The sequence below is a fragment of the Saccharothrix carnea genome (genome assembly GCF_003014735.1).
Taxonomy (GTDB): Bacteria; Actinomycetota; Actinomycetes; order Mycobacteriales; family Pseudonocardiaceae; genus Actinosynnema; species Actinosynnema carneum.
On sequence record NZ_PYAX01000003.1, the window covers coordinates 112,673 to 571,348 of the forward strand.

General features: G+C 71.0%; 434 protein-coding genes, 6 tRNA genes, 3 pseudogenes and 2 riboswitches (2 of these 445 only partly in view). Of the genes and pseudogenes, 198 read left to right on the plus strand and 245 right to left on the minus strand.

Annotated features, from left to right (window positions below; translation table 11 throughout):
- A protein-coding gene (locus B0I31_RS08760; RefSeq protein ID WP_106614845.1) for a DUF349 domain-containing protein crosses the window boundary here: on the minus strand, positions 1 to 718 show its 5' portion. 617 nt of this gene lie to the left of the window's left edge; the window shows 718 of its 1,335 coding nt (coding positions 1-718); it begins with the start codon at positions 716 to 718; the stop codon falls past the left edge of the window.
- A gap of 185 nt (positions 719 to 903) precedes the next feature.
- On the opposite strand from B0I31_RS08760, the gene B0I31_RS08765 reads away from it, so the two are divergent.
- From B0I31_RS08765 to dapF, 3 genes are read left to right on the plus strand one after another with little or no spacing between them, the layout of a single operon-like run.
- Positions 904 to 1,614: a class III extradiol dioxygenase subunit B-like domain-containing protein gene (locus B0I31_RS08765; RefSeq protein WP_106614846.1), complete on the plus strand. Its 711-nt coding sequence runs from the start codon at positions 904 to 906 to the stop codon at positions 1,612 to 1,614.
- 4 nt (positions 1,615 to 1,618) lie between these two features.
- Positions 1,619 to 2,527, plus strand: a complete 909-nt coding sequence (gene miaA, locus B0I31_RS08770) for a tRNA (adenosine(37)-N6)-dimethylallyltransferase MiaA (protein ID WP_219910649.1) — start codon at positions 1,619 to 1,621, stop codon at positions 2,525 to 2,527.
- Positions 2,528 to 2,537: 10 nt separating this feature from the next.
- Positions 2,538 to 3,338, plus strand: coding sequence for a diaminopimelate epimerase (dapF, locus tag B0I31_RS08775; protein ID WP_106615382.1), 801 nt, complete (start codon positions 2,538 to 2,540; stop codon positions 3,336 to 3,338).
- Here dapF and B0I31_RS08780 read toward each other — a convergent pair.
- From B0I31_RS08780 to B0I31_RS08790, 3 genes are read right to left on the minus strand one after another with little or no spacing between them, the layout of a single operon-like run.
- Complete coding sequence (locus B0I31_RS08780) at positions 3,335 to 4,195, minus strand: SMP-30/gluconolactonase/LRE family protein (RefSeq protein ID WP_106614847.1); 861 nt, start codon at positions 4,193 to 4,195, stop codon at positions 3,335 to 3,337. The two genes, dapF and B0I31_RS08780, sit on opposite strands and share 4 nt — an antisense overlap.
- Positions 4,188 to 5,417: an MFS transporter gene (locus B0I31_RS08785; RefSeq protein ID WP_106614848.1), complete on the minus strand. Its 1,230-nt coding sequence runs from the start codon at positions 5,415 to 5,417 to the stop codon at positions 4,188 to 4,190. The genes B0I31_RS08780 and B0I31_RS08785 overlap by 8 nt, the downstream gene beginning before the upstream one ends.
- Entirely contained in the window at positions 5,401 to 6,618 is a 1,218-nt protein-coding gene (locus B0I31_RS08790; protein ID WP_106614849.1) for an MFS transporter, read from the minus strand. Before B0I31_RS08790 ends, B0I31_RS08785 begins: the two co-directional genes overlap by 17 nt.
- 62 nt (positions 6,619 to 6,680) lie before the next feature.
- Between B0I31_RS08790 and B0I31_RS08795 the strand changes: the two genes are divergently transcribed.
- The 3 genes from B0I31_RS08795 to B0I31_RS08805 are packed head-to-tail and all read left to right on the plus strand — an operon-like array spanning position 6,681 to position 9,703.
- On the plus strand, positions 6,681 to 7,175 hold the full coding sequence (locus B0I31_RS08795; RefSeq protein ID WP_106614850.1) for an ArsR/SmtB family transcription factor: 495 nt from the start codon (positions 6,681 to 6,683) through the stop codon (positions 7,173 to 7,175).
- Between the two features lie 43 nt (positions 7,176 to 7,218).
- A complete protein-coding gene (gene hflX, locus B0I31_RS08800; protein ID WP_106614851.1) occupies positions 7,219 to 8,664 on the plus strand; it encodes a GTPase HflX in 1,446 nt (481 codons plus the stop codon).
- 37 nt (positions 8,665 to 8,701) lie between these two features.
- Complete coding sequence (locus tag B0I31_RS08805) at positions 8,702 to 9,703, plus strand: hypothetical protein (RefSeq protein WP_106614852.1); 1,002 nt, start codon at positions 8,702 to 8,704, stop codon at positions 9,701 to 9,703.
- 22 nt (positions 9,704 to 9,725) lie between these two features.
- On the opposite strand, the gene lexA is transcribed toward B0I31_RS08805, so the two are convergent.
- Positions 9,726 to 10,403 carry a transcriptional repressor LexA gene (gene lexA, locus B0I31_RS08810; RefSeq protein WP_241828507.1) on the minus strand — a complete coding sequence of 226 codons (678 nt, stop codon included), beginning with the start codon at positions 10,401 to 10,403 and terminating at the stop codon, positions 9,726 to 9,728.
- 241 nt (positions 10,404 to 10,644) lie between these two features.
- Between lexA and B0I31_RS08815 the strand changes: the two genes are divergently transcribed.
- The 9 genes from B0I31_RS08815 to B0I31_RS08855 all read left to right on the plus strand — a co-directional run bounded on the left by B0I31_RS08815 (position 10,645) and on the right by B0I31_RS08855 (position 19,092).
- On the plus strand, positions 10,645 to 11,142 hold the full coding sequence (locus B0I31_RS08815; RefSeq protein WP_106615383.1) for a LysM peptidoglycan-binding domain-containing protein: 498 nt from the start codon (positions 10,645 to 10,647) through the stop codon (positions 11,140 to 11,142).
- A 275-nt stretch (positions 11,143 to 11,417) separates the two neighbouring features.
- Positions 11,418 to 11,876 carry a transcriptional regulator NrdR gene (gene nrdR, locus B0I31_RS08820; RefSeq protein ID WP_073886580.1) on the plus strand — a complete coding sequence of 153 codons (459 nt, stop codon included), beginning with the start codon at positions 11,418 to 11,420 and terminating at the stop codon, positions 11,874 to 11,876.
- 106 nt (positions 11,877 to 11,982) lie between these two features.
- Positions 11,983 to 14,826: a vitamin B12-dependent ribonucleotide reductase gene (locus B0I31_RS08825; protein WP_106614853.1), complete on the plus strand. Its 2,844-nt coding sequence runs from the start codon at positions 11,983 to 11,985 to the stop codon at positions 14,824 to 14,826.
- Between the two features lie 334 nt (positions 14,827 to 15,160).
- Entirely contained in the window at positions 15,161 to 15,718 is a 558-nt protein-coding gene (locus tag B0I31_RS08830; protein ID WP_106614854.1) for a hypothetical protein, read from the plus strand.
- Between the two features lie 30 nt (positions 15,719 to 15,748).
- Entirely contained in the window at positions 15,749 to 16,339 is a 591-nt protein-coding gene (locus B0I31_RS08835) for a TetR/AcrR family transcriptional regulator (protein WP_181320068.1), read from the plus strand.
- A 74-nt stretch (positions 16,340 to 16,413) separates the two neighbouring features.
- Positions 16,414 to 17,619, plus strand: coding sequence for an MFS transporter (locus B0I31_RS08840; RefSeq protein WP_106614855.1), 1,206 nt, complete (start codon positions 16,414 to 16,416; stop codon positions 17,617 to 17,619).
- Complete coding sequence (locus B0I31_RS08845; protein WP_106614856.1) at positions 17,616 to 18,341, plus strand: ferritin-like domain-containing protein; 726 nt, start codon at positions 17,616 to 17,618, stop codon at positions 18,339 to 18,341. The genes B0I31_RS08840 and B0I31_RS08845 overlap by 4 nt, the downstream gene beginning before the upstream one ends.
- A 74-nt stretch (positions 18,342 to 18,415) precedes the next feature.
- Positions 18,416 to 18,673: a type II toxin-antitoxin system Phd/YefM family antitoxin gene (locus tag B0I31_RS08850; RefSeq protein WP_106614857.1), complete on the plus strand. Its 258-nt coding sequence runs from the start codon at positions 18,416 to 18,418 to the stop codon at positions 18,671 to 18,673.
- Complete coding sequence (locus B0I31_RS08855) at positions 18,670 to 19,092, plus strand: type II toxin-antitoxin system VapC family toxin (RefSeq protein WP_106614858.1); 423 nt, start codon at positions 18,670 to 18,672, stop codon at positions 19,090 to 19,092. Before B0I31_RS08850 ends, B0I31_RS08855 begins: the two co-directional genes overlap by 4 nt.
- Before the next feature lie 47 nt (positions 19,093 to 19,139).
- Here the strand turns inward: B0I31_RS08855 and B0I31_RS08860 are convergent, their stop codons facing one another.
- The 4 genes from B0I31_RS08860 to B0I31_RS08875 form a co-directional block, all read right to left on the minus strand.
- Positions 19,140 to 19,892: a succinate dehydrogenase/fumarate reductase iron-sulfur subunit gene (locus tag B0I31_RS08860; RefSeq protein WP_106614859.1), complete on the minus strand. Its 753-nt coding sequence runs from the start codon at positions 19,890 to 19,892 to the stop codon at positions 19,140 to 19,142.
- 1 nt (position 19,893) lies between these two features.
- Positions 19,894 to 21,771: a fumarate reductase/succinate dehydrogenase flavoprotein subunit gene (locus B0I31_RS08865; RefSeq protein WP_106614860.1), complete on the minus strand. Its 1,878-nt coding sequence runs from the start codon at positions 21,769 to 21,771 to the stop codon at positions 19,894 to 19,896.
- Between the two features lie 9 nt (positions 21,772 to 21,780).
- The gene (locus tag B0I31_RS08870) at positions 21,781 to 22,542 is read right to left on the minus strand and encodes a hypothetical protein (RefSeq protein WP_106614861.1); all 762 of its coding nucleotides are present in this window, start codon (positions 22,540 to 22,542) and stop codon (positions 21,781 to 21,783) included.
- Between the two features lie 118 nt (positions 22,543 to 22,660).
- Positions 22,661 to 22,957 carry a hypothetical protein gene (locus tag B0I31_RS08875; RefSeq protein ID WP_106614862.1) on the minus strand — a complete coding sequence of 99 codons (297 nt, stop codon included), beginning with the start codon at positions 22,955 to 22,957 and terminating at the stop codon, positions 22,661 to 22,663.
- 227 nt (positions 22,958 to 23,184) lie between these two features.
- Here B0I31_RS08875 and edd point away from each other — a divergent pair, with 227 nt between their 5' ends.
- Both edd and eda read left to right on the plus strand, forming a co-directional pair.
- The gene (gene edd / locus B0I31_RS08880; RefSeq protein ID WP_181320069.1) at positions 23,185 to 25,050 is read left to right on the plus strand and encodes a phosphogluconate dehydratase; all 1,866 of its coding nucleotides are present in this window, start codon (positions 23,185 to 23,187) and stop codon (positions 25,048 to 25,050) included.
- Positions 25,047 to 25,685: a bifunctional 4-hydroxy-2-oxoglutarate aldolase/2-dehydro-3-deoxy-phosphogluconate aldolase gene (gene eda, locus B0I31_RS08885; RefSeq protein WP_245949768.1), complete on the plus strand. Its 639-nt coding sequence runs from the start codon at positions 25,047 to 25,049 to the stop codon at positions 25,683 to 25,685. Before edd ends, eda begins: the two co-directional genes overlap by 4 nt.
- Before the next feature lie 101 nt (positions 25,686 to 25,786).
- On the opposite strand, the gene B0I31_RS08890 is transcribed toward eda, so the two are convergent.
- Positions 25,787 to 26,428, minus strand: a complete 642-nt coding sequence (locus B0I31_RS08890; RefSeq protein WP_106614863.1) for an HAD family hydrolase — start codon at positions 26,426 to 26,428, stop codon at positions 25,787 to 25,789.
- 54 nt (positions 26,429 to 26,482) lie between these two features.
- On the opposite strand from B0I31_RS08890, the gene B0I31_RS08895 reads away from it, so the two are divergent.
- Positions 26,483 to 27,172, plus strand: coding sequence for a YqeB family protein (locus B0I31_RS08895; protein ID WP_106614864.1), 690 nt, complete (start codon positions 26,483 to 26,485; stop codon positions 27,170 to 27,172).
- A 30-nt stretch (positions 27,173 to 27,202) separates the two neighbouring features.
- On the opposite strand, the gene B0I31_RS08900 is transcribed toward B0I31_RS08895, so the two are convergent.
- From B0I31_RS08900 to B0I31_RS08915, 4 genes are all read right to left on the minus strand, one after another.
- Complete coding sequence (locus B0I31_RS08900) at positions 27,203 to 27,787, minus strand: regulatory protein RecX (RefSeq protein ID WP_106614865.1); 585 nt, start codon at positions 27,785 to 27,787, stop codon at positions 27,203 to 27,205.
- Between the two features lie 6 nt (positions 27,788 to 27,793).
- Positions 27,794 to 28,837: a recombinase RecA gene (recA, locus tag B0I31_RS08905; RefSeq protein WP_106614866.1), complete on the minus strand. Its 1,044-nt coding sequence runs from the start codon at positions 28,835 to 28,837 to the stop codon at positions 27,794 to 27,796.
- A gap of 171 nt (positions 28,838 to 29,008) precedes the next feature.
- Positions 29,009 to 29,203, minus strand: coding sequence for a DUF3046 domain-containing protein (locus tag B0I31_RS08910; protein ID WP_106614867.1), 195 nt, complete (start codon positions 29,201 to 29,203; stop codon positions 29,009 to 29,011).
- A gap of 10 nt (positions 29,204 to 29,213) precedes the next feature.
- Positions 29,214 to 29,675 carry a cupin domain-containing protein gene (locus B0I31_RS08915; RefSeq protein ID WP_106614868.1) on the minus strand — a complete coding sequence of 154 codons (462 nt, stop codon included), beginning with the start codon at positions 29,673 to 29,675 and terminating at the stop codon, positions 29,214 to 29,216.
- A gap of 71 nt (positions 29,676 to 29,746) precedes the next feature.
- Between B0I31_RS08915 and B0I31_RS08920 the strand changes: the two genes are divergently transcribed.
- Both B0I31_RS08920 and B0I31_RS42525 read left to right on the plus strand, forming a co-directional pair.
- Positions 29,747 to 30,586, plus strand: a complete 840-nt coding sequence (locus tag B0I31_RS08920) for a LysR family transcriptional regulator (RefSeq protein ID WP_106614869.1) — start codon at positions 29,747 to 29,749, stop codon at positions 30,584 to 30,586.
- 9 nt (positions 30,587 to 30,595) lie between these two features.
- On the plus strand, positions 30,596 to 30,721 hold the full coding sequence (locus tag B0I31_RS42525; RefSeq protein WP_274534288.1) for a hypothetical protein: 126 nt from the start codon (positions 30,596 to 30,598) through the stop codon (positions 30,719 to 30,721).
- On the opposite strand, the gene B0I31_RS08925 is transcribed toward B0I31_RS42525, so the two are convergent.
- Complete coding sequence (locus B0I31_RS08925) at positions 30,722 to 31,939, minus strand: MFS transporter (RefSeq protein WP_106614870.1); 1,218 nt, start codon at positions 31,937 to 31,939, stop codon at positions 30,722 to 30,724. It abuts the gene before it with no gap.
- A gap of 51 nt (positions 31,940 to 31,990) precedes the next feature.
- Positions 31,991 to 33,919: an Hsp70 family protein gene (locus tag B0I31_RS08930; protein ID WP_106614871.1), complete on the minus strand. Its 1,929-nt coding sequence runs from the start codon at positions 33,917 to 33,919 to the stop codon at positions 31,991 to 31,993.
- Positions 33,920 to 34,130: 211 nt separating this feature from the next.
- Here B0I31_RS08930 and B0I31_RS08935 point away from each other — a divergent pair, with 211 nt between their 5' ends.
- Positions 34,131 to 38,675: an ATP-dependent helicase gene (locus B0I31_RS08935; protein ID WP_181320070.1), complete on the plus strand. Its 4,545-nt coding sequence runs from the start codon at positions 34,131 to 34,133 to the stop codon at positions 38,673 to 38,675.
- A 366-nt stretch (positions 38,676 to 39,041) separates the two neighbouring features.
- Here B0I31_RS08935 and B0I31_RS08940 read toward each other — a convergent pair whose 3' ends face one another.
- The 4 genes from B0I31_RS08940 to B0I31_RS08955 form a co-directional block, all read right to left on the minus strand.
- Positions 39,042 to 40,037 carry a 1-aminocyclopropane-1-carboxylate deaminase gene (locus B0I31_RS08940; RefSeq protein WP_106614873.1) on the minus strand — a complete coding sequence of 332 codons (996 nt, stop codon included), beginning with the start codon at positions 40,035 to 40,037 and terminating at the stop codon, positions 39,042 to 39,044.
- A gap of 1 nt (position 40,038) precedes the next feature.
- Complete coding sequence (locus B0I31_RS08945) at positions 40,039 to 40,683, minus strand: GntR family transcriptional regulator (RefSeq protein WP_106614874.1); 645 nt, start codon at positions 40,681 to 40,683, stop codon at positions 40,039 to 40,041.
- A 156-nt stretch (positions 40,684 to 40,839) separates the two neighbouring features.
- Positions 40,840 to 41,961, minus strand: coding sequence for a hypothetical protein (locus B0I31_RS08950; RefSeq protein ID WP_106614875.1), 1,122 nt, complete (start codon positions 41,959 to 41,961; stop codon positions 40,840 to 40,842).
- Positions 41,962 to 42,031: 70 nt separating this feature from the next.
- Positions 42,032 to 42,742 carry a VOC family protein gene (locus B0I31_RS08955; RefSeq protein ID WP_106614876.1) on the minus strand — a complete coding sequence of 237 codons (711 nt, stop codon included), beginning with the start codon at positions 42,740 to 42,742 and terminating at the stop codon, positions 42,032 to 42,034.
- A gap of 79 nt (positions 42,743 to 42,821) precedes the next feature.
- Here B0I31_RS08955 and B0I31_RS08960 point away from each other — a divergent pair, with 79 nt between their 5' ends.
- Positions 42,822 to 43,991 carry a carboxylate-amine ligase gene (locus tag B0I31_RS08960; protein ID WP_219910650.1) on the plus strand — a complete coding sequence of 390 codons (1,170 nt, stop codon included), beginning with the start codon at positions 42,822 to 42,824 and terminating at the stop codon, positions 43,989 to 43,991.
- Between the two features lie 27 nt (positions 43,992 to 44,018).
- A complete protein-coding gene (locus B0I31_RS08965) occupies positions 44,019 to 45,602 on the plus strand; it encodes an alkaline phosphatase D family protein (RefSeq protein ID WP_106614877.1) in 1,584 nt (527 codons plus the stop codon).
- A 73-nt stretch (positions 45,603 to 45,675) separates the two neighbouring features.
- Here B0I31_RS08965 and B0I31_RS08970 read toward each other — a convergent pair whose 3' ends face one another.
- Together B0I31_RS08970 and B0I31_RS08975 are read right to left on the minus strand one after the other, a co-directional pair.
- Positions 45,676 to 46,440 (minus strand): maleylpyruvate isomerase N-terminal domain-containing protein, encoded by a 765-nt coding sequence (locus B0I31_RS08970; RefSeq protein ID WP_106614878.1) that lies wholly within the window; start codon positions 46,438 to 46,440, stop codon positions 45,676 to 45,678.
- Positions 46,437 to 46,850, minus strand: a complete 414-nt coding sequence (locus B0I31_RS08975) for an SAV_6107 family HEPN domain-containing protein (RefSeq protein WP_106614879.1) — start codon at positions 46,848 to 46,850, stop codon at positions 46,437 to 46,439. The genes B0I31_RS08970 and B0I31_RS08975 overlap by 4 nt, the downstream gene beginning before the upstream one ends.
- 182 nt (positions 46,851 to 47,032) lie before the next feature.
- On the opposite strand from B0I31_RS08975, the gene B0I31_RS08980 reads away from it, so the two are divergent.
- Together B0I31_RS08980 and B0I31_RS08985 are read left to right on the plus strand one after the other, a co-directional pair.
- Positions 47,033 to 47,548 carry a YbaK/EbsC family protein gene (locus tag B0I31_RS08980; RefSeq protein ID WP_106614880.1) on the plus strand — a complete coding sequence of 172 codons (516 nt, stop codon included), beginning with the start codon at positions 47,033 to 47,035 and terminating at the stop codon, positions 47,546 to 47,548.
- On the plus strand, positions 47,545 to 48,105 hold the full coding sequence (locus tag B0I31_RS08985; protein WP_106614881.1) for a GNAT family N-acetyltransferase: 561 nt from the start codon (positions 47,545 to 47,547) through the stop codon (positions 48,103 to 48,105). Before B0I31_RS08980 ends, B0I31_RS08985 begins: the two co-directional genes overlap by 4 nt.
- 17 nt (positions 48,106 to 48,122) lie before the next feature.
- On the opposite strand, the gene B0I31_RS08990 is transcribed toward B0I31_RS08985, so the two are convergent.
- The 3 genes from B0I31_RS08990 to B0I31_RS09000 all read right to left on the minus strand — a co-directional run bounded on the left by B0I31_RS08990 (position 48,123) and on the right by B0I31_RS09000 (position 51,202).
- The gene (locus tag B0I31_RS08990; RefSeq protein WP_106614882.1) at positions 48,123 to 48,632 is read right to left on the minus strand and encodes a hypothetical protein; all 510 of its coding nucleotides are present in this window, start codon (positions 48,630 to 48,632) and stop codon (positions 48,123 to 48,125) included.
- 164 nt (positions 48,633 to 48,796) lie between these two features.
- Entirely contained in the window at positions 48,797 to 49,423 is a 627-nt protein-coding gene (locus tag B0I31_RS08995) for a hypothetical protein (protein WP_106614883.1), read from the minus strand.
- A 96-nt stretch (positions 49,424 to 49,519) separates the two neighbouring features.
- On the minus strand, positions 49,520 to 51,202 hold the full coding sequence (locus B0I31_RS09000; protein ID WP_106614884.1) for a DUF885 domain-containing protein: 1,683 nt from the start codon (positions 51,200 to 51,202) through the stop codon (positions 49,520 to 49,522).
- Positions 51,203 to 51,307: 105 nt separating this feature from the next.
- Here B0I31_RS09000 and B0I31_RS09005 point away from each other — a divergent pair, with 105 nt between their 5' ends.
- On the plus strand, positions 51,308 to 51,964 hold the full coding sequence (locus tag B0I31_RS09005; protein ID WP_106614885.1) for a DUF3153 domain-containing protein: 657 nt from the start codon (positions 51,308 to 51,310) through the stop codon (positions 51,962 to 51,964).
- Between the two features lie 86 nt (positions 51,965 to 52,050).
- Here the strand turns inward: B0I31_RS09005 and B0I31_RS09010 are convergent, their stop codons facing one another.
- Positions 52,051 to 52,935 (minus strand): methylenetetrahydrofolate reductase, encoded by an 885-nt coding sequence (locus tag B0I31_RS09010; RefSeq protein ID WP_106614886.1) that lies wholly within the window; start codon positions 52,933 to 52,935, stop codon positions 52,051 to 52,053.
- A 115-nt stretch (positions 52,936 to 53,050) separates the two neighbouring features.
- On the opposite strand from B0I31_RS09010, the gene B0I31_RS09015 reads away from it, so the two are divergent.
- From B0I31_RS09015 to B0I31_RS09025, 3 genes are all read left to right on the plus strand, one after another.
- Complete coding sequence (locus B0I31_RS09015) at positions 53,051 to 54,118, plus strand: polyprenyl synthetase family protein (RefSeq protein ID WP_106614887.1); 1,068 nt, start codon at positions 53,051 to 53,053, stop codon at positions 54,116 to 54,118.
- Between the two features lie 2 nt (positions 54,119 to 54,120).
- Entirely contained in the window at positions 54,121 to 55,614 is a 1,494-nt protein-coding gene (gene crtI / locus B0I31_RS09020) for a phytoene desaturase family protein (RefSeq protein ID WP_106614888.1), read from the plus strand.
- 188 nt (positions 55,615 to 55,802) lie between these two features.
- A complete protein-coding gene (locus B0I31_RS09025) occupies positions 55,803 to 56,690 on the plus strand; it encodes a phytoene/squalene synthase family protein (protein WP_106614889.1) in 888 nt (295 codons plus the stop codon).
- Positions 56,691 to 56,776: 86 nt separating this feature from the next.
- Here B0I31_RS09025 and B0I31_RS09030 read toward each other — a convergent pair whose 3' ends face one another.
- Positions 56,777 to 57,142, minus strand: coding sequence for an Rv2175c family DNA-binding protein (locus tag B0I31_RS09030; RefSeq protein ID WP_073886640.1), 366 nt, complete (start codon positions 57,140 to 57,142; stop codon positions 56,777 to 56,779).
- A 185-nt stretch (positions 57,143 to 57,327) separates the two neighbouring features.
- Here B0I31_RS09030 and B0I31_RS09035 point away from each other — a divergent pair, with 185 nt between their 5' ends.
- Positions 57,328 to 59,388, plus strand: a complete 2,061-nt coding sequence (locus tag B0I31_RS09035; protein ID WP_106614890.1) for a Stk1 family PASTA domain-containing Ser/Thr kinase — start codon at positions 57,328 to 57,330, stop codon at positions 59,386 to 59,388.
- Positions 59,389 to 59,445: 57 nt separating this feature from the next.
- Here the strand turns inward: B0I31_RS09035 and B0I31_RS09040 are convergent, their stop codons facing one another.
- Positions 59,446 to 60,834, minus strand: a complete 1,389-nt coding sequence (locus tag B0I31_RS09040; RefSeq protein WP_106614891.1) for a class II 3-deoxy-7-phosphoheptulonate synthase — start codon at positions 60,832 to 60,834, stop codon at positions 59,446 to 59,448.
- A gap of 64 nt (positions 60,835 to 60,898) precedes the next feature.
- On the opposite strand from B0I31_RS09040, the gene B0I31_RS09045 reads away from it, so the two are divergent.
- Entirely contained in the window at positions 60,899 to 61,186 is a 288-nt protein-coding gene (locus B0I31_RS09045) for a DUF2891 family protein (RefSeq protein ID WP_181320071.1), read from the plus strand.
- On the opposite strand, the gene B0I31_RS09050 is transcribed toward B0I31_RS09045, so the two are convergent.
- Complete coding sequence (locus B0I31_RS09050) at positions 61,173 to 62,882, minus strand: AfsR/SARP family transcriptional regulator (RefSeq protein ID WP_106614893.1); 1,710 nt, start codon at positions 62,880 to 62,882, stop codon at positions 61,173 to 61,175. The two genes, B0I31_RS09045 and B0I31_RS09050, sit on opposite strands and share 14 nt — an antisense overlap.
- Positions 62,883 to 62,981: 99 nt before the next feature.
- Here B0I31_RS09050 and B0I31_RS09055 point away from each other — a divergent pair, with 99 nt between their 5' ends.
- A complete protein-coding gene (locus B0I31_RS09055) occupies positions 62,982 to 63,230 on the plus strand; it encodes a DUF4242 domain-containing protein (RefSeq protein ID WP_146173784.1) in 249 nt (82 codons plus the stop codon).
- Positions 63,231 to 63,247: 17 nt separating this feature from the next.
- Complete coding sequence (locus B0I31_RS09060; protein WP_106615389.1) at positions 63,248 to 63,604, plus strand: cupin domain-containing protein; 357 nt, start codon at positions 63,248 to 63,250, stop codon at positions 63,602 to 63,604.
- Positions 63,605 to 63,668: 64 nt separating this feature from the next.
- Here the strand turns inward: B0I31_RS09060 and B0I31_RS09065 are convergent, their stop codons facing one another.
- The 3 genes from B0I31_RS09065 to B0I31_RS09075 form a co-directional block, all read right to left on the minus strand.
- The gene (locus B0I31_RS09065) at positions 63,669 to 64,694 is read right to left on the minus strand and encodes a 6-phosphofructokinase (RefSeq protein ID WP_106614894.1); all 1,026 of its coding nucleotides are present in this window, start codon (positions 64,692 to 64,694) and stop codon (positions 63,669 to 63,671) included.
- An 80-nt stretch (positions 64,695 to 64,774) separates the two neighbouring features.
- Positions 64,775 to 65,287, minus strand: a complete 513-nt coding sequence (locus B0I31_RS09070; RefSeq protein WP_073886536.1) for a polyadenylate-specific 3'-exoribonuclease AS — start codon at positions 65,285 to 65,287, stop codon at positions 64,775 to 64,777.
- 22 nt (positions 65,288 to 65,309) lie between these two features.
- On the minus strand, positions 65,310 to 66,041 hold the full coding sequence (locus B0I31_RS09075; RefSeq protein WP_106614895.1) for a lysophospholipid acyltransferase family protein: 732 nt from the start codon (positions 66,039 to 66,041) through the stop codon (positions 65,310 to 65,312).
- A gap of 201 nt (positions 66,042 to 66,242) precedes the next feature.
- On the opposite strand from B0I31_RS09075, the gene B0I31_RS09080 reads away from it, so the two are divergent.
- Positions 66,243 to 66,731 (plus strand): hypothetical protein, encoded by a 489-nt coding sequence (locus tag B0I31_RS09080; protein WP_106614896.1) that lies wholly within the window; start codon positions 66,243 to 66,245, stop codon positions 66,729 to 66,731.
- Between the two features lie 46 nt (positions 66,732 to 66,777).
- On the opposite strand, the pseudogene B0I31_RS09085 reads toward B0I31_RS09080, so the two are convergent.
- From B0I31_RS09085 to B0I31_RS09115, 7 genes and pseudogenes are all read right to left on the minus strand, one after another.
- Positions 66,778 to 67,665 (minus strand): annotated as a pseudogene (locus B0I31_RS09085) (anti-sigma factor RsbA family regulatory protein); the annotation flags it as partial.
- Positions 67,666 to 67,810: 145 nt separating this feature from the next.
- Entirely contained in the window at positions 67,811 to 68,782 is a 972-nt protein-coding gene (locus B0I31_RS09090; RefSeq protein WP_106614898.1) for an ROK family protein, read from the minus strand.
- A complete protein-coding gene (locus B0I31_RS09095; RefSeq protein ID WP_106614899.1) occupies positions 68,776 to 69,111 on the minus strand; it encodes a hypothetical protein in 336 nt (111 codons plus the stop codon). The genes B0I31_RS09090 and B0I31_RS09095 overlap by 7 nt, the downstream gene beginning before the upstream one ends.
- A 5-nt stretch (positions 69,112 to 69,116) precedes the next feature.
- Complete coding sequence (locus B0I31_RS09100) at positions 69,117 to 70,313, minus strand: ArsA family ATPase (RefSeq protein ID WP_106614900.1); 1,197 nt, start codon at positions 70,311 to 70,313, stop codon at positions 69,117 to 69,119.
- Positions 70,310 to 70,759, minus strand: coding sequence for an SRPBCC family protein (locus B0I31_RS09105; protein WP_106614901.1), 450 nt, complete (start codon positions 70,757 to 70,759; stop codon positions 70,310 to 70,312). Before B0I31_RS09105 ends, B0I31_RS09100 begins: the two co-directional genes overlap by 4 nt.
- Before the next feature lie 27 nt (positions 70,760 to 70,786).
- Positions 70,787 to 71,575, minus strand: a complete 789-nt coding sequence (locus B0I31_RS09110; protein WP_106614902.1) for a metallophosphoesterase family protein — start codon at positions 71,573 to 71,575, stop codon at positions 70,787 to 70,789.
- A gap of 11 nt (positions 71,576 to 71,586) precedes the next feature.
- Positions 71,587 to 71,967: a polyketide cyclase / dehydrase and lipid transport gene (locus B0I31_RS09115; protein WP_106614903.1), complete on the minus strand. Its 381-nt coding sequence runs from the start codon at positions 71,965 to 71,967 to the stop codon at positions 71,587 to 71,589.
- 111 nt (positions 71,968 to 72,078) lie between these two features.
- On the opposite strand from B0I31_RS09115, the gene B0I31_RS09120 reads away from it, so the two are divergent.
- Together B0I31_RS09120 and B0I31_RS09125 are read left to right on the plus strand one after the other, a co-directional pair.
- Positions 72,079 to 73,887 carry an AMP-dependent synthetase/ligase gene (locus B0I31_RS09120; RefSeq protein WP_106614904.1) on the plus strand — a complete coding sequence of 603 codons (1,809 nt, stop codon included), beginning with the start codon at positions 72,079 to 72,081 and terminating at the stop codon, positions 73,885 to 73,887.
- Positions 73,888 to 74,209: 322 nt separating this feature from the next.
- On the plus strand, positions 74,210 to 77,107 hold the full coding sequence (locus B0I31_RS09125; RefSeq protein ID WP_181320072.1) for an AfsR/SARP family transcriptional regulator: 2,898 nt from the start codon (positions 74,210 to 74,212) through the stop codon (positions 77,105 to 77,107).
- 5 nt (positions 77,108 to 77,112) lie between these two features.
- Here B0I31_RS09125 and B0I31_RS09130 read toward each other — a convergent pair whose 3' ends face one another.
- From B0I31_RS09130 to B0I31_RS09150, 4 genes are all read right to left on the minus strand, one after another.
- A complete protein-coding gene (locus B0I31_RS09130; RefSeq protein WP_106614906.1) occupies positions 77,113 to 78,243 on the minus strand; it encodes a glycosyltransferase family 4 protein in 1,131 nt (376 codons plus the stop codon).
- A 9-nt stretch (positions 78,244 to 78,252) separates the two neighbouring features.
- Positions 78,253 to 79,518 (minus strand): hypothetical protein, encoded by a 1,266-nt coding sequence (locus B0I31_RS09135; RefSeq protein WP_146173785.1) that lies wholly within the window; start codon positions 79,516 to 79,518, stop codon positions 78,253 to 78,255.
- Between the two features lie 70 nt (positions 79,519 to 79,588).
- A complete protein-coding gene (locus tag B0I31_RS09145) occupies positions 79,589 to 80,632 on the minus strand; it encodes a C40 family peptidase (protein ID WP_106614909.1) in 1,044 nt (347 codons plus the stop codon).
- 299 nt (positions 80,633 to 80,931) lie between these two features.
- Positions 80,932 to 82,281, minus strand: a complete 1,350-nt coding sequence (locus B0I31_RS09150) for an NYN domain-containing protein (protein ID WP_181320073.1) — start codon at positions 82,279 to 82,281, stop codon at positions 80,932 to 80,934.
- A 173-nt stretch (positions 82,282 to 82,454) separates the two neighbouring features.
- Here B0I31_RS09150 and B0I31_RS09155 point away from each other — a divergent pair, with 173 nt between their 5' ends.
- Positions 82,455 to 84,158, plus strand: coding sequence for a DEDD exonuclease domain-containing protein (locus B0I31_RS09155; RefSeq protein WP_106614910.1), 1,704 nt, complete (start codon positions 82,455 to 82,457; stop codon positions 84,156 to 84,158).
- A gap of 43 nt (positions 84,159 to 84,201) precedes the next feature.
- On the plus strand, positions 84,202 to 84,486 hold the full coding sequence (locus tag B0I31_RS09160) for an Lrp/AsnC family transcriptional regulator (protein WP_053718754.1): 285 nt from the start codon (positions 84,202 to 84,204) through the stop codon (positions 84,484 to 84,486).
- A gap of 12 nt (positions 84,487 to 84,498) precedes the next feature.
- Here B0I31_RS09160 and B0I31_RS09165 read toward each other — a convergent pair whose 3' ends face one another.
- The 5 genes from B0I31_RS09165 to ctaE are packed head-to-tail and all read right to left on the minus strand — an operon-like array spanning position 84,499 to position 89,097.
- Complete coding sequence (locus B0I31_RS09165; protein WP_106614911.1) at positions 84,499 to 84,804, minus strand: hypothetical protein; 306 nt, start codon at positions 84,802 to 84,804, stop codon at positions 84,499 to 84,501.
- 42 nt (positions 84,805 to 84,846) lie between these two features.
- Complete coding sequence (gene qcrB / locus B0I31_RS09170; protein WP_106614912.1) at positions 84,847 to 86,517, minus strand: cytochrome bc1 complex cytochrome b subunit; 1,671 nt, start codon at positions 86,515 to 86,517, stop codon at positions 84,847 to 84,849.
- Entirely contained in the window at positions 86,514 to 87,638 is a 1,125-nt protein-coding gene (qcrA, locus tag B0I31_RS09175; RefSeq protein ID WP_106614913.1) for a cytochrome bc1 complex Rieske iron-sulfur subunit, read from the minus strand. Before qcrA ends, qcrB begins: the two co-directional genes overlap by 4 nt.
- Positions 87,635 to 88,444: a cytochrome bc1 complex diheme cytochrome c subunit gene (gene qcrC, locus B0I31_RS09180; RefSeq protein WP_106614914.1), complete on the minus strand. Its 810-nt coding sequence runs from the start codon at positions 88,442 to 88,444 to the stop codon at positions 87,635 to 87,637. Before qcrC ends, qcrA begins: the two co-directional genes overlap by 4 nt.
- A gap of 44 nt (positions 88,445 to 88,488) precedes the next feature.
- Positions 88,489 to 89,097, minus strand: coding sequence for an aa3-type cytochrome oxidase subunit III (gene ctaE, locus B0I31_RS09185; protein ID WP_106614915.1), 609 nt, complete (start codon positions 89,095 to 89,097; stop codon positions 88,489 to 88,491).
- Between the two features lie 84 nt (positions 89,098 to 89,181).
- On the opposite strand from ctaE, the gene B0I31_RS09190 reads away from it, so the two are divergent.
- The 4 genes from B0I31_RS09190 to B0I31_RS09205 all read left to right on the plus strand — a co-directional run bounded on the left by B0I31_RS09190 (position 89,182) and on the right by B0I31_RS09205 (position 92,219).
- The gene (locus B0I31_RS09190; RefSeq protein ID WP_106614916.1) at positions 89,182 to 89,574 is read left to right on the plus strand and encodes a hypothetical protein; all 393 of its coding nucleotides are present in this window, start codon (positions 89,182 to 89,184) and stop codon (positions 89,572 to 89,574) included.
- A gap of 51 nt (positions 89,575 to 89,625) precedes the next feature.
- Positions 89,626 to 90,036 carry a hypothetical protein gene (locus tag B0I31_RS09195; RefSeq protein WP_053719970.1) on the plus strand — a complete coding sequence of 137 codons (411 nt, stop codon included), beginning with the start codon at positions 89,626 to 89,628 and terminating at the stop codon, positions 90,034 to 90,036.
- Between the two features lie 7 nt (positions 90,037 to 90,043).
- Positions 90,044 to 91,096, plus strand: a complete 1,053-nt coding sequence (gene trpD / locus B0I31_RS09200) for an anthranilate phosphoribosyltransferase (protein WP_106614917.1) — start codon at positions 90,044 to 90,046, stop codon at positions 91,094 to 91,096.
- A 454-nt stretch (positions 91,097 to 91,550) separates the two neighbouring features.
- On the plus strand, positions 91,551 to 92,219 hold the full coding sequence (locus tag B0I31_RS09205; protein ID WP_106614918.1) for a lysophospholipid acyltransferase family protein: 669 nt from the start codon (positions 91,551 to 91,553) through the stop codon (positions 92,217 to 92,219).
- A gap of 64 nt (positions 92,220 to 92,283) precedes the next feature.
- Here the strand turns inward: B0I31_RS09205 and B0I31_RS09210 are convergent, their stop codons facing one another.
- Positions 92,284 to 92,700, minus strand: coding sequence for a cytochrome c oxidase subunit 4 (locus B0I31_RS09210; RefSeq protein WP_106614919.1), 417 nt, complete (start codon positions 92,698 to 92,700; stop codon positions 92,284 to 92,286).
- 12 nt (positions 92,701 to 92,712) lie between these two features.
- Positions 92,713 to 93,645: an aa3-type cytochrome oxidase subunit II gene (gene ctaC, locus B0I31_RS09215; protein WP_245949769.1), complete on the minus strand. Its 933-nt coding sequence runs from the start codon at positions 93,643 to 93,645 to the stop codon at positions 92,713 to 92,715.
- A gap of 204 nt (positions 93,646 to 93,849) precedes the next feature.
- Here ctaC and asnB point away from each other — a divergent pair, with 204 nt between their 5' ends.
- Positions 93,850 to 95,778, plus strand: a complete 1,929-nt coding sequence (gene asnB, locus B0I31_RS09220; RefSeq protein WP_106614921.1) for an asparagine synthase (glutamine-hydrolyzing) — start codon at positions 93,850 to 93,852, stop codon at positions 95,776 to 95,778.
- A gap of 52 nt (positions 95,779 to 95,830) precedes the next feature.
- Here asnB and B0I31_RS09225 read toward each other — a convergent pair whose 3' ends face one another.
- Entirely contained in the window at positions 95,831 to 96,250 is a 420-nt protein-coding gene (locus B0I31_RS09225; RefSeq protein WP_106614922.1) for a MerR family transcriptional regulator, read from the minus strand.
- 81 nt (positions 96,251 to 96,331) lie between these two features.
- Between B0I31_RS09225 and B0I31_RS09230 the strand changes: the two genes are divergently transcribed.
- Both B0I31_RS09230 and B0I31_RS40480 read left to right on the plus strand, forming a co-directional pair.
- Positions 96,332 to 97,510, plus strand: a complete 1,179-nt coding sequence (locus B0I31_RS09230) for an MFS transporter (protein ID WP_245949770.1) — start codon at positions 96,332 to 96,334, stop codon at positions 97,508 to 97,510.
- 73 nt (positions 97,511 to 97,583) lie between these two features.
- Complete coding sequence (locus B0I31_RS40480) at positions 97,584 to 97,757, plus strand: hypothetical protein (protein WP_181320074.1); 174 nt, start codon at positions 97,584 to 97,586, stop codon at positions 97,755 to 97,757.
- Between the two features lie 4 nt (positions 97,758 to 97,761).
- On the opposite strand, the gene B0I31_RS09235 is transcribed toward B0I31_RS40480, so the two are convergent.
- From B0I31_RS09235 to B0I31_RS09245, 3 genes are all read right to left on the minus strand, one after another.
- Positions 97,762 to 98,085, minus strand: coding sequence for a PASTA domain-containing protein (locus B0I31_RS09235; protein ID WP_106614923.1), 324 nt, complete (start codon positions 98,083 to 98,085; stop codon positions 97,762 to 97,764).
- Positions 98,086 to 98,159: 74 nt separating this feature from the next.
- On the minus strand, positions 98,160 to 98,534 hold the full coding sequence (locus B0I31_RS09240) for a HesB/IscA family protein (RefSeq protein ID WP_073886506.1): 375 nt from the start codon (positions 98,532 to 98,534) through the stop codon (positions 98,160 to 98,162).
- Positions 98,535 to 98,623: 89 nt separating this feature from the next.
- Positions 98,624 to 99,643, minus strand: a complete 1,020-nt coding sequence (locus B0I31_RS09245) for a glycerate kinase family protein (RefSeq protein ID WP_106614924.1) — start codon at positions 99,641 to 99,643, stop codon at positions 98,624 to 98,626.
- A gap of 42 nt (positions 99,644 to 99,685) precedes the next feature.
- Between B0I31_RS09245 and B0I31_RS09250 the strand changes: the two genes are divergently transcribed.
- The 3 genes from B0I31_RS09250 to B0I31_RS09260 all read left to right on the plus strand — a co-directional run bounded on the left by B0I31_RS09250 (position 99,686) and on the right by B0I31_RS09260 (position 102,896).
- Positions 99,686 to 100,321 (plus strand): DUF3043 domain-containing protein, encoded by a 636-nt coding sequence (locus B0I31_RS09250; protein ID WP_106614925.1) that lies wholly within the window; start codon positions 99,686 to 99,688, stop codon positions 100,319 to 100,321.
- A 55-nt stretch (positions 100,322 to 100,376) separates the two neighbouring features.
- The gene (locus B0I31_RS09255) at positions 100,377 to 101,363 is read left to right on the plus strand and encodes an aldo/keto reductase family protein (protein ID WP_106614926.1); all 987 of its coding nucleotides are present in this window, start codon (positions 100,377 to 100,379) and stop codon (positions 101,361 to 101,363) included.
- 93 nt (positions 101,364 to 101,456) lie between these two features.
- Complete coding sequence (locus B0I31_RS09260) at positions 101,457 to 102,896, plus strand: HEAT repeat domain-containing protein (protein ID WP_106614927.1); 1,440 nt, start codon at positions 101,457 to 101,459, stop codon at positions 102,894 to 102,896.
- A 14-nt stretch (positions 102,897 to 102,910) separates the two neighbouring features.
- Here B0I31_RS09260 and B0I31_RS09265 read toward each other — a convergent pair whose 3' ends face one another.
- Positions 102,911 to 103,111, minus strand: coding sequence for a hypothetical protein (locus B0I31_RS09265; protein ID WP_106614928.1), 201 nt, complete (start codon positions 103,109 to 103,111; stop codon positions 102,911 to 102,913).
- 78 nt (positions 103,112 to 103,189) lie between these two features.
- Between B0I31_RS09265 and cobU the strand changes: the two genes are divergently transcribed.
- The 3 genes from cobU to cobS are packed head-to-tail and all read left to right on the plus strand — an operon-like array spanning position 103,190 to position 105,485.
- Positions 103,190 to 103,747, plus strand: coding sequence for a bifunctional adenosylcobinamide kinase/adenosylcobinamide-phosphate guanylyltransferase (cobU, locus tag B0I31_RS09270; protein ID WP_106614929.1), 558 nt, complete (start codon positions 103,190 to 103,192; stop codon positions 103,745 to 103,747).
- Positions 103,744 to 104,781 carry a nicotinate-nucleotide--dimethylbenzimidazole phosphoribosyltransferase gene (gene cobT / locus B0I31_RS09275; protein WP_106614930.1) on the plus strand — a complete coding sequence of 346 codons (1,038 nt, stop codon included), beginning with the start codon at positions 103,744 to 103,746 and terminating at the stop codon, positions 104,779 to 104,781. The genes cobU and cobT overlap by 4 nt, the downstream gene beginning before the upstream one ends.
- A complete protein-coding gene (cobS, locus tag B0I31_RS09280) occupies positions 104,781 to 105,485 on the plus strand; it encodes an adenosylcobinamide-GDP ribazoletransferase (protein ID WP_106614931.1) in 705 nt (234 codons plus the stop codon). Before cobT ends, cobS begins: the two co-directional genes overlap by 1 nt.
- A gap of 58 nt (positions 105,486 to 105,543) precedes the next feature.
- On the opposite strand, the gene B0I31_RS09285 is transcribed toward cobS, so the two are convergent.
- Positions 105,544 to 106,644 (minus strand): branched-chain amino acid aminotransferase, encoded by a 1,101-nt coding sequence (locus tag B0I31_RS09285; RefSeq protein WP_106614932.1) that lies wholly within the window; start codon positions 106,642 to 106,644, stop codon positions 105,544 to 105,546.
- Between the two features lie 75 nt (positions 106,645 to 106,719).
- Positions 106,720 to 107,931 (minus strand): APC family permease, encoded by a 1,212-nt coding sequence (locus B0I31_RS09290; RefSeq protein ID WP_146173786.1) that lies wholly within the window; start codon positions 107,929 to 107,931, stop codon positions 106,720 to 106,722.
- A 195-nt stretch (positions 107,932 to 108,126) separates the two neighbouring features.
- Here B0I31_RS09290 and B0I31_RS09295 point away from each other — a divergent pair, with 195 nt between their 5' ends.
- Positions 108,127 to 109,623, plus strand: coding sequence for a leucyl aminopeptidase (locus B0I31_RS09295; RefSeq protein WP_106614934.1), 1,497 nt, complete (start codon positions 108,127 to 108,129; stop codon positions 109,621 to 109,623).
- Positions 109,624 to 109,638: 15 nt separating this feature from the next.
- Here the strand turns inward: B0I31_RS09295 and B0I31_RS09300 are convergent, their stop codons facing one another.
- The gene (locus B0I31_RS09300) at positions 109,639 to 110,247 is read right to left on the minus strand and encodes an NAD(P)-dependent oxidoreductase (RefSeq protein WP_106614935.1); all 609 of its coding nucleotides are present in this window, start codon (positions 110,245 to 110,247) and stop codon (positions 109,639 to 109,641) included.
- Positions 110,248 to 110,296: 49 nt separating this feature from the next.
- Between B0I31_RS09300 and B0I31_RS09305 the strand changes: the two genes are divergently transcribed.
- Positions 110,297 to 110,866 carry a TetR/AcrR family transcriptional regulator gene (locus B0I31_RS09305; protein ID WP_106614936.1) on the plus strand — a complete coding sequence of 190 codons (570 nt, stop codon included), beginning with the start codon at positions 110,297 to 110,299 and terminating at the stop codon, positions 110,864 to 110,866.
- Between the two features lie 24 nt (positions 110,867 to 110,890).
- On the opposite strand, the gene B0I31_RS09310 is transcribed toward B0I31_RS09305, so the two are convergent.
- Positions 110,891 to 111,211: an oxidoreductase gene (locus B0I31_RS09310; RefSeq protein WP_073886490.1), complete on the minus strand. Its 321-nt coding sequence runs from the start codon at positions 111,209 to 111,211 to the stop codon at positions 110,891 to 110,893.
- Positions 111,212 to 111,387: 176 nt separating this feature from the next.
- Here B0I31_RS09310 and lpdA point away from each other — a divergent pair, with 176 nt between their 5' ends.
- The 6 genes from lpdA to B0I31_RS09340 all read left to right on the plus strand — a co-directional run bounded on the left by lpdA (position 111,388) and on the right by B0I31_RS09340 (position 117,862).
- Complete coding sequence (lpdA, locus tag B0I31_RS09315; protein WP_106614937.1) at positions 111,388 to 112,758, plus strand: dihydrolipoyl dehydrogenase; 1,371 nt, start codon at positions 111,388 to 111,390, stop codon at positions 112,756 to 112,758.
- 54 nt (positions 112,759 to 112,812) lie between these two features.
- Positions 112,813 to 114,567 carry a 2-oxoglutarate dehydrogenase, E2 component, dihydrolipoamide succinyltransferase gene (gene sucB, locus B0I31_RS09320; RefSeq protein ID WP_106614938.1) on the plus strand — a complete coding sequence of 585 codons (1,755 nt, stop codon included), beginning with the start codon at positions 112,813 to 112,815 and terminating at the stop codon, positions 114,565 to 114,567.
- Between the two features lie 141 nt (positions 114,568 to 114,708).
- Positions 114,709 to 115,593, plus strand: a complete 885-nt coding sequence (locus tag B0I31_RS09325) for a TIGR01777 family oxidoreductase (protein WP_106614939.1) — start codon at positions 114,709 to 114,711, stop codon at positions 115,591 to 115,593.
- Entirely contained in the window at positions 115,593 to 116,189 is a 597-nt protein-coding gene (locus tag B0I31_RS09330; RefSeq protein WP_106614940.1) for a phosphatase PAP2 family protein, read from the plus strand. Before B0I31_RS09325 ends, B0I31_RS09330 begins: the two co-directional genes overlap by 1 nt.
- The gene (gene lipB / locus B0I31_RS09335; RefSeq protein ID WP_106614941.1) at positions 116,176 to 116,919 is read left to right on the plus strand and encodes a lipoyl(octanoyl) transferase LipB; all 744 of its coding nucleotides are present in this window, start codon (positions 116,176 to 116,178) and stop codon (positions 116,917 to 116,919) included. Before B0I31_RS09330 ends, lipB begins: the two co-directional genes overlap by 14 nt.
- An 88-nt stretch (positions 116,920 to 117,007) precedes the next feature.
- Complete coding sequence (locus B0I31_RS09340) at positions 117,008 to 117,862, plus strand: hypothetical protein (RefSeq protein WP_106614942.1); 855 nt, start codon at positions 117,008 to 117,010, stop codon at positions 117,860 to 117,862.
- Between the two features lie 48 nt (positions 117,863 to 117,910).
- Here the strand turns inward: B0I31_RS09340 and B0I31_RS09345 are convergent, their stop codons facing one another.
- Both B0I31_RS09345 and B0I31_RS09350 read right to left on the minus strand, forming a co-directional pair.
- Positions 117,911 to 118,843, minus strand: coding sequence for an LLM class F420-dependent oxidoreductase (locus tag B0I31_RS09345; RefSeq protein WP_106614943.1), 933 nt, complete (start codon positions 118,841 to 118,843; stop codon positions 117,911 to 117,913).
- Between the two features lie 48 nt (positions 118,844 to 118,891).
- Complete coding sequence (locus tag B0I31_RS09350) at positions 118,892 to 119,536, minus strand: TetR/AcrR family transcriptional regulator (protein WP_181320122.1); 645 nt, start codon at positions 119,534 to 119,536, stop codon at positions 118,892 to 118,894.
- A 131-nt stretch (positions 119,537 to 119,667) separates the two neighbouring features.
- On the opposite strand from B0I31_RS09350, the gene B0I31_RS09355 reads away from it, so the two are divergent.
- The 3 genes from B0I31_RS09355 to lipA are packed head-to-tail and all read left to right on the plus strand — an operon-like array spanning position 119,668 to position 122,109.
- Positions 119,668 to 120,126, plus strand: a complete 459-nt coding sequence (locus B0I31_RS09355; protein ID WP_106615393.1) for a hypothetical protein — start codon at positions 119,668 to 119,670, stop codon at positions 120,124 to 120,126.
- Between the two features lie 21 nt (positions 120,127 to 120,147).
- Positions 120,148 to 121,089 (plus strand): oxidoreductase, encoded by a 942-nt coding sequence (locus B0I31_RS09360; RefSeq protein WP_106614944.1) that lies wholly within the window; start codon positions 120,148 to 120,150, stop codon positions 121,087 to 121,089.
- 15 nt (positions 121,090 to 121,104) lie between these two features.
- Positions 121,105 to 122,109 (plus strand): lipoyl synthase, encoded by a 1,005-nt coding sequence (gene lipA / locus B0I31_RS09365; protein WP_106614945.1) that lies wholly within the window; start codon positions 121,105 to 121,107, stop codon positions 122,107 to 122,109.
- Here the strand turns inward: lipA and B0I31_RS09370 are convergent.
- Positions 122,084 to 123,115, minus strand: coding sequence for a saccharopine dehydrogenase family protein (locus tag B0I31_RS09370; protein ID WP_106614946.1), 1,032 nt, complete (start codon positions 123,113 to 123,115; stop codon positions 122,084 to 122,086). The two genes, lipA and B0I31_RS09370, sit on opposite strands and share 26 nt — an antisense overlap.
- Before the next feature lie 24 nt (positions 123,116 to 123,139).
- Positions 123,140 to 123,430 carry a hypothetical protein gene (locus B0I31_RS09375; protein ID WP_106614947.1) on the minus strand — a complete coding sequence of 97 codons (291 nt, stop codon included), beginning with the start codon at positions 123,428 to 123,430 and terminating at the stop codon, positions 123,140 to 123,142.
- Positions 123,431 to 123,905: 475 nt separating this feature from the next.
- Between B0I31_RS09375 and B0I31_RS09380 the strand changes: the two genes are divergently transcribed.
- Positions 123,906 to 124,439, plus strand: coding sequence for a DUF6119 family protein (locus B0I31_RS09380; RefSeq protein WP_181320075.1), 534 nt, complete (start codon positions 123,906 to 123,908; stop codon positions 124,437 to 124,439).
- 54 nt (positions 124,440 to 124,493) lie between these two features.
- On the plus strand, positions 124,494 to 125,102 hold the full coding sequence (locus tag B0I31_RS09385) for a nucleoside monophosphate kinase (protein ID WP_106614949.1): 609 nt from the start codon (positions 124,494 to 124,496) through the stop codon (positions 125,100 to 125,102).
- Here B0I31_RS09385 and B0I31_RS09390 read toward each other — a convergent pair.
- The 5 genes from B0I31_RS09390 to B0I31_RS09410 form a co-directional block, all read right to left on the minus strand.
- A complete protein-coding gene (locus tag B0I31_RS09390; RefSeq protein ID WP_106614950.1) occupies positions 125,067 to 125,516 on the minus strand; it encodes a chaperone modulator CbpM in 450 nt (149 codons plus the stop codon). The two genes, B0I31_RS09385 and B0I31_RS09390, sit on opposite strands and share 36 nt — an antisense overlap.
- 92 nt (positions 125,517 to 125,608) lie before the next feature.
- The gene (locus B0I31_RS09395; protein ID WP_106614951.1) at positions 125,609 to 126,187 is read right to left on the minus strand and encodes a hypothetical protein; all 579 of its coding nucleotides are present in this window, start codon (positions 126,185 to 126,187) and stop codon (positions 125,609 to 125,611) included.
- Positions 126,188 to 126,203: 16 nt separating this feature from the next.
- Positions 126,204 to 127,298 carry a hypothetical protein gene (locus B0I31_RS09400; protein WP_146173787.1) on the minus strand — a complete coding sequence of 365 codons (1,095 nt, stop codon included), beginning with the start codon at positions 127,296 to 127,298 and terminating at the stop codon, positions 126,204 to 126,206.
- A 304-nt stretch (positions 127,299 to 127,602) separates the two neighbouring features.
- Positions 127,603 to 128,130 (minus strand): flavoprotein, encoded by a 528-nt coding sequence (locus tag B0I31_RS09405; protein ID WP_106614953.1) that lies wholly within the window; start codon positions 128,128 to 128,130, stop codon positions 127,603 to 127,605.
- The gene (locus tag B0I31_RS09410) at positions 128,127 to 129,341 is read right to left on the minus strand and encodes a helix-turn-helix domain-containing protein (protein ID WP_106615394.1); all 1,215 of its coding nucleotides are present in this window, start codon (positions 129,339 to 129,341) and stop codon (positions 128,127 to 128,129) included. Before B0I31_RS09410 ends, B0I31_RS09405 begins: the two co-directional genes overlap by 4 nt.
- 133 nt (positions 129,342 to 129,474) lie before the next feature.
- On the opposite strand from B0I31_RS09410, the gene B0I31_RS09415 reads away from it, so the two are divergent.
- Positions 129,475 to 130,050 (plus strand): bifunctional DNA primase/polymerase, encoded by a 576-nt coding sequence (locus tag B0I31_RS09415; RefSeq protein WP_146173788.1) that lies wholly within the window; start codon positions 129,475 to 129,477, stop codon positions 130,048 to 130,050.
- Positions 130,047 to 130,304, plus strand: coding sequence for a hypothetical protein (locus B0I31_RS09420; RefSeq protein ID WP_181320076.1), 258 nt, complete (start codon positions 130,047 to 130,049; stop codon positions 130,302 to 130,304). Before B0I31_RS09415 ends, B0I31_RS09420 begins: the two co-directional genes overlap by 4 nt.
- 165 nt (positions 130,305 to 130,469) lie before the next feature.
- Here the strand turns inward: B0I31_RS09420 and B0I31_RS09425 are convergent.
- The 3 genes from B0I31_RS09425 to B0I31_RS09435 all read right to left on the minus strand — a co-directional run bounded on the left by B0I31_RS09425 (position 130,470) and on the right by B0I31_RS09435 (position 131,588).
- A tRNA-Val gene (locus B0I31_RS09425) sits at positions 130,470 to 130,541 on the minus strand.
- Between the two features lie 47 nt (positions 130,542 to 130,588).
- Positions 130,589 to 131,047: a peroxiredoxin gene (locus tag B0I31_RS09430; protein WP_106614955.1), complete on the minus strand. Its 459-nt coding sequence runs from the start codon at positions 131,045 to 131,047 to the stop codon at positions 130,589 to 130,591.
- 109 nt (positions 131,048 to 131,156) lie between these two features.
- Positions 131,157 to 131,588: a DUF3052 domain-containing protein gene (locus B0I31_RS09435; protein WP_106614956.1), complete on the minus strand. Its 432-nt coding sequence runs from the start codon at positions 131,586 to 131,588 to the stop codon at positions 131,157 to 131,159.
- A 295-nt stretch (positions 131,589 to 131,883) separates the two neighbouring features.
- Here B0I31_RS09435 and aceE point away from each other — a divergent pair, with 295 nt between their 5' ends.
- From aceE to B0I31_RS09450, 3 genes are all read left to right on the plus strand, one after another.
- Positions 131,884 to 134,634, plus strand: a complete 2,751-nt coding sequence (gene aceE, locus B0I31_RS09440; RefSeq protein WP_106614957.1) for a pyruvate dehydrogenase (acetyl-transferring), homodimeric type — start codon at positions 131,884 to 131,886, stop codon at positions 134,632 to 134,634.
- Between the two features lie 158 nt (positions 134,635 to 134,792).
- Positions 134,793 to 136,799, plus strand: a complete 2,007-nt coding sequence (locus tag B0I31_RS09445) for a nucleotidyl cyclase domain-containing protein (protein WP_106614958.1) — start codon at positions 134,793 to 134,795, stop codon at positions 136,797 to 136,799.
- A gap of 1 nt (position 136,800) precedes the next feature.
- A complete protein-coding gene (locus B0I31_RS09450; RefSeq protein WP_146173789.1) occupies positions 136,801 to 138,030 on the plus strand; it encodes an ABC transporter substrate-binding protein in 1,230 nt (409 codons plus the stop codon).
- On the opposite strand, the gene pnuC is transcribed toward B0I31_RS09450, so the two are convergent.
- Positions 138,027 to 138,659, minus strand: a complete 633-nt coding sequence (pnuC, locus tag B0I31_RS09455) for a nicotinamide riboside transporter PnuC (protein WP_106615395.1) — start codon at positions 138,657 to 138,659, stop codon at positions 138,027 to 138,029. The two genes, B0I31_RS09450 and pnuC, sit on opposite strands and share 4 nt — an antisense overlap.
- 50 nt (positions 138,660 to 138,709) lie before the next feature.
- A riboswitch (FMN riboswitch) is annotated at positions 138,710 to 138,833 on the minus strand.
- Between the two features lie 143 nt (positions 138,834 to 138,976).
- Here pnuC and B0I31_RS09460 point away from each other — a divergent pair.
- Positions 138,977 to 140,224 (plus strand): phytase, encoded by a 1,248-nt coding sequence (locus B0I31_RS09460; protein WP_245949771.1) that lies wholly within the window; start codon positions 138,977 to 138,979, stop codon positions 140,222 to 140,224.
- Between the two features lie 87 nt (positions 140,225 to 140,311).
- Here the strand turns inward: B0I31_RS09460 and B0I31_RS09465 are convergent, their stop codons facing one another.
- Positions 140,312 to 141,130 (minus strand): mechanosensitive ion channel family protein, encoded by an 819-nt coding sequence (locus tag B0I31_RS09465; protein WP_106614960.1) that lies wholly within the window; start codon positions 141,128 to 141,130, stop codon positions 140,312 to 140,314.
- Positions 141,131 to 141,338: 208 nt separating this feature from the next.
- Positions 141,339 to 142,850, minus strand: coding sequence for an alpha/beta fold hydrolase (locus B0I31_RS09470; RefSeq protein WP_245949772.1), 1,512 nt, complete (start codon positions 142,848 to 142,850; stop codon positions 141,339 to 141,341).
- A gap of 117 nt (positions 142,851 to 142,967) precedes the next feature.
- Here B0I31_RS09470 and B0I31_RS09475 point away from each other — a divergent pair, with 117 nt between their 5' ends.
- The 6 genes from B0I31_RS09475 to B0I31_RS09500 all read left to right on the plus strand — a co-directional run bounded on the left by B0I31_RS09475 (position 142,968) and on the right by B0I31_RS09500 (position 149,232).
- Positions 142,968 to 144,143 (plus strand): PucR family transcriptional regulator, encoded by a 1,176-nt coding sequence (locus B0I31_RS09475; protein ID WP_106614962.1) that lies wholly within the window; start codon positions 142,968 to 142,970, stop codon positions 144,141 to 144,143.
- Between the two features lie 172 nt (positions 144,144 to 144,315).
- Positions 144,316 to 145,260 carry an ACP S-malonyltransferase gene (locus tag B0I31_RS09480; protein WP_281262291.1) on the plus strand — a complete coding sequence of 315 codons (945 nt, stop codon included), beginning with the start codon at positions 144,316 to 144,318 and terminating at the stop codon, positions 145,258 to 145,260.
- Entirely contained in the window at positions 145,257 to 146,234 is a 978-nt protein-coding gene (locus tag B0I31_RS09485) for a beta-ketoacyl-ACP synthase III (RefSeq protein ID WP_106614963.1), read from the plus strand. Before B0I31_RS09480 ends, B0I31_RS09485 begins: the two co-directional genes overlap by 4 nt.
- 61 nt (positions 146,235 to 146,295) lie before the next feature.
- The gene (locus B0I31_RS09490) at positions 146,296 to 146,535 is read left to right on the plus strand and encodes an acyl carrier protein (protein ID WP_053720023.1); all 240 of its coding nucleotides are present in this window, start codon (positions 146,296 to 146,298) and stop codon (positions 146,533 to 146,535) included.
- Positions 146,532 to 147,767 (plus strand): beta-ketoacyl-[acyl-carrier-protein] synthase family protein, encoded by a 1,236-nt coding sequence (locus B0I31_RS09495; protein WP_106614964.1) that lies wholly within the window; start codon positions 146,532 to 146,534, stop codon positions 147,765 to 147,767. Before B0I31_RS09490 ends, B0I31_RS09495 begins: the two co-directional genes overlap by 4 nt.
- A gap of 37 nt (positions 147,768 to 147,804) precedes the next feature.
- Positions 147,805 to 149,232: an acyl-CoA carboxylase subunit beta gene (locus B0I31_RS09500; RefSeq protein ID WP_106614965.1), complete on the plus strand. Its 1,428-nt coding sequence runs from the start codon at positions 147,805 to 147,807 to the stop codon at positions 149,230 to 149,232.
- Positions 149,233 to 149,312: 80 nt separating this feature from the next.
- Here B0I31_RS09500 and B0I31_RS09505 read toward each other — a convergent pair whose 3' ends face one another.
- On the minus strand, positions 149,313 to 149,891 hold the full coding sequence (locus B0I31_RS09505) for a hypothetical protein (protein WP_245949773.1): 579 nt from the start codon (positions 149,889 to 149,891) through the stop codon (positions 149,313 to 149,315).
- A 497-nt stretch (positions 149,892 to 150,388) separates the two neighbouring features.
- On the opposite strand from B0I31_RS09505, the gene lanKC reads away from it, so the two are divergent.
- The 4 genes from lanKC to B0I31_RS09525 all read left to right on the plus strand — a co-directional run bounded on the left by lanKC (position 150,389) and on the right by B0I31_RS09525 (position 156,605).
- Positions 150,389 to 152,917 (plus strand): class III lanthionine synthetase LanKC, encoded by a 2,529-nt coding sequence (lanKC, locus tag B0I31_RS09510; protein ID WP_106614966.1) that lies wholly within the window; start codon positions 150,389 to 150,391, stop codon positions 152,915 to 152,917.
- A gap of 34 nt (positions 152,918 to 152,951) precedes the next feature.
- Positions 152,952 to 153,116 (plus strand): SapB/AmfS family lanthipeptide, encoded by a 165-nt coding sequence (locus tag B0I31_RS09515; protein WP_106614967.1) that lies wholly within the window; start codon positions 152,952 to 152,954, stop codon positions 153,114 to 153,116.
- 136 nt (positions 153,117 to 153,252) lie between these two features.
- Complete coding sequence (locus B0I31_RS09520; RefSeq protein WP_106614968.1) at positions 153,253 to 154,845, plus strand: ABC transporter ATP-binding protein; 1,593 nt, start codon at positions 153,253 to 153,255, stop codon at positions 154,843 to 154,845.
- Positions 154,845 to 156,605, plus strand: a complete 1,761-nt coding sequence (locus B0I31_RS09525) for an ABC transporter ATP-binding protein (protein WP_106614969.1) — start codon at positions 154,845 to 154,847, stop codon at positions 156,603 to 156,605. The genes B0I31_RS09520 and B0I31_RS09525 overlap by 1 nt, the downstream gene beginning before the upstream one ends.
- A gap of 384 nt (positions 156,606 to 156,989) precedes the next feature.
- Here the strand turns inward: B0I31_RS09525 and B0I31_RS09530 are convergent, their stop codons facing one another.
- Together B0I31_RS09530 and B0I31_RS09535 are read right to left on the minus strand one after the other, a co-directional pair.
- A complete protein-coding gene (locus B0I31_RS09530) occupies positions 156,990 to 157,493 on the minus strand; it encodes a DUF3145 domain-containing protein (protein WP_106614970.1) in 504 nt (167 codons plus the stop codon).
- 265 nt (positions 157,494 to 157,758) lie between these two features.
- Positions 157,759 to 159,192 (minus strand): S8 family peptidase, encoded by a 1,434-nt coding sequence (locus B0I31_RS09535; RefSeq protein WP_106614971.1) that lies wholly within the window; start codon positions 159,190 to 159,192, stop codon positions 157,759 to 157,761.
- 174 nt (positions 159,193 to 159,366) lie between these two features.
- Here B0I31_RS09535 and B0I31_RS09540 point away from each other — a divergent pair, with 174 nt between their 5' ends.
- Positions 159,367 to 160,611 carry a hypothetical protein gene (locus B0I31_RS09540; protein WP_106614972.1) on the plus strand — a complete coding sequence of 415 codons (1,245 nt, stop codon included), beginning with the start codon at positions 159,367 to 159,369 and terminating at the stop codon, positions 160,609 to 160,611.
- A gap of 35 nt (positions 160,612 to 160,646) precedes the next feature.
- Here the strand turns inward: B0I31_RS09540 and B0I31_RS09545 are convergent, their stop codons facing one another.
- From B0I31_RS09545 to B0I31_RS09560, 4 genes are all read right to left on the minus strand, one after another.
- Entirely contained in the window at positions 160,647 to 161,018 is a 372-nt protein-coding gene (locus B0I31_RS09545; protein WP_106614973.1) for a hypothetical protein, read from the minus strand.
- Between the two features lie 118 nt (positions 161,019 to 161,136).
- Positions 161,137 to 162,498, minus strand: a complete 1,362-nt coding sequence (locus B0I31_RS09550; RefSeq protein ID WP_106615399.1) for a dihydrolipoyl dehydrogenase family protein — start codon at positions 162,496 to 162,498, stop codon at positions 161,137 to 161,139.
- Between the two features lie 54 nt (positions 162,499 to 162,552).
- Positions 162,553 to 163,233, minus strand: a complete 681-nt coding sequence (locus B0I31_RS09555) for a TetR/AcrR family transcriptional regulator (protein ID WP_245949775.1) — start codon at positions 163,231 to 163,233, stop codon at positions 162,553 to 162,555.
- A 127-nt stretch (positions 163,234 to 163,360) separates the two neighbouring features.
- On the minus strand, positions 163,361 to 164,047 hold the full coding sequence (locus tag B0I31_RS09560) for a hypothetical protein (protein WP_146173790.1): 687 nt from the start codon (positions 164,045 to 164,047) through the stop codon (positions 163,361 to 163,363).
- Positions 164,048 to 164,249: 202 nt separating this feature from the next.
- On the opposite strand from B0I31_RS09560, the gene B0I31_RS09565 reads away from it, so the two are divergent.
- Positions 164,250 to 165,089: an SGNH/GDSL hydrolase family protein gene (locus B0I31_RS09565; protein WP_245949776.1), complete on the plus strand. Its 840-nt coding sequence runs from the start codon at positions 164,250 to 164,252 to the stop codon at positions 165,087 to 165,089.
- A gap of 227 nt (positions 165,090 to 165,316) precedes the next feature.
- Entirely contained in the window at positions 165,317 to 167,569 is a 2,253-nt protein-coding gene (locus B0I31_RS09570) for a HelD family protein (RefSeq protein ID WP_106614977.1), read from the plus strand.
- Here B0I31_RS09570 and crcB read toward each other — a convergent pair.
- From crcB to B0I31_RS09585, 3 genes are read right to left on the minus strand one after another with little or no spacing between them, the layout of a single operon-like run.
- Positions 167,559 to 167,897: a fluoride efflux transporter CrcB gene (gene crcB / locus B0I31_RS09575; RefSeq protein ID WP_106614978.1), complete on the minus strand. Its 339-nt coding sequence runs from the start codon at positions 167,895 to 167,897 to the stop codon at positions 167,559 to 167,561. The genes B0I31_RS09570 and crcB overlap by 11 nt on opposite strands.
- Positions 167,894 to 168,247: a fluoride efflux transporter FluC gene (locus B0I31_RS09580; RefSeq protein WP_219910651.1), complete on the minus strand. Its 354-nt coding sequence runs from the start codon at positions 168,245 to 168,247 to the stop codon at positions 167,894 to 167,896. Before B0I31_RS09580 ends, crcB begins: the two co-directional genes overlap by 4 nt.
- On the minus strand, positions 168,237 to 168,674 hold the full coding sequence (locus tag B0I31_RS09585; RefSeq protein WP_106614980.1) for a MarR family winged helix-turn-helix transcriptional regulator: 438 nt from the start codon (positions 168,672 to 168,674) through the stop codon (positions 168,237 to 168,239). Before B0I31_RS09585 ends, B0I31_RS09580 begins: the two co-directional genes overlap by 11 nt.
- Positions 168,675 to 168,727: 53 nt before the next feature.
- Here B0I31_RS09585 and B0I31_RS09590 point away from each other — a divergent pair, with 53 nt between their 5' ends.
- The 3 genes from B0I31_RS09590 to B0I31_RS09600 are packed head-to-tail and all read left to right on the plus strand — an operon-like array spanning position 168,728 to position 172,922.
- Complete coding sequence (locus B0I31_RS09590; RefSeq protein ID WP_106614981.1) at positions 168,728 to 170,008, plus strand: MFS transporter; 1,281 nt, start codon at positions 168,728 to 168,730, stop codon at positions 170,006 to 170,008.
- A 53-nt stretch (positions 170,009 to 170,061) separates the two neighbouring features.
- Positions 170,062 to 170,868, plus strand: a complete 807-nt coding sequence (locus B0I31_RS09595) for an SAM-dependent methyltransferase (RefSeq protein WP_106614982.1) — start codon at positions 170,062 to 170,064, stop codon at positions 170,866 to 170,868.
- Positions 170,865 to 172,922: an EAL domain-containing protein gene (locus B0I31_RS09600; protein ID WP_245949777.1), complete on the plus strand. Its 2,058-nt coding sequence runs from the start codon at positions 170,865 to 170,867 to the stop codon at positions 172,920 to 172,922. The genes B0I31_RS09595 and B0I31_RS09600 overlap by 4 nt, the downstream gene beginning before the upstream one ends.
- A gap of 22 nt (positions 172,923 to 172,944) precedes the next feature.
- On the opposite strand, the gene B0I31_RS09605 is transcribed toward B0I31_RS09600, so the two are convergent.
- From B0I31_RS09605 to B0I31_RS09625, 5 genes are all read right to left on the minus strand, one after another.
- On the minus strand, positions 172,945 to 174,312 hold the full coding sequence (locus B0I31_RS09605; RefSeq protein WP_106614983.1) for an NAD(P)(+) transhydrogenase (Re/Si-specific) subunit beta: 1,368 nt from the start codon (positions 174,310 to 174,312) through the stop codon (positions 172,945 to 172,947).
- Positions 174,309 to 174,632, minus strand: a complete 324-nt coding sequence (locus B0I31_RS09610; RefSeq protein ID WP_425444355.1) for an NAD(P) transhydrogenase subunit alpha part 2 — start codon at positions 174,630 to 174,632, stop codon at positions 174,309 to 174,311. The genes B0I31_RS09605 and B0I31_RS09610 overlap by 4 nt, the downstream gene beginning before the upstream one ends.
- Positions 174,629 to 175,726 carry a Re/Si-specific NAD(P)(+) transhydrogenase subunit alpha gene (locus B0I31_RS09615; RefSeq protein ID WP_106614985.1) on the minus strand — a complete coding sequence of 366 codons (1,098 nt, stop codon included), beginning with the start codon at positions 175,724 to 175,726 and terminating at the stop codon, positions 174,629 to 174,631. The genes B0I31_RS09610 and B0I31_RS09615 overlap by 4 nt, the downstream gene beginning before the upstream one ends.
- Before the next feature lie 83 nt (positions 175,727 to 175,809).
- On the minus strand, positions 175,810 to 176,979 hold the full coding sequence (locus tag B0I31_RS09620) for a nitric oxide synthase oxygenase (protein ID WP_106614986.1): 1,170 nt from the start codon (positions 176,977 to 176,979) through the stop codon (positions 175,810 to 175,812).
- A gap of 201 nt (positions 176,980 to 177,180) precedes the next feature.
- Entirely contained in the window at positions 177,181 to 178,281 is a 1,101-nt protein-coding gene (locus B0I31_RS09625; RefSeq protein ID WP_106614987.1) for an FAD-dependent monooxygenase, read from the minus strand.
- Positions 178,282 to 178,343: 62 nt separating this feature from the next.
- On the opposite strand from B0I31_RS09625, the gene B0I31_RS09630 reads away from it, so the two are divergent.
- Entirely contained in the window at positions 178,344 to 178,928 is a 585-nt protein-coding gene (locus tag B0I31_RS09630) for a TetR/AcrR family transcriptional regulator (RefSeq protein WP_219910652.1), read from the plus strand.
- Between the two features lie 135 nt (positions 178,929 to 179,063).
- The gene (locus B0I31_RS09635; RefSeq protein WP_106614988.1) at positions 179,064 to 179,366 is read left to right on the plus strand and encodes a glycosyltransferase; all 303 of its coding nucleotides are present in this window, start codon (positions 179,064 to 179,066) and stop codon (positions 179,364 to 179,366) included.
- A 58-nt stretch (positions 179,367 to 179,424) separates the two neighbouring features.
- On the opposite strand, the gene B0I31_RS09640 is transcribed toward B0I31_RS09635, so the two are convergent.
- The 3 genes from B0I31_RS09640 to B0I31_RS09650 are packed head-to-tail and all read right to left on the minus strand — an operon-like array spanning position 179,425 to position 181,381.
- Complete coding sequence (locus tag B0I31_RS09640; protein WP_073886442.1) at positions 179,425 to 179,664, minus strand: helix-turn-helix transcriptional regulator; 240 nt, start codon at positions 179,662 to 179,664, stop codon at positions 179,425 to 179,427.
- Positions 179,661 to 180,512 (minus strand): ABC transporter permease, encoded by an 852-nt coding sequence (locus B0I31_RS09645; RefSeq protein ID WP_106614989.1) that lies wholly within the window; start codon positions 180,510 to 180,512, stop codon positions 179,661 to 179,663. Before B0I31_RS09645 ends, B0I31_RS09640 begins: the two co-directional genes overlap by 4 nt.
- The gene (locus B0I31_RS09650) at positions 180,509 to 181,381 is read right to left on the minus strand and encodes an ABC transporter ATP-binding protein (RefSeq protein WP_106615402.1); all 873 of its coding nucleotides are present in this window, start codon (positions 181,379 to 181,381) and stop codon (positions 180,509 to 180,511) included. Before B0I31_RS09650 ends, B0I31_RS09645 begins: the two co-directional genes overlap by 4 nt.
- 187 nt (positions 181,382 to 181,568) lie before the next feature.
- On the opposite strand from B0I31_RS09650, the gene B0I31_RS09655 reads away from it, so the two are divergent.
- On the plus strand, positions 181,569 to 182,768 hold the full coding sequence (locus B0I31_RS09655) for a cytochrome P450 (RefSeq protein ID WP_106614990.1): 1,200 nt from the start codon (positions 181,569 to 181,571) through the stop codon (positions 182,766 to 182,768).
- On the plus strand, positions 182,765 to 182,959 hold the full coding sequence (locus tag B0I31_RS09660) for a ferredoxin (RefSeq protein WP_106614991.1): 195 nt from the start codon (positions 182,765 to 182,767) through the stop codon (positions 182,957 to 182,959). Before B0I31_RS09655 ends, B0I31_RS09660 begins: the two co-directional genes overlap by 4 nt.
- A gap of 85 nt (positions 182,960 to 183,044) precedes the next feature.
- Here B0I31_RS09660 and B0I31_RS09665 read toward each other — a convergent pair whose 3' ends face one another.
- The 5 genes from B0I31_RS09665 to B0I31_RS09685 form a co-directional block, all read right to left on the minus strand.
- Positions 183,045 to 183,392, minus strand: a complete 348-nt coding sequence (locus tag B0I31_RS09665) for a type II toxin-antitoxin system PemK/MazF family toxin (protein WP_106614992.1) — start codon at positions 183,390 to 183,392, stop codon at positions 183,045 to 183,047.
- Positions 183,379 to 183,609 carry a ribbon-helix-helix domain-containing protein gene (locus B0I31_RS09670; protein WP_053720052.1) on the minus strand — a complete coding sequence of 77 codons (231 nt, stop codon included), beginning with the start codon at positions 183,607 to 183,609 and terminating at the stop codon, positions 183,379 to 183,381. Before B0I31_RS09670 ends, B0I31_RS09665 begins: the two co-directional genes overlap by 14 nt.
- Positions 183,606 to 185,033: an MFS transporter gene (locus tag B0I31_RS09675; RefSeq protein ID WP_245949778.1), complete on the minus strand. Its 1,428-nt coding sequence runs from the start codon at positions 185,031 to 185,033 to the stop codon at positions 183,606 to 183,608. Before B0I31_RS09675 ends, B0I31_RS09670 begins: the two co-directional genes overlap by 4 nt.
- A 14-nt stretch (positions 185,034 to 185,047) precedes the next feature.
- On the minus strand, positions 185,048 to 186,085 hold the full coding sequence (locus B0I31_RS09680) for a sigma-70 family RNA polymerase sigma factor (protein ID WP_106614993.1): 1,038 nt from the start codon (positions 186,083 to 186,085) through the stop codon (positions 185,048 to 185,050).
- 510 nt (positions 186,086 to 186,595) lie between these two features.
- Positions 186,596 to 187,759, minus strand: coding sequence for an MrcB family domain-containing protein (locus B0I31_RS09685; RefSeq protein WP_146173791.1), 1,164 nt, complete (start codon positions 187,757 to 187,759; stop codon positions 186,596 to 186,598).
- Between the two features lie 871 nt (positions 187,760 to 188,630).
- Between B0I31_RS09685 and B0I31_RS09690 the strand changes: the two genes are divergently transcribed.
- The gene (locus B0I31_RS09690; RefSeq protein ID WP_342751465.1) at positions 188,631 to 188,819 is read left to right on the plus strand and encodes a tyrosine-type recombinase/integrase; all 189 of its coding nucleotides are present in this window, start codon (positions 188,631 to 188,633) and stop codon (positions 188,817 to 188,819) included.
- 68 nt (positions 188,820 to 188,887) lie between these two features.
- On the opposite strand, the gene B0I31_RS09695 is transcribed toward B0I31_RS09690, so the two are convergent.
- The 3 genes from B0I31_RS09695 to B0I31_RS09705 all read right to left on the minus strand — a co-directional run bounded on the left by B0I31_RS09695 (position 188,888) and on the right by B0I31_RS09705 (position 190,140).
- Positions 188,888 to 188,962: transfer RNA gene (locus B0I31_RS09695), tRNA-Ile, on the minus strand.
- Positions 188,963 to 189,047: 85 nt separating this feature from the next.
- Complete coding sequence (locus tag B0I31_RS09700; protein ID WP_106614995.1) at positions 189,048 to 189,950, minus strand: oxygenase MpaB family protein; 903 nt, start codon at positions 189,948 to 189,950, stop codon at positions 189,048 to 189,050.
- Positions 189,951 to 190,068: 118 nt separating this feature from the next.
- A tRNA-Asn gene (locus B0I31_RS09705) sits at positions 190,069 to 190,140 on the minus strand.
- A gap of 137 nt (positions 190,141 to 190,277) precedes the next feature.
- Here B0I31_RS09705 and B0I31_RS09710 point away from each other — a divergent pair.
- Entirely contained in the window at positions 190,278 to 190,508 is a 231-nt protein-coding gene (locus B0I31_RS09710; RefSeq protein ID WP_073889848.1) for a hypothetical protein, read from the plus strand.
- 51 nt (positions 190,509 to 190,559) lie between these two features.
- Here B0I31_RS09710 and B0I31_RS09715 read toward each other — a convergent pair whose 3' ends face one another.
- Genes B0I31_RS09715 through dnaG form a run of 3 tightly spaced genes read right to left on the minus strand, consistent with a single transcriptional unit; the run spans position 190,560 to position 193,750 of the window.
- Positions 190,560 to 191,306 (minus strand): trans-aconitate 2-methyltransferase, encoded by a 747-nt coding sequence (locus tag B0I31_RS09715; RefSeq protein ID WP_106614996.1) that lies wholly within the window; start codon positions 191,304 to 191,306, stop codon positions 190,560 to 190,562.
- A gap of 51 nt (positions 191,307 to 191,357) precedes the next feature.
- The gene (locus tag B0I31_RS09720; RefSeq protein WP_106614997.1) at positions 191,358 to 191,861 is read right to left on the minus strand and encodes a hypothetical protein; all 504 of its coding nucleotides are present in this window, start codon (positions 191,859 to 191,861) and stop codon (positions 191,358 to 191,360) included.
- A complete protein-coding gene (dnaG, locus tag B0I31_RS09725) occupies positions 191,861 to 193,750 on the minus strand; it encodes a DNA primase (RefSeq protein WP_106614998.1) in 1,890 nt (629 codons plus the stop codon). Before dnaG ends, B0I31_RS09720 begins: the two co-directional genes overlap by 1 nt.
- Positions 193,751 to 193,784: 34 nt before the next feature.
- Between dnaG and B0I31_RS09730 the strand changes: the two genes are divergently transcribed.
- On the plus strand, positions 193,785 to 194,687 hold the full coding sequence (locus tag B0I31_RS09730) for a sigma-70 family RNA polymerase sigma factor (protein WP_245949780.1): 903 nt from the start codon (positions 193,785 to 193,787) through the stop codon (positions 194,685 to 194,687).
- Here the strand turns inward: B0I31_RS09730 and B0I31_RS09735 are convergent.
- The gene (locus tag B0I31_RS09735; RefSeq protein ID WP_106615000.1) at positions 194,684 to 195,253 is read right to left on the minus strand and encodes a carboxymuconolactone decarboxylase family protein; all 570 of its coding nucleotides are present in this window, start codon (positions 195,251 to 195,253) and stop codon (positions 194,684 to 194,686) included. The genes B0I31_RS09730 and B0I31_RS09735 overlap by 4 nt on opposite strands.
- A gap of 207 nt (positions 195,254 to 195,460) precedes the next feature.
- Between B0I31_RS09735 and B0I31_RS09740 the strand changes: the two genes are divergently transcribed.
- Together B0I31_RS09740 and B0I31_RS09745 are read left to right on the plus strand one after the other, a co-directional pair.
- The gene (locus tag B0I31_RS09740) at positions 195,461 to 195,904 is read left to right on the plus strand and encodes a helix-turn-helix domain-containing protein (protein WP_106615404.1); all 444 of its coding nucleotides are present in this window, start codon (positions 195,461 to 195,463) and stop codon (positions 195,902 to 195,904) included.
- Positions 195,905 to 195,968: 64 nt separating this feature from the next.
- A complete protein-coding gene (locus B0I31_RS09745) occupies positions 195,969 to 196,556 on the plus strand; it encodes a PIN domain-containing protein (RefSeq protein ID WP_106615001.1) in 588 nt (195 codons plus the stop codon).
- A 42-nt stretch (positions 196,557 to 196,598) separates the two neighbouring features.
- Here B0I31_RS09745 and B0I31_RS09750 read toward each other — a convergent pair whose 3' ends face one another.
- The 3 genes from B0I31_RS09750 to B0I31_RS09760 all read right to left on the minus strand — a co-directional run bounded on the left by B0I31_RS09750 (position 196,599) and on the right by B0I31_RS09760 (position 199,821).
- On the minus strand, positions 196,599 to 197,645 hold the full coding sequence (locus tag B0I31_RS09750; RefSeq protein ID WP_106615002.1) for a serpin family protein: 1,047 nt from the start codon (positions 197,643 to 197,645) through the stop codon (positions 196,599 to 196,601).
- Positions 197,646 to 197,898: 253 nt separating this feature from the next.
- On the minus strand, positions 197,899 to 199,161 hold the full coding sequence (locus B0I31_RS09755; protein WP_106615003.1) for a deoxyguanosinetriphosphate triphosphohydrolase: 1,263 nt from the start codon (positions 199,159 to 199,161) through the stop codon (positions 197,899 to 197,901).
- A 21-nt stretch (positions 199,162 to 199,182) separates the two neighbouring features.
- A complete protein-coding gene (locus B0I31_RS09760; RefSeq protein WP_106615004.1) occupies positions 199,183 to 199,821 on the minus strand; it encodes a YdcF family protein in 639 nt (212 codons plus the stop codon).
- Between the two features lie 53 nt (positions 199,822 to 199,874).
- On the opposite strand from B0I31_RS09760, the gene B0I31_RS09765 reads away from it, so the two are divergent.
- Together B0I31_RS09765 and B0I31_RS09770 are read left to right on the plus strand one after the other, a co-directional pair.
- Entirely contained in the window at positions 199,875 to 200,606 is a 732-nt protein-coding gene (locus B0I31_RS09765; RefSeq protein ID WP_106615005.1) for a Type 1 glutamine amidotransferase-like domain-containing protein, read from the plus strand.
- A 16-nt stretch (positions 200,607 to 200,622) separates the two neighbouring features.
- Entirely contained in the window at positions 200,623 to 200,844 is a 222-nt protein-coding gene (locus B0I31_RS09770; protein ID WP_146173792.1) for a hypothetical protein, read from the plus strand.
- A gap of 149 nt (positions 200,845 to 200,993) precedes the next feature.
- Here the strand turns inward: B0I31_RS09770 and drmC are convergent, their stop codons facing one another.
- From drmC to B0I31_RS09790, 4 genes are all read right to left on the minus strand, one after another.
- Positions 200,994 to 201,773 (minus strand): DISARM system phospholipase D-like protein DrmC, encoded by a 780-nt coding sequence (gene drmC, locus B0I31_RS09775; RefSeq protein ID WP_106615007.1) that lies wholly within the window; start codon positions 201,771 to 201,773, stop codon positions 200,994 to 200,996.
- On the minus strand, positions 201,770 to 203,596 hold the full coding sequence (gene drmB, locus B0I31_RS09780) for a DUF1998 domain-containing protein (protein ID WP_106615008.1): 1,827 nt from the start codon (positions 203,594 to 203,596) through the stop codon (positions 201,770 to 201,772). The genes drmC and drmB overlap by 4 nt, the downstream gene beginning before the upstream one ends.
- Positions 203,593 to 207,075, minus strand: a complete 3,483-nt coding sequence (gene drmA, locus B0I31_RS09785; protein WP_106615009.1) for a DISARM system helicase DrmA — start codon at positions 207,073 to 207,075, stop codon at positions 203,593 to 203,595. Before drmA ends, drmB begins: the two co-directional genes overlap by 4 nt.
- A gap of 70 nt (positions 207,076 to 207,145) precedes the next feature.
- A complete protein-coding gene (locus tag B0I31_RS09790) occupies positions 207,146 to 207,787 on the minus strand; it encodes a hypothetical protein (RefSeq protein ID WP_146173793.1) in 642 nt (213 codons plus the stop codon).
- Between the two features lie 306 nt (positions 207,788 to 208,093).
- Here B0I31_RS09790 and B0I31_RS09795 point away from each other — a divergent pair, with 306 nt between their 5' ends.
- On the plus strand, positions 208,094 to 211,774 hold the full coding sequence (locus B0I31_RS09795; RefSeq protein ID WP_146173794.1) for an Eco57I restriction-modification methylase domain-containing protein: 3,681 nt from the start codon (positions 208,094 to 208,096) through the stop codon (positions 211,772 to 211,774).
- 134 nt (positions 211,775 to 211,908) lie between these two features.
- On the plus strand, positions 211,909 to 212,340 hold the full coding sequence (locus B0I31_RS09800; protein WP_106615012.1) for a hypothetical protein: 432 nt from the start codon (positions 211,909 to 211,911) through the stop codon (positions 212,338 to 212,340).
- On the opposite strand, the gene B0I31_RS09805 is transcribed toward B0I31_RS09800, so the two are convergent.
- Positions 212,328 to 213,158: a hypothetical protein gene (locus B0I31_RS09805; RefSeq protein WP_146173795.1), complete on the minus strand. Its 831-nt coding sequence runs from the start codon at positions 213,156 to 213,158 to the stop codon at positions 212,328 to 212,330. The two genes, B0I31_RS09800 and B0I31_RS09805, sit on opposite strands and share 13 nt — an antisense overlap.
- Positions 213,159 to 213,277: 119 nt before the next feature.
- Here B0I31_RS09805 and B0I31_RS09810 point away from each other — a divergent pair, with 119 nt between their 5' ends.
- Complete coding sequence (locus B0I31_RS09810; protein ID WP_106615014.1) at positions 213,278 to 213,733, plus strand: hypothetical protein; 456 nt, start codon at positions 213,278 to 213,280, stop codon at positions 213,731 to 213,733.
- 40 nt (positions 213,734 to 213,773) lie between these two features.
- On the opposite strand, the gene B0I31_RS09815 is transcribed toward B0I31_RS09810, so the two are convergent.
- From B0I31_RS09815 to B0I31_RS09825, 3 genes are all read right to left on the minus strand, one after another.
- The gene (locus B0I31_RS09815; RefSeq protein ID WP_146173796.1) at positions 213,774 to 214,955 is read right to left on the minus strand and encodes a NucA/NucB deoxyribonuclease domain-containing protein; all 1,182 of its coding nucleotides are present in this window, start codon (positions 214,953 to 214,955) and stop codon (positions 213,774 to 213,776) included.
- A gap of 470 nt (positions 214,956 to 215,425) precedes the next feature.
- Positions 215,426 to 215,824, minus strand: coding sequence for a hypothetical protein (locus B0I31_RS09820; protein ID WP_106615016.1), 399 nt, complete (start codon positions 215,822 to 215,824; stop codon positions 215,426 to 215,428).
- Positions 215,821 to 216,072, minus strand: coding sequence for a hypothetical protein (locus B0I31_RS09825; protein ID WP_146173797.1), 252 nt, complete (start codon positions 216,070 to 216,072; stop codon positions 215,821 to 215,823). The genes B0I31_RS09820 and B0I31_RS09825 overlap by 4 nt, the downstream gene beginning before the upstream one ends.
- Positions 216,073 to 216,220: 148 nt before the next feature.
- On the opposite strand from B0I31_RS09825, the gene B0I31_RS09830 reads away from it, so the two are divergent.
- The 3 genes from B0I31_RS09830 (at position 216,221) to B0I31_RS09840 (ending at position 218,613) form a co-directional block, all read left to right on the plus strand.
- On the plus strand, positions 216,221 to 217,105 hold the full coding sequence (locus B0I31_RS09830) for a helix-turn-helix domain-containing protein (RefSeq protein ID WP_106615018.1): 885 nt from the start codon (positions 216,221 to 216,223) through the stop codon (positions 217,103 to 217,105).
- A 23-nt stretch (positions 217,106 to 217,128) separates the two neighbouring features.
- Positions 217,129 to 217,308, plus strand: coding sequence for a DUF397 domain-containing protein (locus B0I31_RS09835; protein ID WP_106615019.1), 180 nt, complete (start codon positions 217,129 to 217,131; stop codon positions 217,306 to 217,308).
- A 120-nt stretch (positions 217,309 to 217,428) separates the two neighbouring features.
- Positions 217,429 to 218,613 (plus strand): HNH endonuclease signature motif containing protein, encoded by a 1,185-nt coding sequence (locus B0I31_RS09840; RefSeq protein WP_106615020.1) that lies wholly within the window; start codon positions 217,429 to 217,431, stop codon positions 218,611 to 218,613.
- A gap of 41 nt (positions 218,614 to 218,654) precedes the next feature.
- Here B0I31_RS09840 and B0I31_RS09845 read toward each other — a convergent pair whose 3' ends face one another.
- Together B0I31_RS09845 and drmD are read right to left on the minus strand one after the other, a co-directional pair.
- Positions 218,655 to 222,596: an Eco57I restriction-modification methylase domain-containing protein gene (locus tag B0I31_RS09845; RefSeq protein WP_106615021.1), complete on the minus strand. Its 3,942-nt coding sequence runs from the start codon at positions 222,594 to 222,596 to the stop codon at positions 218,655 to 218,657.
- Positions 222,593 to 225,778, minus strand: a complete 3,186-nt coding sequence (gene drmD, locus B0I31_RS09850) for a DISARM system SNF2-like helicase DrmD (RefSeq protein WP_219910653.1) — start codon at positions 225,776 to 225,778, stop codon at positions 222,593 to 222,595. The genes B0I31_RS09845 and drmD overlap by 4 nt, the downstream gene beginning before the upstream one ends.
- An 80-nt stretch (positions 225,779 to 225,858) precedes the next feature.
- On the opposite strand from drmD, the gene B0I31_RS09855 reads away from it, so the two are divergent.
- Positions 225,859 to 227,904, plus strand: coding sequence for a UvrD-helicase domain-containing protein (locus tag B0I31_RS09855; RefSeq protein WP_106615022.1), 2,046 nt, complete (start codon positions 225,859 to 225,861; stop codon positions 227,902 to 227,904).
- Between the two features lie 72 nt (positions 227,905 to 227,976).
- Positions 227,977 to 228,441 (plus strand): DUF6194 family protein, encoded by a 465-nt coding sequence (locus tag B0I31_RS09860; protein WP_106615023.1) that lies wholly within the window; start codon positions 227,977 to 227,979, stop codon positions 228,439 to 228,441.
- 35 nt (positions 228,442 to 228,476) lie between these two features.
- Here B0I31_RS09860 and B0I31_RS09865 read toward each other — a convergent pair whose 3' ends face one another.
- The gene (locus B0I31_RS09865; protein WP_106615024.1) at positions 228,477 to 229,919 is read right to left on the minus strand and encodes a SulP family inorganic anion transporter; all 1,443 of its coding nucleotides are present in this window, start codon (positions 229,917 to 229,919) and stop codon (positions 228,477 to 228,479) included.
- 674 nt (positions 229,920 to 230,593) lie between these two features.
- On the opposite strand from B0I31_RS09865, the gene B0I31_RS09870 reads away from it, so the two are divergent.
- Together B0I31_RS09870 and B0I31_RS09875 are read left to right on the plus strand one after the other, a co-directional pair.
- Positions 230,594 to 231,001, plus strand: a complete 408-nt coding sequence (locus B0I31_RS09870; protein WP_245949781.1) for a MerR family transcriptional regulator — start codon at positions 230,594 to 230,596, stop codon at positions 230,999 to 231,001.
- A gap of 46 nt (positions 231,002 to 231,047) precedes the next feature.
- Positions 231,048 to 232,046 carry a zinc-binding dehydrogenase gene (locus B0I31_RS09875; protein ID WP_106615025.1) on the plus strand — a complete coding sequence of 333 codons (999 nt, stop codon included), beginning with the start codon at positions 231,048 to 231,050 and terminating at the stop codon, positions 232,044 to 232,046.
- A gap of 5 nt (positions 232,047 to 232,051) precedes the next feature.
- On the opposite strand, the gene B0I31_RS09880 is transcribed toward B0I31_RS09875, so the two are convergent.
- Positions 232,052 to 232,471 carry an anthrone oxygenase family protein gene (locus B0I31_RS09880; protein ID WP_245949782.1) on the minus strand — a complete coding sequence of 140 codons (420 nt, stop codon included), beginning with the start codon at positions 232,469 to 232,471 and terminating at the stop codon, positions 232,052 to 232,054.
- A 96-nt stretch (positions 232,472 to 232,567) separates the two neighbouring features.
- On the opposite strand from B0I31_RS09880, the gene B0I31_RS09885 reads away from it, so the two are divergent.
- Positions 232,568 to 233,494: an AraC family transcriptional regulator gene (locus tag B0I31_RS09885; RefSeq protein WP_106615027.1), complete on the plus strand. Its 927-nt coding sequence runs from the start codon at positions 232,568 to 232,570 to the stop codon at positions 233,492 to 233,494.
- A 2-nt stretch (positions 233,495 to 233,496) separates the two neighbouring features.
- On the opposite strand, the gene B0I31_RS09890 is transcribed toward B0I31_RS09885, so the two are convergent.
- The 3 genes from B0I31_RS09890 to B0I31_RS09900 all read right to left on the minus strand — a co-directional run bounded on the left by B0I31_RS09890 (position 233,497) and on the right by B0I31_RS09900 (position 239,421).
- Positions 233,497 to 237,399 (minus strand): HD domain-containing protein, encoded by a 3,903-nt coding sequence (locus B0I31_RS09890; RefSeq protein ID WP_106615028.1) that lies wholly within the window; start codon positions 237,397 to 237,399, stop codon positions 233,497 to 233,499.
- Between the two features lie 140 nt (positions 237,400 to 237,539).
- Positions 237,540 to 238,925: a glycine--tRNA ligase gene (locus tag B0I31_RS09895; RefSeq protein WP_106615029.1), complete on the minus strand. Its 1,386-nt coding sequence runs from the start codon at positions 238,923 to 238,925 to the stop codon at positions 237,540 to 237,542.
- Between the two features lie 115 nt (positions 238,926 to 239,040).
- On the minus strand, positions 239,041 to 239,421 hold the full coding sequence (locus B0I31_RS09900) for an antibiotic biosynthesis monooxygenase family protein (RefSeq protein ID WP_106615030.1): 381 nt from the start codon (positions 239,419 to 239,421) through the stop codon (positions 239,041 to 239,043).
- Positions 239,422 to 239,438: 17 nt separating this feature from the next.
- Between B0I31_RS09900 and B0I31_RS09905 the strand changes: the two genes are divergently transcribed.
- From B0I31_RS09905 to B0I31_RS09915, 3 genes are read left to right on the plus strand one after another with little or no spacing between them, the layout of a single operon-like run.
- A complete protein-coding gene (locus tag B0I31_RS09905) occupies positions 239,439 to 239,705 on the plus strand; it encodes a DUF6703 family protein (protein WP_245949783.1) in 267 nt (88 codons plus the stop codon).
- A gap of 45 nt (positions 239,706 to 239,750) precedes the next feature.
- Complete coding sequence (locus tag B0I31_RS09910; RefSeq protein ID WP_053722748.1) at positions 239,751 to 240,155, plus strand: ArsR/SmtB family transcription factor; 405 nt, start codon at positions 239,751 to 239,753, stop codon at positions 240,153 to 240,155.
- Entirely contained in the window at positions 240,152 to 240,574 is a 423-nt protein-coding gene (locus B0I31_RS09915; RefSeq protein ID WP_106615031.1) for a Fur family transcriptional regulator, read from the plus strand. Before B0I31_RS09910 ends, B0I31_RS09915 begins: the two co-directional genes overlap by 4 nt.
- 16 nt (positions 240,575 to 240,590) lie before the next feature.
- On the opposite strand, the gene B0I31_RS09920 is transcribed toward B0I31_RS09915, so the two are convergent.
- Complete coding sequence (locus tag B0I31_RS09920) at positions 240,591 to 241,310, minus strand: TIGR03943 family putative permease subunit (protein WP_106615032.1); 720 nt, start codon at positions 241,308 to 241,310, stop codon at positions 240,591 to 240,593.
- A 6-nt stretch (positions 241,311 to 241,316) separates the two neighbouring features.
- Positions 241,317 to 242,342, minus strand: coding sequence for a permease (locus B0I31_RS09925; RefSeq protein WP_106615033.1), 1,026 nt, complete (start codon positions 242,340 to 242,342; stop codon positions 241,317 to 241,319).
- Positions 242,343 to 242,440: 98 nt separating this feature from the next.
- Here B0I31_RS09925 and B0I31_RS09930 point away from each other — a divergent pair, with 98 nt between their 5' ends.
- Positions 242,441 to 243,070: a class I SAM-dependent methyltransferase gene (locus B0I31_RS09930; RefSeq protein WP_106615034.1), complete on the plus strand. Its 630-nt coding sequence runs from the start codon at positions 242,441 to 242,443 to the stop codon at positions 243,068 to 243,070.
- A gap of 7 nt (positions 243,071 to 243,077) precedes the next feature.
- Here the strand turns inward: B0I31_RS09930 and B0I31_RS09935 are convergent, their stop codons facing one another.
- The 6 genes from B0I31_RS09935 to era form a co-directional block, all read right to left on the minus strand.
- A complete protein-coding gene (locus B0I31_RS09935; RefSeq protein WP_106615035.1) occupies positions 243,078 to 243,512 on the minus strand; it encodes a VOC family protein in 435 nt (144 codons plus the stop codon).
- A 157-nt stretch (positions 243,513 to 243,669) separates the two neighbouring features.
- A complete protein-coding gene (locus tag B0I31_RS09940; protein WP_106615036.1) occupies positions 243,670 to 243,942 on the minus strand; it encodes a hypothetical protein in 273 nt (90 codons plus the stop codon).
- Entirely contained in the window at positions 243,942 to 244,367 is a 426-nt protein-coding gene (locus B0I31_RS09945) for a YbjN domain-containing protein (RefSeq protein WP_281262283.1), read from the minus strand. The genes B0I31_RS09940 and B0I31_RS09945 overlap by 1 nt, the downstream gene beginning before the upstream one ends.
- Positions 244,368 to 245,186: an isoprenyl transferase gene (locus tag B0I31_RS09950; protein ID WP_106615037.1), complete on the minus strand. Its 819-nt coding sequence runs from the start codon at positions 245,184 to 245,186 to the stop codon at positions 244,368 to 244,370.
- Between the two features lie 42 nt (positions 245,187 to 245,228).
- On the minus strand, positions 245,229 to 245,981 hold the full coding sequence (gene recO / locus B0I31_RS09955) for a DNA repair protein RecO (RefSeq protein WP_106615038.1): 753 nt from the start codon (positions 245,979 to 245,981) through the stop codon (positions 245,229 to 245,231).
- A complete protein-coding gene (gene era, locus B0I31_RS09960) occupies positions 245,981 to 246,877 on the minus strand; it encodes a GTPase Era (protein WP_106615039.1) in 897 nt (298 codons plus the stop codon). Before era ends, recO begins: the two co-directional genes overlap by 1 nt.
- Positions 246,878 to 247,069: 192 nt before the next feature.
- Between era and B0I31_RS09965 the strand changes: the two genes are divergently transcribed.
- Positions 247,070 to 247,924 (plus strand): C39 family peptidase, encoded by an 855-nt coding sequence (locus B0I31_RS09965; protein ID WP_181320078.1) that lies wholly within the window; start codon positions 247,070 to 247,072, stop codon positions 247,922 to 247,924.
- Between the two features lie 3 nt (positions 247,925 to 247,927).
- Here the strand turns inward: B0I31_RS09965 and B0I31_RS09970 are convergent, their stop codons facing one another.
- From B0I31_RS09970 to B0I31_RS09985, 4 genes are read right to left on the minus strand one after another with little or no spacing between them, the layout of a single operon-like run.
- Positions 247,928 to 248,260 carry a cytidine deaminase gene (locus B0I31_RS09970; protein WP_106615040.1) on the minus strand — a complete coding sequence of 111 codons (333 nt, stop codon included), beginning with the start codon at positions 248,258 to 248,260 and terminating at the stop codon, positions 247,928 to 247,930.
- Positions 248,253 to 249,551, minus strand: a complete 1,299-nt coding sequence (locus B0I31_RS09975; RefSeq protein WP_106615041.1) for a hemolysin family protein — start codon at positions 249,549 to 249,551, stop codon at positions 248,253 to 248,255. Before B0I31_RS09975 ends, B0I31_RS09970 begins: the two co-directional genes overlap by 8 nt.
- 13 nt (positions 249,552 to 249,564) lie before the next feature.
- Entirely contained in the window at positions 249,565 to 250,119 is a 555-nt protein-coding gene (ybeY, locus tag B0I31_RS09980; RefSeq protein WP_106615042.1) for an rRNA maturation RNase YbeY, read from the minus strand.
- 5 nt (positions 250,120 to 250,124) lie between these two features.
- On the minus strand, positions 250,125 to 251,201 hold the full coding sequence (locus B0I31_RS09985) for a PhoH family protein (protein ID WP_106615043.1): 1,077 nt from the start codon (positions 251,199 to 251,201) through the stop codon (positions 250,125 to 250,127).
- Between the two features lie 138 nt (positions 251,202 to 251,339).
- Here B0I31_RS09985 and B0I31_RS09990 point away from each other — a divergent pair, with 138 nt between their 5' ends.
- On the plus strand, positions 251,340 to 252,128 hold the full coding sequence (locus B0I31_RS09990) for a GNAT family N-acetyltransferase (RefSeq protein ID WP_106615044.1): 789 nt from the start codon (positions 251,340 to 251,342) through the stop codon (positions 252,126 to 252,128).
- A 2-nt stretch (positions 252,129 to 252,130) separates the two neighbouring features.
- Here the strand turns inward: B0I31_RS09990 and B0I31_RS09995 are convergent, their stop codons facing one another.
- From B0I31_RS09995 to hrcA, 5 genes are all read right to left on the minus strand, one after another.
- Positions 252,131 to 252,472 (minus strand): histidine triad nucleotide-binding protein, encoded by a 342-nt coding sequence (locus B0I31_RS09995; protein WP_106615045.1) that lies wholly within the window; start codon positions 252,470 to 252,472, stop codon positions 252,131 to 252,133.
- A gap of 11 nt (positions 252,473 to 252,483) precedes the next feature.
- Positions 252,484 to 253,146 (minus strand): alpha/beta hydrolase family protein, encoded by a 663-nt coding sequence (locus tag B0I31_RS10000; protein WP_245949784.1) that lies wholly within the window; start codon positions 253,144 to 253,146, stop codon positions 252,484 to 252,486.
- 319 nt (positions 253,147 to 253,465) lie between these two features.
- Positions 253,466 to 254,200, minus strand: coding sequence for a 16S rRNA (uracil(1498)-N(3))-methyltransferase (locus B0I31_RS10005; protein WP_106615047.1), 735 nt, complete (start codon positions 254,198 to 254,200; stop codon positions 253,466 to 253,468).
- Complete coding sequence (gene dnaJ, locus B0I31_RS10010) at positions 254,197 to 255,348, minus strand: molecular chaperone DnaJ (protein WP_106615048.1); 1,152 nt, start codon at positions 255,346 to 255,348, stop codon at positions 254,197 to 254,199. Before dnaJ ends, B0I31_RS10005 begins: the two co-directional genes overlap by 4 nt.
- 82 nt (positions 255,349 to 255,430) lie before the next feature.
- A complete protein-coding gene (hrcA, locus tag B0I31_RS10015; RefSeq protein ID WP_106615410.1) occupies positions 255,431 to 256,453 on the minus strand; it encodes a heat-inducible transcriptional repressor HrcA in 1,023 nt (340 codons plus the stop codon).
- Positions 256,454 to 256,563: 110 nt separating this feature from the next.
- Here hrcA and B0I31_RS10020 point away from each other — a divergent pair, with 110 nt between their 5' ends.
- Positions 256,564 to 257,358 (plus strand): GNAT family N-acetyltransferase, encoded by a 795-nt coding sequence (locus B0I31_RS10020; protein ID WP_106615049.1) that lies wholly within the window; start codon positions 256,564 to 256,566, stop codon positions 257,356 to 257,358.
- Positions 257,359 to 257,481: 123 nt separating this feature from the next.
- Here B0I31_RS10020 and hemW read toward each other — a convergent pair whose 3' ends face one another.
- Positions 257,482 to 258,696 (minus strand): radical SAM family heme chaperone HemW, encoded by a 1,215-nt coding sequence (gene hemW, locus B0I31_RS10025; protein ID WP_106615411.1) that lies wholly within the window; start codon positions 258,694 to 258,696, stop codon positions 257,482 to 257,484.
- Positions 258,697 to 258,988: 292 nt separating this feature from the next.
- Between hemW and B0I31_RS10030 the strand changes: the two genes are divergently transcribed.
- Genes B0I31_RS10030 through B0I31_RS10070 form a run of 9 tightly spaced genes read left to right on the plus strand, consistent with a single transcriptional unit; the run spans position 258,989 to position 267,264 of the window.
- Positions 258,989 to 260,671, plus strand: coding sequence for a nitrite/sulfite reductase (locus B0I31_RS10030; protein ID WP_106615050.1), 1,683 nt, complete (start codon positions 258,989 to 258,991; stop codon positions 260,669 to 260,671).
- Positions 260,668 to 260,826, plus strand: a complete 159-nt coding sequence (locus B0I31_RS10035; protein ID WP_106615051.1) for an Insertion element protein — start codon at positions 260,668 to 260,670, stop codon at positions 260,824 to 260,826. Before B0I31_RS10030 ends, B0I31_RS10035 begins: the two co-directional genes overlap by 4 nt.
- A complete protein-coding gene (locus tag B0I31_RS10040; RefSeq protein WP_106615052.1) occupies positions 260,823 to 261,524 on the plus strand; it encodes a phosphoadenylyl-sulfate reductase in 702 nt (233 codons plus the stop codon). The genes B0I31_RS10035 and B0I31_RS10040 overlap by 4 nt, the downstream gene beginning before the upstream one ends.
- Complete coding sequence (gene cysD / locus B0I31_RS10045; protein WP_245949785.1) at positions 261,521 to 262,426, plus strand: sulfate adenylyltransferase subunit CysD; 906 nt, start codon at positions 261,521 to 261,523, stop codon at positions 262,424 to 262,426. The genes B0I31_RS10040 and cysD overlap by 4 nt, the downstream gene beginning before the upstream one ends.
- On the plus strand, positions 262,427 to 263,770 hold the full coding sequence (locus B0I31_RS10050; protein WP_106615054.1) for a sulfate adenylyltransferase subunit 1: 1,344 nt from the start codon (positions 262,427 to 262,429) through the stop codon (positions 263,768 to 263,770).
- A 23-nt stretch (positions 263,771 to 263,793) separates the two neighbouring features.
- The gene (locus B0I31_RS10055; protein WP_106615055.1) at positions 263,794 to 264,867 is read left to right on the plus strand and encodes an ABC transporter substrate-binding protein; all 1,074 of its coding nucleotides are present in this window, start codon (positions 263,794 to 263,796) and stop codon (positions 264,865 to 264,867) included.
- A 21-nt stretch (positions 264,868 to 264,888) separates the two neighbouring features.
- Entirely contained in the window at positions 264,889 to 265,677 is a 789-nt protein-coding gene (locus tag B0I31_RS10060; RefSeq protein WP_106615056.1) for an ABC transporter ATP-binding protein, read from the plus strand.
- Complete coding sequence (locus B0I31_RS10065) at positions 265,664 to 266,536, plus strand: ABC transporter permease (RefSeq protein ID WP_106615057.1); 873 nt, start codon at positions 265,664 to 265,666, stop codon at positions 266,534 to 266,536. The genes B0I31_RS10060 and B0I31_RS10065 overlap by 14 nt, the downstream gene beginning before the upstream one ends.
- Positions 266,533 to 267,264 carry a sirohydrochlorin chelatase gene (locus B0I31_RS10070; RefSeq protein ID WP_106615058.1) on the plus strand — a complete coding sequence of 244 codons (732 nt, stop codon included), beginning with the start codon at positions 266,533 to 266,535 and terminating at the stop codon, positions 267,262 to 267,264. Before B0I31_RS10065 ends, B0I31_RS10070 begins: the two co-directional genes overlap by 4 nt.
- A 27-nt stretch (positions 267,265 to 267,291) precedes the next feature.
- Here B0I31_RS10070 and B0I31_RS10075 read toward each other — a convergent pair whose 3' ends face one another.
- Entirely contained in the window at positions 267,292 to 267,747 is a 456-nt protein-coding gene (locus B0I31_RS10075) for a MarR family winged helix-turn-helix transcriptional regulator (protein WP_245949786.1), read from the minus strand.
- Complete coding sequence (locus tag B0I31_RS10080) at positions 267,744 to 268,364, minus strand: DJ-1/PfpI family protein (protein ID WP_245949787.1); 621 nt, start codon at positions 268,362 to 268,364, stop codon at positions 267,744 to 267,746. Before B0I31_RS10080 ends, B0I31_RS10075 begins: the two co-directional genes overlap by 4 nt.
- Before the next feature lie 65 nt (positions 268,365 to 268,429).
- Here B0I31_RS10080 and B0I31_RS10085 point away from each other — a divergent pair, with 65 nt between their 5' ends.
- Positions 268,430 to 269,206, plus strand: a complete 777-nt coding sequence (locus tag B0I31_RS10085) for an enoyl-CoA hydratase-related protein (protein WP_106615060.1) — start codon at positions 268,430 to 268,432, stop codon at positions 269,204 to 269,206.
- A gap of 43 nt (positions 269,207 to 269,249) precedes the next feature.
- Here B0I31_RS10085 and B0I31_RS10090 read toward each other — a convergent pair whose 3' ends face one another.
- Positions 269,250 to 269,468, minus strand: coding sequence for a DUF397 domain-containing protein (locus tag B0I31_RS10090; RefSeq protein WP_342751467.1), 219 nt, complete (start codon positions 269,466 to 269,468; stop codon positions 269,250 to 269,252).
- The gene (locus B0I31_RS10095; protein ID WP_181320079.1) at positions 269,469 to 270,314 is read right to left on the minus strand and encodes a helix-turn-helix domain-containing protein; all 846 of its coding nucleotides are present in this window, start codon (positions 270,312 to 270,314) and stop codon (positions 269,469 to 269,471) included.
- Here B0I31_RS10095 and B0I31_RS40485 point away from each other — a divergent pair.
- Entirely contained in the window at positions 270,313 to 270,486 is a 174-nt protein-coding gene (locus B0I31_RS40485; protein ID WP_181320080.1) for a hypothetical protein, read from the plus strand. The two genes, B0I31_RS10095 and B0I31_RS40485, sit on opposite strands and share 2 nt — an antisense overlap.
- Here B0I31_RS40485 and B0I31_RS10100 read toward each other — a convergent pair.
- From B0I31_RS10100 to B0I31_RS10110, 3 genes are read right to left on the minus strand one after another with little or no spacing between them, the layout of a single operon-like run.
- Positions 270,474 to 270,743, minus strand: a complete 270-nt coding sequence (locus B0I31_RS10100) for a barstar family protein (protein ID WP_106615062.1) — start codon at positions 270,741 to 270,743, stop codon at positions 270,474 to 270,476. The genes B0I31_RS40485 and B0I31_RS10100 overlap by 13 nt on opposite strands.
- Positions 270,740 to 271,174 carry a guanyl-specific ribonuclease gene (locus B0I31_RS10105; protein WP_106615063.1) on the minus strand — a complete coding sequence of 145 codons (435 nt, stop codon included), beginning with the start codon at positions 271,172 to 271,174 and terminating at the stop codon, positions 270,740 to 270,742. The genes B0I31_RS10100 and B0I31_RS10105 overlap by 4 nt, the downstream gene beginning before the upstream one ends.
- An 11-nt stretch (positions 271,175 to 271,185) precedes the next feature.
- Entirely contained in the window at positions 271,186 to 271,422 is a 237-nt protein-coding gene (locus tag B0I31_RS10110; RefSeq protein WP_106615064.1) for a hypothetical protein, read from the minus strand.
- A gap of 68 nt (positions 271,423 to 271,490) precedes the next feature.
- On the opposite strand from B0I31_RS10110, the gene B0I31_RS10115 reads away from it, so the two are divergent.
- Together B0I31_RS10115 and B0I31_RS10120 are read left to right on the plus strand one after the other, a co-directional pair.
- Positions 271,491 to 272,459, plus strand: a complete 969-nt coding sequence (locus B0I31_RS10115; protein ID WP_106615065.1) for a zinc-binding dehydrogenase — start codon at positions 271,491 to 271,493, stop codon at positions 272,457 to 272,459.
- A 122-nt stretch (positions 272,460 to 272,581) separates the two neighbouring features.
- The gene (locus B0I31_RS10120) at positions 272,582 to 274,015 is read left to right on the plus strand and encodes an amino acid permease (protein WP_106615066.1); all 1,434 of its coding nucleotides are present in this window, start codon (positions 272,582 to 272,584) and stop codon (positions 274,013 to 274,015) included.
- Here B0I31_RS10120 and B0I31_RS10125 read toward each other — a convergent pair.
- The 3 genes from B0I31_RS10125 to B0I31_RS10135 form a co-directional block, all read right to left on the minus strand.
- Positions 274,001 to 275,629 carry a DUF885 domain-containing protein gene (locus tag B0I31_RS10125; protein WP_106615067.1) on the minus strand — a complete coding sequence of 543 codons (1,629 nt, stop codon included), beginning with the start codon at positions 275,627 to 275,629 and terminating at the stop codon, positions 274,001 to 274,003. The two genes, B0I31_RS10120 and B0I31_RS10125, sit on opposite strands and share 15 nt — an antisense overlap.
- Before the next feature lie 17 nt (positions 275,630 to 275,646).
- Positions 275,647 to 276,684 carry an NAD(P)H-dependent flavin oxidoreductase gene (locus tag B0I31_RS10130; RefSeq protein ID WP_106615068.1) on the minus strand — a complete coding sequence of 346 codons (1,038 nt, stop codon included), beginning with the start codon at positions 276,682 to 276,684 and terminating at the stop codon, positions 275,647 to 275,649.
- A 161-nt stretch (positions 276,685 to 276,845) separates the two neighbouring features.
- Positions 276,846 to 278,339 carry a chitinase gene (locus B0I31_RS10135; protein WP_106615414.1) on the minus strand — a complete coding sequence of 498 codons (1,494 nt, stop codon included), beginning with the start codon at positions 278,337 to 278,339 and terminating at the stop codon, positions 276,846 to 276,848.
- Between the two features lie 109 nt (positions 278,340 to 278,448).
- On the opposite strand from B0I31_RS10135, the gene B0I31_RS10140 reads away from it, so the two are divergent.
- Positions 278,449 to 278,874 carry an HD domain-containing protein gene (locus B0I31_RS10140; protein ID WP_106615069.1) on the plus strand — a complete coding sequence of 142 codons (426 nt, stop codon included), beginning with the start codon at positions 278,449 to 278,451 and terminating at the stop codon, positions 278,872 to 278,874.
- Positions 278,875 to 278,995: 121 nt separating this feature from the next.
- A complete protein-coding gene (locus B0I31_RS10145) occupies positions 278,996 to 279,217 on the plus strand; it encodes a hypothetical protein (RefSeq protein ID WP_106615070.1) in 222 nt (73 codons plus the stop codon).
- Positions 279,218 to 279,275: 58 nt separating this feature from the next.
- On the opposite strand, the gene B0I31_RS10150 is transcribed toward B0I31_RS10145, so the two are convergent.
- Together B0I31_RS10150 and lepA are read right to left on the minus strand one after the other, a co-directional pair.
- Positions 279,276 to 279,845 (minus strand): Uma2 family endonuclease, encoded by a 570-nt coding sequence (locus B0I31_RS10150; protein ID WP_106615071.1) that lies wholly within the window; start codon positions 279,843 to 279,845, stop codon positions 279,276 to 279,278.
- Positions 279,846 to 279,962: 117 nt separating this feature from the next.
- On the minus strand, positions 279,963 to 281,807 hold the full coding sequence (lepA, locus tag B0I31_RS10155) for a translation elongation factor 4 (protein ID WP_106615072.1): 1,845 nt from the start codon (positions 281,805 to 281,807) through the stop codon (positions 279,963 to 279,965).
- A 102-nt stretch (positions 281,808 to 281,909) separates the two neighbouring features.
- Between lepA and B0I31_RS10160 the strand changes: the two genes are divergently transcribed.
- The gene (locus B0I31_RS10160; RefSeq protein WP_219910654.1) at positions 281,910 to 282,344 is read left to right on the plus strand and encodes a type II toxin-antitoxin system PemK/MazF family toxin; all 435 of its coding nucleotides are present in this window, start codon (positions 281,910 to 281,912) and stop codon (positions 282,342 to 282,344) included.
- 81 nt (positions 282,345 to 282,425) lie between these two features.
- Positions 282,426 to 283,022, plus strand: coding sequence for a class I SAM-dependent methyltransferase (locus B0I31_RS10165; protein ID WP_106615074.1), 597 nt, complete (start codon positions 282,426 to 282,428; stop codon positions 283,020 to 283,022).
- Here B0I31_RS10165 and B0I31_RS10170 read toward each other — a convergent pair.
- Genes B0I31_RS10170 through B0I31_RS10180 form a run of 3 tightly spaced genes read right to left on the minus strand, consistent with a single transcriptional unit; the run spans position 282,999 to position 284,953 of the window.
- Positions 282,999 to 283,367 carry a VOC family protein gene (locus B0I31_RS10170; RefSeq protein WP_106615075.1) on the minus strand — a complete coding sequence of 123 codons (369 nt, stop codon included), beginning with the start codon at positions 283,365 to 283,367 and terminating at the stop codon, positions 282,999 to 283,001. The genes B0I31_RS10165 and B0I31_RS10170 overlap by 24 nt on opposite strands.
- Positions 283,368 to 283,380: 13 nt before the next feature.
- Positions 283,381 to 283,839 (minus strand): GNAT family N-acetyltransferase, encoded by a 459-nt coding sequence (locus B0I31_RS10175; protein WP_106615076.1) that lies wholly within the window; start codon positions 283,837 to 283,839, stop codon positions 283,381 to 283,383.
- 4 nt (positions 283,840 to 283,843) lie between these two features.
- Positions 283,844 to 284,953, minus strand: a complete 1,110-nt coding sequence (locus B0I31_RS10180; RefSeq protein ID WP_106615077.1) for a winged helix DNA-binding domain-containing protein — start codon at positions 284,951 to 284,953, stop codon at positions 283,844 to 283,846.
- Between the two features lie 121 nt (positions 284,954 to 285,074).
- On the opposite strand from B0I31_RS10180, the gene B0I31_RS10185 reads away from it, so the two are divergent.
- The 3 genes from B0I31_RS10185 (at position 285,075) to B0I31_RS10195 (ending at position 287,283) form a co-directional block, all read left to right on the plus strand.
- Positions 285,075 to 285,998, plus strand: a complete 924-nt coding sequence (locus tag B0I31_RS10185) for an SPFH domain-containing protein (RefSeq protein ID WP_106615078.1) — start codon at positions 285,075 to 285,077, stop codon at positions 285,996 to 285,998.
- A 1-nt stretch (position 285,999) separates the two neighbouring features.
- Positions 286,000 to 286,215, plus strand: coding sequence for a type II toxin-antitoxin system antitoxin (locus B0I31_RS10190; protein WP_073889611.1), 216 nt, complete (start codon positions 286,000 to 286,002; stop codon positions 286,213 to 286,215).
- A gap of 288 nt (positions 286,216 to 286,503) precedes the next feature.
- Positions 286,504 to 287,283: a VOC family protein gene (locus tag B0I31_RS10195; RefSeq protein WP_106615079.1), complete on the plus strand. Its 780-nt coding sequence runs from the start codon at positions 286,504 to 286,506 to the stop codon at positions 287,281 to 287,283.
- On the opposite strand, the gene B0I31_RS10200 is transcribed toward B0I31_RS10195, so the two are convergent.
- Positions 287,252 to 288,055, minus strand: coding sequence for a TSUP family transporter (locus B0I31_RS10200; RefSeq protein WP_106615415.1), 804 nt, complete (start codon positions 288,053 to 288,055; stop codon positions 287,252 to 287,254). The genes B0I31_RS10195 and B0I31_RS10200 overlap by 32 nt on opposite strands.
- Before the next feature lie 145 nt (positions 288,056 to 288,200).
- On the opposite strand from B0I31_RS10200, the gene B0I31_RS10205 reads away from it, so the two are divergent.
- Together B0I31_RS10205 and rpsT are read left to right on the plus strand one after the other, a co-directional pair.
- Complete coding sequence (locus B0I31_RS10205; RefSeq protein ID WP_181320081.1) at positions 288,201 to 290,480, plus strand: glycoside hydrolase family 3 N-terminal domain-containing protein; 2,280 nt, start codon at positions 288,201 to 288,203, stop codon at positions 290,478 to 290,480.
- A gap of 129 nt (positions 290,481 to 290,609) precedes the next feature.
- Entirely contained in the window at positions 290,610 to 290,870 is a 261-nt protein-coding gene (rpsT, locus tag B0I31_RS10210) for a 30S ribosomal protein S20 (protein ID WP_073889602.1), read from the plus strand.
- Positions 290,871 to 290,962: 92 nt separating this feature from the next.
- Here rpsT and holA read toward each other — a convergent pair whose 3' ends face one another.
- The gene (holA, locus tag B0I31_RS10215; protein WP_106615081.1) at positions 290,963 to 291,946 is read right to left on the minus strand and encodes a DNA polymerase III subunit delta; all 984 of its coding nucleotides are present in this window, start codon (positions 291,944 to 291,946) and stop codon (positions 290,963 to 290,965) included.
- A 96-nt stretch (positions 291,947 to 292,042) separates the two neighbouring features.
- Positions 292,043 to 292,158, plus strand: a riboswitch (SAM riboswitch).
- A gap of 11 nt (positions 292,159 to 292,169) precedes the next feature.
- Here holA and thrC point away from each other — a divergent pair.
- Positions 292,170 to 293,432, plus strand: a complete 1,263-nt coding sequence (gene thrC / locus B0I31_RS10220) for a threonine synthase (RefSeq protein ID WP_106615082.1) — start codon at positions 292,170 to 292,172, stop codon at positions 293,430 to 293,432.
- A gap of 673 nt (positions 293,433 to 294,105) precedes the next feature.
- Here thrC and B0I31_RS10230 read toward each other — a convergent pair.
- From B0I31_RS10230 to B0I31_RS10280, 11 genes and pseudogenes are all read right to left on the minus strand, one after another.
- Positions 294,106 to 296,376, minus strand: a pseudogene (locus tag B0I31_RS10230) (DNA internalization-related competence protein ComEC/Rec2); the annotation flags it as partial.
- A gap of 543 nt (positions 296,377 to 296,919) precedes the next feature.
- Complete coding sequence (locus B0I31_RS10235) at positions 296,920 to 297,645, minus strand: ComEA family DNA-binding protein (protein ID WP_106615083.1); 726 nt, start codon at positions 297,643 to 297,645, stop codon at positions 296,920 to 296,922.
- Positions 297,646 to 297,731: 86 nt separating this feature from the next.
- Entirely contained in the window at positions 297,732 to 298,574 is an 843-nt protein-coding gene (locus B0I31_RS10240) for a DegV family protein (protein WP_106615084.1), read from the minus strand.
- An 11-nt stretch (positions 298,575 to 298,585) separates the two neighbouring features.
- Positions 298,586 to 299,317, minus strand: a complete 732-nt coding sequence (gene octT / locus B0I31_RS10245; protein WP_245949788.1) for a diglucosylglycerate octanoyltransferase — start codon at positions 299,315 to 299,317, stop codon at positions 298,586 to 298,588.
- Positions 299,314 to 299,928, minus strand: a complete 615-nt coding sequence (locus B0I31_RS10250) for a histidine phosphatase family protein (RefSeq protein ID WP_106615086.1) — start codon at positions 299,926 to 299,928, stop codon at positions 299,314 to 299,316. The genes octT and B0I31_RS10250 overlap by 4 nt, the downstream gene beginning before the upstream one ends.
- Complete coding sequence (gene rsfS, locus B0I31_RS10255) at positions 299,925 to 300,311, minus strand: ribosome silencing factor (RefSeq protein WP_073889589.1); 387 nt, start codon at positions 300,309 to 300,311, stop codon at positions 299,925 to 299,927. Before rsfS ends, B0I31_RS10250 begins: the two co-directional genes overlap by 4 nt.
- A 69-nt stretch (positions 300,312 to 300,380) precedes the next feature.
- On the minus strand, positions 300,381 to 300,974 hold the full coding sequence (gene nadD / locus B0I31_RS10260; protein ID WP_106615087.1) for a nicotinate-nucleotide adenylyltransferase: 594 nt from the start codon (positions 300,972 to 300,974) through the stop codon (positions 300,381 to 300,383).
- A gap of 362 nt (positions 300,975 to 301,336) precedes the next feature.
- Entirely contained in the window at positions 301,337 to 301,558 is a 222-nt protein-coding gene (locus tag B0I31_RS10265; protein ID WP_106615088.1) for a ferredoxin, read from the minus strand.
- Positions 301,559 to 301,670: 112 nt separating this feature from the next.
- Positions 301,671 to 302,855 (minus strand): cytochrome P450, encoded by a 1,185-nt coding sequence (locus B0I31_RS10270; RefSeq protein ID WP_106615089.1) that lies wholly within the window; start codon positions 302,853 to 302,855, stop codon positions 301,671 to 301,673.
- 59 nt (positions 302,856 to 302,914) lie between these two features.
- The gene (locus B0I31_RS10275; protein WP_106615090.1) at positions 302,915 to 303,475 is read right to left on the minus strand and encodes a TetR/AcrR family transcriptional regulator; all 561 of its coding nucleotides are present in this window, start codon (positions 303,473 to 303,475) and stop codon (positions 302,915 to 302,917) included.
- Positions 303,472 to 304,737: a glutamate-5-semialdehyde dehydrogenase gene (locus B0I31_RS10280; protein WP_106615091.1), complete on the minus strand. Its 1,266-nt coding sequence runs from the start codon at positions 304,735 to 304,737 to the stop codon at positions 303,472 to 303,474. Before B0I31_RS10280 ends, B0I31_RS10275 begins: the two co-directional genes overlap by 4 nt.
- A gap of 195 nt (positions 304,738 to 304,932) precedes the next feature.
- Here B0I31_RS10280 and B0I31_RS10285 point away from each other — a divergent pair, with 195 nt between their 5' ends.
- The 3 genes from B0I31_RS10285 (at position 304,933) to B0I31_RS10295 (ending at position 308,950) form a co-directional block, all read left to right on the plus strand.
- Complete coding sequence (locus B0I31_RS10285) at positions 304,933 to 307,011, plus strand: RecQ family ATP-dependent DNA helicase (protein WP_106615092.1); 2,079 nt, start codon at positions 304,933 to 304,935, stop codon at positions 307,009 to 307,011.
- A gap of 22 nt (positions 307,012 to 307,033) precedes the next feature.
- Positions 307,034 to 307,579, plus strand: a complete 546-nt coding sequence (locus B0I31_RS10290) for a GNAT family N-acetyltransferase (RefSeq protein ID WP_106615093.1) — start codon at positions 307,034 to 307,036, stop codon at positions 307,577 to 307,579.
- A gap of 93 nt (positions 307,580 to 307,672) precedes the next feature.
- Positions 307,673 to 308,950: an MFS transporter gene (locus B0I31_RS10295; protein ID WP_106615094.1), complete on the plus strand. Its 1,278-nt coding sequence runs from the start codon at positions 307,673 to 307,675 to the stop codon at positions 308,948 to 308,950.
- A gap of 4 nt (positions 308,951 to 308,954) precedes the next feature.
- On the opposite strand, the gene B0I31_RS10300 is transcribed toward B0I31_RS10295, so the two are convergent.
- The 7 genes from B0I31_RS10300 to B0I31_RS10330 all read right to left on the minus strand — a co-directional run bounded on the left by B0I31_RS10300 (position 308,955) and on the right by B0I31_RS10330 (position 316,740).
- Positions 308,955 to 309,368, minus strand: coding sequence for a MarR family transcriptional regulator (locus tag B0I31_RS10300; RefSeq protein ID WP_281262284.1), 414 nt, complete (start codon positions 309,366 to 309,368; stop codon positions 308,955 to 308,957).
- Complete coding sequence (proB, locus tag B0I31_RS10305) at positions 309,301 to 310,431, minus strand: glutamate 5-kinase (protein WP_181320082.1); 1,131 nt, start codon at positions 310,429 to 310,431, stop codon at positions 309,301 to 309,303. The genes B0I31_RS10300 and proB overlap by 68 nt, the downstream gene beginning before the upstream one ends.
- The gene (gene obgE / locus B0I31_RS10310; RefSeq protein ID WP_106615096.1) at positions 310,428 to 311,900 is read right to left on the minus strand and encodes a GTPase ObgE; all 1,473 of its coding nucleotides are present in this window, start codon (positions 311,898 to 311,900) and stop codon (positions 310,428 to 310,430) included. Before obgE ends, proB begins: the two co-directional genes overlap by 4 nt.
- 95 nt (positions 311,901 to 311,995) lie before the next feature.
- Positions 311,996 to 312,259 (minus strand): 50S ribosomal protein L27, encoded by a 264-nt coding sequence (gene rpmA / locus B0I31_RS10315; protein WP_073889563.1) that lies wholly within the window; start codon positions 312,257 to 312,259, stop codon positions 311,996 to 311,998.
- Positions 312,260 to 312,273: 14 nt separating this feature from the next.
- Positions 312,274 to 312,588: a 50S ribosomal protein L21 gene (gene rplU, locus B0I31_RS10320; RefSeq protein ID WP_053722830.1), complete on the minus strand. Its 315-nt coding sequence runs from the start codon at positions 312,586 to 312,588 to the stop codon at positions 312,274 to 312,276.
- A 261-nt stretch (positions 312,589 to 312,849) separates the two neighbouring features.
- Positions 312,850 to 315,804, minus strand: coding sequence for a translation initiation factor IF-2 N-terminal domain-containing protein (locus B0I31_RS10325; protein WP_106615097.1), 2,955 nt, complete (start codon positions 315,802 to 315,804; stop codon positions 312,850 to 312,852).
- A 192-nt stretch (positions 315,805 to 315,996) separates the two neighbouring features.
- A complete protein-coding gene (locus B0I31_RS10330; protein ID WP_073889557.1) occupies positions 315,997 to 316,740 on the minus strand; it encodes a TIGR03936 family radical SAM-associated protein in 744 nt (247 codons plus the stop codon).
- 259 nt (positions 316,741 to 316,999) lie between these two features.
- Between B0I31_RS10330 and B0I31_RS10335 the strand changes: the two genes are divergently transcribed.
- Positions 317,000 to 318,481 carry a S8 family peptidase gene (locus B0I31_RS10335; protein WP_106615098.1) on the plus strand — a complete coding sequence of 494 codons (1,482 nt, stop codon included), beginning with the start codon at positions 317,000 to 317,002 and terminating at the stop codon, positions 318,479 to 318,481.
- A gap of 1 nt (position 318,482) precedes the next feature.
- Here B0I31_RS10335 and B0I31_RS10340 read toward each other — a convergent pair whose 3' ends face one another.
- Positions 318,483 to 321,179 (minus strand): LuxR C-terminal-related transcriptional regulator, encoded by a 2,697-nt coding sequence (locus B0I31_RS10340; RefSeq protein WP_181320083.1) that lies wholly within the window; start codon positions 321,177 to 321,179, stop codon positions 318,483 to 318,485.
- Positions 321,180 to 321,435: 256 nt separating this feature from the next.
- Positions 321,436 to 321,969 (minus strand): sigma-70 family RNA polymerase sigma factor, encoded by a 534-nt coding sequence (locus tag B0I31_RS10345; RefSeq protein WP_106615100.1) that lies wholly within the window; start codon positions 321,967 to 321,969, stop codon positions 321,436 to 321,438.
- 201 nt (positions 321,970 to 322,170) lie between these two features.
- Between B0I31_RS10345 and B0I31_RS10350 the strand changes: the two genes are divergently transcribed.
- Positions 322,171 to 322,974 carry a ferredoxin gene (locus B0I31_RS10350; protein ID WP_245949789.1) on the plus strand — a complete coding sequence of 268 codons (804 nt, stop codon included), beginning with the start codon at positions 322,171 to 322,173 and terminating at the stop codon, positions 322,972 to 322,974.
- Between the two features lie 4 nt (positions 322,975 to 322,978).
- On the opposite strand, the gene B0I31_RS10355 is transcribed toward B0I31_RS10350, so the two are convergent.
- The 5 genes from B0I31_RS10355 to B0I31_RS10375 are packed head-to-tail and all read right to left on the minus strand — an operon-like array spanning position 322,979 to position 327,998.
- Positions 322,979 to 324,943 carry a TIGR03960 family B12-binding radical SAM protein gene (locus B0I31_RS10355; protein WP_106615101.1) on the minus strand — a complete coding sequence of 655 codons (1,965 nt, stop codon included), beginning with the start codon at positions 324,941 to 324,943 and terminating at the stop codon, positions 322,979 to 322,981.
- Positions 324,944 to 324,974: 31 nt separating this feature from the next.
- Complete coding sequence (locus tag B0I31_RS10360) at positions 324,975 to 325,385, minus strand: DoxX family protein (protein WP_106615102.1); 411 nt, start codon at positions 325,383 to 325,385, stop codon at positions 324,975 to 324,977.
- Positions 325,386 to 325,427: 42 nt separating this feature from the next.
- Positions 325,428 to 326,291, minus strand: a complete 864-nt coding sequence (locus tag B0I31_RS10365; protein ID WP_106615103.1) for an ABC transporter permease — start codon at positions 326,289 to 326,291, stop codon at positions 325,428 to 325,430.
- Positions 326,288 to 327,076, minus strand: coding sequence for an ABC transporter permease (locus B0I31_RS10370; RefSeq protein ID WP_106615104.1), 789 nt, complete (start codon positions 327,074 to 327,076; stop codon positions 326,288 to 326,290). The genes B0I31_RS10365 and B0I31_RS10370 overlap by 4 nt, the downstream gene beginning before the upstream one ends.
- Before the next feature lies 1 nt (position 327,077).
- Positions 327,078 to 327,998 carry an ABC transporter ATP-binding protein gene (locus tag B0I31_RS10375; RefSeq protein ID WP_245949790.1) on the minus strand — a complete coding sequence of 307 codons (921 nt, stop codon included), beginning with the start codon at positions 327,996 to 327,998 and terminating at the stop codon, positions 327,078 to 327,080.
- 56 nt (positions 327,999 to 328,054) lie between these two features.
- Between B0I31_RS10375 and B0I31_RS10380 the strand changes: the two genes are divergently transcribed.
- Positions 328,055 to 328,645 (plus strand): GNAT family N-acetyltransferase, encoded by a 591-nt coding sequence (locus tag B0I31_RS10380; protein ID WP_106615106.1) that lies wholly within the window; start codon positions 328,055 to 328,057, stop codon positions 328,643 to 328,645.
- Positions 328,646 to 328,693: 48 nt separating this feature from the next.
- On the opposite strand, the gene ndk is transcribed toward B0I31_RS10380, so the two are convergent.
- A complete protein-coding gene (gene ndk, locus B0I31_RS10385; RefSeq protein WP_073889533.1) occupies positions 328,694 to 329,104 on the minus strand; it encodes a nucleoside-diphosphate kinase in 411 nt (136 codons plus the stop codon).
- Between the two features lie 72 nt (positions 329,105 to 329,176).
- Here ndk and B0I31_RS10390 point away from each other — a divergent pair, with 72 nt between their 5' ends.
- Entirely contained in the window at positions 329,177 to 329,809 is a 633-nt protein-coding gene (locus B0I31_RS10390; protein ID WP_245949791.1) for a hypothetical protein, read from the plus strand.
- Here B0I31_RS10390 and pulA read toward each other — a convergent pair.
- The 5 genes from pulA to B0I31_RS10415 form a co-directional block, all read right to left on the minus strand.
- A complete protein-coding gene (gene pulA / locus B0I31_RS10395) occupies positions 329,806 to 335,325 on the minus strand; it encodes a pullulanase-type alpha-1,6-glucosidase (RefSeq protein ID WP_106615108.1) in 5,520 nt (1,839 codons plus the stop codon). The genes B0I31_RS10390 and pulA overlap by 4 nt on opposite strands.
- 127 nt (positions 335,326 to 335,452) lie before the next feature.
- On the minus strand, positions 335,453 to 336,979 hold the full coding sequence (locus B0I31_RS10400; RefSeq protein ID WP_106615109.1) for an alkaline phosphatase D family protein: 1,527 nt from the start codon (positions 336,977 to 336,979) through the stop codon (positions 335,453 to 335,455).
- An 86-nt stretch (positions 336,980 to 337,065) separates the two neighbouring features.
- On the minus strand, positions 337,066 to 337,452 hold the full coding sequence (locus B0I31_RS10405; RefSeq protein ID WP_106615110.1) for a DUF4233 domain-containing protein: 387 nt from the start codon (positions 337,450 to 337,452) through the stop codon (positions 337,066 to 337,068).
- A complete protein-coding gene (gene folC / locus B0I31_RS10410) occupies positions 337,449 to 338,813 on the minus strand; it encodes a bifunctional tetrahydrofolate synthase/dihydrofolate synthase (protein WP_106615111.1) in 1,365 nt (454 codons plus the stop codon). Before folC ends, B0I31_RS10405 begins: the two co-directional genes overlap by 4 nt.
- Positions 338,810 to 341,446: a valine--tRNA ligase gene (locus B0I31_RS10415; protein ID WP_106615112.1), complete on the minus strand. Its 2,637-nt coding sequence runs from the start codon at positions 341,444 to 341,446 to the stop codon at positions 338,810 to 338,812. Before B0I31_RS10415 ends, folC begins: the two co-directional genes overlap by 4 nt.
- A 143-nt stretch (positions 341,447 to 341,589) precedes the next feature.
- Between B0I31_RS10415 and B0I31_RS10420 the strand changes: the two genes are divergently transcribed.
- The 3 genes from B0I31_RS10420 (at position 341,590) to B0I31_RS10430 (ending at position 345,573) form a co-directional block, all read left to right on the plus strand.
- Positions 341,590 to 342,489, plus strand: coding sequence for a hypothetical protein (locus B0I31_RS10420; RefSeq protein WP_106615113.1), 900 nt, complete (start codon positions 341,590 to 341,592; stop codon positions 342,487 to 342,489).
- Between the two features lie 245 nt (positions 342,490 to 342,734).
- Positions 342,735 to 345,029 (plus strand): FdhF/YdeP family oxidoreductase, encoded by a 2,295-nt coding sequence (locus tag B0I31_RS10425; protein WP_106615114.1) that lies wholly within the window; start codon positions 342,735 to 342,737, stop codon positions 345,027 to 345,029.
- 67 nt (positions 345,030 to 345,096) lie between these two features.
- A complete protein-coding gene (locus B0I31_RS10430) occupies positions 345,097 to 345,573 on the plus strand; it encodes a hypothetical protein (RefSeq protein ID WP_146173799.1) in 477 nt (158 codons plus the stop codon).
- A gap of 3 nt (positions 345,574 to 345,576) precedes the next feature.
- Here the strand turns inward: B0I31_RS10430 and B0I31_RS10435 are convergent, their stop codons facing one another.
- The 3 genes from B0I31_RS10435 to B0I31_RS10440 are packed head-to-tail and all read right to left on the minus strand — an operon-like array spanning position 345,577 to position 348,519.
- Positions 345,577 to 347,097 (minus strand): phytoene desaturase family protein, encoded by a 1,521-nt coding sequence (locus tag B0I31_RS10435; RefSeq protein ID WP_106615116.1) that lies wholly within the window; start codon positions 347,095 to 347,097, stop codon positions 345,577 to 345,579.
- 10 nt (positions 347,098 to 347,107) lie between these two features.
- Positions 347,108 to 347,215, minus strand: a complete 108-nt coding sequence (locus B0I31_RS43080; RefSeq protein ID WP_425444356.1) for an MFS transporter small subunit — start codon at positions 347,213 to 347,215, stop codon at positions 347,108 to 347,110.
- Positions 347,212 to 348,519, minus strand: a complete 1,308-nt coding sequence (locus B0I31_RS10440) for an OFA family MFS transporter (protein WP_181320084.1) — start codon at positions 348,517 to 348,519, stop codon at positions 347,212 to 347,214. The genes B0I31_RS43080 and B0I31_RS10440 overlap by 4 nt, the downstream gene beginning before the upstream one ends.
- A gap of 67 nt (positions 348,520 to 348,586) precedes the next feature.
- On the opposite strand from B0I31_RS10440, the gene fdhD reads away from it, so the two are divergent.
- The 4 genes from fdhD to B0I31_RS10460 are packed head-to-tail and all read left to right on the plus strand — an operon-like array spanning position 348,587 to position 352,306.
- Positions 348,587 to 349,411, plus strand: a complete 825-nt coding sequence (gene fdhD, locus B0I31_RS10445) for a formate dehydrogenase accessory sulfurtransferase FdhD (RefSeq protein ID WP_106615118.1) — start codon at positions 348,587 to 348,589, stop codon at positions 349,409 to 349,411.
- A complete protein-coding gene (locus B0I31_RS10450; RefSeq protein WP_106615119.1) occupies positions 349,408 to 350,574 on the plus strand; it encodes a CaiB/BaiF CoA transferase family protein in 1,167 nt (388 codons plus the stop codon). Before fdhD ends, B0I31_RS10450 begins: the two co-directional genes overlap by 4 nt.
- A gap of 59 nt (positions 350,575 to 350,633) precedes the next feature.
- Entirely contained in the window at positions 350,634 to 351,500 is an 867-nt protein-coding gene (locus B0I31_RS10455; protein WP_106615120.1) for an alpha/beta hydrolase, read from the plus strand.
- A gap of 50 nt (positions 351,501 to 351,550) precedes the next feature.
- On the plus strand, positions 351,551 to 352,306 hold the full coding sequence (locus B0I31_RS10460; RefSeq protein ID WP_106615121.1) for a methyltransferase domain-containing protein: 756 nt from the start codon (positions 351,551 to 351,553) through the stop codon (positions 352,304 to 352,306).
- Here B0I31_RS10460 and B0I31_RS10465 read toward each other — a convergent pair.
- From B0I31_RS10465 to tig, 5 genes are all read right to left on the minus strand, one after another.
- Positions 352,293 to 352,886, minus strand: a complete 594-nt coding sequence (locus tag B0I31_RS10465; RefSeq protein WP_106615122.1) for an RBBP9/YdeN family alpha/beta hydrolase — start codon at positions 352,884 to 352,886, stop codon at positions 352,293 to 352,295. The two genes, B0I31_RS10460 and B0I31_RS10465, sit on opposite strands and share 14 nt — an antisense overlap.
- Position 352,887: 1 nt before the next feature.
- The gene (clpX, locus tag B0I31_RS10470) at positions 352,888 to 354,168 is read right to left on the minus strand and encodes an ATP-dependent Clp protease ATP-binding subunit ClpX (protein WP_106615123.1); all 1,281 of its coding nucleotides are present in this window, start codon (positions 354,166 to 354,168) and stop codon (positions 352,888 to 352,890) included.
- 207 nt (positions 354,169 to 354,375) lie between these two features.
- Positions 354,376 to 355,002: an ATP-dependent Clp protease proteolytic subunit gene (locus B0I31_RS10475; protein ID WP_106615124.1), complete on the minus strand. Its 627-nt coding sequence runs from the start codon at positions 355,000 to 355,002 to the stop codon at positions 354,376 to 354,378.
- Positions 355,003 to 355,030: 28 nt separating this feature from the next.
- Positions 355,031 to 355,639, minus strand: a complete 609-nt coding sequence (locus tag B0I31_RS10480; RefSeq protein WP_281262285.1) for an ATP-dependent Clp protease proteolytic subunit — start codon at positions 355,637 to 355,639, stop codon at positions 355,031 to 355,033.
- 113 nt (positions 355,640 to 355,752) lie between these two features.
- Positions 355,753 to 357,111 carry a trigger factor gene (gene tig / locus B0I31_RS10485; protein ID WP_106615126.1) on the minus strand — a complete coding sequence of 453 codons (1,359 nt, stop codon included), beginning with the start codon at positions 357,109 to 357,111 and terminating at the stop codon, positions 355,753 to 355,755.
- A gap of 1,147 nt (positions 357,112 to 358,258) precedes the next feature.
- On the opposite strand from tig, the gene B0I31_RS10490 reads away from it, so the two are divergent.
- Positions 358,259 to 359,164 (plus strand): LysR family transcriptional regulator, encoded by a 906-nt coding sequence (locus B0I31_RS10490; protein ID WP_073890071.1) that lies wholly within the window; start codon positions 358,259 to 358,261, stop codon positions 359,162 to 359,164.
- Positions 359,165 to 359,253: 89 nt separating this feature from the next.
- Positions 359,254 to 359,505, plus strand: a complete 252-nt coding sequence (locus B0I31_RS10495) for a hypothetical protein (protein WP_106615127.1) — start codon at positions 359,254 to 359,256, stop codon at positions 359,503 to 359,505.
- Here B0I31_RS10495 and B0I31_RS40490 read toward each other — a convergent pair.
- Complete coding sequence (locus tag B0I31_RS40490; RefSeq protein WP_181320085.1) at positions 359,502 to 359,657, minus strand: hypothetical protein; 156 nt, start codon at positions 359,655 to 359,657, stop codon at positions 359,502 to 359,504. The genes B0I31_RS10495 and B0I31_RS40490 overlap by 4 nt on opposite strands.
- Positions 359,658 to 359,715: 58 nt before the next feature.
- Positions 359,716 to 359,789 (minus strand) — tRNA-Pro (locus B0I31_RS10500).
- Positions 359,790 to 359,850: 61 nt separating this feature from the next.
- Between B0I31_RS10500 and B0I31_RS10505 the strand changes: the two genes are divergently transcribed.
- Positions 359,851 to 359,921: transfer RNA gene (locus tag B0I31_RS10505), tRNA-Gly, on the plus strand.
- A 70-nt stretch (positions 359,922 to 359,991) separates the two neighbouring features.
- Here the strand turns inward: B0I31_RS10505 and B0I31_RS10510 are convergent.
- From B0I31_RS10510 to B0I31_RS10540, 7 genes are all read right to left on the minus strand, one after another.
- Positions 359,992 to 361,128 (minus strand): tyrosine-type recombinase/integrase, encoded by a 1,137-nt coding sequence (locus B0I31_RS10510; protein WP_106615128.1) that lies wholly within the window; start codon positions 361,126 to 361,128, stop codon positions 359,992 to 359,994.
- Positions 361,128 to 361,316 carry a helix-turn-helix domain-containing protein gene (locus B0I31_RS10515; protein WP_106615129.1) on the minus strand — a complete coding sequence of 63 codons (189 nt, stop codon included), beginning with the start codon at positions 361,314 to 361,316 and terminating at the stop codon, positions 361,128 to 361,130. Before B0I31_RS10515 ends, B0I31_RS10510 begins: the two co-directional genes overlap by 1 nt.
- A 15-nt stretch (positions 361,317 to 361,331) precedes the next feature.
- Positions 361,332 to 362,936 (minus strand): replication initiator, encoded by a 1,605-nt coding sequence (locus B0I31_RS10520; protein ID WP_106615130.1) that lies wholly within the window; start codon positions 362,934 to 362,936, stop codon positions 361,332 to 361,334.
- Positions 362,933 to 364,402, minus strand: coding sequence for an FtsK/SpoIIIE domain-containing protein (locus B0I31_RS10525; RefSeq protein WP_106615131.1), 1,470 nt, complete (start codon positions 364,400 to 364,402; stop codon positions 362,933 to 362,935). The genes B0I31_RS10520 and B0I31_RS10525 overlap by 4 nt, the downstream gene beginning before the upstream one ends.
- Before the next feature lie 343 nt (positions 364,403 to 364,745).
- Positions 364,746 to 365,318, minus strand: a complete 573-nt coding sequence (locus B0I31_RS42905; protein ID WP_342751470.1) for an AMED_5909 family protein — start codon at positions 365,316 to 365,318, stop codon at positions 364,746 to 364,748.
- Positions 365,315 to 365,494 carry a hypothetical protein gene (locus B0I31_RS10535; protein ID WP_245949792.1) on the minus strand — a complete coding sequence of 60 codons (180 nt, stop codon included), beginning with the start codon at positions 365,492 to 365,494 and terminating at the stop codon, positions 365,315 to 365,317. The genes B0I31_RS42905 and B0I31_RS10535 overlap by 4 nt, the downstream gene beginning before the upstream one ends.
- Positions 365,495 to 365,524: 30 nt before the next feature.
- Positions 365,525 to 365,977, minus strand: coding sequence for a hypothetical protein (locus tag B0I31_RS10540; RefSeq protein ID WP_219910655.1), 453 nt, complete (start codon positions 365,975 to 365,977; stop codon positions 365,525 to 365,527).
- 160 nt (positions 365,978 to 366,137) lie between these two features.
- Here B0I31_RS10540 and B0I31_RS10545 point away from each other — a divergent pair, with 160 nt between their 5' ends.
- On the plus strand, positions 366,138 to 366,881 hold the full coding sequence (locus tag B0I31_RS10545) for a DUF5919 domain-containing protein (RefSeq protein WP_106615132.1): 744 nt from the start codon (positions 366,138 to 366,140) through the stop codon (positions 366,879 to 366,881).
- Positions 366,882 to 366,893: 12 nt separating this feature from the next.
- Entirely contained in the window at positions 366,894 to 367,364 is a 471-nt protein-coding gene (locus B0I31_RS10550; protein ID WP_106615133.1) for an NUDIX hydrolase, read from the plus strand.
- Here B0I31_RS10550 and B0I31_RS10555 read toward each other — a convergent pair.
- Positions 367,357 to 367,917 (minus strand): HD domain-containing protein, encoded by a 561-nt coding sequence (locus B0I31_RS10555; RefSeq protein ID WP_245949793.1) that lies wholly within the window; start codon positions 367,915 to 367,917, stop codon positions 367,357 to 367,359. The two genes, B0I31_RS10550 and B0I31_RS10555, sit on opposite strands and share 8 nt — an antisense overlap.
- Positions 367,918 to 368,474: 557 nt before the next feature.
- Between B0I31_RS10555 and B0I31_RS39950 the strand changes: the two genes are divergently transcribed.
- Complete coding sequence (locus tag B0I31_RS39950) at positions 368,475 to 370,283, plus strand: pentapeptide repeat-containing protein (RefSeq protein ID WP_181320086.1); 1,809 nt, start codon at positions 368,475 to 368,477, stop codon at positions 370,281 to 370,283.
- An 839-nt stretch (positions 370,284 to 371,122) separates the two neighbouring features.
- On the plus strand, positions 371,123 to 371,476 hold the full coding sequence (locus B0I31_RS10570; RefSeq protein ID WP_106615135.1) for a VOC family protein: 354 nt from the start codon (positions 371,123 to 371,125) through the stop codon (positions 371,474 to 371,476).
- A gap of 150 nt (positions 371,477 to 371,626) precedes the next feature.
- Here the strand turns inward: B0I31_RS10570 and B0I31_RS10575 are convergent, their stop codons facing one another.
- Entirely contained in the window at positions 371,627 to 372,346 is a 720-nt protein-coding gene (locus tag B0I31_RS10575) for a maleylpyruvate isomerase family mycothiol-dependent enzyme (RefSeq protein ID WP_106615136.1), read from the minus strand.
- 84 nt (positions 372,347 to 372,430) lie between these two features.
- On the opposite strand from B0I31_RS10575, the gene B0I31_RS10580 reads away from it, so the two are divergent.
- Together B0I31_RS10580 and B0I31_RS10585 are read left to right on the plus strand one after the other, a co-directional pair.
- The gene (locus B0I31_RS10580) at positions 372,431 to 373,639 is read left to right on the plus strand and encodes a GNAT family N-acetyltransferase (protein ID WP_245949794.1); all 1,209 of its coding nucleotides are present in this window, start codon (positions 372,431 to 372,433) and stop codon (positions 373,637 to 373,639) included.
- Positions 373,640 to 373,702: 63 nt separating this feature from the next.
- On the plus strand, positions 373,703 to 374,455 hold the full coding sequence (locus B0I31_RS10585; RefSeq protein WP_106615138.1) for a hypothetical protein: 753 nt from the start codon (positions 373,703 to 373,705) through the stop codon (positions 374,453 to 374,455).
- Between the two features lie 2 nt (positions 374,456 to 374,457).
- Here the strand turns inward: B0I31_RS10585 and B0I31_RS10590 are convergent, their stop codons facing one another.
- Both B0I31_RS10590 and B0I31_RS10595 read right to left on the minus strand, forming a co-directional pair.
- Positions 374,458 to 375,261: an Fpg/Nei family DNA glycosylase gene (locus B0I31_RS10590; RefSeq protein WP_106615139.1), complete on the minus strand. Its 804-nt coding sequence runs from the start codon at positions 375,259 to 375,261 to the stop codon at positions 374,458 to 374,460.
- Positions 375,261 to 375,728 carry a ribose-5-phosphate isomerase gene (locus B0I31_RS10595; protein ID WP_106615140.1) on the minus strand — a complete coding sequence of 156 codons (468 nt, stop codon included), beginning with the start codon at positions 375,726 to 375,728 and terminating at the stop codon, positions 375,261 to 375,263. The genes B0I31_RS10590 and B0I31_RS10595 overlap by 1 nt, the downstream gene beginning before the upstream one ends.
- 27 nt (positions 375,729 to 375,755) lie before the next feature.
- On the opposite strand from B0I31_RS10595, the gene B0I31_RS10600 reads away from it, so the two are divergent.
- Positions 375,756 to 376,463 (plus strand): 2-phosphosulfolactate phosphatase, encoded by a 708-nt coding sequence (locus B0I31_RS10600; protein ID WP_245949795.1) that lies wholly within the window; start codon positions 375,756 to 375,758, stop codon positions 376,461 to 376,463.
- A 139-nt stretch (positions 376,464 to 376,602) separates the two neighbouring features.
- Here the strand turns inward: B0I31_RS10600 and B0I31_RS10605 are convergent, their stop codons facing one another.
- On the minus strand, positions 376,603 to 377,958 hold the full coding sequence (locus tag B0I31_RS10605) for an aldehyde dehydrogenase family protein (RefSeq protein ID WP_106615141.1): 1,356 nt from the start codon (positions 377,956 to 377,958) through the stop codon (positions 376,603 to 376,605).
- Between the two features lie 68 nt (positions 377,959 to 378,026).
- Positions 378,027 to 378,650, minus strand: coding sequence for a mycothiol-dependent nitroreductase Rv2466c family protein (locus B0I31_RS10610; protein WP_106615142.1), 624 nt, complete (start codon positions 378,648 to 378,650; stop codon positions 378,027 to 378,029).
- Positions 378,651 to 378,869: 219 nt separating this feature from the next.
- On the opposite strand from B0I31_RS10610, the gene pepN reads away from it, so the two are divergent.
- Positions 378,870 to 381,431, plus strand: a complete 2,562-nt coding sequence (pepN, locus tag B0I31_RS10615; protein ID WP_106615143.1) for an aminopeptidase N — start codon at positions 378,870 to 378,872, stop codon at positions 381,429 to 381,431.
- 32 nt (positions 381,432 to 381,463) lie between these two features.
- On the opposite strand, the gene B0I31_RS10620 is transcribed toward pepN, so the two are convergent.
- Complete coding sequence (locus B0I31_RS10620; protein ID WP_342751471.1) at positions 381,464 to 382,375, minus strand: helix-turn-helix domain-containing protein; 912 nt, start codon at positions 382,373 to 382,375, stop codon at positions 381,464 to 381,466.
- A gap of 180 nt (positions 382,376 to 382,555) precedes the next feature.
- Between B0I31_RS10620 and B0I31_RS10625 the strand changes: the two genes are divergently transcribed.
- Complete coding sequence (locus B0I31_RS10625; protein ID WP_106615145.1) at positions 382,556 to 383,398, plus strand: helix-turn-helix domain-containing protein; 843 nt, start codon at positions 382,556 to 382,558, stop codon at positions 383,396 to 383,398.
- A complete protein-coding gene (locus tag B0I31_RS10630) occupies positions 383,395 to 383,556 on the plus strand; it encodes a DUF397 domain-containing protein (RefSeq protein WP_083668319.1) in 162 nt (53 codons plus the stop codon). The genes B0I31_RS10625 and B0I31_RS10630 overlap by 4 nt, the downstream gene beginning before the upstream one ends.
- A gap of 52 nt (positions 383,557 to 383,608) precedes the next feature.
- Here B0I31_RS10630 and B0I31_RS10635 read toward each other — a convergent pair whose 3' ends face one another.
- Positions 383,609 to 384,094, minus strand: coding sequence for a DUF5130 family protein (locus B0I31_RS10635; RefSeq protein ID WP_106615146.1), 486 nt, complete (start codon positions 384,092 to 384,094; stop codon positions 383,609 to 383,611).
- Positions 384,081 to 384,326 carry an aa3-type cytochrome oxidase subunit CtaJ gene (gene ctaJ / locus B0I31_RS10640; protein WP_106615147.1) on the minus strand — a complete coding sequence of 82 codons (246 nt, stop codon included), beginning with the start codon at positions 384,324 to 384,326 and terminating at the stop codon, positions 384,081 to 384,083. The genes B0I31_RS10635 and ctaJ overlap by 14 nt, the downstream gene beginning before the upstream one ends.
- Positions 384,327 to 384,905: 579 nt before the next feature.
- Between ctaJ and B0I31_RS10645 the strand changes: the two genes are divergently transcribed.
- Positions 384,906 to 385,178: a hypothetical protein gene (locus B0I31_RS10645; protein WP_106615148.1), complete on the plus strand. Its 273-nt coding sequence runs from the start codon at positions 384,906 to 384,908 to the stop codon at positions 385,176 to 385,178.
- Positions 385,179 to 385,194: 16 nt separating this feature from the next.
- Here B0I31_RS10645 and B0I31_RS10650 read toward each other — a convergent pair whose 3' ends face one another.
- Positions 385,195 to 385,860, minus strand: a complete 666-nt coding sequence (locus tag B0I31_RS10650; RefSeq protein WP_245949796.1) for an HNH endonuclease — start codon at positions 385,858 to 385,860, stop codon at positions 385,195 to 385,197.
- Positions 385,861 to 386,012: 152 nt separating this feature from the next.
- Between B0I31_RS10650 and B0I31_RS10655 the strand changes: the two genes are divergently transcribed.
- Together B0I31_RS10655 and B0I31_RS10660 are read left to right on the plus strand one after the other, a co-directional pair.
- Positions 386,013 to 388,106: a prolyl oligopeptidase family serine peptidase gene (locus tag B0I31_RS10655; protein ID WP_245949797.1), complete on the plus strand. Its 2,094-nt coding sequence runs from the start codon at positions 386,013 to 386,015 to the stop codon at positions 388,104 to 388,106.
- A gap of 16 nt (positions 388,107 to 388,122) precedes the next feature.
- A complete protein-coding gene (locus tag B0I31_RS10660) occupies positions 388,123 to 389,040 on the plus strand; it encodes a mechanosensitive ion channel family protein (RefSeq protein WP_181320088.1) in 918 nt (305 codons plus the stop codon).
- Positions 389,041 to 389,064: 24 nt separating this feature from the next.
- On the opposite strand, the gene B0I31_RS10665 is transcribed toward B0I31_RS10660, so the two are convergent.
- Positions 389,065 to 390,399, minus strand: coding sequence for an NsdA family TPR-like regulatory protein (locus tag B0I31_RS10665; RefSeq protein ID WP_106615150.1), 1,335 nt, complete (start codon positions 390,397 to 390,399; stop codon positions 389,065 to 389,067).
- 142 nt (positions 390,400 to 390,541) lie between these two features.
- Between B0I31_RS10665 and B0I31_RS10670 the strand changes: the two genes are divergently transcribed.
- Entirely contained in the window at positions 390,542 to 390,928 is a 387-nt protein-coding gene (locus B0I31_RS10670; protein ID WP_245949798.1) for a globin, read from the plus strand.
- Positions 390,929 to 390,985: 57 nt separating this feature from the next.
- Positions 390,986 to 392,581 carry a glycoside hydrolase family 13 protein gene (locus B0I31_RS10675; RefSeq protein WP_106615152.1) on the plus strand — a complete coding sequence of 532 codons (1,596 nt, stop codon included), beginning with the start codon at positions 390,986 to 390,988 and terminating at the stop codon, positions 392,579 to 392,581.
- A gap of 220 nt (positions 392,582 to 392,801) precedes the next feature.
- Here the strand turns inward: B0I31_RS10675 and B0I31_RS10680 are convergent, their stop codons facing one another.
- Genes B0I31_RS10680 through B0I31_RS10700 form a run of 5 tightly spaced genes read right to left on the minus strand, consistent with a single transcriptional unit; the run spans position 392,802 to position 397,374 of the window.
- On the minus strand, positions 392,802 to 393,428 hold the full coding sequence (locus tag B0I31_RS10680) for a DUF8010 domain-containing protein (RefSeq protein WP_106615425.1): 627 nt from the start codon (positions 393,426 to 393,428) through the stop codon (positions 392,802 to 392,804).
- Positions 393,421 to 393,852, minus strand: a complete 432-nt coding sequence (locus B0I31_RS10685; protein WP_073889398.1) for an acyl-CoA thioesterase — start codon at positions 393,850 to 393,852, stop codon at positions 393,421 to 393,423. The genes B0I31_RS10680 and B0I31_RS10685 overlap by 8 nt, the downstream gene beginning before the upstream one ends.
- Positions 393,853 to 393,905: 53 nt before the next feature.
- Positions 393,906 to 394,823 (minus strand): DNA glycosylase AlkZ-like family protein, encoded by a 918-nt coding sequence (locus tag B0I31_RS10690; protein ID WP_106615153.1) that lies wholly within the window; start codon positions 394,821 to 394,823, stop codon positions 393,906 to 393,908.
- Positions 394,820 to 395,812 carry a LacI family DNA-binding transcriptional regulator gene (locus tag B0I31_RS10695; RefSeq protein ID WP_181320089.1) on the minus strand — a complete coding sequence of 331 codons (993 nt, stop codon included), beginning with the start codon at positions 395,810 to 395,812 and terminating at the stop codon, positions 394,820 to 394,822. Before B0I31_RS10695 ends, B0I31_RS10690 begins: the two co-directional genes overlap by 4 nt.
- Before the next feature lie 11 nt (positions 395,813 to 395,823).
- Positions 395,824 to 397,374, minus strand: a complete 1,551-nt coding sequence (locus B0I31_RS10700) for a glycoside hydrolase family 13 protein (RefSeq protein WP_106615155.1) — start codon at positions 397,372 to 397,374, stop codon at positions 395,824 to 395,826.
- Positions 397,375 to 397,591: 217 nt separating this feature from the next.
- Between B0I31_RS10700 and B0I31_RS10705 the strand changes: the two genes are divergently transcribed.
- Positions 397,592 to 399,154 carry a carbohydrate-binding module family 20 domain-containing protein gene (locus B0I31_RS10705; protein ID WP_245949799.1) on the plus strand — a complete coding sequence of 521 codons (1,563 nt, stop codon included), beginning with the start codon at positions 397,592 to 397,594 and terminating at the stop codon, positions 399,152 to 399,154.
- Positions 399,155 to 399,328: 174 nt separating this feature from the next.
- On the opposite strand, the gene B0I31_RS10710 is transcribed toward B0I31_RS10705, so the two are convergent.
- The 4 genes from B0I31_RS10710 to B0I31_RS10725 form a co-directional block, all read right to left on the minus strand.
- On the minus strand, positions 399,329 to 404,287 hold the full coding sequence (locus B0I31_RS10710) for an NAD-glutamate dehydrogenase (protein WP_106615157.1): 4,959 nt from the start codon (positions 404,285 to 404,287) through the stop codon (positions 399,329 to 399,331).
- A gap of 196 nt (positions 404,288 to 404,483) precedes the next feature.
- Positions 404,484 to 408,239, minus strand: a complete 3,756-nt coding sequence (locus B0I31_RS40495; RefSeq protein ID WP_181320090.1) for a hypothetical protein — start codon at positions 408,237 to 408,239, stop codon at positions 404,484 to 404,486.
- 18 nt (positions 408,240 to 408,257) lie between these two features.
- A complete protein-coding gene (gene ettA / locus B0I31_RS10720; protein WP_106615158.1) occupies positions 408,258 to 409,934 on the minus strand; it encodes an energy-dependent translational throttle protein EttA in 1,677 nt (558 codons plus the stop codon).
- 318 nt (positions 409,935 to 410,252) lie between these two features.
- Positions 410,253 to 410,744 carry a single-stranded DNA-binding protein gene (locus tag B0I31_RS10725; RefSeq protein ID WP_106615159.1) on the minus strand — a complete coding sequence of 164 codons (492 nt, stop codon included), beginning with the start codon at positions 410,742 to 410,744 and terminating at the stop codon, positions 410,253 to 410,255.
- A gap of 163 nt (positions 410,745 to 410,907) precedes the next feature.
- Between B0I31_RS10725 and B0I31_RS10730 the strand changes: the two genes are divergently transcribed.
- From B0I31_RS10730 to B0I31_RS10740, 3 genes are read left to right on the plus strand one after another with little or no spacing between them, the layout of a single operon-like run.
- The gene (locus B0I31_RS10730; protein WP_106615160.1) at positions 410,908 to 411,528 is read left to right on the plus strand and encodes a TetR/AcrR family transcriptional regulator; all 621 of its coding nucleotides are present in this window, start codon (positions 410,908 to 410,910) and stop codon (positions 411,526 to 411,528) included.
- On the plus strand, positions 411,525 to 412,454 hold the full coding sequence (locus B0I31_RS10735; protein WP_106615161.1) for an ATP-binding cassette domain-containing protein: 930 nt from the start codon (positions 411,525 to 411,527) through the stop codon (positions 412,452 to 412,454). Before B0I31_RS10730 ends, B0I31_RS10735 begins: the two co-directional genes overlap by 4 nt.
- A 13-nt stretch (positions 412,455 to 412,467) precedes the next feature.
- Positions 412,468 to 413,271: an ABC transporter permease gene (locus B0I31_RS10740; protein ID WP_106615162.1), complete on the plus strand. Its 804-nt coding sequence runs from the start codon at positions 412,468 to 412,470 to the stop codon at positions 413,269 to 413,271.
- On the opposite strand, the gene B0I31_RS10745 is transcribed toward B0I31_RS10740, so the two are convergent.
- Positions 413,268 to 415,223 (minus strand): bifunctional copper resistance protein CopD/cytochrome c oxidase assembly protein, encoded by a 1,956-nt coding sequence (locus B0I31_RS10745; RefSeq protein WP_106615163.1) that lies wholly within the window; start codon positions 415,221 to 415,223, stop codon positions 413,268 to 413,270. The genes B0I31_RS10740 and B0I31_RS10745 overlap by 4 nt on opposite strands.
- 79 nt (positions 415,224 to 415,302) lie before the next feature.
- Between B0I31_RS10745 and B0I31_RS10750 the strand changes: the two genes are divergently transcribed.
- On the plus strand, positions 415,303 to 415,875 hold the full coding sequence (locus tag B0I31_RS10750) for a DUF3558 family protein (protein WP_146173801.1): 573 nt from the start codon (positions 415,303 to 415,305) through the stop codon (positions 415,873 to 415,875).
- A 262-nt stretch (positions 415,876 to 416,137) separates the two neighbouring features.
- Here B0I31_RS10750 and B0I31_RS10755 read toward each other — a convergent pair.
- Positions 416,138 to 417,028 (minus strand): annotated as a pseudogene (locus B0I31_RS10755) (MFS transporter); the annotation flags it as partial.
- Between the two features lie 63 nt (positions 417,029 to 417,091).
- Here B0I31_RS10755 and B0I31_RS10760 point away from each other — a divergent pair.
- Both B0I31_RS10760 and B0I31_RS10765 read left to right on the plus strand, forming a co-directional pair.
- On the plus strand, positions 417,092 to 418,147 hold the full coding sequence (locus B0I31_RS10760) for a LacI family DNA-binding transcriptional regulator (protein WP_106615166.1): 1,056 nt from the start codon (positions 417,092 to 417,094) through the stop codon (positions 418,145 to 418,147).
- A 126-nt stretch (positions 418,148 to 418,273) separates the two neighbouring features.
- Positions 418,274 to 418,346: transfer RNA gene (locus tag B0I31_RS10765), tRNA-Arg, on the plus strand.
- Between the two features lie 74 nt (positions 418,347 to 418,420).
- Here B0I31_RS10765 and B0I31_RS10770 read toward each other — a convergent pair.
- Both B0I31_RS10770 and B0I31_RS10775 read right to left on the minus strand, forming a co-directional pair.
- A complete protein-coding gene (locus B0I31_RS10770; RefSeq protein WP_106615167.1) occupies positions 418,421 to 419,683 on the minus strand; it encodes a hypothetical protein in 1,263 nt (420 codons plus the stop codon).
- 239 nt (positions 419,684 to 419,922) lie between these two features.
- Positions 419,923 to 420,714 (minus strand): SAM-dependent methyltransferase, encoded by a 792-nt coding sequence (locus B0I31_RS10775; RefSeq protein WP_106615168.1) that lies wholly within the window; start codon positions 420,712 to 420,714, stop codon positions 419,923 to 419,925.
- Positions 420,715 to 420,861: 147 nt separating this feature from the next.
- Between B0I31_RS10775 and B0I31_RS10780 the strand changes: the two genes are divergently transcribed.
- On the plus strand, positions 420,862 to 421,491 hold the full coding sequence (locus B0I31_RS10780; protein ID WP_181320091.1) for a hypothetical protein: 630 nt from the start codon (positions 420,862 to 420,864) through the stop codon (positions 421,489 to 421,491).
- A gap of 3 nt (positions 421,492 to 421,494) precedes the next feature.
- On the opposite strand, the gene B0I31_RS10785 is transcribed toward B0I31_RS10780, so the two are convergent.
- The gene (locus B0I31_RS10785) at positions 421,495 to 423,084 is read right to left on the minus strand and encodes an amidohydrolase (RefSeq protein WP_219910656.1); all 1,590 of its coding nucleotides are present in this window, start codon (positions 423,082 to 423,084) and stop codon (positions 421,495 to 421,497) included.
- 73 nt (positions 423,085 to 423,157) lie between these two features.
- On the opposite strand from B0I31_RS10785, the gene B0I31_RS10790 reads away from it, so the two are divergent.
- Complete coding sequence (locus B0I31_RS10790; protein ID WP_106615169.1) at positions 423,158 to 424,105, plus strand: methionyl-tRNA formyltransferase; 948 nt, start codon at positions 423,158 to 423,160, stop codon at positions 424,103 to 424,105.
- Here B0I31_RS10790 and B0I31_RS10795 read toward each other — a convergent pair.
- The 3 genes from B0I31_RS10795 to B0I31_RS10805 form a co-directional block, all read right to left on the minus strand.
- Positions 424,089 to 425,018 carry a hypothetical protein gene (locus tag B0I31_RS10795; protein WP_106615170.1) on the minus strand — a complete coding sequence of 310 codons (930 nt, stop codon included), beginning with the start codon at positions 425,016 to 425,018 and terminating at the stop codon, positions 424,089 to 424,091. The two genes, B0I31_RS10790 and B0I31_RS10795, sit on opposite strands and share 17 nt — an antisense overlap.
- 68 nt (positions 425,019 to 425,086) lie before the next feature.
- Entirely contained in the window at positions 425,087 to 425,740 is a 654-nt protein-coding gene (locus B0I31_RS10800) for a response regulator (RefSeq protein WP_219910657.1), read from the minus strand.
- The gene (locus B0I31_RS10805) at positions 425,737 to 426,780 is read right to left on the minus strand and encodes a sensor histidine kinase (RefSeq protein ID WP_219910658.1); all 1,044 of its coding nucleotides are present in this window, start codon (positions 426,778 to 426,780) and stop codon (positions 425,737 to 425,739) included. Before B0I31_RS10805 ends, B0I31_RS10800 begins: the two co-directional genes overlap by 4 nt.
- Before the next feature lie 71 nt (positions 426,781 to 426,851).
- On the opposite strand from B0I31_RS10805, the gene B0I31_RS10810 reads away from it, so the two are divergent.
- Positions 426,852 to 427,514 carry an HNH endonuclease family protein gene (locus B0I31_RS10810; RefSeq protein WP_245949800.1) on the plus strand — a complete coding sequence of 221 codons (663 nt, stop codon included), beginning with the start codon at positions 426,852 to 426,854 and terminating at the stop codon, positions 427,512 to 427,514.
- A 25-nt stretch (positions 427,515 to 427,539) separates the two neighbouring features.
- Here the strand turns inward: B0I31_RS10810 and B0I31_RS40500 are convergent, their stop codons facing one another.
- Positions 427,540 to 428,331, minus strand: coding sequence for a hypothetical protein (locus B0I31_RS40500; RefSeq protein WP_181320092.1), 792 nt, complete (start codon positions 428,329 to 428,331; stop codon positions 427,540 to 427,542).
- Between the two features lie 149 nt (positions 428,332 to 428,480).
- On the opposite strand from B0I31_RS40500, the gene B0I31_RS10820 reads away from it, so the two are divergent.
- Together B0I31_RS10820 and B0I31_RS10825 are read left to right on the plus strand one after the other, a co-directional pair.
- Positions 428,481 to 429,971 carry a CYTH and CHAD domain-containing protein gene (locus tag B0I31_RS10820; protein ID WP_106615429.1) on the plus strand — a complete coding sequence of 497 codons (1,491 nt, stop codon included), beginning with the start codon at positions 428,481 to 428,483 and terminating at the stop codon, positions 429,969 to 429,971.
- A gap of 87 nt (positions 429,972 to 430,058) precedes the next feature.
- Positions 430,059 to 431,642 (plus strand): beta-N-acetylhexosaminidase, encoded by a 1,584-nt coding sequence (locus B0I31_RS10825; RefSeq protein ID WP_181320093.1) that lies wholly within the window; start codon positions 430,059 to 430,061, stop codon positions 431,640 to 431,642.
- A 6-nt stretch (positions 431,643 to 431,648) separates the two neighbouring features.
- Here the strand turns inward: B0I31_RS10825 and B0I31_RS10830 are convergent, their stop codons facing one another.
- Positions 431,649 to 432,956 (minus strand): aldehyde dehydrogenase family protein, encoded by a 1,308-nt coding sequence (locus B0I31_RS10830; RefSeq protein WP_106615174.1) that lies wholly within the window; start codon positions 432,954 to 432,956, stop codon positions 431,649 to 431,651.
- A 131-nt stretch (positions 432,957 to 433,087) separates the two neighbouring features.
- Between B0I31_RS10830 and B0I31_RS10835 the strand changes: the two genes are divergently transcribed.
- From B0I31_RS10835 to B0I31_RS10855, 5 genes are read left to right on the plus strand one after another with little or no spacing between them, the layout of a single operon-like run.
- A complete protein-coding gene (locus tag B0I31_RS10835; protein WP_106615175.1) occupies positions 433,088 to 434,500 on the plus strand; it encodes a GAF domain-containing protein in 1,413 nt (470 codons plus the stop codon).
- Between the two features lie 5 nt (positions 434,501 to 434,505).
- Positions 434,506 to 435,105 carry a ribonuclease FAU-1 family protein gene (locus tag B0I31_RS10840; protein ID WP_106615430.1) on the plus strand — a complete coding sequence of 200 codons (600 nt, stop codon included), beginning with the start codon at positions 434,506 to 434,508 and terminating at the stop codon, positions 435,103 to 435,105.
- Positions 435,102 to 435,716 (plus strand): nucleoside/nucleotide kinase family protein, encoded by a 615-nt coding sequence (locus B0I31_RS10845; RefSeq protein ID WP_181320094.1) that lies wholly within the window; start codon positions 435,102 to 435,104, stop codon positions 435,714 to 435,716. Before B0I31_RS10840 ends, B0I31_RS10845 begins: the two co-directional genes overlap by 4 nt.
- 14 nt (positions 435,717 to 435,730) lie before the next feature.
- Positions 435,731 to 436,006, plus strand: coding sequence for a DUF6412 domain-containing protein (locus B0I31_RS10850; protein WP_106615176.1), 276 nt, complete (start codon positions 435,731 to 435,733; stop codon positions 436,004 to 436,006).
- Between the two features lie 37 nt (positions 436,007 to 436,043).
- A complete protein-coding gene (locus B0I31_RS10855) occupies positions 436,044 to 436,712 on the plus strand; it encodes a YidC/Oxa1 family membrane protein insertase (RefSeq protein WP_106615177.1) in 669 nt (222 codons plus the stop codon).
- On the opposite strand, the gene B0I31_RS10860 is transcribed toward B0I31_RS10855, so the two are convergent.
- On the minus strand, positions 436,621 to 437,655 hold the full coding sequence (locus B0I31_RS10860) for a fatty acid desaturase family protein (protein WP_245949801.1): 1,035 nt from the start codon (positions 437,653 to 437,655) through the stop codon (positions 436,621 to 436,623). The genes B0I31_RS10855 and B0I31_RS10860 overlap by 92 nt on opposite strands.
- Positions 437,656 to 437,687: 32 nt before the next feature.
- Positions 437,688 to 439,229 (minus strand): PucR family transcriptional regulator, encoded by a 1,542-nt coding sequence (locus B0I31_RS10865; protein WP_106615178.1) that lies wholly within the window; start codon positions 439,227 to 439,229, stop codon positions 437,688 to 437,690.
- A 114-nt stretch (positions 439,230 to 439,343) separates the two neighbouring features.
- On the opposite strand from B0I31_RS10865, the gene pruA reads away from it, so the two are divergent.
- Together pruA and B0I31_RS10875 are read left to right on the plus strand one after the other, a co-directional pair.
- A complete protein-coding gene (gene pruA / locus B0I31_RS10870; protein WP_106615179.1) occupies positions 439,344 to 440,969 on the plus strand; it encodes an L-glutamate gamma-semialdehyde dehydrogenase in 1,626 nt (541 codons plus the stop codon).
- A gap of 2 nt (positions 440,970 to 440,971) precedes the next feature.
- Positions 440,972 to 441,895: a proline dehydrogenase family protein gene (locus tag B0I31_RS10875; RefSeq protein WP_106615180.1), complete on the plus strand. Its 924-nt coding sequence runs from the start codon at positions 440,972 to 440,974 to the stop codon at positions 441,893 to 441,895.
- Here B0I31_RS10875 and B0I31_RS10880 read toward each other — a convergent pair.
- Positions 441,875 to 443,191, minus strand: coding sequence for a tetratricopeptide repeat protein (locus B0I31_RS10880; protein WP_181320095.1), 1,317 nt, complete (start codon positions 443,189 to 443,191; stop codon positions 441,875 to 441,877). The genes B0I31_RS10875 and B0I31_RS10880 overlap by 21 nt on opposite strands.
- Before the next feature lie 193 nt (positions 443,192 to 443,384).
- Between B0I31_RS10880 and B0I31_RS10885 the strand changes: the two genes are divergently transcribed.
- The 3 genes from B0I31_RS10885 (at position 443,385) to B0I31_RS10895 (ending at position 447,278) form a co-directional block, all read left to right on the plus strand.
- Positions 443,385 to 445,058, plus strand: a complete 1,674-nt coding sequence (locus B0I31_RS10885; RefSeq protein ID WP_106615182.1) for a bifunctional 3'-5' exonuclease/DNA polymerase — start codon at positions 443,385 to 443,387, stop codon at positions 445,056 to 445,058.
- A 94-nt stretch (positions 445,059 to 445,152) separates the two neighbouring features.
- Positions 445,153 to 446,550 (plus strand): carbohydrate-binding protein, encoded by a 1,398-nt coding sequence (locus B0I31_RS10890; protein ID WP_106615183.1) that lies wholly within the window; start codon positions 445,153 to 445,155, stop codon positions 446,548 to 446,550.
- A gap of 59 nt (positions 446,551 to 446,609) precedes the next feature.
- Positions 446,610 to 447,278, plus strand: a complete 669-nt coding sequence (locus tag B0I31_RS10895; RefSeq protein ID WP_106615184.1) for a helix-turn-helix domain-containing protein — start codon at positions 446,610 to 446,612, stop codon at positions 447,276 to 447,278.
- Here B0I31_RS10895 and B0I31_RS10900 read toward each other — a convergent pair.
- Positions 447,260 to 448,123: a hypothetical protein gene (locus B0I31_RS10900; protein ID WP_106615185.1), complete on the minus strand. Its 864-nt coding sequence runs from the start codon at positions 448,121 to 448,123 to the stop codon at positions 447,260 to 447,262. The two genes, B0I31_RS10895 and B0I31_RS10900, sit on opposite strands and share 19 nt — an antisense overlap.
- Before the next feature lie 150 nt (positions 448,124 to 448,273).
- On the opposite strand from B0I31_RS10900, the gene B0I31_RS10905 reads away from it, so the two are divergent.
- From B0I31_RS10905 to B0I31_RS10920, 4 genes are read left to right on the plus strand one after another with little or no spacing between them, the layout of a single operon-like run.
- On the plus strand, positions 448,274 to 448,696 hold the full coding sequence (locus tag B0I31_RS10905) for a hypothetical protein (RefSeq protein WP_106615186.1): 423 nt from the start codon (positions 448,274 to 448,276) through the stop codon (positions 448,694 to 448,696).
- Between the two features lie 2 nt (positions 448,697 to 448,698).
- The gene (locus B0I31_RS10910) at positions 448,699 to 449,304 is read left to right on the plus strand and encodes a DUF3558 domain-containing protein (protein WP_146173802.1); all 606 of its coding nucleotides are present in this window, start codon (positions 448,699 to 448,701) and stop codon (positions 449,302 to 449,304) included.
- 4 nt (positions 449,305 to 449,308) lie between these two features.
- Positions 449,309 to 450,655, plus strand: coding sequence for a PPE domain-containing protein (locus B0I31_RS10915; RefSeq protein ID WP_106615188.1), 1,347 nt, complete (start codon positions 449,309 to 449,311; stop codon positions 450,653 to 450,655).
- Between the two features lie 17 nt (positions 450,656 to 450,672).
- Positions 450,673 to 451,491 (plus strand): ESX secretion-associated protein EspG, encoded by an 819-nt coding sequence (locus B0I31_RS10920; protein ID WP_181320096.1) that lies wholly within the window; start codon positions 450,673 to 450,675, stop codon positions 451,489 to 451,491.
- Here B0I31_RS10920 and B0I31_RS10925 read toward each other — a convergent pair.
- The 4 genes from B0I31_RS10925 to B0I31_RS10940 form a co-directional block, all read right to left on the minus strand.
- On the minus strand, positions 451,463 to 452,626 hold the full coding sequence (locus tag B0I31_RS10925; protein WP_181320097.1) for a lactate 2-monooxygenase: 1,164 nt from the start codon (positions 452,624 to 452,626) through the stop codon (positions 451,463 to 451,465). The two genes, B0I31_RS10920 and B0I31_RS10925, sit on opposite strands and share 29 nt — an antisense overlap.
- 483 nt (positions 452,627 to 453,109) lie before the next feature.
- On the minus strand, positions 453,110 to 453,361 hold the full coding sequence (locus tag B0I31_RS10930) for an AMED_5909 family protein (RefSeq protein WP_245949802.1): 252 nt from the start codon (positions 453,359 to 453,361) through the stop codon (positions 453,110 to 453,112).
- Positions 453,342 to 453,677, minus strand: a complete 336-nt coding sequence (locus tag B0I31_RS10935) for a hypothetical protein (RefSeq protein ID WP_146173803.1) — start codon at positions 453,675 to 453,677, stop codon at positions 453,342 to 453,344. Before B0I31_RS10935 ends, B0I31_RS10930 begins: the two co-directional genes overlap by 20 nt.
- A 3-nt stretch (positions 453,678 to 453,680) precedes the next feature.
- The gene (locus B0I31_RS10940; RefSeq protein WP_106615192.1) at positions 453,681 to 454,145 is read right to left on the minus strand and encodes a hypothetical protein; all 465 of its coding nucleotides are present in this window, start codon (positions 454,143 to 454,145) and stop codon (positions 453,681 to 453,683) included.
- Positions 454,146 to 454,336: 191 nt separating this feature from the next.
- Between B0I31_RS10940 and B0I31_RS10945 the strand changes: the two genes are divergently transcribed.
- Together B0I31_RS10945 and B0I31_RS10950 are read left to right on the plus strand one after the other, a co-directional pair.
- Positions 454,337 to 455,224, plus strand: a complete 888-nt coding sequence (locus B0I31_RS10945; RefSeq protein ID WP_106615434.1) for a DUF5919 domain-containing protein — start codon at positions 454,337 to 454,339, stop codon at positions 455,222 to 455,224.
- On the plus strand, positions 455,224 to 456,036 hold the full coding sequence (locus B0I31_RS10950) for an inositol monophosphatase family protein (RefSeq protein ID WP_106615435.1): 813 nt from the start codon (positions 455,224 to 455,226) through the stop codon (positions 456,034 to 456,036). Before B0I31_RS10945 ends, B0I31_RS10950 begins: the two co-directional genes overlap by 1 nt.
- A 26-nt stretch (positions 456,037 to 456,062) precedes the next feature.
- Here the strand turns inward: B0I31_RS10950 and B0I31_RS39955 are convergent, their stop codons facing one another.
- Positions 456,063 to 456,995, minus strand: coding sequence for a PD-(D/E)XK nuclease domain-containing protein (locus tag B0I31_RS39955; RefSeq protein ID WP_146173804.1), 933 nt, complete (start codon positions 456,993 to 456,995; stop codon positions 456,063 to 456,065).
- A gap of 624 nt (positions 456,996 to 457,619) precedes the next feature.
- Positions 457,620 to 458,676, minus strand: partial view of a cation:proton antiporter gene (locus B0I31_RS10955; RefSeq protein WP_106615193.1) — the 3' portion only. It continues 113 nt past the right edge of the window; 1,057 of the gene's 1,170 nt are visible here — the last part of the coding sequence; its start codon lies off the right edge, out of view; the stop codon is at positions 457,620 to 457,622.

Here is a 458,676-nt window from a genome sequence, read left to right on the forward strand (position 1 = left end):
TGGCCACGCTGCGCTGCCGGTCCAGGTCGGCGAAGTGCGACCCGCGCCTGCGGTTGAACGCGTCACGCGCCTTGGAGAACCGCCGCCACAGCTGCTCGTCGGTCTTGCGGTCGACCCCGCGAATGGTCTTCCACTCGTCCAGGATCTGCCGCAGCCGGTCGCCCGCCGCCTTCCACTGGGTCGACTCGTTGGCCAGTACCTCGGCCTCCTCGACCAGCTCCAACTTGCGCGCGCCCGCCGCCGCCCGTGCCTCGTCCTTGGCGGCCTTCGCGGCCTCCAGGCCCTTCTCGGCCAGGACCAGCACGTACTCGACGCGTGCGGCCAGGGCGGCGAGGTCACCGACCACCGCCGCGTCGGCCAGGCTCTCCTGGACGTGCTTCGCGCTGGTCATCGCGTGCTTGGGGTCGCCCGCGCCGGAGGACAGCCGCGTCACCAGCAGCTCGACCTCGGTGCGGATGTCGTCGAACCGGCGCGCGAAGTGCGCCAGGCCCTCGGCGGGCTCGCCTGCCTGCCAGGAACCGACGACCCGCTCGCCCTCGTCCGTCTTGACGTAGACGGTGCCGTCCGCGTCCACGCGCCCCCAGCGGTCAGGGTGGTCCGACGCCACGGGGACCGGCGGTGGCGCCACGACCGGCGTCGCTTCCACCCGGGTCTCCTCGACCACCGCCCCCGCACCACTGTCGCCAGTGGTTCCCGGTGTCGTCTCGTGCTCCGTCATCGCCGGCTTCCTCCTCGCCTGCCCACTTCGTGGTGCCCGTGCCGACCACGGGCGCCCCGCCTACGACGGGGCCCAGCACCCGAGTACCGCGACGCTCCCTAAGAGTGCCCAGTACCTCGCGCGCATTCAAACAGGTCAAGGCTCGCATCGGTACCGGTGGTGGCCGATGAGTAGCGTGGACTGCCATGATCTCGCGCCTGGTGGTCGTGCCGCACCCTCCGCTGCTGGTGCCCGAACTGGTCTCCGGGGCCGCGGCGGACACCGAACCGGTGCGCTCGGCGTGCCTGGACGCGGCCCGGGACCTGGCCGCCCACTCCCCCGACTGGGTGGCCATCGGCGTCGACCCGTCCGGCCCGCGGACCGTCGAGGGCGTCTCCGGCACGTTCCGCGGCTTCGGGGTCGACGTGCGGGTATCCCTGGCGGCCTCCCCCGCCTCCACAGACCCGACCGACCCGACCGACCAGACGGACGACGACCTCCCCCTCCCCGCCCTCATCGCCGCCTGGCTGCGCGAACGGGTGGGCGCCCGCACGGTCCGCGTCCACCTCGTCCCACCCGACCTGCCCACCTCCGACTGCGTCGCCCTCGGCCGACGCCTGGCCGGCTCACCCGCCGTGCTGATCCTCGGCGACGGCTCCCACCGCCACGGCGACCTGGCCGTGGGCCGCCCCGACGACCGCGCCGGCCCCTTCGACGAGGACGTCCGCAAGGCGCTGGCCACCGCCGACACCGCCGCCCTGCGCGCCCTCGACCCCGGCACCGCCGCCGAACTGGGCGCCGAAGGCCGGGCCGCGTGGCAGGTGGCCGCCGGCATCCCGGGCCCGTGGCGCTGCACCCGGTCCTCGTTCCAGGTCCCGTTCGGCGTCGGCTACCACTTCGCGGTCTGGGAGGCTTGAGGGCGTGCGCACCCCGATCCCCATCGCCGTCGTCGGACCCACTGCCACCGGCAAGTCCGACCTCGCCGTGCGGCTGGCCGTCGAACTGGGCGGCGAGGTGGTCAACGCCGACGCGATGCAGCTCTACCGGGGCATGGACATCGGTACGGCCAAGATCACCGAGCCCGAGCGCCACGGCGTCCCCCACCACCTGCTCGACGTGCTCGACGTGACCGAGACCGCGTCCGTGGCCGCCTACCAGCGCGAAGCGCGCTCCGCCATCGAACGCCTGCTCGCCGAGCACCGCACCCCCGTCCTGGTCGGCGGCTCGGGCCTGTACGTGCAGGCCGTGCTGGACGACCTCACGTTCCCCGGCACGGACGAGAAGATCCGCACCCAGCTCGAACAGGAACTGGCCGTGTTCGGGTCGGAGACGCTGCACGGACGGCTGGCACAGCTCGACCCGGCCGCCGCGCTCGCGATCCTGCCCAGCAACGGCCGCCGCGTCGTCCGCGCGCTCGAAGTGATCGAGCTGACCGGTCAGCCGTTCTCCGCCACCCTGCCCAAACCGGGCCCGGCCCGCTTCGGCACCGTGCTCGTCGGCCTCGACCGCGACGTGTCCGAACTGGACGAGCGGGTCGACGCACGCGTCACGCGCATGTTCGACCAGGGCCTGGTGGACGAGGTGCGCGCCCTGGAGGCACGCGGCCTGCGCGACGGGCGCACGGCGTCCCGCGCGCTGGGCTACCAGCAGGTGCTGGCCGCGTTCGACGGCGAGTACCCGCTGGACGAAGCCGCCGCCACGACCGCGCAGGCCACCCGGCGGTTCGTGCGCAAGCAGCGGTCCTGGTTCCGCCGCGACCGGCGGGTCACCTGGTTCGACGCCGGCTCCGCCACCCTGGCCGAGGACGTGCTCAAGCTGGTGGCACCGTAGCCTGGTGCCCGTGGGGATCGAGTTTCTGAAGGGCCACGGCACCGAGAACGACTTCGTCGTGCTGCCCGACGCGGACGGCCTGCTGGACCTGACCGAGTCGCGGGTGCGCGCGCTCTGCGACCGGCGGCGCGGCTTGGGCGCGGATGGCGTGCTGCGGGTCGTGCGGCCCGACTTCGGCCCGTGGTTCATGGACTACCGCAACGCCGACGGCTCGATCGCCGAGATGTGCGGCAACGGCGTCCGGGTGTTCGCGAAGTACCTGGTCGAGGCCGAGTTGATGCCTTCGGGGGAGTTCACCGTGGGCACGCGCGCCGGTGAGCGGCACGTCACCGTGCACGACGACGGCACGGTGACCGTGGACATGGGTCGGGTGCTGGTCACCGGCACCGGCACGGCCACGGTCGGCGGCAGCGCGTTCGGCGGTGTCGCGGTGGACGTCGGCAACCCGCACCTGGCGTGCGTGACCGAGGTGCCGGTCGCGGAGCTCGACCTGAAGCTGCCGCCCGGTCACGACCCGGTGCAGTTCCCGCACGGCGTGAACGTGGAGTTCGTCAACGTCCTCGACGACGGCGCCCTGCGGATGCGCGTGCACGAGCGCGGCGTGGGCGAGACCCGGTCCTGCGGCACGGGCACCGTCGCCTCGGTGGCGTCGTGGCTGTACGGGACGGGTCGGCGCACCGGCAAGGCCACTGTGGACGTCCTCGGTGGACAGGTGTCCGTGGTGATCGAGGAGGAGGGCTCCACGCTCACCGGCCCGGCCGTCCTGCTGGCCCGCGGCGAACTCGACCAGGCCTGGTGGGACGCGCTCTAGAGGTCGAACACCTCCAACCTGCCCAACCGCGCGCCCGACACCACCTCGGGCTGCGAACTGGGCGCCGTGCAGCAGACCAGCCTGCCATCCACGATCGCGACCGCGAAGCAGACCTGACCGGTCTCCACCTTCCGGGTGATCTCCCCACCCTCCTCCACCCGGAACACGAACGGCTGGAGCGCGGGCGCGACCCACACACCGCCGTCGTCGTCCACCGCGATGCCGTCCGGCGCGATGCCGTGGTCGCGCAAGAACGCGAACACCCGCCTCCCGGACAACCGGCCGTCCGGGTCCACGTCGAACACCGTCAGCCCGAAGGCCAGCGTCTCGGCCACCACCAGCCGGCCGTCCGGCAGCAACCCCATCCCGTTCGGGAACTTCAGGTCCTCGGCGGCCACCTCGACCGACCCGTCCGGCCTGACCAGCGCCAACGGCGTGCCGGGCGCGACCCAGTCCGGTTGCAGCATCGGTGCCTCGCCACCAGCCGCGATGGCGGCGTGCAGGTCGAAGCCGAAGTTGCCGACGTACGCGCGGCCGTGCGCGTCGACCAGCATGTCGTTGGCGTGGAAGGTGGCGACGCCGTCCAGGTCGGCGTGCTCGACCAACGCACCGCCGTCCTCCAGCCGCAGCACCTTGCGGTCCTTCATCGACACCACGAGCAGCCGCCCGTCCGGCAGCCAGCCCAGCCCCGAGGGCTGCTCCGGCACCTCGCAGACGACCTCCTCCTCGCCCGTGCCCAGGTCGAGCGCCCGGACCTCGTGGTCGTAGAAGTCCGAGTAGTGCAGGCGCCCGTCCGGCCCCTGCCGCGGGCCCTCGCCGAACCGGAGACCTTCGCGCAGCACGGTGGTGTCAGCCATGCCGCTCGACGCTAGTGATCACGGGCAGGTCCCGCATCGACCGCAGCGGTGACAGGAGTACCCAAACGACGGACAAGAGCATCCCCACCGACGCGATCCACAACGTGTTCCGCACGCCGACCCACTCGGCGAGCGCTCCGCCCGCCACCGCGCCCACCGGCATCGCGCCCCACGCCAGGAACCGGACGCTGGCGTTCATCCGGCCGAGCAGCCGGTCCGGGCACAACGCCTGCCGCAGGCTGACCTGGGCGACGTTGTAGACGACCACGCCCGCCGACGTGACCAGCGTGGCGACCGCGAACAACGCCACCCGCCACCCCCGCTCGGCCAACGGCACCAGCACCCACAGCGGCTGCGTGACCAGCAACGACAGCCACACCAGCCGCACCTGCCCGAACCGCGCCAACCGACCGGCGACCAGGCCCGCCAGCGCGCCGCCGGCACCACCCACCCCCAGCAGCACCGCGGCGACCGTCGTCGACAACGCCAGGTCGCGCAGCAGGAACAGCACGTTGACCGCGCCCCACATGGCGTTGGTGAGGTTGAACCACGTCGTGCAGAACACCACCGGCCGCAACAGCGGGTGCCCGAACACGAACCGGAGCCCTTCCGCCATCTCCGCCCGGAGCGCGCGCTCGCGCCGCTCCACGGCCCGTTCAGGCGTCCGCACGCCCCGCAACAACAGGGCGGACACCAGGAACGACACCGTGATCGCCAGCACGGCGTTGGCGCTGCCCAGGAACTGCACCAGCGGCCCGCTCACCGGCCGCCCGGACAGCCGCGCCACCTGCTGCGTCGACACCAGCCGACCGTTCGCGCCGGTCAGCCCGTCCCGTTCGACCAACGTCGGCAGGTACGCCTGTGACGCCACCTCGGAGAACACCGTCAGCACACCGGCGACCAGCGCGGCCGCCAGCACGTGCCCGAACGTCAGCGCGCCCAGCCACGCCGCGACCGGCACCGTGGCCAGCACCAGCCCGCGCCCGACCGCGCTCCACACCAGCACCGGCCGCTTGCGCACCCGGTCCACGTAGACGCCCACCGGCAGCCCGATGACCAGGAACGCGGCCGTGCCCGCCGCGGTCAGCACCCCCACCTGGAACGCCGACGCGTCCAGCGCCTCGATCGCCACCACCGGCAGCACGAAGGTGTAGACCGCGATGCCGAACTGGTTGACCGCGTCGCTGACCCAGAACAGCCGGAAGTCACGCGGTAACGGCATCTGGTTTCCTCAGCGGCGACAGCACCACCCACAGCACGGACGTCGCCTGCAACGCCATGCCCAGCGCCAACGTGGCCGTGATGCCGATGCCACCGCCGAGCACGCCGCCGACCAGGGCGCCCAGCGGCATCGAGCCCCACACCACGAACCGGATGCTCGCGTTCATCCGGCCGAGCAGGTGGTCCGGGCACAGGGACTGCCGGTAGCTGACCTGGGCGATGTTGTAGACCGTCGCCCCGTACGCCACCGCCGCCTCGCCGATGAGCACGAACACGATCCGCCAGTCCGCCGCGCCGAGCGGGACGAGCACCCCGAGCGGCCACGTGACCAGGCCGGACAGCCAGATGACCTTGGTCTGGCCGAAGCGCGCGTTCCACCGGTTCACGGTCAGCGCGCCCAGCACGCCGCCGATGCCCGCCGTGCTGAGCACCAGGCCCACCACACCCTCGGACAGGCCCAGCTCGCGGACCAGGAACAGCACCAGCACGGCCGCCGCCATGCCGCCGAAGAAGTTCGCGGTGCCCGTGCAGCCGACGATCGCGCGCAGCGACCGGTGCCCGAAGACGAACCTCAGGCCCTCGGCGATCTCGTGCACCAACCCGGGCTTGTCCGGCTGCCGCGGCGGCGGCTCCTCCGTGCGGATGCGCAGCAGGAACAACGCCGACACCAGGTAGCCGACCGCGGTGGCCAGCACGCCGATCGCCGCGCCGACCAGCTGCGCCACCCCACCGGCCGCGGCCGGACCGGACACCTCCGCCACGGCCCGGCTGGCCTCCAGCTTCGAGTTGCCGTCGACCAGCTGCTCGCGCCCGACCAGGGACGGCAGGTACGACTGGTAGGCCACGTCGAACATGACCGTGGCCGCGCCGACCAGCAGGGCTACCACGACGAGCTGGGCCAGCGTGAGCACGCCCAGCCACCACGCCAACGGCACGGACAGCAGCAGCGCCGCTCGGGTGAAGTCGGCGACCAGCATCACCGGGCGGCGCCTGAGCCGGTCCACCCACACCCCGGCGGGCAGCCCGATCAGCAGGAACGCGGCCGTGCCCGCCGCCGAGAGCACGCCCATCTCGAACGGCGTGGCGGCCAGCGCGCCCACCGCGAGCAGCGGCAACACCGTGCGGCCGATCGTGGAGCCGAACTGGCTGACGGTGTCGCCTGCCCACAGCAGGCGGAAGTCGCGATGAGACCAGAGGGACACGGCGGGAAGTCTCGCGGGAGTGATTGGAAACTGTCAATCACTCCGGTCTCTATGCTTGGCCGGTGGAGAGACGCCCGGCGACCGACGACGAAGCCGCCGCCCTGGCCTCGGCGGTGCGGCTGCGCATCATCCGGCTCACGTACGACCGCGCGCTGACCAACAAGGAGATCGCCGAACGGCTGGGCAAAGACCCCGCCACCACCCTCCACCACGTGCGCAAACTCGTCGCCACCGGCTTCCTGGAGCCCCAAGAGGAGCGCACCGGCAACCGCGGCGCGCGGGAGATCCCCTACAAGTCGACCGGGCTGTCCTGGCGGCTCACCAAGGGCGACATCCCGTTCTCGGAGCAGACCAGCGAGGCCGTGTTCCAGGCGTTCCTGAGCGAGGTCGCGGAGGTGGGCCCGGCCGCCATGAAGCAGTTCCGCCTCGTCACCCGGGTGGACCCCGAGGAACTAAAACGGCGCCTCCAGACGTTGTTGGATGAGCTGGCAACCGAGCCGGCCCACCCAGACGGGGAACGCGTGGCGATCTACCTGGCGCTCTACCCAGGCGATTAACCACTCGGTCCGGGTCGGGGTGCCGTGGGACGATGAAGGGCAAATGACGGAAAACACGTACAACAGCAACGACTGGCTCGACCACGAGGACGAGCTGTCCACCGGCGACATGGCGCTCGAAGAGCGTGCCGCGCTGCGCCGCGTAGCCGGGTTGTCCACCGAGCTCGAGGACGTCACCGAGGTCGAGTACCGCCAGCTCCGGCTGGAGCGGGTCGTGCTGGTCGGCGTGTGGACCGAGGGCACGGCGGCCGACTCGGACGCGTCCCTGGCGGAACTGGCCCTGCTCGCCGAGACCGCGGGCTCCGAGGTGCTGGAAGGCCTCGTGCAGCGGCGCGACCGGCCCGACCCGGCCACCTACATCGGTTCCGGCAAGGTCCACGAGCTGCGCGACATCGTGATCGCGACCGGCGCGGACACGGTGATCTGCGACGGCGAGCTCTCCCCCGGCCAGCTGCGGCAGCTGGAGGAGAAACTCAAGGTCAAGGTCGTCGACCGCACCGCGCTGATCCTCGACATCTTCGCCCAGCACGCGTCCACGCGCGAGGGCAAGGCGCAGGTCGAGATGGCCCAGCTGCAGTACCTGCTGCCGCGACTGCGCGGTTGGGGTGCGTCGCTGTCCCGGCAGGCCGGTGGTCGTGCCGGCGGCGGCAACGGCGGCGTGGGCCTGCGCGGTCCCGGTGAGACCAAGCTCGAGACCGACCGCAGGCGCATCCGCGCGCGCATCTCCAAGCTGCGCCGCGAGATCGCCGCGATGAGCGTCATCCGGGAGACCAAGCGGCACCGCCGGGTGGCCAACTCGGTGCCGAACGTGGCGATCGCGGGGTACACCAACGCGGGCAAGTCCAGCCTGCTCAACGCGCTGACCGGCGCGGGGGTGCTGGTGCAGGACGCGCTGTTCGCGACCCTCGACCCGACCACGCGGCGCACCGAGACGCCCGAGGGCCTGCCCTACACGTTGACCGACACGGTCGGCTTCGTGCGGCACCTGCCGCACCAGCTGGTCGAGGCGTTCCGGTCGACGCTGGAGGAGGTCGCCGACGCGGACCTGCTGGTCCACGTGGTCGACGGGTCCGACGCGATGCCGGAGAAGCAGGTCAAGGCGGTGCGCGAGGTGATCACCGAGATCTCGTCGCGGCGCGACGACCCGATGCCGACCGAGCTGCTCGTGGTGAACAAGATCGACTCGGTGGCGGAGCTGGGCCAGGCCCGGCTGCGGCACCTGTTCCCCGGAGCGGTGTTCGTGTCCGCGCACACCGGCGAGGGCATCGCCGAGCTGCGTGAGCGCATCGCGGCCATGACGCCCCGTCCGGAGGTCGTGGTCGACGCGCTCGTGCCGTACGCGCGGGGCGAGGTGGTCGCGCGCGTGCACCGCGAGGGCGAGGTGCTCAAGGAGCGGCACACCGAGGAGGGCACCGAGCTGTCCGCCCGGGTCCGACCGGACCTGGCGGGCGTGCTGGAGCAGTTCGCCGTGAACGGAAGCCGCGCCTGAGCCGTTGCGAGCGTTGCTGGTAGCACTGGGGCTGGTCATGACGGCCGGTTCCGCCGCGGCGGAACCGGCCGTCGTCGACGTGTGCGCGGTGACCGACCCGCGCCTGGAGGAGCTGTCCGGGCTCGCGTCCAACGGCGACCAGTGGTTCGCGGTGAACGACAGCGACAACGGCCGGTTGCAGGTCCAGGTGCTCGACCGCACGTGCGCGATCACCCGGACCATCACCGCGCCGAACAACCCGTTCGACGTCGAAGACCTCGCCCTGGCCCCTGACGGAACTCTCTGGGCGGCGGACACCGGGGACAACGGGAAATCACGCGAAACCGTGGCATTGCACGCGGTTTCACCGGACGGCAGCGCCCGTTTGCACCGACTGACGTATCCTGACGGAAAGCACGACGCCGAGGCATTGTTGCTCGACGGTTCCGGCATTCCGCACATCGTCACCAAGGAAACGATCGGTTCCGCTCTGGTGTACCGGCCCGCGTCCGGGTTGAGCGAGGGCGCGCCGACGCCGATGGAGCAGGTGGCGCGGGTGACGATCGGCACGACGGACACCGCGGGCGGGCCGTTGCAGAACTCCGTGGTGACGCGCCTGGTCACGGGCGGGGCGATGTCCCGGGACGGGCGGGTGGCGGCGTTGCGCACCTACACCGACGCGTACCTGTTCCCGGTGCCGGACGGCGACCTGGCGAAGGCGCTGGAGTCGGACCCGGTGCGGGTCCCGCTGGCGGGTGAGCCGCAGGGCGAGGCGATCGCGTTCGACCCGGACGGCACGCTGCTGTCGGCGTCCGAGTTCGGCAACGCCGGTGGCACGTCGTCCGCCGTGCGCGCGGTGACGGGCGCGGCGGCGTTGGCCGTGCCGCCCGCGCCCACTTCCACCACCACGCCTTCACCGGACGCCCCGGCGGCCGCGGACGACACCGCTGCTCCCCCGGCCGGCGACCCGTCGTCGCCGTGGCCGGTGGTCGGCGGCGGCGCGGTGGCGTTGGTGCTGGTAGGAGCACTCGTGCGCCGGTCGCGCCGCCGTCGGGCGTGAACGGCCTGCAGCCGGCAGGGGTCTACAGCCGGCGCAGGACCGCCACGACCTTGCCCAGGATCGACGCCTCGTCACCGGGGATCGGCTGGTAGGCCTCGTTGTGCGGCATCAACCACACATGGCCGTCCTCCTTGCGCTTGAACGTCTTGACGGTGGCCTCGCCGTCGATCATCGCGGCCACCACCTCGCCGTTGTCCGCAGTCGGCTGCTGGCGGACCACGACCCAGTCGCCATCGGTGATGGCGGCGTCCACCATCGAGTCACCCACGACCTTCAGCAGGAACACGTCGCCCTCGCCGACGATCTCGCGCGGCAGCGGGAACACGTCCTCGATCGCCTCCTCGGCCAGGATCGGCCCACCGGCCGCGATGCGGCCCAGCATGGGCACGTACGCGGGCGTCGGCTTGGAGGCCGGGTCGAGGCCGGTCACGATCTCCGCGGGCAGCACGCCCACCGCGCGCGGCCGGTTCGGATCCCGCCGCAGGTACCCCTTCCGCTCCAGCGCGCGCAGCTGGTGGGCGACCGAGGAGGTGGAGGTCAGGCCGACCGCCTCCCCGATCTCACGCACGCTGGGCGGGTAGCCGAACCGGTCGAGCCAGTCGCGGATCACGTCGAGCACCTTGCGCTGGCGCAGGGTGAGCCCGGCGTTGCCCGCGATGTCCGCCGGTTCGGGCGCGGAGGGCACGGCTGCGGTGCGCAGGTCTTCGTTGGTCTTGCGTGCCACGGTGCTTCCTCCTCACCGGTCCCGATTGCCCAGGCCGGCTCTCCGACGATCTTCACTTGTGGACGGTAGTCGCGTTCCGTGTCCAGATCAAACACCTGTTCGAAGTAAAGCTCGGCGTGTCCTAGCGATTTCGCCCGGCGAAGTGGTAGACATTCGCACGGACGTTCGATCGAACACAGGTTCGATCATGATCGGATGACCTGCGTTGGAGGACATCATGGCGGTGGTCATTGGCACCCGGAACAGCTTCGAACTGGTGGACGGTGCCGGTGTCGAGGATGTCGCCCTCGGCGCGGGATTGCGACCTGGACCACGGGTCCTTCGCCGGTTCGAGGTACACGATAAGGACAACCGCCGCCCGTCGACCCGCCCCCGGCCGGTCGCGGTGCGCCAGACCGCGCCGGAGCCGGTCGCCTGCGAGGCCCGGCCGCGCCGCCACCCCGCCGTCCAGTTCGTCGCCTACGCGGCGGTCGCCGCGGCCTTCGCCGCCCTGCTGAGCCTGCTCTACCTGTACGTCTCCGGCGCCACCACCGTCCCCGAACGCACCAGCGTCGTGCACGTCCAAGTGGGCGAGACCCTGTGGGACGTCGCCGAGCGCAGCGCCCCCGCCAGCGACCCGGACGCCGTCGTCGCCCGCATCCGCGAGCTGAACGCCCTCCCGGACTCCGACGTCCTCCCCGGCCAGTCGCTGGTCGTCCCCCACAGCGCCCCCTGACCGCCGCCGGCGGCGCCCCGGAACGCCCGCTGCCCAGCCCTGCCGAACGCGCTCGCGGAGGTTTGCGAGCGCGTTCGCGCGTTTTGGGAGACTCGCCCGGTTCCTCCGTCCGAGTGACGGGACACGCCCTCTTTCGACTTGCCTCGCCGTGGGCCTTGGGCATAGGTTGACCCCTACATCTAGTGGTTACACCGTTGTAGTTAGTCCACAGGTTGGGTTTTCCCCATCACGTGGGCTGACGCGATGGATGCTGCGCGGAGGAGGGGAGACCAGCCGTGCGATGCCCGTTCTGCCGCAACGCCGACAGCCGTGTGGTCGATTCGCGCGAGGTCGACGAGGGCCAGGTGATCCGCCGCAGGCGCTCGTGCTCGAGCTGCGGTCGCCGGTTCACCACCGTGGAGGAAGCCGTGCTCGCGGTGGTCAAGCGCTCCGGCGTCACCGAGCCGTTCAGCCGCGACAAGGTCGTCAACGGCGTGCGCCGCGCCTGCCAGGGCCGCCCGGTCGACGAGGACGCGCTCCAGCAGCTGGCGCACCGCGTCGAGGAGTCCATCCGCTCGGGCGGCAACGCCGAGATCCCGAGCCACGAGGTCGGCCTGGCCATCCTCGGCCCGCTGCGCGACCTGGACGAGGTGGCCTACCTCCGCTTCGCCTCCGTTTACAGGTCCTTCTCGTCCGTCGAGGACTTCGAGAAGGAGATCGCCGATCTTCGCACCGCCCAGCGCACTGACGACTGAGCGGACGCGACGCAGGACAACCGCGTGACCGCCTCGGACGGGGAGCCCGGACGTGGTCGCGCCGCAGAGAATTTTTCCAAGACGAGCAAGACGAGAGGGACCCGGGATGACGGAGACCGTCGGTGGCTCCAGCAAGAAGACGGCCACCCGCAACGGCGCGGGGGACAAGAACGCCAAGCTGAAGGTGGAGCGCGTCTACACCACAGCGGGCAAGCACCCCTATGACGAGGTCACCTGGGAGCACCGCGACGTCGTCATGACGAACTGGCGCGACGGCTCGGTGAACTTCGAGCAGCGCGGCGTCGAGTTCCCCGACTTCTGGTCGGTCAACGCCACCAACATCGTCACCAGCAAGTACTTCCGCGGCGCGGTGGGCACGCCGCAGCGCGAGCACAGCCTCAAGCAGCTCATCGACCGCGTGGTGAAGACCTACGTCGAGGCGGGCCTCAAGCACGGCTACTTCACCACCGACGACGACGCCGAGATCTACGAGCACGAGCTGACCTGGATGCTGCTGCACCAGGTGTTCAGCTTCAACTCGCCGGTGTGGTTCAACGTCGGCACCACCTCCCCCCAGCAGGTCAGCGCCTGCTTCATCCTGTCGGTCGACGACACGATGGAGTCGATCCTGAACTGGTACCGCGAGGAGGGCCTGATCTTCAAGGGCGGCTCCGGCGCGGGCCTGAACCTCTCCCGCATCCGCTCGTCCAAGGAGCTGCTGTCCTCCGGCGGCACGGCGTCCGGCCCGGTCTCGTTCATGCGCGGCGCGGACGCGTCCGCGGGCACCATCAAGTCCGGTGGCGCGACCCGCCGTGCGGCGAAGATGGTCGTGCTGGACGTCGACCACCCGGACGTCGAGGAGTTCATCGAGACCAAGGCGCGCGAAGAGGACAAGGTCCGCGCGCTGCGCGACGCCGGGTTCGACATGGACCTGGGCGGCAAGGACATCGTGTCCGTGCAGTACCAGAACGCGAACAACTCGATCCGCGTGTCGGACGAGTTCATGCACGCCTACGAGAACGGCGGCCAGTTCGGCCTGCGCGCCCGGATGACCGGCGAGGTCATCGAGCACGTGGACGCCAAGGGCCTGTTCCGCAAGCTGGCGCAGGCCGCGTGGGAGTGCGCCGACCCGGGCATCCAGTACGACGGCACGATCAACGACTGGCACACCACGCCGGAGTCGGGCCGCATCACGGCCTCGAACCCGTGCTCGGAGTACATGCACCTGGACAACTCCAGCTGCAACCTGGCGTCGTTGAACCTGATGAAGTTCCTGTCCGACGACGGCACGTTCAACGCGGAGCTGTTCGCCAAGTCGGTCGAGCTGATCATCACCGCGATGGACATCTCGATCTGCTTCGCGGACTTCCCGACCCCCGCGATCGGCGAGACGACCCGTGCGTTCCGCCAGCTGGGCATCGGCTACGCGAACCTGGGCGCGCTGCTCATGGCGACCGGTCACGCGTACGACTCCGAGGGTGGCCGCGCGCTGGCCGCCGCGATCACGTCCCTGATGCAGGCCGTGGCCTACAAGCGGTCCGCGGAGCTGGCGGGCATCGTCGGCCCGTACGACGGCTACGCCCGCAACGCCGAGGCGCACCAGCGGGTCATCCGCAAGCACTCGGCCGCCAACGACATGCTGCGCACGTACCACGCGAACGACGGCGCGGTGCAGAAGGTCGCGACCAAGGCGTGGCAGGAGTGCCAGCGCATCGGTGCCCGCAACGGCTGGCGCAACGCGCAGGCCAGCGTGCTCGCGCCCACCGGCACCATCGGCCTGATGATGGACTGCGACACCACCGGTATCGAGCCGGACCTGGCGCTGGTGAAGTTCAAGAAGCTGGTCGGCGGCGGCTCCATGCAGATCGTCAACCAGACTGTGCCGCGGGCGCTGCAGGTGCTGGGCTACCAGCAGGAGCAGATCGAGGCGATCGTCGAGTTCATCGGCGAGCACGGCCACGTGGTGGACGCGCCGGGTCTGCGGCCGGAGCACTACGAGGTGTTCGACTGCGCCATGGGCGACCGCTCGATCGCGCCGATGGGCCACGTGCGGATGATGGCCGCGGTGCAGCCGTTCATCTCGGGCGCGATCTCCAAGACGGTGAACATGCCGGAGACGGCGACCGTCGAGGACGTCGAGGAGATCTACTACCAGGGTTGGAAGCTGGGCCTGAAGGCGCTGGCGATCTACCGCGACAACTGCAAGGTCGGCCAGCCGCTGTCGGCGGGCAAGTCGGCCAAGGCGGCGGCCACGGCCGAGGCGAAGCCCGAGACGGTCGTGGAGTACCGCCCGGTGCGCAAGCGGCTGCCGAAGAAGCGCCCGTCGCAGACGGTGTCGTTCACGGTCGGCGGCGCGGAGGGCTACCTGCACGCCGGTTCGTACCCGGACGACGGCCTCGGCGAGATCTTCGTCAAGCTGGGCAAGCAGGGCTCGACGCTGGCCGGCGTGATGGACGCGTTCTCGATGTCCATCTCGGTGGGCCTGCAGTACGGCATCCCGCTGGAGTTCTACGTCTCGAAGTTCCAGAACCTGCGCTTCGAGCCGGCGGGCATGACCGACGACCCGGACGTCCGCATCGCGACCAGCGTCCTGGACTACCTGTTCCGCCGCTTGGCGCTGGACTACCTGCCGTTCGAGAAGCGGGCCCAGCTGGGCATCTTCACCGCCGACGAGCGCACCGCGCAGGTGGCGTCCGACTACGGCAGCGGTGACGTGGACCTGGAAGGCCTGCGCACGTCGGTCGACGCCACCCCGACCACCGACCCGGCTCCCGCGGAGAAGAAGTCCAAGCCGCAGGACATCAAGGTGGGCAGCTCCACGGAACTGCTCGAACTGCACCTGGGCAAGGCCGCCGACGCTCCGCTGTGCATGACGTGCGGCACGAAGATGCGCCCGGCCGGCTCGTGCTACCTGTGCGAGGGCTGCGGCTCCACCTCGGGCTGCAGCTGACAGACAACTGGGCCCCGGCACGCCAACGCCGGGGCCCAGTTCAGTCAGTTCAGAGCGAGAGCACCTGAGCCCTCTGCAGCGGACGGGTCCTCGCCATGGCTGCGAAGTACCGCAGTGCGAAGACCGGTCGCTGCGCAACCAAGAAGCACGGCAAGTCGCATCCTTCGACGACCGTGAAGGAATCGAAGTGACGACAACGGTGTCGAGCTGACCTGCAGCCAACACGCGCCTACGGCGCCACGACGATGGAGGGGCAGCCGCTGTTGCCGCCCCTCCATCCATGTCGGCTGTACGTGCGGTGACGAACTGGCCGCTTCGGCCGGAGGTGGGACTGATGGCGCACGTCCTGGCCGGGTACCGCGTGGCGGCGCGGGAAGGGCGGCGGGATTGGCAGGACGCCGGGTTGCCGGAAGGCGCACTGGTGTCGATGAGCGGTTGCGTCACGACGGTGGTCACGCCGAACGACTGGGACGAGTGGTTCGGTGACCTGGGGTCCGCCGGGAGGGCACGCCGGGACGGCCTGCACGTGCTCGCGGTGGGGATGGCCGCCCAGGACGTCCCCGCCGTGCTGGAGGACGTGGCCGAGGGCGGTTGGGACGTGGCGGCCGGTGGGCTGCCGGAACGGTTGGCCCGGGCTGAGGCCGTGCCCGGTGGTGAGGTGCTCGGGTTCGAGTTGGTCGGCTACGACTCGGGCATCTGGCACACGTGGACCTGCCTCGGCGGTCTCGTGAACGACGTCGCGGAGGCGACCGGCGTCCGGCCCGGGCGGTGGGGGTTGATCCAGGACGAGGGTGAGGCGCGGGTGGCGGCCGAGTGGCTCACCGCTTCCGGTCTCGGTGATCCCAAGGTGTTCCTGTGGGTGGCGGTGCGCCTGACGGACTGTTCTGGATAGGTCGTTCCAAAACCTGCTAGCGTGTGCCACGTGCCCCGGCCCAAGGAGTTCGACGAGGAGCAGGCGCTCGACGCCGCCATGCGCACGTTCTGGGTGAACGGCTACGAGGCCACCTCCACCGAAGACCTGTGCCGTGCCACCGGGCTGGGGCGCAGCAGCATCTACAACACGTTCAGCAGCAAGCACGAGCTCTTCAAACGCGCCCTCATCCGCTACACCGAGCTGATGACGGCCGGCCAGATCGCACTGCTCGACGACGGGACGCGGTCACCGAAGGACCGCCTGCGCGGCCTGTTCGACGCGATCATCGCGGGTGAGGTGGAGAACCGGCGCGACGATCGCGGGATCGGCTGCCTGACCGTGAACACGACCGTGGAGCTGGCCGGACGGGACCGCGAGGCGGCCGAGCTGGTCGAACGCGACCAGCGACGCAGGCTCGACGCACTCCGGGCGGTCATCGCCACCGGCCTGAGGGACGGTGAGTTCAGGTCCGGGCGCGATCCGGCGGAGCTGGCGCGGTTCCTCAACGCCGTCATCGCGGGCATCCGGGTCGCCGGGCAGGGCGGCGCGGACATCCCGACCTTGAAGGCCATCGCGGACACCGCGCTCGAAGCCCTGTAAGGACACCTGAGGTCCCGACGCCGCACAACGCTGCCCGAGTTTTGGACAGATCAATACAAAATAGGAGCACCGGAATGCCCCGTGTCGTCCACCTGCTCGCCCTCGGCATCTTCGCCATGGTGACCAGCGAGTTCGTCGTCGCCGGACTCATGCCGCAGATGGCGGACGGCCTGCACGTCACCATCCCCGAGATCGGCTACCTGATCACCGCGTTCGCCGCCGCGATGGCGATCGGCGGACCGCTGCTCACCGTGCTGATGCTCCGCCTGCGCCCCAAGCCCGCGCTGATGACGCTGTTCGCCGTCTTCCTCGCCGGCAACGTCCTCGCCGCCACGGCCACCGGCTACGGCGTCATGTTCGTCGCCCGCGTCATCACCGGCGCGGCGGCACAGGCGTTCTTCGGCGTGGCGCTGTCGGTGACGGCCGCCCTGGTCGCGGAGAACCTGCGCGGCCGGGCCACCGCGACCGTGCTGAACGGGTTGATGCTCGGCACGCTGCTCGGCCTGCCGCTGGCCACGTTCATCGGCGGGCACCTGGGCTGGCGTGCGGCGTTCTGGGCCATCGCGGTCCTCACCGTCGTGGCCGCCGCCGCCACGGTCGCGGGCGTGCCCCGGCTGGACCGCGCGGGCGGCGACGGAGGCGTGCGCGCCGAACTGCGGTCCGTGGCCAGGCCGAAGCTGTGGCTGGTGCTGTCCACCAGCACGTTCGTCATCGGCGCGACGTTCGCCGCGTTCAGCTACGCCAACCCGATCCTGACCGACGTCACCGGCTTCGCCACGGGCACGGTCCCCTTGCTGCTCGTCGCCTACGGCGCGGCCACGGTCGTCGGCAACCACGTGGTCGGCCGGTTCGCCGACCGGTACGCGCTGCCGACGCTGGTCACCGGCCTCGGGCTCAACGCCCTCTTCCTCACCGGCTTCGCCCTGTTCGCCGACGCCAAGCTGCCCGCCGTGGTGAGCCTGCTCGGCATCGGCCTGGTCGGCGTCACGATGAACCCGGCGCTGGTCACCCGGGTCCAGCGGACGGGCAGCGCCGGACCGCTGGTCAACACCGTGCACGGCTCGTTCATCACGCTCGGCATCATCATCGGCTCGTGGCTGGGCGGCCTGCTCATCACCGACCACGGCCTGCGCGCGCCGCTGTGGCTCGGCGTGGGGCTCGCGGTGCTCGGGCTCGTCAGCCTGCTCCCGGATCTCCACAAAGCCTCCACCGGATCCACACCGGCTCCGCCCGTCGAACCGTCCATCCTGGACGGCACGACGACGGGAGGACGGACGTGAGCGGTTTCGGGCGTTGGGTCGAGGACTTCGAGGCGGCGGCACGGCGGCGGCAGGAGGTCGGTGACCCGGACTTCGCCGGTCGCGCCCGGCTGCGGCCCGCGATCGTGCGGAGCGTCCAGCGGTTCCAGGTCGGTGAGGCGGGTGACGGCGCGAACCTGATCGCGAAGGCCGGTGGCGGCGACTACGGGCGGGCCGTGCGGCTGTTCGTGAAGGAAGAGCAGAACCACGCGCGGTTGCTGGAGTTGTTGTTGTCCTCCGCCGGGGCGACGACGATCAAGAGCCACTGGTCCGACGTCGTGTTCGTGCGGCTGCGGCGGGCGCTGGGGCTGCGCCTGGAGCTGATGGTGCTGCTGATCGCCGAGGTCGTGGCGCTGCGCTACTACCGGGCGCTGCGGGACGGCGCGGGTGACGCGCTGACCTCCGAGGTGGCCGGCCGCATCCTCGCCGACGAGGAGCGGCACGTGCCGTTCCACTGCCTGCGGCTGCGTGACTCGTTCGCCGGGTGGCCGGGCCCGGTCCGGACGGCCGTCACCGGGGTCTGGTGGGTCCTGCTGGCCGGCGCGGTCGTCGTGGTCGCCTGGGACCACGGCCCCGCGTTGCGCCACCTGGGGGTGACGCGACGCGGGTTCGTGACCGACGTGGCCGTCCTGTTCAAGTCCGCCCTGACCGCGGTTCAGGACCGCCGGAACAGCTTGTTGCCCAGCCAGACGATCGGGTCGTGATTTCCCGTAAACGGGACAGTGGCCAAGAGGGCTGGCGCCATCTAGTCTGTCTAGACAGATAGCTGGAGGCCGCTATGAACGGACACTGGCAGTTGCAGGAAGCCAAACAACGCTTCAGCGAGCTGATCAGGTCGGTCGAGACCGACGGCCCGCAGTTCGTCACCAGGCACGGCGAGGAGGTCGCGGTCGTCATCGACATCGCCGAGTACCGGCGTCTCCGGGGCGGCGGTGAGGACTTCAAGGCGTTCCTCCGATCTGCTTCCGACGTCGACCTGGAGATCAGCCGGTCGCCGGCACCCGCACGAGTTGTCGACCTGAGCGAGGACGAGTGAGCTTTCTCCTCGACACGAACGTGGTGTCGGAGATCCGCAAGAAGGCGCCGAACCCCGGCGTCGCGGCTTGGTTCGAGGCGGTTCCCGCGAGCGAGCTGTTCCTCAGCGTGCTGGTCGTCGGTGAGATCAGACAGGGCATCGAACGGCTGGCTCGGCGGGACTCAACCCAGGCAGAGGTCTACGAGCGGTGGCTGGGGCAACTGGTCGATGTCTACGGCGACCGGATCGTCCCTGTCACCGCCGACGTCGCCGAAGCCTGGGGACGAATCAGCGTCCCCGACGCGGTGCCGGTCGTCGACGGCCTGTTGGCGGCAACGGCGCTCGTGCACGGGTGGACGCTGGTCACCCGCAACGTCGGCGACGTCGCGTCGACCGGCGCACGGCTCCTGAACCCCTTCACCACCGTCGACAAGACGTGAACCGAGCCGCCCTGCCCCGGCCGTGCGGCCCGGGCAGGGCGGGCGGATCAGGACTTGTTGCGGAACAGCTTGTTGCCCAGCCAGACGATCGGGTCGTAACGGCGGTCGGCGACGCGTTCCTTCATCGGGATCAGCGCGTTGTCGGTGATCTTGATGTGCTCCGGGCACACCTCGGTGCAGCACTTGGTGATGTTGCACAGACCGAGGCCGTGGGACGACTGCGCCTCCTGCACCCGGTCGGCCTGGTCGAGCGGGTGCATCTCCAGTTCGGCCACCCGCATCAGGAACCGCGGCCCGGCGAACGACTCCTTGTTCTCCTCGTGGTCGCGGATGACGTGGCACGTGTTGTTGCACAGGAAGCACTCGATGCACTTGCGGAACTCCTGCGAGCGTTCCACGTCGACCTGCTGCATCCGGTACTCCCCCGGTGCCACGCCGGCCGGCGGCTTGAACGCGGGGATCTCACGCGCCTTCTGGTAGTTGTACGAGACGTCCGTGACGAGGTCGCGGATCACCGGGAACGTGCGCATCGGCGTCACGGTCACCGTCTCGTCCTCCGCGAACACCGACATCCGCGTCATGCACAGCAGCCTCGGCTTGCCGTTGATCTCCGCCGAGCACGACCCGCACTTGCCCGCCTTGCAGTTCCACCGCACGGCCAGGTCGGGCGTCTGCGTCGCCTGCAACCGGTGGATGACGTCGAGCACGACCTCACCCTCGTTGACCTCGACGGTGAAGTCCTCCAGCCCACCGCCTTCGTCCGAACCGCGCCACACCCTGAAGTGCCCCTGGTACCCCATGTCAGCCCTCCAGCTCGTCGGCGGTCAGGTACTTCTGCAACTCGCTGTGCTCGAACAGCTCCAGCAGGTCCGACCGGATCGGGACCTGCGGCTCCTCCACGACCTCGACCGACGAGCCCGCCGACCGGCAGACCAGCAGCTTGCGCCGCCACTCGGCGTCCATGCCCGGGAAGTCGTCGCGCGTGTGCCCGCCGCGGCTCTCCGTGCGCAGCAGCGCGGCCCGCGCCACGCACTCGCTGACCAGCAGCATGTTCCGCAGGTCGAGCGCCAGATGCCAGCCGGGGTTGAACTGCCGGTGCCCCTCGACCACCACGGTCGCGGCCCGCCGCTTCAGCTCCTCCAGCCGCTTGATCGCCTGGTCCATCTCCTCGGCCCGCCGGATGATGCCGACCAGGTCGTTCATCGCCTGCTGCAACTCCATGTGCAGCGTGTACGGGTTCTCACCGCCACCGTCCGCACCGGAGAACGGCGCCACGGCCGTCCGCTCCGCCTCCGCCACGGCCTCGTCCGAGCACACCGGCCGAGCCGACAGCCCGCCCACGTAGTCCGACGCGCCCGCGCCCGCACGACGCCCGAACACCAGCAGGTCGGACAGCGAGTTGCCGCCCAGCCGGTTCGAGCCGTGCATGCCACCGGACACCTCGCCCGCCGCGAACAGCCCCGGCACCGACGACGCGCCCGTGTCCGGGTCGACCTGCACGCCACCCATCACGTAGTGGCAGGTCGGCCCCACCTCCATCGGCTGCGCGGTGATGTCGACGTCCGCCAGCTCCTTGAACTGGTGGTGCATCGACGGCAGCCGCCGCATGATCTCCTCGGCGGGCAGGCGGGTCGACACGTCCAGGAACACGCCGCCGTGCTCGGACCCGCGACCGGCCTTGACCTCGGAGTTGATCGCCCGCGCCACCTCGTCGCGCGGCAGCAGCTCCGGTGGCCGCCGGTTCTGGCCGGGGTCGGCGTACCAGCGGTCGGCCTCGGCCTCGTTGTCGGCGTACTTGTCCTTGAACACCTCGGGGATGTAGTCGAACATGAACCGCTTGCCCTCGGAGTTGCGCAGCACACCGCCGTCACCGCGGACCGACTCGGTGACCAGGATCCCCTTCACCGAGGGCGGCCAGACCATGCCGGTCGGGTGGAACTGCACGAACTCCATGTTGATCAGGGACGCGCCCGCGCGCAGGGCCAGGGCGTGGCCGTCGCCGGTGTACTCCCACGAGTTCGACGTCACCTTGAACGACTTGCCGATGCCGCCGGTGGCGAGCACCACGGCGGGCGCCTCGAACAGCACGAACCGGCCGGACTCGCGCCAGTAGCCGAACGCGCCGGCCACGCGGCCGTCGTCCAGCACCAGGTCGGTGACGGTGAACTCCTGGAACACCTTCAGCCGCGACTCGTAGTCGCCGGTCTCGGCGAAGTCGTCCTGCTGCAGCGACACCACCTTCTGCTGCAGGCTGCGGATCAGCTCCAACCCGGTGCGGTCGCCGACGTGCGCCAGCCGCGGGTACTCGTGGCCGCCGAAGTTGCGCTGGCTGATCCGACCGTCCTTGGTGCGGTCGAACAGCGCGCCGTAGGTCTCCAGCTCCCAGACCCGGTCGGGTGCCTCCTTGGCGTGCAGCTCGGCCATCCGCCAGTTGTTCAGGAACTTCCCGCCGCGCATCGTGTCGCGGAAGTGCACCTGCCAGTTGTCGTTCGAGTTCACGTTGCCCATGGCCGCGGCGATACCGCCCTCGGCCATCACCGTGTGCGCCTTGCCGAACAACGACTTGCACAGCACCGCCGTGCGCATCCCGTGTTCGCGGGCCTCGATCGCGGCGCGCAGCCCCGCACCGCCGGCACCGATCACGAGCACGTCGAACGAATGCCGTTCCAGCTCGGGCAAAACCACTCCTCAGTTGACGAATCGGAGGTCGGCGATCGTCCCGGAGGCGACCAGCGCGACGTAGAGGTCCGTGACGCAGACGAAGATCAGCGAGGCCCACGCCAGCTGCATGTGCTTGGCGTTGAGCTTGGAGATCTGCGTCCACGCCCAGTACCGGACCGGGTGCTTGGAGAAGTGCTTCAGCCGCCCGCCCGCGATGTGGCGGCACGAGTGGCACGACAGCGTGTACGCGGCCAGGAGGCCGACGTTGACCAGCAGCACGATGTTGCCCAGGCCGATGCCGGTGCTGAAGGCGTAGAACGCGTCGTAGACGTTGATCAGCAGCAGGAGCGAGGCCGCGTAGAAGAAGTAGCGGTGCAGGTTCTGCGCGATCAGCGGGAAGCGCGTCTCACCGGTGTACTTGGCGTGCGGTTCGGCCACCGCGCACGCGGGCGGGGACATCCACGCCGCCCGGTAGTACGCCTTGCGGTAGTAGTAGCAGGTCACGCGGAAGCCGAGCAGGAACGGAATGATGATCACCGGCGGGGTGAGGAACCCCGGCAGCTCGGGCAGCAGCCGCCCGAAGTGCGCCGCGTTGGGTAGGCACTCCTCCGTCAGGCACGGCGAGTACATGGGCGTCAGGTAGCGGTACTCGTCCACCCAGTAGTGGTCGCCCATGAAGGTCCGCACGGCCGCGTAGATCGAAATCAGGAGCAGGCCCGCGAACGTCGCCAGCGGCGGTAGCCACCACCGGTCTGTGCGCAACGTGCGCTGGGCGATCTGCGCCCTCATACCTCACCTCGTTCCACGTCGTTGTGGTGCGTGACACATTGTGGTTTGGGACACATAACCGGCCCGTAAACGGGAGCGGCCCCCGCGTTCGCACGCGGGGGCCGGTCTCGTCCTCGGGTCAGGTTCGATGGCTGCGGTAGCCGCCGAGCCCTTCGTCGTCGGCGTCGTGCCACAGCTTCGGGTCGTACGGCGTGTCGGGGACGACGACGACTTCCCGCTCGACCCGCGGCGCCTGGCGCTGGCGGGGCGTGCTGTCCAGGTCCAGCAGCTCGGTCGCGTCGATGTCCAGGCGTTCGATGTCGTTGGCCAGCCTCTGCACCGCGGCCACGTCGCCGTACCGCGCGCGCAGTCCGCCGACGCAGTGGCGCAGTTGGCCAAGCGCCCGCCGCAGCTCCACGATCTCTGAGGACGTCATGGTCAGCACCTCCCTCGGGTCGATCTGTGTGCCGACTCTGCCAAGCGGAAGCCGCTGTGACAAGAACCACAGTGTGTCCCGGGTCGCGTCCCACCATCTGAATCGTTTTTGTCACGATCATGTGTCGTGACATAGTGTGCCTGCTGTCACGTCCGTCCGTGCGACGCCAGCGCTGTCGTCCCACCGGGCCCACCACGGCCCGTGATCACCACCGGAGACAGCGAACCATGAGCGTGCATCCCGTCGTCGCCGAAGTGACGGCTCGAATCGCCGCCCGCAGCGCCGCCGGCCGGTCCGCCTACCTGGAACGCATCGCCCAGGCCCAGCAAGAGGGCCCCGCCCGCCGCGACATGGCGTGCAGCAACCTGGCGCACGGCTTCGCCGGGATCACGGGCGGTGACAAAGACCTCCTTCGTGCACTGCGTCGCCCGAACGTGGCGATCGTGTCCGCGTACAACGACATGCTGTCCGCCCACCAGCCCATGCACGAGTACCCGGCGTGGATCAAGGACGCGGCACGGGCCGTCGGCGGCGTCGCGCAGTTCGCGGGCGGCGTGCCCGCCATGTGCGACGGCATCACCCAGGGCCGCGCGGGCATGGAGCTCTCGCTGTTCAGCCGCGAGGTCATCGCGATGGCCACCGGCATCGCCCTGTCCCACGAGATGTTCGACTCGGCGCTGCTGCTCGGCGTCTGCGACAAGATCGTGCCCGGCCTGCTCATCGGCGCGCTGTCGTTCGGGCACCTGCCCGCGATCCTGGTGCCCGCGGGCCCGATGAGCTCCGGCCTGCCGAACTCGGAGAAGGCGCGGGTGCGGCAGCTGTTCGCGGAGAACAAGGCCACCCGCGAGGACCTGCTCGAAGCCGAGGCGCAGTCCTACCACAGCCCCGGTACCTGCACGTTCTACGGCACGGCGAACTCCAACCAGCTCGTGGTCGAGGTCATGGGCCTGCACCTGCCCGGCGCGAGCTTCGTGCCGCCGGGTACCAAGCTGCGCAAGTCGCTGACCGAAGAGGCCGCGCGGCGCGCGGTCGAGATCAGCCGGGGCGCGGAGTACACCCCGATCGGGCACGTGGTGGACGTGAAGTCCGTGGTCAACGGCGTGATCGCGCTGCTGGCCACCGGTGGGTCGACCAACCACACCATGCACCTGGTCGCGATCGCGTCGGCCGCGGGCATCGAGCTGAACTGGGACGACTTCGCCGAGCTGTCCTCGGTGGTGCCGCTGCTGGCCCGCGTCTACCCGAACGGCTCGGCGGACATCAACCACTTCCAGGCCGCGGGCGGTGTGTCGTTCCTGGTCTCGACGCTGCTGGACGCGGGCCTGCTGCACGCCGACGTGAAGACCGTGGCCGGTGACGGGCTGGACCGCTACCGGCAGGAGCCGGTGCTGGTCGAGGGCGTGCTGCAGTGGCGTCCCGGGCCGCCGCACTCGCTGGACACCGACGTGCTGCGCCCGGTGTCGGAGCCGTTCGCGGCCGATGGCGGCCTGCGCATGCTGGCGGGCAACCTGGGCCGCGCGGTGATCAAGGTGTCGGCGGTCAAGCCGGAGCACCGGGTCGTCGAGGCGCCCGCGCGGGTGTTCACCTCGCAGGAGGCGTTCAGCGCCGCGTTCAACGCCGGTGAGCTGGAGCGGGACGTGGTCGTGGTGGTGCGGCAGCAGGGCCCGCAGGCCAACGGGATGCCCGAGCTGCACAAGCTGACCCCCGCGCTGGGCGTGCTGATGGACCGGGGCTTCAAGGTCGCACTGGTCACCGATGGTCGGATGTCCGGTGCGTCGGGCAAGATCCCGGCCGCCATCCAGCTCACCCCGGAGGCGGCGGTGGGCGGTCCGCTGGCCCGCGTGCGCGACGGCGACGTGCTGCGGCTGGACGCCGAGACCGGCACGCTGGAGGTGTTCGTGGACCCGGCGGAGCTGGCCGCGCGCGACCTGGTGGACTTCCCGCCGGACGCGCAGGCGTGGACCGGCACGGGCCGGGAGCTGTTCGCCGCGCTGCGCCGGGCGGTCGGGCCGGCCGACCGGGGCGCGAGCGTGTTCGGACCGATCGCGGCCTCGCACTTCGAAGGCCAGTTCAACCAGGAGGTGTCCCGGTGACCAACGCCCCAGCGCACGCCACGGCGGCCGACTTGTTGGCGCTGTCGCCCGTCATCCCGGTCGTCGTCGTGGACGACGCGGCGCACGCCGTGCCGTTGGCGGAGGCGCTGCTGCGGGGCGGTGTGCGGGTGATCGAGCTGACGCTGCGCACGCCCGCCGCGCTGGCCGCGATCGAGCGGGTGGCGGCGGAGGTGCCGGGCATCGTGATCGGCGCGGGCACGGTGACCGCGCCGGAGCACGCCGAGCAGGCGGCCAAGGCCGGTGCGGCGTTCCTGGTGACGCCGGGGTCGACGGACCGGGTGCTGGACGCGGCCGAGGACACCGGGCTGCCGTTCCTGCCGGGCGCGGCGACCGTGTCGGAGGCGATGCGGCTGGCCGAGCGCGGGCTGACGTCGTTGAAGTTCTTCCCGGCCGAGGCCGCCGGCGGCGTGGACTACCTGAAGTCGATCGGCGGTCCGCTGCCCGGCCTGCGGTTCTGCCCGACCGGCGGCATCACGCCCGCGACCGCGCCGGACTACCTGGCATTGCCGAACGTCGGTTGCGTGGGCGGGTCGTGGCTGGCGCCCAAGGACGCGCTGGCGGCGGGAGACTGGGCGCGGGTCGAAGAGCTGGCCCGGGCCGCTTCGGCTCTCTGAGCAGCACAAGGGTTTCTAAGCAGCACGAGGGGCGCCTTCCGGTGGGAGGCGCCCCTTGTCGTGTCGGTGGCTCGCGGCGGCGCGCCTGGCCGGGGCGCTGGTCAGGCCAGGTGGGCGAGGGCGTCCGGGATCGAGTCGGCGACCGGGGCGCCGGTCCGTTCGAGCACCTGGCGCGAGCTGGTGCCGGTGGCGACCAGGACGACCTGCGCGCCCACGTGCCGGGCGGCTTCGGCGTCGTCGGCCACGTCGCCGATGAGCACGACGTCCTTCGGGCGCAGCTCCAGGGCGTCCAGGTGCTCGGCGAGGTGCTCGGCCTTCGAACCGCCGTCACCCGCCGCCTTGAGGCCGTCCACGCGGCGGAACAGCTCGTGCAGGCCGAAGCGGGTGACCAGCGGGACCAGCTCGTCGTGGAACCACATCGACAGCAGGGACTGGGTGTGGCGCAACGTCGCCAGCTGGTCGGGCACGCCGACTGCCAGCCCGCACCGGTCCATCAAGGCCCGGTACTCGGCGTGGTACAGGAGGTCGAGGCGGGTCCAGTCCGCGGCGGTCAGCGGTCGGCCGAACATCCGCTCGTAGCAGTCCTTGACCGGGCGGCTGAACGTCTCGCGCCACTGCTCCAGCGTGACGGGCGGGTGGCCGAAGTCGACGCAGACCCGGTTGACCGCGGCGAGCACGGCGTCGTTGTCGGCGAACAGCGTGCCGTTCCAGTCCCAGACGACGTGATCGGCCCTGATCCTCACTCGATCAGGCTACGGCGATAGGTTGGGTGCTCACTTTCGGGGAGGTAGTGGGGGATGGACGCGCGACGAACCACAGTGGTCGCCGAGCCACGCGGGCAGGTGGCGCTGGTGTCGGTCGGGTTCCCGTTGCTGGGCGCGCTCGTGGTGTGGAGGCTGCAGGCGCACGCCGGGTGGGTGGCCGACCTGGAGTGGGCGCCGTTGCAGGGGCCGTTCCGGTTGTTGGCGTCGATCCCGGAGCCGTGGGGGACGATCGGCTCGGTGGCCGCGGGAGCGCTGCTCGGGTTGCTGGTGGCCGGGATCGCGGCGCACGAGCGGCTGGTGGTCGAGGTGTTCAACGAGGGCGTCGAGCTGCTGCGGGGCGGCAGGCACCGCAGCTTCGACCGGACGCTGGTGTCCGGTGTGTTCCTGGACGGCAAGAAGCTGGTGCTGCTCGGCGTGGACACCGGCGAGTTGGCGCGGGAGACGCACGACCTGAAGCCGGAAGAGCTGGCCGAGGCGTTCCAGACGCACGGCTACCAGTGGCTGGACGGCGACCCGTACCGGGACGACTACCGGCGGTGGGTCGACGGCACGCCCGACCTCCCGCCGGGCGCGAACGCGTTGCTGAAGGTGCGGGCCGAGGCGTTGCGCAAGGACGACAAGGAGGACGCGGCCGAGCTGCGGGACGAGTTGAGCAGGCTCGGTGTCGTCGTGCGCGAGGAGAAGAAGCGCCAGTACTGGCGCCTGACCCGCCCGCTGCCCTGAGGCAGGCGCCGACGACGACGTGACCGGTCCTCAGTCCTGGGTCAGATCGTCCAACGTGGACGTGTCCTCGCCCGCCCGGCGCAGTTCCTCGCGGACCACGCGGTAGGCCAGGCCCTCCACGTAACCCTTGCGGGCCAGGGCGGCGACCAAGCGGCGGATCTTGGTGGTGTCGTCCAGGTTCGCCATGGCGCGCAGCTTCTTGCGCACCAGGTCACGCGCCCGGTCTTCCTCAGCCTCGTCGTCCACCGCGGCGACGGCCTCGGCCGCCACCTCGTCCGCCACGCCCTTGCGGCGCAGCTCCATGGCCAGGGCACGGCGGCCCAGGCCCTGGTAGGTGTGCCGTGAACGGACCCAGACCTCGGCGAACGCGGCGTCGTCGATCAGGCCCGCCCGGTCGAACTTGGCGAGCACCAGCTCGGCCGTCTGCTCGCTGATGCCCTTGCGCAGCAAGGCGTCCTTCAGCTCCACGCGCGTCCGGGCCCGTGCGGTGAGCAGCGCGTAGCAGATGTCCGTCGCCTTGCGCTGCTCCTTCGCCGGGTCGACCGGGCGCGGCTCGTCCTCGTCGGCCGAAGGGTCGCGGGACGGCCCGCGACCACGGCCACCTCGTCCTGCCACGCCCGCTTAGAACTCGACCGGAGCCGCGGCGGCCTCTTCGGCGTCGAGGGTGGCGCCGATGCCCAGCTTCTCCTTGATCCGCTTCTCGATCTCGTTGGCCACGTCCGGGTTCTCGCGCAGGAACTTCCGCGCGTTCTCCTTGCCCTGGCCCAGCTGGTCGCCCTCGTAGGTGTACCAGGCGCCCGACTTGCGCAGGATGCCCTGGTCGACGCCCATGTCGATGAGCGAGCCCTCACGGCTGATGCCCTGGCCGTAGAGGATGTCGAACTCGGCCTGCTTGAACGGCGGGGCCACCTTGTTCTTCACGACCTTGACCCTGGTGCGGTTGCCGACCGGCTCGCCGCCGTCCTTCAGGGTCTCGATGCGGCGCACGTCCAGCCGCACCGACGCGTAGAACTTCAGCGCCTTGCCGCCGGTCGTGGTCTCGGGCGAGCCGAACATCACGCCGATCTTCTCGCGCAGCTGGTTGATGAAGATCGCGGTGGTGTTGGAGTTGCTGAGCGCGCCGGTGATCTTGCGCAGCGCCTGGCTCATCAGGCGGGCCTGCAGACCCACGTGGTTGTCGCCCATCTCGCCCTCGATCTCGGCGCGGGGCACCAGGGCCGCCACCGAGTCGATGACCAGGATGTCGAGCGCGCCGGAGCGGACCAGCATGTCCGCGATCTCCAGCGCCTGCTCGCCGGTGTCGGGCTGCGAGACCAGCAGCGCGTCGGTGTCGACGCCCAGCTTCTTCGCGTAGTCCGGGTCGAGCGCGTGCTCGGCGTCGACGAACGCGGCGATGCCGCCGTTGCGCTGGGCGTTGGCCACGGCGTGCAGCGCCACCGTGGTCTTACCGGAGGACTCGGGGCCGTAGATCTCGACCACGCGGCCGCGGGGCAGGCCGCCGATGCCGAGCGCCACGTCGAGCGCGATCGCGCCGGTGGGGATCACCTGGATCGGGGCGCGGGTCTCCTCGCCGAGCCGCATGACCGAGCCCTTGCCGAACTGCTTGTCGATCTGGGCCAGGGCCAGTTCGAGGGCCTTGTCCCGGTCGGGTGCCTGGGGTGCCATCTGGGGTCCACCTCGGAGTGTCTTGGGGTCGCGGTGCGATGTCGGGGCCGACGTTACGGGTGGGGTCCGACATTTTTCGGCGGGGACCAGGTCACCTGCGGGGTGTTGTCACCCGGTCGTGTCGGGGAGTGTAGCCGAACAGGTGTTCGACCACCTGGTCGACACACCGGGTCACCGCCGCTGTTCCGGCACGTCGAACGCGTCGCAGACGGCCACCCAGATCTCCTTGGCGGGCACACCGTCGTCCAACGCCTGGTCGGGGGTCCGGCCGCCGAGGGCGGACAGCACGTGGTCCCGGGCCACCATCTCCGCCCTGACCTCGCCGAACTCGGCGGCCATCAGCTTGCGGAACATCGTGATGCGCATCGGGTCCAGGCTATCGCGCCGCCTTCCAGACCGGACTGTCGACGTAGTGGTTGTCGAACCGGTCCTGCGAGTCGCGGATCTCCTGGGGGCTCGCCTCGCCGCGCTGCACGCGGTCGAGGAGGCGGTAGTAGTCGAACCGGCCCATGCCGGGCGTGAAGACGAACAGGACGTCCGCGTCGGCTCCCTTGAGCGCGCCGAACGCGTGCGGCACGCGTGGCGGCACGACGAGGAAGTCGCCGCGCTCCAGGGTCACCACGTCCTGGTCGAGCAGCACCTGGAGCGTGCCGTCGAGCACGAAGAAAAGCTCCGAGGCGCGGGTGTGGAAGTGCGGCGGCGCGCCGTCCGAACCGTCGCGGAACGTGGACCGGTTGCCGGTCAGGCCGTCGAGGTCGGCGAGGAGGGTGACCACGGCGGCGGGGTCGGCGTCGAGCTTCTCGGCCTGGTCGGCGCGGACGAGCAGGGTGTTTTCCATGACCTCGAGACTCGTCGCCGGGACGGGCCCGAACAACGACGCAGACCGGATGGAACGATAACCTCACGGTTATGGAACGACGTGACCTGGAGGTCTTCCTGGCGCTGGCCGAGGAGCTGCACTTCAGCCGCACCGCCGAGCGGCTGCGCGTCTCCCAGGCCCGCGTCAGCCAGTCCGTCAAGCAGCTGGAACGCCGCATCGGCGCGCCGCTGTTCGAGCGGACCAGCCGCCGGGTCGCGCTCACCCCCATCGGCCGCCGCCTGCGTGACGACCTGGCACCGGCCTACCGGCAGATCGTGGACGGCGTAGCGCGCGCCGTGGAGGCCGCACGGGGGACGTCGCTGTTGCGCGTCGGCTTCGAGGCCCCGGCGGTCGCGGACCTCGTCACCGACGTCCTCGACCGGTTCCGCGCCCGGCACCCCGGCAGCGAGGTGCGGGTCCGCGAGGCGCCGTTCACCGACCCGTTCTCGCTGCTCAGGGCCGACGAGGTGGACGTGCTGGTGACGTTGTTCCCGGTCGGCGAGCCGGGGCTGACGTCCGGGCCGCTCGTGTTCGAGGAACCGTTGGTGCTGGCGGTGTCGGACACGCACCCGTTCACCCGGCAGGCGTCCGTGACTCTGGAGGACCTGGCCCGGGACACGGTCTTCCGCGCCGCCTACTGGCGTGACACGACTCCCAAGGGCGCGCCGATCACGCGTGGCCGGGACGTCACCACGTTCCAGGAGCTGCTCACCGCGATCGCCAACGGCGAGGGCGTCTGCCCGCTGGGCGCGCACGCCGCCGGCTACTTCGCCCGCCCGAAGATCGCGTTCCTGCCGCTGGTCGGCGCGCCGCGGCTGACGTGGGGAATGGTCTGGCGCACGGCGGGCGAAACGGTCCGCGTCCGCGAGTTCGCCGCGGCGGCGCGCTAACCTCGACCTGTGTTGTTGTTGCAGGAAGACCCCACCGGCCTGTCGTCGCCGATCGCCACGGTCGCGACGATCGCCGTGCTCGTCGCGGCGATCGTGGTCGGCGTGCGCGCCCTCTGGTACAACCGCAAGCGCTGATCACCGCACCCGCTGCGACGACGCGAACAGGCACGTCACCAGCAGCGGCAGCGCGGTGAACCCGACGACCAGGCCCAGCGCGGCGTAGGACCACGCGGTCACCACGATGCCCGCCGTGACGCCGCCGAGCGCGCCGCCGACGTTCATGCACAGGTCGGACAGGCCCTGCGCGGCCGGCCGGTCCACCACCCCCACCGACTCGGTGAGCAGCGCCGATCCCGCCACCACGCCCGCCGACCAGCCGAACGCCAGCAGCGCCAGCCCCGCGGCCAGCTGCGGTGCGTCGTGCGAGGGCGCCATGCCCGCGATACCGGACGCGGCGACCACCAGGGCCGCGCCGATGGCCAGCACCGGCACCCGGCCGAGCCGGTCGGCCATCCACCCGAACAGCGGGCTGGCCGCGTACATGGCGGCGACGTGCAGGCTGATCACCACGCCCACCACGCGCAGCGACGACCCCGCGTGCTCCATGTGCACCGGCGTCATCGACATCAGGCCCACCATCGCGGTGTGGCACAGCGTCACACCGCCCAGCGCGAGCTTCCCGGCGGCGGGCAGGGACCGCCACACCGCCATCGACCGCTTGGTGCCGACCGCGGGCGACAGGCCGGACCTGGCCAGCGTGAGCGGGTCGGGCCGCAGGAACCGCAGGACGACGAGCGCGGCCAGGCCGAACAGCACCGCCGACAGCAGGTACGGCCCGGCGCCCACCGGCAACCCGAGCCGCGCGGCGCCCCGCCCCGCCGGGTCGGCGAGGTTCGGCCCGATCACCGCGCCCAGCGTCGCCGCCCACACCACCAACGCCACCGAGCGCGCTCTGCGGTGCGGGTGGGCGAGGTCCGCGCCCGCGTACCGGGCCGCGAGGTTCGCGCTGGACGCCGCGCCGAACAGGACGAGCGCGACCAGCAGCACGTGCCACGAGCCGAGCACGACCGCGCACGCCGCCACCGCCGCACCCACCGCGCCCGCGCCGTAGCCCAGGACCAGCGCGGGACGGCGTCCGGCACGGGCCGCCAACCGGGCCGCGGGCAGCGCGAACACGGCCGCGCCGAGCACCGCCGCGGTCTGCGCCATCCCGCCGACCGCGTCGGAGTCGGCGAGCACGGCCGCGATGAGCGTGCTCACCGCCAGGCCGATGGTGACGCCCGCCGCACCGAGGACCTGGGTCACCGCCAGCACCCGCAGGACCCTGCGCTGCACGGCGTCGACCACGGTCATGATCTTGACTGTGCCAGGCGGGACCGGGGCCTACCAGCCACCGTCCGGGTCTCAGGTGCCGGGTTGGACCGCGTCCTCGAAGAAGTCCGCGACCTGGTCGGCGGTCAGCTCCTCGCCGCCGCTCTTGGTCACGATGCCCAGCAGCGGCAGGTCGTTCGCGGTGAACACGAGCAGCCCCAGCCCGCCGTCCGCGGCGGCCCGGTACTTGCCGGTGAGCCCGTTGCCCGCCCACTGCGCCTCGACCATGTCTGTCTTGAGCGACCGCACCACGGCCTCCGCGCCGTGCTGCGCGCCGACGACCGTCTCCGTGAGCACGTACTGGACCGAGTAGTCGTCCTTCACCGCGCAGCTGACCACGCTGCCCTTGATGCCGTTGACGCCGCCCACACCGGGCGTGCCGCCCGCCTTGCACGTGCTCGTGTCCGGGATCGTGCCCGCGAGCAGGCGCAGGCACTCGGTGAAGCCCTTGTCGTCCTGCTGGGTGTCGTTCTTGCACTCCTGCGCGCTGGGCACGTCCACCCCGCTGAACGCGAAGATGCCGCCGACCACGCCCAGCACCAGCACCACGGCCGCGCCCGCGGCGATGAGCAGCGTCTTCCGGTCGGGCTTCTTCTTCGGCTCGGGCTGCGCGCGCGTGCCGACGCTCGGGAAGTTGAACTGCTGCGGCCCGGTCTGCGGGTAGACCTGGTAGGCGCCGCTGGTGCCCGGGTTGACCTGGTAGGCGCCGCTCGTGCCGGGGTTGACCTGGTACGCGCCGCTGGAACTCGGGTTGACCTGGTACGGGCCGCTGACGGCCGGGTTCACCGGGTGCGCGCCGCTGACCGCCGGGTTCTGCTGGTACACCCCGCCGGGCGGGGTCACCGGCTTGGTGACGACCGTGTCGGGCTCCCTGGGCCTGGTCGGCTCCTGGGACCTCGGCGTGACGCCGTTCTTGGGCACGTGGTGCGCGCCCAGGGCGACCGAGGTCTCCGGCTGGTCCAGGCTCGTCGGCACGATCCGCACCTGCTCGGCGATCATGGTCGCGACCAGCGGGATCCGGCTGGCGCCGCCGACCAGGTAGATGCCCGCGAGCTGGTTGGGCGCCATGCCGGTGGAGCGGATCGTCGACTCCAGCAGCTCGACGCTGCGCATCATGCTCGGCCGGACCAGCGCTTCCAGGTCGGAGCGGTTGACCAGCACGTCCTCGAACGGCTCCGGCATCGGCACCTCGGTGTGCGCGTGCCGCGAGAGGGACTCCTTGGCCGCCCGCACGTCCTCCTGGAGCGTGCGGCGGGCCCGGCGGTCGGCGGTGGACTCCGGGCGCAGCAGCCGCTGCCAGGCCGCCGGGTCGCGGTGCGAGACCTGCCTGCCGACGTGCTCCAGCAGTGCCTGGTCGACGTCCAGGCCGCCCAGGTCGGGCAGGCCGTCCTCGGCGAGCACGGTGAAGCCGCTCTGGGTGGCGCCGACGATGGCCACGTCGAACGTGCCCGCGCCCAGGTCGTAGACCGCGAGCGCCTGGCCGACCGACAGGGAGGCGTAGTGGGAGGCGGCGGCGACCGGCTCGGGCACCAGCACGACCTCGCCGGCCACGCCCGCGAGGCGGGCCGCGGACAGCAGCACGTTGCGGCGCGTCGGGCCCCACTGCGCGGGGTGGGTGAGGCGGACCTCGTCCAGCGGCTCACCGCCCAGCTGGCGGGTGGTCTCGTCCAGCACGCGGCGCAGCACGGCGGCCAGCGCGTCGGTGACCGGCACCACGTTGTCGCCCAGCAGCAGCACGCCGTCGTCCACCCGGCGCTTGGGGTTGGGCTCGAAGCGGGCCGGGTCGAGGCGGGCGCGGCGCTCGGCGTCACGGCCGACGACCAGCGTGCCGTCCTCTTCGCAGTACACGGCAGACGGCATGGTGGCCGAGCCGTCCACCTCCACGACCCTGGGCGGCCTGCCGTGCGCGGCGAGCACCGCGACGGTGTTGGAAGTGCCCAGGTCGACGGACAGGACGCGCACGATATACACCCCTCAGGTTCAGCCGGGGTGATCGTGCCACAGCCACCCACCCCGCGAGGTCGCGTCGGTCGTTCGCGACTCATTTTCCGGCGATCACGCTCTTCGATCGTCGGAAGATCAGGCGCGAACGACCGACTTCCGGGCGACCGAGCCCGCGACGCCGGAGGCGGCGCAATCCGAAAATGTCAGACCCCTGGTTCAAGATGTGGGGGTGGATGTTCTGGCCGCGTTCTCCCCCGCGACCCGGCAGTGGTTCGCCGGGGCCTTCGCCGCGCCCACGGCGGCGCAGGCGGGCGCGTGGGAGGCGGCGGCTGCCGGCGAGCACGCGCTGGTCATCGCGCCGACCGGGTCCGGCAAGACGTTGGCCGCGTTCCTCTGGGCGCTGGACCGGCTGGCGTCGGAGCCCAAGCCCGCCGAGCCCAAGCGGCGGTGCCGGGTGTTGTACGTCTCGCCGCTGAAAGCGCTGGCAGTGGACGTGGAGCGCAACCTGAGGGCGCCGCTGGCGGGCATCCGGCAGGCCTCGCACCGGCTGTCGCTGCCCGAGCCGGACGTCACGGTCGGCATGCGCACCGGCGACACGCCCGCGGACGCGCGGCGGGCGTTCGCGCGGACACCGCCGGACGTGCTGGTCACCACGCCGGAGTCGCTGTTCCTGGTGCTCACGTCGGCCGCCCGGGAGTCGTTGCGCGGTGTGGAGACGGTGATCGTCGACGAGGTGCACGCGGTGGCGGGCACCAAGCGCGGCGCGCACCTGGCGTTGTCACTCGAACGGCTGGACGCGCTGCTGGAGCGGCCCGCCCAGCGGATCGGGCTGTCCGCGACGGTCCGGCCGGTCGAGGAGGTGAGCGCGTTCCTCGCCGGTGGGCGGCCGGTGCGGGTCGTGCAGCCGAAGACGCCCAAGACGATCGAGGTCCAGGTCGAGGTGCCGGTCGAGGACATGTCGGTGCTCGGCGAGCCGACCGGCGAGGTGTCGGGTTCGGCGGCGGGCGCGGAGCAGCGGGCGTCGATCTGGCCCTCGGTGGAGCAGCGGATCCTCGAACTCGTCCGGCAGCACCGGTCCACGATCGTGTTCGCCAACTCGCGGCGGTTGGCCGAACGGCTCACCGCGCGGCTCAACGAGCTGGCCGAGGAGGCCTTCGAGCTGGAGCGGTTCCCCGCCGAGGCACCCGCCCAGTCCGGCGTCACGACCCAGCGCTCGGCCGCGATCGCCCGCGCGCACCACGGCTCGATGTCGCGCGAGCAGCGGGTGGTGGTCGAGGAGGAGCTGAAGTCCGGCCGGCTGCCGTGCGTGGTGGCCACCTCGTCGCTGGAGCTGGGCATCGACATGGGCGCGGTCGACCTGGTGGTGCAGGTGGAGGCGCCGCCGACGGTGGCGTCCGGGTTGCAGCGCGTCGGCCGGGCCGGGCACCAGGTGGGCGCGGTGTCGCGCGGGGTGATGTTCCCCAAGTTCCGGGGCGACCTGGTGTCGTGCGCGGTGGTGGCGGAGCGGATGCGGGACGGCGCGATCGAGGCCGTGCGGTACCCGCGCAACCCGCTGGACGTGCTCGCGCAGCACGTGGTGGCGATGGTGGCGATGGAGACGTGGACGGTCGAGGGGCTGTCCGGGCTGGTGCGGCGGGCCGCGCCGTTCGCCGCGCTGCCGGAGTCGGCGCTGCAGGCCGTGCTCGACATGCTCGCGGGCCGGTACCCGAGCGAGGAGTTCGGCGAGCTGCGGCCCCGCATCACGTGGGACCGGATCACCGGCGAGCTGCGCGGCAGGCCCGGCTCGCAGCGGCTGGCGGTGACGTCGGGCGGCACGATCCCCGACCGGGGGCTGTTCGCGGTGATGACGCCGCCGTCCGAGCGCGGCCCCGGCTCGCGGGTGGGCGAGCTGGACGAGGAGATGGTCTACGAGTCGCGGGTCGGCGACACGTTCCTGCTGGGCACGTCGTCGTGGCGGGTCGAGGACATCACCCACGACCGGGTGATCGTGGTGCCCGCGCCCGGTCAGCCCGCGCGGATGCCGTTCTGGAAGGGCGACGCGCCGGGCCGTCCGCTGGAGCTGGGGCGTGCGCTGGGGAAGTTCCTGCGCGAGGTGTCCACGATGGACGACTCGGCGGCGGCGGAGCGGACCGCGGCGGCCGGGCTGGACGCGTGGGCCACCTCGAACCTGCTGGCCTACCTGGGCGAGCAGCGTGAGGCGACCAGGCACGTGCCCAGCGACCGGGTCGTGCTGGTGGAGCGGTTCCGCGACGAGCTGGGCGACTGGCGGCTGGTGGTGCACTCGCCGTTCGGGGCGCAGGTCAACGCGCCGTGGGCGTTGGCGATCGCGGCCCGGTTGCGGGAGCGGCGCGGCATCGAGGTGCAGGCGGCGCACTCCGACGACGGGATCGTGATCCGGCTGCCCGACGCGGTCGACCTCGACGGCGCGCAGGTCGTGGCGGGCGCGGAGGACGTGCTGCTCGACCCGGAGGAGGTCGAGCAGGTCGTGGTGGCCGAGGTGGGCGGTTCGGCGTTGTTCGCGGCCCGGTTCCGGGAGTGCGCGGCGCGGTCGCTGCTGCTGCCCCGGCGTGATCCGCGCAAGCGCTCGCCGTTGTGGCAGCAGCGGCAGCGGGCGGCGCAGCTGCTGTCGGTGGCGGCGAAGTACGAGAGCTTCCCGGTCGTGCTGGAGGCGATGCGCGAAGTCCTGCAGGACGTGTACGACGTGCCGGGCCTGCGTGAGCTGATGACCGACATCCGGGCACGGCGGGTGCGCGTGGTGGAGGTGGAGACGCCGTCGCCGTCGCCGTTCGCGCGCAGCCTGCTGTTCGGGTACGTCGGGATGTTCCTGTACGAGGCGGACGCGCCGCTGGCCGAGCGGCGGGCGGCGGCGTTGTCGCTGGACTCGGCGCTGCTGGCGGAGCTGCTGGGCTCCGAGGCGATCCGGGAGCTGCTGGACCCGGAGGTGGTCGAGGAGGTCGAGCGGAACCTGCAGCGCCTGGCGCCGGACCGGCACGCGCGTGACGCGGAAGGTGCGGCGGACCTGCTGCGGTTCCTCGGTGACCTGTCCGAGGCGGAGGCGCTGGCGCGGGGCGTGCAGCCGGAATGGCTCGCGGACCTGGTGGCGCAGCGGCGGGCGATCCGGGTGCGCATCGCGAGCGAGGACCGGGTGATCGGCATCGAGGACGCGGGCCGGGTGCGTGACGCGTTGGGCGTGGCGCTGCCGGTGGGCGTGCCGGAGGTGTTCACCGAGCCGGTGGCCGACCCGTTGGGCGACCTGCTCTCGCGGTACGCGCGCACGCACGGGCCGTTCCCGGCGGCGGAGGTGGCGGAGCGGTTCGGGCTCGGCGTGGCCGTGGTGACCGGGGTGCTGGAGCGGATGGCGGCCACCGGGCGGCTGGTGCGCGGCGAGCTCAGACCCGGCGGAACGCACACCGAGTACTGCGACGCCGAAGTGTTGCGGCGGCTGCGGCGTGCGGCGCTGGCCCGGTTGCGGGCCGAGGTGGAGCCGGTGGAGCCCGCGGCGCTGGGCCGGTTCCTGCCGGGCTGGCACGGCGTGGGTCGGCGGCCGCGGTCCGCGCCGACCGTGGACGACGTGTACTCGGTGGTCGAGCAGCTGGCCGGCGCGCCGCTGCCCGCGAGCGCGGTGGAGTCGCTGATCCTGCCCGCGCGGCTGCCCGGCTACAGCCCGGCGCTGCTGGACGAGCTGACCGCGTCCGGCGAGGTGACGTGGACCGGGTGCGGCTCGCTGGCCGGTGGTGACGGCTGGATCGCGTTGGCGCCGACCGATGTGGCCGACCTGCTGCTGCCGGACCTGGTGCCGGAGGCGATGCCGGACTCGTCGCTGCACACCGCCGTGGTGGAGGCGTTGGGCGGTGGGGCGCTGTTCTTCCGGCAGGTGGTCGACCGGGTGTCGTTGCAGGGGCCGACGACGGACGGCGAGGTCGTCGGCGCGCTGTGGGACCTGGTGTGGGCGGGCGTGGTCACCAACGACACGTTGGCGCCGTTGCGCGCGCTGGTCGCGGGCGGCGGCACGGCGCACAAGCCCCGGCGTGCCGCGCCCCGTGGCCGGTATGCGCGGATGCGGGCCGGCAGACCGGACATGCCCAGCCGCACCGGGCCGCCGACCGTGGCGGGCCGGTGGTCGCTGGCCGTGGTGCCGGCGGCGGACGCGACGCGGCGGGCGCACGCGCGGGCCGAGGCGTTCCTGGAGCGGCACGGCGTGCTGACCCGCGGCGCGTTGGACACCGAGCGGGTGACCGGCGGGTTCAGCGGCGTGTACCGGGTGCTGCGGGCGATGGAGGAGTCGGGGCAGGTCGTGCGCGGGTACGTGGTCGAGGGGCTCGGCGCGGCGCAGTTCGCGGCCCGGGGCGCGGTGGACCGGCTGCGCGCGTCGTCCAGACCGCCCGGCCAGGAGCACGCGGGCAGCCCGGACGCCGTGGTGCTGGCGGCGGCCGACCCGGCGCAGCCCTACGGCGCGGCACTGGCCTGGCCGGACCAGTCGGGCGAGGGCAAGCACCGGCCGGGCCGCAAGTCCGGTGCGCTGGTCGTGCTGGTGGACGGCCTGGCCACGCTCTACGTCGAGCGGGGCGGCCGTTCGCTGCTGTCGTTCACGGAGGAGGAGGAATCGTTGCGTGCCGCGGCACAAGCCCTGAGCCGCGCCGTGCGCGACGGCTGGCTGGGCCAACTGGCCGTGCAGCGGGCGGACGGCGAAGTGGCCCTGGGTTCCCGACTGGCCGGCATCCTCCAAGAAGCAGGCTTCCGCGCCACACCCAAGGGTTTGCGACTACGGGCGTGACACACCAACGAACACGGCGACCCGCCCCCGACCACCGGGATCACCCAAAAGTGCAAGCCACCAAGGAACTTTTCGCCCACCATTGACGTTGCCGGGATGAAAGGAGGCGGCGGCGCACGGCGAACCGGTCCGCCCGCCCATCGAACGAACCCCACCGACGAACGAACCCCACCGACCGCAATCCACCGACCAACGGACGCCCCCACGGAACGGACCTCACCGCACGGAACCACCCTTACCGCCGCCCACACGGGACGCTCACCGCACGGAACCGCCCCTCGCGAGACGCGTGCGGACTCACGAGACGCGTGCGGACTCACGGGACGCTTAGCGGACAGAGGCACCTCTAGCGGACCAGAGGGCACCTCACCGGAACAGGGCGCTGTAGGCGTTGAGCGCGGGCTGGCCGCCGAGGTGGGCGTACAGGACCGTGGAGTCGCGCGGGATCTCGCCGGTCGAGACCAGTTCCACCAGGCCCGCCAGCGACTTGCCCTCGTACACCGGGTCGGTGATCATGCCCTCCAATCGGGCGCCGAGCTTCATGGCGTCCACAGTGGACTCGCCCGGGACGCCGTAGATGCCCTCGTGGAACCGTTCGTCGAGGATGACGTCCTCGTCGGTCACCTCGACGCCGAGCAGGCCCGCCGTGTTCTTGGCGATGCGCGTGATCTGGTTGCGGGTGTCGCACGGCTCGGCGGAGGCGTCGATGCCGATGATCCTCCGCCCGCTGCCGGCGAAGCCGGCGACCATGCCCGCTTGCGTGCTGCCGGTCACCGAGCACACGACGATCGTGTCGAACCGCACCCCCAGGTCGGCCTCCTGCCGTTCGACCTCGGCCGCCCAGCCGGCGAAGCCGAGTCCGCCCAGCGGGTGGTCCGACGCGCCCGCCGGGATGGCGTACGGCGTGCCGCCGGCGGCACGCACGTCCTCGATCGCCTGTTCCCACGCGGGTTTGACGCCGATGCCGAAGCCCGCCTCCACCAGCCGCACCTCGGCGCCCATCAGGCGGCTGAGCAGGATGTTGCCCACCCGGTCGTAGACCGTGTCCGGCCAGTCGACCCAGCTCTCCTGCACCAGCACGCACTTCAGCCCGGCTCGCGCCGCCGCCGCGGCGACCTGGCGAGTGTGGTTGGACTGCACGCCGCCGATGGACACCAACGTGTCGCAGCCCGTCGCCAACGCCTCGGCGACCAAATACTCCAGCTTGCGGGTCTTGTTGCCGCCGTAGGCCAAGCCGGAGTTGCAGTCCTCCCGCTTGGCCCACACCTGCGCACCGCCGAGGTGCCTGGTCAGCCGCTCCAGCTTGTGCACCGGCGACGGGCCGAAGGTCAGCGGGAACCGCTCGAAGTCGTTCAGCGCCATGTCAGTTCTCCTCCACCGGGAGCAGGTCGGCCAACGTCGCCCAGTTCCGCTCGACCAGCCGGACCGCGAGGTCGGCGTCGGCTGCGGCGAAGGCGGTGATGATCTCGTCGTGCATCGCCACCGAGTGGCGGCCGGTCGGCGCGGCGAACCGCAGCCGTTCCAGCCGGCGCACGAGCGGCGTGTAGCGCTCGATGGTGGCCGACACGGCGAAGTTGTCGGCCCGCCGCACGGCCACCGCGTGGAACTCGTCGTCGGCGGCGAGCGCGGCGGGCACGTCGCCGTTGGCCAGGGCGTGGGCGAACGCCGTGTTCGCGGCACGCATGGCGTCCAGGTCGGCACCGACGAGGCGTGGCGTGGCCAGCCGGGCGGCCAGCGCGTGCATGGCCTGGACGACGACGTGCGCGTCACGCACCGCCGCCGTGTCCAGCGGCGTGACCCGTGTGTAGCTGTGCGGCTTGCTCTCGACCAGGCCTTCGTCGGTCAGCCGGGCCAACGCCTCGCGCACCGGCGTCCGGGACAGCCCCAGCCGCTCGGCCAGCTCCACGTCCTTGATCGACACGCCGGGCGCCAGGTCGCCGCCCAGGATCGCCTCGCGGATCGCGGTCAGCGCCTGGTCCCGGAACAGCGCCCGACTAATATATTGCATACTGGCGCACTGTAGACGGCCCTACCGGGTGATCGCCAGGGGGTTGCGCGTGGTCCGGGGATTTACCCCGCGCTGTAGTACGAGTGCACCGCAGGCCGGTCGGTGATCAGGCCGGTTCTTCGTTGTCCGGCAACGGTTCACCCCTCGGTGTTCTGCTCAGCCGCGCAGCGCGGGGACGCCGTCCCACGACGGTTCCAGCACTTGGAGCAGCCACGGCTTCGGGAGGTCCTCCGGCACGTCGCGGTCCGGGTGCACCATCGCGAACATGAGCGCGGGAACACGCGGCAGGCCGACCGTGACGACTTCGCCGTCACCCGCCATCCACACCGTCCCCGTGTCGGCGATGTTGGCGATCAGGTCCGGGTTGGGCAGGGGGAACCACACGACCGCCGTGCCGCGTGGCAGTTGGGCGAGTCCGGCGACCTCCTCGTCGGTGTCCCAGGGGAAGAGGGTGATGGGGACGGGTGTCCACTCCGTCGCCGACTCGGCGGCCGCCACCGCCTGGCGGTACAGCCCGGAGACGAGGAGCGTGCTCGGCGTCATGACGGCGGCGGCGGTGATCAGGAGGCCGCCGACCACCAGTCCGGCCGGTGCCAACGGCCACAGGCTCAGCACCACCAGGGCCGCGCCGACCGTCGCGCCGAGCACGCACCACACCCAGGCGCGGGTGCCCCACCGGAAGCCCCGGAAGGACTTGGCCACGGTCGGGTCGTCCAGCGGTCGGCCGACGAGGTGCGGTTCGCGTTCACGTGGCCGCGCGTCGGTCTCGTCCACCCGCAACGAGTACAGCCGGCACAGTCCCGGGACCCGGACCGCGGCCCGCCCCTGCTCGTCCGGCCCGCACAGGAAGACCTCCTGCCGGTCGAGCACCAGGCCCACCGCCTCGGGCAACGTGCCCTTCAGGACGAACGTCCGCTCCTCGGCGAAGACCAGGAGCCGGTCTTCGTCCCACGTCCCACCGCCGGCGGCGACGGTCGCGGGAACGCGGCGCCAGGGTTGGTCGAGCAGTCCCCGCCGGTGCGGCGCCGTCTCCCACCGGTGCACCAGCGGCGGCATCGCGGTCAGCAGGCTCAGCAGCCCGAGCACCACCACGGTGGCCACGGTGCCGGGCGTCGCCCGGGGAAAGACCACGAGGCTCACCGCGACCACCAAGAGCACCACCGCGATGGCGGCGAACGGGCGCCCGTAGCGGCGCAACTCGTCGAGGACCAGGCGGGTGGACCAGTCGTCCGCCGCGGCGACGTCGGTGCGCGGTTCCAGGTACGCGGGTCGACTCACCGTTGAATCCCCACACACGCCGGCACGCCAGTCAAGCCTGCCCGACCGGTCCCGGGGGCAGCGCGCAGGGTCACCGGGGCGTCAGCACGCAGAACTCGTTGCCCTCGGGGTCGGCCAGCACCACCCACGGCACGTCGATCTGCCCGACGTCCGCCCGCACCGCGCCCCACGCCTCCAGCCGGGCCACCTCGGTCGGCAGGTCGCCGTCTGCGGGTGGCGCGAGGTCGAGGTGCAGCCGGTTCTTCGCCGCCTTCGGCTCGGTCACCCGGACGAACTCCAGCGACGGCCCGGCCTCCTGCGTCAACGACGCGAAGTCGTCGTGCTCGCGCGTCACCGGCAGCCCGGTGAGACCGGCCCAGAACGCCACCTGCGCCCGCGGGTCGAGCGCGTCCACCACGACCGCCGCGACCGGGCCGGTGTGCGCGTACTCGTCGCGCTGCTCCAGCACGCAGAACTCGTTGCCCTCCGGGTCGGCCAGCACCACCCACGGCACGTCGCCCTGTCCGATGTCGACCGGTTTCGCGCCCAGTTCCACCGCCCGTGCCACGATCGCCGCCTGGTCGTCCGGCGACGTGGACGTGAGGTCGAGGTGGACCCGGTTCTTCACCACCTTCGGGTCGGCCACGAGCCCGAACACCAGTTCCTGCCCGTTGCCGAGCGCCACGTCCACCTCGTCCGCGTCCTCGCCGGTGATCGGCCGGTCGAGCAGGGCCGCCCAGAACCGGCCGAGCGCGGCGGGATCGGCCGAATCGACCACGACGTCGTGCCACCTCGTTGCCATGGTCCGACGGTAACGCCCGGCCGGGCGGTCTTCCCGCCGGAGAACCGGTGCTCGACCGGGTGGTTGCCGGTGAGATCCCGTGCCGCGGGGAACCCTGCTGGCCGTGACGCCGAAGCACGACGCGCGACCCACCGTGGGGATCGAGGAGGAGTACTTCCTGGTCGATCCCCTGACCCGGACTGTCGCGCCGTGCGCGTCCCGGGTGCTGCCCGTCGCCGAACGGACGCTGGGCGAGCAGGTCAGCGGCGAGTTCACCGAGTACCAGGTCGAGGCCAAGACGGCGCCGTGCGGCGGTGTCGAGGAGGTGCGCGACCAGGTTCTGGGGATGAGGGCGGCGGTCCGGGCGGCGGCGCTGCGCGAGGGGTTGGCGGTGTACGCGTCGGGGACGCCGGTGCTGGGGGCGCGCCTACCGCCGCCGGTGCGCGAGGACGCCCGGTACCGGGAGGGACAGCGCCGTTACGGCGCCCTGACCGACACTTCGGCGGTGTGCGCCACGCACGTCCACGTGGCCATGCCGGACCGCGAGCACGCGGTGCTGGTCGGCAACCACCTGCGCCCCTGGTTGCCGGTGCTGATCGCGCTGGCCGCGAACTCGCCGTTCCACGACCACCGCGACACCGGTTACGCCTGCTGGCGCACGATGGCCACGCAGCTGCTGCCGGTGTCCGGTCCACCGCCCCACTTCGCCTCCGCCGACGAGTACGACCGGGCCGTCTCACGGCTGATGGAGGCGGGTGCCCTGGTGGACGAGGCGACGTTGTTCTGGGACGTGCGGGCCAGCGCCCACCTGCCGACCGTCGAGATCCGGCCCATGGACGCCGTGACCGACGTCGAGCAGGTGGTGGCCCTCGCCGCGCTCGTGCGCGCCATGGCCGTCCTCGCCCTCGACCGCGTCCGGCGGGGCGACACCGGTCCCGCCGTGGCCGACCACGTGCTGCGCGCGGCCTACTGGCGTGCCGCCCGGGACGGCTGCACCGGCCAGGGCAACGACCCGCACGACGGCCGCCTGCGACCGCTGCCGCACCTCGTGCGCCGCCTGCTGGACGACGTCGCGCCCGTGCTCGACGGGTTCGGCGAGCTCCAGGAGGTGCGAACGGTCCTGCGCGACCTGTGCCGGCGCGGTGGCGGAGCGCGACAGCAGCGCCAAGCGCACGCCCACCGCGGCGACCTGCGTGACGTGGTGGACCACCTGGTCAGCCGGACCGACCGGCAGGCGCCGGTGGTCGGGCCGCACGCCGCGCGCCGCTGACCCCGGCTCCCGCGCTACCTTTCACGAATGGCTGACCTGGTCCTCGGTCCGGTGCTGCGGCACGTCGACTCCACCTCGGCGACGGTGTGGGTCGAGACGGACACCCCCTGCGAGGTCGCCGTCGCCGGTCACCGGGCGGAGACGTTCCAGGTCGGCGAGCAGCACTTCGCGCTGGTGGTGGTCGAGAACCTGGCGCCGGGCACCACCACCGACTACGACGTGCGGCTGGACGGTGACGTGGTGTGGCCGCGGCCGGACTCGCCGTTCCCGCCGCCGTGCATCCGCACCACGCCGGTGCGGCGGTTGCTGTTCGGGTCGTGCCGTGCCGCCAAGGGCGACGTCGTCGACGGTGCGGCGGACAAGCTCGGCCCGGACGCGCTGGACGCCTACGCGTTGCGGATGAAGGACGAGCCCCGGGAGCGGTGGCCGGACGCGCTGGTGCTGCTCGGCGACCAGGTCTACGCCGACGAGCCGACGCCGCGCGTCACGCGGTGGCTGGCCGAGCGCAGACCGGAGCCGGCGGGCGAGGTGGTGTCGTTCCGCGAGTACGCCGAGCTGTACCACGAGTCGTGGTCGGACCCCGAGATCCGCTGGCTGATGTCCGTGGTGCCGACGTCGATGATCTTCGACGACCACGACGTGCGCGACGACTGGAACACCTCGCGCACGTGGCGCGAGCAGATGGCGGCCAAGCGCTGGTGGCCGGAGCGCATCCGGGCGGGGCTCGCGTCGTACTGGGTGTACCAGCACCTGGGCAACCTCAGCCCGGACGAGCTGGCGGCCGACGAGCTGTACGCCAAGGTGCGGTCCACCGGCGGTGACGTGCAGCCGTTGCTGGAGGACTTCGCCGAGCGGGCCGACCGCGAGGTCGACGGCGGCAAGTCGACGCGGTGGAGCTACCGGCGCGACTTCGGCCGGGTGCGGCTGCTGGTGATCGACACGCGCAGCGGGCGGATCCTCGCGGGGCCGCAGCGGTTGATGGTGGGCGACCAGGAGTTCGACTGGATCGAGGAGAACGCCCGCGGCGACTTCGACCACCTGCTGATCGGCTCGTCGCTGCCCTGGCTGATGCCGCACGCGTTGAGCCACCTCCAGTCGCTGAACGAGCGGATGGCGGGCCTGCCGGGGTGGCGCGGCCGGGTCGGCGAGAAGGTGCGGCAGGTCGCGGACCTGGAGCACTGGCCCGCGTTCCGGGCGTCGTTCGAGCGGCTGGCCCGGTTGCTGGAGCGGATCTCGCGGTCCGACGACGCGCCCGGCACGGTGTGCGTGCTGTCCGGGGACGTGCACCACAGCTACGCGGCGCGGGCGACGTTCGCCTCGTCGGTGGACGCGAAGGTGTACCAGCTCGTGTGCTCGCCCGTGCACAACGATCCGCCGTGGGTGTTCCGGCCCGCGTTCCGGCTGTCGTGGTCGAAGCCGATCGCGCGCGTGCTGCGGTGGTGGGCCGACCGGCGCGGCATCTCGCCGGACCCGGTGGGGTGGCACAAGCTCAGCGGACCGCACTTCGGCAACTCGGTCGGCGTGCTGGAGGTCGACGGGCGCGAGGCGCGGTTCCGGTTGGAGACGGCGAAGGGCGACGGGTTGGACGAGGCGACCTCGTTGACGCTGTGAGGTCGCCGCGGTGAGTGCGGGTGCGCCCGCCGCCGGGACGGAGGTCGGGTTCTCCGGCGGCGGGCGCACGTCCCTACTTGGTGGCCAGCCTCAGCAACGCCCACAGCTGGGCGATCGCGTCGTGGTCTCCGGTGGTCGGCGGCAGGTCGCGGTCCGGGATGCGGCCCCACAGCCAGCGGTAGACCTGCATCGGTGTGCCGATCACCTCGCCGTTCGCCGCGCCGGCTTCCTCTTCGGTGACCAGCCGGGCCACCGCCGGGTCGGGGCCGGTCGTGGCCAGCCACACCCTCTCCCCCGCGCGGATCGCCACGGTCCCCTCACGCGTGCCGCGCACGCCGAGGATGTCCAGCCGGTGCCCCAGCCAGAGCGTGAGGATCTCGTCCACGCCGTCCTCGGCGATGTCGTCGTCCACCGGGTCGACCGGCAGCCCGGCCGCCGCCTGCACGTCCATCCGGTGCACGGTCGACTCGTGCGCCAGCCGCCGGGCCCAGAAGTTGTGGTTGCGCTCGGCGGGCCACCACGTCTCGCACGGGTCGTCCGGTTCGTGCGGACGCAGCGCCCGCACCAGCGGCCGCACGCCCGCGCGCACGTACTCCGGCAACGTCTGCCCCGGCTCCGGGTCCTGTTGCCACACCAGGGGTTGGCTGCCTTCCCTCAGCCACGTCGACACCATCCGGTACGTGCTGCCCACGTGCCGCGCCGTCTCCCCGAGGTTGAGCCCGGGGCACGCGGGCACCTGGCGTTCCGGGCGCTGTCCCTCGGCCGACGCCGCCAGGCGCTCGGCTTCGGCCTCCACTACGTCGATCAGGCGGTCGTAGGCGACCAGTCCCCTGCTCACAGTCCGTCCTCGTACATGATCTCGTCGACCAACTCGGTGAACTGCGCCGCTTGGCGCACCAGGTCGTCGGCTGCGCGCTGGGTGACCTGCCTGGTGATGCCCGCCAGCACGGCCGCGCGCGTCGCCGAGGACTCGGCGAAGAACGCGGCCCACTCGCGCAACTCCGGCGCGAGGGAGGACAGCAGGACCCACACGCTGGTCGGCTTGGCCCGGCCCCGGTGGGGTCGGCCCCTGGCCGCCAGCACGGCCGCCGCGGCCCGCATCGCGGCCAGGTAGGCCGTGGCGAAGCGGGTGGGCGGGTTCGGGTCCCGTTCGGCCTCGGCCAGGCACTCGCGGGCCTGTCCGAGCAGGGTCACCGCCGACGTCGGTGGTAGCGGGAGGGGAATGCGGCGGGGGAAGGTCTGAGTCATCTCGCGGCCTCCTCGCGGCGTCGGGACAGCGACGACCGCCGCGGGGAGACGGCGGCACTTGGTGGTGGGGCGCTTCCCCCGCCCCACCACCAAGGCATTGCTCGAACAAATGTTCGAGCCAGACCAGACTATCCTGCCGGCCCGGCACTCCTCAACCCGACCACGCGTGGTCTTATGAACAGGTGAGCGCACTCGACCACCCCGGCATCCGCAAGGTGGCCGCCGCACTGTCCGAGGCGGGCCACCACGAGGCAGCGAACGGGATCCGCGTGTTGGCCGACGCCGTCCGCACCGCCGCCGCGGCGGCCGAGGCGGTGGGCGTACCGGTCGGCGCGATCGCCAACAGCCTCGTGTTCGCCGCCGTTCAGGACGGCGTCGCCTCACCGCTGCTCGTGCTCACCTCCGGCGCGCACCGGGCGGACACCGGCAAGTTGGCCGTGCTGGCGGGTGCGGACTCGATCGAACGCGCCACGCCCGCGTTCGTGCGCGAGCACACGGGCCAGGTCATCGGCGGTGTGTCCCCGGTGGGGCACCCGGCGCCGATCATGACGTTCGTGGACGTGGCGCTGGAGCGGTACGAGGTGGTGTGGGCGGCGGCCGGGCACCCGCACGCCGTCTACCCGACGACGTACGCGGGACTGCTCGACCTGACCGGCGGCACGCCTGCCGAGGTCGCCCGGTCCGAGGTGGCCCGGTGACCGCCGCGCCGTCCCAGCGGATCGTCGCACTGTCCGCGCGGGAGCTGAACTCCCGGCTGGACGAGGCGCTCGCGCTCTACGTCAGCGCCATGGACTACCCACCCGGCACCGCCGAGCAGCGCGCGCCCATGTGGTTGGCGCACATGCTGCGCGACGGCTGGCGGTGCGTGGTGGCGCTGGGCGAGCAGGACGAGCTGATCGGCATCGGCTACGGGTATCGCGGCTCGGTCGGCCAGTGGTGGCACGAGCAGGTGCGGCACGGCCTGACCATGGTGTCCGGGCCGAAGGCGGTCGAGGAGTGGATGCGCGACTACTTCGAGCTGACCGAGCTGCACGTGCTGCCGCGAGCGCAGGGGCGGGGTGTCGGCGAGCAGCTGCTGCGCAACCTGATGGAGGGCGTGCCCAGCTCACGGGTGCTGCTGTCCACCCCGGAAGGCCCGAGCAAGGCGTGGCGGTTGTACCGGCGGATGGGTTTCGTGGACGTGCTGCGGCACTACCAGTTCACCGGCGACCCCCGGCCGTTCGCCGTGCTGGGTCGCACCCTTCCGATCACCTGAAACCCAACCCCGAGGCCCTATTGGGCCACGGGCCCGTAGAGCCGGTACAGCCAAAGCCAGCGCCCCTCGCCGTCGTGCATCTTGGCGAAGTAGTTGTCACTGCCGCCGGGGAAGGGGCTCGGCTTTTGCAAGGGTCCGGCGTAGTTGCCGAAGATGGTTCCGGCCCGCTGTCCGTCGTCGTACACGTAAACCGTGAACTTCGGCGGCTGCTTCTCCCCCAGCGACACGTTGATCCAGGCCTGAACCGGCTTTTCCGGAGTCCCGTTCAGCAGGAACTCGAAGTCGGTGATCTCCGCGGTCGTCCACGTGCTCGAATCCCTTGGGTCCGGCTCGAACGCGAACGAGCTCTTCGCACCGGAGGCGACTGTCAAGCAGTCACCCACGTTGTCGTAGGAGCTGATGTACGGCGGCTCCGGGAAGTGGGCTGTCGATGCCCACAGACGGATGAACGGCAACTGCGGAACGAGGAAGTCGAACTCCGCGGTGGTCTGATTCGACTGACCGCTGCTCTGCTCGATGATCGACATCAGGCACCCCTTCTCCTGGGATCACGCGTCCGGGTCCGAACGTACTCGGACCAGGAGGTCATCAGCACCGGAGCACACGTTGGGGTAAGCCGGTCAGTCGAACTGATTAACGTTCGGTCACTCAGCGGAGCCGAGTGACCGTTTCGGCCTGGGGCCTCGCCATTTCAGAAAGGCGAGACGAAACCGGAGGCCCGCAGGTACTTGCCCGCGTTCAGGCCCTCGATGTCGCGCAGCTTCGAGTAGACGACCCGGTCGCCGAAGTTGCCCTCGACCGTGCGCACGTGGGTCGCCTTGCGGCCCGTCCGGTCGTACTTGACCTCGACCACCAGGCCGACGTGCGCGTGCATGTCCGGGTAGTTGCCGTAGACGACGGCGTCACCGGGTGCCACGTCCCGCTGGCCGATGTCCTTCCACCGGCCGTTGGCCTTGCCCCACTTCTGCCAGTACGTCGCCCAGTGCCCCTGGTCCAGCACCGACGCGCCCGCAGCGGGCCGCATCGACGGGCGGTCCGGTACGCCGGCGGTCGTCCACGCCCAGTTGACGAAGACGCCGCACCACTCGGCCGGCCGCAGCACGCCCTGACCCGCCACCTGGTACTGCGGCGGGTAGTAGTTGCCGTTCCCCTCGCGCTGGCCGACCTGGCGGAGGGCGTGGTCCACGATCTCCTGGCGGATGCGCCACTGGGCCTGGTCACCGAGCGGTTGGGCCTGCACGTACGCCGGGGCGCCGGCGACGAGCAACGCGCCCGCCAGCACCACGCCGAGCGCGGCCCGCATCGCACGTCCGGTCATCAGGTTCCCCCTATGGTCGTTCGCCCACCCATCCAACACCGGACACGGTGACCTCGGCGTGAAACCGAGGTGACCGTATCCGGAAGCACGATCGGGTCAGAGTTCGGTGAGCCGCTCACGAAGAGTGTCCAACCCCATGGCGCCCATCTCCAAGGCCTGCCGGTGGAACGTCTTGAGGTCGAACGCGTCACCGTGCCGGGAGCGGGCGTCGTCGCGGGCCGCCAGCCACAGCCGCTCGCCCAGCTTGTACGACGGCGCCTGGCCGGGCCAACCCAGGTAGCGGTCGATCTCGTCGTGGACGTGCGCCGGGTCGGTGATGGTGCGGGTGAGCATGAACTCCAGGCCCAGCTCCGGGGTCCACCGCTCGCCCTCGTGGAAGCCGGTGCCCCGGGGGATCTCCAGCTCCAGGTGCATGCCGATGTCGATGATCACGCGGGCCGCGCGGAACAGGTGGGCGTCCAGCATGCCCAGCAGGTCGCCGTCGTCCTCCAGGTAGCCGAGCTCGCGCATCAGCCGCTCCGCGTACAGCGCCCAGCCCTCGCCGTGGCCCGACACCCAGCACATCAGGCGCTGGAAGTCGTTCAGCTTCTCCGCCTGGTAGACCGCCGTGGCGACCTGGAGGTGGTGGCCGGGCACGCCCTCGTGGTAGACGGTCGAGACCTCGCGCCAGGTGGAGAACTCCTCCTTGCCCTCCGGCACGGACCACCACATGCGGCCTGGCCGGGAGAAGTCCGGCGTGGGGCCGTTGTAGTAGGCGCCGACACCGCCGCCGGGCGGCGCGATGCGGCACTCCAGCTTCATCAGCTCGTCCGGCAGGTCGAAGTGCACGCCGCGCACGTCCAGCAGCGCCTTGTCCGACAGCTCCTGCATCCACGACCGCAGGCCGTCCTTGCCGTGCACCAGGTAGCGCGGGTTCGCGTCCAGCGCGGCGGCGGCCTCGGCGAGGGTCGCGCCCGGCTTGATCCGGTTCGCGACCTGCTTCATCTCGGTCTCGATGCGGGTGAACTCCGCCCAGCCCCACTCGTAGGCCTCGGCCAGGTCGAGGCGGGAGCCGGTGAAGTAGCGGGACTGCAGCCGGTAGACGTCCTCGCCGACGGCGTCCTTCTTCGGCGCCTTGGGCGCCAGGTCCTCGCGCAGGAACGCGGCCAGGTCGCCGTAGGCCTCGGCGGCGGCCTTCGCGCCCGCTTCGAGGTCGGTGCGCAGCGCGCCGTCCGCGGGCGCGTCGGCGATCAGGGCGGCGAAGAACGACTTGCCTCCGGACCGGCCCGCCCACGTGTCGCACTGCTCGGCGACCTTGGTGACCTGCCGCAACGCCGAAACCCGACCCTGGTCGGCGGCGTAGGCGAGGCCCGCGCGCAGGTTCGCCACCGCGTCCGGCACGGCGGTGAGCCGCTTGGCGATCACGGCCCAGTCGTCGGCGGTGTCGGTGGGCATCAGGTCGAACACCTCGCGCATCGACTGCACGGGGCTCGCGATGACGTTGAGCCCGCCCTCCATCAGGCCTGCCTCGTGCAGCTCGACCTCCAGGCCGACCCGCTCCCGGAACACGGCCTTCGCGTCGGCCTCCGACTTGTCCGCGGGCTGCGCGGCGTCGATCGCGGCGAGCGCGTCGCGCGCCAGCTCCCTGCGGGTGGCGTGACCCTCCGGCGAGTAGTCCGTGAGCCGGTCGTCGTGGCCGGGCACGCCGATGAACGTCGCGGCCAACGGGTCCGCCGCCGCGTAATCGACCACGAACTGGTTGCTGATGCCGTGCACGCCGCCGGCGGAGGAGGTTGACATGCGCCGCACGTTACCTGCGGGCCGTGTCCCTCCAACAGGTAATTAGCCACGCTCACGATCGTGTACCAGCGGTCAACTTTTGACCGTGGCCGGCAGGATGGCCGGGTGTCCAGGGCCTCCGCGCTGCTCCTACCGGTCTTCCTCCTCGCGCTGCTGTCGCTGACGGGGTGCGTCCGGCTGCACGCCGCCATGGCGGTGTCCTCCGACGACCGCGTGTCCGGCGAGATCACCGCCGCCACGCCGCCGACCAAGGACAACGACCCCGGCCCGCAGCTGAAAGTCCCGAACGAGCTGGCCGGCAGGGTCAGCACCAAGCCGTACAAGGTGGACGACTACGTCGGCACGCAGCTGTCGTTCAGCGGGTTGACGTTCGACGAGGTGCGGTCGCTGTCGGCGGCGACCAGCGCGTCGTCCAGCCGGTACCAGCTCACGTTCCGGCGGTCCGGAGACCTGGTGACGCTGTCCGGTTCGGTCGACCTCACGCAGGTGCCGCCGGAGCGCGCCGACATCCAGGTGAAGATCAGCTTTCCGGGTGAAATCGTCGACACGAACGGGCAAGAAGAGGACAACGCGACCATCGCGTGGTCCCCGAAGCCCGGCCAGGCGTCGATGCTCAGCGCGACGGTCCGCTACGCCGGGGCGAACTCGGTGTCGTACTTCGGCTGGACCATGCTGGTGGCCGGCCTGACCGGCGGTGCCGCGCTGATCGTGCTGATCCTGGCGATCGTCGCCCACCGCCGCCACCAGGTGGACAGTGTTTGATTGCCGCTGCTCCGCAGACGGCGGGCTCGGTCGCCAGGAAGTCGGTCGTTCGCGCCCTCGCGGGTCAGGGGTAGGCCGGGCGGACCTCAGGCTCTGGCGGGAACCAGGCCGAGGCGACCCACGATCTCGCGAGTCGCCTTGGATCGGTTGAACGTGTAGAAGTGCAGGCACGGCACGCCCTCCGCGAGCAGCCGCTCCCCCACCTCGGTCACCAGGTCGATCCCGGCCGCGCGGAAGCCCGCCGGGTCGTCGACGTACGGGTCGAGGCGGCGCGCCACCGAGTCCGGCACCGAGGAGCCGGACAGCTCCACCGTCTTGGCCAGCGTCCGCGGCGTCGTCAGCGGCATGAGGCCCGGGATCAGCACTGTGTCGCAGCCGCGCGCGGCCACCCGGTCGCGCAGGCGCAGGAAGTCCTCCGGCTGGAAGAACAGCTGCGCGATCGCGAAGTCCGCGCCCGCCCGCAGCTTGCGCACCAGGTACTCGGTGTCGGTGTCGAGGTCGGCCGACCGGGGGTGGCCGTACGGCGACGCCGCCACGCCCACGCAGAAGTCGCCGAGCTCACGGCACAGCCGGACCAGCTCCTCGGCGTAGGTCAGGCCCTCCGGGTGGGCCGTCCACTCGCCGTTCGGGTCGCCCGGCGGGTCGCCGCGCACGGCCAGGATGTTGCGCACGCCGACAGCCGCGTACCAGCCGATCACGTTGCGCAGCTCGGCCACCGAGTGGTTGACCAGGGTGAGGTGCGCCATCGGCAGCAGCGTCGTCTCCTGCGCCACCCGGCTGGTGGTGCGGATGGTCCGGTCCCGCGTGGAGCCGCCCGCGCCGTAGGTGATGGACACGAAGGCCGGGTCGAACGCCTCCAGCTCGCGGATCGCGCGCCACAGCACGGTCTCCTCGGCCTCGTCGCGCGCGGGGAAGAACTCGACTGAGAACACGGGGGAATTCCCGTGCAGGCGATCGACCACCGACGTCATGCCGCACAGCCTAGAGGTACGCCCGAGGTGTGGAAGACGGCTGTCACCGGATGGGACCAGCCGGACCGGCCACCCCGGTTGGGCATCCCGAAGCGGCAGAGGTGACCATAGACGGGTGCCGCCCCACCCGTTGGACCTCGAACTGCCCAAGCACGTCGACGAAGCGCTTGCCGCTTATCTGGCCGACCGCCGGGCCCTGGGTGCGCGCATGGAGGAGAACTTCACCGGCGCCGTCGACGCGCTGGCCGACTTCGTCCTCGGCGGCGGCAAGCGGATCCGGCCCACGTTCGCGTGGTGGGGCTGGCGCGCGGCGGGCGGCGACCCGGACGGCGAGCTGGCCGAGGCCGTGCTCACCGCGGTCAGCTCGCTGGAGCTGATCCAGGCGTGCGCGCTCGTGCACGACGACCTGATGGACGCCTCCGAGACCCGCCGCGGCATGCCGACCGTGCACGTCCGGTTCGCCCGCAGGCACCTCGACCAGGGCTGGCTCGGCGAGCCGGAGCGGTTCGGGCTGGCCGCGGCCGTGCTGATCGGGGACGTGGCGCTGGCCTGGGCCGACGACATGCTGTTCGCCGCGGGCCTGCCCACCGACGCCTTGCAGCGGCTGAGCCTGCCGTGGCGGGACATGCGCACCGAGATGCTGGCCGGCCAGTACCTCGACGTGCTCACGCAGGCGCGCGGCGACGCCTCGCTGGACGCCGCGCTGCGCATCGACCGGCTCAAGACCGCCGCGTACACCGTCGAACGGCCGCTGCACATGGGTGCGGCGATCGGCGGTGCGTCCCCGGAGCTGGTGGACGGCCTGCGGTCGTTCGGCACGGACATCGGGGTGGCGTTCCAGCTGCGCGACGACCTGCTCGGCGTGTTCGGCGACCCGGCGGTGACCGGCAAGCCCGCCGGGGACGACCTGCGCGAGGGCAAGCGGACGCTGCTGGTCGCGCTGGGCATGGAGTTCGGCGCGGACGTGCTGCACGAGGCGCTGGGCAAGCCCGACCTGGACGTGGCGACCGTGGACCAGGTGCGCGCCCGGCTGCGCGAGGTCGGCGCGGTGGACGCGGTCGAGGAGCGGATCGCCGAGCTGACCGAGTCCGCGCTGCGCGCCCTCGACCGGTCGCCGATCGCCGAACCGGCCGGTGAGCGGCTCGCGGAACTGGCGATCAGCGCCACGAAGAGGACCTCCTGACCATGCGCACGGTCACCGGCCGCACCGACCACGTCGTCGTGGTCGGTGCCGGCCTGGCGGGGTTGTCCGCCGCGCTGCACCTGCTCGGCGCGGGACGCCGGGTCACCGTGGTCGAGCGCGACGCCGTCCCCGGCGGCCGGGCCGGTCGGCTGGACCTGGGCGGCTACCGGTTCGACACCGGGCCGACCGTGCTGACCATGCCGGAGCTGGTGGACGAGGCGCTGAACGCGGTCGGGGAGTCGCTGCGCGACCGGCTGGACCTGCGGCCCCTGCACCCCGCCTACCGGGCCCGCTTCGCCGATGGCAGCACGCTGGACGTGCACTCCGACGCCGAGGCGATGGAGGCCGAGGTGCGCCGGTTCGCCGGTCCGCGCGAGGCCGCCGGGTACCGGGCGCTGCGCCGCTGGCTGACCGAGCTGTACCGGGTGGAGCGCGAGCAGTTCATCGGCGCGAACTTCGACTCGCCGTTGTCCCTGCTCACGCCCCAGTTGGCGAAGCTGGCCGCGCTGCGCGGGTTCGCCAGGCTCGGGCCTTCGGTGGCGCGGTTCCTGCACGACGAGCGGTTGCAGCGGGTGTTCTCGTTCCAGGCGCTGTACGCCGGCGTGCCGCCGCGCAAGGCCCTCGCCGCGTACGCCGTCATCGCGTACATGGACACGATCGCGGGCGTCCACTACCCCGAAGGCGGGATGCGGGCGCTGCCGGACGCGTTGGCGGCGGCGGCCCGGGACGCGGGCGCCGACCTGCGCTTCCAGACGCCGGTGGCGTGGCTGGAGCGCATCGGCGGCCGGGTCACCGCGGTGCGCACCTCGCACGGTGAGCGCATCCCGTGCGACGCGGTGGTGCTCACGCCGGACCTGCCGATGTCGTACCGCCTGCTGGGCCACCGCCCGCGCCGCCCGCTGCCGATCACGTGGTCGCCGTCGGCGGTCGTGCTGCACGCGGGCGTGGACCGGACGTGGCCGGAGCTGGCGCACCACACGTTGTACTTCGGCCGGGAGTGGGAGCGGACGTTCGACGAGCTGATCCGCCGCGGCACGTTGATGAGCGATCCGTCGCTGCTGGTCACCGCGCCGCCCGGACAGGGGATGTTCGTGCTGGCGCCCGCGCCGAACCTGCGGACCGGCCCGGTCGACTGGGACCGCGTCGGCCCGGCCTACCGCGACGAGCTGGTGGGCGTGCTGGAGCGGCGCGGGCTCACCGGGTTCGGTGCCGCGATCGAGGTGGAGCAGCTGGTCACGCCGAAGGACTGGGCCGCGATGGGCCTGGCCGCGGGCACGCCGTTCTCGGCCGCGCACACGTTCGCCCAGACCGGGCCGTTCCGACCGCGCAACCTCGTGCTGGACAACGCCGTGCTGGCCGGCTGCGGCACCACGCCGGGCGTGGGCGTGCCGCCGGTGCTGATCTCGGGCCGGCTGGCCGCGCAGCGCATCACCGGACCCGCCGCCACGCGGTCACGCCGGTCGGCGCAGCCGCGACAGGCACACACCCGGCACTGACCACCACGGCCGGGGGGTCACTCGTCCGTGTGGCCCATCCAGGGGCGCGGGCGGGTGAGGGCGCTGTGCGACGATGTCGCCCCGATGGCCGCGACCCCGTCCTTCCCCCGATCGAGCGCCGCACCCGCCGGGCCGGTGCGGTCGTCGGCTACCCGCACCCGGCCACCACGACCGCGCGGCGGGCACGCGTGACGGACCTGGCCGCGGCCTACGCCCGGTGCCGCGAGCTGAACGCCCGGCACGGCCGCACGTTCTTCCTCGCCACCCGCCTGCTCACGCCCGCGCAGCGGCCCGCCGTGCACGCCCTGTACGGCTTCGCGCGGTGGGCCGACGAGATCGTGGACAGCGGCGCCTCCACCGACCCGGCCGGTGACCTGGAACAGCTGGAAGCCCAGCTCGCCGACGAGCTGGCGGGGCGGCGCACGGGTCACCCGGTGCTCGCGGCCCTGGTGGACACCGCGCGCCGCTACTCGATCGACCCGGTCCTGTTCAGCGAGTTCCTGACGTCGATGCGGATGGACCTGACCGTCACGTCCTACCCGGACTTCGCCGCGCTCGACCGGTACGTGCACGGTTCGGCGGCCGTGATCGGGCTGCAGCTGCTGCCGGTGTTCGGCACGGTCGTGCCGCGCGCGGAGGCTGAGCCGTCCGCCGCCGCGCTGGGCCGGGCGTTCCAGCTGACGAACTTCCTGCGCGACGTCGGCGAGGACCTCGACCGCGGCCGGGTGTACCTGCCCGGGGACCTGCTGGCGGCCTACGGCGTCGACCGGGAGCTGCTGGTGCGGTGCCGGCGGACGGGGCAGGTCGACCAGCGGGTGCGGCGGGTGCTGAAGCACCTGGTCGCGCACACGATGGCGGTGTACCGGGAGGCCGAGCTGGGCGTGCCGATGCTGCGGCCCGTGTCACGGCCGTGCGTGCGGACCGCGCTCACGCTGTACCGGGAGATCCTGGACGGGATCGCGGCGGCCGACTACCAGGTGCTGGACCGGCGGGTCGTGGTGCCGACCTCGCGGCGGCTGGCGGTGGCCGTGCCCGGGTTCGCCCGTGCCCTGGCGGCACGCGTCACCGGGCGTTAGGCCAGGAAGCACGACGTCCGGACGACTCCCACAGCAGAGGAGCCGCCCGGACGTGGTTCGGTCGTCTGGGGTTGGTGCGGTGCTCGTCAGAAGCCCAGGGCCTGTGCCCGCCGCTTCACCTCACGGCCGCGGTCGCCGCGCAACGCCTCGATGGGCGTGCCGGGCAGGGTCTCGTCCTCGGTGAACAGCCACCGGAGGATCTCTTCGGTCGAGAAGCCGGAGTCGCGCAGCACCGTGATGGTGCCGGGCAGCCCCTTCACCACGCCTCCGGCGGCGAGGAACTGGGCGGGGACGACGAGGACGCCGTTCCGGCGCTCCGCGAGCAGTTGACCGTCGCGCAGCAACTGGTGGACTCGGTTGATCGGCAGGCCAAGACGCTCGGCGACCTCGGGGAGGGGCAGGACCTCCAGGTCGGGAGCCAGCACATCCGCAGCGGCAGGAATCGCACTCACGTGCGTCACGATGCCACAACGACGTGAACGACGCCCTGCGCCAACCGGGTGGTGGCGGTACACCCACGGGTCGGCTTGCGGACACCCCCTGTTTCCACCGACTTTGACACGGATCCCACAAGCACGCGTGGGATGCTCCAGCGCACAGCATCGGTCCGGCACCACCCACCGTACGATCCACGGCTGTGGAAAGGTCGGCGACGAACGTGATCGGCGGGCTGCTCGAACAACGCTACCGGGTCGGCACCCTGGTCGCGCGGGGCGGAATGTCCACCGTGTACCGCGGTGTGGACACGCGCCTGGAGCGCACCGTGGCCATCAAGGTCATGGACCCCCGCTTCTCCGCCGACCCGCAGTTCGTGGCGCGGTTCGAGCGGGAAGCGCGGGCCGCCGCGAAGCTGCACCACCCCGGTGTGGTGCAGGTCCACGACCAGGGCGTGGACGAGGACCGGGTGTACCTGGTCATGGAGCTGGTCGAGGGCGGCACGCTGCGCGACCTGCTCAACGCGCGCGGCAAGCTGGACGTGCCGCTGGCGCTGACCGTCGTCGAGAAGGTGCTCTCGCCGCTGGCCGCCGCGCACCGCGCCGACCTCGTGCACCGGGACGTGAAGCCGGAGAACGTGCTCATCGGGCCCGGCGGCACGGTGAAGGTCGCCGATTTCGGACTGGTCCGGGCCGTCTCCACGGCCGGTGTGACCAGCGACACCATGATCCTGGGCACGGTGGCCTACCTCTCTCCCGAGCAGGTCACCACGGGCACCACGGACGCGCGCAGCGACGTGTACTCGGCGGGCGTGCTGCTGTACGAGATGCTGACCGGCGCGCCGCCGTACGTGGGCGACAACGCCATCTCGGTGGCCTACCGGCACGTGAACGACGACGTGCCGCCGGTGCCGGACGTGCCCGCCGAGGTGGCGGAGCTGGTGCGCCGGGCGACCCGCAAGGAGCCGTTCCTGCGGCCCGCGGACGCCGAGTCGTTCCTGTCCGAGGTGGAGACGGCGCGGGCCAAGCTCGGCATCGCCGCCGTGGACGTGCCGCTGCCCACCGCCGCCGCGACCGCGGAAGAGGCGACCGAGCACGTGCGGGCGCCGTTCGGCACGGCCGAGCAGACGGTGCGGGTCGAGCCGGTGCGGGTCGGTGCGGGCGCGCCGTTCGCCGAGCCGACCGTGCCGGTGCACCGCCCGAACCCGCTCGTGCCGCCGACGTCGGGCCCGCAGGGCACCAGGGCGATCCCCCGGGCGGCCCTGCTCGCGCCGCCCGAGCCGCAGCTCGCCGCCCCCGCGCCCCCGGCAGCCCGCCCGCGTCCCAAGAGACCGCCGAAGAAGAAGACGCCCGAGCAGGTCCTCGAGGAGATGCGGGCGCGCAGCAAGCGGCAGTTCATCACGTGGCTCAGCGTCGTCGTGGTGGCCGCGATCCTCATCGGTTTCACGACCTGGTGGCTGACGGTCGGCCAGGTCACCACCGTGCCGAACCTGGTCGGCCAGGACGAGGCCGCGGCGACCGCGATGCTGGACGAGGCGTCGTTGACCAAGACCGTGCGCCGGGAGAACAGCGACACCGTGCCCAGCGGGCAGGTGATCAGCACCGACCCGCCCGCCGGGACCGAGGCCGAGCAGGGTGACCTGGTGCGGCTCGTGGTGTCCGCGGGCAGGCCGGTGGTGCCGCAGGTCAACGGGGGTGCCGAGGTGGCGCTCGCCGAGCAGGAGATCGCGTCGGTCGGGTTGAAGCCGCAGCTCAACCCCGCCGAGGATGCGTTCAGCGACCGCGTGCCCAAGGGCAAGGTGGTGACGCTGAAGCCCGCGCCGGGCACGCCGGTGCCGATCGGCTCGGCGGTGACGATCGTGCTGAGCAAGGGTTCCGAGCCCAAGCCGGTGCCCAGCGTGATCGGCAAGACGAAGGACGAGGCGTTCGCCGAGCTCAGCGCGGCCGGGTTCGAGCCGGTCGAAGGGCCGCAGGAACCCTCGGACCGGGTCGACGGCGGCAAGGTGGTGCGCACCGACCCACCGGCGGGCACGAACCTGCCCCCGAACAACCGGCGGGTGACCGTCTTCGTGGCGCCGGAAGGCGTGACCGTGCCGCAGGTCGAGGGCAAGTCGGTCAAGGAAGCGAAGAAGATCCTGGAGGACGCGGGCCTGAAGGTCGACGTCCAGTTCAACGACCGCGACCGCGCCCGCGTGGTGAACCAGTCCATCCGGGCCGGTGAGCGCGTCCCGAAGGACACCCGGATCACGATCATCGCCGTGTAGAACGGTGGCCCCGACTCCGCGGAGTCGGGGCCACCGGTGGCGTTCAGGGCGTTACCGCTAGCTGCGCAGCATCTCCGCGACCAGGAAGGCCAGCTCCAGCGACTGCTGGGTGTTCAGCCGCGGGTCGCAGGCGGTCTCGTAGCGGCCCGCGAGGTCGAGGTCGGAGATCTCCTGGGCGCCGCCCAGGCACTCGGTGACGTCCTCGCCGGTCAGCTCGATGTGGATGCCGCCGGGGTGCGTGCCCAGGCGCCGGTGCACCTCGAAGAAGCCCTGCACCTCGTCGACGATCCGGTCGAAGTGCCGCGTCTTGTAGCCGGTGGACGACTCGTGCGTGTTGCCGTGCATCGGGTCGCACTGCCAGATGACCTGGTGGCCGGAGGCGGTGACCTTCTCGATGATCGGCGGCAGCACGTCGCGCACCTTGCCGTTGCCCATGCGGCTGATCAGCGTCAACCGGCCGGGCTGGTTGTGCGGGTCGAGCCGCTCGACGTACTCGACCGCCATCTCCGGCGTGGTCGACGGGCCGATCTTCAACCCGATCGGGTTGGACAGCAGTTCGGCGAACGCGATGTGCGCGCCGTCCAGCTGCCTGGTCCGCTCCCCGATCCACAGGAAGTGCGACGACAGGTCGTACAGCCTCGGCTGGTCACCGTTGGTGTCCAGGCGCAGCAGCGCCCGCTCGTAGTCGAGCAGCAGCGCCTCGTGCGAGGCGAAGATCTCGGTGGTGTGCAGCGACATGTCGTTCACGCCGCACGCCGACATGAACCGCAGGCCGCGGTCGATCTCGCCGGCCAGCGCCTCGTACCGCTCACCGGCGGGCGACTGGCGGACGAAGTCCTTGTTCCAGTCGTGCAGCCGGTGCAGGTCGGCCATGCCCGCGGTGGTCATGGCGCGGAGCAGGTTCATCGCCGCACCCGCGTTGGCGTAGGCGCGGATCATCCGGGACGGGTCCGGCACGCGCGCCTCGGGCGTGGCCACCAGCGAGTTCACGATGTCGCCGCGGTAGGACGGCAGGCCGAGCGCGTCGATGCCCGACGAGCGCGGCTTGGCGTACTGGCCCGCGATGCGGCCGATCTTCACCACCGGCAGGCTCGCGCCGTAGGTGAGCACGACGGCCATCTGCAGCAGGGTCCGGATGTTCGCGCGGATGTGCGGCTCGGTGTTGTCCGCGAACGTCTCCGCGCAGTCACCGCCCTGCAGCAGGAACGCCTCGCCGCGGGCGACCTCGGCCAGGTTGTCGCGCAGCCGGTCGATCTCGGCGGGCACGGTGATCGGCGGCACGCTCTCCAGCACGGTGCGCACGCGGCGCACCTGCTCGGCGTCCGGCCACTCCGGCTGCTGGGCGGCAGGCCGGGCGAGCGCGTCGTCGAGCCGGTCGCGCATCTCGGGCGGTAGGGGCGGAAGCTCGGGAAGCGTGTCCACGGGCACGTCCACGGTCCAGTTCACACGTTAAAGATAGCTGTCCACACTCAGAGACGGACGCGGGTCCGACCTGTGCATGATGTGGACCATGCCGGACACCCCATCGGATGACGACACGGCGGCGAGGTTGCTGTCGACCGCCGTGCGGAACGTCCAGCGGGACTACCCGGCGCACTGGTCGCACGTCGTCACCGGTGACGCCGACCTGGTGCCGCTGCGCACCCTGCACCACCGCTACACCGACCTGGCCCGCACCGCCGCCGAAGCCCACCGCGAGACCGGGCTGCGGTACGTGTTCGGCCACGGCTACTACGCCGAGCACTGGCTGGGCACGTTCGCCGCCTACCTGCACTTCGGGGCGTTCACGGGCCGCTGAGGCCGGTGGCGGCGGCCAGGCACCGCCGCTGTTCCAGCGGTCGGCCCAGCGCGGCGAACCGGTCGGCGGCTTCGAGGAACAACGCCGACGCCTGCGCGTGGTGGCCTTCCGCGCGCCGGACCTCGGCCCGCACCTCCCACAGCGCGGCCGTCCACGGTCCGCCCTGCCACAGGCCGCTGATCCGCTCCGCCTCGGCCAGGTGCGGTCGGGCGCGGCTCGGGCTGCCCGCGGTCGCGCACGCCGTCGCCGCCGCGATCCGGAAGCCGATGGAGCACGGGTCGCACACGTGCGGCGCCTCGGCGAGCCACCGTTCCGCGTCACGGATCGCGCCCAGCTCGCCGCCGAGGCTGTCGGCGGCGAGCACGCGCACCCCGTGCACCCGGACGACCAGGTGCGACGGGATGCCGGACGCGTGGGCCAGCGGCAGGGCCCGGTCGAGGTCGGCGCGGGCGGCGGCGCGGTCGCCGCGACGGGCCTGCGCCTCGGCCCGCCGTTCCAGCGCGAGGGACCGCGCCGAGACGCAGCCCGTGCGTTCGGCCTCGCCCAGGGACGCGTCCAGGGTGGCGACCGCGGCGTCGAGGTGGCCGGACAGCAACGCGAACTCGCCCAGCAGCAGGTAGGCCAAGGCACGGCCCGCCGCCGAGCCCGCCCGGGAGGCGATCGCGAGCAGGTCGCGGCCGAACGACTCCGCGCCGTCGTGCCCCTCCGGCCCGTAGAGGTAGAACTCCTGGAAGCACAGGTGCGCGTCGAACACCTCGGGGCGGGTCGGGTGCCGCACCGAGTCGGCGAACTCCTCCCGGAACAGCCGGTGCCACGTGCCGCGGGCGTGGGCGACCAGGGCGAGGAGCGTGGAGGCCTCGCCCAGCTCGTGGCCGAGGTCCGCGTCCAGCGCCAGCACGCGGGCCTGCCTGGCCAGGTCCTCGGCCTCGGCCAGGTGGCGCCGCCCGAACGCGACCAGGCCGTTGGCCAGCGCGACGGCCGCCCGCTGCGCCGGGGAAGGTGGCTGCGCCGAGGTCAGCGCCGACTCGTAGAGCGCGACGGTCTCCGCGTCCGGTCCGACGCCGATCCGTTCCCGCAGCGCGCGGCGGAGCCGTTCGAACTGGCGCAGCGCCTCACGGCGGTGGCCGGTGGCCAGGTGCCGCCGCATCACCGCGCGGTGCGCGTCCTCGTCGGTCTCGTCCAGCTCCAGCAGGCGCTCCCAGTCACCGGCGGCGCGCAGGAGGGCGACGTACCTGGCCTCGACCTTCTCGTGCGGTTCGGCGGCCCAGCACTCGTAGCGGTCGTCCGCGAGCAGGCCGCCCCGGTAGTCGGCGGCGGCGAGCGCGCAGCGGGCCGGGTCGCCCGAGGCCAGCGCGGCGTCCGCGGCGCGTTCGAACCGGTCCAGGTCGACGTCGAGGTCGCCGGCGGGCCAGAGCGTGAGGAGTCGTCCTTCACAGCGGATGGCGTCGGCACGGCCGAGGGCTCGTCGGGCGTAGTACAGGGCTTTGCGCAGGTTCGCGCCCGCCGCGTCCACGGGGAAGTCGGGCCACAGGCGGTCCATCACCTGCTCGCGGTGCAGGCGGTGGTCGGGCGCGATGGCGAGCAGCTTCACCACGTCGGCCGCGCGGCGGTTGCGCCACACGTCACCGGGGACGGGTCGGCCGTCGACCTCGACGGTGAACCTGCCCAGCACACGCACCTGGCAGGTGGCCGGCATGGCGGCACCCTACGTCCGCTGCGGCCGTACCGCCGTGGGAACGGTTTGGGAACACCCCGCCACCTAACGTGGCCCGATCCCACCCGTTAGGAGGACGCCATGTTGTTCATGGACGTGCACAACCACCTGCCCGAAGGCGCCGGACCCAAGGACGTGGCCGACGCCCACGCCGCCGACCTCCGCACCCAGGAGCAGTATGGCGTCCGCTACCTCAACTACTGGGTCGACGAGAAGGACGGGAAGGTCTTCTGCCTGGTAGACGCACCGGACGCGGAGAGCGCGCACCGGGTGCACCGCGAGGCCCACGGCCTCGTGGCCGACGAGATCTACCCCGTGGTGCAAGGCTGAGACGAAGGGTGACCGAGATGTCCGTACTGGCGTCGAAGAGCTTCACGGAGCCGGAAGAGGTGCGGGAGTTCCCGCACGGTCACGTCGACCTGGTCACCGTCGGTGACACCACGGTCGGCAGAGCGGAGTTCGAGCCGGGCTGGCGGTGGACGCAGGACGTCAAGCCGATCGCGGGCACCGACTCCTGTCAGGCCGCGCACACCGGCTACATCCTCTCCGGCCGGATGCACGTCGTCATGGACGACGGCGCGGAAGGCGAGGCCGGACCGGGTGAGGCGCTCATGGTGGAGCCGGGGCACGACGCCTGGGTCGTCGGCGACGAGCCGTGCGTGATGGTCGACTTCACGGGCCTGCGCGACTACGCCAAGAAGTAGTCCGCCCACGAACAGCGCCCCCGGACTCGGGAGTCCGAGGGCGCTCGTCCTTGCGGGGCGCGACTCAGCCGAAGAAGACCTCGGCCTCCTGGTAGCGCTCCAGCGGAACGGTCTTCAGCTCGGCGGTCGCCTCGGCCAGCTTGACGCGCACGATGTCCGTGCCGCGCAGCGCGACCATGACGCCGAAGTCGCCCTCGGCGACCGCGTCCACCGCGTGCAGGCCGAACCGGGTGGCGAGCACGCGGTCGTAGGCGGTCGGGATGCCGCCGCGCTGCACGTGGCCCAGCACGACCGCGCGGGACTCCTTGCCGGTCCGCTCGGCGATCTCCTCGGCCAACCAGGTGCCGATGCCGCCCAGCCGCACGTGGCCGAACGCGTCCTTCTCACCGGAGTGCAGCACCTCGGCGCCGCCCTCGGGCATCGCGCCCTCGGCGACCACGATGATCGGGGCGAACTGGCGCTCGAAGCGCCGCTCCACCCACTCGACCACCTTGTCGACGCTGAACTGCCGCTCCGGCACCAGGATCACGTTCGCGCCGCCGGCCAGGCCGGAGTGCAGCGCGATCCAGCCCGCGTGGCGGCCCATGACCTCGACCACCAGCGCCCGGTGGTGCGACTCGGCCGTCGTGCGCAGCCGGTCGATCGCCTCGGTGGCGATGTGCACGGCGGTGTCGAAGCCGAACGTGTAGTCGGTCGCGCCCAGGTCGTTGTCGATGGTCTTCGGCACGCCCACGACGCCGATGCCGTCGTCGGTGAGCCGCTTGGCGACACCGAGGGTGTCCTCGCCGCCGATGGCGATCAGGGCGTCGACCTTGTTCGCCGCGAGGGTCTCGCGGATGCGGTCGACACCGCCCTCGATCTTGTACGGGTTGGTGCGCGACGAGCCGAGGATGGTACCGCCCCTGGTGAGGATGTCCTCGACGTCACCGAGCCCGATCGGCTTGGTCAGGTTCTCGATCGGACCCTGCCACCCGTTCCGGAAACCCACGATCTCCCAGCCGTGGGCCTCGATGCCCTTGCGGACCACGCCGCGGATGACCGCGTTGAGGCCGGGGCAGTCGCCACCGCCGGTGAGCACACCAATGCGCATTTGCTTAGCCAATCTCTTCTCGTGGCGTTGGTCACCCAAGCCTGACACGTGCTGGATCGGTGCAGCAAGCGAGGGTCCACCTACCGGACCGCGAAACCCTTCCGCAGCCGCTCGCTCTCGATCACCTTCCAGCGCGCGAGGTTGTGCCTGGCGTCGGCCAACGCGTCGTGCGCGTCCGCGGGCGCCTGAGGCAGGCGGGGCTTGCCCACGTCCTCCCAGCGCTGGCGCAGGTCGCGGGTGAACCGGGGCAGGCTGCGCGGCAACGCCGGCATCGGGCCCCAGAGCTGGGCCAGCGCGACGTGGTCGTAGGCGGCGAACCACGCCCACAGCTCGATGTCGTCCCGGTTGGCCTTGGCACCGCCGAGGAAATCCAGGAGGTCCTCGCGGATGCGCTCCCGGCTGCGCCACGCCCGGTCGGCGGGCGGCGGCAGCTGGTTGAGCACGTTCGCGCGCACCCACGGACCGGCCTTGGCCGGGTCGAACTCGGTGGACACGGCGTAGAACTCGCGGCCTTCCTCGTCGACCACTCCGATGGAGACGAGGTCGATGGTGACCCCGTCCTCGATGAACTCACAGTCGTAGAAGAACCGCACCCCACCAGCCTAGGGGTGCCGATCAGCCCGCCTTCGCCTCGGGCAGCCGATCGACGGCTTTCGCCTGCTTGTCGTCGGCCTGCCCCTCCTTCGCCTTGGCCGCGTACACGTCGACGTACTCCTGGCCGGACAGCTCCATGAGGGCGTACATGATCTCGTCGGTGATGGACCGCAGCACGAACCGGTCGCCGGACAGTCCCTCGTAGCGGGAGAAGTCCAGCGGCTTGCCGATCTTGATCCGGATCGGGTACGGCCGCCACATCCGCGAGCCGATGGGGTTGGCCTTGTCCGTGCCGAACATCGCCACCGGGATGACCGGCGCGCCGGACTCCAGCGCGATCCACGCCACGCCGACCTTGCCCTTGTAGAGGCGGCCGTCCGGCGAGCGCGTGCCTTCGGGGTAGATGCCGAGCAGCTTGCCCTCGCGCACGATCCGCACGCCGGTGTCGAGCGCGCCCTGGGCGGCCGACGCGCTGGACCGGTCGATCGGAACCTGGCCGACGCCGTAGAAGAACCAGCGCTGGAACCGGCCCTTGAGCCCCTTGCCGGTGAAGTACTCGATCTTGGCGGGGAAGGTGACCCGGCGGGACAGCTTCAACGGGAGGAAGAACGAGTCGGAGACCGCGAGGTGGTTGCTCGCCAGGATGGCGCCGCCCTCCTTGGGGATGTTCTCCGCGCCCTCGATGATCCGGGGTCGGAAGAACAGCTTCAGGAGCGGCCCGAGAAAGATGTGTTTCATCAACCAGTAGAGCACCGCTGGGAGCGCCTCCTCGACGTGCTTGATCCCCGACGCCAGCCTACGGAGCCGGCGGCGAAACACACAACGAACACCCGGGCCGAGGCGGTACGGTCCCAAGGTCCACCGGCTGCCGTAATCCGCAACACAACGGGCTCGTGGGACGATGGAACCTGGCAGAGGATTGGCCTTCACGACCCGGAGGGCTGGAGCACGCCGATGAACTCCCGACGCGACTCGACCGACGGCCCGGAGGACGTGGACGCGACCTTCGCCGAGATCGTGGCGGGCCTGGAACGCGAAGGCGTGGGCAAACAGGTCCTCCCCGACGAGCTCGAACCCGACGAGGGCGACGAGGCCGAACCGGCGCGTCCCGGGCGGCCCGAGGGTCAGCCCGCGGTGGCCACGGTCGACGACGACCCCGACTCGTACCCGGATTCGGCCGCCGACTCGGACGACCCGAGCGACCACTACGTGCCGCCGGAACCGCCGCCGCTGCCCGCGTTGCGGCCGGGCACCATCGCCGCGCTGGCGGTGATCGTCCTGGGCGTGGTCCTCCTGCTCTTCCCGGGACTGTTCGGCCTGACCGGCGTGATCGGCACCCCGCTGGCCCTGATCGTGATGTGCTCGGGCGCCGGCTGGCTGATCCTGCGCATGCGCAACACCCAACCGCCCGACTCGGGCTGGGACGACGGCGCCGTCCTCTAACCCCGCGAGCGTTCGACACGCGGGACCTGGAGGTTCGACTCGCGGGTCAGGGGCCGGCGGTCAGGCGGATGGTGTAGCCCTCGGGGTCGCGGGTCATGGTCACGTCGCGGCACGTGCGGTGGGTCAGCCAGAGGCCCACGCCGGCCGTGGCAGTGCGGTCGGTCGGGATCAGGCCGGCCAGGGGTGAGGACGGGCCGTCGCCCTGATCCGTCACGGCCACCAGCACGTGCGTCGCCCCGGCCCACGCCCGCAGCCGCACGGGCGGCCGGCCGTGCGCCTGCGCGTTGGTCACGGCCTCGCTCGCCGCGTACACGAGGTCGTCCACCTCGTCGCGGCTCAACCGGGCACCGGCGCACGCCGCGGTCACCGCGCGCCTGGCCTCCGCGGGCGTCGGGTCGGTCAGCTCCACCAGCGGCCGACCGGCCTCGAACGCCGTCTGCCCGGCGGACGGCAACGTCCACGCCGACCGGTACCGCGGGTTCGGCAGGTGCGACCCGTCCGTCCCGGCCACGTGCGGGTGGGTGCGCACCACGTCCGCCAGCACCCGCGCCGGCGTGGTCCGCAGGTCGTACGGGCACAGGCCCCACAGCGGGTACTCGTCGAAGACCTCGTTCACCGCCGCCTCGTACCGCGACCACCAGTCCCACGTCGCACCGACGCCGGGGTGCGGCACGTCGCCGACCACCCGGATCTGCGCCACGCCCGCGTACTCGGCGAACAGCTTCCGGTACTCCAGGATCGCCTCGGTCGGCCGGTCGTACTGGTCGCCGCCGGGCCGGAACACCACGCCGCACAGGTCCGCCACCGCGTCCCGGATCAGCCGCTCGTTCCCCGGGCGGCACGCCACCACCACCGGCTCACCCGCCGCCACGCCCTCCTCCACGAACGGCACGACGATCGACCGGAAGTCGTCGTCGCTGCCGTAGAACGCGGTCTCGTGGAAGTACCCGACGTGCCCGTTGGCCGCACCGGTCCTCATCGGCGCACCACGGGCTCGACGCGGGACTCGCGGACGTCGTGGTCGCGCGGTCCCCGGAAGACGGCGGTCCGCATTCCGCGATGCTACGCGTGCCGGGAGGTCAACGGTGCCGGCCGTTGCGCGCGGTGCTCGCCGCCACGTCGCGCGCCAGCGTCGCCACCCCGACGATCCCGGCGTCGTCGCCGAGCTGCGCGGTCCGGATGCGGGCCAGCGGCCGGTGCCCGGCGCCGGTCACCACGGCCGCGTACCGCTCGCGCGCGTCGTCCAGGAACAGCGGCGCGGACTCCGACACGCCACCGCCGATCACCACGACCTCGGGGTCGTAGACGTCGGCGACCAGCGCCAACCCCTCCCCGAGCCACCGCGCCAGGTCCGCCATGGCGCGCTGCGCCAACGGGTCGCCGTCACGCGCCGCGCCCGCCACCCGACGCCCGGTCACCGCCCGCGAGTCGCCCAACGCCTCCCGCGCCAGCACGGTCGACTGGCCGGGGTAGCGGGCCAGCAGCTCGACCGCTGTCGTGCTCAACGCCGTGCCGCTGCAGTACCGCTCCCAGCAGCCGCTTTTCCCGCACGGGCACGGCCGCCCGTCCGGCACGAGCCGCAGGTGCCCCAGCTCGGGCGCCACGCCGTGCGCGCCGCGGAACACCTGCCCGTCGAGCAGCAGCGCGCCGCCGATGCCGGTGCCGATCGCGACCAGCGCGGCGATCTTCGCACCGCGCGCCGCACCGAACCGGTGCTCGGCCAGCGCGGCGGCGTTCGCGTCGTGCTCCAGCACCACGGGCATGCCGACGCGCCGCGAGATCCGGTCCGCCACGGGTGCCTGCCGCCACGCGAGGTGCGGCGCGAACCGCACCGTCCGCAGGTCGGAGGCCACGAACCCGGCCACGGCCAGGCCGACGCCCGCGATCCGGTGCCGGGACGCCAGCTCGGCGACGGCCGTGCCGATCGCCTCCTCCAACGCCTCCTCGCCGCTGGGCGTGGCCGCACGCGCCGTGTCGAGCACCGCGCCGTCACCGTCGACCACACCCGCGCGCACGCTCGTCCCGCCGACGTCGACGCCGACAGTCAGCACTGCGACCCCTGGTCGCGCCGCACCACCGGGATGTGCTGGACGCGCGGCTTCTCCGGCCGCACCGGCTGCTCCGGCGCGGCGTCGTCGGCGGCGGGCTCGGCCAGCGCCGCCCGCAGCACGGCGATCAGCCCGGCCACGTGCTCCGCCGCCTTGGCGGCCAGCTCCGAGCGATCACCGCGGGCCAGCGCCACCGCGTTGCACAACGGGCACCAGCCGCAGGTCCGGGTGTCGTGCCCGTCCTCGGCGGCCACCCGGTCCAGCCACGGCTGCGCCCGCTCGGCGGCGGCGTCGAGCAGCAGGCGCAGCTCTTCGGCGAGCTTCGAGTCCACGGGCCTCACCGCATCCACAGATCGGGGTCGGGTGCGAACCGCACCGCCAACCCGGTGTCGTCCAGCTCCGCGCCGGTCACCAGGCAGCGCTTGAGCAGCGACGGCAGCGCGATCAGCCGGCGCCTGCCGTCCACGGTGACGGCCAGGTCGTCGCCCACCCGCGCCAGGTCGAGCGACGAGTCGCCGACCGGCAGCGCGATGCGCAACGTGTACTCCAGCTCACCGGTCCGCTCGACCGAGAGCAGCTGCCCGCCGTCACCCGCGCCACCTTCCAGCGGGTCGCGCCCCTGGTAGAGGCCTTCGGCGACGTCCAGCAACGCGGCCGTGCCGACGGGTTCGGCGGCCCGGTGCTCCACCGTGCGCACCGACCCGAGGTCGGCCAGTTCGGCGAGCACCGCGTCCTGCTCGGCGCGCCTGGTGCGCAGCCACGCGGCGGCCGGTCCGCGGCCGGAGCCGGGGTGCGGCACGACCCGGTTGGCCACCACGCCGTCGACCCTGATGCCCTGCAGCGCGAGCGCCGTGACGGTCCGCCTGGTCTCCGCCGCGACGACCCGCTCGGGGGTCAGCACCAGCCGCACGCTGGTGGTGGGCGAGGTCAGCAGGGAGCGCAGCTGCTCCAGGTTCTCGGCCAGCCTGCCCAGCGCGTCGGCGGTGGCGTCCCACTTCTCCACCGTGCCGTTGCCCGCGACACCGGCCAGCAGCCCGCGCACCACCCGGCGGTGGGTCGGGAACAGCCGTTCCAGGTAGGAGGCGAACGCGTCGGGCAGCGCGAGCAGGCGCAGCGTCTCGGCGGTCGGCCCGCAGTCGACGACCACCACGTCCCACGGCCCGCCGCGGGCCAGCCGCTGCACCTCCGACAGCGCCAGCAGTTCCTCGACGCCGGGCAGGACGGTCAGCTCCTCGGCGTCCAGCTCGTCCACGCCCGCGCCGGCGAGCACGGTTCGCAGGTGTCCGCGCAGATCGCGCCACGCGTCGTCGACCAGCGCGAGCGGGTCGATCTGGGCCGCGTGCAGACCGCCCTCGACCTCGCTGACGTGCCCGGACAGCGGCACGCCCAGCGCGTCGCCCAGCGAGTGGGCCGGGTCGGTGGACACGACCAGCGCCTTGCGGCCACCGGCGGCGAGCGCGGTGGCGGTGGCGGCGGCCAAGGTCGTCTTGCCGACCCCGCCCTTACCGGTGAACAGCAGGAGGCGGGCGCTCATCCAGCGTGGCCCACCCGGTTTTCCACCCGGCGCTTGAGCTCCTTGAGCGCGGTGTCCATGATCATTTTCTCGGCCTTGCGCCGGAACAGGCCGATCATGGGTACGACCAGCTGCACCGACAGCGTGTAGGTGACCTCGGTCGAGCCACCCCGGGGGGTCAGCGCGTAGCTGCCCTCCTGCGACTTCTGCATCTGGCCCTTGACCAGGTGCCACGAGATGCGGCTCGGCGACCACTCGTCGTAGGCGAGCACGTACTCGTCCTTGATCGGACCCTGGTCGATGTTGAACTTGACCTGCGCCGCGCGGCCGTCCGCCCCGGTCTCCAGCACCTCGGCGCGCTTCACCCCGTTGGCCCACTCCGGGTAGGCGGCGAAGTCGCCGATGACCGCCGCGATCTCCTCGGGCGTCGCGTCGATGACGATGGACTGGGTGGACTCGTCGGCCATGTCGGGGAGGCTACCCGGTGGTTCGGCTCACCAACGCAGGACGTGGGGCGTGCCGGTGCGCTGGAAGTGGCCGACGTTGACGCACTCGGTCCAGCCGACCCGCACCCGGCGCGCCAAGGGCTGGTGCACGTGCCCGAACACCGACCACCGCGGCCGGTCGCGCTCGATCACCTTCAGCAACGACGTCGAGCCGAGCTCGGGACGGCGGGCCACCACGTCGTAGGTCAACTCGGCCACGGCGGGCGGCACGTGCGTGCACAGCACGTCCACCTCGCCCAGCCCGGCCAGCGCGGCGCCGAACTCCTCCTCGGTGCGCAGGTAGGGCCGCCACGGTCCGCGCCGGTTCGGCACGAAACCCGGGTGCAGCACCGCGCCGCCCGCGAAGCCGAACCGCAGCCCGCCGATCTCGGCCACCTCGCCGTCCAGCACGTGCACGCCGTCGCGGGCGAACAGCGGCCACAGCTCGGGGCTGTCGACGTTGCCGGGCGTGGCGTAGGTGGGTGCGCTCATCGCCCCGAACAGCGCGGCGTACTGCTCCATGATCGCCTCTTGGACGACGTCCGCGGCGTTGTCCAGGCTCTCCCACAGCGACCGCATGTAACGGACCGTCTCCGCGCCGAACCGGCCGCGCCGCAGCCGGGCGAACACCTCGACCTTCTCCGCGCCGAACACCCGGCCGAGGATGCCCTTGTCGTGGTCGTAGTAGTCGACGAAGTCGACCAGGTCGCCGAGCACGACCAGCGCGTCGGCGCCGTCACCGGCTCGGGCGAGCGCCTCCGCGTTGCCGTGGACATCCGAGACGACGTGAACCCGCACAAGAGCCAAATCTACGGCAGCACGGGCGCCACACCAGGCGGCCGACCGTCCTCCAAGAGCAGTTTGAGGCCGAGTGACACCTGCTTGGCGGCCAACTGGCGGCGGCGCACCTCGCGCCGGGTTCGCCGGTCGGACGCACCGCCCGGGAGGTCGGCACGCAGGAAGTAGTGCAGCAGGGTGCCGTCGAGGACCGGCTCCAGCCACACCTCCATCGTTCCGACCAACGCGCCACCGACCGTCCAGCGCAACCCCTCAGTACCCCGGTCGGCGTAGACGTCGAGGGCCAGGTCGGGCCAGAACCGCGTCCACGCGGCGGGCGGCGCGAAAGCGGCGGCGACCACGGCCGGAGGCACTGCGAGGAACGTCTCGTCCACCACGTCGACACTGGGCACGAGTGGGAAGAGTGCCACGACACGGTTACGGAAACACCGGCCGGCCTGGTGTATCGCCGGAATCACAGGCTAAGTTTCCCCACCGGTAACAAACAACGTCCGGAGGTCGACGTGCGCGAGTTCAGCGTCCCCGCCACCACCACTGTGGCCGCCGAGGAGAACCTCACCGACATGGTGTGGGCGAACGCGGAGCGCTTCGGCAACGCCGTCAGCTTCCGCCGCCGCGTGGACGGCACGTGGGTGGACGTCACCGCCCGCGATTTCGCCGCGCAGGTCCTCGCGGTCGCCAAGGGCTTGGTCGCGGCGGGCTTGCAGCCGGGTGAGCGGATCGGCCTGATGTCCAAGACCCGCTACGAGTGGACCCTGCTCGACTTCGCCATCTGGCACGCCGGCGGCGTCGTGGTCCCGATCTACGAGACGTCCTCGGCCGAGCAGGTCGAGTGGATCCTGTCCGACTCCTCGGCCAAGGCCGTGTTCGTGGAGACCTCCGAGCACCGCGCCACGGTCGACTCGGTGGTGGCGGGGCTGCCCGAGGTGCGGCACGTGTGGCAGATCGACGGACCCTCCGGTGACGCGGCGGGCGCGATCGACGAGCTGACCGCGCTGGGCGCCTCGGTGTCCGACGACGACGCGCGCGCCCGGCGCAAGGTCGTCGGTGCGGACGACACCGCGACCATCGTCTACACCTCGGGCACCACCGGCCGGCCCAAGGGCTGCGAGCTGACCCACCGCAACCTGCTGTCCGAGGTGCGCGGCGGGATCACCGCGTTCCCGCAGCTCATGCAGGCGGGCAACTCGCTGCTGGTGTTCCTGCCGCTGGCGCACATCCTGGCCCGCGCCCTGTCGGTGTGCGGCGTCTACACGCGGGTCACCATGGGTCACACGGCCGACGTGAAGAACCTGGTGGAGGACCTGCAGTCGTTCCGGCCCACGTTCGTGGTGGCCGTGCCGCGCGTGTTCGAGAAGGTCTACAACGGCGCGAAGCAGAAGGCGCACGCGGCGGGCAAGGGCAAGATCTTCGACGCCGCCGAGGCCACCGCGGTCGCCTACAGCCAGGCGCTGGACGCCGGCGGGCCGGGCCTGGGCCTCAAGCTCAAGCACGCGCTGTTCGCCAAGCTCGTCTACAGCAAGCTCCAGGCGGCGCTGGGCGGCCGGTGCACCAACGCGGTGTCCGGCGGCGCGCCGCTGGGTGAGCGGCTGGCGCACTTCTTCCGCGGTATCGGCGTGCCGGTGCTGGAGGGCTACGGCCTCACCGAGACCAGTGCGGCGGCGTGCGTGAACACGGCGGCGGCGTTCCGGGTCGGCACGGTGGGGCGTCCGGTGATCGGCACCTCGGTCCGCATCGCCGAGGACGGCGAGATCCTGATCAAGGGCGACATCGTGTTCCGCAGCTACTGGAACAACGAGCGGGCGACGGCGGAGTCGCTGGAGGACGGCTGGTTCCACTCCGGCGACCTCGGCGAGCTCGACGCCGACGGCTTCCTGAAGATCACCGGCCGCAAGAAGGAGATCATCGTCACCGCCGGCGGCAAGAACGTCTCGCCCGCCGTGCTGGAGGACCGGCTCCGCGCCCACCCGCTGATCAGCCAGTGCATGGTGGTCGGTGACGCGCAGCCGTTCATCGGCGCGCTGATCACGATCGACCCGGAGTTCTTCCCCGCGTGGAAGGAGCAGAACGGCAAGCCCGCCTCGGCGACCGTGGCCGAGATGGTGGACGACGAGGTGCTGCGCGCCGAGATCCAGGCCGCGGTGGACGAGGCCAACCAGGCGGTGTCCAAGGCGGAGGCGATCAAGAAGTTCCGCATCCTGCCGGTGGACTTCACCGAGGCGGGCGGCGAGATGACGCCGAGCCTGAAGCTGCGCCGGTCGGTCGTGGCGAGCACCTTCAAGCAGGACATCGAAGCCATCTACACGAGCTGAAGGTCCGCCGGGTACGCCCGGTGACCATTCGGGACGGAATAAGACGAGTGGCCCGCACCGAAGTGCGGGCCACTCGACCCCCAGTGATCGCGTATCCGCTGACGCGGACCCGAGAAGTTTTGTTGTCCCGGTCCCCCAACCGGGACGATTCATAGAGTGCCGGAGCGCGCTGTCGTATCGCTGACGCGGCGATGACTCGTGCCGTCAGCGCCCGCCTTAGGCTGTGTCACGGCGAGGCGGAACGAGGGGACGCAAACGGATGGGCGCTGGGCCGTGGTTCGGCCTTCTCGGCCCGCTTGAAGTGCGGATACAGGGTCAACCGGTGCCCGTTCGGGCGGGCAAGCACCGGGCGCTGCTGGCTGCCCTGGCACTGCGCGCCGGCCGGGTCGTCTCAATTGGTGAGTTGGTCTCGTTCCTGTGGGGCGGCGACCCGCCCGCCCGCACGCGCGGGACGTTGCAGACCTACGTCATGCGGCTGCGGCAGTTGCTGGGCGACCCGTCGCTGATCCGGACCACTTCGGACGGCTACCGGTTGGTCGTGCCGCCGGAGCAGGTGGACGTGCACCGGTTCACCACCACGGCGGGCCTGGCCCGGCAGGCCGCCCAGTCCGGGCACCTGGCCGACGCCGCCGAGCTGTACGCCGAGGCGTTGGGCCTGTGGCGCGGCCCGGCGCTGTCGGACGTGCCGTCCGAGGCGTTGCGGGAGCACGAGGTGCCGCGGCTGGCCGAGCGGCTGCTGGTGGTGCACGAGGAGCACAACGACGTCGAGCTGGCGCTGGGCAACCACGAGCGGCTGGTGCCGGTGCTGCGGTCGCTGACCACGGACCACCCGCTGCGGGAGCGGTTCTGGGCGCAGCTGATGGTGGCGCTGTACCGGGGCAGCAGGCAGGCCGAGGCGCTGGAGGCGTTCCGGCTGGTCGACCGGCTGCTCGGCGAGCAGCTGGGCATCGAGCCGGGCGGCGCGCTGCGCGAGCTGCACCAGGCGATCCTGATCGGCGACCCGAGCCTGGCCGCGCCCGCCGAACGGGCCGACCCGGACGTGCCGGACCAGCTGCCGCCGGACGTGCCCGGGTTCGTCGGCCGGGACGGGCTGGTGGACCGGATCTCCCGGCTGATCGCGCCGGACGGGCCGCGCACCGCGGTGCCGATCGTGGCGCTGACCGGCGTGCCGGGTGTGGGCAAGACGGCGTTGGCGGTGCACGTGGCGCACCGGCTGCGCGACCGGTTCCCGGACGGTCGGCTGTACGTGAACCTGCGCGGGTACGCGTCGGGGCCGGCCACGCCGGTGGTGGAGGTGCTGACCCGGTTCCTGCGGGCGCTGGGCGTGCCGCCGGAGCAGATCCCGGTGGACTCCGACGAGCAGAGCACGCTGTTCCGGTCGCTGCTGACCGGTCGGCGGATGCTGCTGGTGCTGGACAACGCCGCCGCGCCGGACCAGGTACGTCCCCTGCTGCCCGGCGCGGCGAGCTGCCCGGTGCTGGTGACCAGCCGGGACGACCTGCGCGGGCTGATCGCCGTCGACGGCGCCCGGCGGGTCGGGCTGGACGTGCTGGAGCCGCACGAGTCGCTGGCCCTGCTGGAGCGGTCCGGGCAGGCGGCGCACGAGCTGGCGCGGCGGTGCGGGCACCTGCCGTTGACGTTGCGCATCGCGGCGGCGTCGGTGGCGGGCGGTTCGGTGGCGCGGTACCTGGACAGGCTGGGCGACCGCCACCCGCTCGACCTGGCGCACGCCGCCCTCAGCCCTGCCGCGCGACGGCTGTTCGCGCTGCTCAGCGTGGTTCCGGGGCCGGATTTCAGCACCGAGGCAGCGGCGAACGCGGCCGAGTTGACCGTGACCGAGGCCGCCGCTCTGCTCGGCCGGCTGACCGCGGCGCGGATGGTGAGCGCCGACAACGGCCGGTACGCGTTCCACGACGAGCTGGCCCGGTTCGCCGCCGGGATGGCCGAAGCCGGGAACGAGGACGTGGCCGCGGCGCGGGTGCGGCTGCTGGAGTTCTACGTGCGTGCCGTGGACCACTGCGCCGAGCTGCTGTACCCGGACCTGATGCGGCTGCCGACGCCGGCCGGGCGGGCGGTGCGGCTGCCCCGGATCGAGACGGCGGCGCAGGCGCGGGCGTGGCTGGACGCGGAGCGGGCGAACCTGACCGCGGCGATCCGGTCGGCCGCCGAACGCGGTCCGGCCGCGATGTCGTGGCGGCTGGCGGACGGGCTGCGCGGCTACCTGTGGATCGGCAAGCACGTCACCGAGTGGCTGTCGACCGCGCGGTACGGGTTGGACGCCGCGCACGAGCAGCGCGACCTGGCGGGCGAGGCGGCGATGCACCAGAACCTGGGCACGCTGCACTGGCGGCTCGGCGACTTCGACACGTCCGTCGCGCACTACACGCGGTCGGTCGAGCTGCACCGGATGTCCGGCGACCTGGCGTCGGAGGCGGAGGTGCTCGGCAACCTCGGCGTGGTGCGGCTGGAGGCGGGTGACCTGGCGTCGGCGCGCAACGACCTGGAGACGTGCCTGGCGCTCAAGCGCGAGACCGGCGGGCCGCGGTCGGGTGAGACGGGCGTGCTGACCGGGTTGGGCGTGCTGGCGATCGAGACCGGTGAGCTGGCCGAGGCGGTGGACCTGCTCGGCGAGGCGCTGGCGATCAGCGTGGAGCACGGGCTGCGGGGCAGCGAGATCACCGCGTTGACGCTCTTGGGCGTGGCGTCGCAGCTCATGGGCGAGCCGCAGCGCGCGCTCGGCCACCTGTCCGAGGCGTTGCGCCTGTCGACGGAGGCGGGCTTCCGCGAGGCCGCCGCGCGGGTGTTGGAGAGCATCGCGTCCGTGCGCCTCGACCTGGGCGAACACGCCGAGGCCCTGGAGCTGGCCGACCGGGCGCTGGCCGAGTTGCGCCAGGACGGCGACCAGCGGATCACCACGAACGTGCTGGTGGTGATGGCCTCGGCGAACCGCGGCCTCGGCTCCCTGCGCACCGCCGACGAGCAGTTCCAGCAGGCCCTGACCAAGGCACGCCGGATCGGCTACCTGCCGGGCGAGGCGCGGGCGTTGGTCGGCCTGGCGGCCGTGCGCCGACTGCTGGGCCAGACCGCCGAGGCGAGGTCCCTGGCCGACCAGGCCGTGACCCTGACGTCCCGGCTGGGCCTGCGCATCACCGAACGCCTGGCCCGCACCGAGCTGACCGCCATCCACGAAGCCCTGGGCGACGACCCGGCCCGAACGTAGAACGCTCAGGCGTCGATCAAGCCGGCCAGGCGGTCGGCCAGGTCGTCCCAGCGCCAGTGCCCGGTGACCCACTCACGGCCCGCGGCGCCCATCTTCGCGGCGGTGCCGGGATCGGCCAGCAGGGCGGCGACGGCGTTGGCCACCTCCGTCACCTCACGACCGTCCACCACGCGTCCCGTCACACCGTCGCGCACGGTCTCCGGGGCACCGCCCGAACGCCCCGCCACCACCGGCAGCCCGGTGGCCGACGCCTCCAGGTACACGATCCCCAGGCCCTCGACGTCCAGCCCGCGCCCCCGCGTCCGGCACGGCATCGCGAACACGTCACCGGCGTTGTAGTGCGCGGGCAGCTCCTCCCACGGCACGGACCCGGTCAGCACCACGTGCTCGGACACCCCGACCGACGCCGCCAGCCGCTCCACCGTCCCCCGGTACGGCCCACCGCCCACCAGCAGCAACGCCGCGTCGGGCACCTGCCGCCGGATCTCCGGCAACGCCCGCACCAGCACGTCCTGCCCCTTGCGCGGCACGAGGCGCGACACGCACACCACCACCGGCCGGTCGCCCAACCCGTACCGGGCGCGGATCTCCTCCCGCGCCGACGCCGAGGGCGCGAACACCGAGGTGTCCACCCCGGACGGCAGGTGCTCCAACGCCGCCAGCGGACCGAACGCCGCCGCGAACCGGGACCGCGTGTACCGGCTCACGAACGTCACCACGTCCGCGTCCGACCCGATGCGCCGCAACGCCTGCCGCGCGCCCGGCAGCATCGACCACCCGACCTCGTGCCCGTGCGTGGACGCCACCACCCGCGACGCACCGGCGGCACGCAGCCGTGACGTCATCAACGCCAACGGCGCCGCCGCCCCGAACCACACGGCGTCACAGCGCGCTCCACGCAGGATGTCCGACGCCCGCCGCACGACGTCCGGCGTGGGCAGCATCAACGTCCCCGGGTGCCGCACCACCTCGAACGGCTGCGCCGCGTCGAACTCCGGGTGCGAGCCGGACGACGACTCCCACGACGGCGCGTACACCACGAGTTCGGGTAGTCGCACGGCCAACGCGTGCAGGTAGGCCTGGATGCCACCGGGCCGCGGCGGGAAGTCATTGGTCACCAGCAGGGTCCGACGCACGCGACCACGTTACGGGAACGACCGCCGCAGGAACTCCTGCCACCCGCGCACCAGGGCCGCGGTGTCCCCGCCGGTCACCTCCAGCAGCACGCCGTCCACTTCGGACGCCCGAACCCGCGCCAGCCGCCGGTGCAGCGCCACCAACCCCGGCTCGCCCAGCGACGACGCCAGGTACAGGTTCAGCGACCACGCTTGCTGGTAGGCCAGTTCCATCCCGGCGCCGCGGAAGTCGGCGTCCGAGGGCAGCGCCGCGGGCAACCCGTCCCGCACCCGCGCGGCCAGCAGGGGTGCGGCCTTGCGCAGCGGCACCTCGCTGCGCCGGTAGCCGACGTAGTCCGCGAACCCTTCCAGCACCCACATCGGCGCGCCGTCCACGGTCTCGCCGCGCGCCGCGATGTGCGTGATCTCGTGCCGCAGCAGCACCCGCAACGCCAACGGCGACAAGGCGCCCGCGCTGTCCGGGTTCAGCACCACGCGCTGGCCACGGGCCGTGTGCGTGTCCTGGTCGACCCCGTCCGCCACCGCGACACCCGCGATCGCACCGGTGGCGAACCCGGGCCCGACCAGCGCGACCATCTCGGCCGGGCTCGCCGGGATCAGCACGGCCACCTGCCGCGCCCACGCCTGGCCCCACACCTCGGTCACCGCCGTCACGGCGTCGTCCAGCTCGTCCAGCACCCGTGCGGCCAGCACCTCGCCGCCGGGGTGGCTCAGCACGAACCCGCCGGTGCCGGAGTGCACCTGGCACGGCCCGAAGTCCCACGGCCCGCGCCAGGTGCGCTTGCCGAGCGGTTCCAGCGCGGTGTCGGAGTTGAGGTACCAGCGGCCGTCACGCCGGGTGAACAGGTAGGCCATGGCCTGGCCGCTCGGCGCCACGTCCACGCCACCGAGCCGGTACGACAGCCGCACCCCGGGCGCCCAGGCGTCGTCGGCGGCGGGCAGGTCCAGCGCGGCGAGGTCGACCTCACCGTCCAACCGGTACTCCCACTCGGCCAGCGGCACGGCGGAGAGGTTGCGGAACAGGTCGCGCTGCCGTTGCCGGAACCCGGCGTCGGCCAGCGGGTCGAGGTCCGCGGTGAACGCCACCTCGTCACGGTCCAGCACCGCCCGCGCGCGTCGTTCGAGCAGCGCCCGGACGGCGTCGGCACGGGAGGCCGCGGCGGTGTCGGCCGAGGCCGAGGGCGCCGTCGGGGTCGCCGGGACGACGGCCGTGACCAGTCCGACGAGGAACGTCACGGCCACCAGCGCGGCCAGCACGACCCTGAAGCGGCTCACGGGCCTCCAAAGTCATCAGCAGGGCCACCCCGTGAAGGATGGCCCTGCTGAGCGACGGTTGTCAGCCCGGTCAGCCCGCGATGCGCCGCATCGCGTAGATGCTGCCGGGGTTCTCCAACGGTACGACCTTGACCGGCACGCCGTCCGTGGACGCGTGCACGACCCGCGCGTTGTCCACCGCCATGCCGACGTGGTTGCCGCCGTTGTAGATGATCAGGTCGCCCGCCTGGACCTCGCCGCGGGTGACGGGGCGCCCGGCGCCCGCCTGGCCGCCGGAGGTGCGCGGGATCGTCACCCCGGCGTAGGCGTAGGCCTTCGAGGTCAGGCCGGAGCAGTCCCAGCGGTCGGGGCCGGTCGCGCCGTACAGGTACATGTCGCCCTGCTGGTCCAGCGCGAACTGCAGCGCCACACCCGCCGCGCCCGCGGGCACGTTGGTCGCGGTGACCTTCGGGCCGGTGTTGGTCAGCGTGGTGCGCTCCTGCGAGGTCAGCCGGTTGAGCTGGTTGCGGACCTCGGTGATCTGGCCCTGCAGCTCGGTCTGCCGCTTCTTGACGTCGTCGGCGATCTTGGTCGCCTCGTCGGTCGCGGCCTGTGCGCGACCCTGGGCGTCGGCCGCCTTCTGCCGGGCGTCCTCGGCCGCGTCGACTGCGCCGGAGAGCCGTTCGAGGGACTCGTTGTTGTCCGACGCGAGCACGCCGAGCGCGGACATGCGGTTCAGGAAGTCCTGCTGGGAGTCGGAGACGAGCAGCGCCGACAGCTGGTTGAACCGCGCGCCCTCGAACGACGCCTCGGTCAGCTTGTCGACCTGGACCCGGAAGGTCTCCTCGTCGGCCCTGGCCTGGTCGCCCGCCTGGGTCGCCTGCGCCAGGTCGGCGTTGGCCTTGTCCAGCTCGACCTGGTTGGCATCGCGCTGCTCTTCGGCGCGCAGGAGTTCTTCGTTGAGCTTGGTCGCCTGCTCGGCGAGCTCGTTGTACTTCTTCAGCGCCTCGGAGGCGTTCGCGGGGGTGTTCGGCTGAGCTCCGGCGGGTACGGGCAGAACGCCCACCGCGGCAGCGGCCACCGCCGTGGCCGCCATCGCCCCGCGCAGGCCGCGCTTGAGTCGTTGCGACGCCACAGTCGCGTGTGTCTCCTTCGTCTGAACCCGCCTGCCGGTCGGGCGCGTGACGCGGCCCGACACACCTCATGTTGCGAGATTCCCGGCTCGGCTCCCCGACAGGCCGATTCGGCGGTGAACCCGCGTCGCGGCCCAGGTTGGACCACTGCCCGCCGCGAGATCTCGGCCAGGTTACGAAAAGTGAGCCCCGGAGTCCACTAGCGGGGCAGTGAAATCACGGCGAGTTCACCTTTGATCCCGAACGGCCTAGCTGTGACCTGGCCGTGTGACCGCCGGTGGTGTTAAAAACACGATCTGCGTCACACCCGGCCCAGGCGGGCCAACAGCACCGCCGACGGCACCGGGTGCGCACCCCGCCGCCGGACGGAATCGGCCACCGCCCGGTCGGACGTCACCACGACCACCGGACGGCCCTCGGGCTCGGCGGTCACCAGCGCCCGGATCACGTCGTCGGCCAGCACGCCCGGATCGCTGAACAACACCCGCACCCCGCGCGGCGCGGACGTCGGCACGGCCACCACGCCGGCGCCGTCGAACACCAGCGTCACCTCCGCGCCGGTGCGCGCCGCCAACACGGCCAACTGGTGCACCAGCCGGTCCCGCTGGTCCGACAGCGACAGCTCCGGGTAGCCCGTCTTGGTGACGTTGTAGCCGTCCACGATCAAGTGCACGGCGGGCAGCGCCAACAGCCGGTCCAACGCCGCCGGGTCCTCCACCCGGCCGACCGCGCCCTGCGCCGCGCTCGCGCCGCGCACGAGGTCCGCCGGCCGCGGACCCGCGCCACCCAGGGCGAGCTCGCGGCGCAGGCCGTTCACCGCGCCGTCCAGCGTGTCCACCAGCAGGGCCAGCCGCACCTCGTCGGCCTGCCGCGCCTCCTTGGCGGACTGCCGCGCCACCTCGGCGTCCGACTCGGCCCGCTGCGCCTTGGCGCGCTCGTGCTCGGCCCGTTCCCGTTCGCGGTCCCGTTCGGTGGTCAGCCTGCGCAGCTCCGCCTCGGCCTCGGCGCGCACCCGTTCCGCCTCGACCGCCGCCGACTCGGCCCGGTCCTTGGCCTCGCGCAGCCGCACGCCCTGCTCGCGCAACCGTTTGCGCAACCGTTCCAGCTCGGCCTCGGAGGCTTCGCGGATCTTGTCCACCGCACCGCCCGCCTCGGCCCGCTCCGCCTTGAGCCGCTCCAGCTCCACCTCGAGCCGTTCGGCCCGCTGCACGGCCAGGTCCCGCTCGGACCGCAGCGCCGCGTCCGCCGCGCGCCTGCCGACCAGCTCGATGAAGTGGGACGCGACCTCCTCGCCCTGCAGGATCGCCGCCGCGCCCGCCGCGACCGGGTCGGGCGAGGTCACCTCGAGCACCGCCGGCCGGTTGCGCCGCAGCCACTCCACGACGGCGGCCCGGAAGTTCGCCGAGGACTTCAACCCGCCGATCAGCGCCGGCGCACCCAGCCGCGCCCGCTTGGTCGGCGCGAACCGCGCGACCGCCCGCAGCGACTGCGGGATGTCCACCTTCGCCAAGTCCCCCAACGCGTCCGCGCTCAACTCCGCGAGCCGCGCGCGCAGCGCCTCGGGCAGGGCAGACCAGTCCACAGTGGACTCGACGGCCTGGGCGGGTTCCAGGTCGTCGACGCCATCCGGGGGCTCGATCGGGTCTTGCACCCGTACAGGCTAGCTGTGCTGGATTGCGCCGCTGTGTTCGATCACCGCAGCTCCGCACCCGCACCTCATCCCGTGGGCCTCGCCCGCGAGGTCGACTTCCAGGCGACCTCGCCCGCGACGCCGGAGGCGGCGCAATCCAACACTGTCGGTGGTGGTCGCTACGGTGCGCGGCGATGACTACTCAGCTCACGTTCGACGAACTGGGCACACCGCTGCGCGAGACCACGTTCGTCGTGTTCGACCTGGAGACCACCGGCGGCCGGGCGGACGAGGACTCGATCACCGAGATCGGTGCGGTGAAGGTGCGCGGCGGGCGGGTGATCGGCGAGTTCGGCACCCTCGTCGACCCCGAGCGGGGCATCCCGCCGCAGGTCGTGGCGCTGACCGGGATCACCCAGCTGATGGTGACCGGCGCGCCCCGGCTCGCCACGGTGCTGCCCGCGTTCCTCGAGTTCGCCGCGGGCGCGGTGCTGGTGGCGCACAACTCCGGCTTCGACGTCGGGTTCATCAAGGCCGCCTGCGCCCGGCACGGGTACACGTGGCCCAAGCCGACGGTCGTGTGCACGGTGAAGCTGGCCCGCCGGGTGCTCAGCCGGGACGAGGCGCCCAGCTGCCGGCTCTCGGCGCTGGCCCACCTGTTCGGCGTGTCCGTGCAGCCGAACCACCGGGCGCTCATCGACGCCCGCGCGACCGTCGAGGTGCTGCACCACCTGCTGGAGCGGGTCGGGTCGGTCGGCGTGCACTCGCTGGAGGAGCTGGTCGCCTACCTGCCCGAGGTGACCCCGGCGCAGCGGCGCAAGCGGACGCTCGCCTCGCACCTGCCGTCCACCCCCGGCGTCTACCTGTTCCGCGGGCCGTCCGAGGAGGTGCTGTACGTCGGCACGGCGTCCGACCTGCGACGACGGGTGCGGCAGTACTTCACCGCGAGCGAGGGCCGCAAGCGGCTGCGGGAGATGGTCTCGCTGGCGGTACGGGTGGACGCGGTGGAGTGCGCGCACCCGCTGGAGGCGGAGGTGCGGGAGCTGCGGCTGCTGACCGCGCACAAGCCCGCCTACAACCGCCGTTCCAAGAACCAGGGGCAGGCGTGGTGGCTCGTGCTGACGGAGGAGGCGTTTCCACGCCTCTCCGTGGTCCGCACGCCGCGTGAGGGTGCGCTCGGCCCGTTCCGGTCCCGGCGGTTGGCCGAGACGGCGCTGGAGGCGATGTTGGAGGCCGTGCCGCTGCGGGCGTGCTCGATGCGGATCCCGGCGCGCAACGCCTCCGCCACGCCGTGCGCGCTGTTCGAGCTGGGCCGGTGCGAGGCGCCGTGCGCGGGACGGCAGTCGGTGGACGACTACTCCCCCGCCGTTTCCGCGTTCCGGCAGCTGGTGGCCGGGGCGGATGTGGCGCCGTTGCGCGGGCTGACCGCGCAGATCGACGCGCTCGCGCTGGCCCACCGGTTCGAGGACGCGGCCACCCGCCGTGACCGCATGTCGTCGTTGGTGCGCTCGTTGGACCGGGCGCAGCGGCTCGCGGGCCTGGCCGCGTTGCCCGAGGTGGTGGCCGCGCGTCCGGACGGGTCCGGCGGGTGGGAGTTCGCCGTGGTGCGGCACGGGCGGTTGGCGTCGGCCGGGGTGGCGCGGCGCGGCACGCGGCCGATGCCGGTGGTCGACGCGCTGGTGGCGTCGGCGGAGACGGTGGTACCGGGCGAGGGCCCGCTGTTCGGCGCGCCCGCCGAGGAGGTCGGGGTGGTGCTGAGGTGGATGGACCGGCCGGGCACGCGGCTGGTCTACTGCGAGCGCCCGTGGACGTCGCCCGCGTTCGCCGCCGGCGCGTGGCGCGAGTGGGTGGCACGCGCCGAGGCCGGTCGCGACCAGTACCGGGTGGCGGGCCACTAGCATGTGGTCGGTCGAGACCCCCGACGACTTGTGGAGGACCGCTGTGATCACCGCGATCGTGCTGATCCAGGCCGCCGCCGAGACCATCCCGGACGCGGCGCAGGCGATCGCCGACATCGAGGGCGTCACCGAGGTCTACTCGTGCGCCGGCGACGTCGACCTGATCGCCCTGGTCAAGGTCGCCCGGCACGAGGACCTCGCCGACCTGGTGCCCGGCCACATCTCCAAGGTGCCCGGCGTGCTGAACACGGACACCCACATCTCGTTCCGGTCCTACTCGAAGCGCGACACGGACGCGGCCTTCGCCATCGGCCTCGAAGACGCCTGACCGGTCCCCGGGTCAAGCCGCGCGCGACAACTCGGCGAGCGCGGTGTAGTCGACGTCGGTGAGGCCTTGGCGCGGGTCGACCCGGTGCAGCTGGGCGGCGCCTCGGTGGTGCTCGCCCACCCACGCCCGGTCGGTGTCGGTCGGTTCGTCGTCGACCCGGGCGAACGCACGCCCCGCCGCCCAGCCGACGAGGGCGCGCGTCGTCCAGTGCAGACCGGCGCACACGTCCCGCTCCTCGTCCTCGGACGGCTCCGGCCACGCCACGACCGGCAACGGCGGCAGGCCGAGGCGTGGCGAGGACGCGAGAAGGCCCCGCACCCGTGAACGGGGTGCGGGGCCTTCTCCGACGTGAACGCCCGGTCAGTCCTCCGGCTGAGAAGGCTTGCCGGCCAGTTCGCCGGCCGCCTTGTTCTCCCCGGTCAGGGCATCCGACGAGACACCGCGCTCGGCCCGGGCACGGGCCAGGGCGGCGGTCTCCTCCCGCGGGTCCGGGGTGAGGAAGCTGCCCGGCACCGGGTGCCCGGCCGAACCCAGCTTGTTCATCTTCTTCGGCACCGACGCGCCCTGGTAGGCCAGCGGCAGCGGGTGGCCGTGGTCGTCCACCGGGCCCAGCGGCTGGTGGACCTCGATGAACTCGCCGTGCGGCAGGCGCTTGATGATGCCCGTCTCGACACCGTGCTCCAGCACCTCGCGGTCCGCGCGCTGCAACCCGATGCAGATGCGGTAGGTGATGAAGTAGGCCAGCGGCGGGACGAGGAGCATGCCGATGCGGCCCATCCACGTCATCGCGTTCAGCGAGATGTCGAACTTCATCGCGATGATGTCGTTGCCGCCCGAGAGCAGCAGCACCATGAAGTACGAGATCGCCATGACACCCAGCGACGTCCGGACCGGCACGTCGCGCGGGCGCTGCAGCAGGTTGTGGTGCGCGTGGTCCTTGGTCATCTTGCGCTCGATCCACGGGTACACCGCGGCGAGACCGGTCAGCAGCGGCAGGCCGAGCATGAACGGCAGGAACGGCGCGGGCACCGTGTAGTTGCCCAGGTACAGCTCCCACGCGGGCCACAGGCGGATCAGGCCGTCCGTCCAGCCCATGTACCAGTCGGGCTGCACGCCCGCCGACACCTGGGCCGCGTTGTACGGGCCGAAGTTCCAGATCGGGTTGATCTGGAAGATGCCGCCCATGATCGCCGTGACGGCCACGACCACGGCGAAGAACCCGCCGCCCTTGGCCGCGAACACCGGCATGATGCGCACGCCGACGACGTTGGTCTCCTTGCGGCCCACGCCCGGGAACTGCGTGTGCTTCTGGTACCAGACCAGGCCCACGTGCACCGCGATCAGCGCCAGGATGATGCCCGGGATGACCAGGATGTGCAGCGTGTAGAGCCGGGGGATGATCTCCACGCCGGGGAACTCGCCGCCGAACGCCAGCCAGTTGATCCACGTGCCGACCACCGGGAACGAGATCAGCAGCGCCGCCATCACCCGCAGGCCCGTGCCGGACAGCAGGTCGTCGGGCAGCGAGTAGCCGAGGAAGCCCTCGATCGCGCCCAGCATGAACAGCACGATGCCGATGACCCAGTTGATCTCACGCGGGCGCCGGAACGCACCCGTGAAGAAGATCCGGAACATGTGCACGACGATCGCGCCCATGAACAGCAGCGCGGCCCAGTGGTGGACCTGGCGGACGAACAGGCCGCCGCGCACCTCGAACGAGATCTGCAGGGTCGACTCGAACGCCCGGGACATCTCGATGCCCTGGAGGTTCACGAAGCTGCCGTTGTAGACGACCTCCTCCATGGAGGGGTCGAAGAACAGCGCCAGGTAGGTGCCCGACAGCAGCAGGATGATGAAGCTGTACAGCGCGATCTCGCCGAGCAGGAACGACCAGTGCGTCGGGAAGACCTTGTTCAGCTGCTTCCGCATGCCGGAAGCCATGTGGAACCGGTCGTCGGCCCACTTGGCGGCGCCACCCGCCACGCGGGCGCCCGCGCCCTGCCGTTTTGTCGGCGTGGTGATGCCACTCATGACTTACGCTCCCAGAACGCCGGACCCACGGCCTCGATGAAGTCGCCGCGGGCAATCAAGTATCCGTCCTCGTCAACCGTGATCGGAAGCTGCGGCAGGGCGCGGGTCGCCGGGCCGAACCGGGGCTTGCCGTAGTGGAAGACGTCGAACTGCGACTGGTGGCAGGGGCACAGGAGCAAGCCGGTCTGCTGCTCGTACAGCGAAGTCGGGCACCCGAGGTGGGTGCAGATCTTCGAGTACGCGTAGAAGTCGCCGTAGTTGAAGTCCTCCTGGCCCGCGCGCTTGACCACGGACTGGCCGGGGCGCAGGCGGATGAGCATGACCGGGCTGTCGGCCCGCTTCAACGAGTGGACCAGGGCTTCTTCGTCGTCACGCTCCGACTCCCGGAACGGGAACACCGTTTCGAAACCACCGGCGTCGAGGTCTTCCGGGCGCACCAGCGCGACCTCGTGGAAGTTGCCCGTGTGCCGGCGCAGGTAGACCTTCTCGCCGTTCTCGGACTTCCACGCGGTGTGCCAGAGCGAGTCCTTCGAGTCGCTGTTCGCCCACGGGTTGCGGATCAGACCGCCGAGCGGCACGGCCAGCACACCGAGGCCGAACACGCCGGCGCCGAGGCCCGCGGTGCGCTTGATGAGCGACCGGCGGCCGATGGTGGAGCGCTCGCCCGCGTCGGCCAGGTTGGCGATGATCGTGGCCTTGTCGACCTCGGCCGAACCGCCGTCGTGGCGCTGCTGGACGGCCAGCTCCTCCGGGATGAACTTCTTCGTGTACAGCAGAGCGCCGACGCCGATGCCGAGGATCGACAGGCCCAGCGTGAAACCGATGACCGGCGTGTACAGGCTGTACAGGATGTGGTCGCCGGTGTGCGGAGCCTCGTACTTCCACGGCCACCAGATGAACGCCACCAGGAACGCGAGGCCGGCGAGCGCGGCGATGGTGAACCACAGGGCCACCAGCCGCTCGGCGCGCTTCTCCGCGCGGGTGCCCTTGACCGGCCAGCGGTCCTCGTAGTGGACCAGCTCGACGCCGTCCATCGCGGAACCGAGCTTGACCAGCTCGTCCCGGCTCATCCCGGCGAGTTCCGCCTCGTCGGGCAGCTCGTTCGGCTTCACGCCGCTCATGCCTTGGCTCCGATCCAGAGGGTCACGCCGATGAGTGCGGCGATACCCACGATGAACGCGATCAGACCCTCCGAAACCGGCCCGAGGCCGCCGAGGGGGGCGCCGCCGGGGTTGTTGTTCCCGTCGGTCACCGACTTGATGTAAGCGATGATGTCTTCCTTCTCCTCCGGCGTGAGCTGCCGGTCGGAGAACTTCGGCATGTTCTGCGGGCCCGTGAGCATCGCGGTGTACAGCTGCTCTTCGGACACGCCGTCGAGCTCGGGCGCGAACTTGCCGGACGACAGCGCCCCGCCGCGGCCGGTGAAGTTGTGGCACGCCGAGCAGTTGAGCCGGAACAGCTCGCCGCCGCGGGCCGGGTCCTCGCCGCGCAGCGCCTCGCCGCGCTCCTCGGGGGTCGTCGGGCCGCCGCCGCGGGACTGGATGAACGCACCGATGGCGTCCACCTCCTCCGGCGTGAACTTCGACGGCTTGCGCAGCGCCTGCGCCTCCTGGCGGGCCATGGGCATGCGACCGGAGGACACCTGGAAGTACACGGCCGCCTCGCCCACGCCGATCAGGCTGGGGCCGCGGTCCTCGACGCCGTCGAGGTTCTTGCCGTGGCAGGTGATGCAGGTGTTGTTGTAGAGCTGCTCGCCCAGTCGCACCTGCGCCGGGTCGTCCTGCGCCTGCGCGGTCTGCGGCTGCGGCGCGAGGGCGCTGAACAGGAAGCCCGCGGCCAGCAGCGCGAAGCCCAGCGCGAGCAGGCCCGAGATCCGCCGGCGCAGCTTGGTGCCGCGCTTCCGGGCCCGTGTGGTGTTGGTGGTCATGTGTGCGGCAACCCTTGCTGGTGTGAGTTCGGGGTTCGAGCTGGTCAGGGCACGATGTAGATGACGGCGAACAAGCCGATCCAGACGACGTCGACGAAGTGCCAGTAGTACGACACGACGATCGCGGAGGTCGCCTGCGCGGGCGTGAACTTGCTCAGCTTCGTGCGGACCAGCAGGTAGCCGAACGCGATCAGGCCACCGATCACGTGCAGGCCGTGGAAGCCGGTCGTCAGGTAGAAGACGGTGCCGTAGGCCGAGCTGGGGATCGTGGTCCCCTCGCTGACCAGCGTGACGTACTCGAACGCCTGGCCACCCACGAAGATCGCACCCATGATCAGCGTCACGACGTACCAGCGACGCAGGCCGAACACGTCACCGCGCTCGGCGGCGAACACGCCCCACTGGCACGTGAACGAGGACGCCACCAGGATGATCGTGAAGAACAGTGCGTAGGGCACGTTCAGGTGCGTCGGTGCTGGTGGCCAGGGGCCTTCGTTCTGGGCCTTCACCGTGAAGAACATGGCGAAGAGCCCCGCGAAGAACATGAGCTCACTGGACAGCCAGACGATCGTGCCGACGCTGACCATGTTCGGGCGGTTCAGCGAGTGCACGCGCTGGCCGATTGAGGGCGCTGCCGTTGTCACACGACGCATTATTGCTTGCAGGATTTCGCCCCGCCCATCGGGTCCGGGGCACGTACGCAGGTCATCTGGGTCACACGCACGGTGAGGACGGTCATGGGGTTGTTGAGCCGGTGGCGTGATCGACGCGCGCGGCGGGGTGTACCCGCACTGGAGATCGATTCACCCGGCCTGGCGGTCGTGGTGGAGGCGTTCGACATCGCGGAGGCCGACTCGGCGGCGCTGGCCCGTTCGCCGCGGTGGCGCCCGGACGAGCCCGCGGTGCTGCGACACCACCTCGAACTGCCCTCTGACCAGGTAGAACGCGCCCGTGAGCTGCTCGCGCCGGACGGCTGGGAGCTTCGTCACGGCGAGCGCTGGCACGCGTTGCGGGTGCAGCGGCTGGACGCCCTGCACTGCGCGCAGGAGCGGGCCCGGATGGCGGGCCTGGCCCAGCGCCTCGGCGGCGACTGGATCGGGTGGGACGCACTGCAAGTCACGCAACGTTAGCCGGATAACATCTGGCTACCTGGCACCCCGACCCGCCGGAGGATCGCGCCGATGAGCACGCAGACGACCAGGATCCTGGTGTTCAGCCACCGCCCCGAGGTGCGTGAGACGATCATCACTGCGGTGGGTCGCCGTCCCGCGCCCGACCTGGGCCGCGTCGAGTACGTCGAGGTGGGCACGATCGCCGACGTCCTGTACGAGATGGACAACGGCGGCGTCGACCTGGCGATCCTGGACGGCGAGGCACAGCCGACCGGCGGCATGGGACTGTCCCGGCAGCTGAAGAACGAGATCACCGACTGCCCCCCGATCGTGGTCGCGGTGCGCCGCAAGGACGACCGGTGGCTGGCGACGTGGTCGCAGGCGGACGCGGTGCTGGTGCACCCGCTCGACCCGCTGGCCGCCGCCGAGACCGTGGCCGAGGTGCTGCGCTCGACGGCGCTGCCCGTCGTCCGGGGCTGAGGTCGCCGTGGAGCGCACCTGGCCGTTGCTGCTCAACCAGCTCGTCGACCGGGTCGACCTGACGCAGGACGACACGGCGTGGGCGATGGACCAAGTGATGTCCGGTGCCGCGACGCCCGCCCAGATCGCCGCGTTCGCGGTGGCGCTGCGGGCGAAGGGCGAGACGCCGGAAGAGGTCGACGGCATCGCCACGATGATGCTGGCGCACGCGCGCCGGTTCACCGTGGACGTGCGTGCGGCGGACATCGTCGGCACGGGCGGTGACAGCTCCGGCTCGGTGAACATCTCGACCATGGCGGCGATCGTCACGTCCGCGGCCGGCGTGCCGGTGGTCAAGCACGGCAACCGCGCGGCCTCGTCCAAGTGCGGCACGGCGGACGTGCTGGAAGAGCTCGGCGTCGCCATCGACCTGCCGCCCCTGGGCGTGCAGCAGACGGTCGAAGAACTGGGCATCGGGTTCTGCTTCGCCCCGGTGTTCCACCCCGGTTTCCGGCACGCGGGCGGGCCGCGGCGCGAGATCGGCATCCCCACGTCGTTCAACCTGCTCGGTCCGCTGACCAACCCGGCGCAGCCGCAGGTCGGCCTGGTGGGGTGCGCGCGGGTGGCGTTCGCGCCGCTGATCGCGGGCGTCTTCGCGCGGCGCGGCAACACCATGTTGGTCGTGCGCGGTGACGACGGGATGGACGAGATCACCACGACCACCACCACGTCGGTGTGGGTGGCCGATGGCGGCGAGGTGCGGACCGACCGGATCGACCCGTCGGTGCTGGGCCTCGCGCCCGCGTCGGCCGACGACCTCAAGGGCGGTGACGCCTCGGTGAACGCCGAGGTCGTGCGCGACCTGGTGGCCGGGAAGCCGGGTGCGGTGCGGGACGCGGTGCTGCTCAACGCCGCGGGTGCGCTCGCCACGCACGGCGGGCTGTCCGGTGACCTGCACGCGGACCTGGCGAGCGCGATGGGCCGGGCGGCCGAGGCGATCGACTCGGGTGCGGCGGCGGACCTGCTGCGGCGGTGGGCGGCGCGGTCGTCGGAGCTGAAGAAGTCCCTCGCGGACGCCTGAGCGGCGGTCAGCGGTGGGGCGTCCGGCCCCCGTACACCGTTGCCGCGATGCGGGCGAACGAGCGGACGAGCGGTCCCGGGTCGGTCCCGGCCCACGCCACGACGAGGGGGCTCGGCGGCAAGTCGACCAGCGGCACCGCGGTGAGCCCTCGGGCAGGGCGTGTACCAGCGGCGCCAACCCCACCGGCCGTCCACCGCACGGCTCGCAGGCACTCGTGGGCGGTCCCGCACGACGGGCCGGTCCGGTCGCGTCCACCGTTCCGGCAGGCCTGCCAGACCGGACCGGTGCCCTCTGGCCACGACCCGGGACGTGCCCACAGCCGGGGCGACCGGTGGATCGGGAGGGGCGTCGGCTGCCCGTGCGCGGAGCACCCGGCGTGAACGACCGGGAGGGCGGCCAGAGATGACGGCCACCTTTTCACCGTCCCGCAACGAGGGCGCGTCATGCTGTCCACATGCTCTACACGGTGATGAAACGAGTGGTGGCGCCCACCGCGCGGCTGGTCTACCGACCGAGGGTCGAAGGACTGGAGAACGTGCCCGCTGACGGTCCGGTGATCCTGGCGCCGAACCACCTGTCGTTCATCGACAGCATCGTGATCCCGATGGTGGTCCCGCGCCGCGTCTCGTTCCTCGCCAAGGCCGAGTACTTCGAGGGCACGGGCGTCAAGGGCGCCCTCTCCCGCTACTTCTTCGGCTCCCTGGGCCACGTGCCCGTGCGCCGGGGCCTCGGCCGGGCCGCCAGGGCGTCCCTGGACACCGCCAAGGACATCCTGGACCACGGCGGCGCGTTCGCCATCTACCCGGAGGGCACGCGCTCGCTGGACGGCCGCCTGCACCGCGGTCGCACCGGCGTGGCCCGGATGGCGCTGGAGTCCGGCGCGCCGGTCGTCCCGGTCGGGCTCATCGGCACCGACCAGGTGCAGCCGGTGGACCGCAGGCTGCCCCGCGTCCACCCCATCACGATCCGGTTCGGCGAGCCGCTGCGCTTCGACCGCTACGCGGGCCTGCACGAGTCCCTGCCGGTGCTGCGCTCGGTCACCGACGAGATCGTCTACCGCATCCTGGAACTGTCCGAACAGGAGTACGTGGACAGCTACCAGAACTCGGCCACCGCGGCCTGACGGCCGAGCTGAAGACGACAACGGGGGCCACCCGAAAGGTGACCCCCGTTGGTGTTGCGTCAGCTCAGTTGTGGTCCGGACCGGTGTGGTACTCGAACACCAGGCCGCCCACCGCGATCAGCACCAGCACGACGGCGATCACCAGCAGCCAGACGTGCCAGAACGCCAGCGCCACCCCGGCCGTCGCGGCAGCCGCCGCCAGGCCGATCGGCCAGTAGCTGCCGGGGCTGAAGAAGCCCAGCTCACCGGCACCGTCGCTGACCTCGGCGTCCGCGTTGTCCTCCGGCCGCACCTCGATGCGCCGGGCGACGAACCGGAAGTACGTGCCGACGATCAGCGCCAGGCCACCGGTCAGCGCGAGCGCCACCGTGCCGGTCGGCTCGACGAAACCGGTGTCCGCCCAGGTCCAGTAGCCGTACACGACGGCCATCAGGAACGAGAACGCCATCACCAAGTCAAAAATGCGGGCTTCGACCTTCATCGCAGCGTCCTCCTACTTCCCACCGTCGGACGCCTCGCGGACAGTCCGGTCGGTGTCGAAGGGCTTGGTCGTCACGGCGTGCGGCGTGCACAGCTCGCCGCAGTTCAGCTCGGTCAGCGCCTCGGCGGCGGTGTACGGCTGGCCGGTGTCGTCGTTGGTCTGCTGCCGCAGCTCGATGTACCGGTCGAAGTCGGCCGACTCCAGCGCCCTGACCTCGAAGTTCATCACGGCGTGGTAGACGCCGCACAGCTCGGCGCAGCGGCCGACGAAGGACCCGGTCCGGTCGATCTGGTCGATCTGGAACGCGTTGTCCTGGTTGTTCTTCTCCGGCTCGGGGAAGACGTCCCGCTTGAAGTGGAACTCCGGCACGTAGAACGAGTGGATGACGTCGGTCGACCGCAGGTTGAAGCGGATCGACTTGCCCTGCGGCACCACCAGGAGCGGGATCTCGCCGGACGTGCCGACGGTGCTCACCGGCAGGTCCGCCGACTCGGTCTTGTACTGCGGGTACTGGAACTCCCAGTTCCACTGGAACGCGATCACGTCGACCGTGACGTCCGGCGTCTTGCTCTTGTCCGTGACGTAGTTCTGCGTCACGGCGGTGAAGTAGAACAAGACCGCCACGATGATCGTCGGCACGACCAGCAGCACGAGTTCCAGCGGCAGGTTGTAGGCGACCTGGCGGGGCAGCTCTTCGCTCTTCTTGCGGTGGAACGCGACCGACCAGAGGATCAGGCCCCACACGATCACGCCGACCGCGAGAGCCGCGACGACCGACCAGGTCCACAGCTCGCGCATCGCCTCGGCCTGCGGCGTCACGGCCACCGGCCAACCGAAGCGCAGCACCTCTTCCGTGGAGCAACCCGTGGCCCCGACGCCGACCAGGCCGACCAGCCCGCCGACCTTCGCCAGCCGGGCTGCCCTGGTGCCCTCCTTCAGGCCCACTGCTCGCCGCCTCCTCGCGCCACTCAACGTCAAGAAATCTCGCAGGCAGGGCGTGACCACGCCCATGCCGGATCATGCGGGAGCGTAGCTCAGCGGATGGCACGTCACCCCTCGGGGTATGCCCCGGTGGAGTGCAGTTTCGGTCACACACCGGCACCCCGGCATACTGGAGTCTTCTCCACACGACACGAAGGGTGTTACGGCGTGTGCGGCCTGGTAGGACTGGTTTGCCCTGGCGAGAACGAGGCCGAGCGGGCGCGCTCGGCGGTGGCGGGGGCATTGCGCTGCATGCGCCACCGCGGCCCCGACGAGAGTGGCACCTGGCAGGGCGGTGAGGTCGTCTTCGGCTTCAACCGCCTGTCCATCATCGACATCGAGCACTCGCACCAACCCCTGCACTGGGGTCCGCACGACCAGCAGGGTCGGTACGCGATCCTGTTCAACGGCGAGATCTACAACTACGTGGAGCTGCGCGCGGAGCTGACCAAGCAGTTCGGCGCGGTCTTCGCCACCGACGGCGACACCGAGACCATCGTGGCGGCCTACCACTACTGGGGCCCGGCCGCGGTGGCGAAGCTGCGCGGCATGTTCGCGTTCCTGATCTGGGACAAGGCCCGCCGGGTGGTGTTCGGCGCGCGTGACCCGTTCGGCATCAAGCCGCTGTACTACGCGGCCGGCCCCGGTGGCGTGGCGTTCTCCAGCGAGAAGAAGTCGGTGCTGGAGCTGGCGCCCGCGATCGGCATCAAGCCGAAGGTGGACGAGAAGGCCCTCCAGCACTACCTGATCCTGCAGTACGTGCCGGAGCCCGAGTCGCTGCAGAGCGAGATCCACCGCATCGAGTCCGGCACGTCGTTCACGCTCACGCCGGGTGGCAAGCCCGTGGTCGAGCGGTACTTCCCGGCCACGTTCCGGCCGCGGACGGTGCGCGGCGAGGCGGACGAGAACCGGTTGTACGACGAGATCACCGAGGCGTTGCGCGACTCGGTGGCCAAGCACATGCGCGCGGACGTGACGGTCGGCTCGTTCCTGTCCGGCGGCATCGACTCGACCGTGGTCGCGGCGCTGGCCAAGGAGCACAACCCGGACCTGATCACGTTCACCACGGGGTTCGAGCGGCAGGGCTACTCCGAGATCGACGTGGCCGCCGAGTCGGCCGCCGCGATCGGGGTCAAGCACGTGGTCCGGGCGGTGACGGCGCAGGAGATGATGGACGCGCTGCCGCTGATCACGTGGTACCTGGACGACCCGGTGGCTGACCCGGCGCTGGTGCCGTTGTGGTTCATCGCGCGCGAGGCGCGTGAGCACGTGAAGGTCGTGCTGTCGGGCGAGGGCGCGGACGAGCTGTTCGGCGGCTACACGATCTACCGCGAGCCGCTGTCGCTGGCGCCGTTCGAGAAGGTGCCGGGCGCGCTGCGCAAGGCCATGGGCAAGGTGTCGACCAAGATCCCGCAGGGCGTGCGCGGCAAGGACCTGCTGCGGCGCGGTGCGCTCACGCTGGAGGAGCGCTACTACGGCAACGCCCGGATCTTCATGGACGACCAGCTGCGGCAGGTGCTGCGCACGTACAACCCGAACGTGTCGCACAAGGACGTGACCGCGCAGCCGTACCGCGAGTCGGAGGGCTGGGACCCGGTGACGCGGATGCAGCACGTGGACCTGTTCACCTGGCTGCGCGGCGACATCCTGGTCAAGGCCGACAAGATGACGATGGCGAACTCGCTGGAGCTGCGGGTGCCGTTCCTGGACCCCGAGGTGTTCCGGATCGCGTCGCAGGTGCCGTCTGAGCTGAAGCTGACCAAGGAGACGACGAAGCACGCGTTGCGGCGGGCGATCCGCGACATCGTGCCCGCGCACGTGCTCAACCGGCGCAAGCTGGGCTTCCCGGTGCCGATCCGGCACTGGCTGAAGGACGAGATGCACGACTGGGCGGTGGAGAACGTGCGCCAGTCGCAGACCGACCAGTACATCGACAAGGGCGCGGTGCTGCGGGTCATCGAGGAGCACCGGTCGGGCGTGGCGGACAACAGCCGCCGGATCTGGGCGCTGCTGGTGTTCATGATCTGGCACGGCATCTTCGTGGAGGGCCGGATCCGCCCGGTCGTCCCGGAGCCGCACTACCCCGTCAAGCTCTAGTTGCTGGTGGAGGCCCTCGGCGCGTGCGCGTGCCGGGGGCCTTCGCACGTACTCAGCCGGCTTTCTCCACCGGTTCGACCCGGCACCTGCCGTCGCCCTTCTCGGCCATGATCCGGGTCACGTCGGCGACCAGCTTGCCCAGGTGCTCCTTGCTGCGGGTCAGCTGCTCGATGCGGCTGTCGATGGACTCCAGCTCGTCGTTCAGCATGTTCAGCAGGGGCACGCAGCCCGCTTCGTCCTCGGGCAGCTCGATGTCCTGGTCGAACGCGTGCGCGAGCACCAGTCGCGCCAGGCGCACGTTCAGGCCGGAGCTGATGAGGCAGCGGACGCTGCGGACGCGTTCCACGTCGGACTCGTCGTAGACGCGGTAGCGGGAGTCCGTGCGCTGGGGTGTCAGCAGGCCTTGTTGGTCGTAGTAGCGCAGCATGCGCACCGTGGCGCCGGTCTTCTCCGCGAGCTCACCGATCAGCACGTATTCCCACTCCTGTCGAAAAGAGCGCTCGATCACGCAACCTTGACCCTGACGTCAGTGTCACACTTTAGCGTCGTCGCCGTGATCGCCTTCATCCTGATGCTCAGCGCTTTCGCTGTGGGGACATCCGAGTTCATCATCGTCGGCGTGCTGCCCGAGGTCGCCGCCGACCTCGGTGTGGACGTGCCGACCGCAGGCCTGCTGGTGACCGCGTACGCCGTCTCCGTCGCCCTGGGCGGTCCGGTGCTCACCGTGCTCACCGGGCGCATCGCGCGCCGCAAGCTCCTGATCTCCGTCATGGCGCTGGCCCTGGTGGCCTCCGCGGGCAGCGCCCTGGCCGACGACTACACCCTGCTCATGGTGGCGCGCATGGTGGCCGCGCTCGCCCAGGGCCTGTTCTTCGCGGTGGCGTCCCAGGTCGCCATCGCCGCCGTGCCACCGGAGAAGCAGACCGCGGCCATCGCCAAGGTCGTCAACGGTGTCGCGCTGTCCACCATCCTGGGCATCCCGCTGGGCACGCTGATCGGCCAGAACTACGGCTGGCGGGCGTCGTTCGTACTGGTCAGCGCGTTGACCGCGATCGGGCTGGTCGGCGTCGTGCTGGGGACGCCGAAGGTCGCGCACGAGCCCGACCCCGGTGTGCGGGCCAGCCTGTTCGCGTTCGGCAAGCGGACCGTGCTGCTGGGGTTGGCCACCACGATCCTGTCGTTCACCGGCCTGATCACCGCGTTCACGTACGTGGCGCTCGCGCTGCGCGAGGTCAGCGGGTTCGAGCCGAGCTGGGTGACCGGCGTGCTGCTCGTGTACGGCCTGGGCACGTTGGTCGGCAGCACGCTGGCGGGCAAGGTGCCGCCGGACCGGATCGCCCGCGTGCTGCCCGTGCCGCTGGCCGTGCTCGGCGTGATGCTGCTGGCGCAGGGCCTGATGCTGGAGAGCAAGGTGGCGGCCGTGGTGAGCGTGTTCGTGCTGGGCGCGAGCGCGTTCACGGCGGGTCCGCTGATCCACACCTACCTGATGGGCCAGGCGGGTTCGGCGGCCGGGTTGGTCGCCTCGGTGAACATCTCCGCGTTCAACGTGGCCGCGGCGCTGGGCCCGATGCTCGGCGGCGTGGTGCTGACCAGCGGGCTCGGCCTGCAGTGGGTCGGGACCGTGGGCGGCGTGTCGACCATCCTCGGCGTGGGGGTGGCCCTGGTGGTCGGCAAGCTGACCGTGCGACCCGCAACGTCCCCGGCACCCACACCGCTGGCCGCGCACGTGTGAGATGGCCCTACCGGGCGGTACTACCGCCCGGTAGGGCTTTTGTCAAGCCTTCGGCACGCATACGGTCGTCGGGGTGAGGAACACCGAGGCGAACACGTTGGCCGAGCTGATCGAGGACTGCACCGAACTGCCGCTGGAGCTGCGCGGCGAGCAGGCCAGTGCCCTCCCCGAGCCGGGCGCCGTGACGCCGTGGCGGGTGGACGACGCCAACTACGCCCAGGTGGCCGACCTGGACGTCTACGTCTGAGATCTCACGAGCCGTCACTCAGCCGGTCCTCCAGGGGGTCGGCTTCGAGTTCGTCACGCCTCGGCAGCGGGTGGCGTGGTTCGCGGTCGCCGGCGCCGCCCGCGTCCGGGTACTCCTCGAAGTCGATCGTGACCGGCGCGCCGCGGCGCACCCGTTCACCGGCGGTCGGGTGCTGGGCGGTGACGATCCAGGTGCCCGGCCAGGTCAGGGCGGCCAGAGGTGGGCCGTCCACGTCACGCGAGGTGACCACCACGCCTGCGTCGTGGCCCGTCTTCCGCGCCTGCGGAACGGTCAGGCCCACCAAGTGGGGCACCTGCGTGTGCGTCATGGGTTCCAGCGTCCCACCGGGCGCAACGGAAAAGGCCCCCGCCGTGGCAGGGGCCTTCCGTCGATCGCGGTCGATCAGTGGAACGAGTCGCCGCAGGCGCAGGAACCGCCGGCGTTCGGGTTGTCGATGGTGAAACCCTGCTTCTCGATCGTGTCCACGAAGTCGATCACAGCGCCCTCGACGTACGGGGCGCTCATGCGGTCCACGGCCACCTTCATGCCGCCGAAGTCGCGCAGCGCGTCACCGTCGAGCGTGCGCTCGTCGAAGAACAGCTGGTAACGCAGCCCCGCGCAACCACCGGGCTGGACGGCGATGCGCAGGTGCATGTCGTCGCGCCCCTCCTGGTCCAGCAGCGCCTTGGCCTTCACGGCAGCCGCGTCGGTCAGCGTCACGCCGTGGGTGGGCGGGGCGTCAGGAGTCGAGGTGACTGCGTCCTGAGCGGTCGTCATGGCTCTCCCTCAGAGGTCCTTTGCGGGCATCTATTCCGGGCAACACGGGAAGTACCCGCTTTGTTCCTGCCCCCATGGTCGCACAGACGTCAGCGCCGGGAGTGTGACCACTGCCTCGCCACGTGCTCGGCGAGGTCGGCCAGGGTGCCCGCCGGGTCGGCCAGGCTGCGCTCGACCGACCCGGCGTGCTCGGCCACCGCGTACGACTCCTGCACACCCGCCGCCGCTGCCTCCCGCCTACCCACCGTGACCTGGCCCGCGAGCACCACGCACGGCAGGCCGCGCTCCGCCGCGCCACCGGCCACGGCGGTCACCAGCTTCCCGCGCAACGACTGCCAGTCGAAGCTGCCCTCACCGGTCACGGCCAGGTCGGCGTCGTCCAGCGCCTCGTCCAACCGCGTCAGCGCCCGAACCATGCCCGCGCCGGACTCCACCGTGGCCCCGAGCGCCATCAGCGCAGCTCCGAGGCCTCCCGCGGCACCCGCGCCGGGCAGGTCGCGGACGTCGGCGAGCTCCTCCATCGCGCCCAGCCGCGCCTCCAGCCGTTCCACCGCTTCGGGTGACGCGCCCTTCTGCGGCCCGAACGTCCGCGCCGCGCCGTGCGGGCCCAGCAGCGGGTTCTCCACGTCGGCGGCGGCGACCAGCGCAGCCGTGACGGGGCGGACGACCTCACGCAGGCCCGCGCCGCCGTCCGTGGTGCCCGAACCGCCCAAGCCGACCACGATCGTGTGCACGCCCGCCTCGCCGGCCGCGTTGACGAGTTCGCCGACGCCCCTGGTCGTGGCGGTCTCGGCGGCCCGCGCGCGCTCGTCGGCCGGGACGAGGTGCAGGCCGCAGGCTTGGGCGGACTCGACGTACGCGCGCCCGTCGTGCTCCAGCCACACCGCTTCCACCGGCGTGCCCAGCGGTCCGGTGACGGTCGTCACGTGCGGCGTGCCGCCCAGCGCGGCGTGCAGGACGTCCACGAAACCCGGCCCGCCGTCGGCCAGCGGGCGCAGGCTCAGCTCGTCGTCGGGAGCGGTGCGGCGCCAGCCCTCGGCCACGGCTTCGGCGGCTTCCCGCGCGGTCAGCGTTCCGCCGAAGCAGTCCGGCGCAATAACAACTCGCACCTGGCGAACAGTACTTATCGGGGCATCTCCTACTCTGGTGCGGTGAGGTTCCTGCGCCGCAACGCCGACGAAACCGCCGAGACCACCGCCGCCGAGGACGTTTCCGCGGAGGTGACCCCGGCCGATCCGTCGCGCACCCCAGGCAAGGGGCGGCCCACGCCGAAGCGGCGCGAGGCCGAGGGCAAGCGGCGCGGCCCCGTGCCGCCACCGCCCCGCACCCAGCGCGAGGCGTTGAAGCGGGCGCGCGGGAACAAGGTGTCCAAGGAAGAGCGCCGTGCGGTGGCGGCCGAGCGGCGCCAGCGGATGATGGCGGGCGAGGACAAGTACCTCCTGCCCCGCGACCGCGGCCCGGTGAAGGCCTACATCCGCGACGTGGTCGACTCGCGGCGCAACCTCATGGGCCTGTTCATGCCGCTGGCGATCCTGGTGTTCGTCGCGCTGCTCGTGCCCGCGCCGGCGATCCAGCAGTACGCGACGCTGCTGACCACGTTCATGCTGCTGGCGATGATCGTGGAGGGCTTCGTGCTCGGCCGGATGGTGATCCGGCGGGTGCGGCTGAAGTTCCCCAACGACACCACGCGCGGCCTGTCCATCGGCTGGTACTCGTTCATCCGGGCCAGCCAGCTGCGCCGCCTGCGCGTGCCCAAGCCCCGGGTGAGCCCCGGCGACAAGGTCTGACCGCCGGCCGACAGTTCATTAGCAACCCGAACGATCCGGTACTAGGCTTGGCGGCATGGAGTTCCGACGCCTCGGCCGCAGTGGCCTGAACATCAGCGAGATCTCGTACGGCAACTGGCTCACCCACGGATCCCAGGTCGAGGAGGACCAGGCGACGGCCTGCGTCCGGGCCGCGCTCGACGCGGGCATCACCACGTTCGACACCGCCGACGTCTACGCCAACACCAAGGCGGAGTCCGTGCTGGGCCGGGCGCTGGCCGGTCAGCGCCGCGAGTCGCTGGAGATCTTCACCAAGGTCTTCTGGCCGACCGGCCCCGGCGGCCCGAACGACAAGGGCCTCGGCCGCAAGCACATCACGGAGTCGATCAACGGCTCGCTCAAGCGGCTGCAGACCGACTACGTCGACCTCTACCAGGCACACCGGTACGACAAGTCGGTGCCGCTGGAGGAGACGATGCTCGCCTTCGCCGACCTGGTGCGGCAGGGCAAGGTGCTCTACATCGGCGTCTCGGAGTGGAACGCCGAGCAGATCGCCCGCGGCGCGGCGCTCGCGCGTGAGCTGAACGTGCCGTTCATCTCCAACCAGCCGCAGTACTCGATGCTGTGGCGGGTCATCGAGTCGCAGGTCGTGCCGACCTCCGAGCGCGAGGGCATCAGCCAGATCGTCTGGTCGCCGATCGCCCAGGGCGTGCTGACCGGCAAGTACCTGCCCGGCCAGCCGCTGCCGGAGGGCTCGCGGGCGACCGACGAGACCGGCTCGAAGTTCATCCAGCGCTTCCTGCGCGACGAGGTGCTCACCAAGGTGCAGCAGCTCAAGCCGCTCGCCGAGGAGGCCGGTCTGTCGCTGGCCCAGCTCGCGGTCGCGTGGACGCTGCAGAACCCGAACGTGGCCAGCGCGATCATCGGTGCGTCCCGCCCCGAGCAGGTGCACGAGAACGTGAAGGCCGCCGGCGTGAAGCTGGACGCGGAGCTGCTGAAGAAGATCGACGACGTGCTCGAAGGCGTCGTGGAGACCGACCCGCGGTTCACCGTCACCCCCTGACGCGCGTCAAGCTCGAAGGCCCCGCTCGGACGATCCGGGCGGGGCTTTCGCGTTCGACGGACATCCGCTCCCCGCCGGTTCACACTGGCGGGCGTGCAGGAACAGACCGACCGGCGCTCCGGTGACGTTCTCGTGGCCCGGGTGGTCCGGCTCGAGCCGACCGGGCAATCGCCCGCCTACACCGAGGCGTACAAGGAGCTCTACGAGCACGCACACGACCGGGCGCTGCTCTCCGACCCGGCCGGGAGCCGCTGGCTGGTGACGCTGACGGCGCACGCGAGCAGGGCGGTGCGGACGGTCGCGGTCAGCGCGCTCGCCGAGTTCCGCGATCCCGCACACCGGACGATCATGGTCGAGGCGCTGGCCGACCCCGAACCGAACGTGGTCGCGTCGGCCGTGCGCGGCCTCACGGCCGAGACCGTGCTGGAGGTCTTCGACCAGTTGGTCGAGCTGGCGAACCGGCCCGGACCGCCTTGGGCCTGGACGCGCCGCCACACCGCACAGCGGATCGCCGAGTCCCCGCACCCGCGGCGGCTGTCCGTGCTGGCCGACGCGTTGACCCACGCGGACCACGGCGGCGCGCACGACATCGCCCACGTGCTCGCTCGGGCCGGCGACACCCGCGTCGGCCCCGCGCTGATCGAGCACCTGCGCACCCGCACGACCGACCGGAGCGCGGTCGCGCACGCGCTCGGTCAGCTGCGCATCGCCGACGCCACCGACGCGCTCATCAACGCACTCCACACGTCCGACGACGTGCTGACGACGACCGCGCTGCAGGCACTCGACAAGATCGGCTCGGTCCAGGCGGCGCCGGACATCCGGTCGATGCTCGACCACCGGCACGGGCCCGTTCGCGAGGCCGCCCTGCTGGCGTTGTCGAAGATCGGCGGTCCGCTGCTCGTCCCCGCGGCCCTCGCCGCCACTGACGACGGCGACCCGACCGTCCGCGAACGCGCCATCCGGGTGCTGGCCGAACACGGTGACCGGCGCGCAGTCGGGCGTTTGGCGGCGGCGTGCGACGGTCGACACGTCCGCGTCGCGCTCACCGGACTCGTGCGGCTGGCCGATCCTTCGGTCACACCGACCCTGGCGGAGGTCCTGCTGACCACGACCGACCGGCGTGCCCGCAAGCTCGCCGGTCAAGCCCTCACCCGGATCGACGCACGGCCACAGCTGCACGTGTGGGGCCGGGACAGCGTCGTCCGCCGCGCCGTGATCTGGGTCGTCGGTCAACGCGCCGACGCACGTGACGCTCGCACGCTGACCAGGGCCTTGCGGGACGAGGACGAACTGGTCCGCGCCCGCGCCGCGGCGGCACTGGGTCGGCTGCCGGGCACCACAGCGCTCGCGCCGCTGACGGAAGCTCTGAAGGACCCCCGACCCCGGGTCCGCGCCAACGCCGCCACTGCCCTGGGCCGCACCGCGCCGGCCGACCTGCCCGAACGCCTGGCAGCCGCCCTGCGCGACCCGCACCCCGCCGTGCGATCCGCGGCCACCGCCGCCCTCCGACGACCGGCCGGCACCCGGTGAGCGGACCGCCGCGGCTAGTCGGCCGGTGCGAGCGACATCGGGCCGTACACCTCGGACTCGCTGCGCAGCAACGTCACCTGAGCGACGCCCGCCTCCCGCAGCTCGACCCACGCGGAGCCGAACCAGTCCTCGGCCGCGGTCTGGTCGGGGAACGCCAGGCGCGGCCCTTCGACCTCGTGCCCCTGCTCGTCCTGGTACCGCCACCGGTACTCCATGACGGACCTCCTCGCGCTGCGCCGTACGGGTAACGTTCCGGGTCAGGCTATGTCGTCACGGAACGGTTGGGGTGCGGTGTGACGCGTCGGACACTGGTGCTCGGCGGCGCGCGTTCGGGCAAGTCCGCGCACGCCGAAGGCCTGCTCACCGAGGACGTCGTGACCTACGTCGCCACCGCCCGCCGCTACCCCGACGACGCCGACTGGGACCTGCGGATCGCCCAGCACGTCGCCCGCCGCCCCACCTCGTGGACCACGGTGGAGGCACCCGCGCCGAACGACCTGATCGCCCTGCTCACCGCCACCAGCGAGACCGATCCCCCGATCCTGGTGGACGACGTGGCCACCTGGCTCAACGGCGTGCTGGACGACGCGGGCGCCTGGGAGGGCCACGGCATCGGCCAGGTGGAGGACGAGTGCGCGGCGCTGGTCCGAGCGGTCGACCTGACCCGCGCCCGACTGGTCCTGGTCTCGGCGGAGGTCGGCCTGGGCGTGGTGCCCAGCACCCACTCTGGCAGGCTCTTCCGCGATCACCTCGGCTCGCTCAACGCGCGGCTGGCCGAGGTCTGCGACGAGGTGCTGCTGGTCGTCGCCGGAATCCCACTGCGACTGCGCGAACCCGGAGGTAGTCGGTGACCATCGAGTTCCCAGCCATCGAGCCGCCGAGCGAGCGGGTGCGCACCGAGGCGCTGGCCAGGCACGGCGTGCTCACCAAGCCGGTCGGCTCACTGGGCAGGCTGGAGGAGCTCGGCGCGTGGGTGGCGGCCTGCCAGGGCGAGTGCCCGCCCAAGCCGTTCACCCGGCCCCGCGTGGTCGTCTTCGCGGGCGACCACGGTGTCGCCCAGCACGGCGTCTCGGCGTACCCGTCCGAGGTCACCGGCCAGATGGTGGCGAACTTCCTGGCCGGCGGCGCCGCGGTGAACGTCCTGGCCAACGTGGCGGGCGCGACGGTCCGCGTGGTCGACGTGGCCGTCGACTCGGACACCGCGGTGGGCGAGTTCAAGGTCCGCCGCGGCTCCGGCTCGATCGACCGCGAGGACGCGCTCACCCACGAAGAGGCCGAGAAGGCGATCGGGATCGGCCGCAAGCTCGTGGACGACGAGGTGGACGGCGGCGCGGACCTGCTCATCGCCGGTGACATGGGCATCGGCAACACCACCCCGGCCGCGGTCCTGATCGCGGCCCTCACGGGCTCCGAGCCGGTGGCCGTGGTCGGCCGCGGCACGGGCATCGACGACCAGGGCTGGATGCGCAAGACCGCCGCCATCCGGGACGCCCTGCGCCGCGCCCGCCCCGTGATCAACGACCCGGTGGCCCTGCTCGCCACCGCGTCGGGCGCCGACCTCGCCGCCATGGCCGGTTTCCTGGCGCAGGCGGCCGTGCGCAAGACCCCCGTGATCCTCGACGGCGTGGTGGTCGGCGCGGCGGCCGTCGTCGCCGAGGAACTGGCACCGGGCGCCCGTGACTGGTGGGTGGCGGGCCACCGCTCGGTCGAGCCCGCGCACACGTTGGCCCTGGGGCACCTGAGCCTGGAACCGCTGCTGGAGTTCGACATGCGGTTGGGCGAGGGCTCCGGCGCGGTGGCGGCCCTCCCCCTGGTCGTGATGGCGACCCGCATCCTGGCCGAGATGGCGACCTTCGACAGCGCGGGCATCTCCGGACCCGCCTGATGCGCCTGGCGTTGTCGTGGCTGACGGTGCTGCCCGTCCGCGTCGGCTCCGACGAGGTCGACGCGCGGGCGGCACGACGGGCCATCGCCTTCGCGCCCTTCGTCGGCCTGCTGCTGGGTGCGGCGGCCGCGGCCCTGCTCCTGCTGCCGCTGCCCGACCTGGTGGCCGGTTTCCTCATCGTCGGCTTCCTGGCCCTGGCCACCCGGGGCATGCACCTGGACGGCCTGGCCGACACCGCGGACGGCCTGGGCTGCTACGGGCCGCCGGAACGGGCGCTCGCGGTGATGAAGGACGGCGGCGCGGGCCCGTTCGCGGTGGTCGCGCTCATCGTCGTGCTGGGCGCGGAGGCCGCCGCCTTCCCCGCCGTCGACTGGCCCGCGGTGCTCCTGGCGCTGACCGCCGGCCGGGCCGCGTTCGTGCTGTGCTGCCTGCGCGGCGTACCGGCCGCCCGTCCCGAGGGCCTGGGCGCGCTGGTAGCGGGCACCCAGCCGCCGTGGGTCGCGGTGGTCTGGTGGGTGGCCCTGGTGGTGGCCGGGTTCTTCGTGCACCCGTGGCACGGTCCACTGGCCGTCGTCCTGGCCGCGGCCCTGGTCCTGCTCCTGATCAGGCACACGCGCAAGCGGTTCGGCGGGATCACCGGCGACGTCCTGGGCGCCGCCTGCGAGACCGCCACCGTCACCGTCCTGGCCGTCACCGCGCTCTGACCGGTGCGCGATCCGCCGCCCCGCGGGACAACGGATCGCGCACCGCGGCCGTGAACCTCTAGTCGATCCTGGTCATCCAGCCGTGCGGGTCGGTGACCAGGCCCTGCTGGATGCCGGTCAGGTGGTTGCGCAGCTTCATCGTCACCTCGCCGGTGCGACCGCCCGAGACGGAGAACTCGCCCTCCGCGTGCTTCACGTGCCCGACCGGCGTGATCACCGCCGCCGTGCCGCACGCGAACACCTCGGTCAGCTCACCCGACTCGGCCTTCTTCTCCCACTCCTCGGTGGAGATCCGCCGCTCCTCGACCGCGTAGCCGAAATCGGCCGCCAGCCGCAGCAGCGAGGCACGCGTGATGCCGGGCAGCAGCGCACCGGACAGCTCCGGCGTCACCACGCGGACGTCGTCACCCGAACCGAGGACGAAGAACAGGTTCATCCCGCCCATCTCCTCGACCCAGCGCCGCTCCACCGCGTCCAGCCACACGACCTGGTCGCAGCCCTGCTCGGCGGCCTGCGCCTGCGCCACCAAGGACGCCGCGTAGTTGCCCGCGAACTTCGCCGCACCGGTCCCGCCGGGCGCCGCGCGCACGTACTCCGTCGACAGCCACACCGTCACCGGCTTCAACCCGCCCGTGAAGTACGACCCGGCGGGCGAGGCGATGAGCACGTACAGGTACTCCTTCGCCGGCCGCACGCCCAGGCCCTTCTCCGTGGAGAACAGGTAGGGCCGCAGGTACAGCGACTCCTCGGCGATGGCGGGCACCCACCGCTCGTCCACGGCCAGCAACTCCCGGATCGAACCCAGGAACAGCTCGTCGGGCAGTTCGGGCATCGCCAGGCGGCGTGCCGACGCGCGGAAGCGCTCGGCGTTCGCCTCGGGGCGGAAGGACGCGATCGATCCGTCGGGCTGGCGGTAGGCCTTGAGCCCTTCGAAGATCGCCTGGCCGTAGTGCAGCACCATGGCCGCCGGGTCCAGCTCCAGCGAGTGGTAGGGCTCGACGACGGCGTCGTGCCAGCCCTGCTCCTGGTTCCAGCGGATCGTCACCATGTGGTCGGTGAAGTGCTGCCCGAAGCCCGGCTTGGCGAGTACCTCCGCAACGCGCTCCGGGGTCGCCGGCTGCGGGTTGGGGGTCCGGGTGAAAGGCAACGCGGTCGTCATGTCAGCACGATAGCCGCCACTGGGACGTCAGAAAATCGTCGTCCCGATGCTCGGACGTCCGACCATCCGTCCGGGTCAGCCGACCGGTTGCCGCACACCACCCAGCGCGAGCAGGCCGGTACCGAGCGCGATCCCCACGCCGGTGATGACCAACGCCGTCGCGGGCGCGCTCATCGCCAGCAACACCGACAGCCCCAGCCCCAGGCACGCCGTCCGCATCGGCCACGTGCGTTCTTCCTGGAGCAACACCCGCGCCGAGGCGTTGGTGAAGCCGTAGTAGAACGCCGTGCCGCACGCGCCCACCGCCAACGCCGTCGAGGGCGGCAGCGCCACCACCGCGACGACCGCCGGCCCCGCGCTCAGGACCTCCAGCGGCCAGCCCGCCCGGATCCGCGGCAGATCACCCGTTTCGGTCATCCCGACCAGCGTCCGCCGGGCCGACGCGAGCACGAAGAACAGCGTCGACACCGCCGCGACCGCCGCGCCGAGGCCGAGCACCGGCAGCAGCCACCGCCCATCGGCGACGATCAACGCGTCCCGCAGCGGCGCGGGCGACAACGCCAACCGAGCCGACCCGAGCTGCCGCAGCACGGCCGCGCCGACCCCGATCGCCACCAGCAGCACGACCCCGATCACCACCGGCACCGCGAAGTGCAGCACCCGGGCGGAGAACACCTGCTCGCCCGCGTCACGGCGAGGAGCGGTGATCCGCTCGAACCCGAGGAACGCCGCGAACAACAGCATCGACGCGCCCATGACACCGTCGAACCCGGGCCCGTCGCCGGTCACCGCGGGGTTTTCCGGCGGCGCGACCGAGAAGCAGACCAGCACCACCAGCACGAGCACGCCGAGCACCACGCCCGCGGCCGCCGCGCTCAGCCCGGCGCCCCACCGGACCCCGGCCGCGCCCAACCCGGCCGTCACCACGATCAGCCCCACGGCCGCCGCCACCCGGTGCTCCGGGACCACGTACGCCCCGAACGCGCCCGCCAGCGCCGCGGCCATCCCCGCTCTGCCGATCAGGTGCGCACTGCCGCCGATGCGCGCGGGCCAGGACCCGAGCTGGTAGCGGATGTACGCGTAGCCGCCGGGGGCGTCGGGGTACGCGCGGTGCTGGTCCGCGGTGGAGAACGCGCAGCACAACGCCGTCACCGCGGCTAAGACCAGACCGGGGAGGAACCACGGGCCCGCGATCGCGGCGGCAGGGGCGAAACCGGTGAACACACCGGCACCCAGTGTCGCGCCGAGAGCGAGCGCCACGGCCCCGGCACGGGGCGTGATTGTCACCGCTACACGGTCCCATATCAACTAGGTGACGACTAACGCCCGGCCGGACGACCCCCATTCGTGTTAATTGTTACTCAACGCAATCGAAGGTGCGGCCGTCCCGAGTGTGAACGCGACCTTTAGCATTCGTCACGATCCACCACCATCCCGCCGCACGACCAGGAAGCGCCGGGAGGACCCCGTCAAGGAGCCGCAGTGACCGCGCCGAAGCTGGCCATCACCGACAGTGACCCGAGCAGCACCACCGCCGACGCCGTTGTGGTGGGCACAGTCCAGGGACCGGACGGCCTCGCCCTCGCCGCCGGCTCCGAGGCGGTGAACGCCGCGTTCGACGGCGCGCTGCTCGACGTGCTCGACGCAGTCGGCGCGAGCGGCAAGGCCGACGAGGTCGTCACCGTGCCCACGCTCGGCAAGCTCGGCGCGCGCGTCGTGCTCGCCGTGGGCCTGGGCAAGCCCGCCGACGACGGCTCGGTGACCGAGGACCAGGTGCGCCGCGCGTCCGGCGCCGCCGCCCGCGCGCTGGGCGGCCGCAAGCGCGCCGTCACCACGCTGTCCGCGCTGCACCTCGGCCCCGCCGTCGAGGGCACCGTGCTGGGCGCGTACTCGTTCACCGCCTACAAGTCGAACAAGGGCGACGGCCCGGTCGCGCGCGTCGACCTGGTCGCGCCGGCCGAGGGCAACATCCGGGCGCACCGCGCGACGCTCAAGGCGTCCACCGCGATCGCCGAGGCCGTCACCGCGACCCGCGACCTGGTCAACACCCCGCCGAACGACCTGTTCCCGGCGTCGTTCGCGGATCGGGCCGCCGCCCTGGCCAAGGCCGAAGGGCTCGAGGTCGAGGTCCTGGACGAGAAGGCGCTGCGCAAGCAGGGCTTCGGCGGCATCCTCGGCGTCGGCGGCGGCTCCAGCCGTCCGCCGCGCCTGGTGCGCATCACCTACCGCGGCCCGAAGGCGGGCAAGAAGGTCGCGCTGGTCGGCAAGGGCATCACGTTCGACACCGGCGGCATCTCGATCAAGCCGGCCGCGGGCATGGACGAGATGACCTCGGACATGGGCGGCGCGGCGGCCGTGATCGCCACCGTCGTGCTGGCCGCGAAGCTGAAGTACCCGCTGGAGGTCACCGCGTGGGCGCCGATGGCGGAGAACATGCCTTCGGGCACCGCCTACCGGCCCGGTGACGTGCTGACCATGTACGGCGGCAAGACCGTCGAGGTGCTCAACACCGACGCCGAGGGCAGGCTCATCCTGTCCGACGCGATCGTGCGCGCCTGCGAGGACGCCCCGGACTACCTGATCGAGACGTCCACGCTGACCGGCGCGCAGGTCGTGTCGCTGGGCAAGCGGACGGCCGGCGTGATGGGCACCGAGGACTTCCGCGACCGGGTGGCCGCGATCGGGCGCGCGGTCGGCGAGCAGGCGTGGGCCATGCCGCTGCCGGACGAGCTGCGCGGCGACCTGGACTCGAAGGTGGCCGACATCGCGAACGTGGCCGGGCACCGGTTCGGCGGGATGCTCGCGGCGGGCGTGTTCCTGCGCGAGTTCGTGGCCGAGGGCGTGACGTGGGCGCACATCGACGTGGCCGGGCCGTCGTTCCACACCGGTGCGCCGTACGGGTACACCACCAAGGGCGGCACCGGCGTTCCGGTGCGCACCCTGGCGGCGGTGCTCGCGGACATCGCGGCGAACGGCTGATCCCCGGCCTCCCGCTCAGTTCGCCACGCTGATCGCCTGGCGGGCGGTTCCCGGGTCGGCCGCGCAGCGCAGCACCAGCGCCGCCAGGTCGGCCCGGGACACCCGCATGCCCCCGCGCACGTTGGTGTCCACCGCCGTGCGGTAGGCGTCCGTGCGCGGCCCGTCCGTCAGCTGCGGCGGGCGGACGATCGTCCACTCCAGACCGCTCGCGCGCACGACGTCCTCCATCCGCGCCATGTCCGCCCACGGGTGCTTGAGCACCTGCCGCAGGATCGGCTTGACCAGGTAGCGGCTGACCGGGTCGTCCCCGTCGACCACCATGCCGCTGTTGCTGACCACGACCAGCCGGCGGACGCCGTGCGCCTTCATCGCCAGGATCACCGACCTGGTGCTGTCGGTCTGCACGGACGTCGGCTTGCGCACCGCGCGCGAGCCGATGGCCGAGACGACGGCGTCCGCACCGGCGAGGTGCGGGCCGATCGAGTCCGGGTCCATCACGTCGGCCGCGGTGTCGCGGCCGTTGCGCGTGCGCACGATCGCGGTGACGTCGTGGCCCGCTTCCCGGGCCAGCTCGACGATCTTCGTCCCGGTACCGCCGCTCGCTCCCAGAACCGTGATGCGCATGGGTCCGCCCTTCGGTTGGTGAGTACTTACTAACCACTAGGGTAGCCCCATGACCACACGCGACCGCATGCTCGACGCGGCGGCCCACGTCATGCGCACCAAAGGGCTCGCGCGGGCGACCACCAAGGAGATCGCCAAGGCGGCGGGCTTCTCGGAAGCGGCGCTGTACAAGCACTTCACGGACAAGACGGACCTGTTCCTGGCCGTGCTGCGGGAACGGGCGCCGACCGACCTGGCCGGGCTGCTGGCGGGACTGGAGGCCGGCCGGGGCGACGTGCGCGAGACGTTGGTCGACGTCGCGCGGGCCGCGATCGCGTTCTACGTCGAGACGTTCCCGATCGCCGCGTCGATCTTCTCGGAGCCGGCGCTGCTGGCCGCGCACCGCGAGGCGTTGCGGACGCACGGGGTGGGGCCGGGAACGGTGCCGGAGATGCTGGCCCGGTACCTGGAGGCCGAGCGGGGTGCGGGACGGCTGCCCGCGGTGCTCGACACCGGGTCGGCGGCGGACCTGCTGCTGGGCGCGTGCCAGTACCAGGCGTTCCTGGGCTTCTTCTCGGACCGGCCCGCAGACCCGGAAGCGCTGGTCAGGACGTTGTGGGACGGGATCGGCCAGGCCTGATGGGTCGTCGGGCCGGCCGCGCTCTCACGCCCCTTGACCCTTGCGCCGCGAGTACTCGCGCATCCGCTTCGGGTAGCCCACGATGCCCGCGTCGTAGATCGGGATCTCCAGCTTCTTGGCCAGGCGCTTGGCGCCCTCGGTGCCGTCGATCCGGCGACGCGTCCACTCACCGTCGTGCGCGACCAGCACGACCGTGGTCTCCGTCACGGTCGTCTTCGGCTCGACGTACGCCTCCACACCCCGGCGCGCGGCAGCCCACCGCTCCAGGTGCCCGGTGTCCGTGGACGTGGACGCCCGGAGCACGCCGGGGCGCTGCTTCCTGCGAAAACGGTCGAACAGCCCCACCGGGCCACCTCCTGCAAGGACCTCTGCCGACCATGGTGCCGGCGCGCGTGTGAAGGTGGGGGCAAATCGTCCCAAGACCGACACCGCGTCGCGGGCGTTCGCGCGGTAGTGACAAGATGGCAACTACACGCGCGCACCCGCGCGGAGTAAGGCATCAAGCTCTCCAGGGAGATTCCGTGACCGACACCTCCGCCGACCTTGTGATCCTCGGTGGCGGCTCGGGCGGCTACGCCTGCGCGTTCCGCGCGGCCGAGCTCGGCCTGTCCGTCATCCTGGTCGAGAAGGACAAGCTGGGGGGCACGTGCCTGCACCGCGGCTGCATCCCCACCAAGGCGCTGCTGCACGCGGCGGAGGTCGCGGACAACGCGCGCGAGGGTGACCAGTTCGGCGTGAAGTCCTCGCTGGAGGGCATCGACATCGCGGGCGTCAACTCGTACAAGGACGGCGTGGTCAGCCGGCTCTACAAGGGTCTCCAGGGCCTGGTCAAGGCCAACAAGGTGACCCTGGTCGAGGGCGCGGGCAAGTTCGTCGGCCCGAACACCGTCGAGGTGGACGGACAGCGCTACACCGGCAAGAACGTCGTGCTGGCGACCGGTTCGTACGCCCGCAGCCTGCCCGGCCTGGAGATCGGCGGCCGGGTCGTCACCAGCGACCAGGCGCTCAACCTGGACTTCATCCCGGAGAAGGTCGTCGTGCTCGGCGGCGGCGTGATCGGCGTCGAGTTCGCCAGCGTGTGGGCCTCCTTCGGCGCGGAGGTGACCATCGTCGAGGCGCTGCCCCGCCTGGTCCCGGCCGAGGACGAGTACGCGTCCAAGCAGCTGGAGCGCGCGTTCCGCCGCCGCGGCATCAAGTTCAAGACCGGCGTGAAGTTCACCGGCGCCACGCAGAGCGAGTCGGGCGTGTCGGTCACGCTCGAATCCGGCGACGTGCTGGACGCCGACCTGCTGCTGGTCGCGGTCGGCCGCGGCCCCAACACGGCGGGCCACGGCTACGAGGAAGCCGGCGTGACGATGGAGCGCGGCTTCGTCATCACCGACGAGCGGCTGCGCACCAGCGTCCCCGGCGTGTACGCCGTGGGCGACATCGTGCCCGGCTTGCAGCTCGCGCACCGCGGCTTCCAGCAGGGCATCTTCGTCGCCGAGGACATCGCCGGGCAGAATCCCAAGGTGATCGACGAGGCGGGCATCCCGCGCGTCACCTACTGCAAGCCCGAGGTCGCCTCCGTGGGCCTGTCCGAGGCCGCGGCCAAGGAGAAGTACGGTTCGGTCGAGACGTTCGTCTACGACCTCGCCGGCAACGGCAAGAGCCAGATCCTGAAGACCGCCGGCGGTGTCAAGCTCGTCAAGGCACCCGATGGCCCGGTGGTCGGTGTCACCATGGTCGGCGAGCGGGTCGGCGAGCTGATCGGTGAGGCCCAGCTCATCTACAGCTGGGAGGCGTACCCCGAGGACGTGGCTCCGCTGATCCACGCCCACCCGACCCAGACAGAAGCCCTCGGCGAGGCCTTCCTCGCCTTGGCCGGCAAGCCGCTGCACGTGCACGGCTGACCGTCGCACCCCAGTCAGCCGATCCCCGACCCACGCACGAGGAGTCAGCGAACGATGGCCTTCTCCGTCCAAATGCCCGCACTCGGCGAGAGCGTCACCGAGGGCACGGTCACCCGCTGGTTGAAGCAGGAGGGTGACCGCGTCGAGGTCGACGAGCCCTTGCTGGAGGTGTCCACCGACAAGGTCGACACCGAGATCCCGTCGCCCGCCGCGGGCGTGCTCCAGAAGATCGTCGCCCAGGAGGACGAGACCGTCGAGGTCGGCGCGGAGCTCGCCGTCATCGGTGACGGCTCGGAGTCCGGGGCGTCGTCCGACACGCCCGAGTCCTCCGACTCGACCGCCGGTGAGGCCGCCGCGCCCGCCGAGGAGGCCCAGCCCGAGCCGCAGTCGGCGCCGGAGCCCGCGCCGCAGGCCGAGGCACCCGCCCCGTCCGGTGGTGGCTCGGCCGAGGGCACGCCGGTGACCATGCCCGCGTTGGGCGAGAGCGTCACCGAGGGCACCGTGACCCGGTGGCTCAAGGCGGTCGGCGACTCGGTCGAGGTCGACGAGCCGCTGCTGGAGGTGTCCACCGACAAGGTCGACACCGAGATCCCGTCGCCGGTGGCGGGCACGTTGCTCGAGATCACCGCCGGTGAGGACGAGACCGTCGAGGTCGGCGGGCAGCTCGCGGTGGTCGGCTCGGGTTCGCCCGCGCCCGCCGCGCAGGAAGCACCGAAGCCCGCGCCGGCACCTGCCGAACCGGCTCCCGCGCCCGCCCAGGAAGCGCCCAAGCAGGAAGCGCCGGCCCAGGAAGCGCCGAAGCCCGCGCCGGCTCCCGCCCAGGAGGCGCCCAAGCAGGAAGCGCCGGCCGAGGACTCCTCGTCCAACGGTGCGCCCTACGTGACGCCGCTGGTGCGCAAGCTCGCGTCGGAGAACGGCATCGACCTGGCCACGCTCAAGGGCACGGGTGTCGGCGGCCGGATCCGCAAGCAGGACGTGCTCGCCGCGGTCGAGGCCAAGAAGGCCCCGGAGCCGGAGGCGCCCAAGCCCGCCGCGGCGTCCGCGCCCGCCCAGCGCGTGGCCTCGGCGCCGGCCGACACCAGCGGCAAGCGCGGCACGGTGCAGAAGCTGCCCCGGCTGCGGCAGATCGTCGCCCAGCGCACGCGTGAGTCGCTGCAGGTCTCGGCGCAGCTCACCCAGGTGTTCGAGGTCGACGTCACCAAGATCGCCCGGCTGCGCAACAGGGCCAAGGCCGCGTTCGAGCAGCGCGAGGGCACGAAGCTGACGTTCCTGCCGTTCTTCGCCAAGGCGGCGGTCGAGGCGCTCAAGCAGCACCCGGTGCTGAACGCGTCGATCGACGAGGAGAAGAAGGAGGTCGTGTACCACGGTGCCGAGCACCTGGGTATCGCGATCGACACCGAGCGCGGCCTGCTCAACGCGGTCATCGCGAACGCGGGCGACCTGAACCTGGCCGGCCTGTCGCACAAGATCGGCGACCTGGCGGCGCGGGCGCGGGCCAACAAGCTCACGCCCGACGAGCTGACCGGCGGCACGTTCTCGCTGACCAACCTGGGCAGCAACGGCGCGCTGTTCGACACGCCGATCATCCAGCAGCCGCAGGTCGGCATCCTGGGCGTGGGCGTGGTCAAGAAGCGCCCGGTGGTGATCACGGACGAGAACGGCGACGACACCATCGCCATCCGGTCCATGGCTTACCTGGCGCTGACCTACGACCACCGGCTGGTCGACGGCGCCGACGCGGGTCGGTTCCTCACGACGGTGAAGAACCGGCTCGAAGAGGGCTCGTTCGAGGCTGACCTGGGTCTGTAGAGGTCCGGTCCGACCACAAGGCCGCTCCCCGCGCTCGTGGGGGGCGGCCTTGTGGCTCGTCCGAAGGGTTGTGGCCCGGCGTGGTGCGGGTGACACGTCCGCTGCTGTGCAACCGGGGGCTTGCTGCGAGACGATCAACGCATGCGCGTTGTCATCGCGGGATCGTCGGGGTTGATCGGCACCAGTCTGGTCGCCGCGCTGCGCGGTGCCGGGCACGAGGTCCTGCGGTTGGTGCGGAGGCGGCCCTCGGCGCCGGACGAGCGGGCCTGGGACCCGCCGGCCGGGAGGATCGACGCGGGCGCCCTGGACGGCGTGGACGCGGTGGTGAACCTGTGCGGTGCCGGTGTCGCCGACAAGCGGTGGAGTGACGCCCGCAAGCAGGTGCTGCTGGACAGCCGGACGGTGCCGACCGAGGTGTTGGCGGCGGCGGTCGTGGAGCACGGGGTGCCGGTGCTGGTGAACGCCAGTGCGATCGGGTACTACGGCGACACCGGTGACGAGGTGGTCGACGAGCGCAGCCCGTCCGGGACGGGGTTCCTGGCCGAGTTGTGCCGGCAGTGGGAGGCGGCGACGTCGGCGGCGGAGGGGCACGCGCGGGTGGTGCGGATGCGGACGGGGCTGGTGATCAGCCCGTCCGGCGGGTTGTTCGGGAAGATCAAGCCGTTGTTCGCGTTCTTCCTGGGTGGGCGGCTGGGTGACGGGCGCCAGTACATGCCGTGGATATCGTTGGACGACACGATCGCGGCGATCCGGTTCCTGGTCGAGAACGACGTGGTGGGGCCGGTGAACCTCACCGCGCCCGGTCCGGTGACGAATGCCGAGTTCACCCGGACGGTGGGGCACGCGTTGCACCGGCCGACGCCGTGGGTGGCGCCGGCGTTCGTGTTGAAAGCCGTCTTGGGCGAGGTCGCGGAGGAAGGGCTCCTGGCAGGTCAGAGGGCCGTGCCCAGGGTGCTCGAACAGCGCGGCTTCCAGTTCCTGCACCCCGCGCTCGGGGCGGCCGTGGCGGCGGCCGTCGAGAGGTGATGGGCGCGCTCGTCGGGGGCGTGCTGGCGCTGGCCTCGATGGTCCTGGGCCTGACCGTGCGCGACGACCCGCCCTGGCTGGACGAGGGGCTGCGGCAGGCAGCGGTGGAGTTGGGGCCGGGGTTCGTGCACGCGTCGGCGGTGGTGAGCTTCGTGCTCAGCCCCGGGTTGGCCACGATCGCGTTGATCTCGCTGGGGTTGCGCGCCTTCCTGGCCAAGGACCCGTTGTTGGCCCGCGGTGCGGTGCTGTTGGCGGTCTGCTGGTCGACGTTGTTCGCCAGGTACTGGTACCAGCGGGTTCGCCCGATCGAGTTCCCGAAGTGGGCCTACCCGAGCGGGCACGTGACGGCGGTCACGTCGGTGGCGTTCACGGGTGTCGTGCTGTGCGCGTGGCTGGCCCGGCGGTACCTGAAGGTCGCGGTGGCGTTGGCGGGCACGGCGGTGGTGCTGACGGCGGCGAGCCGGGTCGTGCTGGACATGCACTGGTTCACCGACACGGTCGGCGCGGTGCTGGCGGTGGTGGGGGTGGGCCTGGTCGTCGCCCGTGCCCTGGGGCTGCTGCCGGTGGGCGTAATGTCGAGACGTGAGCAGTCCTGACTTCTCCTGCCGCACCTCGACGGACCCGATCGAGGTGCGTGAGCTGGGCACCATCGACTACCTGGCCGCGTGGGACCTGCAACGCGAACTCGCCGAGGCACGCGCGGACGGCGCGGTCGGCGACACGATGCTGCTGCTGGAGCACCCGCCCGTCTACACGTGCGGTCGGCGCACCGAGCCCGAGGAGCGGCCCAAGGGCGGTGACGTGCCGGTCATCGACGTGGACCGCGGTGGCAAGATCACCTGGCACGGCCCGGGGCAGCTGGTCGGCTACCCGATCGTGGAGCTGGCGGAGCCGTTGGACGTGGTGCAGTACGTGCGGCGGCTGGAACAGGCGCTGATCCACGTGTGCGATCAGCTGGGCGTCGTCACGGGTCGGGTCGAGGGGCGCAGCGGTGTGTGGATCCCAGCCGACGACAAGGGCGTGGAGCGCAAGGTCGCGGCGATCGGGATCCGGGTGCAGCGCGGCGTCACCATGCACGGGTTCGAGATCAACTGCAACGCGGACCTGTCGGCTTTCGGCGACATCATCCCGTGCGGCATCCGGGACGCCGGGGTGGCGTCGTTGTCGCACGAGCTGGGCCGGGACGTGACCGTGGCCGAGGTGCTGCCGCTGGCGCGCCAGGCGGTCGTCGACGCGTTGAACGGCGACCTGCCGTTGACCGATCGCACGGTGGTCCGCGCACAGCCCGCCGCCGCAGGCGTCACCTTCGCAGTACAGACAGCCTGAACAACTCCCCTCTAGGGTTCCGTAATGGCGGAATGAGGGGAGACCTGTCGTGCTCCTGACTCGACGGCGTCTGTTCCAGGCTTGCGGGATGGCCACGTTGCTGCCGGTGGCCGCCGGGCCGGACGACTGGCTCGGCTGGTTGCGCGCCCACCGGCGGCACGTGGCCGCGGTGCTGGACGACGGGCGGGGTGGCGGGGTTTCGTGGCGTCCGCACGAACGGCAGCCGCTGGGAGCGGCGGGGACGGTCTTCCACCTGGGCGCGTACGCGAAGGCCGTCGAGCGCGGGCTGGTGCGGCGGGACGAGAAGGTGCGCGTCGGCGAGTGGGAGCGGTACTGCCTCGGCGACGACGCGGCTCATCAGGCGGCGCTGCGGGCGTTGGGCATCACGTCCACGAACGGGGTGAAGGCGGACGATCCGCGGCGGTTCGTGACGATGGACCAGGTGGTCGCGGTGATGGTCGAGGGTGACCGGGCGGCCGCGGACCTGGTGGGCGTGCGAGTGGGAGGGCGGCCGGCGTTCCTGGTCGACGCGTTGCGGTTGGTGCTCGGGCGGTCGGTGGACGTCGAGCGGTACCTGAAGGATCCGCGGCTGCAGCTCGAAGTGCTCGGGAGGCTGCCCGACGTGCCGCGCGGTTACGAGGGGCGGCGGCCGTGGGCCCGGGGGACGTGGGCGGGCACGGCGGCGGAGGTGAACCGGGCGCACCGGGCGTTGGCCGGGGTGCCCTCGGTCCGGGAGCACGTCGGTCGGGCGTTCGCGGTGCTGCCCGGGATCGTCACGGTCGGTCTCTGCGTGCGGGAGGCCGGGCGGGTCGGCAGTGCGGCGGTGCTGATCCGCGAGGTCGACGAGCCGTGGTTCGCACGCGCGGGTGAGCTGGCGCGGTTGGTCCGGCTGGCCTTGGTGGAGCCCGCTGTCCTGCGGGACTTCCAGGTCAGCCTCTCGTAGGCGTCCGGGCGTGGTGGGCAGGACGAGCCCGTCCTGCCCACCGCCGCGTCAGCCGCGCAGCTGAGGCGCGACCTCCGCCGCGATCAGCTCGACGTGGTCGAGGTCGGCGAGGTCGAGGACCTGCAGGTAGGCACGGCTGATGCCGGTCTTCCCGCGCCACGAGCCCAGCTTGTCGACCACCTCGGCGGGCGTGCCGGCCAGGCCGTTCTGCCGCAGCTCGTCCACCTCGCGGCCGATGACGGCGGCACGGCGGGCGACCTCGGCGTCGTCCCGCCCCACGCACACGACCAGGGCCGCGGAACGGGTGATCTCCGCCGGGTCGCGGCCGATCTCGGCGCACGCGGCGTCCACCCGGGCCAGCACCTCGACGGCGTTGTCCACGGGCTGGAACGGCAGGTTGAACTCGTCGGCGAACCTGGCCGCGAGCGCGGGCGTGCGCTTGCGACCCGTGCCGCCGACCAGCACCGGGATCTTGGCCGCGGGCTTGGGCAGGGCGGGCGAGTCGGCGAGGGTGTAGTGCTTGCCGGAGAAGTCGTAGGTCTGGCCGGCGGGCGTGTTCCACAGGCCGGTGATGATCTCCAGCTGCTCCTCGTAGCGCTCGAAGCGCTCGACCGTGGAGGGGAACGGCAGCCCGTACGCGGTGTGCTCGGCCTCGAACCAGCCCGCGCCGAAGCCGAACTCGACCCGCCCGCCGGACATCTGGTCGACCTGCGCCACGGAGATGGCCAGCGGGCCGGGGTGGCGGAAGGTGGCGGCGGTCATCAGCGTGCCGAGCCGGATCGTGCTGGTGTCGCGGGCCAGGCCGGCGAGCGTGATCCACGCGTCGGTCGGACCGGGCAGGCCGTCGACGCCGCCCATCTTGAGGTAGTGGTCGGAGCGGAAGAACGCGTCGTAGCCCGCGGCCTCGGCGGCACGCGCCACCGCCAGCAGGTCGTCGTAGGAGGCCCCTTGCTGGGGCTCGGTGAAGATGCGGAGTTCCACCCGGTTGACGCTAGTCGGCCGGGTGGCGGGCTCGCGATCCGAGTTCGGTCACCGGCGACGTGACCGGGAGCGCTTCTCCTCGAGCGGTGGTGCGGGCGGGTCCTCCCGGACCCGGAGCCCTTCCACGACCCGGACGATGGTGCGTTCCACCTCGGCGCTGGCCTTGCGGGGGTCCGATGCGCCAGCGATCGTGCTGGCACCGGCCGAGAGCGCGCCGAAGAGCAGCCTGCTCATGGTCTCCACCGGCAACTGCTCCAGCTCGCCGGACGTGACCAGGACCTCGATCGTGGAGCGCAGCAGGCCGTAGCTGAAGTGCTCCTCGGCCTCGCGCCAGCGCTCCCAGCCCATCACCACCGGCGCCTCGTGGATCACGATCCGCTGGTAGGCGGGCTCCAGGCAGACCCGCACGTACGCGCGCAGGCCCGCGATCGCGGTCTCCCACGGGTCGCCGGGCGCGCTGACGATCTCGCCGAGCTTCTCGATGAACTTGGTCTCCACCGAGTCGAAGGCGGCTTCGAACAACGCCTGCTTGCCGCTGAAGTGGTGGTAGAGCGCGCCCTTCGTCAGCCGCGCCCGTTTCGCCACCTCGTCCAGGGAGGTGCCCGCGTAACCCCGTTTGGTGAACAGCTCGACGGCACTGTCCACGAGGGCCTGCCTCGTCGACTCCGAGTAGTCCAACCGCCTCGACCGCACTGTCACCACGTTCACAACCGTACGACATACCGGCGGTACGTACTCGTGGTATGTTCGCCTCATCGGCCATACCGCCGGTATGCGACAGACCTGAGGTATGACGCCGGTCACCACGAGAGGAGGGCGTGATCATGAGTTGGTCCGACTTCTACCGACGACGCGACGCTCTGGACGCCGTGCTCCGCGCCGCGGCGGGGGATCCCGCGGCACCCCTGACGTTCGACCGCGACCTGTTCGGCACCGAGGACGAGCTGCTCCTGGCCCTGCACTACCGCTGGATGCAGCAGCTCACCGGACGGCTCGGCACGGCGCTGGAGGACAGCGACGACGACCGGGTCGAGACCGTCGCCCGCACGTGGCGCGCGCTGGCGGCCGAGCAGCCGGTGCTGCGCGCGGTGCTCGACGCGCACCTGACGTCCACCGAGGCGATCGAGCGGGAGCAGCGCCTGCTGGCGCTCACCGCGGGCCTGGCGGAGCTGTCCGAGCCGAGCGCGGAGATCGCCCGCGTCGGCGCGGCGTTCGCGAGCCTGCTGCGCACGCGGCCCGCCGTCGTGCCGGGCAGGCACCGCAGGCTCGCCAAGAGCGCCTGACCACCTGGTAGGTATTGACCCATGCCGAAGTGGATCGCCCGGAAGTGGGACATCGCGGACATCCCGGACCAGAGCGGGCGCACCGCGCTGGTCACCGGGGCCAACTCGGGCCTCGGCCTGCGCACCGCCGAGGTGCTCGCGGGCAAGGGCGCGCACGTCCTGCTGGCCTGCCGGTCCCCCGAACGCGGGCAACGCGCACTGGAGCGCGTGCTCGCCACCGGTGGCAAGGCCGACCTGGTGCGGCTGGACCTGGCCGACCTGTCGTCGGTGCGCGCGGCCGCGGCTTCGGTGCGTGAAAGCACGGGTGACGCGCTGGACGTGCTGGTGAACAACGCGGGCGTGATGGCGGTGCCGCTGGGGCGCACCGCGGACGGGTTCGAGCGCCAGTTCGGCACCAACCACCTGGGCCACGCCGCGTTGACGTGGCTGCTGATGCCCGCGCTGCGCACCCGGCCGGGCGCACGCGTGGTCACCGTGTCGAGCCTGGCCCACCAGGCGGGCCGGATCGACCTGGCCGACCCGAACTACGAGGTGCGCCGCTACACGTCGTGGGGCGCCTACGGGCAGTCGAAGCTGGCCAACCTGCTGTTCGCCAGGGAGCTGCACCGCCGCACCCGGGCCGCGGGCGTGGACGTGACGTCCGTCGCGGCGCACCCCGGCATCACCGCCACCGAGCTGAGCGCCAACATGGCCCGTGCGCGGGGCAACGCGCTGCTCGCGCTCGGCACCAAGATCAGCGACTTCTTCTCGCAGTCCGTCGAGGTGGGAGCGTTGCCGCAGCTCTACGCGGCGACGGCACCGGACGTCGAACCGGGCGGCTACTACGGTCCGGACGGGTTCCGCGAGATGCGCGGCCACCCGGCGCCGGCGGGGTCGACCGCGGCGGCCCGGGACGAGCTCGCGGCCAGCCGGTTGTGGGACTTGACGGCCAAGCTCACGGGCGTCGCGCCCGACCCCTCGTGACGTAGGGTTGAAGTCGTGACCGTCGTACCTGAAGGTCGGAAGCTGCTGCGGCTGGAAGTCCGCAACAGCCAAACGCCCATCGAGAAGAAGCCCTCGTGGATCAAGACCAAGGCGAAGATGGGCCCCGAGTACCGGGAGCTCAAGGGCCTGGTCAAACGCGAGGGCCTGCACACGGTGTGCGAAGAGGCCGGTTGTCCCAACATCTACGAGTGCTGGGAAGACCGGGAGGCCACCTTCCTGATCGGTGGCGAGCAGTGCACCCGTCGCTGCGACTTCTGCCAGATCGACACCGGCAAGCCCGCCGACCTCGACCGCGATGAACCGCGTCGGGTGGCGGAGTCGGTGCAGGCCATGGGTCTGCGCTACTCGACCGTGACCGGCGTGGCGCGTGACGACCTGGAGGACGGCGGTGCCTGGCTGTACGCCGAGACCGTCCGCCAGATCCACGCGATGAACCCGGGCACCGGCGTGGAGCTGCTGATCCCCGACTTCAACGCGGTGCCCGAGCAGCTGGCCGAGGTGTTCTCGTCACGGCCCGAGGTGCTGGCGCACAACTTGGAGACCGTGCCGCGCATCTTCAAGCGCATCCGGCCGGCGTTCCGCTACGAGCGGTCGCTGGAGGTCATCACCGCGGCCCGCGAGGCGGGCCTGGTGACGAAGTCCAACCTGATCCTGGGCATGGGCGAGACGCCGGACGAGGTCACCGAGGCGTTGAGCGACCTGTACGACGCGGGCTGCGAGATCATCACCATCACGCAGTACCTGCGGCCCTCGCCCCGGCACCACCCGGTGGAGCGGTGGGTCAAGCCGGAGGAGTTCGTGACGCACAAGGAGACCGCCGAGCGGATCGGCTTCTCCGGTGTCATGGCCGGTCCCCTGGTGCGCTCGTCCTACCGCGCCGGCCGGCTGTACGCGCAGGCCGTGCAGAAGCGCGGCGACGTGCTGCCGGAGAACCTCCACCACCTGCTCGAAGCGGGCAGTGCCGCGCAGGAGATCACCTCACTGCTGTCGGCTCGCTGACCACCACGCCGTCCAGCGCCCGGACGTAGTCCGCTCCGAAGGCGCTGGACGGCGTGTGCGCGCCGGGGGTCGTGTCGGCCAGGCGCTGGACCGCCTTGATCACCGAGTCGGCGGTGAGGTCGTAGGCGTTCGGGCCGGTGAGCGCGGCGCGGACCCGGTTGCCGTCGCCGTCCCAGGCCTCGCCGAAGACCTCGCTGCGCGTCCTGGCCCTGGTGGTGTCGTTCGGGCCGCCGATGCGCTTGGCCAACGCGGTGCCGAGCCGTTGCGCGGCTCTGGTGCGCAGCAGCGGCGCGGTGAGCGGCTGGAGCTTGCCCAGCACGCCGGGGATCGTGGTGAACGTGGTGATGTTCGGGATGCCGGTGGACCGGTAGGCCGTGCTCACGTCGCCCCACGGGATGGCGCCGACCTCCCTCGGCCGGTCGCGGAAGTGCGCCGTGCGCCGGCGGTGGCCCAGCCGGACGTTCCGGACCTCGCCGTCCACGCGTGCCCGTCCACCGCCACCCGAGCCTTCGACGGCCGTGCGCGCCGTGCCCGCGCTGGCGCCGCCCTGGACCAGGAACGCGAGGTCGAGGTGCGTGGCCGTGGGCAGGGCGTCGTGCAGCAGGGCGGCGACGCAGTCGGTGGGCACGACGTCGAACCCGGCGCCGGGCAGCAGCACCACCCCGGCCGCCTTGGCTTCGGCGTCACGTCGGCTCACGGCCTCGAAGACGTCGATCTCGCCGGTGATGTCGAGGTAGTGCGTGCCGCTCTTCAGGCAGGCGTCCACCATCGGCCCGGAGGTGGCCGAGAACGGCCCGGCGCAGTGGGCGACCGCGTCCACGTCCTCCAGTGCCCCTACCGCTTCGGCGAGGCCGAACACCCGGTGCTCCAGCCCGAGCCGTTCGGCCAGGGGTCGCACCTTCGCCGCGTCCCGCCCGGCCAGCACCGGCCGCAGCCCGCGCCGGACCGCCAGTTCCGCGACGAGCGTGCCCGTGAACCCGTAAGCGCCGTAGACCATCCACCTCATGCGGTAGAAGCTACTCGCAGGTAGCTACCGGGACGACTTGCGCCGCACCACGAGGGTCCCGGCCACGCACAACATCCCCACGACCGTCACCGGCGCCGCCCAGGCCAACCGCTCCATCCGCAGCCGACCGCAGATCTCGACGAACGCCGCACCCTCGGCCTCGACCGCGACCTCGTCGAACCCCATGCCGACGCTGTTGCCGCAGGCGACCGGAACGCCCGCCGGCGAGTCGGTGGACAGGGGCAGCAACATGATCAGCAACCCGGCCAGGAAGAACGCGACACCGACCACCGCGGTGACCGTCCTGGGCGACATGCGAGGAAGTTACGTCCTCGACACGCTCCGGGATAGGGGGATGTCACATAGGGGGACCTGGTTAGCAGCCCCTAATGCGCCGTTCGGCCTACTCGGGGCGAGCGGATGCTTCCGTGCGCCGAACGGTCCGGGCACCGGTCGGACAATTCTGCGGCACCGATACCGCGCGTTTTTCGAAAACCGTTTTCACCACCTGACGGTCACCGACCAGCCACCTAATCACTCGAACGAGTGACTTGTTTTCTGCCACCGCTACCCGAACCGACCAGACACCCCACCGCAGCGTGCCCGAGCCGGACCGCTGACCCGATCACCGCACCTCATCGCCGTGCTGTGATCGACTTCGCCGCCGGGCTCAGCCCTCTCGCCGCTCACCGACCGACCCCGCCGTTTCACCCTCCCGTGCGCGATCGTCGATTCACCGGAGCAATTCCCGCACTTTTCCGCCACCCCGCAGAAGGAGCACCGGACCGCCGTGAACGCCCTCGAAGACGACACCCTCTTGGCCGCCCTGGAACGCCGACTCGCCGCCGCGCTGGGCGGCAGCACCCGGTTCGGTCGACTGGCGCTGCGCTGGCCCGCCGCCGCGGCGGACCGGGCCCGCGACACGGTGGCGTTCCGCTCCAACGACGTGGGCGGCTACGGCCCACTCCCCCTCGACGCGACCCTGGACGTCACCACCGTCACCGCCCGCTTCGCCCACATCCCCGAGTTCGCCAGGACGGACGAGCTGAAGCAGTCCCGCCTCATCCCGTGCGCCGACCGGGAACGCGAACGACTGCTCACCGCCCCGATCCCCCTGGACCACTGGCTGACCTTCGACACCACCCTCCACGGCCGCACCTACCGCCTGCACGAAGGCCGGTGGCGCCGGGTGGGGCACACCGAGTCCACGAACGACCCCGTGTCGGCCCCCGAGCCGTGCTGTGAGGTGTTCTGGACCTCGCTCGGGCAGCACCCCGGCGGCGAGGGCCACGTCGTGGGTGCGGGACTGGCCGGGCGCCCTTGATCGCCACCTGATCAGGCGACGGACTTCACCGCCCGCCGGTGGTTCGATGGCACCGTGCGATCAGCCGACCCCGCGCCGCTCGTCGTGTTCGTCGTCGGAGCCCCCGGAGCGGGCAAGAGCACGGTGGTCCGGCACCTCGCCGAGCGCCTGCGGTGCGCGGAGTTCCTGAGCGGCGACGTGCTGCGGCGCACCGCCGAGGAGGACACCGAGCTCGGGCGTGACGTCGCCGACCGGTTGTCCCGTGACGAGACGATGCCGGTGGCGCTGTACTGCCGGATCGTGCGGCGCGAGGTCGGCCGCGGTCGGCACACCGGCCTGGTCTTCGACGGGTTCCCCCGGACGCTGGAACAGTGCCTGGCCATCCCCGCCGTGCTCGACGCCGCCGGGGTGCCGGGCGCGGAGGTGCTCGGGTTGGGGCTGCACGTGCCGGCGGCGGTGTCGATCGAGCGGATCCGCCGCCGCGACGAGCGCGCCGAGGACACCGCGCGCACGGCTTGGACGCGGTTGTCGACCCACGCCCGGCGTTCCGCGGACATCGCCGGGGCCTTCGCCGAACGGTGGCCCTACGTCGAAGTGGACGCGACCGCCCGCGTCGAGCGCGTGGTCCGTGCCGCGTTGGCGGCGCTCTCAGGACAGGTCGACCGCGTCGCCGAACGCCGCTGACTCACGCGCCAACGAGGTGAGGTCGACCGGTTCGCGGGCGAACGAGAACTCCGGGCTGTCCAGCAAGCCGTGGGCGCGTGCTTCCAGCCAGGACAGCTCGCGGTACTTGTCCGGCGCCATGAACTGCGCCCCGAAGTCCCAGCCGACCCCTGACACCTGCCGGTCGCCGTAGAGCCGCCGCGCCCGCTCGCGGTAGACGTCCGCGGTGACGGTGTCGGGGTGGTTGAACGACAGGTCGAACCCGTTGGCACCCAAGCCGAACACGGCCAGGCCGTACAGGATCGTGCACTCGATCCCCGTCCGGGCGCAGAACTCGGTGATCCGCCGGGCTCCGACCGCACTGCCCGCGTACGACAGCAGGAAGAGCCGTTCGAGGCGGTGCACCTGCCGGTAAGCGTCGAGGGCCGAGACCACCGTGGCGCCGGACGCGACGGTGTCACCGACGACGAGGCACGGCCTGCCCGGACCCGGCTCTCTCCCACGTCAGGGCGCATCGCGGTGCGCCGTCACCGGTGGACGCCGAGCCGGTGCAGCGCGTCCAGCATCGGCTGGTCGCCCGCCAGCACGTTGGACCGGTACTCGTCTATCGACGCCCGCAACCAGGCGGGCGTCCCGACCGGGTCGCGCGGAGCAGCCGGGAGCCTGCCCAGTGCCTCTCCCGCCTCGGTGAAGTCGTCCACCACCGCCAGTGCCAGCGAGGCGACGTGCGGGTGCACGTAGTCGCTGACGCGCGCCCCCCGGTATTCCAGGTGGTCCCGGCGGTACTTCGAGTTGCGCGGCGCCACCACGATCACCGGCGTCCGCAGCGAGGCCGCGGCGGCCATCTCCACACCGATGCCCAGACCGCGTCGCTCGCGCGCGTCGACCACCACCGCGGACGCCATGAGCACCTGGAACATGTCCCGCCCGAACTGCCCCAGCACGTTGGCCGGGTCGGTGATCGGGTCGTCCGGGTTCAGGAACACCACCTCCAGCGGGTGGGCTCCCTCCTGGACCTGCTTGCGTTCCAGGTCGGTCCAGCACAGCTTCCGCTCATCGCCCTCGCCTTTCGCGATGGAGCCCGAGCAGTACACCGAAATGATCATTGATCTCCCGTTCCGGTCATGCGTACAGCGAGTCCGCCGCGATTCGGACGGCGGACTCGGCCTGAGCCAGGGATTTCACTTCGGCCGGCCGGGAAGCGCGTGAGCGCACCACCGCCCGGCGCAGACCTTCCATCCGGTCCGAGGACTGGCTCGCCACGGCTATCGAGCCGAATTCCGGGTTGGACCGCAGTTGCACCAGCTCTGCCCACGAGGCGGTGACGTGGATGAATTCGGCCAATCCGAGCCACTGGAGCGCGAGATCCAGGGACCGCGCGGACACCGCGGACACACCCGGGTCGTGCTCCACACCGCAGGACAGCCCGCCGAAGGGGAAGTCCCGCAGGATGATGGCGTCGAGGTCGTGCAGGTAGCTCGACAAGTAGGCGCGGGAGACGAACCAACCGATGCGCGCCAACTCCTCCGGGCGCGGCCGGGCCGGAATCGCCCGTGCGACGAACCGGGTGACGAACGCCTGCTCCCCCAACCTCTCGGGCACGGCCCGCAACTCGCCCTCCGGTTCGCGGTGCCCCGGGGGCCAGTGCCTCGCCAGGCTCGCCGCCAGCCGGGCCAACTCCCCGTCCCGGCTCAGGGCCGCGTCCCACCGGCGGGCGATGTGGTCGGCGGTCGAGCCCGCCCCGCGGGGACTCCAGACCAGGTCTTGGGCTATGGCGAGGGACGTCGGCGTCACGTAGGGGTTCTGCGGGTCCGCGCGGTACTCGGCGGCCTTCTGCTCGCCGTACCGCACCACGTCCGGGACCGGTGCGCAGTAGGCGACCTGCTGCAGCGCGACCAAGCCGCGCAGCAGCTCCAGCAGGCGCGGTATGCCTGGCACTTCGAACAGGTAGGAAGCGGGCATGACCAGGTTCGCGTCGGTCGCGAGCACGGCGAGGCGCGTCGCGTACAACGCCTGCCCGGTGGTCAACTGCGATTCCCCGCGCCGAAGGGGGAAGCCGTAGCAGTGCAGGATCTCCGGGTTGAGGTACTGCACGAAGACCGGCCGACTCCGATCGTAAAGAGGATCGGCCGGCCGCGCGCCGTTCAAGTAGATGTCCCGACCCGCCACGTAGGCGTCGCGAGCAGTCGTCACGACCTGCGTCTGTTTGTCGGACATCGATGCCACCGAGGCGCCCATCCCTCACCCCGGCACGAGCCCACGAGCGAACCGCCACCCCACGTCCCACCCCCGACCAGCGCGAATGGCGAGGCTAGCAACGCGACCGGAACGAACTTCCGCAGTTATGTGGAACGGTCCAGGATGACACCCCAAAGAGTGCATCCATTCCACGAGACCGAGCGCGTTTTCCCGGCCTGCGCCACCCCTGAAACGGGAATTCCAGGCCGGGAAGGGACGATCGTCGAATCGTCACGGCGCGACAAACGTCGGACAACCCGGGGGACAGCCGAATGCCTGACACCTACTCCACGGCGTCGAGAGCCAGGTGCCACGGGTAGTCGGCCAGCACGCTGCCGCCGGTTCTCGGCGGGTGAGGCCGGAAGCCGTCCTCACCGAACAGCACCCGCACGCCCGACGCCCGCAACGCGTCGATGCTGCGGTGCAGGACGGGGTTCGCGGCGAGGGCCGTGTTGACGAAGGGCAGGACGGCGATCGGCACGCCGAGCCCGGTCAGCTCGGCGAGTTGCGTCAGCACGTAGGTATCCGCAGTGCCGGCCGCCCACTTGTTGATCGTGTTGTAGGTCGCGGGCGCGACCACGACCGCGTCGGCACGCGGCAACGCTGCCTGCCCTTGACGCTGGTAGCCGGTGCGAACGGGGTGACCGGTGAGGTGCTCCACCTTCGCAAGGTCGAGAAAGTGCTCGACCGCCGCAGGGGTCGCCACGCAGTAGACCGACCATCCCCTGTCCTGGGCGAGGCTGATGGCGACTTCGACCTGGTCCGCCGGACCGGCACCGCAGATCATCAGGTACAGGACTCGCTCGGTCATGCGGGTACTCCGGCTCGTTGGGCCATCTGACGGACTTGGCGGGCGGGCTCACCGGTGGTGACGGACAGCAGGGTGCGCAGGAGGCTGTGAGCCGCCGGTCGGCAACGGACTTCCTGTGGCGCGATGCGCTCGGCCCGGGTCAGGGCGCGAACGGCTTCGGCGTAGTTGCCACGGTGGGTGTTGGCCTGGGTCAGGTCCAGCAGGTAGTTGGCCCGGCGTTCCGGTGGCAGGGCGTTGATGGCACCGGCGGGGATGCTCTCGGCGAAGCGGAGCGCCGCCTCGGCCTCGTAGAGACGGACGAGAGCCGACACGCGGTGAATGACCACGTTGGCGAGACCGAAATGCGTGTGGTGGATCGCGTAGTGAGGCTCCATGCGTTCGGCGGCATCGAGCGCTTCCTCGTGCATCGACAACGCCAGCCCCGCGTTCTCCTGCTCGGCGGCGGCGATGGCGGCGGCCAGGTAAAGCATCCCGTGGAGGGAGAGCAGGGTATCGGGAGCGCGGTGGACGTCGGCGCGCATCCGGTCGGTCATGCCCAAGAGGACCTCGATGGCTCCTGGGCGTTGACGGGCGGCGGTCATGGCTCGGGCGACACTGCGAGTGGCTCGCGCTTGTGCCCAGGTGTCATCCACTTCCAGGGCAGTGTGCATGGCGCGGTCGGCAGCCAGCCAGGCGAGGTCGTGACTCTCGAACTTGAGCAGCATCGACGACGCCAGGCGATAGGACGTCACCAGGATGCGGTGGGCTGACACCTGCTCTGACTCGGGGGCCATGAGAGTGGCCACCTGGGCGCCTTCCAGCAGCTTGGGCAGCTGTCGGGCGATGGTGGTGAAGTGCGACGAGGTCCAGGCGTGGTCCAGGTACTCCGACTCGCGGGCGAGGTGTGCGACCTCAGGCGGTTCTTGAGCAGGTACGGCCAAGCCCGGATAGCGGCCGAGTGCCGCCCGGATGGCCGCGACCTCCGCCGCGTCCACGCAGTCGGCGGCACGGGCCGCTGCGGGCGCATCCGTGAGAACCGTCGGGTCGATGGACAGTGCCTCGGCCACCAGCTCGATGGTCGGCAGGCGAACCAGGTCGCGCTCGCCGGACTCGACCTTGTCCAGCCACGACGTCGACCGGCCGATCATGTCCGCGAACTGCTTGCGGCCGAGGTTGCGACGGAGGCGCCAGTAGCGGACGCGTTCGCCGATCTTGTCGGGGGTGTCCGACATCCGCCTCCTCCGCTGGTCGTCAACCATGGGTGCGACGCCAGCGTAACCGGCAGATCGTCACACATTTTGTACAACCCATGACGCTCAGTGGTCCCTACGTTGGCCGAAGATCACCCAGCGGAAAGGCAGGACATTGCAGACCAGTACGCCCGACACGCCACCGCAGACGGCTTTGCGAGCGGCTCTGAGCTATGCCGAGATGGGCTGGCCGGTACTGCCGGGAGCCATTTGGCACAACGGACACTTCGCCGACCCGGTGACCGAACGGCGAGTCGCCAGTCCGTGCCTGGCCTCGACCGAGGAGGCGACCACTGATGCCGCGTTGGTGCGGGAATGGTGGTCCACGCCCGGTCTCCACGAACCGAACGTCCTCACCGTGACCGGTGAGCGCCTGGGTGCCTTCGCGGTGTCCGAGTCGCTGGTCATGTCCCTGGCGGACGACCCTTGGTTCGCCGCCTTGCCGACGCCGGTGCTGGCCCTCCCGAACATGCCGATCGCTTACTCCCTCGTGCACCCGCCGCTGCCCTCAGTGCTGATGAGCGATCAGGCACGGGTGGTGGACGCGGGAATGCCCATGCCTCTGCCACCGAGTGCTCTCGACACCACACCGGTGATCTGGCTGATCACGCCGGAGCAAGCAGGCTGTCGACTGGTGCCCGCCGACGCGCTTGCGGACCTCATCCACGGCTACGAGAGGAGGAGCGCGTGAACGAGTCGATGCGCACGTTGGCCGCCGGTGAAGCCCCACGGCTTTTCGCAATCGTGGAGGAGTACGGCGACACGGAGGACATTCGCGTCGCGGGCTACGGCCTCGCCTACGAAGACCGAGCCGAGGTGAACTCGGTGGAAGGCGACTTCCACCTCAGCTCCCAGAGCCCCGAACACGCGCGGAGCCTGTTCGAGATCAGCTCCGAGTCGGCCGGAGTGCGGCGAGCACACCTCGTCTGGCTGGACGCGACCTGAAGCACGCAACGGGACCCCGACGTGCCGCTTGACGGGCGCAGCGGAGGCGCGCAGCGCTGAAGCGAAGCCCGCCAACGTGGGGGGCCAGGGGCGACAGCCACGGCGGGGGTCCGGGGGCGGAGCCCGCCGGGCGGGGTCTGGGGGTTGCACCCCCAGGGGACACAGTGGGCGCGGCAGGATTCGAACCTGCGACCGCTCGGGTGTAAACCGAGTGCTCTTCCGCTGAGCTACGCGCCCGGAGGAGCGCCGGTGGTGAGTCGGCGCCCGGAAGGTATCAGGAGGGGTCAGGAGAGGGCGGCTACGGCCTTCTTCCACGCCTCCTGGTCGCGGGGTTCGCCGGGGGCGTTCACCTCGGCGTAGCGGATCACGCCGGTGGTGTCGACGAGGAACGTGCCGCGGTTGGCCAGGCCGGCCTGCTCGTTGAACACGCCGTAGGCCTGGGCGACCTGCCCGTGCGGCCAGAAGTCCGACAGCAGCGGGAACTGGTAGCCCTCCTGGGCGGCCCACGCCTTCAAGCTGAACGGTGTGTCCACGGACACACCGATGACCTGCACGTTCTCGTCCTCGTACGCGGCCAGCTCGTCGCGCACCTGGCACAGCTCGCCGGTGCAGATGCCGCTGAACGCGAACGGGTAGAACACCAGCAGCACGTTGCGCTCCCCGCGGAACGAGGACAGCGTCACGGGCTGCTTGTTGTAGTCGTTGAGCGTGAAGTCCGGGGCCTGAGCGCCGACCTCGACCATGCAAACCCTCCACAAACGCCGCGAACCGGGCAACCCGAAGAACGGGCTCCACCCGATCGGGGAGCCCGCCGTCGAGCCTAGGGCATGGGCGGTCGGCTGCTCGTCGCGGCTAGCGCTTCGACTTGGCCGACTTCGGTGCGACGAGCCTGGTCGCTGACCAGTCACCGCTCACCGTGATGTTGGAGGTCTGGGCGAGCCCCGCGGTGGCCACGGCCTCGGCGATGTCACTCGGCTCGACGTGACCGTCCCGCCCCGTCTTGGGCGTCAACACCCAGATCACGCCGTCGTCGGCCAATCCCGTGGTGGCGTTGATCAAGGCGTCGGCCAGGTCGCCGTCCTCCTCGCGCCACCACAGCAGGACCACGTCCATCACGTCGTCGGAGTCCTCATCGAGCAGATCACCGCCCACCCGCTCCTCGATCGCGGCGCGGAGGTCGTCGTCGACGTCCTCGTCCCAGCCGATCTCCTGGACCACGCTGCCCGGTTCGATCCCGAGCCTGTCGGCGACACCGATCTTGCCGGCGTCTTCCGCGGCGACCACGGCTTCCACTCCTCCAAGTACACAAGAGCGGCAGCCGGGGTACGACTGCCGCGCGATGTCACTACCAGTCGCGGCTAGCGAACACTGTCAGCCCCGCCACGCGCAACCGTAACGGCCAAGACACGCCGCATCGGGTACCCCCGAGTGCGGTACTCCGACCGGATGAGGCACGCTCTACACACCTCCTATTCGCGCGCGCGAGGAAACGATCCAGAGTTACTCACCGGTAGAGGTGACGGGACCGTGCCTGGCGGGTGACGATGGAGCTGAGAAGACCCCGGAACGAGGAGATCCCTTGGCCCCGCAGAACACCCCCGAGCGGGTACGCGTCATCCGTGACGGTCTGGCCGCCCACCTCCCCGACATCGACCCGGAGGAGACCGCGGAGTGGCTGGAGTCGTTCGACGCCGCGCTCAAGGGCGGCGGGCAGCAGCGCGCCCGCTACCTGATGCTGCGGCTGCTCGAGCGGGCCAGGGAGAGCCACGTCGGTGTCCCTTCGCTGACCAGCACGGACTACGTGAACACCATTCCCACCGAGCGCGAGCCGTGGTTCCCCGGCGACGAGGAGGTGGAGCGCCGCTACCGGGCCTGGGTCCGGTGGAACGCGGCGATGACGGTGCACCGCGCGCAGCGGCCCGGCGTCGGCGTCGGCGGCCACATCTCGACCTACGCGTCGTCGGCGAGCCTGTACGAGGTCGGCTTCAACCACTTCTTCCGGGGCAAGGACCACCCCGGCGGCGGTGACCACGTGTTCATCCAGGGTCACGCCTCCCCCGGCGTGTACGCCCGCGCGTTCCTCGAAGGACGCCTGAGCGCCGAGCAGCTCGACGGCTTCCGCCAGGAGTTCTCGCACGCCGGACCGGGCGGCGGCCTGCCGTCGTACCCGCACCCGCGGCTCATGCCGGACTTCTGGGAGTTCCCCACGGTGTCCATGGGCTTGGGCCCGATGAACGCGATCTACCAGGCGCGGTTCAACCGCTACCTGCACGACCGCGGTATCAAGGACACCTCCGACCAGCACGTCTGGGCGTTCCTCGGCGACGGCGAGATGGACGAGCCGGAGTCGCGCGGCCTGCTGCAGGTCGCGGCGAACGAGCAGCTGGACAACCTGACCTTCGTGGTGAACTGCAACCTGCAGCGCCTCGACGGCCCGGTGCGCGGCAACGGCAAGATCATCCAGGAGCTGGAGGCGTTCTTCCGCGGCGCGGGCTGGAACGTCATCAAGGTCATCTGGGGCCGCGAGTGGGACTCGCTGCTGCACGCCGACCGCGACGGCGCGCTGGTCAACCTGATGAACACCACGCCGGACGGCGACTACCAGACGTACAAGGCCAACGACGGCGCGTACGTCAAGGAGCACTTCTTCGGGCGCGACCCGCGCACCAAGGAGCTGGTCGCGCCGATGACCGACGACGAGGTGTGGAACCTCAAGCGCGGCGGCCACGACTACCGCAAGGTCTACGCGGCGTACAAGGCGGCGGTGGAGCACCACGGCCAGCCGACGGTCATCCTCGCCAAGACCATCAAGGGCTACGGCCTGGGCCCGCACTTCGCGGCGCGCAACGCCACGCACCAGATGAAGAAGATGACCCACGAGGACCTGAAGCTCTTCCGGGACAGCCTGCGCATCCCGATCGAGGACAAGGACCTGGACCCGTACCTGCCGCCGTACTACCACCCCGGCAAGGACTCCCCGGAGATCCAGTACCTGCTGGAGCGGCGCCGCCAGCTCGGCGGGTTCGTGCCGGAGCGGCGGGCGAAGTCCAAGGCGCTGGTGCTGCCCGGCGACAAGGTCTACGACGTGGTGCGCAGGGGCTCGGGCAAGCAGGAGGTCGCCACCACGATGGCGTTCGTCCGGCTGGTCCGCGACCTGGCCAAGGACCCGGAGATCGGCGCGCGGATCGTGCCGATCATCCCGGACGAGGCGCGCACGTTCGGCATGGACTCGATGTTCCCGGCGCAGAAGATCTACAACCCGAACGGGCAGATGTACACCTCCGTGGACGCGCAGCTGATGCTGGCGTACAAGGAGAGCGAGCAGGGCCAGATCCTGCACGAGGGCATCAACGAGGCCGGTTCGACGGCGTCGTTCACCGCGGCGGGCACGTCCTACGCCACGCACGGCGAGCCGATGATCCCGATCTACATCTTCTACTCGATGTTCGGGTTCCAGCGCACCGGCGACGGCCTGTGGGCGGCGGCGGACCAGATGGCGCGCGGTTTCGTGCTGGGCGCCACGGCGGGCCGCACGACGCTGACCGGTGAGGGCCTGCAGCACGCGGACGGGCACTCGCTGCTGCTGGCGCACACCAACCCGGCCGTGGTGGCGTACGACCCGGCGTGGTCGTTCGAGGTGGCGCACATCGTCAAGGACGGCCTGCGGCGGATGTACGGCGAGAACGCCGAGAACATCTTCTACTACATGACCGTCTACAACGAGCCGTACCAGCAGCCGGCCGAGCCGGAGGGCTTGGACGTGGAAGGCCTGCTCAAGGGTTTGTACCGGTACCAGGTGGCGCCGGCTCAGGCCGGGCCGCGGGCCCAGCTGCTGGCCTCGGGCGTGGCGATGCCGTGGGCGATCAAGGCGCAGCGGATGCTGGCCGAGGAGTGGGGCGTGCAGGCCGACGTGTGGTCGGCGACGTCGTACTCGGAGCTGCGCCGCGAGGCCGTCGAGGTCGACCGGCACAACCTGCTGCACCCCGACCAGGAGCCGCGCGTGCCGTACGTCACGCAGGCGCTGGCGGACGCGGCCGGTCCGGTCGTGGCGGTGTCGGACTGGATGCGCGCGGTGCCTGACCTGATCCGCCCGTACGTGCCGACGGACATGACCACGCTGGGCACGGACGGGTTCGGCTTCTCCGACACCCGCCCGGCGGCGCGGCGGCACTTCCTGGTCGACGCCGAGTCGGTCGTGGTGGCCACGCTGGCGGCGCTGGCCAAGCGCGGCGAGATCCAGCAGTCGCTGGTCGTGCAGGCGGCCCGCAAGTACAAGATCGACGACGTCGGCGCGGCGGGCCCGTCCACCTCGGACGCCGGCCTGGCCTGATCGACGAGCACCACGGGGGCGGTACGCGATCCACGCGTACCGCCCCTGGCGTTTCCGCACTAATGCGGCCGACCAGCGGAAATCTCCGCATTGCGCTGCGGGATGTGATCCACCCCATAGACTTGCCCCACAAACCCGGCGTTCCAACGAGGGGTCGGATGGGGACGCAGCCGCTGCACGCGGTGCACCGCACGGTGCTGGTCGTGGACGTGTCCGCGTTCAGCGGCCGGCCGCGCGTCCCGCAGGAGGAGATCCGGCGCGGCCTCTACGCGGCGCTGGAGACGGCGTTCGTGGACAACGGGCTGGACTGGTCGGCGGCGCACCACGAGGACCGCGGCGACGGCGTGCTGGTGCTCGTGCCGCCCGACGTGCCCAAGAGCCGGGTGGTCGACGGCGTGCCCCACGCCCTGCTGGGCCAGTTGCGCCGGTACAACGCCACCCGCACCGAGGAATCCCGGATCCGGCTGCGAATGGCGATCACCGCGGGCGAGGTGCAGTACGACCCGGAGGGCGTGGTCGGCGACGACGTGACGCTGGCGTTCCGGCTGCTGGACTCCAGGCCGCTGCGCGAGGCGCTGGACCGCTCGACGGCGTTGTTCGCGCTGATCGTCTCCGACCGGATCCACGCCGACGTGGTGCGGCCCGACCCGGCGCTGGACCTGGAGGCGTTCCGCCGGGTGAGCGTGGACGTCAAGGAGGTGCACGGGCACGCCTGGCTGCACGTGCCGAACGGCGGCACGCCCGCGATCGGCCGGCGGCCGACCCGGCACCGCAGGAAGCGCCGCAGGCCGCCGGTGGCGCCCGTCCTGCTGGCGGTGGCGCTGCTGTTCGTCGGCACCACGAACGCCGCCCGCGCCACACCACCCGCCGTGCCGCCGTGCCCTCCCCCGATCCAGCTGAACGTGCTGGTGTCGGCGGAGAAGGAGGAGGTGGTCCGCTCGCTCGCGCTGGAGCTGGAGGACGACTCCGGCAGGCACAACCCGCTGGGCTGCAAGGAGTTCAACGCGCTGGTGTTCACGGGCGGTTCCGCCAGGGCGGCGGCCGAGGCGCTGGGCCGGGGCTGGCAGCCGGGTGACCTGACGGCGGTGGGCGCCGAGCCGCACGTGTGGCTGCCGGACAGCAGGGCCGAGGTCCTGGCCATCGGGGACGACCTGCGCGAGCGCCCCGACGTGACGCTGCACGTCCGGGCGGGCGTGGCGGTGTCGCCGCTGGTGCTCGGCGCGTCGGAGGAACTGGCCGCGCAGATCGCGCCGGACGGCGAGTTCGAGTGGCGGCACGTGGCCAAGCCGGCGGCGGTGGACCTGTCGTCGGGTGTCGGTCTCCTGGCTGCCGCCGCGTTGGCGCAGGCGGAGCTCGGGCCGGACCTGGACTCGCCCCGCGCGGCGTGGGTGCTGCACGACATCACCCGACGGACGAGCACCGACGCGCCGTGCGTCGGCGAGGTGGCGGTGATCGGGTCGGAGAACGCGGTGGCGGCCACCGACGGCTGCCGGGTGCTCTACCCGCGCGACGGCGCGCTGGTGCTGGACCACCCGTTCGTGGAGGTCGAGCGGCCGCAGCGGCACAACCCGCGGCGGCAGCGGATCGTGCACCGGCTGCTGGAGCACCTGCGGGCACCCGGTGCCCAGGCGGTGTTCAAGCGGGCGGGTTTTCGCGACCTGGCCTGGAACGTCATCGCGCCGCCGGATTCGGGCGTGCGGCCCGACCGACCACTGGACCTGCCCCTCCAGCCGCGCCCGGGGTCGGTGCGGGAGGCGTGGGAGGCCGCGAGCCGGCCGCGGACGATCGGGGTGGCCACCGACAGCTCGCCCGACGCGCACCTGTTCGCCGAGCAGGTGTCGCGGCTGGCCGGTCCGGGTGACCGGGTGATCACCCTGCCGTTGACCGAGGACGTGGTCGAAGCGGGCGTCCGAGCGGGCGCGCACGTCGTGGTGCTGGCGTCGGCGACACCGGTGCCGATCCTCGCGAAGGGCGTCAGCCGTCCCGTCCGAGTGGTGGCGGTCGGCTTCACGGAGGGTGCCTGCGCGCCCTCAACGGCTCTCTACGCCGCCGCCACCGCCATGGACGGTCCGTGCCACGTCGTCGGCGGCTTGAACGATCCTGGCGCCGCTGAGGGCCGGGAAGCAGCGGTGCACGACGTCGCACGCGCGGCATGGGGAGGGTGACGTGATCCGCGTTGTCATGGTGCTGGTGATGCTCTTGTCGGCCTGCACGAGCCGGGTCGAGGACGAGGCGGAGGGCGGCACCGGGTCGATCACCTTCGTGGAGAGCCGCGACATCAGCGCGGACGGTCAGGTGACGAAGCTGGTCGAGCGCTGGAACGAGCGCGCCGGCCCGCGCGAGCAGGTCACGTTCGTGCAGATGCCGGGTTCCACCGACGACCACCGCGCCCAGTTGACCGCACGGGCACAGGACTTGGAGCGGGTGCGCAACAGCCCGGACTGCTACGACGTGATCGGCCTCGACAACGTGTGGACGGCGGAGTTCGCCGCGGCGGGGCACGTCGTGCCGCTGGACCCGGAGGAGTTCGGCGTCGACCGGTTGCTGCCGCAGGCGGTCGCGGCGGCGAGGTCACCCGGCGACGGGCGGCTGTGGGCGGTCCCGTGGCGCAGCGACGCCGGGCTGCTCTACTACCGCAAGGACCTGCTCGCCGAGGCGGACGTCAGCCCGCCGACCACCTGGGCCGAGTTGAGGCGGCAGGCCGTCGAGATCGCCGCGCCCCGCGGCCTGCACGGCTACGTCGGCCAGTTCAAGCGGTACGAGGGCCTGATCGTGAACATGGCCGAGGTCATCTGGGCGCACGGCGGCGACCTGGAACGACCGGACGACGCCCGGACCAAGGCGGGGGTGCAGGCGGTGGCCGACGGCATCGACCAGGGCTGGATCCCCCGCGCGGCACTCGACTACGAGGAGAACAAGTCCCTCGACGAGTTCCGGGCCGGCCGCGCCCTGTTCGCGCGGAGCTGGCCGTACGCCGGGCCGGTGCTGGAGGCCGAGGAGTCGCGGGTCGCCGGCAAGTGGGGCCGGGTCGCGCTGCCGGGCCCCAGCGCGTTGGGCGGCTGGAACCTGGCCGTGTCCCGGTGCTCGGCCAACCAGAAGACCGCGCGCGAGTTCATCAAGTTCGTCACCAACGACGACAACCAGCGGCGGACGTTCCAGCGAGCCGGGTTCGCGCCCACCTCCCTGGCCCTGTACGAGGAGCCCGGCCTGGTCCCGATCGAGCTGCGCGAGAGCGTGCTCGAAGCGCGGATCCGGCCGCTGTCGGCGTACTACGACGAGTTGACCAGCGTGATGCAGGAGAACCTGCACCACGCGCTGGACAACCCCAGAGCGGTCGACAAGTCCCTCGACGACCTCGCGGCCGGCCTGGCCAAGGCCGTGGAGGGGCGGGGCTAGGCGGTGGCCGCCTTGACCCGCGTGGTGGTGGCCTTGGCGGCGCGGTTCCAGTCGATCCAGCCGCGGATCACCAGGACGGCGAAGACGGTGTAGACGGCGGCGCTGAACCACAGCCCGGACTGGATCTGCAGCGGCACGCCGATCGCGTCCACCACGAGCCACACCAGCCAGAACTCGACCAGGCCGAAGCCCTGGAGGGTGAAGGCGAGGACGGTGCCGACGAAGATCGCGGCGTCCGGCCACGGCGCCCACGAGGCGTCCAGCGCGTCCAGCAGCAGCGCGAAGCCGACCGTGCCGAGCACGAACGCCGTCACCACGGCGAGGCGTTCCTTCGCGGTGCCCTTGCGGACGACCACGCCGAACACCGGGTCACGCCGACGCGTCCACGCCCACCAGCCGTAGAGCGTGATCAGCGCGATCACCACCTGGCGCGCGGCCGTGCCGCCGAGCTGCGCGGACACGTACACCACGAACAGCAGCGTGACCGAGACCAACTGCACGGGCCAGGTCCACAGCGACCGCTTCTGCGCCAGGTACACCACCACCAGCGCGAAGACCTGGCCGATGAACTCCGCCCAGGACACCTTCTGCCCGAACACCGTGAAGCCCTGCTCCAACAAGACGTGCACCGCGTCCTCCATCCCCTGACAGGCGTTCCCGGGGCAGGGCAGGACAACGGCACGCGCGCCTCCCATCCGGACTTTCACCGTCGGCCCCGGAATCCCACCGGGTCAACCGCCCTGGTGGGCGGGTCGCGGGCTGTCACCGCCGGTTCGGAGTTCCACCGAGCCCCGGAGCGCATGTCTCTCATCGCGTCGGAACATCATGGCGCGCGGAACTGTTCCTGAGGTGATCGACGCCACAGTCCGCACGATCCGAGAACCCGCGCCCTCGTGGTCATCTCGACTTCAGCCCCGGTACACCGGCGGTCGGTAGCTTCCGCCGAATGCGAATCCTGCTCATGGCCGCGGTGGTGCCGCTGCTCATCGCCTCCTCCCCCGGACCGGACGAGGTCGTGCCGGTCACCCAGACCCGGGCGTTCGTCGACGACGCGTCCGGGTCACCGGCCAACGCCGACGCCGACGACCCGGCGATCTGGGTGCACCCGCGGTCGGCGCGGCAGAGCGTCGTGCTCGGCACGCTGAAGGAGGGCGGGCTGGCCGCGTTCGACCTGGCCGGCCGGACCCTGGGCACCTACCCGGCGCCCGCGCCGCCGACGCCGGAGGCCAAGCCGGGCCGGTTCAACAACGTCGACGTGCTCAGCCGCGTGCCGGTCGGCGGGCGGTCCCGTGACCTCGCGTTCGTCAGCGACCGGGGCCGGGACCGGATCCGGGTCTACGAGCTCGACGGGCGCGGTGCGGCGGCGGGCGCGGCGGTCGTCCGGGACGTGACCGACCCCGGCGCGCGGCCGGTGTTCTCCTCGTCGGAGGAGGAGGTGGACGACCAGCACACGGCCTACGGGCTGGCGGCCGGGTTCGTCGGCCGCACGCCGGTGGTCGTGACGAACCGGCGCAGCGAGACCAGGGTGGCGCTGCTGCGCGTGACGCCCGGCCCGGCGGGTTCGGTCGGCACGGCGGTCGCGGCCACGCTGGACCTGCCGTCGTCGTTCCCGCTGCCGGACGGCACGACCTGGACGCCGTGCGGTGAGCCGGGCGAGGGCCCGCAGCTGGAGGGCATGGTGGTCGACTCCGCGCACGGCGTGCTGTACGCGGCGCAGGAGGACGTCGGCATCTGGCGGGTGCCGCTGCGCGCGACCGGGTTCGGCACGCCCGTGCTGATCGACAAGGTTCGCTCGTTCGGGGTACCGCAGAGCTACGACCCGGAGACCGAGGAGTGCTCGGTGTCGGGCGCCGACCCCGGTTTCGGCGGCAGGCACCTGACCGCCGACGCCGAGGGCCTGGCAGTCGGTGACGGGTACCTGATCGCGTCCAGCCAGGGCGACTCGCGGTTCGTGGCCTACGAGCGCACCGGCCGCAACGCCTACGTCGGCGAGTTCGTGGTGGGCGCGGGCCGGGGCAACGACTCGGTCGAGCACTCGGACGGCGCGCACCTGGTGACCGCCGACCTCGGCCGGGACTACCCCGAGGGCCTGCTGGTCGTGCACGACGGCGAGCGCACCCCGACCGTCGACGACCTGGCGACCACCGGCTTCGCGTACGTGAGCTGGGAGGACGTGCTCGACGAGCTGGACTGACCGGGGAGAACGCCGACAGGCCCCGGGACCCGTCGAGCACGGGGTCCGGGGCCTGTCGGCGTCTGCGGAGGGAGTCGTGGTGAGGTGTCACGCCCCGTCTGTGCGCGGGGGCATCTGCATGCCGGCGGGCGGGGTCGGCGGGTCCACCTGCGCCTGCCGGGACGCGCGGGCCGCCGCAGACACGGGCTCCTGCGCCCGGCTGGTCACGGTGTCCTGGGACTGGCGCGGCGAGGGCGTGATGTGCGCCGACTCCTCCTGGATGCGGTTGAGCCAGCCCTCCCAGCGCTGCTGCATCGGGCGGACCAGGCCGCCGCCGACGCCGATCACGATCACGCCGGCGACCGTGGCCAGCACCGTGATCAGGACCGGCATGGTGACCGCGACGGCGATGCCGAGCTGGTTGAGCGCGGCGATGACACCGAGCGCGACGATGAAGCCGTGCGTGATGCCGCCGAGGATCTTCGTGTACGGCCGGTTGCCCAGCGCGCCGGTGACCAGGCCGCTCAGCGCCTTGCCGATCGCGGCGGCCACCAGCACCAGGATGATCGCCACGACGATGCGCGGCAGGTACGCGATGACGTCGTTGAGCAGGGCGCTCACCGCGTTGCCGGTGCCGAACACGCCGAACGCGAGCTGCAGCGCGATCAGCAGCACGAAGTAGTAGACGAGCTTGACGATCAGGTTGGAGGCGTCGATCGGGGACTTGGCCATCGCGCCGCCCAGGCCGGAGCGCTCGACCAGGCGGTCGAAGCCCACCCGCTTGAGCAGGAACCCGACAGCCTTGGCCAGCGCCTTGGCGATGAGCCAGCCGATGAGCAGGACGACTAGGAAGCCGAGGAGTTTCGGTACGAACGTGGCCACCATCGTCCACGCCTGCCCGAGTCCTTCGGTGATCTGGGTACCCACGACGACCCTCCTTCGTTTCGCTTGCCGAGATCGTTTCTCAGCCCGCATCACCCGGCAACCTGAAGTGGTGGCACGAAAGGGTGACTGACGTGGCGGTTCTCGCGTCGGCAGTCCAGAGTGGAATCACCGGTGGGGACCGGGGAGAGGGAAACGCCCGGCGCGAGGTTCTCGCGCCGGGCGTTTTCGCGTCGGGGGTCTCGGACAGCGGTCAGAACTGGGCGGACAAGCCCCGGCCGGCCAGGTACGCCCGCACGTGCTCGGCCGAGGTCGCCTGGTCCACGTCGGGCCTCGGGTCGCCGGGGCAGTTCGAACTGCTGGGCGGCAGCACGCCGTTGACCAGGTACCGGTTGACGGCCCGGTCCACGCACTCGTTGCCGCTGCCGTAGAGGCCGTGCTTGCCCTCGTCCCGCACCGAGACCAGGTTGTGCCCGAGCCGCTCCGCCATGGCCGGGCCGCTCTCGTAGTGCGTCTGGGTGTCGCCCTCGGCCTGCACGATCACACCCACGGGGTAACCGTCGCGCTCGAGCTCCACCGCGGCCTCGGGCAGGTCGAAGCTGCGGAACGCGCACGTCGTCGGCGCCGCGCGCAGGACGCCGAAGCCGTACGGGTAGCGGTCGCGGAAGACCCGCATGTCCTCGTAGTAGGTCTCCAGGTCGGTCGGCCAGTCGACCTCGCACGTCACCGTGTTGAACACGCCCGAGACCAGCTCGTCCTCCGCCTCGCCGGACATCAGCGCGCCCGCGTCGGACGGCGAGCCCGCCTGCAGCTGGGCCACCGCCACCGCGAGGTCCGACCACAGTGGACGGTAACGGGCGCCGACGCCGACCGCGGCGTCGAAGCGGGTGCGGGTCGCGTCGCCCACCGGTTCCAGGGCGAGGGCGGTGGCGACCGACTCCACGGTGGTCATCACCGCTTCGGGGGTCGCGCCGAGCTGGAACCGGTCGTGGCGCTCGGCGACCCACGCCGACCACGCCTCGACGTTGCGCCGGTAGGCCACCGCCTGCGCCCGGAACTGCTCGCGCCAGATCCACTCCGGGTGCACGGCCGAGTCGAGCACGCTGCGGTCCAGCCGGGTCGGGAACAGGCTGCCGTACACCGCGCCCAGGTACGTGCCGTAGGAGTAGCCCAGGTAGTTGAGCTTCTCCTCGCGCAGCACGGCCCGCACCACGTCGAGGTCGCGCGCGGTGTTGGCGGTGTTGATGAACGGCCGGATGCCTCCCGCCGCGCGGTGGCAGGCGTCCTCGGCGGCCTGCGCCTCGGCGGCCCACTTCGGGAACTCGGAATCAGCCGGTCGGGTGTCGGCCGTGGCCAGTTCCGGGACCGTGCGGCAGGTCAGCGCGGTCGAACCGCCGACGCCGCGCGGGTCGAACCCGATCAGGTCGTAGACCTTGGCCACCTCGCTGCCCGCCAGGAACGACGGCATGCCGAGGCCCGAACCGCCCGGCCCGCCGGGGTTGAGCACCAGGATGCCGCGCCTGCGCGCGGGTTCGGCGGCCTTCTTGCGGCTGATCACCAGCGAGATCCGGTCGGCGCCGGGACGCGTGTAGTCCAGTGGCAGCACCAGTTCCGCGCACTCCAGCGCCTGCTTGCACGGCGTCCAGGTGAGCTGCTGCGTGTGGAACTCGGCCAGCGGATCGTCGCTCGCCGCTCCGAACGACGGCGCGACCGCCGTCGCCAGCACGGCGGCGACCACCAGGCCGACTGACATGTACCTGCGCACGAGACCCTCCCAGGCGAGCCGGTCAGAACGCCACCGACCGTAGGACGATCGGCGCGGAGCGTCAGGGGTAGTCACTCGTTGGTGTCGCCCTGGGCGGCCCGTGCGATCGTGTGGGGTATGACCAGCTCAACCGCGTTGTCGCGGGCCACCTTGCGAACGCTGCAACGGGCGTCGGGCGACCTGGCCGCGGCGAGCGTGGCCGAGATGGAGGAGCGCCTGCCGTGGTTCCGGCGGATGCCCGCCGACCAGCGGGCCGGCGTGCTGCTGCTGATCCAGAACGGCGTGGCCGGGTTCGTGTCCTGGCTGCACGACCCGCAGCAGGCCATCCGGCTGACCGCCGAGGCGTTCCGCTCCGCGCCGAAGGACATCTCGCGCTGGGTGAGCCTGCGGCAGACCGTGGAGCTGGTGCGGATCGCGCTGGAGCTGTTCGAGCAACTGCTGCCGAAGCTGGCCGAGAACGAGGCCGAGCGCGCGCTGCTGACCGAGGGCGTGCTGCGGTACGGGCGGGAAATCGCGTTCTCCGCGGCCACGTCGTACGCGGCGGCGGCCGAGGCGCGCGGTGCGTGGGACGCCCGGCTGGAGGCACTGGTCGTGGACGGCATCGTGCGTGGTGACGCGGAGGAGTCGTTGCTGTCGCGGGCCACGGCGCTGGGCTGGGACCCGGCGGCGGAGGCGACCGTGCTGGTGGGCAACCCGCCATCGGACGACCCGCCCGCGGTGGTGTTCGAGGTGCGCAGCCGGGCCGCCAGGGCGGGCCGGCCGGTGCTGCTGAGCGTGCAGGGCTCGCGGCTGGTCGTGGTGCTGGGCGGTGAGACGGAACGGGACGAGTCGCTGGTCCGGATGTCCGACGCGTTCGGGCCGGGCGCGGTGGTGGCCGGCCCGACCGTGACGAGCCTGGCGGAGGCGCACCGCAGCGCGAGCGACGCGCTGTCGGGGCTGCGCGCGGTGGTGGGCTGGCCCGCCGCGCCGCGGCCGGTGCGATCGCTGGACCTGCTGCCGGAGCGGGCGCTGGCCGGTGACCCGGAGGCCGAGTGGCAGCTGGTGGACCGGGTGGCCAGGCCGCTGGAGGACGCGGGCGGCTCGCTGCTGGAGACCGTGGACGCGTTCCTGGAGGTGGGCGGCGTGCTGGAGGCGTGCGCGCGCAAGCTGTTCGTGCACCCCAACACGGTCCGCTACCGGCTCAAGCGCGCCACCGAGCTCACCGGGCGCAACGCGAACGACCCCCGTGACGCTCTGGTGCTGAGGGTGGCGCTCTCCGTGGGCAGGCTGGCCCGCGCCCGCGGCCTGTGGTGACCCGCCCGGAGGACGCCCAGCCGGGTGTGACGCACGACGCATGTCCGATTGGGTCGGGATCGACAACACGCGACGTCGTTCTACGTTCATCTCCGAGTCACATTTGTAGAGACCCTACAACACATCGTCCCGGGTTTCGTCCGTGGCGACATCACCGGAAACGGCCGCGACCGTGTTCAGTGAGCGGGTGATCGCGCTCCTAGCCCCCGGACAGGGGTCCCAGACACCCGGCATGCTGACCCCCTGGCTCGACGTCGAGGGGGCCGCCGAGCGCGTCGCCGCGTGGTCCGAGGCGACCGGTCTCGACCTGGTCCGGCTGGGCACCACCGCGGACGCGGACGAGATCAAGGACACCGCCGTCACCCAGCCGCTGGTGGTCGCGCTCGCCCTGCTGGCCTACGAGGAGCTGCGCCGCCGGGTCGAACTGCCCGCCGACACGATCGTCGGCGGCCACTCGGTCGGCGAACTGGCCGCCGCCGCGATCGCGGGCGTGCTGAGCACCGACGACGCCGTGGCGCTCGCCGCCGTGCGGGGCGCCGAGATGGCCGCCGCCTGCGCGTTGACGCCGACCGGCATGGCCGCGGTGCTCGGCGGCGACGAGGACGAGGTGCTGGCCCGGCTGGACGAGCTCGGCCTGGTCGGCGCGAACCGCAACGGCGCGGGCCAGATCGTGGCCGCGGGCCCGCTGGACGCGCTGGCCGCGCTGGTCGAGCAGCCGCCCGAGCGGGCGAAGATCCGCACGCTGAAGGTCGCGGGCGCGTTCCACACCCGGTTCATGGCGCCCGCCGAGGACGCGCTGCGCGCCCGTGCCGCCGGGATCGTGGTGAAGGACGCCGCGCTGCCGCTGCTGTCCAACGCGGACGGCGCGGTGGTGTCCGCGGGCGACGAGGTGCTGAGCCGACTGATCTCCCAGGTGACCCGCCCCGTGCGGTGGGACGCCTGCCAGGCAACCCTGGCCGGGCACGGCGTGACCGCGGTGGTCGAACTGCCGCCCGCGGGCGCGCTGACCGGCCTGGCCAAGCGCGAACTGAAGGGCACACCCACCTTGGGCCTCAAGACCCCCGACCAGCTCGACCAGGTCGTCGAGATGATCAACGCCGCGGAGGTGGCCGGGTGAGCGCCTTCTCCCTCCCCGCGGGCCCCGCAGGCACCCGCGTCCTCGGCCTGGGCAGCTACCAGCCCGAGACGATCGTCAGCAACCACGACCTGAGCCTGCGCATGGACACCTCGGACGAGTGGATCCGCGACCGGGTCGGCATCGTCAACCGCCGCGTGGCCAAGCCGGACGAGCTGCTGGTGGACATGGCGATCGAGGCGGGCGCGAAGGCCGTGGCCGACGCCGGGCTCGCACCGACCGACATCGGCGCGGTCCTGGTGGCCACCTGCACCATGCCGTCCCAGATCCCCAACGCGGCGGCGCAGGTCGCCGACCGGATCGGGATCAAGGGCGCACCCGCGTTCGACCTGAACGCCGCGTGCGCGGGCTTCTGCTACGCCCTGGGCACCGCCTCGGACCTGGTCCGCGCGGGCACGGCGAAGTACGTGCTGGTCATCGGCGCGGAGAAGCTGACCGACTGGGTCGACGCCGACGACCGCTCCACCGCGATCATCTTCGCCGACGGCGCGGGCGCCGCGGTGGTCGGCCCGGCCGACGAGCCGGGCATCGGCCCGGTGGCGTGGGGCAGCGCGGGCGACCTGGCCGACATGATCGGGGTCAGGGACCGCCACTCGTTCATCTTCCAGGAGGGCCAGTCGGTCTTCCGCTGGGCGACCACGCAGATCGCGCCGGTCGCGCTCAAGGCGATCGAGCTCGCCGGCCTGGAGGTGTCCGATGTGGACGTCTTCGTGCCGCACCAGGCGAACCTTCGCATCGTCGAGGCCATCGCGAAGCGCTTGCGCGCCAAGGGTGCGCGTGAAGACCTCGTGATCGCTCGTGACATCGTGGACTCCGGCAACACCTCGTCCGCTTCGATCCCCCTCGCGCTGGACCACATGCGCGCGGCGGGAGAGGTGCGCAGCGGTGACGTGGCGCTGCTCGTCGGCTTCGGAGCCGGCCTGTCCTACGCGGGACAGGTCGTCCGGCTGCCGTGACCGCAATCCGAGACTCCGGTGGGACCAACCAGCCGGCGAAGCAAGAAGGAAGGGATTTTCAGTGAGCAACGAGGACATCCAGAAGGGGCTCGCCGAGATCGTCGAGGAGGTCGCCGGTGTCGAGGCGGCCGACGTGACGGCTGACAAGTCCTTTGTGGACGACCTGGACATCGACTCGCTGTCCATGGTGGAGATCGCCGTGCAGGCCGAGGACAAGTTCGGCGTGAAGATCCCGGACGACGAGCTGGCCAACCTCAAGACCGTGGGCGATGCGGTCAACTACATCGCCAGCAACGCATGACCAGTAGCAACGACGTCGTCGTCACCGGGCTGGGTGCCACCACCCCGCTCGGTGGCGATGTCGCCTCCACCTGGGACGCGCTCCTGGCCGGCCGCAGCGGTGTTCGGACGCTGACGGCCGACTTCGTGGAGCGCTTCGAGCTGCCGGTGAAGATCGGCGCGCCGCTCGCGGTCGAGCCGACCGAGGTGCTGCCGCGCGTCGAGGCCCGCCGGCTGGACCGCTGCGAGCAGGTCGCGGTGGTCGCCGCCCGCCAGGCGTGGGCGGACGCCGGGTTGGGCCCCGACGACGTCGACCCCGAGATGCTCGGCGTCGTGATCGGCACCGGCATCGGCGGCGCGATGACGCTGCTGGACCAGGACGACCTGATCGAGGCGTCCGGCCTGCGCAAGGTCTCGCCGCTGACCGTGCCCATGCTCATGCCCAACGGCCCCGCCGCGCACGTCGGCCTGGACCTGAAGGCACGCGCGGGCGTGCACGCGCCGGTGTCGGCCTGCGCGTCCGGCGCCGAGGCGCTGGCCTGGGCGTACCGGATGCTGAAGGCCGGCGAGGCGGACGTGGTCGTGGCCGGTGGCGCGGAAGCGTGCATCACCACCATCACCATGGCGGGCTTCATCCAGGCCCGGACCATGAGCACCCGCAACGACGACCCCGAACGCGCCTCGCGCCCGTTCGACGTCGACCGGGACGGGTTCGTGCTCGGCGAGGGCGCCGGGATCATGGTGCTGGAGCGCGAGGACTTCGCCCGCGCCCGCGGCGCCCGGATCTACGGCAAGCTCGCGGGCATCGGCACCAGCTCGGACGGCCACCACATCACCGCGGCCGACCCGGAGGGCATCGGCCAGTCCCGGGCCATCGCCAAGGCGATCCGGATGGCGGGCGTCGACCCGGCCGACATCGGCCACGTCAACTGCCACGCGACGTCCACCCCGGTGGGCGACGTGATCGAGCCGCAGGCCGTGCGCCGCGCGATCGGCGACCACCCGGTGCTGACCGCGCCCAAGGGCAACCACGGCCACCTGCTCGGCGCCTCGGGCGCGGTGGAGGCGATCACCACGCTGCTGTCGGTGCGCGATGGCGTCGTGCCGCCGACGCTGAACCTGGAGAACCAGGACCCGAAGGTGCAACTGGAGGTCGTCACCGGCGAACCGCGCAAGATCGACCTGATCGCCGCGGTCAACAACTCGTTCGGGTTCGGCGGGCACAACGTCTCGCTCGTCTTCACCTCAGCCTGATCGTCTTGGGCCAGACCGTCTCACGAGGAGCTTCTCGATGACTGCCCTTGCGTCCCGACCGGCGAACCCGGGTGCGGACGGCGAAACCGATCCGCGCGACCCGGAGGTCCGGCTCGCGCAACTGCTCGACCCCGGGTCCGTCGCGCCGCTGCGGCCCCGTGACGGCAGCGGCATGTTCGCCGTGCGCGGCCGGATCAACGGCGCGAAGGTCGTCGCCTACTGCAGCGACGCCACGCGCATGGGCGGCGCGCTGGGTTCCGAGGGGTGCAGGCACATCGTGGAGGCGATCGACACCGCGGTGCGCGAGCGCACGCCGGTGATCGGCGTCTGGCACTCCGGCGGCGCGCGGCTGCCGGAGGGCGTGGAGTCGCTGGACGGCATGGGTCAGATGTTCGCCGCGATGATCCGGGCGTCCGGCCGGGTGCCGCAGATCTCCGTGGTGGTCGGCCCGGCGGCGGGCGGTGGCGCGTACGGCCCGGCGCTGACCGACGTGGTGATCATGGCTCCGGCCGGCAAGGTCTTCGTGACCGGGCCGGACGTGGTCCGGTCGGTGACCGGCGAGCAGATCGACATGGACGGCCTCGGCGGCGCGGAGGCGCACGGGCGCAAGTCCGGTGTGGTGCACGTGATCGCGGACGACGAGCCGGACGCCTACCAGCGCGCGCGGCGGATCACCGGCCTGTTCGCCCAGCCGGGCGTGTTCGACCTGCACTCGGTGCCCGACGGCGACGACCTGCGGGCGCTGCTGCCGGAGCAGCCGCAGCGTGCCTACGACGTCAAGCCGCTGGTGCGGGCGATCCTGGACGACGAGTCGTTCGAGGAGCTGCAGGCCAAGTGGGCGCCGAACATCGTGGTCGGCCTCGGTCGGCTCGGTGGCCGCACGGTCGGCGTGATCGCGAACAACCCGATCCGCAAGGGCGGGTGCCTGGACTCGCTGTCGGCGGAGAAGGCGGCGCGGTTCGTGCGGATGTGCGACGCGTTCGGCGTGCCGCTGCTGGTGCTGGTGGACGTGCCGGGCTACCTGCCGGGCGTCGGCCAGGAGTGGGACGGCGTCGTGCGGCGCGGTGCCAAGCTGCTGCACGCGTTCGGCGAGGCCGTCGTGCCGCGGGTGACGTTGGTGACGCGCAAGTCGTACGGCGGCGCGTACATCGCGATGAACTCGCGGTCGCTGGGCGCCACGGCGGTGTTCGCGTGGCCGATCGCCGAGGTGGCCGTGATGGGCGCCAAGGCCGCGGTCGGCATCCTGCACCGCAAGAAGCTGGCGGCCGTGCCGGACGAGGAGCGGGAGGCGTTGCACGCCAAGCTCGTCGAGGAGCACGAGCGCATCGCGGGTGGCGTGGAGCGGGCGATCGCGATCGGCGTGGTGGACGAGGTCGTCGAGCCGACGAAGACGCGGCGCAAGCTGGCGGAGGCCCTCGCGGCGGCGCCGGCGGGCCGGGGCGCGCACGGCAACATCCCGCTGTAGGGGGCGGGCGTCATGGGTGGGGTCGTTCTGTCGGGGGGCGACCCCACCGCCGTGTGCGGAGCCCGACCCGCCCGGCGCGGTCAGCAGGCGGCGAACTGGGAGGTCGAGCCCTCGGTGCCCAGGTCGACCCGGAGCGCGCCCCGTTCCTCCTGCAGCGGGTAGACCACGCGCCAGTGGATGCAGTCGGCCTGGAGCTCGGCCGGCGCCTTGGCGACGTCCTGCGTGCTGGTGAACGTCATCAGCACCCGCAGCCTGGTCTGGGAGACCGACTCGATCCGGTGCACCAGGATCGACCCGTCCCGCGAGCTCTCGTAGTCCGACAGCCACCGCGACCTCGGCGTCTGGCCGACCCGGTGCGCGGTCACGGTCTTGGCCCACTGCTCGTAGTCGTGGCCGTTGATCGCGTCGAAGAACTGCTGCAGCACCTCCCGCACGCGTTGGCCGTCCGGGTGCTGCGCCGCGTCGACGCTCAGCTGCACGGTGCCGCTGCCCGGCTGCGCGCTGCGCGGAACCGAACTCGACGGCCCCGAGCCGGGAGCGGCGACCTGGTCTCCCTGGGCCACGGCGGGCCGCTGGTAGGCCTCACGCGCCAGCACGCCGACGCCCGCGGTGGCGGCGGCGACCAGGAGCACGGCGGGCAGCAGCAGACGTGCGGACACCCCAGGAGCGTGCCACAGCGCCCGTACGCGCGGGTAATCACCCGGACGGCCGAGCCGGTGACCCGCTCAGTGCGGTTTAACCGGACCGATATAGCTACCCACAATGGCTCCCCCACCTACCGGGACGCACTTTCCCGAGATTTCGGGGTTCATCACGGTGAAAGCGCACCCAACGCCCCGTACGACCCCCGGAACACGTTCCGTAACCAAACCCGCAATTCAGCGGACACATCCTGAAACCGCAGGTGAGCCCGACCGAACGCGAAGAACGATCGCGTTTCGTTTAGGGCACCCAACCCGCCCCTGTCCGCGCTTCCGTGCAGTTAAACCTCGCGATCAGGTGACCCTGGACACCCGATAGCCACCTTCAGTACCGATCCGAGGAATGCTCATACCCACGAACGGACGTCAACACCCCCCGAAATGGTGGATTGGCTTCTCCGGTCTTGTCGTGCGGAAATATGCCGGTCGGAAAAGTCGCAAGGAGGCGAAATCCCGTGGACCTCCGCTATGAGGCCTACTGCTTCGCGGACCGTCAGTTCTACGACGTGCAAAGCCACGCGGAAACCGCCGAAGACGATTTCTCGCAGGTGCTGCCCGCGTTGCCGGAAGGCTGGACGCAGGGTGACCGCAACATCTGGCGGCACGTCCACCCGGACGGCGTGGTACTGCCCAAGCAGGGCTGGAAGGTGCACGTCTCGGCCACCGTGCTGAACGCGGGCGAAGTGCTGCTGAAGTCCTACGAGTACCTGATCGCGCGCCGGATCCCGTTCAAATACCTGCGCACCCAGTCGATCGTGCTGGCCCGCAACTCGAAGTACGCGCCACGCGAGGGCAGCGGCAAGCTCATCACCGTCTACCCGGCCGACGAGGCGGAACTGGAATCGACGCTCGTCGAGTTGTCCGAGATCCTCAAGGGCCAGCCGGGCGCGTACATCCTCAGCGACCTCCGCTACGGCGCCGGCCCGCTGTTCGTCCGCTACGGCGGTTTCGTCGAGCAGTGGCTGGAACAGGACGGCAAGCGCGTGCTGGCCATCGAGGGCCCGGACGGCGCGCTCGTGCCCGACCAGCGCAAGCCGACGTTCTGGGTGCCGGACTGGGTGCGGCTGCCCGCGTGCCTGGAGGAGCACCTGGCCGCCCGCCGCGCCGGTGACGCCGACGCGTTCCCGTACCGGGTGGTGCAGTCGCTGCACTTCTCCAACGGCGGCGGCGTGTACGAGGCGGTCCGCAAGGCCGACGACAGACCGGTCGTGCTCAAGGAGGCCAGACCGCACGCCGGGCTGGACCGCGAGAACGTCGACGCGGTGGCCCGGCTGCGCCGCGAGCACGCGATGCTGAGCAAGGTGGCCGGTGTGCCCGGCGTGCCCGAGGTCTTCGAGCACTTCACCGCGTGGGAGCACGAGTTCGTGGCCATGTCCCGGGTGTCGGGCCGCCCGCTCGGCCAGTGGCTGGGCAACAACTACCCGCTCACCCACCACGAGGTCACCGACGAGGCGATCACCGCTTACACCGAGCGGGCGTTGCGGCTGGTCGCCGAGGTCGAGCGGATCGTGCACGCGGTGCACGAGCGCGGTGTCGTGTTCTGCGACCTGCACCCGCTCAACATCCTGGTGGACGACGAGGACGCGGTGTCGCTGATCGACTTCGAGCTGGCGTTCGCCGTCGAGGAGAACGGCAAGCCCACGCTCGGCTCGCCCGGCTTCCAGGCGCCGCCCGACCGCACCGGCTTCGAGATCGACGAGCACGCGCTGGCCGCCGTGCGCCTCTACGTCTTCCTGCCGCTCAACGCCGTGATCGACCTGGCGCCGTCGAAGCTGCGCTCGCACGTGGACTTCATCCAACGGCGGTTCGGCCTGTCCGACGAGTACTGCGCGAAGATCCTGGAAGTCCTGACGCGGCGTGACGCACCGGCTTACCCGGCCACCGCGCTGGACGTGCCCGAACCGGACTGGCAGGTGGTCCGCAAGTCCATCGCGGCGGGCATCCTGGCCAGCGCCACGCCGCAGCGCACGGACCGGCTGTTCCCCGGCGACGTCGAGCAGTTCGAGGTCGGTGGCGCGGGGTTCGGCTACGGCGCGGCGGGCGTGCTGCACGCGTTGGACGTGACCGGCATGGGCCGCTACCCCGAGCACGAGCAGTGGCTGCTGGACGCGGTGCGCCGCGACCCGCCCAAGGAGCCCGGGTTCTTCACCGGCGCGCACGGCATCGCGCACGTGCTGGAGAACTTCGGCCACCACGACCTGGCCGAGGAGCTGGTCCGCTCCTACGCGCAGGTGGTGCCGGACACCCGTGACCACGGCCTGAGCGCGGGCCTGGCGGGCATCGGGCTGAACCTGCTGCACTTCGCCGGCACGCGTGACGACGACACCTACGCCGCCCAGGCGCTGGAACTGGGCGAACGGCTCGTCACCGCGCTCGCGGACGCCGAGCCGCCCGGCCCGAAGGCGCGTGCGGGTTTCGAGCACGGCTGGTCGGGCCCGGCGCTGCTGTTCCTGCGGCTGTTCCAGCACACCGACGACCGTCGTTGGCTCGACGCCGGCGTGCGCGCCCTGGAGCGGGACCTGGCCGAGACGATGACCGCGTTGGACGGCTCGACGCAGGTCCGCGACGGCAACTTCCGCACCCTGCCGTACGTCGGTGTCGGCAGCGCGGGCATCGCCCTCGTGCTCAACGAGTTCCGCCTGGCCGCGCCCGACCTCCCGGTCGTCGAACGGCTCCCGGAGCTGGTCGGCGGCACGACCGGCGAGTTCGTGATCCAACCGGCGCTGATGCTCGGCCGGGCCGGTCTGCTGGCCACCCTCGCCCACGCGAACGGCCCGCGGCAGGCGATCGACCGGCACCTGGCCGCACTGTCCTGGCACGCCGTGCCCTACCAGGAGGGCCTGGCGTTCCCCGGCATCCAGTTGCGGCGGCTCTCGATGGACGTCGACACCGGTGGCGCGGGCGTGCTGCTGGCGCTCGGCGCCGCCCTGGACGGCACACCCGTGTTGCCGTTCCTCTCAGCCCCGGTCCCCACGGACCGGTAGCAGTACCCCTTTTCCCCGACATTGAGGAGTCACGATGGACTTCATCCTCGACCTGCAGGACCTCGAGACCCCCGAGGCCCAGTCGAACGCGATGGCGACCGGTGGCAGCAGCGGCGGTGGCGGCGGCAGCACGACCGCGTCCAACGCGTCCCTGCTGCTCCCGTGCAGCCACTCCACCGTCAGCCTGATCCTCTGCTGACGAATCCCCTCGCGGGTCCGGGTGAGCGGCGCAGTGGAAGTGCGCCGCTCACCCGGTTTCTCGCGTTGCGCCGCCTCCGGCGTCGCGGACCCATCATGCGCCCGCCCCCGGCGATCGACCTAGGAGTTCGGAGACCGTGGTGCTGTCCGGCGTCATCCGGCGTGATCTCCGGTGGCTGCTGCTGGCGTTGAACGCCCTGCCCGCCACCGCCGCCGGGCTGCTCCTGCCCACCGCCCTCGCCTCCGCCGTGGACATGGCGCTGGCCGGGCGGCTCGACGCGGGCACGGTGTGGTGGCTGGTCGGGCTCGCGGGCGTGGAGGTGCTCGGCGACGCGATCGGCGTGGTGCTGGCGGCGGCGATCACCGCACGTGGTGCGGCGTGGCTGCGCCACCGGCTGACCGCGCACCTGCTGGCGTTGGGCCACCCGGCGCGGTTCGAGGCCGGTGACGCGGTGAGCAGGCTGACCGGTGACAGCGCGATCGCGGGTGGCGTCGCGGTGCTCGCGGTGAACCTCGGCATCTCCGTGGTCACGGCGGCGGGCGCGATCACGGCGCTGGCGCTGCTGGACTGGCGGCTCGCCGTGGTGTTCCTGTTGAGCGTGCCGCTGGCCGCGCTCCTGGTGCGCTCGCACCTGCGCCTTACGGCCGCCGACGTCGCCACCTACCAGGAGGTCTCCGGCGAGTTGTCCGCACGACTGGTGGACGCGGTCGGCGGCCTGCGCACCATCGCCGCCTCCGGTCGCGCCGACCAGGAAGCCGAACGCGTCCTGCGCCCGCTGCCCCGCCTGACCGCAGCGGGTGTCGGCATGTGGCGCACGCAGGCCCGGATGATCTGGCGGGCCGGCCTCCTGCTGCCCCTCGTGGAGCTGGCCGTGCTGACCGCCGCGGGCTTCGGCGTGGTCGCGGGCCGCCTCAGCGTCGGCGACGTGCTCGCCACCCTCGGCTACGTCGCCCTGGGCATGACCGTGGTCGGCCAGACCGCCCTGCTCACCGCCCTGCAACGCGCTCGGGCGTCCGGGCGGAGGTTGCAAGAGGTACTGGAAACTCCCCTGCCCCGGAGCGAACCCCCCGCCTCCACGACGACCGGCGAGATCGTGCTGACCGGCGTGACCGTGCCCGACGCGCTGCACGACGTCGACCTCACCGTCGCCGCCGGCACCTTCGTCGCCGTGGTCGGCCGGTCCGGCTCGGGCAAGTCCGCGCTCGCCTCGGTGATCGGTGGCCTGACCAGGCCGTCCTCGGGTGACGTGCGGCGCGGCGGATCGGTCGGCTACGCGTTCGAACGGCCGGCGCTGGTCGGCACCACCGTCGCCGACGCGGTCCGCTACGGCACCGAGCCGCACCGGACCGACGTCGAAGCCGCCTGCCGCGCCGCCCAGGTGCACGACGTGGTCGTCCGGCTCCCCCAGGGCTACGACACACCGATGGCCGCCGCGCCGATGTCCGGCGGCGAGGCACAACGACTCGGCCTGGCCAGGGCGTTCGTCCGCGACCCGGCCATCCTCGTGCTCGACGACGCCACGGCCAGCCTCGACATGGTCACCGAGTCCACTGTGGAACGCGCGGTCGAGTCGGCGCTGCCCGGCCGGACCAGGGTGGTCGTCACCCACCGCGCCGCGACCGCCCGCCGTGCCGACGTCGTCGTCTGGCTGGACGACGGCCGGGTCCGCGCGGTCGGACCGCACTCCGACCTCTGGCACGACGACGACTACCGGGCGGTGTTCGGCTGATGACCTACCTGCGGGCGTTGCGCGACCAGCGGCGCGGCATCGTGGTCCTGCTCGGCTGGTCGGTGCTGGAAGGGGTGCCCGCGCTCCTCTCCGGCCGGCTGGTCGGCCTGGCCGTGGACCGCGGCTTCGCCGCCGGCCGCCCGTGGGTCGGCGTCGGTTGGCTGCTCGTGTTCGCCGCCGTCGCCGTCCTCGGCGGCTTCGGCCTGCGCCAGGTGTTCCGCCGACTGGGCGCCGTGGTCGAGCCGTTGCGGGACGCTCTGGTGCGCCAGGTCGTGCGCGGCGTGCTGCACGCCGGCTCGCAGACCCGCCAACCGGACGCGAGCGCCGTCGCCCGCATCACCCGTCACGTCGAAGTGGTCCGCGACGCCACCGCCGGCGTCCTGGTCCAGGCCCGAGCCCTGCTCGTCACCACCGCCGCCGCCCTGATCGGCCTGGCCGCCACGGTCTCGTCGCTGGCATGGCTGGTGACCCTGCCCGTCGTCGCCGCACTGGTGCTGTTCGGCCTGCTCCTGCCCTCCCTGGCCCGCGGCCAACGCCGCCTCGTGATGGCCGACGAACAAGCCGCTTCGGTAGCCGGCACGGTGTTCCTCGGCGTGCGTGACGTGACCGCCGTCGACGGCGCCGAGCACGCCTTGCGCGACGTGATGACCCAGGTGGACCGACAGGCCTCGGCGACCGTGCGACTGGCGTTCGCCACCGCGCTGCGCGGCATCGTGATCGCGCTGGGCGGCTTCGTCCCACTCGTGTTGTTGCTGCTCATGGCCCCGGGAATGGTGCGAGCGGGCACGTTGACGGTCGGCGAGGTGCTCGGTGCCGTGGTCTACCTGAGCACCAGCGTCCAGCCCGCCCTGCGCCGCCTGGCGGACACGACCAGCACCATCGTCCTGCGCCTCGTCGTGGCTCTGCGCCGCCTGGCCGAAGCCGCCCCGCCCATCGACCCACCGACCGGCGACGCCGTACCCGAAGGCTTCGAGGTCGAACTGGACCACGTCACCTTCGGCTGGAGCCCCACCGCCGAACCGGTGGTCCGTTCCCTGGACCTCGTCCTGCCGGAAGGCTCCCACCTCGCCGTGGTGGGCCCGAGCGGCATCGGCAAGTCCACCCTGGCCGGCCTCATCACGGGCCTGGTCGAACCCCAAGCCGGCCACGTCCGCTTCGGCCACGTGCCAATCCGATCAGTGGCACCCGAACTCCGCCACCAACGCATCGCCCTGGTCCCCCAAGAGACCTACCTGTTCACCGGCACGATCCGCGAGAACCTCGCCCTGCTCGCCCCCACCGCCTCCGACACCGCACTCCTGGCAGCCGCAGCCGCAGTCGGCGCCACCGACCTGATCACCCGCCTCGGCGGCCTCTCCGCCACCCTGGGCCACTCCGCCGCCGGCCTCTCCGCCGGCGAAGCCCAACTCCTCTCCGCCGCCCGCGTCTACGCCTCGACCGCCGACGTCGTCATCCTCGACGAGGCAACCTCAGCTCTCGACCCGGCCGCCGAAGCCCTGGTGGAACAAGCCTTCGCCACCCGCAACGGCACCCTGATCGTCATCGCCCACCGCCTCTCCTCCGCCCTGCGCGCCGACCAGGTCCTCGTCATGGACGGCGGCCCACCCCTCCTGGGCAACCACCAGGACCTCCTCACCACCTCGCCGCTCTACCGAGACCTGATGGCCGCCTGGCACGAACCCCACAACGGAACCGCCACCCAGCCCCCGAGGCAACCGGCCCTCACCGCACCCACCTCGGACCCGGAACAGCACCGCTGAGGCCTGCACAAACCCTCGTGCCCACAACGGACCCACAGCGCCCCCGAGGCCACCGGCCCGACCGCACCCACATCGGACCCACCGCCCGCCGGCGAGGCCGCACCCAAATCCCGACCCCGCCGCCCGCCCTCCACACCCACCAAACTCACCGCGCCCACATCGGACCCGCCGCCAGCCCACCGAGGCTCGATTTGACATGGGTTCGGGTGCTTTAGGCTGGTCGAAGCCGGCAGGCCTGGCGGGACGCTCTTCCCCGCCGGGCCTGCCGGCTTTGGCCTGCCTGGAGTGCCCGTAAGGGCCCCATGTCAAATCGAGCCGGACCCAACCACCGAGCCGGACCCAACCACCGAGCCGGACTTGAGAGATCGAACCGAACCCGAGGACTCACCCCACCCGGTGCAACCACGTCACCGGCGCACCGTCACCAGCCCGCCGGAACGGTTCCAAGGCGTCATCCCACGCCGCACCGAGAATCTCGTCCACACCGTGCGCGAACGACTCGCCACCTCTGCTGCGCGCCGCCAACGACCGGAGTTGGTCCTCTGAAACAACTATGTCGCCGTTCGCGCTCGTCCGCGCGTGCCACAACCCCAACACGGGCGCGAAGCAGTACCGCACGCCGTCCACGCCCGGACTCGGGTCTTCCGTCACCTCGAACCTGAGCATCGGCCACGCCCTGAGCGCGGACACGAGTCGGGCACCGGTGCCGGCGTCGCCGGTCCAGTTGCATTCGGCGCGCAACTGACCTGGCGCCGCGGGTTGCGCCGCCCACTTGAGGTCCGCTCGCTCACCGAGGGTGCCCGAGATCGCCCACTCGACGTGCGGACAGACCGCAGACGGCGACGAGTGGACGTAGACCACGCCACTGCTGCTGCCACGGGTGCTCACAGCTGACCTCCGCTACTCGACGAGGGACGTCTTCCCCTACGACCTCTCGATGACGCGGACGATCTTGTGAATTCCCGACTTGGTCATTCTGCCCGCTACAGCAGCAGTCCGCCATAAGAACCATCCCGTTCCTCACCCGGGCGGGTCAGATACAGGACTTTCGACCCGAAGATCGGCGACCTCGCGGCCTGGCACCGGACCGCGAGGTCACTTTCCGCGATCACGGGAGCGCCGACCGCGATCTCCCGATGATCACACCCGCCGATCACAACGCTCCGACCGCCGCCACCACGTCCACCAGCCCCGTTCCCTTGTCGTGGCTGCTCGGGTACGGCCCGACCACCTGGTACCCCGCCCCGTACCGGTACGCCGTCGACTTCAACGCCGCCTCGACCTCCCCCGCCGTCGCACCCGGCCTGGCCTGGAACAGCTGCGCCACGATGCCGGCGATGTGCGGCGCCGCCATCGACGTGCCGCTGATCGTGTTGAACGTTCCGACATCCAACAGCCCCGGCCCGTTCCGCGGCTGCAACCCGGTCGCGCAGATCACCAGGTAGGGACGGCACGCCGAGGTGATGTCCTCGCCCGGCGCGGAGATGTCCGGCCACGTCGAGGGATCCGTGACCAGCCCTCGCGACGAGTACTCCGACACCGCGCCGTCCCGCGTCCCGGTGCCCAGGTCGTGGTACGACGCCACCGACAGCACACCGGGCGTCGGGTCCTGACCGGCCGGGTTGGACAGGTTCGCGCTGCCGTCGCCGCCGTCGTTCCCGTTCGCCCACACCGTCACGACGCCCTCGGCGGCCAGCGCCCGCTGGAGCTTGACCGTCGTGGAGTCCGGGTCGAACGCGCCGCCGCCGGACGGCCCGTACGAGTTGTTGACCACCTTGATCGGCGGGCAGACCGACGCCGGGACGCCCGCGCCGCACGGTGCCCGGTGGTTCTCCAGCACCCAGTTCAGCGCCGCGTCGGCCCCGATGATGAACAGCACCGCGCCGGTGGAGATCACCACGGCCTTCGCGCCCGGTGCCGCGCCGCGCACCACCGTGCCGTCGCTCAACGTCGTGTCACTGCCGACCGCGATCCCCGTGACGTGCGTGCCGTGGCCGCCGACCGACAGCAGGTCGGTGTCCACCGACGTCGGCACGTCCAGGATGCAGCCGGTCGCCGCGCTCGCCTCGTCCAGGCAGACGCTCTTGAGGTTCCGCACGACCTTGGTCCGGCCGTCCGGCTGCTTGAACATCGGGTGCGTCGGGTCCACCCCGGAGTCGATCACCGCGACGCTGACGCCGCTGCCGTCCAGCGCCAGCCCGTTCGCACCGGTCAGGGTCTGGCGCGCCTCGAACCCACGGGTCGCCGTGTGCGACGTGGCCCCGGTGAACTGGATCGGCCGGTTCGCCTCCACGTACGTCACGCCCGCCGCCGCCCGCACCGCGGTGATCTGCGCGGCCGTGCCACGCGCGGCCACCACCCCGATCCGGTCGAAGCTGGTGATCCGGCTCAGCCCGGACTCCCGCACCGCCCGCTCGGCGGCGGCGAGGTCGGCGCCGTGGACGAACACCGTCCCGGCCTGGGTGCCGCTGGACAACTGACTGGCCAACAGGGTCGACACGGGTGCGAGCAGACCGGCGGAGGCGGACGGGGCGACCGCTGCGGACAGTGCCAGCGTGCCCGCCGCGAGCAGGGCGGCTTTGCGCATCACGGACAAACCTCCAATGCAGGGGGGAGCAAACCGACTAACGAGTCACCCCCGTTCAGGTGATGGTCGTCACGCAACGTCATCTCCCGCGATGCGGGCGACGGACCACGCCCCGGCGGCGCTACCGTGTCCGACCGTGTGGAACGCCGAACGGTGCGACCTTGTGGTGATCTTGTGCGGCTGATCCGACTCGGGACCGAGCCCTCCGCGGTGGGCGCCGACGTGCGCGCCGCGTTGAGCACGTGGGGCAACGGTGACGCCGTGCTCGGCGGTATCGCGCTGCTCGGGGTACGACCGCCGGACAGCCCCCGCGACCTGGACGCGGTGATCGTGCTGCCGCGCGGCGTGCTCGTGGTCGTCGGCGTCGACCTGCCGGACCCGGCCATGCGGCTGGAGGCGCCGCTGAACGGGCAGTGGAAGATCGACGGCTGGCCGCTGACCCGCCCGGACGGCGCGATGAGCCCGGCCGCCGAGGCGCTGGAGGCCACCACCGCCGTGGCCCGGCGGATCCAGGACATGCGCGGCGAGCCGCTGCCGGTGACCACCGTCGTGGCGGTCGGACCGTACGTCGGCCAGGTCGTGCAGCCGACCGTGGACCTCAACCGGGGCGTGCGCGTCCTGCACCCGAAGCCGACCACGCTGCTGGCCGCCGCACGGGAGCTGGCCACCAGCGACCGGCCCTGTTCCGCGGACCACGCGGCCAAGCTGGTCGCCGTGCTCGCGCCGACCGGTGTGCCGCCCACCCGCCAGCACCTGATCGCGGAGGGCTTCTCCGACACGGCGGCCGACCTCGCGTCGGCGAGCACGATGCTGCTGCCGAAGGTCACGCCCGTGCCGACGACCCGCAAGGTGCTGCCCTACGTGGGCGGCGCGGTCCTCGCCGTGCTGCTGGTCATTGCGCTGATCATCTCGCTGTCGGCGGGCGACCGGGCGGACAGCTCGACGTCCGCCTCGCCGACACCGCAGCCCACCACCGTCGTGGTCGACGGCCGGAACTTCTCGCCGCGCGGCGCGGACCGGACCGAGGACTGCGCCGGGCACGCGTTCGGCGACGTCCGGGCCTGGTTGTCCGAGCACGTGTGCATGCAGCTGCGGCGTGTCCAGTACGAGACCACAGTGGATGGCCGCAGGGCCGGTGTCGCGATCGCCGAGCTGAGCCTGCCCGACGCCACGAGGGCGGGCGAGCTGCACGCGATCGCGTCGGTGGCGGGCACGGGCGGTGTGACGCCGCTGGTGAAGGAGGGCCGGGGCTGGGAAGGCGGTCCGGCGTCGTTCGACCGGTCCGCCGGCAAGGTGTCGGTCAAGGGCGCGCAGCTGCGCATCACGCAGGTGGTGTGGGTCGAGGGCGACCAGGACCCGGCCGACCCGAAGCTGGCGCAGCTGGTCGAGCAGGCTCTGCGCCTCCCCGCCACGCAGTAGCGACCCGGCGCGCGACGGCGATCAGGGCGCGGACCTCAACGCCCGGTGCGCACCATGCCGACACCGATCAACCCGAACGCCACGTGCAGCACGATCACCAGCCCGGCCACCGCGCACAGCGTCTCGGTGCCGGGCTTGCCCGCGATCGCGCCGAACGAGAACAACCACCCGCCGACGGCGATCGCGAATCCGACGAGCAACACCGATTTCGGCACGTGGGCCAGGCACAGCAACGCGTTGGAACGCGCGCGGAACAACGTGTGCAGCACGACGGGCACGATCAGGAACCCCGGCAGGTACACCGCGACCGGCGGCCAGGAAGGGCCGCCGGGCAGGAACGTGGACGCGATGACGAAGGCGCACCACAGCACCGCGCCGATCGCGAGAGCCACAGTTCCCCTGGTCACACCCGCAGTGTAATGAGCTGAAGCCGCATTTTGAGGTTAAGAGTCTCTCTGGCCCCACGGTGGATACGGCAGTCGGCGGAAAGTGTGCACGATGTGCTGACGCGTGGTGTACAGAGCGTCAGAGGCCATAGGCCTCGAGCAGCCTCAACCACACCTCACTGATGGTGGGGTACGCCGGAACGGCGTGCCACAACCGGTCCACCGTCACCTCGCCCACGATCGCGATCGTGGCCGCGTGGATCAGCTCGGCGACATCGGGACCCGCGAACGTGACGCCGACGAGCGTGCGCTTGCGCTCGTCCACGATCATCCGCGCCTTGCCCCGGTACCCGTCCGCGTGCAGGGACGACCCGGCCACCGCGATGTCGAGGTCGATCACCCGGATCTCCAGCCCCGCCTCGCGGGCCTGCGCCTCGGTCCACCCGACCGACGCCACCTCGGGATCGGTGAACACCACCTGCGGCACGGCCGTGTGGTCGGCCGTGGCGACGGGCGCGGTCCACGGCTGGGGGTCGGTGGCGCCGGTGACGATCGCCGTGCCGACCGCCCGCGCGGCGTACTTGCCCTGGTGGGTCAGCAACGCGCGGCCCGTGACGTCGCCCGCCGCGTACAGCCAGTCCACTCCGGACACCCGACCGGTGTCGTCCACCTCCAGCGCCTCGCCCGCCGTGAAGCCGAACCGCTCCACGCCGAGGTCGAACGTCGCGGGCTGCCGTCCGGTCGCGATCAGCAAGTGCTTGCCGGACACCTCACTGTCGTCCGACAGCTTCAACGACGCGTCGCCGTCCGAAGTGGACACACCGACCGCCTTGACGCCCGTGACCAACCGGACGCCGTCCTCCCGCAAGCCCTCGGCGACCAGGTCACCCGCGAACGCCTCGAACTTCGGCAGCGGCCGCTCGCCCGACACGACCAGCGTGACCCGCGAACCCAGCCGGGCCCACGCCTGCGCCATCTCGACGCCGACCACGCCGCCGCCCAGCACCACCAACGACTCGGGCACCTCCTGCGCGGAGGTCGCCTCGCGGGACGTCCAGTACGGCACGTCCGACAGGCCGGGCAGCGACGGGACGCGCGGCACGCTGCCCGTGCACACCACGACCGCCTTGGTCGCGGTCAGCACGCGCCCGTCCACGTCGACCCGGCGTTCACCCACCAGTCGCCCACGTCCGCGCACCACGGTCAACCCGGCACCCTCGGCCCACTCGACCTGGCCCGCGTCGTCCCAGTCGGAGGTGAAGCTGTTGCGGCGCTTCAACACCTCCACCGGGTCCAGGCGTGCCCCGACCGGCACGCCCGGCACCCGGCGGGCGGCGGCGAGCGCGTGGCCGGGGCGCAGCAACGCCTTGCTCGGCATGCAGGCCCAGTACGAGCACTCACCGCCGACTCGTTCGGCTTCCACCAACGCGGTCCGCAGCCCACCGGCGGCGGTCCGGGCGGCGGCGTTCTCGCCCACCGGGCCGCCGCCGATCACGATCACGTCGAAGTCGTCGCTCACCGGTCCACCCCACACCACCCGGACCGGCGCGGCAAGTCACGCGGGGTCGAACACCCCGGCCAACATCTTCAAGATCACGCCGTCGGCGGTGCGGAGTACCACCGGGCGCTCGTCGGGTTCGACTCGTTCAGCCAGCTTGAACATCGCGTCGGCGGTCTGGGCGGCCATCCGGAACGTCAACGTGACCGGTGCGTCGCCGCGCACCGCGAAACGACTCACGAACAGGTCGCGCAGCCGTTCGGCCATCAGCTCGTACTGGTCGACGGAGGCGTCGAGGCGGTGGCCGTCGAGCAGGTCGCTGAACCGCACCCGCCCGAAACCGGGGAACTCGACCAGCATCCGCAGGTAGACGCCGACGACCTGCTGCACCGCCTCCCGCCAGTCCTCGGCGAGCCGACCCTCGGTGAACAGCGTTTCGACCCGACCCAGGTACTCCTCCATGCCGCGCAACGCCAACGCGTGCACAACGGAACGCTTGTCCGGGAAGTATTGGTAGAACGATCCAATTGGCACGCCGGCTAGCTCGACGATCCGGGCGGTGGTGATGTCGTCGTAGTCGTAGTCGTTGAGCAGCGTCGCACAGGCATCGACAATCGCGGACACCGTCGCGGCGCCGCGCTGCTGAACGGGCTGACGACGCATCACCTTGGCTAAGCGGTTTTCGGCGGGATTTTCTGGCACGGGCACATCTTGATGGATACGGACCGGTAAGCCCAAACAGGCGATTCCGGAATGTGATGTGAGGTCCGCTCAGCTTTCGGTGTTCTGATTGTTGGGGGGCAAAACTATTTGGCTACCCTCACTGATCCGCCGTGGCCCGACGCCGATCCCGAAATCCGACCCGTCATCGTGATCCGCGCTGCGCCGGGACCGGTTTCGGCAGTTCACCGGGTGTTTCGCCGACCGCGCCGCCGACCGGCGACCGTTCGGCGGCAGCAACGCCGACGATCGGCGGCCCCGGTCGGCGGCGCGGTGGCCGAGTCACGTAGGGGCCGACCAGCCGGGCCAGCACCAGCCCCGGCGCGACCAGCGGCACCACCGCCGACAGGGCCACCGCCGTCGCACCCGCGCGGGCCACGTCCCGAGGGATGACCGCGACCCGGTCCACCACGAACGCCCGCCGCCCGGTGAGCGACACCAGCCCCATCACCGCGAGGAAGACCGCGAGCGCGAGCAGCGCCCACCGCACCGCGACGTAGCCGACGTCCTCGGCCGCCGCCATCACCGCGAGCCACCCGACCAACGCCGACGCCTGCCGCCCCGGGCTCGTCATGGCCCACAGCAGACCGCCCGGGACGGCCAGGAAGCCGGTGCGCCCGTCGAACCAGGCACGCGTCGCCTCGATCCAGCCGGTCGGCAGGCCCGCCCAGCGCACCGGCAGCACGTCCAGCGGGCTCGGCGCGCCGAACGCCTGGCCGACCACCCACGCCAGCGACCACGTCGAGACGACCGCCGCGAACCCGAGCTGCCACTTCGGCCGGTCCACCGCGATGCGGCACAGCCTCGCCAGCTCCCGGCGCTTCTCCTTCACGGCTCCCAGCGTGCCGGAGCGGTCCGGCCCCGTGATCCCGATTCACCCGCGTGCCTTCGTAGAGCCGCTCATCGGGTGGTCGGGTCCTCACGCCGCGTACCGCCCACTCTCCTGGGTGATCCGCGCGGCTCACCGCCACCTCGGGGACGCGCAGCCGACATCATGTCCAGCGAACCCACCCGATCACGTAGAGGAGGCGCTCGTGCGCAGGCTGCTACCGGCGTTGCTGGCGGCGTTGTCGATCACCTGGACCACCGGCGCGGCGACCGCCGAGCCGGACGTCGAGTACGTCGCGCTCGGCGACTCCGCCGCCGCCGGTCCGCTCATCCCGCAGCAGGACCCGGAGGACCCGGGCTGCCTGCGCTCGACGCGCAACTGGCCGGCCGTGCTGGCGAAGCGGATCGGGGCGCAGTTGGTGGACATGACGTGCTCCGGCGCGGTCACCGAGAACCTGGTCACGCCCCAGGAGACCATCAAGGACGCGCACGAGCCCCAGGCCGACGCGCTGAGCCCGGAGACCGACCTGGTCACGCTGACCATCGGCGGCAACGACATCGACCTCGTCCGCACGGCCCTGAGCTGCGTCAACCTGCTGCCCGAACCGGCGGGCACGTCGTGCCGCGACCGGCTCACCGCCGGCGGCCGGGACCAGCTCGCCGAACGGGTCGACGCCTACGCCGCCGAGTTCGCCGCCGCCCTCGACCTGATCTCGGCCCGCGCGCCCGGGGCGCGGATCGTGGTCGTCGGCTACGGCACCTACATCCGGCCCGGCGGCTGCTACCCCGACCAGCCGATCTGGGCGCGGGACGCCGACTACCTCCAGGGCACCATCCACCGGCTCAACGCGCTGTTCGAGCGGGAAGCGGCCGCGCACGGCGCCGAGTTCGTGGACATCGCGCCGCCGAGCGTGGGCCGGGACGCGTGCGCGTCGGCGCGGACCAGGTGGTTCGAGGGCGTGTCGGCGAAGGGTCCGGCCGCGCCGCTGCACCCGAACGCGAACGGCATGGAGGCGATCGGCGGCATCGTCGCCGACCGGTTGTAGCCGGGCACCGCGGACCGACCAGGCCGCCGTCGAGCACCCGCTCGGCGGCGGCCTTCGCACGTCACGGGGTGGGGCAGCGGGCGGTGCGATTGTTCACGCACGGGCGCCAAGAGCGTGTAGTAGATTAGACGTTCTGCGCAGGACGGGCGCAGAACTCTGCCCGCTAGAAACCGTCAGCCGCAATGCGACACAGGCTGATAAAACACGCTATCCAGAAATGAGGCACGTTGTCAAGCCCCTCCGATGACCTCCGGCTCGCGGAAACCGAGTCGGAGCAGGAATACGTGTCGATGCTGTACGGCAGGCTGGACGACCTCCGCGAACAGAGCTCGAAGCGCCTGGCCGGGGCGCTGCGGCAAACCGGCGGAACGCACCAGATGCGCTCCGAGCGGGACACCTCGGTGGCCATGTACTCCGACCAGTTGGCGCAGTACAGCGCGGTGGAGAACGGGTTGTGCTTCGGCCGGCTCGACTTCGACACCGACGACCGGTTCTACATCGGCCGGATCGGCTTGTTCGACGAGGACAAGGAGTACGAGCCGCTGCTGATGGACTGGCGCGCGCCCGCCGCCCGCCCGTTCTACCTGGCCACCGCCGCCGCCCCGGACGGCGTGCGCCGGCGCAGGCACCTGCGGACCAAGCAGCGCAAGGTCGTCGGTTTCGACGACGAGGTGCTGGACATCAACTCGGTCGACCCGGCCCGCCCGTCCGAGGGCCTGACCGGTGAGGCCACCCTGCTGGCCGCGGTGAACGCGAGCCGCACCGGCCAGATGGGCGACATCGTCGCGACCATCCAGGCCGAGCAGGACAAGATCATCCGCACCGAGCTGAACGGCGTGGTCGTCGTGCAGGGCGGTCCGGGCACGGGCAAGACGGCGGTCGCGCTGCACCGCGCCGCGTACCTGCTCTACACGCACCGGCGGCAGCTGGCCAAGCGCGGCGTGCTGGTGGTCGGTCCGAACGCGACGTTCCTGCGCTACATCGGGCAGGTGCTGCCGTCGCTGGGCGAGACGGGCGTGCTGCTGTCCACTGTGGGCGAGCTGTTCCCCGGCCTCACCGCGGTCGGCCGCGAACCCGCCGAGGTGGCCGCGCTCAAGGGCCGCATCGAGATGGCCGACGTGGTGGCGCACGCGATCCGGGACCGGCAGGAGGCGCCGAGCCTGGTCGAGGTGCCGTTCGACGGTGACGTGCTGCGGCTGGACCGGCGGGCGATCAGCGACGCCCGCGGCCGGGCGCGGCGCACCAGGCGCCCGCACAACGAGGCGCGGCGCACGTTCCAGCGGGAGATCATCTCCACGCTGGCCTCGCAGGCGGTGTCACGGCTGGGCCGCCACCTGCTGGACCAGGCCGACATCGACGACATCCGGCGCGAGCTGCGCGAGGACCCCGCCGTGCAGGCCGCGATCGAGAAGCTGTGGCCGACGCTGTCGCCCCAGCGGCTGCTGGAGGACCTGTACGCGTCGCCGAAGCTGATCGCCAAGGCCACGCCGAAGTTCTCCCCCGCCGAGCGCGAACTGCTGGCCCGTCCGCGCGGCACCGAGTGGACGCCCGCCGACGTGCCGCTGCTGGACGAGGCGGCGGAACTGCTCGGCGAGGACGACACCGAGGCCAAGGCGCGGGCCGAGCGGCAGCGGCGGCAGGCGATCGACTACGCCCAGGGCGTGCTGGACATCCTCGACCTGGAGGACGACGCCGACCCGGACATCCTGATGGCGACCGACCTGGTCGACGCCTACCGGCTGGCCGAGCGGCACGGCGCGGAGCGCTACGAGACGGCGGCCGAGCGCGCGGCGGCGGACCGGACGTGGACGTTCGGGCACGTGATCGTGGACGAGGCTCAGGAGCTGTCGCCGATGGCGTGGCGGACGCTGATGCGCCGGTGCCCGTCGAAGTCGATGACCGTGGTCGGCGACATCGCGCAGACCGGCGACATCGCGGGCGCCTCGTCCTGGCACGAGGTGCTGTCGCCGTACGTGATGGACCGCTGGAAGCTCACCGAGCTGACGGTCAACTACCGGACGCCGTCGGAGATCATGGCGGTGGCGGCGGACGTGCTGGCGTCGGTCGACCCGGACCTGGTGCCGCCGACGTCGGTGCGCGACAGCGGGTTCGCGCCGTGGAGCCTGCGGGTGCCGTCGCCGGCCGAGGCGCTGCCCCCGGTGGTGGACAAGGAGGTCTCGGCGATCGGGGACGGCAAGCTGGCGGTGATCGTGCCCGCGGCGTCGGTCGCGTCGCTGCGCGCCACCGTGCCGGGTGCTTCGGACGACCTCGACGCGCAGGTGGTCGTGCTCGGCGTCACGGACGCGAAGGGCCTGGAGTTCGACTCGGTGCTGGTGGTGGACCCGGCGGGCATCCTGACCGAGTCACCGCGCGGGGCGAGCGACCTGTACGTGGCGCTGACCCGGGCCACGCAACGGCTCGGCGTCGTGCACACCGGCGACCTGCCGGAGGTGCTGGGCAGGTTGGCGGCTAACGACTGAGGGCGTAACCGAGGGCGGCGGCGGCCAGGCCGGCGGTGAGGCCGGCGGCGACGTTGGCGAACGCTTGCCCGTGGCGGCCGAGTTCGGTCAGCCGGAGCGTCTCGAAGCTGAACGTGCTGTAGGTGGTGAGGCCGCCGCACAGGCCCGCGCCGACCAGTGCCCGCAGCTCCGGTGACGCTCCGGCCACGCAGCCGAGGACGAACGAGCCGACGACGTTCACCGCGAAGGTGGCCCAGGGGAACGGGAACGTCCGGCGGACCAGCCGCGCGGTCACGTAGCGCAGCGCGGCGCCCACCGCGGCGCCGACGAAGACCAGAGCCACGATCACGGCGCCACCCGGCGGGTCACGGCCATCGCGGCGAAGGTCGCGCCCAGCGCCAGGACCAGCGTCCCGAGCAGGTACGCGAACGCGGTGACGCCGCCCAGCCGCACCGCGTCCAGGGCGTAGCCCGAGAACGTGGTGAAGCCGCCCAGCACGCCGACGCCGAGGAACGGCCCGGCCAACGGGTGCAGGCGCGGCACGAGGACCATCAGCACACCGATCAGCGCGCAGCCCACGACGTTGACCACGAGCGTGCCCCAGGCGCCGGGCACCAACGCCGACAAGCCGTAGCGCGCCACGCCGCCGATGCCGCCACCGAGGGCGACGGCCGCGACGGTCCGGACCTCAGTGCGCACGCAGGTGGTCGACCAGGTGGTCCAGGGCGGCCAGGGCGCGGACCACGTCGGCGCGCTCACCGGGGTCGAGCTTGTCCAGCGCCGACCCGATGCGCTTCTCGTGCGCCGCTTGCCAGACGGCCAGCTGCTCGTGCCCCTGCGGCGTCACGGAGAGCCGGGCCACGCGGCGGTCGCTGGGGTCGCCGCCCCGTTCGACCAGGCCGTTCTCGATCAGCTGGCCGACGAGCCCGCTGACCGTGTTCGGCGCCAGCCGCAGCTCGGCCGCGAGGTCGCCCACGCGCATCGGCGGACGCTCGGCGAGCGTCTGGAGCAACTCGATCTGCGCCATCGGCAGCGAGTCCCACGGCCATTCCGACCGGATGCTCGTGCGCAGTGCTCGGCGGAGCCTCGTGACCACGTCGGTGAGCGAGCGTGCCTCGTCTGACATGCGCGAATGGTACTGGGTCGCGATATGTCGGAGACCGAGATACTCTGGAGCCGATGAATCGCTCCCTGCGCTGGTTGGTGGTGGAGTCGCCCCGGCCGCGGCGGGTCGCGACCTGGGCCGGTGCGCCCTGGCTGGCCGTGGCGACGGTGTGCCTCGGCGCGTTCCTCGGCCAGTTCGACGCGAGCGTCGTCACACTCGCCCTGCCCGCATTGCGGGACGATTTCGACACGTCACCCGAGTGGGTGTCGCTGGCCTACCTGTTGACGCTGGCCGCGTTCGTCGCGCCGATCGGCAGGTGGTCGGACCGGCGCGGCCGGAAACTCGTCTACCTGTACGGGTTCGTGGTGTTCACCGGCGCCTCGGTGGCGTGCGCGCTGGCCCGGGACCTGGACGTGCTGATCGCGTTCCGGGTGGTGCAGGCGTTGGGCGCGGCGATGTTGCAGGCCAACAGCGTGGCGCTGGTGGTGGCGGCCGTGCCGCGGGACCGGGCGCGCCGGGCGTTGGGCGTGCAGGCCACCGCGCAGGCGCTGGGGCTGGCGCTCGGGCCCACGGTCGGCGGCCTGCTGGTCGAGGCGTTCGGGTGGCAGTGGGTGTTCCTTGTCAACGTGCCGGTCGGCGTCGTCGCCCTGGTCGCGGGCCACTTCCTGTTGCCGCGCACGCACGAGCGCGGCGCCGGGCGGGTCGACGGTCTCGCCGTGGTGCTGCTGGCCACGGCCACCACCGCGTTGCTGCTGGTGCTGTCCGGTGCGAGCCCGTTCCTCCTGCTGCTCGCACTGCCCGCGGGCGCCGGGTACGTGTGGCGCGAACCGCTGGTGCGCCGGGTCAAGGGCGGGCTGCTCGGCGCGTCGGGCGGGTACCTGGTGCTGTTCGGCCCTCTGGTCCTGGTGCCGTTCACGTCCGACCTCGGCCCGTTCGCGACGGGGTTGCTGCTCACCGCGCTGCCGGCCGGGTTCGCGCTCGGCGCGGCGTTGCCGTGGCAAGTACCTCGGACCGGCGCGGCACTGTCCACAGTGGCCTGCGGCGTGCTCGCCTGGCAGGTTCACCCGGTCGCGCTGGTCGCGCTGGGCCTCGGGCTCGGCCTCTTCACCCCGGCCAACAACGCGGCCGTGCTCGGTGCACTCCCGCGCGGTGACGCCGGATCGGGTGGCGGGCTGGTGAACCTCGCGCGGGCGCTCGGCACCGCGTTGGGCGTGGCGGTACCGCTGTTCGTCCACGCGCGGTGGGGACTCAGCGTGGCATTCGGGGTACTGGCCGTGATCACTTCGCTGCTCGTCTGTACGCCGATCGGGGACAAGCGGCCCCGTTCCCTGCCCCGACCGGAGGAGAATCAGTAATCTCGCCCCGGCGGGGCGAAGCCCCGGGCCGGCACACACACGGGTGAGGATCAGTGGCGGATCGGTTGGGCTGGGTCCCCGACGACGTCGACACCGGGCTGCCCAGCGCCGCACGGCTCTACGACTACCTGCTCGGCGGCGGGCACAACTTCGCGGTCGACCGCGAACTCGCCGAGCGGTTCCTCCTCGCCCAGCCCAACGCCCGCACCATCGCCCGCCTCAACCGCGCGTTCCTGCGCCGGGCCGTGCTGCACCTGGTCGACGCCGGTGTGCGGCAGTTCGTCGACCTCGGCTCGGGCATCCCGACCGTGGGCAACGTGCACGAGATCGCGCAGCGGGCCACGCCCGGGTCCCGCGTCGTCTACGTGGACTTCGAGGACGTGGCGGTCGCGCACAGCCGGATGATCCTGGCGGACGACGACCGGTCGACCATCCTGCAAGAGGACCTGACCGAGCCGGACGCGGTGCTCGCGGGCGTCCGGGACACCGGCCTGATCGACCTCACCGAGCCGGTCGGCGTGCTCGCCGTGGGGGTGTTCCACTTCGTGCCGCCCGAGCGCGACCCGGCGGGCGTGGTCGCCGCGTACCGCGACGCCGTGCCGCCGGGCAGTCACCTGGCCCTGTCGCAGTTCACCTCCGACCTGCAACCCGAGGAGATGGCCGGGGTGGTGGCGGTGATGCGCGACAGCGCGAACCCGATGTACCCCCGCACGCACGACGAGATCACGGCGTTGTTCGACGGCTTCGAGCTGGTCGAGCCCGGGGTGGTACCGCTGCCGCGGTGGCGGCCGGAGGAGGGTGCCGTCGAGGAGGACGCCGAGCGCGCGGGCATCTTCGCCGGGGTGGGTCGCAAGAGGTGAACGACACGTCACTACCCGGCAGGACCCGGCGGCAGGACATCGCGCGCGAGTGGATGCGCGCGGTCTACCCGACCGCTTACGTGCCGCTGTCACCGGCCGAGATCGAGTCGTTCCTGCTCGGGCTGGTGGACGTGATCGCCGACGCGATCCAGGCCGAGCCGTTCGCCGTCGAACCGGTGGACGTGGTCGGCCACCGGCTGGTGCGGGCGCACTTCACCGGCCCGGAGACGTTGCAGCGCACTGTGGGCGTGCTCGGGCACGCCCTGCTGTTCAGCCCCGAACTGCGGGACGTGCCGCAGTTGGCGGAGAAGGTCGTCGCGATCCTGGGCAGCGTGAGCACCGGCTTCGCCACCGCGATGCGGCTGGACGCGTTCGACCAGCAGGAAGAGGTCAAGCGCGCCCTGCTGACGGCCAAGCTGCGGGCCGAACGCGTGCTCAAGGTCAGCGAGGCCAGGTTCCGCGAGGTGTTCGACTCCTCCGCGTTCGGCATCGCGATCACCGACCTGGACGGCCGGTGCGTCGAGGTGAACGAGGCGCTGGCCGAGATGATCGGCCGCGACCGCGGCGAGCTGACCGGGCGGCGGCTGGTCGAGCTGTTCGACCCGGCGGACACCGACGCGCTCGCGACCACGTACCGCGCGGTCGGCTCCGGTCGGGTGGCGCGGATCCGCGAGCAGCGGCGGCTGCTGCGCGAGGACGGCGAGCCGGTGTGGGTGCACCTGGCGGTGTCGTTGCTGCGTGACGCGGACGGCGAGCCCGCGTACCACGTGACCATGGCCGAGGACGTCAGCGAACTGCACCTGCTGCAGAAGAACCTGGACTTCCAGCTCCTGCACGACTCGCTCACCGGCCTGTCCAACCGGCAGCGCTTCGCCACCCGGCTGGAGGCGCTGCACGGCACGTCCCGCGCCGGCATCACGCTCTACCACCTCGGCCTGGACGCGTTCTCGCTGGTCAACAACGGCCTCGGCCACGCGGTCGGCGACCGCCTGCTCATCGAGGTCGGCCATCGGCTCGAAGCCCTGGTGGAGGACGAGGTCGCGCTGGTCGCCCGGCTGGGCGGCGACGAGTTCGGCATCGTGGTGGACAACTCGCCGGGCACGCCGACCGTGCCCGACATGGTCGACCGGATCAACGAGGCGCTGCGGCGGCCGATGGACAACGGCGTGGCGCTGTCCGCGACGATCGGCGTGGTCGACCGGCCGCCCGCCGGGTGGGGCGTCGCGGAGATCCTGCGCGCGGGCGACGCGACCCTGCGCCGGGCCAAGGAGGTCGGCAAGCGGCAGTGGCTGCCCTACGACCGGCACGCCGACCAGGCGACGCGGGAACGGCAGGCGCGGGCCGCGCGGATGCCCGGCGCGCTGGCCGACCACGAGCTCGAGGTCGAGTACCAGCCCGTGGTGGACCTCGCCGGCGGTGGCGTGCTCGGGCACGTGGCCCGGCTGCGCTGGGACGACCTCGGGCACGACGAGTGCGTGGAGCTGGCCGAACAGACCGGGCTGTCCCTGGCGGTCGGCCAGTGGGCGCTGCACGAGGCCGCGGGCGACGCGAACGGACCGGAGTCCTTCGGCGTGCTGTACTTCGAGCTGTCGCCGATGCAGTCCCGCGACGAGGACCTGGTCCGCACGGTGAAGCGGACGTTGGACGAGACCGGGCTGCCCGCGTCCCGGCTGCGGATCTTCCTGGACACCCGGTCGATGCTCGCGGGCATGGGCGAGGACAACGCGCAGGTGTTGCGGGACAACGGGATCGCCACCGGGCTGACCCGGTTCAACGGCGGGCAGGCCGAGCTGGCGCTGATCGACGAGCTCCAGGTGGACGCGCTGGTGCTCGACCCGTCCGTGGTGCGCCGGCTCGCCGAGCGGCCCGAGTCGTTCCTGCACGCCGCGGTGGAGCGGATGGTCGCCCTGATCCGGTCGTCCGGGGTGGCCGTGCTGGTGCCGGACCTGTCGACCGGTGAGCAGGCCGCGTGGTGGACGCGGGTCGAGGTGGACGCCGCGTTCGGCGACCACCTCGCGCCCGCCGTGCCGTCCTACGAGCTGTCCGGCACCTAGCGCGTGTATCGAAGTCCACGCCCTAGACCTGCTTCACCGCGGCCAGCAGCTTGGTCAGCGACTCCTTGGCGTCGCCGAACAGCATGGTGGTCTTCGGGTTGTAGAGCAGGCTGTTGTCCACGCCCGCGAAACCGGGCCGCATCGAGCGCTTCATGAACACCACGGCCTTCGCCCGGTCCACGTCGAAGATCGGCATGCCGTAGATCGGGCTGCTCGGCTCGTCCCGCGCGCCCGGGTTGACCACGTCGTTCGCGCCGACCACGAGCACCACGTCGACGCTGCCGATACCGGGGTTGACGTCGTCGAGTTCCTTGAGGTGCTCGTACGGCACGTCCGCCTCGGCGAGCAGCACGTTCATGTGGCCGGGCATCCGGCCCGCGACCGGGTGGATGCCGTAGTGCACCGTGACGCCGCGCTGCTCCAGCACCTGGGCGAGTTCCCGCGCCGCGTGCTGGCCCTGCGCCACGGCCAGGCCGTAGCCGGGGACCACCAGCACGGAGTGGGCGTAGCCGAGCATGATGGCCACGTCGTCCACCGTGCCGGCGCGCACGGTGCGCTGTTCGTCGGTCGCCGCGGCCACCGAGGTGGCCTTGAACGCGCCGAACAGGATGTTGGTCAGCGGACGGCCCATGGCCTGGGCCATCAGCCTGGTCAGGATCGTGCCGGACGCGCCGACGAGCGTGCCCGCGACGATCAGCAGGGTGTTGGCCAGCACGTAACCCGACGCGGCGACGGCCAGGCCGGTGAACGCGTTGAGCAGCGAGATCGCGATCGGCACGTCGGCGCCGCCCACCGGCAGCACGAACAGCACGCCCAGCGCGAGACCGGCCAACGCCAGCAGCACCAGCAGCACGCTGCTCCCGGTCAGCACGACCGACAGTGCGAGCAACGCGCTCACCGCCGCCACGCCGAGGCCGAGCAGCTGACCCGCGGGCAGCAGCACCGGCCGGGTGGTCATGATCTCCTGGAGCTTGAGGAACGTGACCACGCTGCCGGAGAAGCTGACCGAGCCGATCAGCACGGTGAGCACGGTGGCGACCTGGAACAGCACCGAGCCGTGCGGCACGGCCAGGAACTCGGTCAACGCCACCAGCGCCGCCGCCGCGCCGCCCACGCCGTTGAACAGCGCCACCATCTGCGGGATGGCGGTCATCTTCACCGACCGCGCCGCCGGGATGCCCACCACCACGCCCGCCGCCACGGCGAGCAGGATCAGCAGCCCGTTGTGGACCGCGCCGTGGACGTAGGCGGTGACCACGGCCAGCGCCATGCCCGCCGCGCCGAGCAGGTTGCCCGCGCGGGCGTACTTCGGCGTGCTCAGGCCCTTGAGCGCGAGCACGAAGCACAGCGCGGCGACCAGGTACGCGAGCTGGACCCAGGTGGGGCTCACTCCCCCACCTCCTTGTGGCCGTTGGCCGCGCTCTTGACCGGCTTGGCGGTTCTGTGGCCCTTGAACATCTCCAGCATCCGGTCGGTCACCACGAAGCCGCCGACCACGTTGACCGTGGCCAGGAAGACCGCGAACAGGCCGAGCGTGATCTCCAGCGCGTGCTCGGCACGTCCGGTGATGAGGATGGCGCCGACCAGGATCACGCCGTGGATAGCGTTCGCGCCGGACATCAGCGGCGTGTGCAGGATCGTGGACACCTTCGACACGACCTCGAAGCCGACGAACACGGCCAGCACGAAGATCGTCAACAGGTCGATCACGGCAGCTCCCTCCTCAGCTCGCCCGCGTGCGTGAGGCAGCAGCCGGCCAGCACCTCGTCGGTGAGGTCCGGGACGACCTGGCCGTCCTTCGTCATCATCATCAGGAGGTTGGCCACGTTGCGCGCGTAGAGCCTGCTGGCGTGCACGGGCATGCTGCTGGGCATGTTCTTCGCGCCGTAGACCAGCACCTCGCCGACCCAGATCTCCTCGCCCGGGCTGCTCGCGGTGACGTTGCCGCCGGACTCGGCGGCCAGGTCGACCACCACTGAGCCGGGCGGCATGGCCTTGAGCATGTCGTTGGTGACCAGCACGGGTGCCTTGCGGCCCGGGATGGCGGCGGTGGAGATCACCACGTCGGAGGCGGCGACGCGTTCGGCGATCAGCTCGCGCTGGCGTTCCAGGAACGTCTCGGACTGCGCCTCGGCGTAGACGCCCTGCTGGGTTTCGAGGTCCAGTTCGAGGAACCGGGCGCCGAGGCTCTTGACCTCTTCCTTCGCCGCCGCGCGCACGTCGTAGGCCTCGACCACGGCGCCGAGGCGTCGTGCCGTGGCGATGGCCTGCAACCCGGCGACGCCCGCGCCGAGCACGAGCACCTTGGCCGGCGGGATCGTGCCCGCCGCCGTGGTGAACATGGGCAGGAACTTCGGCAGCCTGCTCGCCGCCTCCATCACCGCCCGGTAGCCCGCCACCAGGGCCTGCGACGACAGGGCGTCCACGGACTGCGCCCTGGTCACCCTGGGTAGCAGGTCCAGGCTGAATGCGGTGACCTTGTTGGCCACGAGCACGTCGATCAGCTCCCGCTCACCGCTCGGCTGCAGGAAGCTGATCGTGATGTCCCCCTCGCGGAGGGCGGCGGCCTGCTCGGGTGTCGGTGGTTGGACGGAGACGATCACGTCGGACTGCCCGGCCGGGTGGTCGGCGATGACGTTCGCACCGGCTGCGCGGTAGGCGGCATCCGAGGCGTGGGCGTGTCTGCCCGCTCCGGCTTGCACGTCCACCGTGAGTCCGGCACCGATCAGCGTGGTCACCGTTTCCGGTAGACCGGCTACGCGGCGCTCAGCGGGCCGCGCCTCGACGGGTATGCCCACTCTCACGGAGAGTCACCCTAGACCGCCGAAGGTGATCTACGCCACACGGAAGCTTTAACGTTAACCGTACATACGTCTTGCTGAGACCTTCAGTGGATCACGGGGCACACACCTCGGGTGTCGCCGGGGAAGAAGTTGGGCACCAGCTCGCGCTTGTCGTAGTACCGGTGGAAGACGCTCGTGATGCCGCTGGACATCGGCGGCACGATCCACGTCCAGTCCGCCGGGCACGAGCGGCCCGCCGCCTCCTCCTTCTTGATGTGCGTGAGGAACCGGTCGGACTCGGTGTGGTGGTCGGTGATGGTCACGCCCGCCTCGTTGAACGAGTGCAGCACCGCGCGGTTCAGCTCGACCAGCACGCGGTCCTTCCACAGCGTCTGCACCGACGACGTGTCCAGCCCCATCCGCTTGCCCAGGTACGGCAGCAGGTCGTACCGGTCGGTGTCGGCGAAGTTGCGGGCGCCGATCTCCGTGCCCATGTACCAGCCGTTGAACGGCGCGGCCGGGTAGTCGACGCCGCCGATGCGCAGCCGCATGTTGCTGATCGCGGGCACGGCGTGCCAGCGCAGCCCCAGCTCGGCCAGCCACGGCAGCTCGGGGTGGCCGATCGACACCTCCAGCACCGCGTCGCGCGGCAGCTCGACCAGCGCCGGTTCGGCGTCCTCCCGTTCCACGATCAGCGGCAGCACGTCGAACGGACCGCGCCGGGCCGGCGGTCGCCAGCCCAGGTCGACGGCCTTCTCGGTCAGCTCGGCGTTGCGCCGGTCGCCCAGCACGCCGCCGTCCGAGCCGACGTAGCCCGCGTAGCGGATCAGCTGCTCGTTGCGGATGCGCGGCGCGGCTCTGCCCGGCTCGTCGGGCGCGAACACGCTGATCACCGGGCGGACCTTGCCGCCGTTGGCAGCGAGCTTGAGGTGCTCGACGCACTCGTCCGCGATCTCCTTGGGGTCGCGCAGGTCGCGCAGGTCGCGGACCTTGAGGCTGCGCCAGTACAGCCGGCCGATGCAGCGCGCGCTGTTGCGCCACGCCACCCGTGCGCCGAACGTCAGCTCGTCGGGCGTGTGGCGGTACGTGCCGGTGGCCGCGACCTCGGCGTGCACCTCGGCGAGGCGGTGTTCGACGGGGCCGAGCTCGGGGTTCTCGGCGTGGTGGAGGCGGAGGAACTCCTCGGCCTCGGCGAGGTCGACGGTGGGTTCGGTGGCGGTGGCGGAGTCGCGCAGGGGAATGGCTTCAGCCGGACACGAGGGGACGGGGGCCATGGCGGGACACCGTAGTTGCCCTTTCGCCGTTGCCGCACCGCCGTACCGGGTGCCGATGCGGCGCAGTACGGGCCAGTTGATGTCGGACGGTAAGTGCTTGATCGCGCAGAAGAGTGACGCATCCTGCGAAAACGAGTGATATTCGATCGTTATCCGGCCGAATCGTGGCGGTTACCTGTGATTTACATCACAGCAGCATATTCACCTATCGGGTGATAGCACCGGCGGCGTCCAAGCGAGGAACTTCGACACGCGCGCCGACCCGATCGAGGCCGGCACCGCGCGCATCGCGGCGTCGCGCACCGTCACGGCCACCGGGTTGCGCAACCGGTGCCCCACCCGCCCGAGCAGTCGCGACGCCTTCGCCATCGACTGCGTGCGCGGACGGCGTTGCCGGTCGTAGGCCGCGAGCGCGCTCGGCACGTCGTCGGCACGGGCGCACGCCGCGGCCAGCACCACGGCGTCCTCGATCGCCATGCACGCGCCTTGGCCCAGGTAGGGCGTCATCGCGTGGGCCGCGTCGCCGAGCAGCGCCACCCGGCCGCGCACGTAGGTCGGCAGCGGCGCGGCCAGTTCGTGGATGTCGTGCCGCAGCACGGTGTCGGGCGGCGTGGCGTCGAGCAGCCGCGGGATGGGGTCGTGCCAGTCGCCGACGAGGCGGCGCACCTCGCCCCACTCGTCGGCCGAACGGCCACCGGCGGGCGCGACCGTCGCCGCGTACCAGCAGACCCGGCCGTCACCCAGTGGGAGCACGCCGAACTCGGTGCCGGGACCGAGGGTCTGGCTGATGCCGAGGTCTCGCGGGAACCGGGCCGTCGTCACGCTGCGCCACGCCGTGGTGCCCGCGTACACCGGCTGGGGCATCCCCGGGAACAACGCCTGCCGGGCGCGGCTGCGGATGCCGTCCGCGGCGACCACCAGGTCCGCGTCCAGGTCGTCCACCGACGTCACCTCGGCGTCCGTGACCAGGCACGCCGCCGGCAACGCCGACCGCAGCACCCGGTGCAGGTCCGCCCGGTGCACGGCGACCACGCGGTCCTGCGCCGGGTCCACGCGGGTCAGCGTCCGCCCCTTCGGGTCGCGGATGGTCCCGGCCACCCGGGGTGTGCCGATCCGCCGCACGTCGTCGGCCAGCCCCAGCGCCTCGAACGCCCGCATGGCGTTCGGCATCACGCCGACCCCCGCGCCGACCTCGCCGAACTCCGGCGCGCGTTCGAGCACCTCGACCTCCCACCCGACCCGCCGCAAGGCCACCGCCGCCGTGACACCGCCGAGGCCACCGCCCACCACGACCGCCTTCATCGTCCCCACTCCTTCTACAGCTGTAGATGCCAGTACTCTACAGCTGTAGAAGGAGGAGGCAAGTGACCGAGCGCATGGCCGCCCTCGCCGACGCGGCGATCCACGTGGTGGCCACCAAGGGCATGCGAGGCCTGACCCACCGCGCCGTGGACGCGCAGGCGGGCGTGCCACCCGGCTCGACCTCCGCCTACTTCCGCACCCGCAAGGCGCTCGTCGAGGGCGTCGTGCAGCGGCTCGCCGACCTCGACAACGCCGAGGTGGTCGAGGCGAGGGTGAACGTCCCGCTCGACCCCGACCTGCTCGCCGAGGGCATCGCGCACGTGCTCGACCGGTGGATGACCACCGCCCGCGAGCGCACCCTGGCCCGGTACGCGTGCCTGCTGGAGGCCACCCACCACCCCGAGCTGCGCGGCATCCTGGCCCACGGCGAACGGCCGCGGGCGCAGGCGCGGGAACTGCTGGCGGAGTTGGGCGCGGAGGACCCGGAGCGGCAGAGCCGGGACCTGGTGGCGTTCATCGACGGCCTGGTGTTCGACCGGCTGGTCGGCGCGGGCGCGCTCGGAGCACCCGCGGCAGGCACCCCGGAAAGCCGTGCTGAGCTGGCCGCGGCGATCCGGGGTGCGCTGCGCGGCGTGCTCGGGAAATGAGTGGCGCGCGGTACTAGCGTTGGTCGCATGTGGGCATTCCGGGTCTTCTACCTCTGAGTCCGGGGCAGCCGTCCACCCCCACGCGCCACGCGTGACGGGGTCATCGAGCCAACCCCGACTCCAGCGGAGATTCCCGTGTCACACATCGCTTTCTTCAACATCCCCGGCCACGGCCACGTCAACCCGACGCTGCCCGTCGCCACCGAACCGGTGAACCGGGGCCACCGGGTCACCTACGCGGTCGACCCCGGCTTCGCGTCCATCGTGGACAAGGCCGGCGCCGAGCCCGTCGTGCACCCGACCAGCCTGCCGACCGACGACCGCGAGTGGCCGACCGAGCCGGCGCCCGCCATGCGCCTGTTCCTCGACGAGGCCAGGTCCGTGCTGCCGGTGCTGGAGGCCGCGTACGCCGACGACCGGCCGGACCGGCCCACGTGATCGAGGCCGGCCTGGGGTAGCGAAAAGGGGCGGTGCCGTCGGCGCCGCCCCACCCCGTCTACGCGGATCGCTCGTTGCTGCCCAGCCGGGGGAACGGGTCGGTCGAGAACACGACCTCCACCGGTACCTCGAAGTACTGCGCGATGCGCAGCGCCAGGTACAGGCTGGGGCTGTACTCGCCCCGTTCCAGGTAGCCCACGGTCTGGTAGTGGATGCCCAACGCCTCGGAGAGCTGCCGGCGTGACACTCCCCGTTCCGCGCGCAGCATCGCGATCCGGTTGTAGACGCTTTCGCTCATCGCACCCTCTGCAACGCCGCCTGACGACGTTGCTCCATCTCCGCTCCGGACTCACGGCGAGCCATCCGACGCAGGATCGTAGGCGCAAGCAGGAAGCCGACCACCGCCCACACCCCGAGCACGCCGACCATCTCCAGGATCCGCCACGACCCGCCGAGCTCCGCGGCTGCCGCCGAGTCCGGCAGCAGTGCCGCCCGAGCGCCGTGGCCCGCCCAGTACACCGGGAACACCTGCGCCACGCCCTGCAGCCACCCCGGCATCGCCGTGATCGGGTAGAAGATGCCCGAGATCGCGATCAGGCCCATCATCGGCAGCATGGTGATGCCCATCGCGCCGCCGGGGCTCTTGGTGATCGACCCGGCGACCGCGCCCCAGGGCAGCATCGACGCCATGCCGAGCGCCAGCACGGCGATCAGGCCGAGCACCCCGTCCACGCCCGCGTTCGCCAGCACGTTCACCAGGAACAAGCCCGGCACCAGCACGACCAGCAGGCCGGACAGGGAGTCCAGCGACGTCTGCACGGTCCGGCCGACCAGGTAGCCGACCATGCCGTGGGGCACGGCCTTGGCGCGCAGCAGCGTCCCGTCCTCCCGGTTGGTCGAGAGCTGGCCGGCGGGCCCGACCAGGGCGCCGAACACCATCCCCATGCCGAGCATGCTGGGCAGGGTGAACGCGGCGAGCGAGAGGTCGGAACCCTCGACCGACGAGTCGCGCTGAAACCACAGCACGGTCAGCGCGGCGAGGCCGGTGAACACGTTGTACCACTGGTCCGAGCTGCCCATGGAGTGGCGGAACTCGCGCACACCGCGGTCCACGCCGAGCCGGATGGCCTGCGTCTTGGCGTTCACCGGAGCGCCACCTCCTCCTCGCTCGTCTGGCCGCTCTCGTGCCGCTGCACGAGTGCCATGTAGGTGTCCTCCAACGTGCTGCGGCGCACCTCCAGCTCGGAGATGCCCGTCGCGTGCTGCCGGAACAGGTCGCGCACGAACGCCGTCGCGTCGTCGGCCGTGTGCACGTGCCGCGAGCCGTCGTGCGTCCAGCGGACCTCGGACTTGCCCTCGACCTGGCGGCTGAGCTGCTCGGGGCTGCCATCGGCGATGATCCGCCCGCCAGCCAGCACCAGGATCCGGTCGGCCAGCTTCTCCGCCTCGGCCAGGTCGTGCGTGGTGAGCAGGATCGTCATGCCCTCCAGGTCCGACAGCCGGTGCACCAGGTCGTGGAAGTCGCGGCGCGCGTGCGGGTCGAAGCCGGCTGTCGGCTCGTCCAGGAACAGCAGGTCGGGCTTGCCGACGATGCCGATCGCCACGTCCAGCCGCCGCCGCTGGCCGCCGGACAGGCTGCTGATCTTCTTGTGGGCGTGCTCGGTCAGGCCGACTGTCTCGATCAGCTCGTCGGTGTCGAACGGCCGTGGCTGGTGCGACGTGCTGTAGGACGTGTAGTAGCGGCCGAGGTGGTGCAGCAGTTCGCGCACCTTCCAGCGGCCGTGGTCGCGCCACGACTGCAGCACCACGCCCAGCCGCGCGCGCCAGGCCTCGTCACCGGTGGCCGGGTCGACGCCCAGCACCCGGACGTGGCCGTCCGAGGGCAGCCGGAAACCCTCCAGGATCTCGATCGTCGTGGTCTTGCCCGCACCGTTGGGCCCGAGCAGGGCCACCACCTCACCCGGGCCCGCGGTGAAGTCGACCCCGTGCAGCACGTCCGTCGTGCCGTAGCGCATCCGCAGATCGCGCACCTCGATGACCAAGGACCCTCACCTCCCCCTTGTCAGAGTTCTCGGTCACTTTGTAGCACACCTGCTATGGCTCGTACTACAGCCGTTCCCTTACGGCTTATTTACTTCATGGGTTCGTGAATCTTCTGTATGTTGCGAAGTAGGTCCCTGAACGCACTGGGAGGTGTGCGAGATGACCGAAACGCTGAACGCCGAGCTGCCCTCGCAACGCAGCACGGCCTTCGACCCGCCCGCGGAGTTGGGGTTGCTGCGCGAACGGGAACCGATCAGCCGGATGAAGTTCCCCGATGGCCACGTGGGGTGGCTCGTGACCAGCTACGAGCTGGCCCGCGAGGTCCACGCGGACCGCCGGTTCAGCAGCCGGGCCGAGCTTCAGCACTCACCGCGCAAGGTCAAGGGCGAGCCGATCCGACAACGGCCACCGGCCAAGCCGGGCATGTTCATCGGGATGGACGCGCCCGACCACACCCGGTACCGCAAGCTGCTGACCGGGCAGTTCACCGTGCGGCGGATGAACCAGCTGATGCCGCGGATCGAGCAGATCGTGGCCGAGCACCTGGCCGCGATGCGCGCGTCCGGGGAACCGGCGGACCTGGTGGCGGACTTCGCGCTGCCGGTGCCGTCGATGGTGATCTGCGAGCTGCTGGGTGTGCCTTACGACGAGCGCGAGTCGTTCCAGCAGGACACTGCCAAGCTGCTGAGCCTGGACTCCTCGTTCGACGACATCATGGCGGCGTTCGAGCGGCTGGAGGAGTTCGTGCTCCAGCTGGCCAGGCGCAAGCACGTCGAGCCGGGCGACGACATGCTGTCCGGGCTGGTCGCCACCGGTGAGCTGACCGACGAGGAAGTCGCCAACATGGGGCTGCTCCTGCTCGTCGCCGGCCACGAGACCACGGCGAACATGCTGGGCATCGGCACGTTGTTGCTGTTGCAGCACCCCGACCAGTTGGCGGCTCTGCGAGCGGACCCGTCGTTGGTGGACAACGCGGTCGAGGAGCTGATGCGCTACCTGTCGATCATCCAGTTCGGCACGGTGCGCACGGCGTTGGAGGACGTCGAGATCGGCGGCGTGGTGGTCCGGGAGGGCGAGACGGTCTCGATCTCCGTGGCCGCGGCCAACCGCGACCCGGCGCGGTTCGAGCGGCCGGACGAGTTCGACATCCGCCGGTCCGCGGTGGGGCACCTCGGGTTCGGCCACGGCGTGCACCAGTGCCTGGGGCAGCAGTTGGCGCGGATCGAGATGCGGGTCGGGTTCACCGCGCTGTTCCGGGAGTTCCCGGACCTGCGGCTCGCCGTGCCCGCGGAGGATGTGAAGATGCGCACCGACATGGCGATCTACGGGGTGCACGAGCTGCCAGTGGAGTTTTCGTGAAGATCGAAGTCGATCCGGACCGGTGCGCGGGGTCGGGCATGTGCGCGTTGACCGACCCGGAGGTGTTCGACCAGGACGAGTCGGACGGGACGGTCGTGCTGCTGCAGCCGTCCCCGACGGGTGAGCACGAGCAGGCGGCGCGTGAAGCGGCGCACCTGTGCCCGGCCGGAGCCATCCGCGTGCTGGAGTGACGGGGGCTGCCGGGGCCGTCCGTGGGCGGTCCCGGCGGCGTTCCTCCCTCGGAGGTGAGGCGAACGCCGGAGGGTGAGCCGCGGCTCAGAGCGACAAGTGCACGCGCAGTGCCTCGTCGAGCTGCTTGAGCACCGCGGGCGGCAGGCCGCCGATGCGGGCGCGGAGCCTGGCCGCGGTGACCGTGCGCACCTGCTCGGCCTGGGCCTTGGAGTCCGCGCCGAGCCCGCAGTCCTTGGCGGGCAGCAGCACCTGGAACGGGTACACCTTCGCGGTGTTGGAGGTGATCGGCACGATGGTCACCACACCCCGGCCGCCCCGTCCGGCGGCCCGGTTCGCCGCGTCGTTGCTCACGACCACGGCCGGGCGGATCTTGTTGGCCTCGGCGCCCAGCGCCGGCTCCAGGTCCACCCAGTAGATGTCACCTCGCCGCATCGAGGACACCGTCTGACGCGGTCACGTCCCACATGTCGGCGTCCCCTCCGGCTTCCCACTCTTCCCACGCGCTCGCGTAGGCGTTCTCCAGACCCGCCTCGCGCAGCAGGGTGATCGCCTGGTGGATCACCGAGGATCGCGAGGCGCTCCGGTGTTGCCGCAGGTAGCGATCAACGAACTCTACGTCCTCCTCGGGGAGGCTCACACTGATTTTCATACCTTCGATGCTACCTCCGGTACTACCCGGTCGGAACCTCCGGTGGCACCCGTGCCCGGCATGGCGAGGCCGATGAGCACGCCGAGGAACGCCAGCGCGGAGACCGCGGCCATCGAGGCCGAGAAGCCGTCGCTGAACGCCTCCGCCGTTCCGTAGCCGCCGAAGGCGCCGAACACGGCGACCGACACCGTCGTGCCGAACACGCCACCGAACATCCGCAACATCATGAACACGCCGGACGCCTGGCCGATCCGCGCCGGCTGGACCGCGTTCACGACCGCCTTCTGCGCGGCGGGCATCGCCGCGCAGATGCCGACCGAGCCGATCACCAACGCGGGCAGCACCTCCAGGTAGGCCGTGTCGGTGTCGATCACCGTCGCCAGCCACGCCGTGCCGACCGCCTGCAGGAACAGGCCGCCGACCACGAACCTCCGCGCGCCGACCCGGTCGACCAGGCGGCCCGCGATCGGCGCGCACACCATCAGCGTCCCGGTCCACGGCATCAGCATCAGGCCGGCCACCAGCGGCCCGTGACCCCGGACGAGTTGGAAGTACTGCGCGAGGAAGAACATCGTGCCGTACAGCGAGGCGAACACCAGGAAGTTCGCCGGGTTGGCCGTCGCGAACGCCCGCAGCCGGAACAGGCCCATCGGCACCATCGGTCGCGGCGTGCGCCGCTCGTGGACCACGAACGCGATCACCAGCACGACGCCGAGCACGGCGGAGGCGACGACCTCGACGCTGCCCCACCCCGCCGCGTTGCCGCGCACCAGCGCCCAGATGACGCCGAACGCGCCCGGCGTCACCAGGGCCAGCCCGACCGGGTCCAGCTTGTCGTTCGGGCCGGTGCTCTCGTCGACCTTCCGCGCCGCGAGCAGGACCGCGACCACGCCGATCGGCAGGTTCAGCCAGAAGACCCACTGCCAGGCGAGGCCCTCGGCGATCGCGCCGCCGATGAACGGGCCGCTGAACGTGGCCAGCCCGGTGAGGCCCAGGTACAGCCCCATCGCCTTGCCGCGCGTCCGCGGCGGGAAGACCGCGGTGACCAGCGTGAGCGACAGCGGCAGCACCATCGCGGCGCCCGCGCCCTGCACCGCCCGGGACACGATCAGGAAGACGATGTCCGGGGCCAGCGCACAGGCCGCGGACGCGGCGGTGAACAGCACCAGACCGGTGTTGAACACCTTGCGGCGGCCGAACCGGTCACCCAGCGCCGCGCCGGTCAGCAGCAGGACCGCGAACGTGAGGTTGTACGCGTTGACGACCCATTCCAGTTGTTCGACCGAGGCGGTGAGATCCGCGCGGATCGTGGTCAGGGTGGTGGTCACGACCAGGCTGTCCAGGGCCATCATGAACGAGGCCAGTGAGGCCAGCCCCAAGGTCCACGCCTGCTTGGACGTCATCCGTCCGGTTTCGGTGTTCACCATTCTCCGTCGGGTCAGGCGCGGAGGGAGCGCGGCAGCCCGAAGACCGGGAGCAACGAGTTGTCGTGGAAGCGGGTCACACCGCTGATCCGGTCCCCGGCCAGGGTCAGCACCAGCAGACCGTGCGCGTGCAGGATCGGCGTGCGCGGGTCCCGCACGTAGACGCCGAAGGCCGGTTGGCCGTTGGCGCGCGTCGGGATCAGGACGTACCGCATTTCCTCGCGCAACGCCACGGTGGTCAGGAAGCGACGGCTGTCGCCGATCCCGTGGTACTCCAGCGGCAGCGGCGGCATGGTGAGCCGTACGTCGTTGGTCAGCAGGGCTACCACCGCGTCCACGTCACCGGCTTGGAACGCGCGGGTGAAGTCGTCCACGATCCGGCGTTCCAGCGGCGAGTTCGGCAACGGTGCACTGTCCCGGCCGGGCATTTCCCGGTCCAGCGCACTCCGCGCCCGCTTCAGCGCACTGGCGACCGCGTCCTCGGACGTGTCGAGAATGCCCGCGACCTCCGCCGCCCGGAACCCCAGCACGTCCCGCAGCACCAACACGGCCCGCTGCTTCGGCGGCAGGAGCTGCAAGGCGGCCAGGAACGCCAGCGACACCGACTCCCGCACCTCGTACCGCGCCTCCGGCCCGGGCAGGGTGTCGGCGACCTCGTCCAGCAACGCGTCGGGGTAGGGCTCCAGCCAGCTCGGCTCCGACCGGCGGTGGGACGGCTCGGGCAACGGGACCCCCGTTCGGACGGCCACGGATTCGTTCGTCCGACGACCACCGGCCCGCAACGCGTTGAGACAGCGGTTCGTCGCGATCCGGTACAGCCACGTCCGCACCGACGCCCGCCCCTCGAACCCGCCAATCCCCCGCCATGCCGCCAACAACGTCTCCTGCACCAGGTCCTCCGCGTCCTGCACCGAGCCGAGGATGCGATAGCAGTGAACCTGCAACTCCCGCCGATACGGCTCCACGAGCCTCCGAAACGCCTCCCCCTCCCCGTCCCGCGCCCGCGTGAGCAGCCGTTCGGCCAACGCCTCGGTCCCGCCCACCGGCGGCATCCCTCGCATGGTGGCTCCTTTCCTGGGAGACGAGCTCTCAGAGGGATAGACACCACCGAAGCCGAAAAGGGGTCGGTACGAGCGCAGGAGATCCGAAGGCCACCACCTCCCGCCACCGGGCCGCGCCACCACCACGGCCCCGTGACCCGCACATGCGCAGGTCACGGGCCCTCCGGTGCGGTGGGGCGGGTGGGGTTCGAACCCACGACCTGACGGATTGTTGGCGGTGTCCCCCATCGTCTCCCGACCCCTGCCAGCACCCACCGCCACCAGCTCGCTTAGCGTCCGCGCACGACCGCTATGGACCGTGCTTCGTGGTCGCCTGTCGTCATTTTGTGGGGCAAAAGCGTGGCGTTGACCTTGCGACCGCCCTGTTGACGGAAGGGCGAGGAGCCTCACACTGCCAGCAACCAGCGGGTCAGCCTTCCCTCGCGTTCAGCGAGCACGGCGACCTTGGGCTGTGGTGCTGTCCGGTGGTCGTTGTAGCGGTCGTCGCGGTCACCGTTGCGGTCACTCGCCAACGACGTACCGATAGGTCACGGGCGTGAGGTTCGGTGGCAAGATTCGCCAGGGGTGCATAACATGTAGCTCACCACCGGACGCCGACGGCGGAGTAACGCTGCGGTCGAGCGTGATGTGACTGACGACCACCAGCATGTTGTTCGGATACTCCCGCTCGTGAAGATCCACTTCGTTCTTAGTCAAGATGATCTCGGATGTACCGTTCCACGCGGATGTAGTGCCCTTGACCTCCACGAAGAGATGTTGCCCTCCGCGTCGCGCGTCGAGGTCGTAGGACTGGGTTGCCCCGACATCGGTCACCGCGAACCCTTCCGTGGTGAGGTAGTGCATGGCGACTGTGACCGCTTGGCGTTCGATCGCGGTGCGTTCCGCCGAGTTAAGGCGAAGCCCTTGCCCTTTTCGGGTTTTACCTGCTGATCGTTCAGCCGTAACGAGCGCATCAACCACTTCCGGAGGCAAGTCCCCGGGAAGATCGATTGCTTGTGCTGCCAGGTGGTAGAGATACTCGAGGGTAGAAGCGAGAAACTGCAGGTCGTTCGCTAGAACCTCGTTGCCCGGCAGTCTATCTAGCGCATACTCGAACGCTGCCACAGTTCCTGCTTCGTAAGCAGGTCCGAGCTGAGATTTGCGAGCCTTTAGACTGATCTGCTCCACCAAGTCAACTCGACGCCGCAGAATGGGCAACAAATTTTCACGTGCCCACTGCGCGCGCTGCCGAAGCTCCGCTGCAGGTCGAGCGTGAAGGTCACCGTTCTCCCAACGGGTAGTGCCCTGCATCAGCGACAGGTAGACACGGTCTCCCTGCGCACCGAACAGGTAAACGATGTACCAACCCACAGTCGCAGAAGGCGATCGACTGGCGGAGTACACGCGAGCCCACGGAATCTCGTTCTTCAGCCCTGTGCCGTCTCGGGCCTCTACCTGCCAGTCATCTACACCCGGTGTGTTCTCAGCGATCGTCGGCAACTGTTCCCGCAGCCACCTTGCCACCTCGTGCCGGATTAACCGACCTCGCTCCTGCATGGCGGGAGTGTTTTCCCGACTCCAGCCAGGCTGAAGCAACAGGACGTCTCGCAGAAGTTCCCGCATAGAAAAATCAACACCCCAAACTACTGCTACAAGCCCGACCTGACCCGTCTTGTGATCAGTCATCACCAAATCGCCCTGACCGACGCAAGCGTTACCGAGTTCGCAACTGAAGGGCTTCGTGTCATCCCGCCGACCTGGCTCGTCCCAACCACGCGTGTCAAGGGGGCACCTTCCGCTTGCCGGACTGTCGGGCTGGGACCGCCCCCTTGACACGTGTGGTTGCCCTCGGGGAGGTCGGCGGGATGACACGAACCCCGGCCCACGCTGGTAGCCGAACCGGCGGTGCCGTCTCAGTCATCCTGCTGGCCTGCCGCGCGGCGAGCGCTTCTTTAATCTCTTGCGGTCGCCTTCGGGGGCCGCTGGCCGTTCCTCGCCGACGTCGGGACCGGCGCCCTTCCTCGCGTGGCGCGCCCGCGGGCCGCCAGGCCCGCTTGGGCGTGCCGCACTACAGGGGCGTTGGTCCTTCGGCGTCGGTTGGGCACCAACGGCCAGCGGCCCCCGGAGGGGGCCGCCTTGATGAAGAAAAGAAACTCTGAACACGTGAGCGTGAGCCAAGGAGCAGCTAAGGCTCTGGCGAGGCATACGGCTTCGCGCTGCGGATCTGGGTGATGCGGCCCTTCGACAGACCAAGCGCTTTGGCTACCTCGGTGTAGCTGCCCAAGACGTCGCGTGCTTCCTCGACTGCGTCACGGCGGATCTGGGCGAGTTCGGTCGCTCGCTGCCGGTACAGCTCCAATAGTTCAGTCGCTTTGCTTTGCGCCCTCGCTCAACCGGATCTGCTGTGTGCCGAACCTGTTCCAAGTCGTCCACCTGATCACTATGGGGCAGATGGAGCACCTGAGCGTAGGTGTGAAGCACTGCAGTGGTGGCCTCCGGGACAAGCACAACACGCTGGCCCGGTGGCGGGAGTTCCGGAAGCGCGGGCTATGACTGGGTGACCTTCCGCACATTCCGGCGGTCGGTGGCGACCATCCTGGACGAGGCGGGCCTGACCGCACGTCAGATCGCTGACCAGCTCGGACACTCGAAGGTGTCGACCACCCAGGACGTCTACATGGCGCGCAAGGTCACCAGCCGCAAGGCCGCCGACGCGCTGGAGGCGGTTAAGGGGTTCCGCCCGTAAAGCGTGGCAAAAGGGTGGCGTTGATCATGCTACGGTTCATCGCCACCCGGCCTGACCAGCGGAAAGAGTGGGGCGGGTGGGGTTCGAACCCACGACCTGACGGATTATGAGTCCGCTGCTCTGACCGGCTGAGCTACCGCCCCTGACGTGCGGTTCCGGAGGGTACAGAGGGGAGATCCTCCGCGTCTCGACAACCCGGGTGGCGTGACCAAGCTGTGCACTGGCGGACTACGGGGCTCCGAGGTCGGTCGGGCGGTAGCCCGTCGGGTAGCCCGGGTAGGTGCGGTTCTTCGGGTCGTTGGTCAGGCGTGGTGTCCTGCGTGGCGGGAGGAGGCGGACGGTGTGGGCGCGCAGGCGCAGGGCCTTGTCGGCGGCGCGGGTCAGCCAGGGCGGTTGGGGTGGGAAGCCGAACGCGGTCAGCATCGGTGCGTCGAGCATCGCCAGCACGGCACGGGACGTCAGCGCGCGGGGTGCCGGGTACCAGGAGCAGAACAGGTTCAGCGTGTACTGGCCGATCGCCCGGTTCGTGTCGCTGTACGTGAAGTGCGTCTCCTCGTACTCGCGCTTGAACGCCAGGTAGGACGCGTAGGTGGGCGGCAGGGCCTTGATGCCCATCCGGGCGCCCACAGCGGAGTAGAAGTGGAACGCGCCGAGCCGCTCGTGGTCGGTCAGGGGCCGCCAGCCGTACCGGGTGATCCACTCGATCGGGTCGAAGATGAACGTCGACAGCACGTACCGCATGTCGTCGTCGGAGATCTCGTACCGCCCGTGCAGCCGGTTCACCACCCGCAGCGCCTCACGGCCGCGCGGCGAGTCGTAGCCGTGCTCCACCAGTTCCGCCATCAGCAACGCCGTGTCGTCGTACCGCTGCTGCGGCCGGCGCTCGAACTCGCCCGTCTTCGCCAGCAGCGCCGAGATCGACGGCACGCAGTACGTCCGGAACAGCGCGAACTCCAACGACCGCACGTAGTCCCACGGGAACTCGTACCCGGACGAGATGCGCATGATCTCGACGTGGTCGCGCTCGGGGTCCAGGGACGTGATCCGGCGGCGGTTGGCGAAGCGATCGAAGCGATCGAGGCGATCAGAACGGGCGGAGAAGTCGGTGCGGTAGGCAGGGCGGTCGGCCATGCGGATCAGCCTGCCCGAAGAAACCGGCGCGGAGGGTGTGACGATCGGGTGACTCGCGGGTACCCGGATGCCATGAGACGACAAAACCCCAGGCCGAGCGGCCTGGGGTGCCATCGCGCTCCCCCTACTGGATTCGAACCAGTAACCCTTCGATTAACAGTCGAATGCTCTGCCATTGAGCTAAGGGGGAATGTTCTGTTGTAGGCCGTGCCTCGCGGCCCGACAGGACGTAACTCTAGCGCATCCTCAACAGTGCTCGCGCACACCCCCCTCCTCATCCGGTAGGAAGGGTGTGACCAGGCACGATCTCCAGGAGAGGACCACCTCATGAAGGGCATCCTGCTCGGCGCCGCCGTCGGCTACGTCCTAGGGGCGCGCGCCGGACGCCAGCGCTACGACCAGATCGTGCGCGCCTACCGCTCCTTGGCCGACCACCCGGCCGTCCAGGGTGCGGCGGGCATCGTGCGCGCCAAGGTGGGCGAGAAGACCGGCTTCGGCCGGCACCAGCCCAACGCCAACGGCCACCGCCGCGACCCGGTCATCCCGCGCGCCAACTGACGCGCCGCACCCGAGGCCGCCCCGAACCACCGGGGCGGCCTCGGCGCGTGTCTACGGCACCCGGGCCACGGCGAAGACCCGGCGGAACGGGAACCACGTCGTGCCGTCCGCCCGTCGCGGGTAGGCCTCGCGCAGCAGCGGCGCCAACCGACCCCGGAACGCGGCCCACTCGCCGTCGTCCAGCGCCGCCCGGATCGGCCGCAGCGCCGTCCCGGTGATCCACTCCAGCACGGCGTCCTCCCCTTCCAGCCGCTGCAGGTACGTCGTCTCCCACGCGTCCACCGAACAGCCGTCCAGCACCTCGGCGTACCCCCTGGGGTCGAGCACCGGCGACGGCCGCAGCAGACCGCGCAACGCGGGCCACGACTCGTGCACCAGCGACCGCACCAGCTCGTGCGACGGCCCGGCGAAGTTGCCCGGCACCTGCATCGCCAGCCACGCGCCGGACGGCAGCGCCCGCGCCCACTTCCGCAGCAGGTCCTCGTGACCGGGCACCCACTGCAGCACCGCGTTGGTCACCACGACGTCGGTGTCCGGCCCGGGTTCCCACGACGTCACGTCACCGACCCGCGCGTCCACCCCGCGGGCCCGCGCGGCCGAGACCATCTCCGGTGACGAGTCCAGCGCCTCCACCACCGCGCCCGGCCACCGCTCGGCCAGCGACGCGGTCAGGTTCCCCGGACCGCAGCCCAGGTCGACCACCCGCCGCGGCGACGTGGCGCCGACGCGTGCCACCAGCTCGTGGAACGGCCTCGAGCGGTGGTCGGCGAACGCGAGGTACTTGCCCGGATCCCACATGCGCACCCCCAGTAACAGTACGAACGTACTGCTACCGTACGCCGGCGACCGTCACCCGCGCAGCTTCGCGATCTTCGCCGCCACCGACGCCGCGACCTCCCGGACGCGCTCCACGTCGACGCCCGGATCGGGCCGCACCTGGAGCAGCACGCCGTCCCGACCGGCCACCTTGCGCTGCACGAACCACGCGCCGACCGTCGCGTTGTGCTCCCGCGACTTGATCGACCCGGTCACCCGCTCGTGCACGACCTCGGGCACCTTGCCCGGCGACTCCAGCGGGAACCGCTGCGGCGCCAGGTCGCGCAGCACCACGGCCTCACCCGCCGTGCCGTCCTCGACCGCCTCGACCACCGCCAGCGCGTTCCCGGTCCACGTCGCCTTGCTGATCAGGTGCCACCCGACCCGGCGCGGCCCCGGCAACCACAGCCCGTACGTCGTCGCCACGAGCCACTCGGAGCCGACCGCGGCCGACGCCAGCACGTGCTCGTCGGCCTCCAAGCCACCGGTGAACCCCTCGGGCGCGCCCGAGCCGAAAATCCTCCGGAACAACCCCATCACAGCCCGCCCACCGCTTGTTGGCCCAACGCCTTGTGGTAGTCCTCCAGCGCGATCAGGTCGCCGAACAGGGCCCGGTACTCGTCGGGCTCCTCCACCGGCGACACCCGCCGCAGCCGGGACTTGATCTCGGTGATCTGCCCGGCCACCAGGATCTGCTGCAACCGCGCGAGCACGCTCTGCACGTACCGGTACTCGTCCTCCGCCTTCACCCGCAGCGGCTCCACGGCCAGCTCCGTCAGCACCGACCGCACCGCCTGCTGCCGGCACGCCTGCGACACCGCGTCCAGGAACGCCGGACCGGATAGCCCGGACGACGCACCGCCCGCCTCCCGGATCGCCTGGTGCAGCGCCAGGTAGGCGGGGTGCGTGAACGCCTCGTCGGGCAGCGAGTCGTAGTACGGCCCGGCCATCTCGGGCAGCTGCAGCGCCGACTTCAACGCCTCCCGCTGCGCCCACAGCGCCGGGTCGCGCGGATCGGGCCGCGGCGGACCGTCGACGTCCAGCGCACCCTGGTTCGGGTCCACCGGCGCGGCCCGCCGTGACGGTGCCGGCGCACGACCGGTCGCCGTCTCGCGCACCCGGCGCACCACCGCCGACTCGTCCTCCCAGCCGACCCACCAGGCCAGCCGGGTCGCGTAACCGTCCCGCTTGGCCCGGTCCTTGATCTGGGCCACGAACGGCACCATCACCTTCAACGCCTCGACCCGCCCGTCCACCGAGTCCAGGTCGTAGTCGCGCAGCCGGGTCTTGATGGCGAACTCGAACAGCGGCGTGCGGCGGGCGACCAGGTCGCGCACGGCCACGTCGCCCTTGGCCTGCCGCAGCTCGCACGGGTCCATGCCGTCCGGCGCGATCGCGATGTAGGTCTGCGCGGAGAACGCCTGCTCGCCCTCGAACGCCTTCAGCGCCGCCTTCTGCCCCGCCGCGTCGCCGTCGAAGGTGAAGATCACCTCGCCGTTGAGCGAGTCGTCGATCAGCAGCCGCCGCAGCACGTTCATGTGGTCCGTGCCGAACGCCGTGCCGCACGACGCGACCGCCGTGGGCACGCCCGCCAGGTGCATGGCCATCACGTCGGTGTAGCCCTCGACCACCACGGCCTGCCTGCGCTTGGCGATCTCCCGCTTGGCCAGGTCCAGCCCGAACAGCACCTGCGACTTCTTGTAGATCGGGCTCTCGCTGGTGTTGAGGTACTTGGCCTGGATCGGGTCGTCGTCGAAGATCCGGCGCGCGCCGAACCCGACGACCTCACCGCCCATGTCCCGGATCGGCCACAGCAGCCTGCGGTGGAACCGGTCGATCGGGCCCTGCCTGCCCTCCTTGGTCAGCTGGGCCTTGATCAGCTCGGTCAGCTCGAACCCGCGGCCGAGGAGGTGCTTGGTGAGCTTGTCCCAGCCGCCGGGCGCGAAACCGCAGCCGAACGTGCGCGCCGCGGCCTCGTCGAAGCCGCGTTGCGCCAGGAACTCCCGTGCGGCCAACGCGTCCGGGCCGGCCAGCTGCTCGGCGTAGAACTCGGCGGCGACCTTGTGCGCCTCGATGAGCCTGCTGCGGGTGCCCCGGTCGCGCTGGACCGTGGCGCCGCCGCCCTCGTAGGTGAGCTGGATGCCCGCCCGGTCCGCCAGCCGCTCCACGGCCTCGACGAACCCGAGGTGCTCGATCTTCATCACGAACGCGATGACGTCGCCGCCCTCGCCGCACCCGAAGCAGTGGAACGTGCCGTGCGAGGGGCGCACGTTGAACGACGGCGACTTCTCGTCGTGGAACGGGCACAGCCCCTTCAGCGCACCGGCGCCGGCACCGCGCAGGGAGACGTGGTCGCCCACGACATCGTCGATCCTGCTCCGGTCACGCACCAGTGCGACGTCGCTCTCGCGGATGCGTCCTGCCACATCGAGCGAGTCTAGTGCTGGCAGACTGGTGCCCGTGACCGCTGCCGAGCAGACCCTGGCCTCGACCTTCACCGGTCACCGCTCGCACCTGGTCGGCGTGGCCTACCGGCTCACCGGCAGCGTCGCGGACGCCGAGGACGCCGTGCAGGAGGCGTGGTTGCGGCTGGCCGGGCTGAGCGAGCAGGCCCGTGCCGGCATCCGGGACCTGCGCGGCTGGCTGACGACCGTGGTGGGGCGGATCTGCTTGGACCGGCTGCGGTCGGCGGCCGTGCGGCGGGAGCGGTACGTCGGGCAGTGGCTGCTCGAGCCGCTGATCACCTCCGGCGAGGACGACCCGTTGGACGCGGTGGTGCGCGACGACGGCGTGCGGATGGCGGCGCTGGTCGTGCTGGACCGCCTCACGCCCGAGCAGCGGGTGGCGTTCGTGCTGCACGACGCGTTCGACGTGCCGTTCGCGGAGATCGCCGACGCGTTGGGCTGCACGGTCGCCACGGCGCGCCAGCACGCGTCACGGGGCCGTCGGGCGGCGGCCGAGGCCGACCCGCCGCCGCGGGTGGCGCTGGAGGAGCAGCGCGAGGTGCTGGAGCGGTTCATCCAGGCCGTGGCGTCCGGTGACATCAACGCCGTGCTCGGCCTGCTGCACCCGGACGTGGTGCTCGTGGGCGACGGCGGCGGCAAGGCGAAGACCGCGTTCAACGTGGTCAGCGGCGCGGACAAGGTGGCTCGTCTCATCATCGGCCTCATGCGCCGGTACGGCGACGTCGAGGGCCGGCCCGCGCTGGTCAACGGCGACCTGGGGCTGGTGTTCGCGGCCCAGGGCGAGCTCACGCCCCGGGTCGAGGCGCTCGTGGTGCGGGACGGCAAGGTGGCCGGCTTGTACGACATGTCGAACCCGGACAAGCTCGGCCACGTGCCGTTCCCCGACAGCGGTGCTTAGGGCAGCGGCACCCGGCAGGCGTCACCCGAGGTGAACCCCTGGTCGGTGATGCCGAACGCCGAGTTGAACCGGCCCCGCTGGTTCTCCAGCGCGATCAGGTAGGTCAGCTCGACCAGGCCCTGGTGGCCCAGCCGCCGGTCGAGCTCGGCGACCTGCTCGTCGGTGACGGCGGTGGGCGTCTCGGTCATCGCGTCGGCGTAGGCGAGTGCCAGCTTCTCCAGCTCGGTGTACTTGTCCGAGTTCGCGTAGTCGTGGATCTCCTTGAGCCGGTCGACGTCCAGGCCCTCGTGCTTGATCAGCATGGTGCCGAAGTCGACGCACCACGAGCAGCCGAGCTTCACCGCCGTGAGGTACACCACCAGCTCGCGCAACGACACGGGCAGCGTCTTGGCGGCCTTCTCCACGGCCATCTCGTGGCGCGCGCTCGCGACGAACAGCTTGCGGTGGTGCGCCGCCACCGTGAACGGCTCGGGCACCGCCCCGAACCGCTTCTTGGCGAACCGGTAGGCGAACCTCACCAGCGGGTTGGCCTGCTTGGTCGTGACGACCGGGATCCTCGGTGCCATGTCCCCTCCTCGTTTCGGGTGTCCACCCGGTGGACGAGGAGGGGGCTCAAGACGTGACAGCCCTCAGAAAACCGCTCACGGCTTGGCCACCTGGGCGAGGAAGAGCTGAGGTTGCACCTACGCAACAGGCGTGGTTCCATGGACGGGTGTTGCACATATAAGTGCAGCCGCGATCGGTTGTAACCGTAACGCCCTGCGGAGGGAGTGATGGCGGTGTCGACGGTAGTGACCACGGCTGACCGTGATGTCGTGTTGGCGGACGAACGCGACCAGCAGCAAGCACAGGCATTGATGACGCGGCTCCCCCCTCGCGGTGCGCGGTTCACCGCCTTGACCGGTGGACAAGGTGAAGCCGTCCCGGTACCGGACGAGTTGTCGGCGATCATCGCCCAGGTCGTCCACGCCGTGGCGCAGGGTCACGTGGTCACCGTCAGCGCGATGCCAGAGGAACTGACGACCACCGCCGCCGCCCAACTGCTGGGCATCTCGCGCCCCACCTTGATGCGCAAGATCAATGCCGGCGAGATTCCCTCGCACAAGGTCGGCTCGCACACCCGCTTGCGGACGGCCGACGTGCTGCAAGAGCGGCATGCGCGCAGGCAACGCCAGTTGGCCGCATTCAATGAACTGCGCGCACTGGAAGACGATTGACATTCGGATTGTGGGCTGTCGACCCGATCACGGAGAAGAGGTGGTCGACAGCTAGCCTTTTGCGGTGGCCCCCACGAGAGTCTTCGTCGACGCCAACGTGCTGTACTCCCGCACGCTGCGGGATTGGCTCGCACTGTTGCAACTGAGGTCATCCGGCGAGGTCTACACGGTCTACTGGACCGAGGACGTGCTCGCGGAGACCATCTACCGCCTGCGTCGCAATCATCCGGAGTGGAGTGGCGCGAAGATCACCTCGATACGGGACCTGATCGCGAAGACCTTCGAGGGCGGCAGGGTCGAGGACTTCACCATCGACGACTCGCACCCTGGTGGTGACGGCGACGACCGGCACGTGCACGCCGCAGCCGTGGCCTGCCGAGCGGATTTCATCCTGACCGGTGACAACGGTTTTTTCTCCGCTGATCAGGACGCGGACTCGAGGCCCTATGAGGCATACAAACCTGACGACTTCTTCGTGTTGGTCGATGACAGTGCGCCCTCCCTGGTCCAACTCGTGACCCGTGAACAGACCGTGTACTGGGCGCGACGGGGTGCCCGCGCCGACTTGGCGGGCCAGCTCGTCGCGGCGCAGTGTCCTCAGTTCGCTGAACGGGTGCGGGTCCACCAAGGGAAATTGTCACTCCCAGGCTGAACCCGACCTGTGCCCCTCGGAAGTCATCGCACCCGAGTCAACTCACGGCTTGGCCACCTGGGCGAGGAAGAAGATCGCGCCCGTTTCGGTGTGCCGGACCAGCAGGAGGTAGGGCCGGTCGACGCGGACCGTGCGCGCGGGTTCGACCGGCATGAAAGACGTGAGGCGCATCACCACGGCGGTCGCCGCCGCGCCTTCGAAGCCCTGCTCGTCCAAGCGCAGCACGGCCTCGTGCACCACGTCGTCCACGAAGAGCCGGGGGTCGGGGCTCAGCCCGGTGAGGTCCGCGCCCTGGCCGAACATCCTGCGCACGCCGACCTGCTGCAGCGCCTCGGCGAGCGAGACGTTCACGGACAGGTCCAGCTTGGGCAGGAACAGCTCGATCCGGTCCTGGTCCAGCGCCTCCAGCACCTCGGGCACGCCTTCGGTGCCGCCCAGGTCGCCATCGGGCAGCAGCACGACCGCCTCGACGCCACCGCGCGCGGGCAGCGCCACGGCCTGCCAGCCGTCGCGCTGGGCGTAGCGCATGTTGCCCTCGCGGCGCATGGTCGCGACGGTGCCCGTGCCGCGGAACGGCAGGTCGGCGGTGTCGTGATCGGGGAACTCCTCGACCCACGCGCACTTCAGGTACAGCGCGTTGACCAGGGTCGCGACCGTGTCGGACGTGATCGCCCCGGCCGCCAGCAGCTCCGGGATCAGCCCGCGGGTCGTCTCGGCGACGTCGGCGTTGATGAGCTTGCGCGAGCCCTCCGGGTCGTCGGCGAACGGCACCGAGCGGACCTTCGCGCCCGGCCACCCGGCCAGGTCGGTGAGGAAGCCTTCGTTGACCGGCAGCTCGTCCCAGGCCCACAGCGTGTTGGCGACGGAGAACTCGGCGTCGTCGCCCACCACCGCGCCCTTGAGCACCTTGGCGTGGTCCGCGCCGAGCAGCGCGACCAGTTCGGCCTCCGTCTCGCCGCGCGCCGCGTGCGCCGTCAGGCCGAGCGCGCTGGCCACCGAGTACGGCGACCAGCAGGCGTTGCGCGTGCGGTCGGGAGCGACGGCGTCGTGGAGCGTGAGGGCGAACGTCAGGTGCGTTCGATCAGGCACTGGGTCTCCTTAACCGCTGTGGGCTCGTCCGGGATCGGACGTTCGCCCGCGCCGCTCGTGGGTCCGAGCGGCTGGGGGTGGCGTGGTTCCCGCACCCCGGCGGAACCGTCGTCGGGTTCGTCGTCCCAACCAGTCCACCCGTACGGCAGCTCACGCGCGACCTTCACCGGTTCGCGGCTCGGTCGGCGCCACGGCCACGGGCGACCTGGCGGTCTCTTCGCTTCATCGGCCATGACACCGAGTGTGCCACTGGTCACAGGGGCTCGGGGTGGTCGTTCGCCAGCGCCCGCCGCCACGCCACGGCCTGGGCGTCGGTGAGCGAGGCGACCTGGTCGACCACGACGCGCAGCCGTTCGGCGTCCGTGCCGGCGGCGGCCCACGCGGGGTGGAACGCCGGGTCGAGGGTGTCCGGTGCGCGCATCAGCAACAGGTGGACCAGTTCCGCGACCAGTTCCCGTTGCCGCGCCTGCATGGCCAGCCGCGACGGGTCGCTCATCACGTACCGCACCGCGACCGCCTTGAGCAGCGCCACCTCGGCCGCGACGCGCGGCGGCACGACCAGGTCGGCCCGGTAGCGGCTCAGCGGGCCGTCGCCGTGCACCTCGCGGGTCGCGCCCACGGCGGCGGAGGCGAACCGGCCGACCAGTTCGCTGGTGAGCCGCTTCAACGCCACCTGGGCGCGCAGCGTGCCGTCGTACTCGGCCAGTTCGGCGATCACGGGCAGGCCGAGCAACTCGGTCGCGGTGGCTTCGAGCACGGACGCGGGCTCGTCGGAGAAGTGCTTCGCGGCCAGGCCCGCGATGGCGGCGCGTTCGGCCGGGTCGCCGAGGGCGGACAGGCTGATCCGGTGCGCGAGCACGCCGTCCTCCACGTCGTGCACGGAGTAGGCGACGTCGTCGGCCCAGTCCATGACCTGGGCTTCCAGGCAGCGCCGCCGCTCCGGAGCGCCCTCGCGCACCCAGTTGAACACGTCGAGGTCGTCGTCGTAGGCGCCGAACTTCGCCATCCCGGGACGGCGGGTCCACGGGTACTTGGTGGCCGCGTCCAGGCACGCCCGGGTCAGGTTGAGGCCCTTGGCGGTCTTGGGTTCCAGCCGGGTCAGGATGCGCAGGGTCTGGGCGTTGCCCTCGAAACCGCCGCACGGCCCGGCCAGCTCGTCCAGCGCGCGTTCGCCGTTGTGCCCGAACGGCGGGTGCCCGATGTCGTGCGCCAGGCCCGCGGTGTCGACCAAGTCCGGGTCGCACCCCAGCTCCTCGCCGATGCCGCGGCCGATCTGGGCGACTTCCAACGAGTGGGTGAGCCGGGTGCGCGGCACGCCGGTCACCTCCGCGCCCTCGCCCGGCCCGACGACCTGGGTCTTGCCCGCGAGCCGGCGCAGCGCCGCCGAGTGCAGCACCCTGGCCCGGTCGCGGGAGAACGGCGTACGGCGCTCGGTGCGCGCGCCGGGCAGCACCGCCCCCTTGGGCGGCTCGGGGAGCAGCCGCGCGAAGTCGTGCCCGGTGTAGCCCTGGCTCATCCGCTCAGGGTAAGCGGCGACCTACAGCAGGATGCCGTCGAACGCGCCCGCCGGCGCCTTCATCAGGTGGTAGTAGAGCAGCGCGCCGGTCTCGCGGCGGATGTAGAACAGCTGCGTCTGGCGGGTCTGCACGTTCGGCCCGCTGCGGGTCGGCGACGTCCACGCGGACAGGCCCTCGTCCTCGGCCATCGTGCGCGCCCGCAGGGAGTGCCACGGATCGCTCACGATCACGGCCGTGCTGAGGGACTTGGCGCGGGCGGCGGCGGCCAGCGCCCGGATGCTGCCCAGCGTGTCGGTGCCCTCGCCGACTTCGAGGATGCGGTCGGCGGGCACGTCGTGCGCCTCCAGCCAGAGCCGACCGGCCTGCCCCTCGGTGAAGTTGTCGCCGGGCTGCCTGCCGCCGGTGGTGGCGATGTAGTTGACCACGCCCTGCTCGTAGAGCCTGCGCGCGTGCTCCAGCCGTGCCTCCAGCACCTCGGACGGCACGCCGTTGTACTGGGCCGCGCCGAGGACCACGGCCATGTCGGCGTGGGTGCGGTCGTCCTCGCGGGCCACCTGCCACACGCGGAACGCCGTGCCGCCGACGACGAGGAGCCCGATCACGAGGCCGCCGAGGACGACGCGCGTGGCAAGCCTGCGGAGTCTCGGCAGGAACTTCACGCGAGGGATGATTCCACACCCGCGCCGGCGCGAGCGCTGCCAGGATCACGGGCATGGCAGCAGACCAGCCGACGATCGTGGCGACCTCAGGTGGTTTCCGCGCCGGGCGACGCACCAACCTGGAGTTCCACCGACTCGTGCACCACGCCGTCGACCTGTCCGGCGTGCACGGCCGCACACCGCGGCTGTGCCACATCGGCACGGCGGCGGGCGACCAGCGGTGGTTCAACGCGGACATCTCCGAAGCCGGGCAGCTGGCGGGGTGGGAGGTGTCGCACCTGAACCTGTTCACGATGCCGCCGACGACCGACGTGCCGGGCTTCCTCGCGTCGCACGACGTGGTGTGGGTCGGCGGTGGTTCGGTGGCGAACCTGTTGGCGGTGTGGGCGGTGCACGACCTCGGCTCGGCGCTGCGGGACGCGTGGCAGGCCGGTGTCGTGCTCGGTGGCGTGTCCGCCGGGTCGATCTGCTGGTTCGTGGGCGGTTCGACGGACTCGTTCGGCCCGGAGCTGCGCGTGATCACCAACGGCCTGGGCTTCCTGCCGTACGGCAACGGCGTGCACTACGACAGCGAGGCGGAACGGCGGCCGACGATCCAGGCGGCGGTGGCGGCGGGCCTGCTGCCGGAGACGCACTGCACCGACGACGGCGCCGGGCTCGTCTACCGCGGCACCGAACTGGTGGAGGCGGTGTCCGAACGGCGCAACGGCGGCGCGTACATCGTGCGACGTGACGAATCTTCAGGAACCGCACAGGAGGAATCGCTCGACGTCAGGCGGTTGTGAAACGGACCGTTGAGGTGTGGGAAGACGCTGGTGGGTGGTCGCGGTCGCGGTGATCGCGGGCGTGACCGCGCTGGTGTACCCGAGCGACGCCGAGTGCACCGCGCGGGCGTCCCGGCGTGCCCCCGGCACTTCGGCGGCACCCCCGCACCCGGCCGCGCCACGTACCGCCGAGGCACCTGCCCCGGACCTCTCGGCGGCGGTGGCGCGGCCGGCCGTGCGGCCGCCCGGGTGGGCCTGACCGCCAACCACCCACCGGCGGACGCCTCTCGGCGGGGCGACGTGGAGACGCCGGTCGCGAACCGCTACCCCGTGGTCGATCCGGACCGGCGTCGACGAGCAGGGCGCGAAGGCCGGTGAACGACATCACCGCCGCGCTGGTGCAGGCGCTCACGGCAACCGGCTGAAGCATCGCGCTTCGGGCCGCATCAGCGCACGGAAGTGTCCGTCGAGTCTCGACGCGAACGCACGGTCGTGGGACAGCACGCCCACCTCGATGTTGCCCGACAAGCCCCGATCGGTGAGGTTGGCGCTGCCAAGGAGCGCTGTCTCCGCGTCAGCGACCACCACCTTCGCGTGCAACGACGCGGCCCCGCCGCGATGTTCGGCGGGCCAGTGCCAGAAAGTCGCCACGTCCCGCAGCCCGGCGAACACCTCCGCGCCTCCCGCGCCGCGCAGCGCGCCTCCCTCCGCGGTCGAGGTCTCCAGGACGAGGTCCAACCGGACGCCCCGGTGGGCGGCGGCCAGGAGGTGACGAGTCACCTCGGCGACTCCGTAAGCGGCGAAGCTGACCACCAGCAGCCTGCGGGTCGCCCGGCTCACGACTTCACCGACCACTGCTCCGGTGAGCCGCACGGGTACGGCGTCGGTCATCGGGCCACTGATCACGAGTCGCGCACGGTCGTTGTCTGCCCGCTCCTGCACGTGCGCCGCGGTGGCCAGGGCCAGTGCGATCGCCGGCCCGGGCAGGTCGGGAGCATGCCGACGCCACGCCCTCACGAGCCGTTCGGCGGCGGTCGCCGCCTCCGTGCCGGGTTCGCGCGTGATGAGCACGCGCAGCGAGCCGTCCGCCGGACCTGCCATGCCGGCGAGGGCCGCGCACCAGTTGGCGATCTGGGTGTCGGACAGCAGGACGACCAATCCAGCCAGGTCGGCGGCGAGGTCGGTCACCGGAAGAATCCCGGCCCACTGGATGCGAGGGTGTCCACGAGCAGCGCCCGGTCGAGGTACTGGTTTCCTCGTTCGCACGAGGTTTCGGATGCGAACAGACAGGCGTGGCAGGCCGCCCCGTAGAGCCGGCCGTGTTCGGTCGGGTCGTGCTCGGAGCACAGCGGGTCGCTGCTGCACAGCCTCGCCGCGTCGAGCGCCCGCCTGATCAGCGCGCCCAGGTTCTCCTTCTCGCCGAGCCTCACCAGCCCTCCGAGGGTGCCTTCGCTGTCCGGGGCTGCGGTGTAGAGCAGGACACCCGCCATGTCACGCCGCTCGTTGGTCGCGTAGATCCGCTCGCCGATGCCAGAGGCGCTGTACCCGGATTCCAGCGCCAGTTCGCGGATCAGTGCGTGCGCGAAAGTGTGCAGCAGCACGTACCGCGCGCCGGGCCAGGCGTCCGGGTCGAGCTGCCGCCGCCGTCGCCACTCGTGGTGGGCGGGTTCCAGTTTCGCGGTCCGCCTCCGCACCTCATCCGAGCGCTCCCAGGACGCCAGCACGTCCTCCTTGAAGTGGAGGAAGATGCCTTCGCCACGCATCTCGGCGCACGGCACCCAGGTCGGAGCTTCCACCGACAAGCGCGCGCGTCGCACGTCCTGCGCGCCGGGTTCACCCCACTCAGGGGCATCGATGCGGGTGAACCCGTAGAGCGCGGCCACTTCGCGCAGTCGCGTGACCAGCAGGACGTTCTCCAGCCACGTCTGGGCGTCCTTCGGCCGGGTCTCACGGCGGGTGGTGAAGTCGTCGAGGTCGTACTCCTCACGACCGCTGAACACGTCCCACTCGGGAGTACGCAGGTCGTGGGTGTCGTCGGGAGCCGGATCAGGTGGTGAGTCGGCGTGCTGCCGGATCGCGCGCCACACTTCGTCCTCGCCGTGCCGGCTCAGTTCGGGCCAGCACGCCTGGCTGCGCATCAGGCTCTTGCCGATGGTCTCGTCCAACCCGGCGAGCAGGCTCAACACGCCCCAGTACTCGGCGACGGCGTGTTCCACCTGACCGGTGGCCTGCGGCAGGCTGAAGGCGCGCAGCTGCATGGCGAACCAGCTGTTGGTCGCGCCGAGGACGAGGGTGCGGGGCCGTTGGTCGCAGTCCTCGAACGTCCCCAGGTGGGGATGGCGGCCACGACAGCGCGGCAGGGTGGCCGCGGCGGCCAGGCCGACCGCCTGCGCCATGCTCTGCTTCATCCCGCACGAGCACTCGACGCGGACGTTGGCCACCTCACCGGTGGTGCCGGTCTCGTAGAGCCTGAGGACGTGGTCGTCGGTCGGCTCCGTCCCCCGGTGGACGAAGTAGAGCCACGGGAAGTCGTCCAGGTGCCCGTTGTCGCAGGCCAGGACGAACCGGGCGGGGACCGCGACTCCCCGTTTCGAACAGTTGTGCAGGTACCGCACCCGGTCCGGGCGGTAGGCGTCGTGGACGAAGCCGAACGGCTGGGCGTCGGCACGCCCGAGGTAGTTGCAGCCAGGCTCGGAGCACCGCAGCCAGGTCGGGAACAGCCCGACCGGAACGCCCACCTTGGCCCACTGCCCGAACACGTCGGGCGTCTCCGGCAGGTGCGGTGGGTGCCAGAGCCGCTCCACCTGGTCGCCGAGGCGGGCACGCACGGCGGCGAGCAACCGGTCCTCGGTGATCTCCCTGGCGGCCGAGAGGTCCCAGTGGTCGAGGCCCAGGGTGATGACGGACAGGTTCGGCAGGTCGGCCACCGAACCGACACCGTAGGTGTGCAGGAGCTGGCTCGGCCGCAGGCTGCCGACCCGGCTCGGGTGGTTCGGGTCGGAGGAGGTCACCGGTCACCCCCGTCGGTGTCGTCGTTCGGCGGCCGGAACCGCGGTTCATCGCCCCACGGGTCGATCCCAGGGAGCAGCTGCAACTGGATGCCGGGTTCGACGTCGCGCAGCGACGTCGGCGCGGGCAGCCCGGACCGGCCGGGCGTGCCTGCCCGGCGCAGCAGGCCCGCGATGTCCCCGGATGCCGGCGGCTGGTCGTAGCCGAGGCGGACACCCGGCTGGCCCTGCGCCTTGGCCCACTGGTCGAGGCGCTGTTCCAGCTGTTCGGTGACGCGCTGCTTCGCTCCCCTGGGGAAAGCCTCCGCCCGCTGGCCCAGGCGGCGCACGACGTGATCGGCCAGCTTGGAGTGCCGGTCGAACGTGCGCGCTCCGAAGTTGCCGTTGTGGTCGAGTTCCAGGTTGCGCACCAGCGCCACCATGACTCCGGTGAGGCCGCGGTCGATAGCGCGGTCGGCGAACGGGGTCACGGAGAGCGCTTCGACGCGCCGGTAGTAGGTCTGGTGGAAGTGCTCGAAGGTCTCGAAGTGCGACAGGTCACGCGGCCGGGCCCAGTTGTAGACGGTGAACACCAGGCCAGGCGCCTGGCGGCCGACGCGGCTGGTGGCCTGGATGTACTCGGCGGTGGACTTGGGCTGGTTGGTCACGACCATCACGCCTAGGCGCGGCACGTCGACCCCGACCGCGATCATGCTCGTGGCGAGCAGCACGTCGATCGGCTTGGGTGAGCCCTTGGGCCGGTCGCCGAACCGGATCTCCAACTTGTCCAGCAGGGGCCGGATGGCGTCGGAGTTCATCCTGGACGTCAGCTCGGCCTGCGCCAGGTCGTACCGCTTGGCCAGGCCGCGCTGGTCGGCCCGGACGAGACGGGCACTGACGTCGTCCTCCACCAACCTGCGCATCCCGCCCAGGTCGCGCAGCGAGTTGAAGTAGCCGACGAGCGTCATGTACGGGTCGGTCACCTCGTTGCGCCCGTACTCCTCGTGCAGCCGCTGCGCCGCGCCGAGCACGGACACGTACACGCGGATCAGGGTGGATTTCATGCGCGACCCGTGCGCGCAGATCCCGACGTACCGGCGGCCGGGCCGGTCCCGGACGGGTCGCCTGCGGGCGAAGTAGCTGTCGTCGACGGTCAGGCCCGACGGCGGGAACACCTCGGTCCTGCGGTTAAACAGGTCCCCGATCTGCTGGGTGGCGCGGCGGACGGTCGCGGTGGACGCGACGACCTTGGGCCGGACGGACCGGCCGTCGTCGAGCCGCCACGTCGCCAGCAGGTCCACGGCTGTCTCGTAGAGGCCGACCAGCGACCCGAGCGGCCCGGAGATGAGGTGCAGCTCGTCCTGGATGATCAGGTCCGGCGGGCGCAACCAGGTCACCTCGGTGCGGCGGCCCGCGTGCCGCTTCTTCTCCCAGTCGGCGTCCTCCGCGTCCTTGGCCAGGTACCCGTGCACGTCGCAGCGCTTGCCCACACGCCCGAACAGGGCAGCGGTCTCACCCTTCCAGGGGAGTTGGGCGAACTTGTCGACGGTGGCGATGAGCAGGCTCGGCGGGTGGCGGTAGATCTCCTCGTCCACCACGAGCACCGGCAGTCCTCGGTCCCAGGGGTCGCTCGGACCGGGCAGGGCGCCGAACGGGCACAGCACGTCGGCGCACTCGATCACAGTGCGGCGCGAGGCCTTCTCGACGTCGATCCCGCCCTTGTCGATCGGGGTGCCGCACCACGGGCAGTTGGTGACCTGGTGCGGCGAGCCCTGGCCGAACGTGGGTTTGCCGCGGGACCTCCGCACGTTCTGCACCCAGTCGGCCGCGTCGTCGGTGCGGTTGGGGGTGACGCGTCCGCCGACCCACAGCCCGACGCGGAACGGCGCGGGGCCCCAGGTGGCCAAGTCGTCGCGGCGCAACACCTCGGCGGCGCAGATCAGCGTCGTCGCACGCTCGAACTGCTGGATCGTCAGCAGCCGGAGCGTGTAGCGCATCAGCACGGCGACGCCCTCGTCCGCTCGCAACCCGCCGTACGCCGGTTGCAGCCGCCGGATGGCCAGGGTGAAAGCGGTCAGCCCCAGGTAAGCCTCGGTCTTGCCGCCGCCCGTGGGGAACCACAGCAGGTCGGCCAGCCCCTTGTTCCGATCCGGTGACCGCTCGTCGTGCCGCGGATCGGCCAAGGACGGCAGGTTGAGCAGGACGAAAGCTAGCTGGAACGGCCGCCAACTGCGTTCGGTTGGCACGTCCACCTCGGCCACGACCTCGGCCAGTGACCGGGTCCGGTCGCGGCGGCGCACGTCGGCGGCCTCGCTGTGCACGCGCTGCTCGGCCATCGCGCGGTTGGCGAACCCGAACGCGCGGCGCACGTCGACGTCGGTCTCCAGCAGGGCTACGCCCGCCTCGATCCGGTCGGCCGTGCGGCGTGCGGTCTTCAGCGCCTCGACCGCTTCGGAGCGGTGACCGTCGAGCCGGGCGTCCGGGCCGTCGACCTCCTCGGTGCGCTGCTCGATCCACGTGCGGTAGCCGGTGACGAGGGGGCGCAGGACCGCCGCCAGCGGCTCCGGTGGGCCGTCGGCGAGCTCGGCGAGCACCCGCATGTCGAGCACGACGTCCCGCAGCGCCTCCAGGTCCTCGTCGTCCTCCACGTTCGGCACGTCCGTGGCGGGGACCTCCGCGTGCGGCACGGTGCTGGTGGTGAGCCGGACCGCGCGCTCTGACCGGTCGGTGCGCCGCTCGGCCGTCACCGCGGCGCCGTGCCCGATCGCGAACTCGGGCACGAAGCGGTAGGTCATGGCGAGGCCGCGTTGCTCGTCCTGGTCGACCGGGTGCCCGCCGGACGGCTCGTCGGGGCGGGGTAGGAACACCTCGGCTCCGCCCGGTGCGGCGGCGGACAACTCCGCCTGGAACAGCCAGTCGGCCGAGGCACGCCCGTTGCCGCGCGGCTGCCGGTTCTCCAGGAACAACGACACCAGCCAGTCGCTGCCGTGCCGCCGTGCCTTACCCCGCACCACGACATCCGGGGCTTCCGCCACCACCGCCATCGGGACGAGCTGCCCTTCGGCGAGCGCCACCGTGACGGTCCCTTTCAGCGGGACTCGCCGCCACACGCGGTTGGGCAGCCCTTCCGCCGTCTCGGCGGTGACGCGCTCGTAGCGGCCCCACTTCGCGGTCACCTCAAGCCGGTCGACGTCCCCGGCGACGGTCGTGGTGAACCCGATGGAGGACAAGGCGAGGCTGGCCGTATTCGGCGCGCTGGGTTCCCGCACGCCTTCCTCCGGCTCGGCGGCGGCGCTCTCGGCCAGCTCGTCCTGGGTCTCCGGCTCGATCACCTCGCCGCGCGGCGCGAGGCGGCCCAGCGGGTAGCGGTCCAGTGGGTCTTCCCGCGTGAACTCCTCGTGCTCGCCTTCCAGCGGACCGAGGAGGTCTTTGAGCACCAGCTCCTGGAGCCGATCGCGGATGACGCGGGGTTCCGGTGGAGGGAGGACGGACGGGCGGTTCATGCGCTCGTACGGTAGTCGGCGGGAACGCGCGGAAGCGGCAGGTGGGACCGCCACGTCGGCCGGCCGGCGTTCAGCATCGGCACCCACCGTTCTCGGTGACGACCATGTCGCACGAGTCGCAGCGGACGACCCTGGTGGCGATCTGATCCGGGCGCGGCAGCGAGGTGCGGCGGTGTGGGCTGGGATTGGCCTGGGGTGCGACCGTGCCGTACTTCCTCACGCGCCTGACGCGACGGCCCTTCGTCGCCGTCTTCGCGACCTTCTCCTGTTTCGATGACCCGGAAGCCGATTTGCCCTTAGCGGGTACCGTCGATTTTTCTTTCCTCGCCGACTTGGCACCCTTCACCGACGTGGGTGCGGGCTGCTTGCGATTCAATTCGTCCGCGACCATTTGTCGGGTGACGGGATGGCCGACGATCCCGGTAACGGCGCGCGCACAGTCCCTGTAAGAACTCTGCGGATTGCGGTTGCGCCAGTCCCGAATGGCCTTCCGCCAGGTTTCAGGCTTCATCGCCGCCGACTTCCTACCCGCTGCGGAAGGCTGCGCCGCCCGCTTGCCGACGGGCTCGGCGTGCGCCCCCCGCCGGGACTCCACCACCAAGTCGTCGATGCTGAAGGGGTCCGGCCGATCGTCGTTCTCGAAGTCGAACCCTGGGAGCACATCGATCACGTGAGCGTGATCGTCGTACCAATCATTGATGCGTCCCACCACGACCTCCTCGTCCGCACTCCACCGGTTCATCGCCGGACCGGACCGCAGCGCTACACCTCTCGACCGGCACGGCCACTGGCTGACGGCATCGGCTAACGACCACCGGTGCATCCATGAAGAACTTCGGTGTCCATTACCACGCATATAAGTGAGCAAACCTCTACTGTAACGAAAAGAGCACGCCACGCCGCCGTTGCGGAGCAACACGGAGAGTGGCTCTCCCTCCTCCGACCAGCCGGCCCTTTCATCGCCCTTCCACTCCTCGCGGAGGTTTTCCCCTCCGGCATCGACACCGTTCCCGCAGTTTTGCGCGATCGGTTACGCCAATCGTGGACGGAGTTCGACGCCGATCCCGTCCTCTTCGGGGAGGCGTGGCAGGACTTCGTGCTCGGCGAACTGCTGCGCTTCCCACCCTCTGCGCTTCGGGATGCCGCAGCCGCGAAAAACGACATCCGAGGGTCCTTCAAGCCTGATCAGGTCGTGCTGTCCCCTGCGGATGGCGACGTGCGCTTGCACCTCTACCGCCGGGACGTGGACATCGAGCTGGCTGCCCGCGTATGCCGCGACACCGGCACCGCACTGGCGCTTTCGACGAACGGCCGGTTCTGGACGCTGATCCACGCCCGGCCCGGCGGCCCTACCAGCACCGCTGTCTTCGACGCCGATCTTTGGGCTGAAGAGCCACTGCTGTTGCGCGCGTTCGTGTCGCTGCTCTCGGCACAGCGAGTACTCGCCCCCGTCGAGCGCCCAGACACCACCGCCGCCCTGCTCGCCCGCACCGAGGAAGAGCAGAGCCGCATCACGGACACGCTCGGCGGACAAGTCCGACAGGCCGTGGAGCTGCTGGTCGGCGAGTTCTCCCGGCTCGACCGCGAAGCCCGCGGCGCGCTGCTGGTCGAGGTCGGCGAGCGCGAGATCTACCGAGCCGCGCTGACCACCCTCATGCGGTTGGTGTTCCTCCTCTACGCCGAGCAGCGCGAGCTGCTCCCGCTCCGCGACCCCGTCTACCGGGACGGCTACGCGGTCACGACGCTGCACCAGCAGCTCGGAGAGGACCGCGACCGGCACGGGGAGGAGGTGGGCGACCGGCGCAGCGCCGCGTGGTCCCGGCTGCTGGCGACGTTCCAGGCCGTGCACGGAGGCAGTGAGCACCCGGATCTCCGCATCCCCGCGCACGGCGGCTCGCTGTTCGACCTGGCCGCCCACCCGTGGCTGACTGCCATGCGCGTCACCGACCGGGTCACGCACGAGGTCCTGGAGTCGCTGCTGGTGCTCAAGCACCGCGGCAAGGCTGCCGAGCGGCTGACCTACCAGGGGTTGCACGTCGAGCAGATCGGACACGTCTACGAAGGTCTGCTCGACCACTCCTGCCGCAAGGTCACCGAACCCCACCTGGGCCTGATCGGCAAGTGGGAACCGGGGCTGCCGCTGTCTGCGGTGGAGTCGGGCGTGGACTTCACCGACGTCTGCGGCCTGACCACCAAGCAGACGGAAAAGGCACTCGCCGCCCAACCAACCCCGGCCGACCTGGCCGCGCTGCACGCCGCCTGCGACAACGATTCCGCACTCGCCGACCGCGTCCGACCGTTCTGGGGTCTGCTGCGTAGGGACCTACGCGGCGCCCCGACGGTCTTCCCGGCCGGGTCGGTGGTCTTCACCGGTGATGGCGGCCGGCGCAGCACCGGCACGTACTACACCCCTCGTGAGCTGGCCCGCGAGGTTGTCGAGCACACGCTCGCACCGCTGTGTCGGGTCCGGGAACCCTCTGGTGAATTCCGGCCCCGCACCGCCGACGAGCTGCTGGCGCTCAAGGTCTGCGACCCCACCATGGGGTCCGGCGCGTTCCTCGTCTCGGCGTGCGAGTACCTCGCCGCTCGACTGGTCGAAGCGTGGGAGCGGGAAGGACTGCCCTCCGATGTCGGCGGTACTGCCGATGACGTGCGGCTGGCCGCGATGCGCCAGGTCGCGGCGCGCTGCCTGTACGGCGTGGACCACGATGACATGGCCGTGGTGCTGGCCAAGCTGTCGCTGTGGCTCGTCACCTGGGCCAAGGGGAGGCCGTTCAGCTTCGTCGACCACGCCCTGCGCTGCGGCGACTCGCTGCTCGGTCTGACCAGCGAGCGCCAGGTCGAGCGCTTCCACCTCGACCCGAACGGCGCGGGCCGGGAGTCGGGGCGCTGGACGTTCGGCGTCGCCGAAGACCTCATCAGCCCGGTCCTCGCCGAGGTCGCCGACCTGCGGCGATGCATCGAGGATCATGCGGCCGACGACATCCGGCAGATCACCGAGAAGCAGGAGAAGTTGTCCCGCGCGGACCACCTGACCCGACGGCTCCGGCTCGTCGCCGACGTGGTGGTCGGCGCGGCGCTGACCACGTTCGGGCAGGGCGAACAGCGTTACCGCGATCGCTTAGCCGCCGTGTCGGAAGAGGCCATCAGTCTGCTGACCGAGGAGGAGAACGGCGGTCCGGCCGAGCAACGGGTTCGCGAGGTCGTCACCGAGTGGCTCTCCACCGGCCGCCCACGCCCGCTCAGGCCGTTCCACTGGGCACTGGAGTTCCCGGAGGTCATGCGGCGCGGCGGCTTCGACGCGATCATCGGCAACCCGCCGTTCGTCGGCGGTCAGCGGCTGACCGGGTCGATAGGGCGCGATGTTCGCGAGTACCTGGTCACCCGGTTGGCCAAGGGCAAGCGCGGCAGCGCCGACCTGTGCTCATACTTTCTGTTGCGCGACCTGCAGATCTCGGCCGGTGGCCGCGTCGGGATCATCGCCACCAACACCATCGCCCAGGGGGACACCCGTGAGGTCGGGCTCGACCAAGTGATCTCGGCGGGTTGGCGGATCTATCGTGCCGTCAAGTCCCAGCCTTGGCCTCAAACCAAGCAATCCGTCACGGTGTCGCTGGTGTGGGTCGGGCAGACGGAAGAGGACGAGGTCTTCTACACGTCGTCCCTCGACTTGCCGTCTCGCGTGTCCGGTGACGCTCACCGATTAGCCGCCAACGCGGGACAGTCGTTCATCGGTTCCTACGTGCTCGGCACCGGATTCTTGCTCGATCCGACCGAGGCGGCCGAATTAATCGACAGGGACAAGCGCAACAGCGATGTGCTGTTTCCCTATGTCGTCGGCGAAGACCTCAACTCCAGAGCAGACTGCTCAGCGTCTCGATGGATCATCAACTTCCGAAATTGGGACAAGCCACAGGCGGCGACGTACCCGGACTGCTTCACTATCGTTGAACGGGAAGTCAAGCCGTTCCGCGCCCTCAACGCCAACAAACAGCGCCGCGAGGCCTGGTGGCGCTTCACCAGACCGACTACGGAACTCTACCGAGTCGTCGAAGCCCTGGACCGGGTGCTGGCCATCGCCCGCGTCAGTGCTACCGGCCTGCCGGTGTGGGTACCAACGGGACAGGTGATGAGCGAACAGGTAGTCGTCTTCGCCACCGACCGGGACGCTCATCTGACGCTGTTGTCGAGCAACCTGCACTTCACCTGGTGGACCACCAAGGGCGAGTCGACAATGCGCAATGATGCCCGCTACACGCCGTCCGATGGGTTCGAGACCTTCCCTCAGCCTGAGCTGACACCGCGCATGGACCGAATCGGCGAAGAGCTGCACCGGTTCCGGCGCGGGGTGATGCTGGACCGGCACCTCGGGTTGACCAAGCTCTACAACCTCGTTCACAACGACGCCGTCAGCGATCCCGAGGTCGGGCGGCTGAGGGAACTCCACACCGAGGTGGACGAGTCGGTGGCACAGGCGTTCGGGTGGACCGACCTGGATCTCGGTCACGGTTTCCACGAGACCGCGCAAGGCCGCCGGTTCACGCTCGCACCAGCGGTCCAGGTCGAGGTGCTGGACCGGCTCCTCGAACTCAACCACCAGCGCTATGCCGAGGAGGTCGCGAACGGTCTGCACGCCAAGGGCAGGCCCAAGCACGCGGCACGCCTGTCATCGTCCGCGAGCGGCGAGCCGCTGTTCTGACATCACCGCGTGAAGCAGGCCGGGGCGGCACGTCCGCGGCGCTGTCCCGGCCCCGCTCGATTCGCTGTGTAACGCTGCGCCCCCGCAACTGATGAACACCCGACAGACCCGCACTTCCACGGAGGTATGAAAAGATGAGCGTCTGGGCCAGGCTGGAAGTCCTCGACAAGGTCCGTGCGGTGCTGCGTACTGTTCCCATCGCCAACCCGGCGGGGCACCACTTCGGCCGCCCGTTCATCACCGCCTACCAACTGGCGATCAAGCTGGACGCCGCCTATTCCGACGTCGCCAAGGAGTTGAAGGTCGAGATCGGCGGCAGCGGCATCGGCAAGCACAACAGCTTGGCCCAGTACCTGGCTGGTCAGCTGACCCGCCGCATCGGTGAAGAAGGCGCGGCCTACCCCGTGGAGGGCGCGTTCCTGTCCAAAGAGCTTCTCACGTCACTCCGGTACGCCGCCGGCGACAAGCAGATCTCCGGCAGCCTCAACGGCTACGACCTGTCCATGTTCCGCCTCCGGACGCCCCTGTCCCGCGCGGAGGTCGACGGCTCCGGTCAGGCTCCCTGATACAGGTCTCGGGCCGCCCGGATGGTCGGGGCCACGACGCCGTCGAGGTAAGGCGTCGAGAACGACCTTCCCCAGTTCAGCGACGAGTGCGGGCCCATTTGGTGCGGGTGGCCGAATGACGCCAGGTAGACGGGCGCGCCGGCCAGGTGGACGTGTTCCAGGTTCGGCGCGAGGGTTCTCGCCCGCGTCACTATGGGGTCGATCCCTGCGCGGGCAGGTCGGCTTTGCAGGACGCACAGCGTCGGCTCCAGTATCCGCACCGTGACTGCCAGGTGCGGCAGGCAGTTCGCGGTCATCACCGCGGTCCCCCGTGATGCGGTGGTCCCGGTGGCGACGGCCGAGCACAGCCGAACGTTGACCAGCGCGTAGGCGTCCATGACGTGCACCGGGCGCGGAGTGTTCGCCAGGTCGAGCATCTCGCCACGCCGGTCCGATCCCGGCTCGCGGCCGAACGCCAGTCGCAACGCGCTCGCGGTGCCTTTCATGTGCGGCTTCCGGCTGCGTGGATCACCGTCGATCACCGGCTGCTGCTCCGACCGCCGCTCCGCCAATGTGACGTGCTCGCGTTCCCTGCCGGTCTCCATGCCCAGCACGAGGACGCGCCACGGCCGGCCGTTCTCCACGATGTCGTAGTGGTGACCGACGTGCGACAACTGGCCGCGCCAGAACGACGTGCCCTGACGCCGCAATGCCGACGCCCGACAGGCTGCCTCCTTGCTGCACCTGAATCCGCCGTCACCCAGGACGTGAGCACTCATGTACCGGTCCAGTTCGGCGATGCGTAACCGAGTCCGCTCGGGATCGCTGTGCATGGTCACCGACAGGACGATAGATCGTCGTGCCCGCCCGCGAACGCGTCCGCCCGACACCTGCTCGCGGTGATGACGGGATCGGCATGCTGGTACACCACGGACCGCGACTGCCGGAGGGGGCGGGGATGGCAAGGCTGTTGGCCGCGTTGGACGAGCACGTCACCGTCGAGTGGGGCAAGTTCGGCCTCATCGACGACGACCGGGTGGAACCCGGCGAGCCGGGCTGGTCCGCCCTGGGCTCACCGGAGACGATGCTGACCGGGAAGAACGGCGCGATCTTCCGCAGTGGCGGCGCCATGCACCTGGCGGCCGTGCGGCTGGAGTCGTGGGACGGACCTGCGGAGCTGCCCGAAGGGCAGTGGGACGTGGTGTGGGAGGACGAGGTCCCCCTGACCTCCGGGGTGCTGCGACTGGCCACCGTGACGACCTGGGCCCCGGAGGGGACCCTGCGGCTGAGCGGTCCCGGTGTCTACGCGATGCGGGTGCACTGCCGGGGTCGCGAGGCCGCCGCCGAAGTGGGCTCCATGCCTTACACGGAGGAGGCCGTCGAGCACTGGGTCATGCAGTTCTGGCCCCGGTGAGCGGCGGGACGGGCGAGGTGACCGCCCGTCCCGCCCACCGTCACGGCGTCGGGTCGACGTGGAACGCGTCGCTGTCCAGGATGCGGTCGTAGGAGTACCACGCTCCCAGCCAGGTGCCGGCGGCCTCGTTGTCCGGGCCGGAGATGCGGCTCACCGAGAACCGCCCGTCCCCACGGGCCGCTCCCTGGTGGGTGGTGTTGAACGGGTACTCGTCACACTGGTACTTCCCGCCCTCGGCGTACCCGGCGCCCCACTCGGCGACGCACGCCTTCACCGCCTCCGCGCGGTTCTGGTTGGTGTTGTTGAAGTACCAGCGGGTGAGGGCTTCACCGTTCACCGCACCGGGGATCGTTTTGCCGTCGATGCGCGGGATGGTGAGCTGCGGTGATTGCTGGGCGAGCCGGTAGTGCGCCGCCGACTCGGTCATCGCCGCGAATTCCGGCCGGCTCACCGGGATGTGCATGACGGCCTTGACCCTGCTGAAGATCGCGGCGTTGTTGCCGTTGAGGTTCAGGTAGTTGACGGTGTCGTACCGGACCTTCTGCGGCGGGCTGTCCTTCGTCTGGGGCCGCGAGTTGGGCAGCCCGATCACCCGCGCCGTCGCGCGGGACCAGAAGTCCATGTAGCCGAGTCGGTTGGGGTTCTCCGGCGTCAGCGCCGGCGCAGTGGACGTGAAGCGCGTGGCGTAGGCCGGCACGCGTTCCCACTCCGCGAGCGACTTCTCCAGGTCCGTCGGCTGTCGCGGGTCCTCGGTGCACTCGTCGCCGTTCACCAGCGCGGTGCACTCCAAGTCGAGCTTGAGGAACGTCGCTTCCTTGAGCGCCGGGGTGTTCGAGACGATGTCGTCGACGAACGTGACGAACCGGACCGCCCGGTCGCGCTCCGACCCGAAGCCCAAAATCGTGACGCGGAAGGTCGACTTCACGGTGACGCACTGGTTGAGGACGCAGATCCGGTCGCCCTTCTCCCCCTTCATGATGCGGCAGAACGCGTAGTGGTTCTTGATCCACCCGTCGTCCGAGCCGGCGGCGTCAGCGTGCTCGTGGCACTCGTCCGGGGTGGTGATGTAGTCGTACTCGAACGGCGGCGGGGACCAGCCCTGCGCGGTGAGCTGCGGCGGGCCGTAGTCCGACCGGTAGGTCGCCTTGGCGTCGCGGTCCTCCTGGCGCAGTTGCTCCAGGATGGGCCGCGGACCGGGGCGCATCCCCGTGTGAGCGGTCACCCCGACTTCGTTCGCCGGGTGGAACTTCAGTTCCGAGGACACCACGGTGCCCTTCGACAGCAGATCGGGTGGAATTGAATCGGGGTCCGCCGAAGCCGGCAGCACCCCACCCGCAACCGTGACCGATGTGATCAGTCCTGCCAGCAGGACACGAATCCACCCACGTGATCGTGTTAAATGATTTTTCATCGCTCGCCTTCGTTGTCGTGAGAACAACGGCCCGAGAGGCAGCGAACAGCAATCCCCCCAGCGCGTTACCGCGCCCAAATCACACAGGACCCCCGTCCAGCAATGTGCCTCCCCTGCACGACCGCGAAGCTAGCAGCGCGCGCCGACACCTGACAACACCTTTAAGTTATTCCAAACCGGTGTGCATCGACCGTTCGAGGCGACCGTGAACACCGGATTCGTCGACGTGATTCCGCGCAAGCACCCGACCAAGCTGCGGTCCGCGATTCCCCTCCTGGACATCAGCCCCACGGCAACCGGATCACCTGCCGCCGCCCACCGAACTTCGCCGCCAGGACGCGCTCCGCCTCGGTGGCAGCCGCCGACGTCGTCGGCATCTCCGGGTCACCGGGCGGCGGGATGGTCAGCACTTCCCGGATCGTGCGGACCGGCGTGTCCTCACACGAGTAGACCAACCACTCCGGCGTGAACGGGTCGGCCTCCGGCGAGGGCAGCACGACCCGGTAACCCCACGCGTAGCCCTCGTACAGCAGGACGATCACGTCGGCCAGGGACGCGCACCTCCAGCGGAACACCGCCGCGATCGCCTCCGGCGAGGTGCGGTTCGGAACGAAGTGGAACACCCACCGCCGCCGGACCAACTCGGCCAGCCACTCGTCCAGCATCGCCGAGTCGATCACGGTTCCGCGGGGCGGTCGACAGGGCGGTCGACCCACACGAGCCGGGCCGCTTCGCCATCGACGCCGAACAACCGCGCCGCCCGCTCCGGCGACCGGAAGCTCACCCATCGATCACCGGCTGCCGAGACGACCCGGACGCGGTCGCTCCAGGCCATCCCCCATGCCCCCACCTCGGCATCCCGGTACTCGCCGAACTCTCGGACCAGCGCGAACAGCCGTGGACGACTCTCTTCCACCAGGTCGCTCACGAACTCCTCGTACTCCGTCACCCCTGCGAGTGCCATCCCCGAACCTCTCGTGTCGTAGCCATCTGATCACGGTGTGTGCCGCTACAGTGCCTGACGGGATAGCTGAACAGAAAGTGAGATCTCACATGTGCACCCTTTTGGAGGACGGATGACGCAGAACTTCGATGGAGCTGCCAGCGCCACCGTGCGGAGGTGGCAGCTCACCGAGACTCTTCGGCAACTCCGAGACGAGCGCGGCCTGACAATCGACCAAGTGGTGGAGCTGCTGGCCGAGCGGTCGAGCAAGTGGTCCCGCTCGAAGCTCAGCCGCATCGAGATCCGCGAACAACGCGTGAAGTCACACGAGGTCGAACTGCTGCTCGACGTCTACGGTGTCACCGACGACAATCTGCGCACGTGGCTGCTCGGACTCGCCGCCACAGCCCACGAACGCGGCTACTGGCTGTCGATCCGCAAGGACCTGCCCGAGGACTTCCACCACCTGCTGAACGTCGAAGCCGCACTCGTGGCCCGACGCCAGTTCGAGACGATGGTCGTCCCGGGCCTGCTCCAGACCGCCGAGTACATGCGGGCGCTGATCTACGGCGCGAACCCCGGCTTGGCGCACGAGGTCGTGGAACGCCGCGTCGTCGCGCGACTGGCCCGGCAGCAGGTCCTCGCCAGGCCGGACCCCTTGCGGTTCCACGTGATCCTCGAAGAAGCGATCTTCGAACGGCCGGTCGGCTCGGCACTCGCCATGCGCAACCAGCTCCGACGCCTGCTCGACACCGAGCACGAGGACCACATCACGGTGCAGGTGCTGCCCAAGTCAGCCGGCGCGACACCCGCTCTCGACGGCCCGTTCTCGATCCTGAGCCTGCCCGAGCCGATTCCCGACTTCGGCTACGCAGAAGGGCCAGGCGGTGCCGTCTACATCGAAGACCGCACCGAGGTTCGCACTTGCACCGAGCGCTGGGGCATCCTCACCCAGCGATCATTGTCGCCCGTCGACTCGCTGGACGCGATCAGGGAGGCGGTGAAGACTTACGCATAACCGATACCTGACGAGGATGTGGGATGACCAACTGGCGCAAGAGCAGTTACTCCGGCAGCGGTGGCACCGGCGGCGGGGACTGCGTCGAGGTGGCCGTGCTCGGCAAGCGGTTCGCCGTGCGGGACAGCAAGAACCCGGACGCCGGGACGGTCACCGTCACCCGCGCCTGGCTCGACGTGATCAAGGCCGGCGCGATCAAGTAGCACGACGCGGAAGTCGTTGTGCACCAAGGGATTCGTAACCGTGGGCACTCACCCGGACGATGCGCGGACTCGCCCGGTCGAGTGATGACCTGCGAATACGCGTTCGAATAGCATCGAGGCATGGATCTCTCGCCCGCGTTGCTGACCGAGGACGACGTGGTCGCCGCTCTCGCGGCGACCGAGGCGTCCGTGCGGGCGGCGCACCGGCGACGCCTGGAACTCTTGGCCGAGGCGCTGCGGTGCGGTTACGACCTCGATGCCTGCCGCCAAGTGATGCGGGTCGATCCGGCCGAGTTGAAGCAGTGGACCGCCCAGGTGGAACTGTTCCTGCCCTCGATCACCCCGACCGGACAGCCCTTGCCGCCGTTGCACCCCGCCGTCGGCGCGGTGTTGGCGGACGCGGAGTTGTCGGACCGGCACCTGCGGGAGTTGACCCGCGCCATCGTGACCTTGAAACTGCCCGACGAGTCGGAGCCGATCCTGGTCGAGGCGGCGCGGTCGGTCGAGCCGAAAGTGGTCCGGCAACTGGCCGACCGGATCCGGGACCGCCTCGACCAGGACGCGGTCGACGAGATCGACGAGCCCGCCGCCGAACCCGCCGACGTGCTCCACCTGCGGGACTTGCCCGGAGGCAGGGTGGAGTTCTGGGGTGAGCTCTCGGCCGAGACCGGCGCCCGGTTCACCGCGATGCTGGAACCGTTGTCGCAGCCGCGTCCGGACGGCCCGAAGGACCGGGCGCACCGGTTGGGTGAGGCGTTCGGGGACCTGGTGTCGTTGGCCTCCCGGTCCGAGCACCTGCCGTCCGAGGCGGGAGAGCGTCCGCACATCAGCGTCGTGGTCGACTTCGAGACCTTGCGGCACGGGATCGGGCACGCGGTGCTCGACGGGGACCACTACCTCAGCGCCGCCCAAGCTCGTCGGATCGCTTGCGACGCCAGAGTGATCCCGGTGGTGCTGGGCGGCAACTCGGAAGTGCTAGACCTGGGGCGCACCAAGCGGACCGTCAGCGTGGCGCAGCGCAAGGCCCTGCACGCCCGTGACCGTGGCTGCGCCTTCCCGGGCTGCGGGCGACCGCCGAAGTGGTGCGACGCCCACCACGTCAGGTTTTGGATGAACGGCGGGGGCACCGATCTGGACAACCTGGTGCTGCTGTGCAGGACTCACCACAGCCTCATCCACCACTCGCGCTGGACCATCACCATGACCGGCGGGGTGCCCGCGTTCATCCCACCCCGCCACGTCGATCCGGCCCAACGCCCTCGCCAGAACCTCCTCCACCGACCACCGGCGAGCCTCGCGGCCTGATCGCACACCCGGTACCGGCACTTGACCGACTGGTCCGAGTGCTAGAACAACGCGCCTTCGGGCGGGAACAGTTCGCCTTCGATCGACGGCAGGGCAGCGGGAGCCGCCTTCCGCTTGCCCTTCCCTTTGTTGTGCAAGCCCTTGGCGACCTCTTCGGCATACCGCTGGTGGTTGAGTTCGAGCAACCGGTCCAACACCTCGACCTGCACGACGGGGTCGATCGTGAACCGCCGCCCCTGCCGCGTGTCGTAGAAGCCGTGGTTGAGGTCGAGATCGGTCCACCCATACGCCTCGGCCACCGCGTAGTCGACCTCGGTGTGAATCTCCCGCAACCGCCGCACTTCGGCATCGCCGACGCCATCGTTGTGCACCAGGTTGTAGAGCTTGGTCAACCCGAGTTGCCTCCCCAACATCACCCCACGCCGGAACGAGTGCAACTCCTCCCCCACTCGATCCATCCGCGCCGTCAACTCAGGCTGTGCAAACGTCTCGAACCCGTCGGAGGGCGTGTACCGCAACCGCGTTTCAAGGGTCGACGCAGCCTTGATAGTCCACCAAGCGAAGTGAACACCACTAGAGAGAAGCGCCAAGAATGCATCACGATCACTTGCGAACACAACTGTGGCATCACTGAAAACCTGCCCCGTTGGAACCCAAAGAGGAAGACCCATCTTCGTGTGCCTCGTAAGCGCAAGAACCCGCCTTAGCCCCAAAATAGCGGCATACAATTCAGCTCTCGGCCTCCAATACTGCCACCAACGTTCGCGCAACCCCTCATAGCTTCCAACAGACTTAAGTTGACGCTGAGGCTTAATTTTGTTCTCAGCAATGCGAAAGACTTCGACATACTCCGCAGCCCGCTCTTCGCTCCAGGTGTGAAAGTTTACAATCCACCTTTCCGCCAGACACTCGGGGTTCGAGTTCAACTCCTCTCCGATCAGATACGGAAGAACCACCTCGCGGTTTCGTTCACCAGAAGCAATCAGCGCCAATGCCGAATCTTCAGAGAGGAAAAATTCATCACCCCATACAATGCTACCTTGAAATGCCTTGCCCGAGTTTCCCGCTAGCCGGTAAGGGTTGCCTGCAACCCTCGAACTCGCTTCCAAGGAGGGTGTTATGGAACTTACATCGCGTCCCTCAAGCCAAGGCGAGCCACTTGCATCACGCCCCACCCAGAGCAGCGACACCTCCAGCGATGCGGTTCCCGGCCAGGGCTGGGACTTCACCGCGCGGTAGATGTTCCAGCCCTTGTCCACCGCCTGGTCCAGACCGACCTCTCGGGTATCCCCCTGCGCAATGGTGTTGGTGGCGATGATCCCGACCCGTCCCCGGTCCGCGACCTCCAGGTCCCGCAACAGGAAGTAGGAGCACAGGTCCGCGTTGCCCGGCTTGTCCTTGGCGATCCGCTGCTTCAGGTACTCGCGCACGTCGACACCGAGCGCGCCGCTGACCCGTTTGCCGCCAATGAACGGCGGATTGCCCACGATCGCGTCGAAACCGCCGCGCCGCATGACCTCCGGAAACTCCAGCGCCCAGTGGAACGGCCTGATGGGCTGGGGCCGCGTGCCCTTCAACCACTCGTTGACCACACCGACCAGTGCCCGCTCAACGGGACTGTCGCCGTCCTGTTCCTTCAACAGCTCGAAGGCTTCGTCCACCTGGCTGGTCAGCCGGTCCCGGTAGCGGTCCTCGTTCTGCCCCGCCGTGCTGAGCGCGGCACCGACCACCACATCGGCGACCAACCGCAGTCGCCGGGTCAGCTTCTCGGCCTGGGCCAGCTTGGCGGTCTTCTCCTCGATGTCGCGCGCGTCTTTCGCGGCGCTGTCCTCGATCTCCTGGCGCAGTTCGGCGACCTGGCTCAGCGTCGGTCCGATCGACGTGCTGGCGTGGCCGGCGAGCCAGCCCGCCTCGCCGGCGTCCTCGCTCATCCTCGGGGGATCGATGTGGAAGCGCTCGACCTGCTCCTCCCTGGTCACGCCGATCAGCGAGTCGCCGCAGCGCAGTGCGTGGTCGAGGAAGCTGAAGGGCTTGTTGCGTTCCAGCGTCACCAGCCACATCGACAGCTTGGCCAGTTCGACCGCCATGTCGTCGCGGTCCACGCCGTAGACGCACTTGGCCGCCACGCGCCGCATGGCGGCGAGCTTCACGTCCTCGGCAGTCCCACCGACGCCCTCGGGCAGTCCTTCGCGCTCCCATGCCTCCACCAGCCGCGTCGCGAGGTAGTCGCACGCCGAGACCAGGAACGCGCCGGAGCCCATCGTCGGGTCGCAGACCTTGAGCGCCAGCAACTCCTTCGCCGTGCGCAGCCGCGACACACCCGGCTCGTCCTTGATGTAGCAGAGCGGCGCGAGGGTGTGCTCCACGATCTCCCGCGCGAGCTTTTTGGGCGTGTAGTGGGTGCCGGTGGCCCTGCGGTCGCCGACCTTGGTGAACAGGACCGACCGGGCCGGGAACACGGTGGGCTCGCCGCGCAGGTCCCGGCGCAGCAATCCCCAGAAGGGCCGCACGCGCTCGGCCAGCTCGGAGTCGTTGTCGCAGGCGGCGTGCAGCGCAGCCAGGTCGGCCGGGGTGGGCTTGGCGGCCAGCGCCTTCTCCACCTGCTTGACGGTGAGGCCGCAGACCTCCTTGAAGTCGACCCCGGCCTCGACTGCGGACAGCGGCAGCTCGGGCTCGTGCTTGCCGATCAGCCCGACGTAGGGCTCATGGACCTTCTTGCACGAGAACTCCAGCAGGCCCTCGTAGACGTGGCCGATCTGCTCGACGTCCAGGCCCGTGTAGCTCAGCCGCTCCGCCGCTTTGCCCCGGTGCTTGAGCACCAGCAGCGCGTCCAGGACCTCGTGCACCACGCGGTCGGTCACGCCCATGCCCGTCAGCCACGGGTGTGCGGCCGGGTCGAACAAAGAGCCGCCGTGGGCGGGGACGCGCAGCTCGGGGTGCTCGCAGCCGCCGTGGATGGCGGCGAACGTGGCCAGCAGACGCAGCCAGGCGGCGCTGCGCCGGTCGCCGACCTCCTCGCCGTGCCGGTCGCGGTCCTCGGCCAGCTGCTCGTAGAGCGCGGTGACGGCGTACCCGTCGTGGTAGACGGGGTCCTTGATCGGCAGCAACTCGCGCTGCTCGGCGTAGAGCAGGAACACCAGCCGCATGAGCGTGGTGAGCGCCCCGCGGTAGACGTCGCGCTCCGCGACGTCGGCCAGCGGCGTCCCGGCGGCCTCGCGGTCGAGCCGGGCGAACTCACTGACCAGCAGCTCCACGGCCTGTCGGACCTGCGCGCCCAGGGTATCGGTGACCTGGGTCTGCTCGTCCTCGGTGCGGGCGAACAGGGCGGCCGTGGTGTCCGGCCGGTCTGCGGGGGCCAACATCCGCTGTGCCGACAGCAGCGATACGAACGCGCGCAGCAGTAGCGGCTCCTCCGACCACAGGTCGGCGTCGAACACCGCCGTGCTGGTCGGGCCGCCCGGCCGGGCGTGGACGAGGGTCCAGAGCTTGCCGTCGGTGAGCAGCGCCAGGGGCGTGGCGGTGTCCCGGCAGACACGCGCCACCAGTTCCGGGTCGGCGTCGCGGCGGTAGACGTGCAGCCGCGCCGCCGTGCCGCCGGACGCGCCCGGGTCGGGGCCGAAGACCACCTGGTCGGGCTGGAGAGGGCCGGGGACGGTCACCTCGGCCACGGCGGTGTCGCGCAGCGCGGAAGCCGGGTAGCGCAGCAACTCGCCGAGCACGAGGTCCTGCCAGGCGGTCCGCAGCGACGTCGGGTCGGCGTCGAACTCGGCCCACGCCTGCCGCACCCGGTCGCGGGTGTGCGCGGGCAGCACCTCGATGCCGTTCGGGAACACCTCGGTCAGCACCGGCAGCGCGATGAACGGGCCGTCCGGGCGCAGCAGCGCGATCCACTCGGCGTGCTGCTCGGCCGGGGAGGATGCCGGGGAGCGCCGGGGTCGGGCCGCCGACTTCGGCTTCGCGCCCCTCGTCAGGGTCGTGGTCATCGTCCGGCTCCTCGTGCGATCGCGGATGGCACCAGCAGTGTCACCGCCACCGGGAACCACCGCGTGGTGGGGTCGGCGTAGCGGCGGCGCAGCGCCTCGACCTCGCGTTCCTGCTGCTCGGGGATGGCCTCCAGGCGGGCGCGCAGCGCGTCGTGGTCGGCCCTGAGCTGGTCGCGCTCGTCGTCGACTTCGAACAGGCTGGGCTGCCACACGTCGGTGTCGTCCAGCGCGGCCCGGATGGACTTCTCCAGCTCCTCCAGCACCTTGCCGATGCCCTCGACCTCCTCGTCGCAGCGGTCCCGGAGCATGACCCTCATGCTGCGCAGGCGCTGGTCGGCTCGGGTGTTGAGAGCCTTGGCCAGCGGGTCCTTGAGCACTGGCCACAGCTCGGTGAACTTGTCGCGCATCCCGTGGGCGGGTTCCTCGGAGGCGGCGGCCAGCAGGGCGTCCACCTCGTCGACCTTGCGGATCAGCGAGAACCTGCCCTGCTCGACCAGACCACCGGCGGAGACGATCTCCTCGTGCAACCGGCTGCCGTCCGCGCCGGTCACCACGACGCGGCCGTGGGCGACCACGGCGGGAACGCGGAGGGTGTCACCCGACATGACCCGGGTGGTGATGCGGTGCAGCTTCGCGCCCGTGGCGGAACCACCCCCGCCGGCCGCCGCGTTCAGGTGGGCTTTCGTCTGCGCCCACAGCTCGGCCCTCAGCAGGCCCATGCACATCTGCACCAGCCGGTGGCCCAGGTGCAGCAGCACCACGTCGGTGCGGCCGGCCACGGCCTCCTGGTCGAAGCTGACCACGCGCTCCTCGCCAGTCACCGGGTGGTGCAGGCCGTCGTTGCGCGCGGCGGCCCAGGCGCCCGGCAGCTCGGGCAGCCGGAACACCTCGCCGTCGAACCCAGGTGGAGGCGTGGCGGGTCGCAGTTCTTGGCGGTGGGCGAGCTTCAGCGCGGTGTCGACCACGCGCCGCACCGTCGCGGGGTGCAGGTTGAGCTTCGCGCGGCTGGAGCGCAGTTCCTCGGTCAGGCGCTCCAGGTCACGGGCGAGGTCGCGTTCCACCTTGAGCTTGGCGCGGCCGGCGCGCTGGGTGATCTCCCGGTCGGCGGTCTGCCAGTCGCCGCGCTCGCCGACCATCTTCTGCTCGATCTGGGCGGCGATGACCTCACCCGCGCTGCCCAGGTCCTCCCGGATCTGGTGCACCTTGCGGACAGCGACCTCCAGGAACGCCAGTTCGTCCTCCAGCGAGCCTTCCGCGAAGTCGTGCTTTTCCCAGCCCTTGGGCACGAAGTGGTGCACGAGCACCACTGGCGCGGGCTGACCATGCCGGTCGACGCGGCCGTTGCGCTGTTCCAGGCGGTTGGGGTTCCAGGGGATCTCCCAGTGCAGCACCCGGTGGCAGTGGCGCTGGAGGTTGATGCCCTCGCTGGCGGCGTCGGTGGCCAGCAGGATGCGCACCGGGTCCAACTCCGGGTCCTCGGTGAAGACGCTCTTAATGCGCTCGCGTTCATCGACGTCCTGCCCGCCGTAGAGCAGGGCGATCTTCTCCGGTGGGTAGCCCGCACCCAGCAACCTCTCGTGCAGCCAGCGCTGGGTGTCGCGGTACTCGGTGAAGATGATGATGCGCTCGTCGGCTTCGTCCACGACCGGTCGCAGGTGCTCCAGCAGGGCGGCGATCTTGCTGTCCGGCCGGTCCCGGGCGGCCGTCGCCCAGTCGCGCAGCTGCTCCAGCAGCCGCTTTTCCTCTGCGGTCAGCGAGGGCGTACCCCGGCGGGCCACGCGCAGCGCGTCCGTCTCGGCCTCGCGGTAGTGGCCGCTGTCGGCGTCGTCCTCGTCGGCGGCCTCGGTGATGCGATCGATCAGCACCGGCAGGACCTGCGGGGCCAGAGCTTCGTCGGTGCCGTGGTCGCGCTCGGTCATCGTCGCGAGGTGGACCTCGACGGTCTGCGTGAACGCCTCCGGCGAGGAGAACAGGCGGCGCTTGAGCAGCGTGGTGACGAAGTCGGCCGCGGTCTTCGGGCCCCTGCCGCGTCGGCTGTCGCTGTAGCGGCGCAGCAGGTCGTGCACCTCGCGCTCGGCCTCGGAGTGGTCGACCTCCAAGTAGTCCAGCTCGCGGGTGCCGAAGTAGGACGATCCGTCCCACTTCTTCGGCAGCTCGCTCTTGAGCCTGCGCACCATCGCCCGCTTGAGCTGCTCCTCGGACGGGCGGACGTTGCGGGCGAAGCGCTGGTCGTCCAACATCTCCAGCAGCGCGGTGAAGGACTCCAGGTAACCGTTGTGGGGCGTCGCCGACAGGAACAGCCGGTGCTCGCAGTGCGGGGCCAGGGTGCGGATCGCCTTCGTGCGCAGCGAGTCCACCGCGTACTTGCCGCGTCCTGAGGGCGCGCAGGTGTGCACCTCGTCGACCACCAGCAGGTCGAACTCGCGCGGGTAGCGCGGGGTGGCCGGCAGCACCTGCTGGAGCAGCCGCATCGGCCGGGAGCGCTTGAGCCAGTCGACGCTGACGATGAGCCTCGGGTAGTGCGTCCACGGATTGGCGTGCGGACCGCGAGCGCGGCGCAGCTGCTTGAGCAGGTCGGAATCCACGATGCGGAAGTCGAGGCCGAACTTGTCGCGCATCTCGTCGCGCCACTGGAGCGTGAGGCCGGCGGGGCAGACGATCAGCATAGTGCGGGCGCGGTGGCGCAGCGCCAGTTCCTGCATGACCAGTCCGGCCTCGATGGTCTTGCCCATGCCGACGTCGTCGGCGATCAGCAGGTTCGTGCGCGGCATCGACAGCGCCCGCACCACCGGGTCGAGCTGGTAGTCCTCGATCTGGATGCCGGACCGGAAGGGTGCCTGCAGGGCGCTGGTGTCGGCCGAGGCGATCGCGCCCCAGCGCACCGCGTCGAGGAACGCGTCCAGTTCGGAGGGTTCGTCGAAGCCGTTCTCCGGACCGGGCAGCACCGCCGTCTCGTGGACGACCGCGCCGACCTCCAGCTCCCAGACCACCCGCAGTTCTTCGTCGCGGGCGTCGTCCTCGATGCTGACCAGCGTCACCAGGTGGGTGCGTGCGGCCGAGAAGAAGTGCGGGTCGCTGCTCGCGATCTCGCTGTCCACCACACTGGCCACCACCCACTGGCGGTTGCGCACCGTAACCAGTTGCCCCTGCGCGGGCACCACCGAAGACTCGACCGTCGTCACGCCACTCCCCACTCGACCTCAGCACCGGACAACCTACTCGGCGCTACCATCCGCAGACCTCGTGATGGGAGGCTGCGACCGTGCCACGTCTGGGTATCGCCAAGGACTTCCTCTCCGATTACACAAAGCTGGAAAAGAACGTGCAACGATCGGTGCTGGAGGCGATCGGCCGGTTCGGCGAGCACACCCACGCAGGCCTTCACCTGGAAAAACTCACCGCGTCACGCGACCCGAGGATCAGGACGATCCGGATCACCAAGTTCTGGCGGGGTGTGGTCCTGGCCCCTGAAAAAGGCGAGGACTACACGCTTCTGGCGGTGCTCCAGCACGACGACGCCATCGCATTCGCGACCAGTCGCGTGTTCACCGTCAACCAGGTCGTCGGCGTGTTGGAGGTGCGCAACCAGGAAGCGCTGGACCACCTCGAACCCGCGTTGCGCGAGGTCGCCACCGCAGCTCCCGAGCGGCTGTTCGAGCACGTCAAGGACAGCGATCTGTTTACGCTCGGTATCGACGACAAGGTGCTGCCACTCGTCCGGGTGCTCACCACCGAGGCCCACCTGGAAGCGCTGGAGAACCTGCTGCCCGCGCCGCAGTACGACGCCCTGGTCGCGCTCGCCGCCGGGATGACAGTCGAGCAGGCGTGGGAAGAGGTCTGCCGGCACCTGGCGACCGAGGCACCTCCGAGCGAGGTCGACCCCGAAGACCTCACCGCCGCCATCGAACGCACGCCCGACCGGTACGCGCTGGTGTCCGGTCCGGACGAACTCGCCGAGATCCTGGCGCACCCGTTCGCCGCCTGGCGGGTCTTCCTGCACGGCCGGCAGCGGGTCATCGCCTACCGGACCTCTTTCTCGGGGCCGACGATGGTCAGCGGTGGCGCGGGGACGGGGAAGACCGTGACCGCCCTGCACCGCGCGGCCTTCCTCAGCGCACGCGGAAGCGTTCTGCTCACCACGTACACGCGCAACCTGGCCGACGCGCTCGCCCGTCAACTGGACCTGCTCGACCGCACGCCGGAGAACGTGGAAGTCGTCAACGTCGACCGGTTCGCGCACCGCGTCGTGCGCGAGGCGACTGGGCGGCAGCCCGACGTTCCCACTACCCGCGACCTGCAGCGCTTGTGGCAGGACGTGGCCCGCGAAACCGGATTCAGCGCGGTGTTCCTCCAGCGCGAGTGGGAGCAGGTGGTCCTCGCCCAGAACCTCCGGGACAAACAGGCCTACCTCGACTGCACGCGTCATGGGCGCGGTCGGGGCATCGGCACGGCACAGCGCGAGCAGGTCTGGGCCGCCATCGCGAGAGTCGTGGACGAGTTGCGGCGGACCAACCAGCGCACTCACCTCCAAGTGGCAGCCGACGCCGCCGAGATCCTCGCCTCGCGCGGCAAACCGCCCTACAACCACGTCGTGGTGGACGAGGCCCAGGATCTCCACCCCATGCAGTGGCGACTGCTGCGCGCCGCCGTCTCTCCGGGCCAGGATGACCTCTTCGTCGTCGGCGATCCGCACCAGCGGATCTACGAGAACCGGGTGTCTTTGGCAACCCTCGGGATCAACGTGCGTGGACGCAGCCACCGACTCAGCGTCAACTACCGGACTACGCAGGAGATCCTCTCCTGGTCGGTACGTGTGCTCTCCGGGGCGGTCGAAGGACTGGACGACGCTCCCGACTCGCTGGACGGCTACCGGTCACCGATGCACGGCCGACGGCCCGAGGTCCGCGGCTTCGCCGACAGGGAGGCCGAGCTGTCCGCCCTCCACGATCAGGTCGCGCTCTGGATCGGCAGCGGTGTAGAGGCTTCCTCCATCGGGGTCGCCGCCAGAACCAGCGATGTCGTCCGCCAAGCACGCGAGGCGCTGCGCGACCACCCCGACGTGCACGTGAGCACCATGCACGGGATGAAGGGCTTGGAGTTCCGCTGCGTGGCGTTGGTCGGCGTCGAGCAGGACGTCGTGCCTCTCCGCGTCGCCGTCACATCGGAAACCGAGGACACAGTCGCTCACGGGCACGATGTGCTGAGGGAACGCTGCCTGTTGTTCGTAGCCGCGACTCGTGCCCGAGACGCGGTGCGGGTGTCGTACAGCCGAGCCGGAAGTCCGTTCCTCGACGCAACCAAGGGTTGAAGGTTTTCTCCCATCTTCCAGGAGATTCTTCACCTAAGTCTCCTAAAGGAGTTCAAAGATACGCTTGAAGGTGTGACTGCCGATGAAATGAAGGAACACATCAGCTCGACCTTCGCCGGGATCCGCGTGATGGAGGCGGCCGGTGACGTGTTCTTCCTCTTCGACCCCGCCGGTGATCTGCCGCCGGAGCGCCAGATGCCGTTCGCGACGATCGTGACCGGTGACAACTACGAGCGGGTGTCCGAGTTGGAAGAGCCGGGGGCGTACCGGCTCAACATCGGGCTGACCAAAGCGACCTACACCGCGATGTTCGGCGCCGCGCCGACCAAGCGCGACGACCGGGGCGTGTTGGAGACCGGGTTCGACTACGCGGAACGGGATCGGTTGATGCCCCACCCCGTTTACGCGTCCCAGCACTGGGTCTGCGTGGTGTCGCCGGGTGAGGCGACGCTCGACGCGATCAGGCCCTTGCTGGTGGAGGCGCACGGGTTCGCGGTGCGCAAGCACGCCAACCACGCGCGGCGCAGCGCGTTGTGAAGCCCCGGCGCGGGATCGCCGCGCCGGGAACCACCTCAGTCGGACACCGGGTGGATCAGCTCCACGCCGCCGCGGCCCGCGGCCCACTGGTCGATCGCCTGGCCGCACGCCTGGTCGAGGTGGCGGACACCGGTCAGGTCGACCCGGACGTGCCTGCTGTCCGGCACGGCCTCCAGGGTCTCCAGCAGGCCGGGCAGCTTCAGGAACGTCGCGTTGCCGCGCACGGCCACGTGGTGGTGGTCCTCGCCGTGCGCGGTCACCGTGACGGTCAGGCGGGACATGTCCCAGGCCGTCTTGACCACCGCCGCCAGCAGGCCGGCGAGGGTGCCGGTGAGCAGGTCGGTCAGCACGATCAGGACCGCGGTGAGCACCAGGACGGCGGCTTCCGCCCGGTCCGCGCGGGCCAGGGCCCGGACCTGCGCTGGGGCCAGGAGCTTCCAGCCCGCCTGCACCAGCAGCGCGGCCAGCACCGCGAGCGGCACGTACGACAGCACCCCCGGCAGCAGCACCACGAAGACCAGCAGCCACACGCCGTGCAGCACGCGGGACAGCCGGGTGCGGGCGCCGGCGTCCACGTTGGTCGCGCTGCGCACGATCACGGCGGTCATCGGCAACGCGCCGAGCACACCGCACACCGTGTTGCCGACGCCCTGGGCGACCAGTTCCCGGTTGTACCTCGTGCGCGGCCCGCTGTGCATGCGGTCCACGGCTGCCGCGCTGAACAGGCTCTCCGCCGACGCCACCAGGGCGAACGTCAGCATCGCGCCCAGCACGCCCGCGTTCGGCAGGGAGAGGTCGACCAAGTCCACCACGTCGGTCAGCGGGCCGACCGAGATGCGCGGCAACGGCAGCAGCACACCCACCGCGGAGGCCACCACGACGGCCACCAGCATCCCCGGCACGGCCCGCCACGGCGTGCGCTTCCACAGCCACGCCACGACCAGCGTCAGCACGCCGACCGCCAAGCCGCTCAAGCCGACCGCGGTCGTCAGCGCGGCCTGGGCCAGGTCGACCAGCCCGGCGAACTTCGCCGCGGTCGTGCCGGGCTGGTCCTGCCCGGCGAACGGGTAGAGCTGGCCCAGCACGAGCACCAGGCCGATGCCCGCCAACATGCCCTGCACCACGGCGGGCGAGATGGCGCGGAACCAGCGGCCCAGCCGCAGCAGGCCCATCGCCACCTGCAGCAGGCCCGCGCCGAGCACGATGACGCCCAGCGCGTGCGGGCCGTGTGCCGCGACGGTGTCCGCGACCAGCACGGTCAGGCCCGCCGCCGGGCCGCTGACCTGCATGGTGCTGCCGGGCAGCAGGCCGACCACGAGGCCGCCCACCACGCCGGTGACGATGCCCAGTTCCGCCGGGACGCCGGAGGCCACGGCGATGCCCACGCACAGCGGCAGCGCCACCAGGAAGACCACCAGCGACGCGCCGACGTCGGGCCAGAGGGTCGGCGGGGCCGGTCGTTCGGTCCGGGTGCTCACGTGGCGACTCCCCGGCCGTTCACTGCGCGTGAGCCGGTGTCGAGGGAGGGGCACCGGTGGTCGACGGACCTTCGTCCCATTTCCCGGGAGTCGTGTGGTGAATGCGTGCGAGTACGTCGGATTCGTGCACGGAATTGCATCGGAGTTACCCCACTCGTCGTTGGTCGGACGATGCGATCTACTGGCGGTGGGGCGCCGATCAGTGCCGGAACACCTGTAAAGCCGATGGCGTGGACCAGGAGCGGAGATGTTCTTCCGGGCCGCGCACGATGCCGCTCGCGGCGGTGTGGCGGGTCGGGCCGAGCGCGTTCCGGTGCGGGCTCGCAGCCGGTCTGGCCGGCGATGACCGGCTGCGGGAGGATCGTGACTCGGGACCGTTGCGGCACTCGCGGGTCGGTTCCTCCTCGGAGCCTGCCGCGGCGTGCGTGACCGGGGCGGGCCGCAGGACGCCGACGTGGCCGAACGGCGATGGGGCAAGCACGCCGACGAGCGCCAATGCGATCGCGACGACAACAACACGCGCCATGACACCCCCCGATGAGCCGCGCCTGTGATCAAGTGTCACAAAGCCGGGTGACGTGACGGTAAATCCGGAACCGTCGTCGCGCTTTCGGCACGGAATTCACTCGATGGTTCGTGACGCAGGTCATCGAAAGCCCGCTCAGTGACGGAGAGTGACCACCACTGGTGTCCGGAAGATCGCGGTGCGGCCGGACGTTGCCCCGGAGGTGAAGATCGGCGAGGCTTCCCGGGTCAGCGGGGTGAGTGCGCGGTCGCTGCGCCACTACGAGGACGAGGGCTTGATCGTCCCCGGCCGCTTCGACAACGGGTTCCGCGACTACTGCCAGTCCACCATCGACCGGGTGCTGGTCATCCGCTCGCTGCTGGAGTCCGGGCTGCCCGTGCGGTTGGTCAGGGAAGCCCTGCCCCACCTGGCCGATGGACCCGACGCGGTGTCCCCGGAGTTCCTGCGCGAGGTGCGGAGCTTCCGCGACCGGCTCGCGGCGCGGATCAGCGTGCTCAGTGACCAGCAGGCGGCACTCGACGCCTACCTCCGGCAGGCCGGACGCGCCGCTCGGTGACCGCCGCTTGACCCTGACGCAAGTGTGAGGCTCCTACGTTCGGCGCATGGAGATCAACGAGCAGGTGGGACGGGCACTGGTCCAGCGGTCGCACCGGGGACCGCGCGACCTGACCGTGACGACCGACCACCCCCGCCCCACCCCGGGGCCCGGCGACTACCTGATCCGCGTCACGGCCGCCGGGATCAACTTCGCCGACGTCATGCAGACCTACGGGACCTACGGAGGAGGGCCACCAGCGCCCTACGTGGCGGGGTTCGAGGCCGCCGGCGAGATCGTGGGCGTCGGCGCCGATGTCCAGAGCCCGCTCCCGCTCGGCACCCACGTCGTCGGAACCGGCCCGGGTGCCTTCGCGCAGTACATGGCGATGCCGGCCGCCGGTGCGCTGCCCGTGCCGTCCGGCTGGCGTGACGCCGAAGCTCTCGGGCTGGTGCTGAACTGGGCCACCGCGTTGGCGGCGCTGAAGACTTCGGGCGAGGTCAAGGCGGGTGAGGTGGTGCTCGTCCAGGCCGCGGCCGGTGGCGTGGGGCAGGCCGCCGTCCGTCTCGCCCGCCACTTCGGCGCCCGCGTGATCGCCACGGCGTCCCCGGCCAAGCACGACATCGTCAAGGCGCTCGGCGCCGACGAGGTCCTGGACGGTCGGCGCCCCGACCTGGCCGCCGAGATCGCCCGCCTGACCGGTGGGGTCGACCTGGTCCTGGAATCGGTGGGACGGGCCACGTTCGGGACCAGCCTGTCGGTCGCCAAGCCGTTCACCGGGCGCGTCGTCGTGTTCGGCGCCGCGTCCGGTGACGCCACCGTGACCACGCACGACCTGGTCTTCAACCACCAGGTCCAGCTCAAGGGCCTGCACATCGGCGCGCTGGCGACCGCGGCCCCGCCGGTGTACCGGTCGCTGCTGGCCGAGCTCGACACCCTCATCGCCCGCGGCGTGTACCCGCCCGGCACCCCGGAGGTCCACGCCCTGGCCGAAGGGCCGGAGGTGTTGCGGCAACTCGAAGCCGGCCGGACGTCCGGCAAGCACGCCCTCGATCCCTGGCGTTAGTGCGGTCAGTCGAGGGCGGCGAGGGTGAACGACGCGGCGGCGGCGAGCGAGAGCAGCGCGCGGAGGTGGTTCGCGGGGACCCACTCGCGGAGGTAGCGCGTCCAGTACTCGGTGGTGCCGAGCCGTTCGAGCTCGTTGTTGCGGGGGATGTGGAAGGCGCCGGTGAGCACGATCCCGCCCAGCACGTAGAGCGCCGCGCCCGCCCACGCCCACGGGTCGCCCTCGAACGCCGCGACCACGCCGACGACCGCCGTGCCGACGAAGACCCCGATGAACGCGGGGTTCACCACGGCGAGGTTGATCGCCCGCATGGCCGCGACACCGACCGCGGGCTCGGCCCGCCGCAGACCGGGCATGACCATCGCGGAGAACGCGAAGAAGACTCCAGCCATCATCCCACAGCCGAGGGCCGCGATGATCGTCACCGTGGGGAACATGGGCCCCAGTCAAGTCGACGGGTCCTGGACTTGCCATGGCTCAACGGCTCGATCGCATACGCGGGCGTCTCTAGGCTGGCCTCCGTGGACGTTCTCGCCGGGTTGTTGGACGGGCCGCGCGCCCGTGGCGCCTTTCTCATGCGCACCGTCCTGGACCCGCCGTGGTCGGTGCGCGTCGAGGACCGCGCGCCGTTGACCGTGGTGGCGATGGTGCGCGGCGACGGGTGGCTGCTGCCGCACGGCAGCGATCCCGTGCGGCTGCGTGCCGGTGACGTGGCCGTGCTGCGCGGGCCGGACCCGTACGCGGTGGCCGACGACCCGGCCACGCCCGTGCAGGCGGTGGTGCACCCCGGCGAGATCACGACCACGCCGGACGGTGCGGCGTTGTGCGAGCAGTGGGGCCTGGGTGTGCGGACGTGGGGCGCGAACCCGGACGGGTCCGTGGTGATGCTCAGCGGCACCTACCAGTTGGACGGCGAGGTGAGCAGGCGGCTGCTGTCGGTACTGCCCGCTCACCTCGTCGTGCCACGCGCGGAACTGCCCCTGGTGCCGCTGCTGGCCGACGAGATCACCCGCGACGAGCCGGGCCAGGAAGCCGTCCTGGACCGCATGCTCGACCTGCTGCTGATCTCCGTGCTGCGGGCGTGGTTCTGCCGACCGGAGGCACGGACACCGAGCTGGTACACGGCACACGCCGACCCCGTGGTGGGACGCGCTCTGCGGCTGCTGCACGGCGACCCGGCACACCCCTGGACCGTGGCTTCCCTGGCCGACGCGGTCGGCGTGTCCCGGGCCGCGCTGGCCAGGCGGTTCACCGACCTGGTCGGCGAACCACCGATGGCCTACCTGACCGACTGGCGCCTGACCCTGGCCGCCGACCTGCTCCGCGAACCGTCCGCGACCGTCGCCGCCGTCGCCCACCAGGTCGGCTACAGCACCGCTTTCGCGCTGAGCACGGCGTTCAAACGGGAACGCGGCGTGAGCCCTTCCGAACACCGTGCCAACGCGTGAGGCTACGAGGCTCGCGGCACACCTTTCGCGGCTTCCCGGATCGCCGTGACGATGTCGGGCGTGTGCAGGCCGAGCCCGTTGAGCCAGGTGACCAGCTGCGGGATCGGGACGCGCAGTGAATCGGACATCTCCAGCAGGCCGCGGAGACCGGGCCGGTTCGACAAGTCGTAGTAGCCGCTGTCCTCGTCCACGAAATGGTCGAGGACCTGCAAGGCCAAGGAGAACGGCAAGCCCCGGGGCAGCCTCGTGGCGGAGACCGGCACCCCGCGCGCCGCGAGCCGGGCGGCGATCCGACCGGGACTCGTGTTCACCCTGCTCGCGACGAGCACCACCTTGGCGAAGGGGAGTTCCGTTCCGATCGACTCGGGGGACCAGTCGATGACGCCGTCGTCGAACAGGGCCGTGTCCAACTCATCGAACTCCAGCGGCGCCGAGAGCGGCACGTCGAAGCCGTAGGCGGCCAGGCGATGGATCGCCCAACCGAGCTTCGCCCGGCCGAAGGAGAAGATGTGCCAGTACGGCACATCGCCGCCTGGGACCAACCGCTGCGAGCCATCCGCCTTCACCACCTCGAGGTCCGCGGAAGACGCGTCGGCAGGGATGTCGGAGACGGCGAAACCCGATGCGGTGAAGCGCTCGACGACCTCGCGGGGAGCGAGACCCGAGTTCTCCGCGAACTCCAGCACGCACGCCGGCGGCACGGTCTCCGCACGCGAGAGCCAGGGCGCCGTCCCGTCCTGGTTGACGCTCAGCATGGTCGCCAGTTCCCGCGTGGGGCGCTCCTGGAGCCCTTCCACGTCGACCGAGTAGCCCCAAGACCCCAGCATCGACCGAATCTCCGACACGTCCCGAGCGAGGTCAAGGCTCATCCGGACGACACAGCCCGGTGGGATGACTTCGTCGGGTTCCCAGTACCGCACGACTGTTTTTCCGCGGATGTGCCCATTCTTCAGGTGGTGGTTCTCCGCCGCCGCGGTCGCTGCGACGACGACTCCTTCGGACACGTCAACCCCACACCTCCGCCACAGCGCCGCCACTTCCTCGACGCTGCGCCGACCTTGTCGCGCGGCCTGGACCAGCCCGGTGACCGTGCCGCGCATCCCCGACCGCACCAAGTAGCCGTGCTCATCGCACAAGGCGCGCAGCACGGCACTGGACACGGGCACGTCGTCGGCCTCGGGAAACTCGACGCAGTCGACTCCGAAATCTTTCAGCTCGGCGAGCAGACCCGCCGTGGACAACTCCGCGACCTCCGCAGCCCCCACCAAGACGGCGATCGACACGGCTGACTCGGAGTTCCACCACTCCGACTTCCGCACACCCTTGACCATCCGCTCACGCGACGGCACCGCGGGGCGGACCGCGCCGAAGCGCGCCAGTTCCGGGCACAACCGCAGCAACTCCGCGAACCACCGGCCGGACCCATGGGCGAGCAGCCGCCAGAGCAGCACGCTGTCGGGCACGAGCCGATCGCTCCCGTCGGCGCGCGGGCCTTGGTAATCCTTGCCCAGCCTGCGCCAGTCCGGTCGCAGGTTCACGAGGCTGATGTCCGCGCTCAGGAAACCGGTCTTCCCGATCGGGACCACATCACGTCCGCAGGACAACGTCAGGTCGTGCCGCACCACCACCTCGGTCACCACGTCCGCGAGACGGGGGTTCTTCGCGGACAGGTGGTAGAGCCACTCGACGCACAGCAGCGACCGGTCGTGCACCAGCACCGCTTCCGCCGCCTCCCGCAGCAAGCCTTCGACCTTGTCGGACAGGTCGCCGAGAACGGTGCTCCGGTCGACCGACAACCGTTCGGGTGCATGCTCCCCGGTCAGGTTCACGACCACACCGGTCATCCTGGGTTGCGTACGCGAGTCCCACACCACACCCGCGCGGTCGGCCGGATTCACGACGAGGCCGTCCACCAGCAGGGCCCCGCCCTGAGCGCACCAGGCGACCGACACGCCCTCCGGCGCACCGGGCCATTCGACCAGCGTGCCCTGGACGCTGTAGCCCAACGACTCAGGCGTGCGGCCTTGCCTGATCTTGATCTGGCCGGGAGCCCAGTCCTGGCGGCGGTCGCCGTGCCACGCGACCGTGGTGAACTCGGCGATGCCGAGGAGCCGTTCGAGCACGGCCGGCGCCGACCAGTCGGCTCGCACGCCGTCCTTCAGGTACAGCCGGACCGCCGTGCCGGGTCGGTCGCCGCGCCGCGCCAGCTCGGTGATCCGGAAGAGGTGCTCCGGACCGAACATGGTCGCCGTCAGCACGGGCCCCAGGGTGCCGTCCAGGCCCATCCGGCAACTCGTCACGCGGACCTCGTCGGCCAGCATGAAGTAGCTCAGCACACCGATCCCGAAGCGGCTGTTGGGGTGGAACGCGACCGGCGGGTCGAGCCGTTGCCACGCGGCCTGCTCCTGCTTGAAGTCCGGCTGTTCGGCGAACCGCGCACCCGCCTTGGAGAACACCCCGCGGAGCTCGGCGTCACCCATGCCGATCCCGTTCTCCCGGCACTCCACGTACCGCCTGCCGTCCGGTTCCACGCCCTGCTCGATCTCGATCAGACCGTCGAACGTCAACTCCTCGACCCGGGTGCGGCTGAGGTACTCGGTGCGCGCCCGGCGGTGCCGGCAGGCGTCCAGGGCGTTCTGGTAGAGCTCCCGGACCGCCAGGTCGCGGTCCTTGTAGAGCGTCTCCCCCATCAGCAGTTCGCGGATGCGCGGGCCGTCCACCCGGAACCCCGCCCAGCCCGTGACCGCCGCGTCGACCGGCAGCACGTCGTCGGACGACAGGCGTGCGGGCAGGGTCGGCATCGGGTGGGTGATGCGCTCGCGAACCGTGCGGTGGACGGCGTGCAGCAGCTCGTCCGTCCTCGCGACGTGCGTGCGCAGCCCTTCGATGACGGCCGCGTGGTGGCAGCGCGCGCTGAGCACGGGCACCTGCTGCGACCCGGTCCAGGACGCCCGGTGCAACGTCGCGCCGAGTTCGGCGAGGTCCACCGCGTCCGGGATGCCCAGGTGCTCGGCGACGACGTCCGGCATCGTGTGCATCTCGACGGAGACGCCGTGGGCCAGGGCGAGCAGCAGGGCGAGCCGCTGCTCCCGGATGTGCTGGTTGCCGGCGCGGCGGACCTGGTCGTCGGCACGCAACCCGGACAGGTACTCGGGGCTGCACACGCTCGGGCCGCGGCGCAGGCCGTGCAGCAGGGCGCTCACCCGCTCGCTGGTGAACACGGCCGCCAGCTCGACGTCGAAGTCCGCGCACAGCGGCGCGACCCGCCGTTCGTCCGCGAACTCCTGGTGCACGAGCCAGCGGTGGAAGATCCACCAGCCGATCGCGGGCGCGGCGGACGGTCGCAGCCGTGCCCGGTGCCGCAGCGAGCCGTACCGGTCGGCGAACTCCTCGAACGCCGCGCGCTCGGGACCGGGGTCGGCGTCGGCGCCCGGCCGCCAGGGCGAGACCTCGACCAGCCGGGCGGCGGTCTGGAGGTAGTGGACTTGGTAGACGAGCGGCACGAGGACCAGCAGGGCCGCTTCGACGGGGAAGAGGTCGAGGTGGGCGTCCGGCCCGGGCTCGCCCAGCAGCCAGTCGACGTGCTCCACGAACCGCGTCCCGAAGTCCGGCTCGTGCCATGGGTCATCCCCCAGCACGTGCGCCGCTTCGTCACGCAGCCGCGAGAGCCGCACCGCCGCGTCGACGGCCTGCGCCCGCATCCGGCGGGTGTCGCGGTGGCCGGGTACGTGCTCCCAGACCCGCGCGGTGGCGACCAGGCGGCCCCAGCCGTCCGGCACGTCCGGCGTGCTCCCCGGATCGCCGCCGATGGCGATCCCGCCGTACACGGAGCCGGCCACTTGGACGATGCGGCTCGCGCTGGTCGCGTTCGCGTTCAGCGAGTTGCCGCCGGCGTGCTCGCCCACAGTTCTTCCTCCGCACTCACCGGGTCCACCGCGAGTATTTCCGCCCGGTGCGTTGCCGGACTACGAAAAGTGCGGCTCCCGGTGCCGGAAATGGAACAGGGGACACCGGTGGCGGTGTCCCCTGTCGGCTCAGGATCGGGTCAGGCGCCGATCAGGCGCGCGGCGAGGTAGCCCTCCAGCTGGTCCATCGACACCCGCTCCTGCGACATGGTGTCGCGTTCCCGGACCGTCACGGCGTGGTCGGTGAGGGTGTCGAAGTCGACCGTGACGCAGAACGGGGTGCCGATCTCGTCCTGCCTGCGGTAGCGGCGGCCGATGGCGCCCGCGTCGTCGAACTCGATGTTCCAGTGCTTGCGCAGGGCGTTGGCCAGGTCCTTCGCCTTCGGGGACAGGTCGGCGTTGCGCGACAGCGGCAGCACGGCCGCCTTCACCGGCGCCAGCCTGCGGTCCAGGCGGAGCACGACGCGCGTGTCCACGCCGCCCTTGGCGTTCGGCGCCTCGTCCTCGGTGTAGGCCTCCAGCAGGAACGCCATCATCGGCCGGCCGACGCCCGCGGCGGGCTCGATCACGAACGGCCGGTAGCGCGAGTTGGTGGCCTGGTCGAAGTACGACAGGTCGACGCCCGAGTGGTTCGAGTGGGTGGTGAGGTCGAAGTCGGTGCGGTTGGCGATGCCTTCCAGCTCACCCCACTCCTGGCCGCCGAACTGGAACCGGTACTCGATGTCGACGGTGCGCTTCGAGTAGTGCGACAGCTTTTCCTTGGGGTGCTCGTAGTGCCGCAGGTTCTCCTTGGAAATGCCCAGCTCGTTGTACCAGCGCGTGCGCTCGTCGATCCAGTACTGGTGCCATTCCTCGTCCGTGCCCGGCTCGACGAAGAACTCCATCTCCATCTGCTCGAACTCGCGGGTGCGGAAGATGAAGTTGCCCGGCGTGATCTCGTTGCGGAAGCTCTTGCCGATCTGGCCGATGCCGAACGGCGGCTTGCGACGTGAGGTGGTCTGCACGTTCAGGAAGTTCGTGAAGATGCCCTGCGCGGTCTCCGGGCGCAGGTAGTGCAGGCCCTCGTCGGTCTCGACCGGGCCGAGGTGCGTCTTGAGCAGGCCGTTGAACATCTTGGGCTCGGTGTACTGGCCGCGGGTGCCGCAGTTCGGGCACGGCACGTCGGACACGTCGCCCTCGGCGACCTGCTTGCCGGTGCGCTCGGCGTACTCCTCGACCAGCGTGTCCTGCCGGAACCTCTTGTGGCACGAGTTGCACTCGATCAGCGGGTCGACGAACGCGTCGACGTGCCCGGACGCCACCCACACCTCGCGCGGCAGGATCACCGACGAGTCCAGGCCGACCACGTCCTCGCGGCCGCGCACCATGAAGTTCCACCACTGGCGCTTGATGTTGTCCTTCAGCTCGACACCGAGAGGGCCGTAGTCCCAGGCCGACCTGGTGCCGCCGTAGATCTCGCCGCACGGGTAGACGAACCCGCGACGCTTGCACAGGCTGACGACGGTCTCGATGCGATCGGCTGCCACGGACACTCCATCGGGAGATGCAGAAAGGGACGGAAACGGGCTTGCCAGGGTAGTCCTAGCCGTCCGGTCCCCATCGGGCGACCGGGTGCGCGCACGCCGTCCGGGCAGCGGGTGTTCAGCGAGGCGTGGTCGGTCCCGCGGCCTCGCCGAGGCGGACCGTGCCCGCGTCGTGCGCGAGCAGGCTCACCTCGCGGCGCACCTCGCCCTCCGCGGCCACCAGCAGCGGTTCGTAGGCGGAGGGCTCGTCGGTGTTCGCCTCGGACAGCAGGGGGATGACGTGTTCACGCACCTCGAACGGCGACATCGCCCGCCGGTACGCCACCACGGAGTCGAACTCGGCGGTCAGCACGAAGCGGTCGGCCTCGTCCGTCGACCGGGACAGCTGGGCACGCCGACAACCGGCCTGGGCGGTGAGCAGGGTCAACGCCCGGTCGACACGCTCGGTGAACGCGTCGACGCCGGTTTCCGCCACGGTGAAGCGGCACACGAGCAGCACGGTGCAAGGATGCCACGGTGGCTGGTGACTCGAAGCGGACCCTGATCCCCGGTACCGGACCGCTCTCGCGGGTGCCCGCGCCGGCGGCGTTCCTGCTGGTCTTGGCGTTGTTCGTGCTCGGCGTGGTGATCCAGGGCACGGTGGGCGCGCTGCTGCTGGGCCTCCTGGCCCTCGCCGTGGCGGCACTGCTCGCCACGACCTGGCCCCTGCTCACCCCGAGCGCACGCCTGCTGAGACTGCTCGTGCTGGCCGTCCTGGTGCTCATCACGGTGTCCGTGCTCTAGCGCCGTAGTATCGGTGGTGAAAATCCATACCACGTGGGAGGCACCGTGACGGTCGGAGTGCGGGGCGAACACGTGCACTCCCCGGAACGCCGTGTACCCCCGCCGGCGCCGCGGCAGCCCACCAGGACGCTGTCCGCGGCCGGTGAGTTGTTGCGCGCGCTCGCCGCGCCGGTGCGGATCGCGATCGTGCTGCAGCTGCGCGAGGCCGACCGGTGCGTGCACGAGCTGGTCGAGGCGCTGGGCGTGGCCCAGCCGTTGATCAGCCAGCACCTGAGGGTGCTCAAGGCCGCGGGCGTGGTGCACGGCGAGCGGCACGGCCGTGAAGTCGTCTACCGGCTCGTCGACGAGCACCTCGCCCACATCGTGGTCGACGCGGTGACCCATGTGGACGAGGGGCCGCCGCGTGGTATCAACCAGACCGACCGGACCCCCCGGACGGAGGAGATGTGACCACTAGCGAGCGTCCGACCACCGCGGTGCCCGGGCTGCGTTCCACCAAGCAGCGCACCGCCGTGTCCAAGCTGCTCGACTCGCTCGGCGAGTTCCGCTCTGCCCAGGAGCTGCACGAGGAGCTGCGCAAACGCGGCGAGGGCATCGGCCTGACCACGGTCTACCGCACGCTGCAGTCGCTGGCCGACGCCGGCGAGGTGGACGTGCTGCGCACCGACTCGGGCGAGGCGATCTACCGCCGCTGCTCCCAGCACCACCATCACCACCTGGTGTGCCGGGGCTGCGGCCGCACGGTGGAGGTCGAGGGTCCGGCGGTGGAGAAGTGGGCCGACCGGGTCGCGGCGGAGAACGGGTTCGTCGAGGTCAGCCACACCGTGGAGATCTTCGGCACGTGTCACGAGTGCGCGGCGAAGGGGTAGCGCCCCTGACCGCGACTCAGCCTTCGTAGGTGTCCTCGGGCGCCGCGATCGGCACGACCTGCGACACGGTGAACGTCGGCACGAACGCGCTCTCCTTGGTCGCCGAACCGGGCACCACCCGGCCGGTGGCCTCGACCCACTGGTCGGTCGGCAGCGCGGCGAAGTCCTGACCCACCATCTTCGCCTTCACCGGCGAGGCGTCCGCGGCGCAGCACGAGATGGTCAGCCGGGCGATGAACACGTCGGCGTCCTTGCGCACCACGAACCCGGTGAGCTTGACCGTGCGGTCGTCCAGCGAGCCGGAGTCGTCCCACGCCGTGCGGGTGACGAACTCGGTGATGGTGAGCGGCACGACGGCGTCGGACGGCAGTGGCGCGAAGCCGCTCGACGCCTTGGCCTCCTGGGCGGCGTTGCGGTCGGACCGGTTGACCGTGTCCGCGCCCAGCGCGGGCGGGCTGATCAGGAACACCGCGAACACCGGCAGCAGCAGCATCCACGGGCTGCGGGACGTGCCGTGCTCGTGCCCGCCGTGCTCGTGCGCGTCGGGCTGCTCCTTGCCGCCGCGGATGTCACGCACGATCGACACCAGCGCCAGCACCACCATGACGCCACCGGTCGCCACCAGCCACGGCTGCAGCGACTCCTTGACGTACCGCAGGTAGGTGCCGGTCAGCGCGAGCTTCAGCAGCGCACCGCCGAGCAGGACGAGCAGGATGTTCTGGGTTTCACGCCTCATGGGTCGTCACACCTCGTGGTCGATGTCGAACACCGCTCCGGCCACCAGGGCCGACGCGATCGCCACCACGAACGTGGCCGGCGCGAAGCGCGCCGCGAAGGACTTGCCGAACGCGCCCGCCTGCAGCGCGATGAGCTTGACGTCGACCGCCGGGCCGACCACCAGGAACACCAGGCGGGGCAGCAGCGGCAGCATCGACATGGACGCCGCGACGAACGCGTCCGCCTCGCTGCACAGCGCCAGCACCACCGCCAGCAGCGACAGCACCACCACGGCGAGGACGAGCTGGCCGCCCAACGTCTCCAGCCAGGCCTGCGGCACGAGGACGTTGAACGCCGCCGCGAACACGCCGCCGAGCACCAGGAACCCGCCCGCGTCGACCAGGTCGTGCCGCGCGGTCTCGGCGAACACCGCCCAGCGGGACGTGCCGTCGTGGTCCGGCAGGCGGCGCAACGCGCGTTCGGCGATCCACTCGGCCTTGCCGAACCGCGTCCACAGCCAGCCCATGACGACGGCGGTGAGCAGCGCGCCCACGAACCGCGCGGGCACCATCTCCGGCGCTTTCGGGAACGCCACGGCCGTCGACACCAGCACGATCGGGTTCACCGCGGGCGCCGCGAGCAGGAACGTCAGCGCCACGGCCGGTGCCACGCCCTGCTGCATCAGGCGGCGGGAGACGGGCACGGACGCGCACTCGCAGCCGGGCAGGGCCACGCCCGCGACACCGGCGACGGGCACGGCCAGCGCGGTCTTCTTCGGCAACGCCCGGCGCAGCACGGTGGCCGGGATGAACGCGGCGATCGCACCGCTGATCAGGACACCGAGCACGAGGAACGGCAGCGCTTGCACGCACACCGCGACGAACACCGTGGACGCCGTGCGCAGCACCGGTACGTCGAGCACGCCGACCAGCCAGTCCTGCAGCACCAGCGCCAGCACGAGCAGCGCGCAGAGCACTTCCAGCGAAGTGATCTTCCAGCGCGGCGGCGGGCGACGCGGGCGCGATCCGCGGATCTCGCCAGTGATTGTCACTTCCGAGATGATGCCAGAACCACCGCCCGCGGATCACCGACCTCCGGCGGGTCTTCAGCGCCCGGTCACGTGATCGTCACCGGCGGTAGGTTGGTGCCGTGGACTGGCACGGGTGGCACGCCGATTACGACCGTCCCGACTCGGTGCTCGCGCTGCGGCTGCGCGCCGTGCGGGCGCGGGTCCGGGCGGCGGTGGAGGACAGCCCGCCGGGGCCGCTGCGGGTGCTCAGCCTGTGCGCCGGCCAGGGCCGTGACCTGTTGGAAGTGCTCGCCGACCACCCGAGGCGTCACGACGTCCGAGCGCGCCTGGTGGAGTTGGACCCGCGCAACGCGGCGATCGCCGAGGCGTCGGCACGGGCGGCCGGTCTCGACGGGGTGGAGGTGCTGACGGCCGACGCCGCGCTCACCGACCACTACGCGGACCTGGCGCCGGCGGACCTCGTGCTGGTCTGCGGCGTGTTCGGCAACATCACCGACGAGGACATCGAGCGGACCGTCGACCACTGCGCCGCGTTGTGCCGGACCGGCGGCACCGTGATCTGGACCCGCCACCGCGACGCCCCGGACCTCGTGCCCGCGATCTGCGAGTGGTTCGAGGAACGCGGCTTCGAGCGCCTGTGGCTGTCGGCCCCGGACGCGGGCTACGGCGTCGGCGCCCACCGCTACCTGGGCCGACCCCGGCCACTGGCGACGGGCGTACGGCTGTTCACGTTCGTCGGCGAGCCTTAGCGGCGGGTCAGTCGAGGCAGAACTCGTTGCCCTCGACGTCCTGCATCACGATGATCGACTCGTCCTCTTCGTCGGCGAGCAGCACCTGCACCTGCGTCGCGCCGAGCGCGACCAGCCGCTCGCACTCGGCGTGCAGCACGGCCAGCCTCTCGTCACCGACGAGCCCGGTCCCGACGCGGACGTCGAGGTGCACCCGGTTCTTGACGACCTTGCCCTCGGGCACGCGCTGGAAGTACAGCCGCGGTCCCACACCGGTCGGATCGACGCACGCCGCCCACGCCCCCTGCTTCCCCGGCGGCACCGAGCGGTCGTAGTCGTCCCAGGTGGCGAACCCGTCCGGCGGCGGCACCAACGTGTAGCCGAGCACTTCGCACCAGAACCGGGCGACCCGCCGCGGTTCCGCGCAGTCGAAGGTGACCTGCACCTGCCTGACCGACCCCATCGCCCCACCATAGTCGGCGCTCACCCGACCGGACGGCACGCCCTGGCGCGGGCGGAGGACCGGCACACCTCCGCCCGCCAACGCTCACGCAGGCGTCCTCGCCAGGGGGACCCCTGCTTTTATTCTGCCGGCCGGGTCTGACAATTCCGGGCCGTCGCTACTCCGCCGGCTCTTCCTCGTCACGCAGTTCGGCGATCGTCGCCAGCACGTCCGCCGCCTCCGTCACCGGCAGCAGCGGCTCGACGACGGCGGTCACGCCGCGGCTCGCGGCGAGCACCTCCTCGGCCAGCTTCACCGCGTCGTCACGGTCGTACGGCCCGCACACGAACGAGGCCCACTCCTCCCCCGCCGACGCCTCGAACGTGACGGCCCACGGCAGGCCCTCGACATCCGTGTCGTCGTCGGGCTCGTACACGATCACACCGGCCATCAGGCACTCCCGGTTCCGGCCAGCAGCTCGTTGCGCAGCTGCGAGGCAGTGGACACGACCAACATCAGCAGCGTGCTCAACGGCTCCGGCTTCAGCCCTTCGGCCGGGAACGCGTAGCGCAACGTCACGTCCATCCCACGCTCGGTGTGCACCACGCCGAGCGTGCCGAACAGGCCCTGACCGGCGCGTTCCGCCGCGGACACGGCGAGGTCGCGGTCGTCGGGCAGGTCCCACGCCACCACGCAGGTCAGGCTGAGCACGGTCAGGCCCTCGGCCAGCCGCATCGCCTGCACCGCGCACGGCACCTCGGCGTGCTGGAAGCTCAGCGCGCCGTCGTCGTCGACGTGGACGTCGTGGAACATCTCCAACGCCTCACGGGCCGCGGTGAGCAGTTCCGCGGTCACCTTGGCGTCCTGGTCGGTCACTTAAGAATCCTCCACGTCGGGCTTGTCCACGGCGCCGCCGAAGCGCCGGTCGCGCATGGCGTACGCCTCGCACGCGCGCCACAGGTCCAGCCGGTCGAAGTCGGGCCACAGGATGTCCTGGAACACCAGCTCCGCGTACGCCGACTGCCAGAGCAGGAAGTTCGAGGTGCGCTGCTCGCCGGACGGCCGGATGAACAGGTCCACGTCCGGCATCTCGGGCTGGTACAGGTACTTGGCGAGGGTGCGTTCGTCGACCTTGTCCGGGTTGATCTTGCCGGCGGCGACCAGCCGGGCGACCTCGCGGGCCGCGTCACCGATCTCGGCCCGCCCGCCGTAGTTGATGCACATCGCCAGGTTCAGCACGTCGTTGTCCTTCGTGCGCTCCTCGGCGACTTCGAGCTCCTTGATGACGCTGCGCCACAGCCTGGGCCGGCGGCCCGCCCACCGCACCCGCACACCGAGTTCGTCCAGCTCGTCGGTGCGGTGGTGGATCACGTCACGGCTGAAGCCCATGAGGAACCGGACCTCCTCCGGGCTGCGCCGCCAGTTCTCGGTGGAGAACGCGTACAGCGACAGCCACTTCACGCCCATCTCGATGGCGCCCTTGGCCGCCTCGACCACGACGGCCTCGCCGCGCTTGTGCCCCTCGATGCGGGACAGGCCGCGCTGGTTGGCCCAGCGGCCGTTGCCGTCCATCACGATCGCGATGTGCCTGGGCACGAGGTCGGCGGGCAGCACCGGGGGCGTCGCGCCGGTGGGGTGCGGTTCCGGGGGTCGGGGAACGCGCTGGACGCGCTCAACCCGCCTTCGGCGGAGCATGGCTGTCCTCTCCAGGGTGGGGTTCTCGTGCGGCGAGCGACTCTAACCGTCGGCCGGTTGCGCCTTGCGCTCGACCAACGGCAGCGACCGCAACTGCCGCTCCAGGTGCCACTGCAGGTGCGCCGCGACCAGGCCGCTCGCGTCACGGCGCGCACCGGTCGGGATGCCGTCCACCACGTCCCACCGGCCGTGCAGGAGCGCGGCGAGCAGGCGCAACGTGTCCACGGACGGCGTGGCACTGCCCGGCGGACGGCACCGCGCGCACACCAAGCCGCCCGCGTGCACGTTGAACGCCCTGTGCGGGCCGGGGTCGGCGCAGCGCGCGCACTCGTCGACCGCCGGCGCCCAGCCCGCGAACGCCATCGCGCGCATCAGGAACGCGTCGAGGATGAGCGAGGCGTCCCGCTCCTTCGCCGCCAGCGCCCGCAACGCGCCCGTGACCAGCAGGTACAGCCGCAGGACCGGTTCGCCCTCCTCGGAGGTGAGCCGGTCGGCGGTCTCCAGCACCGCGCACCCCGCCGTGTAGCGCTGGTAGTCGTCCACCAGCACCACGCCGAACGCGTCCAGCGTCTCCACCTGCGTGATCACGTCCAGCGACCGGCCGGGGTAGAACTGCACGTCGACGTGCCCGAACGGCTCCAGCCGGGCACCGAACCGGGACGACGTGCGGCGCACGCCCTTGGCCACCGCGCGCACCTTGCCGTGCTTCTGGGTGAGCAGCGTGATGATCCGGTCGGCCTCGCCGAGCTTCTGCACCCGCAGGACCACGCCCGTGTCCCGGTAGAGGTTCGCCACTAGAACCCCAGTCTGCGCAACTGCTTCGGGTCGCGCTGCCAGTCCTTGGCGATCTTGATGTGCAGGTCGAGGTAGACGCGGGTGCCGAGCAGCTTCTCGATGTGCCTGCGCGAGGTGATGCCGACCTGCTTGAGGCGTTCGCCGCGGTGGCCCAGGATGATCGCCTTCTGGCTCGGCCGCTCCACGAACACGTTGGCGTGGATGTCCACCAGGTCGTCCCGGCCCTCGCGGGGCAGCATCTCCTCGACCACGACGGCGATCGAGTGCGGCAGCTCGTCGCGCACGCCCTCCAGCGCGGCCTCCCGGATCAGCTCGGCGACCAGGGTCAGCTCGGGCTCGTCGGTCAGCTCGCCGTCCGGGTACAGCGGCGGACCCTCGGGCAGCTTGCCCAGCACCAGGTCGGCGAGGGCGTCGACCTGGTAGCCGTCCACCGCGGACACCGGGATCAGGTCGGCGAAGTCCATCACCTTCTGCAGGGCCAGCAACTGCTCGGCGACCTGCTGCTGGCCGACCAGGTCGGTCTTGGTGACGATGCCGATGACCGGGGTGCGCTTGGCGATCTTCTCCAGCTCGGCGGCGATGAACTTGTCGCCGGGGCCGACCTTCTGGTCGGCGGGCACGCAGAACCCGACCACGTCCACCTCGGACCACGTCTCGCGCACCAGGTCGTTGAGGCGCTGGCCGAGCAGCGTGCGCGGCCGGTGCAGACCGGGGGTGTCCACGAGGACCAGCTGGCCGTCCTCGCGGTGCACGATGCCCCGGATCGTGTGCCGGGTGGTCTGCGGCTTGCTCGACGTGATCGCGACCTTGGTCCCGACCAGCGCGTTGGTCAACGTCGACTTGCCTGCGTTGGGGCGGCCGACGAAGCACGCGAACCCGGAGCGGTAACCATCCATCCACCCATTGTCCCCGCACCCGCCGGCCGCGCCGCGCCAGCCCTCTTCCGGCGCTTTCGAGCGTTGGCCGCGTCCCGGTGCCCGCAACCGGCCGTACGCGACCACGAAGTCGGCGTGTCCGGTGCGGAACCTTTGGTGGCACGGGTGGCTCTCACTGGTCGTGACTGGCCGGTAACCACCTGGAGGCACCCCGTGAAACCATTGCTCCGCTCCCTGCTCCTGCCCGTGCTGGTGGCGTCCGCCCTGGTCGGAGGTGCGGGCGTGGCGTCGGCGGCGACCGCGACGGTCGGCAACACCGATGGCGACGGGCTCAACGTCCGGTCCGCGCCGACCACGGCCAGTTCGTCGCTCGGGCTGGTGTGGGACGGGCAGCGGGTCGACATCTCGTGCCAGGTGCGCGGCCAGTCGGTGACCAACACGCGGGGGTTCACCAGCGACCTGTGGGACTACGTGCCCGCGTTGCGCGGCTACCTCGCCGACGCCTACCTGGCCACCGGCTACGACTACCGCATCCCCGGCGTGCCCGACTGCGGCACCTCGACCGGGCGGCTGGTGCCGGTGTCCCAGTTCCACGGGCAGCCCAACCAGGGCGAGGACTGCGGACCGGCCAGCGTGGTGTCCGCCCTGCTCGCCGCCGGGAAGACGCCGAGGTCGTGGAACGCGAGCCGCCCGATCGACGCGATCAACCGCGCCCGTGCCGACATGGGCTACGACCCGTCGTGGAACGACCCGAACAAGTTCGGCACGAACGAGTCCGACGTCAAGCGCGCGCTCGCCGCCAACGGCGTGAACGCGACCGTCGTCTTCAACGACCTGAACCGCGTGCTCACCCACGTCCGCAACGGCCGTCCGGCGATCATGGCGGGCAACATGGTCAGCCTGCCGTGGTCGGGCCGCAACGTCCCGCACTTCCTCACCGTCGCCGGGTACGACGGTGACTACCTGGTGCTCGACCCCGCTTCCCAGGCCATCGTCTACCGGGCGTCCGCGTCGACCCTCTCCGCGTACTTCAACCACGACCTCGGCCGCGCGGGCGTGCTGCTCTAGCCCTTACACGGTCTCCTGCACGGCGCCGGACGCGTCGGCGCGCAGCACCGGCGCGCCGGCGGTCAGGTCGCGCACCGCCGCCACCGAGTCGGCGTCCACCTCGGCCGAGGCGGTGACCACGGCCGCCGCCTCCAAGCCCTCGGCGCCGCTCGACACGGCCGCGGCCACGGCAGCCTGCAGGGCGGTGAGCTTCAGCGACGGCAACGCGACCGTCGTCGCCGTGTAGGTCCGGCCATCGGTGTCGCGCACCGCCGCACCCTCCGCCGCACCCGTGCGGGCCCGCGCCGAACGCGCCAGCGTCACGATCTTCTGGTCCTCGGGGTCGAGGTCACTCACCGGTGGTCCCCTCGCTGTCGTCGCCGTTGTTCACCGGGCGCACCAGCACCGTCGTGATGCGCATCCGCCCGCGTTCGTCCTTGCCGCCCTCGGCCCGCATCCGCAGGCCCGCGATCTCGGCTTCCGTACCCGGCAGCGGCACGCGCCCCAGGCGCTGCGCCAGCAGGCCGCCGACCGTCTCCACCTCGTGGTCGTCCAGCTCCGTGCCGAACAACGCGTCCAGGTCGTCCACCGGCAACCGCGCGCTGACCCGCACCGAACCGTCGTCCAGGTGTTCCACCGGCGGCCGGTCGTCGGTGTCGGACTCGTCGGTGATCTCGCCGACGATCTCCTCCAGGATGTCCTCGATCGTCAGCAGGCCCGCCGTGCCGCCGTACTCGTCCACCACGACCGCCAGGTGGTTGCGCGACAGCTGCATCTCCCGCAGCAGGTCCGCGATCGGCTTCGAGTCCGGGATGAACGACGCCGGCTTCATCACGTCCGCCACCGACGTGCCGTTCGGCTCCTCGGACAACGTCAGCCGCACCAGGTCCTTGAGGTTCACCACGCCGACGATGTCGTCCACGCTCTCCCCGATCACCGGCACCCGCGTGTACCCGGTGCGCAGCGACAGGGCCAGCGCCTGCCGGATCGACTTCGTCTGCTCGATCCACACGATCTCGGTGCGCGGCACCATCACCTCACGCGCGATCGTGTCGCCCAGCTCGAAGACCGAGTGGATCATCTCCCGCTCGCCCTCGTCCACGACGCCGCGTTCCTGCGCCATGTCCACCAGCTCGCGCAGCTCCACCTCGGACGAGAACGGCCCCTCGCGGAAACCCTTGCCCGGCGTGATCGCGTTGCCGACCAGGATCAGCAGCTTGCTCAACGGGCCCAGCACGCGGCCGAGCACCCGGATCGGGCCCGCCGCCAGCAGGCTCACCGCGTACGGGTGCTGCCTGCCGATCGTGCGCGGACCCACGCCGACCAGCACGTACGACACCACGAGCATGCTCAGCCCGGCGACCAGCATCGCCACCCAATCGGTGGCGATGCGCCCCAGGCACACCACGGTCACCAGCACCGTCGCCGCCAGCTCGCAGCCCAGGCGCAGCAACAGCAGCAGGTTCACGTGCCGCGGCCGGTCGGCCAGCAGCTGGATCAACTGCCCCGCGCCCGCCCGGCCCTGCCGCTGCAACGCCTCGACCCGGGCCCGCGACACCGTGCCCAGCGCCGCGTCGACGCCCGCGAACGCGCCGGCCGACAACACCAGCACCACGGCCAACACCAGCAAGCCGGCGGAACCGCCCATCACCCCGGCCGCCTCAGGCCGTCGGCTCGGGCCGGTCCTGGTCCTCCAGGCCGACCGCCCCGAGGAGCTTCGAGTCGGCCTCGCGCTGCGCCGACTTGCGCTCCGCCTCGGCCGCCGCGGTGCGGAAGTCGCCCAGGATGCGGTTCTGCAACGTGAACATCTCCCGCTCCTCGGCGGGCTCGGCGTGGTCGTACCCGAGCAGGTGCAGCACGCCGTGCACGGTCAGCAGGTGCAGTTCGTCCAGCAGGCTGTGGCCCGCCTTCTTGGCCTGGTCCTTGGCGAAGTCCGGGCACAGCACGATGTCGCCGAGCAGCGCCGGGCCGAGGCCCGTGGCGTCCGGGCGGCGCGCCGAGTCCAGCTCGTCCATCGGGAACGCCATCACGTCCGTGGGGCCGGGCAGGTCCATCCAGCGCTGGTGCAGGTCCGCCATCACGTCCAGCTCCACCAGCAGGACGGACAGCTCGGCCAACGGGCTGACGCCCATCCGGTCCAGGGCGAACCGGGCAGCGGCGACGATGGACGGCTCGTCCACGTTCACGCCCGACTCGTTCGCGATCTCGATGCTCACGGCGCCTATCGTCCCCGGCGTTGCCCGCGCGACCTCGCACCGGGTCCGGCGTGGTGCTGGTGCCGGTCCGCCGCGTCGCCCTCGTCCTGCTCGACCTGCCACTTCTCGTAGGCGTCCACGATGTCCGCGACCAGCCGGTGGCGGACCACGTCACTGCTGGTCAGGATGGAGAAGTGGACGTCGTCCACGCCTTCGAGGATGTCCTTGACGACCTTCAACCCGCTGCGTTGCCCACCGGGCAGGTCGACCTGCGTGATGTCACCGGTCACCACGATCTTCGACCCGAAACCCAACCGGGTGAGGAACATCTTCATCTGTTCGGGCGTCGTGTTCTGCGCCTCGTCCAGGATGATGAACGCATCATTGAGGGTCCGACCCCGCATATAGGCCAATGGGGCGACCTCGATCGTGCCCGCCTGGGTGAGGCGCGGGATGGACTCGGGGTCGACCATGTCGTGCAGCGCGTCGTACAGGGGGCGCAGGTACGGGTCGATCTTCTCGTACAGCGTGCCCGGCAGGTAGCCCAGCCGCTCGCCCGCCTCGACCGCCGGCCTGGTCAGGATGATCCGGTTGACCTGCTTGGCCTGCAGCGCCTGCACGGCCTTGGCCATGGCGAGGTACGTCTTGCCGGTGCCCGCGGGACCGATGCCGAACACCACGGTGTTCTGGTCGATCGCGTCCACGTAGTGCTTCTGGTTCAGCGTCTTGGGCCGGATGGTGCGGCCGCGCCTGCTGATGATGTCGAGGCTCAGCACCTCGGCGGGCGACTCCGTGGTGCCCGCGGACAGCATCGCGACCGTGCGGCGGACCGTGTCGGGGCCTACCTGCTGGCCGCGGCTGGCGAGGGTGACCAGTTCGGAGAACACGCGTTCGGCGAACGCCACGTCGGCGGGCTGACCGGAGAGCGTGATCTCGTTGCCGCGCACGTGCACGTCGGCGACCAGCAGTTCCTCGGCGAGCCGGAGGTTCTCGTCGCGCGATCCGAGCAGGGCGAGCACCGCGCCGTCCGGCACGGCGAACTTGGATTGGGCGTCGGCCGCGGTGGTGGCTGCCTGCGGCGTGTTGTCGTCGGTACCGGCCACGTGGCCTCGGGCCCTCTTCCTGCGCGTTCGCGCCGTGCTCGGGTGAAGTCGACCTATCGCTCCCGATGCTAGCCGCCGGCACCGACAGTCCGCACCGGAGTAAGAAACGGGTTGGACACGGCGGGTGTACTCGGGGGCGTGGAGACCTTGCGCGTGCTCACCCCGGACGACCTGCCCGCCTGCCTCCGCCTCGGATCGGACCGGGGCTGGTCGGAGGAACCGGAGAAGTGGGCGTTCCTGCTGCGGGTCGGCACCGGGTTCGGGCTGTTCGACGGTGATGAGCTGGTCGGCACCACGATCGTCACCCGGTTCGGTGACGAGCACGCGGCGGTGAGCATGGTGCTGGTGGCGTCGAGCCACGGTGGGCGCGGGTTGGGGCGGCGGCTGGTGGAGCACGCGTTGGCGTTCGCGGACGCGCCGGTGGTGTCGCTGCACGCGACTTCGTACGGCAAGCCGTTGTACGAGAAGCTCGGTTTCCGGTCGGTGGGCGTGGTGACGGCGCACGTCGGGGCGTTCGGCGGGACGGCTTCGGGCACGTCGCGGCCGGTGGCCGAGGCGGACCGGGCGCGGGTGGTGGCGGTCGACGCCGAGGTGTTCGGCGCCGACCGGTCGGCGATGTGGGGTGCGCTGTTCGGGTTCGCGTCGCAGGTCAGGGTGGCTGACGACGGGTTCGTGGCGACGTGGCTCAACGGGCCGGTGACGATGGTGGGGCCGGTGGTGGCGCCCTCGGTGGCTCGTGCGGCGGAGTTGGTCGCGGACGTGGCGGTGGGTGCGACGGTGCGGGTGGACGTGCGGGATCCGGCGTTGGGCGCGTGGTTGGAGGCGCACGGCGTGGTGCCGCGGTTCACCGCCGAGCTGATGGTGCGCGGGGCGTTCAGCGGTGACCGCGCGCGGCTCTACGCGCCGGTGATGCAGGCCCTCGGTTAGGACTAGGCCAAGGGGCCGAGCCGCCTGCCGCCGAGGACGTGCAGGTGGGCGTGGAAGACGGTCTGGCCCGCGTCCTCGCCGGTGTTGAACAGCAGCCGGTAGCCGCTGTCGGCGACGCCCTCGGACTTGGCCACCTCGCCGGCGGCCAGGAACAGGTCGTCCAGCACGGTGGGCGCGGCGGCGGCCAGGGCCGCGGCGTCGGGTGCGTGCACCTTCGGCACCAGCACGACGTGCGTCGGCGCTTGGGGTGCGATGTCGCGGAACGCCAGCGTGGTGTCGGTCTCGTGCACCACGGTCGCCGGGATCTCGCGGGCGACGATGCGGCAGAACAGGCAGTCGGACATGGCTCCGCAGGCTACCGACCCGTGCCGCTGCCGCCGTCCTGAGCGTTGAACTCGGGTGTTCCGATCGTAGGACACGCGCGGTCTGAACGTAGGACGCGCGCGGCGTGAGCGCACGACTCCCGGGCGAGGCGGAGGGTGGCGGTGCGGCAGGTGGTCCAGGCCGGGGTGCCCGGCGTGATCAGGGACATGTGGTCGGTGGCGGGGAGGGCGATCAGCTCGGCGCCGGAGGCGCGGGCGAAGGCCTCGCTCTGCGCGAACGGGACGTCCTCGTCGTCCGTGCCGTGGACCAGGATCAGGGGTTTCGCGATGGGGAGCTGGGCGGCGGGTGACGCGTCGGCGTAGCGGTCGGGTACCTCGGCCGGGGTGCCGCCGAGCAGTTCGGCGGCACGGCGGGTGATCTGCGGGTGCTGGAGGAAGTCGAGCACGCCCGCCTGGGCGACCGCGCCGACGACGCGCGGGTGGCGGGCGGCGGCCCAGACGGCCAGGTGGCCACCGGCGGAGTGACCCAGCGTGACCACGGGGCCGAGGGCCGGGTCGAGGGCGTCGATGGCGGCGAGGACGTCGTCCCCGGTCGCGGGCCAGCCGCCACCTCCGGTTACCCGCCGGTACTCGATGTTGTACGCGGCCACGCCGTGTTCGACCAGGTCGGCGGCCAGGGGACGGCCGAGCGCCAATCCATAACGCTGATGCCAAAAACCACCATGGATTACCACCACGACCGGAAACGATTCACCGGATGGCGAGGAAAACTCGCCGAACTGGCTCGGGTGCGGTCCGTAGACGATGCGCAATCGAAACCCCTTGGAGGCAAAAAAGAGGCCGCGTCGCGGTGGGACCTGGGGGTCGTCCCACCGCGACGCGGCGGCGCCGGACCGAGGGGGGAGGTGTCCGGCGAGTCTGGCCGAGGGGCCGATCGCGCCTAGACCAATGCAACCCCTCTGCCCATGAGCGTAACCCCTACTTCGGGTGTTCGCCAGAAGGGAGCAAGCCCAATTACCGCCAGCGATCGGTCAGCACACCCAGCGCACCCAAAGCGACCGCCGCCGCGGTCGACGCTCGCAGAACGGTAGGACCCAGTCGCACAACGTGCGCGCCGACCCCGGTCAACGCGGACAATTCCTCGTCGGTGATGCCACCTTCAGGTCCGACGACCAGCAGCACATCACCCGAAGCGGGCAACTGAACCGATCCGAGTCCGGCGGAAGCGGATTCGTGCAAAACCAAAGTGACCGTCGCGGACGACGCCAACCGCACGAGCCCGGACGTCGAAACGGGTTCGGAGACGGACGGCACGCGTGCCCGGCGGGCCTGCTTGGCCGCCTCACGGGCGGTGCTGCGCCAGCGTTCGAGCGCCTTCGCCCCCCGCGGCCCGTCCTCCCACTTCGTCACGCAGCGCGAGGCACGCCAAGGCACGACCCCGTCCACGCCCGCCTCGGTGGCCAGCTCCACGGCCAGCTCACCCCGGTCGCCCTTCACCAGCGCCTGCGCCACCACCACCCGCACGGATGGCTCCGGCACGACCCACCGCTCGGCCACGCGCAGCCGCAAGGAGTCCTTGAACGCCTCCTCGACCACGCACCGCACCTGGGCGCCCGTGCCGTCGGAGAGCACCAGCTCCTCCCCGGCGCGCAACCGGCGCACGGTGGCCGCGTGCCGCCCCTCCGGACCGTCCAGGACGGCGGAGTCACCGGGCGGCAGCGCGGCAACCAGGAAGACCGGCAGCGTCACCGGTGGTTGCGGCCGGCCCGCAGCCGCGAGAACAGCCCGCCGCCACCCTTGCCGTTGTGCGCGAGCGTCGGCTCGTCCTCGCCGCGCACGACGGCCAGCTCGCGCAGCAGGTCGGCCTGCCGGGCGTCCAGCTTGGTCGGCGTGACGACTTCGAGGTGCACGTGCAGGTCGCCGCGGCCGTCGATGCGACCGCTGGACCGCAGCCGGGGCATGCCGCGCCCGGTGAGCACCAGCTCGGTGTTCGGCTGGGTGCCGGGCTCGATCTCCAGCTCCTCCTCGCCGTCCAGCGTCTGCAGCGGCAGCACCGCGCCCAGCGCGGCCGTCGTCATGGGGATGCGCACGGAGCAGTGCAGGTTCGCGCCGTCACGCTCGAAGACCTCGTGCGGCACCTCCTCGACCTCGACGTAGAGGTCACCGGCCGGTCCGCCGCCGGGGCCGACCTCGCCCTGGCCCGCGAGCCGCACCCGCATGCCCTCCGCGACACCGGCCGGGATCTGCACCGAGATGGTGCGCCGCGAACGGACCCGGCCCTCGCCCGCGCACTGCTGGCACGGGTCCGGGATGACCTCGCCGAGACCGCGGCACACCGGGCACGGTCGGGCCGTGACGACCTGACCCAGGAACGAGCGCTGCACCGACTGCACCTCGCCCCGACCGCCGCACGTGTCGCAGCGCACGGGCGACGAGCCCTCGGCGCAGCCGCTGCCGACGCACCGGTCGCACAGGATCGCCGTGTCCACGGTGAGTTCGCGCGACGCACCGGCCGCGCACTCCTCCAGGGTCATCGACAGCCGGATGAGCGCGTCCGAGCCGGGCTGCACGCGGCTGCGCGGACCGCGTCCGCCACCGCCGCCCGCGCCGAAGAAGGCGTCCATGATGTCGCCGAGACCGAATCCCGCGAACGGGTCGCGCATGCCGCCGCCACCGCCGCCGCCCGGTTCCAACGGGTCGCCGCCCAGGTCGACGACCTGCCGCTTCTTCGGGTCCGACAGGACCTCGTAGGCGGCGGTCACCTCCTTGAAGCGCGCTTCCTCGTTGGGGTTGACGTCGGGGTGCAGCTGCCGCGCGAGCTTGCGGTAGGCGCGCTTGATCTCGTCGGGAGTCGCGTTCTTGGCGACCCCGAGCGTGCCGTAGTAGTCCCTCGCCACCGTGTTTCCTCCTGCGAACGCGCTTCGACACGCGCCCGCTCGCTTGCGGAACGTCCTGCGGGACCGCGGTGTTCCCCCGCCGTCACCGTCCGGTCAAGATCTCACCCACGTAGTTGGCGACCGCTCGCACCGCCGCCATCGTGCCGGGGTAGTCCATGCGGGTCGGCCCGACCACGCCCATGCCGCCGAGCAGGTTGTCCCGGCTGCCGTAGCCGATGGACACGACCGAGGTGCTGCGCATCTCGGCCGCTTCGTTCTCCTCGCCGATGTGCACCAGGATCCGGCCCGGGTCGCGGGCGGTGGCGAGCAGCTTGAGCACCACGACCTGCTCCTCCAGCGCCTCGAGCACCTGGCGCAGCGAACCGGGGAAGTCTGCCACGTTGCGGGTGAGGTTCGCCGTGCCACCCAGCACCAGGCGTTCCTCGGGGTGCTCCACCAGCGATTCGATGAGCACCGTGCTGACCCGCAGCACGATGTCGCGCAGGTCGCCCGGCGCCTCGTCGGGCAGCTTCGCGACCTCGGCGGAGGCGTCGGACAGCCGCTTGCCGACCATGGCGCCGTTGAGCATGGACCGGATGCGGGCCACGTTGTCCTCGGTGACGACGTCGCCGAGGTCGACCGAGCGCTGGTCGACCCGGCCGGTGTCGGTGATCAGCACCAGCATCAGGCGGGCCGGTGTGATCGCGAGCACTTCGATGTGCCGGACGGTGGAGCGGCTCAGGGTCGGGTACTGCACGACGGCGACCTGGCGGGTCAGCTGGGCCAGCAGCCGCACGCTGCGGCGCAGCACGTCGTCGAGGTCGTAGGCGCCTTCGAGGAAGTTCTGGATGGCCCTGCGCTCGGGCGTGGACAGCGGCTTGACCTCGCTGAGCCGGTCCACGAACAACCGGTAGCCCTTGTCGGTCGGCACGCGGCCGGCGCTGGTGTGCGGCTGGGTGATGTACCCGTCCTCCTCCAGGGAGGCCATGTCGTTGCGCACGGTCGCGCTCGAAACGCCGAGGTTGTGCCGTTCGACCAGGGCTTTCGAGCCGACCGGCTCCTGGTTCGACACGTAGTCGGCGACGATCGCGCGCAGTACCTCGAACCGGCGCTCATCGGCGTTCACGCACGTCACCTCCAGGGACGGACCGGGCTGCTTCACCTTGAGTTTACGGAGGTTCGGGCCCGGATCGGAAAACCCGTTCGTCGTGCTTCGGTGCGGCGCTAGCGTTCGGTGTGCTCACCCGCATCCAGGCCGCCCTGCGTGACGCGATCAGGGCCGACGCCGACCGCGTCGGACCGTTCCTGATCCGCTTCGACGCGCACAGCGACAACCTGTTCATGAACTACGCCGTGCCCGACGAGGGCGCCGCGCCGACACGTGCCGAGGTGGACGCGCTGGTGGCGGCGTTCCGGGCGCGGTCGCGCACGCCTCGGCTGGAGTACCTGCGACCGTCGCCGGTGGTGGACGCGGCGCTGGAGGCGGCCGGGTTCACCGTGGACCAGCTGCTGCCGATGATGGCGATCGACTCGCTGGTCGCGCCGCCGGTGCCGGCCGGGTTGACGGTCGAGGCGGTGACGTCGGACGACGACCTGCTGGCGGTGTCCGTGGTGCAGAACACAGCGTTCGGCGTGGGCGGGACGGCCGGCGCGGAGGACGTGGCGCGGCAGCGGTCGCTGTTGCGCGACGACGGCGTGATCGTGCTGGCCCGGCTGGACGGCGAACCGGTGGGCGCGGGCGTGTACACCGCGCCGCGGTACCGGCTGTCGCAGGTGGCGGGGATCGCGGTGCTGCCGTCGTTCCGGGGGCGTGGCATCGCTTCGGCGGTGTGCGCCGACCTGACCGCGCGGGTGTTCGACTCGGGCTGCACGCCGTTCCTGGAAACCGAGCCGGACGGCAAGGTCGACCGCCTCTACGGCCCGCTGGGCTACCGGACGATCGGCCACTCGGCGTCGATCACCCTGAAGGAGCCGACCACCCTGAACGATCAGCTCCGCCCAGGTCCCCGCCAAGGGGAACCCTTGGCGTGATTCTACCGGCGTGGTCCGACAATCGAGCGGTTCGGACGGCGTTCGAAGGGGTTCGGACGGCCGGCGAGGGTCGAGCAGCCGGAGTGATCCGGGAAGCCGGTGTGACCAGGGAAGCCGGTGTGATCACGTGAGTCGGCGCACGACGGCGTCGGCGAGCAGGCGGCCTCGGTCGGTGAGGACGCAGCGGCCCTGGTCGAGGGCGGTCGGGTCCAGCAGGCCGTCGGCGGCGGCGGTTTTGGCTTCGGTTTGGGCGGCGGGGTCCAGGACGTCCAGGGGGAGGCCGGTGGCCAGGCGCAGTTCCAGCAGGACGCGTTCCACCCGGCGGTCGTCGTCGCTGAGGATTTCGCGGCCGGCGGCGGGTGAGGTGCCGGTGGCCAGCAGTTCGGCGTACTTGGCCGGGTGCTTGACGTTCCACCAGCGCACGCCGCCGACGTGGCTGTGCGCGCCGGGGCCCGCGCCCCACCAGTCGGCGCCCTGCCAGTACAGCAGGTTGTGCCGGCACGCGGCGTCCGCCGACGCGGCCCAGTTCGACACCTCGTACCAGGTCAGCCCCTGTGCGGCCATGGCGGAGTCGATCAGCTCGTACTTGTCGGCGAGCACGTCGTCGTCGGGCATCGGCAGTTCGCCGCGACGCACCCGGCGGGCCAGGGCGGTGCCCTCCTCAACGATCAAGGCGTACGCCGAGACGTGGTCCACGCCCGCGCTGTGCACGGCGTCCAGCGACGCCCGGAGGTCCGCGACGGTCTCCCCCGGCGTGCCGTAGATCAGGTCGAGGTTCACGTGCTCGAACCCGGCCGCACGCGCCTCACGGGCGGCGGCCACCGGGCGGCCCGGGGTGTGCACGCGGTCGAGCACGGCCAGCACGTGCCGGGCGGCCGACTGCATGCCGAGCGACACCCGGGTGTAACCAGCGTCACGGATGGCCGAGAAGAACTCCGGCGACGTGGACTCCGGGTTGGACTCCGTGGTGACCTCCGCGCCCGGCGCGAGGCCGAACGACGACCGCACCGCGTCGAGCACCTGACCCAGCCCGGACGCGCCGAGCAGCGACGGTGTGCCACCGCCCACGAACACCGTGTCCACCGCCGGCGGGTCGCCCAACACGGACGCGGCGAGGTCCAGTTCCTGCCGCAGGCCCTCCAGCCAGGACGCCGGTGACGCGGAAGTGCCCAGCTCACCGGCGGTGTAGGTGTTGAAGTCGCAGTAGCCGCACCGGGTGGCGCAGAACGGCACGTGCACGTACACCCCGAACGGGCGGTCACCCAGACCGGTGAGCGCGGAGGCGGGCAGTGAGCCGTCGGAGGGCGCGGGGTCACCGATCGGCAGAGCGGAGGGCATGTCACCCATTGTCCCACCTACCAGCGGCGCAACCCCGTCCCACGATGCGGATGCCGGTGGACCACGACGTGGACGCGTGGCACGCTGACTGACATGACATCGACCGGAGTGCGCCTGGTGGTCCGCCGCCACGTCGACTTCCGGCGTGTCTCCAGCGCGATGTGCCGTCGTTCGGCATAACCCGCGCCTGCCTTTTTGTTCCCGTCGGCGCCGGGTGCGCTGACGAGACCCCCACCACAGCTCCGCCGGGACTCGCACGCGCACCAGCGCCCCGAATCCCCGGAGGACGAGGATGGTCCCCCCGACGACGACGCCTCAGCGCACGAAGCAGCGCCGAGGTGAGGGGCAGTGGGCGCTGGGCTACCGCGAGCCGCTGAACCCGAACGAGCGGAGCAAGAAGGACGACAACCCGCTCAACGTCCGGTCGCGGATCGAGAACATCTACGCCCACGGTGGCTTCGACTCGATCGACCCGGCCGACCTGCGCGGCCGTTTCCGCTGGTACGGCCTCTACACCCAGCGCAAGCCCGGTATCGACGGCGGTCGCACGGCGACGCTGGAGCCGGAGGAGCTGGACGACGAGTACTTCATGCTGCGCGTCCGCATCGACGGCGGCAGGCTCACCACGCACCAGCTCGCGCTGATCGGCGAGCTGTCCCAGACCTACGCGCGTGACACGGCCGACATCACCGACCGGCAGAACGTGCAGTACCACTGGATCCGCATCGAGGACGTCCCGACGATCTGGCGGAAGCTGGAGGACGCGGGCCTGACCACGATGGAGGCCTGCGGCGACAGCCCGCGCGTGGTGCTCGGCTCGCCGGTGGCGGGCATCGCCGAGGACGAGGTGGTCGACGGCACGCCCGCGATCGACGAGATCCTGCGCCGCTACATCGGTGACCCGCGCTTCTCGAACCTGCCACGCAAGTTCAAGACGGCGATCTCGGGCCTGCCGGACGTGGCGCACGAGATCCACGACGTGGCGTTCGTCGGCGTGGACCACCCCGAGCACGGTCCCGGCTTCGACCTGTGGGTCGGCGGCGGCCTCTCCACCAACCCGATGATCGGCAAGCGGTTGGGCGCCTGGGTGCCGTCCGAGGAGGTGCCGGACGTGTGGGAGGGCGTGATCAGCGTCTTCCGCGACTACGGCTACCGCCGGCTGCGCCACCGCGCCCGGATCAAGTTCCTGGTCGCCGACTGGGGCGCCGAGAAGTTCCGCGAGGTGCTGGAGAACGAGTACCTCAACCGCAAGCTCATCGACGGCCCCGCGCCCGAGGTGCCCGCGATCCCCCGTGACCACATCGGCGTGCACAAGCAGAAGGACGGCCTGTTCTACGTCGGCGCGGCCCCGATCGCGGGCCGGGTGTCCGGCTCCACGCTGGTCGAGGTGGCCAAGGTGGTCGAGCGGGCCGGGTCGAGCCGGGTGCGGTTGACGCCCCAGCAGAAGCTCGTGGTGCTCGACGTGCCCGAGGCCGAGGTGAAGAACCTGCAGGCCGACCTGGCGAAGCTGGGCCTGCAGACCGAGCCGTCGCCGTGGCGGCGTGGCGTGATGGCGTGCACCGGCATCGAGTTCTGCAAGCTCGCGATCGTCGAGACCAAGGCACGGGCGGTGGACCTGGTGTCCGCGCTGGAGACCCGGCTGGCCGACGTCGTGGCGGGCGTCACGGAGCCGATCTCGGTGCACATCAACGGCTGCCCGAACTCGTGCGCCCGCATCCAGACCGCCGACATCGGCCTCAAGGGCATGATCGTCACCGACGCCGACGGCAAGCAGGTCGAGGGCTTCCAGGTGCACCTGGGCGGCGGGCTCGGCCTGGACGCCGGGTTCGGCCGCAAGCTGCGCGGCCACAAGGTCACCGCCGCCGAGCTGTCGGACTACGTCGAGCGCGTGGTGCGCAACTTCGTGGCCAAGCGCGAGAACGACGAGCGGTTCGCGCAGTGGGTCGCCCGCGCGGACGAGGGTGACTTGAAATGAGCGAGCGCGCTACGCCGTTCTACTGCCCGTACTGCGGCGATGAGGACCTCCGTCCGCAGGAGGAGCCCGGCTACTCGTGGCTGTGCGCCTCCTGCCGCCGCGTGTTCACCGTCAAGTTCGTGGGTCTCAACCTTCCTCAGGAGGTGCAGCGATGACCGCCCCCACCAGGGTCGAGGAACTGAAGGTGATCGCGGAAGCCGCTTCGGTCGAACTGGCGGATGCCAGTGCCGAAGAGGCGCTCGCGTGGACCGCCCGCACGTTCGGCGAGAGCTGGATCGTCGCGTCGAACATGCAGGACGCCGTCCTGATCGACCTGGCGACCAAGGTCAAGCCGGACGTGGACGTGCTGTTCCTGGAGACCGGCTACCACTTCGCCGAGACCATCGGCACGCGGGACGCCGTCGACCTGGTCTACCCCGAGGTGCACATCGTCAACGCCGCGGCCGAGCAGTCGGTGGCCGACCAGGAGGCCGAGTTCGGCCTGCTGAACAAGACCGACCCGACCAGGTGCTGCCAGTTGCGCAAGGTCATCCCGTTGCAGCGGACGCTGAAGAACTACGACGCGTGGGTCACGGGCGTGCGCCGCGTGGACGCGCCGACCCGGGCGAACACGCCGATCGTGCAGTGGGACGAGCGCAACGGGCTGGTGAAGGTCAACCCGATCGCGCCGTGGTCCGACGAGCTGTTCAACACCTACATCGCCGAGCACGGGATCCTGGAGAACCCCCTGGTGCAGGCGGGTTACCCCTCCATCGGCTGCGCGCCGTGCACCGCGAAGCCGCTGCCGGGCGCCGACGCCCGCAGCGGCCGGTGGGCGGGCCTGGCCAAGACCGAATGCGGGTTGCACGGATGACCACCGCGACAGCTCTGGACACGTTGGGCCGCCTGGAGTCCGAGGCGATCCACATCTTCCGCGAGGTGGCGGGCGAGTTCGACCGGCCGGTGATCCTGTTCTCCGGCGGCAAGGACTCGACCCTCCTGCTGCACCTGGCGGTGAAGGCGTTCTGGCCCGCGCCGGTGCCGTTCCCGCTGCTGCACGTGGACACCGGGCACAACTTCGAGGAAGTCATCGAGTTCCGCGACAAGGTCGTGGCCCAGCACGGGCTGCGGCTGGAAGTCGCCAAGGTGCAGGACTACATCGACGACGGCCGGTTGGCCGAGCGCCCGGACGGCACCCGCAACCCCTTGCAGACCGTGCCGCTGCTGGACGCGATCACCAACCACAAGTTCGACGCGGTGTTCGGCGGCGGTCGCCGCGACGAGGAGCGGGCCCGGGCCAAGGAGCGGATCTTCAGCCTGCGCAACGCGTTCGGCCAGTGGGAGCCGCGCCGGCAGCGCCCGGAGCTGTGGAACCTCTACAACGGCCGGCACCGCCCCGGCGAGCACGTCCGCGTGTTCCCGCTGTCCAACTGGACCGAGCTGGACGTGTGGCACTACATCGCCCGCGAGGGCATCGAGCTGCCGTCGATCTACTACGCCCACCGGCGCGAGGTGTACCTGCGTGACGGGATGTGGCTGGCGGAAGGCCCGTGGGGCGGTCCGCGCGACGGTGAGGAGAAGGTCGAGAAGACCGTCCGCTACCGCACGGTCGGCGACGGGTCGTGCACCGGCGCGGTCGAGTCCGACGCCGCCGACATCTCCGCCGTCATCGCCGAGGTGGCGGCCAGCAGGCTCACCGAGCGCGGCGCGACCCGCGCGGACGACCGGCTGTCCGAGGCCGCCATGGAAGACCGCAAGCGGGAGGGCTACTTCTAGATGAGCGACCTGTTGAGGTTGGCGACGGCGGGCAGCGTGGACGACGGCAAGTCCACGCTGGTCGGCAGGTTGCTGTACGACACCAAGTCGGTGCTGGCCGACACGCTGGACGCGGTGCACCGCGCCAGCGCCGACCGCGGCCTGACCACGCCGGACCTGTCGCTGCTGGTGGACGGCCTGCGGTCGGAGCGCGAGCAGGGCATCACCATCGACGTGGCCTACCGCTACTTCGCCACGCCCAAGCGCTCGTTCGTGCTGGCCGACACCCCCGGGCACGTGCAGTACACCCGCAACACGGTGACCGGCGCGTCCACCGCGCAGCTCGGCGTGCTGCTGGTCGACGCGCGCAAGGGCGTCATCGAGCAGACCCGGCGGCACGCGGCCGTGCTGGCGCTGCTGGGCGTGCCGCGCCTGGTGCTGGCGGTCAACAAGATCGACCTGGTGGACTTCGACGAGGTCACGTTCTCCCGCATCGCCAAGGAGTTCACCGCGCACGCCACCGCCCTCGGGTACGCCGAGGACGCCGTGGTGGAGATCCCGGTGTCCGCGCTGGCCGGTGACAACGTGGTGGAGCGCTCGACGCGGACGCCCTGGTACGACGGGCCGACGCTGCTGGAGCACCTGGAGTCGGTGCCGGTCGACGCGGACGCGCACGACGCGCCGTTCCGCTTCCCGGTGCAGTACGTGATCCGCCCGCGCACGCCGGAACACCCGGACTACCGCGGTTACGCGGGTCAGGTGGCGGCCGGCACCGTGCGGGTCGGCGACGAGATCGCCGTGCTGCCCGCCGGCCTGCGGTCAGCGGTGACGGGCATCGACACCGCGGACGGCCCGTTGCAGGAGGCCGCGGCCGGCCAGTCGGTGACCCTGCTGCTGGCGCACGACCTGGACATCTCGCGCGGCGACCTGATCGCCACCGCCGCGCAGCCGCCCACGGTGACCGACGAGTTCGAGGCGACCGTGTGCTGGCTGTCGGAGAAGGCGCTGACGCCGGGCGCCCGCGTGCTGGTCAAGCACGGCACGCGGACCGTGCAGGCGATCGTGACCGAGCTGCGCACCCGGTTCGACGAGCAGAAGCTCGCCAGCACCGAGGCGCCCGACTCCCTGTCGCTCAACGAGATCGGCCAGGTCGCGGTGCGCACCGCCGAGCCGATCCCGGTGGACGACTACACCAAGGACCGCCGCACGGGCGCGTTCCTGGTCATCGACGCCGCGGACGGCAGCACGCTGGCCGCCGGGCTCGTGGGTGCGCCGCTGCCGGAGGTGGACGGCGTGGACAGCTGTACCGAGGGCGGCGACGCCGCCCTGCCCGACACCCACGCCCTCGTGTCCCCCGGTCCCTGAGCCCAGAAAGGCCAACCGCCGCCGTGAGCAGCCGCATCCTCACCAAGTCCCTGGCCATAGCCACCGCCTTCCTCGCCCTCGCCGCCTGCTCCCGGGCCGGTGGCGGCGACACCGCCGCCCCCGCCCAGGACAAGGGTGCGGCGTCGGAGATCCGACTCGGCTACTTCCCGAACGTCACCCACGCCGCCGCGCTCATCGGCGTCGACAAGGGCCTGTTCACCAAGGAACTCGGCAACACCAAGCTCACCACCCAGACGTTCAACGCGGGTCCCGAGGCGGTGAACGCGCTGCTCGGCGAATCGCTGGACGCCACGTTCATCGGCTCCGGCCCGGCCATCAACGCCTACGCCAAGTCCAAGGGCGAGGCGGTGCGGCTCATCTCCGGCGCCACGTCCGGCGGTGCCCAGCTCGTGGTCAAGCCGGAGATCAACTCGGTGGCCGACCTCAAGGGCAAGGTCATCACCACCCCGCAGCTCGGCAACACGCAGGACGTCGCGCTGAAGAAGTGGCTGGCGGACGAGAAGCTCGCCGTCGGCACGGGCGCCGACCAGGTCAACGTCACCAACACGGAGAACTCGCAGTCGCTGGACCTGTTCAAGAAGGGCGACGTGCACGGCGCGTGGGCGCCGGAGCCGTGGTCGTCGCGGCTGGTGATCGACGCGGGCGCGAAGGTGCTGCTGGACGAGAAGACCCTGTGGGAGGGCGGCAAGTTCCCGACCACCGTGCTGCTGGTGCGCGCCAAGTTCCTCCAGGAGCACCCGCAGACCGTCGAGGCGCTGCTGCGCGGCCACCTCGCGGCCACGGACTTCGCGCAGAACAACAAGGTCGAGGCCAAGCAGATCGTCAACAAGGCGCTCAAGGACCTCACCGGCAAGGCGCTGGGCGAGCCGGTGCTGAACCGGGCGTTCGACAACATCGAGCTGACGGTCGACCCGCAGGCCAAGAGCTTCCCGCAGTTGGCGGAGGACGCGGTGACCGCGGGTGTGGCGAAGGAGGCCGCCGACGTGGCCGGGCTCGCCGACTTCACGTTGCTGAACAAGGTGCTCTCGGCGGCGGGCAAGCCGACCGTGGACACCGCCGGGCTGGACAAGAAGTAACTCGAGGAAGGCAGGCACACCATGACCGCCACGCTTGAGACTCCAGCGGCCGTGTCCGATCTGGACGCCGCGGTGACCTTGTCCGGGGTGCGCAAGGTCTTCGGCCACGGCCCGGCCGGCGTCGTCGCGCTCGACGGCGTCGACCTGAAGGTCGCTCCCGGCGAGTTCGTGTGCCTGCTGGGCGCGTCCGGCTGCGGCAAGTCGACCTTGCTGAACCTGGTCGCCGGGCTGGACGCGCCCACCTCCGGCACGATCGAGCTGACCACGTCACGGCCCGCCGTGATGTTCCAGGAGGCCGCGCTGATGCCGTGGCTGACCGCGGCGCGCAACGTGGAGCTGCCGCTGCGGCTGGCGGGCCTCAAGCGGGGCGAGCGCCGGGAGAAGGCCGGCGAGCTGCTGTCGCTGGTGCGGCTGGTCGGCGCGGGCCACAAGCGCCCGCACGAGCTGTCCGGTGGCATGCGGCAGCGCGTGGCGCTGGCACGCGCCTTGGCGTCCACGATGGGCAGCGCCGAGGAGGGCACGCCCGGGCTGCTGCTGATGGACGAGCCGTTCGCCGCGCTGGACGCCATCACCCGCGACGTGCTCCAGGCGGAGCTGGTGCGGGTGTGGCGGGAGACGTCGACGGCGATCGTGTTCGTCACCCACGACGTGCGTGAGGCGGTGCGGCTGGGTCAGCGGGTCGTGCTGCTGTCCTCGCGCCCCGGCCGCGTGGTCCGCGAGTGGTCCACGGTGGACTGCGACGAGCCCGCCGTCATCGAGGACATCACGTCCCACCTGCGAGAGGTGATCAGCGGTCATGCCGCAGCTTGACACTGACCTCGCCGCGGTCGGCGCCGGTCTGGACGCGCTGGACGCGCCGTCGCAGGAGCAGCGCCCGTCGCTGCGCAAGCGGTTCATCCGCACCGCGGTGCCGCCGCTGATCGCCTTCGCGCTGCTGCTGGGCGTGTGGCAGGGGCTGTGGGCGGCGGCGTTCTGGCCGGAGTACCAGCTGCCGTCGCCCGCTTCGGTGTGGGCGGCGGTGGCCGAGGCGATCGAGACCGGCCGGGCGTTCGAGGTGCTGTGGACCTCGGTCAGCCGGGCCGTGCTCGGCTTCCTCACCGCCGTGGTGATCGCCACGCCGCTCGGGTTGCTGATCGCCAAGGTGCGGGTGGTGCGGGCGGCCATCGGGTCGCTGCTGACCGGCCTGCAGTCGCTGCCCTCGGTGGCGTGGGTGCCGGCGGGCATCCTGTGGTTCGGCGCGACGCCCGCGACCATCTACTTCGTGGTGCTGATGGGCTCGGTGCCGTCGATCGCGAACGGCCTGGTGTCCGGCGTCGACCAGATCCCGCCGCTGCTGCCGCGGGTCGGTCAGGCGTTGGGCGCGGGTCGGCTCGCCGCCGCTCGGCACATCCTGCTGCCCGCCGCGCTGCCCGGGTACCTGGCGGGGTTGAAGCAGGGGTGGGCGTTCTCGTGGCGGTCGCTGATGGCGGCGGAGATCATCGCCACGTCACCGCAGCTCGGTGAGGGCTTGGGGCAATACCTGCACAACGGGGCGTCGCTGAACGACATCTCGATGGTGATCGCGGCGATCTTCCTGATCCTGCTGGTCGGCGTGGGCATCGAACTGCTGGTGTTCCGGCCGTTGGAGCGGGCGGTGTTGCGGGCTCGCGGATTGACGGGCGCGCTGTGACCGCGTTGGTGGCCGTGGCGCACGGCAGCCGTGACCCGCGGTCGGCGGCGGTGGTGCACGAGCTGCTGGACGTGGTCCGGGCTCTGGCGCCGTCGTTGGACGTTCGGGGGTCGTTCCTGGACCTTTCCGTGCCACTGCTGGGTGACGTGCTACGGGGTGCGTACGCGGACGGTCACCGTTCAGCCGTGGTGGTGCCGTTGCTGCTGGGCAAGGCTTTCCACGCGCGGGTGGACGTGCCGAGTGCCGTGGCCGATGCCCGCTTGCCCGGCCTGGACGTGACGATCGCCGACGTGCTCGGGCCCGATCCCCGGCTGGAGTCGGCGGCGTTGCGACGCCTGGCCTCGGTCGGAGTCCGTTCCCGTGACCGCACGCTGGGCGTGATCCTAGCCGGCGCGGGCTCGTCCCACGCGCCGGCCAACGCCCTGGTCTCGTCCATCGCCGCCCGCTGGGCCGCGGGGTCGGGCTGGGCCGGCGTGGAAGCCGCCTTCGCCGCCTCCGCGCAGCCCGACGTGCCCACGGCGGTCGCCCGCCTGCGTGCCCAAGGCGCCCGCCGCATCGCCGTGGCGTCGTGGTTCCTGGCCCCGGGCTTCCTCCCGGACCGCGTCACCCGCCTGGCGGGCCCGGACACGATCATCGCCCCACCCCTGGGCCCGGACCCGGAAGTCGCCGAACTGATCCTCCACCGCTACCACTCGGCCCTGACCACCGACCTGGCCCGCACCGCCTGACCTCACGTGTCACTCGGACACGTGAGGTCAGGCCTCCGTCTCCAAGGCGTGGACGAGGCGTTCCATCACCCTGAGCGTCGTGCGCAGGTCGTCCAGGTCGACCTGGGCCGAGATGCGGTTGGTGAAGGCGTGTTGCGCCTCGGCCAGGCGGGAGACGGCCTCGTAGCCCGCGGGGGTCGGGTGGAGCAGTTTGGCGCGTTTGTGGGCCGGGTTGGGCAGGTACTCGGCCAGGCCCTTCTCCACCAGCAGGTCGGCGATGCGCTGCACGCTCTGCCTGGTCAGGCTCATCTCCCGGGCGATGCCGGACACCGGCAGGGGTTGCCGCAGGACGGCGCCGAGCACCTGCCACCACGCGGCGGTCAGGCCGACCGGCTTGGTCATCACCTCGGCCGCTTCCAGGAAGCCGCCGTAGAGGCGGAACGTGCGCATGATGACCTCGGTCAGCACGTCCCCCGCCTCCGTGCGCGGTTCGACCTCGCTCACGAGACCGCGGCGACGAGCTTGCCGAACCACGCCGGGTCGCCCGTCCGGTACAGCCCGTACCACGCCTCCAGCACGGCCGGCTCGTACAGGTCCAGCTCCACGAAGATTTCCCGCGCGAACTCCAGTGCCGACGCCGCACCGGCCGTGATGAGGCCATCCGCCCGAACCGCGCGTTCACCGCTGAAGAGTTCCGCACCCGTGTACCCGGGCACCGCCGCCAGCTGCTCCACCGCATTGCCACCGTGCTCACGCGAGTTCAACAAGCCCTCGGCGGCCAGGCCGATCGTCGCACCGCAGATCGCCGCCACCGGCACACCCGCCTCCAACCACCGCCGCGCCGCCGTCGCGAACACCGCGTTGTCGCCGCTCTCCCACGTGTCCGCGCCGGGCAGGATCAGCATCGCGCTGTCCGCCGGGTCGACGTCGGCCAACACCAGGTCCGGCGTGATCCGCAGGCCGCCGATGGACGTCACCGGGTCGAGCGTCGCGCCGACGGTGCGCACCTGGTAGAGACCGGGCACCTTCTGGAACTGCGGCGTGTTGATCTGCGCCGTCGCGTACCCGAACTCCCAGTCGGCCAGCGTGTCGTAGAGAGCGAGGTGGACCGTCTTCGTCATCATGACAGTATCCTGTCATTTTGACAGCACACTGTCAATGTGTACGGGATCGTAGAGTGCCGTCCATGGCAGACGAGCTGGTCCACTACGAGGTGCGGCGTGGCATCGCGACGATCACGCTGGACTCCCCCCACAACCGCAACGCCCTGTCCGCACAGCTGCGCGCCGAGCTGACCGGTCACCTCAAGGCCGCGACGGCCGACGACGCCGTGCGCGTGATCGTGCTGAGCCACACCGGACCGGTGTTCTGCTCGGGCATGGACCTCAAGGAGGCGGGCGGCGCGAGTGCCGACAAGCAGGGGGTCAACGAGTTCCCGGCGATCCTCCAGCAGCTGTGGACCAGCCCGAAGCCCGTGGTCGCCCGGCTGGCGGGCCCCGCACGCGCGGGCGGCGTCGGCATCGTGGCCGCGTGCGACATCGCCGTCGCGGTGGACACGGCCACGTTCGCGTTCAGCGAGGTCCGCATCGGCGTCGTGCCGGCCGTCATCTCGGTGACCGTGCTACCCCGCCTGCTCCCGCGCGCCGCGCACGAGCTGTTCCTGACCGGCGAGACGTTCACCGCGCCCAAGGCCGTCGCCATCGGCCTGATCAACTCCGCCGTGCCCGCCGACGACCTCGACGCCGAGGTCACCCGCTACACCGACATGCTCGCGCTGGGCGCTCCGAACGCCCTGGCCGCCACCAAGCGGATGCTCCAGGAGCCGAGGTCGAACGACCTGGACGCGGTGTTCGCCGACATGCTGGCCCTCTCCGCACGCCACTTCGGCGGCCCCGAAGGCCAGGAGGGCATCGCCGCGTTCGTCGGCAAGCGCAAGCCGTCGTGGGTGCCTGCAGAGGACTAGAAAACGGCGCGGCGGGGACGACCGAGTCGTTCCCGCCCTGCCATCACCGCTGGTCGAAACCCCCGGACACCGCTTCCCCCATGAACGCCCGGAAGGCCCGCGCCGGGAAGACCAGCGCCGGCCCGGTAGGCGCCTTGCTGTCCCGCACCGCCATCCCCGTGTCCAGGCAAGCCATCTCGACGCACTGAGCACCACCGGCATTCGAACGGCTACTCCTGCGCCACCGAGCATCCGTCAGGGCGGAGGCCGTGCTCCACATCATCTACTCCCCGGTGTCGATGAGATCGGCGATCCTTCGGTCAAGTATCGCCTTCGACTCTTCACCAGAAGCTGCGAGACTCCAAGCTTGTTCGAACGCGAACACGTACGGCGCAGACGCCTTGATGTAGTCGGAGCGGGTCAACGTCTCAACGTAGGCCAGCGTCTTCGAGTCGACCTCCAGCAGCGTGTACGGACAGACGAGCGCCGGGACGATCCCGCTCGTCGTGGACCTCGCCAGTACGCGGAAGTCGATGTTCGGCATCTCCGCTACTTCACGAAGGTGTTCGAGCTGTCGGCGAAGCACGTCCGGCCCACCGTTCGCACGGTCGAAGGCGTCTTCGCCGAGAACGATCCGGACTTCCGGGCCGTCTGCCCGGATGACTCGCGCACCGCGCTCGGCCCGCTCCTGCGCGTAGCCCGGTAGGTCGGCCGCGACGATGACCGGCGAGAGCGACAGCGCCGTGTACGCGAACTCGGCAGTCTGCAGCAAGCCAGGGATCTCGTTGTACACCATGGCGATCTTGGTGGCGCGCCGTTCCAGCGACACGTATTGACGCGAAGAGCTGAGGGTCTTCGCAGGCTTGGCGCGGCGGCGGGCGATCGTGGCGAGCGAGCGCATTTCCTCGGCCTGGGCGGAGGTGACTTGGTATCGCGCGATCATCCAGTCGACGTCTTGCGGTCGAGGAGCGATGGAGCCGGTCTCGATCTTCGACAGCTTGCCGAGGTAGCCGCCCACGGCTCTGTCCGCTTCACCGAACTCGACCCGCGCGGCTTCCCTGAGCTGCCGCGCCAACTCGCCGAACTGGAGCCGTGCGATCACAGGGTCGAAGTCGTCGTCACCAACCATGCGCCGGAGTGTGCCCGGGTCGCACATCAACGGTGACGGCGAGTTCGAGCTGAACTTCGACGGTGTGGTGGACCTGGCCCTCACTCCGGACGCCGCCGAGAAGGTCCACGCGATGCTCGGGGAGGCGCTGCCGAAGCTGCGCGAGCTCGCCGAGGCGGATCAGTCGGTGTAGACGACGGTCAGGACGCGGTCGCCCAGGTCGGCGGATCGGGCGGCCGCGTCGGACAGGACGGCTTCCACGTCGGCGTTGCCACCCTCCCACTCCAGCACGTGCTCGCCCTCGGGCAGCCAGGACAGGTCGGTCAGGCAGTCGTACAGCGCGTCCAGGTTGTGGCCGAACCAGTCGGGGAAGCTCAGCGCCTCGGCGATGGCCCCGATGGCGTCCTTCTTCGAGCGCGCTCCGCGCCGCACCACGTGTCGGTAGGTCATTTGCTCACGTCCACGACGACGAACGACTCGTAGTGGTCGGCCGTGTAGTACACCTCGTCGGACGACCCGGTGACCAGGCGGCGCGCGCCGCGGTCGTCGCTGCCTGGCGTGGGCACGGTGTACTCCCGGTAATAGTCGGACGGCTTGGCGGGCAGCAGCCGCTCGCGGTTCTGGAACGTCACGCCGTCGTTGCGCGGGTACGGGAACGGCCCGTCCCGCTCGATCAGCTCCCACGTTTCCTTGACCTGCTCGGGCAGGCTCGACAGCGACTTCACCGGCAACCCGGAGTCCGCGCCCGGCACGCCCGAAGCCGATGCCGCAGGCGGCGCGGGGTCCGACGACGTGCCGGTCAGGTCCTTGGCGAAGTAGCCGACCACGACCAGTGCGATCAGGCCGAGCAGTGCGACGGAGAGCCGCCGGGCGGGAGTCACGGTCCCAGAGCCTACGAAGGCTCGTCCGCCCCCACCTTCCGGGGCTGCGCGTCGTCACCGGGCGGTGGGATCTTGGGCACCGGGTTGAACCTGGTCGAGGCGTTGTCCACGACCCGGTCGATCAGCCGCGCCAACCCGAGCGACAACGGCAGCAGCACGCACATGAGCAGCGCGAACTGGAACGGGAACGGCAGCTGCGCCAGCCACAGCTCAACCGAGTCCCACCACTGCTCGAACGCGTCGACCACGTCACCGAGCCTAGCGCCGTGACGCGCTTCACCGCACACGGATCACTACCAGTCGGTAAGTTGCCCGCATGTTCGCCGTCTACGCAGCCGAGCCGAGCCCGCAAGACCCGATCGCCGCCCTGCGCGTGGGCGAACGACCGGAGCCCGAAGCCCCGGAGGGCTGGGTGAAGGTCGCCGTGAAAGCGGCGAGCCTGAACATGCACGACCTGTGGACGCTGCGCGGCGTCGGCATCAAGCCCGAGCAGTTCCCGATGATCCTCGGCTGCGACGGCGCGGGCGTGCTGGAGGACGGCACGGAGGTCGTGCTGCACTCGGTGATCGGCGACCCGGACTGGTCCGGTGACGAGACCCTGGACCCGCGCCGCACCCTGCTCACCGAGAAGCACCAGGGCACGTTCGCGGACTTCGTCGTCGTCCCGAAGCGCAACGCGCTGCCGAAGCCCGCGGGGCTGAGCTTCGCCGAGGCGGCGTGCATGGGCACGGCGTGGCTGACCGCGTACCGGATGCTGTTCGTGAACTCGGGTCTGCGGCCGGGTCAGACGATGCTGGTGCAGGGCGCGTCCGGCGGTGTGTCGACGGCGTTGGTGCAGCTGGGCCGTGCGGCGGGGTTCCGGGTGTGGGTGACCGGCCGCACGGAGGAGAAGCGGGCGTTGGCCGAGAGCCTGGGCGCGCACCAGGCGTTCGAGTCGGGCGCACGGCTGCCGGAACGGGTGGACGCGGTGTTCGAGACCGTCGGCAAGGCCACCTGGTCGCACTCGATGAAGGCGCTCAAGCCGGGCGGGACCCTGGTGATCTCCGGGGCGACCAGCGGTGACGCGTCGGCGGCCGAGCTGCCCCGGCTGTTCTTCCTCCAGCTGCGGGTGGTCGGCTCGACCATGGGCACGCGCGAGGAGCTGGCCGACCTGCTCTCGTTCTGCGACCTGACCGGCCTGCGCCCGCAGATCGGCGCGGAACTGCCGTTCGAGCGGGCCGAGGAGGGCTTGCGCGCGATGCTCGACGGCGAGACCGCGGGCAAGATCGTCTTCACGCGAGGCTGAACTTCGTCAATCCGTACGTCCGCACAAAAACCACTCCCTCGAATGGTGCAGTCGAACAAACCCGGTGCCACTCGACCGGCGTACGGTTCGCCGCACACCAATCCACCGAGGGAGCTGGACGAATGACGGTGCAGGACGGATTCGGCCGGGGCAGCGGCGTGTTCCGCCGCAAGCCGATCGAGCAGATCAGTGACGAGAAGACGGCGCTGACCCGGACCCTGGGGCTGTGGCAGCTCACCGCGATCGGCATCGGCGGCATCATCGGCGCGGGCATCTTCTCGCTGGCCGGCGCCGTGGCCAACAAGACCGCGGGCCCGGCCGTGCTGATCTCGTTCCTCGTGGCGGGCATCGCCAGCGCCGCCGCCGCGTTCTCCTACGCGGAGTTCGCGGGCCTGATCCCCAAGGCGGGCTCGGCCTACACCTACGGCTACGCCGTGCTCGGCGAGATCGTCGGCTGGTTCATCGGCTGGGACCTGCTGCTGGAGTACACCGCGATCGTGGCCGTGGTGGCGATCGGCATCAGCGGCTACTTCAACGAGCTGCTGGACCTGCTGGGCATCGACCTGCCGGTGTGGATGCTCGGCGCGCCCGGCACGGAAGGCGCGGACGTCGCGGCGGGCAGCTACAAGGTCAACCTGTTCGCCGTGCTGCTGTGCCTGCTGATCGCGTTCGTGCTCAACACGGGCATGAAGAACGCGGCCCGCTTCGAGACGACCCTGGTGTACCTGAAGGTCGCCGTGGTGCTGCTGGTGATCGTGGTCGGCGCGTTCCACATCAACACCGGCAACTACGACCCGTTCTTCCCGTTCGGCCTCTCCGGCGCGCTCACCGGTGCGGCCACGGTGTTCTTCGCGGTGTTCGGCTACGACGCGATGAGCACGGCAGCCGAGGAGTCCAAGGACTCCCAGAAGCACATGCCGAAGGCGATCATCTACTCGCTGGCCATCTCGATGGTGCTGTACGTGCTCGCGTGCCTGGTGCTCACGGGCATGGTCAACTACAAGGACGTGGACTCGGAAAGCGCGTTCGCCTCCGCGTTCTCCGACATCGGCCTGCCGGCGCTGGGCATCATCATCTCGGTCGGCGCGGTGCTGGGCATCACGACGGTGCTGTTCACGTTCCTCATGGGCGCGGCGCGGGTCGGCTACTCGATGTCGCGTGACGGCCTGCTGCCCAAGTGGTTCGCCAAGACGCACCCGGTCAAGCACGTCCCGACGCGCACCACGTGGGTGCTCGGCATCGCGTCCGCCGTCATCGCGGGCTTCCTGCCCATCGCCGAGGCGGCCGAGCTGACCAACATCGGCATCCTGCTGGCGTTCGTGGTGGTCTGCATCGCCGTGATCGTGCTGCGGTACAAGCAGCCGAACCTGCCGCGCACGTTCAAGACGCCGGGCATGCCGGTCGTGCCGATCATCGGCGTGGTGTTCTCGCTGTGGCTGATCACGTTCCTGGCGCCGGAGACCTGGCTGCGCTTCGGCGTCTGGTTCCTCATCGGGCTGGTCGTGTACTTCGCCTACAGCAAGCGGAAGTCGCTGCTCAACTCACGCCAGGACTGAGTCGCACCACTCGTCGACCACGTCGGCGAGCACGGCCATCGGCAGCGGCCCGCCGCGCAGCACGAGGTCGTGGAACGCCTTGATGTCGAAGCGGTCGCCCAGCCTCCGCTCCGCCTCACCGCGCAGGCGCTGGATCTCCAGCCGCCCCACCATGTAGGACAGCGCCTGCGCGGGGTTCTCGATGTACCGGTCGACCTCGGAGAAGATGTCCACGTCCGGCATGACGGCGTTGGCGCGCAGGTAGTCCACGGCCTGTTGGCGCGTCCAGCGCAACGCGTGCAGGCCGGTGTCGACCACCAGGCGGGCGGCGCGCAGCGAGTCGCCCGCCAGCATCCCCAGCCGGGCCACGTCGTCGCTGTAGAGACCCATCTCGTCGGCCAGCCGCTCGGCGTAGAGCGCCCAGCCCTCCAGGTACGCCTCGACGGAGGCGAACCGGCGCAGCAACGGCAGGTCCGGGATCTGCTGGGCGAGCGCGAGCTGCAAGTGGTGGCCCGGCACGCCCTCGTGGAACGCGGTGGACTCGGCGCTGAACCGCGCGCGCTGCTCGGCCCGGTAGGTGTTGACGAAGTAGGTGCCCGGCCGGGAGCCGTCCATCGCCGGGTCCACGTAGTAGGCCAGCGGCGCGTTCGGCGCGTCCGCCGCCGGCACCGCCTCGACCACGCACCTGGCTCGTGGCACCGAGCCGAACCAGTCGCCCGCGACCTCCTCGGCACGGCCGATGGTCGTCGCCGCCAACGTCACCATGTCCTCGGCGTCTCGCCAGAGCAGCTCCGGGTCGGCGAGCAGGCGGGCACGCACGCCGGCGGCCGGGGTCGGGCCGAACACCCGGCTGCCGATCTCCTCGTACTCCCGGTCCAGCCCCTCGATCAGGTTCAGCCCGATCCGGTGCAGCTCCTCGGGCGTGTGGCCGGTCGTGGTGTACATGCGGACCAGGTCCGCGTAGATCAGGTCGCCGTCGGGCAGCCAGCACAGGCCGGGCCGGTCCTCGCCGCGGCCCCGGTCGACCACCTCGACGCGCAGGAAGTCGCGGTAGCGGGCGATCGCGGGACGCACGGTCTCGTGCAGCAGCCGAGTGCACACCGCGGCGAACGGCGTGCCGTGCAACGGGCTGCCGAGCGGGTCGGTCTCCTCGGCGAGGTGGCGGTCGATGCGGCGGATGGCGGCTTCCACCAGGTGCCTGAGCGGACGGCGGACGGAGTCGCGCTGTCTTCGGGTGAGCGCGTCCAGGTACGCGGGCAGCGCCGACAGCCGGGTCAGGTACGCCTTGCGTGCCACGTCGTCGGACGGGCGGATCAGCGGCAGCGCCACTAGCAGCAACGCCAGCGGCGCGTTGAGGCCTTCGGCGTGGGTGTGCTCGACCAGGTGCGAGTCCAGGCGGTACACCAGGCCCCACGCCTGCTGGGCGACCACCGCACGCGTCACCGGGTCGTCGTCCCCGCCACGCGCACGCCGTGCGATGTCCTCGGCACGGGCGCGCAGATCGCGTCCGGCTTCGACGCCCGGGTCCGGCAACAGGTTGTCCCAGCCCGGGATGCCGAGCAGCGTCGCCATGACGGGATCGGCGTCCAGGACCAGGGTCAGCATCTCGTCGGCGAGCTCGCGCGCGGTGGTCACGCCGCCATTCTGTGGTGCTACACCGGGGAAATGCGCGTGATCGCGACGGAAAGGGCTTGGCGTGCCTCGGCCGCCAACCGGGCCACCACTTCGGCCGCCGGGGCCGGTCGGACCAGCGCGTAGGTCTGCCCGGCCCACAACGACATCAGCTCCGGGTCGCCGGTCGCGCGCACCGGCCGGGTCAGGTGGTGCACCTCCGGGTACGCGGCGGGCGCCTGCTCCTGGTTGTCCACCAGGAACCTGTTCACCAGGCCACGTGCCGGACGTCCGCTGAACGCCCTGGTCAACGCCGTGCGGCGGGTGCCTTCGGCGAGCGCTTGGCGGTGGGCGGCGGACGTGCCCGCCTCCGGCGTGGACAGGAACGCGGTGCCCAGCTGCGCCGCGACCGCGCCCGCCGTGATGACCGCGGCCACGTCCGCGCCGTGGACCAGGCCTCCGGTCGCGATCAGCGGCAGGTCGACCTTGGCGCGCACCAGCCGCAACGCGGCCAGCACGCCGAACAGCTCGCCGCCGCCGGGCGAGACGCCGTCGTCGGCGAACGTGCCCCGGTGCCCGCCCGCGTCACTGCCCTGCACGCACAGCGCGTCGGCGCCGACCTGCGCCGCCTGCGCGGCTTCCTGCGGTGTCGTGACGGTGACGACGACCGTGGAGCCGGCCGCGTGCAGCCGGTGCACGTCCTCCGGGTTCGGTAGGCCGAACGTGAACGAGACCACCGGAACGCGCAACGCCATCACGAGTTCGAGCTTGGCGGCGTAGGAGTCGTCGTCCCACCGCGGTTCACCGGGCTCGGTCGGCGACTGCGCCTTGACCCGGTCGAGGTAGCCGGACAGGTCGGTGGTGGAGCGGGGACCGGGGACGAACAGGTTCACGCCGAACGGCCGGTCGGTCAGCGCGGTGGTGGCGGTGATCTGCTCGGCGACGGCTTCGACGGACAGGTAGCCGGCGGCCAGGAACCCGAGCCCACCCGCCCGTCCGACCTCGGCCACGAGCGCGGGTGTGGACGCCCCACCGGCCATCGGCGCGGCGATGACGGGCACTTCGAGTCTGTCCAACATGGCGCGACCCTAACCCGCGCTTCCGCTGCGGTCACGTATTTGCAGGTCCACGGCGTCCATGGGCAAAACGGGCGCGTTGCGAGCGGTCCGGCACGCGGCGGGTCGGGTAGCGCCGGCGCCGTCCCTCCCGTGGCGCGACGGGAGGGACGGCGTCCGCCGCGCTACGGCAGCGTGTCCAGGTGCGGTGCCACCGTGTTGGCGAACTGCCAGTTGTTGGAGGCGTCCCAGTTGATCGACCACGTCATCGCGCCGCGGATGCCCGGCCAGGTCTGGGAGGGCTTGAACGATCCGCAGTTCGTGCCCTTGGCCAGGCAGTCGAGCGCCCGGTTGACGTTGGCGGGCGACTGGTAGCCACCGCCCGCGCCGGACGGCGAGGCGGGCAGGCCGAGGCCGACCTGGTCGGGGCGCAGGCCGTTCTGCAGCTGGATGCAGGCCAGCGCGACCAGGAAGTCCACCGTGCCCTGCGAGTAGACCTTCTGGTCGCAGCCGAGCATCGAACCGGAGTTGTAGTACTGCATGTTGACCACGGTGAGGATGTCCTTCACGGCCAACGCCAGCTTGAAGTACTCCGCGCCGGTGGACTGCATGTCGATGGTCTGCGGCGCCATCGCGATGACCTTGCCGCCGCCCGCGTGGATGGCGCGCAGGGCCTGCGCCATGTAGGTGGCGTTGACGCCGTTCTCCAGGTCGATGTCCACGCCGTCGAACCCGTAGTTCGCGATCAGGGACTTGACGCTGTTGGCGAAGTTCGTCGCGGCGGTCGAGTTGCCGACGCTGATCGTGCCCTTCTCGCCGCCGACCGAGATGATCACCTTCTGGCCGCGGTTCTGCAGGGTGCGCACGTCGGCCTTGAACTGGGCGTCGGTGTAGCCGCCGAGCTTGCTCGACAACGTCGGGTCGAGGTTGAAGGCGACCGCGCCCGGCGTGGTGGTGGCGTCGGCGAACGCGACGGCCACGATGTCGTAGGTGGTGGGCACATCGGCGAGCTTGAGCAGGCGCGAGCCGTTGTCGAAGTTGTGCCAGTAGCCCGTGAGCGCGTGCTTGGGCAACGTCGGGTTCGGGTTGCCGGTCGTCGTCGTGGTCGTCGTGGTCGTCGTGGTGGTGGTGGTCGTTGTCGTGGTGGTGGAGGTGCTCGTGCTGGTGGTCGTGCTCGTCGGCGGGGTGCCGGGGCCGTCGAGGCTCACGTCGTCGGCGTAGAAGGTCGGTTGGCCGTACCAGCCGTGCACGTAGATCGTGACGCTGCTGGTCGCGCCGGTGGTGAAGTCGATCGAGAGCTGGCTGAAGCCCGTCGAGCCGGGCGTCCACGTGCTCTTGTCGCCGCTGCCGGTGCCCGTCACGCCGAGGTACACGTAGCTGCCCTGCACCCACGCCGACAGCTTGTAGGCGGTGTTGGCCCGCACGGAGATGGTCTGCGAGCAGCGGGCGTTGTCCTGGCCCGCCGGGGAGCCCGCCATGGCGTGCGTGCCGGTGCGCTTGGTCGTGGTCACCGCCGTCGCCGCGGCGCTGCACGTCCACCCGCCCGTACCGCCCTCGAAACCGGGGTTGGCGACCAGGTTGGCGGCCGACGCGCTGCCCACCACCACCAGGGTCAGGCCCGCGATGGCCAGCACACCCGCCAGCACCGCGCCCAGTGCGCGTCTCGTCCTCGAAAGCACGTCCACCTCCACGTTCTCGTCGGCGGCCAAAGCCCAGCACAGGTGACGTGGGCCACTCGAAAAATGGACTAGACCACTGGGACTTGTCAAGGGTGTGAACAATGATCCGATGACGTTCACCGTTGATGACGCGATCCGGATCGCGCGGGCGGCCCACGACGGGCAGGTCGACAAGTCCGGGCAGCCCTACATCGGCCACCCGCTGCGGGTGATGGGCCGGGTGTCCGGCGAGCACGCGCGCATGGCGGCCGTGCTGCACGACGTCGTCGAGGACACTTCCGTCACCGCCGACGACCTGCTCGCCGCCGGGTGCCCGCCGGAGGTGGTGTCGACCGTGCTGGCGTTGAGCCACCGTGACGGTGAGACGCAGGAGGAGTACCTGGCGCGGGTGCTCGCCGACCCGGTCGCGGTGGAGGTCAAGCGGGCCGACATCGCGGACAACACATCACCGCCCCGACTGGCGATGCTCGACACCGCCACCCAGGACCGGCTGCGCGCGAAGTACTCGAAAGCCCTCGACATCCTCGGCCGGTGACGTGGTCTTCACGGGCCTGTGACAGTTGCGGTGGAGATCACGCCCGATCTGGCTCCACAAGCCTCTGACGTGCGGCATCATGGTAGGTGAACCGATACAGAGAAGACGACCGAAAGGCGACATGACCAACGCTCTGAAGACCGTTCGCACGTACTTCGCCACCCGGCGGCAGATCCGCAAGCGTGAAGCGGACCTGAACCGCGAGCTGGCCGCCTACGACACCCCGAGCGCCCGGATGGACATGGAAGCCATCCTCGCCCGGCACTCGAGCCACGAGGCGCGTGAGATCGAAGCGATCCTCCGCCGCCACGCGCTCAGCGGGATGCTCCGCAACCACAGCTGAGCCGCCGCACCCCTTCGAGGGCCTTCAGGACAGGGGCGTCCTGAGGGCCCTTTTGTCATTACTCCCCGTCTTCCCACAAGGTGCCGAGCAGCTCGGCGGGCACGATCCGCACCGGGAACGGCAGCGTCGCGTCGAACGGCTTCTCTCCTTGCACCTCGGCCACCTGCTGGTAGCAGCCCTCGGCGTCGAGTTCGAACACGGCCAGCACGGGCTCCTGCGGGTCGATCACCCAGTAGCTGACCACGCCCATGCGCTCGTAGGCGTTCTTCTTGATCGTGAGGTCGCGAATACCGGTGCTCGGTGAGAGCACTTCCACCGCCAGCAATGGCGCGACGGGCAACAACCTGTCGGTGAAGTCGGCGTGGCGGCCGACGAGCACGTCCGGCTGCAGCTCGGTCCTCCCGCTCGGCTGCACGGCGAATGGTGCCGTCAGCACGGAAAGATCGTTCGGGCAGCTCCCGTCCAGCAGCGAGCCGAGTTTCAGGACGATCTTCTGGTGCCGGTACCCCGGTGCCGGGCTCACGTAGAGCTGCCCGTCGATGAGTTCGTAACGGCGTCCGTCATCAGGCATGCCCTCCAGGTCCTCGACCGTGTAGGAGCTGCCTTCTTGTTCGACCATGACGGTCATGGTCCCCTCCTCCCAGTTGGTGCGCCAACCATGGCAGGAAAAAAGGGCCTGAAAACGCCTCCACGCCGACCGGTTCACCCGAAGATGTGCCGGTCGGCGCGGATTTGGCCGGTGGTACTACTTCTTTCCCTTGTCCTTGCCGGAGTCGTCGGTCGACAGTGCGGCGACGAAGGCTTCCTGGGGGACCTCGACGCGGCCCACCATCTTCATCCGCTTCTTGCCTTCCTTCTGCTTCTCCAGCAGCTTGCGCTTACGCGTGATGTCACCGCCGTAGCACTTCGCGAGCACGTCCTTGCGAATGGCGCGGATCGTCTCGCGGGCGATCACGCGGGCGCCGACGGCGGCCTGGATGGGCACCTCGAACTGCTGCCGCGGGATCAGCTCGCGCAGCTTGCTGGCCATCTTCGTGCCGTACCCGTAGGCGTGGTCCTTGTGCACGATCGCGCTGAACGCGTCCACCGGCTCGCCCTGGAGCAGGATGTCCACCTTGACCAGCTCGGCGTCCTGCTCGCCCGACTCCTCGTAGTCCAACGACGCGTAACCACGCGTGCGCGACTTCAGCGCGTCGAAGAAGTCGAAGATGATCTCCCCGAGCGGCATGGTGTAGCGCAGCTCGACGCGGTCCTCGGACAGGTAGTCCATGCCGCCGAGCTGGCCGCGCTTGGACTGGCACAGCTCCATGATCGCGCCGATGTACTCGCTGGGCGCGATGATCGTGCACCTGGTGATCGGCTCGTACACCTCGGCGCGCTTGCCGTCCGGCCAGTCGGACGGGTTGGTCACCACGTGCTCGGTGCCGTCGTCCATCACGACCCGGTAGACCACGTTCGGCGCGGTGGAGATCAGGTCCAGGCCGAACTCGCGCTCCAGCCGGTCCCGGGTGATCTCCAGGTGCAGCAGGCCGAGGAAGCCGCAGCGGAAGCCGAAGCCCAGGGCGGCCGACGTCTCCGGCTCGAACGTCAGCGCGGCGTCGTTGAGCTGCAGCTTCTCCAGCGCCTCGCGCAGGATCGGGTAGTCCGAGCCGTCCACCGGGTACAGCCCGGAGTAGACCATCGGGCGCGGCTCGCGGTACCCGGCCAGCGGCTCGGTCGCGCCGTGCTTCTCGGCCGTGACGGTGTCGCCGACCTTCGACTGGCGCACGTCCTTCACGCCGGTGATGAGGTAGCCGACCTCGCCGACGCCCAGGCCGACGCTCGGCTTCGGCTCGGGCGAGATGATGCCCACCTCGAGCAGCTCGTGGGTCGCGTTGGTCGACATCATCCGGATCCGCTGGCGCGGGGTGATCTTGCCGTCGACCACGCGGATGTAGGTGACCACGCCACGGTAGGTGTCGTACACCGAGTCGAAGATCATCGCGCGGGGCGGTGCGTCCGCGTCGCCCACCGGGGCCGGGACGCGCTTGACGACCTCGTCCAGCAGCGCGCCGACGCCCAGGCCGGTCTTGGCCGAGACCCGCAGCACCTCCTCGGGCTCGCAGCCGACGATGTGCGCGAGCTCCTTGGCGTACTTGTCCGGGTCCGCCGCGGGCAGGTCGATCTTGTTCAGCACCGGGATGATGGTGAGGTCGTTCTCCATCGCCAGGTACAGGTTGGCCAGCGTCTGCGCCTCGATGCCCTGCGCGGCGTCGACCAGCAGCACGGTGCCTTCGCACGCCTCCAGCGCACGCGAGACCTCGTAGGTGAAGTCGACGTGACCCGGCGTGTCGATCATGTGCAGCACGTGGTCCCGGCCGTCGACCTGCCACGGCAGCCGCACGTTCTGCGCCTTGATCGTGATGCCGCGCTCGCGCTCGATGTCCATGCGGTCGAGGTACTGCGCGCGCATAGCCCGCTCCTCGACCACGCCGGTGAGCTGCAGCATGCGATCGGCCAGGGTCGACTTGCCGTGGTCGATGTGCGCGATGATGCAGAAGTTCCGGATGAGCTCCGGAGGCGTGAACGTCTGGTCGGCGAACGTGGTCACTCAGGTTCCTCGCACACGAAGGACGGGGGATCGACCCATCTTCTCACGTCACGGGGTCGTGGCGTTCCGCGCGTACGTGACCGAGACCATATGCTGCCCGCCGTGTACGCGAACGGTGAAGACGCCCGCCCGCTGAGGGGCGCGGTGCGCGAGGTCCACACGGCCGCGGTGGCGGCCACCCTGGAGTACTCACCCGACCTGGACGGCCTGGCCGACCCGGGCGAGGTGGTGTGGGCCTGGGTCCCCTTCGAGGAGGACCCGAGCCGCGGCAAGGACCGGCCGCTGCTGGTCGTGGGACGGCACCGGCGTGCACTGCTCGGCCTGATGCTGACCAGCAAGACCCCCGACCGGCACGAGGTCGACGACTGCCTCGACCTGGGCTCGGGCCGCTGGGACCGCGACGGCAGGCGTTCCTACCTGCGCCTGGACCGCGTGTTCGAGCTGGACGAGGCCGACATCCGCCGCGAGGGCTCGGTGCTGGAGCCGGAGCGGTTCTCGCTGGTCGTGGACGTGCTGCGGCGGCTCGGCTGGCGCTGAGACCACCCCGGGGGTCATCTCCGGGCCGGTCTCCGGGCGGTCCCCGATGCGGTCGGAGCGGCCCGTCACGACGCTGGTGGCATGGCGAACAACCTGATGAAGGCGTTGGACGCGGCGTTCGGGCACCCGCGCGGCAAGGTGGGCGAGCTGGGCGGCCGGGTCATGGCCGTGCTGAACGCGAAGGTGGAGGAGCACGTCACCGAGGTGGCCGCGCCGACGCCCGAGGAGGTCGTGCTGGTGCTCGGCCCCGGTCCGGGCGTGGGGCTCAAGCTGGCCGGTGAACGCGCGCTCAAGGCCATCGGCGTCGACCCGTCGCAGGTCATGCTGGACGAGGCGCGTGAGCGGTGCGCGGAGCTGATCGTGGCGGGCCGGGTGGAGCTGCGCGAGGGTGCGGCGACGCGGACCGGCCAGCCCGAGGACTCGGTGGACGTGGTGGTCTCGGTGAACAACCTCCAGCTGTGGGGCAACCGGCCGGCCGCGTTCCACGAGCTGTTCCGGGTGCTGCGGCCTGGCGGCAGGCTGGTCGTCTCGGTGCACCGGCGGGCGCTGGACACCTCCGAGTACGACCTGATCCAGGAGGCCGAGGCGGCCGGGTTCACCGGGGTGCGCACCTCGTTGCACCAGTACGGCGGCGTGGTCGGGCCCGCGGTGCAGCTACTGGCGGGTGTCCCGGCGTAGTGGGTGGTCGGCGGGGACCTCGACCAGCACGACGTGCCTGCCGTCCGGGTCGGTGATCCACAGCTCGTCCAGGCCCCACGGCTCGCGCCGGGCGGGCCGGACGACGTGGTCGGCGAGCTCTTCGGCGGCCCGCCGCAGGTCACGCACTTGCAGCCACAGCTGCGTGGCGTCCGTCGGACGTTCGGTGGAGGTGCCGGAGACCTCCAGGAAGCCCTGGCCGAGGAAGAACACCGTGCCGCCGGGGAACTCCCGGTGCACGGCCAGGCCCAGCACATCGCGGTAGAACGCCCGCGCGCGCTCCGGGTCGTGAGAGCGGACGAGGACGCGGCTGCTCAGGATCTCCACGGCGTCCAGGCGATCACACGTCCAGCCGCAGCGCCATTCGCACGTGGTCGCCGTCGCGACCCTCCTCGCGCCAGCCGTGGTCGGTGTAGAAGCGCCGCGCGCGGTGGTTCTCCGCGAACACGTCGAGCCGCGCGGTGGTGACGCCGAGGTCCCGCAGCGCATCCATCGCCGCGTCGTGCAGCGCGTGGCCGACGCCCCTGCCCCAGCACGCCGGGTCCACCTGGAGTTGCAACAGCGAGCCATCGGGGGTGACCAGCGCGAACCCGGCGAACACGTGGTCCAGTTCGGCGCACAGCCACACCCGGCCGGGCTTGTCGAAGGCGTGGCCGGCGGCCCGCGCGGACCGTTCCCACTCGGCGAGTTCCGCCTCGGGCACGTGGCCCTCGTAGTAGCTGCGCCTGGCCTTGACGTAGACGTCGACGAGCGGCCGGTCGTCCTCCGCCCGGGGTGGGCGCACGGTGATCGTCCCCATGCACTCAGGGACGCGGCACCGCCGGTGAGGTTGTCCGGACCTCGTGCCGCGACGCGTCCGGCGCGAGGAACGCCAGCAGCCGTCCGGCCTCCCGCTCCAGCTCGTCCGGCGCGGGCAGCCGGCGGAACGGCCGCAGTTCCAGCGTGGCGACGTCGTCGGCGCGGTGCAGCTTCCAGTCACCCGCCGTGACGCCGTCGACCAGGAAGAACTGCGGCACGGGGCCGTGCGGGTCGTAGTTCTGCGCGCGCACGTCCTCGGTGACGACCCGGCGCCGGTCGGCGTGCGAGAGCAGCACGTTGTCGAAGTCGTAGAGGAACCGCGGCGGCGCGGGCTCGTCCGGGTCCGGACGGGGCGCCTCGGGCAGGTCGAACAGCTGCTGGCCGTCCTCGTCGCGCAGCCGCAGCAGCGGCAGCCCTTCGACCACCTCGCGCAACCGGGTGAGGCCGGACCAGGTCTGCACGTCCTTCACCGTGGCGGGGCCGAACGCGGCCAGGTAGCGCAGCACCAGGTCGTCCAGCGACGGCTTGTCCGCCACGGACGCGCCCAGCCACGTCTCCACGCTGGTGTGCGCGATCGTGCCGCTGCGTCCCCACACCCCGCGCGGCGGCACCTGCACCAACGGCACCAGGCACCGGATCGCGTAGGCCAGCGAGGCGGGCGCGCGGTCGGGCCACTGCTCGTGCAGCAGGGTGCCGAGCTCCTTGTTGGTGCGGGGCTTCTCGGCCAGCAGCACGCGCCCGGCGGCCACCACGGCGTCCACGTCCAGGCCGCGCATGTCCCGGCCGTGGGTGTAGTTGCGGAACAGGTCCCGGTCGAGCGCGGGCTGGACCGCCGGGCGCAGGGCCAGGGCGTCCTCGGCGGTGACCAGGTGGATGGTCGACCGCATCACGGCGATGCGCACGAGCCGCCGGTCCACGAGCAGGTCCGCGGCCCGGTCCGGGGTGAAGCCGGCGATCCGCGACCACAGGCCGGTGTACCAGGTGTGCGGTGTCTGGGCCTGCAACCCGACCAGGTGCGCGACGACCTCGGGCACGGTCGCCTCGGCGCGGGCCAGCAGGAACTGGCGGGCCAGGGTGGCTCGGCCGAGGGCACGACGGCTCAGTACCGGGGTCATGCGATCACCGTAGGGCTCATTGCGGTCAACTTCTGTCCTCGTTTCAGCGCCGGCTTGTCCGGCGGCACGGAAAAGTGATATCACTTTGCTAAGCACGAGATATGACATCGAGGGGTGGAACATGGACGCGACGACGGACGTGGCGGTGCGGATGCCGGCTCCGGTGGTCCGGGAGCGGGAGGCACGAGCGGTGTCGGGTTGGGGGGTGCTGGCCGGGGTGGTGGTCGGCGCGCTGCTGGGCGCGGCGATCGTGGTCCTCGGCACGATTCCGGGTGACGACGGGCCGAGCGTCCCGGCGATCGTCGGCGGCGGCCTGCTGATCGCCGGGAGCAGCATCGCGAGCATCGGGTTGTTCACCGTCGCGCCGGGCGAGTCGCGGGTGCTCCAGTTCGCCGGCCGCTACACCGGCACCGTCCGCCAGGACGGCCTGCGCTGGGCGAACCCGTTCACCACGAAGGTGAAGGTGTCCACCCGGATCCGCAACCACGAGACCGCCACGCTGAAGGTCAACGACGCGGACGGCAACCCGATCGAGATCGCCGCCGTGGTGGTGTGGCAGGTCGAGGACACCGCGCGGGCCAAGTTCGAGGTGGACGACTTCGTGCGGTTCGTCGGCATCCAGACCGAGACCGCCGTGCGGCACATCGCGACCAGCTACCCGTACGACAACCACGACGAGACCGGGCTGTCGCTGCGGGAGAACGCGGACGAGATCACCGAGACGCTGTCGCTGGAGATCGCGGCACGGGTGCAGTCGGCCGGGGTGAAGGTGATCGAGTCCCGGCTCACGCACCTGGCCTACGCTCCGGAGATCGCGCAGGCGATGCTGCAACGCCAGCAGGCCGGTGCGGTGGTCGCGGCGCGGTCGCGGATCGTGGAGGGCGCGGTCGGCATGGTGCAGCTCGCGCTGGCCAGGCTCGCCGAGGAGGACGTGGTGGAACTGGACGAGGAGCGCAAGGCGGCGATGGTGTCGAACCTGCTGGTCGTGCTCTGCGGCGACCGATCCACGCAGCCCGTGGTCAACGCCGGGTCGTTGTACACCTGACGTGGCCGAGCGCAAGAGCGTCCTGCTGCGCCTCGACCCGGCGGTGCACGACGCGCTGACGAGGTGGGCGAACGACGAGCTGCGCAGCACGAACGCGCAGATCGAGTTCCTGCTGCGCCGCGCGCTCGCCGAAGCCGGTCGGCTGCCCACCGGGGCCGCCGACCAACCCAGGCGCGGCCGGCCGCGCAAGCAGGACAAGGAACCGGGACCGGACTAGGCGCGACGCGCCGCCTGCCTCGGCCGGCACTTCGGGGTGGACGTCGGCGGTGCACCACTTGCACTTGTCGGCGTCCACCGCGATGAACTCCGCGCACCGCGGGCACTCGCGGGAACCCTGATGAAGCCCAGCGCCAGTTCGAACATGTTGCCGCCCAAGGCGAAGCCCTTGAACTCCAGCCACAGTTTCTTCACCCTCGGTAGATCGGTCGTCGGGACCACCTGCCTTGAGCCACACCTTCGGGTGATCGACTCGCGGAGTGACGTGACCGGTGCGACTGTTGGCGAGGTGAGCGAGCTGAACTCCCCGTACCCGCCGGGTACGCCCGCGTGGGTGGACATGATGACCACCGACCGCCGGGCCACCATGGACTTCTACGGCGGACTGTTCGGCTGGGACTTCGAGATCGGTGGCCCGGAGACCGGGCACTACACGATGGCGCTGGTGCGCGGGCTGCCCGTGGCGGGGTTCGGCGAGATGCCGTCGGACGTGATGTTCCCCGTGGTGTGGACGACCTACCTGGCCACCGACGACCTGGACGAGTCGGTGGAGAAGCTGAACGCCAACGGCGGCAAGGTGCTCGTGCCGGAGTTCGACACCGGAGGTCCGGGGCGCGGCGCGATCGCGGTGGACCCGTACGGCGCGGCGTTCGGGCTGTGGGAGGCGGGCACGCACATCGGCGCGTACGTGGTGAACGAGCCCGGTTCGGTGGTGTGGAACGAGCTGGCCACCCGTGACGCGTTCGGCGCGGCGGAGTTCTACCAGCAGGTGTTCGGTGTCGGGCTCGACCCGCTGCCGGACTTCCCGTACACGCAGCTGCGGGTCGAGGGCCGTGCGGTGGCGGGCGTGTTCGGGATGGCCAACGAGATCCCCGCCGAGATCCCGCCGCACTGGATGACCTACTTCGCGGTCACCGACGCCGACGCGGCGGCGAGGCGGGTGGCCGAGCTGGGCGGCGTCACGGTCGGCGACGTGGTCGAGTCGCGGTTCGGCCGGTTCACCACCGCCGGCGACCCGATGGGCGCGACGTTCCGGGTCATCCAATCGCCGCCTTCCACCCCAGACTGACCACGAGCGCCACCACGACGGTGAGGAACACCCGGCGCACGAACGCCGATCCGCGCCGCACCGCCAGCCGCGCGCCGAACACCGCGCCGGTCACGTTGCACAGCGCGAGCACCAATCCCAAGCCCCACAGCACTTTCCCGGCCGGGATGAAGTACAAGAGGGCACCCAGATTAGTGGCCACGTTCACCACTTTTGCCGTGGCCGAGGCGCGCAGGAACGCGAACCCCACCAAGCCCACGAGCAGGAACACCAGGAACGCGCCCGTGCCCGGCCCCGCCAGGCCGTCGTAGAAGCCGATCACCGCGCCACCCAGGGCCATCACGGCGATCTGCGCGAAACGCGTGAACCTCGGCGTCTCCGCCACGCCCAGCTCCGGCTTGCGCCACGTGTAGAGGCCGACGCCGACCAGCGCGACGAGCACCACGCCGTTGAGCACACCGGGCGCCAACGCCCCCGCGAACGCCGCACCGCCCACCGCGCCCGCGAACGCGGCCGCCGCCATCGGCAGCGCCGACGACCAGTCGATCGCCGCCTGCCGCGAGTAGGTGCGCACCGCCGCCGCCGTGCCGACCACGGAGGCGACCTTGTTCGTGGCCAGCGCGTACAGCGGCTGGCCGCCGGGCGCGATCAGCAGCAGCGCGGGCAGTTGGATCAGTCCACCGCCGCCCACCACCGCGTCGACCGCGCCCGCGAGGGCGGCGGCCAGGCAGAGGAACAGCAGGGCGGCGAGCGAGATCTGCCCGAAGCCGGGCCAGTCGAGTGCGGTGGTCACCCGCACATCAAACAAGACGGGCGTACTGCATTTCACCCCTTACCACGATGGGAGCGCTCCCAGAATGCGCCGTTCGGCCCTGTTGTGGGCCGATTCACACAGGGAGGGTGATCCCGGTGTTCTCCGATCCACCTGGAGGTTCTCGGTGTTGAGATCCCGCAAGCGGACCGCGGTCGCCGCGCTGGTCTCGCTGGCCCTGTTGGTCACCGGCGCGCAGGCCAGCGGCGTGATGGAGCCGGCCGGACAGGACTACCAGGACGCGCGGGCCCCGGTCGACCGGCGCGTCGAGAGCCTCCTCAAGCGCATGACGCTGGAGGAGAAGGTCGGCCAGATGACCCAGATCCGGCTGGGCAAGCTGCGGGGCAACTGCGAGTGGAACCCCGGTCCGCTGCGCGAGGACTGCATGAAGGCCGTGCTGGAGGACGCCAAGGTCGGCTCCATCCTGTCCGGCGGCGGTGACGCGCCGAACCCGAACACGCCCCGCGCGTGGGCGGAGATGACCAACACGATCCAGAAGTACGCGCTGGACCACAGCAGGCTGCGGATCCCGCTGATCTACGGCGCGGACGGCGTGCATGGCCACTCGAACGTGCTCAGCGCCACCATGTTCCCGCACCAGATCGGCCTCGGCGCGACGTGGAACCCGGAGCTGCAGGAGCAGCTGGGCGCGTCCACCGGCCGGGCCATGCGCGCCACCGGCGTGTTCTGGAACTTCGCGCCCGTGTCCGACATCGCCCGCGACACCCGCTGGGGCCGGTACTACGAGACCTACAGCGAGGACCCGGTGCTGGCCGGCGCGCTGGCGGCGGCGAACGTGCGCGGGCAGCAGGCCGAGCCGACCGACGGCACCGCGAAGCTCACCGCGACGGCCAAGCACTTCGCGGGCTACTCCGAGCCGTTCAACGGGCACGACCGGGCACCCGCCCAGCTGCCGATCCGGTACTTGCAGGACACCGTGCTGCCCGCGTTCCAGCCGCAGTTCGACGCGGGCGTCGGCACCGTGATGATCAACTCCGGTGCGGTGAACGGCGTGCCCGCGCACGCGTCGAAGTACCTGCTGACCACGCAGTTGCGCGACCGGATGGGCTTCCGGGGCGTGGCGATCACCGACTGGGAGGACATCCGGTTCCTGGTGGACCGCTACCACGTGGCGGCGGACTACGAGGAGGCCATCGCGATGGCCGTCAACGCGGGCGTGGACATGGCGATGGAGCCCTCGGACGCGGCCGGCTTCACCTCGGGCCTGTTGGCGGGCGTGCGCAGCGGTGCGATCCCCGGCAAGCGGATCGACCAGGCCGTGCGGCGGATCCTGAAGCTCAAGTTCGAGCTGGGGCTGTTCGAGAAGCCGTTCGTGGACGTGGAGAAGGCCGACGCGATCGTGAACGGCGCGGACCGGGCGCTGGCCCGTCAGGCGGCGGCGGAGAGCACCGTGCTGCTGCGCAACGACGGCGTGCTGCCCCTGTCGACCGGCGCGGGCAAGCTCGTGGTGACCGGTGACGCGGCCGATTCCGTGCCCCGCCAGCTCGGTGGCTGGTCGGTCGGCTGGCAGGGCGTGCCGGACTGGTCGGCGATGCCGGAGGCGGTGACGGTGCTGGAGGGCATCCGGGCCGCCGCGCCGTCGTCGAACGTGGTCAGCGCGCCCGCGCAGGCCGACGCGGTGGCGCAGGCCGGTGACGCCGACGCGGTGGTCGTGGTGCTCGGTGAGGACCCGGGCGCGGAGGGTGAGTCGGACACCGAGGAGCCCGCGCTGACCGCCGCGCAGCAGGGCCTGGTGGACGCGGTGCGTGCGGCGGGCAAGCCGGTCGTGGTGGTGCTGCTCACCGGCCGGCCGCAGGTGCTCGGCACGGTGGCGGACGCACCGGCGCTGGTCGCGGGCTGGCTGCCCGGTTCGGAGGGCGGCAGCGCGATCGCCGACGTGCTGTTCGGCGCGGTCAACCCGAGCGGCAAGCTGCCGGTGTCGTGGCCGAAGACGGTCGGTGACCAGCCGTTCTCGTACGACCAGCCGCGTGGCGCGAACACGGTGCCCAGTTCGGGGTACGACCCGGCGTTCGCGTTCGGGCACGGCTTGTCGTACACCACGTTCACCACGTCCGCGCCGACCGTGAAGTCGGCCGAGGTGCGGCGGGACGAGCAGGTCGAGGTGTCGGTGACCGTGGCCAACACCGGGGCGCGTGACGGCACTCTCGTCGTGCCGGTGTACGTGCACCAGCCGGTGAGCAAGGTGCTCACGCCGGAGCGACGACTGGTCGGCTTCACGCGCGTGGCGTTGAAGGCGGGCGAGCAGCGGGCGGTCGAGGTGACGTTCGACGTGCGGCGGCTGGCGGTGACGTCCGGCGACATGGACGGCTCGGGCAAGCCGGAGGTGGCCAAGGGCGACTACGAGGTCGTGGTCGGCGAGGAGAGGACTCGATTGACGGTGCGGTGAGCTGCCCTGATATCCTTCTCGGCCGTACCCGCGCGGCATTCCGCTGTGGAGGAAAACCGCCCCTTCGTGGGGCGGAGCCGGTGACAAGCGCGGTGCGACTCTCCAGACCGAGGAAAAGGTGGCTTTCGCGTGGCGAACATCAAGTCCCAGATGAAGCGGATCAAGACGAACGAGAAGGCGCGCCTGCGCAACAAGGCCGTCAAGTCGTCCCTCAAGACCGCCATCCGCAAGTTCCGTGAGGCCGCCGAGGCCGGTGACAAGGAGAAGGCCACCGTGCTGGCGCGGGAGGCTTCCCGCAAGCTGGACAAGGCCGTCACCAAGGGCGTGATCCACGCCAACCAGGCCGCCAACAAGAAGTCGGCGCTGGCGCGGCGCGCCAACCAGATCTGATCTGGTCCTCACGCCACTGGTTCTTGCCGAAAGGGCCGCTCACCCCACGCGGGGTGAGCGGCCCTTTCTTTCGTCTCCGGCAGCCTGCATGGTCAGCGGCGGCCGTGGGCGGCGACGATCTTGAGCACCGCGCGTTCCAGGGCGTAGCCCGAGTCGGCTGCGACGCCCTTGACGTCGGCGTTCAGGTCGGCGACCACAGTCATCGCCGCCGCGAGCCCCCGGTCCTCCCAGCCGCGTGATTGCCCCTGGGCCTTCTTGACCTTCCACGGCGGCATGCCGAGCTCTCCCGCCAGCTTGAACGGGTCGCCCCGACCCACCGCCGACACCCGCGCGATCGTGCGCACCGCGTCGGCCAGCGCGTCAGCGACCAGCACGTGTGGCACGCCGAGCTGGATCGCCCACCGCAACGCCTCCAGCGCACCGGCCCGGTCGCCCATCACAGCCTTCTCGGCCACCGCGAACCCGGTCACCTCGGCCCTGCCCCGGTGGTAGCGGCGGACCGCCTCGGCATCGACCTTGCCACCCGTGTCCGCGACGAGCTGCGAGGCCGCCGCCGCCAGCTCGCGCAGGTCCGACCCGACCGCCTCGATCAGCGCGGCCACCGCCTCCGGATCGGCCTTGCCACCACCCGCCGCACGGATCTCGTTGCGCACGAAAGCTTCCCGGTCCGCCGCCTTGGTCATCTTGGGGCACTCGGTGACCCGGGCACCCGCCTTGCGCAGCGCCGCGGGCAGGTCCTTGGCCACCTTGCTGCGCCCGCCGCCGCTGTGGACGACCACCAGCGTGACCCCGTCCGCCGGGGCCTTGGCGTAGCCGATGACCGCGTCGGCGATCTCCTTGCCGCACTCCTGCGCGGCCTCCAGCGCGACCACCCGCCCCTCGGCGAACAGCGACGGGCTCACCAGTTCAGCCAGCTCAGGCGGGGTGAGATCGGTCACGCGCACGCGGGTCAGGTCGGCCTGCGGATCGACTTTCCGCGCCGCCGCCAACGCACCGCGCACCGCGCGCTCGACCAGCAACTCCTCCTCGCCGACGATCAGGTGCACGGCGTCGGGCGTGTCAGCGGGCGCACTCACGGACGCGATCCTCCCACGCGCGTCGGGCGTCCGGATGGTGGACGTCTCTGGCTGAGGGTCGGGATGGTGACGTAAGTTGAGGCCACAACTGAATACCGCTCATCCAGAGGGGCAGAGGGATCGGCCCGAAGAAGCCCCGGCAACCCGTCGCACAGCGTCCGCTGGCGACCACGGTGCCAATTCCGACCCGCGACGCGCGGGAAAGATGAGGAGATACCTCGCGATGACTGCTGTCAGTGTGCCCTCGGCCACCACCTCCTTCGACCTCGGTCCCGCCCGCGCACTGTCGTGTCGCGAGTGTGGCCACGAGACGCCGCTCGCCGCCGAATACGCCTGTCTCGAGTGTTTCGGGCCGCTGGAAGTGGCCTACGACTTCGGCCGGATCCGCCGCGAGGACATCGAGGCAGGCCCCCGGTCGATCTGGCGCTACCGCGGCCTGCTCCCCGTGCCGACCACCGTCGAGTCGCACCCCAACACCAACCCCGGCGGCACCCGCCTGGTCGAGGCCGACCGCCTCGCCAAGGCACTGGGCGTGCGCAAGGTGTGGGTGAAGGACGACACCGGCAACCCCACCCACTCGTTCAAGGACCGCGTGGTCGGCGTCGCCCTCGCCGCCGCCCGCGAACTGGGCTTCAAGGTCCTGGCCTGCCCCTCCACCGGCAACCTGGCCAACGCCGTCGCCGCCGCCGCGGCCCGTGCGGGCTGGCAGTCGGTGGTGCTGGTGCCGTCCACCCTGGAGCGGGCGAAGATCCTCATGACCGCCGTCTACGGCGGCAACCTGATCACCGTCGACGGCAACTACGACGACGTGAACCGGCTGGCGCAGGAACTGGCCGCCGAGCACGAGGACTGGGCGTTCGTCAACGTCAACGTCCGCCCCTACTACGCCGAGGGCTCCAAGACGCTCGGGTACGAGGTCGCCGAACAGCTGGGCTGGCGACTGCCCGACCAGATCGTGGTGCCCATCGCGTCCGGCTCCCAGTTGACCAAGGTCGACAAGGCGTTTCGCGAGCTGGGCGAGCTGGACCTGGTCGAGCAGACCCCCTACCGCGTGTTCGGCGCGCAGGCCACCGGCTGCTCCCCCGTCGCGGCCGCGTTCAAGGCCGGCCACGACGTGGTCACCCCGGTCCGCCCGGACACCATCGCCCGGTCGCTGGCGATCGGCGCCCCCGCGGACGGCCCCTACGTGCTGGACGCCGTCCGCCGCACCAACGGTGCGATCGAGGACGTCACCGACGAAGAGGTTGTCGAGGGCATCCGCCTGCTGGCCCGGACCGAGGGCATCTTCGCCGAGACAGCCGGCGGCGTCACCGTCGCCACCGCGAAGAAGCTCATCGAGACCGGCCAGCTGGACCCGGACGGCGAGACGGTGCTCCTGATCACCGGCGACGGCCTCAAGACCCTCGACGCCCTGGGCGACCGCGTCGGCCCCCGCGCCAACGTCCCGCCGTCTGCCGAGGCCGTCCTGAAGGCCCTCCAGGACTGATCCCGGCGACCTCCGGGCGGCCACCGCGGTGCCGGCCGCCCGGATGTCACGGCCCGGGTCAGCCCGGCGGCGGGATGCCCGTCGACGGGTTCGGCGGTCTGCCCGGCGCCGGCCGGCGTGATCGCGGTACCGCGGCCAGGTCGGGCGCCACCACGACCGTCTCAGTCCTCCTGGTTCTCATAGCGAGATCCGGGACGAACGCAGCCAGCCGGTCCGGGGGAACGCGGACAGCTCCGGCAGGACGTGCGGCCCGACCGGTTCGGTGACCACCCGCCAGGCGGTGAGCATCTGCGGCCAGGGACGTTCCGCCTTCTCCTGGTTGTAGCGCTCGGCGTGCCACTCCTCCGGCGCCATGGTGAGGTCGGCGTCGAACAGGGCGTCGGCGACCAGGCGGTAGGCGGTGTCCGCCGAGGGCACCTGCGCCAGGCGGATCACGCCGACCGCCGTCGCCCTGGCGACGATGCCGCGTTCGCCGCCGGGCAGGTCCTCGCAGACGTAATAGGTGAAGGCGGGACGCAGTTCGTCCCGTGGCCACGGCTCGGCGGTGTAGCCCGGCTGCCACAGCGCCCACGCCACGGCCCGGTTGCCGCCTCGCGGCGACCAGCCGGAGTGCAACCGGATCCAGACGTCGTTCCTCATCGTTCTCCCCTTGTCCGTTGTCGGCATGGCTGCCGCCCCTGCGGGCGACCCGCGGCCCGTCCGGGCCAGCCAGGACGGCGGTGTCGCCGTCCCGGTCCGTGCGCAGCACCAGCGCGCCTCGGCTCGTCAACGCGTCGACCAGCACCCCGCTGGGGTGGCCGTAGCGGTTGCCCGCACCGACGCTCACCAGCGCGATCCGCGGCCGGACCGCCGCGAGGAACGCCGGTGACGAGTACCGCGACCCGTGGTGCGGCACCTTGAGCACGTCGGCCCGCAGGTCCACGTGCCCGCCGAGCAGGTCCGCCTGCCCGGCCAGCTCGATGTCGCCGGTCAACAGCACCCGCCCGGCCGCGGTGGTGGCCCGCAGCACCAGCGACGCGTCGTTGACCGCCGTGTTCGTCTCACCCACCGGGTCCGCACGCGGGCCCAGCACGTCGAGGTCCAGTCCCGGCCAGCTCAGCCGCTGCCCGGCGCCCAGCTCGACCACGCGGACCCCGGCCTCCCGCGCTCGTTCCACCACCTCCTCCCACGCCCACTCCGGCTGCCGCGACGGCCCCACCGCCACCGCACCGACACCTCGCTCGGCCATCACCGCGGCCAGCCCGCCGACGTGGTCGGCGTGCAGGTGGCTGAGCACCAGCAGCGGTATCCGCCGCACCCCCAGCCGGCGCAGGCACGACAGCACCGGCACCGGGTCCGGCCCCGTGTCGACCAGCACCGCCCGGTCGCGCTCGGCGGTGGCGAGGACGACGGCGTCCCCTTGCCCGACGTCACAGGCCACGACCGACCAGCCGGGCACCGGCCAGCCCGGCGAGACGACGTTGAGCGGCACGATCACCACCACCGCGCCGACCACGACCGCCACGGCCAACGCCCGCACCCGGCGGAGCCTGGTGATCGCGTAGCCGAGCACCAGCACCCCGGCCAGCGACACCCCGCCGACCCAGCCGCCGGGCCACGCGACCGCCGCTCCCGGCACGGCCGCCGCGTGCCTGCCGACGGTGATCAACCAGCTCGCCGCCGGACCGGCCACCTCGACGACCAGCCGGGCCGCCGGCTCGTGCGCCGGTGCCAACAGGGTGGCCAGCACCCCGAGCACCGTCGCCGGGGCCACGACCGGAGCGACCAGCAGGTTCGCCAGCACCGCGACCAGGCTGACCTGGCCGGAGAGCCCGGCGACCAGCGGCGCGGTCGCCAGGTTCGCGGCCACCGGCACCGCCAGCGCCTCGGCGAAGCCCACCGGGACGCCCCGGTCTTTCATGGCGGCGGCCCACCTCGGCGCGAGCAGCACCAGCGCCGCCGTCGCCACCACCGACAGCCCGAACCCCGGGTCGGTGGCGAGTTCCGGGTCGGAGAGCACCAGGACCACCACTGCCGCGGCGAGCGCCGGCAACGCCGACCGCTCCCGACCCAGCACCAACGCGAGCAAGGCCACCGCACCCATCACCGCGGCCCGCAACACGCTCGGCTCCGGCCCGGCCAGCACGACGAACCCGACCAGCGCCACCATCGCCCCCGCCGCGCACCCGCGCGGACCGATCCTCAGCAGCCTCAGCAGCAACAGCACCGCGCCGCAGAGGATCGCCAGGTTCGCCCCGCTGACCGCGAGGACGTGCGCGAGCCCCGCCGTGCGGAACTCCTCCACCACCCTGGGCGGAAGGGCGGAGGTGTCACCGACGACGAGCGCGGGCAGCAACCCGGCCGGTTCGGGGTCGAGCGCCGTGCTCGCTCTTCGCAGTCCGGCCCGCAGGTCCTCGGCGACCCGCTGCCACACCGGTGCTTCCGTCACGTTCTGCGGAGGCCCACGAACCCGCAGCACCGCGACCGTCAGCTCGCCACCCCGGGGAAGGGCCAGGGTGCCGCGTGCGGTGGCCCGTTGACCGGGCAGGAGATCCCGCCACCGGGCCGCCGACGCCAACACGACGATCCGACCACCGTCATCGAGCGTCCCCCGGACCAACACCAGGTCGACCCCGCCCGCCCGCGAACCGAAGCCACTGGTGCGCAGCCCGTGCGGCCGGTTGTCGAGTTCGAAGTGGACGGTGGCCGACGCCCCGGCCCTCGCCGCCTCCCGCAGGGGGTGGTGGACAGCCCCGTGGGCCTGAGCACCGATCCACAACGCCGCGACCGGAGCCGCGACAACCACCGCGACCGCCGCCGGCCGCCACGGGCGCAGCACCAGGCCGCCGAGCAGTGCGGCGACCAGACCGGCCGCCGGTGCCGCCCACCACGCCCAGAGCAGCCCGGCCAACGCCGTCGCCCACACCGCCAGCGCCGCCGGCACCAGGTACGCGCGGGGATTCACGACTCGACCTCCAGACGTAACCACCGAGAACGGCGACAACAACCGAGCGGACTGCGGACCATCAGGGACAGCAGCTGCCAAGCCAGCGGCTCGAACACCCCAGGCCCCCCGGCACCGCCGGGACCGGGTCCGCACAGGGGACCGGTGTGCGACGACTTGGGTCCCCAGAGGTCGGACGTGCTGCCTACTGCCAGGGGCAGGCCGGTGCGGGCGGACTTCGGCCTCCTGGTCGGGGCGGTGCGCAGATCGGGCTCATGAGCTCACCCAGCGGAACCTGGACAGGGTGGTGAGGCGGGTGCGGGCGGTGTGGATGGCGCGGCGGACCTTGGTCGGGAGGTGGGATGTGCGGTGGCGGGAGTCGGCGTGACAGCTGTTGGCCTGGTTGAGGTTCGATGCGGTTCGTTGGGTGGGAATGGTTGGCAGGTAAGGGGTTGGCGTGACGTGATCCGCTGGGGAGCCGGTCGGGTTGGGCGGGGTTTGTGGGCCGGCGGGGGTTGGGCTGCCGTCGATGGGGTGCATGAGGTCTCCGGGTGGGGTGGGTGCTCAGAGGCGGACCAGGTCGCGGAGTTTGGCCAGCTTGGCGTCGCCGATGCCCTCTATCTCGCCCAACTGGTTCAGGGAGGTGAAGGGGCCGCGCTTCTGCCTTCGGTCGATGATTCGTTGGGCGGTCACCGGGCCGACGCCGGGCAAGGTGTCCAGTTGGTCCTTGGTCGCGGTGTTGAGGTTCAGTGGTCCGGTGGTCGCTTCGGCCGGTTGGGGTGCGGGGATGCCGACGGCTATCTGCTCGCCGTCGGTCACCTTGCGGGCGAGGTTGAGTGGGGTCAGGTCGGCGCCCGGGTTCGCTCCGCCCGCTGCTCGCAGGGCATCGGCCACCCTGGCGCCGTTGGGGACGGTCACCAGGCCTGGGGTGGGTACCTGGCCCACGACGTTGACGACCAGCTGGTCCTCGGCGCGGGTGACGGCCGCGGCCTCGGCTACCGGGAGGTCTGGTGGGGTTTCCGGCTCGGGCCGCTGCCACCACAGGGCCAAGGCGACCGCCAGCGCCACGCCGGCCATGACGCCTGCCAGCAGGAATCTGCGGCGGTGGGGAAGGGCTTGCTCGGGCAGCCAGCGGCGCAGCAGGCGGCCGAGGGAATTGGGTGGGGCGGCGTCACCGGCCGATGAGACGAAGACGAGCGTCTCGGCGTCCGCTGCGCGATGCCTGCCCCGTTCCTGGGAGACCAGGGCCTTGAGGCGGGCAGTGGTGGTTTCCGGGTTTCTGTCGAACATGCGGTCGACGTTAGGCCGGATGGCGCAGGGGGTGGGGCGGCAGTTCGGGATCTGTGGACAACTCGCTGAATGCTGGATAACTGGGGCTAGGACACCCCTCCGGGCAGCACCACCACGCCCAGCACACCGGGGCCCGTGTGCGCGCCGATCACCGCTCCGACCTCGGAAATCAGGCAGCCGGTCGAGCCGGGGACGCGTTCGTCGAGCAACGTCGCCAGTTCCGCCGCGCGTTCCGGCGCGGCCAAGTGGTGGACAGCCAGGCCCACCGGTCCGGAACCCGCCGCCGACGCGGCCAGGTCGACCAGGCGGCCGATCGCCCGGCCCATCGTGCGCACCTTCTCCAGCGGCACGATCCGACCGTCGTCCACGTGCAACAACGGCTTCACCGCCAGCGCGGTGCCCACCAGCGCGGCGGCGGCGCCGATCCGCCCGCCTCTCCGCAGGTGGTCGAGCGTCTCCACGCAGAAGAACATCCTGACCCGGGCGGCGGCGGCCACCGCGGCTTCCTCCGCGCACACCGGGTCACCACCGGCAGCGCAGGCGGCCAGCACGGCGAACCCCAGGCCCATGCCCGTGGCCCGCGAGTCGACCACCCGGATCCGGGTCGGATCGACCTCCTCCGCGGCCAGCCGCGCGGCCTCCCACGTGCCCGAGAGATCACGGGACAGGTGCACGGACACGATCCCCTCAGCGCCGTCCGCCAGCACGGACCGGTACACCTCGGCCAGTTCACCCGGCGTCGGCCGGGACGTGGTCACCCGGCGGTGCTCGCCCAACGCCGCGGCCAGCTCCGCCGGACCGAAGTCCACCCCGTCCAACCTGCTGCGACCGTCCACGGCCACGTGCAGCGGCACGACCCGGACGCCATTGCGCTCGGCGAACCCCTCGGGCAGGTACGCCGTGGAGTCGGTGACGATCGTGGTGGACACGAGTGCCGAGACTACGGCTCCGCCACACCCGAGTGGCCGACCGCCACGGACCTGATCAGTTCCGCCATCGCCCGCCCGACCAGCTCGTGCCCTTCCCAGCCCCAGTGCAGGCCGTCCGGGTTGCCGCGCCGTGACCGAACGTGCTCGCCCACGACAGGCGGCACGTCAAGCAGCGGCACGTCCACCTCTGCCGCCCACGAGCGCATAGCGCGCTCCGCCGCCGCACGCCCACTGTGCACGCCCGCGTAAGCAGCCGAGCAGTGCACCGAAGGCGTCATGCCGACCACCCTGACCCCCGGCGCGAGAGCACGCACAGCACACACCGAATCGTCCAGGTAACGCACGGTCAACCTCGGCGGCAGCGCCACCGGATACCCGCAGAACGCCCGCGAGAGCACCGGCTGCAACGTCCGGTACCCGGCCCGCGCCCGCCGCCGCAACCCGTCCGGCCGCAGGTAGCGCAGCCCTTGCCGCAGGTAGGTCGGCAACGGCGACGGCAGCGTGTCCATGTGCCCCACGGCCAGCACCAACACGTCCGTGCGCGGCAGCAACGACCACACCCGCGGGTCCCCGGTCAACGACCACCAGGCGTCCCGGGCCGTCCAGCCGAACCCCGCCGCCAGCTCCGCGTGCCCACCCAGCGCGGACGCGGCGACGTTCGGCCACAACCGGGGATGATCGGCGGGCAACGGCCCCTGCGGACCGTGGAACGAGAGCGAATCGCCGACGACGAGCAGTCTCACCGGGTGATTCCGGCGTTGTACGACGACAGCCTCCACCTGCCGTCGCCGTGCGGCCGGCGGGTGAACACCGTCCAGTGGCAGTTGCCGATGCCGCCGAGCAGCGCCCAGCGGTCGACCGGCAGGTCCAGCAACCGTCCGGTCAACGCGCTGATCAGGCCGCCGTGCGCGCACAGCATGACCGTGTCGGAGAACTCCGCGTCCACCTCGTTCACGACGGCGAGCGCGCGCTCGGCGACCTCCACGCGCGTCTCACCGTCCGGCGGGGCCAAGGTGCCGTCGACCCGCCAGAGGTCCAGCGCGCCCGGCCACTCCACCTCGATCTCGGTCGAGGTCAGCCCCTGCCACTTGCCCAGGTGCGTCTCGCGCAGCCGTTCGTCGATGCGCAGCCCGACACCGGTCGCGTCGGTGAACACCGTCGCGGTGTCCCGGGCGCGGTGCAGGTCGGAGGCGACCACCAGCTCGGGCGCGAACCCGGCGAGCACCGGCACCGCGAACCGCGCCTGGTTCCACCCGGTCTCGGTCAGGTTCGAGTCCAGGTGGCCCTGCATGCGGCCGGTCGCGTTGTAGTCGGTCTCACCGTGCCGCCACAGCACGAGCCGGTTCAGGGTCATGCCTCGGCGACCTCGTCGGCCGGGGGCCCGGCGTCGAACTCGATGCGCGGGCAGTCCTTCCACAGCCGCTCCAGGCCGTAGAAGGTGCGCTCCTCGACGTGCTGGACGTGCACGACCACGTCCACGAAGTCCAGCAGTACCCAACGACCCTCGCGCGCGCCTTCACGGCGGACCGGCTTGCGCCCGGCCTCGCGCAACTTCTCCTCAACGTTGTCCACGATCGCGCCGACCTGCCGCTCGTTCGGAGCGGAGGCGATCACGAAGCAGTCCGTGATCACCAGTTGGTCGGACACGTCGAGCACGATCACGTCGTGCGCTTTCTTGTCGGCTGCCGCGTTAGCGGCGACCAGCGCCAACCGTCGTGCCTCGTCGGTGGCTGCCACGTCACTCCTCATCACACCGGCGGACGCCGTTACGCCCGCACGAGTCAATGAGGGTACCGGCGTCCGGGCTCAGTCCGGCATCGAGTAAAGCCGGCGCTTGCTGATGTACTGAACGACACCATCCGGCACGAGGTACCAGACGGGCAGTCCGGACGCCGTCCGAGCTCGCACGGCGGTCGACGAAATGGCCATCGCGGGCACCTCCACCAGCGATACCGCTCCTGGTGGCAGGTGTGTGTCGACCAATTCATAACCCGGTCGGGTGACCCCGATGAAGTGGGCGAGACCGAACACGTCATCGGCCCGCCGCCACGACAGGATCTGCTCCAACGCGTCCGCGCCCGTGATGAAGAACAGGTCGGCGTCGGGGTACTTGACCTTGAGGTCGGTGAGGGTGTCGACGGTGTACGTCGGCCCAGGCCGGTCGATGTCGACCCGGCTGACCGAGAACCGCGGGTTGGACGCGGTGGCGATGACCGTCATCAGGTAGCGGTCCTCGGCGGCGCTGACCGCGCGCTCGCTCTTCTGCCAGGGCTGACCGGTCGGCACGAAGACGACTTCGTCGAGGTCGAAGCGGGCCTGGACCTCACTGGCCGCGACCAGGTGGCCGTGGTGCACGGGGTCGAAGGTGCCACCCATGACGCCGATCCGCCGGTTCGACATGGCACATGAGCCTAGTCCCGCGACCGGCAACCTTCACCGCGTCTTCCGACACTCAGCAGGGCGCCTCGCGGCACCGGCCCCACGCCCACAGCCAACCAGGATGAGGACGTGGGGCCGGCACCGCGATCCACCCGTCTGACCGCCGGAACACGGGGCGAAGGCTGCCGGTCGCGGCACTGGTTCGGGTCGTGCGCGGGCGGCCGGTCGCTCCCCGAAAGGCCGCCCGCGCACTGGTCCCCCGGTCGCGGCCCGGGGGAGTGGGCCGCATCCGCGGATCGCGCGGCCCATCCCCGAATGAGAGCCGCACGAAGGAGGAACGCGCACGTCACGCGGCTATGACGCGGTTCGCCGAACTTTTTGGCTTACACCTGCGGCGCCAGCACCGAGCCGTCCGCCGATCGCACCAGGATCGCCTCCATCGGGCACGACTCCGCCGCGTCGACCACCGCGTCGTCCGGCTCGACCTCCGACTTGACCGGCGTGGACGTGCTGCCGTCCAGCCGGAAGTGACCCGGCGCGATCGATGTGCACATGCCCGTGCCGAGGCACGCGGCCCGGTCGACCTCGATCGTCCACTCGCTCATCGGTCTACCACCTCACCGGAAGTCGTTTCGGGTCTCGTGACAGTCTGCCCGCGCGAGCCGGCCGAACTCGACCTCCGAACCGCACTGAGCAACCTCGAAGAGCCGATCCGGGTCACCAGCTCACCGGCAGCGCCTGCGGACCCCGGATCAGCCGGCCCTTCTTGAACGTCACGTCGCCGTCCAGCCGGAGCAGCGGGAACCGCTTGAGCAGCGTGCCGATCGCGACTTGCAGCTCCATCCTGGCCAGGGGCGCGCCGATGCAGTGGTGCGCGCCGTGGCCGAACATGATGTGCGGGTTGTGCGCGCGGTGGAAGTCCACCTCGTGCGGGTTCTCGAACACCGACGGGTCGCGGTTCGCCGTGATGTTGTTGACGAACACCGCCTCCCCCGGCTTGATCGTCACGCCGGACAGCTCGACCTCGGCGGTCGCGATGCGGGGGAAGCCCGCGGAACCGCCCAGCGCGGTGAACCTCAGCAGCTCCTCGATCGCGGCGGGCACCAGCGACGGGTCCGCCCGGAGCTCGGCGAGCCGGTCCGGCATGCGCAGCAGCTGGAAGACGAAGTTGCCGATCTGGTTCGCGGTGGTCTCATGGCCCGCGACCAGCAGCGTCACCCCGAACGAGACCAGTTCCTCCTCGCTGAGCCGGTCGTCGTTGTCGCGCGCGGCGATCAGCACCGAGAGCATGTCGTCGGTGGGTTGGGCGCGCTTGCGCTCGACCAGCTCGCCGATGTAGGCGCGCAGCGCCTGGTTGGCCGCCATGATCTCTTCGTGGGTGAACGCGGTGATCGCCACCGCCGCCTCCGACCAAGCCCGGAACTGGCCCCGGTCCTCGAACGGCACGCCCAGCAGCTCACAGATGATCGTGATGGGCAGCGGCATGGCCAGCGCCTCGACCAGGTCGACGGGCGGCCCTTGCTCCTCCATGGCGTCGAGCAGGCCGTCCACGATCTCCTGGGCGCGGTCGCGCAGCTGCTCGGTGCGCCGCGAGGTGAACCCCTTGGCGACCAGCTTGCGCAGCCGCGTGTGGTCCGGCGGGTCCATGCTCAGGATGTTGGTCTCGGTCGGCATCGTGGGCAGGGTGCGGGGCACGTCGGCGCCGGGCTCCATCACCGCCGCGCGGCTGAACCGCGGGTCCGCCAGGACGGTCTTCACGTCCTCGTAGCGGGTGGCCAGCCACCCCTCGCCGCCGTAGGGCAGCCGCACCCTGGCCACCGGCTCGTCCCGTTGCAGCTCGAAGTACGTGGGGTTGATCTGCAGGTGGTCGAGCTCGGCGAACGGATAGGACCTGGTCTCCATCGTCTACCCCCATGTAAGCATTCGCTTACATCCGACAGTAGGCAGATCGCTACGGACCGTCAACCGAGTCGCGTGTGCTCCAGCAGGACGGACGCTGCCTGCGTCACCAGAGCCGTGACGGTGGTGGCGTCGGCGTCCGCGAGGGGCTGTTTGCCGAACACGCCGCGCAGCACGCCGATCCCCACGACCCACGCCAGGACGAGGTCCGCGCGCAGCTCCGCGTCCTCCGCGTCCGTAAGGGACGACAGAGCGCGCGCGTACTCCTCCCCCATCTGCCGCCGCACGACCTCCGCCGCCGAGTCGTGGTGCGAAGACCGCAGCACCGCGTACAACGGGTGGTCCTCGGGTCTCGGCCTCTCCTCCATGATCCGCAGCAGCACGTTGCGGAGCAGGTGCTCGGCGGGCGAGTCCTCCAGCAGCTCACGGCTCTGCGTGGCCAGGACGGTCGCGAACAGGGCGTCCTTGCTGCCGTAGTAGCGGAACAGCAAGGCCTGGTTCACGCCCGCGAGGCCCGCGATGTCACGCACCGTGGTGCGGTCGAACCCGCGCTCGCCGAACAGCTTCGTGGCGGCGTCCAGCAACGCCGCCTTGGTCGCGGCGGCGTCCCGGGGCCTGCTCACGACGTCGGCCGGACGTGCCCCTCGCCCCAGACCACCCACTTGGACGAGGTCAGCTCGGTCAACCCCATCGGGCCGCGGGCGTGCAGCTTCTGGGTGGAGATGCCGATCTCCGCGCCCATGCCGAACTCCCCGCCGTCGGTGAACGCGGTGGAGGCGTTGACCATGACCGCCGCCGCGTCGACGCGTGCGGTGAACCGGCGGGCCGCGTTGAGGTCGCTGGTCACGATGGCCTCGGTGTGGCCGGAGCCGTGCTCGGCGATGTGCGCGATGGCCTCGTCGATCGAGCCGACCACGCGGGCCGCGATGTCCAGCGACAGGTACTCGGTGCCCCAGTCGTCGTCGGTGGCGGCCTGCACCCTGGGGTCGCGGGCGAACCGCTCGTCACCGTGGATGGTGACGTCCTGCGCGTTCAGGGCGTCGGTGATGCGGGGCACGAACTCGTCCGCGATCGCGGCGTGCACCAGCAGGGACTCGGCCGCGTTGCACACGCTCGTGCGGCGGGTCTTGGAGTTGAGCACGATGCGCTGCGCCATGTCGAGGTCGGCGCTCGCGTCCACGTACACGTGCACGTTGCCCACGCCGGTCTCGATGGTCGGCACGGTGGCCTGCTGCACGACGGCGTTGATCAGCCCCGCGCCGCCGCGCGGGATGACCAGGTCGACCAGGCCGCGCGCGGTGATCAGGTGGGTGACCGAGGCGCGGTCGTGGCACGGGAGCAGCTGCACGGCGTCGGCGGGCAGGCCCGCGGTCTCCAGCGCGTCGCGCAGGATCACGACCAGCGCGGCGTTCGAGTGCTCGGCGGTGGACGAGCCGCGCAGCAGGGCCGCGTTGCCGGACTTCAGCGCCAGGCCGGCCGCGTCCACGGTGACGTTCGGGCGGGCTTCGTAGACCATGCCGACCACGCCCATCGGGACGCGGACCTGCTTGAGCTCCAGGCCGTTGGGCAGGATCGAGCCGCGCAGCACCTCGCCGATCGGGTCGGCCAGGCCGGCGACCGTCTCCAGGCCCTGGGCCACGCCTTCAATGCGCGCGTCGGTGAGCGTGAGGCGGTCCAGCAGGCCCTGGGTGAGGCCGGCGGCGCGGCCCGCTTCGAGGTCCTTGGCGTTGGCCTCCAGCACCTCGGCGGCGCGGGTGCGCAGCGCGGCGGCCATCTCGTGCAGTGCGGCGTCCTTGCTCTCACGGGTGGCGAGGACGAGCTCGTTGGCGGCGACACGGGCGCGCCGGGCCGCGGCGTGCACCTGTTCGCGCAGGTCATCAGTCACGTCGTCCAGCCTACGGTCACCCGGCCGCGGCTGTCGCCGAGGTTCTCGCGGATCGGACGCCCGTCCACGATCGAGTGAAGCCGGCGCGGAACGGTCGCACAGGTGTCCGTCTTGTCGGGGGTGTCTGCCACTGTGTGGGCCATGAGGTCGCGTCCCCGGCGACCGAATCGTCCGAGCGAGCGAGGACCACCAACGATGGACGAAGGCGCACTCCGCGAACTGGCCGAGGAACGGCTGAGGGCATTGGCGGGCCCTCAGGCGGTCCTTCGTGACGACCAGTGGACGGCGATCCACGCGCTGGTGTCCGAGCGGCGGCGGGCGCTGGTGGTGCAGCGCACGGGGTGGGGCAAGTCCGCCGTCTACTTCATCGCCACGGCGTTGCTGCGGTCCCTAAGCGAGGGGCCGACGGTGATCGTGTCGCCGTTGCTGGCGCTGATGCGCAACCAGGTCGACGCCGCCGCGCGGGCGGGGGTGCACGCGGCGACGATCAACTCGGCCAACACCGACCAGTGGCAGGAGGTGCAGGACCGGGTGGCGTCCGGTGACGTGGACGTGCTGCTGGTGTCGCCGGAGCGGCTGAACAACCCGGACTTCCGGGACACGGTGCTGCCGTCGTTGACCGCGTCGGCCGGGCTGCTGGTGGTGGACGAGGCGCACTGCATCTCCGACTGGGGCCACGACTTCCGGCCGGACTACCGGCGGCTGCGGACGTTGCTGACCGAACTGCCCGCCGGGGTGCCGGTGCTCGCCACCACGGCCACGGCCAACGACCGGGTGGTGCGTGACGTGGCCGAGCAACTGGGGCTGGGCGCGGGCACGGACACGCTGGTGCTGCGCGGGCCGTTGGACCGGGAGAGCCTGCGGTTGTCGGCCGTGCGGCTGCCGACCGCCGAGGCCAGGCTGGGGTGGCTGGCCGAGCGGCTGGAGCAGCTGCCCGGCTCCGGGATCATCTACACGCTCACCGTGGCCTCGGCGGACGACGTGGCGGCGTTCCTGCGCGAGCGCGGGTACGAGGTGGCGGCGTACTCGGGGCGCACCGACCCGGCCGAGCGCCAGCGGGCCGAGGAAGACCTGTTGGCCAACCGGGTCAAGGCGCTGGTGGCGACCTCGGCGCTGGGCATGGGGTTCGACAAGCCCGACCTGGGGTTCGTGGTGCACCTCGGCGCGCCGCCCTCCCCCATCGCCTACTACCAGCAGATCGGCCGCGCGGGTCGTGGCGTGGAGCGGGCCGAGGTGCTGTTGCTGCCCGGGCCCGAGGACAAGGACATCTGGGCGTACTTCGCGTCGTTGGCGTTCCCCCCGGAACACGTGGTGCGGCAGGTGCTCGACGTGCTGCCGGCGGACCGGGCGATGTCGACGGCGGCGCTGGAGCCGATGGTGGAGCTGTCGCGCACCCGGCTCGAAGTGGTGCTGAAGGTGCTCGACGTGGACGGCGCCGTGCGGCGGGTGCGCGGCGGGTGGGTGTCGACGGGGCAGTCGTGGTCCTACGACACCGAGCGGTACGAGCGGATTGAGGCGGCGCGGCAGGTGGAGCGGCAGGCGGTGCTGGACTACCTGGCCACCGACGGCTGCCGGATGGAGTTCCTGCTGCGGCAGTTGGACGACCCGCACGCGGCGCCGTGCGGGCGGTGCGACAACTGCACGGGGCAGCGCCCGTCTGCGGAGGTGTCGGACGCGGCGGCGTCGGCGGCGCGGGAACGGCTGCTGCGGCCCGGCGTCGAGGTGGAGCCGCGCAAGATGTGGCCGACCGGGATGGCGGCGGTCGGGGTGTCGTTGTCCGGGAAGATCCCGCCGGGCGAGGTCGCGGCGACGGGGCGGGCGCTGGGGCGGTTGACCGACATCGGCTGGGGCAACCGGTTGCGGTCGCTGTTCGCGGCGGAGGACCAGGAGATCCCCGAGGACGTGTTCGCCGCGTGCGTGAAGGTGCTGTCCGCGTGGGGGTGGGCGGACCGGCCGGTGGGCGTGGTGACGGTCGGGTCGCGGAGCAGGCCCGCGCTGGTGGGCAGCTTCGGGCAGCGGATCGCCGGGGTGGGCCGGTTGCCGCTGCTGGGGCAGGTGTGGTTGGGCCCGGCGACGCGGCGGGCCAACAGCGCGCAGCGGTTGGCGGGGCTGGTGCGGGAGACCGACGTGCCGGACCTGTCCGGTGTGGACGGTCCGGTGCTGCTGGTGGACGACCAGGTCGACACCGGGTGGACGATGACGGTCGCCGCACGGCTGCTGAGGCGGGCGGGTGCGTCGGCGGTGCTGCCGTTCGCGTTGGCGGTGACGGCGTGACGAGAGGGGTGGGAGCGACGGGGTGAGACTGACGACGGAACGGTTGCTGCTGCGGCCTTTCACCGCGGCCGACGCACCGGCGTTCGCCGAGTACCGGTCGGATCCGGAGGTGGCCCGGTACCAGGGTTGGGAGGCACCGTTCTCCTTGGCGCAGGCCGAGGAGTTCGTGCGGGACGTCGCCGCGGCCGATCCGACCGCACCGGGCTGGTACCAGTTCGCGGTCGAGGCGGACGGGGTGCTCGTCGGGGACGTCGGGGTGGGGCTGCACGAGAACCGGATGCAGGCCGACATCGGGTACACGCTGGCGACCGCCCACCAGGGGCGCGGGTACGCGACGGAAGCCGTGCGGCGGGTGCTGGCGTACTTGTTCGAGGTGCGTGGCCTGCACCGGTTGTCCGCCGAGTGCGACGCCCGCAACATCCGGTCGGCGAGGCTGCTGACCAGGCTCGGGTTCCGGCAGGAGGGGCACCGGGTGTCGAGCACGTGGCTGAAAGGAGAGTGGACGGACGACCTGCTGTTCGGGCTGCTGGCCGTCGAGTGGCGCGCGGCGGGGGACTCGCGGCGCTGAGCACGACAAAGGCGGACGACTCGTAGGGCCGAGCACGACGGGGTTCGGTGAAGGATCTACCGGCTTCGGCTGCTTTGTGGTTGTGTCCAACCCATGGCTGCTCTGGAGACGGAGACCGAGACCAAGCACCGCCTGCCCATCCGCAAGCTCGTCGCGGCGAGCATCGGGAACGCCATCGAGTGGTACGACTGGACCATCTACGCGACGTTCTCGATCTACTTCGCCACCCAAGTCTTTCCCAAGGACAACCCGCGGCTCGCGCTGATCAACACGCTCGCGGCGTACGCGATCGCGTTCTTCTTCCGGCCGTTGGGCGGGTACCTGCTCGGGCGGTTCGCCGACCTGCGCGGGCGGCGGACGGCGATGCTGCTGACCATCATCCTGATGGCGGGCGGTTCGGTGGCCATCGGCCTGCTGCCGACCTATGCCCAGGTCGGATGGCTGGCGCCGGTCCTGCTGCTGCTGGCCCGCATCGCGCAGGGACTGTCGCTGGGTGGTGAGGTCTCCAACGCCTCGGCGTACCTGGCGGAGATCGCGCCGCCGCACCGGAGGGGGCGGTACTCGGCGTTCTTCTACATCTCCACCGGCGCCGCGGTGCTGGCCGCGTCGCTGCTCGGGTACGTGCTGGCCCAGACGCTCGACAAGGCGGAGTTGGCGTCGTACGGCTGGCGCATCCCGTTCCTGGTGGGTGGTGTGCTGGGGCTGGTGGGCCTGTGGCTGCGGCGCAGCCTGGAGGAGACCGAGCAGTTCGAGCACAACAAGGTCAAGGCGCAGCAGCTCAAGCGACCGCTGCTGACGACCCTGCGCGAGCACCCCAAGGCGGTCGGGCGGCTCGTGGGCTTCACCATGCTGTCGACGCTGTGCTACTACACGTTCTTCAGCGCGCTGACGCCGTTCGCGGTGACCAAGCGCGGCGCGGACGACGGGGACGTGTTCCTCGCCCTGTCGATCGCGACCTGCCTGTTCATCATCCTGCAGTACCCGATGGGCGCGCTGTCGGACCGGTTCGGCCGCAAGCCGCAGCTGCTGGCGTGGTCGGCCGCGACGGCGGTGCTGGTGGTGCCGCTGTCCACGCTGATCGGGCCGGGTGTGGGCAACCTGCTTCTGGTGTTCTGCGTCGGGCTCGGGCTCTACACGGCCATGACGTCGATCGCGCCCGCCGTGATGAGCGAGCTGTTCCCGACCGAGCTGCGGGCCCTGGGCATCGGCTCCTGGTACAACCTGACCGTGGCGCTGTTCGGCGGCACGGCGCCGCTGGTGATCCAGTGGTTGCCGGGCAGCACGTTCTTCTTCTACGTCGCGGCGGGCGCCGCCATCGCGTTCGTCGTGATCCTCACGATGCCCGAGACGAAGGGCCAGACCCTCCGGTAGCGGCTCACGAACCGGCGGTCAGCCGCGCCGCCGGTTCGCCGCCCAGGTCGTGCAGGTCGGACAGCAGCATGGTGCACCGAGCGGGTGACAGCGCGGACAGGAAGTCGTCCTCCAGGCGCCGGACGGCGGCGCGGGCGGCGCGCAAGCGCTTGCGGCGGTCGGCGGTCGGCGGTCGGCGGTCGGCGGTCGGCTCGATGATCCGCGCCCGCCGGTCGTCGTCCGGGTCGGGCCGCCGGGAGACCAGCCCTGCCGCCTCCAGGCCGTCGATGATGCCGACGATCTTGGTCTTGTCCACGTCGCCCGCCCTGGCCGGCGCCAACCAACGGCGGCTGCGCAACCGGGCCTGAAGCTCAGGCGCGCAACGGCACGAGGTCGTCGGCGTGCACGACCTCCCGTCGCTGCTCGGCCGGGAGGTCACCGGTCTTGCGGCCGATCAGCGAGGGCAGCTCGGCGGCGTCGAAACCGACCACGCCGCGGGCCACCACGTGACCGGACAGGTCGACCAGCTCGACCACGTCACCGGCCTCGAACGCGCCCTCGACCCCGGTGATGCCCGCCGCCAGCAGCGAACGCCGGCGGCCGACCACCGCGGCCACCGCACCGTCGTCCAGCACGAGCTTGCCGGTCGCGTCGGCCGCGTGCCCCAGCCAGAAGCGGCGCGCGGACAGCCTCGGGCCGGTCACCGCGAACGCCGTGCCGACGTCCGCCGTGCTCAACGCCCGCGCCGCGTCCGCCGCACCCGCCAGCAGCACGGGGATGCCCGCCGACGCCGCCAACCGGGCCGCCGCGAGCTTCGACGCCATGCCACCGGTGCCCAGTCCCGACGCGCCGACCGAACCAGCCCGCACACCGTCCACATCGGACGCACCGGCCACCTCGGTGACGCGCTGGGCACCCGGCAGGCGCGGATCACCGTCGTAGAGGGCGTCGACGTCGGAGAGCAGGAACAACGCGTCCGCGCCGACCAGGTGCGCCACCAGCGCGGCCAACCGGTCGTTGTCGCCGAACCGGATCTCCTCGGTGGCCACCGTGTCGTTCTCGTTCACCACCGGCACCGCGCCGAGCGCCAGCAGCCGGGAGAACGTGCGCTGCGCGTTGCGGTAGTGCGACCGCCGCACGACGTCGTCCGCGGTCAGCAGCACCTGCCCGACCGTCAGCGAGAACCGCCCGAACGAGTTCGCGTACGCGTGCGCCAACGCCAACTGCCCGACGCTCGCCGCCGCCTGCTGCGTGGCCAGGTCACGGGGCCGCCGGGACACGCCCAGCGGCGCCAGACCGGCCGCGATCGCACCCGACGACACCAGCACCACCTGGCTGCCCGACGCGCACCGCGCCGCGACCGCGTCGACCAACGCATCCAGCCGAGAGCGGTCCAGCCCGCCCGCGGCGGTGGTCAACGACGACGACCCGACCTTCACCACGACCCGGGACGCCGCGGCCACAGCCTGCCTGGCCGGCGACGCCGCCACCGAACCGATCACTCGTCGTCGTCCTCTTCGAACTCGTCGGCGCCGTTCTCGTCGTAGACGCCGGGCAGGCGGCGGGCCTTCTTCGCCGCCAACCGCTCGGACGCGCCGACCCGGTTGCTCGCCTCCAACCGCGCGTCCGTGCCGCGACCGCTCATGGTCATCGCGATGCCCGAAGGCGTCGTCGGCTCCCAGTCGAACACCAGGTTGCCGATGGTGACCTGGCAGCCCGGCTCGGCACCCTTCTTGACCAGCGCTTCTTCCACGCCCAGGCGCGCGAGCCGGTCGGCCAGGTAGCCGACTGCCTCGTCGTTGCTGAAGTCGGTCTGCCGGATCCACCGCTCGGGCCGCTCGCCGCGCACGATGAAGCCGCCCTCGGTCTCCGGGTCCTCCACCACGGTGAAGCCCTGGTCGTCCACGGCCCTGGGCCGCAGCACGATCCGGGTCGACTCCTGCTTCGGCCGCGACGCCCGGTACTCCTCGACCACGCGCGCCAACGCGAACGTCAGCTCGCGCAGGCCCTCGCGGCTGGCCGTGGACACCTCGAACACCGGCAGGCCGCGTGCCTCGATGTCCGGGCGCACCAGCTCGGCCAGCTCACGGGCCTCCGGGATGTCGATCTTGTTCAGCACCACGACGCGCGGCCGTTCGGCCAGGTCGTCGGCCAGGGAGGGGGTGTACTTCGCCAGCTCCTCCTCCAGCGCGTCGATGTCCGACAGCGGGTCGCGGTCCGGCTCGTAGGTCGCGCAGTCCACGACGTGCACCAGCACCGCGCAGCGCTCGATGTGCCGCAGGAAGTCCAGGCCGAGGCCCTTGCCCTCGGACGCGCCGGGGATCAGGCCGGGCACGTCCGCCATGGTGAAGATCGTCTCGCCGCCGGTGATCACGCCCAGGTTCGGCACCAGCGTGGTGAACGGGTAGTCGGCGATCTTCGGCTTGGCCGCGGACAGCACCGAGATCAACGACGACTTGCCCGCCGAGGGGAAGCCCAGCAGGCCGACGTCGGCGACGGACTTCAGCTCCAGCACGAGGTCGTGCTGCTCCCCCGGTTCACCCAGCAGGGCGAAGCCGGGCGCCTTGCGCGCCTTGGACGCCAGGGAGGCGTTGCCGAGCCCCCCACGGCCGCCCTGGGCCGCGATCAGGCGGGTGCCCTCGCCGACGAGGTCCGCGACGACCTCACCCTCGGGCGTCATCACGACGGTGCCATCGGGCACGCGCAGTTCCAGGTCCGCGCCGTTCGCGCCGTCGCGGTTGCCCCCCTGGCCGCCCTTGCCGCTGCCGGCGCTGGCGTTCGGGCGGAAGTGGAAGTCCAGGAGCGTGTGCACCTGCGAGTCGACGACCAGCACGACGTCGCCGCCCTTGCCGCCGTTCCCGCCGTCCGGGCCGCCGAGCGGCTTGAACTTCTCGCGGTGCACGGACGCGACCCCGTTGCCCCCGTCACCTGCGGCGACGTGGATGACGACCCGGTCGACAAAGCGGGACACGGGGATTCCTCTCTAGCAGAAGCAACGAGGGGCGGGAGCCGGAATGCACCGGTCCCGCCCCTCGTCTTGAGGTCGATCCGTCTCGCTCGAGCTGCTTAGGCAGCAGCCTCGACCGGGACGATGTTCACGGTCTTGCGACCGCGCTTGGTACCGAACTCGACCGCACCGGGCGCCAACGCGAACAGCGTGTCGTCCTTGCCGCGGCCGACGTTGACGCCGGGGTGGAACTTGGTGCCGCGCTGGCGGATCAGGATCTCGCCGGCCTTGACGACCTGACCGCCGAACCGCTTGACCCCGAGGTACTGGGGGTTCGAGTCACGGCCGTTGCGGGAGCTGGATGCGCCCTTCTTGTGTGCCATGGCTAGTCAGATCCTCACTTACCGGTGATGCCGGTGACCTCGACGCGGGTCAGCTTCTGGCGGTGACCCTGGCGCTTGTGGTAGCCGGTCTTGTTCTTGAACTTGTGGATGCGGATCTTGGGGCCCTTGGTCTGCTCGACGACCTTGCCGGTCACCGAGAACTTCGCCAGGGCGTCCGCCGCGGAGGTGACGTCATCGCCGTCCACAACGAGGAGCGGCGCCGCGAAGGTGATCTCGGTGTCCGGCTCGCCTTCGAGCTTCTCGACCTCGATGACGTCGCCGACAGCCACCTTGTACTGCTTGCCGCCGGTCTTGACGATCGCGTACATCGGGACGGAAGTCTCCTGCTACTCGACGGGACGGGATCGCGCGCGCCTCGGCTGCACTGCTGACGAGCACGCTGGGCTTCACGCGACAGGGCCCACCGGACGGCGGGCCGCGTATCAGGTTACGTGGCGGTGGACGGCGTGGTCAAACCGGGGTCCGTGAACCAAGTTCTTGCTGGTCACAGCGTCACGTCCGAACCGGGCCGAACGCGCCGAACCGCTGCCGGGCCAGGCCGGGCAGCGGTTCGGCGCGTGGTGCGTCGGTCAGCTCTCCTTGACCCCGTCCAGCGGCGGGCCGGCGGGCCGGGAGGCGGCACGACGGGCCGCGCGGCGACGCGTGGTCACCGCGGGCGTGCCCGGCTCGACGTGGCCGTTGACCGGCTGCTCGGCGACCTGGACCGGGGCGCTCGTCCGGGTGACGGGCGGTACCTCGACCGGGGCTACCGCGACGGGCGGGGTGACGGGCTCGGGCACCATGGCGGGCTTGGTCACCCGCCGGCGGGTCCGCCCCGTCTTGACCGGCTCGGCGACGGGCGCCGACGGGGCCTCGACGGGCTGCTCGGCCGCGACGGGGTCCGCGGGCGCCTGAGCGGCCTGCTCGGCGACCAACGGCTCAGGAGCCGACTGCTCGACCTCGGGCTCCTGCGGCGCGGACTGCTCCGGCGCCGGCTGTTCGACCACTGGCGACTCGGATACCGGCGGCTCGACCACGGACTGCTCCGGCGCGAGCTGCTCGGTGGACTCCACCGACTGCGCGGGCTCCTCGTCACCGTGCTTGATCACGGCACCGGCTTCCCGACGAGCGCGGCGGCGTTGGCGGCGGTCCCGCTTCGGGGTCTCCGGCGCGGCCTCCTCCTCCACCACGGCGGCCAAGGGCTCGTCCGACGTCGGCTGCTCGGCGACCGCCTCGGGCTCCTCGGTCGGCTCCACGGTCTGCTCGGCCACCGGCTCCGGGACGTCCGCGTGCTTGGCGCGGCGCGACTTGCGGCCACCGCCCTGCTGCTGCTGTTGCTGCTGCTGGGGCTGGCCACCACCGTTGCCGTTGCCGTGCGCGTGCATCTCGGTCGTCACGACCAGGCCACGCCCGCGGCAGTGCTCGCACGTCGTCGAGAACGCCTCCAGCAGGCCCGTGCCGACGCGCTTGCGCGTCATCTGCACCAGGCCCAGCGACGTCACCTCGGCCACCTGGTGGCGGGTGCGGTCACGGCCCAGGCACTCGGTCAGCCGGCGCAGCACCAGGTCGCGGTTCGACTCCAGCACCATGTCGATGAAGTCGATCACGATGATGCCGCCGATGTCGCGCAACCTGAGCTGGCGGACGATCTCCTCGGCCGCCTCCAGGTTGTTCCGGGTCACCGTCTCCTCGAGGTTTCCACCCGATCCGGTGAACTTGCCGGTGTTGACGTCGATGACCGTCATCGCCTCGGTGCGGTCGATGACCAGGTAGCCGCCGGACGGCAGCCAGACCTTGCGGTCCAGCGCCTTGAGCAGCTGCTCGTCGATGCGGTACTCGGTGAACGCGTCGGTGTTGAGCACGTGCTTGCGCAGCCGTTCCTGGAGGTCGGGCGCGACGTGCCGGACGTAGCCGTCGATGGTCTCCCACGCGTCCGCGCCCTGGACGACGAGCGCGGCGAAGTCCTCGGTGAACAGGTCGCGCACGACCTTCACCAGCAGGTCCGGCTCTTCGTACAGCAGCTGCGGAGCCTGGGCCTTGGGCGTGTCGGCCTTGTCCTTGATGACCTGCCACTGCGCCTGCAGGCGGGTCACGTCGCGGGCCAGCTCCTCCTCGGCGATGCCCTCCGAGGCGGTGCGGATGATGACGCCCGCGTCCTCGGGGACGACGCGCTTGAGGATGTCCTTGAGGCGCTTGCGCTCGTTGTCGGGCAGCTTGCGGCTGATGCCGGTGGCGCCGCCGCCGGGCACGTACACCAGGAAGCGACCGGGCAGGCTGATCTGCGTGGTCAGCCGGGCGCCCTTGTGGCCGACCGGGTCCTTGGTGACCTGCACCAGCACGCTGTCACCGGTCGACAGGGCCTGCTCGATCTTGCGGGCCTTGCCCTCCAGGCCGGCCGCGTCCCAGTCGACCTCGCCCGCGTACAGCACCGCGTTGCGGCCGCGGCCGATGTCGATGAACGCCGCCTCCATCGAGGGCAGCACGTTCTGCACCCGACCGAGGTAGACGTTGCCGACCAGCGAACCGCTGCCCGACGAGGTCACGAAGTGCTCCACCAGGACGCCGTCCTCCAGCACGCCGATCTGCGTGCGTTCGCCGCGCTCGCGCACCACCATCGTGCGCTCCACGGCCTCGCGGCGGGCCAGGAACTCGGCCTCGGACAGCACCGGGGCGCGGCGGCGACCGGCCTCGCGGCCGTCACGGCGGCGCTGGCGCTTGGCCTCCAGCCGGGTGGACCCGCGGACGCTGCGCACCTCGCTCTGCGCGGCCTCGGAGTCGGCCTTGTCGTCACGGGCGTCGCGGGCGGGCTCGCGGACGTGGACGACCGTGTTCGGCGGGTCGTCCTCGCTCGGCGCGGCGGCCTCTTCCTCGGCGCCGGTCTTGCGGCGACGGCGACGGCGGCGGCGACGGCTGCCCGCGCCCTCGTCGTCGGCCGACGCCTCGTCCGGGCTCTCGGCCTCGGCTTCGGCGGCTTCGGCCTGCTCCTCGCCCTGCTCGTCGTCGCCGTTGTCCTCGACGCCCTTGCCGCGACCGCGGCCACGCCGACCACGACGACGGCGGCGGCGGCCTTCGCCCTCGTCACCGGCGTCGTCGGCGGCTGCGTGCTCGTCGGTGTCGTCCTCGGTGTCGTCGAGGTCGTCGTCCCGGCCCACCGGGACTTCCTTGACCGCCGGGGGCTTGGCCACCGGGGTCGGCGGCAGGAACACCGCGGACGGCGGCGCGAACAGCGGCACCAGCGGCGCGACCTCGCGGGCCACCGCCACCGGTTCCTCGGTCTGCTCGTCCACCTCGCCGGTGACGATGTCGTCCCAGCCCAAGAGGCTCTCGGCCACCTTGAGCGCGAGATCGCGGCTCACGCTCGACTGAACGCCCTTGACCGGCTCACCGAGGTCGGCGAGGGCGGCCACCACGTCCTTGCTGCTCGCGCCGAGCAGCTTGGCCAGCGCGTGCACCCGCAGCTTGGCGGGCAGATCCGCCAGATCCGGGTGTGCGGATGTGGCGTTACCCCCGCCGGCGGCGCCGGCAGGCTTTTCCGTGTTCGACAATGCAGCTCCTCCGCCCCCGGGCGCGTCCCAACCGACGCGGCCGCGCAGGGGCCTCTCTTGTCCACTCACCGCCGCGGCTGGCGGCGGGAATCCTTGCCTCGCGCTGTGGCGCCCACCCGTTCGAGCACGCGGCACAGCAGGTCCTATAACTCTGTCGACGACGCCGTCAGCGCCGCTCCGATCACCGCCCGGTCAGACCTCCGCTGCCCTGTCCAGGGCAAGCGGGTCGACCAGGCCGCCTTCATCGTCCAGCCGCCCCTGCGCCATCCGGGTCGCCTTCGCGGGGACCGGCGGAACCAGGTCGGCGACGACTCGGAGCGCACTCAGCACGTCGTCGGGCCTCACGGTAGGGGTTGTCTGCCGTACGACCGTCATGAGTATCCCACACGGCTGTGACAAATCTCGTGCATCGTGTCCGGCGTCGCTCGAATGCACGCCCGCCGACGCCTCCACCTCGGCCGATACGATCGCCGGCCGCACGTCCACGATCTTCTTGCCGTCCTTGGTCAGCCTCTCGACCTGCACGGACCCCGAAGCCATCAACGCCGTCACGGCTTCGGTCAGCTCTTCGGGCGACACGCCGGGCAGCTCGACCCGCCACGCGCTGGCCTCGATCCGCTCGGGCAGCGTGCCACCGGCCGACTGGACGACCTCCAGCACGTCGAGCCCGGGCGGCAGCACGGCGTCCAGCGCGGTCCGCAGCGCGTCCGGGTCGACCCGGTCGACGACGGACACCTCGACGTACTCGGCCTCGCTCGCCACGCCGGTGGGCGCCGCGCCGACCCATGACACCTTCGGGTGAGGGCTGAAGCCCTGGGAATAGGCCATGGGGACGCCTGCCCGCCGCAGCGCGCGCTCGAACGTGCGCGCGATGTCACGGTGTGACGTGAACCGCAGCCGACCGCGTTTGGCGTAGCGCAGTCGAAGCTTCTGCACAGGTGCGGCCGACGGGTTGGGCTGCTGCTGGCGGCTCAGAGCTACTCCCCTTGGGTGCCGGGTGGGCCGCGACGGGGTTTCGCACCCCAACGGTCCACGCTCCTACTCCACGAGGACGGTACCTTGGACCTGTTCGGCACCGTTGCGCTTGTCTGCTCCGCCCCGGCTGGCTACGGTCCGGCAGCAGCAGTCCGATCGACGGTTCGCCCGGAAGTCGGGCAGACGGCTCCCGTCACCGGTCCAGCCCTGGAGGTCCCCCGTGCCTCTGCACCGCCGCGTCCAAGCGGCCGCGGTCAGCGCGGCCCTGCTCGCGACCGGCTGCTTCTCGGTGACCGCGTCAGCGGCCGAACCCGAGGTGCCGGTACCCGCGGTGGACTGCGTCCAGCCCGGTCCGACGCTGCGCTACCTGGTCGTGTTCGACCCGGGTACGAGCGCGCCGCTGGCCGAGGCGCAGATCGCCGCCGCGTGCGGCACGACCGCCCACTACTACCCGCAGATCGCCGTGGCCGTGGCCGTGTCGCCGGATCCCCGGTTCGGGCAGCACATCGGCACGCACCGGGCGTACAGCGCCCAGGCAGACGGCCTGTCGAAGCGCAACGGCGCACCTGCCCGGCAGAAGAAGAAGGACGACGAGACGGCCGGGGCGCGCGCTTCGGCCGGCGCGGCGGACCGCACGGCCGAGCAGTGGGACATGGACCTGATCCGGGCGGCCGAGGCGCACGCGGTGAGCAAGGGCAGCCGGGACGTGGTGGTGGGCGTGCTCGACTCGGGCATCGACCCGGCGCACCCCGACCTGGTCGGCGCGCTGGACCCGGCGCTGTCGGCCGGCTGCACGACCGGCGTGGCCGACCCGTCGCCCGCCGCGTGGGCGCCGACGACGTCCGGGCACGGCACGCACGTGGCGGGCACGATCGCGGCGGCCGACGACGGCCTCGGCACCACGGGCGTGGCGCCGGGCGTGCGGATCGCGTCGGTGAAGGTCGTGGACGACGCCGGGTTCATCTACCCCGAGTACGCGGTGTGCGGGTTCATGTGGGCCGCCGAACGGGGCATGACCATCACCAACAACAGCTACTTCATCGACCCGTGGGTGTTCACCTGCCAGGACGAGCAGGGCCAGTCCGTGGTGTACGAGGCGGTGCGGCGGGCGGTGGAGCACGCGTCCGGGCGCGGTGTGCTGGCGGTGGCGGCGGCGGGCAACACGGCGGCCGACCTGACCAAGCCCGGCCGGGACGCGCTGAGCCCGACCAACGCCGCGCCGGAGGACGTCAAGCCGCGGCCGGTGGACAGCACGTGCCTGGTGCTGCCCGCGCAGCTGCGCACCGTGGTGGCGGTGTCGTCGGTGGGCGCGGACAGGGTGAAGGCCGGGTACAGCTCCTACGGGCTGGGCGCGGTGGACGTGGCCGCGCCGGGCGGTGACCGCAGGCAGGCGCCGGACGACGGGCGCAGCGGGTGCGTGCTGTCGACCGTGCCCGCAGCCGGGTACGACTACTCGTGCGGCACGTCGATGGCCGCGCCGCACGTGTCGGGCGTGGCCGCGCTGCTGGCGTCCACGCACCCCGAGGCCAGCGCGCTGGACCTGTCGAAGATGCTCAACTCGCAGGCGGAGACGCTGCCGTGCCCGGCGGACTACGACCTCAACGGCACGGGCGCGCAGGACGCGTTCTGCACGGGCCACTCGGAGTACAACGGCTTCTACGGGCACGGCCTGGTCGACGCGCTCGCCGCCGTGCGGGAGTAGGTCAGGCCGAGTACTGGTCCTGGTGGCGGCGCAACGCGCCCGCGAGGTCGGCGCGGCCCGCGATGCCGAGCTTGCGGTAGGCGCCGGACAGGTGCAGCTCGACCGTGCGGCGGGTGAGGAACAGGGCTTCGGCGATCTGCCGGTTGGTCAGGCCCTGCGCGGCCATGCCGGCGACCCGCGTCTCCTGCTTGGTCAACCCGTGCACCGTGCCGTGCGCGGTGGCCGGCTCGCAGGCGCGCAGCTCCTCGGCGGCGCGGCGGATCAGCGGCTTGGACTCGCAGCGGGCGCTGAGCTCGACGGCCTGCCGCAGGTGCGGGATGGCGCGTTCGGCGTGCCCGCGGCGGCGCAGCCGGGCGCCCAGTTCCAGCAACGCCTCGGCGTGCAGCAGGCGGGCGACCGATCCGGTCAGGTAGTCCACCGCCTTGAGCAACGCCCGGGTCGCGGCTTCGTCGTCGGTGGTGAGGCCGAGGGAGACCAGCGCGGTGCCCATGGCGCGCGGCGTGCCCCAGCGCTTGGCGCGGGCGAGGTCCTCGGCGGCCAGGTGGGCGGCGGCTTCCCGGTGTCCCAGCGCGAGGTGTGCCCGCACGGCGAGTGACCGCCACGGCAGGACCGCCGGACTGTCCACTGTGGACGCGGTGAGTCTTCGCCCGCACTCCAGCAGGTCCGCCAGGGCGCCGGCGTGGTCGTCGGTGGCGAGCTTGAGCTTGCCCCGCGCGAACAGCGTCACGTTGTGCTGGAACAGCTCCGGCAGCTCGTCGGCGAAGCCGTGCCGCGCCAGCAGGTCCCGCGCCTCGTCGAACCGGCCGAGGTCGACCAGCACCTCCACCAGCCGGGCCGCGCACAGGATCGCCATGGGGCACACCGCGACCGCGCCGAGCTCGTCGAACAGCCGCAGCTGCCACTTGAGGAACGTCTTGGCGCGCACCAGGTCGCCGCGGGCGAGGAAGTCCATGCCGTGTGCCATCGACACGACCGTGCCCTTGCGCAGGTGGTAGTCGTGCGGCTCGGCCTCGCTGCCGATCATCCGGCGGAACCGCTCCGACAGGTCGGGCGCGTCGGCCAGGAAGCACGTGCTGACGGTGAACACGAACGGCTGCACGAACACGTCGACCCGTTCGCCCTCCAACGCCTCGGCGGCGTACCGGACGGCGTCCTCAGCCGATTCGCCGCGCAACGCGTGCCCGAGCGACAGCAGCGCGGAGTGGACCTGCCGCAGCCTCGGTGAGTGCGGCACCTCCGATTCCAGCTCGTCGGTGAACATGCCGGCGCGCAACGCGAGGGCGACGTCGTTGCCCGCGCCGGCGAGGTAGGCCAGGACCCGCAGCTCCCACGACTCGTCGTGCTCCTGGGACGTGAGGCGGGACACCAGTTGCAGGCCGATGGACACGGCCAGCCGGGCTTCGGGGCCGCTGCACAGCCGCAGCAGCATGGTGACGGCCTGTCCGGCGGCCGAACGGGCGTCGTCGGCGTGGGCGAGGGCGTCGCGGAGCAGGTCCATGCCCGCGACCCGGTCGACCAGGAACGTCACGTGCACGAGTTCGAGCTGCAGGGCGAGCCGTTCGTCGGAGGACAGGCGTTCCTCCAGCGCGCGCTCCAGGTAGTCCTGTGCGGCGTCCAGCCGGTCGTCGTAGGTCGCCTTGCGGGCCGCACGGCGCAAGACCTCCACGGCCCACGGGAGCGGCACGGCGCGCGCTCCGCGCAAGTGTTCGGCGATCCGTTCATCGGGTGCGCCCGCGTCCCGCAGCAGCACGGCGGCACGCGCGTGGTCGGCGGCCCTGGTGGCGACCGGCAGATCGGCCAGCACGGCGTTGCGCACGTACGCGTGGGCGAAGCCGAGGGGGTAGTCGTCGCGGAACACGCGCAGCCGCACCAAGCCGTCGATGAGCCGCAGCGCGCGCCGCGGCTCGACGTCCGCCATCGCGGCGAGCCGGTCCACGGTCGCGTCCTCCCCCAGCACGGCCGCAGCACGCACCACCTCCGCCGCGCCGTCGTGACGGCGCAACCGCAGGCGCAGCGCGGCACCGATCTCCGCCGACCCGAGCGCGTGCACCTCGGCCGCGGTGACGCCCGGCCGCAGCTGATCGGCCAACGCCCGCAGCAGTTCGGGGTTGCCCCTGGTCACCTCACGGCAGGCCGCCGCGGGAGCGTCACCCACCAAGGCGGCCACCGCGTCCACGTCCAGGCCGGTCAGCTCGACGTGCTCGTGGTGCGCGCCGAGGAGTTCGGGCAACGTCACCTCGCCGACCGGTGCCTGGCCGGTGGTGGCGGTCAGCACCACGGCGAGCGGCTGGTCGGCGACCCGGCGCAGCGCGTAGGCCAGGCAGCGCAGGGACCAGCTGTCCGACAGCTCCACGTCGTCCACGGCCAGCAGCAGCGGCCCCTGCCCCAGCGCGTCCCGGACCACGCGGTGGAACCGGTCCAGCGACTCGGCCGGGCCGTCGTGCAGGCCCTCGGCCAGCCTGGTGATCACGCCGCCGCGCAAGTCGCTCTCCAGCCGCGCACCGATCGCGGTCACCACCGTGAAGCCGAGGGCGCGGGCGTCGTCGGCGATCGCGGTCAGCAGGGCCGACTTGCCGATCCCGATCTCGCCGGTGACCAGCAGGGTCGTGGTCCGGCCGGCGAGCGCGCCGTGCAGCAGCGCGCGGGCGGCGCGCAGTTCGCGGTCCCGACCGGGCAGTGCCGGAGTCGATGCGGTCACCGGGGAGCTCCGATCTGCTGCGGCGCAGCCGGGCGGTGGATCGGAACCACCACGGTAGGACACCTGTCCAGCACCTTCGGTACCGAAGGATCGCGCGCGGGATCGCGGAATTTCCTTCGGCACCCACCGTAGAGACGCCACGCCGGTCTTCGGCGAGAATCGAGGTCCGACTTTCGCGAGCCGATTCGACCGGCCCGCGAAGAATAGGCCCGCGCTCGATCGCCCCTTTCTCCCGGTCGACCGGCGGAAGCCTTTCTCAGTGCCACTCCCGCACGGCGCGGCGGAGGATCTTCATCGCGGTGTAGACGCGCGATTTCACGGTACCCTCCGGAATGCCGAGCACCACCGCCGCCTCACGCACCGTGCGACCGCGCACATAGGTCTCGTAGATCGCGGCGCGGTGCTCCTCGCCGAGCCTGCCGATCACGTCGTTGATCACCATGATGGACAGCCGCTGCTCGGTCCCGTCCGCGACCTCGACCGCGTCCGGGCTGGTCAGCTCTACTTCGCGGGGCCTGGCCTGCCTCGTACGCCACCCGTCGATGACGATCCTCCTCGCCACGGTGAGCAGCCAGCCGCGCAGCATCCGCGGGTCGCGGACCAGCGTCTCGGCGTTCTGCCACGCACGGATCAAGGTCTCCTGGACCACGTCCTCCGCCCACTGCCGGTCACGGTTGGTCAGACCGAGCACCTGGGCGTACAACACGCCTTTGAACTGCGCGTACAACGCGGTCACGAATTCTTCCCCGGACCGCGCGTCGACCACCTGGACACCGCCTGCTGAATTCATGGAGTAACCGACCTCCCGGGGTTCGCGCGCGGCGGGGCGAATGCGACCTGCCGGAAAGGTACTACACGGCGGGGCGACCATGCGCGTTACTCGGAATTCGCCGTGTGAGGTAGATCACAGGTCTTGATTGAACGTTCTGTCGAACCGTCGCGCGGCACGTTCGTAGTTCCTCTGCAGAAGGCTTTAACAGGGGGTGCGGACGTGGTGCACGCGGTCTCCGAGCACGACGCCGGGGTGTGGGACGTCGCCACGCTGTCCGGGCGGCTGGCGTACGTGGCGATGTGCCTGGCCGCGTGCTGGGGCGTGCTCACCGCCACCGGCTGGGTCCGCCGGATCACCGGGCGGTCCGCGTTGCGGGTGACCCACCAGGCGCTGGCGACGTTCGCGGTGGTCATGGCCGGGTCGCACGCGGTGTCGTTCCTGTTGCTGGACAACGGTTCCCCGGCGGCCTACCAGCTCGTGGTGCCGCTCGTCGGCGGTGGCGAGGTGCGGCACGCGCTGGGCGTGGTCGGGCTGGAGCTCGTGCTCGCCGCCTCGGTGACGGCCGCGTTGCGGCGCACCGCGTTCCACCGCGACTGGCTGCGCCTGCACCGGCTCGCGTACGTGGGCGTGTGGCTGGGCGCGATGCACGCGTGGCTGGGCGCGTCCGCGAGCGGGCACGTGGCCGTGGTGTGGTTGGGCGGTATCACCGTGCTCATGCCCGCGGTGACGCTGACCGTGCTGCGGTTCCTGCCGCCGCCGCTGCTCGTGCGGCTGGGCCTGGTCGAGGCCGACCCGCCGGCGCGGCCCGAGCCCACCGGTGTCCGGGTGGCCGTCGACCACGACCGGTGCGGGCACTACGCGTTGTGCCAGGCGCAGGCGCCCAAGGTGTTCCGGCTGCTGGAGGACGGGCGGCTGCGCTACGCCCGCAACCCCGACGCCGACCAGGCGCCGCAGGTGCGTGCCGCGGCGCGGGTGTGCCCGATGCGCGCGATCCGGGTCGACGCGGTGCAGGCCCGCCCGTGAGCGGTCAGCCCTTGGTCAACGCCGGGTTGCGCACGGGCGAGCCCTTGCCGACCGGCGAGATCGGCAGCAGCGTCCGACCGGTGGGCCCGACCTCGATGTCGGTGCCCATGGCCGGGCACACACCGCAGTCGAAGCACGGCGTCCAGCGGCAGTCGTCCTGCTCGCGCTCGTCCAGCGCGTCCTGCCAGTCCGCCCAGAGCCACTCCTTGTCCAGGCCCGAGTCCAGGTGGTCCCAGGGCAGGACTTCCAGCTCCTCGCGCTCCCGCGTGGTGAACCAGGCCAGGTCCACGCCCAACGGGGGCAGCTCGGCCTCGGCCGCCTGCACCCAGCGGTCGTAGGAGAAGTGCTCGGACCAGCCGTCGAACCGGCCGCCCTCGCGCCACACCCGCTCGATCACCAGGCCGATGCGCCGGTCGCCGCGCGAGAGCAGGCCTTCGATCAGCGACGGCTTGCCGTCGTGGTAGCGCATGCCGATGTTGCGGCCCAGCGCGCGGTCCGAGTTCACCGCGTCACGCAGCTTCTTCAGCCGGTCGTCCACCGTGTCCGGGTCGCACTGGGCGGCCCACTGGAACGGGGTGTGCGGCTTGGGCACGAACCCGCCGATGGAGATCGTGCAGCGGATGTCCTTGCGGCCGGAGACCTCGCGGCCCGCGCGGATGACGTTCTTGGCCATCTCCGCGATCTGCAGCACGTCGTCGTCGGTCTCGGTGGGCAGGCCGCACATGAAGTACAGCTTCACCTGCCGCCAGCCCGCGCTGAACGCCGCGCTGACCGTGCGGATGAGGTCTTCCTCCGACACCATCTTGTTGATCACGCGCCGGAGGCGTTCGCTGCCGCCCTCCGGGGCGAACGTGAGGCCCGAGCGGCGGCCGTTGCGGGACAGCTCGTTCGCCAGGTCGATGTTGAACGCGTCCACCCGGGTCGACGGCAGCGACAGGCTCGTGTTCGTGCCCTCGTAGCGGTCGGCGAGGCCCTTGGTGATCTCGGCGATCTCCGAGTGGTCCGCGCTGGACAGGGACAGCAGGCCGACCTCCTCGAACCCGGTCGCCTCCAGACCGCGCTGCACCATCGCGCCGATGCCCTCGATGGACCGCTCGCGCACCGGGCGGGTGATCATGCCCGCCTGGCAGAACCGGCAGCCGCGCGTGCAGCCGCGGAAGATCTCCACGCTCATCCGCTCGTGCACGCTCTCCGCGAGCGGCACCAGCGGCTGCTTCGGGTACGGCCACGCGTCGAGGTCCATCGTGGTCCGCTTGAACACCCGGTACGGCACCCGCTCGCGGTTGGGCACCACGCGCTGGATGCGGCCGTCCGGCAGGTACTCGACGTCGTAGAACCGGGGCACGTAGATGCCGCCGGTCTCGGCGAGCCTGGTCAGGATCTCGTCCCGACCGCCCGGACGGCCCTCGGCCTTCCACGCGCGGACGATGTCGGTGATCTCCAGGACGGCTTCCTCGCCGTCACCGAGCACGGCCGCGTCGATGAACGGCGAGATCGGCTCCGGGTTGAACGCCGCGTGCCCGCCCGCCACCACGATCGGGTGATCCTCGGTGCGGTCGGCGGCGTGCAGCGGGATGCCGGCCAGGTCCAGCGCGTTGAGCAGGTTCGTGTAGCCCAGCTCGGTCGCGAAGCTGACCCCGAGCAGGTCGAACGCGCCGACCGGCCGGTGGCCGTCCACGGTGAACTGCGGCACGCCGTGCTCGCGCATCAGCTTCTCGAGGTCGGGCCACACCGCGTAGGTCCGCTCGGCCAGCACGTCCGGCTGCTCGTTGAGGACCTCGTAGAGGATCATGACGCCCTGGTTGGGCAACCCCACCTCGTAGGCGTCCGGGTACATCAGCGCCCACCGCACCGCGGCGGCGTCCCAGTCCTTCACGGTGGCGTTGAGTTCCCCGCCGACGTACTGCACCGGCTTGGACACCCTCGGCAGCAGGGGTTCCAGGGCGGGGAAGACCGACTCGACACTCACACGACCAGGGTAACGGCAGCGCCGGCGCGCATCAGAACAGCGGTCCGGTGACGGTGAGGCCCAGTTCGGAGCCGGGGCCCGCGTACAGGCCGAAGAACATCAGCGCGCCGCCCGCGAGGCCCAGGTCCTTGTTGAACTGGATCATCTCCATCTGCTTGGCCTGCGGGTCGGTCTCCTTCCAGAAGTTGTGCATGAGGAACGCCGTGGGCAGCAGGAACAGCACCAGCAGCAACGCGCCGAGATCCGCCCACACGCCCAGGAGCAGCATCAACCCGCCGATGACCATGAGCACGCCGCTGCCGAACGTGGCGGCTTTCGCCGAGGGGACGCCCTTGGACGCGGCGTAGCCGGCCATGGCCGCGGTCTGCGTGAGGTGGCCCATCGCCGAGCCGAAGAACAGGAACACGAACAGGATGCGGCCGATGAGTGCGATGACGTCCATGACGACCTCCGGTACTCGGGGTTCGTCCAGTGTTCGCGCGGCTCAGGTCAGCAGCAACTTGCCGAGCCTGCGTGCGGCGACAACCACTCCGACGACTGCCATCACGACGAAGTACGCGACGTTCACCAACGCGCCCCAGCCGACATAACCCGTGGTCAGCGCCCTCATCAGCTCGATGGCGTGGTAGAGCGGCGTCCACTGCACCACGGTCTGCAACCAGCCCGGGTAGACCGACAGCGGGTAGAACGTGGTCGAGAACAGGAACAGCGGCATCACGGCCAGTTGCACCAGGTCGAAGTCCTGCCACGAGCGCATGAACGTGGACGCGGCCATGCCGACCGCCGCGAACGCCAGCGCGACGAGCAGGCACGCGGGCAGCGCCAGCAGCGCCCACGGCGAGCTGACCAGCCCGAACCCGAGCATGACCACGATGAACCCGGCCGAGTACAGGCCGCCGCGGATGAGGCACCACGCGGCTTCGCCGAGGGCGATGTCGACCGGGCCGAGCGGGGTGGCCAGCACGGCGTCGTAGGTCTTGGCGTACTTGAACTTGAAGAACAGGTTGAACGTGGCCTCGAACACCGCGCCGTTCATCGCCGAGGCGGCCAGCAGGGCGGGCGCGACGAACTCGGCGTACGGCATCGGCCCGCCGGGGCCCGCGACCGTGGTGACCAGCTGCCCCAGGCCGTAGCCGAGGGAGAACAGGAAGAACAGCGGCTCGAAGAACCCGGACAGCACCGACATCCAGCCGCGCGTGCTGACCAGGTACGAGCGTTCGACCAGGACGTGGGCGCGGCCCGCGTACAGGCCCGGCGGGACGATCCGGAGCAGCAGACCGGCACGGCCGCGCGGCGCGGCGGACGGGCTCGGCGCGGGCACGTCGGTCGTGGAGGTCTCGTTGGTCATACGGCCAGCCTCCGGCGGAAGTAGCGGCGGCCCAGGAGCACGCCGAGCGCGACCAGGGCGGACAGGTAGGCGACGTGGCCCAGCGCCGGCAGCAGGCGCAGGGTGCCGAACGTCGCGCCGCGGGCCAGCTCGATGCCGTGCCAGACGGGGGTGAGCCAGGCCAGCGGGTGGATCCAGGCCGGCAGCTGGCTCAGCGGGAAGAAACCGCCGGTGAACAGCGTCATCGGCATCACCAGGAAGCGGAAGATCGCGTTGAACGAGTCCGGCTTCTCCCGGGTGGCGGTGAAGGCGACCGCGGGCGCGCTGAACGCCATGCCCGCCAGCGCCGCGAACGGCACCGCCAGCACCGCCATCGGGCTGCTGATCGCGCCCAGGGCGACCGCGATGAGCAGGAACACGGCGGTGCCCGTCACCAGGCGCAGCGCGATCCACAGCAGCTGGCCGTGCAGCACCTGCGCGGGCGTGATCGGGGTGGCCACCGCCGCCAGGTACGTGCGCTGCCACTTGAACGCCGAGAAGACCGCCCACGTCGACTCGAACACGGCGTTCTGCACGGCGGTGATGACCAGCAGCGCCGGCGCGAGGTACACCAGGTAGGGGTGGCCGCCGGTGGCCTCGCCCTCCCGCACCTGCGAGCCGAAGCCGACGCCCATGGCCAGCAGGAACAGCACCGGTTGCAGGAAGTTCGAGATCACCGTGGCCCGCCAGTTGCGGCGGTACCAGGTCCAGTGGTGCTCCACCGCGATCAGCGGTGCGCGCCACGGGCTGACGACGTGCGTGCTCATCTCAGTCCACCAACGTCCGGCCGGTCAGGCGGAGGAACACGTCCTCCAGCGTGCTGCGGCGCACCAGGCTGGACACCGGCCGCACGCCCCGCGCGTGCGCCGCCGCCAGCGCCGCCTCGCCGTCCGAGGTGTAGAGCAGCACCCGGTCGGGCAGCACCTCGATCCGTTCGGCCAGGTCACGCACCTCGTCACCGCTCTGCTCGCCCGGCGGGAAGCGCAGCTCCAAGACCTCTTTCGTGGAGTAGCGGCGGATCAGCTCGCCCGGCGAGCCCTCGGCCGCGATCCGGCCGCCGTCCATCACCACCAGCCGGTCGCACAGCTGCTCGGCCTCGTCCATGTAGTGCGTGGTGATGATCAGCGTGACGCCGGACTGCTTGAGCCGGAACAGCCGGTCCCACAGCAGGTGGCGGGCCTGCGGGTCCAGGCCCGTGGTCGGCTCGTCGAGCAGCAGCAGGTCGGGGTCGTTGACCAGGGAGCGGGCGATGGTGAGCCGCCGCTTCATGCCGCCCGACAGCGGCTCCACCTCGGCGTCGGCCCGGTCGCTGAGCTGGGCGAACTCCATCAGCTCCGTCGCCTTGGCCCGCACCGCGGACCGGGACAGGCCGAAGTAGCGGCCGTAGACCTGCAGGTTCTGCCGGACGGTCAGCTCGGTGTCGAGGTTGTCCTGCTGCGGCACCACGCCGATGCGGGCACGGATGCGCGGGCCGTCGGTGTCCGGGTCCAGGCCGAGCACGCGCAGCTCGCCGCCGGTGCGCGGTGACACGCACGACACCATCCGCATGGTCGACGACTTGCCCGCGCCGTTGGGCCCGAGGAAGCCGAACGCCTCGCCCCGGCTCACCTCGACGTCGATGCCCCGGACGGCTTCGAAGGAGCCGAAGTGCTTGGTCAGGCCCTTGGCGTTGACGAGCGTGGAGGTCACGCTCGTCACGGTAGCGGCGGGGTCCGACATTCCCGGAACCGTTTTAGGGTGGCGCCGTGGAGATCGAGCTCGGTTGGCCGGTGCGGGCCGACGAACGACTTCGGGCCGAAGTGCACGAGGTGCTGCACGCCGTGGTGGCCGCGGGCGGTGCCATCGGCTGGCAGGCGCCGCCGGGGCGCGCGGAGACGGGCGCGTGGCTGGACGGCGTGCTCGCGTCGCCTTCGGACGGTGCGCTCGTCGTGGCGCGGGTGGACGGTGTGCTGCGCGGCACGGCGACGTGGAAGCGGTCGGAGAGCGAGGTGTTCCGGCACATGGCCGAGGTGCGGCGGGTCACCGCGCACCCGGCGGCACGGGGACTCGGGCTCGGCGCGCGGCTGCTGGGCGCGGTCGTCGAGCACGCCCGCGCGGCCGGGCTGGAGATGCTGACCCTGGGCGTGCGCGGCAACAACCACGGCGCGATCCAGCTGTACGAGAGCCTGGGCTTCCGCGAGTGGGGCCGCCTGCCGAACGTGATCGCGGTGGGCGACGTCCGGTTCGACGACGTGCGCATGTACCTGCCGCTGGGCCACCGCCCCGGCGTCGTCCTGCACGGCTCGGCCCCGGGCGGCCTGGGTTCGTCCCCGGTGCGCGCCTCGGTCGGCGGATAGCGCGACGGCCCGGACCGCGTGGCGATCCGGGCCGTTCGGTTCAGCCGCTCAGAGGTTCGGGAACCAGAGCTTGATCTCGCGCTCGGCCGACTCCGGCGAGTCCGAGCCGTGGACCAGGTTGAACTGGACCTCCAGGCCGAAGTCGCCGCGGATCGTGCCGGGGGTGGCCTTCTCGACCGGGTCGGTGCCACCGGCCAGCTGGCGGAACGCCGAGATGGCCCGCGAGCCCTCCACGACCAGCGCGACCAGCGGACCGCCGGTGATGAACTCCACCAGGTCGTTGTAGAACGGCTTGCCGTCGTGCTCGGCGTAGTGCTGTTCGGCGGTCGCGCGGTCCACGACGCGCAGTTCGAGCGCGGCCAGCTTCAGGCCCTTGCGCTCGATGCGGGAGATGACCTCGCCGACCAGGCCACGGCTGACGCCGTCGGGCTTGACCAGGACCAGGGTGCGCTCGCTCACGGCGGTCAGTACTCCTTCGTACGGGATTGTGCAACTCGGTAGAGGGTAGCCGGAGCTGCGATAGTGCCGGCCGTGACCACCGAGAAGCCCCACCCGGGGAGCACCCTCACCGGAGCGGCGGTGCTGTTCGTGCTGCTGCGGTTGCTCGCGGTGTCGCACTACGACTGGCACACGGCGTTCGCGTTGCTGCACACGCTGGACCTGGAGGACGCGCCGGGCCTGTTCCTGGGCACGTTCATGGCGGACGCGGGGATCAGCAGTGCGTTGCTGGTGGTGATGGTGCCGTTGACGGTGTTCTACGCGGTCGGGCGGCGTTCCCGGGCGGCACCGCTCGCGGTGGCCGTGCTGGTGGCGTTCCTGGTGGCGCACGTGCTCTCGTACCACCGGTGGTGGGTGCCGGTCGGTGCGGTGGTGTTGACGGTGCTGCTGGTGTTCGTGGAACGGATGCGGCGGTTGCACGAGCAGATGGACTTCGTGCTGCGCCGGTTCGGCTACCTGGTGGGCGCGGTGGCGTTGGTGGTGGCGGCGGTGGTCGCCACGCCGTGGGTGCCGTTGGAGCGGATCGAGACCGGCGACGGCACGGTCGAGGCGTACGTGATGGAGACCAGTCCGGGGTTCCTGAAAGTGCTCGGCGCGCAGGAGCGGGGGTTCCGCATCCTGCGCGCCGAGGACGTCCGGTCACGCGTCGAGTTGGCCGATCACTAGCGGGTCAGGACGACCACCGAGCGGGCCGGGAGGGTGATCGAGCCGGCGGCGGTGGCGGCCTTGTCGCTGGTCAGGGCGTGGTTCTGCCAGTTACCGTCGACCGTGACGGACTTGGTGGTCGGGTACGGGTTGACGATCACCAGGACGCCGTTCAGGGTCGGGTCGACGTCGGGGCCGACCGTGTCGTCCAGGAGCGCGGCGACGATGCCCGGTTCGGCGGCCGGGAAGGACAGCTTCTGCTGGACGAGTGCCGCGTCGTTCAGCGTGAACAGCGGCGAGGACTTGCGGATCCGGAGCAGTTCCAGCGTGTTGTCCACGGCGGCACGCATGTCGGCGGACGAGGGCTTCAGGGAACCGTTGGCCAGCAGGGGTGCGGCGTAGGGCCACTTGTCCTCGTTGTCCGCCGCCGGCGGCAGGCCGCGGGCGAAGCCGTTGTCCTCCAGGGACGGGTCGTAGCGGTTGAACCAGTCGCCCGAGTCGTAGCTGTTGCGGTCCAAGGACTTCGAGCGCAGGAACTCCGCGCCCGCGTGCATGAACGGCTGGCCCTGGCCCAGCAGGACGGGCGCGAGGGCGACCTTCTGCATCCGCACGCGGTCCGCCATCGACGTGCCGACAGGCAGCTTGTAGGTCTGCGAGTCGAACAACGTCTCGTTGTCGTGCGCGTCGACGTACGTGATCACGTCGGCGGGCGCGCCCGTGTAGCCCGCTGGTGAGCCGTTGTACGTCACGTCACGGCCCGTGATCTCACCGCCGGAGGTGGACTGGAACCGGTACGACGCCATGTTGCCCGCCATGCCCAACTTCACCAGGTCGGTGTAGTTGGCCAGCCGCGCGGCCACGTCGCCGTTGGCCGGCGCACCGTTCGGGTCACCCGCGAGCCCGGACGCCAGGCCCTGCACGCGCGGGTCCGCGTCGAACGGCCCACCGCCCCGCACCGCGTCACGCAGCCGGTCGCTGAACGTGCCGATGCCGGTACCCGCCATGTTCGCCTGGGTGGCCTGCTCGAACCGGGCGTTGCCGGCGACCTCGCCGAAGTCCCAGCCCTCGCCGTAGATGCGGATCTTGCGCCCGTCCACGCCGTCGCGCTCGACGGTCAACGCGTCCAGCGCCGCCCGCACGGCCAGGATGTTCGCCTTCGGGTGGTGGCCCATCAGGTCGAACCGGAAACCGTCCACCTTGTACAGCCGGGCCCAGCGCACGACCGAGTCCACGACGAGCTTGCCCATCATGGCGTGCTCGGTCGCGGTGTTCGCGCAGCACGTCGAGTTCGCCACCGTGCCGTCGAGGTCGAGCCGCTGGTAGTACCCGGGCACGACCTTGTCCAGCACGGACGTCGGCGCGTCACCGGAGGCGGCGGTGTGGTTGTAGACCACGTCGACCACCACGCGGTTGCCGTTGTCGTGCAACGACTTCACCATCTCGCGGTACTGCCTGGATCGGGCCCACCCGGTCTGCGCGTCGTCCGTGGCGTAGGAGCCTTCGGGCACGTCGTAGTGGTACGGGTCGTAGCCCCAGTTGAAGCCGTCCTTCGCGGCGGAGGCGGCCACGCACTCTTGCTGCGCCGGGGAGTCCGCGGGCAGCGACGCCAGGTCGCACGCCGGCCGTTGCTGATCGGAACGCTTCTCCGGGATGGTGGCGATGTCGAACGTCGGCAGCAGGTGCACGGTGTCCAAGCCGGCCTGGGCCAGCTGACGCAGGTGCGCCATGCCGACCGACGACGAGTGCGTGAACGCGCGATACGTGCCGCGGTCGGACTCCGGGACCGACGTGTCACCGATCGAGAAGTCCCGCACGTGCAGCTCGGTGATGCCGTGCTCGGTCGGGTCGCCGTCCAGGCCGCGGGCGACGTGCCCGGCCCAGTCGGCGGGCATGGTGCGCGCGTCACCGAGGTCGGCGAACTGCGAATGCGTCGAGTTGACCGCCAACGCCACCGAGTACGGGTCGGTCACGGTCACCGTGCGCCCGGCGACGGTCACCTCGAACAGGTAGAACTCGTCCCGCCAGGCACCGGACGCCGACCACGAGCCGGACGCGTCGTCCCGGATCATGGGCACGACCGCCGCCGTGCCACCCGGCTGGTCGAACACCTGCACCTTCACCGAGGACGCCGTGGGCGCCCACAGCCGCGCGGTCACCCGGTCGCCGTCGAACGTCGGCCCGTAGGTCAGCGCGGACGCGGCGGCGGCGAACCGGTCGTCCAGCACACCGGCGATCTGCACGCCCGTGCGGTGCCGCAGGCCGCCGCCCGAGTCGACGTGCACGGCGGACAGCTTGCCGCGCAACGCCTCGTCCAGCCGTGCGCCGTCACGGACCCGGAACACCGGCTTGCCCCGCAGGTGCGGGAAGCGCTCGGGCACGGCCTCCGAAGACGGCTCCAGCCGCAGCACCTTGCCGTCGTACTCCAGCCGGTAGCCGTCGGACGCCACCACCGGCACGTCCCACACGACCAGGCCCTTCGACACCCAGATCGCCTTGGCCTTGGTCAGGTCGTCGTCCACGCCCTCACCGCCGGACGGCGGCAGCACGTAGGAGATCGAGCCGTCCGGCTTGGTGGAGCCGGACACGTACCAGACCTCGTAGCCGGTGCCCGTGACGTCGAGGAACTGGTCCGGGCCCGGGTCCTTGGCGTCACCCTTGTGGATGATGTTGTTCAGCCCGCCCGCGCCCGGCTCCAGCGGCACCGACCAGTACACGCCGAAGCCGTCCCGGCCGTCCGGCACGCGGGACTGGTTCCAGCCCGGGCTCGGCTCCAGGGACCCGGTCCAGTGGTAGAGCGTCCAGTCGGTGTAGTCGCCGTCCGGCCGGTTGTAGTGGATCACCGCGCGGTTCTGCGCGGCGGCGAGGCTGCCGTGCACCTCGTCGCCGTTGACCCACGCGCGGCCCGCCGTACGACCGGTCGCCTCGACCGTGCCGTCGCGCAGCACGGAGAACTCGACGGGAGCGGTCGCCGGAACGGTCGCCACTCCCCCGCTGAACGGGTGATCGACGCCTCCCGCGCGCACCACGAGCCCCGTGGCGTCACCGGTGTGCGTGATGACCGCCTGCCCGGTCGCCGCGACCTCGCTGGCGTGCACGGCGGTCTGGCCCTGTTCCAACCACACCTGCGGCGTCGCGCTCGGGTCGATGAACCGGTCGGAGTCGGTATCCTTCTCGTCGCCCCGGTGGGCGATGACGCCGACCGATCGCGCGCCCGGCTTGAGCTTCACCCACGCGAACCGGCCGTACGGCGTCTCGCCGGCGAACGGCAGCGGCGCGTCCCACGTCGGCGCGTTCTCGACGTCGCCCCACGCGTGCAGGCCCCAGCCGTCGTAGTCGCCCGCCGGGCGGTTGTAGTGCACCACCAGCCAGTCGGACGTCACGGCGGTCGGCGGCTCGACGACGGGCGCGGCCACCAGGCCGACCTTCGCGCCGTCCGCGCCCAACGTGCCCCTGGCGTCCTTGGCGACCACGCGGACCTCGACGTTCTTGCCCGCCGCCGCGCCCGGCAGCCCGGCCAGGTCGGCGAACACCCGGTACGGCGCGGCGTCGTCGGTGCCGAGCACCTGCCAGTCCCGCTCGCCCTCGACCCGTGCGGCGAACGTGGCCTGCGCGTACGGCGAGGTGACGCCGTCCGCCCGCAGTTCGACCCGGTCGTCCAGCACGGTGCCGGTCGCCGGCACGGCCAACGTCGGCGTCGGAGTGGCGGACGGGATGTTGCCGGTGGACTTGAGCACCACGGCGGACAGCGCGGGCACGGTCACGGTCACCTTGCCGTTCACCGGGTTGACCTGGGAGCCCGCGGACGGCCAGATCGGGCGGTAGCCCTTGCCCGCCACGGGGACGTCCACGGTCGCGGGCGCGGTGCCCGCGTTGGCCACGACCACGTGCTCGACCTGCCGGGCGCGGGCCGTGCGGCTGAACGCGATCACGTCACCCTGGACGAGCCGGAGCGCCTGGTTGCCGTCACGCCACACCGGGTCGCCGTCCACGAACTTCGCCAGGCCCTTGAGCTGACGGTACAGCGGGTGGTCGGTGCGGAAGTTGTCGACCGCGCCGGTGCGATCGCTGCCGACGAGGTCCTCGGCGGCGTACTCGGGGGTCTTGGAGGCGAACATGTCCTGGCGGGCCAGCTTGTCGCCGCCCGTCCCCGCGAAACCCTGCTCGTCGCCGTAGTAGACGACCGGGTTGCCGCGCCACAGGTACATCAGCGCGTTGCCCAGTTCGAGCCGGTCCAGCAGTTCGGCTTCGGAGATGCCCGGACGGCTCTCCCGGATCATCCACGCGAGGCGGCCCATGTCGTGGTTGCCGAGGAACGTCGGCAGGGAGGACGCGTTGGAGTCGGCGTCGGTGTACCGGTCGTCGTCCACGAGCACTTCGCCGAGCCGGGCCGCGCCCTGGCCGGACAGGAACCTGGCCGCGCCGCTCTGGAACGGGAAGTCCAGCGTGGCCTGCATCCTGCCGCTGGTGGTGTAGCGGGAGGTGAGCGCGGGGTTGGCGTCGAACACCTCGCCGAAGACGAAGAAGTCCTTCTTGCCGCGCATCGCCGCGTACTGCTTCACGTGCGGCGCGAGGGCCTGCCAGAACTCCATGTTGACGTGCTTGACCGTGTCGACGCGGTAGCCGTCGATGCCCAGCGTGTCGATCCAGCTGGTGAAGATGTCCTTCATGCCGTTGACGACGGTCGGGTGCTCGGTCATCAGGTCGTCGAGGCCGAAGAAGTCGCCGTACTCGTTGGACTCGCCGCTGAACGTCGAGTCGCCGCGGTTGTGGTAGAGCTGCGGGTCGTTCAGCCAGGACGGGGTCTTCCCGCCCTTGACGACCGGCGTGTACGGCGCGGTGAGCTTCGGGAAGTCCTCCCGGCCCGCGATCGCCGCGATGTCGACCGGCCTGCCCTGCTCGTCCAGGTAGGGCTGAGCGGCGGTGCCGACGTAGTCGTACCGGCCCTCGGCGTAGTCGATCAGGTCCGCGGTGTGGTTGGCGACGATGTCGAAGAACACCTTGATGCCGCGGCGGTGTGCGTCCTGGATGAGCCGCCGCATGTCGTCGGTCGTGCCGAAGTGCGGGTCGAGCTTGGTGAAGTCGGTCGTCCAGTAGCCGTGGTAGCCGGCCGAGACGTCGTCACCGGAGCCCTGCACCCAGCGGTTGGCGAACATGGGGGTCATCCAGATCGCGGTGACGCCCAGCTCGTGCAGGTAGCCGATCTTGTCGCGCAGGCCCTTGAGGTCGCCGCCGTGGTAGAAACCCTTGTCGGCGGGGTCGTAGCCGCTCTTGAGCCGGTCGGTCTCCGCCGTGCCGCCGCGGTCGTTGCGCGGGTCGCCGTTGGCGAACCGGTCGGGCATCACGAAGTAGAACCGCTCACCGGTGAGGTCGGCGCGCAGCGCGTCCTTGGCCAACGCCCTGTCACCGTCCCGGACGCCGGGCGCGATGTCGGTGACGGCACCCACGGCGAGCCGCTGGACTTCGGGCGCGGCGCCGGTGGATGGTGGCACGAACGGCACTACGGCCAGGGCGATGAGCGCGGCGACGGCCCGACGCATCGCGACCTCCTTGTCGCAAGAATTTGCAACCCCGCCCCGGCGGAGCGCCGGGACGGAGTGCACAAAACCACGACAATCTCAGCCGGGACAAGGCCCAGACGGCTGCAACTCCTTGCAGATCCTTACATCACCGCCGCTGCGGCTGGAGGGTCTTGCTCCACAGCGACGCGCCCTTGATGTCGCGCAGCCACACGGTCAGCTCGCCGTCCCGGGACACCTCGACCTCGCCGAAGTGCTGGAAGCCGTCCAACGGGGTGGTGTTGGCGGCGGGCGGCGCGTTCACGAACACCGCTTCCGGACCGAACGTGGGGTCCAGGGTGTTCGGGCCGAACGCGCCCGCGTTCAGCGGACCCGAGACGAACTCCCAGAACGGGTCGAAGTCCTGGAACGACGCCCGCTCCGGCGAGTAGTGGTGCGCGGCGGTGTAGTGGACGTCCGCGGTCAGCCACACGGTGTTGCGCACGCGCCGGCGCTTCAGCTCGCTCAGCACCCACGCCAGCTCGTGCTCACGACCGCCCGGCGCACCCGGCAGGCCGTTGGCGACACCCTCGATGTCCGTGCCGTCCGGCACGGTCAAACCGATCGGCAGGTCGGCCGCGATGATCTTCCAGGTGGCCCGGCTGCGGTCCAGGGAGTCCACCAGCCAGCGGGCCTGCGCCTCGCCGAGCACGACGCCCCGACCGTCGCGCGGTGACGTGTTCGCGTCCTTGTACGACCGCATGTCCAGCACGAACACCTCGACGTGGGCGCCGTAGCGGAACTTGCGGTAGACCCGGCCGTCCACCGCCTGCCGCGGGTCGATCGGCTGCCACTCGTGGAACGCCTGGAAGGCCCGTGCGGCGAGCACGTCGACGCGCTTCTCGGTGTACGCCGGCGAGGTCAGGATCTCGCCCGGGTACCAGTTGTTGGTCACCTCGTGGTCGTCCCACTGCACGATCATCGGCACCCGCGAGGCGAACGACCGGTACTGCGGGTCGAGCAGGTTGTAGGCGAACTGGCCGCGGTACTCGTCCAGCGTCTCGGCGACCTTGAGCTTCTCCGGGATGACGACGTTGCGCCACACCCGCCCGTCCGGCAGCGTCACCTTCTCCTGCATCGGACCGTCCGCGTACACCGTGTCGCCGCTGTTGATGAAGAAGTCGGGACGGCGGGCGGCCATCGCGCCGAAGATCGGCATGCCGCCCAGGTCCGGGTTGCTGCCCCAGCCCTGACCAGCGACGTCACCGGACCACACGAACCGCACGTCGTCACGGCCCAGCGGCGCGGTGCGGAAGCTGCCGACCGCGGCCTCGCTGCGGGTGCGGCCGTCGAGGTCCTCGGCGACCACGCGGTAGTGCACCTCGCGCCCACCGGGCAGGCCGCGCAGCCGCACCCGGCCCGTGCCACCGGTCTCCGGCGTCAGCAGCGGTCCGCGCACGGTCCGCGCGTGCCGGAACGACGGGTCCGACGACACCTGCACCAGCATCCGCGACGGCCGGTCGGCCCGCGTCCACACCAGACCGCCGTCGAACGTCACGTCGCCGGACTGCACGCCGTGCGTGAGCACGGGCCTGTCTCCACGCGCCAACGCCACCCCGCCGGGCACGAACACCGCGGCCGTACCGATCGCACCGGCGCGCAGCAGCGTCCGCCGGTTCACCACACCATCGCTCATGCGCGGGTTTGTAACCGGTGAAGCCGAATTCCGGGTGAACGCGACCCGTCGCCCACAGGCCCAGCGCACGGCGGGGCACCACGGGACTACCCCTGCTGGCTCGGCAGCCGACCCTCGGCCATGCGCTTGGCCACGTCGTGCCGCAGCCACAGCAGGTACCCCCACACCAGGCTGAACACCACGCCGATGCCGCCGAGCGCGGTCAGCACGAACCACGACGCCACCATCACGACGTGGATCGCCACGATCACGTACAGCGCCCACGCGCGCTTGAGCAGCGCGCAGGTGCCGATCAGCGCGACGATCAGCCCGAGCACCAGGTAGCCGGTGCCCGTGCCCACCCCGCCACCCAACTTCGCCACCACCGGCAGGGCGAGGGCGACGACGATCGCCTCAAGGATCAGCGTGGCGGCCATGATGCCGCGGAAGGACTTCATCGGGTCCTTCTTCGGCGCCGGTGCGGGGGAGGTCACGAGGGCTCCTTGCCGAACAGAGCCCGCGCGTCGCCCGCCGTGACGACCGAGCCGGTCACCACGACACCGCCGCCGGACATGATGTCCCCGTCGTCGCTCTCCTCGGCCAGCCGCACGGCCTCCTCGATCGCGTCGTCGAGGTGCGGCTGGACGACCATCCGGTCCTCTCCGAAGATCGGGATGGCCACGCCCGCGAGCAGGTCGGGGTCCATCGCGCGCGGCGAGGAGTTCGAGGTCAGGACGACCTCCTGGACGACCGGTTCGAGCGCGCTGAGGATGCCGACCGCGTCCTTCTCCTGCATCACGCCGACCACGGCGACCAGCTTGCGGAAGCCGAACTCCTCGCCCAGCGCCTTGGCCAGCGCCTCCGCGCCGTGCGGGTTGTGCGCCGCGTCCACGAGCACCGTGGGCGCCGTGCGGACCCGCTCCAGGCGGCCGGGTGACGTGACCGTGCCGAACGCCTCGCGGACGGCGTCGATGTCGAGTCGGCGGTCGGCACCCGCGCCGAAGAACGCCTCCACGGCGGCCAGTGCGAGCGCCGCGTTCGCTGCCTGGTGTGCGCCGTGCAGCGGCAGGAACACCTCGTCGTACTCGCCGGCGAGGCCCTGCAGCCGCAGCATCTGGCCGCCCACGGCGACGTCGCGCTGGATCACGCCGAACTCCGACCCCAGCCGGGCGACCGTGGCGTCGACCTCGGCGCACCGCCGCAGCAGCACCTGCTCGACGGCGGCTTCCTGCTTGGCCAGCAGCGCGACCGCACCGGGCTTGATGATCCCGGCCTTCTCCTCCGCGATCCCGGCCAGGTCACCGCCCAGGTACTCGACGTGGTCGAGGCCGATCGGCGTGATCACGGCGATCCGCCCGTCGGCGATGTTGGTCGCGTCCCACGACCCGCCCATGCCGACCTCGATGACGGCGGCGTCCACCGGCGCGTCGGCGAACGCCGCGAACGCCATGCCGGTGAGCACCTCGAACTTGCTCATCGGCACGTCGCCGCGCGCGTCCACGATCGACAGGTACGGCTCGATGTCGCGGTAGATCTCGACGTACCGCTCGGGGCTGATCGGAGCGCCGTCGACGCTGATCCGCTCGGTCGCCAGCTGCAGGTGCGGGCTGGTGTAGCGGCCGGTGCGCAGGCCGATCCGGGTGAGCAGCGCGTCGACCATCCGCGACGTGGACGTCTTGCCGTTCGTCCCGCCGATGTGCACCACCGGGTACGAGGTCTGCGGGTCGCCCAGGATGTCGGCCAGCGCGCGGATCCGGTCGAGGCTCGGCTCGATCTTGGTCTCGGGCCAGCGCGTGTTCAGCTCCGACTCGACCTGCCGCAGCTCTTCCAGCGCGCCCGTCTCGAACCCGGTCACGAGTTGTCCTGCGGCAGGGTCTCCAGGCGGGCGTGGATGCGGTCGATCTCGGCGCCGGCCGCCGCCAGCCGCGCCTGGATCTTGGCCACCACCTCGGCGGGCGCCTTGTCCAGGAACGCGGCGTTGCCGAGCTTGCCCTCGCACTGGGCGCGTTCCTTCTCGGCCACCGCGAGGTCCTTGGCCAGCCGCTTGCGCTCGGCCACCACGTCGACCGCGCCGGACAGGTCCAGCTCGACCTTGACCGTGCCCTTGGGCAGGCCGACGTCCAGCGAGACGCTGACGTTGAAGTCCTCGCCCGGCTCGGTCATCCGGGTCAGCGACCGCACCGCGGGCACCTGGTCGGTCAGGTCGACGCAGCACGCGCCGCGCACCTTGCCCGCGACCTTCTGCGCGGGCTTGAGGCCCTGGTCGGAGCGGAACCGGCGGATCTCGGTGACCAGCTTCTTCAGGCCCTCGATCCGGGACGCCGCCACCTCGTCACGCGCCACGCCGGTCGGCTTCGGCCAGTCCCCGATCACCAGCGACTCGCCGCCGGTCAACGTGGTCCACAGCGTCTCGGTGATGAACGGCGTCAGCGGGTGCAGCAGCCGCAGCACCACGTCGAGCACGTGCCCGAGCACGGACTGGGTGGCCTCGGCGCGCGTGCCGCCCTCGGCGAGCTGGACCTTGGCCAGCTCCAGGTACCAGTCGCAGAACTCGTCCCAGGTGAAGTGGTAGAGCGCTTCGCTGAGCTTGGCGAACTGGTAGGCCTCGAAGTGGCCGTCGACCTCGGCCACGAGCCCGTCGAGCAGGTCGAGGATCCAGCGGTCGGCGTCGGTCAGCTCCTCGCGCGGCGGCAGGGGCCGGTCGACCGTGGCGCCGTTGTTCAGCGCGAACCGGGAGGCGTTCCACAGCTTGGTGGTGAAGTTGCGCGACCCGGCGGCCCACTCGTCGGCCAGCGCCATGTCCGAGCCGGGGTTGGCGCTGCGCAGCAGCGTGAACCGGGTGGCGTCGGCGCCGTAGGCGTCCATCCAGTCGATGGGATCGATGCCGTTGCCGCGCGACTTCGACATCTTCTTGCCGTACTGGTCGCGGATCAGGCCGTGCAGGAACACGTGGTCGAACGGCTGCTTGCCGTCCATCGCGTACAGACCGAACATCATCATCCGGACGACCCAGAAGAACAGGATGTCGTAGCCGGTGGACAGCACGCTGGTCGGGTAGAACTTGGCCAGGTCGGCGGTCGGCGTCGGCCAGCCGAGCGTGGAGAACGGCCACAGGCCGGACGAGAACCACGTGTCGAGCACGTCCTCGTCCTGCACCCAGCCCTCGCCGGGCAGCTCGTCGTCGGGCCCGACGCACATCACCTTGTCGTTCGGGCCGTACCAGACGGGGATGCGGTGGCCCCACCACAGCTGGCGCGAGATGCACCAGTCGTTGAGGTTGTCGACCCAGTCGAAGTAGCGCTTGGCCAGCTCCGGCGGGTGGATGGTGGTGCGGCCGTCGCGGACCGCGGCGGAGGCGGCCTCGGCCAGCGGCTCGACCTTGACCCACCACTGCATCGACAGGCGCGGCTCGATGACGGTGTCGCAGCGCGAGCAGTGGCCGACCGAGTGCTGGTAGGGGCGCTTCTCGGCGACGATGCGGCCCTGTTCGCGCAGGGCGGCGACGACGGCCGGGCGTGCCTCGAAGCGGTCCATGTTCTCGAACGGGCCGTGCGCGGTGATCACGCCGCGGCCGTCCATGACGGTGAGCGCGGGCAGGTCGTGGCGCTGGCCGATCTCGAAGTCGTTCGGGTCGTGCGCGGGGGTGACCTTGACCGCGCCGGTGCCGAACTTGGGGTCGACGTGCTCGTCGGCGACGATCGGCACGTAACGGCCGGTCAGCGGCACCTCGACCTCGGTGCCGATCAGGTGGCGGTACCGCTCGTCCTCCGGGTGCACGGCCACGGCCGTGTCGCCGAGCATCGTCTCGGCGCGCGTGGTGGCGACGACGATCGAGTTCTCGCCGGAGCCGTAGCGGATGGAGACGAGTTCACCGTCGTCGTCGGAGTGGTCGACCTCGATGTCGGACAGCGCGGTCTGGCAGCGCGGGCACCAGTTGATGATGCGTTCGGCGCGGTAGATGAGGCCGTCGTCGTAGAGCTTCTTGAAGATCGTCTGGACGGCGCGGGACAGGCCCTCGTCCATGGTGAAGCGGACGCGGGTCCAGTCGACGCCGTCGCCGAGGCGGCGCATCTGGCCGAGGATCTTGCCGCCGACCTCCTCGCGCCACGCCCAGACGCGTTCGACGAACTTCTCGCGGCCGACGTCGTGGCGGGACTTGCCCTCGCCGGCGAGGTCGCGTTCGACGGCGGTCTGGGTGGCGATGCCGGCGTGGTCGGTGCCGGGCAGCCAGAGCACCTCGTAGCCCTGCATGCGGCGGCGGCGGGTGAGCGCGTCCATGATGCTGTGGTTCAGCGCGTGGCCCATGTGCAGGCTGCCGTTGACGTTCGGCGGCGGGAGCACGATGGTGAACGGCGGCTTGTCGCTGGACGCGTCCGCCGTGAAGTAGCCGCGCTCGACCCACCGCTCGTACAGCCCGGCCTCTACCTCGGCCGGGTTCCAGGCCGGCGGGAGTTCGGAGCGCTGCGGTGCGGTGGGGGTCTCAGTCACGGTCGAAGTCTACGGAGGCGCGGGTATCGACTTCTAACCAGATACCTGCTAGCGGGTGTCACGCCCACTCGGACGGGTCCCGTATCGACTTCTCCGCCGTGACCTGGTAACGCCTTGGGTAGCGATCGGCGAGCGGGGGGAACGTGGACGAGTACCGGATCGAGGACCACCCCGACCTGAAGGACGCCGGGTGGGCGCGGGAGGCCGTGCGGAAGGCCGAGCGCGAGGCCAGGGTGCGGCGGCTGCAGTCGTTGCCGCGAAGGCCCCGGCGGCGGTTCTGGGTGGGCTTGGCGATCGTGGTGGCGGCGGTGCTGCTGGGCTGGGCGGTGATCGCGACCGGGTCGGACACGCCGACCGGACAGCGCGCGGTCGACCTGGACGAACCGTTCGCGGGCACGTCGGCGGCCTCGTGGGCGGACGGTGCGGACGGGGTGGCGGTGCCGGACGCGGTGCCGGTGGGCGCGTACTCGGCGGAGCAGGTGGAGGCGGCCTACCAGCGGGTGCGGGAGGCGGTGGTCGCGGCGCGGCTGGACCCGCAGGTGGTGCGCGATCACGACCTGGAGCCGTTGTTCGGGCTGTTCGCGCCGGACCTGAGGGAGTCGCTGCGGGTGTTGTTCGACGGCCGCAACGACGGCGAGGCGGCGTTGGTGGCCACGCGGGTGGACCGGGGCGCGCGGTTGGCCGAGGTGGACCCGAAGGTACGTGGCGAGATGGTCGCCGAGGTGGGTGCGCAGGGCGAGTTGTCGGTGCGGACGGACTACACGTTCGCGTACGCGTTCGCGCCGGACCGGCCGGAGTCGGTGCGGGGGCCGTTGGACGTGGTGGCGTTGTCGCGGTTCCAGGTGCGGTATTCGGTGCGCACGGGCAGCCCGGGGGTGGAAGGTCTGTGGGCGGACGCGTCGACGGGTTCGCTGCACTCGATCGCGTGTTCCAGCGCCAAGCGGGGCTACCTGGCGCCCGCGTTCACCGAGCCGTCCCTGCCTCCCGGGCTGGACTTCGACCTCAGCGCGCCGTCGTCGCCCGCCGATGGCTGTCCGGACTGAGGCCGTCACCCGTTCGGACGATTCGCGGCAGAGTGGCGCCGATCACAATTGACCGTGATCACCGAGAATCGTCGCAGGTGGGAACGCCGGGAACACGGGCCGTTCGCAACCCCTTGGGGCCCGTGACAGCGGTCCCGCGCCGGCCTGGCGCGCTCGGCGATCGGACAGACCGCCGGCGTGCTCGCGCGGGGTGCGCCGGCGGCCGACCGCGAGCGCGGTGGCACGGCGGACGCACAATAGGGGACATGGACCGCAACCCGCCCCGGCAGGACATCGACGAGTCGCAGCTCGACGTGAGCGAGCCCAAGCGGTGGGCGGCGGGGCTGCCCGGTGTGGCGGTGTCGCTCCAGCGCGGCGTGGAGCAGATGGGCGTGGCCCGGACGGCGACCACGTTGCGGCTGCTCAACCAGCGCGAGGGCTTCGACTGCCCGGGCTGCGCGTGGCCGGAGCCGCAGGGCCACCGCAAGCTGGCCGAGTTCTGCGAGAACGGCGCCAAGGCGGTGGCCGAGGAGGCGACCAGGCGGCGCGTCGGGCCGGAGTTCTTCGCCGCGCACCCGATCGCCGAGCTCGCCGGGAAGACCGACTACTGGCTGGGGCAGCAGGGCCGGATCACCGAGCCGGTGGTGTTGCGCGAGGGCGCGACGCACTACGAGCCGATCGACTGGCACGACGCGTTCTCGTTGATCGCCGGGCACCTCGACGGCCTGGCGAGCCCGGACGAGGCCGTGTTCTACACGTCCGGCCGCACCAGCAACGAGGCCGCGTTCCTGTACCAGCTGCTGGTGCGCTCGTTCGGCACGAACAACCTGCCGGACTGCTCGAACATGTGCCACGAGTCGTCCGGCGCGGCGTTGTCGGAGACGACGGGCATCGGCAAGGGCTCGGTCAGCATCGACGACTTCAACCGCGCCGACCTGATCGTGGTGGTGGGCCAGAACCCCGGCACGAACCACCCGCGGATGCTGTCGGCGTTGGAGGAGGCCAAGCGCGGCGGGGCGAAGATCGTGGCGGTGAACCCGTTGCCGGAGGCGGGGCTGCTGCGGTTCAAGAACCCGCAGAACGTGCGCGGCCTGGTGGGCGCGGGCACCAAGCTGGCCGACGAGTTCCTGCAGATCCGGCTGGGCGGCGACCAGGCGTTGTTCCAGGCCGCCGGCAACCTACTGCTGTCGTGGGATGCGGTGGACCGCGAGTTCGTGGACGGCTTCACGGAGGGCTTCGCCGAGTACGCCGACCACGTGCGGCGGGTGGACTGGGACTCGGTGGACGTCGCCACCGGCCTGCCGCGCGCCCAGGTGGAGCTGTTCGCCCGGATGCTGGCGGAGTCGCAGCGCACGATCTTCTGCTGGGCCATGGGGTTGACCCAGCACAAGCACTCGGTGCCGACGATCCGCGAGATCGCGAACGTGGCGCTGCTGCGCGGCATGATCGGCAAGCCCGGCGCGGGCCTGTGCCCGGTGCGCGGCCACTCGAACGTGCAAGGCGACCGGACCATGGGCATCTGGGAGAAGATGCCGGAGAAGTTCCTGTCCGCCCTGGAGTCGGAGTTCGGCATCGACGTGCCGCGCAAGCACGGGTTCGACACGGTGGCGTCGATCCGGGCGATGCGCGACGGCGCGGCGAAGGTCTTCTTCGCCGTGGGCGGCAACTTCGTGGCGGCCACCCCGGACACGGCGGTGACCGAGGCGGCCATGCGCGGGCTCGACCTGACCGTGCACGTGTCGACCAAGCTGAACCGGTCGCACGTGGTGCACGGCCGCACGGCGTTGATCCTGCCCACGTTGGGCCGCACGGAGAGCGACCTGCAGCACACCGGTGAGCAGTTCGTCACGGTCGAGGACTCGATGTCGGTGGTGCACCGCTCGCGTGGCCGGCTGGCGCCCGCGAGCGACCGGCTGCTGTCGGAGGTGTCGATCGTGTGCCGGTTGGCCCGGGCCGTGCTGGGGCCGGAGCACCCCGTGCCGTGGGAGGAGTTCGAGAAGGACTACGACCTCGTCCGGGACCGGATCGCGCGGGTCGTGCCCGGCTGCGGCGACTACAACGTCCGGGTGCGCCGGCCGGACGGTTTCGTGCTGCCGCACGCGCCCCGTGACGCCCGCGAGTTCACCGGCACCCGGTCCGGCAAGGCGCACTTCTCGGCCAACGACCTGACCGTGCTCCGGGTGCCGCCGGGGCGGCTGCTGCTGCAGACCATGCGCAGCCACGACCAGTACAACACCACGATCTACGGCCTGGACGACCGCTACCGGGGCGTGAAGGACGGCCGGCGGGTCGTCTTCGTCAGCCCCGAGGACCTGGACGCGCTCGACCTGCTCGACGGACAGCACGTGGACCTGGTCAGCGAGTGGCCGGACGACCCGACCGGCGTCACGGAACGGCGTGCCGAGCGGTTCCGGGTGGTGGCCTACCCGACCGCGCGCGGCTGTGCGGCGGCGTACTTCCCGGAGGCGAACTCGCTGGTGCCGCTGGACTCCACGGCCACCGTGTCGGGCACGCCGACGTCCAAGTCGATCGTGGTGCGGCTGGAGAAGGTCGACGCCTGAGGTGGCCGGGACGGAGTGCGCAAACGTTTCCGGTAACGCTTGCGGCCGTTCGGGCGAACCTACGCACGTGATGAGGCCCGTGCTCGCCGCCGCAGTGCTCGCGCTCTGCGCGTGCACGAGCACGCCGCCGAACCCACCGACCACCGAACAACCACCGCCACCGACCGCGACCGACTCGGCAGGCGTGAGCTGCGCGGACGCCCCGGCGGACGTGGTGGGCACCGCCCTGGGCCTGCGGCTCAACCACCCGCGCCAGACGATCACCGACAACGTCGTGCGCTGCACCTACGACGGCGGCACCACCGAGGTCCGCTTCGTGACCGGCGCGGACGCCGCCTCGTTCGCCGAGAGCCGCGCCGAACACTCCCAGGCGACCGACCTGCCCGACTTCCACGACGAGGCCTACCGCGCCACCGCCGTCACGGGAGAAGTCGTCCAGACCGCCGTCACCGCCCGCGCGGGCACGGTCCAGATCACCGTCACCACCGGCGCCACCGCTGACCGGGCCCAAGGGCTGATCAACGACCTCTTCGCCGCCCTCTGAAGATCACCGCTCCAGCACGGCCATCGCCGCGTTGTGACCGCCGATCCCGCTCACGCCACCGCCACGCCGGGCGCCCGCGCCGCAGACGAACAGGTTCGCCACGTCGGTCTCGACGCCCCAGCGGCCGACCTCGTCCTCGTGCTCCGCGAACGGCCACGCCAGTTCGTCGTGGAAGATGTTGCCGCGCGGCAGGCCGAGTTCCGCCTCCAGGTCCAGCGGCGAGCGGGCCTCCAGGCAGGGCCGACCGTCTGCGTCCTTCGCCAGGCACGACTCGATGGGCTCTTCGAGGTGGGCGTTCAGCCCGGCCAGGTACCGGCCGACCAGTTCGTCCCGCAGCCGGTCGTTGTCCTGCTCGAACAACGCCGCCGGCGTGTGCAGACCGAACAACGTCAACGTGTGCCAACCCCGTTCGACCAGGTCCGGCGCGAGGATCGACGGGTCGGTCAACGTGTGGCAGTACATCTCCGCCGGCAGCACGGACGGCACCTGCCCCGCCGCGCTCTCCCGGTACGCCGTCTCCAGCTGCCCGTACGACTCGTCCACGTGCAGCGTTCCCGCGAACGCCACCCGCGGGTCGACCCCGCCGCGCAACCGCGGCAGCCGTTCCAGCAGCATGTTCACCTTCACCTGGCAGCCCTCGGCCACGGGCCGGGCGGACCGGCCGCGCAGGAAGTCCAAAGTGGACGGTGCGACGCCGGACAGCACGAACTTCGCGCCCACCACGCGCCCGTCGTACTCCACTTCGCCCCGCACGCCGTCCGCGTCCACCCGGGTCACCTCGGCGCCGGTCACGATCTCCGCGCCCGCCTCCCGCGCCACCCGCAGCAGCTCCCCGGTCACCGCACCCATCCCGCCCACCGGCACCTGCCACTCACCCGTGCCGTTGCCGATCACGTGGTAGAGGAAGCACCGGTTGGCCTTCAGGTCGTGCAACGACGTGTGCGTGCCGATCAACGCGTCCGTGGCGACGACTCCGCGCACCACGTCGTCGGCGAACAGCTCCTCCAACGTCTCGCCGAGCGGCCGTTCCACGACCTGGTCCCACAGCCGCATCCTCGCCACCGAGTCGACCCGCAGCCGGGCGTGCTCCCGGGACACCAACGGCTCCAGCATCGTCGGCGACAACGCCTTGGCCAGCACCTCCAGGTCGTCGTACCACCGGCCCCACCGCTCCCACTCGGCGTCCGACCCCGTCAACGCCCGGAACGACGCCGCCGTCGCCTCACCAGGCTCGCGCTCCACCAGCAGGTCACCCGCCGGCGTGTACGACGACGCCGACCGCGACCGCAACGCCACCCGCAGCCCGAGGTCGGCCACGATCCGGTCGGGCAGCAGGCTGACCAGGTACGAGTACCGCGACAGCCGCGCCGGGACGCCCGCGAACGCCTGTTCGCTCACCGCCGCGCCGCCGACGTGGTCGAGCTTCTCCAGCACCAGCACCGTGCGCCCGGCCCGCGCCAGGTAGGCCGCCGCCACCAGCGCGTTGTGCCCGCCGCCGACCACCACCACGTCGTAGCTCTCCACGCGGCCGACTCTAGCCAGTGAACAACGCCGTCACCTTGCGGATCAGCTCGACCAAGCCGTACGCCAGCGGCACGCCGACCCACAGCCACGCGAACACGACCAACCCGCGCTCCTTCACCGGACCGCCTCCACTTCTGGCTCGTGGTACTTCGCCGCCACCGGCCGGACCAGCTCGTTCGCCACGAACCCGACCACCAGCAACGCGATCATGATGAACAGCGACGCCGTGTAGAGGTCGGGCCCGCTCTTCCCGGCCGCCTTCTGCCCGTCCGCGATCGCGTTCACGATCAACGGCCCCAGCACGCCGGCCAACGACCACGCGGTGAGCAGCCGGCCGTGGATCGCACCCACCTGGTACGTGCCGAACAGGTCCTTCAGGTACGCCGGGATCGTGGCGAACCCGCCGCCGTAGAACGACAGGATCACCATCGCGCACACCACGAACAACGGCAGCGACGCGTTCCCGGCCAACGCCAGCACCAGGTACGTCACCGCACCGGCACCCAGGTACAGCCGGTAGACGTTCTTGCGCCCCACCAGGTCCGACGTGGACGACCACACGATCCGGCCGACCATGTTCGCCAGCGACAGCAGCGCCACGAACCCCGCCGCCGCGCCCGCCGCCACCGGCGTGGACGTCTGGGCGAAGAAGTCCCGGACCATCGGTGACGCCTTCTCCAGGATCCCGATGCCCGCCGTGACGTTGAAGCACAACACCACCCACAGGCACCAGAACTGCGGCGTCCTCAAGGCGTTGCGCGCCGACACGTTGACCGCCGAACGCACCACCGCCCGCTCCGCCACCTCGGCGGGCACCCGCACCAGCAGCACGCCCACCGACATGAACACCGCGTACACGACCCCGTGCACCAGGAACGTCTGCGCGATCCCGCCGCTGTCCCGCCCGAACGACTCCAGCATCCGCGCCGACCACGGTGACGCGATCAGCGCACCGCCGCCGAAGCCCATGATCGCGATCCCGGTCGCCATCCCCGGCCGGTCCGGGAACCACTTGATCAGCGTGGACACCGGCGAGATGTACCCGATCCCCAGCCCGATGCCGCCGACGAACCCGTACCCGACGACCACGAGCCAGTACTGCTGCGTCCACGCGCCCACCGCCGAGATCAGGAACCCGGACGAGAAGCACGTGGCGGACACGAACATGGCCCACCGCGGACCGTTGCGCTCGACCAGCGTGCCGCCGAACGCCGCCGACAACCCCAGCATCACGATCGCCAGCTGGAACGGCAGCGCGCTCTGCGTCCCTGTCAGGTCCAGCGCGCTCTCCAACGGCGGCTTGAACACGCTCCACGCGTACGCCTGACCGATGGCCAGGTGCACCGACAGCGCGGCCGGCGGGATCAGCCAGCGGTTCCACCCCGGTGGGGCGATCGTGCGAGAGCGGTCCAGGAAACCCACTGCCCGACACCTCCGTAACCTGGTGAGTGGCTTGCGAAAAAACTTAGCCAAGAGAAGGAGTTCGCCGATGGGGCGAGTCACCGTGCGTCGCCCAGTGGTCACGTATGCGCGACGAACGTCCCGCAAGAGGGTCGACGCGCTGGCCGCCGAGGAGCCGCTGGAGCTGAGGGTGGGCGGCAAGGCACTCACCGTGACCATGCGGACACCGGGCCACGACGTGGAGCTGGCGCACGGTTTCCTGCTCAGCGAGGGCGTCATCGGCGGCCTGCGGGACATCTCGGTCGCCCGCTTCTGCGAGGGCACCGGGCCGGACGGCCTGAACACCTACAACGTGCTGGACCTGACCCTGGCCGACGGGGTGGCGGCACCCGACCCGGGCGTGGAGCGCAACTTCTACACCACGTCGTCGTGCGGTGTGTGCGGCAAGGCGGCCCTCGACGCGGTGAAGCTCAAGACGCAGCACTCCCCCGCGGCCGACCGCTGCACCGTCGACGTCGACGTCCTCGCCGCCCTGCCGGACGAGCTGCGCAAGCGGCAGAAGGTGTTCGCCGCGACCGGCGGCCTGCACGCGGCGGGCCTGTTCACCACCACCGGTGAGGCCCTGGTCGTCCGCGAGGACGTGGGCAGGCACAACGCGGTGGACAAGGTCCTCGGCTGGGCCGTGCTGAACGACCGGGTCCCGCTGGCGGGAACCGTCCTCATGGTCTCGGGGCGGGCCTCGTTCGAGCTCGTCCAGAAGGCCACCATGGCCGGCATCCCGGTGCTGTCGGCCGTGTCGGCGCCGTCGTCCCTGGCCGCCGACCTGGCCGAGGAGCAGGGCGTGACCCTGGTCGGCTTCCTGCGCGGCGACTCGATGAACGTCTACACCTGCCACGACCGGATCACCGCGTGAGACCGCTGGACGGCGTCCTCGTCGTCAGCCTCGAACAAGCCGTCGCCGTGCCCTACGCCACCCGCCTGCTCGCGGACCTGGGCGCACGCGTGGTCAAGGTCGAGCGGCCGGACGGCGGCGACTTCGCCCGCCACTACGACACCACCTGCGGCTCGGTGTCGTCGTACTTCGCCTGGACGAACGTCGGCAAGCAGTCGGTGACCCTGGACCTGAAGCACCCGGCCGCCCGGGAAGTGCTGAACCGGCTGGTCACGAGGGCCGACGTGGTCGTGTGCAACCTCTCGCCCGATGCCGCGCGTCGCCTCGACGTGGACGCTTCCTCACTCCGCCGGGTGAAACCCGACCTGGTGATCGGCGAGCTCTCCGGCTACGGCGACTCGGGCCCGTACGCGTCCCGCAAGGCGTTCGACGCCCTGGTCCAGTCCGAAGCCGGGCTCATCGAGCTGACCGGGCAGGACGACGTCACCGCCCGCGCGGGGATCTCGGTGGCCGACATCGCCGCGGGCGTGCAACTGCAGTCCGCCGTCCTGGCCGCCCTCTTCCACCGCGCCCGGACCGGTGAGGGCGCCACGCTCAGCCTGTCGCTCTTCGAGGCGATGGCCGAGTGGATGCACCAGCCCATGCTCTACGCCGCCGGCACCGGCCGGGCCGCACCGCGCACCGGCGCGCACCACCCGAGCATCGCGCCCTACGGCCCGTTCCCGTGCGCGGACGGCACCGTCCACCTGGCCGTGCAGAACGACCCCCAGTGGCGCCGCCTGTGCCACCTCCTGGACCGCCCGGACCTCGCCGACGACCCCCGCTTCACCACCGTCACGTCCCGCGTGGCGCACCGCCCGGCCCTGCACGCCGAACTGGACTTCACCGCCTGGACCGCCACCGACCTGCTGGCCGCCCTGGACCGCGCCGACGTGCCCGCCGCCCGCACCCGCGGTGTCGCCGACCTGCCGGAACACCCCCAGCTCACCGCCCGCGACCGCCGGACCCGGATCCCGGTGCCGGACGGCGAGATCACCGCCCTGCGTCCACCGGTCGACTCCACCGCCTGGGACTGGACACCGGCGCCCGTACCCGCCCTCGGTGAACACACCGACCACGTGCTGCGCGAACTCGGTTACTCGCCGGAACGGATCGCGGAACTTCGGGCACAGTCGGCGATCTGACGAAACGCGAACCGCGCTCACAGCGATGAGAGGAGGGGATCGAGCGTGGGGGTAGGACGATGGTCGCGCGACGGACGGTGCTCTCCGCCCTGGCCGGCGGCGCCCTGGCAACCGCAGGCGTCACCGCCGCGTGGCACGGCGACGCACCGCTCGGCGAGGCACTGCGGCACGCGGTCGGCGTGGCGGGCCCCGTGCCGGCCGTGAAGCGGGCCGTCGTCCAGGTCGAACGCGTCCACTCGCACTACCGGGGCCGCGAGGTCGACCTGCTCACCATGATCCCGCCGGGCGTGCCCACCCGGGACCTGCCCATGTCGATCCTGCTGCACGGCCGCTTCGGCAGCGCCCGCCAGGCACACGTGGGCGGCATGGCGGAAGTCCTGGTCTCCGCGGTCGCGCGCGGCCAGGTCCCCCCGTTCGGCTTCGTGGCCGTCGACGGCGGCGACCACTACTGGCACGAGAACGTCCCCGGCGACGACCCCATGGCGATGCTCCTCGAAGAAGTCCCCCGCTGGCTGGCCGAACGCGGCTACGGCCGGCCGTTCGCCTGCACCGGCGTGTCCATGGGCGGCTTCGGCGCCCTCCTCTACGCCCGCAGGCGACACGAACGACGCGAGCCGACCAAGGCCATCGCCGTCATCGCCCCGGCCCTGCTCACCGACTGGGCCGAGATGTCCAAGCGCAACGCCTTCGCGAGCCCCGAGCACTGGTCCTCCCTCGACCCGCTCAAGAACCTCGACAAGCTCGGCACCGCCCCGATCGGCGTCTGGGCAGGCGACCAGGACAACTTCATCACCGGCACGCGCCAATTCATCGCCGCCGCCAAACCCGCCGTCGCATCCATCGTCCCGGGCGGCCACAACGACACCCTGTACCGCAAGGTAATCCCCGACGTCATCCGCTTCCTGGGCAAACGCGCCCCCCGATAGCCGCACAGGACGTTCACAGGACCTGCACACGCCTGTGGTTGCCTGGCCGCATGACGACGCGATCGGCCACCACCCCGGACCCGATCACCTACCTGGACGACGCCGCGGCCGCAGGCCACGCCTACAAGCAGCGGCTCCTGGACGCCCTCGACCTCCACCCGGACCACGTTGCCCTGGACATCGGCTGCGGACCCGGCACAGACCTGCCCCGGATGGCCGAACGCGCCGGCGAGGTCATCGGCGTGGACGTCGACCCGGTCATGGTCGAGGAGGCGCGACGACGCACCTCACACCTGCGGGTCGACGTGCGCGAGGGTGACGCCCACGAGCTCCCGCTGCCCGTTCGGAGCGTCGACCGCGCCCGGATCGACCGGGTCCTGCACCAGGTCGCCGACCCTGCCGAGGCACTGGCCGAACTCCGCCGCGTGCTGCGGCCCACCGGACGTGCCGTGCTGGCCCAACCCGACTGGGAGACCCTCGCCGTCGACCCCGGCTCGGTCGCCACGAACCTCGCGTTCAACCGCTTCGTGTGCGACCGGATCGTCCCCAACCCCGTCATCGGCAGGCAGCTGGCGCGGCTCAGCACCGAAGCCGGCCTCACCGTCACCTCGATCGAGGCCGACACCCAACTCCTGCACGACTTCACCACAGCCGACGAACTGCTGGGCCTGACCCGCAACGCGCACCGCGCCGTCCAAGCGGGCCGCATCACCCGCCGGGCCGCCGACACCTGGCTGGCCGACCTGACCACCGGCCCGTTCCTGGCCGCCTTCACCCTCTTCCGAGTGACGGTCAGCGCGGCGTGAGCGGAACCCGCCCGCTGCGAACCCACTTCAGAACCGCACCCCACGAGCCGTACCCGGCATCGACGTTCAGGTGCCCGCCACCCACGATGACGTCGAGCTCGACCCGCAACGCCTCGGCCACGTCCTTGGCCTGCGCCACCGTGCAGTAGTGGTCGCTGTCACCCACCACCAGCCGGGTCGACACCGCCGCCCGCCGCACCACCGTCGGGTCGAGCACGGGGTGCAGGAACTCGGAGATCGACGGCTCACCGTCGAAATCGGGCGCGGGCGGCGCCACCAACAGCACCCGGTCCACCCGCAACGCGGGATCGAACTCCCCGGCCGCGTGGTGCAACCACAACAACCCGGCCAGCGAGTGCGCGACGACCACCCGTTCGACCGACTCCGCCGCGGGCATCGCGGCCAGGTGCGACCGCAGCTCGTCCAGCCACAACGACAACCTCGGCGCGTCGGGAGAGCTGAACTGGGGCAGGTCCACCGCCCCACCGTGGTGGGCCAGCTCACCTGCCAGCCAGTTCTGCCAGTGCTCCGGCCCGGAACCACCCAGGCCGTGCAGGATCAACGTGTGCGGCAGGGACAACTCAGGCCGACTTCTCGCGACGCTCCCGGCGCGAAGGCTGCCGGGCCACGATGGTCGGGTTGACGTTCTCCTTCACGGTCTGCTCCGTGATGACGACCTTGGCCACGTCCGTGCGGCTGGGGATGTCGTACATCACCGGCAGCAGGACTTCCTCCATGATCGCCCGCAGGCCACGCGCACCGGTGCCGCGCAGGATGGCCTGGTCCGCGACCGCCTCCATCGCCGTGCGGGTGAACTCCAACTCCACGCCGTCCATCTCGAACAGCTTCTGGTACTGCTTGACCAGCGCGTTCTTCGGCTCGGTGAGGATGCGGACCAGTGATTCCTTGTCCAGGTTCGTGACGCTCGCGACCATCGGCAACCGGCCGATGAACTCGGGGATCAACCCGAACTTGATCAGGTCCTCGGGCATCGAGTCGGCGTAGTAGTCCGCCGCGTCGACCTCGGCCTTGGTCCGCACCTCGGCGCCGAAGCCGAGGCCGCGCTTGCCGACCCGGTCCTGGATGATCTTGTCGAGGCCCGCGAAGGCGCCCGCCACGATGAACAGCACGTTCGTCGTGTCGATCTGGATGAACTCCTGGTGCGGGTGCTTGCGACCGCCCTGCGGTGGCACCGACGCCGTCGTCCCCTCCAGTATTTTCAGCAGCGCCTGCTGCACGCCCTCACCGGACACGTCCCGCGTGATCGACGGATTTTCACTCTTTCGAGCGATCTTGTCGACCTCGTCGATGTAGATGATGCCGGTCTCGGCCCGCTTGACGTCGTAGTCCGCGGCCTGGATGAGCTTGAGGAGGATGTTCTCCACGTCCTCGCCCACGTAGCCGGCCTCGGTCAACGCCGTGGCGTCGGCGATGGCGAACGGCACGTTCAGCATCTTCGCCAGCGTCTGGGCCAGGTAGGTCTTGCCGCACCCGGTCGGCCCGAGCATGAGGATGTTCGACTTGGCGAGTTCCACGCCGTCGTCGCGGCCCTCACGCCCGCGGTCACCGGCCTGGATGCGCTTGTAGTGGTTGTAGACCGCCACCGAGAGCGTGCGCTTGGCCTCGTTCTGGCCGATCACGTACTGGTCGAGGAACTCGTGGATCTCGGCGGGCTTGGGCAGCTCGTCGAGCTTGACGTCGCCGGCCTCCGCGAGTTCTTCCTCGATGATCTCGTTGCAGAGGTCGATGCACTCATCGCAGATGTAGACACCGGGGCCGGCGATGAGTTTTTTCACCTGCTTCTGGCTCTTGCCGCAGAAAGAGCACTTCAGCAGGTCGCCGCCGTCACCGATACGTGCCATGACCGCTGACCTCTGTCCCCTCCGGCGCACGACCTGGTGAGGTGCGCCTGACTGCTGATGTGGCGAGTGCCCGCTGGATGCGGGGTCCGCCCGTTCCCCTCGACGGTACCTGTCCAACCCCGCTGTGCGGGAGGACCAGCGTGCCCCCGACGCGCCGGACCGGCCAGGACCCCTGGTCAGCTCGGCGTGTCGGGCGCCACGCCGAAATTACTTCGCCGAGAGCTTCCGGTAGGGCAGAACGCTGTCGACGATGCCGTATTCCCTCGCCTCTTCGGCGGTGAGGATCTTGTCCCGCTCGATGTCCGAGCGCACCTGCTCCGGCGTGCGGCTGGTGTGCTTGGCGAGCGTGGTCTCCAGCAGCCTGCGCACCCGCTGGATCTCGTTGGACTGGATCTCCAGGTCGGAGACCTGCCCGTAGACGCCCTCGGTGGCCGGCTGGTGGATCAGGATCCGGGCGTTGGGCAGCGCGTGCCGCTTGCCCGGGGTGCCCGCCGCGAGCAGCACGGCCGCCGCCGAGGCCGCCTGGCCCAGGCAGTAGGTCTGGATGTCGGGGCGGACGAACTGCATGGTGTCGTAGATGGCCATCAGCGAGGTGAACGAGCCACCCGGCGAGTTGATGTACATCAGGATGTCGCGGTCGGGGTCCTCCGACTCCAGCACGAGCAGCTGGGCCATCACGTCGTTGGCCGACGCGTCGTCCACCTGCACGCCGAGGAAGATGATGCGCTCCTCGAACAGCTTGTTGTACGGGTTGGACTCCTTGATGCCGTAGCTCGTGCGCTCGACGAACGACGGGAGCACGTACCGGGACTGCGGCGCGTGGAACTGGCTCACTTCAGGTCTCCTGGTGCTCTGCTCGCGGTCAGTTGGTCGACGCCTGGCTGGCACGGGTGATCACCTTGTCCACGAAGCCGTACTCCAAGGCTTCCTGGGCGTTGAACCAGCGGTCGCGGTCGGAGTCGGCGATGATCCGCTCGACCGACTGACCGGTGTGCTGGGCGATCAGCTCGGCCATCTCGTGCTTGGTCCGGGTCAGCATCTCCGCCTGGATCGCGATGTCCGCGGCCGTGCCGCCGACACCCGCCGACGGCTGGTGCATCAGGATCCGGGCGTGCGGGAGGGCGTGGCGCTTGCCGGGCGTGCCCGCGGAGAGCAGGAACTGCCCCATCGACGCGGCCAGGCCCATCGCGAAGGTGGCCACGTCGGGCTCGATCAGCTGCATCGTGTCGAAGATCGCCATGCCCGCGGTCACCGACCCACCGGGCGAGTTGATGTAGAACGTGATGTCCTTCTCCGGGTCCTCTGCGGCGAGGAGGAGGAGCTGGGCCACGATCTGGTTGGCGATGTTCTCTTCGACCTGCGTCCCCAGCACGATGATGCGCTCGCGGAGCAGACGCTCATAGACCGAGTCGTTGAGGTTCATCCCCGAGGCCGCTCGCATCATGGGCTCCGAGAAAGAGTGCTGCGTCACGTCTGCCTGCCTAACTTTGCCGACTAGCTGTGCCGAAAAGAGTCTCGTAGCAACGACCTTAACGAAGGCGGGCGGCGTCGACGTCCCGACACCGCCCGCGTTCGCTCAGGGCTTCACTCCGCGTTCGCGGGTTCCTGCTCCTCGGTGGATTTCGCCTCGCCGAAAAGCTCGTCCAGGTCGAGTGCGTTGCCCGCCGAGTCGGTCACGGTGGCCTGGCGCACGACCGAGGCCAGCGCCTTGCCGCGGCGCACGTCGGCGAAGATCGCGCCGAGCTGGCCGGACTGCTGCGCCCGCTTGACGTACTCGTCCGGGCTGATGCCGAACCGCTGGGCCTGGTAGATGATCCGCTCGGTCAGCTCCGCGTCGGTCACGTTCAGCTGCTCGGCGTCGGCGATGGCGTCCAGCACGAGCTGGGTCTTGACCGCCTGCTCGGAGGCCTCGCGCACCTCGGCGTCGAACTGCTCCTTGGTCTGGCCCTGCTCGGCCAGCCACTCGGCGAAGCGCGCCTCGTCGTGGTCGAGGGCGTGGATGGCGTCGTGCGCCCGCGCCTCGACCTCGCCCGCGACGACGGCTTCGGGCAGCGGCACCTCGACGCTGGCCAGCAGCGCCTCCAGCACCTTGTCGCGGGCCTGGACGCCCTGCTGCATCTTCTTCACGCGGCCCAGGCGGGTGCGCAGGTCGGCCTTCAGCTCGTCCAGGGTGTCGAACTCGCTGGCCAGCTGGGCGAACTCGTCGTCCAGCTCGGGGAGCTGGCGCTCCTTGACCGAGTTCAGCACCACGGTGACCTCGGCGTCGCGGCCGGCGTGCTCACCGGCGACCAGGTTGGTGGTGAAGTTCTTCGACTCGCCCTCGGAGGCGCCGACCAGGGCGTCGTCGATGCCCTCGACGAGCTGGCCGGAGCCGATCTCGTAGGACAGGCCGGTGGTCTTGGCCTCCTCGACCTCTTCGCCGTCCACGGTCGCCGACAGGTCGACCACGACGAAGTCGCCGTTCTGGGCCGGGCGCTTGACGCCGGTGAGCGTGGCGAAGCGGGCGCGCAGCTCGTCGAGCTGGGTCTCCACGTCCTCGTCGGTGACCTCCTGGTCGTCGACGCTGACGGTCAGCTCGCCGAAGGCGGGGACGGTGATCTCGGGGCGGACGTCGACCTCGGCGGTGAACGCCAGGGACTCGCCGTCCTCGATCTTGGTCACCTCGAAGTCGGGGCGGCCCAGGGTGCGCAGCTCACCGGAGCTGACGGCCTCCAGGTACTTGGCCGGGATGGCCTCCTGGACGACCTCGTCCAGCACGGGCGCGCGGCCGATGCGGCTCTCCAGCACGCGGGCGGGGGCCTTGCCGGGGCGGAAGCCGGGGATGCGGACCTGCTTGGCCAGCTTGCGGTACGCGCGGTCGAAGTCCGACTTGAGCTCGTCGAACGGCACCTCGACGTTGATCCGGACCCGCGTCGGGCTCAGGTGCTCGACGGTGCTCTTCAACGTGGTCTCCTCGTAACGGGCAGGACGTGCGGAACACCCCGTGAACGCGTAGGGGCGCGCCGGGATTCCGTCTGAGTCTAGGCGGTCGGCCGACCGCGTGGCGCTCGCACCCCGGCAGCGGGTGCGGCCACCGTGCGTGACGGGGCCCTGCGGCCATTGGCGTGGCAATACCCCGTAGGCGGGAATCGGTTCACGACAACACGCGATGAATTCGTGGCGTCGGTGGAATTACACCCTCGGGACCGCCCGTGCGTACCGCCTCTCGGGCACTCCTCGCCGCCCGCCCGCGCACGCGGCGAAAATCACAACAGTGGTTCTTAACCCAGGGTTCGGGGTCCGTGACGCGCTCCCGCGCCACCCCGTCGCCCCCTCGACCCGGACAGCCTCCGCGCCTCGGTCTTCGAGGCCGCAATTTCGCGGTTTCGCCAGCGGCGGTTCGGCCGCACCTATGCGGCTCAACGGTCGATCGACAAGGCGATCCGTTAGGCCGTTCGAGTGGCTCTGGGAGCCGTGAGCACGCCTGAGCGCGTCATCACCGAGCGAGGCCGGCACCGAGTCGTGTAACACGTATGCCGTAGAGACGACTAACAGTCGGCAACCGCCAGCGAGGGGAGGTTCGCCAGAAAGAGTGAATTGAGGCCGTTTGGAGTAGTGCCCGACAGAAAAGTTTCACTTGTCGAGATGACTCCAACCGCCGTAGTCCATTAGTGTGGGTTTCAGGTAGCGTGACGCCCGGATCCGCATGTTGGACCAGCAATAATTGACGTTGCCGGACGTTCTGGGGGGTCAGCAGCGGACGCAACCGGCAACCGGGACCGACAGGAACGAGCGAGACAATGTCATCGAGCTCTTTAACCACCTACCAGACAAGGTGCCGATGACCCGATGAGATCCATTCCGCCGCTGCCGAACACTAACCCAGGACCACCGCTGGGCGCCGGCGGTGACTTCGGGGTCCACCGGGCCCCGGACGCACCCACCGGCCACCGCGTACCACCCCTCGCGGTAGCGCGGCGATGTTGATCGACCTCAGGCCACGCGCACGCAGGAGCGCAGCCAGGTCAACTGCCGCCACGCAGAAGAGACCACGATGCCGTCCCGCACCGGCCTCATCGTGGACCACTTAAACGCACCGTTGGGGAGCTCCATGGAGACGCGTCAGCTTTTGGCGTTCACAACTGTGGTTCAAACGGGCAGTTTCACCAAGGCAGCCGCCACGCTGAATTGCTCACAACCCACTATAACCACTCGGATCAAGGCACTCGAAGAGACCCTCGGCGTGCCGCTGTTCCGTCGACTTCCGCGCGGCATCCAGATGACCTCTGCCGGTGTCGAGCTATTGCCGTTCGCGCGGAACATCATCACCCTGACCGACAAGGCCAGGAAAGCCATCACGATGAACGGCGAGCCGCACGGCAAGCTGGTCATCGGCAGCGCACAGAGTCTGACCGACTACCGTCTGCTACCACTGATCGAGTACATGTGCTGGCGCTACCCGAGCGTCCAGATCTCACTCCACTCGCGCAACACCCAGGCGAACCTGACCTCGGTGCGTGAGGGACGGCTGGACTGCACCTTCTTCATCGGCTCCGTGGAGCCCCGCGAGGGGCTGGAGACGACGGTGCTCTGCCCGGAGCCGCTGGTCATGGTCGCCGGTCCGACCCACGCCCTGACCAGGCGTTCGGTGATCACCGAGGACGAGCTGCGCGGCAGCACGCTCATCCGGGCCGAGAACGGCGCCAGTTACTACGAGCAGTTCGAGCAGGCGCTGGGCCTGCAGGATGCCGAGTCGAAGTCGCCGGTGCTGGCGCTCGACTCGATCGACGCCGCCAAGCGGGCGGTCGCCTCGGGTCTGGGGATCTCGCTTGTCCCCGAGGTGACGGTCGCCGCGGAGCTCGCCGATGGCAGGCTGTGCCGCCTGCCCTGGGTCCCGCCGTTCCGGGTGTACACCCAGTTCGCGTGGCGCCAGGACAACTCCACCAACCCTTCGGTGACGGCACTCGTGTCGGCGGCGGCGCAGGTGGTCAGCGAGCAGGTGGCGACGCCGGCATGACACTGGGGAGCCGTTCTTGAGCACCCGGGCGCGGGTGTGCTCAAGAACGGCCCGCGTTTCGCGGTGCGAGGGCCGGGTAGCACGAACACATGACCGTCAAGGCGAGTGATCTGCGCGACCTGCTGACCTCCGACCTGCCGGACCCGACCCTCGTCCTGATCGAGGGCAGGTTGGCGGTCGTCAAGGTGGACGACCTGGACACCGACCGCTTCCGCGGCGCACTGCTCCTGGTCTCCCGAGCCGAACTCCTCGGTCGGGGCGTCGACGAGACCTCGCCGGACGGGGAACTGGAACGCCAAGCGGCCACGATCTCCACCGCCGTGAACGAGCTGGGCGGCTAGCGGCCGTCGCCGTCCTCGTCCTCGGTCACATCGGGTTCTTCAGCCTCGACCCCGAAGCCTTGCGCCTGCTCGGGCGCACCGGGGCCGGGATCCGCCGCGGCGATCCGCGGCTTGCCGAACTCGGGGTCGGGCTCGAACGGCGCGGTAGTCATGGGTCCGGGTTACCCGGGGAAGAGCCCTGACCAACCACCAGGCCGGCCAGGGCAACCGTCGGGGCGACAGGATTTGAACCTGCGACCCCCCGCTCCCAAAGCGGGTGCGCTACCAAGCTGCGCCACGCCCCGGTCCACCCCAGCCTATCGCGACCGGCTAAGCTGACCACGCGCCCACCCCGGTAGGCGCGACGCGGGTGTAGCTCAATGGTAGAGCCCCAGCCTTCCAAGCTGGTCATGCGGGTTCGATTCCCGTCACCCGCTCTCGACATCCCCTTGCAGGTCAACAGCGGTGCCACCCATGTCCGGGCAGCACCGCTGTCGCGTCTCTTGATCACGTCGTGCGATTGGCGTGCGATTGACTCGCCTTCACCCGCTCGCTGAGCTTGTCCGCGATCTCCTTGTCCCGCTCGCTGGTCGCGTGCTGGTAGATCAGCGCCGCCCTCATGCTCCCGTGCCCCATCCGGTGCATCAGCTCCCGCGTACTCGCACCGGCTGCCGCTGCCAGGTTGTTGCCCGTGTGGCGCAGGTCGTGGAAGTGGAAGCCCTTCGGGAGTCCGACCTTGGCCGCCGTCTTGATCCACTTCACGGACCGGTGCCAGTTGCCCCGCTTGAGCGCCGCGCCCTTCTCCCCCGTGAAGATCAGCTCCTCCGGACCGGCCTTGACGAACGCCATCAGGTGACGTCGGAAGTCGTCCACGAGGATCTCCGGCATGGCGACCGTTCGGAAGCCTGCCGCTGACTTCGGTGGGCCTTCCACGAGCCGCCCCGAGTTGAGCTGGGCCAGCCTCCGAGGCACCCGGACGGCAGGCGCGTCCAGGTCGACGTCACACCTTCGGAGGGCGATCAGCTCACCCCACCGCAGGCCGGTGAAGGCAGCAGCGAGGATCAGCACCCGGAAGCGTGGCGGCACGGTCTCCGACAGGATGAAGACCTGCTTCACGGACGCCACCGGCCGTTCGGGAGCCTTCTCCTGGTCTGCGCCCTTGATGCGGCACGGGTTCCGCTTGATCCGGTTGTCGTCCAGTGCGGTGTTCATGATCGCCCGCAGCAGCCGGTACGCCTTGGCGGTCGTGGTGTCCGAACGGCCGTTGTCGAGCAGGTGCCGCCGCCAGGTCCGCACGGTCTCCGTGGTGATCGAGTTGAGCAGCTTCTCCCCGAGGAACGGCACGACGTGAAGCCGGAACTGCCGCTCGTACTCCTCGCGAGTGCGGACGCCGAGCTGCCGCTCCTTGATCCACCGCTCCCCGTACTCCTTGAGCGCGACCTTGCCGAGCAGCGGGTCAACCCACTCGCCACGGAGGAGATCGGCCTCGACCGTGGACAGCCAGGCGTTGGCGTCGGTCTTGGTCGGGAACGTCTCCGGCGCGTTCCGACGAAGGCCGTCAGGACCGAGGTAGCTCGCCTGGTGCCGACCGGACGGCAGCTTGCGGACGTGGCCGAACTGCCGGTGGTTCTTCTTGTTCGCCATCAGGCAGCCCTCCAGACCGGCTCGACCCGACCGGCGTTGATGAACTCGTCCACGTCGGCCCGCTTGAGCCGGACGTGCCGTCCAAGGTGGTGGAACGCGATCCGACGCTCTGCGATGAGCCGCCGGACGAAGCGGACGGTCGTGTTCATGTAGTCCGCCGCTTCCTGAACCGTGAAGTGCTCCTTCATCGTCTTCTCCCCCGTTTACGCAGCTTGAGACGTTGCCGAACGGTTTGGCGGACTGGCCGAGGCGAGTAGAGCCGCCGTGTACTCGGCCTTCCATCGACGCCGCTCCGCGACCGCCCGCAGCAGCAGGTGTGGTCTTGGGGGCACGTTCGGGTCACCGGGCTGCACGTTGTTCCAGACGACCCGTTTCGGCTGGTCGTCCCCGGTGATCCCCACGTCGGCAAGCAGTTGCCGAACGAATTCCTTGCGGTCGTGCTTGTGGTCGGCGAGCGACTTCCCGGACCACTTCCGCGACACCAGCACCCGCCGACCGGCGACGCCGAGTGTTGAGCGCTTGTGCGCCTTGCCCTTGCACTTGCCCGGTTCCATCGACAGCCGAGCGCCCTTGGGCTGGACGCCGTAGAGCAGCCAGACAGGGCACTGCGGCGAGCAGGGCGTCACGGCCAGCTCCGCGCACAGCCGTTCGGCGTGGTCCTCCTGGCGGCTCGTCTGGGCGTCGAAGCACTCACCGATGCTCTTGGTCAGGTACTTCGTCAGGTAGCCGATGTGCCGTCCGGCCTCCTCCGTGCCGCCGAGGATGCCCTTGGAGTGCACCTGCACCCCGAAGCGGGCGACGTGCGCGGGAGCGTCCACCTGGTCCAGCGCTTCGTCCCACGTCGGCAGCGGTTCACGCGTGGTCGGGTCAACGAACCCCTTCGCCCGCGAGTCCCACACCGGCCGGTTGTCGCCGCTGTACTTGATCTCATCGTGGTTGGGCCACCAGACCTGGTGGTAGGTGGCTTCAGCGACCGCCCGCAGCTCCGCCCGCGAGATCGAGCCCCGGATAGCAGCGTGCCAGTGTGGCGCCAGCCGCCGTTGCGGTTCGACGGTGGAGAAGTACTGCACATCCCAGCCGACGCACCGCCGCAGGTTCTGCACGAACCGGTCCAGCAGGGCCGCGAAGTGCACCGCGTCCCGAGCCGCCCGCCGGTAGTCGTAGGAGTTCGGGTCTACCGGTGTGCCATCCGAGCGCACCTTGCCGTAGCTGTCGAGCGTCAGCGTGAGGAAGGTCGAGGGCTGGTACTTGCCGCCGAAGACCCGTCCGACCGTGCGCTTCTGGACCGGCCGCCGAGGGAGGTTCGGCGCATCCTGCCGCCGCCTGGTCGACCGCTTCCGCACCGCCCGAGGCCGAGCCTCCAGAGCCGGGAGCGAACCGCGGACTCCAAGCTGCCGCAGCTCCGCATCAACCCCGGCGACCTCCTCCCGCACCTCCTCCGCCCCGATCTCGTCGCCCTCCTCGACCGCCACCCGGTACGCCTTGACCAGATCGGCCCGGAAGGCCGCCAGCGCCCGCTGATCCTCGGTCGGCGAGTCCGGGGTGAAGTCGGGTTCCTCGGTCAGGTGCCACCCCTCGCGGCACTGCGCCATCCGCAACCGCCGGTTCTTTTCGGCGCACGTCGGGCACACGCTGGCGACCGTCGAGCCACACGGCACGGGCACGATGTCCACCTGCCCGGTGTCCAGGTCGACGCGCTCCTTGGCCAGCGGCCGGACACACACGCCGTGCTCCTCAGCCACTGCCCGAGCCACATCAAGCGCCGCCGGCTGCTTCATCCGGTCGGCCCGGGTCAGGTACTCGCTCATGCCGCGACCTCCCCACTGCCATCCGGCCGAGTCGGGAAGTCGTGCACCTTTGCATCGGCCAGGAAGACGCTCAGCTCGACCAGATCCGCATCGGTGACGTGGAAGGCCCGAGCCCTCTCCGGCTCCCGCTCCCCGTCCTCCTTGGCCCAGGCGACGCCGGGTGTGTTCTCGCTGATCTCGTGGGCTGCCGCGCCCCGCTGCCGCACACCGTCGCCAAGGACCATGTCCACCTGCTGCGGCTCGTCCAGGCGCAGCGCCACGCGGGTGCTGAACAGGTGCCGGAACCCGACGACCTCCTTACGCGGGTCCTGCACGAGGCCCACGACGGCGTAGCCGGGTGCGCGGCCCTGTGAGGTGATCGTCTGGATAGCCCGCACGGCCCGTTCGCGGAGCTGCTTGTCCGGCTGGTAGGCGATCAGGTCCGCCAGCTCGTCCACCACCAGGACCGTGAACGGCTCCCCCGTCGACCGCGCCCACAGCCGCCGCACGCCCCGGTACCGCGCTGCCCGCTCTTTGACCTCTGCGGCAATTTCCTCAAGCAGGGCAACGGCTTCCGGTCCGTTGTCGTACACGACCCGGTCGAAGGCATCCGGGCACTGGCCGAGTTCCATCCCGCCCTTCGGGTCGATCCCCACCAGCCGAACCAGGCCCGCCCGCACCGCCGGAGCGAGCTGCCACACCAACGACCACAACACCGAGCCCTTACCGGCACCGGGCACACCGACCACGAGCACCTGCGACCCGAGCAGACGAAGCCGCCACGGCCTACCGGTCTCGATCCGCCCGACCACCACCCGCTTGAGATCCACCTCGGTCGAGTCCGTCAGCGCGGGTACCGGCAACGGACGCAGCAATGGATCACGGTGGACGAAATCCAGCTCGATCACCCTCGGCCGCAGCACTCGCACCCGACACGAGCGAGCGCCGAACGAGTGCGCCAACCCGTCCCGCCGCAGCTCCCACGCCTCAGGCGACTGCGCAGGCACCATCTCCACCCGTACTCGATCTCGCCATCCCTCGGAACGGACCCGCCGCAACTTGGGCCGGTACTCACGGCCCCGGTCCCGCTTGGCCAGGTCGGCCAGCCGCATCACCGACCGCCATTTCGGGACGTACACCGTCGCCCGCCGCCACTCGGTCACCAGCCGGTACCAGCCATGCCGCAGGAACGACCCACGATCGAGAGCGGCCCAGATCGTCAACGCCGCGACCAGCGACAACAGCGCCAGCACCAGCGGCGAGAGCCCGAACCGCCACCAGCACCAAGCCGCGGACACCGGCACCAACGTGACCACCGGATACCGAACGACAACGAGCACCAGGCGCACGACCCCGACGACCAGCAGCCACACCAGCGCCACCAGCGCCGCGATCCACTTGACCTTGCCGGGAACGAGCACCCACCAGGGCACCCGAGGCCGCACACCCTCGAACGGAGCCGGGTCGACCCACTTTCCGCCGTTCATCGCACACGCCCCACAGGGGCGAAAATCAGCGGCAGCCAACCCAAGCAGCCACAACAAACAAGCTGGTTCGGGGCGTAGACACCGAATCGCCTGCACGCCCCACAGGGGCGACCGTTGGACAACTTCCACACTGTCGGAGCACCGCGCCGACTTGACGCGCGCACCCCACGTACAGATAGCCTCGACATGACCGGAATCCCTTGTGTGGTAACGAAAGCACGCGAAAGTTCCGGTCGGTGTGTCGCCGGGAAACAGCTTCAGCCCGCCAAGACTCGAACCTGTTTCCCCGCGACCCCACCAACCAGCAATTCAGATCACTTGCCGTACGAGACCGCCCGCACGGTCACTCGCTCGTCTCGACCTCGAACAGGTCCTCGAACTCGAACGGCGCGAGCGCCTTCAACGCCCCGCTGATGAACCGCGCACCGGGCCGCAGCTCGCCGTCACGCGCACGCTTCACCGTCGACCGGTTGAGGCCCATCGCCTTGGCCAGCGCGTAGTCCGAGTGGAACCCCGCCAGCCGCACGGCCTTGGTGAACGCGTCATCACGAAGCCTCACCGCGTACCTCGGATCACCGATCTGGTGGGGCACACGAGCCGCCTGCGCCGCCGTGCCCTCTGACCCGCCCGGCTCGATCCTCCGCCGCCGCCTGCGAGCGCCCGCGTCAGCGGCGAGGGCCTGGGCGATCTTCTCCGCCTTCTCCCGCTGTTGCTCCGCGAAAAACAGCGCCTCCCTCTGCCTCCCGGGATCCGTCTCCGCGACCCGCCGGTACACCTCGGCCGCCCGCAGGTGGAAGTCCCGCCACTCCACCCGCGTGGCCTCCCGTGAGGGCGCCACCTCAAGCAGAGCGTCATGGGCCCGCCGAAGCGTCGCCGCCGACTGCACGGCCGACCACAACTCCTCGAGCGACGTCACTCCCACTCGTCCCCCTCGACGCCCAGGGCAATGCCTCCGTCCTGCAACGCCGAGCGCAGCCGGTTGATCGAGTCCTTCTCGACCACCAGGACGACCGGGAACGCCTTGCCGAAGCGAATCTCCACCCGGTCGGCGAACGTTTGCGGGTAAGCCCGGATGGGCAGGTCATCGGTCACGTGAAGCCGAACCATGGCGTTGCTCATCGGTCACGCCGCCTTAGCGGCGGACTTGACGACAACCGGCTTCATGCCCGAGGCCCGCAGGCTGTACCCGAGCTTCGCCCGACACCTGTGCCGCTCACCCCCATGACTCCCCCGGCACGCCTTGTCATCGATCCAGGGCGTCACCGTCAGCCCGTCGAAGACCACCGGCCGCACATCGGTGCCCGGAATCGCCTCCGGCGGGACCGGCTGGTGCGGGGCCGCGATCTTCACCGTGACCACGGCGTCCGTCTTGCGCTCCGCCGCTTGGTCGATCACCAGGACCGACCACACCAACAGCCCGGTCTCCTTGTCCGTCTCCTGCTGGACCGGCAACCCCTTCGCCCGCTCTTCGGCCGACTGGAACCTGAGCACCGGCTCGACACCCATCACCAGCGCGCCACGGGGAAAGACGAAGTCGTGCGTCGCCGGGAGCCTGCTCCCACCACTGATCGCCACAGCCGATCTCCTGTCATCAGCGTCGACTGGACCCTCGGTCCAGCACCTTGACACCAACCACTTTCGGCCGATCAGCGGGACGCAAGCACCGCATAGCAGGACTTCTAAGGACGTCCCTGCTAGCTTGAAGACGTCCCAAGTCGTCACCACGGGGGTACACATGGCCAACGAACGCCTACGAGAAGCCCTGCTCCGCAACGGCCTGGACCTCGACCACGTAGCCCGAGCCACCAGCGTCGACCCCAAGACCGTCGAACGCTGGATCACCAAAGGCCGAGTCCCCTACCCCCGCCACCGCCACACCATCGCCTCGATGGTCCGCGAGACCGAGAACTACCTCTGGCCAGACGCCATAGCCGCGGACCGCAAGGTCGAGATTGCCGAGTCCGAGGTGGTCAAGGTCTACCCCCACCGCAACAACATCCCCGCGGACCTCTGGGATCGACTCCTCAACGACGCCACCAAGCACATCGAGGTGCTGTCCCTGGCCGCCCTCTTCCTGGTCGAACGCCCGACCTTCGCCAAGGAGCTGCGCCTCAAGGCCGAGAACGGAACCCGCATCCGCCTGCTGTTCGGAGACCCCACCGCCCGCGAAGCCTCCCGCCGCAGCGAGGAAGAGCAGCTGGGCAAGGGCACCGTCTCCGCCCGCATCCGCAACGCCCTAGCGTTCGTCCGCCCTCTGGTCGACATCCCCGGCATCGAGGTGCGCCTCCACAAGACGACTCTCTACAACTCCGTCTTCCGCTTCGACGACGAGATGATCGTCAACACCCACGTCTACGGCTTCCCCGGAGCCCACGCCCCAGCCCTCCACCTACGCCGACTCTCCGCCGGCGACCTCTTCGAGACCTACTCCGAAAGCCTGGAGACCGTCTGGACCGGAGCGAAGCGCGCCACCTTCTGAGAAGGTCGAGCCATGACGCGGACCGACTACCTCAACGACCCGAACGCCCCGAAGCCCAACAGCATCCGGGTAGCCGTCAGCGCCATCGTCCAGGACTCCACCGGCCGCCTCCTGATGATCCGGCGGACCGACAACGACAAGTACGCCATCCCCGGCGGCGGCCAGGACGTCGGAGAAACCCTCACCCAGGCCGTCATCCGCGAGGTCGAGGAAGAGACCGGCATCCACGTCGAGGTCACCGGACTGGTCGGCCTCTACTCCAACCCAAACCACGTCATCGCCTACGACGACGGTGAGGTCCGCCAAGAGTTCTCCATCTGCTTCCGCGCTCAACCCATCGGAGGCGAGCTGCGCACAAGCAGCGAATCCAAGGAAGTCCACTGGGTAGCCCTCGACCACGTGGCCGACCTCGACATCCACCCATCCATCCGCCTACGCATCGAACACGGCCTCAGCAACCGCACCGAGCCTTACTTCACCTGACCTCAACCCCAGCCGCCCTCAGCCGAGCCTCCGTCCGCTCCACCGCAGCAACCAATTCAGACTCCGCCTGGCGGATGAAGACCGTCACGAGGTCTTCCGGCCCGTACCGCGCCTGAATCTCCGTGATCCGCTCACGAATCCCTGTCGTGTCCCCATCTGGCCCGGTCGTCATGTCCGCCCACCACAGCACATCCCGCAGCGGCGTCTGCTCATCCGCCCAACGCGCGAGCTCAGTCGAGCACCCTCTCAACTCGGCCTCCCGGTAGGCGCACGAGTGATGAGCCACGAGCGCACACAGCCGCTCCGCAAAGCCCTGCCGTTCGAGGTATCGAGCCCCATCAAGCGGATGAAACCCAGTCTCCGCCAGGTCCGGTGCGTACCCCACATCATGAAGAACAGCCGCCGCCGTCAACAACTCTCGTTCCGCATCCTCAACGACCTCAGCCGCCAGCCCAGCCCGCTTCGCCACGCTTCGCACATGCGTCCACCGCCGAGGCAACGATGAGGCGAGCCGACCTTCAGCCACCGAGTAGGCCCGCGCGACCAGATCCACGCCCAACACCCTAGGCAGACCGCTCGCGCCGCAACACCGCAACCACATCCAACCTGCTGCGTTGCCGAATTCCGCTCTACGGGATCAAGGCGCGCCGCCTGCGGCGACGCGCGGCCAGTCCCGGAGCACGTTTGCACCGACTCCCCGCATCGTGGCACGCCGGGCTCCCGCTCCGCTCCGCCCGTCGGCCACGCGCGAAGTCGGTGCACGTGGCCGGGCAGGGCGACGCGACGCGCAGTCGCAAGCTGCCGCCAAGCCACTTCCAGCCACCAGGGTCAGGACGATCGCGTGGTCACACGGCTACCAGCGCTGGGCACGGCGATCGGCTGCCGCGCCGGCTTCGCCGCCTTGCCAACGAGACGTTCTTCGGCACGAGGTCAGGACCATGAAGACTGGCCAGCGTCGGGTCGGCCCTGTAGCGCTGAGAGGGTTGTGCCGATTAACTCGGTATGACGAATGACGTGGACTCGCCGAACGAGGCGCAGCGCCGTACCACAGGATGGCCACAGCTATCTCGCGGTGGCCCACGTCCCGCAGTTCTGGAGGGTGCTGCAGTCGTGACCGGGCTCGCCGTGACGTTGTGGGCGGGTCGACCATGGGAAACAACGGCGCTGACTTGGCTAGGACAATGGTCGCCCCTGCGTGTAGCAATCGTATCGATCATCGTAGGCATACTGATCCTACAGATGTGGAATCACCGCTCCGAACGTGATAGTGAGTCCATTCCACAGAAAATGCGTCCACTATCAGCACGATCCATCGTACTAAGCGCAATAATACTGCTCGGCATAGGCATCACCGCAACAGTCTTACTCTTGAAGAAGTTCGGCAACGGAACACCATCAGAGCAACTGGATGCGATCCGTACCGCTAGCACCATAATAATAGGTACCGGAGGTGCGGCCGCTCTACTTCTTGCCGCCCGCCGCCAGCGCGCCACAGAGTTGACACTAACTCACCAGCAGGACGTTGCCAGATCAACCGAACACGATGCGACCGAACGAAGAATCACCGAGCTATTCACTAAAGCAGTCGAACAGTTGGGTTCGGAAAAGTTCGCCGTCCGTCACGGCGGCCTGTACGCCTTGGAGCGCCTGGCCCAGGACAATCCTCGTCACAGGCAAACAGTAGTCAACGTATTGTGCGCCTACCTGAGAGCTCCTTATGAATCGGACTTCGCACCAACCGCACCGACGAGACAAAAGCTGCGCCGACCGTATCGCATACAACCTATATTCAGGCAGACTGTCGAAGCTTCACCTCCAGGCACAAAATCGACACCATCTATCGAAAGCGACCTCAAACAGGAACGTGAAGTACGCCTTGCCGCTCAACTGATACTTAACGTTCACCTCCGTTCGCCTACCCTGCAGGAAAGTATGTCGGACGACTTTTGGCCCGACATCGATCTTGACCTTAGGGGTGCGACTCTAATTGATTTCGACCTGTCGACATGCGTCGTACGCAGAGCAAACTTCGGTTCCGCAGTATTTGCAGGTACCACGAACTTCGACGGAACCATTTTTACGGCACCTGCACACTTCCGCAACAGCAGGTTCGACGAGAACGCCAGCTTTGAAAAGTCGTCATTCCAAGGTATTGCAATCTTCGCCGAGGCGACGTTCAACGGATACACAACGTTCGCCAAAGCAGAGTTTCGTCGACCTACATCATTCATCGATGCAAATTTCGAAGGCGTTGTCAACTTCGTGCGCGTTCAATTCAACCGAAAAGCTTACTACACCTCCGCCAGGTTCAAGAAGGACGCCAGTTTCTGGCGGAGCAGATTCAGTCGACGCGCCGAGTTCAACGACACCATTTTTCAACAGCTTGCATATTTTGGCTACTGCAGGTTCAAACGCAATGCCACCTTTTTTGGATCCAGATTCGAACGGAAAGCAGACTTCGTCAAATGCAGATTTGGATCTGCCGCCATATTTTCGCAAGCTCACTTCGTCACCAATTCCGACTTTTCTCATGCATCCTTCCAGGGGAGCACGACGTTCAGGTTGTGCCATTTCCAAAAGTCGGCAGATTTTACTGAGGCCCAGTTCAAGCACGACGCATCATTCGAGCAGGTGATATTCGCTAGGGTTGCCAACCTCTCAGACGTAAAGTTCGAAGGGGTCAATACGTCTTTCAAATCTGCTCAATTCATCGGCCCGCTCCTTTGTTCCGATCCGTCGACACTTGCAAGATCTGAGTTTTCAACCGCTCTAGTAAGACTCGCAGGCACCAACAAGGATTTCTGGTGGCCACTGAAGTTCTCACTTGTAGGATCCCAGAACCTCGGTGATGATTGGGGAGTACTTATAGATACAGGGGCCGTTGTAGGTAGTGACACATTGACCCGTCCCACTACCTGAAGAATCAAGATCAAGCCCCCCCCTAACCGTCAGATCTGGACGAGCGCTGGTCAACGACGATCAATGTTGAGGAGAAGAGAGCAGGCCAAGCGCGATGCGGTAGGGGCGTATCGCAGGTGGCCGCCGACCGCTGGTAGTCCTTACGACGTCTGCGTACATCACGTCCCCCTCGCCAACTACGACCAACAGTGCCGCCGCCATCACACGGAGTCGTGCGATTAGCGTGCGATTAGCGCAGGTCAATGGGGGACAACAGCGGTCAACTGCGGCTGGGGCGAGAGCTGGTCAGAGATGGTGAGCTGGGGTTGACGCCGCACTTCCAAGCTGGTCATGCGGGTTCGATTCCCGTCACCCGCTCCACCTCTTCGACCTGTACCCCGCCTCATCCGAACGTCCTATGTGGACGTTTCGGTGCGGTGGGCACCTCCGCTCTCCGACCCGCCTCGCGCTTCGGTGCGTGCTGCTCGACGGTGGTGATCGTCTGTTGCCCGGTGGGGCGGGGGTTGTGGGGAGCAGGTAAGCGATGTCCTGCGGTTACCCGGTGGAATCGGGGCGATGTTGTGCCCCGGCGGGATATTGCCGGTTTGGATTCATGCTGTTGGGGCGAGTTCTGATTTGGTGATTGCGGGACGTTCGGTATTACGCTCGGCGTGACGAGTTGTTGCCTCAACCCCCTGGCACGTGCGGGCTCGTCGTGTGGTTGCGGGAAGCGGGTGGCGGCATTGCGCGCTTCCCGCAACCTGGACCTGGCGGGCGGGACGGAACTGCTGGTCACAGGTGCGACAGGGGGGTATGGACCCGGTGGGGCGGAGCGGTCTTGGTCATCGCATCATGCAGTCATGCGCCTGGACCAGATCGTGGTGGATTGTCTCGACCCCTCACGCCTCGTGCGGTTTTGGGCGGGGTTGCTCGGTGGAGTGGTGGTGGAGCGGGAGCACGGGTGGGCGCACGTCGTTCCGCCAGGATGGCCGCGTATTTCCTTCCAGCCGGTGCCCGAGGCGAAGTCGGTGAAGAATCGGCTGCACCTCGATATCGACGTGGACGACATCGCCGAGGCCACGAAGAGAGCGACCGAGCTGGGTGCGACGCCGCAGGGTTCGCTCCAGGTCGACGAGCAGGGCAGCTTCCAGGTCCTGGTCGATCCGGCGGGGAACGAGTTCTGCTTCGTCAAGGCGCACGCACGCGACCGGTAGGCAGGTCACGAAGTCACCGCGCGCCACAGCACCTCGCCGAAGCGGATCGCCAGCACCACCATGAAGACGCCGATGGCGAAGGTCGCCAGGCATCTCAGGATCACCCGCAGCTTCGTCACGCGCACAGTGTGCCCCGACAACGGCCCGGAATCAGCCGGTCGCGGCGGCGACGGCGGCACGGAGAGCGTGCACCACGCCGACATCCCCCTCCACCGACACGTGCTCCTCCCCCGACCGCCCCCACAACCACAGGTCCACGGCGGACGGCGAGCCGCTGACCACGGCGGCGGGGTCGGCCCTGGGGCAGTAGTCGACGATCCCCTCGTGCAGCGCCACGGTCCACTCACGGCCCGGCACACGCAGCGTCACGGCTTGGCCGGACGTGTGTACCCCGGGCGGCTGGTGGCAGCCCAGCCACAGCCGCAGCACCTCCTCGATGCCGTCCGCCGCCAGCCCCGGCTCCAACGGCGCCGCCGCACCGATCGCGGCCTGCGCGTCGACCCGGTGCACGGCCGTCTCGTGCGCCATCCGGCGGATCCAGAACCCCAGCGTCTGATCCCACGGGCACCACGTCGCCGCGGGCGCCGCCGCACGCGCCGGATCCAGCACAGCGATCAGCGACGCCGCACCGACCCGGTACCAGTCGACCAAGTCGGCGTCACCGGGCGAGCACTCCCACCCTGCCGGACGCGCGCCGTGGGTGATCCAGTGCGTCACCATCCGGTGAATCGAGCCGACGTGCACCAAGAGGTCACCGACCGTCATCCCAGGGCACGCGGGCACGTCACGATCGGGTGGTGCCAGATCGGCCGCGACCGCCAACGCCTCCGCTTCGACGCGGAACGCACGAGCCAACGAGTGGGCATCCATCGGCGCAGCATCGCGGAACCGGCGGCCCGAGCGCGACCCTCAATTGGATCGCGCGACGCGGACGACCGGCGTATGAACGATGGCATGGCGCTCACCCTCCGCACCCTCACCGCGGACGACCTCCCGGAGTTCCAGCGGGTCGTCAACTCCTCGTTCCTCATGGACAGCGTCGAGGACCAGCTCGAACGCTGGCGTGGCCTGTTCGAGCCCGAACGGCACCACGCCGTGTTCGACGGCGACGAGCTGATCGGCGGCGGTGGCATCCAGAGCCGCGAGATCACGCTGCCCGGCACCGGTCCGCGGCCCGTCGCGGCGGTCACGTCGGTAGGCGTGAAACCGGGCCACCGCCGCCGGGGCGTGCTCACGCGCGTGATGCGGGCGCAGCTGCACGGCCTGCACGACGAGGGCGGTGAGGCGATCGCCGCGCTCTGGGCGTCGGAAGCGGCGATCTACCCCCGGTTCGGCTACGGCCTGGCGGCCGAGTTCGCCCGGCTCGAAGTGCCGCGGGGCGCGAAGTTCCGGTCCGGGGTCTCGATCGGCGACGACCGGGTGCGCGAGGTGTCGCGGGACGAGGCGATGCCGGTCATGAAGGCCGTTTACGAGGACCTGCGGCCGGGTCGCACGGGGTGGCTGAGCCGCACGGACGCCGCCTGGGAGCACCAGTTCGCCGACACCGAGCGCGACCGCGGCGGGCTGACCGCGTACCACTACGCACTGCACCCGCAGGGTTACGCGGCCTACCGGATCAAGCACGACTGGCAGGACCGCGGCCCGCGCAACGAGCTGCACGTGCGGGAGATCGCGGCACGGACCGACGAGGCGTACGCGGCGCTCTACCGGTACCTGCTGGACGTCGACATGGTCGGCGAGCTGAAGTTCTTCACCGCCTCCGACGACCCCGTCACCCACCTGCTGGACGACGCACGGCTCGCGCTGCGCGGCCGGTCGGACTCGCTGTGGGTGCGGATCGTGGACGTCGACCGCGCGCTCACCCAGCGCCGCTACGGCTCGGACGTGGACGTCGTGCTGGACGTGGCCGACGAGTTCTGCCCGTGGAACGCGGCCCGCTGGCGGTTCACCGTGAAGGACGGTGCGGCGACCGTGCAGCGGGTGGACGACGACCCGGACGTGGTGCTGGACGTGCAGGCGTTGGGCGCGGCGTACCTGGGTGGGACGAGGCTGACGTCCCTGGCCCGTGCCCAGCGGGTGCGTGAGGTCACCGCGGGTGCGCTGAACGCCTTGTCACACGCACTTCTGGGTGACCAGGACCCCCACTGCCCGGAGGTGTTCTGACCGTTTCGGGAACCTCCGCCCGACGTGGGGCGTTCTCCGGACACCAAGCATCGGGAGGGTCGAATGACCACCACGATCGTCGTGTTGCTCGTGCTGCTGGTCCTGGCGGGCGCGATCGGGTTCGCCGCCCGCTCCGCCGCCGAGAAGCGCCGCCGTGAGCTGGAGGACGCCCAGGCCGAGGCACGCCGCTGGGTGGAACGGCTCGGCGGCCAGGTGATGAACCTGACCGGCACGGACATCGCCTCGCAGCAGGCGATGGCGGACGCGTCCGAGCGGTTCACCGCGGCCGGGTCGCAGATGGAGCAGGCGCGCACGGTGGAGCAGTGCCGCCTGGTCACGCAGACCGCGATGGAGGGCCTGTACTACGTGCGGGCCGCGCGGGTCGCGATGGACCTCGACCCCGGCCCCGAGCTGCCGGACCTCACCGGCCAGAGCCGCGCGGGCAAGGTGTCGGAGGAGCGTGACGTCACGGTGAAGGGTCACCGGTACGTCGCCTCGCCGCGGCCGGGTTCGCAGACGCCCCACTACTACCCCGGTGGTGTGGTGGCGGGCCGTCCGGTGCCGGAGGGCTGGTACTCCGAGCCGTGGTGGAAGCCCGCGCTGGTGGCGGGCGCGTGGGGCTTCGCCTCGATGATGCTGTTCAGCGCGATGTTCACGGGCATGGTCGGGGTGCCGGCGGCCGTGGCGTCCGAGGACCCCGGTGGCGCCGAGGACGGCGGCGACGGTGGTGACGGCGGCGACGCCGGTGGCGACTACGGCGGCGGGGACTACGGCGGCGGCGACTTCGGTGGTGGCGGCGACTTCGGCGGGTTCTGAGGTCAGGCCGGTTGGCAGGTCGGGCACCAGTAGAGGTTGCGGCCGGCCAGTTCGGCGGCGGCCACGGGCGTGCCGCAGACCAGGCACGGCTGACCGGTGCGGCGGTAGACGTAGACCTCGCCGCCGTGCCGGTCCTGGCGCGGCGCGCGACCGGTGACCTCGGGCAGGTGCTCGGGCCGCACGGTGTCGATGCGGCCGACCTTCACGCCGGCGCGCATGAGCACGACCAGGTCGTGCCACAGGTCGTCCCACAACGCCCGGTCGACCCGGTTGCCGGGCACCAGCGGGTGGACGCCGTGCCGGAACAGCACTTCGGCGCGGTAGACGTTGCCGACGCCGGCGAGCACCGTCTGGTCCATCAGCAGCACGGCGATGGACTGGCGTGACCGCGAGATGCGCGTGTAGGCGAGGTCGGGTTTCGCGTCACGGCGCAGCGGGTCCGGGCCGAGCCGGGCGCGCAGGGCGGCCACCTCGACGTCGGTCAGGATCTCGCACCGGTTCGGGCCGCGCAGGTCGGTCCAGTGGGTGGGCCCGGACAGCCGCATCCGCACCTGGCCGACCGGTTCGGTCACGGGGTGCGGCGACTCGGTGAACGTGCCGTACAGGCCCAGGTGGACGTGCACAATCGCGTCCGGCCCGTAGACGTGGAACAGGTGTTTGCCGTGCGCCTCGGCGCGTTCGAACAGCCGACCGTCCACAAGGGACGCGGAGAACCTGCCCTGCGGGCTCGACACCCGGACCGTCGAGCCCGCGTACCGGCGTTGGTGCAGCTTCGCCAGGCGGTGCAGCGTGTGGCCTTCGGGCATTACGGCAGGGCCGGCGCCTCGCCGGTGCGCTCGTACTCGCTGAGGATGCCGATGCGGCGGGCGTGCCGTTCCTGCCCGGAGAACGGGGTCGCCAGGAACGCCTCGACGATCGCGAACGCCTCCTCGGTGGTGTGCATCCGGCCGCCGACGCCGATGAGCTGGGCGTCGTTGTGCTCGCGGGCGAGCTTCGCCGTCTCGACGCTGTAGGCGAGCGCGGCACGGGCGCCGGGCACCTTGTTCGCGGCGATCTGCTCACCGTTGCCGGAGCCGCCGATGACGATGCCCAGGCTGCCCTCGTCCGCGACGACGCGGCGGGCGGCCTCGATGCAGAACGGCGGGTAGTCGTCCTCGGCGTCGTAGACGGCCGGTCCGACGTCGACCACCTCGTGGCCCGCGTCGGTCAGGTGCTTGACGAGGTGGGTCTTCAGCTCGAAGCCCGCGTGGTCCGATCCCAGGTAAACGCGCACGTCAGCAAGTCTGCCATCCTTGGCCGGGTGTTCGGACAAGAGGGTTACCGGCTGCGGCTGGAGTGGGGGCCGGAGGGCGTTGCCGCGCTCGGGGAGCAGTGCGCGGTGCTCGTGGTCGTGGACGTGCTGTCGTTCTCCACGGCGGTGGACGTGGTGGTGGCGCGCGGTGGGGCCGTGCGGCCGGTGCACTGGAAGGACCGGGCTTCGGCGGCGCCTCCGGCGGACCCGTCGTGGACGTTGCGGCCGTCGTCGCTGGTGTCGGTGCCCGCGGGGACGGTGTTGGAGCTGCCTTCGGCGAACGGGGCGACGTTGTGCGCGTTGGCCGCTTCGACCGGCGCGATCGTGTTGGCGGGGTGTTTGCGCAACGCTCGGGCGGTCGCCGCGGCGGCTCGGGAGTTGGCGGCGGGTGGGCCGATCGGCGTGGTGCCGGGCGGTGAGCGCTGGGGCGTGAACCTCGCCGAGTCCGAGGACGCGGGACCCCTGCGGCCGGCGGTCGAGGACCTGCTCGGGGCGGGCGCGGTCATGTCGTCCCTGCTCGGCTACGGCTCCGCCTCGGTGGAAGCGGCGCTGGCCGCGGAGACCTACGCGTGGGCCTCCGTGGACGACGTCCTGGCCGGCTGCGTCTCCGGCCGTGAACTGATCGCCGCGGGCCACGCCGGCGACGTCACCCTGGCCTCCGAGGTCAACGTGAGCACCGCCGTCCCCCGCCTGACCAACGGCCTCCTCCACGCGTGAGTCGTACGTTCAGCGCGCGAGAGTCGTACGTTCGCGCACCCTGAGTTCAACACTCGGCCGTACCGCGCGGTATGCCGAGTGTTGAATTCAGGTGCTCTGAGCGTTGGACTCTCGCGCCCTGAACGTACGACTCTCGCGGTTAGCGTTGGATGGATTTCAGTTCGGTGAACTCGGAGAGGCCGTGGGGGCCGAACTCGCGGCCGTTGCCGGACTGGCGGTAGCCGCCGAACGGGGCGCTGGTGTTGAACGCGGCACCGTTGATGTCGACCTGGCCGGTGCGCAGGCGCTTGGCCACGGACAGCGCGCGTGCGGGGTCGGCGGAGAACACGGCGCCGCCCAAGCCGTAGATGGTGGAGTTGGCGATGCGCACGGCGTCGTCCTCGTCCTCGTACGGCATCACGGACAGGACCGGGCCGAAGATCTCCTCCTGGGCGATCGCCATCTCCGGCCGGACCGAGCCGAAGACGGTCGGCGTCACGTGGAACCCGCGGTCGAGAGGCCGGGAAGTACCGCCGAGCGCGAGCTTGGCACCCTCGGCGATGCCGCGCTCGATGTGGCCGACGACGCGGTCGCGCTGCGCCGCCGTCACGGCCGGACCCAGGCGAGTGGACGGCAGGGACGGGTCGCCGGGCTCGTACTTGGCCGCCGCGGCGACCGCGATCTCCAGCGCCTCGTCGTGCCGGGAAGCGGGCACCAGCAGGCGGGTCCACGCGCTGCACGCCTGCCCGTTGTTCATGTACGCGTTACCCACGCCGATCTTCACCGCACGCGTCAGGTCCGCGTCGTCCAGCACCACGTTCGCGGACTTCCCGCCCAGCTCCAACGCCACCCGCTTCACCGTCTCGGCGGCCAGCGCGGACACCCGCCGACCCGCCCGCGTCGACCCGGTGAACGACACCATGTCCACCAACGGGTGACCGGCCAACGCCTCGCCCACCACCGGACCCGTGCCGTGGACCAGTGAGAACACGCCAGGCGGAACGCCCACGTCGGACAGCACCGAGGCGAGCAGGTCGGCCGTCAGGGGCGCCAGCTCACTGGGCTTGAGCACCACCACGTTGCCCGCCGCCAACGCGGGCACGACCTTGGCCACCATCTGCTGCAACGGGAAGTTCCACGGCGTGATGGCCGCGACCACGCCGATCGGCTCCCGCAGCACCAACGAGTTCCCGATCTCGGACTCGTCGAAGAACCCGGCAGCCACCGCGTCCGCCACGCCTCGCGCGATCCCCACCGGGTTCGGCACCTGCACCCGTGACGCGAACGTGATGGGCGTGCCCATCTCCGCCGTCATGGTCGCGGCGAACTCCTCGGTCCGCGCCTCCAGCGCGTCCGCCACCGCCCGCACGAGCGCCACCCGCGAGTCCAACGACGTCGCGGACCATTCCGGAAAAGCGGCAACAGCCCTGGTCACGGTTTCGTCCACGCCGCCGGGCGTGCCGGCGCGGACGGTGCCGACGACCTCTTCGGTGGTCGGGTTGACGACCTCGATCACTGCGGACTCCCCGAGAACGGTGTGACACTCCCAGACGAAACGTGCCCAAGAGTGTCACACCGGGCGCGTCAGGAGAAGTCCAGTCCCCCGGTCCGGGTGCGCTTGAGCTCGAAGAAGTACGGGAAGCTCGCCAACGCCCGCGCGCCGTCGAACACCTTCACGGCGTCCTCACCACGCGGGATCTTGGACAGCACGGGCCCGAAGAACGCCACCCCGTCGATGTGGATGGTGGGCGTGCCGACGTCCATGCCCACCGGGTCCATGCCGCGGTGGTGGCTGGCCCGCAACTCCTCGTCGTGCTCGTCGGTGTGCGCGGCGGCGGCCAGCTCCGCGGGCAGGTCGACGTCCTCCAAGGCCAGCTTGATGGCCTGGTCGTAGTCGCGCGACTGGCCCAGCCCTTCGTTGTGGATCCGGGTGCCGAGCGCGGTGTAGAGGTCCCGCAGCACGCCGTCGCCCTTGAGCTTGGCGGCGGCGATGGCGACCCGCACCGGACCCCAGCCGCGGTCCATCATGTCGCGGTAGTCGGCGGGCAGGTCACGGCCCTCGTTCAGCACGGACAGGCTCATCACGCGGAAGTTCAGGTCGAGGTCGCGCTGCTTCTCCACCTCGAGGATCCACCGCGACGAGATCCACGCGAACGGGCAGATCGGGTCGAAGTAGAAGTCGACTTCCGTGCGTCCCTCTGTCGACATGCGGTGTTCCCTCCGTGGCTGTTCGTGAGCGGTGCGCCAGGTTCGGCGCTCCCATCGTGCTCAACCAGCCGACCGCACGCAGTCTTCCCTCGGACGCCAGTCCACTTCCGGGGGTCCCACGTGATTGGATGCGACTGTCGTGTTCACCGACTCGACACCCATTCCCGTTCCGACGAGGTCGGCGCCGAGGTCCCGTGGCGCCGGCAGACGAGGTGACCAGTGGCGGCACCCAACCTCACCCGCGACCAGGCCCAGCAGCGGGCCGCGCTGCTGGAGGTCGACTCCTACCGGATCGAGCTGGACCTGACCGACGGTGGCGGCAAGCCCGGCTCGGACACGTTCCGCTCGACCACGACCGTCGCGTTCCGCAGCCGGACGCCCGGCGCGTCCTCGTGGGTGGACATCGTGGCCGCCAACGTCCACCGCGCCGTGCTCAACGGGCACGAGCTGGACGTCTCCTCGTACCGCGAGGAGGACGGCGTCCACCTGCCCGAGCTGGCCGAGGTCAACGAGCTGACGATCGAGGCCGACTGCCGGTACATGAACACCGGCGAGGGCCTGCACCGGTTCGTCGACCCGGTCGACGGCGAGGTCTACCTGTACTCGCAGTTCGAGACGGCGGACGCCAAGCGCATGTTCGCCTGCTTCGACCAGCCCGACCTGAAGTCGGTCTACGACCTGACGGTGATCGCGCCGCACCACTGGAAGGTCGTCTCCAACTCGGCGATCGAGTCCACTGTGGACGCGGCCGGTGGCGCGGACCGGCACGTCTTCGCCACCACCAAGCCCATGTCGACGTACCTGGTCGCGCTGGTCGCGGGCCCGTACGCGGAGTGGCGCGACGAGTTCAGCGACGGCGAGACGACGATCCCGCTGGGCATCTACTGCCGCGCGTCGCTCGCGCCGCACATGGACGCCGAGCGGTTGTTCACCGAGACCAAGCAGGGCTTCGGGTTCTACCACCGCGCCTTCGGGGTCAAGTACCCGTTCGGCAAGTACGACCAGTGCTTCGTGCCCGAGTTCAACGCGGGCGCGATGGAGAACGCGGGCTGCGTCACGTTCCTGGAGGACTACGTCTTCCGCAGCCGCGTCACCCGCTACCTGTACGAGCGCCGCGCCGAGACCGTGCTGCACGAGATGGCGCACATGTGGTTCGGCGACCTGGTCACCATGCGCTGGTGGGACGACCTGTGGCTGAACGAGTCGTTCGCCACCTGGGCGTCGGTGCTGGCGCAGGCCGAGGCGACCGAGTACCGGCAGGCGTGGACGACGTTCGCCAAGATCGAGAAGTCGTGGGCCTACCGGCAGGACCAGCTGCCGTCCACCCACCCGGTGGCCGCCGACATCCCGGACCTGCAGGCGGTCGAGGTCAACTTCGACGGCATCACCTACGCCAAGGGCGCCTCGGTGCTCAAGCAGCTGGTGTCGTACGTGGGGCTGGACAACTTCCTGTCCGGCCTGCGGGTGTACTTCGGCAAGCACGCGTGGGGCAACGCCACGCTGGCCGACCTGCTCAACGCGCTGGAAGAGGCCTCCGGCCGCGACCTGTCGTGGTGGAGCGCGCAGTGGCTGGAGACCACCGGCCTGAACCTGCTGCGGCCCAAGTACTCCGTCGACGCCGAGGGCAGGTTCACCGAGTTCGCCGTGCTCCAGGGCGGTGCCCGGCCGGGCAAGGGTGAGCTGCGCACGCACCGGTTGGCGGTCGGCGTGTACGACTCCGACGACGACGGCAAGCTCGTGCGCACGCACCGGGTGGAGCTGGACGTGTCCGGCGAACGCACCGAGGTGCCCGAGCTGGTCGGCGTGCCACGCGGCAAGCTGGTGCTGGTCAACGACGACGACCTCACCTACTGCACGATGCGGCTGGACGCGGACTCGCTGGCGTCGCTGATCGACCACATCGCCGACATCGCGGAGCCGCTGCCGCGCACGCTGTGCTGGTCGGCGGCGTGGGAGATGACGCGTGAGGCGGAGCTGAAGGCCCGCGACTTCGTGAACCTGGTGCTCGGCGGACTGCACGCCGAGACCGAGGTCGGCGTGGTGCAGCGGCTGCTGCTGCAGGCGCAGACGGCGCTGTCGTCGTACGCGGACGTGTCGTGGCGTGACGAGGGCTGGCGGAAGTTCACCTCGCGGACGTTGGAGCTGGCGCGGGCGGCCGAGCCCGGTTCGGACCACCAGCTGGCGTTCGTGAACGCGTTGGCGGGTTCGGTGCTGGACTCCTCGACGTTGGCGGTCGTGCGGGGTTGGCTGGACGGCACGGACGTGCTCGAAGGCCTCGACGTGGACACCGACCTGCGCTGGCGGCTGCTGCACGCGCTGGTCGCGCACGGTGCCGCCGACCTGGACGAGATCCGCGCCGAGGAGGAGCGCGACCCGACCGCCACCGGCCGCCGCAAGGCCGAGTCGGCTCGGGCCCTGCGGCCGACCCTGGACGCCAAGACCGAGGCGTGGGACCGCGCGGTGAACGACGACGAGCTGCCGAACGCGGTGTCGGAGGCGATCATCGCGGGCATCCAGCACCCCGGCCAGAAGGCGCTGCTCCAGCCGTTCGTGGCGCGGTACTTCGCCGACGTGGCCGACGTGTGGGAGCGCCGGTCGAGCGAACGGGCGCAGTCGATGGTCGTCGGCCTGTTCCCGTCGTGGTCGATCTCGAAGGAGACGGTCGAGGCGTCGGACGCGTGGCTGGCCGAGGAACGGCCGCCGGCGCTGCGGCGACTGGTGTCGGAAGGCCGTGCGGGCATCGTGCGCGCCTTGGCGGCCCAGGAGTTCGACCGGTCCTGAGAACGCCGGTGTGACGTGGGCGGGGCGGCACTTCAGGTGTCGCCCCGTTTCGCTTCCGGGGCGGAGCGGTGGTCGCGGTCGTAGGCGTCGGCCCAGCGGGCGAACACGTCGCGCGAGTGGGTCGGTGAGAGGACCAGCCGTTCGAGTTGGCGCATCTTGACCTCGTAGGCGGCGATCGCGTCGGGTTCGTCGTGGAACACCGTCGCGGTCTCGGTTTCGGCGTAGGCCAGTGGCTTGATCGGTGCCGGGAACGTCAGCAGGGCCCCGGAGTGGCGCAGGACGGCGTGCGCCTGCGCGCTCATCGGGATGATCCGCGGGCTGATCCGCGCCCACCCGCACATCAGCGTCAGCCGCAGCATCTGGTCCCGCATGACCTTCGAGTCGCCGACGACGACCCGCAACGCCGCCTCGTGGACGTAGATGACCGTCTCCGGGCCGCCCGGCCTGCGCAGCGTCTCCTGACGGGCCATCCGCGCATCGACCACACCACGGTCCTTGGTCAGCGCGAGCGCGTACTCCTCGGTCTGCGCCAGGCTCGGGATCACCAGCGGCTCGTAGGTCGTCAACGTGCTGGCCGCGTACTCGTGCACGGTCAACGCCGTGAGCGTGTCCGACCACGGCTCGTGCCGGCGCACGAAGTTGCCCGTGTCGGCCTCGCTGGCGATGGCCAGGATCCGGTCGCGGGTCGGTTTGTCCGCGCCGCAACGGCCGAGCAGCGTCCCGATCTCCCACGGGCTCGTGCCACGGCTGCCGGTTTCGAGCTTCGACAGCTTGCCCAGGGACCAGCCCAGGGCGTCGGCGACGAAACCGGACGTCATCCGGGCCCGGTGGCGGACCCGGCGCAATTCCTCTCCCAATTCACGGCTACGGGCAGTGCTGAGCCGGGTGACCGGCTTTTCTTCGGACTCCACAAATCCCCCTATGCCGCACAAGAGCAAAGGCACGGCGGGTGGTGGGCGACGCGTTCCTCTTTGCGTGCTTCACCACCCGCCGCACATGTCCGACCAGTGTGCGGGCTGGTCGGTGGCCTGGTGCACAACACTTTGTCCGGCCCGCAACATCGAGGTCAATACCCTTATCGAGCGACAGCCTTGGCCACTGGTCCCGCTTTAAGATGCATTCCCATGAACCGCAACACGTCGAAATCCATCGCTCTGGGAGCGCGTTTGCGCAACGCCCGCAAGGCCAATAAAATCAGCCAACGCGCGCTCGCGGAGAAGATTGGCGTCGCACATTCGTTGCTCTCGCGCAACGAAAGCGGCCAACGCGTGCCGACCCGCACGGAGGTCATCCGCATCTTGGCGCCACTCGAACTACCCGATCGGGAACGCGAAGAAATCCTGGAGATGACCGAGGACCCGAGCGGATCGCCCCTCGCCGTGATCGAACTGCCCGAGCGCCGCGCCCAGATCGCCGCACTGGTCGAGATCGAGCAGATGGCCAAGGAAGTGGTGAGCTGGTCGCCGCTGATCATCCCCGGCCTGCTCCAGGTCAGCTCCTACACCCGCACGATCATGGAGGCCGTTCCCGTACCCCACGAGGAGATCGCCACCCGCGTCGCCGTCCGGATGGGCCGACGCGACATCCTCACCCGCCGCGACCCTGTCCGCTTCACCGCGCTCATCGGCGAAGGTGTGCTGCACCAGACGATCGGCGGCCCGGCGGTCATGGCCGAGCAGTTCGACCACCTGCTGATGATGAGCGCGCACGAGAACGTCGAGCTGCGGATCGTGCCCACCGCCACCGGCTGGCACCCCGGGCTCTGCGGCTCGTTCCAGCTGATCAAGTGCGACGGCACGTCCTTCGTGCACCTGGAGAACCCGGTCAGCGCCGTCTTCGTGCAGGAATCCGAAGCGGTAGCCGGTTTCGAGCGGTCCGTGCCAGAGTTGCTGGAGGTCGCGATGAGCCCGCAGGAGTCCTTCGAGCTGATCGCGAAGGAGGTGCGGCGGACGACGGGAGTCGCATGACACTTCGGTGGAAGAAGTCCGGGAAGAGCGCCAGTGGCGACTGCGTCGAGGTGGCGAACCACCTCGGCGCGGTGCGGGACAGCAAGAACCCCGGCGTGGTGCTCGGGGTCAGCCCGGCGCGGCTGAGGGCGTTCGTGGACGCGCTCAAAGCCCGCTGACGACGAAGGCCCCGGCGACGTGCGCGCCGGGGCCTTCACTTCGGTTCGTGCGTCAGGCGTTCTTCGGCGCGTGACCCGCCTGGTCGGTCAGCATCCGCAGGCCGCTCACCAGGCCGCCGGCGAGGTCGCCCTCCTTGAAGGACGCGACCATGCTCATCACGGCGAGCTTCGCGCCGCGGTCGGCGATGCGGCGGTGGGACTCCTCGCCCGTCACCACCTCGACCCGGCGTTCACCGGGCGACACGGCGACGAGCACGGCGTGCGTCGGGCGCGGGGTGCTCGCGTGCAGCTCCTCGGCCTTCGCGCGGGAGTCGGCGCCCAGCTCGCCGAGGTAGACGCTGAAGTCCAGCCCGGTGGTGCGGCTGGCCAGCGTCAACGCCTCGTCCAGGCTCGCCAGCTGCACCGGCGTGAACGGCAGGCTCGGCGCGTGCGGCTCGTACATCTTCGCGGCGGACACCCGGCCGCTGTTGGTGACGACCGCGCCCTCGGGGAGGGTCGACGGGTCCACCTCCACCCTCGTCAGCTCACCAGTTGCCACGGGCACCTCCCTTGGCGGTGCGGCCCTCGGCCGGCGCCGTGACGGCCTGGTGCGCGCCGCCGGGCAAGCCCGCGGGGTTCGCCGTCCACCAGACGGGGGCGTAGTTCCACTCCTGGCCCGGGCGGTACCGCTGAATGCGGGTGGCCTTCGGCCTCAGCGTCAGTAGCGTGATCACGCCGTAGATGGCCAGCGGGATCAGCGCGAAGACGAGCACGGTCTCCACGATGGTCACGCCGGTTACGGTAACCGATCGTCCTGCTCACCCCGGGGTGAGGGCACCCGTTTCCGCACCGGTGGGGGTCCGGCGCGGTGCGCGGTGCCGTCCGGGGCGGGTTCCAACTGTGAACGCGGGTCCGGCGGGGCGGCTCCCGATCACGCGTACGGCGGTGTCCACGCCTCGGGACGCCGGGCCGACCGCGACCCCGCGTCCGCCGCCGGGATGGGCGCCGGCACATGGCATACCACGCGCTGTGATCTAGCCGACCCCCTACCTGCGACGACGTCACCCTGAGTATCCATCAATGCCGGATGCACTAGCTCCCGTGCTCGATCGTCGCAGTGCGTACACCCGGACGGTCTTCCCCCGGACGGAGGCGAATGGCGGCCGGTTTGGCGTCTTGTCCTGGGCCCACTCGGCTTCTAGCTTTTCACCTGTACGGGTCTTGCGCATCCGATTCCGGAGACCAATTCCCGCCCGATGAGTCTCGGAGGACACGACATGTACACCATGAACCTTGTTCTGGTCGCCGCCCTCACTCTTTCGTCGTACACCCAATCGGAGCAGAGCGTTACCACTGTTCAGCCTCAGACAGTGCTCGCCGAGTCGGTGCGCATCACCTCCGATGACTCCGTTCGGATCACCGCCCAGGGCTCCGTCCGCATCACGTCCGGGCTGGACGACTCGGTCCGCATCACGGCGGCGGAGCCCGCGTCGGTCCGCATCACCGGGTCGGACACGGATTCGGTGCGCATCACGATGGCCGGTTCGGTGCGCATCACGTCCGACGCGAACGACTCGGTCCGGATCACGTCCGGTTCCGTGCGCATCACCGACGACCGCGAGGGCTACGTCCTCGCGGCGTGACGGGAGAGGGGTGGCGCTAAGCCGCGGGCTCGCCCAGGTACGGCAGCCAGAGCGGGTCGGCCTCGGTGACGCCGGCCAGCAGCCGCCAGTGCGGTCCGCGGGGCGCGTTCGGCACCACGCGCAGGCGCCAGCCCAGCTCCGAGAGGAGCTTGTCGGCCTTGCGGTGGTTGCACTTCGCGCAGCACGCCACGCAGTTGGTCCACGAGTGGGGGCCGCCGCGGCTGCGCGGGACGACGTGGTCGATCGTCTCGGCGCGCCCGCCGCAGTACGCGCAGCGGTACCGGTCGCGGTGCATCAACCCGGCCCGGGTCAGCGGCACCCGGCCGCGGTAGGGCACGCGCACGTAGTTCGCCAGCCGGATCACCGAGGGGACGACGACCTCGGACGTCGAGGAGTGGACGACGGCCCCGGCGGGGTCACCGTGCACGACCTCAGCCTTGCCGCACACGACGAGGACCACCGCGCGGCGCAGCGGCAGCGCGGTGAGCGGTTCGAACGTGGCGTTGAGCAGCAGGACCTTGCGTCTTCCCCAAGGCAGCACCACAGGCGCCGGACCGGCTCCCTGCCCGTCGACCACGGCGTGCACGGTGCTCAGCGCGAGCTGTTTTTGACCGGACGGGACCGACGACGCGATCCCGGCGTTCACCAGGGCGCCGATCGGGGTGGGTTGTCGGTCTGGCACGCGACCACCTCCACCGGTTCAGCCCTAGCAGACCACAGATCGCCCCCAAAAATCACCTGTGATATGTGACGTGTCACGAAGCCGGGATCAAAAGTTCGGTGAACGGACCCCTATCGGACATGGTTTTCATCACCCTCGCTACGCTCGGCGAGGTGACCGAAGCCTCCCGCGCAGCACTGCCTGCGACGATCACCTACCCCACCGCACCGCGCCTCGACCTCGTCGACGACCTGCACGGACACGCGGTCGAAGATCCGTACCGCTGGCTGGAAGACCCTGCGGACCCCCGCACCGCCGCCTGGTCGGCCGAGCAGGACGGGTTGGCGCGGTCGTGGCTGGACGCCATGCCGGGACGGGACGCGCTGGCCGCCCGGTTGGGTGAGCTGATGCGGACGGGTGCCGTGGGCACGCCGGTGTGGCGGGCCGGGCGGGCGTTCTACACGCGCCGCGGGCCGGATCAGGACCACCCCGTGCTGTACGTGCGGGTGGACGGCGTGGAGCGGGTGCTGCTGGACGTGTCGGCGCTCGACCCGTCCGGGCGGACCACGCTCGACCGCTGGTCGCCGTCGCGGGAGGGCACGCGGCTGGCCTACCAGGTGTCCGTGGGCGGCGACGAGCACTCGTTGCTGCACGTCGTGGACGTGGACACGGGTGAGCTGCTGGACGGGCCGATCGACCGGTGCCGGTACTCGCCGGTGGGCTGGCTGCCCGGTGGCGAGGAGTTCTTCTACGTGCGGCGGGTCGACCCGGCGCTGGTGCCCGAGGACGAGCGGCAGTTCCACCGGCGGGTGTGGCGGCACCGGGTGGGCACGCCCGCTTCCGAGGACGTGAACGTGCACGGTGACGGGCTCGACCACACCTACTACTACGGGCTGTCGCTGTCGGAGGACGGGCGGTGGCTGGTGGTGAACGGCGCGCCCGGCACCGTGCGGCGCGACTCGGTGTGGATCGCCGACCTGCGCGGTTCCGGTGAGCTGGTGCCGGTCGTGCGGGACTCCGACGACGTGCAGTGCTCGGCGTGGGTGGCCCCGGACGGTCGGCTCTACCTGCGGACCAGCCTGGACGCGCCCCGGTTCCGGCTGTGCGTGGCGGACCCCTCGGCGCCGACGTCGTGGGCGGAACTGGTGCCGGAGCAGCCGGACTCGGTGCTCGACGCGGTCACGTGGCTGGACGGGTCGCTGGTGCTGCTGCGGACCCGGCACGCGGTGTCGGAACTGCACCTGCACTCCCCCGCCACGGGCGAGCACCTCGGTGAGATCCCCATGCCCGGGACGGGATCGCTGCACGGGTTGTCCACAGCCGACGAGCTGACCGTTGCCGATCGTGACGTCCTGTGGTTCGGGTGGTCCGACTTCACCACGCCCTTGTCGGTGTACCGGTACTCGCTCTCCGAGGGCCGGACGGAGCTGGATGCGGCGGCGCCCGGAACGGTGGCTATTCCGGAGTTGTCCACACAACAGGTCTCGTACACGTCATCGGACGGCACAGTCGTGCGAATGTTCGTGGTGTCCGGGGAACAGCACCCGGACCTGCCCCGGCCGACGTTGCTCACCGGGTACGGCGGGTTCGCGGTGGGCCGCGGGCCGGGGTACAGCGCGACCACGCTGGCGTGGGTCGAGGCGGGCGGCGTGTGGGTGCACGCGTCGTTGCGGGGCGGCGACGAGGAGGGTGAGGAATGGCACCGGGCGGGGATGCGGGAGCGCAAGCAGAACGTGTTCGACGACTTCCACGCGGCGGCCGAGCGGTTGATCCGCGACGGGTGGACCACGCCGCAGCAGTTGTCGATCATGGGTGGGTCGAACGGAGGGCTGCTGGTCGGCGCGGCGTTGACGCAGCGGCCGGAGCTGTACGCGGCGGTGGTGTGCTCAGCGCCACTGCTGGACATGGTGCGGTACGAGAACTTCCTGCTGGGGCGGTTGTGGGCGGAGGAGTACGGTTCCGCGTCGGTGCCCGAAGAGCTGGCGTGGCTGCTGGCCTACTCCCCGTACCACCGGGTGCGGCCGGGAGTTGAGTACCCTTCGGTGCTGTTCACGGTCTTCGAGTCGGACAGCCGCGTGGACCCCAACCACGCCCGGAAGATGTGCGCGGCACTGCAGCACGCGACGTCGAGTGATCCGACCAAGCACCCCGTGCTGCTCCGCCGCGAGACCGAGGTGGGGCACGCGGGCCGATCGGTGAGCCGGTCGGTCGGCCTGGCCGTGGACCAGTTGACGTTCCTGGCCCGGGCTACCGGCCTCGAGTTGTGAGTGGAGGACTGAGCAGGTGCTGGACGTGCAACCGACGCCGTCACCGGTGTTCAACGTGGAGTCGACCCTCGCCGTCGAGTGGTGGGTGACCAACGGCCCCAAGATCGCCGAGGGCGCGTTGCGGATCGCGTTGACCTTGATCATCGCCGTGGTGGTCCGGTTCCTGCTCCGCCGGCTGATCGACCGGATGACCCGGGGCAACGGCGGTCGCAAGCCGAAGCTGCTCAAGCCGTTGCGGGAGCGCGCGCCCCAGGCGCTGGGCGCGCTGGTCTCCGAGCGGCGCGAGCAGAGGGCCAAGACCATCGGCTCGGTGCTCAAGTCGTTCGTCACGATCATCGTGTTCGGCGTGGCGTTCATCCAGATCCTCACCGAGCTGGGCATGAACCCGGCGCCGATCCTGACCTCGGCGGGCATCCTCGGCGTGGCCATCGGTTTCGGCGCGCAGAACCTGGTCAAGGACTTCCTGTCCGGCATGTTCATGATGTTGGAGGACCAGTACGGCGTCGGTGACGTGGTCGACCTCGGCCCGGCGACGGGCACGGTCGAGTCGGTGGCGCTGCGGATCACCACGATCCGCGACACCAACGGCACCGTCTGGTACGTCCGCAACGGCGAGATCCTGCGGGTCGGCAACTCCTCGCAGGGCTTCGCGGTGGCCGTGGTCGACCTGCCGCTCGGGTACGGCGCGAACCTGGCGTCGGCGACCGAGGTGCTGACCAAGGCCGTGGTCGACGCCACGGCCGAGGAGGTCCTGGCCAAGGACGTCATCGACAAGCCGCAGGTGCTCGGCGTGGAGAAGGTCACGCCCGAGGGCATCACCATGCGGGTCACGGTGAAGGTCCGGCCGGGCCGCCAGTGGGCCGTCCAGCGGGCGCTGAGAGCCAAGCTGATGCCCGCCCTGGACGAGGCGGGCATCTCGCTGACGTCCTCCTGACCCGGCGGCGGGCGCCCCGGCCTGTCAGGCCGCGGTCAGGGTGGTGAGGGTGTCGGCCAGCAGCCGTGCGTCGTCGGAGCGGGCGGAGTCGGCTTCAGCCCGGTCGCGGACGACCTTGATCCGGTCGAACGTCCTGGTCGAGTTGATCCGCCCGGCCGGGGCCAGCACGGTGGACGCCAGGCGGTTCGCTTCCGCGTGCTCGCCCTGGAGGACGCGGACGCCCACCAGGGAGATGACGTCGAAGAGGTTCGACCGCTGGTAGGTGTCGCGGCGCAGGCGCAGTGCGTCGGCGAGGTGCGGTTCGGCCTTCTTCGCCGCGTCCGGCCGGTGGTCGGCCGCCGTCCGGTACGCCAGCGCCGCCATGCCCTCCAGTCCCGCCCGGTCGAAGTAGGACAGCCAGCCGGGCACGTCACCGTGGTCGGCGCGGGCGAACTGGTCCTCCGCGGCGCCGACCGCCCGGTCCACCGCCCGCAGGTCGCCCAGCGTCGCGTGTGCCCACGACTCGCAGGTCGTGAGCATCGCCGACGCCATCGGTCCCAGCCCGCTGCCCGCACCGCGTCGGGCCAGCGCGACCAGGGACAGGGCCTCCCGCGGCTTGCCCACGTGCACCATCTGGCGTGCCATCCGGGACAGCACCTCGACGCCCAGGCCGGTGTCACCCGCCCGCTTGGCGCAGTGCAACGCCAGGGTGAAGTACCGCTGCGCGGTCGACTGGAGGCCCACGTCGTGCGACATCCAGCCGGCCAACCTGGCCAGGTCCGCGGTCGAGCGGAACAGGCGGCGGCCGATCGGGTCGGGGTAGCTGTGGTCGAGCAGGTCGGTCATCGCCTTGAGCTGACCCACCACCGCCTCGCGGTACAGGCCGCCGCCGCGCTGGGCGTCCCAGCTCCAGAAAGTCCTGGTCGCGGCCTCGATCTCGGCGATCTCGGCCGTGCCGATGCGCCCCGGGCCCAGCGCGGGCGCCGGTGTGGCGCGGTCGTCCCCGTCGAGCCACCCCGCCAGCACGCCCTCCAGCACCGCTCCCGTGGCCAGGGCGGCGGTCGCGCCGAGCACGTCCCTGCGCTTGATCATCAGATCGCTCCTCGTGAAGTCCTGCAACGTCGCGACGAGATCGCGGGTCGGGGCGAGCCCCAGCTCCGCCGCCGTGAACGGCCTGCCGACCCGTTCGGCGAACAACGCCACCAGCAGCTCCGGCACCGGGTGCCGAGGCCGTTCGCCCTCCAGCCACCGCCGCACCCGGGAGCTGTCCGGCGCCACGTTGTAGCCGCGTGCCTGCCCGAGCCGCCCCACGGCACGCGCCAGTTCGAGCTGCGTCCACCCACCCCGCCGGAACCAGTACCGCAACGCCTCGTTGCCCATGTCCGTCCTCCCCGCGGCAGGCTGTCCGGCCCAGGATGCGGGGCCGCCGGGCGCGGTCACCACGGATCGCCGTGATGCGCCATGCGTTCGCCAACCCCGCCCGGCGTGGGTCGCACCCGGGGGACTGAGGCAGGATGGAGGGGTGACCACTCCTCCGGAGAACTTCTACGAAGCAGTGGGCGGGTACGAGACGTTCCACAAGATCGTCGCGCGCTTCTACGAGGAAGTGGCCAACGATCCCGTCCTGCGTCCGATGTACCCCGAAGAGGACCTCGGCCCCGCCGAGGAGCGCTTCCGGCTGTTCCTCATGCAGTACTGGGGCGGGCCGCACACGTACTCCGACAACCGCGGTCATCCACGGTTGCGGATGCGTCACGCTCCGTTCGTCATCGGTCCCGTGGAGCGGGATGCCTGGCTGCGCTGCGCCAAGGTCGGCGTCGACTCCGTCGACCTGTCCCCTGAGCACCGCAAACAGCTCTGGGCGTACCTCGAGATGGCCGCCAACAGCATGATGAACGCCTGGGTCTGATTCTTGATCACTCGAACGTGGTCGTGGTGTCGGCCGCGAATGGCAGGATGACTTCTCGTGCGACGATCCTCCGATCTACAACCAGAGATCGCCGACGAGTCCGCCTGGTGGCGTGACGCCGTCTTCTACCAGGTCTACGTCCGATCCTTCGCCGACGCGAACGGTGACGGCGTGGGCGACCTCGACGGTATCCGCTCCCGGCTCGGCTACCTCGAACTGCTCGGCGTGGACGCCCTCTGGCTCACGCCGTTCTTCACCTCGCCGATGGCCGACCACGGCTACGACGTGGCCGACCCCCGCGACGTCGACCCGCTGTTCGGCGACCTGGCCGCGTTCGACCGGCTGGTCACCGAGGCGCACGCGCACAACCTCAAAGTCACCATCGACCTCGTGCCCAACCACACCAGCGACCGGCACGCGTGGTTCCAGGCCGCGCTGCGGGCCGGGCCGGGGTCGATCGAGCGGGACCGGTTCGTCTTCCGCGACGGCGGCGGCTTCGACGGTTCCGTGCCGCCGAACAACTGGCCGAGCCAGTTCGGCGGACCGGCGTGGACCCGGGTGCCGGACGGGCAGTGGTACCTGCACCTGTTCGCACCCGAGCAGCCCGACCTGAACTGGGACAACCCCGAGGTCGCCGCCGACCTGGCGCGCACGCTGCGGTTCTGGCTGGACCGCGGGGTGGACGGGTTCCGCATCGACGTCGCCCACGGCATGGCCAAGCCCTACGGGTTGCCGAACATCGACCCGCGGGTCGACCTGAACGCGCTCGACATGCACGACAACTCGCTGGACCCCCGGTTCGACGACGACGGCGTGCACGAGGTGCACCGGATGATCCGCAAGGTCATCGACGAGTACCCAGGCCGGATGGCCGTGGGCGAGATCTGGGTGAAGGACGACGAGCGCTTCGCCCGCTACGTGCGGCCCGACGAGCTGCACCTGGGGTTCAACTTCCGGCTGGTCCAGGCGCCGTTCGACGCGGACGGCGTGCGTTCGGCGATCGAGCACTCGCTGGGGGCCGTGCGCGGCCTGGACACCCCGCCGACCTGGACGCTGTCCAACCACGACGTGACACGGCACGTGACGCGGTACGGCGGCGGCGCTATCGGCACCCAGCGCGCACGGGCGATGACCCTGGTGGAACTGGCGCTGCCCGGTGTCGTCTACCTCTACAACGGCGAAGAACTCGGCCTGCCCGACGTCGAACTGCCGGAGTGGGCGCTGCAGGACCCGATCTGGCTGCGCTCCGGCCACACCAACCGCGGCCGCGACGGCTGCCGCGTCCCGCTGCCGTGGGAGGGCGACACCCCACCGTTCGGCTTCTCCCAGGGCGTCACCACCTGGCTCCCGCAGCCCGACGAGTGGGCCGACCTGACCGCCGAGTCGCAGCTGGAAGACCCCGACTCGATGCTCTCGTTCTACCGCCACGCGCTTGAGCTGCGGAAATCGCACGGCGCCTTCAACGGCGACGAACTGGAGTGGTACGGCGCCCCACCCGGCTGCTTCGCCTTCCGCCGCAAGGGCGGCGGCCTCATCTGCGCCCTGAACACCTCGGGCGGCCCGGTCCCCCTCCCGCCCGGCGAGGTCCTGCTGTCCAGCGGCCCGATGGACGGCAACCAACTACCACCGGACACGGCGGTCTGGCTGGTGTAACCCCGCGGTTGTCCACAGCCTGGTGCAGCCCCGCGGTGGGTCCACGGTTGCCCACCGGCTCGTGTCGCTCCCCGGTTGTCCCGGTTGTCCACAGGCACCCGGCGGGCGCCGCGCGGTGTCGGTCCCTCGTGGCAGAGTAAAAGCAGGGGTCCCCTGGGCGGGGACCCCTGCGTAGCGAGGGCTGTGCCGGGCTCGGACCAGCAGCGGTCGGACGGCAGGGTCAGACCAGCAGCGGCAGCATGGAGTGGCGGCGGCGGACCACGGCGCCGAAGCGGGCGTCGATGCGCAGCCACGAGTCGGTGGCGGTGATGCGCACGTCGTCGCCGCCCAGGAAGCCCATGCCCGACAGCGCGAACAGGCACCGCATCGGCACCTTCACGTCCAGCCCCGAACCGCTCACCGTGATCACGGTCTGGTCCAGCAACGAGGCGGGCGGCGTGCCGCGCGGGCCCGCGTTCTCCCGTGCCACCTCCACCCCCTTCTCCGCCAACTCCGACACGACGCTGCCGGGCAGCCGGTCCACGGGCAACCAGCCCGCTGACGGCGGCAGCGCCGAGCGCCACATCATGTCCCGCGACGGGCCCGGGTCGACGGTCTCGCTGCGCACCACGGCAAGGCCGGTGAGCAGGTCGTTCCCGGACACAGTCACGTCACCGGGCGTGATCCGACCGGCGACGGTGCGGGTGGCCAGCGTGTCGAACGGGGTCGCGACCCAGGCGTCCACCAGATCGCCGGACGGACGGTTGCGCAGCCGCACCACCGTCTGGGCGTCCAAGCGGACGGCACGGGCGACGAACGCACCGAGGTCGTCCCGCTCCGCGGGATCGGCGAAGACCAGCTCAGGCACCATTACCTCCGGCACGCCAGCCCGCGAGGAAGTCGCGCTCGGCTTCGAGAAGACGGCGCGGGCGTCCGGCCGTCAGGTTGTAGGGCACCATCAGGGTTTCGGCCGTCGTGACGACGGCGCTGCCCTCCTGACGACTGCCGCGGACCGTGTAGTCCAACGTGAACGACGCGGACTTCAATTCCCGCACCGACATCTCCACCACGATCTCGTCACCGGTGAACACCAGCGGCGCGAGGTAGTCCACCACCAGCCGGGCCACGACCATGCCCTTCGACATCTCCGCCACCCCGTGCCTGGCGGCCTCGGTGAACAGCAGGTCGATCCGCGCCTCTTCCAGCAAGGTCACCGTGTTGGCGTGGTTGACGTGGCCGAACACGTCCATGTCCGACCAGCGCGGGCGCACGCCCGTGACGAACACACCCAAGTTGAACGCGCCTCCCGGTGTCGATGCGTGGTGGCAGTGACCTTATCCACGTGCTACCCCCAGGTTAAGCGCGCGTCCACGTCGAGGAATCGCCCCAGGTCGGCGACCTCTTCCGCCACATCGGGACGCTCACCGAACGGCCGCACGGTGATCAGCGCGCCGTCACGCCGCCACACCGCGACCACCTGCCCGTCGACCACGACGTGCGGCGTGAGGAAACCGCCCCCGGTCTGCACGAGCGGCGCGTGCTCGGGCGCCAACGCCGCCGACCGGTCGCGGTAGCCGAGCAGGTACGTGTCGAAGTGGCCGAGCATCCGCACCGCGCCACCGGGCTCCGCCGGCTCGTCGTCCACCTCGGGCAGGTCCTTGACCTGCCGCTTGGGCAGACCGCTCCACGCGGCGAAGTCATCGGGCGTCGCCGGCCCGTACGCCCGCCGGTAGCGCCGCCACAACTCCTCCACGCCACGCGGCTCGCCCTCGATCCGCAGTAGCCGATACGTGTCGTCCAACCCCCGGCACAGCACACCGGAGTGCGCCGCGAACGCCAACAGGTGCGCGGGCGCCTGGGACTTCGGGTCCAGTGCGATCCCGACCTCCCCCAACCGGTGCACGAGCTCAGCGCGCTCCAGCGGCTCGGTCAGCACCTCCCGAAGTGCGGGTAGCGCGCGCTCGCACACGTCATAGGTGAGCCCGAGCTGCTCACGACGACGCCGTCCGGCAGCGATGAACGTCGGCCCCAACAACGGCACGACCCACAAATCGTCCTGGTGCAGCAGATGCAGGGTGCCGCGCATCGCCCACGTGCGCACCAGAGGACCCTCCAAGGACTGCACACCTCGAGCGCGCGCCGCGAGCCGTGCCGCCGCGACATCCTGAGCCTGCAGCGCGAACACCGAGGCGAACAGGTCCGTCACATCACCGGCCGGGCACGACAGCCGCTGTGCCCGCATCCGCTGCGCGAGCAGGTTCACCTGGGCCGCGCACCCGTCGAACCGCGCACCACCAGTTCCGGCTGGAACACGAACTCCGCGTGCGGGGCGGGCGTGCCGCCGATCTCCTCCAGCAGCGCGTGCACCGCCGCCTGCCCCATAGCCTCGACCGGCTGCCGGATCGTGGTCAACGGCGGATCGGCGAACACGATCAGCGGCGAGTCGTCGAACCCCACCACGGACACGTCCCGCGGCACGCTCAGCCCACGCTGCCGGGCCGCGCGGATCGCACCGAACGCCATCAGGTCGCTGCCGCACACGATCGCCGTGCAGCCGCGGTCCAGCAGGGCGTTGGCCGCCGCCTGGCCGCCCTCGACCGTGAACAGGGAGTGCTCCACCAGGTCGGACGCCTGCGGGCGGACGAGCGTGAAGCCCTCCACCATCCGCTGCGCGGGCACGAACCGCGGCGGACCCACCGCCAGCCCGATCGTCTCGTGCCCGAGTTCCACCAAGTGGGTGACCGCCAGTCGGACGGCGGCCCGGTTGTCCACCGAGACGAACGGCGCGGACACCTGGTCGGTGTAGCCGTTGATCATCACGAACGGTACGCCGCGCCCGGCCAGCTTGACGTACCGGTCCTTGTCGGCGGTCGTGTCGGCGTGCAGGCCGGACACGAACACGATCCCGGTGACGCCCCGGTCGACCAGCATCTCGGTCAGCTGGTCCTCGGTCGAGCCACCGGGCGTCTGCGTGCACAGCACCGGCGTGTAGCCGTCCCGCGTCAGCACCTGCTCGATGACCTGCGCGAACGCCGGGAAGATCGGGTTGTTCAACTCGGGGGTGATCAACCCGATCAACCCGGCGCTGCGCTGGCGGAGCCTGGGTGGGCGCTCGTAGCCGAGCACGTCCATCGCGGCGACCACGGCCTGGCGGGTCGCGGCCGAGACGCCTGGCTTGCCGTTGACCACTCGGCTGACCGTCGCCTCGCTCACGCCTGCCTGGGTCGCGATGTCACTGAGCCGCGCTGTCACACCGGGTGACTCTACGGGCGCGAGAGCCACACGGTCGTGTCCGGCGGCACGAGGACGTCCGCGTCTTCGGTCGCGAAAGCACCCGAGGCGAGCACCACGGCACCGTCCGCGGGCACCCGTGCCACGTCCGGGCCGAAGTTCACCACGCAGGTGAACGCGCCGCGGCGGAACGACAGCACACCTTCCGGCACGTCCAGCCAGTCCACGTCGGAGCCCGCACCGAGGTCCGGGTGCTCCCGCCGCACGCGCAGCGCACTCCGGTACAGCTCCAGCACCGAGTTCGGGTCGCCGACCTGGCTCGCGACGCTGAGCCCGGCCCAGTCCGCGGGCTGCGGCAGCCACGAGCCGCCGTCGCCGAAGCCGAGCGACGGGCCGTCCGCCGTCCACGGGATCGGCACGCGGCAGCCGTCGCGGCCCCGGTCGGTGTGGCCGGACCGCTCCCACACCGGGTCCTGCAGCACGTCCTCGGGCAGGTCGAGCACCTCGGGCAGGCCCAACTCCTCGCCCTGGTAGACGTACGCGCTGCCGGGCAGCGCCAGCATCAGCAACGCCGCCGCCCGCGCCCGCGCCACGCCGCCGTACCGCGTCACGTGCCGCTGCACGTCGTGGTTGGACAGCACCCACGTCGTCGGCGCGGCCACCGGCCTCATCGCGGCCAGCGAGTCGTCGATGACCTGCTTGACGTCGGCGGCGTCCCACTCGGCGGTCAGGTAGTGGAAGTTGAACGCCTGGTGCAGCTCGTCGGAACGCAGGTAGCGGGCGGTGCGGTCGGGGCTGGGCGTCCACGCCTCGGCCACGCCGATCCGGTTGCCCGGGTAGGAGTCGAGCACCTTGCGCCAGTCGCGGTAGATCTCGTGCACGCCGTCTTGGTCGAAGAACGGCAGCGCCTCCGTGCCCAGCAGCTTGAGGTGGCCGGGCGTGCCGACGTCGGGCAGGCCATCGGCCTTGACCATGCCGTGCGCGACGTCGATGCGGAAGCCGTCCACGCCGAGGTCGAGCCAGAAGCGCAGCACGTCGAGGAACTCGTCGCGCACCTCCGGCTGGTCCCAGTTCAGGTCCGGCTGCTCGGGGGCGAACAGGTGCAGGTACCACTGGCCGTCCGGGACCCGGGTCCACGCGGGGCCGCCGAAGACGGACTCCCAGTCGTTCGGCGGACCCTCGCCGCGGCCGTCGCGGAAGTGGTAGCGGGCGCGTTCCGGTGAGCCCGGCGCCGCCGCGAGCGCCTGCTGGAACCACACGTGCCGGTCGCTGGTGTGGTTCGGGACCAGGTCGACGATCACCCGGATGCCCAGCCGGTGCGCGTCCTCGACCAGGGCCTTCGCGTCGTCGTTCGTGCCGAACAGCGGGTCCACCGTGCGGTAGTCGGCGACGTCGTAGCCGCCGTCCGCCATCGGCGACCGGTAGAACGGCGTGATCCACACCGCGTCCACACCCAGGTCGGCCAGGTAGGGCAGCCGGGAGCGGATGCCGGGCAGGTCACCGACGCCGTCGCCGTCCGAGTCGGCGAAGCTGCGCACGTAGACCTGGTAGATGACGGCATCGCGCCACCAGTCCTGCGTCATGGGGTGTCCTTCCGGATCGGTTCCGCCGGAGGGCAATGAAATACTTTGCAAGTGTTTTCAGCAAGTCTGGCAGCTGGTATGACCTAGAGCACATCCCTGCCAGCTAGGAGACAACGTGGTTTCCGCTAGTCGACGCGCTTTGGGCGCGATAGCCGTACTCCTGTTCAGCCTTTTGGCGGTTCCGCAAAGTTTTGCAGCGCCGCCGTCCGCGAAGGACGTGACCGCGACCCTGTTCCAGTGGCCGTTCGCGCGGGTCGCCACCGAGTGCACGAACGTGCTCGGACCCCGCGGCTACGGGTTCGTGGAGATCTCGCCGGCCACCGAGCACATCCAGGGTCCCCAGTGGTGGACCTCGTACCAGCCGGTCAGCTACCGCATCGCCGGGCGGCTCGGTGACGAGACCGCGTTCCGGAACATGGTGAACACCTGCCACGCGGCGGGCGTGAAGGTCATCGCGGACGCGGTGATCAACCACATGAGCGCCGGGTCGGGCACCGGCACCGGCGGCTCGTCGTACACGAAGTACAACTACCCCGGCATCTACAGCGACCCGGACTTCCACTCGTGCCGGTCGCACATCAGCGACTACCGCAACCGCGACAACGTGCAGAACTGCGAACTGGTCGGGCTGTCGGACCTGAACACCGGCAGCGACTACGTGCGCGGGCGGATCGCGTCGTACCTCAACCACCTGATCTCGCTCGGCGTGGACGGGTTCCGGATCGACGCGGCCAAGCACATGCCGGCGGCCGACCTGTCGGCGATCAAGTCGCGGCTGAGCAACCCGAACGTGTTCTGGGTGCACGAGGTGATCTACGGTGCCGGTGAGGCCGTGCAGCCCGGCGAGTACACCGGGTCGGGTGACGTGGACGAGTTCCGGTACGCCTACGACCTCAAGCGGATCTTCACCAACGAGAACCTGGCGTACCTGAGCACGTTCGGGCAGTCGTGGGGCTACCTGCCCAGCGGTCAGGCGCGGTCGTTCGTGGACAACTGGGACACCGAGCGCAACGGGTCGACGCTGACCTACCGCGACGGGTCCACCTACACGTTGGCGAACGTGTTCATGCTGGCCTGGCCCTACGGTTCGCCGAACGTGTACTCGGGCTACGAGTTCTCGTCGCACGACGCCGGGCCGCCGTCCGGGTCGGAGTGCTACACGTCCGGGTGGAAGTGCCAGCACCGGTGGACGCAGATCGCGTCGATGGTCAAGTTCCGCAACGCCGTGGCCGGGACGTCGGTGGTGAACTGGTGGGACAACGGCGGCGACGCGATCGCGTTCGGGCGGGGCAACAAGGGCTTCGTCGCGATCAACCGGGAGTCCTTCGCGGTGACGCGGACGTTCCAGACCTCGCTGCCCGCCGGGTCGTACTGCAACGTGCAGCAGGAGGGGTGCGTCGCGGTCGCGGTGGGGTCGAACGGCCAGTTCACCGCCACGTTGGGCGCTGGTGAGGCGTTGGCGCTGCACGTCGGTGCGACGGGGGTCGGCAACCCGCCGGCCGGGACGACGTCGTTCGCGGTGAACGCCACGACGTCGTCGGGGCAGAACATCTTCGTGGTGGGCGACCACCCGTCGCTGGGCTCCTGGAACCCGGCCGCCGCGGTCGCCCTGTCCTCGGCCACCTACCCGACCTGGCGGGGCTCGGTATCGCTGCCCGCGGGGACCTCGTTCCAGTACAAGTACATCCGGAAGGAGTCCAACGGCGCGGTGACCTGGGAGAGCGGGACGAACCGTTCCGCCACCTCACCGACGACGCTGTCGGACTCCTGGCGCAGTTAGACGCCGATCACGCGCGGAGCCGTCCCGAGCTCGCTTCGCAGGGGTCCTCGCCAAGGGGACCCCTGCTTTCATTCTCCCAGAGGGGTACGACATTTCCGGGCCGCGAGGTGGTGCGGTCGGCTTCGAGCGGCGGCGACCGGGGTGTCGCGGAGCGGTCCGCGACACCCCGGGCCTTCAGCGGATCATGCTGCGGACCTGGCGGGCTGCCACGGAGAGGGTCGCCAGGTCGAGCTTGCTGACCCGGTTGATCTCCTCCAGGGCGGCACGCGCGCGGCTCAGGCGGGAGGAGTTGGCCTGCTCCCACGTGGCGATCTTCTCCTCCGGGGTGTCACCCGGCTCAGCCGACCGCAGCACGTCGATCGTGATCGACCGCAGCGACGAGTAGAAGTCGTCCCGCAACGCCAGGCGGGCCAGCGAGTGCCAGCGGTTCAGGCGTTCCAGGCTCGACACCGAGCTGAGCATCCGGTCGACGTCCAGGTGCTCGGACAGCGCGAAGTACAGCTCCGCCGTCTCCTCGTGCGTCCGCTCCTGCCCGGTCGCGCCCTCGCCCTCCTCGCGCTCGGCGAGCTCGGCCACCTCGGTCACGTCCAGCAGCCCGTAGGTGAACAGCAGCCCGGCGATCCGGCGCGCCAGGTCCACCGGCACGCCCTGGCCCACCAGCCGCTCGACGTGCTCGATCACGGACTCCTTCTCGTGCCCCTGGAGCAGGTCGATCGCGCGCGGCGCGAGTTCGGCGACCACCGGGGCGAACCGGCTGATCGTGGACCCGACCGCCAACGGCTGCGGCCGGTTGGTGAGCAGCCAGCGCGACGCCCGGTCGAGCAGGCGGCGGGTCTCCAGCACCATGTCGTCCTGCACGTCGGTCGGCACGACGTTGTCCAGCGCCCGGATCTGCTGCCAGATCGACGGCAGGTCGTAGATCGCGGTCACCACGGTGTACGCGCGCACCGCGTCCGTCGCCGACGCGCTGGTCTCCTCGGCCAGCCGGAACGGGTACGACACGCCGCCGCCGTCCACGACCTCGTTGACCAGCACCGTCGTGATGATCTCGCGGGACAGCGGGTGGTTGCCGATGGCGTCGGCGAACCGCTCCCGCAGCTCGCTCGGGAAGTAGTCGGGCAGCCGGCGGGCCAGCACGTCGATCGTCGGCAGGTCGCTGGCCAGCACCTCCTCCTTCAACGCCAGCTTCACGTGCGCGAGCACCGTGGCCAGCTCCGGCGAGGTGAGCCCGTCGCCCGCCTTCTCCAGCGCCTTGAACTCGGCCGCGCTCGGCAGGGCTTCGAGCGCGCGGTCGAGCACGCCGCGCTGTTCGAGGTCGGCGACCAGGCGGGCGTGCACCGAGAGCATCGGCGCGGCGTGGGCGCGGGAGACGCCGAGCACGGCGTTCTGCGAGTAGTTGTCGGCCAGCACCAGCTCACCGACCTCATCGGTCATCTGGCCCAGCAGCTCGTTGCGCTGGTCCTGGTCGAGCTTGCCGTCGCGGACCAGCTCGTCCAGCAGGATCTTGATGTTGACCTCGTGGTCGGAGCAGTCGACACCGGCGGAGTTGTCCAGCGCGTCGGTGTTGACCTTGCCACCGGCCCGGGCGAACTCGATCCGGCCGCGCTGGGTCAGGCCCAGGTTGCCGCCCTCGCCGACGACCTTGACCCGCAGGTCGGCGCCGTTGACCCGGATCGCGTCGTTGGCCTTGTCGCCGACCTCGGCGTGCGACTCGGCGCCCGCCTTCACGTACGTGCCGATGCCGCCGTTCCACAGCAGGTCCACCGGGGCGAGCAGGATCGCCTTCATCAGCTCCGGCGGCGACAGCTTCGCCACGCCCTCGGGCAGCCCCAGGGCTTCCCGTGCCCGCTCGCTGATCGGGATCGACTTGGCCGTGCGCGGCCACACGCCGCCACCCTCGCTGATCAGCGAGCGGTCGTAGTCGTCCCAGGACGAGCGGGGCAGCTCGAACAGCCGCTTGCGCTCCGCGTAGGACAGCTGGGCGACCGGGTTCGGGTCGATGAAGATGTGCCGGTGGTCGAACGCGGCCACCAGCCGGATGTGCTCGGACAGCAGCATGCCGTTGCCGAACACGTCACCGGACATGTCGCCGACGCCGACGACGGTGAACTCCTCCGACTGCGTGTCCGTGCCCAGCTCGCGGAAGTGCCGCTTCACGCTCTCCCACGCGCCCTTGGCGGTGATGCCCATCGCCTTGTGGTCGTAGCCCACGGAACCGCCGGACGCGAACGCGTCGCCCAGCCAGAAGCCGTAGGACTTCGACACCTCGTTGGCGATGTCGGAGAACGACGCCGTGCCCTTGTCCGCCGCGACCACCAGGTACGTGTCGTCGCCGTCGTGCCGGACGACCTGCGGCGCGGGCAGCACCGTGCCCGAGTTGAGGTTGTCGGTCAGGTCCAGCAGGCCGGAGATGAACTGCCGGTAGCAGGCGATGCCTTCGGTCAGCAGCGCCTCGCGGTCCAGGCCGGGGTCGCCGGTGGGCGCGGGCGGGCGCTTGAGCACGAACCCGCCCTTCGCGCCGACCGGCACGATCACCGCGTTCTTCACCGCCTGCGCCTTGACCAGGCCCAGGATCTCGGTGCGGAAGTCCTCGCGCCGGTCGGACCAGCGCAACCCGCCGCGGGCCACCGGGCCGAACCGCAGGTGCACGCCCTCCAGCCGCGGCGAGTACACGAAGATCTCGAACCGGGGCCGCGGCTGCGGCAGGTCCGGGATCGCGCGCGGGTCCAACTTCACCGCCAGGTACGGGCGCGGGTTGCCGTCCGCGTCGCGGACGAAGTAGTTCGTGCGCAGCGTGGCCTGCACCAGCGTGAGCAGGCTGCGCAGGATGCGGTCCGCGTCCAGGCTGGTCACGTCGTCGATCATCGCGGTGATCTCGTCGACCAGGTGCTCGGTGCGGCCGGTGCGCTGCTCGTCGGACAGCGACGGGTCGAACCGCGCCTCGAACAGCCGCACCAAGGCCATGGCGACCTCGGTGTGCGCCAGGACGGCGTCCTCGATGTAGTCCTGGCTGTACGGGGTGCCCGCCTGGCGCAGGTACTTGGCGTAGGCGCGCAGCATCGCGGCCTGCTGCCACGTGACACCGGCCTTGAGCACCAGCGTGTTGAAGCCGTCGACCTCGGCCTCACCGCGCCACGCGGCGGCGAACGCGTCCTGGAAGCGGGTGCGGACGGACTCCACGTCCTCGGCGGACAGCTTGTCCAGCGTGACCTGGTCGATGCGCAGGCCGAAGTCGTAGATCCAGCACTCGACGCCGTCGTCGCGGGACAGCTCGTAGGGCCGCTCGTCCACCACGACCACGCCCATGCGCTGCAACATCGGCAGCACGTCCGACAGCGTCAGCCGGGCGCCCACGAGGAACAGCTTGAACCGCCGCTCACCCGGCTCGGCGTCGCGCGGCGTGTAGAACACCAGGTCCAGGTCGCCGGGCTTGAGCGCCTCGATGCGCCGGAAGTCCGCCAGGCCCTCGACGGAGGTGAAGTCCTCCTTGTACGCCTCGGGGAACGCCGCGGCGATCCGCTGGCCCTGCTCCGACGACGACTCCGCGCCCAGGCCGGTGCCGTGGTCGTCCAGGACCGCCTCGACCATGCGGTCGTCCCACGAGCGCACCGCCTCGGCCAGCAACTGCTGGATGTAACCGGTGTCCGGCTCGACCTGGCGGGCCGGGTCGGTGTGCACGGTGAAGTGCACGCGGGCCAGCGCCGACTCGCCCACGCGGGCGCTGTACTCCAGGTTCACGCCGCCGAGCTGGTCGATCAGGACTTCCTGCATGGCCAGCCGGGACGTCGTGGTGTAGCGGTCGCGCGGCAGGTAGACCAGGCACGAGTAGAACCGGCCGTACGGGTCACGGCGCAGGAACAGGCGCAGCCGGCGGCGTTCGGCCAGCGCGATCACGCCCGTCACGGTCTGGTAGAGCGTGTCCGTGTCGACCGAGAACAGCTCGGTGCGCGGGTAGTTCTGGATCACCTCCAGCATCCGCTGCCCCGAGTACGAGTGCAGCGGGAAGCCGGCGCGGTGGATGACGTCGCGGACCCGGCGCTCGATGGCCGGGATGTCCAGCACGTCCTCGTGCAGGGCCGTCGTGGAGAACACGCCCAGGAACCGGTGCTCGCCGGTCACGTTGCCGTCCGCGTCGAAGGTCTTCACGCCGACGTAATACGGATACACCGAGCGGTGCACGCTCGACTGCGCGCTTGCCTGCGTCAGGACCAGCAGTTCGGGTGACAGTGCCTGCGCGCCCGCGTCCGGGCCCGCGGTCAGGCTGCGCGCCGCGAGGCTGTCCTGTCTGAGCACACCGAGACCACTCGCCAGGACCGCGCGCAGCGCCGGTTCGCCATCGGTGGCCGGGTCGTCGCGGACCAGCTCGTACTGGCGGTAGCCGAGGAAGGTGAAGTGGTCGTCGGCGAGCCAGCGCAGCAGGTTCGCGCCGTCGGCCACCTCGTGGCTGGCCAGCGGCGGCGGGTCGGACTCCAGCTGTTCGGCCAGCTGCAGGGCCGTGCCGGCCATCTTGTCGGTGTCCTCGACGACCTCGCGGACGTCGTTGAGCACGGCGTGCAGCTTGGTTTCCAGCTCACGCGCCCGGTCCGGGTCGGTGAGCAGGTCGACCTCGATGTACATCCACGACTCGGCCAGCGCGTCACCCGGCGGGTCGGCCGGGTCGGCGGTCGGCAGCACCTCCTGGAGCGCACCCGTCACCAGGTCCCGGCGCACCACCACGATCGGGTGCACCACCCGCTGCACCTGCACGCCGCCGCGGGTCAGCTCGGAGGCCACCGAGTCGACCAGGTACGGCATGTCGTCGGTGACCACCTGCACCACCGTGGCCGGACACGTCCAGCCGTCGTGCCCGCGGGTGGGGTTGATGATCCGCACCACCGGACGACCAGGCACCCGGGTCTCGGCGAGCTGGTAGTTCGAGCGCACCGCGCCCACCAGGTCGACCGGGTCGTCGTCGATGACTTCCTCGGCCGGGACGTGGCGGTAGTACAGGCGGATCAGGTCGGCGAGCTCGGGGGCGTTGGCGGCGGCTCGTTCGATCAATTCGTCACGAGCCTGTTCGGGACTGGCCGGGCCGGCCGCGCCGACATCACGCGCGGTCTGCTCGGATCGGGACGGGGCTCCAGTCGAGGTCATGTTCAGGCGGCTCCACGCTATCCGGTACCTCTGTGTACCGGGTCCGCGCACAACTTAACCAGACGCGCGCGAACCCGTTCGCCACAACCCTCTCACTGAATCGAACAACTTGCCGTCAGGTGGCGAATTCACTGGTGACGTGGGCTATTTCCGGCTTTGTTACCGGCCGGAAACCTTATTACAAGCTCAAATGATTTCACGATTCGGGAAGTGTCCACGTGTCGAACCGGCGTGGCGGGTCGACGCGCTGGATCGGGGCGGTGGTCTCGTTCTCGGAGGCCGGCGGCGGATTCCCGACAGGTGAGATCGGCACGGTGTCCTCGTCCACTTCCCCGCGCCCGGCCGCTTCGTCCTCGCGTCGGGCGTCCTCGTAGGCGACCAGTGCTTCGGCGAGGAGTTCGGCCAGGCTCAGGTCGCTCTTGTGGCGGCGCGAGGCGCGGGTGGCGCTGGGCGAGTCGGGAGCGGGCGGCGTCGGCTCGACGATCGCCGGCAGGTCGATCGTCTTGCCACCGACCACGACGGCGGTGACGAACGGTTCCTTGGGCGTCTCCGTGGCCGTGGCCGGCTCGGCTGCCTGCTCGACCGGCGGCGTGTCGTCGTGCTCGACGTCGGCGGCGCTGAGGAACCCGGTCGGGCTGAACGGCGGCGTGGCCTCCGGTGAGGGATCGGCCGGCACCGGGTCCGGCACGGGCACCGGCGGCACCTGGTCGGGTTCGGGCACGCCCGGCACCTGGTCCGGCTCGGGCTGCGGCGTCGACAAGTCCACGGCGGCCGCCGAATCGACGTCGGTGGCGGGGAAGACCGGCCGCTCCTCGACGTCCGTCGTCTGCGCCCCTTCGACGCTCGTCGCTTGCGGTGGCACCGTGCGCGCCACTGCCCCGCTGGACTCGGCCACCGGCAGGCCGAAATCGCTCACCGGCGGCACGGGGTAGTCGGGCGGGTCGGGCACGCGGGCGGTGGGGATGAGAGGCCCCTTCACAAAAGCCGCGCCGAGCCCGACCGGCGGCACGTCATCCCGCACGGCGGGTTGGACCATCGTCGGCGAGTCGAACATGTCGACCGGCGCCGGTGGCTCCTCACTCCGCAACCGGGACGGCGGCTCCACCCGCCACTGCACCGGTTCGGGTTCCGGCTGGGACTGCCGCACGGCCTCGGACGTGAACCGGACCTGCTGCACCGGCTGGGACTCGGCCTGCTCCGACTGCGGCTCGGGCTGCACCGGCCAGGGCTCAGGCTGGTCGGGCCGCGCGGACTGCGGCTCGGGCTGCACCAACTGCACCGGCCAGGACTCGGCCTGGTCCGACCGCACCGACTGCGGCTCGGGCTGCATCAATTGCACCGACCTCGACTCAGGCTGGTTCGACCGCGTCCGCTCGAGTTCAGGCCGGTCCGGCTGCACCGACTCGGCCGTGAGTTGGACCTGCCGCACCGGCTCAGCCGGCTCAGGCCCGGGCTGGGCTTCCGGCTCCGACTCGCGTTCAGGCCCAGCCTGCCGCACGGGTTCCGGCCCCGCAGGCTGAGACTCAACCCCGACCGGCCACACCGACTGGGCCTGCTGCGGGAACTGGGTTCGAGACTGGTCCTGCCGCGCCGACTCGGGCTCAGGCAGCGCCTGCCGGACCGACTCGGGCTCGGGCCGCGCCTGCCGGACCGACTCCGACTCCGACTCCGGCTGCCGCAGCGGCGCGGGCTCGGTCCGGACCTGCACCGGCTGGGGTCCGCCCGGTTCGTCATCGGCATCAGGCGCCCGCCGCCGGCCACCGGCGCGTTGCGGGTCGAGGAGCCCAGCCGCCTTCAACGTGTCCAACACGCTGGAATCGGCCCCGGACTCACCACTCGACCGCTCCCCGTCCGCAGCCTCACGAGCCGCCCGCCGTCGCCCACTGCGCACCGCACCCGCCGCCGCGATCAACCCGGCCGCAGGCACACTCCGCTCGCCGCCCTCATGCGCGGCGGCGGGCGAAGACACCTCCGTCGCAGCCTCCCCACCGGCCGCCACCTCACCCTGTCCAGCACCGGTGTGGTCGGCTGCCGACGGAACGCTGAGTTCAGTACCGCTGGACATCGGCTCGTCCGCTCCCGCGCTCGCCACGTGACTGTCGACCGGTGCGCCGTCGAAGGCACCGCCAAGCCCTCCACCGGCGGTCACGTCCGATCCCGGGTACGCAGTGGATCGGGGCTTGGCGAGTGCCGTGGTCGGGTTGGCGGCCTGGGTCGGGGACTCGGGGGCCGAGGCTTGGGGTCCCGGGCTCTGATGCGCGGACGCGTGGGGTCCCAGGCTCTGGGCCCCGGATGGTGCCGGGCTCTGGGGCGCGGACACCTGCGGAACCGGGCTCTGCGGTGCGGAGTCCTGGCGTGCGGAGTCCTCGGGTGCGGTTGCCGAAGGTGCGGTTGCCGAAGGTGCGGTTGCCGAAGGTGCGGTTGCCGAAGGTGCGGAAACAGCAGGTGCGGGTACCGAGGGTGCGGGAACAGGGGTGCCGGGGACCACGGGCGCGGTGTCGGCGGCTTGGTGCGGGTTGGCGGGGCGTGCTTCGACGGTCCTGGCGTGCTCCGGCCGACCGTGGGTGGGGCGGGCTTCCGGTTCCGGAGCGCGGCGGCGGCCTCCCGGTTGGGGGTCGCCTTCCGTCTCGCCGAACGGTTGGACCAGGCGCCAGCGGTCGGCGGCGTGGGCCCTCGCCGCGGAGATGCCGTCCACCGTCATGTCCTCGGCGGCTCGGCGGGAGCGCTTGACCCGGACGCCCTCGTTGCGGTGCATCTGGACCGGGCGCCACTGACGGAGCTGTTGCTTGACGTCCGGGGCGAGGTCGGGGTCGGTGGGCGGCACGGTCGCCGGGGTTCCGGTGCGCAGCAACGCGGCCAGTTCGTCGTGCAGGCCACCGGCGGGACGGCGGTGGACACCCGCGAACTCGGCGGCGAGCCTGGCCCGCACCGCGTAGACCGCCCGCGCCCGCCTGCGCTCGGCCGCGTGGGCGGAACGCAGGTTGGCCAACGCCTCGGCCAGGTCGCCCGCCACCTCGTGGACGTGCGCCAGCGCCAGCAAGCTCTCCGCCAGGAGGGTGTCCAACTGGTGGCGTTCAGCACTGTCCGCGGCGTCACGGAGCAGATCACGTGCCTGGTCGACGCGGCCGGCGGGGAGGTGGACCCTGGTCGCCAGGGCCAACCGGAGCCAGCCGGCGGTGGACGCGGACGGCGCCCGCACCGGGCGTTCCAGGAGCGGGGTGCCGAGTTCGGAGGCCTCCCCCGGCTTGTTCAGGTCCATCAGGGCGCAGACCAGTTCGACCGTGAGCCTGCCCCGCACCTGGCCGTTGTCGGACTCGGCCTCCTTGAGGCGGTCGAGCACGGCGAGGCCGTCACGGGCCGCGGCGACCGCCGCCTGCAGGTCGCCCCAACGGCGGTGCTGACCCGCGGCGGACGCGCGGAGCAGGCCCCGGTGCAGCAGGGTCGTGTCGTGGTCCAGCAGCGGGTCAGCCTGGTAGAGCTGGTCCGCTTCGTCCAGCGCCTGGGCGAGCGCCGCGCCGCGGCCCACCGAGACCAGGCACTCGCTGGCCTGGACGAGGGCCGCGGCCCGCAGGCCCGGCGGGACGTCGTCGGCTTCCAGGACCGGCCGGACGGCGGCGAAGCCCGTGAGGGGCGCGCCGACCGCCCTGGCGCTGTCGGCCAACTCGACCCGCAGCCGCCAGGCCGTTTCCCGCTCGGACGCGGCCTCGGCCGCCTTGAGGGCGTCCAGTGCCCGGTCCGCGATCCGGACGCCCCGGCCCATCCGGTTGCTCGCGAAGACCACCAGGGCCTCCGCGCGCAACCGGTCCACCTCGTCACGGCGGGTGGAGGCGAGCGCGACGGCGCGTTCGCCCAGCACCAGAGCAAGCTCCGGTGCCCGCCAACGCAGCCGCCAGGCGGGCACGACCAGCGTGCTCACCTCGACGTCCGCCTGCGCCTCGCCCCTCGCCGCCACGATGTAGGTACCCGGCTCTCAGTCCCGTGTGAGCTTGCGGTAGGTCACGCGGTGCGGCCTCGCGGCCTCCGCGCCGAGGCGCTCGATCTTGTTCTTCTCGTAGCCCTCGAAGTTGCCCTCGAACCAGTACCACTGCGACGGGTTCTCGTCCGTGCCCTCCCACGCCAGGATGTGCGTGGCGACGCGGTCGAGGAACCACCGGTCGTGCGAGATGACCACGGCGCAGCCGGGGAACTGCTCCAGCGCGTTCTCCAGCGAGCCCAGTGTCTCGACGTCCAGGTCGTTCGTCGGCTCGTCCAGCAGGATCAGGTTGCCACCCTGCTTGAGCGTCAGCGCCAGGTTCAGCCGGTTGCGCTCGCCACCGGAGAGCACGCCCGCCGGCTTCTGCTGGTCCGGCCCCTTGAAGCCGAACGCGCTGACGTACGCCCGCGACGGCATCTCGACGTTGCCGACGTGGATGTAGTCCAGGCCGTCCGAGACGACCTCCCACACGTTCTTCTTCGGGTCGATGCCCGCGCGGTTCTGGTCGACGTAGGACAGCTTGACCGTCTCACCGATCCGGACGATGCCCGAGTCGGGCTCCTCCAGGCCGACGATGGTCTTGAACAGCGTCGTCTTGCCCACGCCGTTCGGACCGATGACACCGACGATGCCGTTGCGCGGCAGGCTGAACGACAGGTTGTCGATCAGCACCCGGTCGCCGAAGCCCTTCTTCAGGTTCTCCGCCTCGACCACGACGTTGCCCAGGCGCGGGCCCGGCGGGATCTGGATCTCCTCGAAGTCGAGCTTGCGGGTCTTCTCCGCTTCCGCGGCCATCTCCTCGTAGCGGCCGAGGCGGGCCTTGGACTTGGCCTGGCGGGCCTTGGCGCCCGACCGGACCCACTCCAGCTCGTCCTTGAGCCGCTTCTGCAGCTTCTGGTCCTTCTTGCCCTGGACGGCCAGCCGCTCGGCCTTCTTCTCCAGGTAGGTGGAGTAGTTGCCCTCGTACGGGTGGGCCCGGCCGCGGTCGAGCTCCAGGATCCACTCGGCGAGGTTGTCGAGGAAGTACCGGTCGTGGGTGACGGCCAGGACGGCACCCGCGTACTGCGCCAGGTGCTGCTCCAGCCACAGCACGCTCTCCGCGTCCAGGTGGTTGGTGGGCTCGTCGAGCAGCAGCAGGTCCGGCTTGCTCAGCAGCAGCTTGCACAGGGCGACCCGGCGGCGCTCGCCACCGGAGAGCGTCTTGACGTCGGCGTCCGGCGGCGGGCAGCGGAGGGCGTCCATCGCCTGCTCCAGCTGGGAGTCGAGGTCCCACGCGTTCGCGTGGTCCAGCTCCTCCTGGAGCTGGCCCATCTCCTCCATCAGCTCGTCGGAGTAGTCGACGGCCATCTTCTCGGCGATCTCGTTGAAGCGGTCGAGCTTCACCTTGATCTCGCCGAGGCCTTCCTGGACGTTGCCCAGGACCGTCTTCTCCTCGTTGAGCGGCGGTTCCTGCTGGAGGATGCCCACCGTGTAGCCGGGCGAGAGGAAGGCCTCGCCGTTGCCCGGTGTGTCCAGGCCGGCCATGATCTTCAGCACGCTCGACTTGCCGGCGCCGTTCGGACCGACAACGCCGATCTTCGCACCGGGGAGGAACATGATGGTGACGTCATCCAGGATGACTTTGTCCCCGTGCGCCTTGCGCACCTTCTTCATGGTGTAGACGTACTCGGCCATGCCCGCGATCGTAGAGCGGTGCCGATCGGGCCCGAACCTCGGACGCCGGCAACGGACGTGGGCACAACGCAGAGTTAACGCGAACGTGGGTCACCCACAGACGTAACACGCCCGTCGACCCCGCCTGGCGCGACCCTGCGACCAGCGACTCCGACCGGATGCGCGAACTCGGTGCGCTGTCAACCCCCGGTGCCTGCGTGCGGACCCGGCCCTGGCGCCGGCCCGACGACCTCCCTCCTCCACGCTCGCAACGGCGACGACTGCCCGCGCATTCTCCGCCCCGATCGCACCGGCGGAAGCCCTTGTCGCTCGATTGGCTCAGAACGGCACTTCGGCCACCTCCTTCGGTCGCTCGGCCTCACCCGGGAGGACCAGCGGCAACTCGTCCGGTTTGCGCGGTGCGACGATCTCGGGCGCGGCCCTGGCCTCGACGGCGTCCGGCGTGTGCCTGGTGCGCGTCGGCATGGCGGTGCACAGGGCCAGGTTGGGACCGATCGCGGTGGCCTCGACCTCCACCACCGGCTGCGACTTGCCGTCGAACTCCACGTCCCTGATCGTCAACCGGCCGGTCACCACCACCGGGTCGCCCTTGTTCAGCGATGCCTGCGCGTTGTCCGCGAGCATGCGCCAGCAGGACACCGTCAGGAACATCCGCGAGCCGTCTGACCAGCGGCTGTCCTTCTCGTCCCACACCCGCTCGGCGCTGAACAACCGGAACTTCGCGCGGCTGAAGCCGGTGCCGACCTTGGTGTGGGTGACCGAGCTGGCGACGTTGCCGCAGATGGTGACCCGGGTCTCGTTGTAAGCCATGTCCGCCTCCTGGGTTGATCTCTTGGGACCAGGTTGCCGGGCGTTGAGCTGGGCGGACAGCGGTGGTTCCAAATCTGTGGACAACTCCCTGAAGCACGCATAATCGCAATGAGTGAGCGCTCACTCGTTGACATGAGTGAGGACTCACTCATAAGCTGGCCACATGCCCGACGAGACCACCCAACGCCGCCGCCGCGCACCCGCGATGAGCGTCGAGGACCGCCGCGAGACGATCGTCACCGCTACCGTCCCGCTGCTGTTCACGCACGGCGCCAACGTCACCACCAGCCAGATCGCCAAGGCGGCCGGCATCGCGGAGGGCACCGTCTTCCGGGCGTTCAAGGACAAGCAGGAACTCATCCGCACGTGCGTGCAGAGCGTGCTGGCCGTCGACTCGGAACTGGAGCTCATCGAGCAGGCCAGGCAGGCGAAGACCCTCGCCGAACGCCTCTCCTGGGCCATCAGCGCCGTCTCCGGCTACCTGGACCGGATGTGGCAGCTCATGAGCGTCCTGCGCGACTCCGGCTACGACCCGCACGACGGGCACGGCAAGGAGCGCGAGCACAAGGGACCGCCGGTCGAGATGCAGCGCATCACCGAGCGCGTCGCCTCGCTGTTCGGCCCGGACGACGAACTGCGCGTCGACCCGTCCCTGGCCGCACGCCTGCTGCTCGGGCTCGTGTTCACCAACCGCATGCAGGGCGAGGGCTTCGGCGACTCCACCGCCGACGCCGACCAGCTCGTGCAGCTCTTCCTGCACGGCGTACTGAGGGGGAAGCAGTGACGGACCTGATGATCGAGGCAACGGACGTCGGCAAGGCGTTCGGTGCGCAGAAGGCCCTGGACGGCGTGAGCATCGCCGTGCCCAAGGGCACCGTGCTCGGCTTGCTCGGCCACAACGGCGCGGGCAAGACGACGCTGGTCAACGTGCTCACCACGATGCTCCCGCCGGACTCGGGCCACGCGCAGGTGGCCGGGTTCGACGTCGTCACGCAGGCGCACCAGGTGCGCAGCCGGATCGGCCTGACCGGCCAGTTCGCCGCCGTGGACGAGCAGCTGTCCGGCCTGGACAACCTGGTCCTGATCGCCCGGCTGCTCGGCGCAACCCCGCGTGAGGCCAGGGCCAGGGGCGCCGAGCTGCTGGAGCTGTTCGGGCTGGCCGACGCGGCGAAGCGGCCGTCCCGCACCTACTCCGGCGGCATGCGGCGACGCCTCGACCTGGCCGCGAGCCTCGTCGGCCACCCGGAGGTGATCTTCCTGGACGAGCCGACCACGGGCCTGGACCCGGCCGGTCGGCTCGGGCTGTGGGAGATCGTGGAAGGCCTGGTCACCAACGGCACCACGGTCCTGCTCACCACCCAGTACCTGGACGAGGCCGACCGCCTGGCCGACTCGATCACGGTGCTCTCGAAGGGCAAGGTCGTCGCCGCGGGCACCAGCGCCGAGCTGAAGGCCCAAGTCGGCCTGCGCACGGTCACCGTGACCCTGGCGGACGTCTCGGACGTCCCCAAGGCCACCGGAGCCCTGGAACGGGCGGGCCTGCAGCCCGTGACGGCGCAGAACACGCTCACCGCGCCCGTCACGTCGTCCCGCGAGATCGCCACGGTGGTCCGCGCGCTGGACGAGGTCGGCCTGGAAGCCACCGAACTGGCCCTCGGCGAACCGACCCTGGACGACGTCTACCTCACCCTCGCGCAGCACGCGGCCTGAACAGGAGCCCCGGATGACCACCCTCACCGCCGCACCCCGCTGGCGCGGCACCGACTTCGGCACTCAAGTGCTCGTGCTGACCCAACGGTCACTGCGCACGCTGGTCAGCGACCCGCGCATGATCGTGTTCAGCATCCTCCAGCCGCTGATCATGCTGACCCTGTTCAGCCAGATCTTCGCGAGCATCGCCAACACCCCCGGCTTCCCGCAGGGCGTGGCCTACATCGACTTCCTGATGCCCGCGATCCTGGTCAACACCGCCATGCAGTCGGCGTTGCAGGCGGGCGTCGGCCTGGTCACGGACATGAAGAACGGCGTGCTGGCCCGGTTCCGCTCGCTGCCCATCCGGTCGGGTTCGGTGCTGATCGCGCGCAGCCTGTCCGACCTGGTGCGCACGGCCGCGCAGTTGCTGTTGATGCTGGTGTTCGCGGTCGTGGTGTTCGGCTACTCCCCCGCGGGCGGTGTGGTGGGCACCGTCGCGGCGCTCGCGCTCGCGCTGGCCGTGGGCTGGGGCCTCGGCTGGATCTTCCTGGCCATCGCGGCGTGGCTGCGCAACGCCGAGCTGATGCAGACCGTGGGCTTCCTGGCGATGTTCCCGCTGATGTTCGCGTCCAGCGCGTACGTGCCGATCAGCGGGCTGCCCGGCTGGCTCCAGGCGGTCGCCAACGTCAACCCGTTGACGTTCGCGGTGGACGCGGCACGGTCCTTGGCGCTGGCCCAGCCGGTCACCGGTGTGGTCGGCGCGCTGGTCACCAGTGCCGTGCTGGCCGCCGCGGGCTGGGTCGCGGCGGTCAAGGGCTTCCGCAGGCCCCTCTAGGAGTCTTTGCCGGACATCTTGCGCAGCATCGCGTTGTACGCGGCCAGGTCCGCGTCACCGTCCGCGTCCGCCCGCCGGTCCGCCCGGCGGGCGTCACGGCTGTCCGACCGCGCCCACTGCACGAGCAGCGCCACCATCACCACGATCAGCGGCAACTCGCCCGCCGCCCACGCGATACCGCCACCGAGCCGCTGGTCCTCCAGCTGCGACGTCACCCACGGCAGGCCGAGCGAGCGGTAGAAGTTCTCGCCGATCACGGTCTGCGAGCTCATCAGCACGATGCCGAAGAACGCGTGGAACGGGATCGAGGCGAACAGCAGGCCGAGCCGTCCCAGCGGCGGCAGCCGGTTCGGCGCCGGGTCGATGCCGATCACCGGCCAGTAGAAGACGTACCCGACCAGGATGAAGTGGGCGTTCATCGCCAGGTGCGCCCAGTGGTAGTCCAGCGCGCTGTCGAACAACCCGGAGAAGTACAGGCCGTAGAACGAGCCCACGAACAGCGCCAACGCCACGAACGGGTTGGTCAGCACCTTCGTCACCGGCGAGTGCACGAACGCCAGCAGCCACTCCCTCGGCCCCGGCGGGTTGCCCTTGCCCGCCACGGGCAGCGCCCGCATCGCCAACGTCACCGGACCGCCCAGCACCAGCAGGATCGGCGCCAGCATGGACAGCAGCATGTGCGCTTCCATGTGGATGCTGAACATCGCCGGCGCGTACCGGCCCACCCCGGACGACGTGGCGAACACCACGGTCAGGCACCCCGCGACCCACGCGACCGTGCGACCGACCGGCCACGCGTCACCGCGCTTGCGCAGCCGCCGCACACCCAGCAGGTACAGCACGCCGAGCGCGATGAAGATCGCGCCGAAGACCAGGTCGAACCGCCAGTCGAACAGCAACCGCGACCACGTCGGCGCGCCGAACAGGTCGTAGCCGATGCGCAGCTCCACCGTGCTGGGCAGCACCCGGCCCTCGACCGGCGGAGGCGTGCGGCTCAACGCGGCGGCCAGTCCCAGCGTGAGGAACATCAGCAGCACCTCGACGCCCGCGAGCTTCACCAGCGACCGCCCGGAGCCCGTGGCCACGACCTCCTTCACGCTCTTCTCGCGCTGGAAGTAGCCCACGACACCCAGCACGGCGAGCGCGAGCGCCTTGCCGAGCACCAGCAGCCCGTACTCGCTGCCGAACAACTGGCTCACCGGCAGCCGCACCCAAGCGTTGACCACGCCGGAGGCGGCCATCACGATCCAGCAGACCAGCGCCAGCCGGGAGAACCGCGACGTCGCCAACCCCAGGTGGTCGCCGCCCCGCTTGCCGTGCGCCAGCAGCGCGATCAGGCCGCCGACCCACAACGCCGCCGCGATCAGGTGGTACAGCAGGCTGTTCGTGGCCACGTCGTGCGAGCCGCCGCCGGACGAGTGCCCCGTCACCGCCACCGGGATCAGCGCGAACACCGACAGGAAGAACAGCGGCACGGTCCAGCCCCACGACAGCACCAGCCGGCAGCCCAGCGCCAGCAGCGCTACGATCACCGCCGTGATCATCCACGCCTTCGCCTGCTCCACCAGCCCGGCCACCTGGACCAGCACCGAGGGCTCCAGCAGCGCCGTCACCGGCTGCCCGAGCGCGTCGGCCACCGTGAACGGCACCGACAGCACCGCGCCCAACGTCCACACCAACGCCGCCCAGGCCGCCGTGCGCACGGCCGCGTAACCGTCCGCGGCGAGCGTGCCGCTCTCCTGGGGCGGCACCAGGAACGCCGCCAGCAGCAGCGAGCCGACCGTCACCACGGCCGCGGCCTCGGTCAGCACGCGCACGACGATCAGCGCCGACGCGTCACCGCCGGTGAGGACGAGCAGCCCCGCCGCCACCAGGGCGGCTATCGCCGTGCCGACGATCAGCAGGGGGATGAGACCGGTCCGCCGGGTGCGGGAAGGCGCGTCAGTGGGCACGTGACGAGCGTAGGCGGCCCGGCCACACCGCCACCAACCGCCGGACGTGCGCAGATCACACCCACTACCGTTGCCGGACGTGACCAGTTCTCGCACGGTGCTCTTGATGGCCCTCGCCTTGCTCCTGTCGGCGGGGTGCAGCTACTCCATCAACGGGGACGCGTTGCCCCAGGCCGGTGTCACACCCACGACGACGTCCGCGGACGAGCCCTCGGGCGCGCCGAAGATCGCCAAGCCGCGCACGGTCGTCGGCGTGGAGCCGTGCTCCCTGCTCACCGCGGCCGACCTGAAGTCCATCGGCCCGTACAAGAAGGACCCGGCGCGCAAGGACGATGTGATCCAGGAGTCGTGCCAGTACGTGCTGGACGACGGCTCCCAGGCCGGGCGGACCGTGATCGCCGCGCTCTACCAGAAGTACGAGCAGGTGCGGACGCGGCAGGCCGAGGGGCGCGAGGTGGTCGTGGAGGGGCACTCGACGTGGGTGCTGTGCGAGCCGACCGGCGGCGAGACGGCGTGCACCGCGACCCTGGCGGTGAACGCCAACCGCAGCGTCCTGGTGGCGATGGCCCAGCCCGCCGGCGTGCCCGACCAGATGCTGGCCGCGATGCAGCCGCTGCTCAAAGCGGCGTTGGGCCGGCTCCCGATCGCGTGAGCTCACGGGCGCGCGACCGACGCGCCAGCAGCACGGCGGGCACCATCAACGCGATCACGAACGCCACGAAACCCAGTGAGATCGACAGGTTGCTGGCGTGCGCGAGACCGCCGACGACCGGCGGGCCGAGCAGGAAACCGGTGTAGGCGACCGTTGTCACCAGGCCGATCTCGCGTTCACCGCCCGTGCCGTCGGCGCGCCTGCCCGCGTCACCGGCCAGGTCCATGATCACCGGGAACGCGAACGCCAGGCCGAGGCCCACCAGCGCGAACCCGACGTAACCCACGGCGGCCGACCGCACCAGCACCGCGAGCGCTAGGCCGACCGCGGCCACCACGGCACCCGACGCAAGCAGGCGGTACGGGCCGACGCGGCGTTGCGCGGGCTCGCCGAGCAGGCGGGCGGTGGCCATCGCGACGGAGAACCCCGCGTACGCCGCCGCGGCCGCGGCCTCGCTCACCCCGCGTTCGTTGACGAAGAACAGCGCCGACCAGTCCGACGCCGCGCCCTCGGCGATCGCGGAGAACAGCGTGATCGTGGCCAGCAGCCACAACAGCGGCCGCTTGAGGACCGGCCGGTCCTCCGCCACCGCGTCGGTGCTCTCGCCGGTCGTGGTGGGCACGGCCCTGATCACCCACGCGATGGTGATCGCGCCGATCACCGCGACCGTGATGAGGTGCCGGGTCAGGCCCCAGCCGACACCCGCCGCGGCTGCCGCGCCCAGCGAGCCGACCAGGCCACCGACGCTGAAGCCCGCGTGGAACTGCGGCATCAGCGGCCGGTCCAGGCTGCGGGTGACGGCGACTGCGGCGACGTTCATGCCGACGTCGAGCGACGCGCCGCACGCGCCGAGCACGAACAGCACCAGGCCGAGCTGGAACGGCGTGTCGGCGAGCGTGAGCGAGGGCACGGCCACCACGGTGACCGACGCGCCCACCACGATCAGCTTCCGCGCACCCACCCGCGCGCAGATCCGGGCCGCGAACGGCGCCGTCGCCGCCAGACCGACGCTCGCGCCGAACAGGGCCAGTCCCAGCGTCGCCTCGGTCGCGCCCACTTGTGCCGCCAACGCGGGCATGCGTGCCGCCCAGGACAGGAACAGCGCCCCGTTGAACAGGAACACCGCGAAGACGGCGAGACGTGGCGTCGGCATGCTTTCGAGTGTGAACTAGAGCGCTTCAGAACGTCCAACCGATTACCTGGTTACGCTCATCACGTGGACCGCCCTCGCAAGCCGACGCTCGACACGGTGGCCGGCGCGGTCGGCGTGTCGCGCGCCACGGTGTCCAACGCCTACAACCGGCCGGACCAGCTGTCCGCCGCCTTGCGCGAGCGGATCCTGGAGACCGCCGCCTCCCTGGGTTATGCCGGGCCGGACCCGGTGGCGCGCAGCCTGGCGACCCGGCACAGCGCCGCGGTCGGGTTCATGCTCGGGCAGGGGCTGTCGGCCTCGTTCGCCGACGCGGCGCTGTCGATCGTGCTGGACGGGCTTGCGTCGACCGTGGACGGGCACGACCACTGCCTCGTGCTGATGCCGGGCAAGGACAAGGGCGGGCCGCGGCCGGAGACCGTGGCGCGGGCGCAGGCCGACGTCGTGGTGGCCTACTCGCTGCCCGACGACGCGCCGGCGTTGACCGCGGCCCGGACGCGCGGGCTGCCCATGGTGGTGATCGACCAGCCCGTGCTGCCGGACACGGCACGCGTCGAGGTGGACGACTTCGGCGGTGCCCGGCTGGCGGCGTCCTCGTTGTGGGCCTCGGGGCACCGGCGGTTCGGCGTGGTGACGTTCGCGCTGCACCCGGACGGGCACAACGGCCCGGTGACGACCGCACGGCTGGCTTCGACGTCGTTCCGCGTGACGCGGGACCGGCTGCACGGGTACCTCGACGTGACGGGGACGGACACGCCCGTGTGGGAGTGCGCGCGGAGCAGCCGCGAACTGGGCCGTGCGGGTGCCCGCGCCCTGCTCTCGGCCTCCCCGCGGCCCACGGCGCTGCTGTGCGCTTCGGACGAGTTGGCGTTCGGCGCGCTCCAGGCGGTGCGCGACCTCGGGCTGCGCGTGCCGACCGACGTGTCGGTGATCGGCTTCGACGACGTACCCGCCGCCGAACACGCAGACCCACCTTTGACTACCGTGCGTCAACCCCTGGCCGAGAAGGGCAGGCACGCGGGCGAACTGGCCCTGCGCCTGCTCGACGGCGGCAGACCGGGAGAGCCGACAAGACTGCCGGTTTCCCTCGTCTCGCGCGACTCGACGGCCCCTCCAAAGTGATCCACATCACTTTTCGGCCATCTTGATCACCCTTCCGGCACCTGGACGGAAACGCGACGAGTCTTCCGGACGATGTGTCCGGTGGGGCGGCTACGCTGCTACAGCGCGTGGTCAACAGCCCCTCCAGCCTCCGTAGCTCAGTGGAGAGAGCGAGGGACTTCTAATCCCGAGGTCGCAGGTTCGAATCCTGCCGGGGGCGCGCGAGCGTGTCAGGAGCGGTGTGGCCGGTCTTCGGTCAGGATCGGCCCACACCACACCGACACTTGGTGAGGGTCAGAGTGGGCCGGTCGAGTGGCAGGTTTCGGCTCGGCAGCCCCAGGTGGTGGTGGTCGTGCCGACCGTGACGAGGGCGGCGTGGGCGAGGAAGCGGTCGCGTTTGGTGCGTTCGTCCAGGGTGGCGCAGTCGCACGTGGGCGCGGGTGGGGGTGGCTCGTTGTGGGCCAGGCCCATGTAGCCCAGCGGGACGCCCAGTCCCTCGGCGATGGCGGTCAGGGTGTCGTAGGACTCGACCTTGGTGCCGGATAGGACCCGCTCGACCTCGTGGGCCGGTTGGCCGGTCAACGCGGCGATCCGGTCACGTGGCACGCCGTGGTGGGTCAACAGCCGGTAGACGGTGGTGATGTCGCGCAACGCCAAGGCGGCGCGCATCTCCTGCTGCTCCCAGACGTCGGGCAGGTCGGGGCGCGACTGGACGGGGCGGACGGCGCGTTCGTCCACCGCGGGACCCGGCGCGGTGGCGGCGTCCCAGTCGACCCACGCCCACTCCGGTTCCGCCACCTTGGCCACGGCACGTGGGTCGGCCGCGGACAGGGCGATGCCGCGCACGGCGTTGCGGAAGCGGTACGGGACGGCGGAGGACGCCGGGATGCCGCACGTGGAACGGGCCAGGATCGCGGCGATCGAGTCGCTCGGCGGACCACCCCGCCAGTACAGCTCCAGCACGTCGCCGACGACGACGCCGTCCAGCCACGCGGCGCCCCGCCACAGCGGCAACCGGCGCAGCACCCCGCTCATCAGGTCCACGGGCAGGTCCGGCCTGGATGCCGCCTCACGGGGATCGAGGCCGCCGGTCAGGGCCAGGTCGACCGGCAGACCCGTGGCGACGGCCTGCCGCCAGCGTTCCCGCGTCACGCCGAGCAGACGCGCCTCACCATCGGGTGAACGCAGGTCCAGGTGGTCCCGGCGGGGGTGGACGCGCAGCCCCGGCACGCCGTCGACCCGGTCGCCCGCCGCCACCGGCAGCAACTGGGTCAGCAGGTCGTCCAGCGCCGCGTCGTGGACCCGCAGGCCGAGCACCTTCGCGTCCGGCCGCACCCGGCTCACCAGGGACGTCGGCCGCAGCGAGTGGCCACGCCGGCGCATGCCCGCCATCGTCCGGTTGGCCGCCGCCAGCAACGCCGCCTCGAACCGGCGTTGGCCGGACGTGCGGGCACTGGGCACGACACCGTCCGGCGGCACGCCACCGCGTTGCCTGCGCACCATGTTCGGTGTCTCACCGGTGCACCGGTTGCGCTTGACCAGAGAGCTTGTCGACACGAGGAACCTCCGCGGACGCCACCCGGTCGACGCCACCGGGTTCGCGAACGCGCCAACGCCGAACCCCGGGAACCGGCGGACATGCGGGGCACGTTCGCCAGAACGCGCTCTGGAGGCACCCACTCCCTCCGGGCCGGGAGGAGCCTCGGTGGCAGCCGCACCTGCCAGGTCACAAAACTACAACAACGGCGATGGCCCACGGGGCGCGATCACTCGAAGGTGCGAACCACTCGGTTTCGTCAGAGCTTGCGGCCGACCGCGGCCAGGCCGGCGAACCGCTCCGGGTGCTCGTCCACGTCCTCCGACGACGCCGGACGCCACAGCGGCAGGTGCACGACACCCGGCTCGACCAGCTCGTAGCCCTCGAACAGCGCCTCGACCTCCGGCTTGGACCGCATGGTCATCGGGGTCGCGGTGCGGCGCCGGTACAGGTCGGTGTGCTCGTCGGCCTGGGTGTCCTGGCCGTCGTGGGTGGCGTGCGAGATGACCAGGTAGCTGCCCGGCGGCACGGCGTCGTGGTAGGCGGCGATGATCTTCGCCGGGTCGTCCTGGACGAAGTGCAGCACCGCGACCAGCATGACCGCGACCGGCCGGTCGAAGTCGAGCAGGCCGGTGACCTCGCGGGCGGCCAGCACCTCGTCCGGCTCGCGCAGGTCGTGCTGGACGACGGTGGTCCGGGGGTCGTCGCCGAGGATCGTGCGGCTGTACGTCACCGCGATCGGGTCGTTGTCGACGTACACCACGCGCGAGTCGGGTGCGGCTTCACGGGCCACCTCGTGCACGTTGCCCACGGTGGGGATGCCGGAGCCGAGGTCGAGGAACTGGGTCACGCCCTCGCGCACGCAGAACTGCACGGCACGGCGCAGGAACGCCCGGTTGGCCTGCATGATCAGCGGCAGCTCGGGCCACATCGAGATCGCCTGCTCGGCCATCTCCCGGTCGACGGCGAAGTTGTGCGCACCGCCGAGGTAGTAGTCGTACACCCGGGCGGCGCTCGGCCTGGTCAGGTCGATGTCCGGTCGTTCACCCACGGCTTGCTCCTTCCCCCGCCCGGCAGCTTAGGCGCTCGTCGGACGGGGGTGCGTGGCCGGTGGGATAGCCCGTTCGCAGCCCGCGGATTGTCGGACCCCCTCGGTAGAATCGAACACGAGTTCGATCGCGCGCGAGGGGAGCTTGTCGTGGAGCCGATCAGCGTCACCGCCCTGTCCTTCACCGAGTACGTCATGAGCGGCCAGCGTGGCCGGATCAGCATCGTGTCCGAGCAGCGCCGCATCTACCTGTCGTCCGAGCAGTGGGTGGCGGGGTTCTACAACCCGATGCGGGACGCGATGCGGCGGGCGGCGAACTCGCCCGACCCGGCCGCGGAGCTGGAGAAGGCGGTGGAGGCGGCGCACCGGCAGCCCCGGGCCGGTCAGCCGCGCGCGTTCGAGGAGCTGCGGGAGGGGTTCCTGCCGTGGCTGCTGGCGACGAGGGCGACCGGCGTGCCGACCGCGGCGGCCCGGTGGCAGGCCGGTGACCTGGCGTTGCGCGTCCGGCCGCACCTGGGGTTGCGGTTGCCGGACGGGTCGCGGGCGGCGGTGCTGGTGTACGTGAAGGAGACCCCGATGACGCAGGAGGCGGCCAACGTCGGGCTGCGGATCCTGCAGCAGACGGTCTCCGACACGTTGCCGGGCGCGGTGCCGCTGGTGCTGGACGCGCGGCGCGGGCGGGCGTTCCGGATGTCCCGGCGGACGAACCTGGCGAAGCTGGACGCGCTGATCGCGGCCGAGGCGGCCGGGTACGTGGTGCACTGGCGGATGAGCGCCTGACAATCACGCGGTGGTGAAACCGGCCGGGTCGTGGGCGAAGTCGCCGCCCACGACGGTGGCCGCGATCCCGATGTCGCCGATCTCGGAGGCGTCGCAGGTCAGCGGGTCGACTTCGAGGACGGCGAAGTCGGCCAGCTTGCCCGGCGTGATGCTGCCCAGCGCGTGTTCGCGGCGGCACGCGTAGGCCGCGCCAATCGTGTAGGCGGCGATGGCCTCGCGCACCGAGACGACCTCGTCCGGGCCGATGGGGTGTCCTTCCTTCGACCGCCGTTCGACCATGAACTGGATGCCGCGCAACGGTTTGCCGTCGACCACCGGGCGGTCCGAGCTGCCCGCCACCACGATGCCGCGGTCGAGGAAGGACTTGCCCCGGTACATCCACGGCGCCCGTTCGGCGCCCATGATCCTGGCGTAGTCGTCGCCGTACGCCCAGAGGAAGGACGGTTGGATCACCGGGATCACGTTCAGCTCGGCGATCCGGTCCAGCTGCTCGGGCCGCACGAGCCCGCAGTGCTCGATCCGGTGCCTGGCGTCCAGGCGCGGCACGGCGCGCTGCGCTTCAGCCACCGCGTCCAGGGCGAAGTCGACGGCGCGGTCGCCGATGGCGTGCACGGCCAACTGCCAGCCGGCGGCGTGCCCGTCGACGATCGCGGCACGCATCAGGTCCGGGTCGTCCTGCAGTTGACCGGCGGTGTCCATGCCCTCGTACGGCCAGGTCAACGCCGCCGTGCGGGCCATCATGCCGCCGTCCGTCCACAGCTTGAGCGGGCCGATCGACAGGCGGTCGTCGCCGAGGCCGGTGCGCAGGCCGAGCGGCACGGCACGCCGGATGCCGTCGGTCGCGTGCGCGGCAACGGGTTCCAGCCGGTCCGCGGACACCATGAGCTGGATCCGGATGGGCAGGGAAGCCCGCTGGTACGCCTCGACCTCCAACGGGCTGCTGCCGATCAGGCCACCGCCGACACCGGCTTCGGCGGCCAGCACGACGCCTTCCCGCAGGCACTGGTGCGCGCCCGACTCGACGTCCGCCGCGATGTCGTCCAACGAGTACGGCAGCCGGAGCGCGCGCACGGCCGTCTGCGCGGCTTCGGCCAGGAAGCCGGTCGGGGTGCCGGTCGCGTCACGCTGGGCGTCGCGCAACGCCGACGCGGGCAGCACGGCGAGCACGTCGCCGCTGACCACGCACGCGTGCCCGGACAGGTCCTGCACGTAGATCCGCGGCCCGATCAGGTCCAGGTCGCGCGAGGTCAACGGGCGGTCCAGGGCACGGTGGTCGTACCCGGCCGCCTCGACCCAGCCCGACGAACGCGGTGCGTGGCGCAGGACGTCCAGGACCTGGGCGACGGTGGCGCAGGACGACACGTCCGGGGTCCGCGCCGCGCGTCCGGCCCACGCGAGGTGGTTGTGGGCGTCCACGAAACCCGGCAGCACGGTCGCGCCGCCGAGGTCGACCACCCGGCGCGCGGGCAGGTCGGCGACGTCGTCGTCCAGGCCGACGATCCGCCCGGCCCAGACACCGATCACGGACGCCACCGGCCGGGCCGGGTCCATGGTCACGACCCGCCCGCCCACCACCTTGAGGTCGAGGATCACCCGCAAAGGCTAGCCCAGGGTTATTAGGTTAGGGTTGGATAACTTAGGCGAGCCTATCCAAGGAGGAGCTCCCATGCGGGTCGTCATGTTCGGCTACCAGACCTGGGGTCACCGCACGCTCCAGGCACTGCTGGACTCCGAGCACGAGGTGGTGCTGGTCGTCACGCACCCCAAGAGCGACCACGCCTACGAGCGCATCTGGAGCGACTCGGTCGCGGACCTGGCCGCCGAGCACGGCGTCGAGACGATCATCCGCAACCGACCGGACGACGACGAGCTGTTCCAGCGCCTCAAGGAGGTCGAGCCGGACGTCATCGTCGCCACGAACTGGCGCACCTGGATCCCGCCGCACATCTTCGCCCTCCCCAAGCACGGCACGCTGAACGTGCACGACTCGCTGCTGCCCGCCTACGCGGGCTTCTCGCCGCTGATCTGGGCCCTGATCAACGACGAGAAGGAGGTCGGCGTCACCGCGCACATGATGGACGAGACGCTGGATGCCGGTGACATCGTGCTGCAGCGCGCCGTCCCGGTCGGCCCGCGCGACACCACGGCGGACCTGTTCCACAAGACCCTGGAGCTGTTCGGGCCGATCACCGTGGACGGCCTGGCCGAGATCGCCGGGGGCCGCACGGACTTCACCAAGCAGGACCGGTCGAAGGCCAGCTTCTTCCACAAGCGCGCGGAAGAGGACTTGCGCATCGACTGGACGTGGGAGGCCGACGAACTGGACCGGCTGGTCCGCGCCCAGTGCCCGCCGTACCCGAGCGCGTTCGCGTTCCACAAGGGCAAGCGGCTGGAGATCCTGGAGGCCGAGGTGTCCCAGGAGCGCTACGGCGGCACGCCCGGTCGGATCTTCTACCGCGAGGGTGACGGTGTCGCGATCGTCGCGGGCGCGCAGGCACGGCGTGGGCGCAACCACGCGTTGCTGGTCAAGCGGGTGCGCACGGAGGACGGCACGGAGCTGGGTGCGACGGAGTACTTCACGCACATGGGCGGGTACCTCACGAGCCGACCCTGACCGAGGCCTGTCGGACCACGAACAGGAAAGCCCACGTGAGGACGACGAGGACGGCGTGGGCGATGAGTGCTCCGGCGGACTTCTCCACCAGGATCCACCCCACCCACGTGTAGGTGACCAGGGCGCCGGCCGCCACCGCGAACCGGTGGGCGGCGCCCCACCCCGTGCTCCGGCCCCACCACGCCAGGGCGGTGGCGGCCACGACCGTCAACGCGACCTTCAGGCCGAAACCGGTCCAGTCCTCCGGCACCGCGACGAAGGCCGACGAGACGACGAACGTGCCCACGCCCACGAGCCCAGGGCGAGGCACACGTCGTGCCACCGCGGCACGCGGCCGGATCAGGAACGCCACCGCGATCAGGGCCAGGACGACCACGGCGGCGCCGATGCGCTGCGCGGGCGTGGCCATGAAGCCTTCTTCGTTGAGCAGGATCAGGAAGACGAGGGCGGAACCGGCCAGGAAGACCAGCGAGAAGACGACCAAGCCGGTGCGACCGAGCCACGGGGTGGTGCGCCGCCGCCAGGCCAGTGATTCGACCAGGGCGATCGGCACGCCGATGCTCCAGACGGCGTGGCCGACGATGAACGCGTAGCCGTTCAACGCGCTGATCCCGAGCGCCGGCACCGGTGTCACGGCCTGGAACTCGTACTCCTCGAACGACGGGTTGAACAGCGACTGGTCCAGCAGGCCGGCTTCCAGCACGCCGTACGCCAGGCCGAGCACGAGCATGGTCGGCCAGCCGCGGCCGGTGCGCCGGGCGATCTCGCGGATCAGCAGCGCTCCCCCGCCGTACATCGGCGCGAGGACGATGATCGCGGCGATCTCGGACAACGGGATGTTGCCGAGCACGAACTCGCCCACGAGTGGCGCGAGCAGGAACAGGACCAACGCGGCGCGGAGGTTGCGGGACATGGGCCGCAACGGTAGGAGCGCCGCGGGCCCGGGACATCAGGCGTGAGAACGGTGTCCGGTCTCCGTCTTCAGACCGAGCGCGGCCGGACCAGCCCCACTTCGTAGGCCAGCACGACGGCTTGGACGCGGTCGCGGAGGCCGAGCTTGCGCAGCACGGCGGACACGTGCGTCTTGATCGTGGCCTCGGTGAGCACGAGGTGCTCGGCGATCTCGGCGTTCGACAGGGCCAGCGCGACCAGCCGGAGCACCTCGACCTCACGGCCGGTCAACGCGTCCAGCGCACGGGGCGAGGGTGCGGGGAGGGTGTCGACGAAGCGGTCGAGGAGGCGGCGGGTGACCGATGGCGCGAGGAGGGCGTCGCCGCGGGCGATGACGCGGACGGCTTCCACGAGCTCGGACGGGCGCACGTCCTTGAGCAGGAACCCGCCCGCGCCCGCGCGCAGCGCCGCGTACACCGAGTCGTCCACGTCGTAGGTGGTGAGGACCAGCACCCGGGCCGGGCTGCCGGACGTGACGATGCGGCGGGTCGCCTCCAGGCCGTCCACACCGGGCATCCGCACGTCCATGAGCACGACGTCCGGGTCCAGGGACGCGGTGAGGGCGACCGCTTCCGCGCCGTCAGCCGCCTCACCGACCACGTCCAGGTCGTCGCGCGACTCCAGGATCATCCGGAAACCGCCGCGCACCAACGCCTGGTCGTCGGCGATGAGCACGCGGATCACGCGGTCACCGCCAGCGGCAGGCGGGCGTGCACCCGGAAACCGCCTTCGGGCAACGGGCCCGCGTCGACCGTGCCGCCGAGCAGCGCCGCGCGTTCGCGCATCCCCGTGATGCCGCGACCGAATCCCGCCACACCGCCCCGGCCGTCGTCGCGCACTTCCAGTTCCAGCACGCCGGAGTCGTTGCGCACCACCACTTCGGCACGGCCGGCGTGCGCGTGGCGGAGGGTGTTCGTCAGCGCCTCCTGCACGATCCGGTAGGCCGACAGGTCGACACCGGCGGGCAGCGGCACGGGGTCGAGGCGCACGTCGACGTGCAAACCCGCGGCCCGCAGCGGTTCCACGAGTTCGGCCAGCCGGTCCAGCCCAGGACGTTTCTCCGGCCGCACGGCGCCGAGGAGCTTGCGCAACTCCTCCAGCGTCGCCCGACCCGTCGCGTCGATCGAGCGCAACGCTTCCCGTGCCCGGTCGGGCCGTTGGTCGAACACGTCGTCCGCCGCCGCGGCCTGCACCACGATCACCGAGACGCCGTGCGCGATGACGTCGTGCAGTTCCCGTGCGATCCGCGCCTGCTCCTCACCGACCGCGCGTTGCGCCGCTTGCGCCAACGCGACCCGCCGATTGCGCACCGCTTCACCCACCGCGCACACCACCACCGCGACCGCCATCACGAACTGCGTGTCCTCGGCGGTCGTGGTGCGGAAGTTCAGCGAGATCACGCCGAGCAGCAAGACCAAGGCGGGCAAGGAGAACCGCGGCGAGCGCGCGGCGGCCAGCGAGCCGATGGCGACGAGCGCGGCGAGCGGGAACACCGTCAGCGGCGCGACGAGCTGCACGACCAAGCCGCCGACCAGCGTGATGGCCATGACCAGCACGGGTTTGCGGCGGCGCCACCACAGTGCGGCACCGGACGCCAGCGCCACGAGTGCGGCGGGTACCGCGATCGCGGCCGTGAAGGCGGACGTCGCCACGACCGTGAACGCGACGAGCACCCCGACCAAGGCCGGCACTACCACGTCGAACGACTGTCGAAGGCGGCGCACGTCCGGGATTATTCCGGACGATTTCGGCCCCGGTGTTCCGGTCGGGGCGATCATCGCTGATCATGGGGAGCATGAGCGGCAAGCGGTCGGCGGCAGTGATCAGCGGTGTCCTGGTGATCTTCATGATCATCGCCGGTTGCGGCACCGACCTGTTGCTGCCCGACACGTCGTCAACGGCCACCGTCCCACCGGGCCCGGCCGCGCCCGGCGACGACCCGGCCGCGCAACTGGCGGCGTTGACCGTGGCACCCGAGGCGAAGATGGCGGGCTACAGCCGCGACCGCTTCCCGCACTGGAGCAGTCAGGGCGACGGGTGCGACACGCGGGACGTCGTGCTGCAGCGGCAAGGTGCGGACGTGCGGACCGGTAACGGTTGCAAGATCACGTCGGGGACGTGGACGAGCGCGTACGACGGCAAGGTCGTGACCGACCCGGGCGAGCTGGACATCGACCACGTCGTGGCGCTGGCCGAGGGGTGGCGTTCGGGCGCGGACAAGTGGACCGACGAGCAGCGGGAGAAGTTCGCCAACGACCTCGGCGGGTTGCAGTTGATCGCCGTGACGGCGAGCAGCAACCGGGCCAAGGGCGACCAGGACGCGGCGAAGTGGAAGCCTCCGGTGGAGACCTACTGGTGCACGTACGCGCGGGCCGTGGTTTCGGTGAAGACGCTGTACGCGCTGACGGTGGACGAGGCGGAACGCGACGCGCTGGCCGTCATGCTGAAGACCTGCTAGGACGCAGGGCTCGGAGCGAGAGGGCTCAGGGGCGCAGGGATTCGAGCTGGTCGACGATGTCGGTGTGGGCTTCGGCGCGGCGGACCCAGGCGGCGAAGCCCGAGGCAGCCGAGGGGATCTCGCCCAGCGGGGAGATCGGGTCCGTCACCCCGTACTCGAGGCGGTAGGCGACCAGGGCGACGGCGGCTTCGACCCAGCGTGACGGGTCGGGGCTGGTGATCTCGCCCAGGCCCACGCGGAACCACAGGGGCAGGCGGGTGTCGGCGGCCAGGGCGCGGTCCAGGCGGTGGCGGGCGATGTCCAGGATTTCCTCGCGCGCCTTGTCGCCTGCCATCACCGCCTCCGCGCGCCACGGCTCCTCGGCGGCCAGCTGGTCGGCGGCCAGTCGTCGGTCGGCGGCCATCGCGCCCGCTTCCTGCGCGGTGACCCGCCACTCCAGGTTCTGCACCTCGTGCTGCAAGGCGTCGCGCTCGAAGCGCGGCATCCGGCCGGCCGACAGCTTGGCCAGGCCCGCGTCCATCTGCTCCTTCAACGACTCGTACTCGGCGACCTCGGCCCGCAGCTCGGCGCGGACGGAGTCGGCCAGCAGGTCCTGCTCGGCGTCCCAGGCGGCGCGCAGCGCGGCCACGGTCTCGGTGATGCCCTCGGTCGAGTCGAGGTCCTCGTCCGGGCCGGACCCGGCGCCGGACAACCGCCGTTCCAGCACGAGCAGGCGGGCGCTCACCCGACCGAGCTCGGCCGTCAGCGCCTGGGTGGTGGCGACGAGATCAGCGACGGTCGGCTCGACCTCGTCGAGCCGTTCCTTCTCAGTGGGCACGCGATCCAGCCAACCGCACCGGGAGGTCCAGTCCAGGGACGAAACCGGAAGACCACGCGTACGGGCCGACACAAACCCCCGGCCTGGTTAACGGGCGATCACGCACGGTGACACGTCTGAACAGCGGTCGAACGGTGTATGTCTTGTACATGTCAACGTCGGTGCACGAGACGGAACGCAAGTACGAGGCGGCCGGTGGCACCGCGCTGCCGGACCTGGCCGACCTGCCCGGCGTGGCCGCCGTGGCGGGCCCGGAGGAACAACGACTGGAGGCGGTCTACTACGACACCGCGGACCTGAGGCTGGCACGGGCCGGCTTGACGTTGCGCCGCCGCACGGGCGGCGACGACGCGGGCTGGCACCTGAAGCTGCCCGCGGGCGTGGACACGCGGGAGGAGGTGCGGCTCCCACCAGGCCGCGCGGCCAAGCACCCGCCCAAGCAGCTCGGCTCGCTGGTCCAGGTGCACGCCCGCGGCAACGAGCTGGCGCCGGTGGCGCGCATCCAGACGACGCGGCAGCGCTGGCAGCTCGTGGACGACAAGGGCCGCCTGCTCACCGAGGTGGTCGAGGACCTGGTGTCCGGGCAGGCCCTGGCGGACGACTCGCCGGTCGACTCGTGGCGCGAGATCGAGGTGGAGCTGGGCGAACGCGGTGACGTCGCGCTGCTGGACCGGGTCGAGGCACGGCTGGCGGACGCGGGCATCAGTCGGTCCACCTCGTCGGCGAAGCTGACCCGCCTGCTGGCCGACCGGATGGCCACGACCACGCCGCCGAAGCCGAAGGCGCCGGCCAAGTCCGCCGGTGACGTCGTGCTGGCCTACCTGCGGGAGCAGGCCGACGCGTTGAAGCACCAGGACCCGCGGGTGCGCCGGGGCGAGGACGACGCCGTGCACCAGATGCGGGTGGCGACCCGGCGGATGCGCAGCGCGCTCCAGGCCTTCGGCACGATCGTGGAACGCGACGACACGCGTCAGCTGACCGAGGAGCTGAAGTGGCTCGCGGGCGTGCTCGGCGAAGCCCGTGACCTGGAGGTGCTGCGGACCCGGTTCGAGGGCGCCGTCGGCGCGCTCGACCGGGAGCTGGTGCTCGGCCCGGTGCGGGCGCAGCTCACCCGGCACTTCGGCCCGCTGGAGGCCGCCGCGCACGAGTCGGCCGTGGCGGCGTTGGACAGCGACCGGTACTTCGCCCTGCTGGACGCGGTCGACGCGTTGATCGCCGACCCGCCGTTCACGGCGGTGGCGGGTCAGAAGGCCACGAAGGCGCTGCCCGCGCTGGTCGACAGGACCTACCGCAGGCTGGCGAAGCGGGCCGAGGGCGCGCACGACGACTTCGAGCTGCACGAGGCGCGCAAGGCGGCGAAGCGGCTGCGGTACGCGGTGGAGGTGTCCGAACCCCGGTTCGGCGAGCGGGCCAAGAAGTACCGCAAGAAGGTCAAGGCGGTGCAGGAGCTGCTCGGCGAGCACCAGGACGGCGTGGTGGCGCGGCCGGTGCTGCGGGAACTGGGCGCGAAGGCGCAGCTCGACAACGAGAACGGCTTCACGTTCGGCCTGCTGCACGGTCTGGAGACGGCCGCGGCGCAGCGCGTCGAGGACCGGTTCCCCGCTGTGTGGCGTGCTCTCGGCAAGCCGAAGCTGCGGTAATTGGTCTGGACCTTGACACCTCCTGGTGCGGCTGAAACGGTGGCGTGAGCCGCCGCTCGGTGATCCACGCTGGCCAGGAGGACGTCAGTGCTTCTTACAGAAGGCGCCGGACGGCGCGGGTTCGGTCGAGTGCTCGTCGCGTTGCTGTTCGTCGGCGCGGTGGGCGCGGCGGTTCCCGCCCAAGCAGCTCCGGAGACGCCGTTGCAGCACATCGTGCCCGCTCCCGTCACAGTCACACCGCGACCGGGCGTGACGTTCACGCTCGGCCCGGACACCAGGATCCACACCCAGCCCGGCTCGGCCGGGGCGCGGCAGGTCGGCGAGTTCCTGGCGGGCGTGCTGCGCCCGTCCACGGGCTACCGCCTGCCGGTCGTGCCCGGTGCGTCCGGGCGGCACATCTCGCTGCTGCTCGTCGGCGCGGACCCCCGCGTCGGCGCGGAGGGCTACCAGCTCGACGTGACCAAGCGGGGCGTGCTGATCCGGGCGCGAACGGCGGCGGGCCTGTTCGCGGGCGTGCAGACGTTCCGCCAGCTCCTGCCCGCGAAGGTGGAGGCGAAGACCAGGCAGCGCGGTCCGTGGACGGCGCCCGGCGGCCGGGTGCTGGACTACCCGCGCTACGCCCACCGGGGCGCGATGCTCGACGTGGCCAGGCACTTCTTCTCGCCCGACGAGGTCAAGCGGTACATCGACCAGATCGCGCTCTACAAGATCAACCGGCTGCACCTGCACCTGACCGACGACCAGGGCTGGCGGCTGGAGATCAAGAGCTGGCCCAACCTCACCGCGCACGGCGGCAGCACGGAGGTCGGCGGCGGTCCCGGCGGCTTCTACACCCAGGAGCAGTACAAGGACCTGGTCGCCTACGCCGCCGCACGGCACATCACGGTGATCCCGGAGATCGACATGCCGGGCCACACCAACGCCGCGCTGTCGTCGTACCCGGAGCTGAACTGCGACGGCGTCGCCCCGCCTCTCTACACCGGCATCGAGGTCGGCTTCAGCTCCCTGTGCATCGACAAGGACATCACCTACAAGTTCGTGGACGACGTGCTGCGCGAGGTGGCCGCGTTGACGCCGGGCGAGTACCTGCACATCGGCGGCGACGAGGCGCACGCCACCACCGACCCGGACTTCGACCTGTTCATGGACAAGGTGCTGCCGCTGGTCGCCAAGCACGGCAAGACCGCGACCGGCTGGCACGAGTTCGTGAAGTCCGGTCCGCCCGCGTCGGCGGTGCCGCAGTTCTGGGGCACGAAGACGGTCGCGCCGGACATGGTCGCCGCCGCCGCGCGCGGCAGTCGGATCGTGCTGTCGCCCGCGACCAAGGCGTATCTGGACATGAAGTACGACGCCGACACCAAGCTCGGGTTGAGCTGGGCCGGGTACACCGACGTGCAGGACGCCTACGACTGGAACCCCGGCGCGTACATCGAGGGCCTGCCCGCCGAAGCGGTGCGCGGTGTCGAGGCGCCGCTGTGGAGCGAGACCATCACCAACACGGCCGACCTGGAGTACCTGGCGTTCCCGCGGCTGCCCGCGATCGCCGAGCTGGGCTGGTCGCCGTGGTCGACCCACGACTGGGAGAAGTTCAAGGTCCGGCTGGCGGCGCAGGCCGACCGGTGGGACGTGATGGGCGTGAACTACTACGCCTCGCCGCAGGTGCCCTGGTAACCGGGTTCAGCCCTGCTCGACCAGGATCGTCTTCGTCCGCTGGTACTGGTCGAGCAGGGCGCGGTGGTCTTCGTGGTCGTCGCCGGACCGGAAGGTGTTGACCCGCACGCGGCGTGCGGCGACGCGTCGACCGGCCCGGAAGCCCACGCCCGCCTCCCTGGACCACAGGCCGACGCCGGGCGCGGCGGCGCCCAGCTCCTTCACCGCGTCGTCGAAGTGGTCGAACGCGCTCACCCACACCACGGGGCCGACGAGGTCGGACCGGCAGACCCGCGACTCGCCCACGATGACCGTCGGCTCCAGGTAGCACCCGCCGGACAGCTCGCCGCCGAGGTCCGCGGGCCCGCCGCCGCACAGGACCCGGGCGCCGTCCCGCTCGGCGACCTCGATCATGGACAACGTCCGGTCGAGGTGGTTGCGGTTGATCACCGCCCCGACCGCGGTCGCGGTGTCGAGGGGGTGGCCCTGCCTGGCCGTCCGCGCGCGCTCGGTGGCGTCGGCCAGGAACCGGTCGTGGATCGGGCTCTGGACGAGCGCCCGGTCGAGGGCGAACGTGGCGAAGCCCTCCAGCGCCCGGTCGTAGAACGCGTCACGGCTCGCGGCAACGTCGGCGAAGAAGACGTCCGCACCCCTGCCGACCGGCGGTTCTTCCCCACCGACGCCGTTGACGACGTTGACCACGCCCGGCGGCAGCAGGTCGGCGACCAGGTCCACCAGCGCGTGCACCACCGCGGGCGCCTCCTCGGCCGGTCTGAGCACCGCCGGGTTGCCCGCCGCCAGCGCGGGCGCGAGGTCCGCGGCGACCGTGAGCAGCGGGGAGTGCCACGGGACGAGCCGGTCGACCACCCCGAGCGGCTCCCGGAAGTGGTAGGCCACCAGGTCGTCGCCGAGCTGCGTGACGCCGCCCTCCTGCGCCCGGATCACCGCGGCGAAGCGGCGGAAGCAGTCCACCGCGCTGGCCAGGTCGGCCAGCGCCTCGCGGACGGGCCGACCGGTGTCCCAGGTCTCGGCGACGGCCAGTGCCTCGACGTGGTCCTCCACGCGGTCGGCGATCTCGTTGAGCACGGTCGCGCGCTCGGCGGGCGGCGTGCGGCCCCACCCGCGTGCGGCGGCGTGCGCGGCGGCCAACGCGCGGTCCACGTCCTCGGCGGTGCCGCGGGCGATCGCCGTGAACACCTCACCGGTGACCGGGGTGCGGTCGAAGAAGTAGCCGCCCTCGGCCGGCGGCACGTACTCCCCGCCGATGAAGTGGTCGTACCGGTCCCGGTACGACCCGACGCCGCCCCGCTCGCCCGGTGCCGCGAACCTGCCCATGACGCCTCCCCGCGTTGATCGACGGGAGCAGCGTGGACGGCACAACGTTGCAGTCGCGTTGCACCCGAACGGACCAGCGATTCGCTTGCCGCGACCGGCGCGGCCGGGTCATCCTGGTCGGGGAGGCGCCCATGCAACCGGACCCGCGACGGCTCGCGCGCGTGCGCGAGACCGTGCTGAGCGGGGATCGGGCGCGCGGGGCGCGTGAGCTGATCGTGGAGTCGTGGCGGCGCTCGCTGGCCGCGCGGGTCGACCCGGACCGGCACGAGCCGCCGGTGGTGCTCGACCCGGCCGAAGTGGTCGAACGGCGTGGCGCGCACCCGCTCGCGGCGGCGCTGCCGGTGCTGCGCGAGACGTTGGTGGGCATCGCCGACGAGGCCGAGCACGTCATGATCATCACCGACGCGGACGGCAACATCCTGTGGTGCGAGGGCGCGAACTCGGTGCGCGGCCTGGCCGAACGGGTCCGGCTGACCGAGGGCGCGTGCTGGGCCGAACCCGCGATCGGCACGAACGCGATGGGCACGGCGCTGGCGGTGGGCCGTCCGGTGACCGTGCACTCCGCCGAGCACCTGGTGCGGACCTACCACGGGTGGACGTGCGCGGCGAGCCCCGTGCGCGACCCGGACACCGGCCGCACGATCGGCGTGGTCGACGTCAGCGGCCCGTTGCGCAGCACGCACCCGGCGATGGTGGCGCTGGTGTCGGCCGCGGCACGGCTCGCGGAGGGCCAGTTGCAGGTGCGGCAGGCCGCCCGGGACGAACGGCTGCGCTCGGTGAACATGCGGCACCTGATCGGCCTGCGCGGCGAGCCGGGCGCGCTGCTGAGCCCCAGCGGCCGGGTGCTGGCCGCCGAACCGCACGGCCTGCTGGCCACGCGGGTGGACGTGCACGACGGCAGCGTGCGGCTGGCCGACGGACGGGAAGCGGTCCTGGAGCAGTTGGACGAGGGGTATCTGCTGCGGGTGCCACGACAGGGCACCCGAAGACCCGTGCTGTCGCTGCGGTTCCTGGGCGGGGCGAAGGGTTCGCTGGACGGGCGGGCGCTGCCGCTGTCGTTGCGGCACGCGGAGCTGTTGACGGCTCTGGCACTGCACCCGCGCGGGCTGACGGCCGAGCAGCTGGCGTTGCGCCTGTACGGCGAACGCGGCAACCCGACGACCGTGCGGGCGGAACTGCACCGGCTGCGCGCGCAGTTGGGCGGGGTGCTGCTGACCAGGCCTTATCGGCTCTCGGCGGACGTGCGCGGTGACTTCCTGGCGATGCGTGACGCCCTGCGTGCCGGTGATGTCGGCACGGCCGCGGCGGCGTACCGGGGTGAGCTGCTCCCCCGGTCCGAGGCGCCGGTGGTGTGCGAGGAGCGGGAGGACCTCGCGGCGGCGTTGCGCCGGGGCGTGCTGGAACGCGGTGACGTCGAGGCGCTGTGGGCGTTCGGGCTGGTGACCGAGGACGTGACGGTGCTGGAACGCCTGGTCCTGCTGCTGCCCCGCACCGATCCGCGCCGAGAGGTGGCGACCACCCGTCTGAGACGCGCACTAGATTGATCAGCATGGGGTACTTCCGGCCGGGGGACGTGGCGTTGCGCCGCGAGGTGCTGCACGGCGAGCCGTGGGTGGTGACCCCGACGAGAGTGGTGGAGGACGGGCCTGACCTGCTGGTCGTGTTCACCGCGCCCGGCACCGGGTTCGGCTTCTACCCCCACCCGCGCACGCACCACTGGCAGGAGTTGGGCCGAACGCACTGGAAAGGCATCGGCAAGCTGCAACTGCACCGACCCGGCGACGCCTACTCGGTCGACCTGTACTGGCAGGGCGAGCAGCGCCGGTTCGCGGGCTACTACCTGAACCTCCAGGCACCGTTCCGCCGCACCGCCCTCGGCTTCGACACGCTCGACCACGCGCTGGACTTCTGGGCACCGGTCGACGGCGACTGGCAGGAGCTGGACCGCGACGAGTTCGAGCAGATGGTCGCCGACGGCAAGTACGACCCCGACGAGGCCGAACGCATCCGGCGCACCGGCAAGGAGGTCGAGGCGATGCTGACGGCCGGCACGACCTGGTGGGACCCGGCGTGGGCGTCCTGGGAGCCGGACCCGGACTGGCCGGTGCCCGTGCTGCCCGCCGGCTGGGAGGACCACCCGCTGCCGTGAAGGTCGTCCCCCTCTCGCCGCAGACCCTCGTGGCCGAGCTGGTCGGGCGGATCGACGCGTTGCCGCGCACGACGTGGGCGCGGGTGCTGGTCGACGGCGCCCTGCCGACCAAGCCGGGCGAGCTGGCGGACGCCCTGGTGGAGCCGCTGCGCGCGCTGGGCCGTCCGGTGCTGCGGGTGTCGGCGTGGGACTTCCTGCGGCCCGCGTCCGTGCGGCTGGAGTACGGGCACGAGGACCCGGACTCGTTCCGCGACTCGTGGCTGGACGTGGGCGGGCTGCTGCGCGAGGTGCTGGAACCGCTCGACCCCGGTGGGTCGGGGCGGGTGCTGCCGGCGTTGTGGAACGCCGAGACCGACCGGGCGCACCGGGCCGACTACGTGACGCTCGGCGCCGGTGGCGTGCTGCTGGTCGACGGCACGGTGTTGCTGGACAAGTGGCTGCCCGCGGAGCTGACCGTGCACCTGTGGCTGTCGTCGGGAGCGCTCGACCGACAGGTGCCCGACGAGTGGCGGTGGACGTTGCCCGCGTACGCCTCGTACGAGCCGCAAGCCGATGTGACGGTGCGCTACGACCACCCCGCACGACCCGCTCTCGTGGGTACAGTGCGGTGAGGGGAGGTGAGGGCATGACCAGGCTGCGGCTGCTGTTGGCGCTGTACCTGCCGGCTCTCTACGCCCTCACCCTGCTCAGCACGCCCACCGAGGTGCTGGCCGCCGTGACGGCCGTGGCCCTGGTCGTGCTGCTGCTCACCGCCGCGCCGGTGGTCCAGGCCGCGCCCGCGTGGGTGCGGTCGCTGTCGATCCGCGAGAAGTCCCTGCGCGCCGCGTTCCTGCGGTTGCGCGACCCCGACGCGGCGGGCCGTCCCCGTCCTCGAGCGCCCGGACTCGGCCTCAGCTCCTGAGGCCCGCAGTTCCCCGCTCTGAGGACGGAGTTCCCCCTTGTTCCACGCCCTGGGCTCAGCCCTGGCCGCGTTCGCCACGCCCGCCTTGGCCATCGTCGCGTTCACCGCCGCCGTGCGGCTGCTCATGCACCCGCTCAGCCGTGCCGCCGTGCGCGGTGAGAAAGCCCGCGCCGCGTTGGCGCCCGAAGTACGCAAGTTGACCGACAAGTACGGCAAGGACCGGGTCGAGCTCCAGGAGAAGACGCTGGAGCTGTACCGGTCCAACGGCACGTCGATGCTGGCCGGGTGCCTGCCCGCGCTGGTGCAGGCGCCGTTCTTCATGGTGATGTACCGGCTGGTCACGACCCCGAACCCGCTGCTGGACGGCACGCTGCTCGGCGTGCCGCTCGGCACGTCCTGGTTCGGGGTCTGGACGCACACGCCGGTGTTCCTGGCGCTGTTCGCCGTGCTCACGGCGGTCGCGTTCGCCACATCGCGTTGGCAGGCGGCGATCGCGGCGAAGACCGGCGGGCCGCAGCCGCCGTTCGCGCGGCTGCTGCGGCTCCTGCCGTTCGGGACGGTGCTGATCGCCGCCGTGCTGCCGCTGGCGGCCGGGATCTACCTGGTGACGACGACTACCTGGACCCTGCTGGAGCGAGCTTTCCTGTACCGCGTAGTTCAGCTCCCGCCTCGTGCAGGTACTTCAACACGTACCCGTACGACGTGAACAGGCCGCACTCCGCGTAGGACACCGACTGCCGGTGGCAGAAGTCGCGGACCAGCGCCTGCGCGCGGCGCAGGTGCGGTCGCGGCATGCTCGGGAACAGGTGGTGCTCGATCTGGTAGTTCAGGCCGCCGAGCAGGAAGTCGGTGAACCAGCCGCCGGTGACGTTGCGGGAGGTCAGCACCTGCTTGCGCAGGAAGTCGAGCTGGTGGCCCGCCTGGAGCACGGGCATGCCCTTGTGGTTGGGCGCGAACGAGATGCCCATGTAGACGCCGAACAGGCCCTGGTGGACCGCGATGAACACGAGCGCCTTCACCGGGGACATCAGCAGGAACACGGCGCCCAGGTAGACCACGACGTGCACGCTCAGCAGCACGAGCTCCAGCTTCCAGCCCTTGACCTCGCGGCGGGCCGCGGCGGCGGCGCTGATGATGTGCAGGCTGAAGCCTTCGAGCAGCAGCAGGGGGAAGAACAGGAACGCCTGGCGCTTGACGACCCAGCGGAAGAAGCCGCGCTTGCGCTCGGCCTGCTCGGCGCTGAACGCGAGGACGGCGATGTCGACGTCCGGGTCCTCGTCCTCGTGGTTGGGGTTGGCGTGGTGGCGGGTGTGCTTGCCCATCCACCAGCCGTAGCCGACCCCGATGAGGAGGTTGCCGAGCAGCAGGCCCATGGTCTGGTTGGCCTTGTGGTCGGCGAACACCTGCCGGTGGCCCGCGTCGTGACCGAGGAACGCGATCTGGGTGAAGACGACGGCGAGCACGACGGCCGGCACGAGCTGCCACCACGAGTCGCCGATCAGCACCATGGATACGCCGGTGAGGGCGAACGCGGCGAGGACGCCGACCGAGAACGTGATGTAGAAACCGATGCGCCGGTCGAGCAGACCTTGCTGCTTGACCAACCTGGACAATTCAGCGAAGTCGCTGCCGCGGGCTTGGGTGCTCACTCCCGGAGGGTACGGCGCGCGGCGCCGCCGGCTCAGCCCAGCCTGAGTTGCAACTGGGCGAACAACCGGAGCAGCGGGTCGTCGAGATCGAATCCGCCGACCTCCGCCGCACGTCGCACGCGGTATCGCAGCGTGTTCGGGTGGACGTGCAGCTTCGCGGCTGCGCTTTTGACATCGCCGAATTCGTCCAGGTACGCCAAAAGAGAACGAGCCAGTTCCCCATCGAGCCGGCTGAGCCGCGGATCGCGGATGCGTGGATGTTCACCCAAAAGGGCGAGCGTTTCACTGATCAACACCCGGGACCGGACGTCTTCGAGCGTGGCCACCTCGGCGTCGAGGTCGCGCGACATCGCGTCGAGCACGCGGTCGGCCTCGGCCCGGGAGATCATCACCTCGTCCACCGTGGGCACGGTGGAGCCGATCGCGCCCTGCACCCGCAGGCCCATGTGCTTGCGCGCGGCGGCCACGATCTCCTTGGTCAACGTGAGCAGCGGCGCCTTCGGCGGCAGGTCGGTGAGCAGGGCGTACGTGCGCCCGCTCTGCCGGCTGACCAGGGCGCTGCGCCGGTACGAGGCGGCGTGCACGGAGATCAGGCTGGTCATCTCGGCCCGGCGCAGCTCGTGCTCGGTGCGGTCGGCGTGCTCCTGGCCGCGCAGCGCGAAGACCACGACGGCGGCGGGCTTGTCCGGGTCGGCGCCGATCTGCTCGGCGATCGCCTCGGCGTCCATCCGGCCGTCGAGCAGGGACGCGAGCAGGTTCTCCCGGAACGCGGCGGCGGGCTCGCGCTGCTGGACCAGGTGCAGGGCGGTGACGCGGGCGGCGCCGAGCAGCGCCCGTTCGGCCTGCTCGGTGAGCGGCGTGGTGCCTTCCTGCACCCAGATCGTGCCCAGCGGTTGCGCGCCCGCGTGGATGCCGACGGCGATGCGGCGGCGGATGCCCAGCTCGGGCCGTTCGTCGATGCGGACGACCTCCTCGCCGGAGCGCAGGCGCTGGTAGACGCCCCACTCGCGGAGCATCTTGAGGTACGGCTCCGGGCCTTGGCGGCCGAGGATGGACAGCCGGCGCAGCTCGTCCACCTCGTCGGTGGAGCGGGAGTAGGCCAGCACCCGGCTGGCGGTGTCCTCGATGCTGACGATGCCGCCGGTCAGCGAGGCGATGGTCTGGGCGAGGCCGAACAGGTCGCCGAGGACTTCGCCCGCGCCCGCGTCGGCTGTCAGGCGGGCGTTGTGCACGACACCCCGGGCGAGCGACTCGAGGTGTTCCCAGCGGACCTCCGGCCGCACCGCCAGCAGCGCCACGCCCGCGTCCGCCGCCGCCTGCCGCAGCACCGGCGACGGCGTGTCCACCTTGACCGCCACGGCCACCGCTCCCCCGGCCCCGGCCGCCCTGACCAGCGGTGACGCCGCACGGCCGCGGGCGCCGATGACCAGCGCGAGGTCACCGGGCCGCACGTCGGGCGTGTCGTCGGGATCGAGGATCACCACGTCGAGGACGTCGGCCTCCAGCCCGTGCGGCGCGACCTGCACCTCGACCAGCGGATCACCGAGCGCGATCAGGACCTGCCGCAGGCTCATCTTTGTCCAGTTCCACAACGACGGGTGGCCAAGCCTAGACGTGCGGACAACGGGACGCATGGTTGGAAGTCCTACCGTTGGGACAACCCCAACCTTGTGGCGAAGGAGCTGCTTGTGGATGCCGTGACCACGGTCCCCGCACCGGTGAACGAGCCCGTCCTGAGCTACGCCCCCGGCACCCCGGAACGGGCGCAGCTGCAGGCCAAGCTGGCGGAACTGGCCAAGGAGCCCACCGAGCTGACCCTCACCATCGGCGGTGAGCAGCGGGTCGGCGGCGGCGAGCGCTTCGACGTCGTGCAGCCGCACAACCACCGCGCCGTCCTCGGCACGCTGCACGGCGCCACCGAGCAGGACACCCGCGACGCCATCGCCGCCGCCAAGCAGGCCGCGCCCGCGTGGCGTGCCCTGTCCTACGACGACCGCGCGGCGATCCTGCTGCGCGCCGCGGACCTGCTCGCGACCAAGTGGCGGGCCACGCTCAACGCGGCCACCATGCTCGGCCAGTCGAAGACCGCCGTCCAGGCCGAGATCGACGCCGCCTGCGAGCTGATCGACTTCTGGCGCTTCAACGTCTCCTTCGGCCGTCAGCTGCTGGCCGAGCAGCCGCAGTCCTCCCCCGGTGTGTGGAACCGCACGGACCACCGCCCGCTGGAGGGCTTCGTCTACGCGATCACCCCGTTCAACTTCACCGCGATCGCGGGCAACCTGCCCACCGCGCCCGCCCTGATGGGCAACGTGGTGCTGTGGAAGCCGTCGCCGACGCAGAGCTTCGCCGCGCACCTGACCATGCGGCTGCTCGAAGAGGCCGGTATGCCGCCCGGCGTGATCAACCTGCTGCCCGGTGACGGCCTGGCCGTGTCCGAGGTGGCGTTGGCCGACCCGGACCTCGCGGGCATCCACTTCACCGGCTCCACCCGCACGTTCCAGCACCTGTGGGGCCAGGTGGGCGCGAACATCGCGAACTACCGCTCGTACCCGCGGATCGTGGGCGAGACCGGCGGCAAGGACTTCGTGCTGGCGCACCCGTCTGCCGACATCGACGTGCTGCGCACCGCGCTGGTCCGCGGCGCGTTCGAGTACCAGGGCCAGAAGTGCTCGGCCGCGTCCCGCGCGTACATCCCCCGCTCGGTGTGGAACCGGGTGAAGGACGACTTCCTGGCCGACGTCGAGTCGCTGACCATGGGTGACGTCACGGACCTGTCGAACTTCATGGGCGCGGTCATCGACCGGCGCTCGTTCGACAAGCTGTCCGGGGTGCTGGAGTCCGCGCACGCCGACGACCAGCTCGAAGTCGTCGCGGGCGGCACGGCGGACGACTCCGAGGGCTTCTTCGTGCGGCCGACCGTGCTGCTGGGCACCAACCCCGAGCACGAGGTGTTCACCACCGAGTACTTCGGGCCGGTGCTGGCGGTGCACGTGTTCGAGGACGCCGACTACGACACCGTGCTCAAGCAGATGGAGAGCGCCGCACCGTACGCCCTGACCGGCGCCGTCATCGCGCAGGACCGGGCCGCCATCGCGCACGCGCAGCGGGAGCTGCGGTTCGCCGCGGGCAACTTCTACGTCAACGACAAGCCGACCGGCGCGGTCGTCGGCCAGCAGCCGTTCGGCGGCGGTCGGGCGTCGGGCACGAACGACAAGGCGGGCTCGGTGCACAACCTGCTGCGCTGGGTGAGCCCCCGTTCGATCAAGGAGACGTTCGCGGCTCCGACCTCCTACCGCTACCCGCACCAGGGGTGATCATGCTCCGCTCCGCGCTGCTCGCCGCCTCGCGCTCCGGGTCCATCCGCGAGCTGGTCGAACGCACGCCGCTGACCAGGCCCGTCGTCAAGCGCTTCATCTCCGGTGACGACGTGGACGCCGCCGTCCGCACCACCGGCGAGGTGCTGACCGACGGCCGGTACGTCACGCTGGACCACCTCGGCGAGGACACCAGGGACGCGGCACAGGCCACGGCCACCGTCGAGGCGTACCTGGACCTGCTGCGCAGGCTCGAACTCGCCGGGCACACCGAGCGGGCCGAGGTGTCGGTGAAGCTGTCCGCGGTGGGCCAGTTCCTGCCCGCGGACGGCGAGAAGATCGCGTTGGAGAACGCCCGCCGCATCTGCGCGGCGGCGGGCGCGGTCGGCACCACGGTCACCCTCGACATGGAGGACCACACCACGACCGACTCGACGCTGGGCATCCTGCGCGAGCTGCGGGTCGACTTCCCGTGGGTCGGCGCGGTGCTGCAGGCGTACCTGAAGCGGACCGAGCAGGACTGCCGGGACCTCGCCTACGCGGGGTCGCGCGTGCGGCTGTGCAAGGGCGCGTACCAGGAGCCGGCTTCGGTGGCGTTCCAGGACAAGACCGACGTCGACCGGTCGTACGTGCGGTGCCTGAAGGTGCTGATGGCGGGCGAGGGCTACCCGATGGTCGCCTCGCACGACCCGCGGCTGATCGCGATCGCGGGCGAGCTGGCCAAGGACCGGTCGCCGGACAGCTACGAGTACCAGATGCTGTACGGCATCCGGCCGGACGAGCAGCGCCGCCTCGCCGCGGCGGGCAACCGGATGCGCGTGTACGTCCCGTACGGCGACGAGTGGTACGGCTACTTCATGCGGCGGCTGGCGGAGCGCCCGGCGAACGTGGCGTTCTTCCTCCGCTCACTGGTCACCACGGGTTAGCCCGGCCCGCTGGCGGGTGAGGTTCGCCAGGTCCACCCGGAACAGCTTCGGGTGGACCTCGGCGAGCGCGCGGTAGAGGTCGGTGGCCTCCTCCAGCGCGGCCAACGCCTCGTCGCGGTGGCCCAGCGCGGCGTGCCGCCGGCTGAGCTGGTCGAGCGCGCGGGCCAACTGCGGCGTGCAGTCGCGGTCCGCGGCGGCGACGACCCGGCACAGCGCCACGGCTTCCTCCGACACGGCGAGGGCGTCCTCGGGCCGGCCGACCGCGAGGTACCGCAGGCTCAGGTCCGCCAACGCGTCCGCGACCGCCGCGCGGTGCTCGGCGGGGTCCTCTTCGGCCAGTTCGCGGTACAGGGCGACCTCTTGGCGGGCCGCCGCCAGCGCTTCTTCGTGCAGTGACGCGAGGGCCGCGCGGGCGGCCAGCAGACCGTGCAGCTCGGCCCGTTCCAGCCGCTGGTCGGCGTCCCGCGCGAGGGTCCGGGTGAGGATGGCGGGCAGCGGGTCGCCGGCGAAGCGGGGGTCGTCGAAGACGCGGCGGGCGACGGCAGCGGCCGGTGCCGGCCACTCGGCGAGGATCCTCAGCGTGGCGGTGGTGGCGTTGTCCGCGAGTTCCGGGTGGGCGGTGAACAGCTCCTCGGCGCGGCGGCGGGCGTGTGGCAGGCGTGCGGCGGCGCGGAGCAGGGTCTCCAGGGCCTCCGGGGTGCGGTCGGGCGTGATCCGGTCGTCCAGCAGCGCGGCGGCCAGGACGTCCTCGGCGAGCCGGCCGTGCACCGGGTCGGTGGGCACCAGCCAGTGGGCGGGCGGGCCGCACACCGCGATCAGCGCCGCCAGGTGCAGGTCGTGCAACGTCGGCGCGTCGGGTGCGGCCGCGGTCGGGAGCGGGAGGCCCAGCGCGTAGGCGAAGTGGGCGCAGGCGGTGGCGAAGGACGTCTCGTGCTCGTCCGGGCACGGCTCGACGGCGAGGTGCGCGGTCCGGTAGCCGAGGCGCGCGGCGCGTTGGCTGATCGAGGACCACCACCAGCCGGTGGTCCGGGCGATGAGCAGCACGCGGGGTTGCCGCAGGTCGAGCCGGGGGACGAGGTCGGCGTCGTCCACGACCAGGACGTCCGAGCCGGTGGCGAACTGCCGGGCCAACCGCGTCTTGCCGACGCCCGCCTGGCCGTGCAGGAGCAGCACGGAGGCCGCCGCGTCGCCGGCACGCCACCGCTCCAGCTCGGCCAGCTCTTCCACGCGCCCGTGGAACGGCACCACTTCGTACCGCGGGTCCAGCAGCTCACCGGGCGACAGGGTGCGGTCCACCGGCACATCCTGCCCCCAGCCTCCGGCCACGATCGGGCGACCGCCACCACCACGCCACCACGCCCCGGCTGCGGCTTGACAACCCCATGGGGACACCCCCCCGCGAGGTCGCGTCGGTCTTCCAGGCGACCGAGCCGCGACACCGGAGGCGGCGCAATCGAACACTGTCGGACCCTGTCGGCACAATCAGGTCATGCTGGTGGCCCTGGTGTCGGAAGGCGGGAACGCGGGACGCTTCCGCGTGCTCTCCGACGCCGGGGTGCCCGAGGGACCCGTGGTGGCGACGGCGGACCTGGCGGCGGCGGTGTCCGATTTGGAGGATCGGCACCGACCCCGGTGGCTGTGGGCGGAGACGGCGGAGGTCTACCCCGACCTGTTGGCGCGCGGGGTGCGGGTGGAGCGGTGCCAGGACTTGGCGCACGTCGAGTACCTGTTGCTGGCCTACCAGGGGCGGCACGGCGAGCCGCGTGGACTGGGCGCGGCGCTCGCCCGGCTGCGCGGGCTGCCCGTGCCGGACGACCACGGGCCGCGCAAGCGCGACACCCAGCCGACCCTGTTCGAGCCCGAGCAGCAACCGCTGCCCGGTGACGCCGACCCGCTCGACGCGGTGGTCGCGGTGCACGCCGAGCAGCAGCGGCTGGCCGCCACGCTCCCGCACGCCGACCGGCTGCGGCTGCTGTTCGCGGCCGAGTCCGCCAGTGCGTTGGCCGCCGCCGAGATGACGCACTTCGGCCTGCCCTGGCGGGCCGACGTGCACGACCAGTTACTGGTGGACACGCTGGGCCCGCGCCCGGCCAACGGCGTGCGCCCGGCACGGCTGGCCGAGTTGGCCGACCGGATCACGGCGGCGTTCGGCGGCAGGCAGGTCAACCCGGACCACCCGCCGGGGATCGTGCGCGCGTTCGCCCGGGAGGGCATCGACGTCCCCTCGGCACGTGCCTGGGTGCTCAAGGGGGTGGACCACCCGGCCGTGGAGCCGCTGCTGGAGTACAAGGAACTGGCCAGGCTGTGGGTTGCGCACGGCTGGTCGTGGCTGGACGCGTGGGTCGCGGACGGGAGGTTCCGGCCGGACTACGTGGTGGGCGGCGTGGTGTCCGGGCGGTGGGCGACGCGGGGCGGTGCGGCGTTGCAGATCCCGCGCGTGCTGCGCACGGCGGTGCGGGCCGATCCGGGGTGGAAGCTGGTGGCGGCGGACGCGGCGCAACTGGAGCCGCGGGTGCTGGCGGCGTTGTCGAACGACCACAGGTTCACCGAGGTGTCGTCGGACGACGACCTCTACACGTCGTTGGCCGCGGAGGCGTTCGACGGCGACCGGGGCAAGGCGAAGCTCGCCATGCTGTCCGCGATGTACGGCGGCACGGGCGGCAACGCCGGTCCCGCGATGGCCGTGCTGCGCCGCCGTTTCCCCGAGGCCGTCGGGTACGTGGAGGCCGCCGCGCTGGCGGGCGAGCAGGGCCGGGTGGTGCGCTCGCGGCTGGGTCGCACGAGCCCGCCGCCTTCGGACGCGTGGCGCGCCATGACCGGCAGCACCGACGACGGCGAGGACGCGTTGCGCCAGTCGCGGCGGGCCGCGCGGGACTGGGGCCGGTTCACCCGCAACTTCGTGGTGCAGGCCAGCGCGGCGGACTGGACGGCGGCACTGCTCGGCGTGCTGCGGCGGCGGCTGCACCAGTCGGCCCGGGGCGCGCACCTGGTGTTCTTCCAGCACGACGAGGTGCTGGTGCACTGCCCGGCGGAATTGGCCGAGGTGGTGTGCGCGGAGGTGACGGCGGCGGGCGGGGAGGCGTCCCGGCTGGTGTTCGGCGCGACTCCGGTGCGTTTTCCGCTCAAAGCCGTGGCGGTGGACTCCTACGCCGACGCCAAGTAGCGGCTTTGGGCCGTTCGGCGCTTGAACGATCTCTGTGAGAGCGCTCTCATGAAGTGGTCGTGCCTTGGCGACTGTGACAAGGAGGTCACCGCTCATGGAGTTCAGCCCGAGCAGACGACGACGAGTCCTCGCGACCGCTGCCGCCCTGATCACCGCCGTGCCGCTGGCTGTCGTCGCCACGATGTCGGCCGACGCCTCCGTGCCGCCCACCCCACCGGGCTGGTCGCTGCAGTGGAGCGACGACTTCAACGGCTCCGCGAACACGCTGCCGTCGTCCTCGAACTGGATCTTCGACCTCGGCCACGGCTACCCGGGCGGCCCCGGCAACTGGGGCACCGGCGAGATCCAGAACTACACCAACAGCACGAACAACATCAAGCTCGACGGCTCGGGCAACCTGCGCATCACCGCGCTGCGCGACGGCGCGGGCAACTGGACGTCGGCCCGCATCGAGACCCAGCGGGCGAACTTCAAGGCGCCGGCGGGCGGCAAGCTCGCCATCGAGGGCCGCATCCAGATGCCCAACGTCACCGGCCAGGCCGCGCTCGGCTACTGGCCCGCGTTCTGGGCGCTCGGCTCGCCGTACCGGGGCAACTACTGGAACTGGCCCGCCATCGGCGAGTTCGACGTCATGGAGAACGTCAACGGCATCAACTCCGTGTGGGGCGTGCTGCACTGCGGCGTGAACCCGGGCGGGCCGTGCAACGAGACGAACGGCCTCGGCGCCAGCCGCGCGTGCCCCGGCTCGACGTGCCAGTCGGCGTTCCACACCTACCGGTTCGAGTGGGACGACAGCTCCTCGCCCAAGGCGTTGCGCTGGTACGTCGACGGCCAGCAGTTCCACAGCGTCACCCAGAACCAGATGGACGCGACCACGTGGAACAACATGACCAGCCACGCGGGCTACTTCCTGCTGCTGAACCTGGCCATCGGCGGCGCGTTCCCCAACGGCGTGGCCGGTCACGGCACGCCGACTGCGGCGACCGTGCCGGGTCACTCGATGCTGGTGGACTACGTCGCCGTGTGGACGGCGGGAGGCGGCACGCCGCCCACCACCACGACCACCACCAACCCGCCCGGCGGCAGCGGCTGGGACGCGTTCGCCGACATCCAGGCCGAGCAGGCGACGTCGCGGTCCGGAGGATCCATCGTGTCGGGTGACGGCGGTCAGGCGGTGGCGCAGTTGGCCAACGGCAACTCGCTGCGGTTCTCCGGCGTCAGGTTCGGCTCGCGCACGGCCACCCAGTTCGTCGCACGGGCCGCGTCCGGTGCGTCCGGCGGGGTGAGCGGCCTGGTCGAGGTGCGGCTGGACAGCCCGACCGCGGCACCGGTCGGCAGCTTCGCCATCGCCAACACCGGCGGCTGGCAGAGCTGGCGCACGATACCCGCGAACATCTCCGGCGTCACCGGCACGCACGACGTCTACATCACGTTCACCAGCGGCCAGCCCGCGCCTTTCGTGAGCCTGAACTGGATCCGTTTCGGCACGTGAGTGCTCGTGGCGGGCCGCGCGACCCTCCTGCCGCGCGGCCCGCCACTACCATCGTCGACGTGTACGCGGAACGCCCGTTCCCCGGTCTGGCCTGCGTGTGGCGACGGACCACGTCGTCGGCCGCCGTGGGGCGGGTCGTGCCGGACGGGTGCACCGACATCATCTACTCGACCGCCACCGGGCAGCTGCACGTGGCCGGGCCGGACACGGTCGGGCACGTGACGTCCACGGCGCCCGGGACGCTGTTCGGCGTGCGGTTCGGTCCGGGTGTGGGGCCCTCGGCGTTCGGCCTGCCCGCGGTGGAGCTGCGTGACCAGCGAGTTCCGCTGTCGGAGCTGTGGGGGCCGTCGTCCCGGCTGGAGGACGCCCTGGGTGCGGCGTCGGACCCGTGCTCGGTGTTGGCGTCAGCCGCGCTGGCACGGCTGCGGGAGACGCCGCCGGATCCCGCGGTGGGTGCCATCGCGTCGTTCTCGGGCAACGTCGGCGACCTGGCGCGGACGCTGGGCCTCAGCACCCGGCAACTGCACCGGCGCAGCCTGGCCGCGTTCGGCTACGGACCCAAGGTGCTGCACCGCGTGCTGCGGTTCGACCGGGCGGTCAAGCTGGCGTGGGAGGGCGTGCCGTTCGCCGACATCGCCCACCGCACCGGGTACGCCGACCAGGCACACCTGGCGCGCGAGGTGCGCGAGCTGGCGGGCGTGCCGCTGGGTCAGCTGATCCGGTCGTAGGCGCGCAGCGTCAGCAACGCCTCGATGGTCACCACGGGGCGCCACTCGAAGGTCGTCACCGGGGTCCAGGCGGGCCACGGGAACGTCCACCCGCCGTCGTCCCGCTGGCCCGAGGCCAACGCGTCGAGGTCCGCGTCGATCTCGTCGTCGCCGAACCACTTCCGGGCCAGGCTGTCCGGCGTCGGCGCGTAGTGGTGCGGCTTGTGCGTCTCCCCCGCCGCGTACCCCTCGTGCGCCTGCCCGTCGCCCAGGTCCACCAGCCCTTGCTCGCGCACCAACGTGCCCAACCGCTCCGCCGCCCGTTCCGCCCACGGCCGGTCGGGCACGTGGTCGAGGAAGCGGGCGCACGCGTTGGCCTCGTAGGGGTGCGTCTTGGTCAGGTCGGTGATGCGCCGCCGGCAGAACGCGGTGGCACCGTCCAGCCAGGTGTGCTCGACACCCATCTCGTGCAGGACGCTCGCCAGCAGGCCCGTGACCAGCAGGTCGGAGTCGCCGGAGGGCTGCCACCACGGCGCCCGCAGACCGTCGTGCCCGGTGTCCAGGCAGTTCGGCACCCCACCGTCGGCGTTGGTGATCGTGGTGAGGAAGTCGCACGCGGACCGCGCGTACTCGGTGTCGCCGACCTCTTCCAGCAGGGACAACGCGGTGTAGGTGTGCAACGGCTGACTGTCCGGCCCACGCCCGTCAGGCTCCAGGGCGTGCCCGAACCCGCCGTCGTCGTTGCGGTACGCCAACACGGCCGTCACCACGGCATCCCCCGGCCCACCGTCGAACAGGTACCGGAACCGCCGCTGCTCGAGGACGCGCGCGTTGAGCCACATGAAGGAACGAGCTGCTTCGATCATGCGCCAGACGGTAGGCCCGTCCGCGGCCCGCCGTCTTGAACGGATCGGACGTCCATCCCCCGGCAGGAGTAACCGTCGCGATAGCCCCAACGGGGCCGAGGCCCTGTGCCATCATCACTTGGGGCAGTTCAGCGTGAGGGGAGCACGACGATGTTGGACGCCGGAGGCGGCGGGGGCGTCAAGCGGATCGGTTTCGTCGCCGACACCGTGTCGGCCGGACCATCGGGTTCAGGCGCAGGCCTGGTGGCGAGCCAAACCCACTTCAGCGTCGACCCACAGCAGGCGCAGAAGCTGATCGACGGTCTGGTCGAGGCACGTGACCGGCTGCAAGAGCTGTTCGACCAGTCATACCAGCTCAGTAACATCTCCTCACCCGGCAAGGACCCGTACAGCGGGTTCGCCGCCCTCGCGATCCAGCGCGCAGGCGGAACCGAGGTGGGTGGCTATGGGTGGGCCAACCAAGAGGCTTACAAAGCTCTGAACAACACCATCAACAACATCCAAGCGTCCCTGGAGTCCTACAAGAATCAGGACCAGGCGACCGCAGACGCCTTCAGCGGCGAAGGGAAGTAACCGTGCGGCGAGCAGTGCTGGCAGTACTCTCCGCAGCAGCCCTCACGGCGCTGACCGGTTGCTCCATGGAGGGCACACCGACACCCGCGACCACCACCACGACCGCTACCGCGGGCGGTCAGACCACCGAACCGTCCGGCAACAGCGACGTGCCCGAGATCACCGGCCCGGAGCTGGACGTGACGAAGTTCGGCGGCCCGTGTGCGTTGCTCAAAAGCGATCAGTTGGCTACCCGCGGCGTGACCAAGCCGGGCACCGAGCGCAATGACCCCGCCGGCACCACCTGCCAGTGGCGGCCCGACGACCGGGTCGACGGCACCAGCTTCAGCGCCACGTTCCTGGACAAGACCAACGGGCTCGAAGGCTTTTACGAGAACCGCGACAAGAACCCGGTCTTCGAGCCGATCGAGGTGGCCGGATACCCGGCGGTGAACGGTGACCCCACCGACGCGAAGAGCGGCTCCTGCTCGACCGCCGTCGGCACGGCCAAGGGTGAAGGCTTCGTCGTTCAGATCCATGTGAACGACGAGAAGCTGCCCGAGTACACCAACCCGTGCTCCGTCTCCAGCGCCATAGCGGAGACGATTGTCGGAAACCTGAAGGGGTAGGGACATGGCCGGCGATGTGGACATGGACCTGGGGGGCTTCGTGCTCCTTCAGATGGGGATGGGCGCCGAAAAGATCTACGGCTGGTTCCACGACGGCAAAGGGCCCGAACAGACCACCGACTCAGGCCAGGAGGCGTGGCGGAATGTCGCCAAGGGCCAAGTCGAGATCAGCGACCTGATCAACGAGGCCGTCCGGGCATCCGGCGCGGCTTGGGAAGGTGCGGCCGGCGATCAGGCGCGTGCCTCCACCACGCCGCTGGCCAGTTGGTCCGACACGGCGAGCACCAGCGCCGACACGGCAGGCGAGAACACGGCCGAGATCAGCCGTGCGTTCCGGCAGGCCAAGGACAGCCTGCAGAAGCCCGTCGACGTGCCCGACAAGCCCTGGTACAACGGCGTCGTCCCGTGGGACACGGACTACGACGACGCGGTCGAGCAGAGCCAGCAGGTCAACTCGCACAACGTCACCGTGCTCAGCTCCTACGGCAACACGGCGAACTCCGCGACCGCGAGCATGCCGACGTTCCAGTCACCCGAGGAGATCGGGGCGAACGTCGAGAAGGAGAAGATCGAGATCCCGCCGCCCAAGCCCGGCAAGGGCAAGGACGACCGCACGGGCACCGGGGACGGTGACGGCACGGGTGACAGCAGCACGAACACGGGGACGACGAAGCCCTCGTGGACCGACCCCACCATCCCGGGACCCGGCAGCACGGGTGGTGACAACACGACCAAGCCGTCGTGGGTCAACCCCGACACCAACCGGCCCCAGCCCGACATCGGGTACCGGCCGCCGCAGCTGCCGACGGACCCGCGGCAACCGTACGACCCGCGGTTGCCCTATGACCCGCGGTTGCCGTACGACCCGCGCAATCCGAACGATCCGCGCAACCCCAACAACCCGCGCAACCGGCCGCCGACGACGCCGCCGGGCGTGCCGCGCGTCCCCACGGGCCCCGGCGTTCCCGGTGGCGGTGGTGGCGGTAGCCGCGGGGGCGGCGGTGGCGGTGGTGGTGGCATCGGTGCTGGTCGAATCCCCGGCATGGGCGGCGGTCCCGGTGGCATGGGCCCGGGTGGGTTCGGGCCCGGCGGCATGTCCGGCGCGATGGGGCCCGGCGACGGCCGTGGTGGCTTCGGTCCCGGTGGCGCCGGCGGGTTCGGGCCCGGTGGTGCGGCCGGTGGGCGTGGTGGGCCCGGTGCGGCCGGCATGGGTGCCGCGGGCATGGGCGCCGGTGGCGGCCGCGGTCAGGGTGAAGAGGACACGGAGCACAAGGCCGCGTCGTACCTGCAGGAGACCGAGGACGTCTTCGGCGACGGCACGATGGTGGCTCCACCGGTCATCGGTGAATAGCGGGAACAGGGGGGAAAGTGCTGCGCACCAGGGTGGCCATCCCGGTCGTCGCGCTCTACAACGCCTGGCAGGCCGAAGGTCTGCCGACGCTGCACAACGCGCTGCTGGCCCAGGTCGACTTCGACGACGACCAGCTCGCCGAGGGTGACGTCACGGTGCTGGCCGACCTCGCCCGGCGTGGTTGGGCCGAGCTGGAACGGCTCGGCCTGGCCCGCGGCAGGCAGGTGCACGCCGACCTGAGCCGGTCGCTGCGCCTGATCTCGGACGCGAGCACCGAGTACTACGCGTTCTTCAACCAGGGCGACGACGAGACGCGCACCGCCCTGGTGGTGCAGTCGGGTGACGACGCGCTGCGCGTGGTGCTGCGGGCGGACAAGCACTTCGTGCTGGAGCCGGTCCGGGTCGAGGACGTGGTGCAGTCCCTGGTGTCCGCGCTGCCGGAGGCCAAGCCGGGGCGCGGCGGCGTGATCTCGCTGCCCGCGGACGCCTTGAACGACCAGCCGCGCAGGCCGCGGCCGGACGAGGACGGTGGGTCGTTCCTGCAGGCCAGCAGGCCGACCGGGGCGCACGTGTCCGAGGCGCAGCAGGTGCGCAAGCTGCTCGCCGAGCAGCGCACCGGCGGCGGCCAGCTGTACGCCGCACGACGTGACCGCTTCGGCCGCAAGCAGCGGTGCGCGGCGCCGTTGACGTACTTCGACACGATCACCGGCCGCTACCTGTCGGCGAAGACGACCGGCGGCGACGGCACGCCGTGGATCACCGTGCAGCCGGCCGACTTCACCACGTTGCAGAACCGGTTGCGGCAGCTCAGCGCCGACGCAGCGCCTCGCGGTTGAGCTCGGCCGGGCTGCGGTGCCCGGACAGGCCCAGCGTCAGGTCGAAGTCGGCGAGCAGGCTGCGCAGCACGTGCCGGACGCCGACCTGACCGCCGTGCGCCAGGCCGTAGGCGAACGGACGGCCGACGAGCACGGCCTTCGCGCCCAGCGCCAGCGCCTTGACGATGTCCGCGCCGCCGCGGATGCCGGAGTCGAACAGCACCTCGACCTGCTCACCGACCGCGTCGGCGATCTCCGGCAGTACCTCCAGCGACCCGACCGCGCCGTCGACCTGCCGTCCGCCGTGGTTGGACACGACGATCCCGTCCACCCCCGCGTCCACGGCCTTGCGCGCGTCGTCCACGTGCTGGATGCCCTTGAGCACGATCGGCCCGTCCCAGTGCTCGCGCAGGAACGACAGCTGGTCCCACGACTTGTCGGTGCCGGTGAACAGCTGCACCCACCGCAGGATCGCCATCGGCAGGTCGTCCTCGGGTGACGCGGCGAGCCCCGCCCGGAACGCCGGGTCGGAGAACGGGATCGCCGTGCCGACACCGCGCAGGAACGGCAGGTAGGACCGGTCGAGGTCGTGCGGGCGCCACGCCAGCGTCCACGTGTCGAGCGTGACGACGAGGACCCGGTACCCGGCCCCGCGCGCCCGGTCCAGGATGCTCGCCGCCACGTCCGGGTCGTTCGGCCAGTAGAGCTGGAACCACCGCGCCGCGTCACCGGCCGCCTCGGCGACCTCCTCGATCGTGTGCGAGGACGCAGTCGACAGCACGAACGGCACACCCAGCTCCGCCGCCGCACGGGCGGTCGCCAACTCGCCGTCCGGGTGGAGGATCGACTGCACGCCAACGGGCGCCAGCAACACCGGCGCGGGCATCTCGGTGCCCAGCAACGACGTCCCGAGGTGCCGCTCGGTGGCGTTGGTGAGCATCCGGGGCACGATCCGCCAATCGTCGAACGCCTCCCGGTTCGCCCGGGCGGTCGCACCCCCACCAGCCGCACCCGCCACGTACCAGAACGGCCCCGGCCCGAGCCGTTCCCGGGCGGACGCCTCCAGCGCTCCGGGATCCGTGGTGAACGGCGGCACGTTCCCCGCCAGCCCTTGCAGGTAGATCTCGTTCTGGTAGGCAGCGAACTGACCAGTCACTTTGTGCCCCATCCCCCGCTCAGGCCGTCTACAGGCCGTCTGCGGAACCGTCCGCGTCGTCGGTCTGCGGATCATGCTCGTTCCCATCCACCTCCCCCGCAAGCACACGATCGACCGCATTTCGGGTGCGATCGCTGCTGGACGGCAGAAGGTGCGTGTAGACCCGCATCGTGAAGGCCGGGTCGGAGTGGCCCAACCACTCTCGCTCCTTGCAACGTCTCCTGGTCGACGGTCACGTGCCCCAGCTCCACCAGGTCGTTGCAGATGTGGCGCACCACCGAGTACGGCAGTTCCACGGACCGCGCCAACGACCGCAACGACCACTCCTCGTGCGGGTAGCCGACGAGCCGGCGCATCACCGCCTCGAACATGAACGGCTTGTACCCCGAATCAGACAGCCTCTCCAACGGGAGACCGTCACGCACCACACGGGGCAGACCGCCGACACCGTTCGGCCGACGACGACCCCGCTCCACAGCCTGATCAACGCTCATCCGACTCAACCCCCTCAGCCTTGGCACCCTCGCGCTTGGCCCAATACAGCGCCTCGTGGTGGTGACCTCGATCAACTTCCGCGACCCGCGCGTACACCTCGGCCGACCGCAGGTAGAACTCACGCCACACATCAGGCGACGCATCCGGCGCGGGCATCAGATGCGTCAATGCCTCGTGTGCGTCCTTAAGCAACGTCACCGCGTACGCCGCCGCCCACCGGTCAGGCTTGGTCCTCGCCACGACCGCTCACCCCCTCGACCGGCGCGTGCACACGATGACCACCGGCCGCCCGATCACCACCGGCAACGCGCTCGTTGACGTCGGTCTGGTGGTCGAACGTCTCGGCCGCGTGCAGCGCCGCCGCCTTGGCCCACCACGGCGTGCTCTCCAACGCCGCGAGCTGCCGCCACAACCACGCCACCCGCCGATAGGTCGGCGCGATCCGAGCCGCAGCCGCCGGATCATCGGCCGCGACGTACCGATTCGCCTCGTGCGCCTCGGTGTAGGCCCGGTACGCCGCCTGCCACTGCACGGTCAGTTGCTGAAGATCCGACACGGCTCATGCCGCCTTGGCCTCAGCGCTGCCACCGTTCGCCTTGCCACCGGCCGGAGCCGGGCCAGCCGCCTTACCCGCCGCCCGGAACCCGGTCGCCCGGAACAGGAACGACTGGTACTTGAACTCCCCGTTGCCCGCGATGCGCGGCTCAGCCGTCAGCCCGTCCAACTCGACCGGCCGCATCCCCGGCAACACCTCACCCGTGGTCGGCACCGGCTGCACATCGGCCAGCAACGTGATCTCGAAGCTCTTGCGCTTGGCGTTGGGCTCGTGCGGATCGGTGACCGTGACCTTCCACTGCCGCTTACCGGTCGCCTCGTCCACCCGCTGACGCACCGGCCGACCGGCCGCCCTCTCGTCCCGCGTCTGGTACTCCGTGTCCGGCATGACCTCCCCGACCATCACCAGGCCCTGAGGGAACGCATCATCGAACGAGACGGGGAACCGGTACCCCTTGCTGATCGCCATCAGCTTCACTCCTCTGACTGGTGCCGCTCTGTCGCGGCTTGCCCATTCAGATTCGTTGGCCAATGGTCCCGTCCCAGGTCCGCAGCGGTCTCACCTGCCGCGTACCGCCCGCGTGTCGATCTCAACGAGTCTCGTCTTGGTCTCGTCCCGGTGCTAGCCTCGGCCGAAGGAACCACGTGGGGGGAGACCACATGGCCACAGAGTCCACACTCTTGAGAGTCCTGCTCCGACAACGCCACATGCAGGGCTACCGCACCTTCTGCAAGGAGTACGACCGCGTCGCCAAGCAGCTCGACACCGACCTGATCGGCCGCTACCCCAGCAAGGCCCAGTTCTACCGCTGGCTGTCCGGCGACCTACTCGGCCTGCCCTACGCCGACCACTGCCGCATCCTCGAAAAGATGTTCCCCGGCTGGACCGCCGAACAACTCCTGTCACCACACGAGGGCGACACCGACAGCCTCATCACCCCACCCCAACGAACCGCGGCTTCCACCCACCCCGTACCGCGCCCGGTCCAGATGCCCCAACAGGCCCGCCTGGCCGACGTCACCGCCGTCTACCCCAGCCGAACCGAGTTCCTCCACAACGTCACCCCACGCGACCTCTTCGAAGGCGCCAAGAACATCGACATCGCAGGCCTGTCCCTCAACGTCCTGTGCCAGCAGTACTCCGATAAGGCCCTACTCGACTCCATCGAAACCGGCACCACCATCAAGGCCCTCTTCCTCGACCCCAACGGCCACAACATCACCGCCCGCGAACACGAAGAGGGCCTACCCGAAGGCCACCTCTCCATGCTCACCCGCCTCAACATCGAAGCCCTCCGCCGAGTCGGAGCCAAGATCTCACCCGACGCACGCGGCCAGCTCCACATCCGCATCTACGACGAACCACTTCGCTACAACATCCTCATCACCGACCAGGCGAAGTGCGTGGTCCAGCCTTACTTGCCCGACGCCCGAGGCGTCGAATCCCCTACCTTCGTGATCGAGAAGGATGACGCGGTACCCGGCTTGTTCGCCACCTTCTCTCAGGTGTTCGACTCCATGTGGAACCGCGCAAAGGAGACCGCGTGATGCGCCCCCTCGACGAACTAGCTGAAATCGCGCAGAAAGCTGTGAGCATTGGCGACGATTTGATCAAGCACACCCGCCCCGAGGTCGTCACCGAGAAGTCCGATCGCGACACCTACACCGACGTTGACGTGCGGATCGAGCGCGCCGTGCGCGCCTACCTGGCCGAAGCCACGCCAGAGATCGGGTTCGTGGGTGAGGAAGAAGGCTCGAGTGAACAGGCAGCGGGCAGCGAGCACTTCTGGACACTCGATCCGATCGACGGCACAGCGAACTTCGTCCACGGAATCCCACTTTGCGGAGTCTCCCTAGCGCTCACAAACGCAGATCGTGCCATCGTCGCCGCAATCGTGCTTCCGTACATGGGACTGCACTACTCAGCGGTCGAGGGGCGCGGCGCACACGTCAACGGCCACGCGATCCACGTCAGCAAGACGACCGAACTTCCGAAATCGATGATCGCCATCGGCGACTATGCGACCGGCGAAGATTCAGATGAGAAAAACAATCAACGCATAGCACTGACAGCAGCACTCGCCGCCAAGGTCGAACGCATCCGCATGTTCGGTTCGGCTGCCCATGACCTTGCGTGGCTAGCGGAAGGGCGCATCGACGGCGCTGTAATTCTGTCCAACAAGACTTACGATATCGCAGCAGGTGTGCTAATCGCCCGTGAAGCCGGGGCCTTGGTACTAGACAGCACCGGTGTCGAGCATACCTTCGAATCTGCCCATACCATCGCTACTGCGCCCGGAGTCGCAAAAAACCTACTTGCGTTGATACAGCAAGGCATCAAGCTTAACCCGACGACATAAATCACGGCAGCGACTACATACCTATATCAGGAACCTATCAGGACTAGAACGGAAAATTCGTGATCTTTTTTCTTCCTGATCCCGTTCAAGTCTCTACAGAATGCTTCCGGATCAGCAATGAAGGCACCGGGGTCGTGAATATAAACGTATAGCTGTCTACACGGTCGATATTCGTGGTAACTCTCGAAGTCGATCCGGAGTTCATCAGCGATGGAGCGGGCATGTTTACGATCCCGCACATACTTACACTCAACAACGATACCTACACTTCGTACAACCAAATCTATCCTTTTGGCTCCTCCTGCGACCTTGGGGGTCCACTCTTCCCGGACGACATCCGAAAATATCCCTCGCAAGACAGTTTCAGTCAGATCCTGGACATCATACTCATTCTCGACCGCAAACGCCGTTCGCCCATTTGCACGCTCACGCAGTCGGCGTACCGCCACAGGAATCGACTTCAAAGCATTCAGGGCAAGTTCGTTTTGATTGGCCGTACCGCCCAACTCCGGGACAGCTTCATACCTTTCAGGAATCGCTCCACAGATAAGAGCCTCCATATCAGGACCGACAAAACTTGCAAAACAACCTCTAATGTCAACAATCTTGCCGGTTGCGAGCCTTCCGTTGCCATAATTACTATACTCAGTGACTCGTCGACGGTATTTTTCCTTAGAGATCGCAAGTACGGCGGCCGTAAAATCCCCGGTCAAGGTCAGCGCTTCAGCAAATTCCTGATGAGCAAGGTGCGCCTCGACGAACTCGAAAATCTCCGCTGGAGTAAACTTTATCCGATACCGACTGAACGTGCCGATATGCTTACCGCTACTATCGTAGTCTGCAAAGTCGGCATATATGGCACCTTCGGTCTCGAGCGCACGTAGGTTTTCCGCAAACTCGGGCAGAATATTTTTGAATAAGTGACCAAACGCTTCAATCGAGACTTCGTCGACGGACACCCATCCTCCTACCCCAGAGTTGCCATCTCTATGGCATGTTACTTCGGCATCGACGTACTGCCGAATCTAGCTCTATGGGATCAAGGCGCGCCGCCTGCGGCAGCGCGCGGCAGGGTCCGGCGCACGTTGGCACCGACTCCCCGCATCACGGCACGCCGGGCTCCCGCTTCGCTCCGCCCAGCGGCCGTGCGCGGAGTCGGTGCACGTGGCCGGGAGCGGCGCGCCACCACGGAGGCCGCAACCACAAGCAGCTCGGGAGCGACACCGGTCGGGACGATCGCGCGGTCACGCGGCTGGTCGGGCTGGGCACGGCGATCGGCTGCCGCGACGGCTGCGCCGTCTTGCCATCGAGAAGGCCACTGGCGATCAGCACCAGGCCCAGAATGCACGACGGGCGCTGTCCCTGATGCGTCGTTCGCATCAAGGGCAGCGCCCGTGTGGTGATCAATTTCCAGGCCGTCACCAGGCCGTACAACGTCGGGCGGTCACGAGAACCACCGAGAACTAACGAGAGAGTTTGCGCTGGTCAAAGGCTTGCCGAGTCCGAAGAGGACTAGTCAGCGAGAACAGCACTCAGAAGATCTCGTTCTGGTACGCGGCGAATCCGGTCATGAGCACACCTTGCTACACGAAAAGCCGTTTCGGCAGGAGCCAGGTCAGGTGGTCCGAGCGCAGGACGGCCAGCGGGCCCACGACGGCCAGTAGGAGGACGTAGCCGGCGACGAACGGTGCGACGCGGGAGTCCAGGCCGGCTGCCACCGCCATCGCGGCGAGGACCAGGGAGAACTCGCCGCGCGTCAGCACGGTCAGACCGATGTCGACGGCCTGCTGACGGTCGAACGAGTGCAGCTTGGCGGCGAACAGGCCGGCACCCAGGTTCAGCACGATCGTCACCGCGACGGCCGCCAGGATCGGCAGCACGACGGTGCCCACGGCACCGGGGTCGATGCTCAGCCCGAAGATGAAGAAGAACAGCGCCCCGAACGCGTCCCGCAGCGGCAGGACGAGCTTGTGCACGCGGGGTGCGACGCCGGAACCTCCGAGCACCGCGCCGACCATGAACGCGCCGATCGCGTCGGACACCCCGAGTTCGTGCGCGAGAGCCGCACCCGTCACCGCCACGCCGACGAAGCACACGACCAGGAGCTCGTCGTCCGCCGAGCGGAACAGCCTGGTCACCACCCCGCCGCCCCAGCGCGCGATCGCGGCCAGGACCAGCAGGAACACGAACGCCTTGCCGAAGTCCACCAGCGCGGACACCCCGGACGTGCCGCTGAGCACGGGCTGCAGCACGGCCAGGTACAGGGCGAGGAACACGTCCTCGATCACGATGATGCCCATCACCAGCCGTGACTCGGGATTGCGCAGCCGTCTTGCCTCGACCAGCAGTTTCGTCACGATCGCGGACGACGAGATGCCGATCGCCCCGGCGATCACCAGCGCCTCGCGCGTGCCCCACCCCAGCGCGAACCCGAACGCGAGCCCGCCGCCGATGTTGAGCACCAGGTACCCGGCGCCCGCCATCGCGAGCCGGCGCCCGCCCGACACCAGGTCGTCCACGGAGAACTCGAGGCCGAGGTAGAACAGCAGGAACACCAGGCCGAGGCTGGACAGGACGCCCATCTCGCCCGGGTCGTCCACAAGCGACAGACCGGGCGTGTTGGGCCCGAACAGGATGCCC

Coding starts and splice junctions, on each gene's coding strand:
- B0I31_RS09620 (WP_106614986.1), bottom strand. CDS start 176,979: ATGGCCCCCGTCCCCTCGTGTCCGGCTGAAGCCATTCCCCTGCGCGAC.
- B0I31_RS09105 (WP_106614901.1), bottom strand. CDS start 70,759: ATGGCCGACGAGTCCACCCAGTCCATCGTCATCGACGCGACGCCCGAG.
- B0I31_RS09045 (WP_181320071.1), top strand. CDS start 60,899: ATGCCGGACACCCCATCGGATGACGACACGGCGGCGAGGTTGCTGTCG.
- B0I31_RS10265 (WP_106615088.1), bottom strand. CDS start 301,558: ATGAGCGAGTGGACGATCGAGGTCGACCGGGCCGCGTGCCTCGGCACG.
- ettA (WP_106615158.1), bottom strand. CDS start 409,934: ATGGCCGAGTACGTCTACACCATGAAGAAGGTGCGCAAGGCGCACGGG.
- hemW (WP_106615411.1), bottom strand. CDS start 258,696: ATGCCCTCCGCTCTGCCGATCGGTGACCCCGCGCCCTCCGACGGCTCA.
- cysD (WP_245949785.1), top strand. CDS start 261,521: ATGACCACCGCGACAGCTCTGGACACGTTGGGCCGCCTGGAGTCCGAG.
- B0I31_RS10130 (WP_106615068.1), bottom strand. CDS start 276,684: ATGTTGGACAGACTCGAAGTGCCCGTCATCGCCGCGCCGATGGCCGGT.
- B0I31_RS10285 (WP_106615092.1), top strand. CDS start 304,933: ATGGACGAAGGCGCACTCCGCGAACTGGCCGAGGAACGGCTGAGGGCA.
- B0I31_RS10570 (WP_106615135.1), top strand. CDS start 371,123: ATGCGCCTGGACCAGATCGTGGTGGATTGTCTCGACCCCTCACGCCTC.
- B0I31_RS09190 (WP_106614916.1), top strand. CDS start 89,182: ATGGGGTTGTTGAGCCGGTGGCGTGATCGACGCGCGCGGCGGGGTGTA.
- B0I31_RS09370 (WP_106614946.1), bottom strand. CDS start 123,115: ATGAGGTGGATGGTCTACGGCGCTTACGGGTTCACGGGCACGCTCGTC.
- B0I31_RS09800 (WP_106615012.1), top strand. CDS start 211,909: ATGAGCGTCTGGGCCAGGCTGGAAGTCCTCGACAAGGTCCGTGCGGTG.
- B0I31_RS10050 (WP_106615054.1), top strand. CDS start 262,427: ATGAGCGACCTGTTGAGGTTGGCGACGGCGGGCAGCGTGGACGACGGC.
- B0I31_RS10250 (WP_106615086.1), bottom strand. CDS start 299,928: ATGACCCTGAACCGGCTCGTGCTGTGGCGGCACGGTGAGACCGACTAC.
- B0I31_RS10455 (WP_106615120.1), top strand. CDS start 350,634: ATGGTCGCGCGACGGACGGTGCTCTCCGCCCTGGCCGGCGGCGCCCTG.
- B0I31_RS09340 (WP_106614942.1), top strand. CDS start 117,008: ATGGCCACGTTGCTGCCGGTGGCCGCCGGGCCGGACGACTGGCTCGGC.
- B0I31_RS10940 (WP_106615192.1), bottom strand. CDS start 454,145: ATGGCGATCAGCAAGGGGTACCGGTTCCCCGTCTCGTTCGATGATGCG.
- B0I31_RS08850 (WP_106614857.1), top strand. CDS start 18,416: ATGAACGGACACTGGCAGTTGCAGGAAGCCAAACAACGCTTCAGCGAG.
- B0I31_RS10175 (WP_106615076.1), bottom strand. CDS start 283,839: ATGGGGACGATCACCGTGCGCCCACCCCGGGCGGAGGACGACCGGCCG.
- cobS (WP_106614931.1), top strand. CDS start 104,781: ATGCGCCTGGCGTTGTCGTGGCTGACGGTGCTGCCCGTCCGCGTCGGC.
- B0I31_RS09735 (WP_106615000.1), bottom strand. CDS start 195,253: ATGGCACCGAGGATCCCGGTCGTCACGACCAAGCAGGCCAACCCGCTG.
- B0I31_RS10425 (WP_106615114.1), top strand. CDS start 342,735: ATGGACCGCAACCCGCCCCGGCAGGACATCGACGAGTCGCAGCTCGAC.
- B0I31_RS09080 (WP_106614896.1), top strand. CDS start 66,243: ATGAACTCCCGACGCGACTCGACCGACGGCCCGGAGGACGTGGACGCG.
- B0I31_RS10510 (WP_106615128.1), bottom strand. CDS start 361,128: ATGGCGAACAAGAAGAACCACCGGCAGTTCGGCCACGTCCGCAAGCTG.
- B0I31_RS08765 (WP_106614846.1), top strand. CDS start 904: ATGATCTCGCGCCTGGTGGTCGTGCCGCACCCTCCGCTGCTGGTGCCC.
- B0I31_RS09195 (WP_053719970.1), top strand. CDS start 89,626: ATGAGCACGCAGACGACCAGGATCCTGGTGTTCAGCCACCGCCCCGAG.
- B0I31_RS08805 (WP_106614852.1), top strand. CDS start 8,702: ATGACGGCCGGTTCCGCCGCGGCGGAACCGGCCGTCGTCGACGTGTGC.
- B0I31_RS09460 (WP_245949771.1), top strand. CDS start 138,977: ATGCGAATCCTGCTCATGGCCGCGGTGGTGCCGCTGCTCATCGCCTCC.
- B0I31_RS09240 (WP_073886506.1), bottom strand. CDS start 98,534: ATGACGACCGCTCAGGACGCAGTCACCTCGACTCCTGACGCCCCGCCC.
- B0I31_RS10905 (WP_106615186.1), top strand. CDS start 448,274: ATGTTGGACGCCGGAGGCGGCGGGGGCGTCAAGCGGATCGGTTTCGTC.
- B0I31_RS09585 (WP_106614980.1), bottom strand. CDS start 168,674: ATGTCAGACGAGGCACGCTCGCTCACCGACGTGGTCACGAGGCTCCGC.
- clpX (WP_106615123.1), bottom strand. CDS start 354,168: ATGGCACGTATCGGTGACGGCGGCGACCTGCTGAAGTGCTCTTTCTGC.
- crtI (WP_106614888.1), top strand. CDS start 54,121: ATGCGCACGGTCACCGGCCGCACCGACCACGTCGTCGTGGTCGGTGCC.
- B0I31_RS09995 (WP_106615045.1), bottom strand. CDS start 252,472: ATGTCCGACTGCCTGTTCTGCCGCATCGTCGCCCGCGAGATCCCGGCG.
- B0I31_RS10865 (WP_106615178.1), bottom strand. CDS start 439,229: ATGAGCCTGCGGCAGGTCCTGATCGCGCTCGGTGATCCGCTGGTCGAG.
- B0I31_RS10795 (WP_106615170.1), bottom strand. CDS start 425,018: ATGTCCCGCAACCTCCGCGCCGCGTTGGTCCTGTTCCTGCTCGCGCCA.
- B0I31_RS09495 (WP_106614964.1), top strand. CDS start 146,532: ATGACCAGTAGCAACGACGTCGTCGTCACCGGGCTGGGTGCCACCACC.
- B0I31_RS09060 (WP_106615389.1), top strand. CDS start 63,248: ATGTCCGTACTGGCGTCGAAGAGCTTCACGGAGCCGGAAGAGGTGCGG.
- thrC (WP_106615082.1), top strand. CDS start 292,170: ATGACTGCTGTCAGTGTGCCCTCGGCCACCACCTCCTTCGACCTCGGT.
- B0I31_RS10060 (WP_106615056.1), top strand. CDS start 264,889: ATGACCGCCACGCTTGAGACTCCAGCGGCCGTGTCCGATCTGGACGCC.
- B0I31_RS10035 (WP_106615051.1), top strand. CDS start 260,668: ATGAGCGAGCGCGCTACGCCGTTCTACTGCCCGTACTGCGGCGATGAG.
- B0I31_RS09010 (WP_106614886.1), bottom strand. CDS start 52,935: ATGACGTCGGTGGTCGATCGCCTGCACGGGAATTCCCCCGTGTTCTCA.
- B0I31_RS10120 (WP_106615066.1), top strand. CDS start 272,582: ATGACGGTGCAGGACGGATTCGGCCGGGGCAGCGGCGTGTTCCGCCGC.
- B0I31_RS10915 (WP_106615188.1), top strand. CDS start 449,309: ATGGCCGGCGATGTGGACATGGACCTGGGGGGCTTCGTGCTCCTTCAG.
- B0I31_RS09740 (WP_106615404.1), top strand. CDS start 195,461: ATGGCGGTGTCGACGGTAGTGACCACGGCTGACCGTGATGTCGTGTTG.
- B0I31_RS10490 (WP_073890071.1), top strand. CDS start 358,259: ATGGAGACGCGTCAGCTTTTGGCGTTCACAACTGTGGTTCAAACGGGC.
- qcrB (WP_106614912.1), bottom strand. CDS start 86,517: ATGAGTGGCATCACCACGCCGACAAAACGGCAGGGCGCGGGCGCCCGC.
- recA (WP_106614866.1), bottom strand. CDS start 28,837: ATGGCACCCCAGGCACCCGACCGGGACAAGGCCCTCGAACTGGCCCTG.
- B0I31_RS09975 (WP_106615041.1), bottom strand. CDS start 249,551: ATGGGCGGTTCCGCCGGCTTGCTGGTGTTGGCCGTGGTGCTGGTGTTG.
- B0I31_RS10740 (WP_106615162.1), top strand. CDS start 412,468: ATGACCACCCTCACCGCCGCACCCCGCTGGCGCGGCACCGACTTCGGC.
- nadD (WP_106615087.1), bottom strand. CDS start 300,974: ATGTCGAACCGGCGGATCGGCGTCATGGGTGGCACCTTCGACCCCGTG.
- B0I31_RS09715 (WP_106614996.1), bottom strand. CDS start 191,306: ATGTGGGATCCGGGCAAGTACCTCGCGTTCGCCGACCACCGCTCGAGG.
- B0I31_RS10700 (WP_106615155.1), bottom strand. CDS start 397,374: ATGACGCAGGACTGGTGGCGCGATGCCGTCATCTACCAGGTCTACGTG.
- B0I31_RS09765 (WP_106615005.1), top strand. CDS start 199,875: ATGGCAGCAGACCAGCCGACGATCGTGGCGACCTCAGGTGGTTTCCGC.
- B0I31_RS08965 (WP_106614877.1), top strand. CDS start 44,019: ATGGCTGACCTGGTCCTCGGTCCGGTGCTGCGGCACGTCGACTCCACC.
- B0I31_RS10830 (WP_106615174.1), bottom strand. CDS start 432,956: ATGGGCAGGTTCGCGGCACCGGGCGAGCGGGGCGGCGTCGGGTCGTAC.
- B0I31_RS08870 (WP_106614861.1), bottom strand. CDS start 22,542: ATGAGGGCGCAGATCGCCCAGCGCACGTTGCGCACAGACCGGTGGTGG.
- B0I31_RS10080 (WP_245949787.1), bottom strand. CDS start 268,364: ATGACGAAGACGGTCCACCTCGCTCTCTACGACACGCTGGCCGACTGG.
- B0I31_RS09475 (WP_106614962.1), top strand. CDS start 142,968: ATGACCAGCTCAACCGCGTTGTCGCGGGCCACCTTGCGAACGCTGCAA.
- B0I31_RS09845 (WP_106615021.1), bottom strand. CDS start 222,596: ATGACCACGACCCTGACGAGGGGCGCGAAGCCGAAGTCGGCGGCCCGA.
- B0I31_RS09950 (WP_106615037.1), bottom strand. CDS start 245,186: ATGCTCCGCCGAAGGCGGGTTGAGCGCGTCCAGCGCGTTCCCCGACCC.
- B0I31_RS09330 (WP_106614940.1), top strand. CDS start 115,593: ATGGGCGCGCTCGTCGGGGGCGTGCTGGCGCTGGCCTCGATGGTCCTG.
- B0I31_RS09830 (WP_106615018.1), top strand. CDS start 216,221: ATGACGCAGAACTTCGATGGAGCTGCCAGCGCCACCGTGCGGAGGTGG.
- B0I31_RS10900 (WP_106615185.1), bottom strand. CDS start 448,123: ATGATCGAAGCAGCTCGTTCCTTCATGTGGCTCAACGCGCGCGTCCTC.
- B0I31_RS40485 (WP_181320080.1), top strand. CDS start 270,313: ATGCGCCGGAGTGTGCCCGGGTCGCACATCAACGGTGACGGCGAGTTC.
- rplU (WP_053722830.1), bottom strand. CDS start 312,588: ATGTACGCGATCGTCAAGACCGGCGGCAAGCAGTACAAGGTGGCTGTC.
- B0I31_RS08940 (WP_106614873.1), bottom strand. CDS start 40,037: ATGGCGCTGAACGACTTCGAGCGGTTCCCGCTGACCTTCGGCCCGTCG.
- B0I31_RS09720 (WP_106614997.1), bottom strand. CDS start 191,861: ATGGGGTTGTTCCGGAGGATTTTCGGCTCGGGCGCGCCCGAGGGGTTC.
- B0I31_RS08920 (WP_106614869.1), top strand. CDS start 29,747: ATGGAACGACGTGACCTGGAGGTCTTCCTGGCGCTGGCCGAGGAGCTG.
- B0I31_RS10140 (WP_106615069.1), top strand. CDS start 278,449: ATGACGTTCACCGTTGATGACGCGATCCGGATCGCGCGGGCGGCCCAC.
- B0I31_RS09920 (WP_106615032.1), bottom strand. CDS start 241,310: ATGAGGCGTGAAACCCAGAACATCCTGCTCGTCCTGCTCGGCGGTGCG.
- B0I31_RS09840 (WP_106615020.1), top strand. CDS start 217,429: ATGGATCTCTCGCCCGCGTTGCTGACCGAGGACGACGTGGTCGCCGCT.
- hflX (WP_106614851.1), top strand. CDS start 7,219: ATGACGGAAAACACGTACAACAGCAACGACTGGCTCGACCACGAGGAC.
- B0I31_RS09155 (WP_106614910.1), top strand. CDS start 82,455: ATGACTACTCAGCTCACGTTCGACGAACTGGGCACACCGCTGCGCGAG.
- B0I31_RS10590 (WP_106615139.1), bottom strand. CDS start 375,261: ATGCCCGAAGGCCACACGCTGCACCGCCTGGCGAAGCTGCACCAACGC.
- B0I31_RS10545 (WP_106615132.1), top strand. CDS start 366,138: ATGGCCAACGAACGCCTACGAGAAGCCCTGCTCCGCAACGGCCTGGAC.
- B0I31_RS09445 (WP_106614958.1), top strand. CDS start 134,793: ATGGGGACGCAGCCGCTGCACGCGGTGCACCGCACGGTGCTGGTCGTG.
- B0I31_RS10710 (WP_106615157.1), bottom strand. CDS start 404,287: ATGACCTCGACTGGAGCCCCGTCCCGATCCGAGCAGACCGCGCGTGAT.
- B0I31_RS08830 (WP_106614854.1), top strand. CDS start 15,161: ATGGCGCACGTCCTGGCCGGGTACCGCGTGGCGGCGCGGGAAGGGCGG.
- B0I31_RS10345 (WP_106615100.1), bottom strand. CDS start 321,969: ATGAATTCAGCAGGCGGTGTCCAGGTGGTCGACGCGCGGTCCGGGGAA.
- B0I31_RS10085 (WP_106615060.1), top strand. CDS start 268,430: ATGGCAGACGAGCTGGTCCACTACGAGGTGCGGCGTGGCATCGCGACG.
- B0I31_RS09235 (WP_106614923.1), bottom strand. CDS start 98,085: ATGACGCACACGCAGGTGCCCCACTTGGTGGGCCTGACCGTTCCGCAG.
- B0I31_RS09700 (WP_106614995.1), bottom strand. CDS start 189,950: ATGGCCGACCGCCCTGCCTACCGCACCGACTTCTCCGCCCGTTCTGAT.
- B0I31_RS08975 (WP_106614879.1), bottom strand. CDS start 46,850: ATGACTCAGACCTTCCCCCGCCGCATTCCCCTCCCGCTACCACCGACG.
- B0I31_RS10180 (WP_106615077.1), bottom strand. CDS start 284,953: ATGACCCCGGTACTGAGCCGTCGTGCCCTCGGCCGAGCCACCCTGGCC.
- B0I31_RS10730 (WP_106615160.1), top strand. CDS start 410,908: ATGCCCGACGAGACCACCCAACGCCGCCGCCGCGCACCCGCGATGAGC.
- rpmA (WP_073889563.1), bottom strand. CDS start 312,259: ATGGCACACAAGAAGGGCGCATCCAGCTCCCGCAACGGCCGTGACTCG.
- B0I31_RS09835 (WP_106615019.1), top strand. CDS start 217,129: ATGACCAACTGGCGCAAGAGCAGTTACTCCGGCAGCGGTGGCACCGGC.
- B0I31_RS10495 (WP_106615127.1), top strand. CDS start 359,254: ATGACCGTCAAGGCGAGTGATCTGCGCGACCTGCTGACCTCCGACCTG.
- B0I31_RS10030 (WP_106615050.1), top strand. CDS start 258,989: ATGGTCCCCCCGACGACGACGCCTCAGCGCACGAAGCAGCGCCGAGGT.
- B0I31_RS08995 (WP_106614883.1), bottom strand. CDS start 49,423: ATGACCGGACGTGCGATGCGGGCCGCGCTCGGCGTGGTGCTGGCGGGC.
- B0I31_RS10835 (WP_106615175.1), top strand. CDS start 433,088: ATGCAACCGGACCCGCGACGGCTCGCGCGCGTGCGCGAGACCGTGCTG.
- B0I31_RS09375 (WP_106614947.1), bottom strand. CDS start 123,430: ATGTCGCCCAGGACGGTCACCGCGGTGGTCGGTGTCGCGTTCTTCCTG.
- B0I31_RS09590 (WP_106614981.1), top strand. CDS start 168,728: ATGAATCGCTCCCTGCGCTGGTTGGTGGTGGAGTCGCCCCGGCCGCGG.
- B0I31_RS09285 (WP_106614932.1), bottom strand. CDS start 106,644: ATGACGACCGCGTTGCCTTTCACCCGGACCCCCAACCCGCAGCCGGCG.
- B0I31_RS09255 (WP_106614926.1), top strand. CDS start 100,377: ATGGAGTTCCGACGCCTCGGCCGCAGTGGCCTGAACATCAGCGAGATC.
- B0I31_RS09680 (WP_106614993.1), bottom strand. CDS start 186,085: ATGCCGCCGGTGGGCGGGACCGAGGCGTTGGCCGAACGGCTGCTCACG.
- B0I31_RS08910 (WP_106614867.1), bottom strand. CDS start 29,203: ATGCGCATCACGATGTTCCGCAAGCTGATGGCCGCCGAGTTCGGCGAG.
- B0I31_RS09430 (WP_106614955.1), bottom strand. CDS start 131,047: ATGGTCGAGGTCGGCGCTCAGGCCCCGGACTTCACGCTCAACGACTAC.
- B0I31_RS09625 (WP_106614987.1), bottom strand. CDS start 178,281: ATGAAGGCGGTCGTGGTGGGCGGTGGCCTCGGCGGTGTCACGGCGGCG.
- B0I31_RS10270 (WP_106615089.1), bottom strand. CDS start 302,855: ATGGAGACCAGGTCCTATCCGTTCGCCGAGCTCGACCACCTGCAGATC.
- qcrC (WP_106614914.1), bottom strand. CDS start 88,444: ATGACCACCAACACCACACGGGCCCGGAAGCGCGGCACCAAGCTGCGC.
- B0I31_RS10575 (WP_106615136.1), bottom strand. CDS start 372,346: ATGGATGCCCACTCGTTGGCTCGTGCGTTCCGCGTCGAAGCGGAGGCG.
- qcrA (WP_106614913.1), bottom strand. CDS start 87,638: ATGAGCGGCGTGAAGCCGAACGAGCTGCCCGACGAGGCGGAACTCGCC.
- B0I31_RS10945 (WP_106615434.1), top strand. CDS start 454,337: ATGGCCACAGAGTCCACACTCTTGAGAGTCCTGCTCCGACAACGCCAC.
- B0I31_RS10875 (WP_106615180.1), top strand. CDS start 440,972: ATGCTCCGCTCCGCGCTGCTCGCCGCCTCGCGCTCCGGGTCCATCCGC.
- B0I31_RS40490 (WP_181320085.1), bottom strand. CDS start 359,657: ATGACTACCGCGCCGTTCGAGCCCGACCCCGAGTTCGGCAAGCCGCGG.
- B0I31_RS10610 (WP_106615142.1), bottom strand. CDS start 378,650: ATGTCGACAGAGGGACGCACGGAAGTCGACTTCTACTTCGACCCGATC.
- B0I31_RS08875 (WP_106614862.1), bottom strand. CDS start 22,957: ATGACGTCCTCAGAGATCGTGGAGCTGCGGCGGGCGCTTGGCCAACTG.
- B0I31_RS09515 (WP_106614967.1), top strand. CDS start 152,952: ATGGACTTCATCCTCGACCTGCAGGACCTCGAGACCCCCGAGGCCCAG.
- B0I31_RS09655 (WP_106614990.1), top strand. CDS start 181,569: ATGACCGAAACGCTGAACGCCGAGCTGCCCTCGCAACGCAGCACGGCC.
- B0I31_RS10090 (WP_342751467.1), bottom strand. CDS start 269,468: ATGATGTGGAGCACGGCCTCCGCCCTGACGGATGCTCGGTGGCGCAGG.
- B0I31_RS09710 (WP_073889848.1), top strand. CDS start 190,278: ATGAAGGGCATCCTGCTCGGCGCCGCCGTCGGCTACGTCCTAGGGGCG.
- B0I31_RS08925 (WP_106614870.1), bottom strand. CDS start 31,939: ATGACCGTGGTCGACGCCGTGCAGCGCAGGGTCCTGCGGGTGCTGGCG.
- B0I31_RS09755 (WP_106615003.1), bottom strand. CDS start 199,161: ATGAGCCAGGGCTACACCGGGCACGACTTCGCGCGGCTGCTCCCCGAG.
- B0I31_RS09050 (WP_106614893.1), bottom strand. CDS start 62,882: ATGCCGGCCACCTGCCAGGTGCGTGTGCTGGGCAGGTTCACCGTCGAG.
- B0I31_RS10790 (WP_106615169.1), top strand. CDS start 423,158: ATGCGGGTCGTCATGTTCGGCTACCAGACCTGGGGTCACCGCACGCTC.
- B0I31_RS10850 (WP_106615176.1), top strand. CDS start 435,731: ATGACCAGGCTGCGGCTGCTGTTGGCGCTGTACCTGCCGGCTCTCTAC.
- B0I31_RS10365 (WP_106615103.1), bottom strand. CDS start 326,291: ATGACCAACGAGACCTCCACGACCGACGTGCCCGCGCCGAGCCCGTCC.
- B0I31_RS09300 (WP_106614935.1), bottom strand. CDS start 110,247: ATGCGCATCACGGTTCTGGGAGCGAGCGGCGGTACCGGGACGAAGATC.
- B0I31_RS09640 (WP_073886442.1), bottom strand. CDS start 179,664: ATGAGCGAAAGCGTCTACAACCGGATCGCGATGCTGCGCGCGGAACGG.
- B0I31_RS10625 (WP_106615145.1), top strand. CDS start 382,556: ATGAACCGCAACACGTCGAAATCCATCGCTCTGGGAGCGCGTTTGCGC.
- B0I31_RS10400 (WP_106615109.1), bottom strand. CDS start 336,979: ATGAGCGATGGTGTGGTGAACCGGCGGACGCTGCTGCGCGCCGGTGCG.
- B0I31_RS09935 (WP_106615035.1), bottom strand. CDS start 243,512: ATGGGGTCGGTCAGGCAGGTGCAGGTCACCTTCGACTGCGCGGAACCG.
- B0I31_RS08990 (WP_106614882.1), bottom strand. CDS start 48,632: ATGTCGATCATCGAGCAGAGCAGCGGTCAGTCGAATCAGACCACCGCG.
- B0I31_RS10095 (WP_181320079.1), bottom strand. CDS start 270,314: ATGGTTGGTGACGACGACTTCGACCCTGTGATCGCACGGCTCCAGTTC.
- B0I31_RS10520 (WP_106615130.1), bottom strand. CDS start 362,936: ATGAGCGAGTACCTGACCCGGGCCGACCGGATGAAGCAGCCGGCGGCG.
- B0I31_RS10100 (WP_106615062.1), bottom strand. CDS start 270,743: ATGACCTACCGACACGTGGTGCGGCGCGGAGCGCGCTCGAAGAAGGAC.
- B0I31_RS10460 (WP_106615121.1), top strand. CDS start 351,551: ATGACGACGCGATCGGCCACCACCCCGGACCCGATCACCTACCTGGAC.
- era (WP_106615039.1), bottom strand. CDS start 246,877: ATGGATGGTTACCGCTCCGGGTTCGCGTGCTTCGTCGGCCGCCCCAAC.
- B0I31_RS10820 (WP_106615429.1), top strand. CDS start 428,481: ATGTCAACGTCGGTGCACGAGACGGAACGCAAGTACGAGGCGGCCGGT.
- pulA (WP_106615108.1), bottom strand. CDS start 335,325: ATGCGTCGGGCCGTCGCCGCGCTCATCGCCCTGGCCGTAGTGCCGTTC.
- B0I31_RS10585 (WP_106615138.1), top strand. CDS start 373,703: ATGACCACCACGATCGTCGTGTTGCTCGTGCTGCTGGTCCTGGCGGGC.
- B0I31_RS09355 (WP_106615393.1), top strand. CDS start 119,668: ATGAGTTGGTCCGACTTCTACCGACGACGCGACGCTCTGGACGCCGTG.
- B0I31_RS09210 (WP_106614919.1), bottom strand. CDS start 92,700: ATGAAGGTCGAAGCCCGCATTTTTGACTTGGTGATGGCGTTCTCGTTC.
- B0I31_RS10580 (WP_245949794.1), top strand. CDS start 372,431: ATGGCGCTCACCCTCCGCACCCTCACCGCGGACGACCTCCCGGAGTTC.
- B0I31_RS10185 (WP_106615078.1), top strand. CDS start 285,075: ATGGACGCGACGACGGACGTGGCGGTGCGGATGCCGGCTCCGGTGGTC.
- B0I31_RS08825 (WP_106614853.1), top strand. CDS start 11,983: ATGACGGAGACCGTCGGTGGCTCCAGCAAGAAGACGGCCACCCGCAAC.
- B0I31_RS10885 (WP_106615182.1), top strand. CDS start 443,385: ATGCTGGTGGCCCTGGTGTCGGAAGGCGGGAACGCGGGACGCTTCCGC.
- B0I31_RS09410 (WP_106615394.1), bottom strand. CDS start 129,341: ATGTCGGACACCCCCGACAAGATCGGCGAACGCGTCCGCTACTGGCGC.
- B0I31_RS08895 (WP_106614864.1), top strand. CDS start 26,483: ATGGACGCGCGACGAACCACAGTGGTCGCCGAGCCACGCGGGCAGGTG.
- fdhD (WP_106615118.1), top strand. CDS start 348,587: ATGGGGCGAGTCACCGTGCGTCGCCCAGTGGTCACGTATGCGCGACGA.
- B0I31_RS09400 (WP_146173787.1), bottom strand. CDS start 127,298: ATGTCCGACAAACAGACGCAGGTCGTGACGACTGCTCGCGACGCCTAC.
- B0I31_RS09940 (WP_106615036.1), bottom strand. CDS start 243,942: ATGGCCGGTGTGATCGTGTACGAGCCCGACGACGACACGGATGTCGAG.
- B0I31_RS09065 (WP_106614894.1), bottom strand. CDS start 64,694: ATGCGCATTGGTGTGCTCACCGGCGGTGGCGACTGCCCCGGCCTCAAC.
- B0I31_RS09360 (WP_106614944.1), top strand. CDS start 120,148: ATGCCGAAGTGGATCGCCCGGAAGTGGGACATCGCGGACATCCCGGAC.
- B0I31_RS10665 (WP_106615150.1), bottom strand. CDS start 390,399: ATGGGCAACGAGGCGTTGCGGTACTGGTTCCGGCGGGGTGGGTGGACG.
- B0I31_RS10525 (WP_106615131.1), bottom strand. CDS start 364,402: ATGAACGGCGGAAAGTGGGTCGACCCGGCTCCGTTCGAGGGTGTGCGG.
- B0I31_RS08815 (WP_106615383.1), top strand. CDS start 10,645: ATGGCGGTGGTCATTGGCACCCGGAACAGCTTCGAACTGGTGGACGGT.
- B0I31_RS10165 (WP_106615074.1), top strand. CDS start 282,426: ATGGCGAACAACCTGATGAAGGCGTTGGACGCGGCGTTCGGGCACCCG.
- B0I31_RS08945 (WP_106614874.1), bottom strand. CDS start 40,683: ATGCAATATATTAGTCGGGCGCTGTTCCGGGACCAGGCGCTGACCGCG.
- B0I31_RS10725 (WP_106615159.1), bottom strand. CDS start 410,744: ATGGCTTACAACGAGACCCGGGTCACCATCTGCGGCAACGTCGCCAGC.
- B0I31_RS08915 (WP_106614868.1), bottom strand. CDS start 29,675: ATGGAAAACACCCTGCTCGTCCGCGCCGACCAGGCCGAGAAGCTCGAC.
- B0I31_RS10810 (WP_245949800.1), top strand. CDS start 426,852: ATGAGCGGCAAGCGGTCGGCGGCAGTGATCAGCGGTGTCCTGGTGATC.
- B0I31_RS10630 (WP_083668319.1), top strand. CDS start 383,395: ATGACACTTCGGTGGAAGAAGTCCGGGAAGAGCGCCAGTGGCGACTGC.
- B0I31_RS10370 (WP_106615104.1), bottom strand. CDS start 327,076: ATGAGCACGCACGTCGTCAGCCCGTGGCGCGCACCGCTGATCGCGGTG.
- B0I31_RS09500 (WP_106614965.1), top strand. CDS start 147,805: ATGACTGCCCTTGCGTCCCGACCGGCGAACCCGGGTGCGGACGGCGAA.
- B0I31_RS09525 (WP_106614969.1), top strand. CDS start 154,845: ATGACCTACCTGCGGGCGTTGCGCGACCAGCGGCGCGGCATCGTGGTC.
- B0I31_RS10150 (WP_106615071.1), bottom strand. CDS start 279,845: ATGACCGTCATGGTCGAACAAGAAGGCAGCTCCTACACGGTCGAGGAC.
- B0I31_RS10950 (WP_106615435.1), top strand. CDS start 455,224: ATGCGCCCCCTCGACGAACTAGCTGAAATCGCGCAGAAAGCTGTGAGC.
- B0I31_RS08955 (WP_106614876.1), bottom strand. CDS start 42,742: ATGGCAACGAGGTGGCACGACGTCGTGGTCGATTCGGCCGATCCCGCC.
- B0I31_RS10295 (WP_106615094.1), top strand. CDS start 307,673: ATGGCTGCTCTGGAGACGGAGACCGAGACCAAGCACCGCCTGCCCATC.
- B0I31_RS09685 (WP_146173791.1), bottom strand. CDS start 187,759: ATGACTGATCACAAGACGGGTCAGGTCGGGCTTGTAGCAGTAGTTTGG.
- sucB (WP_106614938.1), top strand. CDS start 112,813: ATGGCCTTCTCCGTCCAAATGCCCGCACTCGGCGAGAGCGTCACCGAG.
- B0I31_RS09670 (WP_053720052.1), bottom strand. CDS start 183,609: ATGAAAATCAGTGTGAGCCTCCCCGAGGAGGACGTAGAGTTCGTTGAT.
- edd (WP_181320069.1), top strand. CDS start 23,185: ATGAGCGTGCATCCCGTCGTCGCCGAAGTGACGGCTCGAATCGCCGCC.
- B0I31_RS09875 (WP_106615025.1), top strand. CDS start 231,048: ATGGAGATCAACGAGCAGGTGGGACGGGCACTGGTCCAGCGGTCGCAC.
- B0I31_RS10360 (WP_106615102.1), bottom strand. CDS start 325,385: ATGGACGTCATCGCACTCATCGGCCGCATCCTGTTCGTGTTCCTGTTC.
- B0I31_RS10235 (WP_106615083.1), bottom strand. CDS start 297,645: ATGTTCGACAGAAACCCGGAAACCACCACTGCCCGCCTCAAGGCCCTG.
- B0I31_RS09055 (WP_146173784.1), top strand. CDS start 62,982: ATGTTGTTCATGGACGTGCACAACCACCTGCCCGAAGGCGCCGGACCC.
- B0I31_RS08860 (WP_106614859.1), bottom strand. CDS start 19,892: ATGGGGTACCAGGGGCACTTCAGGGTGTGGCGCGGTTCGGACGAAGGC.
- B0I31_RS10515 (WP_106615129.1), bottom strand. CDS start 361,316: ATGAAGGAGCACTTCACGGTTCAGGAAGCGGCGGACTACATGAACACG.
- B0I31_RS09325 (WP_106614939.1), top strand. CDS start 114,709: ATGCGCGTTGTCATCGCGGGATCGTCGGGGTTGATCGGCACCAGTCTG.
- B0I31_RS10840 (WP_106615430.1), top strand. CDS start 434,506: ATGGGGTACTTCCGGCCGGGGGACGTGGCGTTGCGCCGCGAGGTGCTG.
- ctaE (WP_106614915.1), bottom strand. CDS start 89,097: ATGCGTCGTGTGACAACGGCAGCGCCCTCAATCGGCCAGCGCGTGCAC.
- B0I31_RS10040 (WP_106615052.1), top strand. CDS start 260,823: ATGACCGCCCCCACCAGGGTCGAGGAACTGAAGGTGATCGCGGAAGCC.
- B0I31_RS10145 (WP_106615070.1), top strand. CDS start 278,996: ATGACCAACGCTCTGAAGACCGTTCGCACGTACTTCGCCACCCGGCGG.
- B0I31_RS08840 (WP_106614855.1), top strand. CDS start 16,414: ATGCCCCGTGTCGTCCACCTGCTCGCCCTCGGCATCTTCGCCATGGTG.
- B0I31_RS09665 (WP_106614992.1), bottom strand. CDS start 183,392: ATGCGGCGAGGTGACATCTACTGGGTGGACCTGGAGCCGGCGCTGGGC.
- B0I31_RS09405 (WP_106614953.1), bottom strand. CDS start 128,130: ATGACCGAGCGAGTCCTGTACCTGATGATCTGCGGTGCCGGTCCGGCG.
- drmA (WP_106615009.1), bottom strand. CDS start 207,075: ATGAACCGCCCGTCCGTCCTCCCTCCACCGGAACCCCGCGTCATCCGC.
- B0I31_RS09305 (WP_106614936.1), top strand. CDS start 110,297: ATGACCACACGCGACCGCATGCTCGACGCGGCGGCCCACGTCATGCGC.
- B0I31_RS08780 (WP_106614847.1), bottom strand. CDS start 4,195: ATGGCTGACACCACCGTGCTGCGCGAAGGTCTCCGGTTCGGCGAGGGC.
- B0I31_RS09810 (WP_106615014.1), top strand. CDS start 213,278: ATGGCAAGGCTGTTGGCCGCGTTGGACGAGCACGTCACCGTCGAGTGG.
- B0I31_RS10550 (WP_106615133.1), top strand. CDS start 366,894: ATGACGCGGACCGACTACCTCAACGACCCGAACGCCCCGAAGCCCAAC.
- B0I31_RS09000 (WP_106614884.1), bottom strand. CDS start 51,202: ATGTCAACCTCCTCCGCCGGCGGCGTGCACGGCATCAGCAACCAGTTC.
- B0I31_RS09100 (WP_106614900.1), bottom strand. CDS start 70,313: ATGAGCGCCCGCCTCCTGCTGTTCACCGGTAAGGGCGGGGTCGGCAAG.
- B0I31_RS09535 (WP_106614971.1), bottom strand. CDS start 159,192: ATGCGCAAAGCCGCCCTGCTCGCGGCGGGCACGCTGGCACTGTCCGCA.
- B0I31_RS09205 (WP_106614918.1), top strand. CDS start 91,551: ATGCTCTACACGGTGATGAAACGAGTGGTGGCGCCCACCGCGCGGCTG.
- B0I31_RS10115 (WP_106615065.1), top strand. CDS start 271,491: ATGTTCGCCGTCTACGCAGCCGAGCCGAGCCCGCAAGACCCGATCGCC.
- B0I31_RS09650 (WP_106615402.1), bottom strand. CDS start 181,381: ATGCGCTACGGCACGACGGACGTGCTGCACGGGGTCGACTTCACCGCG.
- B0I31_RS08785 (WP_106614848.1), bottom strand. CDS start 5,417: ATGCCGTTACCGCGTGACTTCCGGCTGTTCTGGGTCAGCGACGCGGTC.
- B0I31_RS09265 (WP_106614928.1), bottom strand. CDS start 103,111: ATGGAGTACCGGTGGCGGTACCAGGACGAGCAGGGGCACGAGGTCGAA.
- B0I31_RS10890 (WP_106615183.1), top strand. CDS start 445,153: ATGGAGTTCAGCCCGAGCAGACGACGACGAGTCCTCGCGACCGCTGCC.
- B0I31_RS09395 (WP_106614951.1), bottom strand. CDS start 126,187: ATGATCATTTCGGTGTACTGCTCGGGCTCCATCGCGAAAGGCGAGGGC.
- B0I31_RS10065 (WP_106615057.1), top strand. CDS start 265,664: ATGCCGCAGCTTGACACTGACCTCGCCGCGGTCGGCGCCGGTCTGGAC.